Below are 461373 nucleotides of genomic sequence, written 5' to 3' on the forward strand. Positions count from 1 at the left end.
GCTGGCAAAGAAAGTAGAGTGGCTGTCCATTCTTTGTTTGCGGCCAACTAAAATCTGTTGGCACATCAGGCGCTCCACCAATTTTAGAATGACCGATTTGTAGGTTATCATCTGCGGTTGGCGTTGCTGTAGCACGAATGGAATTTGTAGCAAATTGCAAAATCTGCTCCGTTGCCTCCCCAAGCTCAAAATCATGCAATGCTGCACGTAATTTTTCCATGTCCATCCTCCTCTTATTACCATTCACGCTCTCTTAATGCATCCTCTATATCCAATTCAATATCGTATGCTTGCAATATATCCATAACCGTTTCAGCAATACTATCTCTTGCGACTGTTTCCAGCTCACTATTATGTTCCTCAAATTCTTCTACTAAATCATTAATCCCATATGTTATTTCATCCAATTTTGCTTGAATTGCCTCTAAAGTATGAGGCTCTTGCGCTAAGTAGTGAACAATTCCCTCCAATAAAACTTTAATTTTATCTACTAAAAACGTAGGGTAATACTCGTCTTGGGACATATCTTTCAAATAGTGGATTTCTTTCATCATAAGCTCGCTCCCTTATCTTGTTTTAAAACATAAGTAAATGATTATACACTGTTTGCTGTGTTGCCGTTAATTTTCCATCAGTATATAAAAGCTTTTTTCATGTATACACCTCTATTAATCCAATATCGCCCTCGAAAATAAATCATGTATCAGTTCATCATTTTCACATGCTTGCTTAAATCCAATAGCAAATTGCCATAATGCATCCTTCTGACTAGCATATGCACAGAACATATCTGCTTCTGAATCAAAACGTACACTGCCTTCTAACTCAGGTAACTTTTCTTGCAAATATACATCCGCCAGTGAGGTCCAATCATAGCCATTCCCTTGAAATCCTTCATCAGCTCGCGTTTCAAACAATGCCTGTTTATACATGCCCGCTTCTAATAACAACGAAACATTTCCGCTACCATGCTCTAACCATCGAAACGGCCTAAGTTCCTCGTTTACCATTTGTGCACGTAGATGGGCTAGCTTATCTGCTGTAAAATGTACTACACCCTTTTGATTAATTATTTCCCCCTGCTTTATTCGTTCTTTTAGCCAATCTGAAACAAAATCTGGAGCATATCCGCCTGTGCTGAAGCCTTGTGCAAGTGCAATGATATTCTTATAGTCTGCTAAATATTGTACTTGTGTCACTTCAGAATGAGCACCAGTATACAACCAAAATTGAATATCATACATCAGCCTAGAAAGCTCATCTGCATGTAAAGCGAAATAGCCTTTGTCCTCTACAATTTGTGTGCAAATCCCTCGAATAATAGTCTCTACCCATCCTTCTTCTCCCGTTTTCTCACATAATGACTGTAACAAAGGCGAAAATGGCGCATGTTTTACCATAGCCAAATCGTCCACTTTATCTTGTTCTGATGTATCGAATACTTCCTCATTGACCAAGCCTGTGATAAAAGTTGCAAAGTTCGGTGCAAGAAACGTTACATGGTAGCCAGCCTCTTGATCTACATGGACAACAGCAGGCTCGCCATCTGTACCACATGCACGATAATCAAGCATAATAACATCGTGACCTGCTGATGGGCAATCGGCTATAACAACGCCAATATTTGGGTAACCCCATTCCTCCAACATAAAATGGCTACCCAAATCACCACACAAGCTATACATTTTTTTGCGACCAATACCCATAATACCCGTAATTGCCACATGATTTTCTGCCCATGAAGTTGGCATGACAGTTGGAAAACAAGTATTAACTGGTATACCGCCATTCTGCTTTTGCATCAGCCAAATATAATCCGCTGGTAATTTATAGCCAAGCTCCTCTTCTATAGCAACAATGATTTCCGTAGTGGGCGGTGCTTCTACATAATTTTTAGCTGCATAATCACTTTTCTCCCAAAACTGACTAAAATCACGCTCATTGAAAGGAACACGCTCGATATCCTCCAATGCCTCCACTATATTTCTCATAATATTGTGACAATATGTGATAAACTCTTCTACAGTTTCACTATCAAACCCTAATGCCTTCGCCTTTTCAAATGCTGACAGTGCCTCTTGCCATTCTTGCATATAGAAATAAGCATAGCCCACACGCCAATGCCAAGCTGCATCTTGTTGTCCCTGCTTTTTCACCGCTTCCAGTTCAGACAATGCATCATTAAAACGCCCTACATTATTAAGTGCCCGCCCATAATGACCAATTATCTCGTAATCTCGCTGTGATTCAGGCATTTGTTCAATCATTTCTACAATTTTGTCATGTTGATGATTCTCATACCATTTTTCCAATTTATCCAATAACTCTTTTGGCATCATTTCACTTCCTCTTGAATTTATCTACAAGCTATTAATCAAAATCTGAATACAGGACATATTGCTGACATTCTAAGCATTGAAATAGATAGCCTTGATGTGAGCCATTATTGCGTAAGGTAGTAGCTAATTTTTCTTTTGGATAACCATCATAATGTTCAAGCTCCTCCGTAATGCCCATCACAACAAGCTCATCCCAGCCAACATAATCAATAAATGCGCAATAATCTGTGCAATGGGCTACCCAGTTATTACCTTGCCAACTTACATAGCCTGGTGTAAGATGCAGCACTTCCTCTGTATAATCCTCATTCTTCACAAGCTCGGCATTTAATAAATCTTGCTGAAATTGACCATCAAATTTTTGTGCTGCCCGTCCACTATGAATACAGCTTGGGCAAAGATATTCCACCTCTTCAATCGCATAAATGCCCTTTGTATAATAAATATCCACTTCCTGCTCGCAGCAATCACAAACGACGATTTCACCTGTTTCAAAAATATTTGCCTGCATTGGATTCGGCATATACTTAAATAGTGGTAACGGTGTTTTCAAGCTCGCTTCCTTCCGAATGACACGTGGCAATAATGGTCTTACATTTTGTGGATTGTCCACCCAATATTTAATCGAGCCATATTTTTTCTGGTCTTTTTTATTGCGTAAATCCATAATCGTTGTAAAAATTTTATATGCTTCGTCATACATACACAACACACAGTAAATTTCTACCAGTATACGTAAATTTACCTCCGTGGGCTCTGCTGCTTGAATTTGCTTCTTTAATTCATGCATGGCATTAATCATTTCGGCATTCGTCGTATCGAACACTTTTCTTTGCGCATGCCATTGTACTATAAGATTTTCTGTCATATACATCATCCTCAACTTTCACATGCTTCTTGTGAAGTATATTCCTTTACAGGATAAACATTTCTACTCTATAGAAAGTCTTTTATTTTATTATCCTCACTCTGTTCGCTTTCAATTATCGTTGCCAATTATGCAAAAACTTAGAGAGCAACGGATGATTTGGATTGCAGCGTTTGGCTGATGCTATTTCTAACAGCTCTTCCGCCTTATCATCTGTGATGGAAATAAAGGTAAAAAGATGTTCAGCAATAACACCTTCTTGCTTTAATTCATACATTATGTCACTCATCATCTGCTGAATTTCCATTTTATGTTCTACAAATGGATTACCAGCATTTAAAACTCTATCCAACAATTCACGGCTTATTTGTTGTAGCATATCCGTATCATCTTCATATAAAAATTCATCTTTCAAAAATCGATAATCTTCTGGATTGTCCTCGTAATTGTTGCCAATTTGAAGAAGTGATTTTTCTGTTCCCATGGTTAAATAAAGACTGCCACAATCGCCATCTGTCACTAAAACAACGGCATATATTTGTTCATCTTTTAAAGCATCATACATAGCTATATAGGCTTCATACACAGCTTGTTTCATTTTCTGTTTCATAGTTACACCTTCCGTAATTTATCTGGTTTTTCACTTCAAACATTCATCAGCAATTACTTAAAAAGAAAGTATGTTCTTATTTTTCAATATAGCATACAGCCAATTTTTTAAAAATGCATTTCTTATAAAAATGACAAAATGTTACTTTTGTTGGACAGTATGATTTTGATCACAATCATGTCTTTCAACGCCGTCAATTCAATAGTTTAACTAAATAAACAGAGCAAAAATGAATGAAAGTGGACTAGGCAAAAATACATACTCCGATTTAAGTAAGAAAGCATATATCACCATCTGTTGTTCTTCCCTATATAAAAAAGAACCCACTCTGATTTTTATCAAAGTGAGCTCTTCTCTTACAATCGCACCTTTACTTCTGTACCGTCCTGCGCTTTTACATCAACTAACACCATACCTCGATAGTTTTTCAGTTCTTTCACAATCGGCTGTAGTATAGTTTTATCAATCACAGGAAATGTAAAGTGGACTTTGTGTTTTTCAAAATAGGCTTGTGTCCATTTGTTTAGCATCTTTTGCAATAACGCTGAACAAATAATAGCAACAGCCATGTTTAATAATATATATGGCACAGGGATGGATAACCGAATATCCTTTGCCTTCACTTGTACACGCATCATATAGCAGTACACTACTCAATAATAACGGAAATTGTATCTCCGTTTGCGGATTGAATATCTACAATTTTCCCATCTAATTCATTTTCAATCGCTTCTATAATCATGTTAATATCGATATCTTTCACATACTGTGCTGATTGCGGAATACTTGCAGCAAGGCCATGTCCAGCCATTAACACGACTTTGACTAGTTTAATTGGTAAATTCACTGTCACATTATCATTGTCAGTTGACACGACACGAATTTTTAATGTTTTATCTGTATATTTTTTGTCAACCAGTGTATCGGCTACATCCTCTTTTTCCTTTAATATTTGAATTAGCTCTGCGCCTTTATTTGCCTCAAGCTTACCCTCTTGTACCATCGTTAACACTTTTGCAATTTCTTCTTTCATACTAACATTCCTCCTAGTCTTCTTTTAATAGTTTAATCGCTTCTTCAGGTGTGATTTCGCCGTTTTCTAACATCGTCACCACTTTTTTCTCATCTACCACGTTTTTCTTCTTCTCATAGCCAAGAGACAAAATAATATCCGTTAATTTACCTCTGACTGTTGGATACGAAATACCTAACTCTTTTTCTACTTCTTTAATATTCCCTCTACATAACAAAAATACTTCCACAAAATGCAGTTGCTCCTTTGATAAGGAAGCTAGTTTTGATAATTCAAATTCATTTTCAATCGTTGTATGGCAATGTGTACATTGCAATTTTGTAATTTTCAAGGTTTTACTACAGACAGGACAATTTGTAATTACTTGATAGGCCATAATAAAATTCCTTTCTGTTTATTTGTTTTGATTATATATCAATAAAAACAAAATCACAAATAATAAAATTAATTTTTAAATCTAAAATAATAAATAAAATTAATTTCATTATTTATATTATTGATTTTAATATTAGAAACTTTTCATCAGCCATTCTTGCTTCTTATCCTCCAACAATTACACATTACCTCCCCATTTCAACCACTTATCTAAAACTTTCACGTAATGGATTTTTTATGTGCTACAGTAAGGTTATCGAATTCGATATGAACTAATGAGGGGGCCTCCCATTTGAAAATTCAATTAACAATTAACAATTAACAATGCCTTAGAAGAAACAGAGATTCACATTCACGCTAAGGAATACAATGAGCAAATTGAACGGCTGATGAAACAATTGCAAACAGCTCACTCCACTGTGCTGGATGGCTATTTACAGCAGGAAATCCATTTGCTTAAGATTTCAGATATTTATTCAATTTATGCTGAAAATGCCAAATTATTTTTACAAACGGAGGAGCAGGAATTTGAGTCAAAACGCAAATTATATGAACTGGAGATACAGCTTGCGAAGGATTTTGTGCATGTTAGTAAATCTACCTTTGTCAATATCCATAAAGTGTCCTCAATTCAAATGGGGAAAATCGGCACAACTGAATTATTGCTTGAAAATGATGTGTCCATTCATGTTAGCCGTAAATATTTAAAAGAATTAAAGCATTACTTAGGTATTGGGAGGGATTTATAGGATGAAACTTTTACGCATGATGATTATAGCTATTTTAATTTCACTTAGTTCTTCCTATATATTAGTAACTCAAAGTATCGTATCTCAAAAAACCGTCTTCAATGGCTCCGAGCTATTTGAACAAGTAATTATTGCTATCCTTCTTGGTGCTGCGATTGGCTTACTTACCATTATTTTTGAATGGGAGCGGTTAGCCTTTACTATTCAATTGCTGATTCATCTGTTAGCCGTGACAATATGTGTTCTAGTAGCGGGCTATTTTGGTCAATGGTTTGAGCATTCAGGTGTACTCTATGTATTGCTATCAGAGGCGATTATTTATATCTTAGTTTGGTTGATTTTACATGTACTACAAACAAGAGATATCGAAAAAATCAATCGGGAAATTCAAAAAAGAAAGGGTTAAATATAATGGATTATGCGATACAGGTAGACAATTTACGTAAACAATATGGTGAACAGGAAGCCGTCAAAGGCATTTCTTTCACAGTAGAAAAAGGCTCTCTTTTCGCCTTTTTAGGAACAAATGGGGCAGGTATATATAGAAGAATTTAAGGGGAAAGAAACCAAGTCAACAAATTACATGACTTGGTTTTCTATCGCCATGTACTGTGTCTTGTTTTGTTGAATAAATTCCAACATATGTTGATGTTGGTCGGCAAAATTAAATTGAATCGTGATTTCATTATTTTCATGAATGTAAATTGTATCAACTAGTTCAACTAACAAACCTCGGTCAAGTGTTTGAATATTTCTGTACTTTAAAAATGTTTGGAGATAGGGATGGTTCACACCAATGCCTTTTTGAACAGTCGCCATTTCTGTTTCGAGGTTAGAAATAACCTGTGTCACTTCATCTACTTTCTGCTCGAATTTTGTTTTCATTCGCAAATAGTCAGCTTTGGTAATATCGCCTGTTTTCCAATCCATATATAGATTGTCTGTGACGGCTGTTATTTTTTCTAGCTCTTGCTGTTTTGCCTTGTAGAGTTGTTCTAATTGTTTCGATTTTGTCCGCACAATAGGCTGTTTGTTAATGGCTTGAATGATGGTAGTCATATCATCTACAAGTGCGATTTGCGCTTGTATCGCTCGTAATACGGCTTCTGTGATATCCTCTATACTCATACTGTGTCGAGTACATTTCCCTCTATGTTTCACTGCATAAGTAGAACAAACATAGTAGGCATATTCCTTCAATCCAGACTTTGTTTGTCTGCGATAGAATTTCCTTGTCATGCCCATTCTGCAATCTGGACAACGAAGGAAACCTGAAAAAAGATGGACGTTTTTTTCATCTGGTGCGGTACGGGTATCTCGTTTTTGTAAACTTTGGGCTTTTTCAAATAGAGATTTCTCAATAATCGGGTCATGTGTGTTTTCTACCACAAACCATTCATCTTCTGGTGGCGTGATTTTATCATGAATTTTATAACTAATTACACGTTGTTGACCCTGTACCATTGTCCCGATATACATTTTATTGATTAAAATACGACCAATTGTGCCGATACTCCACATGCCATCATTTTTAGCATCATTGGGTGTTCGATGATTGAACCCTTTATGTTTTTTATAAACAGATGGTGATGGAATGCCTAGCTCGTTTAAATGTTTCACAATCCCAGATTTACTCATGCCATCATATACATACCAATGATAAATATTGCGGACAACTTGTGCGGCTTCTTCATCAATGATGAGATGATTTTTATTGTTAGGATTCTTTTGGTAACCGTAAGGAGCGAATGCCCCAATAAATTCACCATTTCTCCGTTTTGTATCGAAAGTACGACGAATATCATTAGAAATACGAGCAGCATAACGGTCATTTAATAGCCCTGCCATCGGTACTTCTAATCCTTGTATGACCTCTGGCTGAATATAGGTGTCAATAGCTGGGTCGCCTATGCTGATAAAACGCACATTGTAGAGAGGGAATATTCTTTCTAGAAAATAGCCTTGGTCAGCATAATTCCGAAAAGCTCTCGCAAGCGTCTTACAAATAATACAGTCTACTTTACTTGTTTCAATATCTCGTATCATCCGTTGAAAATTGATTCGCTCGTAATCTGTCGTACCTGACTGTCCATCATCTATATAGTAATCAACCAGAACATACTCACCAATGAAGGTACGGTCAAGGTACTCTTGAATGATTTTACGTTGATTCGTGACACTTAAACTTTCGTCATGTCCATCATCTTTAGACAAGCGAATGTAAATAGCAATCTTCCATATTTTTTGACGTGGCTGCTGAACTTTTGACTTTTTTCTAACTCGTGCCATGTTCCTCCAATCCTCTATAATCACATCTATATTATATCATTTATTGCCTATAATTTCAGTGATAATAGCTTGAGAAATAGTGTTTTAGTTGCGTAGATAAGTCGTTTCCATTCTCTAAAAAACGAATATGAACTGTTACATGACCACATAAAAAATAGTATGGGTTTTGGATATCTTGCAGATATTTTTCTAATCGCTCCAATGCAGGTAAGTCATGCTGAATTTAGATATGTCGTATGTCTATAAGGTCTTGTGTTGGTCGAATTTCTTTCTCTCGTGCAAGTCCTTTTAACGTTACCATGTTCCTTCCTCCTTACATGTACCATTGTAAGCAATAAAAAATCAGATGGCTGTTGGTACAGCTCCACAGGTATTTCAACCTCTGCAAGTATTTCTTCCAGCCCTACTCATAGCCTGTGACGCTTTCAACGCTCGGATGGTGACTGTAGGGGAGTATCATTATCTTATGAATGGGTGATGGCTCACAATTCACCATAATTGTGTTAGACAAAGTAGTATCGCTCGTTCCATTTCGGAAGTCGTGGCGTACTTGTCAAATGGCTAACCATTCATAAAATGTATCTGATTTTTGGTTATACTGTATGATGTTTTCTTTGTCAAAGAACAAATGGAATGTAAATGAAAAAGAGATACTCTCTAATTTTCCTCTCATAACCTTCAACAAAATTTTTTCCAAGATGCCAAAAATCTTTAGTCATATTAAAAATAAAGTTTTAATTGAATAAAAGTGGTTGGATGAAAGTTAATAAGAATTTGTATAATGGGAAAATTGCATCATTAATCAAAAATATGTAACTACTTAATTAAACTTTAATATATTAATTGCTATATTTAATATTAAATATGGATACTTACAATTGTTTGTAATGATTTTGATTTATATCAGATATTAATTTTATATAAAATGATTAAAAGTACATATTTTTAATATAAAAAACGACAAAATACGACAGATTAATGCTTATACAAATATTTTTTTCGTTTAAAATACATATTTCATATAGTAATTATTAATTTATAAATTTCAATAAAAAACAAACATATTTTGTATGTTTTTGACAAAAGTCGATTTATGACTGATTTTGTAGAACGAAAATTAAGATTTTTTAAAATAAATATACTAGAATATGAATTAAGAAATTGTGCAGTTTCTATATTTAATAAAATTAAGGGGGTACGTTAAGATGAATAAGAAAATTTTTAGTGCAATTGTATTATCAACAATGTTAGTTTCTAATGCCATAGTTCCTTTTGAAACAAGTGCAAGTACAAATTTGATGGAAACAACAAATGAAAGTTGGAAGAAATCAGTTTCTAACAGTCTTCAAAACTATTTAGATACTAAGATAACTAATGGTTTTTCAGAACTGCAGGGTTATGAAATTGGAAAAATACTGAAATTGAAAGATAAAACAGCAAAAGAAACCAAGTATTATGTTTCAGTGGTTGATAGCAATAAAGAAACTCTTGGATATGCTGTTTTAGATGGTAATGATAACTATGAAGTTATTGAATTCGGTCTGGGAAAAGAAGAGCCTTTAAAGGATGCTAATCATAATATTTCTTATTACGGTCCATTGTCCTATGCTGAAAATATCGGAAATGGAAAAGTGAAAGATTTACTATTAAATCAAGAGTTTGATAAAGCAACTTTGATTAATGAAATAAATGAGGTGGAACAACCTACAGGTGAATACCAAGTTTCGCCTGCTACTATCATAAATTATGCTTATAAATATATTAGTGGCGTTCCTGATTACCAACAGTCTAGTATTACAACAAAGATAAATACTTGTGTGCCAGTTTCTGCTGCGAATATTATAATGTATTGGGATGCAAACGGTTATCCTAATATGGTTTCAACAAATAATTGGATTAATGTCGCAGATAGAATAGCCCAAATCATGCTTCATACTAATGCTAATGGAGTATTGCCGCAGTATATAACACCAGGAATGAGACTCTATTTCGATGAGCATGGTTATCCAGGTTTTGGTGTAACTCGTGATACAACTCCTACTTTTAGTGAAGCTCAAACTATTGTCAATGCAGGTCATCCATCTCTTTTAGGGTTGTCTAATTACACAGTTATTAACCCTAATGCTACTGGTAAGCATATGGTTACGTTGGTAGGTTTTGAAACTTATTATGACACATCAACGCAAAAATGGTCTCAACAAGTTATTGTCCATGATAATTGGGATTCAACAGGTACTCAAGTATGGTTGAAATGGGCAAGTTTACCAGTCACAGATATTTGGGAAATATCTAATTAAAAATAAGGTGTGGAAAATTAAAATGCGCTAACAGTCAATTTTCATCATATTGATTGTTAGCGCATTTTTAATATCAAATTTTTAGTATACAGTTTATATTAATTCGTTAACCGTCTTATTTTCTATAGAGTTCCTTTGCTTTCTTTTGTAATTCTTTGTTACGCTCTTCTACTCCCTTTTTATCCGCAAGATTAAATATACCTGAGTAGGCGCTTGATACACCCATAGAACCAACTATTTTTCCTTCATATTCATATATATATGCTGTATAATTTTCCCCTTCAAGGTCTTTTTCATTTAATTGATAACTTGTTACAGTCAATTCTTTTCCAGTATACTGCTCCATGAAAGTAATATTAGCAGCTCGATTGAGTACGAGAATTTCTGGTGAAATGTCATCCACTGTGATTTGTTCACTTGAATGAAGTGATTTAATTGTCCATCCAAAATTTTCTATATAAGAAAGATGTTCTTTATCAATATTTTTAGTGGCACAGGCAACTAGGATAAATGTAAAACTTAAAGTAATCATTAGTTTCTTCATAAATAACCTCCCTTGCAATTAAAAAACATCTTAATGATTACTCTATTATAATAAAATAGCGTAATATAGACAAATACTCATATATAAATCTGAAAGGGAAAATAGAAATTCTCTTTTTATTTTAAGAATTTTTTCGATTTCTTTCGTAACCATAAATTCAGCAGCTAAACTAAAAAAACATTCCATATTCTTAATAAAGCGCTCTTTTCTTAGTTTCATCCACTACATGACAAATTTCTATAGTCTACCAAGTAATCGAAAAAATTTGATAACAAACATTCCAACTTCTACTGATTATTTTATTTTCCTGTTTCAATGTCATTGATACATTACTTTGTAATACCTATACGAACAACTTTTTAATTTTGCAAAATACCATAGACAATTCACTGTTCCTTTAATTTCTCACAAAAGATATTTTTATTCAAAATAATGAATAAAAATAAAAGTGTGCCAACTAGAAGTGGGAAAGTTGACATCTGTTTTATACCCTCCAATCCCTTGCTCCATCTGGCGTGAACAGTTGTAAGGAACTGTTTTTTGTTGTATTTGTACCCCCCTGTTAGAGTCGGGGGGTGACACTGGGGCAGGGCAAGCCCTACCCCAGTAGAAAACAGCACATTGCGGTCTGGTCGCTTCGCTGACCACAATGTGCTGTTTCTGCTCGTCCAGCCATCTATTTATTCTACTCAATATGTGTAATTGACTGTCATTCTAGCTGTTGCTGTAGACACTGTTCCTGTTGTTGTAATCGACACTTTCCAAGTACCTTGAGGGTCAGTGTTATTAAATTGATTCAGTGTAACAGATTTACTGCCCGTACCTGTAATATAGTGCTGTACCACAGTACCATTAGGATTTTTTACATTCAAATAAAATGGGGCACTACCACTACTTACATTGACATTTAATGTAACACTGCTCACTTTTGGAAAAGGGGGCACTGTTCCTGATGAGATATTAAATATAGTTGATTCATTTTGATAAAGAGAATTCATTGTACCTGTACTACCTGAAAAATAATTAGTAGCAAATGTACTAACAGCTTCATCAGATGTCAGGGTTGTTTCCTCTGCAAAAGCAGACATAGACATGATGAACATCATAATCATTACGACAATGAAAGAACAAATTCGTTTATTCATGGACTTTTCTCCTCCTATTTACGCTTTAATATCTATATGAGGACTTTTATAAGCTTCTTTTAAAATTTCAGATTTCACAGGTTTACCCCAATCCCATGAAGGGTCTTTTGCTTTAATAAAATCCCTCAATCGCTTGGCTTCCTCATGTTTAATTTCATCAAGTGTCCATCCAACGGAATTACGTTCTGTTTTCGGGATAGAATTTAAGTACTTCAATTTTACTTTTACAAGAGGACTATTTTCATCTCCCATCCCTCCTGCTTCTTCAAATTGTTTCCTTACAGCACCGATTATATCCTGTTTTACTTTATCAGGAACAGGAACAATCTTTTGCCACTCTGCAGGATTCATATTCGTAACATTTTGTGGGTCATCTGCATACGTGCCTCGGAAATTAGGGTCGCCTTGTTGTGCAGATACTTGCTCCTTCATTTGAGAAAATTTCAATGTTTGCTGCAGATTACTGATGGAGGCAAAGTTGACTTGTGGCATAGAAAAGTTAAATTTCATTTGTATTCTCCTTCCATTCTTGAAATATACTATCTATATTATATATCGTTTCCTCATTCAAAAAGTTTAGTTTACCTAATAATTGCTAAAAAATTAAATTTTACATAACTTATACAAATTAAAAACGCCATCTGTCTGTAAAATACTGTTCAAATGACATTTGAGGTGTGATTATAGATATGTTTAATTGTCTTTAGATTTGCATAAAGCCTTGTGTATCAAGGGTTTCAAATGATTGTCTATATTCACATGCACCGAATGGCGCAGGGAAATCCACGACTATCGAAATTTTATGTACATTATTAAAAAAATCGAGTGGAACAGTGAAAATTAATGGCTACACATTAGATGCTAAGCAAGATAATGCCCATATTCGTCAATCTATTGGTGTCGTTTTTCAGCAAAGTTTACTGGATGAGCGTTTAACTGTTCGTGAAAATATCCTTCATCGAGGCAGAGCATATCGTTTATCAAAAACACAGCTTGCGGAAAATTATCAATTTGTCTCTAAGTATTTACATTTAGCTGATATTGAACAGCAAAAATATGGTACATTATCTGGCGGACAAAAACGAAGAGCGGATATTACACGGACATTGATTCATCGACCAGCTATTTTATTTTTAGATGAACCAGCAACAGGGCTTGATCCGCAAACAAGACAATTTGTTTGGCAAACGATTAAACAGCTTCAAGAGGAAACGAATATGACTGTTTTTTTAACAACTCATTATATGGAAGAAGCCACAGTTGCTAATGAAGTAGTTGTTTTAAAACAAGGACAAATTATTGCACAAGGTACACCCGATGCGTTGAAAACACAATATGCCCATGATCAAATGGCACTCGTTTTCCATCAACGTGAGGAAGGCTTACAGTGGTTAGTGGCACAAGGTCTATCTTATACGGAAAAGCTGAATATTTTCTCTATTCGTGTGAAATCTACTTTACATGCGTTAGCACTTTTACAACAAGCAGAGTCGCTATTAGCATCCTTTGAGGTTGTAAAAGGTACAATGGATGATGTCTTTATTCATATAATGGAAGGAGATGTAGCATAATGGAAGCATTATTTAGTTTAGTACAACGCCATAACAAAGTATTTCGGCGTGATAAAACGCAAGTTTTTTTTTCCCTACTCTCTATTATAATTGTGATTATTCTTTATGCCGTATTTTTACAAAAAATGCAGGTAGATGCGATTGAGCAAGTGATGAAAGCAACACCACAATTAATTACACTAGTCAACGAATGGCTTGTAGCAGGACTTTTATCTATGATTGCTGTTTCCACTACTCTTGCTGCATTCGGAATCATGGTACGAGATTATGAATCCAAGGCAACAGCCGATTTTTTAACAGCCCCTATATCTCGTGCGACCATTCAATTCAGCCATGTGCTTAATGCCTTTTTTACAGGCTGTATCTTTTCTTTTCTGGCATTGCTAGGCTGTGAAATTTTCCTTGTAGCGACAGGTGGAGAGTGGCTGTCTGCTGGTGATTTTATGCAGGTTGTAGGACTTTTAATGCTCTCTGTTTTGCTAGCGAGTGTCTTCAATCTTTTTTTAACATTATTTGTTCAAACGCAAAACGCCTTTTCGACTTTAAGTACAATTGTCGGGACAGCACTCGGTTTTTTATGTGGCGTCTATGTACCAATTGGTGCACTACCAAGCTTTGCTCAACAATTGATTATGTATTTTCCCATCAGTCATACAACAGTGCTTTTACGCCAGTATTTTATGGAGCATTCCTTGGTAAAGGTCTTTCAAAATTCACCTCCTTCTGCTCTAGAAGCCTATCAAATTCAGTATGGGTTACACTATCAATTATATGGCACTACTCTGTCTACAATGGCAAGTTTTATCGTTATTGTCAGCACCATTATTCTCCTTACGTTGCTTTCTGTTTTGATTTATAAGAGAAAGCATCGATAAAACAGAACTCAATTATTTTAAAAAATAGCAAAAGCGGATAATAACGTTTCCGCTTCACTGAGTCAAATAGCTCTCTATAGATCTAAAGAATGTAAAATCGATTGTATCTCGGTCTTACATTTTTTCTTTTTGTTCCAGCCTCTTAATCATTCCTTTTTCTTAATGAATGCAAAACAATAGGCAATCAAAATGACTGTAAACAGCAGTGCAAGTAACGTCCAGCCATTAAAAAAAAATACTATTTGAATATATATTAAGCAATGTGATTTCATGTATTTCAGTAACAGAATTATTATGTTTAAAAATTAATAATCGTAACTCCCTTGCTTCTTTAAAAGTGAAAAAATAAATACTACCTGAAATAAGCAATGACAAAATCATGACTATTTTAAATGGTCTTGTTTGTAAAGTGCTTTTAGCTGCCATATAAGCAACTTTAAATGTACCAATCATAAAAATAATTAAAAATGGGGCTAAAAATACTAATGGAAAAAGCCCTGGATTACCATTGCTTATATTATTAGACTTTCCCACTAACAATGGGGCAGTAAAATAATTAATCAAACAAAAAATAATAACAATCACAACAATGCTTATAGAATATAAAAATATGGATAATTTACTCATTTTCCACCTCCATTTTCAAATAACAACTGCATGACACTTTCATTGTAAATGAATACTGCCATGATGTAATCAAATTTATTAACTTGAATAGAGAGCGAAAAATAAAACCAAGCCAGTATTTAGATGGCTTGGTTTTACTGTTTTCACACAATTAAATTAATATTGAAATTGGTCTGTCACATCATACTCATAATTAACAGTCGCTCGAACATTTGTCATTTTAGAAGCAGCCGTTGCTTTGGCATTATATTTAAAATTCCATTTTTGAGCAACTTGTAATTGATCCTGTAGAGATATTGTATACTGTCCATTTGTTGCATTTGACACAATAGCTGTATACCAAACATTCGTCTGTTCCGAGCTAATTTTATGCAGGACATTCCCTTGACTCGGTGTTTGTGTGCTTGATGTTGTGATTGACTTCACAAGCGCATAACGTGGGATAGTTGTGTTATTTCTTAAATCCATTGAAATCACAGTAGAATCCACGCCATTTAGATTTAAGCCTGCATTCCCTGGATTTGTAGCTGTACCAGAAAAATTAAATGTACCACTACCTGATTTAATACGTTCAAGGATAGAAATTGTAAAATACATATCACCTGTATAGCTTCCTCTGCTTACTTTCACATATACGGTTTGAGCACTAGTAGCATCTGCCTTTGCGAAAATAAATGGTGTTAATGACGTAGGATTAACTACAGTAGCTCCTTGACCAATAATAGATTGTTGGCTACTATCAAATAATTCAATTTTCATCCCTTGATATTGACTTTGATAAGAGCTTTTCACATACACCTTTTCACCAGCATTTAGTGTAAATTTAAAATAAGCAGCCTCCTCATCTTCTGGTAAAATCGTTGTATCTATATTACTATACTTCCAATAACCTACTGAATAGGCATTAGCAAAGCTATTATTTCCTGTAATTGTCCCTGCTGCTGAGGTATTTGCAACGAAGGATAAGACAGCAAACAATGCTACAGTGAATCCTAGTAAACATTTTGATACATGTTTCAGCATAATAAACCCTCCTTTTGTTATTTCACCTATTATTTTCATATAAACGACATTTAATGTAAAGCTAATTTGTAAAAACAGGATAATATCCCCATTATTGATTTTCCTATTCAGCCGATACAAAAAATATAAAAAAATAGGAGTGATTTGTATGAATATCAGTGCTAGTACACCATTTGTTCCAACAAATACATCGACTAAAACTACGCCGATTAACAAAGATACAACGGTTATTCAAAGCCGAAATGAGTATGAAAGTGAAAAAGATAGACAAGTAAGATTACATCATGAATATTATCAAAAAGTAAATGCACAAAATAAAATGTTTCAATATCCTGAACAACATATTTTCGATAAGTATCATAACCGTAGTTCTCCTTATTACAGGCATGATTTGACTACTCAGGAGCGAGATGCCGCCGCTAGTACTGAGTTATCTTTTTTAAAATGGGGCCATGCAGGCAGTGTATCTTTTTCTGATCCGTTCTTTCGTGGTAAATCCTTCTATGACGATGTAGAGGTGGCAAGCCAAAAAGCCTTTAATCGTCAAAAAGTCAATGGGCAATTCCAACAACTCTTAAATCAGCATCAATTGACGATTCCAAAAGATGCAAAATTAACATTTACCATTGATCCTAATACGTATAAAGTAGGCATCAGTGGCACGGAAGATTCCGAGCTAGCTAGAATGTTGGAAGAGGCATTGAATTCAGCGAATAATGCCAAACAATTATTTGCCCATATTATTAAAAGCCGTTCAGATGATTCGACACAATTTACACAAAAAAAATATGATAAATATAACCTTGTCCGTGAGATTCAAAATGTGACAGGCTATAATTTGAAAGATTTACAGGTGGTAGATAACAAGTTTGTCACGCAGGATGGCACCAATATTTTGGACATTTACCAAAACCATTTGAAAAACAATCCTTATGTATCAGATTGGGAACGTGGTGTGCGCAATAGCCATTATGGTTCACAATTAACAGAGCTTGCAAAACAAGGCTTTGATTCGATACCTGATTTAATCTTATCTATTGATTATGAAAATGGTTCTTTCCATGATGTAGGGCAACGAGAAAGCTATGGAACAGGGAAAACGGATTGGATTGCACAGTTACATTCTTCCAAATAAAAAAGAGCATGTTTTGCCATCCACTTGCAAAACATGCTCTGCTTTATTTTGAACCTCTATCGAACATCCCAATAACTTCTGTTGTTTGCAATATATTTACAAAGGCTCGACTATCCGTTTCCTTGATTAAATGCCGTACCTCCGCAAGCTGGTAACGAGTAATGACAGTCATTAATACTTGACGTCCCTCGCCTGAATACGCACCTTTAGCATCCATAATCGTCACACCACGGTACAAATTCGCTAGTAGTTGCTTCTTCATCTCCTCACCCTGACTCGTCACAATCATTAAGGTCAATTTAATATGACTTGTATGAACGGTATCGACCACTTTTCCAGTTGCATAAATGGATACAAGCGTTAACAATGCTGCATCCCAGCTAAAGACAAAACCTGAAATAGCAACGACGACGCCATTCATCAACGAAATTAATACACCTAATGGAAAATCACGCTTGCGGCTTAACAGCATCGCCACGATATCAAAGCCACCAGAAGAACCTGAGGCACGGAAAATAAAGCCAACGCCAAGTCCGACAAGTACACCACCGAATAAGGAAGCTAAAATGGGGTCTTGTGTAGCTTGATAAACAGGAATAATATACAAGCTAATCGATAGCACAGCGACCGATAAAATCGTATAACCGATAAAGCGTTTACCGAGCTTCATCACGCCTAAAATAAGTAGCGGTAAATTTAATAGTAAGTTTAACACCCCTGTATTCAAAGGTGTGACAATCCCTAGCAAAATCGCAATCCCACTTAAGCCACCACTTAAAATTTCATGTGGAATCAGCAAAAAATTATAGGCAAATGCCACCATCACAGACGCACAAATAATGACAACAATATTTCTCATACAAATTCCCCTATCCTATATCCAAAATCATTTTGGCTCTTGTTCATCTACTTTTTGAATTCTTTCTAGCATTGTTGGATGTGTATAGCGGAACCATTTCACAAGTGTAGGTGGATTGACTTCACTCAAGCCAGCAATCGTCAGCTTTTGAAAAGCCGTCACTGCTGCTTGCTTATCCTTTGTGAGAGCAATGGCATAATCATCTGCTCTTATCTCCTGATACCTTGACACATAATTTGACAATGGGTTAGACAGAAATAGTAACATGGATAACATCAGTAAAAACAGTGGAAATGAACGAATATCACTTAATTTATCAATGTGTAACAACCGTCCATAGCGTGCAATCAGCCATGTCATCCCTTTCGCTGTCAGCCAAAAGCCTACAAATGCTAAGGCTAAATAACCCGTTATGCCCCAATAAACATGTTTTTCCACATAATGCCCCATCTCGTGTGCCATAATAAATAGCACCTCATCCTCAGATAAACGGTTCAAGGTTGTGTCCCATAGCACAATTCTAGCGTTACTACCAATGCCCGCTACATAAGCATTTAAAGCATTGGTTTTCTCTGCCATATTGACTTCATAGACATGTGTAGCTGGTATATGTGCCTGTCCAGCAAATGCTAAAATTTTTGCCTCTAGCTCCTTGTCCTTCAACGGATAAAAATCATTGTATAATGGTGCAATGACTACAGGCTGAATAAACGTTACAAAGAGCGTCATTGGAATCATCAATAACCAAGCATATAGCCACCAACGTTTTGCACTTTTACGAATCAGCCAATATAACACGGTTACGATAATAAACGTTGTCACAAAGTTAACACCAAAATCAACCAGACCATCTCGTAGCCATGATGACAATGTTTGTGTACTAATCCCATAGCTTTTACTAAGTGAATAGCGATAATAATTGAACGGTAGCAACACAATATACAGGAAACCTGACAGGAAAAATAAATAGCCTGCATTTTGTACTAATCGCCATTTCGACTGAGCAATTGCTACCTTTTCAAAATAACGTGATACCCCTATAACAAGCACTAAAAAATAAAGCAGCCATTCCAATGGTGTAGCAATAAAAAATAAAAAATTGCGTATTTTTGAATATTCCTCACTTAAATAAAGCTCCTTACCAGACATAAACATCACAGGGTCTGCCGCTGTCCCTTGTAATGCCTGTGGAATCACACCGCTATGGCTCATCATATAGCTATACATACAAAACACATATACTGCAAAGAGCAATAGTGCTATTATGCTTATTTTTTTCACCGTCTCTATTCCTCCTTCATCTCCACCTATTATCAGTGTAAGCAAAATGATGAAAGTTAGAACACATTTTTACACATGTCTTTATGTTGTGGTCCCTTCAATTAATTGCACGGGTAAGCAAATATCCATTGCCCCTTCTTCATAATCCCCTTCAATTTCCTTCAATAAAACCTCCACAGCCTTTTGTGCAATTAATTCAATGGGCTGGCGTATCGTTGTTAGGCTTGGCAGCAATGTTTGACATGTTTCGGTACCATCATAGCCAATCACTTTTAAATCTTTTGGAATATGCTTGCCATATTTTTGTGCCTCTGCTATCACAGTGGCCGCAACTAAATCATCACTAGCAAAAATACCATCAACTTGTGGATGCTCTTGAAACAGCTGTGCAATGACCTTTTGCTGCTCACCTCGATCTAATGCATTCGCTACTTCATATGTAATCGCTTTTCGTCCATGCTGCTGCATCACAGTCTCATAGCCTTTACGTCTTAAATTGGCAGGCGTCTCGAGCTTTAATGGACCATTAATATGCAGAATATGCTGGCATCCTTTCGCTATCAATAATTCCGTAGCTTGTACACCACCAGCGTAATTATCTGAAGAAACGACTGGGATAGTTGGGGATAAATAATGGTCAATTGTTACAATCGGCAATGGCTTCTCATGCCCATTCACCAAACCACGATTATACGTCACAGCGATGACACCATCCACCTGATTGCGCATCAGCATTTCCCAATAATTTTTCTCTTTATCTACCCTATTTAAGCTATTACAAAGCAATACTTTATAATGTAACGAGGCACAAATACTTTCAATATGGAAAGTTAGCTCGCCAAAAAATGGATTGCTCGTTTGTGGCACAATAATGCCAATCAAATTAGTACGTTTATTAAATAATGAACGAGCCACATCGTTCGGAAAATAATTTACCTCTTTCATGGCACGCTCCACATTGTCTCTTGTTTCTTGGCTAATATAGCCACGATTATTTAGAACACGTGAGACGGTTGTCGGTGATACACCTGCCGCTTTTGCTACATCGCTAATTTTTGGCTTCATACCGCGCCTCCCTTTCAATACAGTCAGTTTCACTCTATTATAGATGAATTTTTAGTGCTTGACGATAACTCTTAAGAGGATAATGTTCATGCTACATTTTTTATGTCAACCGATTGACATATGAAACCGGTTGACATACAATAATCTTGCAAACGATTGCAATATTTATAAAAAACTAAATTTTAAAAATATAAAACAATTCAAAGGAGTGTACTTTTATGCAAACATCGAAAAACCTTTATTGGAAGCTCAGTGCTTATTTTTTCTTTTTCTTCTTTACTTGGTCATCTAGTTATTCGTTATTCTCCATTTGGTTAGGACAAGAAATCAATTTAAGTGGCTCTGCAACAGGCATTATTTTTTCAATCAATGCCATCTTTGCTTTATGTATGCAGCCACTCTATGGTTATATTTCCGATAAAATTGGCTTAAAGAAAAATATCTTATTCTTCATTAGCCTATTACTTGTCTTTGTTGGTCCATTTTATATTTTCGTTTATGGTCCTTTACTACAATATAATGTGTTACTTGGCGCTATCGTCGGTGGGCTTTATTTAGGAATGGCTTTTCTGGCAGGGATTGGTGCCATCGAATCTTATATTGAAAAAGTGGGACGTAAATATGGCTTTGAATATGGGAAATCAAGAATGTGGGGCTCATTAGGATGGGCAGCGGCTACGTTCTTTGCAGGACAATTATTTAATATTAATCCAAACATTAACTTCTGGATTGCCAGTGTATCAGCCATTATTCTAGTGGGCATTATTTTCTCTATTAAAATTGAAATGTCTCACGATGAAATGGAAAAAGCAGAGTCTATCACATTTAAAGATGTGGGCAACTTGTTTAAGCTAAAGGATTTTTGGTTCTTTATGCTATATATCATTGGAGTAACGTGTGTCTATAGTGTCTATGATCAACAATTCCCGATTTATTATTCATCATTATTCTCTAATGAGGCTTTAGGTAATCAAGTATTCGGCTACTTAAACTCATTCCAAGTATTTTTAGAGGCAGGTATGATGTTTGCTGCCCCATTTATTGTCAACAAGATTGGGGCAAAGAAAAGCTTAGTATTGGCAGGCTTTTTAATGGCCTTCCGCATTATTGGCTCAGGTATGGTAGACGGACCAATTGGCATTTCTGGAATGAAGCTCATCCATGCCTTTGAGTTACCAATTATGCTCATTGCTATTTTCAAATACTTAGCAGCTAATTTTGATACACGTTTATCATCTATCCTTTATTTAGTAGGCTTTCAATTCGCCTCACAAATTGGGGCATCTATTTTATCGCCAATTGCAGGTCTACTTTATGATGATGTTGGCTTCCGTAATACTTATTTAATTATGGGAACAGCCGTCTTCATCTTTACATGCATTTCGATTTTTACTTTATTAAATACAAAACCAACTCATGTCAAAACAAAATCACAGCCAACTTTAGGAGGACTTTAACATGAACCAAGCACATGAAGCAGTACAAGTCGCAGCACAAAAAATGAACCAGCGCTATCGCTTAGGCTATCATATTATGGCTCCTGCTCAATGGATTAATGATCCCAATGGACTGATTCAGTACAAAGGCGAATACCATGCCTTTTATCAGCATCATCCATATGATGAAAACTGGGGACCAATGCATTGGGGGCACGTTAAAAGTAAAGACCTTGTGCATTGGGAACACCTCCCTATCGCATTAACGCCAGGCAATGATTATGACAAGGATGGCTGTTTTTCTGGTAGTGCTGTCGATGATAATGGACAATTAACATTAATTTATACAGGGCATATTTATATTGATAAAAAAGCAGATACCTTTTATCAAACGCAAAATATTGCTGTTAGTCAGGATGGTGTAAACTTCACAAAAGTGGTAGAGAATGCCGTGATTCCAAAGCCTCCTGCTGATAGCTCCCATCATTTCCGCGATCCAAAGGTGTGGAAGCATGAAAATCATTGGTATATGATTCTAGGTAATTCTACGAAAGACTTAGTTGGACGTGTGATTTTGTATCGTTCGACAGATTTGCGCCAATGGGAGTATATTGGTGTCCTTGCGCAAAGTGATGGAAGTCTCGGCTTTATGTGGGAATGTCCCGATTTCTTTGAATTGGATGGCAAACATATCTTATTATTCTCTCCTCAAGGCATGGAGAAACAAGATGATTTATACAATAATCTTTTCCAAACTGGTTATTTAGTAGGCGATTATCACTATGACACAAATCATTTTACACAAACATCATCTTTTACAGAGCTAGATAATGGACATGATTTCTATGCAGCTCAAACATTTTTAGATGAGCAAGGTCGCCGTATTGCAATTGGCTGGATGGATATGTGGGAATCCAATATGCCAACAAAGGCTGATGGCTGGTGTGGTGCATTGACATTACCACGAGTGCTAACATTAAGTAACGACCATAAATTACTAATGAACCCTGTAGAGGAATTAAAAGCATTACGCAATGCTGAACATCAAATTTTACGAAATCGAAGTGTTGCGACCAATTATTTAGTGCCAACAAATGAGGAATTGCTCGAAATAAAGGCTGTATTTGACCTCCGTAATGAACAAGCCGTATGCCTAAAAATCCGCGGTATCCATGAAGAAGAAACCGTGTTAACATACGATTATACAACAAAGAAATTAACATTAGACTGTTCTAAATCTGGTAAAGCAGAAGATGGTATTCGTACGACAACACTTCATGTAGAGAATGAATTAGTTTTACAGCTCTTTATTGACCGTTCTTCTATTGAAGTGTTCGCTAATAATGGGCACGCAACTATGACAAGCCGTATCTACCCTACTGAAGAGCGTTTAGGCTTTGAAGTGACGACAGACGCCAATGTCAAAGAGCTCACATATTGGACATTAAATGATATTTGGAAATAAGGTGACACTATTGAAAAAGATTTTTTGTATTGGTGAGGCATTGATTGATTTCATTCCGATTGAAAAAGATCATGCTTTAAAAGATGTAGCAAGCTTTGAACGTGTAGCTGGTGGCGCACCGATGAATGTAGCAATTGCTGTGGCGAAATATGATGGACATGCAGTGATGCTGACAAAGCTAGCAAACGATAGCTTTGGCGATTATTTATTCGATATACTGCAAGAAAATGGTGTAGATACAACATATATTATTCGTAGTGATGAAGGTGAAACAGGTTTAGCCTTTGTTTCTGTGGATGCATCAGGAGAGCGTGATTTTAGTTTCTATCGTAAAAATGCAGCAGATTTACTGCTTGCACCAGAAGATGTACAAGCTGTATCATTTGAGCAAGGTGATTTACTGCATTTTTGCTCTGTTGATTTAGTGGAAAGTCCTATGAAGCAGACACATCGTCAAGTGATTGAGGCGATACGTGCAGTGGACGGTATTGTCAGCTTTGACCCGAATGTACGTCTCCCTCTTTGGCCAAACAAAGAGCTATGTCGTCAAACCATTTTAGACTTTTTACCAACAGCTGATATTATCAAAGTATCAGACGAGGAGCTCCATTTCATTACCAATATTGAGGATGAAGCAGAGGCCATTCGCTCGCTATTTGTTGGACATGTACAAGTCATTGTTTATACAAAGGGTGCAGACGGCGCTATCATTTATTTAAAAACTGGTGAAGTATTTGAAGGCGCTGGCTTCCAAGTAACGGTTTCAGATACAACAGGTGCAGGGGATGCGTTTATTGGTGGCTTTTTAGCTGAGCTATTGTCACTGAATGTCTCATTGGGACAGCTAGATACAATCATACGCGCTCATCATCAGCAATTATTAACATTTGCCAATGCTAGTGGCGCACTAACTGCTTCTGTGAAAGGTGCTATTCATGCCGCTCCAGGCAGAAAGCACGTCTTAACATTTATTGATGCACAGCAATCTTAAAATAACAGGTACTTCTCGCTGAACAAGCAAAGGAGTACCTGTTATTTTATTTGCCTTCTAACGTACATGTAAAACGTTCTACATGAGGATATTTCTCTCCTAAGCTCACTATATTGAAGCCAACATTTCGATAAAAATTCACCGCATCGCAGTCCGTCTCAGCAATAATCAATGTTGCTTTATATTTCACTTTGATAAAACGGATCATTTCACCTCCTAGACCTTTTCCTCTATGATTAGGACATACAGCAATATGTTTGATTTCATATTGTCCTGAATCTAAAAATGCTATTCCAATGCAACCAATTAGCTGACCCTCCATATAATAGCCATATAATTCTTGAATGGGTGATTGACAATATAATTTATACGCTGGCTCAATATTCTTCTCTGAAGTAGCGAAAGCTAGTAACCTTCTCACACTTGGTGACATCATAGCAGCCTTTATTTTTTCCATAAGCATACCTACTCTCTCCAATGAATTAAAACCGTAACCCTCAAATTGAAGATTACGGTTTTTTATAAGGAATTATTTCTGGTAACAATCATGGATGCTTTGTGCGTTTGAGTGCTTTACGTGCTTCATTATTAAGAACACTTTCCGTCCTAAAGTGTCATGATTATACGAATATTTATGGTTTTTGACAGTTAAAGTGTAGTTCATATGCTGTATTCTAGGTATATGGTTGTTATTGTTCTTTGCGAATCGCTTCAACCTGTTCAAGAGTTAGCTTTGTAGCCTTCACAATAACCCCATCATCCAAGCCTAATCCTATCAAATTTCTAGCTGTTTCAAACTTCTCTCTTTCAATTCCTTTTTTAATTCCTTCTTCTTCGGAAAACTTCAATTGTTCCTCTAAATTCCATTCATGAAGTAACATATTTTCCACCTCACTCGCATGTTTTTCTAAAAACTCTTGCATAATCCCTTGACGTTTGCAATCTTGTACCGCTTGATGAATAGCGTCTGCTAATGGCAAGCCTTCTTTTCGATATTGCTGCACAGTGTAAATAAAAAATCCATAGTCTTTGAGCGTGTTACTTTTCTCCAAAATAGCGTCATTCTGTCCATATTTAATATTAATGACCTTCACAGATAGTTCAAGCGTATTTGTATGTGGTGTATCCTCAAATGCATCTGATAAGGACATAATTTGCTCTTTCGGTAGGCTCTCTTCGCCATTATATAAGACAAGAAATTCGGGCGCTGGCAAAGGAATAGGTGTTGACCCATAAATATTTTCGCCTACGGTCATTTTTTCATACAATCGCCCAATATACATCAACATTCGTAACGGCATATTGGTACAAACGGTGGACTGATGTTCGACTAATACAACAAATTTACCATCCAATACAAAGGATACATCGTTGATACGGTCTTTATACAGGACATTTTCTAACGTGTTGATTTCAACAGGTGTATCTAATGCGTAGTTTGTACCTTGGACTGCATTGTACACGTCAATCAATCGTTTAGGGTCGCTCAAATACAAGGAAAATACACTATCTTTATGTTGAATATTCGCTTTCATGGACACCCTCTTGTACTTCCAGTATAGCGTATATGTGATAGACATTTCTATTGATAGACACGGTGACTTGATATGTGACCCGATATCAATAAAAATAAGCGAGAAATCAGTATTATGAAATTGAACAAAACCATTGTTAATCAACGCATGAAGCCATTACTAGGTCACTATAAATTGTATAAGTTAGACAGGGCTATTTATCACCGTGCTTTATTTCAGATTGCCGTTAATTCCGCTATAGAAGAAGATGAAATACTCATTCGCAACTGCTTCACAAAAGTTATTTTAAAAGAATTAGAATAACTATCTGTAACCGTTTTTAGCAATATATTAAAGGCAGTTGGGACTCAAAGTGGAGCTAACTTTTTTTCAAAGCTCCTCAAACATTGGAATAACAATATTTCTCCTTTCTACTTGACAATATAATTTATACGCTGGTTCAATATTCTTCTCTGAAGTAGCGAAAGCTAGTAACCTTCTCACACTTGGTGACATCATAGCAGCCTTTATTTTTTCCATAAACATACCTACTCTCTCCAATGAATTAAAACCGTAACCCTCAAATTGAAGATTACGGTTTTTTATAAGGAATTATTTCTGGTAACAATCATGGATGCTTTGTGCGTTTGAGCGCTTTACGTGCTTCATTCACATCTTTCATTAAACGATAGGGCTTACTAATGACGCGCATCGGCATTTCTGAGACAAATTTACTTAAATCTTGTTTATATTCCTGTGTCATTCGTGATGGCTTTGTGGCAATACGCTCGTACACCTCATCATAGATTTCCTTTTTCAAATCTACTTCCATACCTGTTAAGCGATGACATGCCTCACATTCAATTTTTTGGATTTTATTATTCACATAGACAACACGGTGAACCGTTTCATCATGACAACGTGTACAATAAAGACCTGCTTCCATTTCAGAAATTTTCATTAGCCACACTCCTTGCATACGATTCTTCTTCTATTATATGCTAATGTATTCACTGGGTAAACCTAGACGCACTAAGGGATGCCTCATTTTGAGACACCCCCTTTATCCTACTTAAAAGCTTTTTTCCTGCAATGAACGTAACTTCCAAATTGTTGATTCATTTTGTTGCTCAATATCATCGTATGTTAAAATTTCACCTTTTTTCACTGCACGCTTGACTATCACATTTGGATCAACAAGACCGATTGGTAAAGCATTTGCCGCTTTTGCCTCTGCTTGGTTATACAGTGTACCATATACAGTGAAACCACCAATACCATCCAAACGATCACCTGGTTGTAAATCCTTTTTCGCTGTCGCCACTGTTTCTGCTTGCAGACCATACCATGGTGCAATCGTTGCCTCCTGCTGTAAATAAGCACGTGCAACAGAAATCGGTGTTTCTAAACTTGTTAAATGATATGGGCGGAATAAAATATAATTTGGACCTGGTCCCATTTTTAAATAGTTCATTTCATGATTTACTTCTTCTTTGTCAGATGAAATAATCGCAAATACACCTGGTGCTACACCATTAACATAGTCAACAATTTTTTTATTGCTTAAAATACCACCTTCTTCTTGTAAACGGAAGATGTCTGGTAATTCTTTTACTGTACCAGATGGTCCATGCATCCCTGGCTTATCTGGTAAAAAACCTGTTGCATTCGCCACAGCATTCATTTCCACCATTGTTTTCGTACCATCTTGGAAGGAAGCGAGCATTTTAGGATTAGAGCCCTTTTCTTTCGCCTCTGTCGCTGCTGTATCTGGGTTAGCCTCATAATTTAAAGCATTATTTTTCCCCTTGCCAAGTGCTACAATTTCAAAGCCAAGTGCGTCTGCAAAATCATATAGCTCCATAATACAGCCAGGCTCATCACCTGCTGAGCCTGTATAGACAACATTACTTGCCGTAGCCATTTGATGAAGCAATGGACCCACTGTAATATCAGCCTCTACATTTAACATGACGATATGCTTTTTATTCATAATCGTTTTCCAAGCGATTTCAGCGCCTAAGTTCGGCACACCTGTTGCATCAACAATAACATCAACACCTGGTAAAGCTGTCACCATCGAAACATCTGTTGATGCTACAACTTTCCCTTCTTTAATGGTTCTTTCTGCCGTTTCAATATCATTAGTTGTGACAATTTGCTGTGGTTCCACACCAGCAGACATATAGGCATTTTGAATAATATCTGTTCGTAAATCCGCTGTTGCTGCTACACGCATCCCTTTCATGCTCTCAATTTGTGCAATCATGCCACGCCCCATTTGTCCGCAGCCAATTAAACCTACTTTAATTTCTTTTCCTTCTTTTTCAAGCTGTACAAGCTGACGATTTAACCCTAACATATTTTCTGCCTCCTTAGGCTTTGTGAATTGTAATGATTGTTGCTACAGAAACGACTGGCATCTCTTTATTTTCCACGCACAATGTCCCTGGTAAATCCGCATACTTCTCCCCGTTAAAGACAATCGTGCAGTGTCCTAACTCACCAACCGTCTCATTTACTTTGTTCCCAACGAATGTCACTTGATAGGATTGGTCGTCAAATGACAGAATATCGCCAATTTCAATTGTGCCTTTCAGTTGCGCAACCGTATGAACAACCGCAATATCTTGCAAATCCTTAGGTGCAGTCTCATTGAAAATAATCATCATTTTTTCATCGACAAACATATCCACGTCTGCTCCAATAGCTGTCACCTTAGATTCATAAATCGTTTCCATATGAGTTCCTCCAAAATCACTTATCTTATTCATACATGCCAAAGCTTGCAAAATAGGCAATGACTACAGCAAGTGGACCTGTTACAAGACGAGACATTAATACAGCTGGCACGCCAACCTCTACTGTTTCAGGCTTTGCTTCTCCAAGTGTTAAACCAACTGGTACAAAATCTGCCCCTACTTGTGGGTTAATCGCAAACAATGCTGGCAGTGCTAAGTTCGGTGGAATATTTCCTTTACCAATCTCTACCCCAACTAATACACCAACTACTTGTGCGATAACGGCTCCTGGACCAAGCAATGGCGATAAAATAGGAACGGCACAAATCACAGACAGGATTAGCAGACCAAAAACATTACCAGCAAGTGGTGATACCCAATTCGCAATTACATTCCCAATACCTGTATATAAAATAATACCGATTAACGTACTAACAAGTGCCATGAATGGAATGATATTTTTTAACACTTGCTCAATTGTTTCACGTGCTGCCTGATAAAGAACGCCGACAACGCCACCCATTGCACGACCCATTTTTTCCACAATATTTTGCTTACGTGGCTGACCATTGCTCGTTTGCATTTGTGCCACTTTTTCACGAGCCTCTGCTTTTAGCTCTTGTGCATTTTTTGGCTTTATGACTTGTACGACAGGTGCATTTTCATCCACTAACTGGACATCATTTTCTCGCACACCTGACACAAAATTATCCTCTTGAATAAATTTCATCAATGGGCCTGATGGTGATGTTGGTGTTAAATTTACTGTTAATACACCCATTTTAGGATAGACGCCACAGCGAGCCGTCCCACCACAATCAATTAATACACAGGCCATTTCTTCTTTTTCAAATGATGTTTTGAAGCCATCCACTGCTTCAGCACCTGTTAAATCTGCAATATGCTGTGCGACAGGGTGAATACCACCGCCTGTCACCGACACAATATATTTTTTCTGCTCATCTGGTTGAATGACAAGCGGACCTCCCCAACCACTGCTACCTTTTGATATTTTGACTGCCTTATATTCTGTCATTTTCATTGTCCCCCTTTCAGCATTAATCTGTATCTGTGATGCCTTGACGTTTCATCATCATAACCGTAATACGTTCTGTCACAATACCTCGAATTAAAATAACGACCATACCGACTAAAAAGAAGCGAATCGCTAATGGACCTGTAGAAAGCCCTAGCGTTGTAATACCTTGTGCAATCCCTAGATAAACAAATAGCTCTGCTGCGTTTGCATGTGGGAATAGCCCTGTAATTGGGTGCACAAGCGATACAGCTGAATCATAAAATGCTGGCTTTTGACGCTCTGGTAAAAACTTTCCGAATGTATAAGCCATCGGGTTTGTTAAAAAGAAGACTGCTAGTAATGGAAATAGTGTATAGCGTAAAAAGATATTTTTTGTTGTTTTACGAGCAAAATTATCAATACGCTCTTCCCCTATAATTTTAATCAAGGCATTGACTGCTAAAATTAAACAAATCAATGTTGGAATAATGCCTGTAAACATGCCCATAAAGGTTTCGCCACCTTTTTGGAACATTCCGATAAAACCTTCTGCAAATTTTACTAAAAAATCCATATAATATTCCCTCCTCTTTGTTTATCTACCTGATTAAGCTGGTACTTCTTTATCCATTTGCTGTGTTATTTTGGCAGTAGCCATTTTCAATGAATTTTCCCATTTATCATCCTGTAACATTGATATATGCTGTCCAATAAAACGCTTACAATTTTTGAATTTTGCAAAAACTGTAACACCATTCATCACTTTACATTCCTCTACAATACCTTCTGTGTTCGTGACAAGAATTAACACGGTGCCAGAACCAAGCTTTTTTTTCTCAATGCCCACTCCTAAGTAACCACTTTCTCGATTGCTCATTTGATGGACTGTTTTTCTATAATACTTCATTTGACGCATTGTTAAATAGATTTGTAGCAACCACATCCCGATAAACCCTGCAAGCAAATATCCCCACATATACACCCTCCTTTACATTTGTTCTATATCATTACCTTTGTAAAGATTGTAGTATATTTGACGATTCCGTGTCAACAGAATTTTTAGATTTTTTAAAAAATACAAAAAAACCATGCTCCATACACGAAGCATAGTTTCTATATTTTCGATATTTTTGGGCGAATTCAGCTATCAATCGGGCGAATTCCAATAAGTTCTACCACCATCCAACAGCAAGATCTGTCCATGAATATAAGTTGCTTGTTCCGAAGCAAGGAACCGTGTCAGCTCCGAAATATCCATCGGTGTGCCTGTTCGACCAATTGGAATTTGGTCAATAACGACTTGCTTTGCTTCTTCGGTTGGATAAAGACTGTCTAACATTTGTGATTCAATTACTCTTGGTGCAATGACGTTAATGGTAATACCATGTTCCCCAAGCTCTTTGACAAGTGAACGCATCAAGCCAAATGCTCCACCTTTAGAGGTGTAATATTGAATGCCTCCTCCTGAACCTGTAATTGCTGAACCAGAACCAATAATGACAATGCTACCACTTCGTTGCTTCATCATTGCTGGTGCAATTGCACGAATGCTATAGAATAAGCCATGTAAATTAATCGCCATCGTTTTTTGCCATAGCTCCCAGCTTGTCTCCTCCAACGCTACACGCTTTGTAATCCCCGCAGAGTACACAAGCACATCTATCTTACCAAACGTTTGTAACACATAGGATGCCATTTCATGTACGCTATCCCATGAGCTTGTATCCACAAAGCAATGATGCATCAACGAATCATTTAAAGGCTGAATATCTGCTACAATTGTCTGATGTCCATCTTGTGCAAAATCCTCAGCAATTTGTTTGCCAATACCAGCAGCTCCACCAATAACCAACACATTAGCCAATGCTTTTTCCTCCCTCTAGCATCAATGATTCACCTACAATTTGCTTGCCCCATTCTGAACAGAGGAACACGGTCATGGCTGCTGTGGATTCTACATCTTCTGTATGAGGGGCTGTTGCAATACCTGCCACTCGTACGTGATGCTCTTGGAATGTTCGAGCTAAACCTCGCGTCATCGATTGTAATGCGCTATTTGCTGCTGCAAAAGAAGCACTTACTTGTCCAGTAATAGCTGCGGAAGACGAGATATTAATAATAACGCCTTGCTGCCTCCGTGCCATAAACGGAGCTACCGCCTGACAGGAAAGAAATACACTACTTGTATAAGTATCTAGCAACGTGACCCATTCATTTGGTTCAATTTCAAAAAAGGAACGGGGTGTAGCATCTGGGAAAGAATGAATTAAAAAATCGATACGTTGATGCTGCTTGATAACCGTTTCGATAAAGCTTTGTACACGCTGTGATTCATCAAAATCTACACCCGTCAATACCGTGCAGCCCGCTTCTTGTAGTGCGAGACAAATAGCGGTATTACGCTCACTGCTACCGCCTATTACAAGTGCAATTTTGTCATCAAAAGTAATATTCACCTGCTTGTCCTCCATCCTTTAGGGTACTAATAACACTTTAAGTGCCTGTTCATTAGGACTGTGTGCACAATGTATCGCTTCATCTAATTGGGCTAATGGAAAACGATGTGTGACCATATCATTCACACGAATAACACCTTGTTGAATGAGCTGTAAGGCGGTTTCATAATTATAGGGATGAGAAGAATAGGAGCCAATGACTTTTAATTCATCCATGAAGAATCGATGGGCAGGTATCGCAATCTCTTCCTCACGAAACGGAGCGAATACTAAAATCGTTCCACCTTTTCTAACACAGTTCATCGCCTCTGTTAACAATGCACTAACACCTGCTGAAATAATTACATGGTCGACACCTTGACCAGCCGTCCATTCCATCACCTTTTCCTGTAAATTCTCTGTTTTACTGTTCATCACAGCGGTAGCACCAAAGTGTAAAGACTGTTCTAATCGATAAGGATTAATATCACTAACAAAAATTTGACCCGCTAGTAAATGACGAGCAATTTGTATTTGTAGACAGCCGATTTGTCCCGCACCTAAAATGAGTACGGAATCCCCTGGGCGAATGTCCATCGATTCAAATCCATGAAGACAACAGGCGACAGGTTCTACAAGTGCTCCTTCTTCAAATGTTACATTCTCTGGTAATTTACCCATCGTATGTTTAACATGTAGTGCTGGCACACGAATATATTCTGAAAAACCACCTGGCTCCAAATTCGTTTCTTTAAATTGCTTGCACAGTGTAAACAGCTTACGCTGGCAATAATGGCATGTAAAACACGGAACATGGTGTGCAACAAATACCCGATCACCGACCACAAATTCCTCTACGCCCTGCCCTATCTCCACAATGGTTCCCGCTACTTCATGACCAAGCACGGTTGTTTCAGGTACAGTTTCATCCAATACTTTATGAATATCCGTACCACATAAACCACAGACTTCCATCCTAAGAAGTACTTCTCCCTCACCAATTGTTGGCATTGGGCGTTCCTCATAGCGAATATTATTTTTATCATAAAAGACGGCTGCTTTCATTGTGCCTCCCCTTCCTTGCTCTTCTGCTCCAATAATGCAATGAGCTCATTATAGCCAGCTAAATCATTTGTAAGCCAATAACGACCACCTAAAATTTGTGGCTTACCTAAGCGGATAAATGATTTTCCCACGTAGCGGTAATTACGCAAGTGAATGAATGTTAATTCATCCCAACGATAACTATGATTTCGACCAAAAGCACTAAATACAATGGCCTCATCTGTTACCGTAACGCGTGTAGGATGATGCAAACCAATAAAAGAGGAGGCAAGCAACACGGGCATTGTATACAAAACAAGTTTACTGAGCATCATATTCTCACCATTCCACAAGCCATAGCATGCCCATAACATCAGACCGACCATCAACACAATTGGTACTAAAATATTCATATTTTTGGCTGTTTTTGTATACTGAAAGATCCTCATATTGACCATACCTCCTGCTTTGCTATATTATCCTAAATGTTGAATAATTTTTTCAATATCTGCCTCGATGCCAACACCTGTTAAAAATGAGATTGTCTGAATAACAGGTGTGTTACCTGCATCACTAATTGGTGTTGTCGTGACAATGACACTAGCACTTGCTGCTTTATACGGCACTTCTGAAGCTTTACACTGCTCCACTACCACATCATAGCCTTTGCTTTTTAACGTTTCCTCTACCTTTTTTGCTACGACTGTTGATGTTGCAACAGCCGTCCCACACGAAACGAGTATTCTTTTTGTCATATTTATTCCTCCTCATTATCTATTTATTTCTCTGTATCTAAGCCCATTTCTTTTGCATACTGTTTACGGATATCGTTACGTACCCAGTACCAAAGAAGTCCATAAGCAATAGCAGCACCAATTGCTACATAGAAGTATGGATTTGAAGGGTCAAGCAAGCGTAAAATAATCCATGGAAGCACATGTGAACCTAAGTCAATACCTGAAATCAGAGATGCACCCTCTGGGAAAGCAAATCCAACAGCACGTCCCATTGTTGTTGCTAATTCAGCAAGGTTTGTGGCAATAAAGAATACAATGAGCAACGTGAACACCGCATTGATTAAACCACGAATAATATTGCCTCTTGCAGCCGCTACTGCCCATACAACTGTAAATGGTAATACAGATAAATCTGCAAACGGTAACATATTATTGTATGGTAAGATGACTGCTAGTAAAATTGTAATTGGTACCATTAATAGCGCTACAGCCATATTTGCTGGATTTCCAATGACAATTGCTGTATCTAAGCCAATATAAACATTTTTTCCAGGGAACTTTTTATTAATATAATCACGAGCCCCTTCAGAAATTGGAATTAACCCTTCCATTAACAATGCCACCATACGTGGTGTTAAAATTAACACGGCTGACATTTGAACACCTAATGTTAAAACGCCTTTCACATCATAGCCACCAAGAATACCAATTAGTATCCCTAACACAAGTCCCATCACTAACGGTTCACCAAAAATACCAAAACGTTTTTTCAATGTCTCTGGGTCAGCATGTAGTTTATTTAAACCTGGTACTTTATCGATGATGCGGTTTGATGCATACATTAATGGGGCAAAATTGACTGTTTCAGAGTGTGCCATCGAAACACCTTTTAACCCAAAATGATGCTCAATCGTTGGCGCTGTCCAGTCAGCTAATTTTAATGTAATCGCTGTCACGATTAATCCAACAGCAATCGCAAGAATCATACTGTCATAAGCGTAGTACGCAATCGATGCGGCAAAAATCAAATGCCAAAAATTCCAAATATCCACATTCAACGTTTTCGTCCAATTGAGCGATAGCATAATAACATTGAGCACTAAAATAAGTGGAATCATTAATGGGGCAACAGGTGTACCGAATGATATCGCAGCACCAATCGGCCAACCAACATCTAGAACATCCAGCTGTAACCCTAACGACTCAACCATTGCCTGTGTGGCTGGTCCAAGTGCATCCATCAATAGTCCAATAACCAAATTAATTCCTATAAAACCAATACCAATTGTTAAAGCTGCACGAAATGATTTATTAAAGCCCTGTTTTAATAGTAGTCCAAACCCTAGCATAATGATTGGTAGCATAATAGAAGGACCTAAATCTAACACAAAATCTACTGCTTCTTTAATCATATATTCCACCCCCTGATTTCTCTCACTGTATTCTTTCTGTTAATAATTGAACAAGTTCATCTGCTGTTGTCATTTCCTGCATTAACTGCATGGTTTCTGCATCTTGAAAAATGCCCATCAATCGTTGTAATAGCTCAAGCTGACTTTCTGGATCAGAAATAGCTAGCATTAATACCATACTGACTTCTACTTGTGAATCTGGACTACCCATCACACAAAAGGAAACAGGATTTTTTAACATACTGACGGCAATGGCTGGCTTTAGCACATGCACCGAATCTGTATGTGGTATGGCAACACCTGTATTGGCAAGTGGTAGACCTGTAGGATAAATGACCTCTCTGGCTAATACCGCTGCTGAATAGCTTTCCTTTACATATTGTTGCTCATACAGCTTTTCAGCCAAACAGGTAATCACAGCCTCCTTCGTTGGATGATCCGCTTGTAATTCAACTAATTTGGTCGTTAATAACGTTTCATTCGTCATGTATCCTCATCCTTTTCTGCATATACCCTCATTATGTTTACTATTTCGTGTTTATCAGCTGCGTTCGCTATCTGGAATACATCCTTCTCTACAAGGGCAAGCTGTGATAGCTGAAATAATGCACGAATATGTTTTTCTTTGTCCTTCGCTGCAATAATGACGACAAGATGTACACGAAAATCTTTGGCAAAATCAACACCATCTCGAATACATAATAAGCTCATCGCTGTACGATTTACGCCCTTTTCTGGACTTGCATGTGGAATCGAGACATGCTGACCAAGTACCATATAAGGCTGTTCATACTGATGCCCATTAATAATTGCTGTAATATAACTAGACTCAATCGCACCATTCGCTAAAAGTGGCATCGCAGCTAAATGAATTGCCTCCTGCCAATTAACAACAGACGGTACAATCGTTATAACATCCTCTGTTAAAAAATCCATTAAATTCAATCGATTTTGTTTAGCTGGTAGCATCCTGCCAAAATGTCCTTGCTTATCTTCCAACAAATGTTGCAACTCTTTTTTCAGCTTATTTGCATCTGCAATTTGCCCATGTCGTCCAACAATTTCCATAATTTTATCCACATCCAGCGTAGTTGGGGAATAACCATACAACGCTTGCATCACTCGCTTCCGTAGCTGTGCTTTTTCTTCCTCAGACGGTAGCTGTCGTACAATAAATAGCTGCTTGTCTGTTTGTACAATTCTAGGAGAAAAAACAATATCATAATCTTGCTCAAACTGCTGAAACTCTCGAATCGATAAAGGCTCTAAAAAGTGAAACTCTGGAAATACTTTTTGCAATGTATGATTCATCAATTTCGATACAGATAAACCATTTGGACAAATGACAACTGCTCGAACTTTTGCATGAATACTATCGCCTTGGCGTTCTAGCCAACCACCAATAAACATCGTTAAGTATACAAGCTCACTTTCTGGTATCGTCTCACCAATCATTGCTTCCAGTGGTGTTACAGATTGCTTAACTAAAAAATGAAGTTCTCCAAATTCTGCATCAATTTTCTCAGCATATTCATTTGAGGTTGTCAAATGATATTTGATTCTGTAATAAGCTGGCTTCATATGAATAAAAATAAGGCGAATTAAGCTTTCTTTGTCCTTTAACGTTAAACAAGCATTTTTTTCAAATAGACGTAGCGTTGCTGCTACTGCATTTTTTAATTCTGGAAGGGTTGTATCCGTTAGCACCTCGTTGGAGGACACATTGGACGCTAATAAATTTAAAGCCATAAACAGCCGCTCTGCCCTTGGAAAGGAGCTATTCTCACCTAACAAAAGCTCTACCGCTTGATATTCTGTTGTATCAGATAGCTCCTCATAGTGAATGCAAAATGTAGAACCAATGCGCTCCTTTTCCTCAATGCGTATAAAAATAATCATTAGCAAATAAGGTAGTTGTTTCAGCTTTTCATCTGTAAACGTTAATTGCAATTGTTCTTCCACTTGACTAAGCCATTCAGAAATCTCTTGCTTTCTCGCTTTATCCGTAACAACCATATCTTCCATCATGGTTTCTCCATAATCTGCTGCTAACACTTTATCAATTACTTGGAGAAGCAATCTTCTTTTTTGAATTTCACTGCCAATCATTTCATAGCCATATTGTCTTGAATAGCTAACAGTCAAGCTATGTGGCTGTAGTATTTCCTGCACAACTTTCAAATCATTTAAAATCGTATTCTTACTAACAAGAAGTGCCGATGTAAAGTGATGAAGGGATAATTCCTCTTGCTTACTCAATATCATCAATATAATAAGCTGCGCGCGCTCATATTCTGATAAAATATAATGACGGCTTGTGTTACCTTCCATTTTTAAATAGGATTGTACTTGTTCATCGACTAGGAAAAATCCACTTTTTGATTTTTCAATAATCGGAAGGTCATGTGCTAAAAGCCAATGATTAATTTTATCAATGCTATAACCTATTTGATGACGACTTAATCCATGTTTTTCCACCAATTCTTTACTTTTTATAGTAGGATTAAAAATGAGCTCCTTTAGTAGCAAGTTACTTCTTTCATCCAGATACATGAACATTACCTCCTTGCTTATTTTCATACTATCATGATTATTCAGAATATTGTATGCGTTTTCATCCCACTTTTTCATCATTTCTGTGCGCACAATTGTGATGCTGGAAAACAAATGAAAAAACTGCTAGAAAATTTCTAACAGTTTTAGCTTGTTTCATTTAGAATAGCAAGGGCTGTTTGCTCATCAATAATGAGTGTATGAAGATAGTTCCCCTTTAAAGCAGCCTCAACGCTCTCTGCCTTATGTGTACCTTCTGCAACACCAATCACATAGGGGATTTTGATTAAATCCTGTAAGTGCAAGCCAATAATGCGGCTATTTAGCTCATGTTCAATGGGCGTACCTTCTTGGTCAAAAAAGCGAGAGCCAATATCACCAATAGCGCCTGCCTTCTTTAAACTTTGAATATCTGCTTCTTGCACATAGCCGATTTCTTTCATCGTTGATCCTTTATGAGGATTACCAATACCGATTAATGCTACCTCGACATTTTTTCCTTCCTCTAACACTTGTGCAATATCCTGCATTTCTACTAAACGTTCTCTTAGCTCCACTGTTTCTACGATGGCTGGTGCGTATAAATACGAGCAACTACCATTCATTTTTTTAGCCAGCTCATAGGCTAGTTGGTTCGCATGAATTTCAACACTTTTTGTGCCCATTCCACCAACAAGTGGCACAATATTAATCTGTTCACGGCGTTCAAATGGATATTCTTTGACGACCTCTGCCAACGTCTTCCCCCATGAAATGCCTAGTTGCTTCACGTCTTGTCCTAGCCAGCGAGCAATGTAGTGTGCGGCCATTTGACCAACCGAGCGCCGAACCATATCAGGTGTTAAACCAACAGAAGGTACAACAACAGCATCTTGTAGCCCATATTGTGTTTCTAACCTTTTTTCGAGCTCCACTGTATGTACACTTTCATCTTTAATAAACACTTCTACAATTCCTGTATCTTTCGCTTTTTGTAACAATTTTGAAATCACAGGTCGGGACACACCCATTTTTTTAGCGATTTGTTGCTGTGTCCAACCATCTGTATAGTACCAATTTGCTATTTTTACAAGCTGCCGTCGTTCTTCCCAACTTAACATCATCTTTATCCCTCCCAACGACTCATAAATGTATAAAGTTTCTACTACTTCTCTATTATAACAAGTACCTTGAAAAGTAAATAGTGTCGACAAAAATATGGCGCAACTTAATCCGTTTGCGCCATTCATTCGTTTCATTTTATTCTATTTTACGAAGCTTATGCACACCTTGTACTGCTGCTTCAAAAAATGTTTCGGCTATTGTTGGATGTGGATGAATCATTTTCGCTGCTTCATCCAGTGTCCCTTCTAAATACATAAAAGCAGATGCCTCTGAAATCATTTCTGTGACATGTGAGCCAACCATGACAGCACCGATAATTTCTCCATACTTCGCCTCGTATATAATCTTTGTAAATCCATCTGGCTCACCTGCTGACAATGCTTTACCACTACCTGCAAAATCAAATTTCTCTACTCGCACATCAATGCCTTGCTTTTTCGCTTCCTCTTCCATTAAACCCACGCTCGCTATTTCTGGGAATGTATAAATACAACGTGGCATGACCTTATAATCAATGGCATCTGCAACACCTGCTGCATTATTCGCTGCTACAACACCCTCTGCGCTCGCTGCATGTGCTAACTGCCAACCACCAATAACATCACCAACCGCATAGACATTCGGATAATTGGTTTCCATTTTGTCATTTACTTGAATAAATGGGCCATTCATCGTCAGCTTAATATCATTTGTTGCAGATAGATTTGGACGTCGACCTGTACTAATAAGCAACGTATCTGCCTCTACAGTAAACATGGCGTCCTTCGCATCTGAGCATGTCACAAGCTTCACACCATCTACCTCACTAATAGATTGTACCTTCGATTTTGTATGCATGACAATGCCTTTTTTCTTCAGCATCTTCGTTAAGAGCTTTGCTGCCTCCGCATCCTCTGTTGGCACAATGCGGTCTGCTGCCTCAATAACGGTTACTTTTGTTTTTAATGAGGAAAAAATACACGCTAACTCCATACCAATCACACCACCGCCAATAATGACAATGGATGCTGGGATGTCAGCAATATCGAAAATGGTATCACTCGTATGAAAGACTACAGTATCTAAGCCTGCAATCGGTGGGACGGCTGGTGTTGATCCTGTAGCGACAATTATCTTACTAGCCTGAATGGTTTCCACTCCCGCCTCTGTTTTCACAGCAACATCACCATTTTCTTGCACAGAGCCAAAGCCATTGAAGACATCAATTTTACCTTGTTTAAGTAAAAAGGCAATACCTCCACGTAGACGCTCAATCACTTCATTTTTTCGCTTCTTCATTTTGTCAAAGGACAATACAATATCGCTTACTTCAATGCCCCAATCTTTTGCTTTTTCAATGTTGTCAATTATTTCAGCATGCTTTAATAATGTTTTAGATGGAATACAGCCTCTATTTAAGCATGTTCCACCTAAGAAATCAGGCTCAATGAGTGCTATTTTTTTCCCAAGCTCTGCTGCATGAAGCGCCGCCACATAGCCACCTGGTCCGCCACCAATCACGACAATATCATATGATGTCATCACTCTATCCTCCCTACACAAGTAACTCGTATGGATTTTCTAAAATATCTTTCAGCTCTGTTAAAAAGGCTGCTGCTGGTGCACCATCAATGACACGATGGTCAAAGGATAAGCTTACTGTCATCATTGGGCGAATTTCTAGCACGCCATTGACCGCAACAGGCTTATCCTGCATACGTCCGACACCAAGAATCGCACTCTCAGGCTGATTAATAACAGGTGTAAACATATCGACTGCATACATACCAACATTGCTAATCGTAAAGGTAGAGCCCTTCATTTGGTCTGGCAATAGCTTATTATCACGTGCACGTTTGGCAATATCCTTGGCATCCTGTGTTAGCTCAGCTAAGCCTTTCGCTAGTACATCCTTCACCACTGGAACCATTAAGCCATCATTCACTGCTACAGCTAAACCAATATGCACATAATGATGCTGTACAAGCTCATCTCCATCCAGAGAAACATTGATTTCTGGATGTCTTGCCAACGCTACTGCTGTTGCCTTCATTAAAATTTCTGTATACGATACACGCAAACCTGTCTGTTTTTCAATCACTGGTAAAATAGCGGCACGTAACTCTTTGACCTTCGTCATATCAATTTCACTTGCCATTGTCACATGTGGTGCTGTGTGCTTACTTTGTACCATTCGTTCTGCAATCACCTTGCGCATACCAGATAGTTTTTTGCGAGAAGTCGCTTGTGCTTCTGTTGATGCTGGTGTACGCTTCGTCGAAATGACATCGTTTTTCGTAATTTTGCCATGTGCACCACTACCTTGCACTGTTGATAAATCAATTTGTTCCTGCTCCGCAATTTTACGTGCTAGTGGTGTGGCTTTTGTTTGAGCTGGTGCATTGTGTACAAAGGCAGCTACATCTTTTTTATGTACGCGCCCATTTGGACCACTCCCACTAATAACCGTCAGCTCCACATTTTCAGTACGTGCCAATGCTCTAGCTGCTGGTGTTGCTCGTGGCTTTTCACCATCATTTATTGGTGCTGCTGTCGAGTTGGTTGCTTGAACAGGCGCTGCTGGTGCTGGCGCTGGTTCCACTACCTCCTCTGTTGCCCCAGATTCCCCTGGTGGCTCATCGGGTACAGCCTCACCCGCTACGCCAATATAGCCAATAACGTGATTGACAGGTACTTGATCATCCTCACCAAAATACTTTTTTAATAAAATCCCTTCATCGTAGGATTCTACTTCAATATTAATTTTGTCCGTCATAATCTCGAAAAGTGGCTCACCCACTTCAACGCTGTCGCCCTCCTCCTTAAACCATTGAAGAAGCGTCCCAACTGCCATGGTACTACTCAGCTTTGGCATGAAAATTTCCTTTGCCATCCACAATCCCTCCTATTTGTTTTTCACAACTTCTTTGACTGCTGCAATAATGTCTGGTATTTGAGGGATTGCTGCTTTTTCCAATGTTGGATTGTATGGAATTGGTACAGCAAGTCCACCAAGACGTTTAATTGGTGCATCTAAATAATCAAATGCCTCACTCTCTGCAATCATACTTGCGATTTCGCCACCAATACCGCCTCGTTTCACAGCCTCATGCACGACAATTAAACGACCTGTTTTCTTCACAGAATTAATAATTGTTTCCTCATCAAGTGGTACAATGGTTCTTGGGTCCACCACTTCGACACTAATTCCTTCTTTTTCAAGCGCTGCTGCTGCTTCTAATGCTTTATGCACCATCATCGCTGTCGCCACAATCGTTACGTCTGTTCCTTCACGCTTCACATCCGCTTTACCTAAAGGAATTGAATACTGCTCCTCAGGTACATGACCAGATGTTTTATAAAGTAACTTATGTTCATAGAAAATAACTGGATTATCGTCATCCATTGCTGCTTTTAGTAAGCCTTTTACATCATAGGCTGTTGATGGTTGCACAACCTTTAATCCTGGAATATGGGCCATCCATGCCTCTAAGCTTTGTGAATGCTGTGCAGCTGCTCCTGTACCTGAGCCTGATGGTGTACGCAATACCATTGGTACTTTTCCTTTTCCACCAAACATATAACGTGTTTTCGCTGCTTGGTTAACCATTTGATCCATAGCAATCGTAATAAAATCGGAAAACTGTAGCTCTAAAATAGGCCGCATTCCTGTTAAAGCTGCCCCAACTGCTGCTCCAGCAATCGCTGCCTCTGAGATAGGTGTATTACGCACACGTTCTGGGCCGAATTCTTCAATCATGCCACGTGTTACACCAAATGCCCCTCCATAAATACCAATATCCTCACCTAAAATAAATACATCCTGATTTTGACGCATTTCTTGGGTCATTGCTTCACGTACTGCCTCTAAATAAGTAATTTCTCGATTTGTCATAGGATTCACCTCTTCATTATTATGCAAATACATCTTCTTCTAAAGTATCAATAGATGGCTCTGGACTTGCCTCTGCAAATTTCACAGCATCCTCAATTTCTTGGCTCGCTTGCTGTTGCAATGCTTGTGCCTCATCTTCCGTCAACACACCCGCTTCGATTAATACTGTTTTAAAGCGCTTAATGCCATCTTTTGCACGCCATTCGTTTTCTTCTTCACGTGTACGATATTTTTTCGCATCTGATTTAGAGTGACCTTTCCAGCGATATGTTTTCATTTCGATTAATGTTGGTCCATTACCATTACGTGCTTGTTCAACAGCCTCATCCACTGTATTCATAATTTCCAACATGTCACAACCGTCCACGATTTTCCCTGGAATACCATAAGCACTAGCACGATCAGCAATATTTTCAACACGTGTCATATCTTTAACTGGTCCAGACATACCATATTGGTTATTTTCACAAATAAAGACAACTGGTAAATCCCATATCGCTGCTAAATTTACAGATTCATGGAAACTACCTTCATTTGATGCTCCATCACCGAAGAAGCATAGGACAACGTAATTTTCATTTTTCATTTTAGATGTTAGCGCAGCACCTACAGCTAGTGGAATACCTCCCCCTACAATACCATTTGCACCAAGGTTCCCTTTTTCGACATCTGCAATGTGCATCGAGCCACCTTTTCCTTTACAATAACCCGTTTCACGTCCAAAGAGCTCCGCCATCATTTTATTGACATCACCCTCTTTTGAAATACAGTGACCATGCCCTCGATGTGTGCTGATAATTTTATCTTTTGATTCTAATACAGCAATCGAGCCTGCTGCAGAAGCCTCCTGTCCAACGCATAAATGTGTTGTACCATGGATAAGCCCTTTAGCAAAAAATTGGTCTACTTTTTCATCAAAATAACGAATTAACCACATTTCTTTATATAAATCTTTTAACTTTTCGTTCGAAATTGAAGCAGGTACATTTAGATTTGTCATCTTCCATTCCTCCTGTTTACTTTTGTTCTATGTTGTTACATTTGTAAATATCATATAATTGTCTTTTCCATACGTCAAGTAAATTTTCAGAAAAAACTGATAAACTATTTTCATTAAAATGAGCTATTGAGTGCATTTTTTTAGAGATATAGGTACAATTAAGAGTGGAAAATACATATATGAAATGGAGAAGATGTATGAAAAAAAATAAATCATTTGAACACATAGGAAGATTTATCATGATTGTCATCGGTGCTGTCATTGCAGCATATGGACTAGAAGCTGTATTGATACCAAATGAGGTAATTGATGGCGGTGTAACAGGGATTAGTATTATGGGCGCTTATCTATTTGATATCCCATTAGGTATACTACTGTTTGTATTAAATATTCCGTTTGTCTATTTAGGCTATAAACAGGTTGGGAAAACCTTTGCATTGATGAGTATCGCAGGAATTGCGTCACTATCGATTGCTACGGTGTTGTTACATGATGTAAAGCCTATTTTAGGACCACAAGACCCGTTATTAATTGTCTTATCTGGTGGTATGCTACTAGGAGTTGGGATTGGGATTGTCTTGCGTAATGGTGGAGCTCTAGACGGCTCAGAAGTGCTAGCTGTCTTACTATCTCGTAAAATTCCCTTTTCTGTTGGAGATATTATTTTGTTCATTAATGCCTTTATCTTTATCGGTGCAAGCTTTATTTACGGTTTAGAAAGTGCACTATACTCCGCTTTAACTTACTACATTGCGAAAAATGTTATCGATATTATTCAAGTTGGTTTAGAAAAATCGAAATCTGTGAAAATTATTAGCAATCAATCACAGGAAATTGGTGATGCGATTCAAGCTCGTTTAGGGCGTGGTGTTACTTATTCACAAGGACGTGGTGGCTTCTCGAATGAAGCGACTGAAATTTTAACGTGTGTCATTAACAGAATGGAAGAAACGAAATTATTATCGATTATTAAAGATATTGATGACAGTGCCTTTATTGTTATTTCTGATGTATCAGAAGTACGTGGCGGTAACTTCAAAAAGCGCGATATTCACTAAATTAGAAAACCCGAACGTTGATGGAAGTGTTTCATCATCGTTCGGGTTATTTTATTTTGGTAAAATACTTTCCAGTTCATTATGTGGTCTTGGTATCACATGGACAGATAGTAATTCACCTACACGCTGGGCTGCTAAAGTGCCTGCCTCTGTCGCTGCCTTTACAGCCCCCACATCTCCACGTACAAGTACTGTTACAATACCACCACCAACATGCACCTTACCTACTAAGCTCACACTCGCGGCTTTTACCATCGCATCGCCTGCCTCAATTGCCGCGATCAGTCCTTTTGTTTCAATCATACCTAATGCCTCACCCTGTTGTTGCATCTGCATATCCTCCTACTGTTTATACATTTGTGTTATCATCTTACCTTCATCAATTTGTTCTTGTAGCATTTGCAATGATTGTTTTAATTCTTTTGTTTTCTTATCTTGTTGAAGAGCAATCATGATGGCTGGTAGTAAATGCTCTTCTGAAATAGGTTTTACCAAATAGCCCATGACATTATCTAACCTTGATTTTTCGATAAACGCTCTCTCACTATACGCTGTAATTAAAATCACTGGCACATCCAATTGACGCCCAATCACTTGACTCGCTTTTAAACCATTTAGCTTCGGCATATTAATATCCATTAAAATTAAATCTGGCTTTAAACGATGGGTCAGCTCAATTGCACGATCTCCGTCTCCAGCCTCTCCTATGACATCATAGCCATAGTCTAATAGCATCATTTTCAAATCCAATCGAATAATCAATTCATCTTCTACAATTAAAATACGTTTTTTCAACAGCTATCACAGCCTTTCTTGACAGCGTCTAATTTTTTACATATGTGCATTTTTTCGACGAGCAAATGCTACACCTGTGCATTTTGCCAATAGCATTTGCTCAATAACATCCGATAAATAAGCGCCTGCTTCGACAGGGGTTAAACCTTCACGATGAATATTTGAAATAACTGTCCGATCTGCCTCTACTGTTTTTTCTGTTGGTCGGTACACCATGTACGCACTTAAACTTTCATCTGTATTTAAACCTGGTCGCTCTCCAATCAACGAAATCACTAAATCACAGTCAACAATTTTTGCAACCTCATCCTGTACCCACACACGACTTCTTTGTATAAAAAAAGGCTGTGCCACGCTAATATTTTTTAATTTCAGTCCTTGTATTAAAGCAGGTAGTAAATCACTCACATTAGCTTCTACAGCAGAGGAGCTCAATCCATCACACACAATAATTTGCACACTTTTCCCTTTATCGCCATGTGTACGTAAATATTCAACCGATTGCGTGGATAGTTGACGACCTGCATCCAAATCCATTAAATAGGTTTTCATATCTTGGGCTTTCGTCTCTAATTTAGGTAATTTTATTTGTTGTAAAAATTCTTCACCAACGTCCTTTAAAACAGCATCCTGTGCAGCTGCATGGTCTGCTAAAAATTGCAAATAGCTACCTGTTCGCATACGTGTGCCAGTTCGCCCAATCCCAATACGGGCGGGTGTAATGCTTTGGGCACGTTCAATCATTGCTATATTTTTTGCATTTTCAACATCTTTGAATCGTTCTTCTGAAAAATAAATAACATCCTCTGTATTGTTTGGCACAGGAGCCTCTTCTGGTAATGGCATTTTTTGTTCTAGTTCTCTCAACACTTGTCGTACAATTTCTTGAATATCCATATAAAATCCCCCCTATCCTCAATCAAAAATAGATAAATCCCCTGCCCATTTTGTTAGCTTACCATCTTCCATTAACCCCATATTTTCCATCCATTTTTCAAATTCGCGCAGTGGTCGTAAGCCTAAAAGCTCTCGTAAACTAGCATCATCATGATAGCTCGTATCTTGATAATTCAGCATGACATCATCACCACCGGGTACACCCATATAAAAATTCGCGCCACCAACAGCCGTTAATATGCCCGCAATTTCTTGGTCATTTTGATCAGCATCCATATGATTTGTGTAGGTCGGTGCAATGCCCATTGGTAAACCATGTAATTTGCCCATAAACATATCCTCAAGGTCTGCTCGAATTAATTGACGACCATCATATAATGTTTCAGGGCCGATAAAGCCAGACACATTGTTCACCATAAAAGGCTTCCAATGACGTGCATAGCCATATGTTCTTGCTTCCAATGTTTGCATGTCTACTTCATGGGCTGCATTTAAGGATACTTCTGACCCTTGCCCTGTTTCAAAATACATAAAATTAGGACCTGCTGATGTACCATAACGTGACATCAAATCATAGCCTTCATCAATCATTTCTTTCGATATACCAAATGCTTCATTCCCCTTCTGTGTACCTGCTAAGCTTTGGAACATTAAGGAAACAGGTGCTCCTTGCCTTAATGCCTCCATTTGTGTCGTAATATGCGCTAACACACAATTTTGCGTTGGTATTTGCCATTTCTCCATAAATTCATGTGACAGCGTCAACAGTGCCTTGACGGATTCCGCTGTGTCAATATTTGGATTAATACCAATCACTGCATCCCCTGCTCCATAAGATAGACCTTCCTTAATGGAATATAAAATCCCCTCTGGTAAATCGTTCGGATGATTTGGCTGACAACGAAAGGCTAAACGTCCAGGCTCTCCAATCGTCGTATTACAATGTGCTTGATATCTCATTTTCTGTGAAGCTAACACTAAATCTAAACTAGACATTAGCTTAGCTACAGCAGCAATCATTTCACTCGTTAACCCTCTCGATAGCTTTAATAGCTGATCTGCTTTTGTATCGCGTGCCAAAATATAGTTACGCAATTCGCCAACCGTCCAATGCTGAATGTTTTTATAAATGGTCTCGCTAATATCATCATAAATTAAACGCGTCACATCATCTAGTTCATACGGAATCACTGGATGTTCATAAATATCCTTCAACTGTAGCTCACTCAATACAATTTTTGCGGCTACTCGCTCCAGTGATGAAGTTGCTGCTATACGTGCCATCACATCCCCAGATTTTGCTTCACTCGCCTTTGCTAGCACTTCTCTTACCGATGAAAATGTATAAAATGTGCCTTTGACCATACAGGACAATTTCATTATCAATCACTCCCCCTATTTGTTAACGCTTACAATACAATCTTAATTAAATGGGCATTTTTCCATTATTACTAAAACAATATAAAAAAAGAGCACACACAGACCTGAGGAAAATTTCCACAAGTATGGATGGCGCCCTTGCCCTAGCTATTATTTTGTTACATCTTACACTACTCTCGAGCTTTTTGTAAAGTGCTCTTCTATTTTAATTGATTGGCCGGAAAAGTAAGAAATGCCCTTGTTCCCTCTATACTTGGCTGAAAAGAAAAAACACCTTGTAGCTTTTCTCCCACTAACATTTCCACTAATTGTAAGCCTAATGATGCACTATGATTTAAAGAAAAGGAGTCATCTATTCCACAGCCATTATCAATCACTGTAATGGTCATCATCTGTTTGATGGTTTTGATTTGTATCGTAATAGCTCCATCTCTTTTGGTTGGGAAAGCATGTTTAATACTATTTTGTACTAATTCATTGACAATCATCACAATCACTGTTGCTTGATTAGAGGGGCAATAGACAGACTCACCTTCCACAGATACAGTAATATCTTGTCCTGGGATAATCGAGGAGGAAACAAGTAAAGTCGTAACTTCTGTAATCAACCATTTAATGTCTGCCTCATCGGTACGAGCCTGTGCTAAATAATCGTGCACTAAAGCCATACTGGATATACGCGCAATACTATCATGGAATATTGCCATCACTTCTGCGCTTGAGAAACGTCTCATTTGTAAACGCAGTAGGCTAGCAATAACCTGTAAATTATTTTTTACACGATGATGTATTTCTTGAATAGCCATTGCTTGTAATACACGCTGCTTTTCTTCATTATCATGTATTGTCAGCAGTTTAGCCATCGTTTTTTTATTTTCTACTACTTCGGAAATATTACTTTCTTTAATTAATGCCGCAATCGTTGTCCCCTGTTCATCCTTAATTGGCACAATATCTTGCCGCATCACACCACGCTCTGCTGTGATGCCTCTTGAACTAGCAACAGGTTTTCCTGTCTGTAAACAAAAGAAAACGCCTGGCTCCATTTCTTCAACAGTTATATGTCCTACCATACTTTTTTGATACAAAGAGGGAACGGTTGTAGGCTTCGCTTCAGCAACAACTAATGCAGCATCGCCATCTTCTAATAAACAATTAATAAATACATCTGCTTGGGACAAATCAGCTATTAGTTGTAGATTACGAGCCACACCTAAAATAATTTCACGTTGTCCATGAGATAAGTTGCTGAATTGTCTTAGGTCAACCATTTCAGTTAACATATTTGGTATCCCCCCTTATATGTTTCACAAACTATAGCAAAAATAGAATATAGATTCAATTTATACGAGATTCTCTTTCGGTAACACAATCACAAACTGTAACATGTCATCCTTATATCGAGCATAAATACTACCATGATGCAGCTCAACAATGCTTTTGGCAATCGCCAAACCTAGCCCAGATCCCTCTTTTGCACTTGTTCTCGATGAATCCCTTTTATAAAATCTTTCAAAAATATTGACTAACTCCTCTGATGTCAATATATCACTATAATTAGCAATACAAATGTGGATATGCTCATCATCTACTGCAAGGGAAACCCATATTTCTGTCCCCTTTTGGCTATATTTAATGGCATTCACTAATAAATTATCGAATACTCGCACCATTTTTTCAGAATCTATACTCACAATAATGCGCTGCTCTGAAAAATGTTTCACAAATTCATTCCCGTACTGCTCTGCCTGTGGAACAAGCTCTTCCATTAATTGCTCCAGTAGCTCATTTATACACACTTTCTGTCGCACTAACACTATTTTTTCATTCGTCAATTTTGTATAGTCAAATAAATCATCAATCAAACGCTGTAGCTGCTCTGATTTGGAAAAAGCCACTTTTAAATAATCATCATGCTGCTCCTGTGTCACATATTTTCCTTCACGCACTAAACGTAGATAGCCCATAATAGATGTTAGAGGTGTTCTCAAATCATGTGACACATTAGTAATCAGCTCATTTTTCTGCTGTTCTATTCTCCTTTCCTTTTCAAGCGTTGTCTTAATCGCCTCTGCCATTTGATTAACATTTTCAGCTAATGAGGCAAGCTCATCTTGCCCCTTTTTTTCAATACGATAGCTTAAATTTCCTTGTGCTATTTCATTCACGCCCTTTGCCATCTCTTCAATTTGACGCATTTTTCGCTTTGTCAAATAAAAGAAAGACCAGACAAATAACATTATACCAATCAATGCTGGCATAGGTCCCTCTGTTGAATACTTCACAGCAACTCCTTTAGGGATACCACTACTAAACACATACAAATTTTCACCTTGTATGTTTAGCGGGTAAAAAGCAAGAAATTCTCTACGTGTCTCTTCCATTTCATATGTATATTTATGTTGAACTGGTTGATTGATGCCAAAGCTCATCACCTGTTGCATTTTCTGGTGAACATTCACTTGCTCTTCCTCTACCTGCTGCGTTTTGTAAAGCACTTTGCCAGTTTCATCCGTTACCACTATTTTCATAGCATCTTGATTGTCTAGTAGTCGATTATTCTCCCTTTCAATCAAGCTCTTTAATGCATCGACACTATTTTCTTCACTAGCTAGTGCCATAATATCCTGCATTTCGTAAAGCATCAATTTCATATCTGGGCTATAATCAATCATTTCTTTTTCATTATAATCCCTAAAAAAAGGTAATAAAATTTCTGCTACAAGCAAGCTACCAAGCGCACAAATGATAAATATCGTTAATAACTGTATCTGTATACTATTCTTTATTTTAGTGACGATGAAATAATATGGTTTATAGATTTTTTTCAATTTTATAACCTACTCCCCATACGGTTTTAATATATTGAGGATTTCTTGGATTTGTTTCAATTCTTTCTCGAATTTTTCGAATATGCACCATGACCGTATTTTCCGATTGTATAGCTTCTTCCTTCCAAACCTTTTCATAAATTTGCTCTGCACTCATCACAATGCCTGGATGTCTCGCTAGTAATTCCAAAATAGAAAATTCTCGTGGTGTTAATTTCACTTGCTGTTGATTGACAATGACTTCATGTGTAGCTGTATTAATAGACATATCGCCAATTTCAATAGCCTCATGATTAACTAGATCAAAACGATTCATCTTTAAATAACGACGAAGCTGCGATTTGATACGAGCTACTAATTCCAATGGATTAAAAGGCTTTGTCATATAATCATCTGCCCCTAATGTTAAACCCATAATTTTATCCATATCTTGTGTTTTCGCTGATAGCATAATAATTGGTATATCCGCAATTGCCCTTATTTTCATACACATTTCCATACCATCCATATGTGGCATCATAATATCTAACACAATGACGTGCACCTTCTGTTTCTGTAATAGATGCAATCCTTCTGTCCCATCTCCCGCCTCTAATACGTTGTAGCCTTCATTTTGTAAATAAATCGCTATTAAATGACGAATCTCTTGCTCATCATCTACTAGTAATATTGTTTCCTTACTCATTTCATCCCACCTAAAAACCATTTTCTTCTATAACCATACCCCATAATTACGACAGCAAAAATGCCCAGATAAATACCATACTTTGTTGCAAATACGGAAATCTCCTCCATATTCTGACCAAAAAATAAACCAAGTAAAAAATAAATGAGCGTCCATACAAAACCCGTTGTATACGAATAGAAAGCATATGTTTTAAACGACATGTTATTCATACCGACTAAATAAGGAATTATATGTCGAACAACTGGGATAAAATAGCTAATGATTAATGCAAAACGACCGAATCGCTCTAATAAAGCGATGGATTTTGCTAATTTGCTTGCTTTTTTCTTCATCAATCGTTGAAGCACTTTATCACCAACTATTTTGCCAAGGATATAACCTAAAGAAAGCCCTGAGACAACCCCTAAATAGGTTAGTATAAATGCAGGCAAAATAGCCATTTTATCTGAAGAGGATAAAAATCCACCACTCATCACAATCATTTCATCTGGAATAGGCATACCAATGATGCCTAGCCATAAGCTGAAAAATAAAGCGAGATAGCCATATTGTTCAAGCCATGTGAATAAATCAGATAATCCCATTGGCAGTCTCTCCCTATTTACATCTTAGCACATACGCTGGTGGGATATTCATCCAAACCTTTGTATGTGAAATACGATCAAAAAATTGCTGAATAAGTGATTTACGTACAAGTGAGTATTGGAATGTAATAAACTCCCCATCCTCCATACATGTTCGAATATTCTGTAAAATAGATGCAGAAACAATTGGTGATAAGGATGTAAACGGTAAACCAGACACAATATAGTCAATTTTTTTAATATGTAATTCATCCATATATAAGCATAAATTTTCAGCTGAACCATGAATGACTTCCACATTCGGCTCATAGGCTAATTGACGACGTAGTTTTTCACAAAAAACAGCATTATTATCAATTAAAATTAGTTTAGTTAATGGTTTTTTCTTTTTGATTAGCTCCATTGTAAACGAACCTGTACCAGGACCAAGCTCTATAATGCATTCAGCTTGCTCAAATGAAATTGTTTCTAACATTTTCTTTGTTAATTTTTTAGAACTGGGTGAAATAGCACCTATACTTTTAGGATTTTTCAAAAATTCATGGATAAATGTTATAAATTGCATACAATATTGCCCCCTTCATTACTCTCTTGGTCTCACTTTAGCTGACATTTCTTAACGTTATGAGAGGGAATTTCTTAACTTTTTCTTAATATTACTCATAACCAGCCTATCATTCGAATAGAAACCTATATAGACCATCAAGCGGAGGTGCACACAGCAATGCGACAAGTCCATGATGTGAAAGCGTTTATTCTTCCATTTGTACAGCATGATCCATTGTTTCTTATTATTCAACAACAGGCAAATTTAGAGGAACTTCTTTATGAGGATGCCTATTTAGTTGAAATAGATGAAGCTAAGCATTATTCCATTGCACAGGTAGCGGAGTGGCTTGGCATTACCATTGCCATGTTACGCTACTATATGAAGCCATTTGAAGCATATATTTTTGAGCAATCAACCCATCAGCAGTTAACATTATCTGCGATTATAAAGCTTCGTATGATTCTCCTCTTAAAGGACAAGTACCGTGTCAAAGGCTTGAAAGAGCTATTAAGAATGAATGAAGCTGACCAATGTATTCAACAGCAAATTGTCGCCACAACTACTGTGACGGAGGATGTTACACAGCAAGTGAACATACTAGGACAAGTATTACAGCAAATGATCGAAACAGGGCTTTTTCATTTCACACCAAGTGACGGACAGGACAATATACACATTGCTATTAATGACCAGTTCCTCACTCAATACATGCAACAACATATGGTCACGCTACAAAAAGAACATACACAGGGCCTTGTGCAAAAAATTCGTGCACGTCATATTGAAAATGAAGTGATGCTATCCTTACGTATTGAAGCATTACAGCAATTTGCCACCCAATATAAAGTCAGCTTTTGGACAAAAATCTTTCGTGCCGCACAGCTCAATATGGAAAAAGAACAATTTGTGTTGCGTTATATTTCACAGCACCTTACAAATCGACTAGAATCGGCTCTTTCTCGCTATTATGCGCCGTAAAATAATGACAAAATAACCCTCTATCTTATTCAGTCGATAGAGGGTTATTTTGTCATTATCTTAGTTTACTCCTTACCATCTTCCTTAAAAATTTCTTTTGCTAAAGTAAATGCAGACCAAGCTTTTGGCCACCCTGCATAAAAAGCTAAATGAGTAATCAGCTCTACTATTTCCGCTTTGGTTACGCCATTTTGTTGAGCTATTTTTAGATGTGCCTCTAATTGCGGAGCGCCCTGTGTCATTAAACTTGCACAAGTAATCATGCTACGATCACGTGTAGATAGTTCTGACTCTCTTGACCATACTTCTCCAAATAACACATCATCATTTAACTGTGCAAATTGAGGAGCAAATTCGCCTAAATTATCACGACCTGCTGTTTGTTTAGCCATTTATATCCCCCTCTAGTTTTGAGTAAATTTCATCCGTAACAGGCTCTAGCCACTCTGGCGTACCCGCTGTAATGGCAATATGTTCAAACCAGCTATCTTTTGCTGCACCATGCCAATGTTTAACACCATCATGAATAACTACAACATCGCCCGTTTTTAAAAATTGCGCAGGCTTTCCTTCTTCTTGATACCAACCTTCTCCACCTGTAACCAATAACAGTTGAAAACCATCATGGTGAATATGCCAATTGTTACGACAGCCAGGTTCAAATGTTACATTGCCAACACCCACACTGATATTTGGATCAGCTACTAAATTTTTTAAATAGCTTTGTCCTACAAAATATTGTGCAAAAGCATCGTTTTTTTCTCCTGCTGGGAAAATAACACCATTTTTTACTTCTTCATGTTTTGCCATTTTCGTATTCCTCCAATATAGAAAAATCGTTTTCATTTCCTTATGCTAAAGAAGAAAAACTGCATTGTCTAATACCTTTTAAATCATCAACTATACTCAAAAGGCATGTTTAAATTTTTCTATTAATTTATGGACAGCTGGTGAAATCACTGTATTCTTTTTCCATACCACAACACAATTTATTTTTATTTCAGGCATCAACGGCAGAAATTTCATATTTTCTAGCCTTCGATTTGATACCGCTCCTTCAATGGTCAATGCTGAACCTACTCCATTTTCCACAAGCGAGAATACGTTGAAAATCAAATTAAAGGTTCCGATAATAGTTAGTTCTCCTACTTCCAGCTTTAACCTTGCATACAGCATTTTTTGTACATCTACTCTCGATGGACATAATAGCGGGATACCCATAAGTTCATCAATTGTTACACAATTTCGATTAGCTAGGAAAAAATCCTTCGACACTAGTAAGCCCCATTTTTCCTGTCTTGGTAAAATGATTTTATTGAATTTTTCTGTTGAAATGGGCTCAAGTAATAGGGCAATATCCAATAACCCTCTATCCAATTTCTCTACTATTTCATCACTTGTCCCACTAAAAATGCTAAAGCTTACTTGAGGATACTCTGCAACCATCTCTTCTAAAAACATTGCTAATGTATCTGAATTATCTGCCTCCACACAGCCAATAGCAATATGACCACTCACCACTTCTTGTTTTCTCTCTAAAAATACCTGCTCTGTTTTATCGCTCAACAAAACCATCTCTTCTGCCCGACTTTTAAGGAACATACCTGCTTCGGTCAAAAGCATTTTTTTATTTTTGCGAATAAAAAGAGGCGTTCCCAGCTTTTCTTCAAGTTCTTTTATTTGTCTGCTAAGTGTAGGTTGGGTAATATGTAATACTCTTGCAGCTTGGGTGATACTTTGTTCTGTGGCAACGGTTAAAAAATAGCGTAATATCCTGATCTCCAAAGTTACTCCCTCCTACAATCACTCAAATTTCTTCAAACTTTTTTCTACTTACTGTGTATGTTCATCATCGTTTACCAATTTATATTTTCATCTATCCAAAGCTTTAGTCACCACACCATTAGCGCAAAAATCCTAAACTACTAATAAAGCGCAATAAGCGAAAATGCATCATGACCATTTCTTCCACTGTCATATCCTCATTGCCATTTTCCAACCATTGCTGAATCACCCCTAAAATAGCAGATGTTAAAAAAGCCTGTAAATAAGAGCGGAATTCACTATCAAACGCCTCTACCTGCAACGCCATTACTTTGTCAAGGAGATGATTACTAAAAACATTTTTCATTTGATGGCTAAAAGCTTGGCTACCATTCGCACCTAACAATACACGAAAGGCCTTATCTTGTTTTTTTATATAAGTAATCACCCCTACAAATGGTTGATAGAGTTGGCCCTTTTGAATAGTTTGAAAAGCTTCAACGGGCTGCACTTGTTGCACACATGAGGCTAATTCCTGCAAAAGCTGTTGTTGTAAATCCTCCATCACCTCAAATTTATCCATGTAATGTAAATAAAAAGTGCCACGATTAATATTTGCTGTTAGTGCTAGATTTTTCACTGTGATTTGTTCAAACGGCACTGTCTGCATTTGCTCTACTAATGCTTGCCTAATTGCCTGTTTTGTTTCACTGTTCATTTGTTCGTGTATCGACATACATTAACTTCCTTCACTCAACATTTTGCGAAAATGTGTTGATTGTATTTGCTACTATGCTAGCTTAAAATTTTAGTAACTTCAACAAGGATGTGATTGTATGGTGATTTCATTACGTGCCATTGAAAAAAGTTTTCAGCATAAGCAAGTGATTGCCCCATTATCTTTGGAAATTCCACAGGGACAGCTTATCGGTCTACTTGGTCCTTCTGGCTGTGGGAAAACGACGTTGATTAAAATGATTATGGGTATGATGAAGCCTGATAACGGGCAAATTTATGTTTTCAATAAAACCGTTCCCCATCAGCAACTTTTAACAGATATCGGCTATATGGCGCAATCTGATGCATTGTATACAGACTTGACAGGTGAGGAAAATTTACAGTTTTTCGCCAAGCTCTATCGTTTACCGAAAAAAGAGCGTACAGAACGTGTTGCCTATACAGCACAGCTTGTTCGCTTGAGTGATGACTTAAATAGAAAAGTGGAGACTTATTCAGGTGGAATGAAGCGGAGGCTGTCACTTGCCATTGCTTTGATTCAAAATCCAACATTATTACTTTTAGATGAACCGACTGTTGGTATTGACCCTTTATTAAAGGTAGATATTTGGCAGGAGCTACTTCGCTTAAAAAACGAGGAGCAAAAAACGATTTTAGTGACAACGCATGCGATGGATGAGGCGGAGAAATGTGATCAATTAGCGATGTTACGAGATGGTCAAATGATTGCTTATGATACACCTCAAGCATTGAAGGCACGCTACCAGGCAAAGGATTTCGATGAGGTCTTTATTAAGGCAGGAGGTCGTACACAATGAGAGTTGGCGCTGTAATCACAAGAATTTTTCAACAAATGAGACGAGATAAACGGACATTAGCCTTACTTTTTGTTGCACCGTTAATGGTACTATCATTAATGTATTTTATTTTTGGTAGTGATGATAAAGAATTAACACTCGTTGTGTCAGATGTTCCAACACCAATCATTCAACAATTAGAGCAATCCGATTTCCACATAGTCGTACAATCAAACTTTTCACAAGCCTTACTAAAAGAAAAAGCCTATGATGGTTGGTTGACGATGATTGACCAGACAGCCAAGCTAACATTGCTCAATGATACACCAGCCAATGCGAAGGCGTTGATGATGAAGCTTTCACAGGCATTACAACCAACACAAGCTACTACTATTACACTTAAAACAAATTATATTTATGGAGATGCAGAGACAACCTCCTTTGATATTTTCAGCCCTATGTTAATCGGCTTCTTTGTCTTCTTTTTTGTCTTTTTAATTACAGGAATTGCTTTGTTAAAGGAGCGCACTTCAGGTACACTTGAACGCTTGCTTGCTACACCGATTAAGCGTGCTGAAATTGTGGCTGGCTATATGCTTGGTTACGGTTTATTTGCCCTGATTCAAACGATTGTCATTGTCTTATTCAGCATTTATGTATTAGATATTGTCCATGTTGGTTCTATTTGGCTTGTATTGCTTATTAATGTGGCTGTTGCCTGTGTATCATTATCGCTAGGGGCTTTACTATCAAGCTTTGCGGCCTCTGAATTTCAAATGATGCAATTTATTCCGCTTGTTATCGTGCCACAAGTATTTTTCTCAGGTATTTTCCCATTGGATACGATGGCACAATGGCTGCAATATTTAGGACGCATTATGCCACTGTATTATGCAGCAGATGCTTTGAATGGTGTGATGTATAAAGGCAATTCATTTGGTGATATCGCTATGAATCTAAGTATACTAGCTTGCTTTGCACTTGTATTCATCATCCTAAATATTATTAGCTTAAGAAAATACCGTTCACTCTAACAACTAATAAATGGCGTAGCATCTGGGTGTTTAAGATGCTACGCCATTTATTTATTGCTTCACTGCATGAATAAAATGAATGGTTTCAAAGGCAGACAAATAATCCGTTCTATGATTAAAAAACTGTGATTGGATATCCGCTGGCGATAAATGCTCGTAAATTAATAAAGAAGGAGACCCTGATCAATACGGACAATATGGTGCATTTGATCATTTCAATCCACTCCCCCAATATAGAAGGAGACAAATTCGAGAGTTGATTGATAAATCTAATGCATTATTTCAATCCACTCCCTCAATATAGAAGGAGACTGTGAAAAATAGTTGAAAGATGATAGTTATGATTATTTTTCACTAAAAAATAAATTTGTATAGTTATTTTAACCTACCAATTTTTCCATATTAATTAAAAATATCATTCATTGTAAGTGCGAATCCCCTAGGAAAACCATGTTTGTTTTAGATTCGCACCTACTATAAAAGTACAGTTTCTTCTACGATCTTTTCTTTAACGTCTAGGCACGTCATTTTACTGCCATAAAACGCAAACGATAATAATCTGCAATCCATTGTCCTTCTTGATAGATGGAAGGTTTTAATAACGTCTCACACTGTGCATACACTCTCTCCTTCTCATCCTCAGATAAACGCTGAAGAATATTGAAGCTAAACATCTTTAGCCAATTGCGAAGCCCAGCCTCTCCTTGCAGTGGTGTCGGACGCTCATAATGCGTTATCATCTTCACTGTAAAACCCGCTTGCTCCAATTTTGCTTGATATGCTTCTGCTGTTGGAAAATACCACGGAAAATAGTGCTCATCATATGAAAAATGTAACAGCTCCATACTTGCTTGCAATGCACTAACAATCGAAGCGATATTGCCATGCCCACCCATTTCTGCAACGAAGCGACCTCCCTGCTTTAAGGCATGATAACTATTGTTAATTACGATGTCCGGTTGTTTCATCCAGTGCAAAGCAGCATTCGAAAAAATTGCATCAAACTCCTCAGTCATCTGCATAGCTGTAGCATCGATTGTTTGAAATGATAGTGTCGGATACTTTTGCTGTGCTGTTGCTATCATTTCTGTGGAGGCATCGATTCCTTGTACATACGCACCATAACTAGCAATTTCAGCAGTTAAATCTCCTGTGCCACAGCCAAGATCTAAAATAACCTCCTGTGGCAGTGGTGCAAGTACATCCACTAAGCTCTCTCCAAATTTCGATACAAAATCATGTTTTTGATCATATAGCTGAGCATTCCATTTGTTTGTCATCAGCTCCACCTCTCCTTCGCTTTAGTATAGCAGAGAAATGAATGAAACTATATGACTTCATACAAAAAACCCTCCAATGGTATAAATTGGAGGGTTCCTTTATTTATTCAGCTAAGCCTGCACTTTTCATTACATCTGCTAATGTTGTTAATGCTTCTGCTTCATCAGCGCCATCAATGCTGATTTTGAATATAGCACCTGATGGAATCCCTAGAGCCATTACGCCCATAATGGATTTTAAGTTGACTGTTCTTTCTTTATACGTCAAATTAACATCCGAAGTAAACTTACTTGCTGTTTGCACTAATGTTGTTGCTGGACGTGCATGAATTCCTGTCTTATCGATTACTGTAAATGTTTTTTCTACTGCCATGATTCTTCCTCCTATTTTCCCTAAGTAGCCTATAAAATGTCTACCTTCAGAAATAATTGACTAAGCGCTACCATTTTTCAATGAAATCGCTTTAGTACGATATGTATTATTATGACGCAATCTCCCCTTTTCTGCAATTTGTATACTAACATTGTCATAAAAATAATATAATTTAAGTGGACTAGCTACGATTTGTTGTATATGTATTCAATACGTTATAACGTATAGCTGTGCTACTATTTACTTGTTATACTAGAAATCATTCTTGAAATGGAGGTTATTTTTTGATTGAATATACCATTTGCTTTTTAAAAAGAGGCGATTGCATTTTATTGCTAAATCGTGATTTTCCCCATTGGATGGGTGCTTGGAATGGTGTAGGTGGCAAAATCGAGCCAAATGAAACACCTTTAGCTGGTGCATTGCGGGAAATTCGAGAGGAGACAGGCATTGTTTTAGAGGATATTACATACAGAGGCAAAATTACATGGAGAGATGATGACGAAATTTTTGGTTGCATGTATGCTTTTATTGCTGAATTGCCAGAAGATTATGCCTATGTGACACCTATTAAAGTTGCAGAGGGCATCTTAGATTGGAAAGAGCTGTCATGGATATTCCATCCTCAAAACGTGGGATTGGCTGAGCTCAAAGATTATTTACCTAGAATGCTAAATGACTCAAACAACTATGAATATGTATTTACATATGTAGACAAAGAACTAATGAATATTGAAATTGTTCCATTAGCTCCTGTGCCTACGCATTAACATTAATAGACTGTATGGAACGAAGTGTCTACTTTTGATTTCATACAGTCTATATTTCTTGGCTGGGCAAACCTCATTCGGCATATCGACCAGTTAAAGGAGGTTTGCTGAATACAATCATGCATATCCCACAAATTATCAACTACACGAATCTCTACATTTCGCTTAAATAGAGCTGTAAACAAGTTAGGAACTTCAAATTTTGCAATAGGTATTTGTGTTACTTCACTTGTATAGTAGCCCGCATTCTCATCCTGCAAGGTAAATTCTTTTGTATCAAATTCGTAGACATACAACGTTGTATTTTTGAGTGCTTCAAACCATTTATTTTCCACAACAAGAACATGTGAACACGAACTGGAGGTTATGTAAAGCTGTCGATCCTGCTCCGTCGTTTGTGCCCCCACATGATAACCAATACGTGGACAATCCCTTGGGACTAAATAATTCGGCAAACAACGTTCATTAATCGCCCAAACAAGCCCCTTTGTAGCATCCAAATCTTCTCTTGTTGGTAATCTTGGCTGGAATTGCTGAATCGTTTGTTCTTCACTTACATGAAATAGGCGCATACCTCTCCTCCCTTCCCTTTTAGTATACAATACCCTTGAATTTAGCAGGAAAATATCTCCGACGAAAGAAGCTGTATTTTCTTTAGTGGCTCCTATATAATTAGTCGTGATTACGGTTATGAGGAAAGGAAAATCAACAATGAACCTAGAAAAAAATGTTCAGGTAAAGCAGCCAAAATATCAGCAAATTGCTGTCGATATTGCCTCTAAAATTGTAGAACGAAAATATAGTATCGGCGATAAAATTTATGCTCGCTCATCATTGGCTAGCCAATATAATGTCTCAGCTGAAACAGCGAGAAGAGCGATTGCTGTTTTACAGGACTTAGAAATTGTCCAAGCATCGAAAGGAAGCGGTGTCACGATTCAGTCCTATGAAAAAGCGACACAATTTGTTCGACAATTTCAAGATGTGCAATCGATACATGAGCTTCAGCAAGCACTTTTTATAAGCATTCAAAAACAGCAGCAGGAGCTTTACCATTTACAGGATCAAGCTAAACAATTGGTAAGTCGCACTGAGCATTTTCGTTCTGTTAATCCATTTATTCCTTATCAAATTGAATTAACGGATGAAAGTCCTTATATTCATCAAACAGCACAGGCGTTAAATTTTTGGCAAAATACCGCAAGCACCATCGTTGGTATTCGCCGCCATCATGAATTATTAATTTCCCCTGGCCCGTATGTGTCTTTTGAGGTTGGAGATATTTTATATTTTATCGGCAATGATGAAAGTTTTATCAGAGTTCAAAGTTTTTTATACCCATCTTAAAATCCGCTTAAACGTTATATATTATAGCGTTTAAGCGGATTTTTTCTTAGTGGTCCATTTGACACAAGTAACAACTCTTTGTTAACATGAAGTTGTTACTTTTTATTTTAATCCAATAGACACAATCTACGAAAGGAGTGATTCTATGGAGAAAATTAAAATAGAACACGTTTCTAAAGTGTTTGGCAAACATATTCCCCAAGCTTTAGAACTCGTTAAACAGCAAAAAAGTAAAACAGCTATTTTAAAAGAAACAGGTGCAACAGTGGGTGTGTACGATGCTAGTTTTACTGTCAATGAAGGGGAAATTTTTGTCATCATGGGTTTATCAGGTAGTGGAAAATCTACGTTGATTCGACTGCTCAATCGCCTTATCGAACCAACTGATGGGAATATTTATATCGATGGACAAAATATTTCTACAATGGGAAAAGAAGAGTTACGAACGGTTAGAAGAAATAAAATGAGTATGGTTTTTCAAAACTTCGGCTTATTCCCCCATCGTACATTACTACAAAACACAGAATATGGCTTGGAGATTCGAGGCATTACTAAAAATGAACGACAGGCTAAAGCAGAACAAGCACTTGCCAATGCAGGGTTACTTGCTTATAAAGATCAATATCCAAGCCAGCTATCTGGCGGGATGCAGCAGCGGGTAGGACTGGCGCGTGCACTAGCAAATGATCCTGAAATTTTATTAATGGACGAGGCCTTTTCAGCACTCGATCCGTTAATTCGTAAAGAGATGCAAGATGAGTTACTCGAATTGCAACGAACATTGAAAAAAACAATTTTATTTATTACACATGACTTGAATGAGGCACTTCGTATCGGAGATCGTATTGCCATTATGAAAGATGGCTCGATTATGCAAATTGGCACTGGTGAAGAAATTCTATCCAATCCAGCCAATGACTATGTTAGAACATTCGTAGAAGATGTTGACCGTTCAAAAGTTTTAACAGCCGAAAATATTATGGTACGCCCTATTTATGTCAATGTTGACTTAGATGGACCAACTGTAGCATTAAAGCGTATGCGTGAAGAGACAGTTAGTTTACTAATGGCTGTCGATAAAAATCGTCATTTAAAAGGCTATATCACAGCAGACGATGCCTTAGATGCAGCTAAAAAACATGAACAGACGGTGCATCGCATTGTACAATCAGAAATTGTCACTGTGCCACCCGATATGCTTTTACACGATATTTTAGGGTTGATTTACAATTCACCAACTCCTATTGCGGTTGTGAAAGATGAACGTTTACTTGGTGTACTCATTCGAGGCGTTGTCATTGAAGCATTATCAACGAATGAGGAGGGATTCGCACATGAATAATCTACTTCCAACAATCCCCGTAGCCTCTTGGGTAGAATCCGCAATGGAGTGGTTTACAAATCAATTTTCAGCCTTTTTTACAGTGATTAAAGATGCTGGAAAATTTGTGATGGAGCATGTGACTGGTTGGCTTATTAGTGTTCCAGCTATTGTCCTTATCCTACTTATAACGATTATTGCCTTTTTTATTACTGGGAAAAAATTAGGGCTTGCTATCTTTTCATTCATTGGCTTGCTCTTTATTTATAATCAAGGTTTATGGACACAATTAATGGAAACAACCACACTCGTCCTTTTTTCTAGTGTGATTTCCATTGTTATAGGGATTCCTATTGGTATTTTAATGTCGAAATCACCTGTAGCAGAAAATATCATTAAACCAATACTCGACTTTATGCAGACGATGCCAGGGTTTGTCTATTTAATTCCTGCTGTTGCCTTCTTCGGCATTGGTGTCGTACCTGGTGTATTTGCCTCTGTCATTTTCGCCTTACCACCAACCGTACGTATGACGAATTTAGGCATTCGCCAAGTACCAAAGGAATTAGTAGAAGCAGCTGATTCTTACGGTAGTACGGCAGGTCAAAAATTGTGGAAAGTCGAAATTCCTTTAGCTAAATCCACTATTATGGCAGGGATTAATCAAACGGTAATGCTATCGCTTTCCATGGTTGTCATTGCTTCGATGATCGGTTCACCAGGATTAGGGCGTGAAGTATTAACAGCATTACAGCGAACACAAGTAGGTAACGGCTTTGTAGCAGGCTTAGGTCTTGTTATTTTCGCTATTATTATAGACCGCTTCACACAAAGCTTAAATAAAAAGAAAACTGTGTAACGAAAGAAAGGATGATTCGATGAAGTGGAAAACATTATCAAAATTAGGACTGACATTAGGGCTCGGTTTATTGCTCGCTGCCTGTGGTAGTGATGAAACGAAAAAAAATACAAAGGAAGTAAACCTTGCTTATGTCGAATGGGATACAGAAATTGCTTCTACACATGTTGTTGGACAAGTGCTGGAGGATTTAGGCTATGAGGTTACATTGACACCGCTGGATAATGCCATCATGTGGGAAGCCGTATCAAAGGGTGAGGCAGATGGGATGGTAGCAGCATGGTTACCCCATACACATGCCCAACAATATGAGAAATATAAAGCTAACTTAGAGGAATTAGGTGAAAACTTAGCTGGCGCTAAAATTGGCTTAGTCGTACCAAGCTATATGAATGTTGATTCCATTGAGGATTTAACAAATGAGGCAGACCATACGATTACAGGAATAGAGCCTGGTGCGGGTATTACAGCAGCAACAGAAAAAGCATTGGGGGAATACGACAATTTAGCTGATTGGAATTTGCTTACTTCCTCATCAGGCGCGATGACAACGGCTCTTGCACAAGCCTTAAAAAATGAAGAAGACATTATCGTCACAGGCTGGTCACCTCACTGGAAATTTGCTAAATATGATTTAAAATATTTAGATGATCCGAAAGGCGTATATGGCGGTGAAGAGACAATTAACACATTTGCACGCAAAGGCTTAAAAGAAGATCAACCAGATGTTTATACAGTATTAGACAATTTCCATTGGACATCTGAAGATTTAGAAAATGTCATGCTAGAAATTATGGATGGCAAGGAGCCGAAGCAAGCAGCGAAGGATTGGATAGCTGCTAATACAGATAAAGTAGCTGAATGGACGAAGGATGTAACAAAAGAATAAAGAAAAGCCCAATTAGATAGGAGCACTTTACCTATTTAATTGGGCTTTTCTACGGATAAATGCCTCAAGTGTGCCAGTTCCAGTTAACACGCCAAAAATAATCAACAAACATCCTATGATTTGATTGATACCAACAGACTCTTTTAACAAGATAGCTGTTGCCATTAAACTAAATAATGTATTGAAATTGCCGAAAATAGCGGTTTCAGCCGCTCCTATTTTTGAAATGGCATAATTGTAAGTAACATGCCCAATGGCAGTTGCCACAATAGCTGACACTAACAATACAGCAATAATAGACAATGGTGCTGTTGTAAAGGTCATAAACTGAGCTGGCTCTATTATACTAGCAAGCAATAATAAGACAAGCGAGCCACTTAACATCATATAGCCTGTAAGGACAACGGGGTTTAATGTTTTCGATACTTTGCTAATAATGAGAAAGCTAAATGCCTGTGACAGAATCGATAAAAAAACAAGGATATCACCAAACGCTATGCCTGTTATCCCTTCTCCTCCACGCATCACAGCCATTGTGACACCAAATGCTCCGACCACGAAGCCTAAAAATCGCTGCCAGCCCATTTGTGTAAAACCAAAGATAATGGCTAATATCGCTGTTAATAATGGACTAAAGCCTAAAATAATACTGCCTTTGACCGCTGTCGTATTCGCTAACCCGAATGCTAACAAGCCATGATGCAGCACAACGCCTAAAATACTAGATGCCATAATCGCATAATATTCTGTTCCCTGTGGCTTTTGAAGCTTTTTCAATAAAAATAAAATGCTAATAATCGTAAAACCAGCTATAAAGATACGCACAGCCGTCATCGTCAATGGGCTAAAATAAGAAACTAATAGCTTTAACGCAACGATATTTAAGCCCCAAGCGAGCATTACACCTAGTAAAATCAAATAGATTTTAACTTTACTCATCTAGTACCCTTCTTCCCTTTGCTAAACATTCCACAATGCATCCATCTTAACATAGAGAATCCATCCACTACGATAATAATTTCAACATAATGGCTGCTCCTAATACAAGAACAATACAAGCGATACGTCGCCAATCTTTGGATTCATTAAAGAATAACATACCTAATAAAGCACCACCTGCTGCGCCAATACCTGTCCAAATAGCATAAGCTGTTCCCATAGGTAAAGTAAGCATCGCATAGCTAAGCCCTGCAAAGCTGAGCGCAAACACAACGATTAATAGCAATAAATTTTTAGCATTTTTCACTTCATTATATTTAGCCATCATATAGACACCTAACATCTCACAAATCCCTGCACCAACTAATGCTAACCATGCCATTATGCGTGTCCCCCTTCCTCTTTTTTTTCACCTGTCACAAGTTTAAGACCAATGACGCCCAATAAAAGCACAATAATACAGACAATTTTAGCTAGCTTCCAGGGTTCACCAAATAACAAGCTATCCGCGCAGACCGTTCCTGCTGTACCAAGTCCAACAAAAACAGCATATACCGTACCGACAGGCAAATGCTCCCCAGCTTTAATTAATAAATAGAAGCTAATAAAAATAGCGACAGCTGTTGCAAGCCATTCCCATACTGTACTAGCATGCTTTAAACCAATTACCCAGCTCACCTCAAAAACTGCAGCAATCACGACACGCAACCATTGTTGATTCATCCTAAAATCCCTCCAAGATTGTTTGTACACAAAAAGAAAGCCTAAGAAACACTGCAATCGCAGTATCTCCCAGGCTTTTATCCTTCCGTGTCACAAAGCTAATTTGTGGTTTTCTCTCGGACCAGACTAGCGCAGTGCTACGGAACCCTAGAAAACAATTGTATACAATTTATATATGTATTATAGCAAATCATTTTTCTCATTGCCACTGATTCCAGTCAATGAACAATAGCTTAATTTTTCTGAATACTATGATAAAATAAGTTTTGGGAGGGATGCAGAATGGCAATTGAGAAAGTACGCCAACATTTAGCACAATGGCAACTAGCACCTAAAATAATCGAATTTGAGACGAGCTCAGCAACAGTGGAGCTTGCTGCACAAGCACTTAACTGTGAGCCTGCACGCATTGCGAAAACACTCTCCTTTTTAATAGGAAATCACGCCATCCTCATTGTAGCTGCTGGAGATGCAAAGGTAGATAATACAAAATACAAAGCTTTTTTTGCTACAAAGGCAAAAATGCTGGCAAAGGATGGGGTTTTAGAGAAAATTGGTCATGAAGTTGGTGGTGTCTGTCCATTTGGCGTCAACGAGGATGTTACCATTTACTTAGATGTATCTTTAAAACGTTTCACAACCGTCTTCCCTGCCTGTGGTAGTAGTAATTCAGCCATTGAGTTGACCATCGAAGAGCTTGAACAATACACACCTTATCAGCAATGGATAGATGTTTGTAAAGGTTGGCAAGAAGAAGACATTTAAAAAAGCGTGGACAATTGACAGAGCAAATTGTCCACACTTCGCTATTATTGTTGGCTCACTTGCTTACTAGTTTTGCCATATGTCATCCGACGCCATAATTTCTCGAGCGGCCCCATTGTAAAAAATTTAAACCAGATAACACTAAAAATAATTTGAATACTAAAGACAAGACACGCAATGATGACGATTTGAGAAGCCGAGACAACCTCTAATCCCATCAGCTTCATGATGCCAAGTCCAAGAAAGCTTTGTGCTATATAATTCGTAAATGCCATTTGCCCCACACGTCCAATTGGTTGGAATGCTTGTGCCACCTTTTGATGTGCGAACAGCTTAAATAAACAAATTAAATAAAAATACGTCATTGGAATAACACCTAAGCTAACTAGCTGTGGTCCATAAATACTGTCATTTTGAGTAGTAAACCAAATACCTAAAGAAAAACCGATAAATAAAAAACCTGTAATGAGCTGTAGCCACTTTATTTTCTTTGCATAATGCTCCATTTGTGTCAACCAACCTGCTTTTGCTACAAACAAACCACTTAAAAACATGCAAAAAATAATGACCGCTTCATTCACAACTAGTGACAACACCAAATGTTGAGCGCCAAATAATTGCGCTACATTCGCTGCTGTATACATACTAATTAGAATTAGCAAGCAATTACGAATGGTTGAGACTTTTTTATTGTAAAATGGTAACAGTAAAAACCCAATCACTGCATAGATGGCAAGAATAGAGCCCCAAAAAATAACAATATGGATGATACCAATAAGCAGTAATGCTAATAAACGTCGAGCAAAGCGCCATCTCGGTTTATCCCCTCTTGCCTCTGCACGTGTCGCAAAAATATAAAAACCAACACCAAATAAAAAGGAAAACATCGAAAAAAATTTCTTTTGAATGAATACATCAATCAATGACTGAATCACATGATTAATACCACTCGTATCTGGCATCGACCCTCCTTCAATTAGCACCTTATATGCACCAACATTAATAAATAGTATACCGAATAATGCCAAGCCTCTAATAATATCTAAAGAGACAATTCTTTCTTTTTGTTGAATAGATGGATTCATTGTGTAATCTCCTTACCTTCCCTATCATTTTCTCTTACATCCAGAATATAATGCCATCCTTACAATGATTTTGGCTAAAGCTTACAAAAACCTTACTTTTTGATAATAGTAACCTTTTACCTCTGCCATTCATTATGCAATGCATAATAATAGATAGTAGAAACGATAGAAAAGAGGCATGCTATGTATAGACAACGAAAACGGGGCTTTTGCGTACCAGGCTATAACTATTGCGGCCCAGGTTGTTCAGGGCCAGGGAAACCAACAAATGCTGTAGATGCTTGTTGTAAGCAACATGATGAATGCTACGCTCGCTACGGACGGACAGCTTACTGTGATCAATTATTTCAAAATTGTCTACAGCCATATATGCAGGGACAACATAAAATGGCTAGAGAGGCTCGATTATTTTACAAAATTTTCGACATTCGTCATCGCTTTTTATCTTAAGCAATTACACCCCATTATAATGGCAGCAACATATACAGCGTTTGGACAAATACCTTGAGTAGCTGCTTAAGGTATTTTTTCATATGTATTAATATTATTGTTAGTAAAATTTTTTAACCTATCCATTCCTGTCATATATTGAAAAACTTCAAAAGTATTGTATAATTACTCATAATACACTAGTTTCAAACTATTTTTTTGCTTAGTTCATACAACATCGATTTCATTATCAGCTATAGTAAGAAAATGCATTTGTCATAGGAGGCACTGTCTTACGATTTAAGTACGCACACGCAAAATGGAGTTAGGAGGGATAATTATGCATATGTACTGACAACTCACTATCTCTTACATATAAAAAAGGAGTGTGTCACATGAAATTTAAAACAATCCGTACAAAAATTTTATTAGGATTTTTCGCCGTTGTAGTCGTTATTATTCTACAAGGTGCCTATACTACTTATTCTAACTTCAACATGAATGACGAAATTGAAGAAATGGTACATACAGAATTAGAGCTTTCGATTATTGACCAGCATTTAGCCAACTCTGTCTCTGCAAGGATTGCGGCAGCAAGAGGTTATCTGTTATCAGGTGACTCAAAATTTAAAGACCGTTTTAATGATTATACAAAGCTTTCATTAGAAAATGAGGAAAAGGCACATCAAATTTATGTATCTGAGGAGTTAAATGCACTATCTGCAAGAGCTAAAGCATGGCGTGAACATATGGAAAAAAATGTGTTTGCTGTTTACGATGCTGGTAATCATCAACAAGCGATCGACAATTTATTGTCAAAAGCAGATGAAGCAAGGGAAATTCAGCTTGGATTTGAGGAAATGGCTAGTAAGCGTGAAGACATTGTACGCAAAACTGGGGCAACCCTTATAAGTGATAATAATCGAAATGCGCTTATTAACGCTGTTTCAGTAATTATCGTTATTGCACTTGCCATTATGATTGCATTCTATAGTGCTGCTATCATTTCTCGCCCTGTGAAACGTGTGTCTGAGCGTGTACAGCAAATTGCGGATGGTAATTTAACGCAAAGTGCATTAGCTGTTCAAACACAGGATGAGGTTGGTCAATTAACTGTTGCTACGAATGAGTTAAACGAAAAATTACAAAGCATGCTACGTCAAATTCAGCATGTTTCTAATGAGGTTGCCTCCCACAGTGAAGAGCTGTTACAGTCAGCTACTGAAGTAAAAACAGGAACAGGTCAAATCGCTCTCACAATGAATGAAATTGCAGAAGGCACAGAATCACAGGCAAGCAATGCGAGTGACCTTGCTATTCAAATGGATGATTTTATCGCACGTGTGCAAGAGGCAAACGAAAATGGAGACAATGCTCAATCCTATTCCAATAATGTACTTCAATTAACAAACACAGGTCGTACATTAATGGGTACATCCACACAACAAATGAAAAAAATTGATACTATTGTACATGATGCTGTTGTTCGAGTAGAAGGCTTAAATAGTAAGACACAGGAAATTTCCAATTTAGTGTCTGTTATTAATGCGATTGCGGATCAAACAAATCTTTTAGCGTTAAATGCTGCCATTGAAGCCGCACGTGCTGGTGAGCAAGGGAAAGGCTTTGCTGTTGTGGCAGATGAGGTGCGTAAATTAGCGGAGCAAGTGTCGCTATCTGTTGTCGATATTTCTCGTATTGTGGAACAAATTGTCGATGAAACAAACAATGTCACAGACTCCTTAAAAACGAGCTATACAGAAGTACAAAGTGGTACAGCTCAAATTGAAACAACAAACGAAACCTTTATTGATATTGAATCTGCCGTAACCTCTATGGTGAACAATATTTCAACGGTATCGCAAAATTTAATACAAATTACAGAAAACTCTACAAGCATTAATAAAGCTGTGGATGAGATTGCTGCTGTATCAGAACAATCTGCTGCAGGTGTAGAACAAACTTCCGCAACGATACAAGAAACAGCTTCTACAATGGAAGAAGTGGCAAACAGCTCTAATCAACTAGCAAAAATGGCTGAAGAATTAAACCAACATATCAATCAATTTAAATTATAAACAAGATTCCCCTCCATTTAACAATGAACGGCACCCCCAATTGTTAGTCACATCAAACAATGGGAGGTGCTGTTTTTTATGGCTAAATATACAGCAGAGGCAAAAAAGTTCATATACCATTGCTCCAGCAATTACAGCCCATAAAGCCATTGCAGATAAATGACAAAAAGATGGCATCTATGTTGGGGATATTATGAATCAAAAAAACATTGGACTGACAACCAAATTACTTTTTTCTTCGTTTTACTGGCTATTTAGAATATGATACATTAGAAGGTATAAAAAAAGAGCTAGTTAAAAAATAAGGGGTGATGTTATTTGACTGGTCATAGTATTTATGCACCAACTGGTATTAAAATAAAATACACACATGTTGATTTAAAGCAAAAGCTTGTCACATCCGTTATTTCGATCAATAATGAGCCAAAATTAACTATCACCATCAATACCGATACAGGTGTCATAAACAAAATTGGGCATATTGATGAAATCATTAAGCTTTCACCTGATATGGATGAAGAGTCTTACATGGATGAAATTAAGCATTGGTCTGAAACGTTTATTCATCATAATATTTCAGACCCTGAATCTTATTTTGAGGGATTCCTTCCTAAATAATTTGAAAAGATTCAGTATAAAAGCCTCGAACTCAATACCGTTCGAGGCTTTTATACTCTATTTTGTTAAATACATTGCACGTTGATTGTCAATCCATTTACGCATTGTCGTGAATAATAACACCATAATGGCTGTTAATAGCACCCCTTTGACAAGGTTAAATGGTAAAATCCCCGCTACAATCATTGTATATAATGAATCCCCTACAACAGGTTCCATTCCTAAAAAGTACGTATACATTGGTAAAAATACAGCATAGTTTAACAGACTCATACCCACTGCCATGACAACTGTTCCTGTTACTAAACCACCGACAAGACCGACAATCGTTTTAAAACGATTAAAAATGTAGCTCACTGGTAAAATAAATAACAGCCCTGTTGCAAAATTAGCCATATGCCCTACTGGTACCCCTGTAGGTGTTCCTGAAAACAGCCAATCTAAAATATTTTTAAATAACTCGACTAAAATTCCTGCTATTGGTCCCATAGTGATGGCAGCTAGTAGTGCTGGCATATCACTAAAGTCTACTTCCAAAAACGCTGGGAATGGTGGAATTGGGAAATTAAACAGCATTAACAAAAATGAAATACTGCTCAGCATGCCAATCGTAATAAACGATTGAAGTTTAACATTTTTCTTCATTGAAAAATCTCTCCTCTTTGCTGATTCAACTCGCAAGAAGAAAGGCGACGATTTAATCAAATTTGTTGCAAAAAAATCCCCTATGCTTTTATTGCATAAGGGAGAATAGGCATGAGTTAAAAAGCCATTTATTTGCTATTTTTTGAGCAAGCATACTTTTTAAAGGCATACTAAATAAACGCTCAATCATAGCAAAATTCACAACATAAATGACGATCGTACCTCCATCTTCTCCCATCCAGACTGTAACTGTCGGCCTCGGAATCTCACCAAGTCAGCCATGTAAGAAAACTTACACAGGTCGCGGGCTGAAGAGCTTTGTTGCAAACATATCGATATTCACAGCTCTATTACCGCCGGTCGGGATTTTCACCCTGCCCCGAAGATGAATCATATTATTTTGTTTTACAATTCCACTATAATAAAAAATAATAGAAAAGTAAATAGTTTTGCTTGAAGACCTACATAAAATCAGTCATTATACGGAAACGGCTACTTGACTACAGCCTAAATGGATTGATTCCCACATGATAATCTATATTAATGCACTTATAAAAAAACTTAGATGTACGTTACTAGCGTACATCCAAGTTCTCTTTAAGGCATATATTGCTTATTTGGACCGACTGGCTTTGGCAAAAAATTTTTCAAATCAAAGCCCTCCCAGCTTTCCTGTACGACATTGTCTAAGCGTAGTTGCTTATTAAAGCTAGCAGTTGTTAACATCATCGCTTCAATCATCTGTGTAGCATGAATGGCATCCAATGTCGTTAAATCTAATGGTGCATCAAATGTGACAATTATACCCTCTGCTGTTTCCTGCACTGTGTAGGTCACACTTTCTGGTATCGCTGATGTAAACACATCCTTATTTTGTTGCTTCATCGCTTGCAACGCTTCCATTACGGTTGTAAATGGCACTTGATGGTCGGGCGCTAAATAATCTACACCATTTGCATCTTTATATACATAGTAACTATAATGTGCTGTATCGGTTAACAACATTGCTTGGCTTGACTGATCTTCCTGTGCAAACTCATAGGCTGTTCCATCCTCTTGTTCAATCGCTACCGTTTTATACTCGGAGTCTGTAAATGTATCCTGCAAAGAGTCTTTATAGGCATCTGTCGCAGCGATTGTCACATCATATGGATTATCCTCTGGCAATGTATGAACAATTGTATCGCCTTCTTCCTTCAATTCTCCTTCATATGGATGGTACTCAGTAAAACCTTGTGCCTCTTCCTCAATTTGCGGTGTATACTTCTTATACATATCTAATGTGGATGGTTTTTCTTTGCCAAAATCCGTTGCTACACGCTCATTTGGAATCACATACGTCATCGGTATACTTTCCTCATCACGACTCACTAAACCAACATTGAGTGCAACGGCATCTGTTAAGTCTTCCTCATAAACAGATGTACGATTAGAAGCTAATACATTAGCATGCTCAGCCTGTAAATCTGCTTCCGCTACTTTTGCACTTTCTTGACCTTCCTGTAACGTCGAATCCTCTTGTGGTATTGAATAATTGGCTGTATCACTTGAACGTGTTGCTTGGTCTGGTGAATGGTTAGCCTCTTTCATAAACATTGAACCTGTTATAATGGACAGAGCAAACACGGCTGCTGCTCCAAGATAAATAGGCATTCGTCTTGACCTCTGTTGCTTTTTAGGTTGTTCCTGTAATGGTTGCGCATCCTCCTGATAAGACTGTTGTGTAGCTTCTCGTAAATGCTGATTATTTTGCAACCGAGCATCTGCTAATAATCGTTTTAATACATCTTCCTTTGAACGTTGGTCAGAAAGCTTTGGGGCATTATTCAATAGATGTTCTAATTGCTCATCATCAAATTGATTATGTGTCATTGCCATTTTGCCTCCTGTTCCTTGAATTGTTGTAACTGTTGCCTCAAAAATTTAATAGCTCGATGCTGCGTTGTTTTCACTTTCGCTTCTGTCCACTCTAGTATTTGTGCCGTCTCTGCAATCGATAAATCTTGAAAATAGCGCATAATAATGACCATCTTTTGGTCCCCTGTGCACTGCTCTAATGCTTCCTGTATCTCCATAAATGCGTCGCTCACTTGAAGTGCTTCTTCAGGTGTTGGCTCCGCAGAATGCAGCTGTTCCGTTTCCCAATCAAAAAAATCGAGCGCATGCTTTTGTCTTACTGCCTGTTTACGGAAATGGTCAATCGCTACATTTTTGGCAATAGCGAAAAGCCATGTTTTCTCACTACTCTTTCCCGCAAACTGATCGTATGAGCGTAAAACACGTACATATACCTCATGCGATAAGTCCTCTGCAAGTGTACGATTTTTCACTAAATAAATAAGAAATTGGAACACATCTTGATGATATGAATCATAAAGCCTGTGGAACACGGAGTCATTCAAAGCCCTCTCCCCCGTTCTATAATAGTTGTCGTAAACCATTTAAAAAAGTTACATGTAATTAATGGAAAAGTAAATATTGTACCTTCACATATTGTCCACCACTTGTGAGTTTATTGCCTGTTAATGTGGGATTAATGGAAAGGTAAATAGAAGGTAAACGTTGTGCCTTCTTTTAATATACTGTCCACCATAATATTTCCGGCATGAGCCTTCACAATATTTTTAGCAATCGCAAGACCTAGACCTGTACCGCCTTTCGAGCGTGTCCGTGCTTTGTCCGCTTTATAAAAACGTTCAAACACATATGGTAAATCCTCTTGCGGAATACCATGTCCTGTATCCTGCACAGAAATTTTAGCGAATGTGGCCTCTCGCTCAATTTTTACACTAACTGAGCCTTCCTCTGTATGACGAAGTGCATTATCCACCAAATTCGTCAGCACTTGCTCAATGCGGTCCTCATCCATGTTGATAATAGCATCCTCTGCGAACTCACTCATAAAGCGTAAATGAATGTGCTTTTCCTTCGCTACTTGGGCAAATTTTTGTGTAATTCGTTCAAAGGTAGCATTGATTGGTAATTCATCTTTATACAGTGTCATATGACCCGACTCCATACGTGCTAAGTCCAATAAATCTGTTACAAGGCGTCCCATGCGTTGGGATTCATCATAAATAATTTTCGTAATTTCATTGCGTTCTTCTTGATCTTGGATAAAATCATCCATCAATGCCTCTGAATAGCCTTGCAACATCGCAATTGGTGTTCGCAATTCATGTGACACATTGGCAATAAAATCTGAACGTAGCTTTTCTAAATGATGCTGCTCCGTCATATCACGAATTACGGCTACCGCGCCACGTATAAGCTCTCCACTATAAAGAGGGCTTATCGTAAACATGTAATAATTGCCGTCCATCTCTATTTCCTCTTCCAGCTTATCCTCAAACATCAATACGTGGTCAAGCATATGATAGAGTTCTGCGGGAATCGGCTTTGCACTTTGTGAGCCTTTATTAACAAACCATTGTTGCATTAAACGTTCGGCTGGTGGATTACTCAGTAAAATCGTACGGTCACGATTAAAGGTAATCACAGCATCTGTCATGGATGTTAAAATATTCGACAATTGCTCATTCTCTTGATTGATTACTTCAAGATTATGCTTTAACTGTCTGCCCATCTGATTGAATGCCACCGCTAGCTGACCAATTTCATCATTTTGCGTTGTTGGCATTTTCGCTTCAAAATTGCCCTTAGCAATCTCGAAAGCTAATTCACGCATTTTACGCAATGGTAGCGTAATACGGGAGGAAAGGAAGAAAGCAAAAAATGTTGTTAGCACAAAGGCAATAAAGGCGGCTAAAAAAACAATTTTTGTCGTTTCACTCGATGTTTTATGTAATGCATCTGGGTTTTGATAAATAAACACTGCACCATGTACGGCATTTTCAACATTGAGTGGAAAACCAAGTACAACATAGGATTCCATCTTATCCTGATCAACAGATGAAGGCATCATCATTTCTCTAATAATAGGCTTATCCGATTGAAAAACTTTTTGAAAGGCTGGATTATTTAAAATCATCGTTTGTATTTCTTGCTTGTTCACACCTTCTTGCATCGCAAATGATACATTGTTGTCACTAGTGGCAATGAGTGCATTGGTGCTAGCAGGTAAAATATCCTGTAATAGCTTTGAAGCTGCCTGTGCTGTTTGATGGTCATCTACAATGCTAGCAACCGTTGCTGCTGTTTGACGTAGGGAACTTTCCGCTTGCTGCATATGGTAGTTTTGTAAAAACTCCAACATTAATACCGTGAAGACAAATAATACAAATGAAACGAGAAGCAATATGGTTACCCACAGCTTCCCGACAACACTATTCCATATTCTATTCATTAATAACCTCAAATTTGTAGCCAACGCCCCATACAGTGACAATCATTTTGGCTGCATTTTCGGATACACGGTTCAGCTTTTCACGCAAACGTTTTACATGCGTGTCCACTGTACGCAAATCACCAAAGAAATCATAATGCCACACCTCTTTTAGTAGTTGTTCACGGTCAAATACCTTATCTGGTGATTTGGCTAGGAAATATAATAATTCATACTCTTTCGGTGTTAAGTTGACCTCAATCCCTTCCGCTGTAACACGATGGGCATCATGGTCAATCATTAAATGCTGGAAGACAACTAAGTCTTTAGAGGATGTCGTATTTGTCGCAGGTGCAAACGCTTGTGAACGACGTAAAATAGCTTTTACACGTAACACAACCTCACGAGGGCTAAACGGCTTCACAATGTAATCATCTGCCCCTAATTCAAAGCCTTGTACACGATTAGCTTCTTCACCTCTTGCTGTTAATAGCACAATCGGTGTAGCAGCACGCTCACGAATTTCTGCACATACTTCCAGCCCATCCTTTTCAGGCATCATAATATCTAATAAAATACAGTGATAGTCTTTTTCTAGTGATTTTTCTAATGCTTGCTCTCCATTTTCGGCTTCATCGACAAGATAGCCTTCTCGCTCTAAATACATTTTCAATAGACGACGAATGCGATCCTCATCATCCACTACTAATATCGAAATATTTTCTGTCACGTGTCTAATCCCTCTTTTCCAAACTTTCTCTACCTTCTATTGTACATGTTACGACAATGATTGCAAAGAGTAGGGCTGAAAGGTTTTTCCGGTGAAACTATCTGTCAATCAGGCGAAGTTATGCTTTTTCGGGCGAATTCATCTGTGAATCGAGCGAATGAAAAGCCTTCCTGCATGTGTGCAAGAAGGCTTCCATCTTAATTGGATGCGTATGAATGTAAACCTGCTAGTATCAAGTTTACAGCAACTAGGTTAAATAAAATAATACCAAAGCCAATCAATGCGAGCCAAGCCGATTTTCGACCTTCCCAGCCTTTTGATAAGCGTAAATGCAAGAAAGCAGCATAAAATAGCCATGTGATGAGTGCCCATACTTCTTTCGGGTCCCAGCCCCAAAACCGACTCCATGCCTCTTGAGCCCAAATCATCGCAAACACCAATGCGCCTAATGTAAAGACAGGGAAGCCAATCAATACAGAACGATAGCTAATTTCGTCAAGTAATTGTAAATTAACACGTTTCACAAGCGGTTGAATCATGGCACTAATTCGTCGACGGATAATAAGACGAATTAGCACATATAAAATCGAACCGACTAACAACGACCATACAACCGTTGTCAGCTTTTTCGCATTAATTAATGCTGGCATTTCCACTAATGGTGACATGCCATGCTCTTCAACTGCCTCATAGCCATTCATACCAAAAAGTGGTGGCATATTGTATATCATTTCACGTGATTTGCCTTCTTTATCGACATATGTGTATTTAGATTCATAATCCATTGCGCTGAATGTTGATGAAACTGCTACAAAGCCAACAACGACTACTAAGCAGAACATCACTGCTTCCAACCAAAAACGTTGCTTTGATGGCTTCGTCATATCAACAACTTTCAATAAATACACGAGCCCTGCTACTGCACTAATGGCTAAAATCGATTGCCCTAATGCTGCTGTAATCACATGGATCGTTAACCAATAACTTTGTAATGATGGCACAAGTGGGCTTACTTCTCTTGGGAACATCGCTGCATAACCAATAATTAAAATGGCTACAGGCAATGCCACCAAACCAAGTGCTGACACACGATAAATAAAATAAATTAATATAAACGACGCAATGATAAACATACCAAAGGCTGTCGTAAATTCAAACATATTACTGACAGGTGCGTGACCTGTATAAATCCAACGGGTAACAAAATAACTTAAATGGGCTAAAAAACCAATAATGGTTACAACAATTGCTGCTTTCCCCCATTTTTCCGTGTTTTTACCTGTCGCATTCGATTGCTTAATAGAACCACCGAAAAACAGCAATGCTACTAAATAAGCAATAAATGCCACAAATAATAAATTGCCACTAATATCAATCAAACTCATAAGGTGTGGTCACCTTCCTTTTCATTATCCTCTGCCTGCTCTAACTGATCTATATATGCTGGTAAATGAGCAAAAGTCGTTACAGCATCTAAATCTTTTTTCATGCTGAACATATTTTTATTGACAAAGGCAGCCATTAATACTTGACCATTTGGCCCTACTTGCAGCCATAAACGACGATGGTTCCAATAAGAGCCAATGACTACGCCAAGCATAAAAATCATACCGCCTACAAATAAAATAGGAATTGTACGGTCTTTACGAATCGTAAAGTTAGCCGTATCACGCGTCTCCGCTCCTGCAAATTTCATACGATATTGATTTTCTCCAAGTGGTTCAAGAGGTGGTTTCATAATTTCTACAAAGCTCACTTCTCCCTCAGGTGTACTCGGTGTCGTCATTTTAAATAAAAACGCAGGGTTATTTGGTACAGACGTTTTTGTACGAGGCTCCCCATTTTCAAAACCATCAAAATCAGGTGTGTAAACAAGAATTTTCACAGAAGAACCATTGCCTAAATCATACTCTTTTTTCGGATTTGTCAAATCAATCGCAACTTCTCCAAGTGGTGTCTCTGTTGCTTTATCGACTAATTCAAATCGCATTTCTTTCAGCTCATTTAAACGATAATTCATTTGATAAAGTGCAAAGCCATTTTCTTTTAATGGATGATTTACACGAATAGAATAATCTTTTATTTTTTCAAGATTATCTAAATCACCTGGTAATGCGCCATCAGGCTGTTTATACAATGTGACATCTGTTTGGAAGTTTTTCGCTACTACATTGACACCCTGCTTCACTTGCTCGCCCTGTGGTTTATTGTCATGAACTTCTAAAATAAAATCGTTATTTTTAATAAAATAACCTTCCATCCCTGGTATTGCTCGTGTTTCTCCTTCACGTATCCAAAGTGTTTCATCTACATAAAAGCCTGGTAATAAACGCAGCATGACACCTGCTAAAAAAATAATCAAGCCTACATGGTTAATATAGGGACCATAGCGAGCAAAACGACCTCGCTCTGCTAATAGCGCATTCCCATCACGACGTACATTGTAATGTAAAGCCTTCATCTTTTCTTCTACTTTATTAAGTGTCTCCTCGGCATCAGCAACTCGCCCTTCCGCTACAATTCGTTGACGCTTCATAAAGCTAGCATGTCGCTTAATACGTTGATTTTTTAACGATTTATGCAATGGTATCCCGCGGTCAAGACTTGCTACAATAATGGATACAGCAAGCATTCCCACTAAAATTTGGAACCACCATGTGCTATATAAATTAGACAAGCCTAATGCGTTATATAGTTTCCCGAACCAGCCATAGACTTGCTCATAATACGCTGCTTTCCCCGTTTCAGGTGCATTCACGTAAATTTCTTGTGGTAAGATTGTGCCAACAGAAGCTGTCACTAATGTAATAATAATGAGCGCAATTCCTACTTTCACACTCGAAAAGAAATTCCAAATTTTATCGATAATCGTTTTGTTATATGTTTTTGAACGAATCGCCGAGCCATCATAGCGCATATCGGCTACTTTATTCTGCTTTTCTTCCTCTGTCAAAGGACGGCCACATTTCTCACAAAGCTTTGTACCGTAAGGATTGCTATGACCGCAAGCACAAATTATATTTTCCATACTGCCTTCTCCTTACTGTGGCTTCACTAATTCCATAAAGGAAGCGATATTGCCTTCTGTCATTTCGCCTGTAATAATTTTAACAACCTTGCCATCTGGGTCAATGAGAACGGTTGCAGGCAAATTATCCACATTATACGCAGTCATGACACTTTTCGTTTTATCAATCACTACTGGGAATGTTAATTTATAACGGTCAACAAAATCTTGAACCTCTAAGTCGGTCTGCGCAATATTCACCGCTAATGTTTGGACACCTTGATCCTTAAATACTTGGTATTGACGATTCATTGCTGGCATTTCCTTTTCACAAGGTGGACACCATGTACCCCAAAAGTTTAAAAATACGCCTTGTCCTTTATAATCCGACAATTTATGCTTTTCACCATTTAAGTCCACTAATGTAAAATCAGGTGCTTCTGAGCCCACTGCGATTAATTCTACTTTTTTCTGTGTAGCTGTTCCATATACTGTGTAACCAATCGCCATGGCTAAAACAATTAAAATGATTGTGCGTACAACAAGACGCTTTTGTTTTTTCTCCAAAACTATAACCTCCTTTTTGCGAGACATGTTCCTCACTCATTATAGCAAATAGAGATAGTAACACTTAGCTAGTAATTATGAATGATTTATGAACGATTTCACCATAAAGAAAGTGAAAATTACACGATTTTTGCGTAATCACCACTTTCTTCCTTAATAATGCTTATCCAATTTGCCCTGTTTCGGCTAATACACGCAATTGTTTTACTTCATGTTTTGTTAACTCACGGTATTCACCCGGCGCTAAACCAAATAAATCTAAAAAAGCAAAGCGCTCACGTTTTAGTTTGACAACAGGTGTGCCAATCGCTTCAAACATACGGCGCACTTGACGATTACGCCCCTCATGAATCGTAATTTCACAAATGGCTTTCCCTGCTTTTTCGTCAAAGGATGTCATACTCACTTTCGCTGGAGCCGTTTTGCCATCTTCTAATTTAATACCACGCTGTAGCTTTTTCAAGCCTTCAATCGTTGGTACACCTTTCACACGTGCAATATACGTCTTATCAATTTTAAATTTTGGATGTGTCAGTATATAAGAAAATTCACCATCATTCGTTAGCAATAAAAGTCCTGATGTATCATAATCAAGTCGCCCTACTGGGAAAATACGCTGTGGAATATGCTTAAATATATCTGTAACGGTTTTGCGTCCTTTATCATCTGTCACAGCTGATATTGTCCCTCTTGGTTTATACAGCAAGTAATACACTTTATCTTCTTTTTCTAACTTGACACCCTCTACTTCAATTGTATCGGAGTTAGATACCTTTGTCCCCAGTTCACGCACGACTACACCATTGACTTTCACTTTACCTTCTACAATTAATTGTTCTGCCTTACGCCTCGATGCTACACCTGCGTAAGCAATCACTTTTTGTAATCTTTCCATTTTGTCACCTCTAATTTGATACCCTGCTATCGGGTCCTACGACTTCCTATCTTGTCAGTGAAAATTATGTCATACTTTCGCCTATTATTAAAGAAAAAGTAATTATCTCTCTGTCCAAAGCGTGATTACCTTCATCCAGTTGGGGAATCTATCCATCACTTTCAGAGGTCTATCCGTCAGTTTTGGGGTTCTATCCATCGGTTTAGCCTTTCTATCCGTCACAATCCATCTTGTCCCAATAAAAAAGATCAGTGCTAAGTCGCCCCTGACCTTTACCCCATTATTCATGCTAGTTAGTGCTCCTGTAGTGACTGTCGATTTGTGACACGCTGAATATGCAATGTTAGGTACATTTTATCATCATTGCTCATCACATACTGATATTCTTGCTGTAAGTATTGCATAATTTTTTCACTGCATTGAAAGGCTTTGTCATATTTTTGTTGAACTTGTTCAAATAAAAATTGCTCGACTTGATTGTCAAGGTTATGCTCTTTTTTAAATAAACGCAAGGCAAAAAATCGTAAGTGTGTCACAAAGCGTTCATAGTTCACTGATTGTTCATCCAAGGAAACAAGGAAATGGTATTTCACAATATGCAAAATATCATGTACCATTTTTGTCATTTGCATTGTTGCTCCTATATTTGTATCTGTTAGTTGGCTATTTACTAAATGAAGTGCAATGGAAGCAGCTTCATCCTCATCGAACCGTATATCGATTTCACGCTCAATAATATCTAAAGCCTCTTTTGCTATTTGAAATTCTTCTTTATAAAATTTTCTAATTTCAAAGAATAAGGCATTTTTTAAGATAATCCCTTTTTTATGACGTGTGATGGCAAAGCTTAAATGATCCGTTAATGCCACATATATATAATCATCTAATGGATAAGATAGTTTGGCTCGTGCATATTCTAAAATTTTATAGGCAAGCTCAAAATGTTTTGCTGGCACATCGACTAGTAAATCGGTCAATTTATCTGAAATTGTTTGATTTTCTAAAATAAATGTTTTCTCGATTTTAGATTCATCAATGCTATCACCGATTTTTTTAGAAAAGGCGAGCCCTTTCCCCATAACAACAAGTTCTTTACCGTCAGAATTTTCAGTCAAAGCGACGTTGTTATTAAAAATTTTTTTAATTTCCATCATTCATCCACCCTTATCATTTCACATCTTTTCCATCTAGAATCGTTTTGTTAGGGTATTTATCTCACAATTGCCACCCCATGTCAATGAGGTGGCAACCATTACTTATCGCATTGTGTTCAATCGTTTCGTTAAGCTAAATCTTCTCCATTTGAAGCGATTGCTTTTTTATACCACTCAAAACTCTTTTTCTTAGAGCGTTTAGATGTACCTTGTCCTGCATTATCTCGGTCCACGTAAATATAGCCATAGCGTTTTTTCATTTCACCCGTACTCGCACTGACAATATCAATTGGTCCCCAGCTTGTGTAGCCAATCAGTTCAACACCATCTTGAATTGTTTCCGCCATTGCCTCAAAATGCTGGCGTAAATAGTTAATACGGTAATCATCATTCACTGTCCCGTCTGTTTCTGGTACATCCACCGCACCAAGACCATTTTCTACAATAAATAATGGCTTTTGATAGCGGTCATACAATTGATTAGCCGTAATACGTAATCCTTTTGGATCAATTGTCCAGCCCCACTCAGATGCTTGTAAATAAGGATTTTTCACAGAGGCAAAGACATTGCCATTTGTTTGTTGTGCCAAAATTTCTGGATCTGTACTTGTACAACGGCTTGAATAATAGCTAAAGCCGATATAATCCACTGTATGTTCCTTCAATAATTGCTCATCACCAGGCTCCATTACAATCGTCAATTGCTGATCTTTAAAGAAACGCTTCGCATAGCCTGGGTATTCACCACGAGACTGCACATCGATAAAGAAGAAGGATTCACGATCTCTTTCCATTGAAGCCCATACATCTTCAGGGTTCGCTGTATAGCTATATGTAGCACCTGCCGCTAACATACAACCAATTTTAGCATCTGGAATAATTTCATGACATGCTTTCACAGCCTTTGCACTAGCCACTAACTGATGGTGAGCTGCTTGATAGAGCACCTGCTCCTTATTGTCACCCTCTGTCAATACAATGCCCGCTCCCATAAATGGTAAATGTAACAGCATATTGATTTCATTGAATGTCATCCAATATTTCACTTTATTTTTATAGCGCTCAAAAATCGTTTTTGTATATTTTTCATATAAATCAACCATTTCACGACTACGCCAGCTACCGTATTTCTCCACCAACGCAACAGGTACATCGAAATGACATGTTGTCACAACAGGTTCAATATTATATTTTAATAATTCATCAAATACGGCATCATAGAACGCTAAGCCTTTTTCATTCGGCTGCTCCTCTTCACCTGTTGGGAAAATTCTAGACCACGCAATCGATAGACGCAATGCTTTGAAGCCCATTTCTGCAAATAATGCAATATCCTCTTTATAATGATGATAAAAATCAATGGCCTCATGTGATGGGTAGAAAACACCCTCTTTTGGCTCGAATGATTGAATATTACCAAGCATCACCTGGAAACGCTCTGGTCCTGTTGGCATTAAATCAACAGTTGTTAATCCTTTCCCATCCGCTAAATAAGCGCCCTCTGCTTGATTGGCTGCAATTGCGCCACCCCATAAAAATCCTTTTGGAAATACTGATACCATGTTTTGTTCCTCCTTATTTTGTTAATGTTAGCAATGGTTCATTGACTTGAACTGTGTTGCTTGTTGTGGTAGTTAATTGACCAAATTGACCACTATTCGTCACAATAACAGGTGTTGTTAATGAATAGCCTGCCTCTTTAATCTTCTCCATATCAAACTCTACTAATAATGCACCTTTTTCAATGCGATCGCCCTGTGCTACATGGGCAGTAAAATAAGCACCTTCCAAATTAACTGTATCCATACCGACATGGATTAAAACCTCTGCGCCATTGTCAGTTGTAATGCCTAAAGCATGTTTTGTTGGGAACAGTGTTGTCAACGTTCCTGATGCTGGTGCAAAAACCTTACCTTCTGTTGGTTCAATCGCAATGCCTTGCCCTAACACACCTGAAGCAAATGTTTGATCCGCAATAGATGTCAATTCCTTTATTTCACCAGCCATTGGACTAACTAATGTATCATCCTTGATAGCAGGTGGTTGCACTTCAGCTGTTGTCGCTTTACTTGTGGGCGTATTCGTAACACCAAATAAGTAAGTTAAAATAAAGCTTACAATAAAAGCCACAACCATCGCAATTAACATGCTATAAAATGCACCATTAATACCATCTGGGCCAATAAATGATGGGATACCAAAAATACCTAAGCCACCTAAAATATAGACTTTAGAACCTGCAATTCCTAAAATAGCTCCTCCAATCGCTCCACCGATACAGCTAATAATAAAAGGTTTTTTCAACGGTAGTGTAATTCCGTAAATTGCTGGCTCTGTAACACCAAAAATACCTGAAATAAAGGCTGGGATACTTAATGTTTTTACTTTTTGATCTTTAATTTTTAACCAAACGCCTAAAACGGCTCCAATTTGGGCAAAGGATGCTGCGAAAATAAGCGCTAAAATCGGGTCAGCACCTTGTGTGGCAATATTATTAATACCCAAAGGAATAACGCCCCAATGCATTCCAAAAATAACAAGCACTTGCCAAAATGCACCTAAGAAAATCCCTGCGATAATCGGGCTTAATTCATATGCACTATTTGTAAGTAAACCAACTAGACTACTAGCCCATGTGGCAATCGGTCCAATGACAATATATGTTAATGGCACAATAACAAGCAATGTAGCAAATGGTACTAAAAATGCTTTCACAACATCTGGAATGATTTTTTTGAAAAACTTCTCTATTTTAGCCGCAACGTAGGCAGCTAAAATAACAGGAATAACAGACGATGCATAAGACATTAAAATAACAGGAATGCCTAAAAATTCGATATAGACAGGTGATTCAAACATCGTTCCTGCAAATAATGTATATAACGGCTCTCCTGACATTAACGAGGCGACACTTGGATAAACAAGCGCTGCTCCAATGACCATCCCGATAAACGGTGAACCACCAAATTTCTTAATTGCTGTATAGCCTAAGAAAATGGGGAAGAAGTAGAACAATGCATCCCCGACTGCATTTAAAATTTGATAAGTGCCTGAAGTATCTGTCAGCCAGCCAAGGGAAATAAATAGTGCATTAAAACCTTTAATCATCCCTGTTGCAGCCAACACGCCCAAAACAGGTGTAAAAATACTAGATAAAATATCGATTAATTGGTTGAATAGATTGCGGTCTTTTTCATATGTCTCTTCCTCAACAGGTGCATTCGATTGGAAACCACCGATTGCAACAACATCCTTATACACATCTGGCACATGATTGCCAATAACAACTTGGTACTGTCCACCGCTTTTCATGACTGTCACAATGCCATCCATGTTTTTTAACACGTCTGTATTCGCTTTACTTTCATCTTTTAACTTAAAGCGTAGCCGTGTAATACAATGGACAACACTGATGACATTGTCTTTTCCACCAACATTGGCAATAATATCTTTTGCTAGTTTTTCATACTTCATCCTAACCCCTTCTCTCTTAGTAAATTTTAAAAAAGGAAACAAAAAACCTGAACAAATATAAATAGACACATCATTATGTGTAAATTTATATTTATTCAGGTTATGCCCAGACGGTAACATTCCTTCTTTATGTGTTGATTGTATCTTATCTAGAAAGCGGTTTCAAGTTATTTTTCAAAAAATTAAGTAATTTTAAAGTTTACATAGTGTAAAGCGAACCGCTATTAACGATTCGCTGTTTCTACAATGACAGGTACGGCATATATACGTTCATCTCCAATAAAAATGGATAATATCGCTTCCTTCTTTTTTCTGGAAATATGCAATACTTGTCGAACTTGTTTTTGCTCTTTTTCATCTAGCTGCAATAAAATTGGCTCTTTCACACGAATAGCGAACTTTTTATCGACAGTATATTTACCTGCCTTAACGACCGTTTCCAAATCATAATTTTCCCATATACGATTGGCAAGCCCTCGATGGACATTCCAATCATCCGAAGCATTTAATGTCACCACAATGCAGGTTTGCCCTTCTTTTTGAAATGCTGTCGCCAATGTACGCCCTGCTATTTTTGTAAAGCCTGTCTTTCCAGCAAAGGCTGTACCTGTAGCCGATTTCAAAGAGCTTACAGGCTGTTTACTTGCCCCTTCTCGTAATAAGCGATGCTTGTTTTCCCATAGTATCCCATTCGTCGTATTCGCTCGATACAACACCGTCGATGCTATTTTTTTAAAGCTTGGGTTTTGTAGGGCTATCCGTAGCATTTCAGCCGTATCTCTCGCAGAAGATAGGTGCTGATCATCATGTAAGCCAGAGGGATTCATAAATACGGTGTTGTTTAGACCTGCAATCACCGCACGCTCGTTCATTAACTTGACAAAACCTTCCACAGAGCCACCCACATGCTCTGCTAAAGCAGTTGCTGCATCATTGCCTGAACGTAACATTAAACCATAAAGCAATGTCTCTACAGTCACTGTTTCCCCTGCCTGTAAATAAATAGACGAACCTTCAGCCATCGCTGCTTTCGGAGAAATAACGACTAAATCCTGCAAATCACTATTCTCAATCGCTACTAATGCCGTCCAAATTTTCGTTAAACTAGCGATTGGTAATTGACTATCACTGTTTTCACCTAGTAGTACACGACCTGTATCACCATCCAGTACAACATAGCTACTACCACCTCTCGCCAATGCTGTTGACGGTAACAAAATGATTACACAAAAACAAGCTAACACGATGAAGCGCATGAACCAACGCAAGCAGCCACTCCTTCTTCCTACAGTTTATCTCGCTATCAAAAATCGATTAAGCTCAACACGATGATGGTCACATAGACATTTTCGCAGGATGAAAAATCGCTTTAAGCATCCCCAAACGTTTCTTGAAATTTCGTCATAAATAAATCAGTCTCTTCTTCTACTTCCACTGCTGCTTCTTCAGGCAATGGTGGCATTTCTTCTATATTCTTCAAGCCAAAGTAATTTAAAAATTCTTTTGTCGTTCCATATAAAATTGCTCGTCCTGTACCTTCTGAACGACCTACCTCTTTAATGAGCCCTTTCGATACAAGTGTTTGTAGTGGCTTTTCACATTTTACCCCACGCAAATCCTCAATCGCTATACGTGTAATAGGTTGCTTGTACGCAACAATGGCTAGCACTTCCAAAGAGGCTTGTGATAAAGACTGTGCTGTAGGATTTTCAACAAGTCGTTGAATGGTCTCTGCCTGCTCTGTTTTCGTCGTTAGCTGATAAACGCCAGCCATTTCTTTAACTGTAATTCCTCTTGCTTGATCTTCCTCATAAGCTACGGATAATGCCTCTATTGCTTGTACGATAACGGCCTCTTGTTCACCAAGAAGTTCGGCTAATTGTTTCACTGTTAGCCCATCATCCCCAACAACAAATAATAGAGCCTCTATTTTACTCTGCAACATCAATATTTTCGTCATCTTGCCAATCCTCCTTTTGCAACGTGACCGTCAATTCTTCAAAGTTACCACCTTGCTCGACGATAATTACTTGACGTTTCATTAGCTCGAGAAGCGACAGAAAGGTCAAAATGAGCGTTGGTTTATCTTCATACGGAAATAACTCGAAAAAGGATGCACGTCCTCCTGTTAAACGTAATGAGGCCACAACGGAGTGCATTTGCTCTCTCACAGAACGCTCCTGTCTCGTAACGGTTGTTTTCAATGGTTTCTTTAATTTTTTACGGCGCATTAGCTTTTGAAAAGCACCTAACATATCATAAATATTGACATTCAAATCAAACAACGCTAGTTGCTCATCAGGTGTTAACCCAGACAAATCTGTTGGTGGCTTTGTAAAAACTTGTGCCCGATTCGTTTCAAGCTCCTGTAAACTTTCTGCTGCCTCTTTATATTTTTTATATTCGACTAAGCGTTGAACCAGTTCTTCCCGTGGATCTAGCCCGTCTACCTCTAACTCAGCCTCATCTAGCTCTCCTTCATGAATCGGCAAAAGCATACGGCTTTTAATAGCTAATAAAGTGGCCGCCATCACTAAATATTCACTTGCCTCATTGAGCTCAAGCACCTGCATGGCATGGATATGGTCAATATACTGTTGCGTAATTTCTGCCATTGGAATATCATATATATCAATTTCCAATCTGTGAATTAAATGCAATAATAAATCAAGAGGCCCTGAAAAGGCATCTAATTTTACTTCATAAGACATGTTGTTACCACCCTGACAATTAATGTTCTTTTAGTATAGTGGAAAGGAGCTTAAAATGCACCCACAGCATCATACTTTATTTATTGATTACTGCGCCTATTTCAATGGCAATCAAGATTTTTTTGAATGCCATGAAGTGCTGGAGGAATATTGGAAAGCTATTGCTCAAGGTGAAAAGCAGCATCCACTTGTTGGTTATGTACAACTCGCTACAGGTCTTTATCATTGGCGACGTGGCAACACAATTGGCGCGCTACGTATATTAGAGAAGGCACAGCATAATTTTCGTATCAATAAGGGGCATCTATTTTTTCAAGAAATCCATTATGACCAGTTGCTAGAGCAGTTGACACATACACAAACAGCTATTCAGGAAAATCAACCTTTCCAATCTTTTCAACTAGTGCTATCTCCTCGTTTATCGACACTTGTAAGCAATCGTATACAAACGTTGCCCTCCCACGACACTGACTATCTTCTTCATAAACATATGCTACGAGATCGTTCACATATTCTTGCAGAGCGACAAGAAAGCAAAGAAAGAAAAAGGCTGGGACAGAAGTAGTCCCAGCCTCCTTTGTGACCCACATCATATTGGCTTCAAAATTTCACCTGTGTGATACGCAATCCCCTAGGAGTCACACTGGCTCCACTCCAATCAACCATTTTGCAAAAGTAAGTATCTTTCTTGTTTTATTGGCAGGAGTAAGCTGAATAATTTAACTTTACTCTATGTTGAAAAAAGCATTTACCAATTTCCTCATTTAAAATTTTTTAAATAATCCTCTATAATTAAGAATAAATGGTATGAGTAGTCATGACTGTTATTGTTGCTAGCAAAATGATTGCTAAAAAGACAATACTTTTATGGATTGAAGTGGAGGGCTACTTGACTCCCGTGGGATAGCGAGACAGACGAGACCCTGGACTGAGCGGAGCGAGGGAAGCGGCTCGACGCTCGTCCACAGGAAGTTTTTACTCTGTGCGAAAGCGTAGCGTCAGCAACAAAGCAAGTAGCCTGGAACGGAAATCCCTTCACAAAATTGCTATTGACATCTTTGTTATACAACAATATTAGAAAAAGCAGACGTCTTTAATCGTCTGCTTTTTCTCATGTTGTTGCAAAAAGATGATGTCAATAGCAGAAAAAGTACTTTGAGCAAAGCGAGGGTTGATTTCCGTTCCGCCAACGTGCTTTCCAGGGGGCGTCCGATGAGCCGCTTCACTTACTGCGTTCGCTCCAGGGTCTCATCTGTGACGCTCGGTCCCCTAGGAGTCACGTTGGCTCCACTCCAATCAATTATTCTGCAAAAGCGTTCGATAGTTGGCAATAGTGAATGAAATAACTTCTTCTTACTGCTACTTTGAAAGAAGAATAGAGAAGGTTCTTCCTATTTGAATGGTGAAGAAACCATTCTTTATGGCAATCGCAATAGCGTGAATAGTTACTACTTTTATTATCACTAGTAAAATAATGGATACAAAGCTCGTACTTTCTGTTGTTGAAGAAGGAGGAGGTCCATAGCAAAAAGGTATCTTTCAATCATTTATCTACAAATCCTTTCTCCCTTTTCACAAACATGTCATTGATCATTTTGTTTTTCAACACTATGAGAAAAAGCAGACGTCTTTAATCGTCTGCTTTTTCTTCCGTACAATCTATACACTTTTGGACAAGTTGACGTGTTTCATCTGTTGCATGTACATCCTGATATTGCCCAAGCTCCACTACTTCCTGTAGCATTTGCTTTGCAACACCTTCACCTCTGTAAGATGGAACGACAGAAACATGTTGAACGGTAGCGATATTTTGGTCATCTACAAGAAGACCAACAATCCCTATATATTCATCATTTTTTTTCCATAAATACAAGACCCACTGATCATCGTTTTCATAGGAATGAATCGTTCCTGTCAGTTTTTTTATGTCTTTTTCATTCGGCATAAACGAGAGCAAGCCCATGGCAATTTTCTCGAAAGCCTTCTTATATCGAATTAACATAGTTGTCTATTCCCTCTTTTTCTCACTGTACATAATCCTTGATTATCCTACACGATTTATACACTTCCCGCAAGTCTACTTTTACGAATTAGGTCCAAGAATCCCCTGAGCTGCTAATACCCAATAAACAACGCCCCATAAAATAATAAAAGCCGTCATAGATACTAGTAATACCCACTTATTTTTTCTCACATTGACTCATCCTTTTTTAATGTTAACGGGAGATCGTTTTGTACAAGATCCTCATAGCTTTCACGGCGGACTGCTAATTGGTGTTGTCCATCTTCCACAAACACGACTGCTGGACGTGGCACACGATTGTAATTGCTAGCCATTGAATAGCCATATGCACCTGTACAGAAAATGGCCAATACATCGCCAGAAGCTGCTTCTTGTAACTTTGCATCGATAATTAATTTATCACCAGATTCACATAACTTACCAGCTACTGTATATGTCTCACTTTTTGGTGCATGTGCCTTACTTGCAATGACAGCCTCATATTTTGCATCATAGAGCGCTGGACGAATGTTATCGCTCATGCCTCCATCGACTGCAATATATTTTCGCACATCTGGCACTGTTTTTTGTGAACCGATTGTGTAAAGGGATGTACCTGCATCACCAACAAGCGAGCGACCTGGCTCAATCCAAATTTCTGGCATCACTAAACCAAGCATCGCTGCTTTATTTTTCACAACCGTAATCATATCTTCTACATATACTTGTGGCTCAAGTGGTGTATCCTCTTCTGTGTAACGAATACCGAAGCCCCCACCTAAGTTTAACACAGTACATGTAAATTTGTGTGTTTTATGCCAATCCGCAATTTTATCAATCAGCTTTTCACCCGCTAAGCCAAAGCCTGCTGTGTCAAAAATTTGTGAGCCGATATGACAGTGCAAGCCAAGTAGCTCTAAATAAGCATGGTTAAACGTTTGTTGGAATGCCTCATCAGCTTGACCATTGTTCAAATCAAAGCCAAATTTAGAATCAGCTTGCCCCGTTGTAATAAAGTCATGTGTATGTGCTTCAACTCCTGGTGTCACACGCAATAAAATGCGCATTTTTTGTTCACGGCGCTCTGAAATTTCTTTCAACAGCTGAATTTCATAAAAATTATCGACAACGATACAGCCAATTTGTGAATCAAAAGCCAGCTCTAATTCAGCAATACTTTTATTGTTACCATGGAAATGAATACGTTCTGCTGGAAAACCTGCTTTCAATGCTGTAAATAATTCGCCACCAGACACAACATCCAATGATAGATTTTCCTCTGCTGCCAATTGATACACTGCTACACATGCAAATGCCTTTGACGCATAAGCCACCTCTGCCTTTACACCAAGCTTGTGAAATGTCTCCATAAAGCCTCGTGCACGTTTACGAATCAATGCTGTATCATAAACAAATAACGGTGTCCCATATTGTTCCGCTAATGTTAATGTATCCACTTGTCCAATCGTTAAATGTCCTTCTTCAGAAATTGCTTGTGTGCCATATAAATGCATATGTACCGCTCCCTTTTCACCATTTTATTTTTAATTTTTCTCTTTGCTGAATAAAGAGAAAAATCAAAAAATACTATAAAGTGAACTTTATCATATGCGAAAAACGAGCGCAATGCCTTCTATGACCTTCTTCGCTGCTTTGAAGCGGTTACATATGGTCTTAACGCATCTGCTGTCATCGGGAAACGAACTAATACACGCAGCATTGCCTTTGGAAAGAACGGTACAAGTGGCCATAAATATGGCGCTTGCATTGGACGTAATGAGCATAAATAGGTGAACAAAATAAAAATACCGATAAATAAACCATTCACTCCCCATAAACCTGTCATTAATAAAAGTAATAAACGGAAAAGCTTAATGGAAATGCTTAATTCATAAGATGGTATGATAAACGTTAAAATCGCTGCTACAGCTGTATATAATACAACTTCGGATGAGAATAGCCCTACATCAATGGCAATTTGCCCAATAATAACACCTGCCACAAGTCCCATTGCGGTTGATAACGGAGAGGGGGTATGAATGGCAGCCATCCGTAAAAATTCAATGCCCATATCCCCAATGACCAATTGCAATAATAATGGAACATGTGACTTTTCCTCTGCCCCTAAAAAGGCGAGTTTCTCAGGCAATAAGTCTGGATTTGTAGCAAATACATACCATAATGGCAATAATAGCAAGCCCGATAGCGCACCGAAGTAACGCATAAAACGGACAAACGTACCAACTGCAGGGGCTTGCCGGTACTCTTCTGCATGTTGTAATAAATGAAAAATGGTAGCAGGTACAATCATAACAGAAGGTGATGTATCTACCATAATCGCAATATGTCCCTCAAGTAGATGTGCTGCGACAATATCAGGACGCTCTGTATAGCGCACAAACGGCACTGGATGAAATTTCTGTTTAAAAAGCCATTCTTCTAGTGATTTATCTGCCATCGTTAAACCATCATGGTGAATTTGCTCAAGACGGCGACGTAATTTATCCAGTATTTCATCATTGGCAATATCCTTCATAAAGGCCAAAGCAACATCTGTTTGACCAATTTTTGATACTTTATGTAGCTCAAAGCGTAAATTACTATTACGAATCCGTCTACGAACCAATGCTGTATTTTGTGTAATTCCTTCGACAAAACCGTCTCGTGAACCACGGATTACCTTTTCATTATCAGGTTCTTCAGGGGAACGTCCTGGATAATCACGAATTTCCGCTACATAGCAATAGCCATTTTTAGTCACAAACGTCACTTGTCCACTTAAAATGGCTAATAAAAATGCTTTACGTTCTGTTCCCTCTGAACGCCCTTGAAAATTAAAATAGACTTCAAAATACTCTTTTTCATCTTCTATGGACACATCTTCATCTGGTAGCATACTGGATAATAGCTGTGCTAAAATAGCACTATCCACTAAGCCTGAGATATATGTGCATAAAACAGGTAAATCTTTAATAAATACATGCTTAATGCTTACATCAAAGGACTCACCATCACCAAACTGTTCCTTCATAAAAATTTCGGCTTCTTCTAAGTTGTGAAATAATTGATTTGTCATGCTGTCACCATTCTCTTTATGATTTCTTTTTGGGGAGACGTTATGCCTCCCCTCTCTCTATAGCTCGTCCTGTTCAAGTGTTGCACTTGTCGCCATCCAGCCCTTTAATTGGGCAAGAATCTTTTTCTCAAGACGTGATACTTGCACTTGTGAAATACCAAGTCGATTTGCAATTTCCGTTTGTGTACAATCTGAGAAATAGCGTAAATAAATAATCGCTTGTTCCCGTGGTTCAAGTCTTGTCAGTACTTCTTTTAACGGAATATAATCAAACGGCTGCTCCGATTTTTCATCCTTCATTTGGTCCATCAATGTAATGGAATCTCCTTCACTTTCGTACAATTGCTCATGTAAGGAAGCAGGATCCCGCATCGCATCAGACGCTGTCACAATGTCCTCAGCCGTTACACCTAAAATGTGGGCAAGCTCATAAATCGTAGGCGGATGCTCATTCGTTTTCATAAACTCATCGGTGGCATGACGAATTTTAAAGTTCAATTCACGAATGGAGCGACTGACCTTCACCATTCCGTCATCCCGTAAAAACCGCTGAATTTCTCCAATAATCATCGGTACAGCATAGGTCGAAAATTTAACCTCATATGATAAATCAAATTTGTCTACAGACTTCATCAGTCCTATACAGCCAATCTGAAATAAATCCTCCAATTCAACGCCTCTTGATGCAAAGCGCTGGACGATGGACCAAACAAGCCTCGTATTCCCTTCAATCATTTGTTTACGAGCCTCTTGATCGCCCTGCTGTGCACGTGCAATAAAAATACGCATTTCTTCCTGTGACAATAGCTTATCGGACGACTGTTCTAATGGCTTCACAGTGCTCGCCTCACATCACTGGCATACGAACCGAATAAAATTTTTTCGTAAACGTGACAGTTGTACCTTCCTGCCATTTTGAAATAACTGTTAACTGGTCAGAGAAACTATCCATAATGGTAAAGCCCATACCTGAACGTTCCATTTCACTTTTTGTTGTAAATAACGGCTCCATCGCACGGCTAACGTCCTCAATACCCATTCCTTTATCCATCACCGATACAGTAATCACATCATCCTCACGCTTTGCATGAAGTGTGACTAGCCCTTGTCCGTCCTCTTCATAGCCATGAATAATCGCATTGGACACAGCCTCTGAAACAACCGTTTTAAACTCCGATAGCTCATCAATTGTTGGGTCAAGCTGGGCAATAAATGCTGTGACCGCTATACGTGCTAATGCCTCATTTTCACTAATTGCTACAAACGTTAATGTCATTTCATTATCCATTGACAATCCCCCTCACATGGTTAATCGCTTCTTCCTCTGTTGCTTCCATCATCCACTTGCCTAAACCTGAAAACTGAAATACCTTGCGCATTGTTGCAGATGGATTGAGCAAAATGGTGCGACCTGCAACAGTCTCTAGTTCACGCATACGTCCAAGGACTAAGCCCACACCAGAGCTATCCATAAAGGACAATCCTTCTAGATTCCAAATAATCGTGGATACAGCTCCTTGAAAAATCGCTGTGGAAATCTTCTCTCGAATTTGTTCCACTGCATGATGGTCGAGCTCCCCATATAAACGTATAACAATTGTTTCCCTTGTCACCATTTCTAATTGAAATTGCATGCACATCGCCTCCTCATCATGCAATTCCACATGCGCTATCCTAAATCCTTGCCATTGACAAGACTAGTGCGCAGTCTTGCGAAATAGTGACCATTCGACATACTTCTAGCCACAGTATAGGAGAAATTTGCATATTTTAAACATACCTGTCTATCCCTCACATGCATAAAAAAAGGAATCTCCATCACTGAAGATTCCTTTTTCCATTTATCCAATTTGATAAGCTGCTTGTACTTTATCGATTGTATCTACATCAATCGCATTGTTGGCATATAAATAAGCAATTGTATCGCCTATTGCTACAACATCACCTTTTTTTGCTGCTAATTGAATCCCTGCATCATAATCTAATGCGGATTCCTTTGTCACACGGCCTGCACCAAGACCAACACTTGCTTCGCCAATCAATAACGCATTAATTGTTTCCACAGTACCCGCTACTTTCGCTTGAATCGCTACTTGATGTGCCGTTTCCTGTTGGAAAATATCCGCCATATCGCCACCTTGTGCTACGATAAATTCTTCAAATTTAGCAGCAGCCGAGCCATCTGCTAATACACCACGTACCGCTTCAGTAGCCGTTTTTTCATCAACACCAGCTGCAATTTGGTACATAAGTGAGGCAATGACTACACATTCGTCCACTAAATCTACATGTGTTTCATCCATCTGCCCTTTCAATAAAGCATAGGCTTCTACCACCTCAAGTTTATTGCCAATCATTTTGCCAAGTGGATTGTCCATATCACTAATATGGGCAATCACCTTACGTCCTAGCTTTTCACCAATCGCTGTCATTGTTTCTGCTAAGCGTTGTGCTTCTTCCTCTGTTTTCATAAAGGCTCCTGAACCACATTTCACATCTAAAACAATGCCATCTGCACCACTAGCAATTTTCTTACTCATAATGGAAGCAGCAATTAATGGAATTGAATCCACTGTCCCTGTCACATCACGCAAAGCATACAGTTTTTTGTCTGCTGGCACAAGATTGCCTGTTTGACCCGCTACGGCAATTTTATGTTTGTTGACATTGTCGATAAATTCCTGTGAAGATAGCTCTGTTTTGAAGCCACGAATAGACTCTAATTTATCAATCGTTCCACCTGTAATGCCTAAGCCTTTACCGCTAAATTTCGCTACTGGAATATCAAGGGCAGCAATAATTGGTGTGACAATCAATGTCACTTTATCGCCAACACCGCCTGTTGAGTGTTTATCAATTTTAAAGCCTTCAATCGATGTTAAATCAATGACATCACCTGATTCAATCATCGCCTTCGTTAAATAAAATGTCTCATCATCAGTCATCCCCATTAAACGAATCGCCATTAACAAAGAGCTTGCTTGATAATCAGGAATCGAGCCATTTGTATAGCCTGCTACAAAATACTCGATTTCTTCTTGTGATAATGCTTGGCCATGCTTCTTCTTCTCAAACAGCTGTGCCATATTCATATGTGTATCCCCCTTATTTCAAATTCCCTAAGAAACTTGTACCAAATGCTGGTGCGGCTACATCGAAGTTTTCAGCTATCGTTGCAGCAATATCCGCAAATGTTTCACGTAGTGCTAGCTCATGACCACCAGTAAAGCGTGGTGAGTATACTAATAATGGTACATATTCACGTGTATGGTCTGTACCATGGAATGTCGGATCATTGCCGTGGTCAGCTGTAATCATCAATACGTCATCCTCTGTCAACGCTTCTAAAATTTCAGGTAGACGTGCATCAAATTCCTCTAATGCTTGACCATATCCTAGTGGGTCACGACGGTGTCCGAAATTCGCATCAAAATCTACTAAATTTAAGAAACTAATTCCGTGGAAATCACGACGTACCACTTCTGCAAACTTATCCATACCGTCCATATTATTTTTCGTACGTACGGCATCTGTAATGCCTTCACCATTGAAAATATCTGAAATTTTACCAATCGCAATAACGTCTAACCCAGCATCTTTTAGCTCATCCATCGTTGTGCGACCGAATGGCTTTAACGCATAGTCATGACGATTTGGTGTGCGCTCAAAATGTCCTGGTGTGCCAATGAATGGACGTGCTATAACACGCCCTACTAAGTATTCAGGCTGCAATGTTAATTCACGTGCAATTTCACAAATTTTATATAATTCATCTAATGGAATGATTTCCTCATGTGCAGCAATTTGTAGTACAGGGTCAGCAGATGTATAAACAATCAGTGCGCCTGTTTCCATATGCTCTGGACCGTAATCATCAATCACTTGTGTACCACTTGCAGGTTGATTACATAACACTTTACGGCCTGTACGTTTTTCAAGTTCAGCAATTAGCTCAGCAGGGAAGCCATCTGGATACACCTTAAACGGCTTATCAATGTTCAACCCCATAATCTCCCAATGCCCTGTCATCGTATCTTTCCCAACAGATGCCTCTTGCATTTTGCCATAATAAGCTTTTGGTGTAGCTGTTGCCGCTACTCCTTGTAATGGCTCAATATTCGCTAAGCCGAAAGACTCCATCATCGGTATTGTAAGCCCATTCATTTTTTCAGCGATATGACCCAGTGTATGTGAGCCTACATCTCCAAATTTAGCTGCATCAGGTGCTTCCCCAATACCAACTGAATCCATTACAACAACATGTACTTTTTTAAACGGTTTACTCATCCTATTTCCTCCTCTTTTCTTCTACCTGTCATACTATTTTAAACGATACGTTTATTTTACCAATAGAGAGCACAAAAATAAAGGTCAGACATCTGACTAAATTAAATTTTATGCACGTGGATGAAATTGTTTATAAACTTCTGATAAACGAGTTTTACTAATATGTGTATAAATTTGCGTTGTCGAAATATCTGCATGACCCAACATCTCTTGCACAGCACGTAAATCAGCACCGTTCTCTACTAAATGAGTAGCAAAGGTGTGACGTAATGTATGTGGTGTCAGCTCATGTTGAATGCCCGCCTTTAGTGCATGCTCTTTTATTAATTTCCAACAACCTTGCCTTGTTAAACGTTTACCACGCTGATTAATAAAAAAAGCATCTGTTTTCGGGTATTTGCCTTGAAGCTGCCCCCTTGCCCCCTCTAAATAACTGCTTAATGCTTGTAAAGCACTGCGTCCTAAAGGAATAATACGCTCCTTGCCCCCTTTACCAAAGACACGCACAAAGCCCATTGTCAAATGAATATCCGCTAAATCTAAAGCAATACATTCACTAATACGCATCCCTGAACCATATAGCAATTCCAGCATGGCTATGTCACGAATGCCCTGTGGTTTACTGCGATTTGGTGTAGCTAATAATGCATCAATTTCAGCGATTGCTAACGTATTCGGTAGCTTTTGCTCGATAGCAGGCATTTCTAAATGCACTGTCGGGTCTGATGTTGTACGCTTTTCTCTCAGTAAAAATTGGTGAAAGCTACGTATGGAAGAAATATGACGTGCCACTGTGCGACTTGTCTTCCCTTGTATACGAAGCTGCTCTAAATGACGCAAAATCGTCATTCTTTCTACCCCCTGAAAATCGGTCATTCCTTCTACATCCTGTAAAAAGTACGTATAGTTTTCTAAATCCCGACGGTAGGATGTTAATGTATTATCAGCTAATTGTCGCTCTACTTGCAAAAAATGAATATAATCCGCTACAGCATATTGAAATTCTGTCATACTCGCACCTCTCATTGCCCATTATTTCCTATTTTAACATGCTAGCAGTCATTGTGCTCCTGTACAGCCCTTTGTAACAAAAAACAAAAACTGCCTGCCTCAATCCATAAGATTTAAGCAGACAGTTTCTCATTCTTGTTTTTCAGTTGTGTCGTCATTTTTATCATGACAGCGCCAGCAAATACCATGAAATGTGAGGCGATGGTCTTGAATAATAAAATTCCAACGTTTTTCTACAATTGCTTCTACATCTTCTAGTAAATCTTCCTGAATTTCATCTACAGCACCACATTCAACACAAACAAGGTGATGATGGAAATGCGCTGCTCCTTCTTGACGTAAATCATAGCGTGATACACCATCGCCAAAATTGATTTTATCGACAATTTTCAGTTCCGTCAGTAACTCTAATGTTCTATAAACAGTTGCAAGACCAATTTCAGGTGCTTTTTCTTTTACTAATAGATAAACATCTTCTGCACTTAAATGGTCTTCCTCATGCTCAAGCAATACAGCAACAGTCGCTTCTCGCTGCGGCGTCAGCTTGTAGCTAGCACTATGCAACTGCTTTTTAATTCGATCGATTCGGCTTTCCATGTGACGCCCTCCTAAACTTACTCCATTATAACAAAGGAATAAATCTCATGACAAGCTATTAAAATTGCTTTCCTTATATTATAACTACTATTTTAGCACATATACAAGAACGATAAATTCTGCCACCATCACAATAAAGAAGGCTATAAAATGAACAACGACTGCTTGGCTTTTTACAGGCTTACCGATTCTTCTTTTTGACCATATAGGGACAAGCAAAGAACTTAACATTAGCAATAATATACAATAGATAAGCTGAAATGGGAACCACCAAATCGTATAACGCCAAAATGCCTCAAGTTTTTGCAACAAAAAAACGGAGCTAAAGCCAAAAAAAGTAGCACGTATGGCGACTGTAACACGCACAAAAACCTTCAAAATACTGTGTGTCGCAAGCAATAAAATAAGTGCGATTGAAACAGCTACAGGCAATAGCAAACGTATAATGGTCTGCTTGTCCTCATCTACTAAACGAGGCTCTATCCATGTAATAAACGCTTCAGCATTTTGGCTACCAATAATATGAAAGAGAACAACGCCACAGACAAAGCTTACCGCAAGTATCGAGGCGTGGTAACATATAGAGACAGTTCGAGACATAGGCATACTCCTTTTTCACAAGGTTTGTACAGCTTATGCTCGTCCTTCTCTATTATGCTAACGATTTTGTAGAGCTAGCCAAAGAACAGCAAAGGCTGTTTTCGCATCATAAATGCGCTCCTCCGCCACCATTTGCTGCGCTTCCTCTAATGTTATCTCTAAAAGCTCTACAAATTCATCCTCATCTAAAGCTGCTTTCTGCTCAAGTTGATATAAATCCTTTGCGACAAATAGATGAATAATTTCATCAGCAAAACCTGGGGATGTCGCGAAGCTCTGTAAATACGTAAAATGCTTTGCCCCATAACCCGTTTCTTCCTCTAATTCACGACGTGCTGTGACAATAGGTTCTTCACCAGCCTCTATTTTACCTGCTGGAATTTCAATAATTGACCGCTCTAATGCTTTACGATATTGTTCAACAAGTACCAATTTACCTTCCTCTGTTATCGCAATAATAGCGACTGCGCCAGGATGTTTCACAATTTCGCGCTTCGCTATCTTGCCATCTGGTAATGTTACATCGTCCACCTGCAACTTAATCACTTTCCCATCATAAATAGGTGTTGTGGTAATCGTTAGTTCTTCAAATTTTTTCATACATAGCGCCCTCACTTGTTCTTGAGATATGTTCATTGTACCATTAGTACATACAAAAGGAGGGCTTTCAGATGAAAAAAAGACAGCTTGGTTCAAGTGATTTACATATTTCTGAAATTAGTTTAGGTGGCATGTCTCTTTCAACAGATAAGCACAAAGCAGCAACAATCATTGATATGGCACTCGATGCGGGCATTAATTATATTGATACCGCTGATTTATATGATTTTGGTACAAATGAAGAAATAATTGGTCAAATTCTTGGCAAACGCCGACAGAATATCATACTTGCCACAAAAGTGGGTAATCGTTGGACAGCGGACAAAAATGGTTGGTGTTGGGATGCCTCTCCTAATTATATAAAAGAGGCAGTATATGCTAGCTTAAAGCGCTTAGGAACAGATTATCTCGATGTTTATCAATTACATGGTGGCACAATGGAAGATCAATGGGATGATATTATCGAGGCATTTGAAAGTCTCAAAAAAGAAGGCACAATTCGCGAATATGGCATTTCCTCTATTCGCCCAAATGTGTTACATCGTTTTTTACCAGCGAGTTCAGCTAAAAGTGTCATGATGCAATACAGTCTCTTAGATCGTCGCCCTGAAGAGTGGTTCGATTTTATCGCCTCAACAGGTGCATCCATTGTCACACGTGGGACGGTGGCAAAAGGGCTGTTGACAATGAAATGGCAGGAGCGTTTACAAGCTACACAAAGCTATAACAGCTACACACAGGAAGAATTGCATATGGCTTTAACAGCACTCACTACTACTTACGATGACTTACATGCACTTGCACTTGCCTTTAATTTAAAAGAACCAGCCATTGCCTCCACCGTTATTGGGGCAAGTTCACCACAGCAACTTGCTCAAACATTGGCGGCTTATGAAAAAGTAGCGGCCATCACGGACTTTTCTACTGTCAATCATGCTACAAAAATCGAGCATTATAGCGAGCATCGATGAAAAAGTGGCTATTTCTGCTCCTTGTCATCATCATACTCATCATTTCCTCTAGCATGACGTATGAGCAGCAATCCATTCTACCTGAATTAGAGGATGTTTTAGCGCATAAGCCTTTTGAACAACAGTTATCCGTGTTGAAAATTCCTTATTGGGATACAGTCGTTTCGATTGAAGAACGTGGTTATTTTCGCTTTGTGGAATTTTTACTACGCAAGCTCACACATTTTTTAGGCTTCGGCTGTATTGCACTTGCCATTTATTTCGTATGGGGGAAACGTCGATATGCTGCAATAGGCACAATTGTCAGTACAATGCTGATTGCCGTTGTAGATGAATTTCGGCAAAGCTTTACACCTGGACGTATCATGAGCTGGCAGGATGTTGTGGTAGATACTGTAGGTGCTTTCTGTTTCACCTGTATCCTATTACTGATTAAAAATCGAAAAGAGCGTATACGATAACCATATGAAAAGGCTGTCGAGAAGTAGATTACTTTCTCCACAGCCTTTTATTTAAACATCCTCTAAAAAGGTTAATAATACGCTAGATAATTCTTCTGGTGAGTAGGGCTTTGTAAAGTATTTCGCTATCCCATAGTGCGCTACTTTATCTTTCGCCTCATCTAATGCAGAAGAAATGATAATCGGGATATGACGCGTTTGTTCGGACGTTTTCAATTGCTCTATTAGCCACCAGCCATCTTCTGTACTATCCGTCAACATTAAATCAATGACAATACCGACTAATGGAATTGTACATGCATCCTCATAGGCGCGCTGTAAATCATAATGGTGAATGACATTCAAGCCTTTGCTTTTAAATTCCTCGCTTAAAAGTAATGCCAAGCTCCAATCATCCTCCACAAGGATTACATTCAAAGATTGCTCGTTTGCCTGCTCGCTTATCTTTTCTACATGATTCTCTAATGGTAATGTAAAGTGAACAGTCGTCCCTTTCCCTTCTTCTGATTCCAACCAAATTTGCCCTCGATGTCTCGTAATGATTTCTTGGCAAATGGCTAGCCCTAAGCCAGTACCACCAATCGTTCTTCTAGCACTATTATCTATGCGCTTAAACTTGCGGAACAATTGGGCAATTTCCTGTGAAGGAATACCAATACCTTCATCTTGAATACTCACTTGCAACATATTTTCTTTATTTTCAAGCGTGATAATAACATCTCCACCATTTGGTGAAAATTTAATCGCATTGCCAATTAGATTAATAAATACTTGTACAAGTCGTTCCTCATCTCCTCGTACTTGTACATCCTGTGCTTTGTCGATAACATGTACGGTATGCTTTTTTTCATGGCGATGACGATTGACCAATTCAAATACCATTTCATTTATAGAAAGAGTATGCATATTATACTGCTGCTTCCCTGATTCCATGCGCTGCAAATCTAAGAAATCATTGATTAAATTCGTAAGACGCAATGCTTCCTTATGAATCGTTTCAATATATTTTTGCTGTCGATCTTGATGTAAGTTTTTCGTCAATAGTAGCTCAGTAAAGCCTAGTACACTGGATAACGGTGTGCGCAATTCATGACTGACGGTGCTCACTAATTCCGATTTCATTTGATCAATTTCGTATTCTTTCGTAATATCTCGATGTACAAACATTGTGCCTACTTTTTCATTACCCTCATATATACTAGTAGCATACATTTCGATAAATATAGGCATCTCTCCTACAATAGAGTATCGTAATTTCCGGCTTCCTTGAAAAGCCTCCATCACAGCCGTTTCAAAAAATTCATGCAATACTTGTGGCTCATCACAAAGCTGTTGTAAATGTTGTAACCAATCATCTTGTCGCAATGGCTGTTCAATAGCGTTGTTTTCATAGTGTGCTAATTGACATAATGCCTCATTAATCAAAATAACATCGCCTGTTTTATTCACTAATTGAATGCCTTCACTCACATTATCAATAATATTTTGATTTAATTGTCTTGCTTTTTCTACAGCTTCATACATTAAAATTCGCTCAAAGGCAATCGACACACGATTAAGTATACCAGCCAAACTTCGTGTATCATCTTGTGTAAATGGATAACCTTCTCTTGTCGCCATCATAACCGCTACTAAATCGCCTTCTTTATTTAACACAGCTGCATACAAGTCATAACAATAATAGCGCTGTTTCGCAATATGATACTCGTCTGGCTGCACCTCTCTCGTAATAATAAAGATTTTTTCCTCTATTAATCTCGTCCGTTTATCAATATCTAAATTTTCAATAATTTTTTTAGCTGATTGTGGAGATACACCTTTTGCTGCATAAATATCACTCTCTAACCAGTAAAATATATTAATATCAAACGTATAAAGATCACCTAAATAACGATGAAGTGTGTCTGCTAAATCTTGCTTTTCCAATGTAAAGGTTAATACATGATTAAGTGCATTATATTTTTCTAATTGATCTAAGGAATCTTGCAATTGAATTTGCTTATCTTGTAGCTCATCCTGTTGTGCTACGAGTTCCTCATTTTGCGTTGTTAATACTTCCTCTTTTTCCTGAATAGACTGAACCATTTTATAAAAGGAACTCGCTAATGTGCTAAATTCATCTTCTCTAACGACAAGGTTGCGTATCTCAAAAGGCTGACCAACTGTAAAATCATTTGTCACACTTGTTAGTTGCTCAATCGGCTGGATTAAATTTTTCAACACTTTACGCATCATTAAACTAACAGCTATTAAAATCAAAACGCTCAACAAAACTGCTAGCATCGTAAACATTTGACCTTGTGTAATCGTGTCATTAAACAGTTGTGTACGCTCTGTTTCAGTTTTTTCCTGATATTCTTTCGTATAAGCAACAAACTCATTAAATAAATCATTTGTGCCACTATTAGAAATTTTTCTTAACGATTCATAATCATTATTTTCAACATAGCTAACCGTCTTTGGCAAAATAGCTGTTTGGTAATTTTCAAGAAATTGAACGAGCTCACTATATAGTTTCTGTTCTTCCTCAGACAGCTTCAAACGTGAAAATTGCTCCAATAGCTCCTCAAAACTGCGTAATTCTTTATATAATAAGGCTAATTCCTGCTTGTTTTGAAAAGCATAGTACCCTCTAGAACGAAAAGAAATACCAATAAAATGCTCTTGCATTCCAGCTACAATTTCTAATTTTTCCGTTAAATGCTCACGCTGTGTTTGTAAATGCTTATTTTGTTGGTCAACGTATAAATAAAAGGCAATGACACATATAAAAAATGTTGCTGTTAACCAAAATAGCATTTGAAAAAAACGACCACGAATGCTTCTTTTCAAAAAGGCTGTCGATTTAGGCATGCAAAATCTCCTCCACTATTTGGAGCAGCTCACTTGGACTAAAGGGCTTGGCCATAAAATAATGTGCCCCTTTTTGCAACACAAATTGCCGATCCTCTTCTTGTGATTTAGCGGATAACATCAAAATTGGAAAATGGATATGTGCTGGTAGCTGTTCAAGTACCTCAATACCTGTTAAGTTTGGCATCATATAATCTAAAATCATTAAATCATAGGTATGTTCCACTACTTTTTCTAAAGCCTCTTGTCCATCAGCTGCTTCATCTACTTCATAGCCCAATCCTTCTAACGTATCATAAATCAACATGCGTAAAATTTCTTCATCATCTACGATTAAAATTCTTGTCATACTCCGCCCCCCTAGACAAATAAACGATTAATTAAATTGACTAATTTATTCGATACATCTGCAATATCAAATGGCTTGATAATATAATCATTGGCTCCATTTTCCAATGCTTGTAAAACAAGTTCATCTTCCTCACGATCCGTTAAAATAGAGACAATGACATCTCTTGATTTATACTGTTGGCGAATTTGCTTCAATACCTCAATACCATCCATCTCTGGCATATTCGCATCCAATAAAATAATGTATTTACTGCCTAGTGCATACCAGCTCGCTTGTAAAAAGCTCACGCCATCGGCAAAAGACATCACCTCTACATCAAATTCATCATTCAATCCCAATTTTTCAAAATAACGTACAACAAGCTCACGGATATTTTCTGCATCATCAATAACAACAATTTTAATGTGCACACGTTTCTTAATGATTTCTGCTAAATAATTGAAAACAATCGTCTGATTTCGACCTGATTGCTTTGCTTTATACAATGCTTGGTCTGCTTGCTCTAGCAGTTTTTGTGGATGCAAATTTTTTGCCATCGTCTCCGCCACACCTGCTGAAAATGTAACTTGAAAGGAGGTATTATTAGCTGTGAAAAATTTGACCTCCATTGCTTTACGCAACCTTTCCACTAATATATACGCGCCCTCTGAATTGGTCTTCGGCATTAAGATGACAAACTCTTCTCCACCATATCGACAAAAGATATCTTGTTCTCTCTTCAGCGTCATCACCAAGTTAGCAAAGCCTTTTAATACCTCATCACCAATAAGATGTCCGTATGTATCATTGACCTTTTTGAAATAATCTAAATCGACAATCGCAATGGAAAATAGTTCTGCATGGCGTTCGTATTGCTTAATTAATTTTTGCAATTGGCTGTTCATAAATTTGCGATTGTAGGTCTGTGTTAATTCATCCAAAATAACAGAACGCTCTAGCTCATTTTTGTAAGTTAAACGATTGTGAACATAGGCGATTAATAAATCTTTATCAATTGGTTTCGCTATAAAATCCATAGCCCCCATTCGATAGGCTTGAATTTTATTTTCATCTGAATCATTGGCACTAATAATCGCCACAAACATGCGATCTTTTTTTATACTTTTCAAATTTCTCAAAATGTGGAAACCACTTTTATCTGGTAGCATGACATCTAAAAAAACAATCGTCGGATTAATTTCATAAACTAGCTCTAAGCCACGTTTTCCATTATAGGCAACCATCACCGAAAAACCTTGCTCCTCTAAAATCTTTTTCATATAAGAAATAAAGACAATATCATCATCAATTAACAAAATAAATTCTTGTTCCCCTGTTTGCTGATGCGTTTGTACCACAGGCTCTATGATTGGCATGCTAGTATGATTTGTTTGGTCTGTTTCCACATGTACTAATAGTGGTGCTAAATAATCATGCCATTCGGCTGTAGCCCATTGTTTTTCACTTTGCATATCTAAACTGCTTAATTTTTCACTAGCAAGAACAGATAATTGTGGCAGACCAATTGATCCTGCTGTTCCTTTTAAACTATGCAGAAAAGCATAGATTTCTTTTTCTATAACAAATGGTGTTTGACTCCATTTTTCCATATAATCATGTATTCTTTTATAAATCATTTGTTGATAACGTGCATTGTCCATTCTTACTCACTCCCAACTAATAAGTACTTATTTATTATAGTTAGTATACCCTAAATTCCTATTTTACTAACTAGTAGTTTGCAACTTTGACGTTAAATTAATTTAACCTGTTTCTTCATAATAGGACTATTAACCTTTCACTACACCACAAACATATCATGACATATGACTTACAACAAAAGATTGTAAAGTCTTAAAAGAACGTTTTTAATTGAGCCTTTTTCTATATTCAATACCACGAAAAAAGCGAGCCCATAGACTGGACCCACTTTTCCTATTGTTAGCTCATTTCATCATTATTAGTATTTTGAACCTTTATCTCCATACTCATCTAACAATTCTTCAAAGGATTTATTTTTTTCTCGTTGCTTACGCTCAAAAGCTAGCTTCGCTTGACGCTCTTCTTCTGCCACTTGTTCCTTCGCTGTCAATTCCTGCTTTGCTGCTTTTAATTTTGCTAAAATATCGCCGCCAAGCTGGTCTGCTAATGTAAGTGCCTCTTGCTTTGGTAGTGTGTTCGTATTACTTGGTTGTTGTTTTTGTTTTTTTGCCATATTTTCACCTTCTTATTAACTTAAGGGCGTTCAACAATTGTCGCCACACCTTGTCCACCGCCGATACATAATGTGGCAAGACCTATCTTCACATCACGCTTTGCCATCTCATGTAAAAGCGTCACTAAAATACGTGCACCACTTGCACCAATTGGATGACCAAGTGCAATTGCGCCCCCATTGACATTTAGTTTATCATGATTGAACTGCAATTCGCGATCAACAGCAATTGATTGTGCAGCAAATGCTTCATTCGCTTCGATTAAATCAATATCTGCTAGTACGGTATTCGCTTTTGTTAATGCTTTTTTCACCGCTGCAACTGGTCCTATCCCCATGAGAGCAGGATCAACACCTGCACTTGCATTCGCTGCAATGGTTGCCATTGGTTGAATACCTAGCTCCTCCGCCTTCGCTTTTGACATCACTACAACCGCTGCTGCACCATCATTAATCCCTGATGCATTCGCTGCTGTCACAGAACCGTCCTTTTTAAAGGCTGGGCGCAATTTGCCTAACGCCTCCACCGTTACACCTGCACGTGGGAATTCATCCTTCTCAAAAACAAGTGGCTCCCCTTTACGCTGCGGAATTTCTACAGCCACAATTTCATCATCAAATTTACCTGCTTGAATCGCTGCTTCTGCCCGTTGTTGCGAACGTGCAGCAAAAGCATCTTGCTCTTCACGTGAAATGTGGTAAGCATCACATAGATTTTCCGCTGTAATGCCCATATGATAATCGTTGAATGCACACCACAAGCCATCGTGAATCATCGAATCAACTACTTTTTGATCTCCCATACGAAAGCCTTCTCGTGCTGTTTTCAACAAATACGGAGCTTGACTCATATTTTCAAAGCCACCAGCAACGATAATGTCTGCATCACCTGCTAAAATAGCTTGTGTTGCTAAATGAACAGCCTTTAAGCCTGAGCCACATACTTTATTAATCGTTAATGCAGATACTTCTTGTGGTAAGCCTGCTGCCATTGCTGCTTGACGAGCTGGATTTTGACCAAGCCCAGCAGATAAAACATTCCCCATAATGACTTCGTCCACTTGCTCACCCACTATACCCACACGTGCTAAAGCTTCCTTAATAACAATACTACCTAAAGTTGTGGCTGGCACATCCTTTAATGTTCCTTGAAATGAGCCAATAGCTGTGCGTACAGCGCTTACAATTACTACTTCATTTGTCATGTCATGTCTCCCCTTATCCCTTTATGAAAAACCATTATGCCAAGAGCATACATATATTTTACCAAATGTTTGCTTCATTTTCGATCATCGAAATTATCGCAGTTTTTCCAAAAATGGTGTAACATATAAGATGAACCTTCAATCAGTGGAAGTTTATCCCTACTGATTGTTAATAAGTACGATTAAAGATAGTGGAGGTATTACCATGAAAAAGAAAACGCTCCTATTCTCTGGCATTACAACAACGCTTGCGGCTGCAGCAGCTGGACTATTTGGCTTTGCCCTCTCTAACAGAATTATGTACATTCCTAAAAAAGACCCTGAATTTGTACGTGAGCGTGAAACATCTGCACAGCGCTTTGATGAAGCATGGTATAACAAAAACCTCAAATATGAGCTTAATATTGACTCGCCAAATGGCTATACAATTCGTGGCGCTATGCTACAACCTTTGCAAACAACGAACACGATTATTATTTGTCATGGTGTTACAGAAAATAAAATTAACTCTGTCAAATATGCAAGACTATTTGAACGACTTGGCTTTAATTCAGTTATATTCGATCATCGCAGACATGGTGATTCAGGTGGTAAAACAACAAGTTATGGTCACTACGAAAAAAATGACCTTGATGCGGTTGTAAAAACGGTGAAGGCAATGATTGGCGAGGACGCTATTCTTGGTATTCACGGAGAATCAATGGGCGCTGCCACAATGCTTCTATACGCTGGAACAATAGAAGATGGAGCAGATTTTTATATTGCAGATTGTGCATTTTCTGATTTTTCCTTGCTTCTACAGCATATTGCCAAATCAGAATTTAAATATGGTTCGATTATTCCTATTCGCTTTGTAGATTTCTTTGTCCGTTTACGAGATGGCTATTCCTTTAAAAGCGTCACACCCGCTGAAGCTGTAACACATATCGACAAGCCTGTGCTTTTTATACACAGTATTCCTGATACATTTATCCCTGCTTCCATGTCATTAGCCTTATATGACAAAAAAGCGGGCACTAAAAAATTAAAGCTCTTCGATAAAGGAGCACATGCCCAATCATTTAATGAAAATATGGTTGAATATGAGCAATTAATTCAAGATTTTTTACAGGACATACATTAAAAACACCCTTCTGCCGCCTATGGTAGAAGGGCTTCCTTTTGTTGCAAAAAGATGGTGTCAATAGCAGAAAAAGATTTGTTGCTAACGTTACGTTGCACTACACTTTCGCACAATAAACATCTGTCGAATCTTTACGAAATCATGTCGATTATCTAGGAACCCTTACCGATTTGCACAAAATGTCATTGATCCTCTTGTTTTCAACACGATATTAATAAAAGTGAAAGGCAGAAATGCTGATTCAACAACATTTCTGCCTTTTCAATTTCATGCGATTTACTCTAAAAGAGACTTATGGGACAGCCCCATCTTTTACTTTTTTATTCTGCAAAAACGATATGCCATTCATCGCGCTTACTTAAAAATTCCTGTGCCAATGCCTGTGCACCCTCTAAGCTATGGCTTGCCGCCCAGCCACATTGCACCTCATTACATGCTGGTACATGGTCTGCCGCTAAAACATCGTGTAATGTTTTGTCCAGTACCTCTAAAATTTCATCATAGCTCTCATGATTAATGACCGCTAAATAAAAGCCTGTTTGACAGCCCATTGGTGATAAATCAATGACATAGTCCGCATGATTGCGAATACGGTCTGCCATCAAATGCTCTAGTGAGTGTAATGCTGGCATTTCCATATGCGCTTTGTTTGGTTGTTTAAAACGAATATCGTATTTTACGACAACGTCCCCATGCTGACCTGTTTTTGTACCTGCTAAACGTACATATGGTGCAACTACCTTTGTATGGTCTAAATCAAAGCTTTCTACATTTGTTTGTTCCTTTACCATCTACAGCCAACTCCTTTTCACGTACTGTCACTTATTATAATGAATCTTCATGAATAGCGGAAGTCATTATTCTCTTTTAAGATATAACTGAATCTGGTGACAGCACTTCCCATTTACCAAACAGCGTAAAACCACTCACCTTTGCCAATGCAATCGAGGGTTCATTATCCACCTGACAGCGATATTGTGGCTCATATCCTTTGCGAAGGGCACACCGACTAATTGCTCGTACTACTTTGCGAGCATGTCCTTGTCCCCTAAATGATGCTAATGTTAAAATACCTGTATCCGCCATTAAACTACCTCTCCACGGATACATACTAGCAGCACATACTAAACGGTTTTGTGCTAAAGAGCCAAATACCAACCAATGATCTAATTCTACATAGGCATCATCCAAGTCCTGCTCCGAGGCAGTAGATTCAAATTCGGTGAATAATGCTTTATCTTCCTTTGTTAATTGACGTACGCTCTCTTGCTCGTTTTCTTGTAGCAATATACGTTTGTCATCCTCTGAGAAATAATAAAGATAATCAGCACCATGTAGCACGATTCCTCGTTCTTGTAATGTTTGACGGAACCATTGCTCTGTTACATTTTGTTGTGGAGCAAGCTGTATTTGCCCTGCCAATGCAGGTGTCATCGTCACTAGAATTTGACCTGTTCCCATTGTTAACATCATGATCTGCTCATCCTCTTTTAAAGCAGGATTGATAAAACAAGTAAAATACTCATTTTGATAAAGAATCTCTCCTTGAAAGAATGTTTGCCAAAAATCTGTTATTATTGGTGAAAATAGAGCCATACTCATAACCTCCATGATTGAAATACTCCTCTAAAATACCTTATACAGGATAATATGTAAATAAATTCTCCATTCAAAAACACAATAACTATCAAAACAAGTATCGTATTTTCCTTCATAATAATAAAAGAGGAGTGATACAGTATGAACAACATGATTCAGGATATGATTGATTGGATTGAGGAGCATTTATTTGAAGGATTTTCTTTAGATAAATTCGGTGCAGCAATGGGCTATTCTTCTTACTATTGTTCATTCAAATTTCATCAATTAACAGGTGTAAGCATTAAACGTTATATGGCTCTTAGAAGACTCTATCTTGCTGCCCTATCTCTCATCGAAACTGATGATAAAATGATCGATATTGCCATCAAACATGGCTATTCATCTCAAGAAGCCTTTTCTAGAGCTTTTAAGGAGATGTTCGGCGTTAGCCCACATACCTATCGTTTATATCCGAAGCCATTACAATCATATGTCAAACTCACTATGAATAATCGAAAGGGGTTTTATATGATGGATATTTCGCAAAAATTAGCCATTACCGATTTGCAACATCGTATTCATACACATTTCGACCATGATGTATTACATATTTTAAATGGTCAGCTTATGTATGAGGAATTTAGTTCACAGCAGCTTATGGGCAAAAGTGATTATGTACCATTTAATGAAGCCATGTGTGTACATCAAACAGTAGAAACTATTTTTAGCGACACATTCAATCAAGTTCGAGCACAAGGACATCAAGTATCATTAGCTGAATACGAAAATATTACATTAGCACCATTACAACAAACTTTATTTTCAAAGCAGTATCGATGTATTGTGCTATGGTTTGGTGAGGATATGTTTTGTCAAATAAATTTACTGACACTACTCGCTTATTTAGAGCAAATCGCATTTGAAGGCACCATTTATTATCATGCTGTACAGGAACAAAGCTATGATGTCCATGAAACAGAAATTCATTTAGGCTATTATCGTGTTATATATGAAGCCGTTCTATTAAATCGTTCCTTACCAGCAATCGACATGATGCCTGTGATGTATCAAGGCATCAAACTCTTTTTAACTCTTTTTCAAAATGACAATGAGATGACAAAATATATTCAATCCCATCATCATTTACCACAGCAGGAGCTCGTGAGCAATCTATTACGGCTATTTCCTCAGTACGGATTAGGAGATACACAACATATAGCATTGATTGAAGCTACTATAAAAAGACGTTCGTAGGCAATCGACCAAAAATTGTGGATAAATTTGCTCAGTAAAACAAAACGGTAAAATCCTTTAGAATAGGGATTTTACCGTTTTACAGCTACCTGCTTATTGCAACTTAAACTGCTGTACATTATTATTCAAGCTTTCAATCAATTGACGCAAGGCAGCAATTTGATCAACCGCTACATGGATGGCTTGTATTTGCTCCTGCGTGGATGCTGTAATTTCCTCAGTGCCCGCCACAGTATTTTCAAGCATTCGATTCACATTTTCCACATGGGTTAATACTTGCTCACCTATTTTTTTAGATTGGTTCATACCTTGAGAGACTTCTAAAAGCTCTCCCATAATGCCTCGTACTTCTACATCAATACTGTCAAAGGCAACGGTTGTCTCCTGCATAGATTGCTTCTGCTTCTCTGCAATTGTGACACCCTTTTGTACAGAGTCCGTCATCTCTCTAACACCTGCTTGCAATGCGTTAACAATGTCAAAAATGCGCTTCGTTGATTTATTGGAAGCCTCTGATAAATTCCGCACTTCCTCAGCAACCACTGCAAAGCCTTTCCCATGCTCCCCAGCTCTTGCTGCTTCAATCGAGGCATTTAAGGCTAATAAATTGGTTTGCTCTGCAATATCCGCCACCACTTTTGCCATCTCTCCAATGTCAGCAGCATGCCTCATAAACGTGCTCGTTACTTCATTAATCATTTGTGTTGTTTGAATGTTTTCCTCAATCATTTGCTGCTGCACATGGATAACATTTTTGCCTTTATCTACGGCACCCACTACCTGTTGCCCGTGCTGAACTGAATTGGTCGAACGCTGTACATTTAAGCTAAAGTCTGCATCCATCGTATCCACTAATTGCACTGCTTGGCTAAGTGAATCGGCAATGATTTGAGAATCATCCGACATTTTTTCTGTCGAGCTTGCTACTTGCTCACTAATATTGGCTAATAGCTGGTTTTCCTTTTCTAATTGGTTCGTAAAATCATCTACTTGATGGCTGACATCCTTAATAGAGTATAGTAGCTGCTTTAATTGTGCCGTCATCGTTGTAAATGATTGATTTAATACACCAATTTCATCCTTCGCTTTATAAGGAATCGGCTCAACGACAAGATTACCAGATGCAATTTCATTAACATGCAACACTAATTGTCGCAATGGCCTTGTAATATTACGGCGAATCAGTATAGCAAAAACCATACCAAATGCAATTAACACGCCAATCCCTATAATTGATGCTGTAATAACAAAGGAAATTTGCCCCGCTAGACTATCCTGTATTTGTTGATATTGCTCATTGGTATAAAGACCAAATGTATAAATATCATTTAAAATCCCTGCCACTCGCAATTCTTGTGTCCGAACATCTGCAATATTTTTAGCTTGAACTGCTTTATTTGCCATGGCAAAAAAGTCCTGTACTTTAGCTTGCATCTGTTCAAAAATCTCACTGCTCGCTGTATCCGTTACTAATGGCTCAACAATTGCTAATTTTTTATGAATACTGTCCTCAATTTTCTGCAAGGAAGCTACTTGCTTCTCTGTTACACTTGGTGGCTGCGCTACATTTATTGCAATCGCATAATTACTTAGCTCCTTTTGTGTGCTCATCAATTCTGATTTGATTTCCTGCATTTGAATAATTTTAGGTAAAATATCTTGATTGGAGGATTGCATGCGCAACATAGATGTAATCACAATCGCAATCAATACAATAGAAATCATCACAAGTGTAAATGAATTAATTAGTAGTTTTTTATTTAATGACATTGCTCATCCACACCCCCTATTGTCCAAATTGCTGTTGCATAATCGTTTTCAATTGCTCTTCTATTACATCTGCATTATTTACTACACGAATCGGTGCAAGTGACATCGCATGCTCCTTCATGCCTAATGCGACACGTTGCTGTGCTGTTGGTTTATTATCTACATAATTTTTTACAAATTCATAAATAGCTACATCTATATTTTTCAACATGGACGAGATAACGGCCTTCTCTGCCACTAAATATTGATCTGTATCTACACCAATTGCATAAACACCACTTTCCTGTGCCTGCTGTAGCAAGCCTACTCCTGTATAACCAGCCGCTGCATATAGCACATCTGCCCCTTGTGCGATAAAATCAGCAGCCATCGCCTTACCAACTTTATCATCCCCATATGTATCAGCATAAGCTACGAGCACATCAATCGATGGCGTAATCGATTTAGCACCTTCTATAAAGCCCTTTTCAAACTTTTCAATAACAGGATCGACCATTCCCCCAAGAAAAGCTACCTTATTTGTTTTCGTTGTCAATGCCGCTAAAGCACCTGCCAAATAGCTACCCTCATTTTCTTTAAATGTAATCGAATGAATATTAGGTACATCTGATTCAGCATCCACCAATACGAACTGCTGGTTTGGATTTGCCTTTGCGACCTTCTCTAAATCCTCAATGAGCGTATAGCCTACTGCAAAAATTAAATCATTGCCCTCTGCCACTAGTTCCAAAAATCCTTTTTCATAGCTTGCTTCCTGACCAAGCTCTCGGTAGTCAAATACAATACCTAATTCATCTCGTGCAGTGACTAAACCGTTAAAGCCCATATCTGCAAAGGATTGATCGCCAAGACCAACGTCAGGTAGCATAATGCCAACTTTAAATCGATCCTTTACAGGTGTCACATTTTGCTCCTTGCTCACTGGTGCACACGATGCTAGCAACAAGCTTAGTACCATACATAAGATAACCATTTGTTTCTTCATCTACTATCATCCCTCCTACTTTACAAATATTTAGATAACTTCTTATATTTTAGTATATAACAATTAGGACTAAAGTATATAGCACTTCTTTTGGCTCACATAAAAAGAACTAAGCTATCTCATCGACAGCTTAGTTCTCTCATTCCAATTATTTTTGGAACTTATTCATTTGAGTCATCATTTGACGTACTTGCTTTTCAGACGGCGTACGTCCCATTTGTGCCATCATCATACGAATCATTTGTTCATTAATTGGCGGGTTTTCCTTCAAATATTTCATCATCGCTTGACGCGCAAGGAAAAAACCAAGTGCTGCGCCTGCTGCTAATGCAATCACTACAATGATAATCCAGCCCCATGTAGGCATATACAGCCAACCTCCTCCACTACAGTATACCGAGATCAATTATACCTCAACGTAATGCTATGTAAATTTTTTCAAGCTTGTTTGAAAGCTCTTCTTTACAATCCATCACATCCGTTAGGCACTTATCTTGATATGGTAAATGAATCAAGATAAACTCTCCACGCTCGATTATACAACAAATAGTAGCAGGTTACTATATATTAATTCCTAATGCATTGTATATTTCATCGGCTTTAACCAGCCACATTCATTATCTTGTTTATTGAAGGCGATAAAACGCTCACTCATTTTCGCTAACATTTGGAATAGGTCTAAATCCAGCATACGAGAGCCTTCACAATAGACACAAATTTTACGCTCTACTAAATAAATAGCCATTCTTCCTTTTATAGGATGCTCTAAAAATAAGGCATTCCGAGCTTGCTCTAAATTTTCATACTTTGAATCTAGCTGCGCTGTTAGCATTGTCGCAATATCATCAAATTTTACGGTTTCGCATATATAATCAAGCTCTTTTAAGGATCTCTCATTCACATCTTCATACCCCTGCATCACTTCTAATAATTTTCGCTCTCTTCCAAAAATAAATGCCAAATGCTCTTCTTTTATTTTGTAGATGGAATAAGTTCTCACTCAATATCCTCCTTTGAACAATTGTTGTAAAGCTAGTATATCCTATGCCAACTTGATATTTTGTCAAACGGAGTAGCCAGACTTCTTCTATTTTTGTCGAAAAATTTTGAACATGTTAACAACTGTCCTATCTCCTCCTCAGCCTCCAGACCTAGAAGAAAATCCATTCCCAGTCCGTTTTAGCAAAGTGGGAAACGAGATAAGATAAGGTTACAAACAGAAAGGAGCAAACACATATGAAAAAATTTCTTTTATTCGCAGGAGGCGTCATCGCAGCTATCGTGGCACTTTCCTTAATCGGGCCACTAGCAGGGTTACTATTCTCAGGATTGGTTGTCGCACTAGGGATGCACTTCTATATTAGAAGTAACTCAAAATTCGGCAAAGTATTTTGGTTTACAGTTGGCATTATCGGCTTACTATCAGCCATCTCTAATGTGCCAGCGATGGTCGGTTTAGCTGCTATTGCGATTGTCTATGTGATCTATAAAAAATGGAATAATCAAGATGTTCAAATTCCAACGCTTGAATCGAAAAAAGAGCAGGACCCATTTACAAACTTTGAAAAAGAATGGTCAAATTTAACAAAATAAAAGGAGCGAAATTTCATGAATTTATTACAACGTTTTAAACATACTTTAGAGGCAGACTTACATCAATTATTTGATAAAAAAGAGCAAAAAAATCCAATTGCGATGTTAAATCAATACATTCGTGAGGCTGAAAAGCAAACAACGGAGACAGGTAAGCTGCTGGAGCGTCAAGGCCAATTAAAGGAAAAGCTTGAACAAGAATTCAAGGAAAATGGCGAGCTACTCGCTAAACGTGAAGCACAGCTAAAATTAGCGACAGCAAGTGGTGAGCAAGATTTAATTGACTTTGCTACAGATGAAGTGCTGGCTTATACAACACGTCAAAACACATTACAAGCAAGCATTGAAGCGAGCACACGTGAATATTTTGAATTAGAACGCAAATTTGAAACAATGAAACATAAAATTAAAGATATGAAAGTGCGCCAGTTACAATTAATGGGCAAAGAAAATGTTACACGTGCCCATCATCAAATGGACGGCATGCTTTCCAAAAACAACAAAGCCAACTTTGAAGATTTAGAAGCGTACATTGACAAATTGGCTTACCAAATTCATAAAGACCATGAAGTAACAACATTTGAAGCACGCTTAGCAGCACTTGAAAAGCAAGAAAATGCACCATTATTAATTGAAAACAAATAATACTAAACATGTTATACTAAACAAGGATGCTTCCTGCTTGAGGCATCCTGTTTCTTTGAAATCATTGTAGAAAGAAGGGAATCCCGATGAAAAATTTCACAACCAATAAGCTCACATTTTGGGTACTATGCTTCTTTTTACTCGTTTTCGTAGAGTTGACCGTGTTTAATAATGGAGGCGCTTTTAGTTTATTAATGGGTGCCATTTTGCTTTACATGAGCTTTTCCAAAAAGAATCGTTTCTTTAAATGGACAGGAATTTTCTTTATCGTCATCGCTCTCTTTACTATGTGGAGTTTACGCTTATTTATCGTCATCATGCTCTTATACATGCTCTATCAATATTTACAACGCGAAAACGATGACAAAATCGTAGGGGCGGGCCTTTTTGAAAAATTACCTACTGTCAAAGGTGAATTATTTGGCACATTACCTGCTCCAATCGAATCATATAAATGGAAAGATGTCCAAATTCAACGACTTGCTGGTGATATTACAGTAGATTTAACACAAACGATTCTACCAACAGGCACAAGTCTTATTACGATTCGACAAGGAATTGGTAAAGTACAAATTGATATTCCTTATGAAATTCCGTTCCGTTTACAATATACAACCTTGTTTGGTGAGTTCACATGCTTACACAACAGTACACAGCGTCTATTAAATGAAAGTATTAGTTTTGCAGATGGAAATCCTGAAGATGCTAAACGTATCCTTGTCATCCATGTCGCAACATGGCTTGGCGATTTGGAGGTGCTACGTAAATGATTGCCTTTATCTCAAGATTATGTACAATCTTTCTTCTTCTGACTGGTGCTACATTCGGTTTATTTGTGGCATTATGGGGGAAACCAGATAAGGACGTATGGGAGCCGTTATGGCAGCAACAATACGACGGTATGCCATTCGGTGGATTCATCCTTATCAGTCTTTTTGGTATTAGTCTCTTACTGACAAGTTGGATGAGTGTCGTTGCCCGTGCGAGAGAGGCACAAGCTACTCGTGTCGTTAAACAACTAGTTGAACCTGATTTTGTATTGCCTAAAAAATTAGCACTGCCAAAACCGTTAACAAAAGCATTAGCGCAAACAAGTGAACTAATTGATACACAACGCAAAAGTTTGCAACGTTTATCGAATGAACGTGCTGAAGCAAATGATAAAATGATTCAGGAGCGCATTGTAGCAGAGCGCCAACGCCTTGCCCGTGAGTTACATGATTCCGTCTCCCAACAATTATTTGCTGCCTCTATGCTACTATCTGCTTTAACAGAAAGCGAGCAGCATGCAGCAAGCCTAAAGCAAGTAGAAAAAATTGTTCAGCAGGCACAGCTTGAAATGCGTGCCTTATTATTACATTTACGTCCTGTCGCCTTACACAATAAAACATTGGCACAAGGCTTAGAAGAATTAATTATAGAGCTACAGCAAAAAGTGTTTTTCCATATTGAATATGAGCTAGAGGAAATGACATTAACAAAGGCTGAGGAAGACCATTTATTCCGTATTGCTCAAGAAGCACTCTCCAACACATTGCGTCATGCCAAAGCAAGTGAGGTTGAACTACTGCTAGTGGCACGAGATGATTTGGCCATTTTACGCATTCAGGATAATGGACTTGGCTTTGATCTAGAAGCAGACAAGTCCACATCTTATGGCTTACAAAATATTGCGGAACGTGCAGTGGAAATCGGCTGTACATATAAAATTGTTTCTATACCAAATGAAGGGACAATTGTAGAAGTGAAAATCCCACTACAGAAGGAGATGGAACCGATTGATTCAAATATTAATAGTGGACGATCATGAAATGGTGCGTATCGGTGTTTCTGCCTATTTATCCGCCCAAGCAGATATGACGGTTGTTGGTGAAGCGGCGAATGGTAAAGAGGCTGTAGAGCTTGCCCTCACACTACGTCCAGATATTATTTTAATGGACAATGTGATGCCGATTATGACAGGTGCTGAAGCGACAGCCGAAATTTTAGCAAAGTGGCCTGACGCTAAAATTATGATGGTTACCAGCTTTTTAGACGATGATAAAGTGTATCCTGCATTAGAGGCAGGCGCTATCAGTTATATTTTAAAAACATCGAATGCAAAACAAATTGCAGAAGCGATTCGCAAAACAATGGGTGGCGAAACGGTGTTAGAGCCAGAGGTCACATCAAAAATGATGCACCGTATGCGCCATGGCACAAATACGCCATTGTACGAACAGCTTACGGAGCGTGAAATGGAAATATTATTATTAATGGCACAGGGCAAGGCAAACCAAGAAATTGCAGATGAATTGTATATTGCTTTAAAAACTGTGAAAACACATGTCAGCAATGTTCTCGCAAAGCTTGATGTCCAAGACCGTACACAAGCTGTTGTCTATGCCTTTCAAAATGGTTTAGCCAAATGAGCAGACTTCTATCAGCGATTACACTGATAGAAGTTTTTTTATTTCGTTGACACTATGTACGATGTAAGTAGCGTTTGCCTTTTCTAGCTCCTCCAATGAGCCATAGCCATATGTTACGCCAACACATTCGATGCCATTTTCATGAGCCCCTATTAAATCATGCTTACGGTCACCAATCATGATAAAGGCAGATGGTGTCATATGGCTAAATTGGTCCATCGCAAAAGCAATAACCTCACCTTTAGCTGAACGTGTACCATCTAAAAGGCTACCTGCCACAATATCAAAATAATGTGCAATATCGAAATAGTGAACGATTTTCTCTGCAAAAACGGTTGGCTTTGATGTAGCAATCGCTAGTTGATAACCCTGCGCCTTTAAATCTTCAAGTAAAGCTGGAATACCTGCATATAAACTATTTTCAAACATGCCTACATCAGCAAAACGTTCCCGATAATAGTGAATAGCCCTGTTGATTTGTTCCTCAGTCAATCCATACAACTCTTGAAAAGATACTTGCAATGGTGGGCCAATAAACGGTTCCAGTTGATCTAAATGGTTCTCTACGATGCCTAACTTCGCTAAAGCATATTGCACAGACTTCGTAATACCTATTTTCGGATCAGATAAAGTACCATCTAAGTCAAATAAAATTACTTGTTTGTTGTTCATACAATCTCCTCTTTCTTGCATAATGAATGGTAGCTGACTATTCACATTTTAACTGTAAAAAAGCACCGTAGCACTCAAAATTAATGAGTACCACGATGCTAATGATTATAATGCTTTTACTTTTGCGACAACATTTTCGACTGTAAAGCCGTATTTTTCCATTACAAGCTCACCAGGTGCAGATGCGCCGAATTTATCAATCGCAAGTACATCCCCTTCAAAGCCTGTATACTTATGCCAACCGAATGAAGCACCCATTTCGATAGCAAGACGTTTTGTTACAGCTTTCGGTAGTACTGCTTCTTTATAAGCTGCATCTTGTTGTTCAAAACGGTCCATTGATGGCATTGAAACGACAGCAACATCAATGCCCTCCGCTTTTAATGCTTTTTGTGCTTCCACCGCTAAAGACACCTCAGAGCCTGTTGCGATTAATAAAGCATCCGCTACTTCTTTAGAAGCTGGCGATACTGTATAAGCACCTTTTGTCACACCTTCACGTACAACATCAATCGATGCATCTAGTACAGGTAGGTTTTGACGAGATAATACTAAAGCTGTTGGTGTTTTTTCAGAAGCTACTGCAAGCTCCCATGCAACAGCTGATTCATTTGCATCAGCTGGACGAATGATAGATAGGTTTGGCATTGCACGTAATGATGCAAGTTGCTCGATCGGCTCATGCGTTGGACCATCTTCTCCTACTGCAATGGAATCATGTGTAAAGACATATGTGACAGGTAGACCCATTAATGCTGAAAGACGTACTGCTGGACGAACATAATCAGAGAATACGAAGAACGTACCACCAAAGACATTCAATCCACCATGTAATGCCATACCGTTTAATGCTGCACCCATTGCAAATTCACGTACACCAAACCAAATATTGCGACCAGCATAATTCTCTGCTGAGAAATCGCCTGCACCATTCATTGTTGTTTTATTAGAGCCAGCTAAGTCTGCTGAACCACCGAAGAATGAAGGTGTGTTTTTAGCAATTGCATTGATAGCATCACCTGATGAAGAACGAGTTGCTACTGATTTACCTACCTCATATACTGGTAGGTCTGCTGCAAAGTTCTCTGGTAATTGCCCATTCATTGCTTGCTCAAATTGCGTTGCTAATTCAGGGAATGCTGCTTTATATGCGTCAAATTTGACATTCCAAGCTGTTTCAGCTTGTACACCTTGCACTTCTGCTGCCGCTGTGAATGTATCGTACACTTCAGCAGGGATTTGGAATGGCTCATGTGTCCATTCATAAGCTGCTTTTGTTAAAGCTGCTTCGTCTTTCCCTAGTGGTGCACCATGAGAATCCGCTTTACCTGATTTATTTGGTGAACCGAAGCCAATCACTGTTTTAATTTCGATTAACGTTGGTTTGCCTGATGATTTTTTCGCTTCTTCGATAGCTGTGTTGATTGCTTCAACATCTGTACCATCTGCTACTTTTAAGTAATTCCAGCCATATGATTCAAAACGTTTTTGAATATTTTCTGAGAATGACTTTTCTAAATCACCATCTAATGAAATATCATTTGAATCGTATAACACAATTAGTTTATCCAATTGTAAATGACCTGCTAAAGAAATGGCTTCTGCCGCTACGCCTTCCATTAAATCGCCATCACCACAAAGTGCAAATGTGTAGTGATCTACGATATCATGACCAGGTTTGTTGTATGTAGCTGCTAAATGACGCTCAGCCATTGCCATTCCGACTGTCATTGCAATTCCTTGCCCTAGAGGACCAGTTGTTGCCTCTACCCCTACTGTATGACCATATTCAGGATGTCCTGGTGTTAATGAATCCCATTGACGAAAGTTTTTAATTTCTTCCATTGGTAAACCATAGCCGCCAAGGTGCAATAAGCTATAAAGTAACATAGAACCATGACCTGCTGAAAGTACAAAACGATCACGATTGTACCATTTTGGGTTTGCTGGGTTATGACGAAGCTGTTTTGTCCAAAGCGTATACGCCATTGGTGCTGCCCCCATTGGTAAACCAGGGTGGCCTGAGTTTGCTTGTTCAATTGCATCAATTGACAAAGTTCGGATAGCATTAATTGCTAGTTGGTCCGCATGTTGAGTCATTATATTGTGACATCCTTTCTCATTTTAAAGATTATTCTTTATACAGTTTAGTCAACATTTCATTAGAAAACAATGCTTTTGTTGTACTATTTCAGTTTTCTAGTATTTTTAAATGAAATATGTCACACTAATTTAGAAATTTGTTTTTTTTCGCCTGCTTCACTTTTTCTGGTGTTACATCATTGCCCTCTGCATCGATGACTTTTACATGTTCAATCGTATCTCGCATTGTTGCACGGAATGTATCTAAATATTCTTTGCGAAGCGCTGTTCTTTCCTTCGCTTCTTCCTCTGTTAATGTACCATCTTTTGCTTTAGCAGATAGTTCGTTAATACGTTTTATTTTTTCTTTTGATAACATATCATGACACGCCTTTCCGTCCAGATTTTACTGTCTGTAATAGGCAAAGTATAGCATGAATCAACTGAAAATGCAGTTATAGCAGCTTTTTTCATCTTATAAACGCTAAAGGAGATGTTACATAATGAATATTCAAACACCTCGATTACTGATTAGAACTTTTCAAGAGGAGGATTGGCGAGATGTATATACCTATACTTCCAATGAACAAGTCATGACCTATATACCTGAAGGCCGTTTTTCTCAAGAGCAGGCTAAAAAATTTGTAGTAGAAAATCGTGAAGAACAGGCTAAGCATTTCCCTGTTATTTTGAGAGAGAATCACACGTTAATCGGTCATCTTGCCTTCCATCCTTATTTTGGTCAGCATACATATGAAATCGGTTGGGTATTTCATCCTGATTATTATGGTAATGGCTATGCTTCAGAAGCAGCTGAGGCGATGTTAGCATACGGCTTTGAAGCATTAAAGCTACATCGTATTATCGCAACATGTCAGCCTGAAAACATTGCTTCTTATCGTATTATGGAAAAAATAGGCATGAGACGTGAAGGGTATTTTAAAAAATGCATCCCAAGTGCTGATGGTTGGTGGGATGAATATTATTATGCTATTTTATCAGAAGAATGGCGGTCGAGCGTTAGAAATTTCTAGCGCTCGCAGCCTTTTTTTCTTGTGATAGTAAATTTTCTTGGTAACGACGATGAACAGTTGCTTTACTGACATCAAATCCTATGCCCTTTAATGTAATCGCAATTTCTTCAAATGTAAAACCTCTTTTGCGCAAGCTAACAATTTCTTCGATTGGTACATCTTTACGCTCCTGTCCATTTGGATTTCCTCTATTAGACAAGTTGTGTTCTGGACGATAACCATTTTCTACAGCACGTCGCATACCACGTCGTATTTTCGCATTATGAAGTCTCCGCTGATACTCCTCGACAGCCATTAAAGCATCCAGCAACATTGCATCCGTTTCATTCAATTGTACAGGTCCCTCATCACTCACAGAAAGGACAATCGTTTTTGTTTTTTGTAATAAATGCCAAATAGCCATTTTAGCATGTCCATATCCTAAACAAGTGTCATCTTGTACGATTAACACTTGGATACTCTTTTCTTTAATAAAATGAAGCATTTCAAGTAAATCTTCACGCTCTATATCATCATTATGCGAATCTCGAAAAATTTGCTGTACATCATAGCCCTGCTGATGTGCAAAGTTTAACAAATTCTCCTGTTGCTGTTCAAGCGTGATGTGTTGTAACGCTTTATCTGTGCTCACATGACAATAAATAACAGCCTTTTGTCGTTGTTTCATCATTGTTGACTTCTCGCAATCTCAATTATGTTGCTGGGATTCCCCACCACTGGCACAACTAGCGATTTTCCTGCAATAATTTGCATGTTTGATAATTCATTCTCTTTTTTAACAAGATGAATCCAATCATCTGTACTCATCTTTCCTCGATACTCTTCAGCTAATGACCATAAGCTATCTCCATATTGAATTTGTATTTCCTCATATATAACATCACCTGGATCTGTAATAAAAAGATAGGCTGCAAATAATAAGCAAGTCGCTACTAAAATTGTGATATGTGTATTTTTCTTAAACCATTTCATGTTGATTACCCCTTTTCTAGAATATTTGTTCGGAATATATGTTCTAATATTATGACGAACAAACGTTTTTGTCAAACACTTTTTAGAACCTATGTTTGCACAAATGTTCGCATTCTGTTATACTACTATTTAAGAAATACGATTAGAAAAAAAGAGGTGAACTCTATATGAAGAAAGTTTCAAAAAGACAAGAAGATATATTAGCTTTTATCAAAGATGAAGTTCGTACAAAAGGCTATCCACCATCTGTACGCGAAATTGGTGAGGCTGTAGGGCTTGCTTCTAGTTCTACTGTTCATGGGCATCTAGCTCGTCTAGAACAAAAAGGGCTCATTCGTCGTGACCCTACAAAGCCACGTGCGATTGAAATTTTAGATGCGGAAGATGGCGTGCAAAAGCAAAATGTTATCCATGTACCACTTATCGGTAAAGTAACAGCTGGTTCCCCTATTACAGCAATTGAAAATATAGAAGAATATTTTCCATTACCAGATAGCTATGGCACAGATGCCAACCAATTATTTATGTTAGAGATTATGGGGGAATCCATGATTGAAGCAGGTATTTTAGATGGAGATTTAGTCATTGTGAAACAAAGAGCAACGGCTAATAATGGTGATATTGTCGTAGCGATGACAGAAGAAAATGAAGCAACTGTCAAACGCTTCTTTAAAGAAAAAAATCACTTCCGTTTACAGCCTGAAAACCCTACAATGGAGCCGATTATTGTCGATCAAGTATCCATTTTAGGTCAGGTTGTTGGCCTTTATCGCCGTGTACATTAATTCTTGTGGACTTGCTTGACAAACACCAAACTAAAAGCCGAAAATGCTAGTAAATTAGCATTCTCGGCTTTTTATTACGTATCTTTTCGTAACAAACGTCGGGATAAAAATAACCCAATACTCCCAATAATCATAAATAATACAGCTCTAATGAATAAATCAAGTGCTGATAAATCGAAGAAAATTAATTTAAAGAATGCTAAGGCTAACACAATAAATCCTGTTAAACGTACTATGCGTAATGAATGTGTCGAACCAAGCCACAATGATAAGCTAGCGGTTAAAAACAGTGTCATAGTTGATAATGCAATGCCTAACGTATCAGGTAAGAAGTTATGATACGTTAATTGTGTGATGAACCCTATCACAGACAGCATGGTAAGTATAATTCCACCACCCACTAACCAATCTAGTCGCTTCTCGATTCCATCCGCATAACGCTCATAAATGCACCCTTTTTTCAATAAATCCACGATAAGCGCCACCATCAGCACTAAATAAATACTTCTTGTAAAGAGGTTGAGCCATATTACATTTTGTACAATATATATATTTGCACTAATGAGTAAGCCACATAGTAAAAATAACAGACTGAACAACGGTGTTAAAGCCCGCCCTTTTAGAGTAGCTGGTATAAATAAAGAGACAATAAATAGACTAGCAATCGCAATCACCATTAAATGTGGAACAGCACTTGCCACATAAGCTGTATCTAACTTGGCTACATAGCTTAAAAAATACATGGCTATCACTACTGCTAAACCATCCATTACCCATAGTTTATTCATCCATGCTTCAAATGGTAGCAACGTCTCTTTTGGACGTTTTGCATACCTATAAATAACGATTAAATAGATAAGCGGCAATACCAAGTGAGCATGAGCCATACTCCAAAATGGATATGGTTCATAGATAAGCAAAGTCACCATAAGTGTTATAGCAAATGACAGTGAGCTGACAACTTTCATCATACTCACACGTAATCGTAGCCCCATCATGACACCTGCAAATGCCACGAGCGGATACAGTAATTCATCCACAGCATCAGGCATATTGAGCACGATGAGCCAGTTACACAATGTGATAAATGCCAATGTCGACATACTATCAAATACTGCACGCCATTTTTGCTTGTAGCTATAGCCTGCTGTTACAATTAATAGCCCCATAAAAGCAAATAATAGGAGCTCCTTATAGGCTACTGAATAAATCATAAAATTGAACAGCATTAAACTAAATAGCGTTAAGCTAAATGTCGCACCGATTTGGACATAACGCCATTTAGATTCAGTATGATAAAGCGCACACCAGCTTGCATAATAAATGCCTACTATGGCTAATAACCCAATCGCACCAAACAGTAGCTGTGAATCATTGAGGAAGCCTATAATACTAATCGCTAGAATAGAAAAAAACGTGCCTACATACAAGGCAATATATTGTTTATGACGAATAATGACAAGCTGTATACTTGCAAATAATACACATACATAACCAAGCGTCATCATCACACTAACATCCATATATTCAAGTAAATACGGTAAAAGTAAAGAAGTAAATACAATAAACAAAGTAAGTGCCTCATTTTTCTTCCAATAACTTACGGCTAAGCCATAGCCAATATACAATAAGGCAATAAATAGTGCGATGGCTAACGTAAACAACTCATACAAAATGGCGCCCGCTGCTGTTGTTAATATCCCTACGATAAACGCACCACCATATAAGGAAATAAACAATGCTTGTGCCTCATTCTTTTTACGCTCTAACCAATAACCGATTCCCATTAAAGCAAATGACAAACTATACGCAAGAATCAATTTAATAGCGTTCGATAAATAGCCATAATCACTAATTAATTTTAACCCCCATAATACACCCATCACGAGAATGACCATAAATACTTTTGGTAAAGCATGTAATACACGTTCTTCTAAAGGTGGTTTGGTTGGTTTTTCTTTTTGTACGGTAGCAACTGGCTTGCTTGGCACATCAGTTGGCTTTATAGCTGGTTTGGCTGGTCGTATTGGTGACGAAGACGCTACTTTGTCATTTTGTAAAGCCTGCAATTCCTGCCGTAATCGTTGCACCTCTTGTTCCAGCTTTGCTACACGGTCCTCCATTTCAAGTGACATGACATCAACCTCCCTTCCATTAATTATTGTAATAATAGCAAACAACAGCTTGCTTGAATATAGGCATTATCGGGGCTTTCTATAGTGTAATGCCCGTTCACTATCACTCGTGCCATTGGTTGTCGGATCAATCACTACCCCCATTAACACTAAAATAGATAAAACAGTATTCACAATGGAAAGTAATTGCTCACTCATTGCACTTGTTAGTTCATAGCCAAATAAAGCTGCCACTTGTTGCCCTAACAATAATACTAATGAACATAAAGCCAATAGAAACGGCTTATGTTGCAGACGAATTTTCCAATTAATTCTCATCAAAACTCACCTCCTTTTGCTACAATATATTCGTTACTCTCTTCTATTACATGTGCGTATGATAAGCTGTTGGCACATATATATAAGTAACTTGTAGATGGGGTGAGATGAGATGATTTATGAATGGAATGTACTACGAACAGTAGCATGTTTAAGTGTTGTTCTTTTACATGCCACAACGAATACAGCAATCGTAAATGGCGATGTCCACAATGACTACTATCAATTTTTTCGTTTAGTATTATGTTTTGCAACACCTACGTTTATTCTGTTATCCATTATCATTTTAGCCAAACGCTATCCCGCTAATCTTCCTGTCTTTTTCTTATGGCGACGCTGTCAATATATTTTCATTCCATTTTTATGTTTCGCGACATTCTATGCAAGCAATGCTACTTTGCGTTATGATGAAAATTTTGGCTATATGCTCTATCGTCATATTGTATTGGGGGATTTTTCAGGGTGGTTCGTCTTAACTATTTTTCAATTTTATATGCTGTTTTTTATCATTAGAAAATATCAACTATCGAGTGTATGGTTTGTACCTATTTTCGGTACACTTGGCATTTTGTACAGTTTATTTATCAGTGCATTTCCTGTACTAAATGATGCTGTTAGTCGTTGGTTATTGATTGGCTGGCTACCGTATTTTGCTATCGCTTATATTTGGGGCACTCATTATACATGGCTTGCTGTAAAGCTTGTACATTACCGTCTTGCCACGTTGATATGGTGCATATTATCTATAGCCATACTGGCGATTTCCTACCATATGGGACTCACTGCCATTACATCCAGACGCCTTGATATGATACTACTCGTGCTCGCTATTACCTGCTGTATTTTAGCTTATGGTCAATTGCTACCTAAATTACCCATTATTCAAATCATCAGCTCTTATTCATTCGGCATCTTTTTGCTTCATTGGCTTATTCAAGATTATTTAGCACCCTATACAGCCCTCCTTCCCTCAACAGTTCTACAGGTGCTGGTATTATTTATCAGTAGCTTACTTCTATGTATTATTTGTCTAAACATACTGGCACGACTTCCTTATAGCTACTATCTGATTGGTAAATTACCTAAACAAAAGACTGCCAAGAGCAACTAAAAGCTCTTGGCAGTCTTACATTGTTGAAAAGGATTGAGTCGACGGTAGAAAGTAACCTTTCAGCAATTTATCTACATAATTTTGTCGATTACTTACGAAATTTTGTCGAATAGCTACGTTATTTTGTCGAATGCTTACGAAGTCGTGTCGATTATCTACGAACCCTTATTCAATTTATTTTTCAATCTACACACTAAAATAATAAGTGACCAATTAATGCTGCGATTGGTAATGAAATGATTGTACGAATAAGAAAAATAAGGACTAAATCAATAATGTTTAATGGAATTTTCGTTCCTAAAATTAATCCACCGACCTCAGACATATAAATTAATTGTGTAACGGAGACAACCGCAATAACAAATCGTGTCACATCCGATTCAATCCCTGCGCCTAAAATAGATGGCAGGAACATATCTGCAAAGCCAACGACCATTGTTTGCGCTGCCTCAGCCGCCTCTGGTAACCCAAGCATCGTTAAAATCGGTTCAAACGGTTTCCCTAAAATAACAAAAATGCTGGTAAATTCAGCGAGCATTAACGCAATCGTACCAAAAGCCATTACAATTGGTGCAACCCCTACCCATAAATCAATAACATTGCGAAACCCGTCCTTGCAAAATTGACGTGGATCACGATTGGCATCTGCTACTTGTAACGCATTTTCCAAACCATGTGATACAGAGTTATAGCCTTCTGGTAATATCTCACGTGCATAATCAACAGGCGATCCATCGATATATGTATCTTCCTTTTTGGCTAATGGATAAATACGTGGCATCAAAATCGCTAAAATAATACCACACAGTAGGACAGTTAAATAATAAGGAATAAAATAACGCTCTAAGCCAACCGTCTCTAACACAACAATACAAAATGTAATCGAAACGACTGAGAAGCTAGTTGCAATAACAGCCGCTTCCTTTTTCGTATAATTCCCCATCTCATATTGCTTACTTGTCATTAAAACACCGATTGTGCCATCTCCTACCCACGATGTCAATGCATCGATAGAAGAGCGCCCTGGACTTTTAAAAAGAGGACGCATAATTTTCACCATCATCGTACCAAAAAACTCAAGTAAGCCGAAGTTTGTTAAGAATGGTAACAGGAAGCCTGCAAATAAGAAAATCGTAAATAAAAATGTCACAAGTCCACCATCTGGATTCATCAATAAGCCACCAGTATTCTCATTATTAATGGCTGCTGGCCCGAAATCAAAGACCACCATTGAGGCAAATACTAAACCAAGTACACGTACAATCGTCCAAAACCAATTCACATAAAACAATGAATCCAAAATGCTCGGTTCCTTCAAATTTTTGCGTGGTATAAATTTCGCCACCAATGCGCCGACTGCGGAAATAACAAACATGAAAATGGTAAAATGGCTAATGATAGGTACGACAGCATTTGCTAATAAATTGGCTAAAATGGCAATGGGTATTTTCCACCCTGCATCCGTTAATATCGGTGTCATAAATAAGAAAATCCCAATAACAGATGGAATAATAAAATAAAGATACGATGAGAGCATATATTTTTTCATTGTTAAACCTCACTTTTTTATATTTTTCACAGTGTATATATTACTTATTGAAAATAGGTATGTATAAAAGCTAAATTCCTTATGTTGTGAACAATCCCTCTAGAAAGAAAACCCTTTCATTTTATCATAATACTATTTTAATTATCCTTCCTATTCATATTTTTATAACATCCCTTCACTATGAAGACATTGTAATTGCTATATATACATCGGTTCAACCTAACATTTTTCTGTATTTTTATTCAACGAGCATTCTTTTTACTATATCATTATAACAATAAGATGACCTTTCTTTTACTTTTTAATTATTCTATTTTTTATGACAATTATAGATTTTACAGCTTTTTGTCATTTTTATATTTCACATGTTCCACATACTATATTCACTACTTTTATTTTTCTACTAACAATTTTTCTAAGCTTGTATTGTCGTAAAATTGTCGTTAAAAAAATTTTTACAACTAAAAAATCGAGTTGGTTTATTCTCCAACCCGATACCTTTTGCAATTAGCGTGTTCCTGTCACCTTATGCCCTTTGCCATGTGGCACACATAATGGTGTTCCAAAAATAGGATCATTAATAATCATACAGTCCATACCAAACACCGCCTGTACCAAATCTTCTGTTACAATCTCCTCTGGTTTGCCTTGTGCATAAATTTGCTTATCACGTACAGCGATAATATGATGGGCATAGCGACAGGCTAAATTCAAATCATGTAAAACCATCACAACCGTGCGCTGTTCTGCAACATTTAGCTCAAACAGTAGGTCTAAAATTTCCACTTGATGTGCCATATCTAAATAGGTCGTAGGCTCATCCAATAAAATAAGTTCCGTTTTTTGAGCCAATGTCATAGCAATCCAGGCTCGTTGTCGCTGGCCACCTGATAACGCCTCTACAGGACGATCAGCAAAAGCTGCCATTTGTGTGACCTCAAGTGCTTTATTGACGATATCTTCATCCTCTGTGGACCATTGCTTCAACCAGCTTTGATGTGGATATCTGCCTTGCTTCACAAGCTGTAACACGGTTAATCCTTCAGGTGCTATCGGCCCTTGTGGCAAAATAGCTAAACGCTTGGCAATTTCCTTTGTTGAAATTTGATTGATGACATCCTGCTCCAGTAAAATTTGCCCTGATTTTGGCTTAATTAAACGAGCAAACGTGCGTAAAAGTGTGGATTTCCCACAGCCATTTGCTCCTACTAAAACGGTAATTTTTCCTTTTGGTATTTGGACATGTAAGCCTTCTAATATAGCCGCTTCACCGTAGCCTACATGCAAATCCACTGCCTCTAAACTTGCTGTCATAACTCTCACCTCTCTTGTATTTTTTCCTTATTGATTCCTTGTTTTAAATAATAAATAAATGAAGAATGGCGCACCAATGGCAGCTGTAAACACACCTGTTGGCAAATCCTTTGGCAAAAAGGCTGTCCGTGCAATAATATCAGCGACAATCACAATAATGCTTCCAATCATGGCAGCAATCGGAATTAAGCCTGCAAAGGAACGTCCCACTAACATGCGAGCAACGTGTGGAGCAATTAAACCGACAAAGGCAATACCACCTGCAAAGGCAACTGCTGAGCCTGCGAGCATCACACTAATCATTAATAATCCAAGGCGATAGATTTGCACCCTCACACCAAGTGCTGTAGCAATATCGTCTCCCAATTCCTTTACATTCACCACTCTTGCAAAAACAAAGGTCAATGGCAATAAAATGATTAACCACGGTAGTAATAAATAGACATCTTGCATACTTGCTCCATACAAGCTTCCTGTAAGCCATAAATAAGCCTTTGTTGTAGCAGCTACCTCACCTATAACAAGAAACATCGTGACAGCCGCTTTCATCAGTGCCGAAATTCCTATACCTATCAATACCATGCGAATCGGTGTTACACCTTTTTTCCATGATAAAATATAAATAATAGTGGATACAATGGCAGCCCCTAAAATAGCAGCTAATGGTAAAAATTGAATACTAACTGTCCCCATCAAATAAACAATAAAAAGAATTGCTCCAACAGATGCACCACTTGTGACACCAATAATATCGGGCGCTGCTAATGGATTGCGAATAATACCCTGTAAAATTAATCCTGATACAGCTAGTGCAGCTCCAACTAGTAAAGCCATTAATGTCCGAGGAAGTCTTAACGTATGTAAAATAAATTGATGCTCGCCATCACCATAGCCAAAAAGCTCCTGTAAAACGACAATCGGTGAAATATATTCACTCCCAGTTGATAGGCTAAGCACAGTTAACAAGCCTAATAAAACACTTAGCACAAGAAAAACGAGTGATGTTTTCTTAGAAATTTGCAAGGAAATATGATTGGCTTTTGTACGAACAGTCATATACTTAGGCATTTTGTGCTAACCCCTTTCGTGCAATATAAATAAAGAAAGGTGCACCAATAATCGCTGTCATAACCCCTATCGGCATTTCTTGTGGCATAATAATAAAACGTGCAGCAATATCAGCCAATAGTAATAGTGTCGCCCCAATGACAGCACTGTACGGAATAATCCAGCGATAGTCCATACCAACAAGCCCAATGGCAATATGTGGCACAATTAAACCAATAAAGCCGATTGAGCCAGCAACCGCTACAGAGCTTCCTGCAAGTACAATAATCATCATACCTAACACCACTTTTATAATCATTGTACGCTGCCCTAAGCCCTTCGCTATATCGTCCCCTGATTGTAAAATATTAATGGAACGCCCCATACAAATAGCCACAACAGTCATGACACAGACAAATGGTAAAACAGGTAGCAACATATCCATACTACGTCCAGCTACTGAACCAGCCAACCAAAATAACACACTTTGTAGCCCTTGCTCATCAATGACTAATAATCCTTGTGTAAAGGAAATAAAGAGAGCTGTAATAGCAGAGCCTGCTAGCACAATTTTAACAGGTGTTAAACCATCCCTCCCTAATGAACCAAGGAAAAAGACCATTGCCGCTGCAACACCTGCTCCTAAAAAGGCAACCCACATATAGCTCATTAAAGAATGTACAGACAGCAGTGTGATGGCACATACAATAAAAAAGATAGCTCCTGCATTAATCCCTAAAATATCAGGTGCAGCCAAAGGGTTTTTAGTCAATGCTCGCATCAATGCTCCTGCTATAGCTAAGCTTGCCCCTACAATTGTGGCAATAACTGCTCTTGTTAAACGAGATGTCCGGATAATCACATGCTCTGTATTGGCAGCATCAAAGTGAAAAAAGGCCTCATAAATTCCTTGAAAAGAGATAGATGTTTGTCCAAGAGCTATGCTTAAAAGAAATGCTAAAAACAATGCAATACAGCATAGCAATAAACCCAATTTTTTCATTGAGCCACTCCGAAAAATATGCTCCATTTTATACCTACTTTCTTTCTCTATAAGAGAAGGCTGTGAATAAAGTTACTTGTTTCACTTTACACAGCCCTTGTTCGATTGCTTATTATTTTTCTAATTCAAATTTATCGTAAATATCGTCTAGCATTAAATTGGCACTTAATAATCCACCAGCTAAGTTCCAGTTGATTTCATCTACTTGATAAACTTGATTTGCTTTAACAGCGTCTAACTCTTTCCATAATGGATGGTTTGTCCATTCATCATATGTTTTCTTCACAGTCTCGTCATTTTCCATAAAGACATAAATCACGTCTGCATTCATTTGCGTAATGCTTTCTTTATCTGTCAATTTCACAATTTCAAGAGAATCATCTGTTAAATTTTTTGGTCCTTCAAAGCCAAGCTCCTTTAAAATGGAACCAGCAAAGCCTGTTACATAAATACGTGCATGGTCTGCTCTAAAGTTTGCTACTGTTACATGGAATGGCCACTTGTCGCCAAGCTTTTCCTTAATCTTTGTTTGGAAATCAGCTACTCGAGTATCCCATTGTCCTAGTATTTCTTTCACTTTATCCTCTTGGTTCATTGCTTGTCCCATCATATCCGCTGTGCCTTTGAAATCAAATACGGTTTCATGCATCACAGTCGGTGCAATTTGTGATAATTGCTCATAAATTTCCTCATGGCGAACTTTTGAACCAATGATTAAATCTGGCTTCAATTTAGCAATTTCCTCTAAATTCGGCTGTGTCTCTTGTCCAACAATCGCTACACCCTCTAAATCGGCTTTCAAATAATTATAGATTGGCATTTCCGCCCAAGATTCCACTACACCGACTGGCTTGACGCCCATTGCTACGGCTACATCTGTTGCTCCTTGATATAAAGTGACAATTTTCATAGGTGTACCATCAATTTTTGTTGTACCCATAGCATGTGTAATTTCACGGCTTGTTGTTTCTTGTGGTTGTGCCTCTTTCTTTGTACTTGTGTCTTTCGTTTCTTTATTGCCACACCCAACTAACAATAAAGCAAATGACAATAAAAATGTGAATAGCACGTAAAAGCTTTTTTTACGCTTTGTGACTGTAGACGTTGACATAAATGTCCTCCCTATGTATATAATCAATAATGATAATCATTATCACTATAAGAGTATACTTTATGCTAACTATGCTTGCAATAGGAAAATCAGAAAATTTTTAGTTTAAAATAAAAAAAGCATAGGAGCGACTAAATTTCGCTCCTATACTTTTTACATGCCTGAATAAATGCCTGAAATAACTTGATAGAGGACTCATCACCAAACGGAGCCATTGCCTCTGGATGCCACTGTACACCAATACAAAATGGGTGTTCCTTGTGCTCTACTGCCTCATTCACACCATCTAAGGCAACACCTGCAACAAGTAAGCCATCACCTAATTGGTCAATCGCTTGATGGTGAAAGGAATTTGTACGGAGAGTCGTTTCTCCCACAATAGCAGCTAGTTTTTGTCCTTTTATCACAACTGAATGTGTAGCCTCCTCTCTAGCAGAGGCTTGAGCATGTGCAATCGGTTGTGTCCATTGCGCAGGAATATCTTGAATTAATGTGCCACCAAACGCTACATTTAACACCTGATGGCCTCGACAAATCGCAAGTATGGGCATTTCTCGCTGGAAAACACTTTGCAAAATAGCCAGATCACTTTTATCACGCTTTGTATGAAATGTGTCAAGCTTCGGATGAGGCTCTTGCCCATAAAGTAACGGATTCACATCGTGTCCACCAATCAACAATAAGCCATCCAGTTTGCTAACTACTGCCTCTAAATCCTGCTCGTCAAGATGTGGAATACATAATGGAATACCACCTGCAAGCTCAACAGATTGTAAGTAAGTATTGTTGATTTCTAGCTTTTTATCACCTGTATGCATAGTAACCCCTATGATTGGCTTCATGTTCTCCATCTCCCCATTGTATCAATTACGCCCCAGCGTAATTGCGTCTGGATTTTTCCGAGTTCACTCGTCTAAAGGAAGTTAGCCTAAAAGCATCACATCCTGTGACAACGGCTTGTTACTGTCGCTGCGTTGTACTACGCTTTCGTACAGAAAACATTAACTGACCTACATCGTGTAGGCCCTCAAAATCCATGACACACGGTTTTTCTGTGCGAAAGCGGAGTGAAACGCAGCGTCAGCACCTGTTTTTCTGTACCGAAAGCATTAGCGTCAGGTACAACATCCGCTGGAGCTTTATCTTGATTCAGCGGGCGTTTGGACACCCACTGAATGGAAGTCAACATCGGCATTCATCCCCTCCCTGTAGAGGAAGGGATCTTCTGTATCTGACGCTTCACTTTCGATACAAAAACCATTTGCTGAATCAAGATAAATAATTCCTATTATACTATGAAAATAAATCAAGATACCAAGCAATCATTGCTTCACCAAAAAAGTAGGTGATAATAGCGGCAGCAGCGATAGATGGACCAAATGGAATTGGTGTTTTCCGCCCTTCCTTACGTCTTTTCAGTAGGATTACACCGACAACCATGCCAATGCCCGCAGCTAAAAATAATGTCAATAATGTTTGGAATGTACCGAGTACAAGTCCAATAACAAAAAATAGCTTAATATCACCGCCACCCATACCACCTTTTGATACCATCGCAATTAGCAATAATAAACTAAAGCCAACCGCTGCACCAAGTAAGCTATCCCACCATATAGCTAATGGTGATACGATTCTTCCTATAGCCAAGAAAGGCAGGAAAAACAGCAAAATTTTATTTGGAATAAGCATATACACAATATCTGATACTGTAATAATGACTAAGAGCGAAATAAAAAATAGAGCGACCACTAGTTCAAATGACAAACCAAGTCTCCAATAAGCGAAGGCAAAAAGGAGCCCTGTGCAAAGCTCCATTAGCATATAAATAGGTGAAATACGTACTTTGCATGTGCGACATTTCCCGCGCAATAATACATAGGAAAGAACAGGTACGAGGTCAATGGCTGTTAATGTACGTTGACAATTCGAACAATGCGAGCTTGGATAAACAATCGACTCATTTTTCGGCACCCTTAAGCCCACTACATTATAAAAAGAGCCAAATACAAGCCCCACAACGAAGAAAAAAATGGTATAGGTAATCGTCATACTACTCTCCTTCGTAATAAAAAGTGGTCGCTTGAATTTTAGCTGTTGGAGCCTTTGGTGCTGTTTCTGCCAATTCCGCCTCTTCTCCAGATAAGGCAAGCTCCACATGGTCGATTCGAATAACACGCTCTAATGCCTCTAGCTCCTTCAAAAAGATAGTGAGCTTATCCGCATCCATTGCTGCCATATCAATGTTAAATGTCATCATTTGCAATTCAGGTGGCAATGTATCAATCGCAATGGTTGAAGTAGGTGGCTCCGCTGTTTCATTTTCTGACGAATTGGCTTGCTCCTCTTCTGCTGGTTGGCTTGGGTCCTGTAATGTCGATTCATTGACAATGGCATCATAATTGTTAAATTGCATACCAACAATTCTTGATGTGGACAATAACTCGATTTCTTCTAAATTCAATAATAGTTTCGCAATATCTTTATCCTTTGGTACCTTCTTTTGTAAGGCAAAGACATTCTCTAATGTATTCTTTTCCGTGCTTTTTTGCATTGTTATTTGTGTTTGTAAGTTCGTCATATCTTGCTGCAACACAGTGATATTGTTTTGTAATTGCTGTACCTCATCCTTTTTCGGTAACACGATAAAATAATAAAGAGCGAACAGTAATACAAGGACAAGTGCACTTAGTAGAATAGGTGCTGAATTTTTATTACTAAACATTAATTTGTCCTCCCTGTTGCTAAATAAATTTTATCGATGGCTAGCTCAATAACAGTGGAATAGCGTGGTACATCATTAAAATCTATCTCATCTGTTGTCGATGTACCTGCCTTCACCTCAAAATCATCTACCGAGCTGAGCTGTACATTAGTGAAATATTCACTTTGCTCCAGTAATGTTACATATTTCGAAATATCCGTAAAGGTTTCAAAATCTATCTCTACTGTTATGGTTTCCTCCGCAAAATCATAGCTTCGTAAATAGGCATGTGCGGCTAATAATGTGCGCACCTCATCGATTAATGGAGTTACTGGATAGGAAATACGCTCGACAAAAGCAACAGACTGTTCTAAAGAGCCTTTATCCGCATTGTTTAATGCATCAAACTCCTGTTGTATTTGTTCCTTCTGTGCCTGCAATGCTTGCTGTTCATTTGTCAGCTTGATGGCATCACTTTTTGCCACAAAAAATTGCCAGATGATAAAAGTAAGCAGCGCAATCGTTAGTATACTAATAATACCGTAAGCAATTTTAGAGCTGGATTCATGCTTACTGACATGAGGAAGTAAATTAATATCTGGAATCATGCCTAAACCTCCTTCAATGCAAGTCCGATTAACGATACATGTTTGGCTTTCATAGTTGGATAAAATTGCTGAATCATTTGGTCATCTACTATCATAATCGGCACAGGTAGGCTTTCTACAAGTAGCTCACGAATTAAAGATAGCCATGGATTATCGCCCATGACAATAATTTCATCAATTGTTCTTTCTCCTTTATGTAAAGAAAAACGGAAGAAGTTCATAATACGATCTAGCTCCAACACGCGGTCTAAAATAAGCATACGGTATTCATCCTCTGCACCATTATAGGTGAAATGTGCCTCACGCTGACTATCCACAACACCATGCCAGTTCGTTAAATCCGTATCAATCGTTTGGAAGCGTAAAAATTCAATTTGCCCATTTGAATAAATACAAACAGATAATTCATTAATGGACCAATTCGTTAGCATATACGTTTTATGTTCATCTAACTTTTTCAAATGCTCCAATACACGTAAATTGCAAAGTGCACGAATATCAACCGCTTCGGGTGTTAAAGGTGTATCTAACAATAAGCCAACGAACTTCGTCACTTCCTCTGACGGCGCAGCAAACATGGTCGCTTGCCCATCGCCCTCCACTGGGTCATAAACGTCCACAAGTGGCTCATGAAATGGTAAATGAATTGTACGTCCAAGCTCCATTTGGACATATGCCTTTAGCTTATCCCCTACTACATCTTCGGGATGCTCAAACGTTTTTAAAAGCACAGATGTATCAGGCACAAACGTACGCACAGGCTGCTTTTTCCCACCAAATAACGCAAGATGCTCCTTTAAAATTTTAAACAATGCCACTTCATCTAAAATCATGCCATCCTGTACAATCCCTTTGGCTAATAAAATTTCATATGTCTCCCACTGTGCAGGCTGCTCCCCCTTTTTCACGAGTACACGCAATAAATAATCATTTAATTCCAAGGCTACATGTGTTTTCTTTTTAAAATTGAACATCAGGTGCAGCTCCTCTACTGTAAATTGAACCGTCATATGGTGGAATGGTGATGCTACGAGTGTCTAGTTTGTACGATCATAGCACCTGCCCACTAGCATTCACAGGAAAATTAATCCCTCAATGGAACACCTAAGCTATTGCTAGGTTAGGTGTTCTTTGGGGGGTTAATTATGGGTTTGTTGGTGTTGTGCCACCATATTCAGTATTACCAATTTTAATAATACCTTTGCTTACTGTTGCACTATTCAATTGGTCTAATGTTAAACTAGAAAAAGTAGCAGTATTACCATTTACTTTTGCTGTAAAAGCAATTACGTCTGGCGCTCCTTCTTTATTAGTAACAGTAAATGTTTCAATTTTGCCTATAGATTCAATAAAATCATCTAAACCCTCTGTTTTTGTACCAGTATTAGTAAATGTTGCATCTGCAGGACTTGCATTATCAGTAAAGTACAGTTGTGCAGCATTCATAATATTTGTTGCATCTGCAATTACTGCTTTTGAACGACTGTTATCAATAATATTCCCAATCGCTGGCACTGCAATAGCTGCTACGATTGCTAGAATCACGATTACCGCTAATAGCTCAATCAACGTTAAACCTTTTTCATTTTTAATACGCTTTTTCATTGTCTTAAACATAAAAATTCCTCCTTGATTTTGATTGTTCTTTTGTTTTTGCTTGGGCGTTTGCTGCATTGCTTTCTCACCTCCCTGCAAAACGCCTCTCTATTTACATTTGCTCGTATAAGCTAAACATTGGCATAAAGATAGCTGCGACAATTAAGCCAACTGCGCCTGCTAGCAGTAGAATCATTAATGGTTCAATCAATGATTTTAATGTATCCACGGCACGGTCTACCTCTGCCTCATAAAAATCGGCTACCTTTTCTAGCATTAGATCGAGTGAGCCTGTCGTTTCACCGATTTGGGTCATACTTGTTACGAGTGGTGGGAAAATCCAGCTTTGCTCTAATGGCTCTGATAATGTACTGCCACGCTCCAAGCTCGCTCTCGCCTCTAGCATCACTTTCCCTACAACAGGATTACCGCTTACTTTTTCTGAAATCGTTAATGCTTGTAAAATCGGCACTGCTGCACTAAAAAGTGAGGATAATGTACGCATTAAACGGGCAATCGCTGTTTTCTGTAGCAGTGGTCCAAATAAAGGCATACGCAACAGTACATAATGAACTGTATAATTAAATTCCTTATGATGCTTAAATAAATAATAAAATGTACCAATGCCTATAAAGAGTACAAGCAGTACAAGCCACCAAAATGCTTGCAACCACGCACTAAAGGCAATGGTCACTACCGTAATGGTCGGTAATTCTGCCCCCATATCCTCAAACGATGCAACAAAGGTTGGTACGATAAAGATTAATAGAAAGGCTACTACGATGATAATTAATACCGATAAAACGGCTGGATACGTCAATGTGGATTGCACTTTCTTTTTCAGGTTGTACTGCTTTTCAAAGGTATTGGCCAATCGCTCTAACGTATTGTCAATATTCCCTGTTGCTTCTCCTGAGCGCATCATATTGATAAACAGCTCTGGGAATACTTTTGGATGCTTGCCCACTGCCTGTGAAAAGGCAATTCCTGAACGCACATCATCTTCCACTTGCTCTAACGCCTTTTTCAATGGCTTTGCTGTCGATTGCCTTGCTAAAATATTGGTTGCCTCAACAATGGATACACCTGCACGAATAAGCGTGGCAAACTGCCGACAGTAAATAACAAAATCTTTATTTTTAACTTTGCCACCTAAACTAATTTCCTTATGCAAAATACTTGAGGATGCACTAATTTCACGTGGGTTAATCCCTCGCTCACGCAGCTTGGCAATCGCTGCATTTTGATTGGTCGCTTCAATCGTTCCCTTTTTTGTGACACCCGCTGTTGTACGTCCTGTATATTTAAAAACTGTCAAATATAATCACCCGCAGTCATATATGGACGTGCATCCTCTAATGTAATTTGCCCTGAAGACACAAGCCCCTGAATGGACGTTTCTAATGTGTGCATGCCGATTGCTCGACTTGTCTGCATAATACTTGGAATTTGATGAATTTTCTCATTGCGTATTAAATTCGTCACAGCAGGTATAGCCACCAGTATTTCTGTTGCTGCAATACGCCCTTTCTTGCCTTTTCGCACAAACAAGCGCTGTGAAATAATGCCTTGTAGTACGTTGGCTAGCTGGATGCGAATTTGCCCTTGCTGATGTGGTGGAAATACGTCGATAATACGGTCAATCGTTGTAGGTGCACTCGATGTATGTAATGTGCCAAATACGAGATGCCCTGTTTCCGCCGCTGTAATCGCTGTTGAAATGGTTTCTAAATCACGCATTTCCCCTACTAGAATAATGTCAGGATCTTGACGTAAGGAGGCGCGTAAGCCATTCGCAAAGCTTTCCGTATCAACACCAACCTCTCGCTGATTGACCACAGACTTTTTATGTGTGTGTAAATATTCGATTGGGTCCTCTAACGTAATAATGTGCTTTGCTTTATTGGTGTTAATATAATCAATCATCGCCGCTAATGTTGTTGATTTACCTGAACCTGTTGGCCCTGTCACTAAAATAAGCCCCTGTGGTTTATCCGCTAAATCAAAAAGCACACTCGGCATATTTAATGATTCAATCGTCGGTATTTCACTTGAAATTAAACGGGCTGCTAATGCAGGTGCATTACGCTGATGATAAGCATTTACACGAAAACGACATAGGCCATCTAACGAATAATTAAAATCCGTTTCACCCTTGTCCTGATATTCCTGTGCTTTATATGCTGGTAATACCTCTTGCATCATTACCTGTAACATCTCATTTGTCACAACCACATCCCCGTATGGTGCTAGCTTGCCATCAATACGATAGGTTGGTGGTATGCCCACTGTTAAATGCAAGTCAGATGCTTGCTGCTCATATGCATGTAATAACAATGCACGAATGGATAACGTTGATTGTGTCATCGTCTCGCCTCCCTTACTCGACAGTTGCTACACGTAGCACTTCCTCTGTCGTTGTCACACCTTCTGCTACCTTAATCAAGCCATCTTGTAGCAATGTATTATAGCCTTGTTCCTTCATATATTTTGCAATGACATGAATATTTTGACTCGTTAAAATATAGTCTTTCAGTTGACGGTCAATCGGTAACAGCTCATGAATCGCAATACGCCCCCTGTAGCCTGTTTGGTTGCAGGATGGACAGCCCCTACCTCGTGATACGGTTTCTATGACAAGTCCATTATCAGCGAAAATGGCTTTTTCTCGCTCTGTTGCCTCTATTGTTTGTGTGCAATCACGACATACTCGACGCACTAAACGCTGTGCCATGATGCCTACTAAAGAAGAAGATAATAAAAACGGTTCAATGCCCATGTCCTGTAAACGAGAAATCGATTCCACTGCACTATTCGTATGCAGTGTGCTAAGTACCAAATGCCCTGTTAAAGAGGCACGAACAGCTATTTGTGCTGTTTCAAAATCTCGAACCTCCCCTATCATGACAATGTCGGGGTCTTGACGTAAAATCGAGCGAAGCCCTGCTGCAAAGGTTAATCCAACTTCTTCCTTCACTTGAATTTGGTTAATACCCATCAGCTGATACTCTACAGGGTCCTCTACCGTAATAATGTTTACTTCTTCATCATTCAAATTTGATAATGCCGCATACAATGTACTTGATTTCCCTGAACCTGTTGGCCCTGTAATTAACACAATCCCGTTCGGACGCTTAATCATATTGCGAAATAACGCCTCATTCATATCGGTAAAGCCTAGCTGACTAATATCGTTTGGCGCATAGCTTAAATCAAGTAAACGCATCACAATTTTTTCGCCATAAATCGTTGGTAATGTCGCTAAACGAATATCAACAGGCTTAAAATTCACCGTCATTTTCACACGACCATCTTGTGGGATACGGCTTTCTGTAATGTTTAAGTTTCCCATAATTTTAATCCGTGCTGTAATAATATTTTGCATATGCTTTGGCAATGAACGCTCTGTACGCAATATGCCATCTACACGGTAACGTACACGGAATTCTGTTTCCTGTGGGTCAAAGTGAATATCTGAGGCACGCTGCGCAATACCATTGGCAATAATTTGATTGACAAGACGAACAATCGGTGAATCATCATCCGTAATTTCCTGCTGCGTTTCAGGTCGGATAGTCGCATCGCCTAAATCAGATAACGCCGCATCCATTGATTCCTGCAAATCATAATATTTCGTAATGGTGCGATATAAATCATCCTTTGCTGCAATACTAACCTCGATTTGACAGCCTGTTGCCATACGGACCTCTTCAATCGCAAAATAATCCATCGGGTCTGCCATCGCAATAAATAATTTATTTTTATCACGACGAATCGGCATAACACTCGCACGTTTCGCTAGCTCTACTGGCACAAGTTTAATAAGCTCTGGCTCAATCACATATTGATTTAAATGAATATGTGGAATACCTAATTGAAATTCCAGCACTTCAATTAACTGCTGCTCTGTTAAAATATTTTCTTGAATAAGGAAATCGCCGAGCTTTTCATCGCGATTTTTCGTTGCCAATGCCTCGTCTAATTGCTCATTCGTAATAACGCCTGCCTCCACAAGTAAATCACCAAGGCGTTTCCTCGTTGTTCCCTTCATGGCTGTGCCCCTTCCCTTTAAGGCTTCGGTGTAATCAACTTACCACCCTTATCATAGTAGCTGCCCTCTGGTAAATCTTCTTCATCTATTGGCATTGCGTCCTCATCAACATCTGCTAATCCATCACCATTTAAGTCAAGCGGTGGTGGTGTAACCGTTGTCTCTGAGGTTGCTGCTGGTGGTGGCTGTGACGATTTCAGCATAATACGATGTGCTGGTGCATAGTAATCTTTACTAATTAATTCGGGATCTACTCTATCTACTGTATAACGCATGACTGCTACACGTAATCCTGGGCTTCCTTCTTCTAGTACTTGCTGTTGACCAGAAGCTAGCTCCTTGGAATAGCGTGTAATAATGCGTGGTGCAATTTCATATTCACGTGTTACATGTATCGTCACCTTGTTTATTTGCTGTGGTGCATAGGCTTCTGCTTTAACCTGATCACCTTCAAGTGACATTTTTAATTTCATAGCATGCTCTGTCGTATTTAAAAATTTCAAATCATTTGAACCATCACGTGTAATAGCTGCCTCAACTCCTGCCTCTAAATACGATGGAATGCGATTTTGTGACACACGCTCATAAATATCACTATTTGTATGCAATGCAACACTATACAGCATGGAGGCGATAAAATTTAGTGCCTCATTATTTGCACTATTCACTTGCTCACCTAATGTTGCTACTAAAGAAAATGGTTGCTGTGGATAAAGAATTTGCCCATCAAGTGCCTTGATAAGATTGACTAAGCCCATTGTTCCCTCTGGTATTGGCTGAATTTCTAATGCAATTCGCTCATTATCTATCGTGCCTATATTAGCAATATCTGCCTCTATTTCATGTGATGCTAGATTAGCAGCCTGTTGTAGCGCTTTATCATATGTGCTATCCGTTACCCATGTTTGCACCTGTTCAATTTCTGCTTTCAATCCCCCATTGTCTGTTAACTGCAATGGTAGATGAACCGTACGCTCTGATTGCCAAAAGGCGTACCATGGTTTTTTCGTCATTGTTTCATAAGTAGCAATTGTTCCTTCGATATCATACTGAATAGCCGAAGCATTGAGCTGAATCATTGCACCTTCGCCTGATATAACAATTGGCTCGCTTGTCCAAACCGTCACAGCTTCTTGTAATGTTTGCTGTAACTGTTTTCTTGTTAATCCTTCAACCGTAATACCACCGATTGTCGATTGGCTGTTTTCTTGATCAGCATATGAAAAGTTGATTGGATACACAAAATATATCAAAACACCTAGTAAAATAATAAAAAACAAGACTTTTCTATTATTTATCAAACTCAACACCTCTACTTATATAACTGCTATTATAATATTTTTTACATAATTTACTCTTATTTACCTTTATGATACACTATCACATACACCCTGTATATACTATTTGACCTATCATTCACAAAAATTTCGAAATATTTTCTTATATAGTGACTATTTTATCATATTAATTATCGGTAAAAATATGAAACAATTAATAGTAAGACTATTATCACTAAAAAGTAATTAATTATGAGTCAAAATAAGAAAAGAACGTTAGATTTTGTATGATTCAATCTTTCTTATAAGTCCTATAGCATAGGTTAAAAGTCAAGGATTGAAATTTAATTAAACTGTTAAAATTTCTTTATGTTCTTTTTTTCAACTCATTTCTAAGCTACACTGAGTTTATCTATAGATATTACATATAATTCACTATGCCGTTCATCAACAGAAAGGGTAATATGATTCACTTAGTATAGGTAATATAACATAAAATTTATTATATCATTCAATTACACTATAACTAAATGCTCACCAAAAAATAAAGGAGGAATTCTTTTGCTAAAATTCATAAAAAATGATGATGGTCTATCTTTATTAGAAGTTGTAGTAGCCCTTTTACTTATCGGCATCATTTTAATTTCTTTTTTCGCTCTACTACTTCAGTCCAATAAAACAACACATAAATCAAATGTTATTATGGATGCAACTTATGTAGCACAGCAAGAAATGGAGAAAATTTATAATTTAGCAGGAAACGCCAGCACATATGAGCGCCTTGCATCAGGGTATACATTAGATGAAAACACAAGCAACCCTTATACTTCTTTACCTAATATCGATAAAACCTATACCTATTTACCACGTAAAGAAGAAAAATTTACTTATTACTTAACATTACAAACATTTTCCTCATTGACTTATAAAAATGCTGTCTATGTTCATCTGGAAGCCGTTGATAATCATTCAAATAGCAAAGCTACAATGGAAAATGTTTATATACTAGGAGGTGCAAAGTAATATGCGCCTATTACGCAATACCAGAGGTTTTACATTAGTAGAAGTGTTGGCGGTAGTTGTCATTCTTGCCATTGTAACGATGCTCAGCATTAGCCTTATCACCTCTGCCACTAAGCAACAAATCGCACAAAGTACACATAATCGGGATATTAAAGAGCTTTCTTATGCATTGAAGCTGATTACGAAGGATTTTAGAAAGAGCAATAAATTCACGGAGATTGTTGATGAAACATCAGAGCCTCCTATTACCTGGTATGTATTACAGCTAGATGATGTCGAACTAGCAGCCTATGCACTCGAAAACAATCAAATTATTCGTAGATTACCAACAGGACGAGAGGCAATTGCACTAAATATAAAGGATTTTGATATTAGTGGCTCATACTCCATCGTCATTGTTAGTCAAGATGGGCAAACTGCAACAGCAGATATAACATTAAGGAGTGGGACAAAATGATTCAACGTCTGAATAATCAAAGAGGCTCTGCCCTCGTTATGGCACTATTTTTAATCGTCGTCATCTCCATTCTTGGCGTATCCTTGCTCAGTGTTTCCTCAAATAGTCTCAAGCAGGTAGACTATGAGCGCACAGACCAAGCCGTATTCTATATTGCTGAGGCAGGAATGAGTTTAGCAAAATTAGAAGTGAAAGAACAGTTAGAGGTTATTCAAAAAAGCTCTTATCAGCAAATTACGAATTGGATTGCTGAGCAAAATAGCCAACGAAAAGCGAATAACAAGCCACGTTTAACAAAGGAAGAGGCAGAAGCGAAATATAGAACTATTTTAAATAGCGAATTTACCGCTTTCAATAATGCTAGTATTGTATCCAACTCACATGCAATTTCAGCAGGAAAAGTTGCTACGATTGCTGTAGATAGCATTTTACCTTTAGACAACGAGCCTTTAGTTTACAAAATAATACTAACATCTGAAGGTACTATCAATAGTGCGAAAGAACGCGAAGTAACACAAGAAATACAAATAGAGCCTCGCCTTTCTTTCGGTGATGATAGCGATAATGGAAATGGGGGCAACAATGAAGAAACACCAAGCGGTTTCCCTGAAGGCTATACAGCCATTGTTTCAGGAAATATAGCTGTATCAGGTGGTGGTACGATTACTGGTCATGCTAGCCTGCAAAAAGGAACCGTTACATTAAGTGGTGGGGCAAAGATTACAGGCAATATCAGTCTATCGGATGCAAGCAATGTTCATGCAGATCATTGGATTGACTATACAACTGTCCCAAAGCTGAATATTGACCCTACTAGTTACTTATCGCCAACCTTTTTCCCTGATGATAAATTTTCGAGTGTAACAGCAGTCAATCAGCTCCCAAACAAGAAAGTCACAGATGGCCATAATACGTTGAATATTATAGACAATGGCGATTTTAACGCTACAAATTGGCTAGCTAAAAATTATACGCTTGATTTAACCTCTACTGCCACAGATGTTAAATTTAAAAATTTCAAAGTATATGAAAATAATACGATAAATATCAACATTGGAGATAGAGAGATTAATTTATTTATCGATAAATTAGATTTACCACAAGCACATATTAAAATAATAGGCTCTGGTAAACTCAATTTATATGTTCAAAATTCTATTACACTAAAAGGCTCTTTAAATAGTGGTGGGAAGCCTGAACAAGTTAACGTATTCTATCAAGGCACTAGCCCATTACAATTCAATAATGAAACGCAAATTTATGGCTCCATCATCAATAACAGTGCTGCTATGACATTAACAGGTGGGGCTGGTCTTTACGGAAATATTGTGTCTGGTGGCAACACCTTAAATATCAGTGGTGGTGTACCAACAAATGGGCAATTCATTATCGCCCCCAATGCGAAGCTTAATTTAAAGGAAGGAGGAAAGATTACAGGAATCGTTGTGGCTAAAGATATTATTGCTGACGGAGGTACTAGCATTGTTTATGGTGGGCCTGCAACACCTCTTCCTCCTGGTGTTGGACCTGATAATGATTTCCCAGCTCCTGAGAAAGAAGATAACTTTTGGATTGATGAAACATCTATGGTAGAAAAATAGTGCATAAGCGACGATAAACAGCCCAATGAAACGTTCATTAGGCTGTTTTTCTATTCACGATATGCCTCAAACTACCTCGCTCGTTCTACCCTATCACTCATTTTCCCAAATGAAAAACGAATTCCTCTCTACTCAAGTAGGCAGATAAATAGACCATACTACTACATCTCTCATATGTTAAAAATGAAATACCATTTATCATTATAGGAGGTTATCACATGTTTCCACGAAGACATCGTCCTGCCAATAGAACACATTGCTGCCCGCCACAAATGATGCCAATGCAGATGGACCCACCTCAATTTGCACCAACAGAGCAATATGTCCGTACTAATTATATCCATACGGTTGTGCCACATGTACAGCCATCACATATTACGACAGTTAATAAACATATGATCGATCATCAATATTATTTTCCATGTACAGAGTCTGTTGTAAATGAATGTTGTGAACAGCATACAATGTGTGGCATGCCACCTAACCCTTGTCATCACAAACGTCATCATCCTATGGGACGTTAAATTAACAAAAGCGATAAGGCATGGTGCTGCGCCTTATCGCTCTCTTGAAATTAGTACATTTTTAAATATTGGTCACGTTCCCATTGATGAACTGTTGTACGGTACATATCAAACTCGATTTCTTTTGCCTCTTTAAAGTTTGCATAAATATGCTCACCTAGTGCCTCTTGTACGACTTTATCTTTCGCAAGTAATACTAACGCATCATCTAATGCTGCTGGTAAGTTGGCGATACCATTTTCTTGACGCTCTTCCTCTGACATCACGTAAATATTACGATTAATCGCAGGTGGTGGTGTTAATTGTCCACGAATACCTTCAAGACCAGCTTCTAAAATAACGGCCATTGCTAAATATGGATTGGCTGATGGGTCAACTGAGCGTACTTCCACACGAGTAGAAAGACCACGTGCTGATGGAATACGAATCAATGGTGAACGATTTTGTGCTGACCATGCAACATAACACGGTGCTTCATAGCCAGGAACAAGACGTTTATAAGAGTTTACAGTTGGATTTGTCACCGCTGTAAAGCCTTGTACGTGCTCTAAAATACCTGCCATAAATTGCATTGCTGTTTCAGATAAACCAAGCTCTGTTGATTCATCATAGAATGAATTTTCTTTACCTTTGAATAAAGAAACGTTGAAGTGCATACCTGATCCCGCTTCACCGAATAACGGTTTTGGCATAAATGTTGCATGTAAACCGTGCTTACGTGCGATTGTTTTTACAACTAACTTAAATGTTTGAATATTATCACAAGCTGTTACAGCATCTGCATATTTAAAATCAATTTCATGTTGCCCTGGTGCTACTTCGTGGTGAGATGCTTCAATTTCAAAGCCCATTTCCTCTAGCTCTAACACGATATCACGACGGCAGTTTTCACCAAGATCTGTTGGTGCTAAGTCGAAATAGCCGCCATTATCATTCACTTCTAATGTTGGCTCACCTTTTGCATCCAATTTGAATAAGAAAAATTCTGGCTCTGGCCCTAAGTTAAAGCTTGTGAAACCTAAGTCCTCCATCTTTTTCAATACACGTTTTAAATTGTTACGTGGGTCCCCTGCAAACGGTTCACCTTTCGCTGTGTATACATCACAAATAAAGCGAGCTACTGTCCCTTTTTCAGAAGTCCAAGGGAAGACAACGAAAGTATTTAAGTCAGGATATAAATACATATCAGATTCTTCGATACGTACAAAGCCTTCAATCGATGAGCCGTCAAACATCATTTTATTGTCCAATGCTTTATCTAATTGGCTAACAGGAATCTCAACATTTTTAATTGTGCCGAAAATATCCGTAAATTGTAAACGAATAAAGTTCACATTTTTTTCTTCGATTAAACGTTTAATATCCTCTTTTGTGTATTTTGCCACAGGTTCCACACTCCTATAAATAGTCTATATATTTGCTCGCTAATAAAAACGAGATAAATCCCCTTGCCGAATGGATGACTTCTTTAATCTTTGTGCTTGTCGCATTTCCTCACGCATGACACGACGTAGCTCTGAGTCACTCAAATCTTGTGCTTTTTTCGATGTTGCCGCATTTTTCTTAGCGAATAGCTGTTTGATCTTCGCCATCTTCATGCCCTGCTCTAAATAATCCTTCACTTCTAACAATATATCCACATCATTCAAAGAAAACATACGGCGATTTCCTTCTGTTCGATGTGGCTCTACTAATTGATGTTCTTCGTAGTAACGAATTTGCCTTGCTGAAAGCTCTGTCAACTGCATCACAATATTCATCGATAACAGTGGCATGGATCGTCTAATTTCTCGACTCATTTCAAGCCCTCCTATCCTATCGCTTTCCCTCCGTCTCGTTCAATTACTTGCTAATCATATACTGAATTTTTTGGACTGTCAATAAATCATGTAAGAAAACCTAACACCATATTTGACTATTTGTTGACATAGAAAAAACCACCCTAAAAAGAGTGGTTTTAAGAAATGATTTTCTCAACCTTTTATTCGGTGTTTTTTTATTTTCACTCAATATTTTCTACATTTAAACACTTAGTTTCACAGTAATAGCCTTTGCCACCAACATAAACTTTTTCTATTTCGTTTTTGCTATTGGTTGCTAATTTAACTAATATTTCGGAAGGCGAGTGTAAAGAATAACCTTGTTCAAATACATAGACTTCTTTTTGCAAGTAGTGATGTTCATAAAGGTAGCAAGCTAATGCACCGTTTGAAGTTCCAGTCGCTGCTTCTTCATTGATGTCGTATAGTGGAGCAAAATTTCTGCATATAATTCGATTGTCATTAAAAGTATATAGATGCATCCCGACAACATTATAATACTTGCTGATTTCTTTCATTTTTTCAAAATTAGGTTGCAGTGTATGTAATCGTGTTTCGCTTTTTATAGGAATTAAAATATCTTTTAAGCCCGTGGAAACAATTTGAATTGGGTATTTATTGTCTATAGTTTTACTATCAAAACAGTCGAGAAACTCGTTTGGAGATACAACATCATAGAATATCGGTTTGTTTTGTTCCATGAATATGGTGTCATCTTTTATGGTAATAGTAAGAACACCACTGTTCGTTTCAATCGTATAGCAATTCCTAAAAAGTTTATTTAAATGCATTAGTATCGCGAAAGAGCCAATTGTAGCATGACCACATAAATCAACTTCTTCTTTTGGTGTAAAATACTCAAATTTATAATCAGCAATTTCAGATTCTGATATAAATGCGGTTTCCGCATAGCCCAGTTGTTTGGCTATTGCCATTTTTTGAGTAGTGGTTAATGTATTCTCAATAAATACCACTCCTGCTTTATTTCCACCTCTATGATTCTTGCTAAATGCACTTGCAACATAAACGGATATGTTCATAAGACACCTTCCTCACTTATAGTAAATTGTAGCATAGAAAGCACTGCGTATAAATGTTGTTGGGCAAATTTGCTATAAAGCAAGAGACAAACTATTTTTTAGTATCTGAACTCTCCAAAAATAGTTTGTCTACACCTTAAAAAGAGTGGCTTTGTTGAATGGTTTGCACAGCACTACAAATGGCAAACTTTACATGCTCATAGGTTAAACCACCTTGAATAAACGCTGTAAAAGGTGGGCGAATCGGACCATCTGCTGTCAGTTCAATACTAGATCCTTGAATAAATGTCCCTGCTGCCATAATAACATCATCCTCATAGCCTGGCATGTAAGCTGGCTCTGGTGCAAAATGAGCATTGATAGGTGAGTTTGCTTGAATTTCACGGCAAAATGCAACCATTTGCTCTGCTGTTTGGAAGGATACCGACTGAATTAAATCGGTACGCACTGTATCGTAGCTTGGTGATGTGACCATACCAATCTCTTCAAGCATAGCTGCTGTGAAAACGGCTCCCTTTAAAGCCTGCGACACAACATGTGGTGCAAGGAAAAAACCTTGATAAAAATCACCCAGTGTATTTAAAGTTGCCCCCGCCTCTGCACCAATACCTGGAGAGGTCATACGATAGGCACATTTTTCAACTAAATCCGCACGTCCTGTAATATAACCACCAATTTTTGCCAAGCCACCACCAGGGTTTTTAATTAATGAGCCTGCCATCAAATCAGCACCTACTTCTGTTGGTTCCTGTGCCTCTACAAATTCACCATAACAATTATCAACAAAAATAATGGCATGTGGTGCTAATTCACGCACCTTTGTACACATTTCCTTGATTTCCGTAATGGTAAAAGAAGGGCGTGTGGCATAGCCTTTGGAGCGTTGGATAGCGACCATCTTTGTTTTCGAGGTAATCGCCTCCTCGACGCCCTGCCAATCGATTAGTCGATTGTCCAGCAAGTCTACATGACGATAACCAATGTGATAATCCTTCAATGAACCTGTATCTTTTTCTCCACCATCTACAATGGATTGTAGTGTATCATAAGGCTTTCCAGAAATATAAAGCAATTCATCACCAGGACGCAATACGCCGAATAAGCTAAGTGTAATGGCATGTGTACCTGAAATAATTTGAGGGCGTACGATGGCCGCTTCCGCACCAAAAACTTCGGCATAGACCCGCTCTAAATTATCACGCCCTTCATCATCATAGCCATAGCCATGTGAAGGGTGTAGATGATAATCACTTACTTGGTGCTTACGAAATGCCGCTAACACCTTTTGTTGATTGAGAAAAGCCATCGTTTCGATTTTCTGATGAAAAGGGCGCACCTTTTCCTCTATTGTTGTCGCTAATGCTAGCGTTTCGTCTGTTAAATTTGTTATAAAAGTCATCATTTACTCTCCATTTCACATAAGTTCCTTGTTCATCTTAACAATTTCTCTAGCTCTCTGCAAAATTTACTATTGTGTCTCATGGTAAGATGCGTTACGCTAATGTGCGGCTATATAACATATTAAATTGAGGTGAAGAAATGGCTTGGGAAGTTTTTAGTATTATTGGCACCATCGCCTTCGCTATTTCAGGGGCAATTATTGCAATGGAAGAAGAATACGATTTATTCGGTGTCTATATATTGGGTATTGTCACTGCATTTGGTGGAGGGGCAATTCGTAATTTATTAATAGGTTTACCTGTCACTACATTATGGGGACAGGATATGATGTTTCAAATTGCTTTATCAGCGATTACATTATTTTTCCTTTTTCCACATCGACTGATTCGGCATTGGCATCGCTGGGGCAATCTCACAGATGCGATTGGTTTATCCGCCTTCGCTATACAGGGCGCTTTGTATGCCGTCAAGCTTGATATGCCTGTAAGTGCCGTTGTAGTCGCTGCTGTCTTAACTGGCTCTGGTGGTGGGATTGTGCGTGATTTGCTCGCTCGACGTAAACCTGTTGTCTTACGTGATGAAATTTATGGTGTATGGGCAGCATTGGCAGGGCTTGTCATTGGCTTTGGCGTTGTAGCAGGCGATCTCTTTTTATATGTCTTATTTGTTGTCATAACAGTGTTACGCATTCTTTCTTACACATTCAAATGGCGCTTACCGTTTAGAAAGCTAAAGCAATCAACTGTCTAGCAGTTTGTAACAATGAAAAAAATCGCTTCGCACTAATGATGTGCGCAACGATTTTTTTCATACTCACTTGTCATGTATACGCAACTGCTGTAGCCTTTCTAACGTTAAATCAGTCAATGCCACAATCTCTTCATCTGTAAAGCCCTGTGCCATCATTTTTTGAGCAAATTCTATTATGGCTACTTCTTTACCTTGTTCTATTCCTTTCATTTTCGCATCATATAAATTAGCCTCTTCATCAATTACATATTTTAAACGAGATTGGTAAGCAATGATTGATTCAGGTGTCTGGCTCATTTCCTCCCATGCTGTAAAGGCTTGACGTAGGCTTTCATCATGCATTGCTAATTCCTCCAGTTCTACATAAATTTCATCATATATTTTATGTTTACGTGCATCTACCATCCCTAACAATAGCAACCATCTAACAAGCAGATCATCTACTGGATTTACTTGCTCATCGAACCATGCTTGTAAAAATTTCTTCATCTCAATAAAATGTATCTCTACTACATCATCTTGCGGGTCTAAGCGCTGTAATGTCGTATCCTCATATAAATGATAGGTGTTATGATAATGTAGTTGCTTCGGTAAAAGGGTATATTGACAAATAATAATTGTAACTGTTGGCATCAGTGTACTATAGCCTTGTCCTCTTTGCAATTGAGCATTATAAAGACTTGACCAATAAAACATGGTACGCTTCAGCATATTATCATGATTCGCAAGCTGTATTTCAATATTAATATATTCGTCTGCCTGCGTTTTGACCACAATATCTAACCGTGCTTGCTTATCTCCCTCGTACTCGCCACCCATTTCTTGATTTAAAAAGGTAATTTCCTTAATACTATCTCGTTTTGTACGCTGTAAAATAGCATTTAAAAAGACCACTGTAATATGCTTGTTACGTTCGCTACCAAATAATTGTTTAAATGCAAAATCGACCTTCAAATCCATTAGCTTTGACAACGGTATACGGCGCAATGCTTTTCTATTCATCGGTCATCTCCTTTTCTAAAAGTATAGCACATTCGTTCGGTGACATCCTAAAAAAATGTAGCATGCCAGAGATACCTCCAACATGCTACACTTGTTTTTTATTTAAACTCTAACTCTCCATCATAAGCCATCATACCACCCTCAAGGTTTGTCACATCAAAACCTTGCGCCTCTAAGTACATGCAAGCATTGGCTGAACGTCCACCCACTTTACAGACGATAATATAAGGCTTGGCTGTATCTAATTCCGCTAAACGCTCTGGAATGGTGCCAAGTGCGATATGTTGTGCACCTGGAATCATGCCTTGCGCTACCTCATCATCTTCACGCACATCGATAATATTTAAATCCTCGTTTGCATCTAGTAAAGCTAATAATTCTGTTGTATCCATTGTTTTCATTTATGACATCCTCCAATAATTAAACTCTTCTTTATTATATCAAAAGCTGTTCATTTGGCTCTAAAAAATAGATGTCCATTTTATTGCGGAAATAAGTGAGTTGTCTTTTCGCATAGCGACGAGAATTTTGCTTTAATGCCTCCACCGCTTCTGACAATGAACATTTACCATCTAAGTAATCATATAATTCCTTATAGCCAATCGCTTGAATGGACTGTACACCACGAATGTTTTGCTGCCATAAGCCCGTTACTTCTGCTAATAAGCCACTGTCCATCATCATATCCACTCGACGATTAATGCGATCATAGAGCTCCTCACGAGACATATTTTGTCCAAGCCCTAAAATCACATGGTTGTATAATGGTACCTGCCCCTGATTTTGAGCCTCTGCTGCTTTTGACACCCCACTTAGCTCCACCATCTCTAATGCACGAATGACCCGACGTGTATTATTTGGATGAATCGTCGCTGCTGTCTTTGGGTCAAGTGCCATTAATTTGGCATGCATTGCCTCTGGACCTAATTGAGCTAATTCTTCATAATAGGTTTGGCGTGCCTGCTCATCAACCTTTTCATCTGTAAAACGAAAATCATAGAGCACAGCCTGTACATATAAGCCAGAGCCGCCAACAATAATCGGTAGCTTGCCACGCTGTCTAATTTCCGCCATTTTCTCACGTACTAATACTTGATAATCCGCTACAGAAAACGACTCGGTAGGCTCCTTAAAGCTCAATAAATGATGTGGCACACCTTGCATTTCTTCCTGTGTAATTTTCGCCGTGCCAATATCCAAGCCTTTATAAATTTGCATGGAGTCGCCATTAATAATTTCACCATTAAGTTTTTTCGCTAGCTCAATGCTTAACGCTGTTTTTCCTGAGGCAGTTGGTCCAACAATTGCAACGACCTCTGCCTGCTGAAGTTTAGTTTGTATCATATTTTTCTAACCACCGTAATACGCTCTTGTAAACATCTTCTCGGTTCGCCTCATTTAAAATTTCATGACGCTTTTTCTCTACTAAATAAACCGTGACATCCGCAATACCCGCTTTTCTATATTGCGTTGCCACTGCGTAAATGCCCTTTCCTTGCTCACCTACTGGATCATCGCCACCACTAATCAATAAAATCGGCAAATCTTTACGCACCTTAGCGATTTCTTTTTTACGATTAAGCATTGTCAAGCCTGATGTTAAATCCGCAAAAAATTGATTGCTTGGGATAAAGCCACAGTAGGGATCATCGATATACTTTTGCACTTCTGCTTCCTCTGTACTGAGCCAATCAAATTCTGTTTTAACAGGTGCAAATTGCTTATTAAAACCACCAAAGCTCATTTTATTCATAAACTCACTCGGCGTCTCTTTGCCAAATTGCTTCGCTAATGCTTTCGCAATAAAGCTACCTGTGATATGCAACGGCCTCACATTTCCTGTACCACATAAAATAACTTGTGCCACCTGCTCACCGTAGCGTTGGATATACCTTCTCGTAATAAATGAACCCATGCTATGACCAAATAAAATCAGTGGCACATCTGCAAAAGGTGCATGAAGTGATTCCACCACTTCATGGACATCCTCCACTACACGCTCAAAGCCATTATGCTCTGCAAAAAAGCCAAGCATGCCATTATAAGCAGCCGTTTCTCCGTGCCCTCGATGGTCATGCATTGTCACCGCATAGCCCGCTGCCGCCAATGCATTGGCAAAATGTAAATAACGACCACTATGCTCTGCCATACCATGTAAAATATGAATATGACCAATACATGGTGTATTTGGCTGTATTGTACGTGTAAAGATAAATTGACCATCAGACATCTTAATATAGCGTTCCATCAACATCTCTCCTTCATTACATTACTCGTTTAAACATTTTTTCCACTTCATATGTCGTGAAATGAATCAGTACAGGGCGTCCATGTGGGCATGTAAATGGGTTATCTGCTAATCTCAAGTCCTGTAACAAAGCCTCCATTTGCTCTTTTGTCAAATAATGATTGGCTTTAATGGATTTTTTACAGCTCATCATAATCGCCGCTGCCTCACGTAATTTTTTGATATCTGCCTTTTTCGTTGTCAGCACCTGTTCAATTAAATCTTCAATAATTTCCTGCTCTTCTCCATGTGGGAACCAGCTTGGATGCTCTCTCACTACAAAGGAAGATTGCCCAAATTCCTCTAAAAACACACCAACATCCACTAATGCCTGTCGATTTTCACGCAAAATCAATGCTTCATCCGCCGCATAATGGAATGTTAGTGGCAATAATAAAGCTTGTCGTTCATTAGCATCCACCTGCCCCACTTTTTCACGGAAAAACTCATATTTGATGCGCTCCTGTGCTGCATGCTGGTCAATTAAATAAAAGCCATCCTCCATTTGTGCGACAATATAGGTGCCATGAATTTGCCCGACAACCTCCAGTGCAGGAAATGGCTCTTTTTCTTGTACTGTTTCAACAACGGGTTCAGGCTGCCAGCTATCCACTACAGGTGTTGGCTCTACCCAACTTTCCATAGGCGCCTGCTCTTCCTTCACCGTTTGGACATCATATAATTTTTCCACAATCGCATTCATTTTTTCTACATCTAATTTAGGTGCTGGCTTCCACATATTTAATTGCTCTGTCGCTGGTTTATCCATCTTTTCTTTTTTCTCAATTTGCGGTACTCGAATGATTTGGCGAATGCTTGCCCGAATCGTATCCTCTACAAGTTGGAGTAATTCGGGCTCTTTACTTAAACGAATTTGATGTTTCGCAGGATGCACATTAACATCTGTTAAATACGGGTCCCCCTCAATAAAGATGGCGACAATCGGAAAGCGTTCAATCGGTAAATACGTATGATAGGCATCCACAATCGCCTTTTGTATTAAATAATGCTTCACCCAACGACCATTGACAAATAACGACATATAATTTTTAGAAGCACGTGTGATTTCAGGTAAGGAGGCATAGCCAAAAATGCGATAATCCTGCGATGTTCCTTCAAAAGCAATCATTTTCTTCGCATTATGCACACCATAAATAGCCGCTAACACTTGCTGTACATCGCCTCGCCCATTCGTTTGCAACAGCTGCTGTCCATTATGAAGCACTCGAAACGCAATGGTTGGGTTCCCTAATGCCAGACGGTTCATTAAGTCAATTGTATGCCCTAGCTCCGTTTGAATCGTTTTCATATATTTTAAACGAGCAGGCGTATTGAAAAAAAGCTGCGCAATGGTGATATCTGTACCTTTACGAAGTGCTCCTGGTTTATGTGTCACAACATGTCCACCTTCAAGCTCTAAATATGTGCCCGATTCTCCATTGGATGTAATCAATGTCATTTTCGAGACAGCCGCAATGGAAGCAAGTGCCTCACCACGAAAGCCTAAAGTACGAATACGAAATAAATCGTGCTCCTGATGAATTTTACTTGTAGCATGACGTGAAAAGGCAATTAACGCATCCTCTTCATCCATTCCACTGCCATTATCAATGACCTGAATAGAAGTAAGCCCTGCTTCTACTAAAAATACATCAATGGACGTACTGCCCGCATCAATCGCATTTTCTACAAGTTCCTTGACAACAGAGGCGGGTCTTTCCACTACTTCTCCTGCTGCAATTTTATTGGATAGCCACTCGTCCATAATATGGATTTTGCCCATAACGCATCACCCCTTTTTAGCATTTATTAATTGTTGCTGTAATTCATACAATAAATTCATTGCCTGCATTGGTGACGTGCTTAAAATCGAAATGTTCTCTAGATTTTTCAATACGTCCGCTTCTGCTGGAGATAGTGGCTCTTCCTCTGCAAAGAGCGACATTTGCATCGGCTGTGGAGATGATTCCTGTACAACTGCGACCACCTCATCTGCCTCAAAATGCGCTAACAATACATTGGCTCTTGTTAAAATTTCCTCTGGCAGTTGTGCTAACTGTGCTACATGAATGCCGTACGATTTATCTGCTGCACCTTTTTTTACTTTATGTAAAAATACCACCGTCCCATTTTTTTCAGTTGCCGAAACATGCACATTTTGCAAGCGAGGTAAGTCTTGTTCCAATGCCGTTAACTCATGATAATGTGTAGAAAATAACGTATTCGCACCTATTTTATCATGAATATACTCCATCATTGCCTGTGCAAGACTCATCCCGTCATAGGTTGAAGTACCACGTCCAATTTCATCAAACAGCATTAAGCTATTTTGCGTTGCGTGTGTAATCGCATATTGAGACTCTAGCATTTCTACCATAAATGTCGATTGCCCTGCCGCTAAATCATCCGCTGCACCAATACGTGTAAAAATTTGATCTGTAATCGGCAATCTTGCTCTTTCAGCAGGCACATAACAACCCATTTGTGCCATGACTACAATTAATGCCACCTGACGCATATATGTACTTTTCCCCGACATATTCGGCCCTGTAATCAGCATCATATTCCGATTTTCTTCTAGTACACAATCATTCGGTACATACATCTGCTTATTCAGCATTTTCTCTACGACAGGATGGCGACCTTCGATAATCTCTAATGCACGTCCTTCATGGAATTCAGGCTTTGTAAAACGATATTTTTCCGACACACTCGCAAAGCTTAGTAAGACATCCAGCTCACTAATTTTCGCAGCCAATGCTTGTACACGTGGAATAAAGGCTTTTAATGTTTCCCGTATTTCAACGAACAAATTGTATTCTAATGCTAGACTTTCTTCCTCTGCATTTAAAATTAGTGCCTCTTTTTCCTTTAATTCCTGTGTAATATAGCGCTCTGCATTGGCTAGTGTTTGCTTGCGCTCATAGCGTGTTAAATCCGCTAAATGAATATTCGATTTTGTAATTTCAATATAATAACCAAAAATGCGATTATAGCCAATTTTTAAATTTTTAATACCTGTTTTTGCTCGTTCCTCTTGCTCAAGCTGTGCAATCCAGTCCTTGCCATTACGTGCTGCATAGCGTAGTTCATCTAGGCGTTCATGGTACCCATCACGCATCACATCGCCCTCTTTAATTGTGATTGGTGGATGGTCTGTAATCGCACGGGCTAGCAATGCTTCTACATCTTCACAGGCATCCAGTGCTTCACCTAGCTTTTGCAACGTCGCCTGTTCAGCATTCATTAATTGCCGTTGAATCATCGGCACTTGTCTTAAGGAGTCACGAAGCTGTGCTAAATCACGTCCACCTACATTACCGAAAGCAACACGCCCTGCTAAACGCTCCAAATCATAAACTTGCTTTAATAAAGCTTGTAGCTCTGTACGTACAAAGTAGGCTTCCAATAAATCTGTCACAATCGCTAATCGTGCGTCAATGGCTGTACGTGTGGCAAGTGGCTGATGTAGCCATTGCTTTAATTTACGTCCACCCATTGCTGTCACAGTATCATCTAATAGCCACAGTAATGTGCCTTTTTGGTCGCCCCCACGGATCGATTGAATCAATTCCAAGTTGCGCTTTGAGCTAGAGTCAATGCGTAAATAATGCTGTGCTTCATTATAAGTAAAGGTTTGAATATGTGATAAAGAACGCATTTGTGTGCGGTCAATATAAGCAAGTAAACGCAAACAAGCACTTTGCAACTCCTGTGGCACAGTCTGTACATAGCTTACCCCTGTATCTAATGGCATTTCATTGCCTTCTACAGATAAAATAATGCCAACATTTGCTGCTTGTTCCGCAAGCACTAGCTGTAATGGCTCTGGCACGATTAACTCTCTCATACCATATGCCTGCATTTGCATCAGTAATGCTCGACCATCCCCTTCAATAAAGGAGGCGATGGCTTCTCCTGTAGATACATCTAAATAAGCATAGCCAAATGTACGGTCATTTAGCTGCTCGACAGCGCCGATATAATGGTTGGACTTACCATCGATTGTCTTGCCTTCCATAATCGTTCCTGGTGTAATTAACTGTACAACCTCACGCTTCACCATGCCCTTTGCTTGCTTTGCATCTTCTACTTGCTCGCAAATCGCTACCTTATAGCCTTTTTGCACAAGTGTTTCAATATAATTTTTAGCTGAATGATGTGGGACACCACACATAGGGATGTTGCCACCATCACGGCTTGTTAACGTAATTTCTAGTATTTGTGAGGCATTGATGGCATCCTCAAAAAACATTTCATAAAAATCACCTAATCTAAAAAAGACAAAGGCATCCTTATAATCCTCTTTAATTAGTAAATATTGTTGCATCATTGGTGTGTATGTTGTCATGCTCTTACTCCCTTACACTATCTAGATATTTTCATTATAACAAAAAATACATACGAAACGCTTCATTCATCCTTTGTCAGATGCTAGCATTTCGCATGTATCCAAATCGTCTGTTTATCTTGGTCGTTCATCAGGAAACGATGAGGACTCTAGTACAAACCTTCCTTCTCCACCCGAACTAGACGAAGAGCTTGAACTCGAGCTAGATGAAGAAGAACTTTCATCATTGAAGCTCCATTCTTCCTCAAAATCTAATGGATGGACACTAATACAAATCGTTGTTTCTCCTACCACTTCTACTACTACTTCTCGCTCTACGACAATTTCAAATTTCGTACCACATGGTGAAATAATCGCCTCTATGCAGTTCGGCTCTTGCACCACCCGTACACGTACATCGTCACCAACACTAATTTCGCCTTCTCTAAAGTGTAGCTTTATTTTATCCTTATAGTGCACCGTCTCTGAAAATACAGCCGTTTTTGAATGGTTGCTATAAGCATACCAAACGTTCACATCAAACTTCCCAGTTACCTCAACAAACTTCCCTACTTTTTTGGCTGAGCATGTATGATTGATGACCCAGCAACCTAAAATACTTGTTGGCTTATTTGTCGGACATAATGTTACCCGTTCTTCCGTTCTTTTTTTCCCCTTGGCAACGACTGCTTTCGTCACGATTTGTCGTAAACGTTTCAGCGTAACTCCTCCTTCGACTCTTTTCACTCCATCATATGCAGGAAGTGCCTATTGGGTGAACATGTATTTCAAAGGATTTCTACGCCTCTTCTTATTCAATCGATAAAAAATGATGTGATGATTCGTGGAATAATGCAACAAACGCATCGACAATTTGTGGATCAAAATGCTTGCCACGTTGCTGTTCAATTTCCGCCAATGTTGCCTCTGGTGACCATGGCTCTTTATAGGGACGTGCATGTGTTAACGCATCGTAAAAATCAGCTAAAGCCACAATACGCGCTTCAATCGGAATTTCTTCTCCCTGTAGTCCATTTGGATACCCTGTACCATCCCATTTTTCATGGTGAGAGACAGCAATGATCCCTGCCATTTTCAATGTAGAAAATACACTACCAGCCAAAATATCAGCACCAATTGACGTATGTGTTTTCATGCGCTCAAATTCATGTGGTTCAAATCTACCTGGCTTTAATAATATTTCATCAGGTATACCGATTTTACCGATATCATGTAAAGGAGCAGCTACACGAATAAGCTCCACTCGTTCCTCTGGCAAACCAAGGCGTTCAGCCAATAACCCCGATAGCCAGCCCACTCGCTGTGTATGCTCTCCTGTCATATCATCACGATATTCTGATGCTCGTGCAAGCAAATCCAGTATTTCATTTTTTGCTCGCTGTAACTCCATCGTCCGTTGCTGCACTTTTTCCTCTAACATATGATTTTGCTGTTGCAATTGCTTATGAAGAAGGCGTGTTTGCAATAAATTTGTCATCCTTAATACCACTTCTATACGATCATATGGCTTCGTCAAAAAATCATTAATCCCTGACTGAAATGCCTGCTTCTTTACCTCTGCAGTTAAATCAGCTGTCAACATAAGCACTGGTAAAGAATAATCCCGCTCACGAATTAAATTCAACACTTCCAAGCCATCCATACCTGGCATATGTAAATCCAACAAGACCATATCTGGTTCCACTTCATTTAATAGTTGCTCCACTTGAAGGGAATCCATCGTACTATATAAATGATTAAATCCCGCACGTCCTAAAATACGCTCTAACAAACTTACATTGTATTCTTGGTCATCCACAATTAATATTTTGGCTTGTTTTATTTCTTCCATCGTTCGTTCTCCATTCATGTTCCCCGTCATCACGAGCAGTATCAATTATACCCTAGCGTAATTGCATCTGGATTTTGGCAAGCCTGCTGGAAAAAGCTCCTCGTTACAATCCATGATATCTGCCAAGGTTTTTATTTTGGTTCAGGGAATTCCATTTTTTTCACCTGACGCTACGCTTTCGCACAGAAAAATGTTTGTATGGAAAGCATAGTACAACTTAGTGTCAGATATAGAAAGACATTTGTTAAACCAAGATAAACATTATCGTTCTAATGCTGCATTCATTTTTTCAAGTAAACGCTCCAAAACAATGGGTTTCGTATCAAAATCATCACAGCCAGCTTGGTACGCCTCTGCCTCATCACTTGCCATTGCATGAGCAGTTAACACAATAATCGGAATGTGCTTCGTTGTATCCATTGCTTTGAGCTGACGAGTTGCCTCCCAACCATCTACTACAGGCAGGCTTAAATCCATTAAAATTAAATCAGGCTGCTGCTCGATGGCTAAATCAATGCCCTTTTGTCCATCTTCCGCCACTATCACGAAAAAACCTTTGCGTGTCAGTCTGCGAGATAGCATATCACGATTCATTTCATTATCTTCAACAAGAAGAATATTCGGCATCATCCATCGACTCCTTCTACTTGAAAACTAGTTCTTCTCTATAAATCTTTTAATCTCTCCTACTAATGATTTATGCTCAAATGTGCCTTTTTGCACAATACTTTCTACATAGCCATTTAACTTCAAACGCTCGGCTCCTGTCAATGTTTTTGCTGTGACAACAACAATCGGTATATCCAGCCATTCTTGGGTCTTTCTTAGTTCTTCAAGAAATTGAAAGCCATCCATCTCAGGCATCATCAAATCAAGCAAAATAAGCTTAGGCGTCGTCTCTTTAACACGCTCTAAAGCACGTAGACCATTTTGTGCCTGCTCTACGGCATAGCCTTCTTTTTGTAATAGACGTGTCATAAGTTCGCTAGTCGCTTCATCATCTTCCACCACTAAAACACTATCTTGCTGACGATTTGGAATATACCGTTCCAAAACATGCACTAATCGCTCACGGTTAATCGGTTTCGTCAAATACTCAGATGCTCCTAATGTGTAGCCTAAATTCTCATCATTGACCATTGACCAAATAATAACGGGAATATTTTGTAGCTCAGGATCATTTTTCAACGTAGATAAAACACTCCAACCATCCATACTTGGCATTAAAATATCTAAACAGATCACTTGCGGTCGTAGCTTCCTAGCCAATTTCAGTCCCTCTTGACCACTCGATGCGAAGGATACCGTCCACTGCTCTTTTGCTACATAATGCTTCATTAATTGGTGATTCAATGGATCATCATCAATATGTAGAATGCTCACTTGACCATTTTTATCAGCATGTCCTTGCACATCCACATATTTTTCGAATGATATGTCCTCTGTCAACGAAATTGGTAGCCAGCATGTAAATATACTTCCTACCCCTACTTCACTATCTACTTCAATAACCCCACCTAAAAATTCGCAAAAACTTTGACTAATGGCTAAACCAAGACCTGTTCCTCCATACTTACGTGTTGTCGAGGCATCTGCCTGTGTAAATGGCTGGAACAATTTCCCCATTTGTTCAGTTGTCATGCCAATACCCGTATCTGTAATGCGGAAGCTATAGCCTGCTCGTGAATGGCGAATTTCCTGATAAACATCTACTGTCACAGTGCCATTAGATGTAAATTTGCTAGCATTACTAATTAAATTAATTAAAATTTGACGTAATTTCGTAATATCTGTTGTCATTTCACCATCGATTAAATTAGTTACTAATGTATTGCCATTTTTATCAACAAGTGGCTTCACCGTTGTAATAACGTCTTGTACAAGCCCAGTCAAACCAAATTTTTCAGGATGAACTTCCATTTTACCTGCTTCAATTTTGGAAATATCTAATATATCGTTAATAAGTGATAATAGATGTTTGCCAGCATTGCGAATTTTCTCTAAATCCTCTACAAACACAGGTTCACCGAGGTCCTCTGCTTCTTCGACTAACATCTCACTATAACCAATAATCGCATTCAATGGTGTGCGCAGCTCATGACTCATATTCGCTAAAAACTGGCTTTTAATCATATTGGCTTGAATGGCTTCATCATGTGCTTGTTCAAGCTGTGCTGTACGCTCTTTTACTAGCAACTCTAAATTGCCATTTAACTCACGTAATTCCTGATTCATCTTATAAATTTCTTGCGTTTTTTCTTCAATCTCTGAATCCTTAACAGCCATTTTATTAGACAGATAGATGCCTAATAAAGAGATACCCAATGTAAATAAAGTACCACCCGAAATAAAATAACCTAGGAAGCTTTGGTTTAAAACAATGCCTGCAGATGATTGTAGTGTCTCATCTACATGAAATTCCGCTGCCATCATTCCTACATAATGCATACCTGTAATCGCCGCTCCCATAATCAAACCACTACCCACTTTTTTCCACGCTACACCAATACCTCCGCCTCTACGGAAAAAGAAGGCAATCCATAGTGCCGCAATTGATGCAACTAAAGCGATGATAACAGATAAAGCGAAATACCAATAATTATAGGTAATGCCAATCAACATGGCCTCCATCCCAACATAGTGCATCGCAACAATGCCAATTGCGAGCATAATACCCGCCCATATTAATTGACTTAATGTTAAATGATTACGCCCTACGATATACAGTGCAGCGAAAGAGCCAATAATCGCTGCGATAACGGATACTACGACAATGATCAAGTTATAAGCAACAGGAATAGGCAAAGAAAAAGCAAGCATCCCAACAAAATGCATCGACCAAATGCCCATTCCCATCGCGCCAGAACCAAATAACAGCCATAGCCAGCGTCTTGCTCCTATAGAAGTGCTAATTCTGCCCACTAAATCTAAAACCGTATAAGACGCTACAACTGCCACTATATATGAAAATATAACAAGTGGCGTATCATACGTCCCATGCATATGTATATGCTCCATTTCATCTCTCCTTTATCTTGGTTCAGTGTTTGTCCCATTTCAAAGTAATTACTCAAAGATGCCCACTTCAACATACTATATATAATGAAGTGGGCAATAAAGTAAACCTTTAATCTAATATTAACTTAAACTTACGCAAATTGTTCCTGCAATGACTTACTTAAATCACTTAATTTTTCAATCTCTTGATCCACTTGCTTAGCTGAATGCATCTGATTATCACTCATCGTTTTAAGTTCCTGCATTGCACCTACACCTTTTTCAGTTACCGTTAAAATATGGTTCATACCAGTATTAACACCATTCGTTTCTTCTCTTATATCCGCCATCATTTGATTCATCTCGAAAATATAATGAAGCATTTGCTGTACCATACGATGTACTTGCTCAAAGTCATTAGCAAACGCCTCTACATTTGCTGTAGATTGCTGAATCGTCTCTTGTCCATAGTTTACTTGTACAACGTTTGCCTCACTTTCTTGAGCAATTGTCACAATAATCGCTTGAATTTCTTCGGCAGCATTACGGCTTTGATCTGACAATTTACGAATTTCCTCTGCCACTACAGCAAAGCCTTTACCATGCTCACCTGCTCTTGCTGCTTCAATAGATGCATTTAATGCAAGTAGATTTGTTTGGTCAGCAATCGCTTGAATCATACTCGTCATACTTTGTGCCTGCATTGTTGATTGTTGCAGCGCTTGCATCGATGTTACAATGGCCGTTGTTGTTTGCAGCACTTTTTGATTTTGCTGTTGTATTTTTTCAATCATTTCATGGCTTACTTTGACAGCCTGCTCTGTTGTCATCGCATTATCTTTTATTTCTTCAAATGATGTAAAGGCATTTTGAATAGAGCCATTAATGCGCTCTACATTATGATCCATTTGTTGGATAGAAGCAATTTGTTCCCCCAAACCTGCTTTGACTTCATCAAACGAGCGATGCATCACTTGATTGACCTGCATATTCATATCCGACTTATCAGAAATTGTAATAGACGCAGAACCAATATGCTCCGACAAATTTTCAACCTGCTGCACTAATTGTAAAAGTCGCTCTTCCTTTTGACGCTTCTCTTCCTCTATTTTTTGCGTTATTCTATTTTTAGAAAAAATTTGTAATATTGTGGCATATGATGTTAAAATTAAAAAAGCCGCATGTATGACTAACATTAAAAATGGATAGGAATCTGTACCAAAAACAAGTTGTGGAATGATAAAATAGCCTGCTATATGCTGTACAGCAAAAATCACCGTCATCATCACCATTAAACGTATATCCTCATAGTAAGCTGCTATCGCCAGCACCATAAAAATAGAAAAGTGAAATTCTACACCGCCTCCACTACTACTAATAATGGCAATACTGCCAAATGTCAGCGCTAACGTATTGATCCAGGGTACTAAAGGATGCTCATAATTTTGTAAATACAGATAAACTGCATACAGTAAAAAAATAAAAGGAATCATTAACAGTACATATCTACCTATCGTAATGATGGGCGTGATATGTGCGATAGAGCCATGCGAGCCTCCATGTTCATCAAATAAATGAAAAAATTTCACTAAAACAAAAATAAGGGCATTGATCATAGCTGTTAAAAATGTAAGCCTTAACATAATAAAGTTTTTGCGTTGTCGCATTGTTCTTCACCAACCTTTTCGCTTATTTTATTTATCAACTAAATATAGAAAATTTTTAGTTCATTTATACTACATGGTACATTTCTTATATGTATATTAGAACAAATTGGATACTAATATACATTATTAGTAAATTAAAAACAGTTCATTTATCATACATGAATAATATGTATATAAAATATATATAATAGATTGCTCATATAATCAACATTCAATAAGAAAATCATTCATTTTTCTTTTTAATGGACAAAAATATAGGTAAGCTCACCACTATATGAGCTTACCTACTATTAATCATTATGAACAGCTACCTGGCGTCGTATTTTCCACATAAGAGCCTGTTTCACCACGTAGTACATCGCCACCTGTTGAACGAATAATTTCATTCGTTACATTGTTAGCAATCGTATTCGATACAAGCTGTAACAAAGAATTTACCTCTGCTTGTGATTCTTTAAATTGCTGTACGACAGGAATTTCATTGATTTCCTCTTCGATTTTAGTAATTTTCTCTTCAATTAATCGCAATGCTTTTTCTTTCCCTAAATGCTGAAAATTAACCGCCTGTTTTTGCAAGCTCTTCATACTCGCAATGCGCTCACGAACATGTTGATTTTCATTGATTTGTGCCTCTGCTTTTTTGAAAAATTCTACCTCTGGCGTATTAGCAATCAGATGTGCAATCTCCTTTGATTTTTCGATTAAATCATCTTTTGTATACAGTTTTTCTGTCATTTATGCTTCCACCTTTTCATTTTTTACAATCTCCACAAATTCGCCACTTAGTGAATAAGAGGTTGTTTCTGTAATTTTCACTTTGACAAGTTGACCGATTAATTCTTTCGGTGCTTGGAAATTTACAAGACGATTTTTTCGTGTATAGCCTGCTAATACATCGTCTCGTCTTTTACTTGTTCCTTCGACCAATACTTCTACCACTTGTCCCTTTAAGCCTTCCAATGCCTTACGTGAGTATTCACCAACGACTGCATTAAGACGTTGTAGGCGCTCCTTTTTCACTTCCTCTGGCACATTATCGACCATCTTCGCAGCAGGTGTCCCTTCACGTGGTGAATAAATATATGTGAAGGCCATATCAAAGCCTACTTCACGATAGAGGGAAATCGTTTCCTCAAATTGCTGCTCTGTTTCATTTGGATAACCAATAATAATATCAGTTGTTAACGTTACTTCTGGAATCGCTGCTTTAATTTTCGCGACTAAGTTTAAAAAATGCTCTCGTGTATATTTACGTGCCATAATTTTCAGTACATCATTGGAGCCAGATTGCACTGGTAAATGGATATGCTCTACTAAATTTCCACGTTTCGCAAGCACCTCGATTAAATGGTCATCAAAATCACGTGGATGACTTGTGGTAAAGCGAATACGTGGGATATCAATTTTGCGTAGCTCGTCCATTAAATCACCAAGACGATAGTCCATATCCTCAAAATCTTTCCCATATGCATTAACATTTTGACCAAGCAGCATAATTTCCTTATAACCCGCAGCCGCTAACTCACGTACCTCAGCAATAATTTCCTCTGGACGACGACTCCGCTCTTTCCCTCTTGTATAAGGCACAATACAATACGTACAAAATTTATCGCAGCCATACATAATATTTACCCATGCTTTAATCGAACCAAGGCGTTTTTTCGGTAAATTTTCAATCACATCGCCTTCCTTCGACCAAACTTCAATCACAAGCTCCTTCGACATATAGGCTTCTTTTAAAATATTTGGCAAACGATGAATATTATGTGTACCGAATACCATATCCACATGTGGGTAAGATTGCAGGATTTTATTGACTACAGATTCCTCTTGTGACATACAACCACAAACCCCAATCAACATTTCTGGGTTTTTGCGCTTATATTTTAGTAGAAAGCCCAGTTCTCCAAATACTTTATTTTCTGCGTTTTCACGAATTGCACATGTATTTAACAACACAATATCCGCTTCTTCAATGATTTCTGTTGGTGTATAGCCTAGCTGCATAAAAATACCAGCCATCACTTCTGTATCATGCTCGTTCATTTGACAGCCATACGTTCTGATGTAAAATGTTCGCCCATCGCCCATACCTGCAAATTCTGGTGCAATGCTAAAATCTTTGTGGTACTTTACTTCCTCTTTCCCACGTTTCTTCGCATCCTGTAATGAGGGTGCTGTAAAAACTTTTTCAAAATATTTACTATAATCCTTTTCAGGTTTATTTTCTTGTTGTGGTTGTTTGACTTGCTGATTAGCTAACCGTTGCTCCTCATTCATTCCAATCAAATAACTCCTTTCAAACAAATTCTATGCACTCGAATGTCCATTTTATCATTATACTGAATAATGGCTTCATCCTACAACACTTCTGCCCCAAGTGTCCTCGTTTCGACTTAATTCTGAAACTGTTTGGCATTCTATCCGTCTCACACAAAAAATCACCGTCAATATACATCAACGGCGATTCGCTTTACAACTCTATATATTGTTTTTGTCGTTCATTAAATATGACAAGTGATTCAGCACCTAAGCTTTTTAACATTTGGCTATTTTCAAAGGTATAGTTTCCTAAATCATCTGGGAAATGAGAATCCGAAGATACTGTAAATGCCACACCATGTGCCAGCAATGTTTGTAAAAAACGAGGGCCTGGACACATTTCTTTTACAGGGTAACGATAGTAGAGCCCTGCGTTCACTTCTGTTGCTGTGTTGGTCGCCACTAAAGCCTGTGCAATACGCTCATACCATGCCATGCAAAACGCTTCATCTTTCACTTGATAATTAAATACCTTGAAATTATCCAAATGTGCGACAAAATCAAATAATTTCGATTGAACCATCTGCTCCACCGTTTCAAAAAATCGTTCATACTGTTGCTGTAATTCGACTTCTTCCATACGAGCATATATATATTCCGTTTGTGGGTTATCAAAGCCCCAGCCATCAACAAAATGCACAGAGCCAATGACATAATCCCATGGTTGACCTGCTAGTAATGCCTGCAACTCCTCTTCGCCACCAATAAAATAATCAGCCTCAATGCCAAGCTTTAATGCAATACCATGCTGCTGCCATTTTTCCTTTGCCCGTTGAATGGTTGCCACAAAATCATCCATATTTTCCGTCATCACTCGCTCTAGCCAATAACGTTGAATTTCGCCGATTTCATGTTGTGCATCTAGCTGCATATATCGCTCAAAATATGCACGTGTTTCTCGAAAGCGATATAAATGATCTACAATACCGACCTCTTTTAGACCTAATTGCAAGGCTCTTTGTAAATATAAATCCAGCCATTCCTCACTATAGCAACCTTCTTGCAATCTACTGGATAGCTGCTGTATCTGTCGTTCTACATGTTGACGATACCCTTTATCAGAAGCCTCCTCGTTGAAAAACTGAAGTGCCTGTGCCGTACGCTCCAACCATCGAAATGAATACGGACCTTCCTCCAAATGCACATGATAATCAATCATTTTATTTTCCCTCCATCACATATCGTCCATGCTTCTTCATATGCCTGCCATTCAATTGGACACGCACCATCACAAAAAATTTCTGTACAATCCTCCAACGAACTAATTTGATAAAAGGATTGATTATTTAATTTTGAGGAATCTACTAATAAATAGCTTTTTTTACTACGAGCTAGCATTTTTTTAGATAGTAGAGACTCATCTAAATCATAATCGTAGACAATGCCATCACAAATACCACCACAGGATAAAAAAGCTTTATCAAAATTCATATTGCTAAGTGCTTCTAATGTCATTGCACCGACTAATGAGGATTGCGCTGGGTTCGTCATACCACCAAGGACAATGACTTTTCCTGTCATCCGACGCTCCTCAATTGCCAAATTAAATTGAACCGCTGCTGCAATCGAATTCGTCACCACCGTAATATCATCCACTGCCAATAAAAAATCAGCAATATGGACCGTTGTAGTGCCTGTATCAACGACAATCGTGTCACCTTGACAAATACGGCTCGCAGCTACACGTGCGATATGACACTTAGCTTCTTTATTCATTTGCAATTTACGTAAAAAGGCGGGCTCTGTACGCACATTTGTATATTTCACAGCACCACCATGCACCCTTGTTAATAAACGCTGCTGCTCCAGCTCATCAAAATCTCTACGAATCGTTTCGGGGGCAACTTTTAATGCTTCTGCAATATTGGCGACAATGATTTTCCCTTCAATTTCAAGCTGTTTGATAATATAGTCAAAGCGTTCAATTTTTGCATAGGTCATGATAATGCAATCACATCTTCCTGTGCCACATAACACGTATAGCTTTGTCCAATCCTAATCGCCTGTTCACCTTGATGTAGCTGCTCCATCAAGAACGTACTTGTCCCTTCAAACGTTGTGCGAATCACATTGCCACTCATTAATGATTGCTTTGCCGTTCCCTGTAAAGGAACATCGCCAGCTCTTTGCTCAAGATGAATAGCCTCTGGTCGAATGGCAAATTTAGTCGCCTCTCCTGGCAAACGAGTGCCCATCATTTTTTCCAATGTTGGACGTGTAAAGACATTATAATGACCAATAAATTGGGCGACAAATTCACTCTTTGGTTTCGTGTAAATAGCAGTTGGTGTACCGCTTTGCGCAATCCTACCATTGTGCATAACAAAAATGCGGTCTGAAATCGCCATAGCCTCCTCTTGGTCGTGTGTGACTAAAATCATCGTCATATCCAACTGCTGCTGAATCATGCGTAAATCAGCTTGCAGTTTTTTTCGTATTTGTGCATCCAAGGCACTCAATGGCTCATCTAGCAATAACACTTTTGGTCGCACAATCAATGCACGAGCAAGTGCCACACGCTGCTGCTGCCCACCTGATAATTCTTTTGGATAGGCATCTGCTTTCTCTGTTAAATGAACAATCGCTAGCATTTCCTCTACACGTTTTTCGATTTCCGTTGGATTCATTTTTTGCATCCGTAGACCAAAAGCTACATTTTCTTTCACTGTCATATTGGGAAAGAGTGCATAGGATTGAAATACCATCCCTACTTGGCGCTCTTTCGGCTGAATGCCTGTCATGTCCTGTCCATCGATATGAATTTTACCTGAAGAAGCATCTGTCAAACCTGCTACAATACGCAAAATCGTACTTTTTCCACAACCACTTGGACCAAGTAATGTAATAAACTCACCTTTGTTAATTTGCATATCAATTTCATGTAAAACCGTTGATGTCCCAAATTTTTTATGAAGTCCTTCAATTGTAATATATGTCATACATTTGTAGCACCTTTCGCTTGTTTCGTTAATTTCGCGATGATAAACGTCAATATGCCCATCAGCACGATATAAATAAAGACAACCGCACTAGCAATATGCCCACTTGTGCTTAGTTTTTTCATTAAATAAATTTGTACCGTTTCAAAACGAGAGCCGACAACAAGATTGATTAAGACAAACTCACCAAATAATACGGAAAACGACAATAATGCACCTGCAAATAAGCCTGGATAGACAGTTGGTAATAGCACTTTGCGAAATGCCTGCATTTTAGAAGCACCTAATAACTGTGCTGCATCTAATAATTGACGTGCATCTACATTGCGCAAGCTGTTCCGTGTACCCTGATAAATATAGGGTAATATGCCAATCACATAAGCACCAAGGACAACGACAATCATTGGTACACCAAATTGACTATACACACGAATCAATCCAACAGCTAAAATAACGCCTGGGAAGGAATAGACCATCACAACGGCTGCTTGAATCCATTTTTCGTATTTAGGGAAATATAAAACAATCACAAAAATAGCAGGAACAATTGCTAATAATGCGATAATGACGGCTCCACCAGATAGCAGGACCGAACGCCCAAAGGCTTGAATGAATGCCGTATCTTGAAACAGCGTCGCCAACCATTTCAATGTCCATCCTTCTGGCAAAATAGTTTTATTCCATTTTCCTGCAAAGGCGTACAGCATTGTCGCTACAACAGGCAATACAATATAGACAACAAACAAGAGGAAAAAAAGATCAGCAAAGCTTCGTTTTTTCATTATAATTTCCTCCTTGTTTTTGCAATACTCCATTCACTTAACAACATCGCTGTCACCATCGTTACAGCTAGCAACACAGCAATGGCACTCGCTAACTCTGGCTGTGCAAAAATATCACCTTTAATCAACGAGCCAATGCGAATCGCTACTAAGTTATAGTTACTACTTGTTAGTGCATAGGCAGAAGCATAAGCCCCCATCGCATTAGCAAACAATACACTAAATGTGCCGACAATCCCTGGCAGCATCACAGGAATACCGATTTTCGTCCAAAATTGCCATGTAGAAGCACCAAGTAATGCAGCCGCTTCCTTCCATTGGTGCTGTATTCCATCATAAATTGGATAGAGCAACATCAATGCTAACGGTAATTGAAAATAAATATAAATAAGTAATAATCCACCCCAGCTATAAAGCGAAAAGGAAGATAACGTGCCAATATTCCATTTATCAAAAAGCAATGTAAATACGCCACTATTTCCTAATAACACGATAAAGGCAAAGGCTAATGGAATACCTGAGAAATTAGACGTTAAATTGGTTAATAATAAAATTTTCTCACGCAGAGGCTCCGAAAAATTCATCATGGCATAAACCCCAAATAATGTAATAATCAAAGCGATAACAGCAGAGACAATCGACAGTGTAATACTGTTTTTAAAGCCTTGTAAAATATAACTATTGGTTACAATCGTTTGATAATGTTGCACCGTAAAATCACCGCTATTTTGAAAGCTTGTTATAAACATATATAGCAATGGCACTAAAAAGAATAATAGAATAAGCACTAAAAACGGAGTCAGCCAAACGAAGGATTGCCGCTTCGATATCAAAAGAACGCCTACTTTCTATATGTAATGATTTTGCGCCTTGCAACAGCTAGGTGTTGGACAAGGCGCGAAAGATTGTTAAATTTTAGCTGTTGGTCGAATTCCATCTACTAGCAATGACACCATGTCATCAGCAGGTTTAATATTTAATAAATAACAGCATAATGGCGCCACTTGTAGCTGTGAGACAGTCTCATCCTTAATACCTGGTTTGACACGGTTCGAAATAACAAACATTGGTACATGACGGTCTTCATTCGTCGTTCCCCCATGATTACCATCACTTGTCATGCCGTGATCCGCTGTCACAATCACCTCATAGCCATGTGCCAAGCATTTCGGGATAAATAAGGATAATAAACCATCTGTCGCTAATACACGATTGCGATACTGTGCTGAATCAGCCGTATATTTATGACCATCATCATCTATATTCATTGGATGTACATATAAGAAGTCAGGCTGTTTGTTGTCAAGCAACCATGTCGCATCTGCGAAAAGATGACTATCTGGATAATGGTCTTCAAAGTAGAATAAACCATTATTAATCGGTAGCTCTTTATCTAGTTGTAAACGGTCTTCCATATGCACGAATGGTGCACGATTATACAATTCACTTACCCAATAGTAAGCCGCTGCCGCTGTTGTTAAGCCGTTTTGCTGTGCAACATGGAATAAGCTTGTTTGTGTAGATAAGCGCGTAATCATATTGCTGACAACACCATGCACAATCGGTGGTGTCCCCGTTAAAATCGTTTCATATAGTGGTCTTGATAACGATGGTACTTCTGAGCAAACCTTATAGCGTGCTGCCATTTTTCGCTCTACTAAATGCTGCATAAAGCCCATATGTGTACAAGCTGTATCAAAACGAAGGGCATCTATTACAATTAATACCACTTTATTATTGGACATGGATTAACACCTGCTCTTGATACAATTGTGGAATTTGTTTTGTTGTCTCTTCCCATTTCTTTTGATCTTTCACAGGCTGTGCATTTTTGTACATATCTGCTGGTAATAGCAATGCTTTTACATCATCCGCTAACTTCACATTTTCACGAATCGGACGTGCATAGCCCTTTGCTAAATTTTCTTGTCCTGCATCTGATAAAATATATTCACGTGCCAACATTGCCGCATGTGGATTTTTAGCATATTTATTAATCACTGTGGCATAACCAGATGTCACAGAGCCCTCTGAAGGAATGACAACATCAAAACGGCCTTCATCGATTTGATGGCGATAGCCCAGTGAATTGAAATCCCAAAGAATCGCTACATCAATTTCACCTTTTTCTAAATTCGCCACAGTCGGATCACCTTGTAAACGTCCTTGCTTTGCTAAATCAGCAAAGAAATCAATCCCAGGTTGAATATTGGATTCATCTCCGCCAAAAGCCATTGCTGCTGCTAAAATCGCAAACTGTGCTTGGTTCGCTGTTAACGCATCCCCAATGCTGATATTGTAATCACCATTTTTTAAATCTGCCCAAGATGTTGGTGGGTTTTTCACATTATTTGTATCTGTTAAAAAGGCAATTGTTCCTGTATAACCAACAATCCAATGCCCTTCATCATCTTTTGCCCAAGCAGGAATTTCGTCCCAATAAGATGTTTTGTATGGTAATGTTAAGCCTTTATCTTTTGCAATTGGTCCAAAGGCAATCCCGACATCTCCAATATCCGCTGTCGCATCATCTTTTTCGGCTTCAAATTTTGCAAGCTCCTCTGCACTCGACATATCTGTGTCGGCATGCTTGATGCTATATTCTGTGCCAATCTCTTCCCAAGTTTCCACCCAGTTTGCCCATGTATCTGGCATCCCTACAGAATTGACAGTGCCTTCTTCCTTCGCTTTTTTCGTGATTTCTTCTAACGATAAATCACTGCTTACTTCTGCTGAAGGCGCTGCACTATCAGAACAAGCTGCTAACATCGAAATTGCTACTGCACCAATTAAGCCTTTTTTCCACCATTTTTGAATTGCCATTGCACTGGACCCTCCATTTGTTTCGCTTTATTTTTATTTGCTTACAACCATAATGGTATAAAACAAACATTAAGCACATATGGAGGGCTTAAAAATATTATGTAAAAATTATAGAGGAATTGTAAAAATCCATGGAGGTTTGTAAATCATTTGAGGTTATTCACTATCTGTTAAACCTAAAAAAGAGGCGTACATCTGTGGTTCATGCTCTTTTAAAATAGCTAAAAACGTAAAGGCTAGCTGCACTACCGACCACCACTTCAGCAAATAAGTCGTTTCAAATGTAGTAGCATCCATCTCAATGGCATCCTTGAAAATATCAAATGGCTCTATTTGACGTTCTTTTAAGATGGCCAGCAGTGCCATAAATAAACTGCGCTTTTTCACATCAATCACTCTTTCATCAACAAGCGCATCAATCTTCTCTGGCTGCTGAAAGCTACACTGTGTTTCAATGTAGCGCTGTAATGCTTGTACTCGCTTTTTTTCCTCACGCTCATTGTGCTTTGCCATAAAATCGATAATATCCCCCACAGCCTTCACCTACTTTTTTTCTTTTTATTGTAGCATTTTTGGTGAGGGGAATACAAAAATACCTCAAAGCCATAGATAGCTTTGAGGTTATTCTGTAGTTCAATATTTTCTTTTATTATAGTATAAAATAAGCTACTAAATGATTCAGCAGCTCATTTGTTGGGGTATAACATACGATTTTGGATATTGATTAAAAGCTACTAGGTTAAGTTTTTCGTAGAGATATACTTCTAAAAGTACTTTATCTCAGAGTAATAGTAATTTGTTCAGACACAATTTCTTCATTCTCTTCTATAGCCAATATTGTCTTACCCATTTTCTCAATTAAATCTACAACAAGTGCATTCCCCATACAAAAATAACGCATACGATCTGTCATTGTTGCTGTCCAATTATCTGGAAAACCATTTAATCGTTCGCATTCTATCGGTGTTAAAAAACGCTTTTTGCCGTTCACTTCAACAATATGCGTACTACGATTAATAGAGCCTTCACTTGTTAACATCGTGCGCCCAGGTCCATCTAACTCATCAGTGGGTGACATCCCCCCTTCTGAGAAGATATACTTATGCCCTTCTGCAGATGTGCGCTCAATTTTCTTTGGTCCTCTTAAATAAGCAAATTTTTCAGCTTGTGCCTCAGTCAAATAAAATTTTTCAGCGACTGTAGCTTCATCCATTAATATATCTTTCAATGGTGTAAATGAAGGGTTCTTTGCTTCTGTTTGTACTGTGAATATATTCCCATCCATCATTATGCCTGCTGTATGAAAATCAAATGCAAAGTAATCGGAAATCTCTAAAATATCATTTGGTAATGTACCCGTCGCTATACGTTTTTTATAAGGTTCTTCATGTACAGGAAATGTTTTAGCAAAAAAACCTTCTTTAAACACGATATTATCTTGAGAAAATACTTGCTGCTTTTTTGCGAAATCTAATTTATTTTTATATGCAAAAATAAATACTCGACGACGTTTTTGTGCCGCACCATATTCTGCTGCATTTACTACTCGCCATTCAACATTATATTGTAAATCTCGGAATGTAGCTAACATAACCGCAAAATCACGCCCTCTTTGTTTAGAAGGTGACTTTAGTAAACGATCTACATTTTCTAGTAATACATATTTGGGATGAGAATGCTCAATAACACGCTTAATCTCCCAAAATAGTACTCCTTTTTTTCCTTCCAACCCCTTTTCTCCAGACAAAGAACGAGCTACTGAATAGTCTTGGCAAGGAAAACCTCCAACTAATAAATCTATATTTAATGTGCTAAATAATTCACTGGGAACTGTCGCAATATCTTGATTGCTTGGTTCTCCACCAAATTTCTTTTTATAACAATCAAATGCATCCTGTGCTTTACGTGATGGCTCCCATTGATTTGCCCAAACGGTTTTAAAAATACTTGCATCCGCTTTTTCTAAACCTAATCGAAAACCTCCCACGCCCGCAAACAGCTCGACTACATTTAGCGTATCTTTCATGAGAGAACATCCTTTCTGCAAAATTTAATTATATAGTATTATAAAGAATTTCGCCATTAGGATCAACACTTTTATATGAGCAATTACATATATTTTAGTATATTTGCAATATAACTATCATTTAACCAATAACACTGCTTTGTAATTCTTTGTCCATCTGGTAGCTCTGTTTGATCAGCTGCATTTCTACCTTTTGGACGAACATGTAGTACGTTATTAAATTTTGTATCAGGTAAATTATTTTTAACACCACGGCTTGTATTGTGTAATTGTATACCTTCATTTACAACTCTCCGAATTTCCTGCCAATACTCATATACCTTTGTTTCAATTGTATCCATTGGCATATGCCATAGCTTGATGCCTTTAAAAATAAGTTCGCTTTGGGCATTAAATTGGAATACGACAAACAACAACTGTGTTTCTAAAAAGTAATCTCGAATATAGCTTTCTTCCCAATCTTCTTGAACAATTTCTTTGAAGTTAATATTAACAAACGACATATGCTCTTTCGGTACACCATTCTCTTTCAAACGCACCGTTTTAAATTGAATATTAGCCTTTGCAAATTCGGCAACTTTATCTAGACGAGTCCCCTTAACACCTAACAGCGAACTAATCAAATTGGCAATAAAGGCTTTATTACTAGGAACAAAAGGAACACCTAATTGCGCCGCCATCTCTTCTTGTGTCATACCTATATACAAAGAAAAACGTTCTTGTAACAGCTCCTCAAGGGTCTTTTCACGTAGCTCACTTTTAGATGCAAAATAAGTCAACTTCTCATTTGTAATGACTTCACGAACGATTGATGTCATATAGGATTGTTTTAACGAATAGGCACGTTGCGATGCTGATATGTCAGAGTAAGGCTGTTGCCGAACAGAATTTTTATTGGCTCCTTTTGTACAAGCACCTAAATATTGTGTGTCTCCTTCTGATAACAGATGTGCTTCACCTTTACGAATCTTTTCTACGATATATGCCCAATCTTTTTTTATAATAATTAAATCTTCTTCTGGATAATCATATAGAATCGTCTCAATAATACGAAAATCCCCACGATTTATTTCCTGTTGCCATTCATAAAACATGAGTAATAGTTTACGATTTTTATGCCAAAAGCTTGATGTCTCAAACTCTGTATGTACTTCTTCCATATAGTTAATAATGTTCAGTACAAGCCGTTCTTTAGCTGATAATGTACCATTTTTATTTTTCCGAAATGGTGTGACTTTTAATTCAATTCCCAACTCTTTAAAGTCTGGCTCAGCATTACTATTAATTTCATAGCCAAAATGACTTTCTTCGATAATATGACCAAAGCCACCTTTTTGATTTTTACTTAATCGATCATGTTGATCAATCTCGTTAAACGTTTTTCCAATTGCTTCTTGGGCTTTTGCTAATAACTGGCGTTCATTTTTGTATAGCATTAAATCACCTCATTCAAAATTTCAAGCTATTTATTATATCTTTTATATAAAATTATACTATAAATTAGTTTTTATATCCTGTAACTCCCATTTCCCTCATCACTTTTGGCCCTTTAGAACGGCCGATTTTTATCATTTGGCCTGCTAAAATGTAGCATACAGCTTATGTTTGAAGGTGACTTTATGAAAAAGAGTGATGACAAAATAAATATACAACAGGTGTTACAACATCAAATTTCATTAGAAGAAATGAATTATATACAAGTGAGCCAGCATCATGACGAACTTATTGCAATTCAATACATCCCATCCAAACTCAACACCATCAGCCTTTTCTCTGGCTGTGGGGGTTTAGACCTTGGCTTTGAATTAGCTGGACTTGCCGCAGTTATTGGGGAGGAGGCCGCATTAGAGGCTTTTCAATCAAAGGAAGCGTATGATACAGTACGTGGGCAAAGTATTTTCCATACAATTTATACAAATGATTTATTTAAAGAGGCGAATGAATCGTATCAAACCAATTTTCCCGACTCCGTTTTCCAACATAGTATTGATATTCGCAAGGTACGAAATTTTCCAAAAGCAGACCTTGTAATTGGCGGTTTTCCATGTCCTGGCTTTAGTGAGGCTGGACCACGTTTAATTGATGATGAGCGCAATTTTTTATATATTCATTTCATTCGTTGTATTACACAAGCACAGCCAGATGTTTTTGTTGCTGAAAATGTAAAGGGCATGATGACGCTTGGAAAAGGCGAGGTCATTAAGCAAATTACTGAAGATTTTGCCGCTAGTGGCTATGATGTACAGTATCGTTTACTCAATGCTCGTGATTATGGTGTACCACAATTACGTGAACGAGTGTTTATCGTTGGCGTAAAAAAAGGACTTAATTTTCACTATCACTATCCTGCCGCTACACACGGTGACGGACTTCTACCATTTACCACATTACAACAAGCAATTGGTGATTTAGAAACAATGCCTGGTCCTTATTTTACAGGGTCTTATTCCAGCATCTATATGTCACGTAATCGCAAAAAAAGCTGGGATGAGCAAAGTTTTACGATTCAAGCATCTGGTCGACAGGCTCCGCTCCATCCAAGTGGTTTAGCAATGGAGAAAATCAGTAAGGACACATGGATTTTTCCAGATGGTGAAGAACAGCATCGTCGTCTATCTGTAAAAGAAATCGCTCGCATCCAAACATTCCCTGATTGGTATACATTTAGTGATGGCGGCAATATGAATGTGACTGCCAATAATCGACTAGACAAGCAGTATAAGCAAATTGGTAATGCTGTACCTGTGTTATTAGCCAAAGCCGTGGCTACATCGATTGCAGAATGGGCAGTTCCATTTGTAGCACAACGCACTAACGAACAAACGCAACAATTAAAGTTATTTTAAAATCAAAAAGCAATTCAGCATCCTCACATGCCGAATCGCTTTTTTGCTACAAATCATGACTATACAAATTTTTATAAAGCATTTCTAATTTTTTTGTTAATTGACTGTAAGTTGTTTGCCATTTAGTACGCGCTTGTTTGTTTTCTTCTGTTTCTGGAACGTACAGGGCATGGACATCTGCTACTTTTTTCAAATCAGTCTCTGCTTGCACTAGTTTGCTATAGTTTTTGACAACTTTCTTGTCATTAGCTGTAAGTGCATCATAGGCTAATCGAAGCTCCTTTACTTTGGCCTCTACATTGTTGATATACTCTCCTTTTATCAGTAGCACTTCAATACCTTCCATTACGCGTATTGCCGCTTCGATGGATTGTTGCTGCCCTTTATCTTTTTCAATAACAGCTTGTCGTATTTCTGGGTTCAATAAACTCGTTTGCTTCGCTGTCAGGTTAGTAAATGCTTTTATGACGGTTGCAGGATTGCTGACGAATGATTTTTCATATTGCTTCATAAATGACTCTATTTTTTTGACATCCGCCACAGCTGTCGTTAAAATCGCCGCATTGGAAATGTTCTTTTTATCCACTGCACTCAATTTATTATATTGCGTGGATAGCTCCGTGATTTTGGCGATTGGCACAATGTACATATCCCCTGCAAGGATAGCTGCAATTTCTTGATTTAATTGTGAAAGATTTGGTGCATTTTTATCCACTAAACGATTATTCAGTAAATCTTCATATTGCTGCTTCGCTAAATATTGCTGGTTAGCAGGTAGCTTCGCATAAGCTGTTTTCACACTATCAATTTTTTTCGCTTGCTTCGTCACATCCAGTTCTTCTCTAGCCGTCTGGATTTTTTTATGGAAGGCTACAACGCCCGATACATCTTTACTAGCTGCTGTTAGTAAATGATAATTTGTGACATATTTCCGTGCACCTGAAGACAGATTTTTATAAGCTGTGGTAGCTGTATTTACGGCTGCTTCAAATTGAGCAAACGTATAGCTCGTGACGTTTGTTAGGTGGTCAATGTCAGCCTTCAATTTTTCAGCAGCTGCCTTGTCAGCAGGCTCCTTTGTATTTGGATCGACGATGATGTTCGGTGCTTGCCCTAAAATAGACGCATTATATACTAAAGATTGCTGCAAGCTTGTTAGTTTATTGTACGCTTTCAAGACATTTGTATAGGCTGATTGTCGTTTATTTTCTGCTACACCCTTTGTCTCTGTTAACTGCTTATACGCATCAATATCCTTGATGACCTTATCCGCTATTTTCAAATCTTTTTGTAATGTTACAAGTCGCTCATAGTTTACGATTTGCATAGCCGATGCTTTCGTCAAACCTTTGTATTCCGTTATGATGCGATTCACATTATTAACATGACTTTGCCAAGAATGGACAGACGGCTCTATTGGATAAGCATTACTACTATTCCCTACATAGCCTGCAACATCACTATTGAGCTTACTAATTTGAGCGTCTTCTGCACTTTCTGCTTGTAATAACATCGTTAAATAATTTGCTGGGACTAATCGCCATTGCTTATATGTCAGCTTATTATACGCTGTACGAATCGATTGCGCTGTTGTCACTTGCTTATTCGCTGTATTATTAGCTGATAATTTATCGAATAGCTTCATAAACTGCTCCACTTTTTTTACATCTTGCTTGGCATCTGTCATAATCGTTTGGTTTTGAACTGCTGCCTTTGCAATAGCAGAAAGTTTAGCCATATCTTTATCAATAGCTGCAAGTGCTGATTGTAGCTCTATTTGAGTTGTTGCTTGATATTTCACAAAGGATTTTTCATATACCAGTAAAGCTAGAATCGCTTCATTGATTCTTCTAACCTCCTTAAACTCCTCGATATCTGTTGGTGGATTCAGTAGATTTTTAATGCTTGTATATAAAACATCCCCTTTATCTAAGCTGCGTTGTAGTACATTCAGCTTACTATAGGCATCCTCTACTTCCTTCAAATATTTCGGCAAATCCTTTGCATTGATTTCCCCTAGCTTATTCACTTTTTCATCGAGCTTACTGATGACGACAATATCCTCTACAGCTTGCTTTAATACCGCAGCGTTTGTTACATTGGCTTTTGCACCTGCAGGTAATGCCTGATACTTACTGTTCAAAGCCGTTACCTCTGCTTGGAACGATGCAAAATTAGAGACATTATATGTATAGCTGTTTACTAATAATGCTTTAATCTCAGCCACTATGGTATTGGAAGATTCATTTGATACGGTTATTGGAGGTGAGAAGTCTGACTCTACTACAGCCGATCCTACTCTTGCCTTCACTCTCACAATAATTTCTTGCATCCCTTTTTCTAAAGCATTTCCAGGAATAGCATATGTACCACCCGTTGCACCATCAATAATCGTGAAGGATTCCCCTACTTTATAAAACCATTGGTAGCTATATATAATTTCACTTTCTTGTATCTTCGCACCTAGTTTATCTGTCACCAATGCCCCTTGTACACGTACAGTTTCACCTGGTGCTGCAAAATCTGCACTACCACTAATTTTTGGTGCTGTGATTGTTAACTCTAACGCATTAATGGCAATTGGTGCACTTTTATATTTATTGCCTGTCGTTGTTGTTGCCTCTACAAAAATCCGCTTACCAGCTGCTTCAGAAGGTACTTTCAATTCGGCCTTTGTCGCTCCTGTAATCGGCTTATTTGTTGTATTTTTAGCGTCACTTTCACCCGCTACTTCCTCTGCATAATACCATTGATAACCACTGACAATAGAATTTGCTGGAATTTTATCAATATTTGCTTTTAATGTACCATTGACCATTTGCTGCCCTGTAATAGTTAGCGTATAGTTCTCCTCTGCCCCTACCATTGTTGGAGCAACGAGTGCCATTGGAATGGCGCTTATTGTGAAAAATAATTTTTTATTCAAAATATATACCTCCTCTGTCTCCACCATTATATCGGTCATATTTTCATAAATTCCTTTGTTTTACCGATTCTTCATAAAAAATGGATACTTAGTAGCATATAAAATAAAAAAAGGCTGCCCTTTATCCATCAAATGCAGCCTTTCGTCCATATAGCTTACTTAATCATTTCTTTTATCTTTGTTAGTATATTCCCATCAATCATTTGACCGAAATCGCCTTCTTTTCTAACACCTGAACCAAAATGGTAGTAAGGTGCCTGCAATGCTTGATGTACCATATCAATATTGTGTACATTAAGTCCTGACCCCGGCATAACTAGCGGATAATTAGGCGATTGTGAAGAATATTGGACTAAAGATTGGATAGTTGCTAATCCTTCTACAGCCGTTTGTTGCCCACCGGATGTTAGCACTTGATTGATTCGATAAGGTGATTGACAAAGCGATTGATACAATGCTTCAGTATGTTCCTCATCAATTGCCCGATGGAAGGTGATTGACAAATCCCCTAACTCCTCCATTACTTGTCCCAGCATCTGAAAATCAATCTTAGTGTCCTTTGTTAATGCACCAAAGACAATACCCGCAGCTCCAAGCCCTCGTATCATGTGTAAATCTTCCTTCATCGTTGCCCATTCCTCTTGATGATACTGGTAGGAATAACTGTGAGGACGTAACATAACCATAACAGGAATTTTTACACTATTGATAACTTGCTTTACCGTCCCATAGCTTGGTGTCAACCCACCTTCACCAATTGCTGTCACCAATTCCAAACGGTCTGCTCCATATGCCTCTGCCATTTTAGCATCTTCCGCATTTAATACAATAACCTCTAGTTTACCCATACCTTATTCCTCGCTATCTGATGACATCATGAATCGTTTGCGTCATTACTTGCCGTATATCCTGCTCAGACGACATTGGTGTGTCACCAACAATCGTGTGAGCTAACATACTTGCAGCAACTGCAAAATCCACGGTTTCCTTCGGTGAAAAGCCTTGCAGCTCACCATGTATCACACCACTCGTATAAGCATCTCCTGCACCAATACGATCATGCACTGAAAATGTACGTTGATCTGAAAACGTCAATCGCTGGTTTTTCCATAAAAATCCTTGTAAAGAATGTGTATTATCATGATTTACTGTGCGATGTGTACCTGCAATTACCGTAATATTGTACTTCTGCGCTACAAATGGCAATAATGCCTGTAGCTGTGCTGTTCGCTCTGTTTCCTCTGTAGTCATTTGCAGTGTCAGCATAGCATCTTTTTCATTCATCAGCACAATATCTGCTAGGTGAAGCATCTCCTCATAATGGGAGCGTGCCTTATCATAGCCATCCTCTCCCCAAAGTGTTGGACGATAGTTACAATCAAATACAACTGTACCACCATGTGCCTTTACAGCCGTAGCAAATTGCTTCATTTGCTGGCGCACCGTATCATTCATAGCCAGTGTAATGCCACAAAAATGGGCAACATCTATTTGTTTCGCTATTTCCTGAAAATCATATAATGATGCTGTATTAAAGCTGCTTTCTAGACGATTCGAATACGTTACACGACTTGCACGTACACCAAAGCCATTTTCTAAAAAGTACATACCAATATACTTTCCATTCCGTTGAATAAAGGTACAATCAATCCCCAATTTTTGAAGATTGGCAATGGCTGCATCTCCTACTGGATTAGCTGGTAAGGTGGAGACTAAATAACTAGGATAACCGAAACGACTTAAGGCCGCTGTTACATTCACACCTGTACCTGAAAAAGAGTATTGTAATGTATCTGCCTGTGATAACAGCGCATAGCCTGGTACCTGCAAACGCATCATGACTTCTCCAAATGCTGCAAAACGTTTACTCATTAGCATCTACCAATCTTTTCACTGTTGCTAGTAATTCTTGAACGTCTCTTACATTGGTTTTGCCTGTCTCTTTATCAATAATCGATGAATACACATGTGGAATAATTTGTGGTACATTTGCTTCTAATGCAATACGAACAATCTCCTCAAAATTATCTTTATCAATACCACCTGTTGGTTCTAATGCAAAGCCTTCCTCTCCACAAGCCTGTGCAACTGCTCGGAATTCCTCCTCATATTTCAAACCTTGCATCGGGAAATATTTCAATGCATTGCCTCCCATATCACGAACAAGGGCAATCGCTGTTTTAATCGGCACAATGGCATGCTCAGACTGTGCTGCACTAATTGGCCCTGTCGAAATATTGACATAGCCAACACGTCCAGTTGGAGATACTAAGCTATTAATCCAACTATCCTTTGCACCGAGATTAGCACGTGTTGCACCAACGGCAGGAAATACTTGATTAATATGACTACCAGCGTAATGCTTCGCAATTTCTGCAACAACAGCAGCTTGACGATTGTCTCCAGCACCTAAACCAATGGATACCGCTTCATCAATCGCTTGACCATACTGCTTCATTGCGCTGACAGCTTGTTCTACCGTTGGGTAATCCTTTGATAATACACCTACTAATACATAGCCTTCCGCCGCCTCAAATACTTCCTTTGCATTGTCTACACTGTTTGCTAAGACATTTAAGGCTACGCGCCCTTTATAAAAACGTTTTGTAATCGTCGACATTATTCATTTCCTCCTAAAATAGTACGTAGTTTTGCTACAATTATATGAATATCATCCCCTTGAAGTGGACGTGGATCAATATCAAAATAGCCTTGTCTCACACCATAATCACGTGTATAAATGGCTATATCACCCTCACACAGCGCTGTAACAACCTCTTGTGCTGTAAGCTTCGTCTGTGTTGCCTCAATATGAATACGTGCTCGAAAAATAGCGCGTCCTGCCTCATCCTGAACAATCATCACTTTGACACCATCTATTGCATTCAACGCCATCAGTGCTTGCAATGTTTCCTTTTCCTGCTCACTGTGATCCTCTTTGACACAGTATTCATCCAATGCCTGTAGTAACCCAAAGGTTGTTTCTTTACCAACCTTCATGCTACGACCAATACAATGCATCTGCACTTTCAGCCATTCAATATAGGTACGTCTACCCGCAACAATCCCTGAGGTTGGACCTTCAATTGCCTTAGAGCCACTATACACCACCAAATCCGCACATTTCACATAGGTTTGCAAATCTTCCTCAGCCGCTGCATCGACAATAAGTGGTACATGATGCTTTTGTGCAATTGCCCATGCTTCCTCCACGGATATCATATTTTTTTGTACAGCATGATGTGATTTGACATACAAAATAGCTGCTGTATGCTCACAAATGGCTTCCTCTATATGCTGTGCCTTTCCTTCATTTGCATAGCCTACCTCTACTAATGAGCCGCCGCCTAAATAAATCATCGTTTCAACAGGTGCACCGTACTGCACATTATGACCTTTTAGCATGATGATTTGATTATTCGCAATGACTTCTTGATGGAGACGCTCACTTTTTCGACGATTGCCCTGTGTTACAAGTGCTGCAACGGAAAGAGCAATACCACTTGACGCTGAATTGACAACAATAGCTGCCTCTGAGCCTACAATATTGGCAATATAGTCACCAGCCTTATCCACTAAATCAGCTATTTCTACATAGCGCTGGCCTCCCTGCTTCATCGCTTCCATCACTGTATTACTGGGTGAAGATACACCAAGGATACTCATACGTCCACTCGCATTAATAACACGTCTTAATCCATATTTAGCATTCCATGTATTCTCCATTTATGACCACTCCTTTTGCTTTGATTTGCTGATTCGCGCTACGTTGCTCTCCTAATGAATCCATGAATGTAATAGGCTCATCTACTATTTTAAATAATGTTAAATTGGCCATATCACCAACTTGTATTCGACCAAGCGCAGGCTTCTCTAACCAATTGGCTGCATTAACTGTCACAGCGTTGATTACTTCCTCAAGTGAATAACCTAAATAAAGAAATTTTGATAACACATGTGACAGGCTGTAAACAGGACCATGCAAGCGATTTTTACGATATATATCTGTGCTAATTGTATTGAACTCAATATGATGTTGCTTGGCTGCTTCTGCAATAGCAAAGGAAAAGCTCGCATTACCATGTCCCACATCTAAATGAACACCTCTAGCAATTGCCTCTCTCAGCACTGACAGAGGATTCCCCTCCACATCGAAAAGATTGTTTGCTTTGCCATTTAAATAATGTGTGACAATATCCTTTTGCTCTAATAATGGCATAATTTCTTCGATGCTTGGTGGTCCAGAGCCGATATGCACCATCAACGGCAATGATGTTTCAGCAGAAAACGCACGTGCTTTACGCAACGGTTCAATGCCATTATCCTCCACTACACTTCGGCTAATTCTTGCCTTTAGCCCAACGATTTTATTTTTATACTGTTGAACGGCTTGTAGCATTTTTGCTTTATCTAACCATTCTAAATTTGATAATTCATCCACTCTTTTTAAGCCAATTCGTGAAATATTCAAAAATGCTAAGACATTCGTTTTGGCTTGTTCTGCCTTTGTAAATAACATTGCAATTTGGTCAGCCCCACAGCTTCCTGCATCGACAATTGTTGTCACACCCTGCTTGACACCAATTTCATCTATTTCATCACCATATGGCTCAAATTCTGCAAAAGCATGGACATGCATATCAATCCAGCCACTCGATACATACATATCTGAACCATCTATTATATGCTGATGATGCCCTGTTCCTCCTTCTAAAATTTGAGTAATCCGACCATCTTCTACAACAATATCAATTTCGTTATCATTTATTTGCTTTACACGACACAGTATAAAATCCTTCATCTACTTCACCTTTTCCGTGCTCTATTTTGGCATAGTGTAATGCTTTTGTAGAATATAACATTATAATGTTATTATAGCACATGTTAAAACGATTATTAAGCATAACGTTATAATGTTTGATAATTATAGATGATACAATAAAAAGCTAAGCACCAAACAAGGGAACTTAGCTTTTTATGATGTTAAACATTCAAATTCACCACATATTTATGAATCTTCGTATTGTAATAACCAATGGAATATTCAATTAACTGTTCGTTCATATCATATGAAAATCTCGTTCTGTGGAATAATGGCTCCAAATCTGTTTTCAATAAATTCGCTATTTTCTCACTTGGAACCTCTACGCCAAATTCATCTTGAAAACGATTAAAGGTAACCCCTTTTTCATATAAAATTTCATATAAGGAATCCTTGAAAATTTCTGGGTTTGTAGGTAATGCAAATTGCTCTGGAATATAGTGTGTAAAATGAATATACGGTTGGTCATTTAGCGTATAAAGTCGTTCTATACAATAGCAACTTCCCTCAAAATACTTAGACAATATAGGTTCATCCGATATCTCTACTTTTGCTATCGTGACATGACCTTTTTTCAGCTTATAGCCTGTTGACAATAAATATTCTGAAAAGCCCTGACCCTTTGATAATTTGGACACTGCACGATTATCTAGTATTGTTGTACCGATGCCACTATGCTTTTCTACATAGCCTTCTATCGCTAGCTGCTCTACTGCCTTTCGTATCGTAATCTTGCTGACGCCAAATTCTTTTTCTAACACAGGCTCAGGCGGTAATAATGAGCCTATTGGATAGTCCCCTTTTATAATCCGCTCTTTTAATTCATTTTTCACTTGAATATAAAATGGTTCCTTATTCCGTAGCAATTTCATCAAAATCTACCTTTCCAGCAATTCTACATTTTATTCATTCCACACATCCATACCCTTATTATAACAATCTTTTTAGATAGTGTATAATCAATCTTTCAAGACAAATGTAAAGGAACTCCATGGCTTGATGTATTCCGTTAAGAAATGCTCCTCTGCTACTACTTGTGCCACTTTATTTTTTCTTGCATCCTCTGGCATATCCTTTAATACAACTTGTAGCTCACCTTTGTATTTGCCAAATTGGTTATTGCCAATAAAAACATCCCCTACATTTTGAGGAACAGCCAATCTTTCTTCAAATACTTGATTGGCGTATTTTTTTCTCACATCAACAGAGCGAATCATATATTCTGTAATATCTCCACGGCGTAAATGGGTTTCCTCTAAAACAACCTGTTTCTCTAACACACTACTATCCGCCTGCAATTCCACTTCCAATTCCACAATGTGACGATTCAAACTCCCAAGTTTACGCAATTCTTCTTCACTAGCATAAGCATTGCCAATAATGACATCATCAATGACACCTGTTGCCCATAAATGCTTTGCTTGAACATGGATTGGTAAATTTCGATGCTGCTCTAATGTACATAAACCGTCATTAATATCCCATGGCCCAAGTGTAGCTGCTTTTGATGTAATGAAAGCGGCTGTTTTAAGACCATATTTTTTAAAACGTTTTGAGCAATTAATGAAAAAATCATATGGTAAACCTGTGTATTTTTGTGGATAAAAATTATGACAGCCAATTAAATAATCTGTATTGCCTTGATGCGTTAAAATATTTGGCAAATAATCTACGTCATTACTCATATTGAGCTCAATTTTTAAGCCATAAGGGTTATTGGTCATTTTTGCTTCCTTTAAGCCATCAAAGCCTAAATCCAATCGAATCCCATCAGCACCTAGCTCATGGAAAAAGCTCAAATCATCATAGCTAATCGCTAATTTCTCAAATATCGCTGGAGAAACATCAAGAACAACCTCCATGTTTTGCGCTTTAGCAAACGTAATCACATCACTAAATTCTTGCATCAATTCCTCTTTCGGCTTTGACGCAGATAATAAACACATAAACACACGCTCAAAGCCATATTTACTTGCTAATGCCAAATACTGCTTATCTTCCGCCATTGTTGACTTTTCAGGATAAATCGATACACCTAATCGCTTCATTTTACAGCACCTCTCGCTTCGCCAATTTCTCTGCTAGCTCTTTTTGTATATTCAGTAAATATCTTTGGAAGTTTACCGTTACTAATACGGCACAGACAATCGTTGGAAGGATGACAATCAGATAGAAGCGTCCTCCCGTTAGTACAAATACATACATCGATAAGGCAATCATCAAAATGGCTACAACAAGTGATTTCCATACCTTTAATTTCGCCGCTATATTTGTTTTTAAAAAGAACATATAGGAAGCCATTAATGCCACCCCTGATAAAATCATCTCCAACATCATATCACCCTTCTCTTTATACTTCTGCGTTCTCTTGTGCTAGTTGTTGCTTTTCAAACATTTTAAAGAATGGGAAGTAAATCGCTAATGACACAAAGAAATTCAAAATAACTAAAACGCCCGCCATAATTGTCCAATCCGTACTAATAATCGCTGCAATTGGTGCAGGTACAGTGAATGGTAACTTCGCCATAATCATTGGAATCCAGCCAAATTGGAAGAATGTATAAGCAATAACACAGTTCACCATTGGCGCTAACATAAATGGAATAATTAAAATTGGATTCATCACAATTGGTGCACCAAAAATAATAGGCTCATTAATATTAAATAACCCTGGTAAAAATGATAATCTACCTAAATCCTTTAAGAATACAGATTTCGAGAACATAAATAAGACAACTAATGCTAATGTTGAGCCTGCTCCCCCAATCCATACAAACCATTGGATAAATTGCTCTGTAAATAATGTTGGTAAATTATAAGCATCACCTGTTTGAGCAAATACCTCCATGTTTTCAAGAATACTTGCATCCCACATTGGTCGAATAATCGGTCCCATAATTGCTGGACCATGAATCCCTAATGACCAGAACAGCACAATTAAGAAAATCGTCACTAACCCACCTAATAAGCTGTTCCCTACTAATAAATCTTTTAATGGTGAAATTAATAATGTAATTGTTGAGTTAATATCAAATTGCAAAATATGACGAATCACCCAGAAAATAATGATAACGAAAAATGTTGGTATTAAAGCCGTAAATGAATTGGCTACCATTGGTGGTACACTATCTGGTAATTTAATACGAATGTCTCGTTTAATAAAGAAACGGAAAATCTCTACTGTGATAAGTGATGTCACAATCGCGCCGAATAATGATTGGGCACTTAAACTACTAATGCTCAGCCAGCGTCCCGCTCCAATTACGCCCTCAACAGGTGCTGTTACTTGTACAGGCACAATGGATGTAATAAGGAATGCTAATACAGAAAGTAATCCTGCACTTAGCTGATCTAATTTATAATGCCCTGCTAGTGCATAGGCGACACCAAATGAAGCATATAAAGCCATTGCCCCTACTGTGAAGCGAAATGGAATATCTAACACTGGTCTAAAATCTGCAATAAATTCATCATAACCATTGATTGGGAAGTTTAATAAAATAACAAAAAACGAACCGATAATTGTTAATGGTAATGTCGCTAAAATACCGTTACGGATTGATAGCAGGTGACGTTGTGAGCCAATTTTATGTGCAGTTGGCATAACATTCGTTTCTAAAAAGCCCATCAATTTATTCATATAAAAACAACTCTCTTTCTCTATTAAATTTCATACATAATAACATTATAATGTTTAAAAACAAAAAAATTCAAAAAATTAAGATAATAATACAGATACTTGTGTATGATATCCTAACACCTTATATCCACCCCTTTTTTCATTTTCTAACATCTCCATCATTGAAATCCCTTTCATAGAAACATTCTATTATAGTTTAGCTACTAAGTCAACATAACATTATAATGTTTAAAATAATCATAAAAAAGGAGGCGCCAAATTATGCGCCTTCCTTTACAAAACCTTATTTACATAAATTCATCCACTAATGCGGTGAATTCTTGCTCACTCATTTTAATATCTATATCCATTAATGGTAGCTCAGAATAACCTACCACTTTTTCCTGATAAGAAGTCGTTGCTGTATCTTGATAAATAATGCCTGTCACAAGACTATCGTGCTGCATAATCGTTTGCATCGCTAGGTTGCGATCTGTATGATCATAGCCTTCGATATCTGCAAGCTTTGTTAAATGTTCTTTAAACCAATCATATGTGTTCACTTTGTTATATGTCACACATGGTGAAAAGACGTTGATGAATGAAAAGCCTTTATGATTTAAACCCGCTTCAATTAAAGCTGTTAATTCTTTAATGTCTGTAGAAAAGCCTTGTGCTACAAATGTTGCCCCACTTGTTAAAGCCACCTCTAATGGCTTCAATGATGGCTCAATTGCCCCACCTGGCGTGGACTTTGTAATAAAGCCAGCCGCAGAACGTGGTGAAGTTTGTCCTTTTGTTAAACCATAAATTTGGTTATCCATAACAACATACGTAATGTCAATATTACGACGGATTGCATGAATCGTATGCCCCATACCAATCGCAAAGCCGTCACCATCTCCACCAGAGGCGATCACATGTAAATCACGATTTGCCATTTTTAATCCTTGGGCAATCGGTAATGCACGACCATGAATACCATGGAAGCCGTATGAATTAATATAGCCCGAAATACGACCAGAACAGCCGATACCTGAAATGACAGCTAAATTATTTGGTTCAATGCCGACATTCGCTGCTGCACGTTGAATGGCAGCCTGTACAGAAAAGTCGCCACAGCCTGGACACCAGTTAGGTTTCACTGTATTACGAAAATCTTTAAATGTTGCCATTAGTGAGCCAGCTCCTTCACTTTAATTTCTAATTCCCCTGGTAAGAATGGTGTACCATTGTATTTTGTAATCATCTTTATTTTATCGTGACCGCCAATATTCATTTTCATAATATTAGCTAATTGACCTGTATAGTTGTTTTCCACTACAATCACTTTCTTCGCCTTCGCTACAAGTGGCGCCATTTCTGCTGATGGGAATGGATGGATTAAACGAATATGAGCATGGTTCACCTTCATACCCTGTGCATTCAAACGCTCCTGCACCTCTTCAATTGCTCCACGTGTTGAGTTAAACCCCACTAATAAAATATCTGCTTCCTCATGTGGTGCATTTGTATAAACAGGTTGGTCGAATCGCAATGCCTCTAGCTTACGGAAACGTTTATCCATTTGTGTTTGACGATTGCCTGTTGCCTCAGATGGCTTACCTGTTTCATCATGCTCTACCCCTGTTACATGGTGAATACCATTTAATGTACCAGGTAACACACGTGGTGAGATGCCATCCGCTGTATTTTCATAACGTTTGAAATACGCTTTATCTGCCGATTCTGCTAATTCCTCCGTAACTATTTTGCCACGACGAATTTCGATTTTACTGTAATCGAATGGCTCAGCTGTCTGCTTACCAAGTGATAGCTGTAAATCTGTCATTAAAATAACAGGTAATTGTAATTCCTCTGCAATGTTGAAGGCTTGAATCGTATCGAAAAAGGCTTCTTCTAATGTTGATGGTGCAATCACAACCTTTGGAATTTCACCATGTGTACCATAAAGCATGGCCATTAAATCTGATTGCTCCTGCTTTGTTGGTAAGCCTGTTGATGGCCCACCACGCTGTGTATCCACTACAACAAGTGGTTGCTCTGTCATCCCTGAAAGACCAATTGCTTCCATCATTAATGATAAGCCAGGGCCTGCTGATGCTGTGAACGCACGAACACCACCATAGTTTGAACCAATGGCCATCGTTGCCGCCGCAATTTCATCCTCTGTTTGAATCACAGCCCCACCAAACTTCGGTAATTTACGAATTAAGTACTCCATAATTTCAGAGGCTGGTGTAATTGGATAAGCTGCCATAAAGCGTGTACCAGCCGCTAATGCGCCAAGTGCAATCGCATCATTACCAATCATAAACATACGACGCTTGCCATCTGCTGGTGCTAATGCCCATTCACCAACACGCTCGCCTAGTAGCTCGCTCATCATTTCACGGCCACGTGCAATAGCTTCCATATTTTTTTGGACAACTTCTTCGCCCTTTTTACCAAAAATATCATTCACGACATTTTGGAATACTTCATCGTCTAAATTCAGAAGCGCAGCCGTTGCACCAATTGCTACCATGTTTTTCATCAGGGTTGTACCAAGCTCTGCCGCAATTTCGGTAAACGGTACAACAAATAATGGTGCCTTTGAGTCTTCAGGCTTCACCGGCTCAAATTTAGCATCCGCTAAAATAACGCCCTTTTCTGTTAATTCTTGATAGTTGACGTCAATCGTTTCTTGATCAAACGCCACTAAAATATCTAAATCATCCGCAATTGAGCGTACCTCTGTTGGACGAACTGTAATTTTATTATTCGTATGGCCACCTTTAATACGTGAAGAGAAGTGGCGATAGCCGTATAGGAAATAGCCTAAACGGTTCATAGCCATTGAGAACATTTCCCCTGTACTTTCAATCCCTTCACCTTGTTGCCCACCGACCTTCCATGAAAGCTGATGTAACATAATTCACATCTCCTTAATTCTAAATATATGCTATTATTTTTCCTCCATAAGTTTAACACGAAGAACCTTCATACACTATCGTTATTGTATGAATAACAAGAAAATCAGACCTTTGACCGAAAATCATGTTCATTATGTAGACAAACTCTATTTAAGTTTCATCTATATCCATTATCTACAATTGCTCAAAAAAATGCCTTGCCATCTATGTGATAGGCAAGGCATTTGCTTCATTGTTCTATCGAATACGCTTTTCTACCAGCAGCTTTAAGGCTGTACGTTCCTCACCAGCAATTAAAATATCCGCAAACGCCGGTGCACAAATTAAATCTGTGCCACTTGGCGCTACAAATCCGCGTGCAATCGCCACTGCTTTCACGGCTTGGTTCAGTGCACCCGCCCCAACTGCTTGCATTTCTGCCTGCCCTTTTTCTCGAATTACCGCTACTAGTGCACCTGCAACTGAATTTGGATTAGAGCGTGATGATACTTTTAATGAATCCACAATTATTCCTCCCCGTTTCGCGAATAATGTTACGCTCAATAACTCACTTTTTAGTCGTCAAGTTATTGTCCGTAGGTCATTTTATGCTCGCTACCGAGAAAATAGACTAAGTTTAACCTTGGAATGGATAATCTTCATTAATATAAATTCGTTCACAGTGTAATGCTTTGCCTGTTTTATCATCTATTTCTACAAAAAAGCCACTTAATACTTCTCGTCCTTTTTTCGGTACTTCAAAACGTGCGGGCATATTTGTTTGGAATTTATAAATAACGCTCTCCTTTGTCATGCCTAAAATTTCATCATATGGTCCTGTCATACCGACATCCGTAATATAGGCTGTGCCATTCGGATAAATACGTGCATCGGCGGTTTGTACATGCGTATGTGTGCCTACAACGGCTGATGCCTTGCCATCTAAATGCCAACCAAGTGCGATTTTTTCACTTGTTGCCTCTGCGTGGAAATCGACGAAAACGAGTGGTGATGTTTGTCGTGCTTCCTCAATTAACATATCCGCCATTGCAAAAGGGTCCTCATGTGGTGGTAAAAAGACACGACCATGTAAATTGATGACTGATAATGTCACACCATTTTTTGAAATTTGCACCATACCCTTCCCTGGCGCTTCACTTGAAAAATTCGCAGGGCGGATTAAATAATCAGCCTCATCAATAAAATCAAAAATTTCTTTATTGTCCCATGTATGATTCCCCATCGTAATGACATCAACACCCATTTGTAATAGCTGCTGATAAATACTACTAGTAATGCCACGACCAGCCGCTGCATTTTCACCATTCGCAATGACTACATCTGGACTTAACTTTCTTTTTAAACGTGGTAAATATTTTTCAACGGCATCTCGTCCAATCGAGCCGACAATATCGCCTATAAATAATACTTTCATTCTGTCACAACCATTCTTTCGATTTCATACCGTTCTTTATTGTACCGCTAGTTCCTTTATTACGCAAAGTGAAATATGATTTCATCAATTGCCAGCCAAACGTAAAAATCGGCTCACACCAATTTCTTGGTATCAACCGATTTTGTATAATAGAAAACATTACCGTCTTTTGTTAAAAACATAATAATTGATAAAAAAGTATGTGGAAACACCTATGATAATACAACCGATTAGAAGCACTATTCGATAATGAAAATCATCTACTAACATGGCAATAGCAGCACCCGCAAGAAAACCCATAAACGTTAACAACAGTGATAATAAAAATTTAGTATTCATGCCATATGAATTCCTTTTTTTCTATATTAACAAAATTTACAAATATATCAATATCCAAATATTGAATCGTCATCTACTTCAATATTTATATTATAAAAAGATACGGTCTATTCAAATACTTCGATGTCTACTTTCTTTCCACACAAAATTTGAGAGAATTTCAAATTTCGATACAAATCATTGAATAAAATTTTTCTACTAGCGACAGCGAAAAATTAGCTTCTATTCAAAGCAATCAGCCACACTGCGAATCGCCAGCATTTCATTTTCAATAGCCAAACAAATACAGCCCGTTTGCCACTGAGTCCTTTTACTTTCAACACATCGGGATAGCTCTTTAAAAATAAGTGCATATCCTCTTTTATTTTAGTTGATTGATGTAGGATAACTAGCAAGCCCTCTAATTGATAATACAAAAAATGATTTCTTACTTTTTTCGTTACCGTCGTTTTTTGCAAAGCCATCGCCATCTTTTGATACAGTAAATTATATTTTTCCTGTAAATGTACAATCTGTCCTCTTGTTAAAGAGCATTGATTTGCTACATTATAATAGTAAAGCTGCTTTGGCACATAACAAACCGCCTGACTATGGATAAGAACATTCATCATAAACAGCGCATCTTCCGCAAAGCACATCTCTTCATCAAAGCGTAACGTATGTTCATCTAAAAAGGATTTTTGATAAAGTTTACAGCTAACAAAACCAAAATGTTTTTCCCCTTTTTCAGTAAACAATAATGTTAAGCATTCCATAGCACTATACAGTTGATAGACTTGCGAAGTGTAATGCAGCTTACGACAATGTGCAATTTCCTGCCAATACAAATCGCATTTCGCAATGGCTAGCCCCGTTGTTTGACAAGCTGTATACAATTCCTCTAACATTGTGCGTTCAAGCCAATCATCTGCATCTACAAATGTTACATAATGCCCTGTAGCTTGCTCAAGCCCTACATTGCGTGCTTTACTAACACCACTATTTTGTTGATTCAACACGTGTATACGAGGATCTGCTTGTGCAAATTGCTGGACAATTGTAAATGAGTCATCCGTACTTCCGTCATTAATGACAAGTATTTCAATTTGTTGCAATGTTTGCTGACAAATGCTCGTTAAACATTTTTCCAAATACAATGCCGCATTGTACACAGGAAGAATCACACTAACTAAAATGTCGGATGCCAATGCGCTGTACCCCCTTGTATACCCATTGTCTCTGCCCCTTCGTCAATCCAATCCAAAACACACTACCACTAACGAAAACTGTATAACAACATAAAATAATTCCCATGTCATACCATGTTGTTTCTCGGTACAAAGTGAGCCGTATGCATTGTGTCAGACCAATCGCTAGTAGGAATGCCAAAGCTAGCCGACCCATTTGCTGCCAAAAACGACCAATCATTAACTGCACTTTTTTAGCATAATAAATATTCATCACTACACCATTGCCAATCAATAAAGAACATCCTGTCACAACAGCTGTCCCTATCTTGCCAAAATAATAAATGGCTGGAATTGATAAAATGATATTACTAATAGCAATCACAATTAACAGCCATGTACGAAACGTTAATAAATTTTTTGCTTTCAACACATTCAGCCCTATATTTTGAATTAAATCAATCATAAATGGCAACATAATGAGTAACACAATCAAGTAAACCTCCACGAATGCCTCACCTAGCCATAATGCTAAAAAAGTTTGTCCCACAAGATAAAAGCCACCTAAAATATAGCCAATAATCAAAAACTGTACCATGCCAACATGGATAAATAATGTATTAATCGACGACCATTCATTTTGTGCCACCAATATAGAGATACGTGGTAAAAATAATCCACTAACTGCTAAAGCCAGCGACATAAAAAGTAAAACAATTTGAATCGCCACTGCATAAATGGCTACATCGACTGTTCCTTTGAAAATACCTAACAAGAGCTGATCGGTTTGCCAATAAATTTTATCCACAATTACCGTCATAAAAATCAATAAGGCATACATAAAAATTTCCTTTTGCAATGCTGTATCCTTGAATTTCCACGTAAATTTAACTGCCAACACCTTGTAACAAAACAGTGCATCTACTAGTAAAAATAAACTATTATACGTTGCTGCCACTGCAATTAATGTGACTGTACCTGCACCTTGCCATAAAAAAAACAGCATCGTCAGTGGCTGAAGAACGACTTGTAACAATGCTGTTGCTTTCATAAAAATAAATTTTTCATATGCCTGTAAAATGGAGGCAAAAACACTTAAAGGAAATTGAACAGCCAAGCTAATTGTCATGACATATCCCATCACTTTAGCTCTTTCAAGCTGCCCATCAGTGAGACTTTGTCCAAAAATAAGCTCGATATGAGAAAATAATAACCAACCAATGAACAATGTTAGTACACCAATACCTAAAAAAAGCTTAAGAAAAAAGCCATTTAAAGCCGCTTCCATTGTCTCATTACCAATTGCTCGATTTCTTGCAATGTACCTGACAATGGCATTGCCTAAGCCTAAATCCAAAATCGATAAATAACCCATTAATCCTAGCATTAATGAATAGAGACCAAATTCCTGCTGACCAAGAAACGATACCATCATTGGCGTAAAGAAAATGGATGTTAAAATCGTACAGCCAATCGTGATATACGACAAAACCGCCGCTATTTGGATGGCTCGCATATACACACCTGCTCATAAAGTGCCTGATACTGCTCCGCAATATAGGGAAGATGAAAATGAGCAATTACATGCTCACGCCCAAGCCTTGCCTTTGTCTCATACTGCTGCTCATTATAATGCAATACCATAGCAATCGCCTGTGCCAAAGCAGTCGCATCCTTTGCTGATACTACTTCACCATAATCCCCTACAATATAGCGACAATCCCCTACATCTGTCGTCACACAGCATGTACCGCTTGCCAATGCCTCTACTAAAACATTCGGTAAGCCTTCACCAGCGGAAGATAAGACAAGCACATCCGCTGCTGCCATGAGTTGAGGAATATCCTCTCGACAGCCTAATAGCCATACATAATCACTCAACTTCTCCTGCCGAATTAATGCCAGTAACTGCTGGTTTGCTTCATCAATATCAAGCCCCACTAAAAATAAATAAAAATCTTGCCCTCGCTGTTGAAGTAAACGCATACTCGCTAACAAATTCGGATAATCCTTCAAAGGGTCCCAACGTCCAACATGTAAAATAATGGGCTTGTCCTCTATAGCAAAATGGGTTTGATAATACACTCGCTTTACACTTGGTCGAAAAAGATCAGTTTCGATGCCATTCACAATAACGTGATGCTGGTTATTTGTATAGCCGATTGCTTCATGGATTGCCTTCACTTGTGGTCCACAGGATACAATACCATCTACATAACGAGAAAATGATGCACACAGTTTGGCAATCCAAATCGTTGTACGCTTATTGCTATGTTTTTCTAAATTACTATGATGAATCCCCCAAATAATTTTTTTACGCCACGTTTTCGCAATCAGAAAGCCTATGAAGTTAGAATGATACATCCATGTTTGAATAATATCGCTCTGTTTACATAATCGAAAACATTGCCAAATCGCCTTCAAAAAATCAGTTTTTAAATTACAGCTATAAACATTTATATGATGTTGTTGTAATAATTCACCGTACACATCCATTTCTGTTAAACAAATAACATCGACCTCATATAACTCACGATTCGTTGCTTGCAGTAAACGATAAAGCATCGCCTCCGCACCACCAATACCAATAGCCGTAATAATATGGGTAATTTTTCGTTTTCTTTGTATAAAACCATCCTTTTACCGCTCATAGTAAGTACATAATTTATCTGCAACTGCCGTGACATGTAGTCCTTTATCGTATAAACATTGGACAATTTGCTGTGAAGAAACAGGCTGCCGCTTCTCTACTATCGCTTGCACCCATTCCTCCAATTCTCCTTGTGTATCTAAATAAGTGACTAATCCAAGCTCCAAATCAGGCTCTTTCGGCACTGTAGAAGAAGCAATGGCAGGTGTACCACATAATTGTGCCTCCAGCAACACCATGCCAAAGCCTTCCTCCAATGAAGGTAACAGCAATACATCAAATAGCTGAAGCAATTCAAAAATATCAGCACGCTGCCCTAATAACTTCACTGATTCCTGTAAATGATGCTGGGCAATCCATGCTTGAATTTTCTGTTCTAATGGCCCCTCTCCAACTAAAAATAGTTGAAAAGCAATGTCCTTGTTCTTCAAGTACTGTGCTAACTTTAATAAAAAAGCATGATTTTTCACTGGCATAAAACGTCCAATATGCCCTAATATAAGCTGATTATCTTTTATACCTAACAGCTGTTGATAGCGTTCTTTGTCATTCGGTGATAGTCGCTTACTATTCGCTATATTGACTGGATTTGCAAGAATATCAAAAGGCTTATTGTCAAAGCAAAATGCCCCTGCCTGTGGACTACAAGCTAATAATGTAGTTGCATTGATGGTACTTAACTTTTTTAATATTGCTAACAGATGGGGCTGATTCCATTGCTCAGCTACCGTTGTATGGCTATGCAATACACGACAAGGCACACGAGCTAAACGTGCCGCAAACATAGTGAACATCGCTCGATAACCCGTATGGTCATGCACAGCCTCATAGCCGTTATGTCGTATAATCTGGTATATATTTTTCATATAAGCAATTGGCCCTTGCTCCGTTATATATGGCTGATAAAATAATTGGGAGCCTTGTGCCATAAAATGCTCATGATAAAAGCCCTTATTAAAGACAACAAAATCAAAATGATACAATGCTTTATTCGTTTGCGTCCAAATATCTAATATCATTGTCGTAATGCCACCAAAATCCGTTGTTGGGATGATATGCAAAATTTTTTTCATTTACTTAATACTCACTATACTGATCATAATGTGTATGCTTCATTTGTACATTGTTCAGCACTGTACCTAAAATCGTTGCCTGTGACATTGTCAAAATGGATTTGGCTTTGACAATCGCTTTTTTATGCACAGCGCCTGCACCAATAACAAGAATTGTCCCATCACAAAGATTCGCTATAATTTGGGCATCTGCCACAAAAAGCAATGGCGGTACATCAAACAGCACGATATCATAGGTAGCCTTCATCTCCTCTACTACAGTAGTTAATGTATCTGTAGCTAATAATTCCATTGGGTTTGGGGGAATCGGTCCACTTGTTATCATATCAAGCCCATCAATGCTTGTTTGTTGTACAGCCTCATGCCATAATTGCTGCCTTGCTAAAACAGTAGATAGCCCACCATCATTATCAAGATAAAACGTATGATGCAATGTAGGTTTACGCATATCGGCATCTACGAGTAATACCTTTTTACCTTCCTGTGCAAAAACAACAGCCAAATTGGCAACATTCGTTGTTTTTCCTTCACCAGAAATAGCAGATGTCACTGTAATGGTTTTGATTTCCTGATTCGGTTGTAAAAATTTCATATTGGTACGGATGGTACGGAATTGTTCAGATGGGATGGCCATTGCATCCGAAATGGTAATCAGTTTACGTGCCATTAATGACCTTTTCTTTTTGTTTTGAAAGATAATGATCGTCCTTTCTTATACCATCGTTTATCGATTTGACTCACAATACCTATTACAGGTAACGCTAGAAGTGCCTCAATTTCTTGCTCTGTCCGAACCGTTTGATTACGTGTTTCTAAAAAATAAACAAGCATCGCTGCAACCATCAGCCCAGCTACTATTGCAACGGCGATATTGAGTATTTTTTGAGGCTTCACAAGCATCGCCTCTTTTGTAACAGATAAAATTGTAATATTGTCCACATACATCAGCTTAGGAATCTCTTGCTGGAACACCTCTGCTACGGTTTGTGCAATCACTACAGCCTGTGATGCTTGCTTATCCTCTACCTGAATGGTCACAACCTGTGAATTATTCGCACTAACTACAGCCAGTTGTGTCATTAATCGTTCAGGCGTTGTCTGCAATGCTAGTTGTTCAATCACTCTCGATAAAATAGCAGGGCTTTTAATAATGACACTATAAGTATTAATCAACTGTAAATCTGTATCAATATGTTGCAAAGACGGATTATCATCGTTTTTTTGATTGACCAATAATTGTGCTTCTGCTTCATAAATGGGCGTTAATATAAAAAAACTTATACATGCGACACTGCCTGTGATGAACAATGTCAATAGCATCATAAACAGCCAACGCTTGCGCAATATTTTTACAATATCTTGTACAGATATTTCCTCTGTCAACTGGCTTTCCCCCTCTCCCTGACCCCACTCACAATAAAAATCAATAAATGCAGTACATTAAAATATAAAATTTCAAATGTCGATACACAGAAGGCGGCAAGTACTACAAGCACGATAAAAAGCTGTCGATTAGCTTGTACTATACACAGCAAAAAAACGCTGTAGCAAATAACAGCTAATACCCCTGCTTCATGTATAATATTGAAAAATGTATTATGTGCGTGTGCTACACCTATCTCCCATAATGCCGCAGTTCCATGTCCCCAAAAACGTACATGCTGCCACACATAGTGCCAAATTTCCAATCGCCCATCCATCATATCTGCAGATTTTCTTTCCATTTTTAGCATGATACTTTGCCAAGCTTGCTGCATAGAAGTATTTTCAAGCATCATCAGCCCTAAAAAACAGCCTACACTAAGCAATAGAAAGATGAATTTAAGGGATGGTAAAAATGCCATTTTACTATGCACCCACAATGCAATAATGGTGACCATCGTTAAGACAAATACCGTCAATAGGGATGTACGTGCATTCGACAGCAAAATAACATATACACCGATTAAATAGATGCCAATATAAAGGACAAATGTGATAATGGCTAATCTTTGTCCCATTAAAAAAGCTTTCGTCATGTCATATAATCTAAGCAATACAACAACGATAAGTGCAATCATGGAAAAGCCTAGTGTATTCGGGTTTTCAAACACTCCTGCAAAAGCACCATAAACCATATGCTGGCGCTGAAAGCAAAGAATAAGGAATGGTAGATAAGCAATGAGTATTCCATTCAATAGAATATTTTTTAGCTGTGCCCCTACTAATGTCGGCAAAAAAATACCGATAGCAACATACATCACAAATAATTGAATACTATTTTTCAATAAATCAACATCTTGATTCACAGCAGCTGCTATCAAACATACGAATGTATAGCTACTAAATAATAGACTTGCTTGTACATGGGGAATACGAATCGTTGCATGCAATAAATAAGTTACTACAATAATGATAAAACAAAGAAGTAAGGATAATTTGTGGTAAATACCTGCCACTGGCTGCATCAAGCTCAGCCAAATTAGTGTGCTAAACAATGCTGTATAGCACCATGTCATACGTGTATCACACCCAGTTCTGATAGGGGATTTTCCACCATATTCTTTGCGCCAAGAAATGGTCTTGCTGTTATACTATGTACACCAGTCCCTAGCATATGAATAGAATTTATTTTTAGGTGTAAGCTGACTTCTATTTGCTTGATAACGAAAAAATGTCGTCTGCTTTATACAGACGACATTGCTATAAATTTATTTATTTCGCATAATCCACAGCACGTGTTTCACGAATAACAGTTACTTTAATATGACCAGGATAATCAAGCTCTTCTTCAATACGCTTGCTGATATCACGTGCTAGGCGATGTGAAGCAAGATCATCAATTTTTTCTGGCTGTACAATAATACGGATTTCACGGCCTGCCTGAATGGCAAAGGATTTCTCAACGCCATCATAGCTTTCTGAAATTTCCTCTAACTTTTCAAGTCTGCGAATATAATTTTCAAGTGTTTCACTACGCGCACCTGGACGAGCTGCTGATAGTGCATCGGCAGCGGCTACTAATACAGCAATAACCGATGTCGCCTCTGTATCGCCATGATGTGAAGCAATACTATTAATAACAACTGGATGCTCTTTATATTTCTTTGCTAGTTCCACACCAATTTCAACATGGCTACCTTCTACTTCATGGTCAATCGCTTTCCCAATGTCATGAAGTAAACCAGCACGACGAGCTAAAGTAACATCTTCCCCAAGCTCTGCTGCTAATAGGCCTGCTAGATGAGCTACTTCAATCGAATGTTTCAGAACATTTTGACCATAACTTGTACGATATTTCATACGGCCTAAAATTTTCATTAAATCAGGATGTAAATTATGAATACCAATTTCAAATGTCGTTTGTTCACCTGTTTCACGAATTTGTTCATCGACTTCACGGCGTGATTTTTCCACCATTTCCTCAATACGTGCAGGATGAATACGACCATCTTGTACAAGTTTCTCAAGTGCCAATCGAGCGGTTTCACGACGAATTGGATCAAATCCTGAGAGAATAACTGCTTCTGGTGTATCATCAATAATTAAATCAATACCTGTTAATGTCTCTAATGTACGAATATTGCGCCCTTCTCGCCCAATAATCCGACCTTTCATTTCATCATTTGGCAAGTTAACAACAGAGACCGTTGTTTCTGCCACATGGTCTGCAGCAAATCGCTGTAAGGCCAATGATAAAATTTCACGTGCTTTTTTATCGGAATCTTCTTTTGCACGTGTTTCTGCTTCTTTCGTCATAACAGCAATATCAGTTGTTAGCTCTTGTTCTACTTCACTCAAGATAATTGTTTTTGCCTCTTCTCTTGTTAAAGCAGAAATACGTTCCAACTCTGTTTTTTGCGTGGCTACGAGCTCGCCCACTTTGCTTTCCATCTGTTCAATATGCTGTTGTTTTCCAACTAGAGCTTGTTCTTTGCGCTCTAAGCCTGCTTCTCTTTTATCCAGAGCATCATCCTTGCGGTCAAGATTTTCTTCTCTTTGCAATAAACGGTTCTCTTGTTTTTGAAGCTCTAAACGACGTTCACGAATGTCATTTTCGGCTTCAGTACGAAATTTGTGAGTTTCATCTTTGGCTTCCAGTAGTGCTTCTTTTTTCAATGCCTCCGCTTCTCGTTTTCCTTCTTCAACGATTGTTTCAGCGACATGCTTAGCACCAGTGATTTTGGAGTCATTCACTTTTTTCATGTAGATATAGCTAACAGCGGCACCAACGATGAGTCCAAGCAAAGCGGAGATGATAATAGTAATTCCATCCATATGAACACCTCCTCTTGCTATTTCATGAATACGGTTTCAGTTGGCTCATACAATAAATGTATTGCCTATTTTCAAGTCATAATTCAGAAATTGTACATAATTAATTGTATAGCTAGCTAGAAGCTCTGTCAAGATTAGTCAGCTATTCATGTACCTTTTTAAGCGTTCAACTAAAAATGCATTGTCCACACATTTGCTGTGCGAACAATGCATTTTCTAACTTATTTTTCTTCTTCAAGAAGTAATAATAGTTCTTCATCCATCTCTTCTTCATCATGGGCAGCAATTGTGTATGAAGAAGCTGTCATGCCATACGAAGTACGGATTTTATTCGCAATATCCTCTAAAACAGCAGGATTTTCTTTTAAGTATTGCTTAGCATTTTCACGACCTTGCCCTAAACGTTCGTCGCCATATGCATACCATGAGCCACTTTTTTGGACGATATCTAATTCTACACCTAAATCCACTGTTTCGCCCTCTTTAGAAATACCTTCTCCATACATAATATCAACCTCTGCTGTACGGAAAGGTGGCGCTACTTTGTTTTTCACGATTTTTACTTTTGTTCGGTTTCCGACAATATCATTTCCTTGTTTAATTGCCTCTGCACGACGCACCTCTAAACGAACAGAACTGTAGAATTTCAGTGCACGTCCACCAGGCGTTGTTTCTGGATTTCCAAACATAACCCCAATTTTTTCACGAATTTGGTTAATAAAAATAGCAATTGTTTTTGATTTATTAATAGAACCTGATAATTTACGCAATGCTTGAGACATTAAACGCGCTTGCAAACCTACGTGAGAATCACCCATATCTCCTTCGATTTCAGCTTTTGGCACTAATGCTGCAACAGAGTCAATAACAATAATATCAATCGCACCACTGCGTACTAATGCTTCCGCAATTTCAAGTGCTTGCTCCCCAGTATCTGGCTGAGATAATAATAACTCATCAATATTAACACCTAATTTTTGTGCATAGATTGGATCTAAAGCGTGCTCGGCATCAATAAATGCTGCTTGCCCACCAGTTGCTTGTACTTCTGCAATTGCATGTAGAGCAACCGTTGTTTTACCAGATGATTCTGGACCATATACTTCAATAATACGTCCACGAGGATAACCGCCTACTCCTAAAGCTGCATCAAGTGCTAATGAACCACTAGATGATGTAGCAATTTCTAAATCGGTCTTTTCACCAAGCTTCATGATAGACCCTTTACCAAAGTTTTTTTCAATTTGTTTTAACGCTTGCTCTAAAGCTGCTTTACGATCACTCATTATCAATTCCTCCTATATGAAAACTGTTCACTGCTTTTCTCTATTTCTACTATACTTGTTTTTTAGAGAAGAAGCAAGAAAAAAGCGAACACTTATTCTAATTTTCTTCAAAATAAAAATTTGGGCATTTTATTTCACCCAAATTTCTATTTTACTAGCTTTTTTTATAGCCATGTACCTCTAAAAGACGCATTAAATAGTGACATGTGAACTTTACTGCGCGTAATCGATTCGTGTTGCGCATTCCCGATAGGTGCAATTCATATGTAATAGGCTCTTCTTTATCTATTGCAATACCAATCCACACTGTTCCTGCTGGCTGTCCATCATGCGCTGTTGGACCTGCTGCACCCGTTAAACCAATGCCAATATGTGTGTTAAATTTTCGGCGTACGGCATCTGCCATTGCCGCTGCACATGCACTACTCACAACGCCCTGTGTCGCTAACAATTCGCTCGAAATACCAAGCTGTTGGATTTTGGCTTCCTCTGTATATGTCACAATCCCACCAACTAATGTACCGCTAACACCTGCAACTTCTGCTAACTCAGCTTGAAATAGACCTGCCGTTAAACTTTCAGCAGCTGCAATCGTGAGCTTATTTGCAAGAAGCATTTCTACTGTCTTAGAAGCTAGTGAATCATCATCTATACCATATTGATATTCACCAACAAGCGCTTGAATTTCAGCTATTTTTGCCGCAATTAACTGCTGGGCTTCCTGTTCTGTTTGTGCTTTTGCTGTCACACGTAATGTCACTTCGCCATCAGAGGCAAGCGGCGCAACAGTTGGATTTGTTTGGCTTTCTAAAATATCTTGCACACGCACTTCTAGCTCTGCCTCTCCAATGCCGTAAAAGCGCATCACATGTGAAGAAATGACGCCTCCATCATGCAGCATCGCAGCTAATTTTGGCTTTGCTTCAAATTGAAACATCGGCTCTAGCTCTTTTGGTGGACCTGGTAATAAAATATATGTGCGTTCATCTTTCCTAAAAATCATTCCTGGTGCCATACCATGATGATTGGCTAAAATATTACTACCCGCTAATACTAGTGCTTGTTTACGGTTATTTTCTGTCATAGGCTTTCCTCGTTTAGCAAAAAATTGCTCAATCGAGGTCAATGCTTGCTCATCATGTTCTAATACTACACCTAAATGCCCAGCAATCGTTTCTTTTGTTAAATCATCTTTTGTTGGCCCGAGTCCACCAGAAAAAATCAGTAAATCTGCACGAGCTTCTGCAATGGCAATCGCCTCTACTAAACGCTGTGTATTATCACCTACAACCGTATGATAATAAACATTAATACCGAGCTCTGATAATTGTTGAGAAATAAATTTTGCATTTGTATTGGCAATTTGTCCAAGCAATAATTCTGAACCTACCGCTAAAATTTCAGCATTCAATCTTCTCAAGACCTTTCTTATTTAGAATCGAGTAAAGCACGGCGATTCAGATAGAAATAATCCCATCCAGACCATACTGTAAAGATTAATGCTACATATAACATAATCGTATCAAAAGGAATATTAATCATCGTAAAAATCGTATTGTGTAAAAGTGCTGCACCGATAGCGACAATTTGCGTCCATGTTTTAATTTTGCCAAGCTGGTTAGCTGCTACGACTTCCCCTTCGCCCGCTAAAATTAAACGTAAGCCTGTCACAGCAAATTCTCGGCTAATAATAATGATAATAATCCACGAAGCAGCCATATCTAGCTCAACCATTAAAATAAAAGCAGCCGACACTAATAATTTATCTGCTAGTGGGTCTAAAAACTTACCAAATGTTGTGACAAGGTTGTATTTTCTCGCATAATAGCCATCAACCCAATCCGTTGCTGACGCAAAAATAAAAATCAATGCTCCGACAAAATGATGAACAGGCATTTGTGCGCCAAATAATGACATTGTACCCCAGCCAAAATTAAACATCATAACAATGACAAAGAATGGGATTAATAAAATACGGGAAATGGTAATTTTATTTGGAATATTCATGTTTTCTAACACCTTTCCTAATCAATTACGCCCTAGCGTAATTGCGTCTGGATTTTTTCGAGTTTACTCGAAAAAGCTCCTCTATAAAATCTATGACATCCGCCGTGGCTTCACCATGATGCAGTAGGAAATTCTACTGCATCATGATGAAAGAAAGTAGCCATCAACTGATGCCTACTGTTCTTTATTGAAATTGATGATGATATTTTGCGTAACAATTTGTTGTGCATATGGAATCAATTCATCATTTACATACACTTTTGCTTGTTGAGAGTTCCCCAAGCGAATACGTGCATAGTTTTCTGCTGTTGCATCAAATTCAACAACTTCACCTGCATTGTAGACACGTGTATCTGTTAATATATCTTGTTGTTGTTGATTGCGAATACCGATAAATGTAGGTCCTGATACTTCCACACGTATTTTGAATGTATCCGTTCCCGTTAATGTGTAAGACGTTGTCACACCATCTGATTCAACTGTACCTGCCGAAATCGTTTGTTTCACTTCTTCAACTGGCTTATCCTCAGGCTTGTCTGTTGTTTCTTCTTGCTCATCTGTCGCTTGTTCTTTTTTCTCAGCCTCTTCTTTGTCTTTTTCATTATCAATTGGCTTTACTTTTTTATCGTACTCGATCGCTGGTGGTGTATCTTCAACGCCGTCTGAACCAGCATTATTTTTGTATTGCCATAGCATCCACATTCCTACGATGATGACAATAATAAATAATGCCACGATTACTTTTGGCATTGCCTCCATCATTTTGCTTGATGGACCTTTTGTTATTTTTCTTCTGCTCGGACTATTTGTCATTGCTTGGCTCAATTGTTCATTTGGCGTGCTCGGTAATTCTTTTTTATACGTTTCTAAAATTTCCTCTGCATCCAAACCAACTGCATCTGCGTATTGCTTAATAAAAGCTCGCACATAAAACGAACCTGGCATAATTGCATAATTTCCTTCTTCGATTGCTACTAAATAACGTTTTTGAATTTTCGTTATTTCTTGTAAATCATCCAAGCTGTAGCCTCTAGTCAGTCTCGCCTCTTTCAGTCGAGTCCCTAATTCTGCCACTCCTAACACCTACTTTAAATAAATTCAATTACTTCTTAGCTAATGCTTGTTTGGATTTTTTAAACGCCTCTTCAAAACCCATCGCATCTTACCAAGATAACTTAAAAATGAAATCCTCCAAAGTTATTGGATTCGGACATCAATTCATTTTTTTCAACTACTTCATACGTAAACTCTTCATCTGGATGGTGACGCAATTCGATAATGTAATCAAAATCCTCAATTTTATACTCCGAATGCTGAACAAACATATCTGGATGCTCAATCACTTTAATGGTAGGCATATTCATCATTTCTCGCACCAATTGCAAATGTCGTTCATCTGTTGAGCGACGTGTGACAATCCCATCTAAAATAAAAATATTATTATGACTAAATTCATCGCCAGCTAACTTATTGCGTATTGTTTGCTTAATCATTGTAGACGATAAAAAAATCCATTTTTTATTTGCACAAACACTTGCCGCTACAATTGATTCTGTTTTTCCTACACGTGGCATTCCTCGTATACCAATGAGCTTATGACCTTCTTCTTTGAAAAGCTCTGCCATAAAATCCACTAAAATCCCTAGCTCATCCCGCACAAAACGAAATGTATTTTTTTCATCTGCATCTCGTGGAATATAATACCCATGACGAATGGCTAAACGATCACGTAACTTAGGTTGTCGAAATTTCGTGATATGAATATGCTCGATTGTCTCTACAATAGTCTGAAAGCGTTCAATTGCTTCATCATTCTCTGTATGTACTAGCATACCCCTTCGACCTTCATCGACACCATTTATTGAAATAATATTGACATGAAGCATCCCTAAAAGTGAGGCAATATCTCCTAATAATCCAGGGCGATTCACCTGAATTTCATATTCAAAGTACCAATCGCTCAAAGCCATTCTTTCCCTTCCTATTAGCTAACGTTAAATTTCCTTTATAAGTTCCATCATAGCTGATTTTTTATGTAATGAAAAGTTAGAATACATGGATTTAAGCGGTTATTTTTTATTTTTTAGAAGAGTTATCAAATTTAGCTTACATATGTTCTCATTCAAAGAGAAAGCTATCACAGAAAGTCCATCATCGCAGACTTTCTGGATAGCTCATCTTCATTGTACATGTTTATTTTGTACAAGTTTCATGACACAGTTTGCCAGTGCATGTTTCTCATCTTCTGAGGCAACACCCCATAAATCTGACAACACTCGCTCTTGCTCATTTTTAGGGTCCACATTCGTTGCCAAATATTCACCAATCTGCACAGCTGCTTGTTGAATCATTTTTTTTGGCATCCCACTTGCTTCTGCTTGCATAACATTTTGCCCTAAAAACGATGTCCACTTTTGCCAGTTTTCTAAAATGGTCATAATTCCTCCTCCTTTACACAATGTAGTATGTGCAAAAAGAGAAATTATATGTACCAGCCACCGTTTAAACGAATAATTTGTCCTGTCACATAATCCGCTTTACCAGACAAATAAAAGGTCACCATATTCGCTACATCCACCGTTTGCCCAAGTGTCTGTAGCGGAATTTCTTCCACAATATACTGTAACTCTTCTTCGCTTAAATGACTGTTCATCGCTGTTTGAATAAAGCCTGGTGCAATGGCATTGACACGAATACCTGATAAAGCAGCCTCTTGCGCATACGATTTGACAAAGGTATGTTGAGCCCCTTTAACAGTCGCATACAATGCTTCACCAGCAGAGCCTGCTTCTCCCCATATAGAACCGATAAAAAGAACATAGCTAATAGGATGCGTACGTAACTTAGACGCTAATAGAGCCGTCAAATGGATGGGATTTTGTACATGTACACGCCACAAAGCATCCATTTCTGAGACAGTCGCATCTTCAAGAAGTCCATAATGTGCCTGACCGCTCGCAAAGACAATTGCTTGCACTTGGAAAAGCTGTGCTGCCAATATTTCTGCACCTGAAGCCTCTGAAAAATCAGCCTGCACAAGCAAAAATTCTTGCGCAGGGAATTTTTTTGTTAGTGTATCACATAACAATTGTGCTGCCTGTTGATTTGTCGAATAATGCAAATACATAGACCATCCATCTTCTGCTAAATGTTGACAAATCGCACGCCCAATTTCACCTGATGCACCTACAACAAGGGCAAATTTTTTCACTGAGTGTTTTTCTCCGTTGGTAAAATCGTAAATACCGTTTGTTGTGACTCTCCTTGAATGGTTGTGAAGGCTTGTTGTAAATCGGCTATTGTTAATTCTTCTAATACAGGCACAACATCAAATAAATTCATGTCATTGAAGGAATAGCGTGTAAATTGGTTGGCGATAAATTCAATGGAATTCAGTGCTCGCAAGAAGAAGCCAATTTTTTTGCGTTTAATGCGCTCCAAGCCATCACTATCAAATGACACTTCCCTATCATATTTAGCCAATTCTTCCTTAATGGCCTTCTCTAATGCTTGTGGCTCTGTTGTATCTGAGCCAATCATCGCAAAACCAAAACCATTTTCTAATGTAAAATCAAACGCATATGTTTCATCAACCAAGCCATTTTCATATACACGCTCATAAAACGCAGATGTACGACCAAAAATTAGTTCTAGTGCAATTTGGACAGATAACTCATGCTTCAGCATCGCACGACCTGAAAGATTTGTGTTCTTTGCCTTTAAACCAATAGATAGTTTCGGTTTTTGTACATCCATATGCAGTGTACGTTCTTTTACAGCTACCTCTTTTGGCTCATCATCAAAAAAGCGTTGAATTGGTGTTGGATTTGGGAATGTTTTTTTAGCTTGATTTTCTTTGATAAAGGCCATCATTTCTTCTGGATCAATCGCTCCAATGACGAATAACAGCATGTTTGATGGATGATAGAATGTGTTATAACACGTATATAAATGCTCTGCCGTAATGCCATCAATGGATTCAATCGTACCAGCGATATCAATTTTCACAGGATGTGTGTGGTACATATTTTCAATTGTCCCGAAATACAAACGCCAATCTGGTTGATCGTCATACATCGTAATTTCTTGACCAATAATCCCTTTTTCTTTATTAACTGTTGCTTCTGTGAAATAAGGCTCCTGTACAAAGTTCAGCAAGGTTTCAGCACTTTTATACAGATGGTCTGTCGCTGAAAATAAGTAAGCTGTACGTGTAAAAGAGGTAAAGGCATTTGCAGATGCCCCGTATTCACTAAATTTTTGGAAAACATCCCCATCCTCTTTTTCAAACATTTTATGCTCTAAAAAATGGGCAATCCCATCTGGCACAGTCACACTCTCTGTTTCACCAATCGGTATAAACGTACGGTCAACCGAGCCATATTTCGTTGTAAATGTGACAAATGCTTTAGAAAAACCTTTTTTCGGTAAAATATAAACGTCTAAGCCATTTGCTAATTTTTCATAGTAAAGTGTTTCATCTAATTGTTTAAAATCAATCGTTTTCATTGTGCGGATTGCTCCTTTCCACATAGGAAGTAGACCGCTTCTAGCTGCACTTGCTTCGCCATATCGACTATATCTTCCTTCGTCACAGCCTGCCATTTTTTCACCCATGTTTCCACCGTGAATGGTTCTGGCAATTCTTTATATTGGTCAAAAATTTCAATTTGTCCTCTTGCTGAATCCAATGCTTCTTTTAATTGATTCGTTAGCATTGCTTTTGTCTGCTCCAGCTCTAAATCTGAAATATCGCCCGCTTGTATCGCTGTCAGTTGCTCCTTAATTAAGGTTAATGCCTTTTCTTCATTTTTCGGCTCAATGCCTGATACGACGAAAATAAGACCATAATGAGAAGCATAAATACTAGACGCGTAATAAGCGAGGCTCTCCTTTTCACGCACATTCATAAATAATTTAGCATGTGGATATCCGCCAAATACGCCATTAAACACTTGCATCTTCGTAAAATCAGCATCACCAAAGTAAACAGGTGTACTAAAGCCAACATGTAATTTTCCTTGCTTCATGTCATGTTGTTCACGAACATAATCTTTTTGTGGGTGTTGTTGTGGCAAGACAGCAGGAATAACTGCGGGTGTGCGGTCAGTAAATGGTAATACCGTTCTTAACTTCTCCACCATTTCTTCTTCATTGATATCGCCTGCAACGTAAATATCAATTGTGTCATTGGCTAACATAGATTGATACGTTGCAAACAATGATTGTGCTGTAATTTGCTGAATATCTTCTACTGTTCCATTCGCTGAAATAGATGCTGGTTCATCTGGGCGTAAAATTTGCTGTAAACGTTGCTGTGCAAATCGTGCCTTATCATCAAATATCGACTCAATACGTTGGATAACCATCTTTTTCTCACGTTGTACGATGTCATTTTTAAAAGCACCGTTTTCTAGATTTGGTTGGAAGATAGCTGTCTGCATCACATCGAGTACTTTGTTTAACACATTCGCATCTGCTAAATATTGATCGTTTACTGTTTCAACATTCATCAGTACAACATGTTCATTTCCACGCTTTGATGTATCAAAATAAAGCACCGTGCCATATAAATCATCCAAATAGCTTCTAAATGCAGCGGTTGTTGGATATTTTGCATTGCTATGCTGTAGAACATTTGTTAATACGGTGCGCTCTGAAGCACATTGAGTAGTTAAGGCTGTACGCCATTTAATCGAAAAATTGACTGTTTTAAATTGGGTTGTGTGTCGAATATGCAAATGAACACCTTCTGCTAAAGGTATTTTTTTAAACATAGAACACCCTCCTATCCATTCTTAATATCAATTATACCTCGGCATAATTGTGTTCGGATTTTTTCGAGCTCGCTCGAAAAGCTCCTTTTAAAATCCATGGCATTTGCCGAAGCTGTTATATTGGTTCAGTTGGTGTTTTGAATAACACTTACTGAATTAATATAACAAAGCACTACACTTACTATACTCTATAATGACAAAAAGAAAACATATTATGTATTAGATAAATAAAAATCCGCATAAACTTTTGCTAAGCAGCAAACAGACGAATGGCTGCTGACTTAGTGAAAAGTGTAGCGGATTTTTATTGTGGTTACGAATGATTAACGTTTCCCTTTAATATATGGCTGACCACTTGCTTTTGGTGCACTTGCTTTACCGATAAAGCCTGCTAATGCCAGAATCGTTAATACATATGGTAAAATTTGCAGGTATACTGCTGGGATTTCTTGAACATATGGAATTTGACTTCCCGCAATACTTAACGTTTGCGCCAGTCCAAAGAACAATGCTGCACCTAATGCACCAACTGGATGCCATTTACCGAAAATCATAGCTGCAATGGCCATGAAACCTTGACCAGCAATTGTTGCATGTGAGAAATCATGTGTAATTGTTTGCGCATAGGCTGCACCACCAAGACCACCAAGTGCCCCTGAAATCATAACAGCAATATAACGCATTTTATTAACGTTGACACCCATTGTATCTGCCGCCATTGGGTGCTCCCCAACCGCACGTAAACGCAAACCAAATGGTGTTTTGTAAATGATAAACCAAGCAGCAATAACGACTGCAAAAGCTAAAATCGATGTACTATACACATCACGGAATAATAATGGACCGAAAAACGGAATATCTTTTAAGTAAGGAATGGCAAAACGATTAATAGGATGGCTAATCATATCTGTTTGACCTTTGCCATAAATCATTTTCACTAAAAAGACAGATACAGCTAAACCTAATAAGTTAATCGCTACCCCTGATACTGTTTGGTCAGCACGGAAAGAAATGGCCGCTACTGCATGGAATAGAGAGAAAATAGCGCCTATTACGACAGCCGCCAACATCGCTATCCAAACAGTTGCTGCGCCAAATTGTGCACCGTATTCTAAATTGACATAAATACCAACGAATGCACCGACAATCATTAAACCTTCTAGTCCAATGTTCACAACACCTGAACGTTCAGAAAACACACCGCCAATTGCTGTAAAAATTAATGGTGTTGCATAAAGAATCGCAGAAGGGATGATAAAATATAACATTTCTAAAAAGCTCATGTTATTGCCCCTCCTTTTTCTTACTTAACTTTTGTAAGCCTACTCGAATAATATAGCCTGATGCTACAAAGAAGATAATTAATGCGATGATAATCGATACAATTTCTTCTGGAATTCCTGCTGCATTTGGCATATTTAATGAACCATACTTCAGTGAACCGAATAAGGATGCACCAAAAATAACCCCAAGTGGTGTATTCGCACCAAGTAATGCAACGGCAATCCCGTCAAATCCAATACCAGTGAAGCCCGCTTTAATCGATGCATTTTGGAATGTACCTAACGCTTCCATCGCACCACCAAGACCTGCAAACATCCCTGAAATTGTCATTGCTAAAATAATATTTTTATTGACACTCATCCCAGCATAATCTGCTGCATTTTGGTTAAAACCTACTGCTTTTAGCTCATAACCACGTGTTGTTTTTTCTAAAATAAACCACATAAGAGCAACCATTAACAACGCAATGATAATTCCATAATGCAAGCTAGAATTATCTGTAATATCTCTTAAAAAGTCTGAACGTAATGAAGCTGACTCGTGAATACGCTCTGTTTTAAAGCCACCGTCTGTTAAATTCCGAATAATCGCATTGGCAATATATAGTGCTGTATAATTCAACATAATTGTCACAATAACTTCGTGTACTTTAAATTTCGCTTTTAAGAAACCTGCGATAAATGCCCAAAATGCCCCAGCCGCTGCTGCCGCAATTAATGCTAATGGAATATGAATTACTTTTGGTAATTCAATCGCATAGCCAACCCAAGCCGCTGCAAGCCAGCCAATAATTAACTGACCTTCTACACCGATATTGAATAAACCTGTTCGGAAGGCAAATGCCACAGCAAGACCAGCTAAAATGTACGGTGTAATTTGTCGAATTGTGTTCCCAATTGTATATGAATCTCCAAAGATACCTGTCCAAAGTGCACTGTAGCCTTCTACTGGATCATATCCACTCACAAGCATAACAAGTGCGCCTACAATTAAACCGATAATAATAGAGATGATAGGAACGAGTAGATTAATGACACGATTTGACATTAGTCGTTCCCTCCCTTATTTTTTTTACTTTGCCCAGCCATTAATAGACCAAGCTCTTGTTCTGATGTTGCTTTTGGATCTAATTCATCCACAATTTGTCCATCATAAATAACAGCAATACGGTCTGATACATTCATTACTTCATCTAGCTCAAATGAAACTAATAATACCGCTTTTCCTTTATCACGCTGCTCAATTAAACGTGAGTGAATAAATTCAATCGCTCCAACGTCAAGTCCACGTGTTGGTAATGCTGCAATTAATAAATCTGGATTACGGTCGATTTCTCGCCCAATAATCGCTTTTTGTTGGTTACCACCTGATAATGCACGGGCTGGCGTCATTTCACCATTCCCTGTACGCACATCATATTCTTTAATAATTTGCTGTGCTTTTTCAGATACTTTTTTGTAATTCATGACAATGCCTTTTGCAATAGGTGATTGATAATATGTTTGCAATGCAATATTATGACCAATTGGGAAATCAAGCACTAATCCATGCTTATGACGGTCTTGTGGAATATGGCCAACACCTTCTTCTGTGATATGACGTGGTTTCATATTCGTCACATCTTTACCATTTAGCTTAACAGAGCCGCTTTTCACTCTGCGTAAACCTGTAATGGCTTCAATCAATTCAGACTGACCATTGCCATCAATCCCTGCAATACCTACGATTTCGCCTTTACGAATTGATAAATTTAATCCTTTTACTTTATCGATATTGCGATAATCTGTTACGACTAAGTTTTCAATGTGTAAAACTTCTTCCGTTGGATTCGCTGCTGTTTTTTCAGTTTTAAATTCTACTTGACGACCAACCATAAGCTCCGCAAGATGATCAGGATTTGTTTCCGCCGTTACAACAGTCCCAATCCCTTCCCCTTTACGAATAATCGTTACACGGTCAGATACTTCCATAATTTCTTTTAGCTTATGCGTAATTAAAATAATCGATTTTCCTTCTTCGATTAAGCGACGCATAATTTGAATAAGTTCTGTAATCTCTTGAGGTGTTAAAGAAGCTGATGGCTCATCAAAGATTAAAATTTCTGCGCCACGATATAACGTTTTCAAAATTTCAACACGTTGTTGCATTCCAACTGTAATATCTTCAATTTTTGCATATGGATCAACATCTAAACCATATTTTTCTGAAAGCGCTTGTACTTTTTTTGCCGCATCTTTAATATTTACAGTCCCCATCTTTGTAGGCTCTGAACCTAAAATAATGTTCTCTGTTACTGTAAAGTTTTCCACCAACATAAAATGCTGATGCACCATCCCAATTCCCAAATCATTCGCAATATTTGGATTGGCAATTTTTACAGCCTTTCCTCGAACACGAATTTCGCCGCCCTCTGGTTGATATAAACCAAATAGAACGTTCATCAAAGTCGATTTACCTGCACCATTTTCACCCAATAGCGCATGAATTTCGCCTTTTTTGAGTTGGAGGGTGATATTATTATTTGCCACGAAACTACCAAACTCTTTACGGATTCCTAGCATCTCAATCACATATTCCACTTATTTCTCACTCCCTCAATACACTTGATTAAAAATAAATTTCTACTTCATTAGAGATCAATTACACCCTAGCGTAATTGCGTTTGGATTTTTCCGAGTTCACTCATAGGAGGAAGTTAGCCTAAAAGCATCACATCCTGTGACATGCGCTAGCTGACCTACATCGTGTAGGCCCTCAAAATCCATGACACCCACTGAATCAAGATAAATTAATACAGGAAAGGTCATCGTTAGAAACCTTTCATCTATTAATTTGTCATTCATGCTCTACTCAAAATTTCTATCAACTATATATTCCTATCCATTCCCTTACGATAACGATAGATTGAAAAATCATCATAAGGGCCATAACAATACCCTTATGATGATTAAATCAATTACGCCCTAACGTAATTGCGTCCAGATTTTTTCGAGCTCGCTCGAAAAAATCTGTGACATCCGCTGGAGCTTCATGTTGATTCAGTGAATCAACATGAATTATTCTTCCACTTTTTCTGGAACGACAATTTCACCGCTAGCAATTTTTTCTTTGTATTCGTCGATAACAGCTTGTACATCAGCTGGAATTGCACCACGAGAATCTGCAAGCTTCACGCCATCTTCAGCTAAACCGTAAACAAGTGTTTGTCCACCTGGGAACTCACCATCTTTTGCTTTTGTTGAAATATCAACTACGGCTGTATTAACACCTTTTAACATAGAAGTTAATGTAACGTTTGTTTTGTCATCTACTTTACCTTCTTCATATTGGTCAGCATCTACACCGATTACCCACACATTTGCATTAGGATCTTGTTTTTTACGCTCTTTTGCTTCTGAGAATACACCATTACCAGTTGCACCAGCAGCGTGGAAAATAACATCTACGCCTGAAGAATACATACCATTTGCTGTGATTTTACCAAGGTCTGCTTTATCGAATGCTTCTGTATATTTTACTTGAATTTCGATATCAGGGTTAACTGCTTTTGCACCTGCAACGAAACCAGCGTGGAAGCGATTGATAACAGGAATGTTAACGCCACCTACGAAACCGATTTTACCTGTTTTAGACGTTTTAGCAGCTGCAACACCTGCTAAGAATGCACCTTCTTGTTCTTTGAAAAGAATAGAAACAACATTATCCGCTTTTACTTCAGCATCAATTAATGCAAAGTGGCTATCTGGATTATCTGCTGAAACTGCTTCAACTGCATCCATCATCATGAAACCAACACCGAATACTAAGTTAAAGTCACGGCGCACTAAAGCAGTTAAGTTTGATTCATAGTCTGCATCTGATTTTGATTGTAGATAGTCAAAGCCTTCTTTTTCTGTTAAGCCATTGTCAGTACCAAATTGTTTGATACCTTCCCATGCAGATTGGTTGAATGATTTGTCATCTACGCCACCTACATCTGTAACCATTGCTACTGTGAATGCTTCTTCTGAAGAACCTGCATCTGAAGTTGCACCATCATTTTCTTTTGCTGGTTTTTCTTCGTCTTTTGAACCACAAGCACCTAAAATTGCGCTAGCTGCCAATACTGATGTTAATACTAAACCAAATTTACGTTTTTTCATTTTTGTTAACCCCCCGAGGTAATGTAATTAGCAGGAAAATATTTAGAAATGTTCTACACCCGTTTACGCACTACATGGAAGCTGAATTTATCAGCTCGGAAATAATTTTTTGAATAGAGTACCACTTGATCGTGATCATCATAATGTAGTTGTTTCAGCACAAGAAGTGCTTTATCACGACCACAATTCAAAATTGGTGACGCTTGCTCATGATAGCCGATTGGATCAATATATGTTACAGCATAAGCGACACGAATTTTACCAGACTGTTCAAGTGCTGAGAAAAGCGACACTTCTTTTTTTTCTACAAAGTCAGCTGGCAGGAAGCTCGCCGGTAATTTGTCAATGCAGTAAACTACTGGCTCACCATCTGCTGTTCTGACACGTTCAATTGTGAGCATTTTATCTTCATCATCACATTGGAAGCGTTTTAAATCTTCTTCAGAGGGAGACTTTTCGGTTGCCTTTAAAAAAATTGAACCAGGCTCCATTCCCACTGCTTCAATCATAGAAGAAATACTGGATAAATGCTCAATACCTGATGTAAAGACAGGCTTTGGATTGACAAATGTTCCAACACCATGTCTACGTACGATAACATTTTCCTCTTCTAATAAACGAAGTGCTTCCCTAAGTGTTGCTCGACTAACGCCTAATGATTTCGACAATTCAAACTCTGATGGCAATTTTTCATTCTCTTTGAAAACACCTGTCTCAATATCAGATTTCAGCCGATCAATTACTTGGAGATAGAGATGACGATGATCTGCTTTTATAGACACATATACCACCACCAAAACCAGAGATCAGACATCTGATGTACAACATTCCTACTAATTCGTTCATACTATACCATTTTTGCTGACTGAAATCAATTACACCTTTGCGTAATTCTCACTAAAATTTGCATTGCCTTTGTTAATCATATTGTTGAACGAGTACCTGTCTTGGTTTACTGCCTTCTGGTGGTCCAACAATCCCACGTTGCTCCATTTGATCGACAATACGTGCTGCTCTAGCATAACCTATACGGAAACGACGCTGTAGCATAGATACAGAAGCGGTTTGCATTTGTACCACTAATTGGACAGCCTCATCAAATAATTCATCTGTTTCCTCTAAAATAATTTCTTCTTCTGTCGGTATCATTTCTTCCTGATATTGCGCTTTTTGCTGCTCTATAACAGAGGAGACAACAGCCTCTACTTCTTGATCGGATAAAAATGCGCCTTGTACACGCTGTGGCTTCGATGCACCAGCAGGTAAAAATAACATATCACCACGACCAAGTAAACGCTCTGCACCACCCATATCAAGAATGGTTCTTGAATCAATAGCAGATGAGACAGCAAAGGCTATACGCGATGGAATATTGGCTTTAATCACACCTGTCAGCACATCCACACTCGGTCTTTGTGTCGCAATGATTAAATGGATACCTGCTGCACGAGCCATCTGTGCTAAACGGGTAATCGAATCTTCTACATCATTAGATGCTACCATCATTAAATCCGCTAACTCATCTACAATCACAACAATATAAGGTAATTTCGGGTGCTTCTCTGCATGTTGCTCATTCATTTTTTGCACATGGCTATTATAGCCTTCAATATTACGTGTTCCTGTGTGTGAAAAAAGATCATAACGACGCTCCATTTCAGCGACTACTTTTTTCAACGCTTGTGATGCTTTACGTGCATCTGTCACAACAGGTGCTAACAAATGTGGAATACCATTGTAAACATTCAATTCCACCATTTTTGGATCGACCATCATTAGCTTTACCTCATGTGGTTTCGTTCGCATTAGTATGGATACGACAATTCCATTTATACATACACTTTTCCCACTTCCTGTTGAGCCAGCAACGAGTAAATGTGGCATTTTATTGAGCTCAGCTAGTACGGCTTGTCCTGTAATATCACGTCCTAAAGCTACTTGCAAGAGTGCCTCTGGTTTAGCTCCCTCTTGTGATTCCAATACTTCACGCAATGTCACAATTGCCACTTCACTGTTTGGTACTTCAATACCGATTGCTGATTTCCCTGGAATCGGTGCTTCAATACGAATATCCTTTGCGGCTAAGGCTAATGCTAAATCATCCTGTAAGTTAACAATTTTACTGACTTTCACACCGATATCAGGTAATATTTCATATTTAGTGACAGCAGGCCCTAAATGCACTTGAGATACTTTCGCTTTGACACCAAAGCTATGCAGTGTTTGCTCTAATTTTTTAGCATTGGTCTGAATTGCTGTATATTCATTACTTTGGTCATGATGAGGCGGTAATTGCAATAAATGATAGGCAGGGAGCTGATAATTGACCTGCTCCATTGTTTCCTCCGACATGGAGACATCTTCCACTAGCTCCTCCTCTTGTTCATATTCCACCCTTTCATCCAATGTAAACCTTTCTTGTACAGGAGTAATATTTTGTGTAAACGCCGAGATAATCGGTTCATTGGCTGTATCCTCCACCACGTCAACCGTTTGGTCCACCGCAGCAATTTCATCTACACTTTCAGCTCTTGTACGGCGATTTTTTACTTTCTTTTGTGTTTCTTTTTTCTTCTCTCGTTGTTTCTCATGCCATTTTTTAAAAAGAGTCGGCATTTTCTCAGCTAAATAAGGAACAAGTGCTTTCCCTGTCAATAAAATTAAACCAATCGCTAGTATAACCCACGCCACTATCTTTGCACCCGATGCCTCAAATAATACATGTAGGGCACTAAATAAGAGAGCACCAATCATGCCACCACCGAGTGAATTACTCCTGTTCACCACACCATCTGTTTCTATTAACATGCGCCAAGATTCTCGCAAAACCGAATCAGACAGCAACCCTCCTGATTTCACTAATTGCTCAAATAAAATACTATGACTAAAAATAGTTAAACTCATAATGACCATAATGACACCTAGCATTAGTCGATCTTTCCAACGTACTTTTTTTTGTCCAATCATGAGTAATAAGGCAATAAAAATGAGTACGACTGGTATCGCCACATGTAGATTACCTAAAAAAAACAGGGCAATGGTTTGCAACGTGCGGCCAACAATACCAAACTCAAACATCATAATAACTGCAACCGCCATAAAAATTAATCCTAAAATCTCATACATTAATGGATGTACTGTTTTTTCACTTGCTGGTTTGCTTGTCTTTTTCTTTTTACGTGTCGCCACTTTTATCACCTGCTTTTGATGTCTTTCCTCGAAGTTTTATCTTATAATCCATTTTATATATGTAGCAAATCATAGCATGTAGAACTCCATGATTTCAAAAAAAAGGATTCTCCACCGTACAACTACGGCTGGAAAATCCTTTTTGACGGATATTACCTCATATTTCGGTTCCATAGAGAAACATTGTTATTACTTAGTATTCCATAATGATCGGGATAATCATTGGGCGACGCTTTGTTTTTTGGAATAAATATGAATTCAATGTATCACGAATTTCTTGTTTAATGTTTGTCCACTCAAATGTATCTTTACCAACATACTTTTCAATGACGCTTCTTGCTAATTCAGAGGCCTCTATCATCAATTCCTCTGATTCACGCACATACACAAAACCACGAGATAAAATTTCAGGGCCTGAAGCAATTTTCTTTTGTGCACGGTTTAATGTAACAACTACAATGAAAATGCCATCTTGTGATAAGAGCTTACGGTCACGTAGGACAATATTACCCACATCCCCAACACCGATTCCATCGATTAAGACATTACCTGCTTGTACACGCCCGCTCATGCGCATTTTGCCATTTTTATATTCCACAATATCACCTTTATCGGCAATAAAAATTTGTGATTTCTGCATCCCAAGCTGTTGAGCAAGTTTAGAATGGGCAATTAGCATACGGTATTCCCCTTGTACAGGGATAAAATATTTCGGTTGCATTAAATTGAGCATTAATTTTAAATCTTCTTGGCTTCCATGCCCTGATACATGTACATTTTTGCTAGAAGTTAATATCTCTGCACCCGCTTTAGCAATCGCATTCATCGTATTTGCCATTTGCACTTCCATACTAGGTGATGGTGTGAATGTGATTAATACTGTATCGTTTTGCTTTAATTTTAAATCTCGATGATGCTTGCGCACAATTTTTTCTAATGCATCTAACGGCTCTCCACGATTGCCTGTTGCAATGACAATAATTTCTTCATCTTGGTATTTCGATATATCAGAAATCGGGATAATTGTTTCTTCTTCAACAGTTAAATAGCCAAGCTGTACGCCTAAATCCACCGCTTTTTCTAAAGGCTTACCAACAATCGCTACTTTACGGAACGATTTTTGTGCCTGTGTCAGCACTTGCTGGATACGAATAAAGTTGGAAGCATAAACAGCGACTAAAATACGCCCTTGTGCTGAATGGAATGTTTTCGATAATTGCTCTTCAATCACAATTTCAGATGTCGTATAACCTGGTCGCTCCGCCTCACTAGACTCAGATAGCAGGATAAAGACACCCTCTTCTCCAAGCTGTGCCATTTTAGCTAAATCTGGTTTAAATTTACCTGTCGCCGATTGATCAAATTTGAATTCTCCTGTATGCACAATTGCCCCTTCAGATGTGTGGAACACAACACCTAATGAATCAGGAATACTGTGTGTCGTATGGAAAAACGTTACATATGTTGAAGTGAAATTCATGCGACTGCGATTTGTCACCTCAAAAAATTTAACTTGATGTGGTGCAGGTAGCTCTTTTAAATGCTCTTTTGCTAAGGCTATCGTTAACTTAGAGCCATAGACAGGTGCTTTCACTTTTTGTAACACATAGGCAATAGAGCCAATTGCATCTTCGTGACCATGCGTTAAGAAAATCCCTTTTACTCGTTCTTTGTTTTCCTCTAAATACGTAATGTCAGGAATGACAATATCAATCCCCAGCATTTCGTCTTCTGGGAACATCAAGCCACTGTCCACTACAAATAGTTCTTCATCAATTTCTACTACATACATTGCTTTGCCAATTTCGCTTACGCCACCAAGTGGGATAATACGAATTAATTCATTTTTCTTTTTTGTCAATTTATTTCCTCCTAAAAAATATCCCGAACAGCAATCACTTAACATCCATTATACGGTTATTCAGTCTTTTGCACAAATTAAAAATATCTCAGCCATTGAACTTTGTTTTCTTTTCTACTAAATGGGATGTTTTCTCAACCATCCAAGCGATATCCGTCATATTATCATTTTTGACAAAATAAAACGAGGCTGTCGAATGCAGCCTCGTTTTATTAATTAAAATTTCGTGCTTTTTCTTGATACGTATCCCAAATTCGGTCAAAATTCGCTTTTTCCTCATCTGTCATTTCCATCATTGGCAGGCGAACATTAAGCGTATCAAAACCGAGCTTTGTCATCGCATATTTTACTGGTGAAGGATTAGGCTGTGCGAATAGGGCACGCACTAACGGTAATAATGCACGATGAATTTTAGCTGCCAGTGCATGGTTGCCTTCTTCAAACGCACGCATCATTAACTGCATATCGTTGCCTACCACATGTGCAGCAACTGAAATAACACCTGCACCACCAATGGATAGCAAAGGTAGTGTTAAACCGTCATCTCCACTATAGACAAGAAAATTATCCTTCTTCTCTACATTTTCAATGACATCGCCCATTTGATCTAAATTACCACTAGCTTCCTTCGTCCATAAAATATTTGGGATTTTACTTAGTGCCACCGTTGTCTCGTATGCCACATTGACACCTGTACGACTTGGCACATTATAAATCATAACAGGTAGTTTCGTTTCCTTTGCAATCGTTTCAAAGTGAGCAAAAATACCTCGTTGATTTGGCTTATTATAGTAAGGAGCTACAAGCATAATGCCATCTGCACCATTTTCCTCAGCCTTATGTGTCATCATAATAGAATAGGCTGTTTCATTGTCCCCTGTTCCTGCAATAACAGGCACACGACCTGCTACCTTTTCCACTGTAAATCGAACCACTTCAATTTTTTCTTCCGTGGACATCGTTGGATTTTCTGATGTTGTACCACATGCAACGATACTATCCGTACCATTTGCAATTAAGTGATTAATAATTCGCTCTAACTCTGGGTAATTGATTGTGCCATCCTCTTTAAATGGCGTAATCATCGCTGTCCCAATTCGCCCTAAATTCATCCCTTACACCCCGTTTATAGTAAGTTATCCTCAATCATGGCTTCTGCAATTTGAATCGAATTTAATGCTGCACCCTTCAATAGATTATCTGACACAATCCATAAGTGGAAGCCTTGTGGATTATCTAAATCTTGTCGAATACGCCCTACGAAAGTAGCATCTTCCCCTTCTGCATAAATCGGCATTGGGTATGTTTGTGTGGCAATATCATCTTGTAATACGACACCTGGTGCTTGACGTAATACATCAAAAATTTCTTGTACAGTTGCTTCTTTCTCTAGCTCAATATAAACAGATTCAGAGTGTCCTGACACAACGGGCACACGAACACAAGTAGCAGCTACTTTTAGCTCTGGTGCGTGCATAATTTTTTTCGTCTCATTAATCATCTTCATTTCTTCATATGTAAAGCCATTGTCTGTGAATTTATCGATTTGTGGAATGACGTTACGAGCGATAGGATAATGACGCTTGTCGCTACCAGAAGGTAAAATCGTAGCTTCTACATCCTTTCCTGCATCCCAGTTAGCACTTTGCGATTTTAGTTCATTAATCGCAGAAATACCTGCACCTGACACGGCTTGATATGTTGACACGACTACTTTTGTTAAACCAAATTGCTTACGAATTGGCTCGAGTGCTGCTACCATTTGAATTGTTGAACAGTTTGGATTGGCAATAATGCCATTATGCTTCGCTAAATCCTCACGATTTACTTCTGGGACAACGAGCGGTACTTCTGGATCCATACGGAAATGACTTGTATTATCAATAACAACAGCGCCTCGTTTTGCTGCTTCTGGAGCTAATACGGCTGATACAGAGCCACCTGCTGAAAATAATGCTACATGAACGCCTTCAAAGCTTTCTGGTGTCGCTTCTTCGATTGTATAAGTATGACCATTAAATTCGATTGGCTTCCCAGCAGAACGTGCAGAAGCTAAAAATTTAATTTGCCCGATTGGAAAATTACGCTTAATCAATTGCTCCATCATTTTTGAACCTACTGCTCCTGTTGCCCCGACTACTGCAACTGTTAACTGCTTTGTCATCTATCATCTCTCCTTGAATACAAAAATTTATAATGTGTGCTATTGTATCATATAAATACTGAAAATTGCGTGTAATTTATAAATTATTTAAAATATTGTATTAATAACGGCTGTATTTGTTTTTTTTGCATAATTGCTGTATAAACAGTATCTACCATTTGGGAAAAATCAGCAATTAATGAATTCGGTTTTGTTTGTGGTGCATCTTGCCCAAATGGAATAAAATAAATGTTTTTGGCATTCAGTAGCTTCATAATATTCATGCCATTTAAACCAAGTGCATCGTTTGTTGAAATACCTAAAATGACAGGTGAGCCATTGCGCAATGTAGCTTTAGCAGCCATTAACACAGGACTATCGGTTGCTGCATTGGCAAACTTGCTAATACTATTGCCTGTCATTGGTGCAATGACCATCGCATCTAGTGGATTCGATGGTCCAAATGGTTCTGCCTCCTGAATGGATGTAACTACTTTTTCGCCTGTTAATGCTTCTATTTTAGCAATCCATTCTTCCCCTGTACCAAAACGTGTTGCTGCATGTAAAACAGAGTGCGTAATAATTGGGATTACTGTTGCTCCTACGTCTATAAAATTCTGGATTTTAGGTACAACATCTGCATAGGTGCAATGCGATGCTGTAATACCTAATCCAATACGTTTCTCCATCAGCAAATTTCTTCCTCCTCTATCGCTTTACACAAAATTTCTGCTGCATTATGTGCAAAGTATTTCCCAGGTAATGATGGTAATAAGACATATGTTTGCAATTGCTCTGCATCAATATCTAAACAGCCTGGTTCTGAAGCTAAATCATACATAATGGCAGGAACATGCTCCTGGAATGTTTCTGTTACCCATTTTGCAGGAATCGTGTTAATAAAAATATCATCATAGATAGACCACTGACAGTCATCTAAATTGGAAGCCTTATAGCCATATGCCTGTGCTTCACTAATTTGTACAACTGAACGTGCTACGATATGAACTTGTGCGCCCATCTTTGTTAATAATGAGGCAAGCATTTTAGCAATCCGTCCAAAGCCTGCAATCGTAAATTTTTGTCCATAAATACATTTTTGTTCTAGTCCATAAAATGTGGCGATAAAGCCCTCCGCAGTTAAACGTGCATTTTGCCATATAAATGATTCTTGCTGTAAATAGCAGCATGTTTTATTTTTAGCTAACAGCTGCTTCCACTGCATTGTTAAACGTCCTGTATAAAATTTCACATTCGCTATGCCATATAATTGCTCTACTTCAATTTTTAATGGCAAAATAGGCAAAATAATTTTGTTGGGTTGAAATTCTAGTACAAGTTTATTTAATTCCTCATTCCAGACAGATGTTTTTTTATAAAATACGGTTCTCGCTGGATTTCGTAACATTGTCGCTAGTTCTTTTAATCTAGAATCCTCTCCAATCACTAACCATTTTTCACTTTTCACCTGCTCACCTCACTCTAAAAATTCTGATTGTACAGTTGTTGTTTTATTAAATAAAATGCGATCCTCACCAATTAAAATAATTTCATGCCACGGAATCATTTCACTTACTTTTAATTTCTTTTTTTGGAATGGCAATTTATCTTTGACAATTTCAAAGCCATGAATTTTCCCTGTTTGTATGTCTAATAAGCATTCTGTATGTGCCAAAATGCCAAAGTGTACGCCACCCTCCACTTGAATTAACTCCTTATCCACCATTTCGGATAGTAACATGCCTCATCTCCTCTCTTAGCCATTACCCCAATATATGCCGACATTTTGCAATTCGTGCCCATCTTGTACTTGCATTTATAACATCAACTGTATATAGTGTACATATACAGTTGTAAAACGAGGTGATAACCATGCATATACAATTAAGCAATGCCAGTGACAAGCCAATTTATGAGCAAATCACTACACAGTTAAAAGAGGCTATTTTAGCGAATAGATTACAGGCTGGTGATGCCTTACCATCTATTCGTGCATTGGCAAAAGACTTGCAAATTAGTGTAATGACAACGAAGCGGGCCTATGCAGATTTAGAACGAGATGGTTTTATTGAAACAGTGGCTGGCAAAGGGAGCTTTGTAACAGAGCGCAATCAGGATTTTTTGCGTGAGGAATTACTTAGACAAGTCGAGGTACATGTACAAAAAGCTATTAGAATAGCGAAAACAGCAGGCTTATCCACAGCAGAAATACAAGAATTACTATTATTGTTATTAGAGGAGGATCATTCATGAATGCCATTGAAGTACGCCATCTACATAAAAGCTTTGAAGGGTTTTCATTACACGATATTAGCTTTTCTGTACCTGAAGGAACAATTATGGGCTTTATTGGTGAAAACGGTGCAGGCAAATCAACGACCATTAAATGCATCCTGAATTTATTAAAAAAAGATTATGGCGAAATTTTATTGTTTGGCAAAGATATTGTCGAACATGAAATTTCGATAAAAAATGACATTGGTGTTGTTTTTGACGACTTATATGTACCCGAAACGCTCAATGCGACACAGCTCGACAAAATCATGAAAAAGGTCTTTAAAACATGGGATTCCGACTATTATTTTGAGCGATTAGCCCAATTTAAAGTACCAGCCTATAAGAAGGTCAAAACGTTATCACGAGGAATGAGGATGAAGCTATCCATAGCCTTAGCGTTGGCACATCACCCGAAGCTATTATTATTAGATGAACCAACGAGTGGGCTAGATCCGATTGTTCGTGATGAAATTCTTGATTTACTATTAGCTTATATGGAGGATGAAACACATAGCATTTTATTGTCATCACATATGACAAGCGACCTAGAAAAAATTGCTGATTATATAACATTTATTCATGATGGTGAAATTGTATGGAGTGAGAGTAAGGATGTATTACTTTATGAATATGGCATTTTTAATGGCACACAGGAGGAAGTAAATGAGCTACCAGAGCAAGCCATTATCCGCAAGCGTGCTGGAGCCTTTGGAATCGATGTATTAGTGCAAAAACATGCAGTCAATCCAGTATTTGCTCTCAAAAAGCCGACTATCGAGGACATAATGATATTTTTTGTAAAGGGAGAGGTGTCACGATGAAGGCTCTGTTAGTAAAGGATAGTATGATGGTTCAGCAGCAGCTTAAGATACATATGTTATTTCCTCTCTTGACCATTATGTTTCTATTGATGATGGATACAGACCACTTGATGATGCTGACAATCATCATATTTAGCACTGGGCAGTCGCTCCTTCCGTTTCTTGAGGAAAAGCAAGCAAAATGGGCACAATATTTGAATACCTTACCGATTTCCAAAAAGGAGATTATCTATAGCAAATATACAGTGAGCAGCCTACTTATCATCTGTCATAATCTAATTATGTTACCTATTGCATCCTTCATGTTCTCTGGCAATACATTTGAGAGCAATCATTTTTTGTATACAGGTAGCTTACTTTTTACATTAGCCTGTTGTGCCTTGGCTTTTGCTTTACCATGCTATATTTACTCTCAGCATATCGCTGTAGCCATTGCGCCACTATTCTTCATTATTGGTGTAGCCAAAATGATTTTTACTGATATTGCACAGTTCACTACAGCTATCTTGCTCATAGGACCAGTTGTTGGGCTTATTCTCTTATGGCTATCCTCTTTTGTATCCATAGCACTCTACACAAAAAGAGAATTTTAGGAGGTGTGTTGATGCAAGCGATGCTATTACAACGAATCATGGTACAAAAATGGTCGATTGTTTTTATTCTAATAGTATGTCTATGTCTCCATATTTTTAATTTAGATACATCTTCAATAGGGATTGCGATTGTCATATTTTCTACTTCTATCATTAGTAGCATGTACATAACAGATCGCAAAGTAAATTGGCAGATGTTCGTCAATAGTTTACCTATTTCTAAAAAGGTACAGTTACAGGCAGATTTTCTTTATAGCTATAGTTATGTAGCCTTGCTTTCTATACTGCTAGCACCTAGTTATTTTGCTCAATCTGCTGCAAGTGAAAATTTTATTGAACATTTTTCTATGTATTGTGCGTATAGTAGTAGCGCTATTTTGATTGTCGCTGTGCAACTTTATGTACAACAATTAGAAGAAACAAAGAGCATGCGTGATTCTAGGCTACTCGTTGCGATGTTCCTTATCTTTGCAGTCGTTTTTGCGCTTCATTTTTATTTATCCTTGGTAGCAGCACAGCTTTTTATTATTTTAGTGCCCACATTTATCAGTATCATTATTAGTCTATACATTTTTCGAAAATGCGTTCTATTATATCAGGAAAAAGAATGTTTATAACAACAAGAGATTCGACCATCTATAGGCCGAATCTCTTCATAGTGTTCATTATTTTTTATCCACCACGATATGTGTTAATGTACCATCTTCCACCCCAATCGCAAAGGCTTTGCCGAATCCAACAACATAGCGCCCTTCTACTGGTGTTAATTCAAATAAGGCGAAGTCCAGTGAACGTAATAATGCCATCATTTGTGCGTTAAATAATGCATCAAAAGCAGCGAATATTTCTTCATGATCAGCATTGCCTAAATACGTTGGTTTACACTGCCAACGTGCTCTTTCTGGTGCAAATGGATTCGTCGTCACCGCTTCATCTGCTACACAAATCACGCTGACAAATTATGCCTGCTGCATCAGCTGGAAATGCTCCACAAGCTGACTAAGATATACATAAAGTGAACCTTCAATCGGTGGGGGGTCTCCTCATCCCCACCGATTGGTAGTTTCACCAATCGGGTTTTTACAGGCTGTTGATTCCCCGCTTACACAGTTCATTTCCACTCACTATTTTGAAGTGGGGGTCTTACAGCCTGTTAATACGGGATAAAATTTACTATTCATACGTACAAAAGGTGTTGTACTACTAAAAGGGTTACCCTCTTTGTCTACAAAACTTCATGCTGTGCCTTCACTTCTTCTAAATTAATTGCTTTTTGCATGCTTCATCCCCCCTCTACATTTTAAAGAACAAAAGGACTGTTAGAAAAATATTTTCTTACAGTCCCCATTTTTATATTGTAAATTGATGTACTAATGATGCTGCACCAATAACACCTGCATCATTTCCTAGTTGCGCTAATTTCAATTTTGTTGTTTCGCGCACTTGTAAAAATGCAGCTTTTTCAAAATACTTTTGGACACCTTGTAGCAAAATATCGCCAGCCGCTGATACACCGCCACCAATGACAATCGTTTCTGGATGTAAAATATTGGCGATATTTCCGCAAGAGTATCCTAAATAAAATGAAAATTTATCGACAATTGTTTGTGCGAATAGATCGCCCTCTTTTGCTTTATCAAAAATCAATTTTGCTGTTACTTCTTGCCCATTCGTAATCCATGTATGCAGTGATGATGACTCTTTATATGTTTGTGCCATATCTTGTGCTAAACGTACAATCCCTGTTGCACTAGCAACTGTTTCCAAGCAGCCTACATTTCCACATGTGCATAAATAACCATTTGGATCAACATTCATATGACCAATTTCTCCGGCTGCACCAACACCATGAATTAATTTGCCCTCCGATACAATGCCACCGCCAACACCTGTGCCTAACGTGATGAATACAACATTGGCACTGCCATCTCCAGCTCCTTGCCACTGCTCACCTAAGGCAGCGACATTGGCATCATTGTCAACATAGCATGGAATACCTGTTGCTTGCTCGATTTGCGCCTTTACAGGTTGCAATGTACGCCAGTTTAAATTATAAGCACCAATGACTGTACCGTTATGAATATCCACAGAGCCAGGAGAGCCCATACCAATGCCAACAAAGTCCTCCGCTGTTAGGTCTTCTTGCTGTAAGCATTCTTTGATAGATTGAATAATATCTGGCACAATATGTTGACCTTCTTGCTCAACATTCGTCTGTATCGTCCATTTTTTTAAAATGTCGCCAGCCTCTGTTAAAATCGCAAATTTAACTGTTGTCCCACCAAGGTCAATTCCTAGTAACTTTTTCATCTTAATCTCCCACCCCAACATACAAAAATCTATATTTACTGAATTTTTTCACACTGTCATCAATATAGCATATTTTTTTCTAGCTAGCTATATTCGCTATTCAATTGGCCCAATCATCGCAATAGCTGGCTCTGCCTTTAAAATCTTTGCAATTAAACGATTCACTGATTCCATTGACACGGCATCAATCGACGCTAACACTTCATCGACAGAACGGTGCTTGCCATGTACAAGCTCACTTGTGCCATTGCGATTCATCCGCGCACCTGTACCCTCCAAGCCAAGCACAAAGCTACCTTTTAGCTGCTCTTTCGCATTATCTAATTCCTCTTCTGTAATGCCACCAGCCACTATATCAAGTAATGTCGCATCAATCGTATGCTGTAATTGTGGCAATTGTTGACGGCTTGTACTGCCATATATCGTAAATGTACCTACATCAACATAACAAGATTGGTAAGAAAAAATTGTATAGGCTAAGCCACGTTCTTCACGGACTTCTTGAAATAAACGAGAGCTCATATTGCCACCAATAATATTATTCAATGCGATAAAGCTATACATATCAGGATCTTTCACATGAATAGCTGGAAAAGACATCGCTAAATGTGCCTGCTCTGTATCACGTGTTTTCATGATTTCACCCGCATGGAAAGCTGGCGTCGTTAATGTTGGAGTAATAGCAAGTGGCGATGCTTCATAGTGACCGAATAATTCTTCAATCGTTTGCAGAAGCGCCTTTGAAATATTTCCCGCCACCGAAATGACAACCGATGCTGGTCCATAATGTTTTGCCATATACTGACGAATTTTTTCTGCTGTGAATGTCGGTAATGTCTTCGCTGTCCCTAAAATAGGACGACCTAGTGCATCATTTGGATACATAACTTCCCATAGCTTTTCATGGACATCATCATCTGGTGCATCTTCACTCATGAATATTTCCTCTAGTACCACTTGTCGTTCCTTCTCTAATTCTTCTTCCGCAAAGGTAGAGTTGAAAAACATATCTGCTAAAATGGTAATTGCTCGTTCTGCATGATGGTCTAATACTTTTGCATAATAACATGTATTTTCTTTTGATGTGAAAGCATTAAGTTCACCACCAATTCGATCAAATTCTTCAGCAATTTGACGAGCTGTACGATTAGCTGTGCCTTTAAATAGCATATGCTCGATAAAATGGGTGATGCCATTTTCTTCTGGTAGCTCATAGCGAGAGCCTGCATTAACAAAAATACCAATTGCCACTGAACGCACTGAATCTATTTGCTCGGAGACAATGCGCACACCATTTTGACATGTATGTACTTGTATCAAAAAAACTCCTCCAGACTATTATGAAAAAAAGGCTACGCATGATACGCAGCCTTTTTGCATTTCTTATTTATCTTGCTCAGCGCGTTCCTTCTCTTCTTTAACGACCACTTTACGTGATAAATTCACACGCCCTTGTTTGTCGATTTCAATAACTTTTACAAGTAATTGATCGCCAAGTTTAAGCACATCTTCCACTTGCTTTGTGCGCTCTTCCTGAATTTCAGAAATGTGTAATAACCCATCTTTACCTGCGAAGATTTCACAGAACGCACCGAATTTTTCAATGCGTTTTACTGTTGCTAAGTAGTACTCGCCCTCTTTTGCTTCACGCACGATATCTTCAATGATTTGTTTTGCACGAGCATTCATTTCTTCATTTGCAGAAGAAATATAAATTGTACCATCTTGCTCTGTATCAATTTTTACGCCTGTTTCTTCAATAATTTTATTGATTTGCTTACCACCAGGTCCGATGACATCACGGATTTTATCTGGATTGATTTTCACAATCACGATTTTTGGTGCAAATTCAGATAATTTTCCACGTGGCTCAGCAAGCGTTGCTAACATAGATTCTAAAATGTGCATACGTCCTACTTTTGCCTGTGTTAACGCTTCTTCTAAAATATTGCGTGATAAACCATCAATTTTAATGTCCATTTGTAGCGCTGTAACACCTTTTGCTGTACCTGCTACTTTAAAGTCCATATCACCAAGATGATCTTCCATCCCTTGAATATCCGTTAAAATGGAGTAATGCTCACCTTTTTTAATAAGTCCCATTGCAATACCTGCTACTGGTGCTTTTAATGGTACACCTGCATCCATCATTGCCAATGTTGAGGCACAAATAGAAGCCTGTGATGTTGAACCATTTGATTCTAATACTTCTGATACACAGCGAATTGTATATGGGAATACTGATTCATCTGGGATTACCGCCTCTAACGCACGTTCACCTAGTGCACCGTGACCGATTTCACGACGACCTGGTCCACGAATCGGACCTGTTTCCCCTACTGAGAATTGAGGGAAGTTATAATGATGCATAAAGCGTTTTGATTCTTCTACACCTAAACCATCAATAATTTGCACATCACCTAGTGCACCTAATGTACAAATAGATAGTGCTTGTGTTTGTCCACGTGTAAATAATGCCGAACCATGTGTACGTTGTAATAAACCTGTTTCAGAGGACAGTGGACGAATTTCATCTAATTTACGACCATCTGGACGCACTTTATCTTCTGTAATTTGGCGACGTACTTCATCCTTCACCATTTTATCTAAAATTGTATAAACTTGCTTCATTGTCACGTCATCTGCTTCTTGTTCTTCATAAGAAGCAATGATGCGATCTTTTACTGCTTGAATCGCTTCATCACGTGCATGCTTTTCTGCTGTTTGAATAGCATCGTGCATATCTTGCTCACATGCCGCTTTAATAGCTGCTTGAATTACTTCGTCAATTTCAAACAATGTCACTGGCAATTTTTCTTTGCCTACTTCAGCCACAATTTGTTCTTGGAAAGCAATCATTTTTTTAATTTCTTCATGACCAAACATGATGGCTTCAAGCATCACTTCTTCTGGTACTTCTAATGCGCCTGCCTCTACCATGTTAATAGCATCTTTATTACCCGCTACAGATAAATGTACAGTTGAACGGTTTGATTGTTCTACTGTTGGGTTAACGATGAACTCGCCATCAATATAGCCTACTTGTACACCTGCAATTGGTCCATTGAATGGAATATCTGAAATCGCTAGTGCTAACGATGAACCAATCATCGCCGCCATTTCAGAAGTACAATCCGAATCATTTGACATAACCATAGAAATTACTTGTACTTCATTACGGAAACCGTCTGGGAACATAGGACGAATTGGACGGTCGATTAAGCGGCTAGCTAAAATTGCTTTTTCAGATGGGCGTCCTTCACGTTTAATAAAGCCACCAGGAATTTTACCTGCTGCATATAAACGCTCTTCATAGTTTACTGTTAATGGGAAGAAATCTAGTGGCTTTGGTGATTTAGACATTGTCGCTGTTGACAGTACAGATGTATCACCATAGCGTACTAATACAGCTCCATTTGCTTGCTTTGCTAACTGGCCAACTTCAATGACAAGCGGACGGCCAGCCCATTCGTATGAATAGACTTTCTTTTCGTTCATTCAATGAACCCCTCTCTATTTATAAACCACACTTATTTGTCTGTATGTACTTAATTGTAAGTGTACCAAAAATGTTTGTTCTATGCGAAATATTTCATAAAATAATCTTCTATACTTCATTATGACCAAATAACCGCCATTTTATTTTCTCTTGCCTCAACACATATGTTTTCTATGCAAGTCTTCAAAAATCTAAACGAAATAGAATAAATTTCTATACATAAAGAAAAAGCGGGAATAATCCCGCTTTTTGATTGTCAATTAGCGACGTAAGCCTAGACGAGTGATTAATTCACGGTAGCGTTGTACGTCAGTTTCACGAAGATATTTTAGTAGGTGACGACGACGACCTACCATTTTAAGAAGACCACGCTCAGAGTGGAAATCTTTTTTGTGTGTACGTAAGTGCGTATTTAAAGCATTGATTTCTGCTGTTAATACTGCAATTTGTACTTCTGGTGAACCAGTATCACTTTCGTGTGTACGGTACTCAGCGATAATTTCGTTTTTACGTTGTTTTGTAATAGCCATTTTGTATGGACCTCCTAGAATAAGTATTCATCCCCAGTAGCACAGTATACGTTGGAGTTATCGATATACCGAGCTAAGGTTAAGCATATTAGCACTTATGAATATTATCATAAATATAAACAGCAAGCAAGCATTAACTATTGATTCTGTATTTTCAAGCTCCCTCAGAAAGCTACTCTTCAAAATCCTCAACATTTGCAAGGGCTTTATGAAGAGCCTTTCACTGGATCAAGAGAAATCCTTAAAATAATGAATTGCTGCTTGCTTATCCTTTTCAATTTGTGTCTTTAAAGACTCGATACCATCAAATTTTTGCTCACTGCGAATTCGCTTATACCAAGCCACTTGCACTTCTTCACCATAAATATTTTTATCAAAATCAAGTATATGCACTTCAATGGATAATTGCTTGTCATTTGGATCTTTAAAGGTCGGTTTATAGCCTACATTACAAACACCATCATACCAATGATTTTGTACACGTAGACGCACTGCATAAACACCGCTAGCAGGAATGTACGTCCCCTCTAAAGCCTGTACATTGGCTGTTGGGAATCCTATTGTTCGACCACGCTTATCTCCATGCACCACAATGCCAGTAATGTCAAACGGTCTTCCTAATAATCGTCTCACCTCTTCCATAGCGCCTTCTTGTAAAAGCTGACGAATACGAGTAGAGCTTATTTTTTCCTCTTGATCTGTTTGTTTGTCAACTACCGTCACACCGTAATCACCTTGACTTAAGCGATACATATCTTCCATTGTCCCTTGACCAAATGCACCGAAAGAAAAATCAAAACCAGCCGTGACATGACGAATATTTAAATTACGAATAAATGTATCAATAAAGGCTGCTGGAGAAAGCTTAGCAAAGTCTGATGTAAAATGAACAACAAACATTGTATCGACACCTAATTCTTCACAAAGTGTTAGCTTCTGTTGCAGCAATGTAATATAAAATACTTTTTCGTTTCGTCCACCTAGCACAACTGAAGGATGCGGATCAAATGTCATAACAGCCGTTGGAATTTGCAGTCGTTCTCCTTCTTTTTTAGCTGCTTTAATGACTGCTTGATGTCCTTTATGTACACCATCAAAAAAACCTAACGCTAAGGAATAAGGCTGCATACCTTCTTTTTGCTGTAATTGATGTGGATATTTTAAATGTATGACCTCCATGCCAAAAAATCCCCCTACTCTATCGTTGGAAACATTTTATGTGGCTTCATCCATCCTTCTTTTGTTGGATGGGCATGATAGATTGCCACTGCTTTTCCATGTATACCAAAAACAATTTTATCATGCTTCTTTAATAATGCCTCTGCAGGTAACACTTGTCCATTAAAAATTTCTTTTTCATTACTCGCTGTTATTTCCATGTATGGATAATCGGTTAACGCATACTCCACTGGTAATATACATGTCTCCAGTTGCCCTGCTTCCACTAAATCAGCCACTTGTGTCAATGTAAAACAATTTTCTTGGGTAAACGTACCTGATGCTGTACGCACAAGCTCCTTCATATGAGCAGGATAGCCTAATGCTTCCCCAATTTGTACTGCTAATGTACGAATATAGGTACCTTTACTACAAGAAATGCGTACAGGGAAGGTAATTTCTTGCCCTTCATACAGTGCCTTATCCTCCAGTATTTCCAATGCATAAATCGTCACTTGACGTGTTGGTCTTTCCACAACCTGACCTTTGCGTGCATATTCATATAGACGTTTGCCATTTACTTTCACCGCCGAAAACATCGGTGGTGTTTGCTCAATGACACCTGTTAAGGACGCCAATACTTCGAGCACTCGTGTGCGTGTTAATTGCTTCATCGTATCATCTTGTTCTACCGTTTCACCTTCTGCATCTTCCGTTGTTGTCGTACGCCCTATCGAAATGATAGCTTCGTACGTTTTTCCTACATCGGTTAAATACTCTGCAATACGTGTGGCTTGCCCAATGCAAATAGGTAGCACACCTTCAACACCTGGATCGAGTGTACCTGTGTGCCCTACCTTTTTCGTGCGTAAAATTTTGCGTAGCTTAAATACACAATCATGGCTCGTCATACCACGTTCTTTCCATAATGGTAAAATACCGTTCATCTTCATTCGGCAATTCCTTCCCTTCGTATAGGGAGGAATCGTCTTCTCTCCTTTCGATTAACAAGGTACTCACATGCGCCACCCTCATTCGTTTTTTAACATGAGCAGACGTATGAATGTTAGTACTATCCAGTAAACACAGGTCAAATAAAAAAGTCTGCCTGCATAAACATGCATTCGGCAGACTTTTCCATAGGTATATTATTCCTTGTGTAAATTACGAAGCAATGTATCGATACGATTACCATATTCAATAGATGAATCAAACTCAAAAATTAATTCTGGTGTTCGACGTAAACGGATTCGAGAACCGATTTCTGAACGAATGAAACCAGAAGCCTTCACTAATGCTTTCAATGTTTCTTCTCGTTCACGCTCATTGCCTAATGTTGTAATATAAATAGTTGCTTGCTGTAAATCACCTGTTACTTCTACACCTGTTACTGTGACGAAGCCAACACGTGGATCTTTAATTTTACGACCAAGAATATCGCCTAATTCTTTTTTCATTTGTTCGGCGACACGGTTTGAACGTAGAGACATAGTTTGTCACCTCAATTTCAATATACGGATAACTGTTCTATCCATACAACTTACAAATACTCTCTCCACACATCTAATGGTTCCCAAGCTGGATTCGATTGTAAATAGTGGAGAGCATGGTTGATTTCACGCTCTGCGGCTTCTTTCGAAGAAGCCACTGCAACAAGCGCTAATTTTGTACGCTGCCATACATTTTGATGATCAATTTCTGCAATGGAAACATTAAATTTTTGCTTCGTACGTGTTAGCATACGTTGCAAGACAGCACGCTTTTCTTTCAATGAATGGGCAGTTTGAATAATGAATTCAATCTCTGCATAAACAATCATTAGACACGTTTAACTTCTTCCATAATGTAGGCTTCAATAATATCGCCTTCTTTAATATCGTTGAAGTTTGTAATCGTAATACCACATTCATAGCCTCTTGCAACTTCTTTCACTTCGTCCTTGAAGCGTTTTAATGTATCCAATTCACCTTCAAAAATAACAACATTATCACGGATTACACGGACACCTGAATCACGTGTCACTTTTCCTTCTGTTACATATGAACCCGCAATTGTTCCTACTTTAGATACTTTAATTGTTTGACGAACTTCTGCTTGACCAATAATTTTTTCTTCAAATTCAGGATCAAGCATCCCTTTCATCGCTTGTTCGATTTCTTCAATTACTTTGTAGATAACACGGTGTAGACGAATATCTACGCCTTCTTCTTCTGCTGCACGTTTCGCATTGACATCTGGACGAACATTGAAACCAATGACGATTGCATTTGAAGCAGCTGCAAGAGAAATATCTGATTCTGTAATCGCTCCAGCGCCTGTATGAATGATTTTGACATTAACACCTTCAACATCAATTTTCATTAAAGAGGCTGCCATTGCTTCTACTGTACCTTGTACGTCTGCTTTGACGATTAAGTTCAGCTCTTTCATTTCACCTTGGCTCATTTGCTCAAATAAGTTATCCAATGTCACACGTTGTTTTTCTGAACGTTGTGCTTGAATAGCCGATGTTGCACGAGTTTCTCCAACTTGACGTGCTGTTTTTTCATCTTCAAAGACAACGAAACGGTCACCAGCTTGCGGTACTTCATTTAGTCCTGTAATTTCTACTGGTGTAGATGGACCCGCTTCTTTTACACGACGCCCTTTGTCATTGACCATCGCACGAACACGACCAAATGCGTGACCTACAACGATTGGATCCCCTATTTTTAATGTACCATCTTGTACTAAAAGTGTGGCAACAGAGCCACGACCTTTATCAAGCTGTGCTTCAATTACTGTACCAAGTGCTAGACGATTTGGATTTGCTTTTAATTCTGCTACTTCAGATACAAGTAAAATCATTTCTAATAATGTATCAATACCTTCGCCTTTTAATGCCGAAATTGGTACAAAAATTGTATCGCCGCCCCAATCTTCAGGCACTAAACCATGCTCTGTTAGCTCCTGCATTACACGATCAGGATTAGCAGATGGTTTATCCATTTTATTCACCGCTACAATAATTGGCACTTCTGCCGCTTTTGCATGGTTAATGGCTTCTACTGTTTGTGGCATTACACCATCATCTGCTGCTACTACTAAAATCGTTAAGTCTGTTACTTTTGCTCCACGTGCACGCATTGTTGTAAAAGCAGCATGTCCTGGTGTATCAAGGAACGTAATTTTTTTGTCATTTTCGATTACTTGGTATGCACCGATATGCTGTGTAATCCCACCAGCTTCTCCTGCTGTTACCTTTGTATTACGAATCGAATCAAGCAATGTTGTTTTACCATGGTCAACGTGACCCATAATTGTGACAACAGGTGGACGTTCAGATAAATCTGCTTCTTTCACTTCTTCCGTTTGCTCGAAGTGTGTTTCTAAATCTGTAATATCAATACGAATTTCTTCTTCTACTTCTACACCGTAGTCTGCGCAAATTAACTCAATGGCATCCTTATCTAGCTCTTGGTTAATTGTGGCCATTACACCAAGCATAAATAATTTTTTGATGATTTCAGATGGTTCGCGGTGTAGCTTTTTAGCTAATTCTGCTACTGAAAGTGATTCTACAAATGTAATTTTTTCTGGAAGCTCTTTTTGTTTAACTGGTGCAGTTGGTTGATGACTTCTTTGTGGACGACGTTTGCCTCCATGGATACCTGGTTTTGGACGTTGGTTATAGCCTCCGCCACCTCGACGATTATTATTATTGTTATTGTTGTTATTATTATTTTGTGTCATATTTCGATTTTGATTACCTTTTGCATTCTTAGATTTTTCGTTGTTAGACGAATTTGAGTTTTGCTGATTATTTGCTTTCGGCCTAGCAGTCATAGCTTGCTGCTTTTGGCCTTCTTGCTTTTTCACCGTTTGTTGCGGTTGCTGCGCTACATGTTGAGTAGATGGCCTTGCTGCTTTTTTTTCTGTAGGTGCTTTAAACGTATTGTTTAATTTTTCAACCATATCTTTTTCTAACATCGACATATGGTTCGCCACACTTACATTTAATTTACTTAGCGCTTCAATAACCTCTTTACTCGTTTTTTTCACTTGTTTCGCATATTCATGAACTCTGATTTTGGTCATCTGCTCACCCCCGATTATTTTTCGTTGAGTAGACTAGACAATTTACTTGCAAAACCTTTATCGGTAATCGCTAAAGCCACTCGGGCCTCCTTACCTGTAGCATGTCCTAGATCATAACGATCGCCAATTACATGATACTCAACGTTGTAATACGTGCATTTGTCTTGAATTTTCTTGCTGGCATTTTTAGCCGCATCACTTGCTAGGATGATTAGTTTGGCATTGCCATTGCGAATTTCTTTCACAACTAAATCTTCTCCTGACACGATTTTACGTGCTCTTGCTGCAAGTCCAAGCAAATTAAATACTGCTTGATCCATCATAAAATAGACTCCCTTTGGATAAGGAAAATCAATTCATCATAGATTGTATCTGGAATTTGTGCTTCTAATTGATGCCCTAATACATTTTTTTTACGTGCGATTTCAACCGCTTTTTCTGATTTAGATAAGTATGCACCACGTCCTGGCTTTTTACCAGTGACATCCACACTTACCTCACCTTCTTTAGAGCGTACTACACGAATCATCGCTTTCTTCGGTAGCATTTCTCCAGTTGCTACACATTTCCGAAGCGGTACTTTTTTATTAATAGCCATAAACATCACCTTTCCTCTCTGCAGATTGTCGTAAGAGGTGGACTAGCTTTGCTCTATTGTAACATGAGCTTTCTTATTTATTCCTCATCGTCTTGATATAAATCAACTTCTACATCTGCATCGTCCATCATTGGTACAAATGTGCTTGTCTCAGATGGATAAATACCTAATTCACGTGCATCTGTTTCGCTCTTAATATCAATTTTCCAGCCTGTTAGCTTCGCTGCTAAACGTGCATTTTGACCACGTTTACCAATAGCTAATGATAATTGGTAATCTGGTACGACCACTGTTGTTGATTTTTCTTCTTCATTCACTTGTACATCTAATACTTTTGATGGACTTAAAGCATTCGCTACAAACACCACTGGATCTTCTGACCATTCAACGATATCAATTTTCTCACCATTTAGCTCGTTGACGATTGTTTGCACACGTGCACCTTTTGCTCCTACACATGAACCAACTGGGTCTACTTCTTCATTATGTGCATGAACAGAGATTTTTGAACGATCTCCTGCTTCACGAGCAATCGATTTAATTTCCACAATACCCTCATAAATTTCAGGCACTTCCATTTCAAATAAGCGACGCAATAAGCCAGGATGTGTACGTGACACAATCACTTGTGGTCCACGTGTTGTACGCTCTACTTTTGTAATATACACTTTGATACGATCATGTGGATTATATGTTTCACCTTGAATTTGCTCGTTTTGTGGTAATGCTGCTTCCACTTTTCCTAAGCCAACATAAATATTACGTGCATCTAAGCGTTCTACAACACCTGTTACAATGTCATCTTCACGGTCAACATATTGCTCATAGATTAACCCACGCTCTGCTTCACGTACACGCTGTGTCACCACTTGCTTTGCTGTTTGTGCTGCAATTCGCCCAAAATTACGTGGAGTCACCTCTTGTTCTACCACATCTTCTAATTGGTAAGCTGGATTAATGGCTTTTGCATCTTCTAAAGAAATTTGTAAACGCTCATCCTCTACAACTTCTACCACATCTTTACGTGAAAATACACGCATAGAGCCTTTATCTAAATTCAAATCTACACGAACATTTTGCGCCTGATTGAAATTACGCTTATAAGCTGTCACTAATGCCGCCTCAATCGCTTCAATCAATACGTCTCTTGAAATTCCCTTTTGTTCTTCTAGCGCTGTTAACGCATCTAACAAATCACTACTCATGTTCTTTTCACTCCTAAATATGCATTATGCTGAAAAATCAATGGCTAAGCGTGCCAACGCAATTTTTTCCTGTTCAATTGTTACTGTTAATTTACGTGTTTTAATGCGTACTTCCATCACTAATGTTTGTTCATCATATGATGTTAAGTAGCCTTGGAATTCCTTCATGTCCTTAATCGGTTCATACGTTTTCACATAAATAAATTTACCGATTGCCTTCGCAAAATCAGCATCTTTCTTTAATGGACGTTCTGCACCTGGTGAGGAAACTTCCAAATAATAATTTTGTGTAATCGGATCTTTTTCATCCAGTAGTAAGCTTAGTCTTTCACTCACTTGCGCACATTGATCAATATCAATGCCGCCCTCAGGTGTATCCACGTAGACACGTAAAAACCAGTTACGTCCTTCTTTTACAAACTCAATATCTACTAACTCAAGCTGTAACTCTTCAACAATCGGTTTCGCGAGCTCTTCAATTAAAGATGGTATTTTGCTCATTATTTCCTCCTGCATATGTCAAATTGTAGCTTAATAAAACAGAAATTCCACCAGTTAGCTTGGTGAAATCACACGGTCTTACCTGCTGTTCGTCAAAATTTGTTTGTTACTAACAACAGAAAAGAGCGGGAACACCCCACTCTTTTGCTGGAAAACTATCAACAAATTATTACCATAACAATAACACAATTGATGGGACAATGCAAATGTTAGAACAAGGACAATTGATTTGCATCAGGCATTCCTTCTAAGCAACCTAATTGGTCCATATATTCAATCAGCGTTTTGGATACACGTCCACGTTGTTGCAAGTCTTCCTTCGATAAAAATTCGCCGTCTGCTCGGGCTGCGACAATCATTTTAGCAACGTTTGTCCCAAGGCCTGGAATCGCATCGAATGGTGGAATTAATGCATTCCCATCAATGACAAATTCACTTGCCTGTGAACGATATAAATCAACCTTTTGGAAGCTCATGCCACGTTCGCACATTTCTAAAGCTAGCTCCAACACCGTTAATAAGTTACGCTCTTTCGGTGAAGCATCCAGCCCTTTCATATTGATTTCATCAATTTTGGAACGAATCATTTGTGAGCCTTGTGTCATCGAGATTAAATCGAAATCGCCTGCTCTAACAGTAAAGTAAGCAGCATAATAAAGGATTGGGAAATGTACTTTAAACCATGCAATACGCACCGCCATTAATACATAGGCAGCAGCATGTGCCTTAGGGAACATGTACTTAATTTTTTTACAGGAATCAATATACCAAGCTGGTACCTTATTTTTAAGCATTTCCTCTTCCATTTCATCCGTTAAGCCTTTCCCTTTACGCACCGACTCCATAATTTTAAAGGCGAATGCTGGATCAAGCCCTTGATAAATTAAATACACCATAATATCATCACGACAACCAATTACTTCTGCTAACACACATGTACCGTTTTGAATTAACTCCTGTGCATTACCAAGCCAGACGTCTGTCCCATGAGAAAGTCCTGAGATTTGAACAAGCTCTGAAAATGTAGATGGTTTTGTATCCTCTAACATTTGACGTACAAAGCGGGTTCCAAACTCTGGAATACCTAATGTACCTGTTTTACAGCCAATTTGCTCTTCTGTCACACCCAATGACTCTGTATTGCTAAAAATTTGCATGACAACAGGATCATCTGTTGGAATCGTCTTTGGATCAATGCCAGACAAATCTTGCAACATCCGAATCATCGTCGGATCATCGTGCCCAAGAATATCAAGCTTCAAAATATTATCGTGAATCGAATGGAAGTCGAAATGGGTTGTACGCCATTCTGCATCCTGTGCATCAGCAGGGAACTGCACTGGCGAAAAGTCGTATATATCCATATAATCTGGCACAACAATAATCCCACCTGGATGCTGACCTGTCGTTCGCTTTACTCCTGTACACCCTTGGACAAGTCGATCTACTTCTGCACCACGAAAATGTAAATTATGATCACTTGCATAACCTTTTACATAGCCATATGCTGTCTTTTCCGCTACCGTACCAATCGTTCCTGCACGATAAACATAATCCTCACCAAAAAGCACTTTCGTATAATTATGTGCCTGTGGTTGATATTCACCCGAGAAATTCAAGTCAATATCTGGAACTTTATCCCCTTTAAACCCTAAAAAAGTTTCAAATGGAATATCCTGCCCATCTTTTTTATACGGCGTACCACACTTCACACAATCTTTGTTTGGTAAGTCAAAGCCTGAGCTAACAGAACCATCATCGAAGAACTCAGAATGCTTACACACAGGACAAATATAATGTGGTGGTAATGGGTTGACCTCTGTAATTTCCATAAATGTGGCGACTAAAGAGGAGCCGACCGAGCCACGTGAACCAACCAAATAACCATCAGCTAATGATTTTTTTACAAGCTTTGCAGAAATTAAATAAATCACCCCAAAGCCATGTCCTAAAATTGATTTTAATTCCTTTTCGATACGAGCTTGCACAATTTCTGGTAACTGCTCCCCGTAGATTTGATGTGCCATATCATACGTTAAATTCGTTACTTCATCATCAGAGCCTTCAATTTTGGGTGTGTATAAATCATCTTTAATTGGCTTAACATCCCCAATCATATTGGCTATTTTTTGTGCATTCGTCACAACGATTTCTTTAGCTATCTCAGGTCCTAAAAAATCGAATTCCTGAAGCATCTCATCTGTTGTTCGTAAATGCACTTCGGGTAATTTAGATTTATTTAACATATTAGCTCCACCTTGAGAGCCGATTAATATTTGTCTAAATACCGCATCTGTTGGATCTAAATAATGAACATTCCCTGTAGCTACAACAGGCTTATTCAATTTTTTGCCTAGCTTCACCAACTTGCGAACAATATCTTCCAATGTCCACTCATCACGTACAACATTCCGTTCAATTAACGGCGCATAGACAGCTTTCGGTTGGACTTCGATATAATCATAAAATCGTGCTACTTGCTCCGCTTCCTCAGGTGATTTATTCATCATCGTTTCAAATACTTCACCATTGCTACAGCCTGAGCCTATTAGCAATCCTTCTCTGTACTGCTCTAAAACAGCTCGAGTCACACGAGGTACACGGTAAAAGGTTTTCGTATGTGCATGTGAGACAAGTTTAAATAAATTTTTCAATCCTGCATTATCTACTGCTAAAATCGTACAATGCATAGGACGTGCTTTTTTATAAGCATCCCCACCACCAATATGTTTATTAAAATCATCATGGTAGAGAACATTGAATTCAGCTGTCGCATCCTTTAATAGCTGTAACAATAAATACCCTGTTGCCTCGGTATCATATATCGCACGGTGGTGCTGTGTTAAATCAATATTGAATTTTTTACATAATGTATTCAAACGATGGTTTTTCATCGTTGGATAGAGCAATCTTGCCAACTCTAATGTATCAATAACAGGATGGATTGTATCACTCAGTCCATACTTACGATAGCCTGTATATAAAAAGCCAATATCAAAGGACGCATTATGTGCCACAACAATACCATCTTCAATAAAGGCATGGAACTCTTTAATGACTTGCTCCACTTCTGGTGCATTGCGTACCATATCATCTGTAATACCTGTTAACTCAATCGTTGTAGCAGATAGTGGATGATGTGGATTAGCAAAGCTTTCATACTTATCAATGACCTGTCCATTTTTAATTTTGACAGCAGCCAGCTCGATAATAGTATCATAGGCTGTTGATAAACCCGTCGTTTCTACGTCAAATACAACATATGTCGCATCCTCTAATAACCGATGTTCCGCAGCATAGGCAATCGGTACACCATCATCTACTAAATTCGCCTCTAAGCCATAAATAACTTTAATGCCATGCTTTTTACCTGCTGCATAGGCATCTGGGAACGACTGTACAACAGCATGATCCGTAATCGCAATCGCTGGATGTCCCCATTTTGCAGCTTGCCCTATTAAACGATCTACAGGTGTGACAGCATCCATTTGACTCATTGGTGTATGCAAATGGAGCTCCACTCGCTTTTCTCCTTCTGGTGCTGTATCTTGTCGTGCTTCTTTCTTTATTTCATTAATATCATTCGCCATAACGATTAAATCACGAATAAATGTATCTGTTTGCACAGAGCCACGTACTTTAACCCACATGCCCTTCTTCAAATGTTGCATTAACTCAGCATCCTCGTTATCCCTTGAAAACATTTTAACAATGATGGAGTCTGTGTAATCGGTCATTTTAATTTGCAATAAAGAACGACCACTCTTCAGCTCTTTAATCTCCGTATCAAAAACAAAGCCTTCGATAATGACACGACGTTCTTCCTCAACAATGCGTTTAATTTCCATGACTTCATCATCTTTAATGAGTATGCCAAGCTGGAATGGACGATCACCAAGCTGGGCAATCGCTGGGTTGTCTTTCTTTTCCTGCTCACGCTGTTGGAAATCTTGAATTGCTTGCTGTGCTAATGCGGCTTCCTCTAAACGCCTTTGTTCAATAAAAGCCTCTTGTGCAGCAATAACCTCAGCCGTCTTTTCCTGTAACTCCACATCTACTACGATTGTAGGGAAGCCAAACTGCTGATAACTTACCGCAATTTTTTCAGCATACTTCGTTTTGAGCATCATCAGCTCCATTTCCTGCATACAAGACAATGTTAGCTTTTGCCCATTCCAAACTGGGATTTGTGACACAAGACCATTCTTCAATGTTGGTGCCATTTCATCGATTTGTTCTACAACGGTCAACCAGTAGGCTTGTACTAACTCCTCTGTTACCGTCTGCTCCATCGCTTCAAATGTGGTTTGAATTTGCGCAATCGCTGCAAACTTTTCTGCTAAGTGCGTACGAAAAAGTTGATACATTGAAAAAGGCAGTATATTTTTTAACTTAATCGAAAAATGCCAACATCTATTTTTCTTGTGTACAGTTAATCGAGTCAATTCACCATCCTCAAAAAAGGACATATAGACATCATCGGTTAATTCTAGCTGCTGTAAAAGCATTTGAAATCTCGCTCTTGCCTCCTGCTGCTGTTCCAATGGGTGACACCTACTTTCTATGCTAGTCAAGCAAAAAATTCGCTCCCTTTTGGATAGAGGTTGCGAATTTTTGACTATCTCTTCGTTAGTTTTTACGGAAGAATTCATTTAAACGATCAATGACTTCTTCCTTCTTCCATTCAAATGTTTCACCTGTTTGACGGAATTTCACTTCTACAATACCTTCAGTCGCTTTTTTACCTACTGTAATGCGGACAGGTAAACCGATTAAATCAGCATCTGCAAATTTAACACCTGCTCGCTCTGCACGGTCATCTAATAGTACATCATAACGGTATGACTTTAATAAGCCATATAATTCATCCGCCAAAGCCACTTGTGCCTCATCTTTTGTATTCACAGGAATCACGTGAATGTCATATGGTGCTAACTGTATTGGCCATGTAAAACCATTGTCATCTTGGAAATGTTCAGCAACTGCCGCTAAAATACGAGAAACGCCAATACCATAGCACCCCATAATAAATGGCTGCGCTTTCCCCTGCTCATCTAAAAATGTACCATTCATTTTCGCTGAATAGGTTGTGCCTAATTTAAAGATGTGACCAACCTCAATACCTTCTGCAAATTTAATTGTACCTTGTCCATCTGGAGAAGGGTCACCCTCTTGAATAAAGCGAATATCTAAGTAGTCATTTACAGCAAAGTCTCGCTCTGGGTTCACATTCACTAAATGGAAGCCATCCTCATTCGCACCTGCTACACCATTACGAATTGATTTAATCGCTTGATCTGCTACTACTTTCACGTCCACTGGCAATTTAACCGGCCCAATAGAACCTACACCACAGTTTAATAATGCACGAATAGCCGCTTCATCTGCTAATTCAACATTTCCTGCATCTAGCGCATTTTTTAATTTAATGTCGTTAATTTCATGGTCACCACGTGCTAGTACAACGACTAGCTCGCCATCTACATCAAATACTAATGTTTTAATCACATTCGATGCTTCTACTTGTAAAAATGCTGACACTTCTTCAATTGTTTTTTGGTCAGGTGTTGCTACTTTTTCTAGTTCTTTCAAGTTTTCCGTTGATGGTTGATAATCTACAACAACTTCAGCCATCTCGATATTTGCTGCATAGTCAGATGTATCTGAGTAGGCAATTGTATCTTCACCGATTTCAGAAAGCACCATAAATTCATGTGTGCCCTTCCCACCGATAGAGCCTGCGTCTGCAATAACAGCACGATAGTTTAAACCAAGGCGTGAAAAAATAGTAGAATATGCACGATACATATCTTCATATGTTTCATCTAAGCTTTCACGTGTCGCATGGAAAGAATACGCATCTTTCATGATGAACTCTCTACCACGTAGCAAACCAAAACGTGGACGCTTTTCATCACGGAATTTTGTTTGAATTTGATAGAGTGTTAATGGTAATTTTTTATAAGATTTCACTTCATCACGTACTAATGTTGTAATGACTTCTTCATGTGTTGGTCCTAATGCAAAGTCTCGATTATGGCGATCTTGTAAGCGCATTAACTCAGGTCCATACTTCTCCCAACGACCAGACTCTTGCCAAAGCTCTGCTGATTGTAAGGCTGGCATCAATAATTCAATCGAATTGATTGCTTCCATTTCCTCACGAATAATTTGCTCAATTTTTGATAATACACGTTTAGCAAATGGCAAATACGAATAGACACCGCTTGTATTTTGACGAATAAATCCTGCACGTAGTAGCTGCTTATGTGATTTAACTTCTGCATCTGCAGGTACTTCACGTAGTGTTGGAATAAATGTTTTACTTTGCTTCATTCAGTGATCCACCTTTTTCTTTAAATAAGTTCATTCTTTCATTAGCATAAACAAATTTAGCTTTGAGCGCAATTGCTCAAAGCTAAATCGTTTAAAAGAAGAAACGTTGAATATCATTCCATGTCACAACAACCATTAAAATCATTAGTAACACAATGCCCACGAAATGCACCATGCCTTCTTTTTGTCGATCCACTGGTTTGCCCCGTACCGCTTCAAAACCAAAGAACAATAAACGTCCACCATCAAGAGCTGGTAATGGTAGTAAGTTCATAATTCCTAGATTAATACTTAGCATCGCCGCAAAATTCATTAAAGCAAAAATGCCCCATGCTGTCACAGTCTCTGTTGTTTTATAAATACCTACAGGACCCGATAAATCATCCAAATGGAAACCACCTGTCACAAGCAAGCCCAATAATCTAAAAATTTCCTTCGTCATATGATATGTCTGTTCCCCACCATAAACGACTGCTTTTAATGGATTATGCACTCTTGGACTTGTGACACCGATTTGACCATATGTGTTACCACCACTGTCTGTCACTGCTTTCACTGTTAACGCAACCTGTTCGACTTGTCCATTTCGTTCAAACGTCATATCGATTGTTTCACCAGGTTTACTTTGAATAACACTGACTAAATCTTCCCACGTTTGAATAGCCTGTCCGTCAATCGCTGTCACTCTGTCACCTTCAAGCATACCCGCCTGTGCAGCAGGTCTATCTGGTACAACATCTGTAATGATTGGCTCATTCGTTGGTACACCATTTAATAAACCAATCAATACATAAATCACAAAGGCAAGGATAAAGTTAAACAATGGTCCTGCAAAAATAGCCATCGCACGTTGTCCAACTGTTTTTGCGTTAAATTGACGATCATATGGTGCAATCAATGTTTCTTTGCCATTTTCCACAAGGATACAATTTCTTGCTACCGTATATCGTACTAAGTTTTCTTCCTCGTCATAGCCTTCTACAAATAAATCTTTCTCTAAATCAGCACGTTCTACTTCTAAAAACAATAAATCAGGTACTTGTCGATTATTTTGATTGAAAATAATTTTTTGGACAATATTATCTTCATTGACAATTAGCCCTACACGATAGCCTGGCTGTAGCTCTGTCCCATCCATATCTTCGCCCGCCATGCGTACATAACCACCGATTGGCAATAAACGAAGTGTATAAATTGTTTCACCATGTGTCTTCCCATAAATTTTCGGTCCCATACCAATAGCAAATTCACGTACCATAATGCCAGCACGTTTTGCAAAAATAAAGTGACCAAGCTCATGGAAAAATACAAGTAAGCCAAATATGACAATAAATGCAATGGCTGTTTGCATACGATCCCACCTTTAGTTAACGATACTCTCGTTATTTTACCCTGTATTAACAGTTTGTAAGCCCTTCATTTCAACATAAATAAATGAAGTCATAATGTTAAAGAGAAGCTTACAAACTGTAAAAACCCAATTGATTCAACTAGCACATAAGTAGGGATACAGGGCGAATTCCCACCTGCGTGAAGTTTCATTTTATCATGTTTTGCACAATTTTTCTTGTTTCACTGTCTACATGCAAAATAGTTTGTAAATCTGGTACTGCAATATTGGCATGTTCCTGCATCACACGTTCAATTACTTCATCGATTGCTAAGAAAGTAATTTTCCCTTGTAAAAAGGCAGCAACTGCGGCTTCATTTGCTGCATTCATCGCCGTTAAAACCGTACCACCCATACGACCTGCTTCATATGCAAGGCGCAATGCTGGATAGCGTGCAAAATCCATCTCTTGAAAATGCAGTTTGCCAATTTGTGCTAAGTTTAAACGTTGTCCATTGTGTAGTGGCATTCGTTCAGGATAGCTCAGTGCATATTGAATTGGCACACGCATGTCTGGCGTACCAAGCTGTGCAATCACACTAGTATCATGATACTCAACTAAGGAGTGAATAATACTTTCTCGATGTAAAAGTACATCAATTTGATCATATGGCATATCGAATAACACATGTGCTTCAATGACTTCCAACCCTTTATTCATCATTGTTGCAGAATCAATGGTAATTTTTGCGCCCATGGACCAGTTTGGATGGTTGAGTGCATCTGCGACTGTCACATGCTTTAATTCTTCACGCGTGCGGTCACGGAAGCTACCACCTGATGCTGTAATAATTAAACGTTCAATATTTTTTGGATTTTCACCATTCATTGATTGGAAAAGGGCAGAATGTTCACTATCCACAGGTAAAATAGTCGCATTGTATTTTTTAGCCTCTGCCATCACTAAATGTCCAGCTGTCACTAGCGTTTCTTTATTAGCAATCGCAATGGTTTTTCCCATACGAATAGCAGCTAATGTCGATTCTAGCCCAACACTCCCTAATACAGCGTTCACTAACACTGTTGAATCTGGATGTGTAGCAACCTCTACAAGCCCTTTTCCGCCAAATGTAAAATGAATATGTGGATAGTCCTTCGCTAATTGTCTTGCATCCTCCTCCTGTTGAACGGATACAAGCTCTGGCTGTAATGCTTCAATCATTTCACGTGTCTTTGCTATATTTTTCCCAGCTGAAAACGCCACTAATTGAAAAGCATCTTGCTGTTCCTTTAAAATATCATACGTTTGCCAACCAACAGAACCAGTTGCCCCAAGTAAACTAATTTTTTTCACAACAAATTGTCCCCTTTTTTCACTTTTAACTAACTAAAAAAATGTAAGAAATGTAGTAGTGGTACGACAAATAATAAACTATCAAAACGATCTAAAATACCACCATGACCAGGTAAAATGGTTCCTGAATCTTTTACATCAAAATGACGCTTAATCGCTGATTCCACCAAATCGCCCATTTGCCCAATAATGGAGGCGAATATCGTAATGATGATTAATAAAGCATAGCTACTTGCAAATGGGTAAATTGCCTGCATAGCAATCGCAAAAAGCACAGCAATGACAATCCCCCCTACAAAACCTTCAATTGTTTTTTTCGGTGAAATTTCAGGCCATAGCTTATGTTTGCCAAATTTTCTGCCGACAAAATAAGCACCTGAATCCGTTGTCCACACAATTAATAAGCAATACACTACAAACTCTAAGCCATTAGAACGTGTTTCGATTAAGTAATGGAAGCCTAGCCCTACATAAAACGCACCTAGTAAAATAAAGCCGATTTCATCGAATGTGATTTTATTTTTCACGACAACAATATAAATTAATAATAGCATCATTAAGCCATAAATGATGACGATAATAGAGGAATAGCCAATGCTCTCTGCTACTTTATTCGACCATTCTGTCGGTATAACAAGCAAAGTTAAGGTCAATGCACCAATCAAGCCTGGTACTGAAAAAAGCGCAATCCCTTTCATTTTTAAAATTTCATAAAAACCGATAATAGCCATTGCTAACACGAGTAATGTAAACGGCACTTTTCCATAAATGACAAATGGAATAAAAAGTGCTGCTGCTACAATGGCTGTCATAATGCGTTGCTTCAAGTCGTTTCTTCTCCCTTCAACCCACCATAGCGACGATTTCGTTTTTGATAGTTTTCAATCGCCTCTAGTAGATTTTTCTCATTAAAATCTGGCCATAATGTATCCGTAAACCATAACTCAGTATAAGCAAGCTGCCATAGCATAAAGTTACTTAAACGCACTTCCCCACTTGTCCGAATTAATAAATCTGGCTCTGGTAAATGGGCTGTCATTAAATGAGCTGTCACACATTCTTCTGTGATGTCCTGAATCGTTAATTCGCCCTCTTGCACTTTTTCGAGCATTCCTTTCATCGCATCTATTATTTCTGCACGGCTACCATAATTTAATGCAAAATTTAAAACAAGCCCTGTATTGTGCTTCGTTTCCTCCATCGCATCATATAATGCCTTTTGTGTATGCGCTGGTAGTAACTCTGGATTACCAATCATTTCAACACGTACATTTCGCTCCATCATTTCAGGTAAAAATGAACCTAAAAATTCAACTGGTAAGCGCATCAAGAAATCTACTTCTGCTTTTGGACGTTTCCAATTTTCAGTAGAGAATGCGTACACAGTTAACGCTTGAATACCTAAATCAGAGGCAAATCTTGTTATTTTTTGTACAGTCTTCATGCCCTCATGATGCCCTGCAACACGTGGCATCGCACGTTTCTTTGCCCAACGACCATTTCCGTCCATAATAATCGCTACATGAGCAGGTATCGGCTCACTTTTAGCAAGTGCAACACGCTCCTCCACTGATAGTGTATCCATATTTATTTGTTTACTGAATAGCTTTTTTAACATGTGAACTCCCCCACTACAACAAATCGGACGCATATTAATCTATCATAACAAACAAAAGCCTCTTTTGTCCTACTTCTGCTGTAAATTGTCTATGTATCATCCACTTATTTTATACACGTAATTTCAAGATCCATTACGTCTCAGCAAACTTGCCTTTGGATGGTATGGCTTTTCTTTAAAAGCCATACCATCCATCAGAGACTTTGACCCGTGATTCCGTTAGCTTTTACTACATTTTCCTTTACCATTCTGCTATGCGTTCAATACAAAGATAAAAGGCGTCCTTTTATAATATAGGACGCCTTTATCTTATGAAAAAGTTCCATCATAGGGTTATGCAATACGTCTCTTGTTATACAGACGGTTCTCTTTTGCTTACACCTCTAAAATTTCTTTTTCCTTATCTTTCGTTACTTGATCTACTTTTACAATAAACTCATCCGTTAATTTTTGGATGTCTTCGCCATAACCACGTAAATCATCCTCTGTCAATTCGCCTGCTTTTTCAAGCTTTTTCAGTTCATCATTTGCATCACGACGTACATTACGAATCGCCACTTTTGCTTCTTCAGCTTCTTTTTTCACCTGTTTCACTAACTCTTTACGACGTTCCTCTGTTAATGCAGGAATCATTAGGCGAATAACTGTACCATCATTTGTTGGTGTAATCCCAATGTCTGATTTCATAATCGCTTTTTCGATTTCACCTAAAACAGATTTATCATAAGGTGCCACTACTAATAAGCGTGCTTCGGGTATAGATATACCTGCAAGTTGATTAACAGGTGTTGGAGCACCATAGTAGTCAACTGTAATACGATCTAATAAAGACGCATTAGCACGTCCAGCACGGATGGATGCTAGCTCACGTGAAAACGCAGCAATTGATTTATTCATTCTTTCTTTTGTTTGTTCGATAACTTGTTTCGTCATTATGCATTCCTCCTAACAATTGTTCCAATTTTCTCGCCTTGTACAGCACGTCTAATGTTACCAGGTTCTGTAATAGAGAATACAATCAATGGAATATCATTGTCCATACATAAAGTAGAAGCAGTTGAATCCATTACTTGTAATCCTTGTTGAATTACGTCTAAGTATGTGAGTGTATCATATTTAACAGCTGTTGCATCTACTTTTGGATCAGCCGAGTATACACCATCAACATTGTTTTTCGCCATTAAAATTGCCTCTGCATCAATTTCTGCTGCACGCAATGCTGCTGTTGTATCTGTTGAGAAGAATGGATTTCCTGTACCCGCTGCAAAAATAACGACACGTTTCTTCTCTAAATGACGAACAGCTTTACGGCGAATATATGGCTCTGCAACTTGTGTCATTACGATAGATGATTGAACACGTGTCTCAATCCCTAGTTTTTCCAAAGCATCTTGTAGTGCAAGAGAGTTCATAACTGTTGCTAACATCCCCATGTAATCGGCTGCTGCACGATCCATGCCCATTTCACTACCAATTTTCCCTCTCCAAATATTACCGCCCCCTACAACGACAGCAACTTCTACACCAAGATCTACTACTTCTTTCACTTCTTCTGCAACAGATTTGATAATTTTTGGTGATAAACCAAATCCTGCTTCTCCAGCTAATGCTTCTCCACTTAATTTGATAACTACTCGATTATATTGTGGCACACTCATAGTAAACCTCCATCAGACTTTATTTCAAACATGGTTATTCCTTTTCCATTATAGTACATCATGTAATAATTACTAGTTATGAATCAGGTAATTCACCAAATATTCTTGTTCTTTTCCGAAAAATAGGGAACACGCTATGTTGTGTCCCCCATTTTTTCGTTTGATTATTTGATTAAATTCATCAAATAGAAGGTAAATTAGTTACCTTTTACTTGGCTCATTACTTCTTCTGCAAAGTTATCTTCACGTTTTTCGATACCTTCACCAACAGCATAACGAGTGAATCCAGTTACGTTACCACCAGTTGATTTTACGAAGTCACGAACTTTTTGATCTGAGTTTTTAACGAATGTTTGGTCAAGTAAGCAAACATCTTCGAAATATTTACCAAGACGACCTTCTACCATTTTCGCTACGATATTTTCTGGTTTACCTTCGTTTAACGCTTGCTCAGTTAATACTTTACGCTCACGTTCTACTTCATCAGCAGAAACTTCGTCACGAGATACATAAGTTGGGTTGATTGCAGCAATGTGCATTGCGATATCTTTTGCAGCAGCTGCATCTGTAGAACCTTCTAATACAACTAATACACCGATACGGCCACCCATGTGTAAGTATGAACCAAATGCATCAGCATCTGTTTTCGTTTTGATTTCAAAACGACGTAAAGAAATTTTTTCACCAATTGTTGCTGTTGCTTGAGAGATTTGGTCAGCGATTTTCACGCCATCTTTCTCTAATTCTAAAGCAGCTTCAACTGATGCTGGTTTAGCAGTTAATAATTGTTCAGCTAAAGAAGAAACTAATACTTGGAATTTGTCATTTTTCGCAACAAAGTCAGTTTCAGCATTTACTTCTAAAAGGATTGCTTCATTGCCTTGTTCTAAAATGTAAGTAGTACCTTCTGCAGCGATACGGTCTGCTTTTTTACCAGCAGCCGCTAAACCTTTTTCACGTAGGAAATCGATTGCCGCTTCTAAGTTACCTTCTGTTTCTACTAACGCTTTTTTACAATCCATCATACCAGCGCCAGTTTTTTCACGTAGTTCTTTTACTAATTGTGCAGTAATGTTTGCCATTTAGTGTTTCCTCCTCAAATTGGTTGAACTAATTTATATCAATAAGTCCTAAAAAAGGCGATAAGGGTTTTGAGCCACTTATCACCTTTTTATCAATTACGCCTCGGCGTAATTGCGTCCGAATTTTTCCGAACTCGCTCGAAAAAGCTCCTCTACAAAATCCGTGACTTTATCTTGATTTAGAGGGGCGGTTATTCTCCCCACTTGAATCAAGGTTAAACATGAATTACTCAGCTACTACTGCTTCTTCAACAGCAGGTGCTAATTCTTCACCTTGTTTTGACTCGATTAAAGCATCCGCCATTTTAGCTGTTAAAAGTTTAACCGCACGAATAGCATCATCATTTGCAGGAATTACATAGTCGATTTCATCTGGATCACAGTTTGTATCAACAATTCCTACTAAAGGAATGTTCAATTTGCGAGCTTCTGCAACAGCAATACGCTCTTTACGTGGGTCAACTACGAACATTACATCTGGAAGTTCGTGCATATCACGGATACCGCCTAAGAATTTGATTAGACGTTCATGTTCTTTTTTAAGTTGAATAACTTCTTTTTTAGGTAGAACTTCAAAAGTTCCTTCCTCTTCCATTTTTTCGATTTCTTTCATACGTGCAACACGTTTTTGAATTGTACCGAAGTTTGTAAGAGTACCACCTAACCAACGTTGGTTGATGAAGTAGTTACCTGAACGTTCTGCTTCTTCTTTGATCGCTTCTTGTGCTTGTTTTTTCGTACCAACGAAAAGAACTTTACCACCGTCTTGACCAACTTGACGCATGAAGTCATAAGCTTCTTCTAATTTTTTAACTGTTTTTTGTAAGTCGATGATATAAATCCCGTTACGCTCCATGAAGATAAATTTCTTCATTTTTGGGTTCCAACGACGAGTTTGGTGACCGAAATGTACACCAGCTTCAAGTAATTGTTTCATAGAAATTACTGACATGTGAATTTCCTCCTAGTATGTTTGGTTTTTATCCTCCGCATTTATCCTCTGCAACAAGCTACTCTAAACATTAGAGCACCACTTACTACATCAAAATGCGTGTGTATTAATAACACCATTTGAAAATATACCATAATCCGCTTCGGTTCGCAACTATTTTATCGTTGAAATTTCAATAAAAGCTCGATTTCTGTTTTACCCTTTTGCAGCTCCTTAGCAATTTCCTCAGATGTTTTTCCCTGTGTAGCCAATTGGATTACTTTCTGTTCCAATGTCAGCTCCTTCACTTCTGGTTGAACAATTGACGATCTGGACGGCTGTGTTTGTGCGTGTTGTTGTCTTGTATATGCATTGGCAGCTACTGCTTTTGGTACATAGAGACGTGGTTCATTATGCAAAGCAGGTGACTCTACTACTGCATCTGTCGCAGCTACCTCATCCTGTGCATTTACCACTTTCTTTGCTGGCTTTGTTGTCTCTTGTAACTCTTGAATCAAACGGTCATTTTCGTCTTTCATGTCCGCTAAATACATGCTAATTGTATCATCCATTTCACGCATCAAACGCTCTTGCTTATTTTCTAAATCCTTAAATTTAGCCAGCTTAACATTCAAAATAACAATAAAATAAAATGACAATAGCTGTAATATAAATAGAATGGTAATAAGTATTGTCGTCATGATAAGCCCCTATCCACTGAAATCGATAAAATTCCCTTTAAAAGGATGCTGTGCTTGTGGCTGTTTAGCCTTCTTCTTTTTCTTTTTTTTGCGTGTGCCATTAATATACTCTCCACCAGCTTCCTCATCCTCACCGATTTCATCCATGCCCTCTGATGTATTTACAACCTTTTGCTTGCGTTCAATTTCTTTTTTCAATGCTTCATTCGCATGTGCTTGTTGCGCTAAATTATGCTGTTGTGCTTGATCTAGCATCTTACCTGCTTCAAATGTTTTCGGGATGGCGATTTGTAATTCAACACCTTTTAAACTCATAAAAAACACCCTCTCTCCAACGGTTTTACGTGCTAATCATCTCACTAGATAATAATTTTCGTAACTTCAACAATGCCTTTGAGTGGATTTGAGAAATGCGTGATGTTGATAAATCAAGCATTTCACCAATTTCCGTTAATGTTAGCTCTTCTGTATAAAATAAACTCAACACGAGTTGTTCTTTTTCATTTAACTTTTGAATGCTTTCTTCTAAATCTTCTAACAGTTCTGATTTAATCACTACCTGTTCAGGTGTTTTCGTTGCTTCATCACGAATCACAAATGACTTTCCTTCTGTCTCTTCTTGGTCTTGCTGTTCATTGATTGATAAAACATTGGAAAAAAAATGTTCCTGTACAGTTTGATAGACTTCATCCACAGATAGATTCATATGTTCTGCTAATTCTTCTGGTGTAACATGTCGCATATAGCGCTGTTCAAGTTGTTCAATTTGTGCATCTAATTTCTTCGCTTTTTCACGAGCAGAGCGAGGTAGCCAGTCTTCTTTACGCAAGCCATCTATAATCGCCCCTCTTACTCGAAAAGAAGCATATGTATCGAATTTTAAATCTCGTTTAATATCAAATTTATTTAAGGCATCAAAAAGACCCGCCATCCCTAAACTTGTTAAATCATCACGGGAGACACTTTTCGGCAAACCTGCTCCAATACGTTGGACATGGTAAGACACAAGAGAGCTATATTTTTTTATGAGTAAATCACCTGCCTCTGGATCACGCTCATTTGTCCAGCGGGCCCATAATTTCTGTTCCTCATTTAACATCGGTTGTGCCATAAAATCCACCTCTCTTCAAAAGCACATTCACACCATCAAAAGATAGCAGGAATTGTTAGATTACTAAATCTCTATACTTCGTTTCCTATATTGTAACAAAAATCGACTATAATTTCATGCGTATATCTTCCCCTTATTCAGTATATGAAAAAAGATTGAACAACAAATTACATTGTTCAATCTTCCAATCTATTATGGAAAAATGATGTTACTAATGGAAATCGATTTTGGGCAAAACAAGAGATTGATTGCTCGCCTTACCTTTTATAAAAATTCCCATAAAAAAAGAGCCACAAATAGCGACTCTTTTCTATGAATGTATTTGTGGCTCGTCTTCACGATGCATCATTGTACGCACAACTTGTGCAATTTCCTCTGAATCTTCATCTTGAAATTCAATGGTCGAATTGGCAGCTATACTTTCCTTAGATTCTTCTAAATCTTTATCAGATTTGCTCTCTTCAAGTTTAGTATCCTCCAATTCCTCAGAGTCTTCTGGTGTAAATAAAATATAAGCAATGACAAAACGTACAATGTACATGGCTAAAAACGTAATAACAGCCGCTACAGATGCACCTATTAACACGCGTAATGGTGTAAAAGGCTTGTAAAATGTACTAAAAAAATAAATAGAAAAAGCAATTAATGCGCCCCATAGATTGTAAAAGATAGAACCAAACATTATATTTCACTCACTCCTTGGTTCACTGTTCTGATATTTAGCATGGACGTGGCTGGATCAAATTCAATTGTTCGCCCACTATTCCCACCTGTTGCCTCTGCAACTAATGGAATACCGTGACGCTTTAATTCACTTTTGACAGCCTCCACATTTCGTGGACCGATACGCATCGAATCTTTATCAGATGTGAATTGGAACATTTGCGCACCACCTGCAATTTTAGCTTTTAGCTTAAATTTTTGCACACCTTCTAATTTTAATAAATCAATCATGGCGGTGATGCCTGTATCCGCAAATTTTGCAACGTTGATTGCTTCTGTTCTACCTAAACTTGAATCTGGTAGCATAACATGTATTAAACCTGCTATCTTTCTTGATTCATCATATAAAACAACACCTACACATGAACCAAGACCTGATGTTCTTATTGTATTGGGTAATTTTACTACATCCATTTGTGCAATACCAACTTTGACAACTTGCCCACTACTATTTAATTGCATTTATGAAACTCCTAATGCCTTAAAAATCGCATCAAATGATTCAGGATCTGGCAATAAGAAAAAATGTCCTCTCACTTCTTGACAATCCTCTATGCCGTCTTCAAAAATGGATGTATTAATTACAATAACATTATCGCTCACATGTGATAACTCAATAAGACCGATACTAATAATAGCACCAAACATATCTACACTTAATCCTGGAACAGTCGGATAAATTTTTAAATTAGTGAAGTCAGATAACGCTGATAAATACGAACCTGACAAAATATTACCCATTTCTTGCATCGCTGATAATCCTAGTTCAGAAACAGGTCTATCCGTAAAGTTAAATGTCTCATCATGAATTAAATTTTGAATAAATCGATTAGCCTGTTCAATTGGTAAAATGAAAAACATACTGCCTTCCGCATCACCTTCGATACGTAAATATATACCTACAACTACATTTTCAGCCCCACCAGCAAGCTCCATCATATCATTGAATGACACCATTTCAACTTTAGGTACACGCATATCAATCTTTTTTCCAAGTAAACTGGAAAGTGCTGTCGCAGCATGCGCAGCACCAATATTCCCAATTTCTTTTAGTACATCTAAATGTAGTGATGTAATCTTTTGATTAAATGTCATAACGATCCCTACTTTAGTTTAATACTTTTTCTAAATGTAATAAAATCAATAATCGTCTATCAATTTTCGCTACCCCTGAAATAAACGCTTCTTCTAGTGAACCTACTACTTCTGGTTGTGGTTCGATTGCATTAGCAGGAATATCTAAAACATCATTTGCTGAATCTACAACGAAACCTACTTCCATATCTTCTAAAGAGATAATAATAATACGCGTTGTTTCTTCATGATCTGATATTGGCAGACCGAATCGTTCACGTAAATCTACAATCGGTGTCACAACTCCACGTAAGTTAATCACACCTTTTACATAATGGGGTGTTTTCGGTACACGTGTAATGTGCATTAATTTTTCAATTCCTTGTACATGCGATACTGGAATTGCATACTCTTTATCCGCTAATTGGAAAACAATTACTTTAATACTTTCTTGCTCCACTGCATTTGTCATGATTTACACCTCTCTTAGTCGTTCACCTTATTTAATAAGTGCATTACAGTCTACAATTAGGGCTACTTTACCATTCCCTAGAATTGTTGCACCAGAAATTGCAAAGATATTTGTTAAATAATTTCCTAGTGATTTCAATACAATTTCTTGTTGACCGATAAATGAATCTACAACTAAACCAGCAAGTTTTTCACCTTTACGCACAATGACTACCGAATGGAATTCATCATCCTGCTGTTCTTTACGAGGTACTTCAAAAATTTCCTCCAAGAACACTAAAGGTACAACTTTGCCACGGAAATCAATTACTTTTTGGTTATGTGCATTCATAATGTCTGAAGAACGAATAATTGATGTTTCAATAATCGATGATAGTGGAATTGCGTAAATTTCCTTCTCGATTTCTACTAACATAACAGAGATAATTGATAGTGTTAATGGTAATTGAATAGAGAAGGTTGAGCCCACATCCTGTGTAGATTCAATGGAAATATTTCCACCTAATGACTCAATCGTTGTTTTGACAACGTCTAACCCCACGCCTCGACCAGAAATATCAGAAATCACTTCTGCGGTTGAGAAGCCTGATGCTAAAATCAATTCATTAATTTGTTTATCAGTCATAACAGATGCTTGCTCTTGTGTCACAACACCTTTTGCTAATGCTTTAGCTAATACTTTGTCACGATTAATCCCTGCACCATCATCTTCGATCTCGATGAATACATAGTTCCCACTATGGTAAGCACGTAATACAACCGTACCTTCTTCAGGTTTTCCTTTTGCACGTCGAGCTGTTGGATTTTCAATACCATGATCGACAGAATTACGAATAAGATGAACAAGTGGATCACCAATCTCATCAATTACTGTACGATCTAGCTCTGTTTCAGCACCGATAATTTCTAAGTTAATCTTTTTGTTCAAATCACGAGACAATTGACGAATCATTTTCGGGAAACGATTGAATACTGTTTCTACTGGCACCATACGCATTGTTAAAATAATCGTTTGTAAATCGCCCATAACACGGCTCATGCGTTCAACTGTTTCATTTAATTCGCCATGATTCACTTCTGTTGCAATCGATTGCAAACGTCCTCGGTCAATGACAAGCTCTTCAAATAAGTTCATTAAAATATCTAAACGTTCGATATTTACACGAATCGTTTTATTTCCTACCGGTGCATGGGCTTTATCTGCTTTTGCTGGCGCCGCTGCCTGTACTGGTGCTGGCGTTTGTTCATTTTTGTCTTGTACCTCAACTGGTTGAGATGCTTCCTCTACAGGTGCCACTTCTTCACTGTATTGCGACTGTCCTAATTTCGCAGCATCAATCACAGATACAACAACTTCTTCGACCTCTGACACTTTCATCAGTTTTTTCTGCATGTCTTCTGCTGACTCTTTTGTCACAAATGCTATATAAAATTGTTGATCGAATTGTTCATCTTCAAGTTTTTCTACAGAAGGACTGGCTTTAATAACATCGCCATCTTTTTCTAAAATCTCAAACACCATAAAGACACGTGCTGCTTTTAAAAGGCAATCTTCACGTAAACGCACTAAAATTTCATATGCATTAAAGCCTTGTTCAGCTGATTGTGCAATAACTGTTTGCTCAAAGCTATCATATTCCAACATATTTTCAATAGCTGGATGAGCTGTTTCTGCAGTAACAGCTACTTCTTGTACCGCTTCTTCACCTAATTCAATACGTTTCAATTGCGCTACCGTTGCAGATACATCACGTTTCCCATCTCCACCGTTTGCAATATCCATAACCATCTCTTCCAAGTGGTCAACAGATTCAAAAACAACATCTAAAATTTCAGGTGATACTTTAATTTTTTCATTACGAATAGCATCTAACACATTTTCCATTTTATGTGTCAAATCTGCTAAATCTTCAAAGCCCATTGTAGCCGACATACCTTTTAATGTATGAGCGGAGCGGAAAATCTCTCCTACAATCGTTAAATCATTAGGATTTTTTTCCAATTCCAATAAATGTTCACTGCATGCTTGCAAATGTTCTTTACTTTCTTCAATAAACATCTCTAAATATTGATTGACTTCCATAAGGAGACACCCCTTTAAGGCAAATATTTCATTATTACTTGTGCAATATCATCTACATCTGCAACTGTATCTACTAGTTGCGTTTCAACAGCTGCTTTTGGCATACCATATACAATACATGTTTCAGCTGACTCAGCAATCGCTACTACATTTCCAGTACGTTTCAATGCTTTTAGGCCATTCGATCCATCTTGTCCCATACCTGTCATAATAACAGCTACTTTATCAAAATCTTTAAATTGACTTACATCTTCAAACATTACATCAACAGAAGGTCTATGCCCTGATCTTGGTGGTTCTTGATTATCAAGAAGAATACCAAATGTAGTACCGACCTTTTTAAGTTTCATATGATAACCACCTGGTGCAATATACGCTACACCATTTTGTAGAATATCCCCTTGTTCTGCTTCTTTGACAGTAATTTCGCTCAGTTGATTAAGTCTTGTCGCAAGAGATTTTGTAAATCCTGCTGGCATATGCTGTACAATTAAAATAGGTGCTTGAATAGACTTAGGAATCTTCGTAATGACTTCTTGTAATGCTCTTGGTCCTCCTGTAGATGTACCGATTAATACTACTTTTTTGCTTGCAGTATTCCAGTTAGCCACAGAAGATTTTACTACTTCAATATTTTTTGAAGTAGTCGCTATAGAAGACACCCTTTTTTCTTGTCGCAATACCGATTCTTCATTTGTGCTTGCTTTGAGTATAGTATTTTTTTGCGTTCCATTATTAGGCATTTTTCGCAATTTAGATACGGGCACTAAAGAGGCTTGTTCTACTTTACGAACAAGTTCCGCCTGAATTTTATGTAAATCAAGCGAAATCGTACCGCTTGGCTTGGCGATAAAATCTACTGCACCATATTCAATAGCTGTAATGGTATTTTCAGCACCTTGTTGTGTTGTACTCGATAGCATAATAACAGGCACTGGACATGTTGCCATAATTTCTTTTAATGCATCTAGTCCATTTAATTCAGGCATTTCAATATCTAACGTTACAACATTTGGTTTTAAAGTTTGTATTTTTTGAATCGCATCTTTACCATTACGTGCTGTTCCTACGACTTCAACTTTTGGATTATCAACAAAAAAATCACTAATCAACTTCCTCATAAAAGCAGAATCATCCACTATCAATAGCTTGCTTTTATGTAAAGGGTCCAATTAATCACGTCCTTTCGTAAAAATACTTCTTAATTTCGTTAAGAATTTATTAACTGGCTGCTCATGTGCGTGTACTTCTTCTGCACAATTTTCCATAAAACGAGCTACTATGAGTTGCAATGTCTTTGAAATGAGTGCGTCCGGATAAGCAAGCGAAAATGGTACTTGCTCACGCACAGCCTTACGCACAATAGAATCTTCTGGTAATGAGCCCAATATCGTTACATCTTTGTCCAAAAAACGTTTCATCGTCATTTTCAAACGCTCATTTGTCTCAATACCTTCTTCTTTACTAAATGCTCGATTACAAAGTATATAAAATTGCTTTTCTGCATCTCTTGTATAAATATATTTCATCATCGAATAAGCATCTGTAATCGCAGTAGGCTCTGCTGTAGATATAACAATAATTTCATCAATCGATGTTAATAAATCTAATGACCAATTGGTCGCTCCAGCACCCATATCAAAGAAAATAAAATCAAAGTTTTTTTGGAGTTGCTCAAAAGCATGAATCAGGCGCTCGAATAGTACTTCTGACCATTCAAGCACACTTGCCATACCAGAACCACCAGCAATATACATTAATCCATCAGGTCCTTCTAAAAGTACTTCGTCTAAAGATTTATGACCTTCTAAATAATCTTTTAAACTATAGGTAGCATTTTTTCCAATGAGAATATTAATATTCCCCATCCCAATATCCATATCGACAAGTGCTACCTTTTTACCTTTGTTCACTAAAGTCATTGCAAAATTTGTCGTAAAATTGCTCTTGCCCACGCCACCTTTACCACTTACCACAGCAATTGTTCTACCTAGCTCTCCTTGCCGTCTAAGCATTTTCAAGCGTAAGTTCTCTGCTTGATCTCTCATTTCTCTTCACCTTGGAAAAACAGATTAAGCACTGCTTCTAAATCGGCTTCTTCAATGTCTTCTGGTACTTCTTGACCATTTGTATAGTAAGCAAGTCCTTTACTATATTTAATCATTAAATTAATCATTGTGCCAATAGAATTTGTTTCATCTGTCTTTGTAAAAATAAACTTTTCAATTGGTACTTGATTAAATTGTTCAACAATTTTTGACATATCTTTTTCTTTGGTTGTCGTGGCAAGGACTAAAAAGGATTCTACCTGTTCATCAAAACGAATGAGCTTCTGCAAATCTTCGACATATTTAGCTTCTTTATAATTGCGTCCTGCTGTATCAATAAATACTAAATCTAAATGGGCTAAGCGTTGTACAGCTTGTTCAAAATCTGTTGTATTATAAACAATTTCGATAGGTGCTTGTAAAAGACCTGCATATGTTTTCAATTGTTCAATTGCAGCGATTCGATAAGTATCTGTTGTAATAAAACCTATTTTTTTCTTTTTCTCTAACACGGCCCTCGCTGCCATTTTCGCTATTGTTGTTGTTTTTCCAACGCCTGTTGGTCCAAGAACATTAATATATTTTTTGGCATAAGATAAACCACCCATTGGCAGTATCTCTAATTTCTTACGCAATAAATTTTTAGCAATCATCTTACATTGTGAGAAAGTCATTTCTGAAGATTCTTTGAAATGCCTAAAAAGCTCATCACCAATCGTTGTGATGAGCTCCTCACTTAGCTCCTGCCGTCTTAAGTATTCAATGAAAAGTAAGAGTTCATCGGGATATTGAGCTTGGGCTGTTTTACTGTGCATAGACTGCATTAAAGATTTTAAATCGGCTATTTCCTTCCTCAATTCATCTGAAATACCATCCTCTTGAAAACTCGCAGGCTTTTGTGATTGTTGAATTTTTGCTTGTACTGCATGTGTGATTTCTTGTAAATGTACATTTTCTTTTTTTTGTGTTAAGACAGGTGCTGTATAGCTTGGCTCTATTGAATCCACCCCTGCCACCACTTCAAAATTTTTCGTTCTAAAAAGACCAAAAAATTTCTTTGTTACTACTACTTTTGAATTCAAAATGACAGCGTCCTCACCGAAATCAGCACGTACTTGTTTCATCGCTTCTGGTATGGAAGATGCGTAATATTTCTTCATTTTCATTCAACATTCACCACCCCAACACTTTGAATTTCAACAGTAGCATCAAGTTCATTATAAGATAAAACTGGTATTTGTGGGAAATAACGCTCCGTTAATTGACGTAAATACATGCGTACCGCTGGAGAGCATAAAATAATAGCTGATTGCTCCATAAAGGATACTCGTTCTACTTCCGCAGCAATTGTTTCCAAAATTGTTTGTGAATCCTGTGGGTCCATCGCTAAATAGTTACCATGATCTGTTTGTTGGATACTATCAGCAATCATTTTCTCTACTTTACCCGAAACAGTAATAACTTTCAATACTGAGTTACCATTTACATACTGTGCTGTAATTTGACGAGCCAATGATTGACGAACGTATTCAGTCAAAATATCTGTATCACTTGTCAATTTTGCATAGTCTGCTAATGTTTCAAAAATAATAGGTAGGTTACGTACAGAAACATTTTCTCTGAGTAGCTTGCCAAGTACTTTTTGAATTTCACCTGTCGATAATGGTGCTGGTGTCAGTTCTTCTACTAAAATTGGATGTGATTCACGTAAATGATCGATTAACTGTTTCGTTTCCTGACGACCAAGTAATTCAGCCGCATTTGTACGAATAATTTCGGTTAAATGTGTAGACACCACACTTGGTGGATCAACCACTGTATAACCTAACATTTCTGCATCTTCCTTCACTTGCTCTGTAATCCATTTAGCAGGTAAACCAAAGGATGGTTCCACTGTGTCAATACCCTCAATCGAGTTATCATCACCTGGACTCATTGCTAAATAGTGATCCAATAATAATTCTCCACGAGCCATTTCATTCCCTTTAATTTTAATTCGGTATTCATTCGGCTGTAGCTGAATATTGTCACGAATACGTACAACAGGAATGACAATCCCTAGCTCTAATGCTAGCTGTCTACGAATCATAATGACGCGATCTAATAAGTCTCCACCCTGTCCTGCATCTACTAATGGGATTAACCCATAGCCAAATTCGAATTCAATAGGATCGACATTCAAAAGATTGACAACATTTTCAGGGCTCTTCATGCCATCAGTTGCCACTTCTTCTTCGATTTCAAATAATTCTTCTTCACCTTCTGTATTTTTACGTTCCATCAGATAAGCACTAATAATTAATGAAGCACCAATCGGTAATGTAATCCAATCTGGAATTGGTGTAAACAACCCTAATACAATAATTGTTCCACCTGCTACATATAACAGTTTAGCTTGTGCAAATAATTGCCCTGTAATATCGGCTCCCAAGCTACCTTTAGATGAAGCACGTGTAACAACAATCCCTGTCGCTGTCGAAATCAGCAATGCTGGAATTTGAGAAACAATACCGTCACCTACTGTTAACTTAGAAAAATGTGTTGCGGCTTCTGCAAACGGTAAGCCCATTTGAAGAACACCAATAATAATACCAAAGAGCAAATTGATGACAACCATGACCATTGAGGCAATAGCATCACCTTTAACGAACTTTGTAGCTCCATCCATTGCTCCATAAAAATCGGCCTCACCTGAAACTTTTTCACGTCGTTCACGTGCTTCTTTTTCAGAAATCATTCCCGCATTCAAGTCCGCATCAATACTCATTTGCTTACCAGGCATCGCATCTAATGTAAAACGTGCTGCTACCTCTGCTACACGCTCTGAGCCTTTAGTAATAACAATAAACTGAATGAGTACAAGAATTAAGAAAATAACTAACCCTACAAAAATATTCCCACCAACAACGAAATCTCCAAAAGTTTCAACAACTGAACCCGCATCACCATTTGCTAAAATAGCACGGGTTGTGGAAACACTTAAGCCCAATCGGAATAATGTTAATAACAAAATAATAGAAGGGAAAATAGAAAAGTCTAAAGCTTCCTTCATACTCATCGCTGTTAAAAGAACGATTAAGCCTAGTGTAATATTAATAACAATTAAGAAACTTAGCATCCATGGAGGAAGAGGAATGATAAGCATCGCAACAATTAAAATAACTGCACCTAAAACCCCTATATCGCGAACTTTCATGGTTGTCCCTCCTACATATTAAAAACTTTAAATTTTCCGCTTAATTCGATACACATAAGCGAGCACCTCTGCTACCGCTTTAAAAAACTCTTCTGGCACTTGGTCACCTATTTCGACTTGATCGTACATCGCACGTGCTAATGGACGATTTTCAACCATTATGACATCATGCTCTTTCGCAATTAGCTTAATTTTTTGAGCGACAAAATCTGTCCCTTTCGCAACAATACGAGGAGCATCCATCTTTTCTTCGTCATACTTTAAAGCAATTGCATAGTGCGTTGGGTTGGTAATGACAACATCCGCATGTGGCACTTCTGACATCATACGACGCATTGCCATTTCCCGTTGCCGTTGTTTAATTTTAGATTTAATCAACGGGTCACCTTCACTATTTTTATGCTCATCTTTAATATCTTGCTTCGACATTTTCAGATTTTTTTCATAGTCATGTTTTTGGTACATCCAATCTAAAATAGATACCAAAAGTAATACGAATGAAGCGGCAAGCCCCATCGTTCCAACTAGCTTCCCAACCGTCAAAAGAATCATCCACGGGCTTTTAAAAGATAAAGCTAATACTTCCGGTAAATTCGTCCAAACAATAAGCGTTGTTACGCCACCGATAAAGCCAATTTTCAATGTTGATTTAAGTAACTCAACAATAGCTTTCACTGAAAATATTTTTTTAAAGCCTTTAATCGGGTCCATTTTCATTAAATCGAACTTCATTGATTCTAATGTAAAGAGAAAGCCGAATTGAAAATAATTTCCTGCAACTGCCCCAACAGATGCAACAACCATAATCGGTACAACAACATAAGCCATCTGTATTAACATCGTTGTAAATAAAGCCATCACACTTTCAATCGTCAATGTTTCAATATGAATATTGTGAATAAATGTTTGCTTGAAAAAATCAAGCAAGTCATCACGTAATGAGCCTGCAAAGATAAATAAGAACCCAAATACCATCAGCATGACAATGGCGCTCGTCACATCTTGACTTTTTACAACTTGTCCTTTGTTTCGAGCATCTTGACGTTTTTTAGGTGTTGCTTTCTCTGTTTTTTCCCCTGCGAAAAATTGTAAATCCAGTTCGAGTAATAGCAACATCTTAACCACCACCTAAAATTGCCATTAAATCACGCATACTATAAATCATAATCGCAATTAACTTTTGAATAACTTGTACCATAATCGCCATCATCGTGATTAATACTAAAAAACTTACCCCAATTTTAATAGGAAAACCGACAACAAAAATATTTAACTGTGGTACGGTTTTTGCTGTAATACCTAATGCCAAATCCACTAAAAATAATGTTGCGACAACAGGTGCAGCCATTTGAAATGCAATGGCGAACACAGCAGTAAATGTTTTAATAATAAATTCAATATAATTTTCACTACCAAAATTCGGGAACCCTTGATCCATCGGTAAAAATTGATAGCTATAATAAATACCATCCAAAATCATATGATGACCATTGATTGCCAATAAAATTAAAATTGCTAACATATTAAAAAATTGACCGATTAAAGGGCTTTGTGCTCCAGTTTGGGGGTCAATAATATTAGCAATAGCAAAACCCATTTGAAAATCAATGAAACTCCCAGCAATTTGAATAGCTGACATGATCATATAGCCCAATAGACCAAGTAATAGGCCTATCAACGCTTCTTTCATCACTAAAAATATGTAATCTCCATTCACTATAAATGGCTCAACATCCATTGTATAGTACATCATCCAAGAAAAAATAAAGGCGAGAGCAATTTTAGCTTGCGGTGGAATCGTTCTGTACGAGAAAAAAGGCACAGTGACAAAGAAAGCAGATAGTCGTACAAGCACTAACAAAAAAACTGTGAAATGCGGAATCAATTCATTCATCTACTCACCCAATATACCGCGTTAAATTCTCAAAAATATCTCTCGCATAACTTATTACTTGTGATAGCATCCATGGTCCAAAAAAAACAAGCCCTACTAACACAGCGACAATTTTTGGCACAAAGGCTAATGTTTGCTCTTGAATGGAAGTTGTTGCTTGAAAAATGCTGACTGCTAAACCACTCACTAATGCAATTAATAATAATGGACCACTCACTAAGAGGATAATCATAATGGCACGCTCTGCAACTGAAATGACCATTTCACCTGTCATACTATATCATCCCCTAAAAACTTTGTAGTAGTGATTTCATTACAAGATACCAACCATCGACAAGTACAAATAATAAAATTTTAAATGGCAAGGAAATCATAACAGGTGGTAACATCATCATCCCCATTGACATTAAGGTACTTGCAACAATCATATCAATAACTAAAAATGGAATAAAAATCATAAAGCCAATTTGAAACGCTGTTTTTATCTCACTTAACGCAAAGGCAGGTACAAGCATTGTTAGCGGTATTTCCTCTATAGATGCAGGTTTATCTGCCTGATTGTATTGTAAAAATAATTCTAGATCTTTCTGTCTTGTATGCTTACTCATAAATTCTTTAAAAGGTACACTAGCACGATCATATGCTTCTTCAATGCCAATTTCTTCAGCAAACAATGGCTGTAATGCCTCCTTATTTACCTCTTGAAAAGTCGGTGCCATAATAAAGAACGTTAAAAATAAAGACAAACCGATAATGACTTGATTTGGTGGCATTTGCTGTGTTGCTAATGCCGTACGAACAAATGATAGAACAATGACAATTCGCGTGAAAGATGTCATTAATATTAAAATACTTGGTGCTAATGATAATATAGTTAATAATAAAAGGAGTTTGACAGAAGTAGAGACGTTGGTAGGATCGCTGCTGGAAAAACTATTGAGTAAATCATTCATTTATCATCATTCTCCTTTTGCTTCCATCGCTCAATTTCCTCACTGCGCTCCTGTTTTATTTTAGAAATCTTCTCTTCAAATAGTTCACCAAATGAATTTTGTTTTTCTTCAGTTGGTGCTTGTTGATGATTTGATTTTTTCAATTTCGACAATAACTCTAAAATATATGGTGATGTTGCTGCAAATTCTTGTCGATCATTATAAAGTGCTAATAATTTTTCCACTTCAGTTGCATCGTTAATTTCACATAAAAGTTGAACATTTTCTCCTACGCCTACTAAATAAAGCGTATCACCAACCTGCAAAAGTTGAACCGATTTTTGGGCACCTAATGATAAACCACCTAGATTTTGTATCAATTGATTACGTTGAAAATTTAAATTTTTCTTATTTAAAAATTTCATTAATCCATAAAATAACACTACAACAAAAATGAGTGCTAAAACCATTTTTATGTAGTCCCAAGCAGATACCGCTCCAGCAGCTGAAACTTCTTCTTCAGTACCAGCTGCTGGAGGGTCTTCTTTACATTTGTCAGCATCTTGCTTGTTATAGCAATCACTCACGCTATTTGTATTATCTGCATATACGGAAGTTGGTAGTAGATACATAGACAGCAAGGCTACAAGAAATGCAAAAATCATCGTCAAACGAAATGATTTTAACATTTGCATACAATCATCCTAAAGCTTTTTGAATAGCTTCGATTACACGATCCGCTTGGAAAGGTTTTACGATAAAATCTTTTGCACCAGCTTGAATAGCATCAATTACCATTGCTTGTTGGCCCATAGCAGAACACATAATAACTGTTGCGCCAGGATCAGTGCCTTTAATTGCTTTTAAAGCTGCAATGCCATCCATTTCAGGCATTGTAATATCCATCGTTACTAAATCTGGTTTCAACTCATTATATTTTTCTACAGCTTGTAAACCATCTGCTGCTTCTCCTACAACATCAAAACCATTTTTCGACAAAATATCCTTAATCATCATGCGCATAAATGCAGCATCATCAACAATTAAAATTCTTTTAGACATAGTAAATTCCTCCAATTGAAACTATCGTAAGTTATTTAAACGTTCTGCTTGACTTAAAACATCTGTAATACGAACACCAAAGTTTTCATCGATAACAACAACTTCACCTTTAGCAATTAAACGACTATTGACTAAAATATCAACTGGTTCACCAGCTAATTTATCTAACTCAATAATGGAACCGCCAGATAACTCCAAAATCTCTTTTACAGAACGTTTCGTACGTCCTAACTCTACAGTAACTTGTAGTGGAATATCAAGTAGCATATTTAAATTTCTAGCTTCTGATTGTGAGATTACATTTGGATCAAAGCTAGCAAATTGTGCTTGTTGAACATTGACAGGCTGTGCTGGTCTAGTCGCATATGTTGGTTGCTCTTGATACATTGGTTGTTGTACTGGTTGCTGATAAACTGGTTGTTGCTGTTGCATCGGTTGTTGTGGTACAGCCGTTTGTTGCACTGGTGGCGGTGTTGTAGCAGGAGCCTCTGGTGCAATTGTTGCAGCGACAGGTGCTTCAGCCACTTCATCTGCTTCGCCTAATAAAGATTTCACAATATTTTGGCTGAACTTAAGTGGTAATAACTGCATCAAATTTGAATCAATTAAATTACCAATCTTTAATCTAAAAGAAACTTTAACGAGTAAATCATCTTCTGGGATATTTTCTCGCCCTTCATCTTGTGAAATATTCATTAAATCAATAGATGGTGGTGAAATATCCACCTTTTTATTGAATACAGTTGACATCGATGTAGCTGCTGAACCCATCATTTGATTCATCGCTTCTTGAACAGCACTTAATTGAATTTCACCTAAATCTGGTTTTGGATTTAATCCATCGCCACCTAGCATTAAATCGGCAATAATCGCCGCATCTGACTGTTTAATGACAAGTAGGTTCATACCGATTAAACCAATTGTATATTCAACTTGAACGGCTACATATGGATGTGGAAATTCCTCTTCCAATTTATTACGATTAATCATCGAAATACTTGGTGTCGTAATATCTACCTTTTGACCTAATAAAGCTGACAGCGCTGTAGCTGAACTACCAAAAGATATATTTCCTACCTCACCTAATGCATCTTGTGCAAATGAATCCAAATAATCTTCTACACGTATTTCATTTGAATCATTATTTTCAGAGACTTCTTCATCACTGTTTTTATCTTCCAGTGTTTCACCCCTTAACAAGGCTTCAATTTCTTCTTGGGAGAGCATTTCATCACTCATCGTCGTCTCCTCCTTTCAAAGGGTCAATAATTTGGACTGCTAATTTTTTACCTTGTTTACCTGGTTGAACTGTAAACTTCGGTAATGTACCTACTTTTAGTAATAATGGATTTTCGATTTTTTGATCTAATTGAATGACATCGCCAACTTGCATCATTAAAAAGTCTTCAATCGTAATATCTGTATTGCCAAGCTCAACACTTACTGGTATTTTCGCTTGTTTTACGCGTGTTTCAAGCATTTTTGCTTGCTCTGGAGACATCTCTTTTGTATTCGATTGCATCCAGTAACGTACAGAAAGATTTGGAACAATTGGCTCCAAAACAACATGTGGTATACAAATATTAATCATGCCGCTTGTTTCACCAATAATGGTATTCAATGAAATCACAACGACGGTTTCATTTGGTGAAATCATTTGTAAAAATTGGGGGTTCACCTCAAGCTCTACTAATAATGGGTCAATTTCTGCAACATTCTCCCATGCTTCTCGTAAATTATCAAATGAGCGCTCAAATAGATTTGTCATAATTTTTGTTTCAATTTCTGTTAAATTATCTACATTACTATGACTTGCTCCACTACCGCCCATTAAACGATCTAACATTGAGTAAGCAATATTTGGATTAATCTCCATCAATATATTACCATCTAACGGTGGTACTTCAAACACATTAATCAATGTCATATTCGGGATAGAACGAACAAATTCCTCAAAAGGTATTTGATCGACTGATGCAACCGTAATTTGCACATAGCTTCTTAATTGTGCTGAGAAAAATGTTGTTAATAATCGTGCAAAATTTTCATGTATTCGGGTCAAACTTCGGATTTGGTCTTTAGAAAAACGAAGTGCTCGTTTAAAATCATATACTTTAACCTTGCGTACTTCATCCTCTTTTTTTATATCATCCGCTGACATTTCCCCAGTTGATATCGCGGAAAGCAACGCATCTATCTCAGATTGAGACAATACATCTCCTGCCATTTGCCCACCTCCATTTCAAGCAGTTTCATTATTATTGAGTGATAAAGGAGGTAAAGTAAACTTCTTGCACTTCTCCCTCTTGCATCAATTCATTAATTTGTGTTTTTAATGATTTTTGGAAAGTTTGTTTTCCTGCTTTCCCTTCTAAATTCTCTTTTGTCATTTCAGATAGCTCTTGAATAACAATGTCCTTCACTTGGAAATCACGTTTTGTTAATTCAGCTGCAGCATCAGCATTGTTTGTTTGAATTTTTAAAGAGAAACGTACTACGCGACCATCTGCTAAATTCGTTGTGATTTCTGGAATGTCTACAGATGCTTCAACAATTTCATCTGCTGTCGGTTCTTCGGGCCCTGCTGGTTTGTTGAATTTTGTATAAAGAACAAATCCAACGCCTCCCATCAATATAACGAGCACTAAGATAATAATTATCACCATCATCAATTTATTCTTCATATTCTTCACCTCGTAGATGCGGGTTTGATAGTATTTGTATATGATTATAAAAGGTTGTTACCTTTTGTCGCACCTCAGCCTCACTCTGTAAAACAATTATTTTTGACCCAGTTGTTAATGTAATGGTCGTATCTGGAAAAGATTCGACCGTTTCTATGTATAAAGCATTTAAAGTAAATGCTTTGCCATTTAAACGTGTTAGTTCAATCATTGAAATAGGGCCGAGTCTGACATGAGAGTCGGCCCGACCCTCCCTCATATTGAATTTTTCTCGGTTCAGTAAAGGCTCTCGCCTCGCTAGTTGGCATTTCTTCCTCTGGTTTGATAAGTGTTCAAACAGATACTAAACGAAGAGAGAGCCTCTGGCAAATTGCTCAAATTTTAAAGAGATACTTTTCAACAAATTCCATAAAATTTGGACATAATTATTTATTATGTTACTATTATCGTTTTAAGTTCACAAGTTCTTGTAAAATTTCATCTGATGTTGTAATAATACGAGTATTTGCTTGGAAACCACGTTGTGCAACGATCATATCTGTAAATTCCTCTGAAAGGTCTACATTGGACATTTCCAATGTTCCAGAAACGGCTTTCCCCATCCCATCATTTGTTCCAGCCGCATAAAAAGCTTCGCCTGAGTTAGCTGTTGGAATATAGTAGTTACTACCATCTTTTTGCAGACCACCTGGGTTCGCAAATTTCGCCATTACTAATTGTCCTGCATAGTATAGTACACCATCCGAACCAGTAAATGTTACTTTCCCATCCGTTGCAATCGACATTTGCTGGGCATTTGTCGGGATTTGAATATAGCCTGTATCACCAATAGCTGCTGGGTCATTCCCTGATGTGACAACAGGTGCTGGATCTACTGCTGTTCCCCCAGTTGGTGTTAAATCTTGGTAGTTCCCCATATCATCTGGGTTTGTTGGGTCCCAAGATGGTTGTGCTGGTGAAGAACCTTGCTGAGTTGTCACAGCTAGCATATATCGACCATCAGCATTTACTAAAAATCCATCTTTATCTAAATAGAAGTTGCCCGCACGTGTATATTTTAAATCTGTAATTGGTGTGATTGGACCTGTCGAGTTCGCATCATAGCCTGTTGCGATAAAGAACCCTTCCCCTTCAATTCCTATATCCAACACACGTCCTGTTGATTGCAATGAACCACCACTATGAATTGTATCAATCGCAGCAAGCTGTGAGCCAAGTCCTACTTGTCGTGCATTCACTCCACCTAATGTTCCTGTTGGACCTGATGCGCCTGATTGTGTTTGGGACATTAAATCTTTAAAGATAACACGGCCTTTTTTAAATCCATGTGTATTAACATTGGCAATATTATTACCAATTACATCAAGTTTTGTTTGGAAGTTTCTTAAACCTGAAATACCTGAATACATCGAACGTAACATAAGTTGTCGTTCTCCCTTCAATTTTGAATTGTGTGTTTCGATCAGTCAACACACATTGGCTTCCTGTAAAGGTCCAGCCTTATAATACAATTGTGCCATCAATATTTGTAAATAATTGTTGTTTCGCTTCCGTGCGATCCATCGCTGTAATGACTGTAGCATTTTTTGCACTGACAATTAAAGCAGCTTGATCCATCAATACTAAAGGTTGATTAACTCCTTTGGCATGTGCCTCTGATACTTTTTCAGACACCGTTTGCCATTCTTGTTCAGTAATCTCAATGTTGCGCTCAACAATGCGATGCTGTGCATGTTTGCTCACCTTTAGTTCCTGTTGCTGTGCTGCTTGTAAATGAGCACTAAATGATTTTTTATTTTTACTGCTTTCGCTCAAAATACTTTGTTGTGACTTAATCGCTACAGGATTTACTTGGCGAGTAGTGGGTTGCAATGGTACACGATGAATCGAAAATTTATCCATCATTTCCATCACCTCTACTCACTAATCACTGTAAAATCTTTATCCGTCATTTTTTTATTATTGTCCAATACATAATGAATTGCACCATCTTTATTTGTAACTGAAACAATTCGTCCTTGAAGCTCTTGTTCACCATCTTTGTACGTTACATTTTTCCCAATTAACTGGCTAGCTTGTACAAGAGGTGATTCAGATTCGGATGGTGTATTTTGACCATTCGAGCCTGTTGTTGTACCACTTAAAATACCTGAAATATTACCAGGTGTTATTTCTTTTCCATCAGCTAAGGTGAAAACAACACTGTTATCAACAAATTTCAAAGATTTAATAATGCCTGTACCCTCATTAATTATTGGGTCACCTTTGTCATCTTTTTTATCTGTTAACTCATGCCATTGCACTTCCTTACCAATAAATGTCGAATAATTCACTAGTTGTGATTGCTGTTGTGATACAAGTAAAGCTTCTACAGCCTTTGTCATATTTTGCATTTGCTCTAATGAAGAAAATTGAGCCATTTGCGCAATAAATTCACGGTCATTCATTGGATTTGTTGGGTCCTGATGCTGTAATTGCGTAATTAATATTTTTAGAAAAGCATCTTTTCCCAGATTACTATTGCCTGTCTCTTTTGTAGGCTGTTTATAATTACTCAAATAAAGATCATTTGAAATCTCATTGTTTACTTTTGTCTCTGCCATCGTTACACCTCCTCATTGATTAAATAGTCACTAAATGATTTTTCTTCATCATCAGTCGATTGCTGTTCCTCTTGCTCCTCTTGCTGTTGCTTAAAGAAATTGCTAAAGAAGTTTTGATCACGCTGTTGACGATCTGCATCTTGTAACGATTGAGCAATATCTAATCGATCAACTTGAATATTTTGTTGAATAAATGCTTGTTTTAATTGATGTGCCTGACTATCCAATAACTCACGACCATGAGCTGTAGATGCAAGTAAACGCGCTGTTAGCACACCATCATTTTGCACAAGCTCAATACGAATTGTCCCTAGATTCTCAGGATATAATTTTATTGTTAAACGTGTAATACCCTGTGCATTTGAAAGCTGTGCACGGTTAATAATTGCCTGCATCTCTTTCAATAACGCTTCAGACTGTGCTGGCTTCGCAACTGGTAATGTCACTTGGAATGTATTAGCTTTCATTTGCACTGTATTGGCTGTTACAATCTCATTTGGCGTTGTATCTGCCTCTTGCATTGTGTCTGTTTGTGCCATCACACTTTGAAAACCTTGCATTGGTAATGTTACAGTCGTCTTTAGTGTTGCTTGCTGTGCTGTGTTCAACTGTGTTTGAACAGCTACTAATAGATTTTTAACATTCACAAGTATATTTTCCTGTGATGTTAGTAAATCTGATTTTTGTCCAACGATTTGCGCCAATTTTAATAATTTCACTAATTGTACAGCTTCTTTTGGTGTTGTTTGTCCTTCATCTTGCAATGCTGTCAGTAACTGTGTTTGAGCTATCGGTGCTTGTCCATCAAAAAGTGTTAATAGTTCCCAAACATCTTTCGCTTCTTTTTCTTCTCCTAATAGCTGCTGGATTAGTTTTTGAAGCTGTTCTTTATCAATGCCTAATACGTCTAATAAGTTTTCCATATTCAACATTTCATCGACAGGTATTACTTGACCATCTTCTCCTGTTGGTAGCATAATCAAACCATTTTCATGTGGAATTGCTAAAATATCTAGTATTTCTTCAACTGTTGTTGCATCTAGCACAGCTTTCACTTCTGATACAGCATCCTCTTGTGAAGTCGATTGTGTTGGTTGTTGCACCTTATTATTAGTGGAAAGAACTTGTTCAAAAACCGAGCCAAATTTAGACGTACTATCTTTTGCTACATTTGCGTCTTGGTTATTCACAGCAGTTGCTTTTGGCATAGACGCTTTCCCTATCATTTGCATCATCGCTACATTCATTTCTCATTTCACCCCCTTTCATTATTGTTTAGTCATCATCTCTGTATATTTAGCTGCATCTTGTGGATCCATTTTTTCCAACACTGCCGCTAACTTATCTGGCTTTAAATTTGTTAAAATGCGCAATGCTTCTGCATCACTCATTTTTGTGACAACTGGACCAATCGCTTTTGGCGACATTTTGTCATATGTCGTTAAAATATCATTGAAATCACTTTTTATAGCATCTTGTTCTCTATTCAACTTTTCAATTTCAAATTGAAGTTGTTCTTTTTCAATGGCATTTTGCTCATTTTCAGCCTTTATTGTATCCAACTGCTTTTGCAATTGTGCAATCTCTGCCTCTTTTTCTTGAATGCTAGCCTGTAAACTAACTACTTTTTTATCATTGTTCGTAATAGCTTCCTTGGCTTGCTGTTCTTCTGATGGCACAAAGGGTAGGCTGCTTACTGCCTTTTTCCCTAAATCAAAGACATTTGTATCCATCAATGTTGCCACAATGAGTAAAATCGCTACTACAAGCATAATTGGTAGTACTAGCCACGTAAAAAGCCTCCGAAAAAAACCAGCTTTACGTTTTGGTTGTTGTTCTTCTAACTGTCCTACCAATCGATTATCCTTATTTGCCATGAGATCACCTGATTTCTTTTTTGTTATACGTCAGTGATGAAATCTCATCTAAAAAAATGCCTTCAATACGATCTTGCTCTTGTTGAAACAATTTAAAATCCTTCTCACGCATTTTTTCAAACTTCCGCACTTCTAAGTTTTTTTCTAACAGTTTTTCTTCATACCAATTCATTTTGATACGTGCCTGTGCTACTTTTTGTTGTACATCCGCAATCGTTTTTTCAAGGCTATCAATAAAGCGTGCATAGTGATGAATTTCATCAATCGATGAACCGATTGTTAAACGTTCTTGCTGAAATTGCAGTAAATTTTCTTTCTTTTTCAGTAATTCATACAACCTCATCGCAATGTCTTCAAATGATTTTACAGATTCTTTATAGGCAATCTCGGTTTCATTCTTCTCTTGCTCACGAACGGTTAACACTTTCTCAAAGCGATATATATAATTCACCATCTATACGCCACCACCCTTCGATAAGGCAATTAATTCATTTTTGCTATCTTCCAGTGATACTTTATCTAAGTAACCTTGTTTTAAATAGGCTGTAATCAAAGGTTCATAATAAATCGCCTCATCAATTTCTTTGGAGGTTCCTTTTTTGTAGGCACCAATGTTAATTAAATCCTCTGATTTATCATACATGTAGTACAACTCTCTTAAACGTTCTGCTGCTTTTTTATGTTCAGGTTCGGCTACATGGTTCATTAGACGGCTGACACTTTTTAACACATTAATCGCTGGATATTGCCCTTTATTCGCCAAATTTCGGTCAAGTACAATATGACCATCTAAAATCCCTCGCACAGTATCAGCAATTGGTTCGTTCATATCATCCCCATCTACTAAAACTGTATAGAAAGCTGTAATAGAGCCTTTTTCATTTGTACCTGTACGCTCTAACAATTTAGGCAAAATAGCGAAAACAGATGGTGTGTAGCCCTTTTGAGCAGGTGGTTCACCTGTAGCTAACCCAATTTCTCGTTGAGCCATTGCTACACGTGTAACAGAGTCCATCATTAACATGACATTCAAGCCACGATTTCTAAAGTATTCAGCTATCGCTGTGGCAGTAAATGCCCCTTTAATACGCATTAATGCCGGTTGGTCTGATGTAGCTGCGACAACGATGGAGCGTCTTAAACCCTCTGCACCTAAATCACGTTCGATAAATTCTCGTACCTCACGTCCACGCTCTCCCACAAGTGCAATCACATTTAAATCAGCCTGTGTATTACGAGCAATCATACCGAGTAACGTACTTTTTCCAACCCCTGAACCAGCAAATATCCCCACACGCTGACCATTGCCAACAGTCAACATACCATCAATCGCCTTCACGCCTACTTCCAATCTTTCATCAATGGGTGGACGTGTTAACGGATTGGGCGGGTCTTGCTCTGTCGGTACAGTCATTAAACCTTTAGGTAAAAGCGTACCATCAATAGGATTTCCCATTGAATCAAGCACTTTACCAATAAGTTCAGGTCCCACTTTCACTTCAAGTGGTGCACCTGTACCTTCTACAAGGCAGCCAATGGATATTTCACGCAATGAAGTAAATGGCATCAATACAACGATTTCATCTTTAAAGCCCACTACTTCTGCTAATATGATTTGATGACCATTTTTTGATGTTTCGACATGAATCTTACAAACATCGCCAATTGAGCTTTCTGGACCTTGCGACTCAATCATCAAGCCGACTACTCTCGTTACTCGTCCAAACTTTTTAAATGTTGGAATTTGAGGAATTTCTTTGATTAATCGAGCCGCTTTCATCTAAATCATTCCTTACTGTCTAATAGTTCACGTAGTTTTATTCTTAATTCATTTAACTGCTCATCAATGCTGACTACAATCCGCCCATGATTTGTTTCGATAAAGCAATCTAAATCGCTTTCTAAATCCTCATTCACAAATATCATAAATGGTACATCAACTGGGAACATTTCCACTAATTCATCCCGATTGGCTGTCAATAATGCGTAATAAGTAGGTGCCACGTAAATTTTGATTTCCTTCATCTCTCGTGCTTCCTTTAAACCTCTGCGAACGATTTCAACAAATAGCTCTTGGTTTTGCTCTAAGGATACGCCAATAATACGCTCTGCTGTTGTTAAGCCTAGCTCTAAAATGATTGATTCCTGATCCTCAAGATATTTACGTGCATTATCCTGTGCTTGATTGATAACATCATTGGCTGTTTGTAAAGCATGTGCCATCATTTCATTCGATTTGTTAATACCATCTTCATAGCCTTGTCCATACCCTTCATCATAGGCTTCTTGGACACGATGTGGTCGCTCTTCTTCCCAATCTCGCTTCATTTGCTCCATCTCTTGCAAGAAGCGCTGCTGTTCTTGCTCAAAAGCTGTACGCTCATCCTGTAAAGTGACTCTCGCTTCAGCAAGTAATCGGTCACGTTCTGCTAACACATCCACCATTTGTTCTTGTAGGGAGACTTCTTCATGGTCCTCCTCAAATGCATCAAACATTTCTCGGATTTTAATCTCTTTGACTTTGTTTTCATCGGATTGTGCATATATGGAACGGATGATTCTAGACAATGACGTCATCTCCTCCACCACGTGCAATAATAATCTCACCAGCATCTTCTAGGCGACGAATAACCGCAACAATTCGAGACTGCGCTTCCTCTACATCACGTAGACGTACAGGTCCCATAATTTCCATCTCTTCTTTAAATGTTTCAGCCATACGTTGTGACATGTTACGGAAGATAATATCTTTTACTTCTTCGCTCGATACTTTCATTGATAATAGTAAGTCTTCATTTTCACAATCACGAATAACACGTTGAATTGAACGATTGTCCAATGTCACGATATCTTCAAATACAAACATACGTTTCTTGATTTCTTCTGCAAGCTCTGGATCTTGAATTTCGAGTGCATCCAAAATTGTTTTTTCTGTTTGTCGGTCTACACCATTCAACACTTCCACGACTGCATCAATACCACCTGTTTCTGTGTAGTCTTGTGTGACTGTTGAAGACAATTTACGTTCTAATACAGACTCAATTTCACTAATAACCTCTGGTGATGTCGATTCCATCACAGCAATACGTTTCGCGATATCTGCCTGTACCTCTTGTGGCAAAGATGATAAAATTACACCCGCTTGCCCTGCTTCTAAATAAGAAAGAATAAGGGCAATCGTTTGTGGATGTTCATTTTGAATAAAGTTAAAAATTTGAGCTGGATCTGCTCTACGTGCAAAGTCAAAAGGTCTCACCTGTAAAGAAGAAGTTAAGCGATTAATGATTGTTTGTGCTTGCTCTTGTCCCAGTGCTTTTTCCAATACAGTCTTCGCATAGCCAATACCACCTTGTGTAATATAATCCTGTGCGAGCGCAATATTGTGAAATTCTTCGATAATCTCCTCTTTCACACTTGCTTCTACTTTTTTAACGCTTGAAATTTCTAGTGTTAAACGTTCAATTTCTTCCTCTGTTAAATGCTTATAAACAGAAGCCGAAACTTCAGGCCCTAATGAAATTAACAAGAGAGCGGCCTTTTGTTTGCCAGTTAATTCTTTATCTTTCTTGGACACAGCCGAACCTCCTAATTATTCATCAGCAATCCAACTACGCAGTAACTTAGCGAAATCATCTGGCTTATCTTTGGCCATTTTTTCAAGCTGTTTACGACGCATTGTAGCTTCTGTTTCAATTTCTTCATTAATATCATCAACCATTAATTCTTCTTGTTGCTCTAAAATACTTTGCTCTTCTTCCTCTTTAGCACGTCTACGTGAACGGATGATGAAGAATGCTAATAATAATATAACAGCTAATAATATACCGCCAATGACCCAAACCCACCAAGGAATGATTGGTGTTTCAGCTACTGGATCTGTTGCTTTACCATATAATTGTTGTACAGAAATCGCTATTTTATCATTAATTTGCTCATCTGTAAGTTCAGCGCCTACATCTTTAGAAATCGTTGTACGCACAATCGTTCTTATAATCTGTTCAACATCGGCTTGAACACCTTCTGGTAATGAAGCAGCATCCGTTGCTGTCGGTGGCTCTAAGATAACTTGTACACCCATATCTTGAATTTTATAGGGCGCTTCTTGTATTTCTTTGTTAATACGATTGACTTCGTTGTTAATCGTTGATTCTGAACGCTCGTACTCACCATCACCATTTACACCTTCATTATACGTTGTAAAATTATCTGTTGGTCTTTCAGCTTCTGGTGTCCCCGTTGCTGCTGCGCCCGTTCCAGAGTACTGCTCGGTAATACGCTGTGCACTAATTTCAATACCAGCCATATTTTCTGGGTCAACAGGTGTGACTAATTTTTCTTCACGATTTTCCTTTTTAAAATCAATATCTGTTGTAACAGATACAACGACTTTATCCTGCCCCATCAATGTCCCTAGCATTTGTTGCATTTGACGTTGTAAATCACGCTCTACTAATTTTTTCATTTGTAGCTGACCTTCTGGCGTAGTTGTAGATAAGCCATTCGTGCTTACTGCATTCAAATCAAAGTACTCTGAAAACTGATTGGAAATCACGATATTTTCCGTTTTTAAATTCGGAATACTTTTTGCTACTAAATTGTACATTGTCGAAACTTGCGCATCTGTAAATTTATAGCCTGGGTCTGTATTTAAAACAATAGATGCTGATGGTTCTTCTTGCACATCTGTAACAAAAAGACTTTTCTCAGGAACTGTAATTCGGACAACTGCATCTTTGACACCTTCTAAACCTTTAATCAGCTTAGCAACTTCGGTTTCTGTAGCAGCTTTTTTCAATAAATTAAATTCATTATCCGTCATCCCAAAGCCTGAACTATTAGCAAACGAATAATCAATTGTGCCAGTTTGTGGATAGCCCTCTGAAGCTAATTGCACCAATAAAGCATCTACCTGCTCTTCTGGCACTAATATGGATGTTCCACCTGGCGCAATTTCGTATTGCACACCTTGTGAATCTAGTGCTTCTTTTACTTGACCAATTTCTCGTGTCGATAAATCTTTGTATAATGGTACAAATGTCGTTCTTGTAACAAAAAATGTAATAAATGCTGCAATAGCAATCACTGCTACTACAGAACCAATCATCAGTATTTTTTGTGTTTTACTGCGACTTGACCAAAATTGGCTAGTGTCGTTTTTTAATTTCGTCAATCGTTCATTCATTATGAATCCTCCGGTTATAGTGAATAACCTAGCCGTCAATAATTTGCGAAAGTAGCATCCCTTCCCGTTATACTAGTAAGAGATTGCCTTTATTGCCATTGTGAATTAACCACTAATGCAATAAATTTTATACACTCATTCGCATTATTTCTTGGTAAGCTTCAATCACCTTATTGCGAACTTCAATTGTAGCATTTAATGTAATACTCGCTTTTTGTGATGCAATCATTACTTCATGTAATTCTACATTTTCACCATTGATCAATTTCTTTGTAAAATTATCAGAATTAACTTGTTGTGCATTGACATTCGCTATTGCTTCTTTTAATGAGTTCGCAAAACTTTGTTGGGCTTCATAAGGTGTCGGATTAAGTTTGTTTGCTTCAGATATAGTTTGAGTAGGTGTCATTAGTGAAACAGATGAAATAGCCATTATGTATCTCCCTTTCTATATGGTTTATTTACCAATTTCTAAAGCCTTTGTTAACATTGCTTTATTGGCATTTAATACAGTTATGTTTGCCTCATATGAGCGTGTTGCTGACATTAAATCAACCATTTCCCTTAATGGGTCTATGTTTGGCATACTCACATAGCCCTCTGCATTTGCATCTGGATGACTTGGGTCAAAAACAAGTTTAAAAGGTGTTTCTTGGTCTTCTTTTACTTGTGTTACCTTTACTCCATTACCAACACCACTTTTTGCCTTAGTCCCCATAGCAACGTTTAAATATTTTGAAAAAGGTCCTTCTTGAGCTGTCAATGTAACTGACTTACGACGGTATGGCTCCCATTCCCCATTCACTTGTCTTGCACGTGTCGTATCCATATTCGCCATGTTAGACGAAATAACATCCATTCGTAAACGCTGCGCAGTTAAAGCTGAGGCTGTTGTATTCATTCCATAAAATATAGACATTTATTACCTACCTCCTTTAATCACTGTGTTTAACGTGTTTAATTTGCCACTTACACGGTCAACTAAAGCATTATAGTAGATTTGATTTTGTGCAAGCTTCGTTTGCTCTGCATCCATATCTACGGCATTACCACTATTTCGATAACGTAGACCATTCACACTATGTACACCTGGCGTAAATTGTTGAATCGTAAAATCAAAATGTCTATTGTCTGTTCGATAGGCTGAAAATAATTGCCGTTGCTCATTTGCCAAAGTATCCTTAAAACTTACACTTTTCGCTTTATAATTAGGCGTATCGACATTTGCAATGTTATTTGCAATCGTTTTATGGTTTAAAGTAGCATAGGAAAGTCCTTTTTCTAAGCTACTAATTGTTCCTCCAAATAAATTCAAACTACTCACCTCTTTAAATTTAGATATATTCTTCTTATTTTATCCAATAATACAATTGTAATTAAGATGATACGGAGTGTCTATTGTCTTTTGTCATTTTTTAATAGTCTTTATTCCCTATTTTTCAACATATATAACCGTGACAAAACTGCCTAACCCCTTGGTATCACTGCCTTTTAAAGGTTATTAGTCATTTTACACTATATCAATAGTGTTTTCTTATTTTCTACATAAAATTTCTTTTTTATCGCTACAATCTGATTATTTGTCAAAATGGGCTATATATCTATTACTAACAAATTCCCTACATTTAACAAAACTAAACCACAAAAAGAAGGTATCTAGATATATTGCAAACTAGATACCTTTTGTTCAAGCCATTATTTTGTTTTGATTTCTGCTAATGCATTTAAAAACTTATCATTCAACACTTTAATATACGTGCCTTTCATACCTAAAGAACGTGACTCAATCACACCTGCTGATTCTAACTTGCGTAGTGCGTTAACAATAACAGAGCGTGTGATGCCAACACGGTCTGCAATTTTAGAAGCGACTAGTAGTCCTTCATGTCCATCTAATTCTTCAAAAATATGCTCAATGGCTTCTAGTTCACTGTAAGAGAGTGAATTAATCGCCATTTGTACAACTGCTTTACTACGTGCTTCTTCTTCAATTTCCTCTGCTTTTTCACGTAAAATTTCCATACCAACCACTGTTGCACCGTATTCAGCTAAAATTAAATCATCATCTTCAAATTGTGCTGATAAGCGAGCAAGGATTAATGTTCCAAGACGTTCACCACCACCAACAATCGGTACAATCGTCGTTAAACCATTTTTAAATAATTCTCTGTTTTCAATCGGGAATGCTGTATGGTCATCATTCACATCAATATTTGATGATGTTTCTGTAATCGTAAATAAATTGTGTGTGTATGCTTCTGGGAATTGGCGTTCCTCAAACATTTTTTTCATACGCTCATTTTCAATTTGCTGGTGAATAGAAATCCCTAGTAGCTTCCCTTTACGGCTCACAATATAAACATTGCTATCAATAATATCGCCTAATGTATCGGCCATTTCTTTAAAGTTTACTGGTTTTCCAGCTGATGCTTGAAGCATTGAGTTAATTTTACGTGTTTTTTCTAATAAATTCATCTTATAGTCCTCCTAAATAATTGTCTACTTTTGCTCTATTTTACAAAATAAATTGTGATAAATCTTTATTTTTTACAATACCTGAAAGTTTCTGATCCACATATGTAGCCGTAATTGGAATATTGGCAGGTGCAATTTCAGATGCTTCAAATGATAATTCTTCAAGTAATCGTTCTAAAATCGTATGCAAACGGCGTGCACCGATATTATCTGTTTCTTGGTTGACCTCTGTTGCAATTTCTGCAATACGTTCAATCGCATCCTCTGTAAAATGAATTTCTACGCCTTCTGTTTCTAATAATGCTTTGTACTGTACAATGAGAGAGTGGTCAGGCTCTTGTAAAATTCGCACAAAATCTTGTTTCGTTAATTTTTCAAGTTCCACCCGAATCGGGAAGCGCCCTTGCAACTCAGGGATTAAATCAGAAGGTTTTGACATGTGGAAAGCGCCAGCAGCGATAAATAACATGTAGTCTGTTTTCACAGCCCCATATTTTGTTGTCACCGTTGAACCTTCTACAATTGGTAATATATCACGCTGCACACCTTCTCGTGACACATTAGCAGATGAATTGCTTTCTTTGCTAGCAATTTTATCAATTTCATCGATAAAGATAATACCTGATTGTTCAGCACGTGTGATGGCTTCCTGTGCCACTTCATCTGAATCAATAAGCTTATTTGCTTCTTCAATGGTTAAAATACGTCGTGCATCCTTCACTTGTACGCGACGCTTTTTCTGCTTTTTAGGCATCAAGCTCGACAACATATCCTGCATGCCACTGTTTGCAGACATATCCATTCCTGTTCCTTGCAGTGCATCAAAAATAGAAGGTGTTTGCTCTGTTACCTCTACTGTCACCCATTCATTTTCTAGTTTGCCATTACGCAAATCAATCGCTATTTGTGCTCGTTTAGAACGCACTTCTACTTCTTCTGTTGAAGTATCTGTGCCTGCTTCTTGCTCCTTGCCACCAAATAGCATTTCAAATGGATTTTGCATTGCCTGTTTTTTTCTCAAGGAAGGTGCTAATAGCTTCACAATCGCTTCGTTTGCTAGCTCTTCTGCTTGCTCCTGCACCGACTCCATCATCTCTTCCTTCACAATGCGATAAGAAGCCTCTACTAAATCCCGAACCATCGATTCCACATCACGCCCTACATAGCCTACTTCTGTAAATTTCGTTGCTTCCACTTTCACAAAAGGTGCATTTGTCAACTTAGCAATTCTTCGAGCGATTTCTGTTTTACCGACACCTGTTGGACCAATCATCAAAATGTTTTTTGGAATTACCTCTGCTTTCATCTCATCATTTAACAATGAGCGACGATAGCGATTTCTTAGAGCAACAGCCACTGCTCGCTTGGCATCATTTTGCCCTACAATATAGCGATCTAAATGCTCTGTAATTTGTCTTGGCGTTAAGTTTTTTTGCGTCATTCGTTCAGCGCCTCCACGATAATATTATGGTTTGTAAATACACAAATTTCTGCCGCTGTTGTTAACGCAGCCTCTGCAATTTCACGAGCAGACATTGTATCACCTGCATATTTCTTCAAAGCACGACCAGCAGATAAAGCAAAATTGCCACCTGAGCCAATCGCTAGAATACCATCGTCTGGCTCAATGACTTCACCTGTACCAGATACGAGTAGTAATGTGCTTTTATCCATTACAAGTAACATCGCTTCTAATTGACGAAGCATTTTATCTCCACGCCACTGCTTTGCCACTTCAACAGCTGCTCGTTGTAGATTGCCATTAAATTCATTCAATTTGCCTTCAAACATTTCAAAAAGTGTAAAAGCATCTGCCACTGAACCTGCAAAGCCCGCAAGCACCTGCCCATTAAATAGACGTCTGACCTTTCTAGCCGTTCCCTTCATCACAACTGCATTGCCTAAGGTTACTTGACCATCACCAGCCATTGCGCAACCTCCATTATGATGAATTGCAAATATCGTTGTTGCATGAATTTGACCCATTCGTCTTCCTCCTTAGCCCTATTATGCCCTTGGATGAGCATTCATATATGTTTGGCGAAGATGTTCTTTTGTGACATGTGTGTAAACTTGTGTTGAAGATAAATGTGTGTGCCCTAATAATTCTTGTACGGTACGCAAATCCGCTCCATTGTTCAATAAATGTGTCGCAAATGTATGACGTAACATATGTGGATATATTTTCGTATGAAGGGATGCTTTGTTAATCATCTCAGTCAAAATATGACGCACACCTCTAGCCGTAAGTTCCCCACCTCTCATATTCACAAAGAGTTGCTGATGCTGTGTTTTTTTCATGAATTGGGGTCTAGCCTGCTCTATGTAATTTTGCAAAGCTATATGCGCAAATTGACCAAATGGTACGATACGCTCTTTACGACCTTTGCCCATTACACGTACTACGGAGTAGTTAAAATCGATATCCTCTAATTGAATCGCTGTCAGCTCACTTACACGAATGCCTGTTGCATAAAGTAGCTCCACAATCGCCATATTGCGTATTGATTTATAATCATGCCCTTCATTTGCTACAAATAACTGTGTTAATTCTTCTTCATAGAAAAAATGAGGTAACCGACTTTCTTTTTTAGGATGATAAAGTGAGCGAAACGCACTATCATCTATGCCATACTGTCTATTAAGAAAGCGAAAAAAGGAGCGAATCGCAGAAATTTTTCTGGAAACAGATGCTCTAGCTCTTTTTTCATCATACAATTTTGTTACATAAAGACGTGCATGTATATATTCAACCGTTGCTAAATCTTGAATACCTTCTGCTGCCATAAAGGATAAAAAATGAAGTAAGTCACTTTCGTATTCACGCACTGTATGAATAGAGAAGTTTTTTTCAACTTGAATGTACAGCATAAACTGTTCAAGTGCATTTTGTGACGAAACGAGCATTAACAGATTCACCACCAAAGAAAGAATGATTATCGCTAATTCTGTTCTTATTACTGAACATACATATTGACACTATACTTATTTCCTTCATATAGCAAGTGCAAATCATTAAATTTTTAGAAAATACTTATAGAAAGAAACAAATCGTGCATAAACAAGCGATTTCAACACATAAAGCCTCTAAAAGTATAACAACTTTTAGAGGCTTTTGGCAATCAAATTGTTTGTGAATTCACAAAATTACGAATTGTGTCCATTGCACGTGTAGCATGCATTTCGGCACGTTCTGGTTTAGAACGGCGACCTGGTGGTAGTTCAGGGAAAATACCAAAGTTGACATTCATTGGTTGGAAGTTTTTCGCTTGCGCTTCGGTAATATAACGAGCCATGCTACCTAGCGCTGTTTCAAATGGGAAAATAATTGGCTCTTGTCCTAATGCTAGACGAGCTGCATTAATCCCAGCAATCAAACCACTTCCTGCTGATTCCACATAACCTTCTACACCTGTCATTTGACCTGCGAAGAAAATATTTTTGCGTTCACGTAATTGATACGTTTTTTCTAATACTTTTGGTGAATTAATAAACGTATTACGGTGCATAACACCATAGCGTACGATTTCTACATTTTCTAAGCCAGGAATTAGTTGGAGTACTTCTTTTTGTGGTCCCCATTTTAAGTGTGTTTGGAAACCAACGATATTGTACAGTGTTCCAGCTGCATCATCTTGACGAAGCTGTACAACTGCATATGGACGTTTGCCTGTTTTCGGATCTTCAAGACCAACTGGTTTCATCGGTCCAAACAGCATCGTCTTTTCACCTCGACCTGCCATCACTTCAATTGGCATACAGCCTTCAAAATAAATTTCTTTTTCAAATTCTTTTAATGGCACCACTTCTGCCTCTAATAATGCTTGGCGGAAACGGTCAAATTCTTCTTTTGTCATAGGACAGTTTAAATAGGCCGCTTCACCTTTATCATAACGAGATTTCAAATAAACTTTGTCCATGTCAATGCTATCTTTTTCGATAATTGGAGCAGCTGCATCATAGAAATACAAATAATCTAACCCTGTTAAACCTTGGATTTTTTCTGCTAAAGCCTTTGTTGTTAAAGGTCCTGTTGCAATAACTGTGATGCCCTCTGGAATCTCTGTTACTTCCTCATGAATAACTTCTACCAGTGGATGATTTTTCACTGCCTCTGTTACATAGCCAGCAAATTCATGACGGTCTACAGCTAATGCACCACCTGCTGGTACAGAGCACGCATCCGCTGCCTTCATAATGACAGAATCTAAGAGACGCATTTCTTCTTTAATTACGCCTACCGCATTCGTTAATCCATTGGCACGCAATGAGTTGGAGCATACTAATTCTGCAAATTTATCTGTATGATGGGCAGGTGTTTGCTTTACTGGGCGCATTTCATAAAGTCTCACTTTTATCCCACGCTTTGCAATCTGCCAAGCAGCTTCACTACCAGCAAGACCTGCACCAATTACATTTACTATTTGTTCAGTCATCTTCTTACCATCTTTCTATCATTGGCTTGGTGTTTCTTCATAGTCACATTTCGTACATTGAATTTGTACACCTTTTTTAATTTTCTTCTCTACTAATAATGCACTACATTTTGGACATGGTCTACTAATTGGCTTGTCCCATGATACAAACTCGCACTCTGGATATTGATTACAGCCATAAAATAAACGCTTTGTTTTACTTTTACGTTCAACAATCTCACCTGTTTCACAAGATGGACATTTAACACCAATCAGCTTCATAATCGCTTTTGTATTGCGACAATCTGGGAAATTAGAGCATGCCATAAATTTGCCGTATCTACCCAATTTAAAGACCATTGGCGAGCCACATAATTCGCAATCTTCACCAGCAGGCTCATCTTTAATCACGACTTTTTCCATTGCTTCATCAGCATGTTTAACATGCACTTCAAAGTCCTGATAAAACGCATCTACAATGTCCACCCATTGGCGTTGTCCCTCTTCAATCTCATCTAAATCATGCTCCATTTTCGCTGTAAATTCAACATTTACAATATCAGGAAAAAATTCAAGAACGAGCTGATGAACAATTTCGCCTAACTCTGTAGGCATAAATCGCTTCGCATCTAAGACAACATAACCACGGCGCTGTATTGTATCGAGGGTCGGTGCATATGTGGATGGACGCCCTATCCCTAACTCTTCCATCGTTTTAACAAGGCGTGCCTCTGAATAACGTGGTGGTGGCTGTGTAAAATGTTGCTTCGGCTCAATTGCAAGAGATTGCACTTTATCGCCAATTTCCATTTCTGGTAAGAGCTTTGTCGTTTCCTCTGCTTGGTCATCTGTACCTTCAATATACACTTTCATAAAGCCTGCAAATTTGACATGTGAACCATTCGCACGGAATAAGACGTCGCCATGTTGAAGATCAACTGCCACCGTATCTAAAATAGCTGGTGCCATTTGGCTTGCAACAAAACGGTCCCAAATTAAGCGATATAAGCGTAATTGATCGCGACTAAGCACTGCCTTTAATTCATCTGGTGTACGCATCGTGCTTGTTGGGCGGATCGCTTCATGAGCATCTTGTGCGCCCGCTGCTTTTTTTACTGCTTTGTCTGCTGTCGCAATGTATTCCTTACCATATTTCGATTCAATATAGCTCATTACTTCTGTTTTAGCTGTATCTGAAATACGTGTTGAATCAGTACGCATATAGGTGATTAACCCAACAGTACCTTCCTTTTTCCCGATGTCGATTCCCTCATATAATTGTTGGGCAAGCATCATTGTTTTTTTCGCACGGAAGTTTAATTTACGTGCTGCCTCTTGTTGTAAAGAGGATGTTGTAAAGGCTGGCGCTGTATTACGTTTACGTTCTTTTTTCGATACATTGACAACATTGAATGTTGAATTTTTTACATTTTTTAAAATAGCCTTTACTTGCTCTTCATTCGTCAATTTAATTTTTTCTGAGCCATTGCCATAATAAAGAGCATCGAATGTTTTTTTACCTTTTTCAAATGCGCCTTCAATTGTCCAATATTCTTCAGGTTGGAAATTTTTAATTTCGTTTTCACGATCAATAATTAAACGTAAGGCTACTGATTGAACACGTCCTGCAGATAAACCCTTTTTTACTTTTTTCCATAAAATTGGACTAATATTATAGCCTACAAGTCTGTCTACGATACGTCTTGTTTGCTGTGCATCGACTAAATCCATATTGATTGGACGTGGATGCTTAAAGGATTCAATAATTGCATCTTTTGTAATTTCATTAAACACAACACGGCAATCCGATTGTATGTCAATGTTTAAGGCTGTTGCTAAATGCCAGGCAATTGCTTCCCCTTCACGATCGGGATCGGCTGCTAGAAAGACTTTTTTTACTTTTTTAGCTGCTGTCTTTAGCTCCTGTAAAACAGGGCCTTTTCCACGAATGGTAATATATTTAGGTTCATAATTATTTTCCGTATTTACGCCCATTTGACTACGTGGAAGGTCACGAACATGTCCTATCGATGCCTTCACTTTATATTTTTTCCCTAAATAACGCTCAATTGTTTTTGCTTTTGCTGGTGATTCTACAATCACTAAATAATCCGCCATCTATTTTTCCCCCTTAGCGAGAGGTATACTACTTATTTTTTAAGTTACCTGTTGCAAAATGTATAACAGATTTTAAGATATTGCAACTTTTTTTCAAATTTTGTTTAAAAAGAGAGCAAGTGTTTCAACGATTTGGTGACCATTCAACACAGGAATCGCCCCTTCTGTTAGTAAATAATTCGTCCCTTTTGACTGCTCTGCATCAATCGGACCTGGTACAACAAATACATCTTTTCCTTGTTCTAATGCACATTCCATTGTAATCATCGTACCACTTTTAAGCGCCGCTTCTGTGACGACAACAGCTTTCGACAAACCACTAATAATACGATTTCGCATCGGAAAATGCCATTTTTCAGGTTTCATATATGGTGGGTATTCAGTCACCAGTAACTGATGATGTGCCATATACTCAGCCAATGCTCGATTTTCAGCTGGATAGCAATGATTAAATCCATGTCCAAGCACCGCAATCGTTTGTCCACCTATGTCAACTGTTGTTTGATGAGCTATTGTATCAGCCCCTTTTGCAAGCCCGCTGACGACCGTATAACCATGCTGAACAAGTGGAGGGACAATAAGGTTCATCGCTGTTTTTGTATAGTCTGTCGCCTTTCTAGAACCGATAATAGCAATGTGCTGCTCAGATGCCAATAAAGATTGTTGACCTCTCACATACAATACAGTAGGTGGGTTAACTATTTCAAATAATTGCGCTGGATAAAGTGGGTGATTAAAAGGAATAGGCATAATATTTGCTTGTTCATAAGCCTCTTCAAAGGGAGTAGTCAATAGTGAACGAAACGCTTGCGATAAATGTACAGCTTTAGCTATGGGGATTTGTAATACTTGTGCCATTTTAGAAGGCGGTAGTTCTTCCAAACAACTTAATAAATCAATGGGGAATAGTAGTTGTTTGAATTTTTGAAGTGGTAGTGGATAAAGATAGTGGAAAGCGAGTATTCTTTGTGTGTCAATCATTTAAAAACCTCCTTCATTAAAAATAGAAGAGCAATGATATGACCGCATATTGATTGAAATAGAAAAAGATGTAGCTACAATGAGCTACATCTTTCATTTTAGTGTGTTTTACACTGTTCGTATAGACCTTTTTCTTTAATTACTTTAATTAATGTTTCACCAATCACAGATGGTGTTGCTGCTACTTCGATACCAGCTGCATTCATTGCTTTAATCTTTTCAGCCGCTGTACCTTTACCACCTGAAATGATAGCACCAGCATGTCCCATACGCTTGCCTGGAGGTGCTGTTTGTCCACCGATAAAGCCAACTACAGGTTTTGTCATGTTTGCTTGAATCCATGCTGCAGCTTCTTCCTCTGCTGTACCACCGATTTCACCAATCATAACTACTGCATACGTTTCTGGGTCATTGTTAAATGCTTCTAATACATCGATAAAGTTTGTACCATTTACTGGATCTCCACCAATACCAACAGCAGTCGACTGACCAATACCAGCTTGTGTTAATTGGTGTACCGCTTCATATGTTAATGTACCAGAACGAGAAACTACGCCAACATGTCCTTTTGTATGGATGTAACCTGGCATGATACCAATTTTACATTCGTCAGATGTAATAACACCTGGGCAGTTTGGACCTACTAAACGAGTCTTTTTGCCTTCCATGTAGCGTTTTACCTTTACCATATCAAGAACAGGAATATGCTCTGTAATACAGATTGCTAATTCTAATTCAGCGTCAACAGCCTCTAGAATAGCATCTGCTGCAAATGGCGCAGGTACGTAGATAACAGATGCTGTTGCGCCTGTTGCCGCTACAGCTTCTGATACAGTATTAAATACAGGTACGCCTTCAACTTCAAGACCGCCTTTACCTGGAGTTACCCCTGCTACAATTTTCGTACCATACTCAAGCATTTGTTTTGTATGGAATAGCGCTGTTCCGCCTGTAATCCCTTGTACAATTACTTTTGTATCTTTATTAATAAATACAGCCATTGTTGTTCTCCCTGCCTTCCTTAGCCTACTAGTCCCACAATTTTTTGTGCACCGTCAGCCATTGAATCAGCTGCAACGATGTCTAAACCAGATGTATTTAAAATTTCTTTCCCAAGATCTACGTTTGTACCTTCTAAACGAACTACTAATGGTACAGCTAGTCCAACTTCTTTCGCTGCTGTTACAACACCTTCAGCGATAACGTCACATTTCATAATACCACCGAAAATGTTAACGAAGATACCTTTTACGTTTGGATCAGAAAGAATAATTTTGAACGCTTCTGTTACTTTCTCAGCAGTTGCACCGCCCCCAACATCAAGGAAGTTAGCCGGGCTGCCGCCGTAGTAGCTAATTGTGTCCATTGTAGCCATAGCAAGACCAGCACCATTTACCATACAGCCAATGTTGCCATCTAAAGAGATATAGCTAAGGTCATATTTTGATGCTTCGATTTCTTTTGCATCTTCTTCGTCAAAATCACGTAATTCTACGATGTCTTTATGACGGTATAATGCGTTTGCATCAAAATTGAATTTAGCATCTAATGCCATTACATCACCTTGTCCAGTTACAACAAGTGGGTTAATTTCAACGATAGATGCATCTTTATCAACAAATGCTTGATATAAACCTAGCATTAATTTAACCGCTTTGTTCACTAGATTTGCTGGAATGTTCATGTTGAAAGCCATACGACGTGCTTGGAAGCCTGTTAAACCAACAACAGGATCTACCACTTCTTTGAAGATTTTTTCAGGATTTGTTTCTGCTACCTCTTCAATGTCCATACCGCCTTCTTCTGAACCCATCATCGTTACACGAGATGTTGCGCGGTCTAATACTAAACTTAAGTAGTATTCCTTTTGAATATCAGAGCCCTCTTCAATATATAGGCGCTTTACTTCTTTCCCTTCAGGACCTGTTTGATGAGTTACTAAGATTTTTCCTAATAATTCCTTTGCGTATGTACGCACTTCCTCAAGGTTTTTAGCGATTTTAACGCCACCTGCTTTACCACGGCCACCTGCGTGAATTTGAGCTTTTACTACAGTCACAGCTGTATTAAGCTCCTTCGCTACTTTCACTGCCTCTTCAGGAGAGAAAGCAACTTTCCCGTTTGGTACAGCAACTCCATATTGTCTTAGGATCTCTTTCCCTTGATATTCATGGATATTCATAATACATCCTCCCATCAAACATTTACATAAAATTGTTTTCCTAACATAGACTATTCTAACGAAAGACACGAATAATGTCCACACTTTGTCTTTTATTCACACTTTACTTTTTATCTTAGGATTTATTGTACTAAAACAGTGTATTTTGACGTTTTTGTGCATGTTGTTGATCTAAACGATAAATAAAAGCAAATACTTCCGCTACTGCTTGATATAATTCTTCTGGAATCGACTCATTCAAATCAAGTTGACCAAGTAATTGCACAAGATTGGGATCTTCATAAATCGGCACATTATGCTCACTTGCACGCTCCAATATCGTCTCAGCAATTTTCCCTTTTCCTTTAGCAATAACAGTTGGACTATCAACACTCCCCATTTTATAACTAAGGGCAATGGCTTCTTTTCGGATAAATTTTTCTTCACTCATATACGGAAGTCCACCCCGTTATGTTCAGTCTCCTGTTCTACTACAGCTTGTTTTTCGAGCTGTGGTTTGTCGAATTGTTTAATAAAGACACCTGACAACTGATATTCTTTTTCTGCTAACCCTGCTTTCAGAGCCAATTTTAATGGTTCTGCTAATGGTAAAATATCGTCATTTTCATTAAATACTGTCACTGTAACAACACGATTTTGTACCTGCATATCGACTACTGTCTCCTGCATGGACATCATTTGCAAATAAAATAGTATTCTCGCATAACTAGCATCAATTTTACCATCTTCTTTCATCCGGCCATTCCATTGCAATGTCGCATCCATTTTTTTACCGAAAAATTCTAAAGGTACTTGCATAATCAATTGATGCTGATGTCCATTTTCACCTGAAGTTAACTGCATACCATTCATGCGTACAAGCAATGCTTCTGCAGCGTCCTTTAATTGTGGTGTTAACTGGGCTTCCTGTAACAACGTATGCAGCTGTGGCTTTAGCTGTTGTGCGACTGCCTGTAAATCCGATGACTTATCTGCAAGGGCTGCCTCATAGCTAATCCCTAAATGTTTTAATACCGTTTTTAATGCATGTTCCATCGCCTTACTATCCATCGAATTTTGAACATGTGCATCTGCCTGTGTCAATAATTGCTGAAGCATTGGTTGAGACGATTCTACACTATTTTTGACAACCGCACGCATCACCATGTCACTTTGCTGTGATGTCACAGCTTCTTGTTTGAGCAAGGACAATAAATGCTCCTTCACGGATAAAGCATTAGCATCCTGTGTAAATAAGCGATTATTCATATTTTGAGCAAACATATTCGTCAATAATTCTTGTGTTTGCTTTGCGAAAATAGTTAATGTTTGCTTTGTAGCAGGAAGCTGGCTAAAACGATCAATTAATTGCTGGACTTGTTGTTTTTGATCATTTGTTAATAATCCTTGATTGGCTGTCCATGCTTTTAATTGCTCTATTAGCTGTTTTGCATTGTCAGGCTGTGTTGCTAAAATGTTTTGGATTACCTGTCCTGCCTGCTGTGGTAAGACAGACTGATTTTGTCGCCCTTCACTTAGCATAGACCAATTTTGCAATGTTGCCTGTTGTGGCAATGCACCCGCTTCCTTTAACAATGCGAGCGCCTGCAATTTATCACTAATAGGAGCATTATTGCTTGTTAGTAGCTGTACGGCACGTGCCACTACTAAACTACCTGTCTCTGCTTCAAAAGGTTTGGCAATTGTTTGAATTTGCTGTAATAAATTTTGCTTCATGCTTTCAGACAAAGCCTTATCTTGCAATAAAAGCTGTGCAAATGTATCCATCACCGCCGTCATGCCAGATGTTTTTTGCCCGCTTAATAATGCTTGAAAAACATCATTGGTCATTGGCATTTTTAACTCGACCATTTTTTGAATAACTTGCAAGGCATCTGCTTTTGATATGCCTTCTGGTAACGCTTTTAGCCATAGCTCTGCTTGTACAAGCTGTTCTTTAGAAATCGGTAATTGCTCTTTCATAAAATGGCTAAGAAGCTGTTGCATTTCTGTTGTCTTCGGCAAGTTCATCGACTCAAGTAATTGATTCATCTGCTGCGTTGGTGATGTAGTCTGTGCCATTGGACCTGTTACAACCTTTAATTCAGTTTGTGGGCTTGTTCCTGTCACTTGGAAAAAATGCGCGTCACCTGCTTTTAAGGGCGCTTCCAACTTCGCCACAAATTTTTGATTTCCTACTTGTACCTCTGCCATTTGATCAGGATATAGTTGTTTGATTGTTCCATGAAATACTTGCCCTTGCTTTAGTGCAAGTGGTTGACTTGCAGACGTCGCTGCTGCCGATTGCATTTGAATTGGATTAAAAGAAGTTGTTGCCATGTTGAATGCTCCTTTCGTCACACCATGGATTTTATAGGCTCAAATGACTTGCGATGATGAATGGTTGGACCAAATTGTTCCAGCGCTAAAATATGCTGCTTTGTTCCATATCCAGCATGTTGAGCAAAGCCATACATAGGAAATTCTTGATCTAGCTTCTCCATATACGCATCACGGGCTGTTTTGGCCAATATCGATGCCGCTGCAATTGCTAAACTTTTAGCATCTCCTTTAATGATAGATTGCTGTGGCAAATGAATGGGTAATGTCATGGCATCAACTATGACAAAATCAGGCTTGACGGAGAGTGTCTCAACACTTGATACCATAGATTGCTTTGTCGCCTCATAAATATTGATAGCATCAATCACTTGAGCGCTTTGGAAGTGAATGCTATAGCTGAGTGCATATTCCTTTACTAGCACACTCATGCGTTCTCGTGCTTCCTTGGATAATTGTTTGGAATCATTTAAACCGACTAGCTCCTGACAATCTTCAGGTAAAATAACAGCCGCTGTGACAACAGGACCTGCCAACGGACCACGCCCAGCCTCATCAACGCCCGCTACTAGCCGTCCAAATTTAGCATCAAAGGCAATTTTTTCGTCGTGTGCTCTTTGTACTTGTATTTGTTTGTCTAGACGTTTTAAAAATTGTTGCCATGCTTTTTGTACGCCTGCTCGTTCATCTTGCGAAATGGCTTCCATCCATGGTTCATATTGTGTAGCCGTTTTTAAAGCGAGTGTTACTTCTTTTATTGTTTGCATAGTTTCTAACCTCATCTCTAGTACATATATCGACCTATTTGTTTCATTATCAATTATAATGACATGCTCATTTTTTAAGTACAAGGAAAAAGGCTGTTGAGTAGATATCCCTCAACAGCCTTTTAGTATTACTCCGTCAATGCCTCTTTTTCTAATTGCTCAGCTACGAAATCGAATGTTAATTTCCCTAATTGTAGCCCTCGAATATCTCGTACAATCAGTTGTGCTACTTGGTCGTAATCAATTTCTCCACCTTGTCCAAAAACACGACGTAACTTACCAATATGGTCGAATGTATCCACTAAATCTTCATGAACAAATTGTAAGCCATATCGTTCTTCCATACGTGTTGGATAATGCAGGGCTAAGAAGCGTAAGCCATATACAGCTAAATCTTCCATATTGGTAATCGTATCTTTAATCGCACCTGTTAGCGCTAGTTTATAGCCTACTTCTTGATCCTCAAATTTCGGCCATAAAATACCTGGTGTATCCAGCAATTCTAGTTCTTTGCCGACTTTAATCCATTGTTGTGCTTTCGTGACACCTGGTGTATTACCTGTTTTCGCAATATTTTTCTTTGCTAAACGATTAATAAGTGTTGACTTTCCAACATTCGGAATACCCACAATCATGGCACGAATCGCTCTGGGTTTCATACCACGAGATTTCATGCGCTCAAATTTTTCCTTTAAAACTTCTTGTGCTGCCTTTGTCACTTGTTGCAAACCTTTCCCTTCAAGTGAATTGATAGCAACTGCCTTATGTCCACGAGCAGCGAAATAATCTACCCATTTACGTGTTTCTTGCTCATCTGCCATATCCGCTTTATTTAAAATTAACAATCTTGGCTTTTGATGAATTACTTCATCAATCATCGGATTGCGCGAAGATAATGGCAAACGGGCATCAATTAATTCAAATATAATATCCACTAACTTTAGCTTTTCTGTTACCTCTCGTCGGGCTTTCGCCATATGCCCTGGGAACCATTGTATCGTCATGATTGTCCTCCTCAATAAAAAGAAAGGGAGTGATGTATCCCCCCTTTACACACAGTTATTTAACAATTTTAATATCATTAAATGGCCAGAAAATCAAACTTGTATTGCCGATAATTTCTTTTTGCGCAACTAGTCCAATATGGCGGCTATCCTTACTATAGCGACGGTTATCCCCCATCACAAAAATATAACCCTCTGGAATCACACCATCCTCTAGTGAGGCATCGATATCCTTTAATGTGAAATCCTCTGTTAATGTACCCTCTGTTAATTGTGATTTATAAGTATCTAAATAAGGCTCATCTAGTGGTTCACCGTTAATATAGAGCTGATCATCCTTATATTCTAATGTATCCCCTGGTAGTCCAATCACACGTTTAATATAATTTTTTTGCTCTGGTGCATGGAACACCACAATATCAAAGCGCTCAGGCTCACCAATTTTATAACCAAATTTATTAACAATCATACGGTCGCCATTTTCAAGGGTTGGCATCATTGATTCGCCATCAACTGCAATTGGTGTAAATAAAAAATAACGAATAACCGCCGCAATCGCAAATGCAATTAATAGTGCCTTTGTCCATTCCCATAGCTCATTTTTTTCTTTCACTTGTTTTCCCATTGAGAATTGCCCCCTTATCTATCTTCATTGTAGATGATAGTGATTTAAGCTGACAAGTAAAAAGTCAATTACATCCTAGCACAGAGCTTTCTTTTTGTTCAATAAATACTATGTCTGATACAAAAATTTGAACACTCGCTAAACCAAAAGAAAAGGAGCTTGTTAAACAAGCCCCTCTCTGTAAAATGACGATTATCGAATTTCTTTAATACGAGCAGCTTTACCACGTAGGTTACGTAGGTAGTAAAGTTTAGCACGACGTACTTTACCACGACGTACAACTTCTAAGTTAGCGATTTTTGGTGTGTGTACAGGGAATGTACGTTCAACACCTACACCATAAGAAATTTTACGAACTGTGAAAGTTTCACTCACACCGCCACCACGACGTTTAATAACAACACCTTCGTATACTTGGATACGTTCACGAGTACCCTCAACTACTTTCACGTGTACCTTAACAGTATCACCTGGGCGGAAAGCTGGTAAATCCGTACGAAGTTGATCTTTTGTAATTTCTGCAATAATGTTTGACATTGTTTTCTCTCCTTAGACAGATGCTCTTATACGCATTTTTTGCTACAGCGGAACACCGTAATTCAGTACTTCACATAAAAGTACAAAATAAATACTATCACAAATTCCAAGTGCAATCAAGTATCTTTTTTATTGTTTTTTAAGGTTGCTATATATTGCTGTTGTTTCTCTGTTAATGGATAAGTTGTCAATAAATCTGGGCGACGCTCAAACGTTCTTTTCAACGATTGTTCCTCTCGCCATTGCTCAATTTTTGCATGATTACCAGACAACAGTACATCAGGCACTTTCATCCCACGAAATTCAGCAGGACGTGTATAATGTGGATGCTCTAACAGCCCTGTTGAAAAAGAATCATGGATATGAGAATCTTCTTGACCTAAAACACCAGGCAAAAGACGTACAACACTGTCGATAACGGTCATGGCACCCAATTCTCCACCCGTTAAGACAAAATCACCAATAGAAATTTCATCTGTCACAAGATGCTGGCGAATACGTTCATCATAACCCTCATAATGCCCACACAAAAAGACAAGCTCCTCTTCCTGTGCCAATTCCTCTGCCTTTTTTTGCGTAAAACGTTCGCCCTGTGGACACATTAAAATAATGCGTGGCTGTTTCCCCTCTGTAATGGCTTCCACTGCTTGAAACATAGGCTCTGGCTTTAATACCATGCCAGCACCACCGCCATACGGATAATCATCCACCTGATTGTGCTTATTACCTGAAAATGCACGAATATCTGTTACAGCTAACTGTACAGCCCCTTTGTCCTGTGCTTTCTTTAAAATCGATGCACCAAAAACACCTGTAAACATATCAGGAAACAAACTGAGGACGTGAATGTTCATCATAATAAGCCTTCCATCACATGAACGACAATTTTTTGCTCATCCACGTCAATGTCTTTTACAATGTCCTCGATATAAGGGATGTAGTGCTCTTTTTTAGCCCCTTTTACCACCCATACGTCATTTGCACCTGTTTGTAAAATATCTTTAATAACACCAATTGTCTCGCCTTCTTCAGACACAACCGTACAGCCAATGATTTCATGGAAAAAGTATTCATTCTCTTCCAGTAAATCATCCGTCATTTGATCTTTTGTCACCTTTAACATACCTTCTTTGAAAGGCTCTACAAGATTAATGTTATCCATGCCTTCAAATGTTAGTAAAATAAAGTTTTTGTGACGACGTACCGTTTCAATCGTTACCCATGTTGGCTTTTTATCATCTTTTTTAAATGCTGCTAGTTTTTGTCCTACAGCAAAACGCTTTTCCTCAAAATCTGTTGTTGATAGTATACGCACCTCTCCTCGAATACCATGTGTATTCACAATGCGTCCTACGTTAAACCATTCCATTATCATGTCACCTCATCTATCAAAATACGTTGTTTTCATTTTTACCCTACTGCTTCGGTTTTTACACATTTATTCTATGTTCAAGGGAATTAACAATCTGTCAAAACCCGATTGAAGCTTCAATTTATCCCATAAACAAAAGAGGAAGGAACCCGTAAGCTCCTTCCTCTTGTCATTCGATTATACATGCTTACATGTACATCTTTTTGCTATCAATCCAATATATCGACGTAAGTCTTTTTTTGATGGTGACCACCTGCTGCTGAATAAACAATTGTACGAATCGCTTTTGCCACTCGCCCTTGTTTGCCTATGACTTTCCCTCGATCCTCTGGATGAACAAAAAGTTTATAAACAATTCGATTTGCATGTTCGTCCGTCTCAATACGGACTTCTTCTGGATAATCGACTAACGGTAAAACGATTGCTTCAATCAGCTGCTTCAAAGACGTCTCCCCCGATTATTTACTGAATTTTTGGTTATGGAATTTCTCCATGATACCTTGTTCTGAGAACAGGTTACGTACTGTATCTGATGGTTTTGCACCGTCAGTTAACCATTTAAGAGCTTTCTCTTCATCAATGTTTACAGTAGCTGGTTGAGTAAGTGGGTTGTAAGTACCAACTGTCTCGATTGAACGACCGTCACGTGGTGAACGAGCGTCTGCAACTACGATACGATAGAAAGGAGATTTTTTAGCTCCCATACGTTTTAAGCGAATTTTAACTGCCATTTTAATAGCACCTCCGAATAAGTTTCACACAAGATAGTATATTATCAGCGTTTAGGTTGTTTGTAAAGTGTTTTTTCTTAACACCTAAAAATTATCTCACTTTAGTGGCTTAGAAAGCATCCTCTAAAACAAGCAAAAATACACATTTTAACAATTACTTATTTAAATAATGAGTCAAAGCCAGGTAATTTCATTTTTTTCTTGCCTTTTCCACTAGCCATACCTGTCATTTGCTTCATCATTTTTTTCATTTCATCAAATTGCTTTAATAGACGATTTACTTCTTGAATAGACGTGCCAGAGCCCCTTGCAATACGTTTTTTACGACTGCCATTAATAATATCTGGATCTGTCTTTTCAGCAGGTGTCATCGAGTAAATAATGGCTTCTACACGCCCCATTTGCTTATCGTCTACTTTGACATTATCCAAGCCTTTAATTTTATTCGCACCTGGTAGCATCTTTAATATTTCATCGAGCGGACCCATTTTTTTCACTTGTTGTAACTGCTCTACAAAATCATCTAATGTAAAGGTCTGTGTTTTGAATTTTTCTTCTAGCTCTTTGGCTTTTTGTTCGTCAACTGTCGCTTGTGCCTTTTCAATTAATGACAGCACATCACCCATACCTAAAATACGTGATGCCATACGCTCTGGATGGAATGGCTCCAAAGCATCCATTTTTTCACCCATCCCGACAAATTTAATCGGCTTTTGCGTTACAGCACGGATAGATAATGCCGCACCACCACGAGTATCGCCATCCAACTTTGTCAGCACAACACCTGTAATGCCAATCGCCTCATTAAAGCTCTCTGCGACATTAACAGCGTCTTGCCCTGTCATTGCATCAACGACAAGAAATACTTCATCAGGCTCTTTTAACGCACGAATATCCTTTAATTCCTGCATCAATGTCTCATCAATATGCAAACGACCTGCCGTATCGATAATGACTACATCATAATGCTCCTCTTTCGCTTTTTCCAAAGCTTGACGCGCAATCTCAACTGGTGAAATATCTGTCCCTAAAGAGAATACAGGAAGGGATAATTGTTTTCCTAATGTTTCTAATTGCTGAACGGCTGCTGGACGATAGACGTCTGCTGCTACAAGCAATGGTTTACGATTATGTTTTTTTCTTAATACATTTGCGAGCTTCCCAGTTGTGGTTGTTTTCCCCGCACCTTGTAGACCAACCATCATAATGACAGTCGGTGGCTTCGTATTAAATTTAATAGGGCTTTGTTCGCCCCCCATTAAGTTCGTTAATTCATCTTGTACAATTTTTACCACTTGCTGTCCAGGTGTTAAACTTTGCATAACATCTACACCGACAGCACGTTCGCTGACAGTTTTGACGAATTCTTTGACTACTTTTAAGTTTACATCCGCTTCGATTAAAGCTAATCGAACATCACGCATCATTGCCTTTACATCTTGCTCTGATACTTTCCCTTTGCCTTTAATCTTTTGGATGGTTCCTTGGAGCCGTTCCGCTAATCCTTCAAAAGCCATTGCCTTCGCCTCCTAATCCCATTCTTTTAATTGTTCAATACACGTTAATTGTTCTTCTGCTGTCATGCTCTGCTGTGTAATACCTGCCGCTAGCTGTGTCAACATTTGTGTACGTTGTTGGAATTTTTCCAGTAAACATAATTTTTCTTCATATTCTTCAAGCATTGTTTCTGTCCGACGAATATTATCATACACAGCTTGACGCGATACACCATATGATTCGGCAATCTCACCTAATGAATGATCATCCAAATAATAAAGTTCCATATAGCTTCTTTGCTTTTCTGTTAATAATGCTTGATAAAAGTCGAAGAGAAAGTTCATGCGTGTCGTTTTTTCAAGTAGCATCGAATATTTCTCCTCCTATTCTTAGTCATTTGTATCATAACGAAAAGTGCCCATCTGCGTCAAGGTAATTACCTTGTCAAAATCGTCTATGGGCACTCACATTGATTAATCTTCGTTATTTTGTAATTCTTTATCTAAGCCCTCTGCAAAAAGGCCATAGACATAGCGCTCCGCATCAAATGGTTGTAAATCATCCATTTTTTCACCAAGCCCTACAAATTTCACTGGGATGTGTAATTTATTACGGATGGCTAAAACAATACCACCTTTTGCTGTACCATCTAATTTTGTTAAGACAATACCAGATACGTTGGTTGCTTCTTTAAACGTTTGTGCCTGTACGAGTGCATTTTGTCCTGTTGTTGCATCCAGTGCTAATAATACTTCATGTGGCGCATCTGGTATTTCACGTGAAATCACACGGTGCACTTTTTCCAGCTCATTCATTAAGTTGACTTTATTTTGTAAGCGTCCTGCTGTATCACAAATTAAAACATCTGCTTTACGGTTTTTTGCTGCACGAATCGCATCATACATAACGGCCGCTGGGTCAGAGCCTTCTGATTGTTTAATGACTTCACAGCCAACACGGTCGCCCCACACTTGTAATTGATCAATAGCACCTGCACGGAACGTATCTCCTGCCGCTAACATAACGGTTTTTCCTTCAGATTTCAAACGATGCGCTAATTTACCAATCGTTGTCGTCTTCCCAACGCCATTTACACCAACAAATAAAATAACTGTTAACTCACCTGCTGGCTGCATATTTAACGTAACTAAGTCTTCCTCACCCTGCTCATAAATTTCCACAAGCTTTTCAGAAATAATCGCTTGGATACCATTTGTATCTTTTATATTTTTGCGCTGTACTTCAAAGCGCAATTTATCCATCAATTCCATAACCGTTTCAAATCCTACATCCGCCTGAAGTAACAATTCTTCAAGCTCCTCAAAGAAATCTTCATCTACTTTACGGTAACGTGCTACTAAATCATTGACCTTAGATGTAAAGGAATTACGTGTTTTTTCAAGACCTGCTTTGAATTTTTGCGTAATCGACCATGCAGAGGGCTTTTTCTCCTGTACAACTGGCTGCTCTTCTACAACTACAGGTAATGCGTCCTGCACACTTTCTTCTTCAAGAACAGGACTTTCCTCCACAATTACTTCTTCCAGTTCTTCTATAACAACAGGTTCTTCTATAACAGCTGGTTCTACACTTTCTTCCGGTGTTGTTATTTCTTCAGCTGGTTCAACTGTTTCGTCTTCTAAAAGTTCAACTACTTGTTCTTCCTCAGCAGGATTACCCATCAATTTGTCTTTCAAACGTTTAAAAAAACTCATGTTCATACACTCCTTTACTCTACCTCAATTGGTTCATCTTCTAGCTTAACGGATACTAATTTAGAAACACCGGATTCTTGCATTGTAATACCGTATAAAACATCTGCACCCTCCATTGTACCTTTACGATGTGTAATAACAATGAATTGTGTATCTTGGCTAAATTTCTGTAAATATTGACTATAACGCAACACATTTGCCTCATCCAAAGCTGCCTCGACTTCATCCAAAATACAAAATGGTACAGGACGAATGTTTAAAATAGCAAATAATAGAGCAATCGCTGTTAGTGCACGTTCACCACCTGAAAGCAAACTTAAATTTTGCAGCTTCTTTCCAGGCGGCTGTGCCACAATATCAATGCCTGTTTCTAATAAGTTTGCCGTATCAAGCAATACTAAATCAGCTTGCCCACCGCCAAATAATTCACGAAAGACACGCTTAAACTGCTCACGAATCGCATAAAACGTTTCACTAAAGCGCTGTGTCATTTCCTCATCCATTTCTTTAATGGCTTCATGTAGTGTTTCCTGTGCAGCCAATAAATCTTCTCGTTGCTCAGTTAAGAAAGAATGACGCTCTAATACTCGTTCATATTCTTCAATAGCACTCAAATTAACAGGCCCTAATTCTTCAATTGACTTTTTCAACAGCTTTACTTGACGACGCATTTGTTCCTCATCGGTTACCACAAAGGACATTTCTTCAGCCTCTTCCACTGTAAGCTGATAGTTTTCTTCTAATTGTGCAACAAACGTATTGCTTTCAAATGTTAAACGATGATGCTTCAATTCATTTGCACGTATTGCTTCCACATACCCTTTATGTACACGTTGCAACTCTTTCAGCTGTGTATCGAAAACTTCTAACTCTTGTTGTTGTCGCATTTTTTCTTCTCGTTTTTGCACAACGTTGACTTGAAGGGATTCACTTGCTGTTTTCCATTTGGTTACTTGCTCATCCACTTCTTCATCACTCAACACATTCATAGAATCGTCTGATTGAAGCCAAATTATTTCCTGAGAAATAGTCTCTACTTTTTGCTGTGCTTTTTTTAGTTGTAGAGCAATTTCAGCTATTGCCACTTGTGTTTGTGATACTTGTTCCTGTATAACAGCTAATTGTGCACGCTTTTCGGCAGATTTTTCACGCAAAGCATCTTTTTCAGTCTCACTTTGCATTTTGACCTTACTTAGCTGCTCCACCATATCATTAATCGTCAGCAATTCTGTAGCAATAACTGTTAAACGCTGTGTAGCTGCTGTTTTTTGAGCAAGTAATGACTCTTCTCGTGTTTTCATTCCCTCTGTTTCACCAGAAGTAAATGTTACACGTGCAGCTAAACTTTGTTCCACAACTTCTAGCTCTCGAAGTCGACTCGCTTGCTCCATTTCTTCCTTGCGTAACTGCTCACCATCCAGTTTCACTTGCTCTACTGTGTCACGCAAACTAAATAGCTTCTCTTTTTCCGTGCTAACCGCTTGCTCTGCATGATAAATTGAGTTTGCTAATGCTTCCAGTTTTACAGTTAACGTCTCTAGCTCTGCTTTTCTCGTAAACAAGGATGATTGTTGCTTTGTTGCACCACCTGTCAGTGAGCCACCCGCATTGACAATATCTCCTTCAAGTGTCACTACACGATAACGGAAACCACATAATCGCGCAATTTGGCTAGCTCCTTCTAAATGAGCTGCTACAATCACATTGCCTAACAAATTTTCAACAATCGAACGGTTCGCTTCATCAAATGTCACAAGTGTATCTGCCATTTCAATAAATGCTGGATGTGTAATCGCTTGTTGGATGGTTGCCCTATTTACTTGACGAGATTTCATCACCGTTTTCGGTAAAAATGTAGCACGCCCTGCTTTTTTTTGCTTCAACCAATGAATGGCTTGCTGTGCATGACGTTCATCTGTTGTCACAATATGCTGAGAGGCTGCCCCTAAAGCGGTTTCAATTGCTTGTGAAAATTCACCATTTACTTGAATAAGTTCAGCTACAGCACCTTCTATTCCTACTAGCTCCTGCTTATCACGCGCTAACAATACTTCTTTGACACCCTGGAAAAAGCCTGAAAAATCTGCTTCTAGTTCAGCTAATGTATCTTTTCTCGATTGTAATTGTTGCTGATGTTGATATGCCTTATATAACATATCCTGCTTCTCTGTGACAGAGGCGTTGATCGTTTTCAATTGCAGCTGCAATGTTTCATAGTGTGCAAGCTGATCTTGCAAATGAGCAGCTGTTTTTGTATAAGTAGCTGAAAGTTGTTCTTTCTCTGCGACGACCTGTGCTAGCTCCTGCCCAATTTCATCTGTTTGGTCGGACATACGAGTGGCCATTGCTTGTTGCTGTGTCAGCTGTTGATCAATATTTTTTAATTCATTTTTAATCGTCGCTTCTTCATTCAATACATCAATATAGCGATTTTTATGTTCCTCGATTTCTGCTTCCATTTCTGTAGCTGAACGATTCAACAATTGCTCAAGGTGTTTAATGCTTTGTTTCAAGTCATTCAATTCTTGCTGTTTGACAGTAAATAACGCTCTTTTTTCTTGCTCCTGCTCAATGAATGTCTCGACATCAGCTTGCGCTTCTTGTAAATTAGCTGTCAATTGTTGCAATTGCTGTGAGGCATTTTGCCGTTTTTCAGCCATCAATGCCTTACGTCCATCCCAACGCTCTACTTCCCTTGTGGCATTCACTAAGTCTTCTTGGGCTACATCGATATCCTCATCTATTTTTTTCAAGCGTTGTCGAATTTCTGCTGTTGCTTTCTCAATTGTAGCAATGCTGTCGGCTTGTTGTTGTTCAGTTGTCGTTAAAGCATGCCATTCCTCTTTTAATGAATGCAAAGAATGCGCACAATTTTTAAAATCATGCACAAGAATCGCAATATCGACATCTTTTAGCTCTGCTGACATTTGTACATAATCTTTTGCACAAGCCGCCTGTGCTTCAAGTGGCTCTAGTCGACTATCTAATTCATGTAAAATATCCAAGACACGATATAAATTTTCATCTGTCTCGACAAGTTTATGCTCTGCTTTTTTCTTTCTGAGCTTGTATTTTAAAACACCTGCTGCCTCTTCAAAAATAGCCCTTCTATCATCTGGTCGACTATTTAAAATTTCATCCACTCGTCCTTGCGAAATAATCGAAAAAGCTTCTTTCCCAAGCCCTGAATCCATGAACAAGTCCGTAATATCCTTCAGGCGACACTGCTGATTATTCAGTAAATATTCACTATCACCTGAACGGTATACGCGTCTTGTTACACTGACCTCTGTATAAGAAAAGGCCAATTGTTCATCTGTATTATCTAAAATAAGCGTTACTTCCGCAAAATTTAGTGGCTTTCTAGAGTCACTACCTGCAAAAATAACATCTTCCATCTTTGCTCCACGTAACGACTTTGCTGATTGCTCTCCAAGCACCCAACGAATAGCATCAATGACATTACTTTTCCCACTACCGTTGGGTCCAACTACAGCTGTCACACCTGGTACAAAATCAATGCCGATACGCTCTGCAAAGGATTTAAAGCCAATGACTTCAAGACGCTTTAAAAACATCTATTAAGCCTCCTCTTTCACTGCTTGCTCTCGCAAAGCACGCATAGCACATTGCGCCGCTTGCTGTTCGGCCTCTTTTTTCGATTTTCCCCTACCAATGCCAAGTTCTTGACCATTTAATAATACACTTGAAACAAATGTACGATTATGCGCTGGTCCCTTCTCATCAATAATTTCATAATGTAGTAAACCATTATTCGATTGTTGTACCATTTCTTGCAATTGACTTTTAAAATCCATCACATGCGAAAAAGCACCGACTTCTACTTTTGGGAATATCACACGTTGTAAAAAAGCGACAACTGTTGGCAACTCTTGATCTAAATAAAGCGCACCGACAAATGATTCAAAAACATCCGCAAGTAGTGCAGGTCGTTCCCTACCACCTGTTAGCTCTTCACCTTTTCCTAACAATACAAAGCGCCCAAAACCTAATTCATTTGCAAAAATAACAAGTGATGGCTCACAAACGATGGATGCACGCAATTTTGTTAATTCGCCTTCACTCATGTTTGGGTATTTCTCAAAAAGGTATTTAGATACAGACAATTCTAGTACTGCGTCTCCCAAAAATTCTAGACGTTCATTATCCGTAAAATACTTACGGCGATGCTCATTCACATAAGATGAATGTGTGAATGCTTGATACAATAAATTTTTGTTGTGAAATGTAATGTTTAATTCTTGCTGCAACAATTCAAATTGATTGCGTACTTTTTCTGAAAGCACACCAGATTTTTGTACAGCCCCTTTTCTTTTTATAGCCATTGAATAATCTGCCTTCCTAATAGTTTCTTCCGTATTAGTGTACCTTTTTCATGCCGTTTATGCAAAAGGATTTAGGATTTTCACACCATATTGCTAAATTGAAAATCAATTACGCTCCAGCATCATTGTGTTTGAATTTTTTCGAACTTGTTCATAGGAAGGAAGTTAACCTAAAAACGTCGCATCCTGTATTAGCGGCTTGTTGACACTGACGTTTCACGTTCGCATAGAAAACATCAACTGCTCTACATCGTCTAGACCTTTAAAATCCATGACATACGGTTATTCTGTGCGACAGCGATTGTTTTTCTATACCGAAAGCACTAGCGTCAGATACGACATCCACTGGAGCTTTTATCTTGGTTCAATGGATGTCGTTTGGACATCCATTGAACCAAGATAAAAAAGGACGTTAATAGCCAAAATAGCAGCTATTTCGTCCTTTTTATATCAATCTAATTAGTTGATTTTGCTTTCGATATATGAAATAGCAGAACCTACTGTTGAAATTTTTTCAGCATCTTCATCAGAAATTTCCATTTCAAACTCGTCCTCAAGCTCCATTACAAGCTCAACAACGTCTAATGAGTCAGCACCTAAGTCATCACGGAAAGAAGCTTCTAATGTTACTTCGCTTTCTTCAACACCTAAACGATCAACGATTACTTTTGTTACACGCTCTAATACTGTAGACAAATCATTCACCTCCCCTCAATGATTATACAAAAAAATGAGCTAAATTACATCACCATACCACCATCAATATGCAATGTTTGTCCTGTCATATAGTTTGCATCCTCTGACGCTAAAAAGACAACAGCTTTTGCAATATCCTCTGGCTGTCCAAGCTTAGCAAGAGGAATTTGTGTCAGCATGCTCTGTTTAATATCCTCTGGCAATTGCTCTGTCATTTCGGTTTCAATAAAGCCTGGTGCAATCGCATTGACTAAAATATTACGTGATGCTAGCTCCTTTGCAGTTGTTTTCGTTAAACCAATTACGCCTGCTTTAGCAGCTACATAGTTAGCTTGCCCTGCATTTCCTGCTACACCAACAATAGAAGAGATATTAATAATACGTCCTGCACGCTGTTTCATCATTTGACGTGTAACAGCCTTCGTGCAAAGGAAAACACCTTTTAGATTTGTGTCGATGACATCATCCCACTCATCTTCCTTCATACGCATTAATAAATTATCACGTGTAATTCCCGCATTGTTCACCAAAATATCGAGCGAGCCAAATGTTTTCACGGCTGTATCCATTAACGCTGTTACCTCATCTACATTGGCAACACTTGCTTGTACAGCAATCGCCTCTCCACCATTTGCTTGAATCACAGCAACGACCTCTTCAGCCTTCGCTTGTGAGCCGCTATAGTTGACAACTACTTTTGCACCATCATCAGCCAGTTTTAATGCAATCGCTCGTCCAATTCCTCGTGAAGCACCTGTTACAACTGCCACTTTTCCTTCTAATTTACGCATGAATTGTCCACTCCTTTGCCGCTTCTACTACTGCTTCCAATGATGCTTCATCATAGACACAATAAGTTGTCACAGTACGGTCGATTTTTTTCACAAGACCACTTAACACCTTGCCTGGTCCGCATTCGATAAAGACATCTACACCTTGTGCAATCATTTCGCGCACAGAAGCTTCCCATTGTACAGCACTGTATACTTGTTCCACTAATTCTTGTTGAATAGCAGGCACATCGATTAATTCCTTCGCTAGGACATTACCAATGACAGGCATTTGCGGTGCCGCTAATGGAATATTCGCTAATGCTGCTTGTAATTTTTCAGACGATGGACGCATTAACTCTGAATGGAATGGACCACTAACTACTAATGGAATCGCACGTTTTGCACCTGCCTCCTTTGCCGCTACAGAAGCTTGCTCAACGCCTTCCTTTGTCCCTGAAATAACAATTTGTCCTGGACAGTTAATGTTTGCCACTTGTACTGCATTGCCTTCCGCTGAAATTTTCGCAGTTACAGCATTTAAAGCCTCTAATTCCATTCCTAAAATAGCAGCCATTGCCCCTTGTCCAGCAGGAACTGCCTCATTCATATAAAGACCACGTTTATGCACGATTGCCACCGCATCATCGAAAGATAAAACACCCGCAATGACTAATGCACCGTATTCTCCTAATGAATGGCCTGCTGCATATTGTGGTTGGATACCTGCTGCACGCAATTTTTCTGCCACCATTACACCTGTTGTTAATAGTGCTGGCTGTGCATTGTACGTCAAGGTTAGCTCCTCAGCAGGCCCCTCTAACATTAAATTCGATAGCTCAAAGCCAAGTGCATTGTCAGCACGTTCATAAAAGGCTTTACTTTCTGCTGCATTTTCAACAAATTCCTGCCCCATGCCTACTGCTTGAGAACCTTGCCCTGGAAAAATAAATGCGATTTTTGTCATACTTCCTTCATCCCCTCTACGTGACCTACTGTTTTTGTAATCGTGTCAATGACATGATACTCCACCATGGTATTCGCTTGACGTATAGCATTATAAATAGCATTGGCATTTGATGAGCCATGTGCCTTAATAACAGGTGCTTGCAAACCAAACAAACCTGCCCCACCATACTCGGTATAATCCATTTTATTTTTTAGTTCACGCAAATTATTCTTCATCAATACAGCCGAAATTTTCGTTTTTGTGGAAGCCATAAATGCTTCCTTCAACATAGTAAATAGTGCGCCTGCTGTTCCTTCAATGGATTTCAATACCATATTGCCTGTGAAACCATCTGTAACAACAACATCTGCCACCCCATTTAGTAAATCACGCGCTTCTACATTGCCGATAAAATGGAAGTTTGCCTCTTTTAATAATTCAAAAGCAGCCTTTGTTAAATCATTGCCCTTTTTATCCTCTGTACCGATATTTAACAATCCTACTCGTGGCTTTTGTAAACCACCGACTTTTTGTGCATAAATATTGCCCATGATTGCATATTGCAATAAATGCTCTGGCTTAGCATCTGCATTCGCCCCTAAATCGAGCATTAAAAAGCCTTTTCCATCCAATGTTGGCAGTGTTGTCGCTAATGCTGGTCTTGCGATTCCTTCAATTCGACCGACTTTAAACAAACCTCCTGCCATTAACGCCCCTGTGTTCCCTGCTGATAAACAGGCATCTGCTCGTCCTTCATGCACTGCTTCCATCATTTGTGCCATTGAGGAATCCTTTTTACGTCGAATTGCACGTGCAGGATCATCCGTGCCTTCAATCACTTCCTCACAATGAACAATTGTTAAACGATCATGTACTTTTAAAAATGGCTCTAATTTCTCTTGCTTTCCATATAACTGAATCTCTAAATTTGGGATTTGCTCTAGTGCCAGTAATGCGCCTTCGATCACTGCCTTTGGTGCATTATCGCCACCCATGCCGTCTAATGCTAATTTCATTTCTGATTCACCTTATCCTTTCGTGCGATACATATCAAATTCACCAGCAAAAACTGTTTCACCGTTCACGGTAGATACGACTTCTATTTTCGTCCGTTGCTTTACTTCATCACGCTCAACAACCGTTGCCTTTGTAATCACACGATCTCCTGCATGAACAGGCTGCACAAATGTGATATTTGCATGTACAGTCAATGCCAGCTCGTCATTAATGACAGCTACTGCTAGTGAATTGGCCTGTGCAAATAAATGGTGTCCACGTGCAATACCATTGCGCTGAAAAACATGCTCCTCTTTCACATCAAAAATGGATAATGCCCGTTGATCTAATTCAATATCTATAATCTCCCCGATTACCTCATCAATAGGGAGTGATTTCACTTCATTTTCATATGTTTTGGATGCTACATCTTTAATGCGCTCCCTCAATTCAGGAATCGCTAATTCCATTCGATCCAATCGAATTGTTTGCACACTTACCTGAAATTGTGTTGCTAGCTGTTCATCTGTGACGAATGGATTTTCAACTATCGTTTCAGATAATAATTGCTGTCGCTCTTTTTTCGTTCGTCTCAACCACATACGCCACCTTTTAGTTGTTATTAGCACTTGGTACTAACATCAGTATAAAGAGGTTAAAAAAAGAATGCAAGCCTTGTTTTCTAGACAAGTCCTACATTCTCATGATTAGTCAAAGCGTTCACCTTGCAAAACGCCCGATTTTTCTAGCATTTCACGTAAATAATGATACTCTGCCTCTTGCCAAAAATCCTTAGTAGCAAGCAAGTCAATCGCATCTTTACGAGCCGTTTCCAATATACGATAATCATGCACTAAATCTGCCACTTGAAAATCAGGTAGCCCACTTTGCTTGCGTCCAAAGAAATCACCTGGTCCACGCAACTCTAAATCTTTTTCAGCCAGTCGGAAGCCATCATTCGTCTCTGTCATCGACTGCATACGCTCTTTTCCTTCATCAGACTTCGGATCAGCTACTAATACACAGTACGATTGATGTTCGCCACGTCCAACGCGTCCACGAAGCTGATGGAGCTGTGCTAAACCAAAACGCTCTGCATCATAAATCATCATAAATGTGGCATTCGGTACATTCACACCGACCTCTACTACTGTTGTCGATACAAGAATATGCACCTTTCCCTCGCTAAAGCTACGCATGACAGCATCTTTTTCATCTGCTGGTAAACGCCCATGCATTAAGCCAACTGTATAGCGTCCATGAAAGTAAGTAGCAAGCTGCTCATAAAGCTCAACAGCATTTTGCACATCAAGCTTCTCTGATTCTTCAATTAACGGACAAATAGCATAAGCTTGTCGTCCTGCTGCCAGCTCGACTTCCAATCTACCAATAGCTGCATTCATTTGCTCTTTTTTCAGCCAATGGGTTTCAATTTGCTTACGCCCAGCAGGCATTTCATCAATGATGGACACGTCCATTTCTCCAAACGCTGTAATCGCTAATGTTCTAGGAATGGGCGTGGCGGTCATAAAGAGTACATCGGGATGCTCTCCTTTATCACGCAATACACGCCGCTGTTCTACCCCAAAGCGATGCTGCTCATCTGTTATGACAAAGCCAAGCCTCTGAAACATAACGTCTGGCTGAATCAAAGCATGTGTACCAATTAAAATATCAATCTCACCATCGGCAAGCGCCTCCAACAATTGACGACGCTCCTTCGTCTTTGTCGAGCCAGATAATAAAGCAACTCGTATATCAAATGGCATAAACCATTGTTGCAAACTTTCTAGATGCTGTTCAGCTAAAATTTCTGTTGGTGCCATTAATGCACCTTGAAAGCCCGCCGTCACTGCTGCATACAAGCAAATCGCTGCCACAACGGTTTTCCCTGAGCCCACATCCCCCTGCAATAAACGATTCATACGGTGTGAGCTTTTTAAATCTTTGCAAATCTCATTGACGACACGTTTTTGTGCGTCAGTTAATTCATATGGCAAGGAATCAATAAATGCACGTAATCGCTGCAAATCAAAGGAAATCACTGTACCATGCTCAGCATCTTTACGAGCCTTTCTTAATGCTTGAATACGCAATTGGAAATGCAGTAACTCTTCATAGGCAAATCGTCTTCTCGCTTGTTTCGCGTGCTCGGCATCTAAAGGAAAATGCACACCCTCTAGCCCTTCACGTATCGCTAAAAGTTTATACGCTTGTTGCAATGACTGTGGAAGGCTATCAGGTACATCTATCACATCATCTAATACTTGCCTCATGATTTTCCTAAAGCGCTTTTGCGGAATTAACCCCTTTAAGCTATACACAGGCTCAAAATCTACTTGCTCTGTTTTTGGTCCAAATGTCACCGTTGTTCCATTAATGACTTGACGTCCTCTATCCCATTTTCCTGTGACGGTAATAATCGCTCCTGGCACAAGTTTTTGCTTTAAATAGCCTTGGTTAAAAAACACAACCTTCACCAAATGTCGTCCTGCAAGTACCGTCACTTGTAGCCTTGATTTATTTTTCCCCATAAATAATACAGTCGGTTCTCGCTCCACTCGACATTCTACTGTGACACGTTCATTATGTGGCGTTTGCGCTAAATCCTTTAAACGAAAATCCTCATGACGATGTGGGAATGTCCATAATAAATCGGCAATCGTTTCAATGCCTAGAGTCATAAGATGACTAGCCGTTTCTTTGCCAACACCCTTTACATTGGTAATAGGGCTTGTTAAATCAATAGTCACCTTGTACGACTGCTCCGCCAAAAATCTTTGCTGCAAGTGCTTTACCTGTCGGTGTTGCGGCTAGTCCACCACGTGCTGTCTCTTTTAAGTTTGGACTCATTGCTTGACCAATGCGGTACATTGCTCCGATGACTTCATCACAAGGAATACGGCTTGTGACACCTGCAAGTGCCATATCAGCTGCTACAAGTGAATTGGCTGCCCCCATCGCATTCCGTTTCACACAAGGAACTTCCACTAAGCCAGCCACTGGATCACATACAAGACCAAGCATATTTTTTAATGTAATGGCAAAGCCCTCTGCACATTGCTGTGGCGTACCACCAGCCATTTCCACAATCGCTGCTGCTGCCATACCTGCTGCTGAACCAACCTCTGCCTGACAGCCACCCGCTGCACCCGAAATCGATGCATTATTCGCTACAACAAAGCCAAATGCTCCTGATGTAAATAAATAGCGAATCATTTGCTCACGTGTCGGATTTAATTTATTTTTCACCGCGAATAACGTACCAGGCACAACCCCTGCTGAACCTGCTGTTGGTGTTGCACATATTGTACCCATCGCTGCATTAACCTCATTGGTTGCCACGGCTTTACTAACAGCATCCAGCAACAATTCACCTGATAATGAATTACCCTGTGCAATATAATTTTGTAGTAATACAGCATCGCCACCTGTTAATCCTGTTACAGATTGCACACCCTTAATACCACGCTCAATCGCTTCCTCCATCACTGTTAAATTACGATCCATTTGCTCGATAATTTCTTCACGCGTTCTTCCGCTCATTAACATTTCTTGCTCTATCATAATTTCTGAAATTAATTTTCCTTCTCGTTCTGCTCGCTCCACAAGCTCACGAACATTATGAAACAACACGTTCATATTGTGACATCTCCCTAGTTATTAATTTTCGACACTTTTGTAATATATGGTATTAACGAAATTTGTTGTATTACTTTCTCTTCAATATTTTGATCGACTTCAATTACCATCAATGCTGTTAAACCACGTTCAATACGTGATACTTCCATATGCCCAATATTGACGTTGTGCATAGCCAAGCAATTCGCTACATTGGCAATACAGCCAGCACGGTCATCATGTACAACCAAAATAGCAGGCATTCCACCTGTTAAACGTAATTTGAAACCGTTTACTTCACTCACTTCAATTTTACCGCCGCCAATCGAAATTCCCACAACTGACATTTCTCCCTCGTCATCTCCAATAACAAGGCGCGCTGTATTCGGATGCTCTGTGTTCGCTGTTTCAGGAATAAATTCAAATGCCAATCCAGCCTTTTCTGCATCTGCAAAGGCGGTTTTAATACGCTCATCATACGTATCATAATTTAATAAACCACCTACGATCGCCACATCTGTACCATGCCCACGATATGTTTCTGCAAATGAGCCATATAAATGAATTTTTGCCCATTTTGGCTGTCTACCAAATAAATCTCTTGCTACACGTCCAATACGAGCAGCCCCTGCCGTATGAGAGGACGATGGTCCAATCATCACAGGTCCTATAATATCAAATACAGAAGTAAACTTCATATAAACACCCCTCTATATATCTTTCTTTTAATCATATTTATATCATATCATAAAAGTAAAGTATTACTTTTCAGCTTTATCAAAATCTATACTACTGTCATTCCAAGCATATAACACTGACTGTCCTTTCAGTAAAGACAGTCATTTTAATAATTATCTCTTAACGTCTATTGTCCTACTCACACATACAGTATCATACATACCTACGCAAATGAATACCGCTTCTACCTATTTAAATGTTTCCCTATTTCCTCTATCCACAAACAAAAGCAGTACACAATTTGTGCACTGCCTTCCTTGCTTCGTTCACCAAATGTCATCGAATTATTCTACTGAAATAATGTATGGATACAAACTTTGTTGACCATTAAATAATTCTACTTCTACGTCTGGATAATGTTCCTCGATAAATGTCACTAATGCCGAAGCCTGTTCTTCTGTTGTATCTTCACCATAAATGACTGTCACAATCTCACTATCTTCATCCACTAAATCTGCAACAACTTTTTCAGCCGCATCCTTTAATGTTGGTGTAGATAACACAATTTTGCCTTCTGCTAGTGCCATAAAGTCATCTTTATGAATAGCAATACCATCAATAGACGTATCCCGCACAGCATATGTCACTTGCCCTGTTTTCACATGCGCAAAGGCTTCCGTCATAGATGCTTGGTTCGTTGCCACAGTAGCATCAGGATTAAATGATAAAATCGCTGCCATCCCTTGAGGAATCGTTTTCGTTGGCACAACTGCCGCATCGATTTCCAACAGCTCCACCGCTTGCTCTGCCGCCATAATAATGTTTTTATTATTCGGTAAGATCAATACTTTTTCAGCACCAATTTCTTGGACAGCTTTGACAATATCTTCTGTGGAAGGGTTCATTGTTTGCCCACCCTCAATCACATAAGAGGCACCGATTGAACGTAATAATGTCGCAACACCTTCACCCATTGCAATCGTGACAATCGCATATGGATGTTTTTCAATTGTTTTCACAGCCGTAGCAGTCGAACGTTCTTCACCAACAATAGCTGAATGTTGCTCACGCATATTGTCTACCTTGATTTTAATAAGACTACCATATTTTTGCCCCATCGCTAATACAGCACCTGGTTGCTCTGAATGAATATGCACTTTCGCAATTTCATCATCCGAAATAACAAGCAATGAATCGCCAAGCGGATTTAATTCATTACGGAATTGGTCTTCATCAAACGACTCTTTTCCTTCTTCAAAGCGCACCATAATTTCTGTACAATAGCCAAATTCAATATCCTCTGTGCTCATGAAATCTTGCACACGATGATGCTCTGCATTAATTAAATCATCCAATGTGGCTTCATTTCTTTCTGGTAATGGCTCACCTTTTAATGAAGCTAAAAATCCTTCATAAACAAATAGCAACCCTTGTCCGCCACTATCTACAACACCTACTTCTTTTAAAACAGGTAAAAGGTCTGGTGTACGCGCTAACGAGCTTCTCGCTTCTGCTGTAAAGGCATCCATCACAGCTATAATATCGCTTTCTGTTTCTGCGACTTCAACACCTTTTTTAGCAGCCTCACGTGCTACAGTTAAAATTGTTCCTTCTACAGGCTTCATCACCGCTTTATATGCTGTATCTACACCCGCTTGAAACGCATTAGCAAAACCTTTCGCATCAATGGTTTCTTCTTTTTCGATAAACTTACCGAAACCTCGGAACAATTGTGATAAAATAACACCCGAATTACCACGTGCACCCATTAATAAACCTTTCGCCAATGCCTGTGCCGTTTTACCAATATGTGCAGTGGCAAAAGCTTCCGTTTCTTTCGCACCTGATGTCATTGATAAATTCATATTTGTTCCCGTATCACCATCTGGTACAGGAAATACATTTAATGAGTCAACATAGTTTGCATTTTGCAATAAATGATGTGCGCCCATTTGCACCATTTCTGCAAACTTTATTCCATCTAAAGACTGCATCCGATTTTACTCCCCCTCTTAATCCTTCGCTACACGGACACCCTGTACAAAAATATTGACAGTGTTTACGCCCATTCCCAATGTTTTATCAACTGTATATTTTACTTTTGATTGTACTTGGTAAGCCACTTCTGAAATTTTTGTACCGTAACTAACAATAATATACATATCAATATGTAAATCGTCGCCTTGTTGTCGAATAATGACACCTTTAGCAAAGTTTTCTTTTCCTAAAATATCAGTAAGCCCATCGCGAATTTGATGCTTTGATGCCATACCTACAATTCCATAACATTCTACAGCAGCGCCTCCCGCAATTTGTGCGAGCACGTCTGTTGAAATATCAATTTGGCCGAATTCATTGCGTAGTTCAATTGACATAGATATGCCTCCTTGGCTCTTTTTGACTAAAAGCTATTGTAACATTTTCATCCTCTATTAATCAACTTTCTCACAAATGATATGTATTTTGCTCATTATGATACCATTACCTGATCTAGTCCTTGAATGTAGTAGCCATTTCGACCATTTTGTTTTGCTTGGTATAGTGCTTCATCAGAGAACGTACAACATTGATAAATTTTTTCTCTGGCACTTGAATGCGTCCAGCACATACCAATACTCACTGTCACACGATTAGCAATTGGTGAACCTCTATGCGGAATACCTAAATCATGTATTGCTGCGATAATTTGCTGACATAGCTCCTCCGCTTGCTCTCGATTACTTTGACTTACTAGTACAAATTCTTCTCCACCCCAGCGTGCCACAAATGCGCTATTTTTCAGTCCGACTTGCTGTAGCTTAATTGCTACTGCCTTTAATGCTTTATCGCCCTGTATATGTCCATAAGAATCATTGAAATTCTTAAAAAAATCAATATCAATCATCAGCACTGCCAATTCTTTTTGTTCATCTAGCTGCTGAATCTTTTCATTAAAAGCACGACGATTCGGTATATTTGTCAGCGTATCTCGCATCACTTGTCCTGCTAATAATTCGGAAGTCTGCTTGGACCTCACCACTTCTGCCCCCAACAAAATTTGCTGGATGATATATTGTTTTTGTACGCTATACATATACCATTGAATCATCAAGCCTATTGGGATAAGAAGAGCTAATGCAAGAAACATCGTAGTGCCTTCCCTAGCTACATCCATCGAGTAGTAAGCTGTTCCTAAAACGATGGCCAATGTCACTAAAATACCACCTAAAATTGTTCGTAATGGGAGGACAAATACAACACAAATCACTAGAAAAATAACTTCATATAATACAACATGATGGAAAAAGTATACATCTACTACCGTAATGATTGTCACAAGCAATAAATTAATATGAATATATCCCCATACGATTTTTTTATATTTGGCAATATTGGATTCTGTGATGACTAGCTTATTCTTTTTAATGAATAATAATATTGCTAAATTGATATAAAACATGATTGTATGAATGACTGCATATAATGGGACCATTTTTCTTTCATCTACCGCAAAAAAGAGCTCACTAAAATGAACGAATGTAATAACGGTTGTAGCATACATCCATGTCCATGCAACTGTTCGCATTCGCAGCACATTCAATCGCACGATTTCCTTTTGTACCATAAATGATAATTGTTGTTTATTGCCCACAAAGGTTCACCTCGAATGATTACTGATTAGTTTTAACTATTCAAACAGTGCTAAACATCCTCTTAACCTTATAGTAACTCAAAATCTCTCTTTTTCACAGTCCAAAAGCCGATACATTTTCCATGTATCGGCTTATTTTTATTACTATAGACTTTTTATTAATGCTTCAAGCATGACTGGCATTTCAGTAAAAGCACTATCGACATGCAGCCTCTCTGTTTTTTGATGTGGGTCTTTGCCAAATGGTCCTACATTTAATACAGGTCCTTGCAATGCTGTCATCGCATCAAATGGAATACTATATGTTTCACCCCAAACAGGTGTATTTTTTTCAAATGCTATCCAGCCACTTTCGCCATCTGAATAATTTACATAGCTTAAATCACAAATGCCATTAAAGTAATGGATTTGTTCCACTTCATTATGAAATGTTTTTGCCATATCCTGCATCAATGTAATGGCTTGTTGCACAACTGGATGACCAGAAGCATTAATCGCTGGATAATAAGGTGGTGCATATAGTAACACAGTTGCAGGTGCTAATTCTTGACAGCGAATCATTAATTGATCCACAATGCGAATCGATTTTTCTCGGTCATCCAATTTCCCATTATCTATCACCTGCTGTTTAATCAGTGCTACTTCCTCTGCTCCTAATTTGGCAATAGCATGCTCTAGCAATGCTTCATAACGGATGACTTTGACAGTTCCTACACCTTTGACCTGTTCACGCACACAAATTTGTTGGTAATGCTCATTACAAGCTGCCATTGCTTCCACTGCAACTTGTTCAAAAATATCCATAACCTCTGTCGCCGTCCGCTTCATTAAAAATACATTATAAAGTGCTGCTGCACGATAGGGTGTTTGTGTCGAATATTCCATTTTCAAATCTTTTAATTGCAAGGACACAGGAAGTGGTGTGCTTTCTCCTAAATCCGTTTCACGAAAAACAGGATTCCATTCCATCTGCTGTGTCATATAAGATGCGATAAAAGTAGCTGTCATTCCTTTTAATGGCTCACCGACATGTGTTTCTTTGCCATAAAACAAAGCAGCAGGCATAATTTTCCCAATCGTTCCTGAGTAAACATATTCCTTAATATCTGCTGGTGCTTGAGAGAAAGATGGCTCACTATTTAAAAATAATGTATATGTGAGATGATGTTCTTCACGTAATCGCACAAGCTCTACTACCGCTGCACGCATGCCAGCCGAATTGACCTCTTCATCAGGAACAGCTGTTAATAGTAGATTAATAGGCCATTTTTCCAAGCTCGCCTTTTCAATCAACTGCATATGAAGTGCCAGCCCCATTTTCATATCCATTGTGCCACGTCCAAATAAGTATTTACCTGATTGTAAATCAATTTGTGCGGATTCTGGTAAATCTTTAAAATATTTAGGTTCCATCAGCTTTGTCGTTAGCTCCTCTGGATGGAAGGCAAGTGACTCTAGCTCACCGTATTCCTCCGTATGCACTGTATCGAAATGGCTGATGAGCACAACCGTTTTCGTTGCCTCTGGGTGCTTATATAAGGCTGTGACAGCGTGCCGTCCTAATCCTGCATCATGTAATTCAATATATTGTGGTTGTTGTTGAAAATAAGAAAGTGTTTGCAATTTATCTCTTAGTTTATAAGCAAAGTCATTTTCACCTTTTGTCAATGTTCTACTTTCCCAACTGACAAGTTCACAGAGCAATGCACGTAATGTTTCAGGTGTATTCCAAAAATAAGTATTCATAAAAAGTCTCCTCTTGCTGTTAAATTCATTTATTTGTAGGGGCCTTATATTGTTTACTCAATTTTACTTTAAAGAAAATCATACAGGCAATAAAGAAGCCGATACCATAAAGTAAACCAATCAATTGTGTTGGATCGAATGCTAAAAAGACAAGAATCAATACACAAAATGCCATACAAATAATCGGTATTAATGGATAATAGGGTGTTTTAAATTTTAAATCCGCTATATTACCACCATTTTGGATAAAATGGCGACGGAACATAAATTGAGATGCACAAATCCCCATCCAAGAAATGGTTACGGAAATACCTGCTACAGACATTAAAATAACAAATACTGTATCCGCTTCCATAACGCTTGTTAATAATGATAATAATGAAAACAACATAGTAAATATCAAAGCATTTAATGGAACTTTATTTTTTGTTAATCGCCCAAACATTTTAGGTGCCATTCCTTCATTCGACATAGACCACAGTAAACGTGTAGATGCAAAAAGACAAGAGTTACCAACTGATAAAATCGCTGTTAAAATAACAAAATTCATAATATCCGCTGCATACGGCACACCAGCAATTTTCATTAATGTAACAAACGGACTTTCCAGCAAACCAAGTTCAGATGCTGGGAAAATAGCAGATAATACAATAATAGAAGCAATATAAAAGACAATAATTCTAAAGATAATCGTACGAATCGCCTTTGGAATATTTTTCTCTGGGTTTTCTGTCTCACCAGCTGCAATACCTACAAGCTCAGACCCTTGATAAGAGAAAATAACATTCATCATGGTTACAAAAATAATGGTAATACCTGCTGGGAACCAACCAGATGGTGCTAAATTTGTGAAATGTGGTGTTGGGCGATCTGCTAAAGGAATGATGCCAAAGATAGCTGCTACACCGATAATGATAAAGGCAATGACCGCTATAACTTTAATACCAGCAAACCAAAACTCTGCCTCTGCAAAACCTCTTGTTGTTAAAGCATTTAATATAAATAGCAAAGCCATAAAAATAGCACACCATATCCAAATCGGAATATCAGGGAACCAATGCTGCATTAAAATACCCGCTGCGGTAAATTCAACACCAGCCGTTGCCGCAGAGCCAACAAAATACATCCAACCTAAAGAGAAGCCTGCTGCTGGGTTAATAAAGCGAGTCGCATATGTTTGAAAAGAACCTGTTACAGGCATATAAACTGCTAATTCACCAAGACAATTCATCACCATAAATAAAATTAAGCCACCAAATAAATAACCAATTAATGCGCCACCAGGTCCAGCCTGATTAATCGTATAGCCAACATTTAAAAATAAGCCTGTCCCAATAACGCCCCCCAGTGATAACATAAGTAAATGGCGACTTTTCATCGAACGTTTTAATGTGTGATCATGTTGTTCATTATTCAATGTTCTCCCCCTCTTTCTCTATCTATTTCAAAAATATTCTGACATTAAAGCCTTAAATGACCCAATCAATGTTTCATCCATTGATTGGGCATTCTTCATTAAAATCGTAAAGATAAGCAGCTTAAACCGCCATCATGTTTTTGGAATTCTGACATTTCTAATTCAATTGTTTGATAACCAAGTGCTGTTAACTTGCGATTTGTTTCTGGATAGCCTGCTGGAATAATGACATAATCATTTACTTGAATACAGTTTGCTGAGTATTCATCTTCTTTTGGAATCACGATTTTGTCATAAGAAGCAAAAGCAGGATGATTAACAAATTCGCCAGCCAGCACCATACGATTTTCTCCCACATAAGCAATACCTGTTTTTAAGTGGAAAAATTCTTTTAATGGGATAATCGTTGCTTCATAGCCTTCTTTTTCGACGATTTCCTTGAATTGACGTGCGCCTTCTTCATTTGTACGATCCGAAATCCCTACATAAAACTTCTTCTCTGCTTGTAATACATCTCCACCATCAAGTGTACCTGGCGCCTGAATATAGTAAACTTTGTCGTAGAATTTTTTAACTGCCGGCTCCATCGCTTCAATTTCACGATTACGCGCCGCTGCACCTGGATTTGAAATAATGGCAAATTCGGCTGTTAAAACGGCTGTATCTTCAACGAATGTAGAATCTGGGAATGCTTCATCTGCTTCTAATTGTGTGACTTCAACACCACATTTTTTTAATGCTTCTACATATTGTACATGTTGCTTAAATAATTTTTCTAAAATTGGTTTCCCTAAATCACTTGTTGTTAAGCCATTAATAAAACTATTTCCTGGATTTTTCACGATTACATTTTTAAACATTTTCATCCATCTCCTTATCCTCTAATCACTGGGCAAGTTAAGCACGTTGGCCCACCTGTTCCCTTAACTGTAATTTCATCGCCCTTATATTCATACACGCTTGCACCCACAGCCTCTAATTGTTGCTTCGTCACTGGATTACCACTTGGAATCACACACAATCTTGGTGCTAGCGCTAATACATTACAGCCAAGCGTATCATATTCTTCCTTTGGCACCTCAACTAATTGAATGCCTCGTGCTAGTAACAGTTGGCGGAAAAAGACTGGCATCAAACGTGAATGGACAACAGCTAAATCCTTGTCCACCATACTAATAAAGGACATCAAGTGTAGACATTCTGCTTCACCTAAATCATGTGGCAACTGTACAACGATAAATTCATCCACCATATCAGCCGTCATATCCTTCAATTGACGAATCGCCTCATCATTTGTACGATAGCCTCTCCCCACAGCTAATGTACGATCATCTAACCAAACAATATCTCCACCATCTGATACAGCTTCACCAGTTAACTCACCAATAATCGGTATACCTTTTGCTGTTAAAAATTCTTTATAAACAGTCGCTTCTGGCTGTCTTAATGTTTTACCAGACTTTAAAATAATGGCTCCCTTTGGTGTAAATTTCACTGGATCATGTGCATAAAGCGAATCTAAGCCAACAGTCGCTGATTTTGGTAAATAGTCAATCTGCTCAACATGCTTTTCCAAAATGGCTATAAAATCAGCATATTCATTGACAGCTTCAGCATAATTAGGCTCTGCTAAGTAATTAAATGTTTGCCATTCTGCATGTAAATGGTCTTGATTTTGAAATGCCTCTTTCGGATGTTTGACAATCACATGCTTTAATGGAGCATACATAGATGAACAATAATGCATTATCCCACTCCTTTTTCCGTTTAACGGAATTGATTTCCGCACAAAGGAAAGTTTATATGAAAAATATATTCCTTTCATGCTATACTGTCAATATATTTAGAAAATTTTTATTTTTGTTCAACAGAAGGCTTCTAGGTATAATCAATTTTGAAGAGACATTTTATGACGCCATTACATAAGATTTAATTGAATAAACAGTGCTAGATATAATCTAAGGAGGAAAAGGTATATGCAATTATTAGAACGTGCAATGATTATTACCAAAATTTTAGCTTCTACAGCTAATATAAATGGTATGTCCATTTCAGAAATATCCACTAAATGTGACCTACCGCTAAGTACATTACATAGAATTTTACAAGCCATGATTAAACAAGGCATGGTGACACAAGATAGCAAAACGAAGCACTATCATCTGGGGACAATATGGATGGAAATTGGCTTACAAGTATACGATACAATGGATTACATCAGCAAAATTAGAATAGAGTTAGAGCAACTAGCTCGATTAGTAGGAGAAAGTGTTTATTTAAATAAACCTGCTGACTTAGATACGATTATTATCGAAAGAATTGACAACCCTTCCAATCCTATTCGCATTTATGACCAATTAGGCATTCGTGTACCTATGCATATCGGAGCAGCAAATAAGGCCATCCTTGCTGCAATGTCGACAAGTCGTGCTAAAGAAATTTTACAGCAGCTTGTTCCAGCAGAAGAGATTGCACAAATTGAGACGCAGCTTGAGCAAATTAAAACGCAGGGCTTTGCTATTAGTCATGGTGAGCGTACAGCGGGAACTTCTTCTATAGCTGTTGCGATTTTTAATGGTTTTGGTGAAATTATTGGTGCTGTAAGTATCGGCTTTGTCAGCTTCAATGTATCTCAAGAAAAAATCGATTATCTAGCACAACAGCTCATAGCAACAGGACAGCAAGTATCTACAAAGCTCGGCTACCGTGGAAAATAAATCCATTATAGGTGTAAAGGTTTTTTTCTTGAAAGGTTATGTGAAAACTGTTGCACTGAACGTCATGGTATGTTAAATTATTATGGTATGTGAAATACCGAACTGAAATAATTATCTTTCAGCATTAACAGTAAGGAGGAAATATATTATGCCAAAACAATGTGTAATCACTGGTCGTAAAACTCGTACTGGTAACAACCGTTCTCATGCTATGAACGCTAACAAACGTACTTGGGGTGCTAACCTTCAAAAAGTTCGTATTTTAGTAGACGGCAAACCAAAACGTGTATGGGTTTCTGCTCGTGCATTAAAATCAGGTAAAGTTGAGCGCGTTTAATCGTCGCTTCACAATAAAACGGACAGAGAAAGATTCTCTGTCCGTTTTTACTTACACAAAAAATCCGACTGTGATTAGTCGGATTTTTTGACTTTCTTGTCTTTTTTAAATAGGTTGATGCATGTACGTGTAATGCTACTAACCACTTTTGGTAGCTGGAACGTGTAGACCTTCAACACTTTCTCCCCCTCACGTTAATCTATGCTTCTTATCATTAAACATATGCCTTGTGAGAAAGATATAGACCCTGCATCTCCTATTATTTCATTGCTGGTGAACATAGATGTACCTAGTGATATATCTACATCGGTCGTTTCATATTTAACATGCCGTAATGTGACATTTTTAATCGGCTCTTCATGTGCAAAAAAAGATAAATAACGATAATTTGGATTCGCTGGAATACGATGTGTACCAGGCATTAAAAATTGCAGGACATTGGTTTGATTCACAATTTTGAACGCAATGTGTGGATACTCCTTTTGTAAACGATAAATCGAACGAATTGCTGCTTCATAATGATCTAAACGACCACCTGTTACACCTGTTAAAATAATTTCTGTAGGTGCATAGCGAAGTGCCTTAAGCAGCGCTAAATCTGTATCTGTTTCGTCCTTTTCCTCTTGGAATCGCTCACTGTCATGCGTATGCGTAATCACCAACTGATATTCCTCTGCTGTCAATGAATCAAAGTCACCAACAATAGCATGTGGCGTAATGCCCTGTTCAATTAAATACAATGCGCCACGATCAGCACCGATAAAATGCACATTTTGCTGTTGCTGATAGGTTGTGAAAGAACAGAGCTCTCCTTGTGGGCCACCTGCGCAAATCACGACGATAGTCATTTTTGTACAGCAGCCTCACCAGCAGCTAAAATTTCCTGTAATGCAGCTGTTCGATCTTCTTTACTATAAATCGCCGAACCTGCCACAAAAATAGTTGCTCCTGCTTTTGCACAAGGTACGATTGTTTCAGCCGTAATACCTCCATCAATTTCGATGTCAATATTTAAGCCACGTTCTTGAATGATTGTTGCTAATGCTTCAATTTTTGGTACAACAGAGGGAATGAATTTTTGACCACCAAAGCCTGGATTCACGGTCATAAATAACACCATATCGATATCCTCTAGCACATGCTGAATTGTCTCAATCGGTGTATGTGGATTTAATACAACCCCCGGCTTCACACCATATGAACGAATCAACTGGATTGTACGGTGTAAATGGCGACATGCTTCCACATGCACTGTAATATAATCTGCACCTGCTTTTGCAAATTGTTCAATATACTGATCAGGGTTTTCAATCATTAAATGAACATCTAATGGCAATGTTGTTAATGGGCGAATCGCTTCTAATACGATTGCGCCAAATGAAATATTCGGTACGAAATGACCGTCCATTACATCAATATGAATTAGTTTTGCGCCTGCTTGTTCTACTTCTTTTACTTCGTCTCCTAATTTAGCGAAATTCGCTGCTAAAATAGATGGTGCGATTTGTATCATCCTTAATACCTCGGCTTTCTATCGATAATTTCTTGGATAAACTGCTCATAATGCTTGTAACGATATGCTCGAATGTCACCTGTTGCTACAGCCTCTTTCACTGCACATTTAGGTTCCTTTAAATGCAGACAGCCTCTGAATTTACAGTTATCTGCAAGCTGCGCCATTTCAGGGAAGCAGGAGCCAAGCTCTTCCTTGTCAATTGTATCAAAATCAAAGGAGCTAAAGCCAGGTGTATCTGCAAGTAAACCATCACAAACTTCGATTAGCTCCACATGGCGTGTCGTATGCTTCCCTCGCCCTAAGCTTTGCGAAATAATCCCTGTCTTTAAATTCAAACTAGGAATTAACGTATTTAGTAATGTAGATTTGCCAACACCTGATTGACCTGCTAGTACAGATGTTTTCCCCTTTAAAATAGGTTGTAATCGCTCGACTAATTCTTCCTCATCTTTATACGTTTGCAAAACCGTATAGCCCATACTTTCATAATCTTGTATATAGCTATTCAGTTCTTCTTGCTCATTTGCAGCCAATAAATCCATTTTAGTTAAGCAAATAATGGGATGTACATGGAATGATTCCAATACAACAAGAAATCGATCTAGCAAAATAGAGTTAAAATCAGGCTCTTTCACAGAAAATACTAAAATGCCTTGATCAATATTGGCAATGGGAGGACGCACTAATTCGTTTTGTCGCTCCATTATTTTTTGAATTGTCCCGTCTGAGCCCTCTATTTCTAATGTATACTCGACAATATCTCCAACAAGTGGTGATTCCCCACGATTACGGAATACACCACGTCCTCGACATTGTATAAGCTCCTGACCATCATACACATAATAATAACCGCTCAATGCTTTACGAATTTGGCCTAATGCCATCCAACTCCCCCTTAGTTAAATTTTGGATCGTTATAGTTAATTTTGTCTTCTGCAATAATTTCTGAGTCTCGAATGATTTTATAAGCTGCCTCTTCACCTTCTGCCACTACAAGTGTTATGCGATAGTCAATATCCGTCATAATCGGAAATTCCTCATATGGTTTGAGCATCGTGTGATTCTTATCTTGAATTTCAACGCGAATCATTTGCTCAATACCTTCTTCTGACGGTTTATATTCGATTTTAATCGTTTGCACCCATGTTTTTACAGGTTTTTCAGCAGGTCCCTTACTCATAATCACATCAATCGTAGAACCTTTTTGTACCTCTGTATTTGCCTCTGGTGTTTGTGAAATAACACTTCCTGCAGCAATTTGCTCATTGTGCTCTTCACGTACGATACGCCACTTAAGCCCTTTTCGTTCGACATAAGCATCCATTTGCTTTTTTGTATAATTTTTGACATCATCAATCGTCACCATTTCAACACCCTGACTCACTTGAAAAACAATTGTCGTATCTTTAGCAATCACTTCTTCACCAGCTTGTGGTGTTTGCTTAATAATCGTGCCTTCTGGTTCATCTGAATAAATGGAATTGATTTCGATATGCGCAAATGTGTCTCGCAACAATTTCTCTACTTGCTGTATCGATTTACCTACATAATCATCTACCTTTGTTGCTGCAACACCAAGGCTAACTACTAGCGTAATTTCAGTTTCTTTTATCCGTTCTTTTCCTTCAGGTGGATCTGTTTCGATAACATTCCCTTGTTCCACTTGTTCATCATAACGCTCCTGTGTTTCCTCGCTGACGACAAAACCTAAAGCTTCTAATTTCTGTGTCGCTTCTTCTACTGTCAAATTAGCTACATTCGGAACAGTTATTTTTTTCGGGCTAAATAAATCTGTTGCAAATAACAGGAATAAAAATAGCGCAATAAGAACTGTCACAATACTTGCTATATACAAAGGCCATTTTTTCTTTTTGGGCTTCTTGATTGGTGCTGACACTTTTTCGACCGACTTTGTAGTTGTCATCGTAACTGGGGCCATCGCCTTGGTTTGATCCAAATCCTCTGCATGCTGAACTTTTGGATCTTTAATAATCGGAATAGCTCTTGTAGCGTCATGATCGATAGGTGTTGCAAATTTTGGCTCCTGTATACGACTTGGTGATAGAACCGTTTCCAAATCCTCCTGCATTTCCTCCACTGTAGCATAACGATGTAGGGAATCTTTTGCCGTTGCCTTTAATACAACGTTTTCCACACTTTGTGGAATAGTTGCATCAAATGCACGTACAGATGGTGTTTCTGATTGTAAATGCTTTAATGCAATTGATACAGCCGATTCTCCTGAGAAGGGCAATTCACCTGTTAATAATTCATATAACACAATGCCTAGTGCATAAATATCGGATTTGTTTGTTGCTGTACCACCACGTGCTTGCTCTGGTGACAAGTAATGTACTGTCCCCAACACTGAATTTGTTTGTGTAAAAGAAGTAGCACTCAAAGTCATTGCAATACCAAAATCGGCAATTTTCACATTGCCTTCTGCATCCATTAAAATATTTTGCGGTTTAATGTCTCGATGGATAATATGGTTTTCATGTGCAATCGCAATCGCTGATGTCAACTGCTTCATAATATGCACACTGCGAGCAGGTGAAATAGGGGCAAACTCTTGTATATATTGCTTTAATGTTTTCCCTTTGACATACTCCATCACGATATAATGTAAGTCACCATCATCCCCTACATCATAAATACTCACAATATTAGGGTGTGTAAGGCTTGTAGCAGACAATGCCTCACGTTGAAAGCGGCGGTGTAATTCCTCTTCATTAGAAAAATCATAGCGTAATACTTTAATGGCTACATCACGATTTAAAATCATATCATGCGCTAAATACACATGTGACATGCCGCCACCACCTATTAGCTCGATAATTTTATAGCGGTCACTAATCCTTTTTCCTACAAGCATTCTTACACCTCCTCTTCTTGTGCTGTGAGTAGTACAAGTGAAATATTGTCTTCCCCCCCACTCACATTAGCCAAATGAACGAGCTGTTGACCTTTTTTCTTGAGTGAGCTAGGGTATGCCAAAATAGCAACCATTTCAGCCATCGACAATTTATTACTCAAGCCATCTGAACAAATCAGCAAATAGGAGCTAGCTTGCAATTCTACCTCATAAAAATCAGGTTCAATGGTTTCCTCTGTGCCAAGTGATTTTAAAATGAAATTTTTCTTTGGATGCGTTAATGCTTCTTCCTCACTAATTTCACCATTTTCGACTAACACATTGACATAGGAATGGTCTTTCGTAATTTGCTGTGCACCATCTTCATAGAAATGATAAACACGACTATCACCAACATGTGCAATGAAGCAATGACTTCCTTCTATTAATACAGCGATGAGAGTTGTTCCCATTCCTTTACAGTCTTCATGTGATAATGAATAGTTATAGATGTTTGTATTTAATTGCTTGATCGTTTGTAATAACCATTCATTTTTTAAAGTTATTGATGCAAATTGATGTGTCTCTGCTTGTAAAAAAATAGCTTCCATCTGTTTGACAGCCATCTCGCTTGCTACATCGCCTGCATTATGTCCACCCATACCATCTGCTATAAGTGCTAATGCAAAGCCATCAGGACGTCTAAAAAATGCAGCACGGTCTTCATTAATTGCTCGTTTTAACCCAACATCACTTTCAACTGTGTATTGCACATTGGTCACCTCGTTTCTTCTGCTCTCTCTTGCGCACGTAATTGACCACACGCAGCGGCGATATCAGCACCTTGTTCTCGGCGGATTGTTACGTTAATACCCTTTTTCTTTAATGCTTTCTCAAAGGCAAAAATTCGACTACGTGATGTACGAATATAATCACGTTCTGGCACATAATTGATAGGGATTAAATTCACATGACATTTCATTCCTTTGATTAAAGCTGCTAATTCCTCTGCAACTTCCACTGAATCATTTTCACCAGACATTAACCCATACTCAAAGCTAACACGTCGACCTGTTTTGTTTGTATAGTAACGAACTGCTTCCATCAATTCATCTAATTTATAAGCACGTGCAATCGGCATTAATTTTTGACGTGCTTCTTGGTTTGGCGCATGTAGAGACACCGCAAAGTTAATTTGTAATTGCTCATCAGCAAATTGATAAATTTTTGGCACAATCCCTGATGTTGATACTGTAATATGACGTGCACCAATATTTAATCCTTTTTCATGGTTGATGACTTTTAAGAAATTCATCATCGCATCATAGTTATCGAAAGGTTCACCAATACCCATAATGACGATATGGGATACACGCTCGCCCACCTCATCTAATGTTTGCTGCACCTTCACTACTTGCTCCACAATTTCTCCAGCTAATAAATGACGCTTTAAGCCACCTAGTGTCGATGCACAGAATGTACAACCAATACGGCAACCTACCTGTGTCGTTACACAAACAGAATTACCATATTCGTGGCGCATTAATACTGTTTCAATAGAATAACCATCTTGTAATTGGAATAAAAATTTAATCGTTCCATCTTTTGATTCTTGCTTAATGATTGTTGATAGTGTCGTTAAAGCAAAGTTTGCCTCTAACTTCTCACGTAAACCTTTTGATAAATTAGACATATCCTCAAATGTTTTGACACGTTTATTATACAACCAATCAAAAATTTGTGTTGCTCGGAAAGGTTTTTCTCCTTGCTCTTTCAACCATTCTTCTAATTGCTGTGGCTGTAAAGAATAAATGGATTCTTTTAAATTTACCTTCTCTTTTTTGACACGTCGGGCAGGTTTTTCTTCTGCTTCTTCTACTAAATCGTTAATACGTTCATTAAATTTCTCTTGATCCATCATTAGTTGGATCCTCCTTTTTTACGAAAAGCAGCTACAAAGAAACCGTCACTACCAAAATCTTGCGGAAAGACTTGTAGCATACCATTCGCTTGCTTTTCTGCTAATTCCTTCGGTAATGATTGTAGTTCAATCGCTTCTATTTCGGGATGTTGTGCTAAAAAGGCTTCCACTGTGCCTTCATTTTCTTTTTTATCGACTGTACAAGTACTATAAACAAGTTTACCACCGATTTTTAATACTTTTGTGGCAGCATCAAGCAAGTCAATCTGTATTTTTTGGAGATTCGCTAAATCTTCCTCACGTTTCGTATACTTAATATCTGGTTTACGGCGCATTACACCTAAGCCACTACATGGTGCATCCACTAAAACAGCATCAAAAGATTCTTGCTGTAAAAAAACAGGTGCTTTACGCCCATCAATCGGTGCTGTTTCAACAATTTCAATACCTAAACGCTCTATATTTTGGTCGATTAAATCTAATTTATGTGGATGAAGGTCTGTTGCCAAAATACTGCCTTCATTTTGCATAATGGCTGCTAAATGTGTTGTTTTCCCTCCTGGTGCTGCACACATATCTAAAACACGCATACCTGGTGACGGCTGTAGAACATTTGCAGGCAACATAGAGCTTTCATCCTGTATCGTAATCAATCCTTCTTGAAATGCTTTTGTACGAGCAGGCTGACCATCTGTAATATGCAGACATTCTGGTAATATATCACTCTGTTTAGCCGTCAATCCTTCTGCTTGTAGGCTAGCAATCGCTTCCTCTACCGTAGCTTTAAGTGTGTTCACACGTACCGTTTGCACAGGCGGTCTGTTATTTTCGTGCAGCATGTCACTTGCTACTTCCATGCCGTAATTATCAACAAAACGCTGTACAAGCCAATGGGGATGGCTTGTTTCAATTGCAAGACGTTCAATTGGATTTTCAATAGCCGCTGTTGAAGTTACCCCTTGACGTAGCACAGAGCGCAAAACTCCATTAACCGTTGAGGCAATCCCCTTATGGCCACGACGCTTCGCAATTTCCACCGCTTCATTTACTGCTGCATGTGGTGGGATACGTGTCAAATAATGTATTTGATATAAGGATAGGCGTAGTAGCCAACGTACCCAATGGTCAATTGAACCACGAATAAACGGCTCTAAATAATAATCCAATGTCATTTTATGTTGCAAGGTGCCATAGGTGATTTCCGTTAATAATGCACGATCTTTCGCCTCTATTTTATGTCGTTTAATCGTTTCATTTAACAGTAAATTACTGTATGCCTGACTTTTATCTACTGCAAGTAAAATAGATAATGCCGCATCACGTACATTACCATTCCAAATTACTACACTTTTTTTACTCATTGAAATTGATCTCCAATCTGCAATTTAGAGCCTGTACCGCGTAAATATTCTTCAGCTGTCATACGTTTTTTACCTGCTGGTTGAATATCATATAATGCCAGTGTGGAGCCATTTCCTGCTGCTACTTCAAAGTGATCCTTTGCAATGGCTACAACTGTACCCGGCTGTGCATCATGCTTACTTTGCCCAACCTTTGCCCACCAAATTTTGAAATTTCCTTCTTCAAACGTTGTATAGGCAACTGGCCACGGATGTAAACCACGTACTTGATTGTATAAAGTAGTTGCATCCTCTGTCCAATCAATACGCTCCTGCTCACGAGAAATGTTGCTGGCAAATGATACTTGTGTCTCATCCTGTACAGTACGACTATTTGTTTTATTTATAATAGAAGGAAGTGTATTTTTTAATAAATCACGACCGACGTTGCTCAGCTTGTCAAAAAGTGCTCCTGTATGGTCCTCTGCCTCGATTGGAATAGCACTTTGCGAAATAATATCACCTGCATCTAGCTTCTCTGCCATATACATAATCGTGACACCTGTTTCTTTTTCACCATCTATAATCGCTTGATGAATAGGCGCTCCTCCACGATATTTTGGTAATAAAGAGGCATGTACATTAATACAGCCAAGTGGTGGTGTAACTAATAGCTCCTTCGGCAAAATTTGCCCAAAAGCTGCTGTAACAATTAAATCTGGTTGTAAATCTATAATTTGCTGTAACTCCGCTGAGCCACGCAATTTTTCAGGTTGAATAACGGGTAAGCCTAATTCTAATGCTGCCGCTTTTACAGGAGGAGGTGTTAAAACACGCTTTCTTCCTACAGGACGGTCTGGCTGTGTGATAACTGCCTTAATTGCATAGCCTTCTTCATATAGCATACGCAAAATGGGTGCAGAGAAATCAGGTGTTCCCATAAAGACGATAGATGTCATATTACTCCTCCTCTTCTGCTTCTGCATATAAAGCTTCTAATTCTTCTTCTGTAAGAATACGCTGAATTTTATCATTGAATAATACACCATCTAAATGGTCAATTTCATGTAAAATGGCTCGTGCATCAAAGCCACCCGCTTCTAGCTCGTAAACACGCCCTTCACGGTCACATGCTTCAATTTTTACATAATCAGGACGTTCCACTTCACCATATAACCCTGGAAAGCTAAGACAGCCTTCAATATCCACTTCTGCTCCATCCGTTTCGATAACAGTCGGATTAATCATTTCTAAAATATCTCGTTCCTCACCAAGCTCTACAATGGCCACACGTAGACCAACATTAATTTGTGGTGCAGCAATACCGACACCATCATACTCCACCATCGTGTCATATAAATCATCAAGCAATGCTATAATTTCTTCATTAATTTCTGTTACTTCTGTACATGGTGTTGATAAAATTTGAGCTGGATGCTCTACTACTGTTTTAATAGCCATTCTATTTTCCTCACTTCTGTTTGTTATATGGTCGATGGATCTAAATCTATTGTCATCAATATGCCTTGCTTCGTCCATTCTGCTCGGTACATCGCAAGCAATCGTTGTAATACGTTAATCAAATTTGGTTCAATTTTATATTTTATCAAACATTGATAGCGATATCTATTTTGGAGACGGCTAATACTTGCTGCTGTTGGACCAATGATGGCTGTTTGCTGTGATAAATTAGCTTGCAACCAGTCTGCTGCCCGTCCTGCATATTCTGCTGCCATCATGACATCCTCATGTGTAATTTGAATCAATGTCACAAAATAGTACGGCGGATAGCTAAAACGTCGCCGTAAAAACATTTCACGCTCATAAAACGGTTCATAGTCCTGTGTTTTGGCTAATTCAATCGCGTAGTGGTCAGGTGTATAGCTTTGGACAATGACCTCACCAGGCTTATCATGTCGCCCAGCTCGCCCACTTACTTGTGTAAGCAATTGAAATGTTCGTTCAGCCGCACGATAATCAGGTAAATGGAGCGATGTATCCGCACTCAATACCCCAACAAGCGTAATATTAGGAAAATCCAGCCCTTTCGCAATCATTTGCGTTCCTAGTAAAATATCTGCTTGTCCTTCACCAAATGCTTGTAATATCGTTTCATGCGCTCCTTTTTGTGCTGTCGTATCTACATCCATTCGCAGCACTCTTGCCTCTGGAAAAAGTTTATAAATTTCTTCCTCTACCTTTTGTGTACCTGTGCCAAAATAACGAATATGGTCGCTTTGACATTGTGGACAAATTTGAGGTACTCGTTCCTCATATCCACAATAGTGACATTTTAGCTTTTCTGTTGTGCGATGATAGGTTAATGAAATATCGCAATTTGGACATTGAACGACCGTTCCACAATCCCGACACAGCACAAAAGAAGAGTAGCCACGTCGATTTAAAAATAATACCATTTGCTCTTGCTTCATCAATCGAATACGTATTGCTTCCACAAGCTGCTGCGAAAACATAGAGCGATTTCCTTTTTGTAGCTCCTCACGCATATCCGCTATAAAAACTGTTGGCAATGCTTGCTGTAATGCACGTTGTTTGAGCGTTAATAAGGTATATACACCTTTTTTCGCTCTTGCAAAAGATTCAAGTGCAGGCGTAGCACTGCCTAAAATAACAGGACATTGATAATAGACACTACGCCAGATAGCTACATCACGTGCATGATAGCGTGGTGAATCTTCCTGTTTATACGTAGATTCATGCTCTTCATCTAAAATAATTAGTCCTAAATTTGTAAATGGTGCAAAAATAGCAGAACGTGCACCAACAACCACACTTACTTTACCTTGTTGAATTTTGCGCCATTCATCATATTTCTCGCCAACAGATAAACCGCTGTGCATCACGGCTACTAGCTCACCAAAGCGGCTACGAAAACGCTCCGTCATCTGAGGTGTTAGGGCAATTTCAGGTACAAGCATAATCGCTTGCTTGCCTTCATTCAATACTTTTTGTATCGCCTGTAAATACACCTCTGTTTTACCGCTCCCTGTTACACCCTGTACTAAAAATGTTTTAGCAACTTGTTCTTCCATCGCTTCACTAATCGCCTTTAATACGACATGCTGCTCTGCTGTAAGCTGTAAAGATTGCGTGCGTGTGACATCCTTTGTAAATGGATCACGGTACACTTCCTCCTGCGTATAATGAGCCACTTCTTTTTCGATAACTGCCTGTAAAACAGCTGATGAAATGCCTACTTCCTCACAAATTTGCTGTGGTGTAAAAATTTCTCCTAGATGTTGAAGCATCCACTCTAGTAATAATCGTTGTTTCACTGCTCTTGTCGTATCTGCAATGGCTTGTGCAATCACTTGTGCCTCTTGCGTAATTTTCACCATCCGCACAGCTTTGACATTGCCTTGCTGCTTCACTACATGGTCAATTTTCACCATTTTTTGGACGATTAATTGCTTTAATAGTGGTAGTAGGTCAGCTCGTTCAAATTCTTTCATATTCACTTGTTGTCGTTTTTGAAAAAATCCTTGTACATCTACTGGTAAGTGCTCTTTTTCCACCTGTAAAACCACTATTTTTTCATACTTCGCTCTTAATGCAGATGGTAACATTACTTGTAGGGCATCAATTTCATAGCAAATCGTATTATTTTTCAACCATTTTGCCATCGCTAACATTTCTTTTGTTAATACAGGCTCCATATCCAACACTTCTGCAATCGGCTTAATTTTTCCTGCTGGTACATCTGTCGTATCCTTTAAGCCAACAACGAACCCAAGTACATTACGTGGACCAAAGGGCACTTTCACGCGACACCCAGTTTCAATAACCGTCTGCCATTCTATTGGTACTTGATAATCGAATGGACGATCGACATGATAAGTAGCCACGTCCACGATGACTTCGGCAATTAGCAAACTCATGATGGCTCACCTTCAAAAAATGTTTGAACAAGTGCCGTAATTTTCTCTGGTTCTTCCAAACGCCCTTTGCCCACGTAACCACAAGCTAAAAAGCCCTCAGACGGCTCAATAAATTGATAACCATCCTCTGCAAGCTGGGCTATATTTCGTTTCACAGCTGGATGGTCATACATATGGACATTCATTGCAGGTGCCAGCCAAACAGGGGCTGTCGTAGCAAGTAAAGTGGTTGTTAACATATCATCCGCAATGCCATTCGCTAGCTTACCAATGACATTTGCTGTAGCTGGGGCTACTAATACTAAATCCGCCCAATCCGCTAAGTCGATATGTGCAATCACATGTGAATCCTTTTCATCAAACGTATCATAAAATACATCATTTTTGGACATCACCTGAAAACTAAGTGGTGTCACAAACTGTTGTGCTGATGCTGTCATAATGACTTTCACATTCGCTCCTGCCTGAGATAGCTTACTCACTAGTGCAACAGCTTTATAAACAGCGATACCACCCGAAACACAAAGCAAAATATTTTTATTCATTGTAATAGGCCATCCTTTCAAATGATAAGCTCCCAAAGGAAAATCCTCGGGAGCTTTCAGCATTTTGTATAAAGTGAAATGTCAATCAGTAGACATAGTGAATTTAGCCAATCATCTTTCCTACTGATTATTCATTGTCACCAATCGGGCTTTTACAAACAGTTCTTCTCCCAAATGGGGTGTTACAGCCTGTTTGACGAATGCTTATACTTCGTCCTCGTACACAGTTGATTCATCCTGCGTTACTTTTGTTAGTACACCTGATGCCACTTCTTCTAATGCTTTCCCAACATATTTATGAGAAACATAGCGGTGTAAACGTTCTGTACCTGGCTCTTCCTGCATTTGACGAGCACGCTTTGATGCTAAGCTCACTAAAGAATATTTTGAATCGATTTCTTTTTTTAATGCATCTACTGATGGATATAACATAATAATTTTACTCTCCCTTCAACATGGACAAATATCTTTTTTCAACTCGTTCTCTACGACAATGTTCTGCTTTAATAATAGCATTAATACGATCACAAGCATTCGTGACCTCATCATTTTCCACCACATAATCGTAAAGACTCATCATTTCTAGCTCCTCACTTGCCGTTGCAATACGCTTCGCAATGACATCGACGGTTTCCGTTCCACGTCCAACTAAACGATCCTTTAGTTCAGTCAAACTTGGCGGTGCTAAAAAGATGAATAAAGCATCTGGTGCCTTTTGGCGAATTTGTGCTGCACCCTGTACCTCAATTTCTAAAAATACATCACGACCAGCATCTAATGTTTCATGGACATAAGCTAGCGGTGTACCGTAGTAATTGCCAACAAATTCAGCATGTTCCAACAATCCACCCTGTTCGATTAACGCTTCAAATTCCTCACGTTTTTTGAAAAAATAGTCTACACCATCTATTTCACCTTCACGGGGATTACGTGTTGTCATCGAAATGGAATATTCATAATTGGTATTCGGCTGAGAAAATAGCTCTTTACGAACCGTTCCTTTCCCTACACCTGATGGACCTGATAGAACAATTAATAATCCACGTTCTTTTATCATTTTTCTCCATGTCTCCCTTAATCATTCAGATGCTATTCAATATTTTGCACTTGTTCACGCATTTTCTCTAAAATGGTTTTTGCCTGCACAACAGCTACAGCGGCCTCAGTCGATTGATTTTTAGAGCCAATCGTATTGATTTCACGATGAATTTCCTGCATTAAGAAATCTAATTTTCGTCCGATGGATACATTTTCAAGCAATGTTTCTGCTAGTTGTTGAAAATGACTTTCTAAACGATCCAATTCCTCAGAAATATCTACTCGTTCTGCAAATATCGCTACTTCCGCTAACAGACGATCATCTAATAATGTTCCATTAGCAACTTCAGCTACTCTTTCTGTTAATCGTGTACGGTAACGCTCAACAGCAAGTGGTGAAAATGCACGAATTTGCTGCACTTGCTCCATTAACTGTTCTTTATATTGTACAACAACATCATGCAATTCCTTTCCTTCACGCTCACGCATTTGGACAAGTTGGTCAATTGCTTGTGACATTGCCTTCTCCACAGCCTGCAATACATCTGTTGCTGTCATTTGTGGTTTTTCTTGAACAAGTGCTTGCTCAAGTGATAATAATTCTTGCATTGTCCACTTTTCTTCAAGTGGTACTTTACTTGCTAATTGTTCCTTTGCCTTACGATACGCTTCTATTAATGACCAATTAATTGCAATAGATTGTTCAATATTCTCTAAATCTTTCACGTAAACCATCACATCAATTTTACCACGTGATATTGCTTGTGAAATGAATTTTTTGGCAAAAACCTCTGCTTCAAGCCATTCTTTTGGGAATTTTGTTTGAATTTCTAAAAAACGATGATTGACTGAACGCATTTCTACAGTTAATTGAACATTCCCAGTTGTTGTGACACCTCTGCCAAAACCAGTCATACTACGCACCAAGGTTCGTCACACCTTTCTTCGCATACTGTATTTATTATAACATAAGCTCTATCACTTATGATATTTTCAGCATAAAAAAATACAGTACATATAAAAGATACTGTCATGATATAAACATACATCCTGTCAATCCAAGCATTCTTGTGTTAAAAATGCTATGATAAAGACATTATTCAAATAATGATGAAAGACCAAAAATCACATATATTTTTGGAAAGAGGACTTGAAATGGCATTTGACGGCTTATTTACACATGCAATGACTGTCGACCTACAACAATTAGTAACAGGTCGTATTACAAAAATACATCAGCCCAATACGCAAGAAGTGGTTCTTCATATTCGTGCAAATGGACAAAATCATAAATTACTATTTTCCATCCACCCATCCTATGCTCGTGTTCATTTAACAGAGCAAACAATTGACAATCCAGCAGAACCACCTATGTTTTGTATGCTCTTACGTAAGCATTTAGAAGGTGGCTTTATTTCTTCAATTAAACAGCATGATTTTGATCGCATTATAATAGTAGAAATCGAGAGTAAAAATGAAATTGGTGACCCTATTGTGCGAGAATTACATGCAGAGATTATGGGACGACATAGTAATTTACTGCTAATAGATAAAGAGCAGACAAAAATTATCGATAGTTTAAAGCATTTACCACCTGCTGTAAATAGCTATCGTACTATTTTGCCAGGTCAGCCATATATCGCTCCTCCTGCACAGCAAAAATGGCATCCACTTGCGGTAACAGATGAACAAATTAGTACGTTTTTTCATGAGACAAAAACAGCTAAAGATGTTGTCTCACAATTTATGGGCTTCTCTCCATTACATGCAGAGGAATTATTATATCGACTTAGCCAAACAAATGAGCAACAAACACGCTTTAAACATTTTATGGCTAGTTTTCATGCTGGTGGAACAGAACCTGTTTATGTAGTGAGTGACCAGAAAACATATTTTTCACCAATTCGTTTAACACATTTACAAGGTGATACGACTGTCTATCCAACTATTCACCAACTGTTAGATAGAGTATTTTTCGCACGTGCAGAACGCGACCGAGTAAAACAACAGGCTGGCGATTTAGAGCGTTGGCTACAAAACGAATTAGACAAATTACAATTAAAAATTAAAAAACTAACAAAAGATTATCAACAAGCTTCCAAGCTCGATCAATTCCAATTATATGGCGAGCTGCTGATGGCGAATATATATCAATTTGAGAAAGGTGCTAAAGAAGTAAGGGTTAGCAACTATTACAGTGAAGAGGGAGAACAAATCACGATTCCTCTGAGCGAACGAAAAACACCGATTGAAAATGCACAAAGCTACTATACGAAATATACAAAAGCAAAAAATGCGCTCATTATGGTGCAAGAACAACTTGAAAAAACAAAGGTGGAAATTGATTATTTTTCAATGCTTGCGCAACAAGTACAACAAGCATCACCAAAAGATATAGAAGAAATTCGAGAAGAGCTAGCAGAGCAAGGTTATTTAAAGTTACGTCACTTAAAGAAAAAGAAAAAACAGCACAAGCCTGAACCAGAGCAATACCTTTCTTCCACTGGCATCACTATATCTGTTGGCAAAAATAATAAGCAAAACGATATGTTAACTTTCAAAATAGCAAAACGTACAGATATTTGGTTGCATACGAAGGATATTCCTGGCTCACATGTTGTTATTCATGCAAGTGAACCAGATGACACAACATTAAGAGAAGCCGCAACACTCGCTGCTTATTTCTCTAAAGCTAGAGAGTCTTCTTCTGTACCTGTTGATTATACAGAGATTCGCCAAGTGAAAAAGCCTAATGGCGCTAAACCTGGCTTTGTTATTTATTTTGAACAAAAAACACTTTATATGAATCCCGATGAAGCACTCGTTTTGCAATTAAAGAAAAATGGTCACACATCTAAATAACTTGATGAGCACTGTAGTACAGCAAATTTCCGTAAAATCATGCTGTACTACAGTTTTTTTACACTGAAGTAACTATTGCTTCCTTTTATAAAATGGTTTATACCTAACTATCTGTTCGTTTTACTATTCAGAACTTCATCACTTATTAAGATGGAATAAATGATATCAGATATGAAATAAATCACTTATTTCTTCAAAGATTTTCTACAAATTCATATAATTATCCAATCATCTCACCTAAGACTTTTGAATCATTTTTCAAAAACGGGATATTTATCTAATAAAACAGAAAATTCTATATAATCAATTTTCTTTTTTATTTTTAATCATTTTTTGATTTTATTAGCAAATGAACATCAAATTTTTATCACCTAAACACTTCAATAATTTACTCCACTAAACCATTAAAATTTATTATTATTTAAAATGTCAGATAATACTATATAAATTTGAATCTTTTTTATTTTATGCACAATCTATTTTTGGTATAGTAATTAAGAGCTTGTCAAATGGCTTAAAAAAGTATTAAGGGGGATTTACATGTTCAAAAACAAAAAGTTTTTATTGCTAACAGTCCTTGCAGTATTTTCATTAGTACTTGCTGCATGTGGCTTTGGTGGGGAATCGTCTGATGACAAATCAAAAGACGACGGTAAAGATTCAGGTTCATCTGAAACAGCTTCTGCTAAAGAGTTAAACTTAATCGTAGCTTCTGAACCACCAGCAATGCATCCAGGACTTGCAACAGATACTACTTCTGGTGCACTTCTTCAAAACCTATTTGAAAACTTACTATCATATGATGTTGATGGTAAAGTAGTAGCAGGTGCTGCTGAAACTTGGGATATTAGTGAAGATCAATTAACTTACACATTCCATTTACGCGATTCAAAATGGACAAACGGTGATCCAGTAACTGCTGGTGACTTTGAATATGCTTGGAAATGGGCTTTAAATCCAGAAAACGCATCTGAGTATGCTTCATTACTTTACCCAATTCAAGGTGCTGAAGCTTATAACTTAGGTGAAGGCGCAGTAGACGGCGTTGGTGTAAAAGCTGAAGACGAAAAAACGTTAGTTGTTACATTAGCACAACCAACACCTTACTTCTTAGAGCTAGTAGCTTTCAAAACGTATGCTCCATTAAACCAAAAAGTGGTTGAAGCAAATACTGAATGGTACACAGACGCTGGTGCTGACTACGTTACAAACGGACCATTCGTATTAGATACTTGGAAACATAGTGATTCAATCGTTTTAAAGAAAAACCCAGAATATTGGGATGCTGCAAATGTAGCTTTAGAAACAATCAATATCGGTATGGTTGAAAATGAATCAACTACTGTAACAATGTTCAAAAATGGTGAGATTGATTACTTAGGTTCTCCTTACGGATCTATCGCACTTGATGCAATCGATGGCTTCAAAGCTGACGGTACATTAAAAACAGCTAACTATGCTGGTGTATATTGGTACAAATTAAATACAAAAGATAAAATTACTGGTAACGTAAATATTCGTAAAGCATTAACTTTAGCAATTGACCGTCAAGGCTTAATCGACAACGTTGCTAAAGGTGAGCAAAAACCTGCATTAGGTATGGTTCCTTCAGCGATTTCTGGCTTTGAAGAAGACCGTGGTTACTACAAAGACAATGATATCGAAGGCGCAAAAGCTGCTCTTGAAGCAGGTATGAAAGAACTAGGTATTAAAGATCCAAGCGAAATCAATATCAAACTTTCATTCAATACAAGTGAAGCACATGCTGCTATCGCTCAATACATCCAAGAAAATTGGAGCAAAAACCTTGGTATTTCAACAACACTTGATAACTCTGAATGGCAAGTTTACTTAGAAAAACTTAACCAATTAGACTACCAAGTAGGTCGTATGGGTTGGATTGCTGACTATAACGACGCTTACACATTCTTAGAAATGTACAACACTGCAGCTAACGGTAACAATGATACTGGTTGGGAAAATGCAGAGTACAAAAAATTGTTAGACCAATCTATCGTTGAAGCAGATCCTGCAAAACGTTTAGAGCTATTGAAACAAGCTGAAGGAATCGCTGTATCTGAGTTCCCTGTTGCGCCAATCTACTACTACACTAACCTGTATGTTCAAAAAGATAGCGTGAAAAACATGAAACCAGATATGCTTGGTAACATCAAACTTAAATATGTTGATGTAGAATAATATTTACGATTTTTTTAAGCTCTCTAACGAAGAGCTGCCTCGTACCGTAATTGGCTACGAGTCAGCTCTTTTTAAAATCCGATAAGGTGTTAAATTATCTGACAATTGAGAGTGTAAATTGAAGGAGGAGTTTTATGTGATTAACTATATTTTGAAAAGGCTGATGTATATCCTTATAGCCCTTTTCGTCATCGTAACGGTTACGTTTTTCCTGATGCGTCTTGCTCCTGGTAGTCCTTTTGCGAGCGAACGTAACTTTCCACCACAAATTGAGGAAAAGTTAAACGAAACGTATGGATTAAATAACCCTTGGTATATTCAATATAAAGATTATTTAATCGATACGGCCTCATTTAATTTTGGCGAATCTATGAAATATAAGGCGCGCTCTACTAATGATATGATTTCTGAAAGTTTCCCTGTCTCATTAACTTTAGGGATTGAAGCAATGCTACTTGCAATTGGCTTTGGTGTATTAGCTGGTGTCATTGCAGCGCTTTATCATAATAAATTCCCAGATTATTTGGCAACGACCATTGCGGTGCTTGGTATTTCAGTACCATCCTTTATTTTAGCTGGTTTAATGCAGTATTTCTTTGCCTATAAGTTAGGCTTATTCCCTGTAAGTGGTTGGAAAGGCTTCAATTATAGTATTTTACCAGCTCTTGCAATCGCTTTCTCACATGCAGGCTTTATTGCGAAATTAACACGTTCTAGTATGCTTGAACAAAATCATAGTGAATATGTAAAAATGGCTCGTGCAAAGGGGCTTGGCAAATGGACAATCGTGTTCCGTCACACATTGCGTAATGCGCTATTACCAGTTATTACATATCTAGGCCCATTAACAGCTGGTGTTGTAACAGGTAGTTTCATCATTGAAAATATTTTCGCAATCCCTGGATTAGGTAAACACTTTGTTCAAAGTATTACAAACCGTGACTATACGGTCATTATGGGTACAACAGTGTTCTATTCCATCATCCTTTTATTCGCTATCTTAATTGTTGATATTCTTTATACATTTATTGATCCGCGAATTAAATTGAAAGGAGCCAAAAAGTAATGACACAGCAACAAATTGAGAAAGATAAATTTAAAATTGTTGGTGGCAATCATGAAGCAACAGATAAATTGGCTGCTAAATCCGTATCGTTTTGGAAGGAAGTATTTTTACGCTTCTCACAAAATAAATTGGCGATTTTTGGTTTGATTTTATTAATTGTCATTGCATTAATGGCAATTTTTGCTCCAATGCTATCACAATATAAATACAGTGACCAACTTGGTGTTTATAATTCACCACCTTCTGCAGATTTTTGGTTTGGTACAGATGATTTAGGCCGTGATATTTTTGTTCGTATTTGGTACGGCGCACGTATTTCTCTATTTATCGGGATTACAGCAGCGATTATCGATTTAATTATTGGTGTACTTTGGGGTAGTATTTCAGGTTTAGCAGGCGGTCGTGTAGATAATATCATGATGCGTATCGCTGACGTTTTAACAGCTGTTCCTTATTTATTAGTTGTTATCGTATTATTAGTTGTTTTACAACCAGGGTTATTCCCAATGATTGTTGCCCTCTCTATTACAGGCTGGATTAATATGGCTCGTATTGTGCGTGGGGAAGTATTATCCATTAAAAACCAAGAATATGTACTAGCTGCTCGTACATTAGGCGCTAATACAGGACATTTAATTTTGAAACATTTAATTCCAAATGCATTAGGGGCTATTTTAGTAACAATGACATTAACAATCCCTTCTGCCATTTTTACAGAATCATTTTTAAGCTACCTTGGCTTAGGTGTTCCTGCACCACAGGCATCTTGGGGAACGATGGCTTCTGAAGGGAATAAAGCGCTTGCTAGTGCACCTTGGCGTCTATTCTTCCCTGCTATCTTTATTTCATTAACAATTTTTGCATTCAATGCTGTTGGTGACGGCTTACGTGATGCACTTGATCCAAAACTACGTAAATAAGGAGGTGGCCAATGTGGCAAAAACAATTTTAGAAGTAAAAGATTTAAAAATTAATTTCAAAACATATGCAGGACTTGTCCATGCTGTTCGTGGCGTGAACTTCGATTTAAAAGAAGGCGAAACACTTGCAATCGTAGGTGAGTCTGGCTCTGGTAAAAGTGTAACAAGCAATGCATTGATGAAACTGATCCCACAGCCACCTGGTATTTATGCATCAGGGCAAATTTTATTTAATGGTCGTGATTTAGTACCATTAAGCGACAAAGAAATGTCGAAAGTACGTGGAAATGACATTGCGATGATTTTCCAAGATCCTATGACAAGCTTAAATCCAACAATGAAGGTTGGTCGTCAAATTACAGAGGTTATTTTACAACATAAAAAAGTATCAAAGGCAGATGCGAAAAAGCGTGCGATTGAACTTTTAACACAGGTAGGTATCCCCTTCCCTGAAAAACGCTATAATCAATACCCACATGAATTTTCTGGTGGTATGCGTCAACGTGTAGTCATTGCGATTGCATTGGCTGCTGATCCAAAGCTACTCATTGCGGATGAGCCAACAACAGCATTAGACGTAACAATTCAAGCACAAATTTTAGAATTGATGAAAGAAATCCAAAAGAATTCAAAAACATCCATCATCTTCATTACCCATGATTTAGGCGTTGTAGCAAACGTTGCGGATCGTGTAGCTGTTATGTATGCTGGGCAAATCGTGGAATACGGTACTGTAGATGATATTTTCTATAATCCTAAACATCCATATACATGGGGCTTACTTGGTTCAATGCCAGATTTAGACAATGATGCGGATGAGCTATTACGTACAATTCCTGGTTCACCACCAGATCTGATTCACCCACCAAGAGGTGATGCGTTTGCAGCACGTAATGAATATGCAATGGCTATTGACTATGAGCAAGAACCACCGATGTTCCAAGTGAGTGATACACATTTTGCGAAAACATGGTTATTGCATCCTGATGCACCAAAAATCCCGCTGCCAGCTGCAGTTGCTAAACGGATTGAGGGCTATTTAGCAAAGGGGGCACAAGCAAATGACTAAAACAGGGGCAAAAAAAATTCTAGAAGTCAAAAATGTAAAGCAATATTTTGGTTCACCAAGCAACCCAATTAAAGCAATCGATGGTATTAGCTTTGATGTCTATGAAGGTGAAACACTTGGCCTTGTTGGTGAATCTGGCTGTGGTAAATCGACTACAGGACGCTCTATTATCCGCTTATACGATATTACAGATGGCGAAATCATTTTTGATGGTAAAGGCGTACATGGTAAAAAATCAAAAAGTGAGCTAAAAGAATTTAACCGTCAAATGCAAATGATCTTCCAAGATCCATATGCTTCATTAAATCCTCGTATGACAGCTGGGGAAATTATTAGTGAAGGTCTTGATATTCATGGTCTTTATAAAGATAAAAAAGTGCGTCGTGAAAAAATCAATGAGCTACTTGAGTCTGTTGGTTTAAACAAAGAACACGCAAATCGTTATGCCCATGAATTTTCTGGTGGTCAGCGTCAACGTATTGGTATCGCTCGTGCACTAAGTTTAGATCCAAAATTTATCATCGCAGACGAGCCGATTTCAGCACTAGACGTATCCATTCAAGCACAAGTTGTCAACTTACTAAAACAACTGCAAAAAGAACGTGGCTTAACGTATCTTTTCATTGCCCATGACCTATCAATGGTAAAATACATTAGTGATCGTATCGCTGTTATGTATCGTGGGAAAATCATGGAAATCGGGAAGGCAGATGATATTTACCATCGTCCTGTGCACCCTTATACAAAATCATTATTATCAGCGATTCCACTACCTGATCCAATATCAGAAAAGAGTCGTCAACGTATTCCTTACAAGCATACAGAAGTAGATGATAGTGCCACTTATCATGAAGTTGGTGAACAGCACTACGTATACGGTACAGACGATTTAGTAAAAGGTTGGGTAGCAAATCGCTAATCTATTTAAAAGAGCTTAAACAGCAGGCTAATGCTGTTTAAGCTCTTTTCATAGTTTGTTTATATGTCGCCATCTTTTACTAAATGTCGAATATTGTAGAAATTTTTAGATAAAATAGTCTTTAATAGATGTTTACCCATATATTATACTATGTATATACCATAGCAAAGGGGGAAATAATTATGAAAAAAGTTATTAGTATCGTACTTACAGTTCTATGTCTGGCTGCATTTACAGTAAGTCCTATTGCAACTCCTACAGCAGATGCTGCTATAAAATGCCATAAGCCTTGCCTTGAGCGCACATGACTTTCTAAAAATAGCTAACGACAATGTTAGCTATTTTTTTCATTTCTCTATTCTGACAAAAATTCTACTGACTATTTTGTCTTTCAACACTATGAGCGCTCATTATTTGGACAATTTGTTTTTCTCCATTCTTCTCAAACGACTTTCGTTGCGCATCCCTTGTTCCAATAGCCTTTTATAATGTGAAATTCAATCATCTATATGGTTGATTTTCTAATTGTTTCCATAATCGTTCCGCAAGCTCCTTAAACTTTTCTTCCTCTTTTAATATTACAGCTCATAATCCATAGTTATACTCTTTATAACTATCAATAACTCTTATGTATCTTCTGAAATCAATTCTCTAAAATGCAGACTCTTTATTTTCATTAATTTCAAGATTACCACCATTTTTTATGAAATTTAACGTTAAATCTTATGCATATTAGTATATTTTCTTATTTTGCACTAAACTACTTGTTGATGGTATAAGAATTAAAAAAGCACATTATTATTGATAATCACTTTATTGTAAATAAAACAACTTTCATTATCTATTAACACTTATATCTCTAATAAAAATATCTTCTACTAAATAGAATGTCGAATATTGTAGAAATTTTTAGAAAATAAACACTTTTCTAACTGTATATCTATATATTATAATATATATAATCTAACTAAGGAGGAAATAATTATGAAAAAAATTATTGCTACTACTGCTACAGTTTTATGCCTTGCTACATTTATTTTAAGTTCAGTGCCAGCATCTACAGCATCTGCTTCTTATGGGCCATGGCCAGGTTGTGGGCAATTCCCTTGTTATGAAAATATATAATTAATTAAAGAGGCTAAGACATAACTAGCTTCAAATCATGAAAAAGTCGAATTTGAGGCAATTCAAATTCGTCTTTTTCTGTTTTTGTATAAATGTTTTATACTAGTTAACAACGAAACCTTGGCGAATTAATTCTGCCATTTCAAGCTGAATGATGAATTTTGTGTGATAGCTTAATTTTAATAGAGCACTTTTAAAAGTAATGTTGGTTTACTTTTAAAAGTGCCCTATTGTAATTATCTTCTTGATTTTGGGTTTAAAGCATCTTTTAAACCTTCACCGATAAAATTAATAGATAGAATAACCAATGTAATTGCTACAGCAGGCGGAACCCAAATCCATACTTTTTCTTTTAGTACATCTGAGTTTCTAGCTTCAAATAACATATTGCCCCAGCTTGGTGTATCTGGCGGTACACCTAAGCCTAAAAAGCTTAATCCTGATTCAGCAACAATGGTTACTGCCATCATTAATGTTGCTTGTACAATAATAATCGATGCAATATTTGGCAATAAATGCTTCATAATAATTTTATATGGTTTACAGCCGATAGATTGAGCTGCTAGCACATATTCATTTTCTTTTTCTGCCAACACTTTACTACGTACAACCCTTGCAAAGCCACCCCATGATAATAAAGAAATAACGATAATTAACGTCCATAATCCTGAAATTTTCCCTACAAGGATTGTGTTCAAGACAATTACGAAAATCATAAATGGAAACATTAACATAAAATCTGTAAAACGCATCAGCCATTGGTCTACTTTCCCACCAAAGTATCCTGCAATCGCACCAACAGCTGTTCCGATTAGGGTAATAAATAACATACAAGTTAACCCAACTGTTAATGATGAACGCCCTGCATATAACATACGTGTAAAGACATCACGACCATTTGTATCCGTTCCCAACCAACTCTCACTGGATGGAGGTTGACTAATTTGTGTAAAATCAATACGTACAATATCTTTTGTCGTAATATATGGCGCTAAAATTGACAAAATAATAACTGTCAGTAAAAAAGTGAGACTAATCATTGCTAATTTATTTTTAACAAACTTTCGTCTTGCAATTGTCCATGGAGAGGGGCTTTTTTGCTGTGTTAATGCTTCTTGTTTATCTGCTAATGTCATATTATTCCCCTCCTTAATCTAATCGTATACGTGGATCCACTATACCGTATAATAAATCTGCTACTAGATTCCCAAACAGTGTTAAAAACGAAAGCAGCATTGTAATCGACATCATGACTGCGTAATCTCTTCTACTTACAGACTCTAAGAAAAGAGAACCAATTCCTGGGAATGTGAAAATCGTTTCTGTAATAACCGCACCACTGATTAATGTGGCAATATCAAACCCTAAAAATGTGATAAGAGGTATAATCGAATTGCGTAAAATATGTTTATTATAAATTTTAGACTCACTTGTCCCTTTTGCTCTTGCTGTTCTTACAAAATCTTTTCTACCATTTTCAATAATATCATTACGTAAAAATTGTGTATAAGAGGCTGTTCCCATAAGTCCTAAGACAAGCGCTGGTAGCAATACATGTCGTACCTTGCTCACATAGTACTCAAACGTTCCTTCTTCTAGCCCGATTCCTACAGAACCACTAAATGGAAACCATCCAAGTTGGAAGGAAAAGATATAAATAGCCACAATACCCGCTACAAAGGACGGAATCGCCAATGCTAAATAATTATATGTAGCAATTAAATTATCGCCAAGCGTATACGGCTTTCTTCCCGCATACATCCCCATAATAAAGGCAAAAACATACGTAAAAATTAATGAAACAACTGCTAAAAAAAGTGTATTTGGAATACGTTGTGCAATCACTTCTACAGCCGGTTTCTTGTAAACTGTTGATTTACCAAAATCCCCTTGTACAAAATTAGAAATCCATCTACCATATTGAACGATAATTGGATCATTATAGCCTAATTTCTCTCTCATTTCTTCAATGTATTGTGGATTCGTATTTGATGGATCAATCTCCCCACCAAATGCATCACCTGGCATCATTTTAGCTAAACTGAATACCACCAATGAAATAAGGAGTAACAATGGAATCATGCTAAGTAGTCTACGAATTGTGTATTGAAGCATGGAACTATCCCCTTATCTACTAATTTTACTGCTAGGTTCGTTAGAGAGAACCTAGCAGTAAATAGATTTCTATCATTTTACTCTGCTACATACCATTTATGCACATCTGTTTGGAAACCTACAGCATTAATATGAACACCTTGTAAACGGTTGTTAATACCGTACAAATCCATATTTTCCCATAATGGTAACGCTGGTAATTCTTCATTGAAGTGTTTTTGCCACTCTACATACGTTGCTTTACGCATATCTTTGTCGAATGCTTCTACACTTAAACCTGCATCTAATAATGTTTGGTTTGTGTCATCTACCCAACGACCATAGTTCCATTCAGAATTATTGCCCCATAGACCTGATGGATCTGGATCAGAACCAGTGCTCCAAGAACCAAAGAATGCTTCTAGTGCTGCATCATCATTGTCTTTCATGTCATTATATAGGTTGAATTCAATTAAAGAGCCTGTTGCTAATTCTGTTTTCACACCAATGTCATTCCAAGATTGAATAATCGCTTGTGAACGACCTTCAAATGCTGCTGGACCAGCATAGTGACCAAATGAAATTTTAAATGGTTGACCATTTGGATCTTCTACAAAGCCATCACCATCTTTATCAACATAACCTGCTGATTTCAATAGCTCTTTTGCTTTCTCTTGATTGAATTCATATTGATTTAACTCTGATTCTTCTGCTGCAATCCAGAATGTACGTGGGATTACAGTATTCGCTACTGTTGCTTTTCCTTCTAAGAAAGCATCAATCATTGCTGGACGGTTAATTGCATATAATAATGCTTGACGTAATTCTTTTGATTTGAATTTATCGAAATCTGCTACATTTGTTAAAGTAGCTTTATCACGATGACCGAAGCGTAAGCCGATGTATGAATAAGATACACCATTTGTTTCTTCGATACGTACATTTTCAAGTGCTGTTAATTCTTTCACCGACTGTGGACGAATTCCCATAATATCAATTTCACCGTTTTGGAATGCGCCTGTTGCTACTGATGGATCAATTACTTTCACAATGATACCATCTAATAATGGCTTACCTTTCCAATAATCATCGAAACGCTCTAATTCTGAATATTCACCAGCAACAACCTTTTTCACCTTAAATGGTCCTAAGCCCACTGGATTTTCACGTACTTGTTTTGATTCTCCTAAATCTTTCACCGCAATGCCTTCATAGTGCTTTTTCGGCATTGGATTTGGCCAAAGGTTTTCTAAGTTATTAATTTTTACTTTTTCAAACGTAATTTTTACAGTGTATGGGTCCACAACTTCAATACCTTCAATGGAGTCTGCTTTCCCTTCTTTTTTAGCTTTTGCCCCTTTAACGTCTTCTACATAGTTAAAGCGAGGACCATCATAAGCTGGGTCTGCTAATGTTTCTAATGCAAATACCCAATCATCTACTGTTAGCTCTTCGCCATTATGCCATTTTACACCTTTTTCAAATGTAAATGTATACGTTAATCTATCTTCACTAATATCCCACTTAGCATAGTTTGGAATATACTCTAATTCATCATTGATTGTGAAAATGCTCTCTGTTGTAAAGCCTTGAATATCAGCGTCAACTGCACTACCAGCATAAGCAGGGTCATATACGCCCTCTGGTGCTTGGTCTGTAGCAAATGTTACAACGCCACCTTCTTTTGGTTCTGTAGTAGATGTTGCACTATCATCTTCTTTACCGCTATTATCTTTTTCTTTAGTAGATGAATCATTGTTACATGCTGCTAAAAATACTGCTAATACAAGCATCATCACTAATGACCATACTGTGGATTTTTTCATTCATGTTCCCCCTAAATATTATTGTTTATCAGTATCATTGTTGTATAAATGGCAAGCAACTCGATGCCCAGGCTTCACCTCCTTTAAAGTAGGTTTTGTAAGTGAACATTCCGCCATTGCCTTAGGACAACGTGGATGGAATGGACAGCCCTGTGGAGGGTTAGCTGGACTTGGTATATCGCCCTGTAAAACAATACGCTGACTTTTTTTACGTGGATCTGGTACAGGAATAGCTGAAATTAATGCCTGTGTGTATGGATGCAAAGGTTCATCATAAATATGCTCCTTATCTGCAATTTCCACAATATTACCTAAGTACATTACACCAATGCGATCACTCATATGCTTCACGACACTCAAATCATGGGCAATAAATAAAAAAGTTAAATCAAACTCTTCCTGTAATTCTTTTAATAAATTCAGTACTTGAGACTGTACAGATACATCTAGCGCTGAAACGGGTTCATCAGCAATAATGAGCTTTGGTCTCAAAGCAAGTGCTCTGGCAATGCCAATACGCTGACGCTGACCACCTGAAAATTCATGTGCATATTTATAATAGGCATCCTCAGGCAAGCCAACCTTTTTTAATAGTGCCATTACTTCATCTTTTAAGGAGTTGAGCGATTTTTTCTGATAGTTCATAATAGGCTCTGCCACAATATTCCCTACCATTTGCATAGGATTTAAAGACGCATAAGGGTCTTGAAACACCATTTGAATATCTTTACGAATCTCTCGTAGCGACTTACCTTTTAGCTTTGTAATATCTTGTCCATTAAATACAATTTGCCCTTCTGTGGCATCTAACAGCCTTAAGATGGTACGACCTGTCGTTGACTTACCACATCCTGATTCCCCAACTAGCCCTAATGTTTCACCATTTTTTATTGCAAATGACACATTGTCAACAGCTTTAACATGCCCAACTGTTTGTCTAAGGAACCCACCTTTTATCGGATAATATGTTTTTAAATCAATGACTTCTAATAAATTATCTTTTTCTTTCAATGTTGACTCCATCTTATTAGCTCACACCCTTCTCAGAATTGCTCGCTTCAAAAAGCAAACAAGCCACTTCATGGTTATCTGTTATTTCAGCAAGCTTTGGTGTAATTGTTTTACACTGCGGCATGGCTGATGGACATCTATCCATAAAACGACATCCAACCTTAGGCATATTTTTTAGTGATGGAACAATACCTTGAATTGTTTCTAGTGTATCTACTTCTATATCTAATCTTGGAATTGATGCCATTAATAATTTCGTATATGGATGCTGTGGATCATAAAATAATTTATCTACATTTGTGCGTTCAACAATTTTTCCTGCATACATAATAATCACTTCATCACATAGCTCTGCCACAACACCTAAATCATGTGTAATTAAAATAATGGACATATTATTTTGTTCTTGAATCTTTTTTAATAATTCTAATATTTGTGCTTGTACGGTTACATCCAATGCTGTTGTTGGTTCATCGGCAATTAATAACTGTGGTTGGCAGGCAATCGCAATGGCAATCATTATTCTTTGTCGCATTCCACCTGATAACTGATGAGGATATTCATCTATAATTGTTTCTACCCGTGGAATCCCAACTTGTCTTAATAAATTGATTGCTCGCTCTCTTGCCTCGGCTTTTGATATTTTATTATGATTTAAAATAATTTCCTCAATTTGCGAACCAATTGTAAACACAGGATTGAGTGAGGTCATTGGTTCTTGGAAAATCATACTAATATCTTTCCCTCTAATCTGGTTCATTTGATTATTTGTATAATTTTCAATATTTTTTCCTTGAAACTTAATTTCTCCACCTGTAATTTGACCAATTCCTTTTGGGAGAAGCTGCATAACAGATAATGACATCACACTTTTTCCGCAGCCCGACTCGCCCACAATTCCAACAATCTTTCCTGGTTCAACAGAAAATGAAACATCGTCAACTGCATGATAAATTTGACCATCTATATCAAAACCAGTTTTCAGATTTTTCACTTCAAGCATTAAATCCATATTCGTTTCACACCTTTATCTCTTATGTATTAAATATAATTAATATTCTGAAAAATCATTCTATTCAATTAATAAACCTATTTTACAATAATCAAAATAGATTTTAAATTAATTTTAAGAAAGTTAATCATCTATACAATATTCTTACATTTTGTAATAATTGTATTCTATCCAACAATAATACATGAAGTCAAGCGATTTTTTGTATTTACTATTATTGTTAAAACAAAAATAACTGTCTTATTATCGGTTTTTTCTATAATAAACATCATTCTCATCTAATGAATATTTGTTCATTTTTCACTTCATCTACTTAAAGTGTTTATTTTTTATTTTATTAAAATAATTTTTTTATAATCTTCATTCATTTGAAGTTTACAAATATGTAACAATATCAATAGAAATATTTACTTTTTTCAGATTTTTTACATATTTCATTCTTTTTTATTTTTTCTGTAGAATAATTTTCTTCATTAGGACACCAACTCGCTAAAGCGGGAAAAATTACTTTGATAAAACTTTTTATTCATTGTCTATTCAGTTAATGTTTTCCTATACTTCTTTATAAATCTATTATATGCGACTTCTTCAAAAATAATCTTTCAAATCAAAAATACTAAAAACAAGAAATTTTTTCAAGTAAAAATCTACTTTTTACATATATTGCACTGCTAATTTATATAACTCATTATGTAAAGCAATGTGTAAAGACCTATATAATTGTAGCTTCGCATGCAATCTTGCAAAAAATCGCATTACATATTGCAAAAATAATGACTCTTTGCCAGGCTATTTAAAGTGGCTTGAAACTGAAAAAAGATGCAAAACAACCCGATGGCTGTTTTGCATCTTTTTATGCTAACTCTTTGTACACAATACTAGCTAATTTTGCTGCTTTGATTTTAGATATACCCGTCTCAACTGCGTGTAACCCTGTGAACGTGCCTGTTTTTACACGCCATAACTTGCCGTCTGGTACAATGTAGGCAATCCAGCCGAATCGATGTTTTAATACATCAAGTACGTTTTGGGCAGCTTGAATTGTATTATAAGTACCAGTGAAAATGCGATATTTACTGTTATCTACAGCAGGATTAGACTGTTTGAGAGTGCCACTTGCTACTTTAACCATTTCGATAAATTGTGCCCAATTCACTACCTTTCCTGCACGCATTATATTAGGACAATTTTTATTTGTGTAATAATTATGTTGTACTACATTTGATAATAGAATACCTTCCTCTTGCATGATTTTAGCTACTAAAGTGGCTGCGTTTGCTACAGCCTTTTGATAGTCTCCATCATAGTTTACGCAGATTTCGATATGAATTGCTTCATTATTACCATTCCCCGCAGCCCAACAACAGATATCATGCAAGAAAGATTGAACAGCTTCTTTATCATCGACTTGCCAATGCCAAGATGCTTGTCTACTGTTTCCGTTTTTTTGCAAACGGCTATGTGCATCTGCGTCCGCCCCTAAACGTGTATTATCCGTTTCATGTATACAAATTCGTTTCTTGGTGTTTCCTTTACCATAGGATACTTTATTAATAATAGACTCTGGTACTAAATTTTGGCGGATTTTCATCATTCGCTTTGCCCTCCTGTTTTTAAATACAATATAAAAAGGACATATCTACTGATATGCCCAAAATTTCATTATTTTAATAGCTACCTAGGATTTTGTTGGTTGTTATTTTCTGTTCTATACTTTCTGTTATCATTATAGTTTAAACTCAGAATGAGAGTGACTAGTAATGTTAGAAGAAAAAGCACATATAGAATAAACTGGGTCAAATTATTGTTTAAAAATACACTAATAAGCATACCGACACTTACTACACCAGTGATAACAGTACAACCAAGTATCCAACTACTATTATATATTTTATAATGAAAGGTATCTTTTCTACGAATTCTTTTATATTTCCTTTTTTCTTTTGAATCTAAAAACTCTTCAATTCCATTAGATTCTACTAATAAAGAATTATCATTACTTAATTTTATAATTCGATAAATAGAATCACCATTATCATTTACTATGTGGTAATCATATTTAAAAGATAACCAAGAAACAATATAATAGATAAATTTTTCAAATAAAAATATCAACGCTACAAAAATGATGCAACAAGCTGCCAATACACTAAAAAGCAATCCCCCCTTTAATTCTGTAAATCTACCTGAAATTGTAATTATCAAGAACATAGTAGCTACAAATGATATACTTAACATAATATATTTAGTTAGCGCAATTTGAAATCTCTTGAAATTACTTAATCTAATTCTTTCCAAATCAGTTATTCCCCAATTATCAATGGTTAGCTTTACTACATAAGCTACAAGAGGTAGTATTGTAACAATATAGGGAGGTAAACTACTAGGTATATTTTCTAATATAGACATAAAATCAACTCCTTCTGTCAAAATTTCGACAAAAAAGTATGATTCCCTTCTAAATTATGACATTACTTTAGAGAATATATTTAAATATCTGTTGTATTTTTCAAAATATAATCTTCAACTGCTGTTCGATAATCTGGGTTAGTAATGTCATCTAAAACATACGTTTGTCCTGTTTTTGGATTAAGACCACCACTTAAAATGCGTTCCGCTGCGATTCTCACTACAATTTGATTGACCATTATAAAATCCCTCCAACTTCATTTTCTGTTGCTAGTAATAAAGCATCTTCCAACTCTCTAATACGGCGTTGTTCAGCCGTTTCTGGAATATCGTAATTTTTAACCACAGGATTTCCGTTTTCATCTATTTTTGATACATAAGATTTCACATAATCCATAGTGCCGAAAGGGATATCTAGATATGTTATCTCAATTGTGTCATCATGAGGCACAACATTCCCCTCAGCTTCCCCAGTTTGGAAAATGATATTTCCAGTGGATTTATTGTAAAATATTCGATTCCCTACTCTATCCATGCGAAATCCCCCTCTTTATTCAAATGCTTTAACTGTATAAGCTACTGGGTGTTGGAATGATGGTAAATAAACTGTATATGTGCCGTTACCATTGTTAATGATTTGACCTCTAAAATTGTAGGTTTGTGAAGTTGCTAAAGATTGATTATAATACGCAATTTTGACACTACCAGAATAATTACCGTCCGAAGCAGATTCATACACAATATTATATGCTGCAGCAGTACCCATCCATCCAAGGCAGCTGATAGTGGTAGGTGCAAAAGGTATCGTAAATGTAACAGTTGGCATACTGCGAGTAGTCCCGTCAACATGAGTATATACCCTATTATCAATAGCAGACGGAATAATCCCTGACCATTTTTTCTTTATAGCTCTAATATTAGTAGCCATTACAGCTCCTGCAGCATCTGCACTGGTTGGGACACCCATGTCGCTGATTGCAGATGCTATCATGCTAAAATCATCAGCGACGCTCGTAAAATTTGACCATGTAGTGTCCGATATCTCATATCGTTTATACGTTTTTTGCTGTGTCTCAACGATTTGTATAATACCACCACCACTTTTATCTAGCCATGGTACTATGATTGTCATCACTCCATAACCAGACAAGCCGTAATTGCCTAAATCAACAAAAAACTTATACTCACCACGCTGCGATGTTATATAATTTTGTAAAGCTATTCGCAATTGCACAGGATTTAGGGCGTGTATAGTTAAATCAGTACGCCCATCCAAAATCGTCATTACGGCTGGGTGGTGTGCTTTATTGTGTGCGTTATCAATTTTAGCTTGGTCTCCTTCTCTTAAATGTGCCCCAATTTGAGGTGTCCAAGGATGCGAGACATATCCAGCGTTGTTGATATGGGTGATATACGCATCTTTTATCATTGTGTATGCATTTGTCGCGCTATCTATCAATTCTAGTTCTATCGCTAAATAGTTATTGGTGTTTGGTGCTTTAGTAATTGGTATACGCACTAAACTGCTAGTATACTCACAGGCACTAACATAAAAACAGTTCGCAAACTTCTGTGATACTGATACAATTTGTACTTCTTTCGCGTACGCCGGAGATTCTCCAGAGGCATTTTTACCAATTTGGTAGATTATCTCCATGCCTCCGCCTGCATTGGCTGTATGAAATGCTGACGCTATTTTCACCTTTAGCATCCCCCACATGGCAGGAGCAGGGATATTTATAAATATAGTTTCCAAACCTCTTGTCTCACTAAAGTTCGCAAATGCTAATGTTTTTTTGGCGCTTTGTGTGCCAAGATTAACTACATTGACATCATTATAAACACCTTTTTGCCACGATTTTATTGCTACCTGTCGCACCTCATTAATAGCAGCCACTAAGTTAGATTTCTCCGTTGTTGTAAGATTTGGCAACACACCTATTTCCGATTCCAAAGTATTTAACCTTGAAATAATATCATCTGTCCCACTACCATCACCAATCAGGTTTCTGATAGCAGTTAATTCACTTTCTAACCCTTCAATATTTTTAATTTTATGAGCACCAATTTTGGTAGGGTCTGTGTGTGCTGCTATTGCACCGTCCACATATTTGCGACTGGCGATGATGATGGTTGGGTCGATTGTTAGTTTGACGACATTGGCATTATTCGTTTCGATAACAAAATGGATAACATCTTCGCTCGCTACCCCTTCATCGAGTGCTGGCTTGTATTTTTCAGGATACTGCCCCACCGCAATTAATTGATTTTTATCATCGAAAATCCCAATCTCCCTGATGGTGAAACCGCCTGCTGTGGGAGGAATCACTGCATCTACAACAATTCTCTTGTCGTTGGTTGGATCAATAGATAGTTCGGCGATTGGACCTCGCCATACTTCATGCACCAGAGCTGTCTGATTCTGTGTTGGGACGTAGTGAGCGCCGTTGCCATCTCCTAGTGCAATGTACTCTAGCCCCACTTTAGACTGCGTGACTTGGGCGTTGGCAATTTGCGCTAGCCCGATATTTGTGATTAATGTGCCATATTGCGCCACAGTATCACTCCTTTCTTTTTATTGCATCGGTAATACAGTGATGGTTGAAGCTGTTTTGATACCTGCGAAGCTGTTCGTGCGTGCAGATTGTTCAATGTTGCCGATGCCCATTGGATACAACGTAATTTCACTTCCTGTTGCAACAAAGCTCGGTACATAAACACTACCATCAATCTTGAATTTTCGAGCCATCTTGATAGCAATATTTAATGGTACAATACGTTCAAGTAGATTTTTAGCTTCTTTATAAAGTAGGGTCTCAGGTGTCACAAATAGCTCCATTTCAAACGTATCAATATCTAAATTTATTTCATATGTGTCCCCCAACAACGAATTCAACATAATTTTCAGATATGCGTATACAGGTGTTGTACTCTCTTGCATCCTCGATAATAGCCGCAATTTGCGAAAGTCTAATGTTTCTACCCGACGATCTGCAACAATCCCAAAATCTTTTTCACGTATAGTGATGGCAGCTTCTCCTGAAGATAAAATAAATTGATCCTTTTCTGCATTAAAAAAAGCCTCACCAAGTTTATCCCAGTCTATTACAACTGTTTCGGATAACTCCTGAAACTCTCTAATATCTCGATAATATGGCGGAAGTTCATTCATGAAATCGTTACTCATGTGCCACCTTCCTTTAATACTATTTTTGCAATTATAGGTATTTCTTCAATTAAGTTAATATTGTTCTCCACTCCATTTAAACGTGTGGAAATAATATCCTCTACACCTTCAATTTCCAAGAGCCTTGACTCAACATGGGTAATGCGTACATTAATATCTAAATCTTTATACCAATTTGCACGTAATTCTGAAAAATAAGTTTCCAAAATTTCAATGGCTTGTACCTCGATTTGCCCAATTGTAGCCCCATTCAAGACAAGTTCACATTCAATTGTAATACCAACTTCCCCAACACCTTCAATTGTTACTTTATGTCCAATTGGTGCGGTTCCATAACCATCTCCTGTGTACTCTAAAGGATCAATAATCTCTTGGACATAAGCAATAAACGCAGGTGTTGGAGCATTGAAATCAGAATCAATAATAATAACCTTTACTGAACCGCCACCATGTGGAGCACGTCTTAACCGTACACCACCGACACCTTGTATGGCTCGTACTTTTTTACGATACTCTGCTCTATTGCCACCAAATGCTTTATCTCGAATATGCTCTAAATACTTTTGATACAAGGATTCATCCGATTCTTCATCTTCACCAGGTACAATGACATCTGTTAATATCGCTTTACCTAATTTATTATTTGCTTCGACAGGCAGTAATTCACCATAATCTCTATTCCCTACAGCCCCAGCCATTTGTGCCTCTACCTTAAATTCTCCTGGTGCGATATTTTCCATCACTCGATACACCAAATCATCTAATCTATAAAGACTATTTAAAGCTACTTGCAAGGGCTGTTCATCCCTACCTATGAAAATAGCTCGCCGTATTGCTTTACCTGCTTTTTTACGTTCTACACCAAATTCATTGACACATTTTTCGAGGTCAATGCCATCTGCGGTTGCGGCAAACGTACGTCGATATAGTATCGCCATATCCCAATACATTTCAGCCAACTTTAGCGCAGTTGGGGCAAGTGCATCATAAATGATACTTCCTTCTCGCTTATCTACATCGTCTGATACTCGCTCAAGCAGGTCAGCTAATAATTTTTCAAAGGTTTGGGCTTCTAAATAATCAAGCAAGTCTCACCGCCTCCTTCAGCAATTGCACATCTCCATAGATGGTGTGTGCCACAAAATCTACTAATACATCCTCTTTTGTGACGAATTCCAAAGTAAAATTAGATAGACTAGTAATACGCTCATCCTGCAATAAAGCCTCTTGAATGCGCCTACCTAAATCGCCACGTACATATAATTCATCCTGACCAATCATATTTTCAAAACCATAATTGTCTGAATAGATTAGATGCTTGAAGCGTACTGTATTTAATACTTTAAAGATAGCTTGCTCCATCGCCTTCTGACTGTCGATAAAACCCCCGCAGCGTCCTTTAACAAAATCCAATTTATAGGTTCTCGTTGGTAGTTGCGCCGCATCCATTACTTCAATATCTGGTGTAATTGTTATACCATCTGTAGGCACTACCATACCTTATCCCCTTCCTTATACCTGTCTGATACAAAATACTTTTGACCACCTTGCACCCGATGTAACACTACTTTATCGCCTACCTTTAGCCCATCCTCAACAGTTAGCCTTGCATAGCTCATTGTATAATTTTCATACGGATTGGATGCAGGATCACCTATATTTTTTCGTGCAGAATTTGCTTGTTTGGAAGCATCACCGATTTGCTCTTTTGTGTAATTTTTAGGATACTCGTATCGAATGGATACCACACGTTCATGCCTTGTTAAATGCTCTGCCACCAATAAATACTCTTCAGTTAAAGGCAGTTTTGAGTGCAACTCTATTTTAAGTGGCTTTGTTTCCACCACTGTACCTAACACAATATTTACTGGGTTGGACGCTTGAAAAGCAGCCATTGCGGTTGTTTTGATTAAATCAAGTAAACTCATGAAACCACCTTCAGTTCTAATGACATTGTGTGTACTTTGGCAGACCAATCATGTGTACAAGCCTCCACTAAAAACAGTTGCTTCAAGCCTATTTTTTCAATAAAAATAAACACCATCTTTCCAGCTCGTACCCGCCAGTCACCTAAACATTTCAACGACAATTCTTTTTTCTCTTTGTTATGAACAGCTAACAACGCATCTAGCAAACTTTCAACCTGTGCAGTGGTCATATTTTCATCCACCTTTTTATAAAACTGTAACTGTCCCCACTTTGTAATATTGTCACTGTCCTGTGCGATAAATACTCGGCGTTTACCTGCCTTTTTATCATCTACTGCTAATTTAATAAGATTGTAAGAATCCTCAATAGAAACTGTGTAATCATAGTCATATAGTAAACTTTCTTCACCGATGTAAAAATCTGTAGGATCAATCACCAAATCTTTGATGTTATGTAATCCTAATGAGCCGAAATCGTCCATGAATACATAACTCTGATTGGTGGCTACAATAGTCGAATCAATGTATTTCATAATGACATCCAGTGCTTTTTTCCCTTCCTCTATTAAAGCAGGTGCTTTAAATCCCGTACTAGCAACTGTATCTAAATTTCGTCCTACCTTACTACAAATACGAGCGATGGCTGCTTCCGCTAGTATGGACGGTATGACAAATTGGTCATCATACATAAAATACCTTAATTGGTCGTAAGCTGTTACTTTGAATTCACTACTTTTGCCAAACCCTGCCTTAAACGAATATCCATAAAAAATTTTGTGTATATCATCTGTAACACGTACAATTGCGCCCGAAACAACCTTATCTTTTAATGGATTTGGGTTTAGCATGGTGACAATTAATTCAGACGCCTTTCCACATTTTTCTGTTTTCCAGCTAAGAGAAGTGACGGGCACTTCATATATGTTGCCATCACGGTTATCAATTAATACCTCCATACCTACCACCTCATTTTTTAGCTGTCCATTCAGGTGGAATTTTCACCTTTAACCCAACTGGCAATCTTCGCAAATCACTATCTTTAATTCCGTTTAATGATTGTAACGCTTTATAATTAGCCCCATTACCCGTATATTTTTGAGCAACTTTCCAAAGAGAATCACCTTTGACAAGGGAATATGTTTGCGGTACTGGCTTTGGATTTTCTCTTGGTGCTTCTTTTTTCACTACTTGCTCTACAGGTTTTTTATCAACCGATTTCACATCGACTACCTTCTTTTTAACTATTTCCATCTTTTTGAATCCATATGGAACGGACTTTTTAAAAGAAATAGTGTAATCGACATCTGCTGTTCCAAATTGATCTTTCCCGTCAAAACTTTCGATAGTAACCTGTTCATTGATAGAAAATGAACCGCCTACATAAATAAAGCGAATGACTGTTTCTTCAGCCATCCACTTCTCGATTTGTTCAATATATTTTTTAGGCTCTACGAATTGGGTCTCTGCATAATGCGTTTCTGCCGCTGGAAAATAGGAGGAAAAGGAAAATTCTTTTAGCTTCATAGGCTTGGGCACATTGACTGTACCTGTCTCAGCGACAGTAAACTCCTCACCATCTGCACTATTTTTAAAAGGTAGTTCAGGTGGATTTACAGGTATACGAAAACCTTCAGCATCATTTTTCGCACTAAGATATATACCTATCATTCGTAAACCCCCTCCGTAGAGCGATCTTGCTCATCCTTTAGCCATTTTACAATTTTTCTAATCAATTCCTCTAAATCTACATCCTTATTAATATCACCTGAAAATTCAATCCGTGGTTCACTCTGGATATGTTGAACAACAGTCTTACTATTATTTGTAATAGGTGAAGCTGCAACATTCTCCCTTACTTCTTTGGATACATTGACATTATCTTTCGTAGGTACATTTAGCGCCTGTGAAACTAAATTATTCAATTTCGCTGCATAACCACCTACATTAGACAAGTCACCAATTTTATTCAATACTTTGCTTAGCACGCTGCCCGCTGTATCCTCGAAGGTATTCTGCACCTGAAGATTAGGTGTCAATGAGACGATATTGTTAATTGCTCGCCCTTCAGCAATATCTTTAAAAATTTCAAGATATTCATCCGCCAAATTGACTTCGCCAATTTTGTCTACTTTGTCTAATTTGCCACCCTTCAGCTTTTTATCTTTATCACTAGCCGCCCCCAGACCTGTTTCAGAAGGGGCTGTATTGACTACATTATCTAATAAACTACCTTTGTCCAAAAATGGATTTTCTTTATTTTTATCCTCTTTGCCTAAACCAGCTAGACCTTTTGCTTTGTCTACTAGACCACTTAATTTCTCACTCATGCCCATAGAAAATTTTTGTCCAATCGCATTCCCTTTGTCATAGGCAGCGCCCAAATCTTTATAGTCAAAGCGTGCAAATTTTTGTTGAGTTGGTGCTGTTGGCATTGTGACACTATCCATGTAATCTTGTGCTGTATTTAATCGTTGCAGTGTAATTTTTTCAGCTCGTTGAGGTGCTTCTAATATTTTTTGGAAACTATCAGCAAAATTTGTTGCACCACTGCCTATTTTAAAATCAACTGTACCAATTGTAGATAAATCTGTGTCCAATACACCATTCAGTAATCCAATAAATGAATTGACTCCTCGAACCGCTCCATTGATAAGATCAGATATACCACCAAGCGCTTTATTAATAATATTAGCAGTACCATCAGCTACTCCACCAACTGTTTTCAACACCATTGTCCCCATTGTATAAAAAGCCATCTGCACGCCATAAGTAGCGTCATTAAAGGTATTAGCAATTCTTTCTGCATTTGTAATTGCTGAATTGACAATAGCATCGAGCACCATACGCACTAACAAATTAAAAGCAATCCAAGCAAGTTGCGTAAGATATATCGCTTGATTCCAATTATTTACAAACCACTCTGCCACGGTGATAGCTAAATTAGCTATACCGATAAGTACGTTGTAATAAGATGCACCCAAAAGGAAGACGTATCCTACAATAGCGCCAATAACAACGGCTGTTTGTTCAGCCCACATAATAAATGCCATCACTACTAAAGCGATTATCGCAATGATAGCAATTAATATCCATGTGATAGGACTCGCTAAAAACGCCGAATTGACAACCCACATTGCCGCTGCCCATGCCAATGTAGCTATTCGTATCAGACCTAATACAGCGTACTTCACCATTAAAATAGCCACAATGGAACCAATCACTGTACCTAACACCACTAAGATAGGTACTACCCAGCTTGCATTTTGTTGCATGAACTGCCCTACAGCGCCAATTGCATTATAAAGTGCTTCTAACATATCAAATACAAACGACAGCCCAGACACAAATAGATTAACAAATACCATCGCATGACCTGCCAACACACCGAAAGCGTCTGAGTTAATAAACTGACTAAAACGTACAAACAGCGGCTCAAATGCTCGTTGTGCCCAGTTCTTAAACACTGTCATTGCGTCAGCAAATGTCAAAGGCATGTTTGCAAATTTTTCTTCAATATCAGTAGCCGCCCCGAATAAAGCCTTTTTAATAATATCCGCAGTAATTGTACCTTCCGCAGACATTTTCTTTAAATCTCCCATACTATTGCCTGTCGCATCCGCAATCGCTTGAGCAAGCATTGGAGCATTCTCCATGATAGAACGGAATTCATCACCTTGTAACTTACCCGCTGCCATGGCTTGTGTCAGTTGGTACATACCAGCTTGTTTTTCTTGTGTAGACGCACCCGATACTGAAAATGATTTATTCATTAGCTCTGCGAAACGAATGGCTTCATCATTGCTCTTAAACGAATCTTTCGCCAAGAGATTTAATTTAGCTACACTAGCAGCCGTGTCATTATAAGAAGTCAAACTTCTTTGTGCAGCTCGATAAACTTTATCTTGTAATTCTACTTGAGTTTGTAACCCATCATTGACATTAGTTAAACGAGCATTAGTATTTGAATAATTATCAGATGCTTGAGTAAATTTGCTAAAACCATTTGCAAGAGCTTGGATAGATAAGTACGTAACTGCTAAGTTTGTTAAACTACTTAGCAACTGACGTACACGACTGGTGGCTGTTTCCGCCCCCTCACTAGCACCTTGAAAACTATTTCTTATACGATTACCTGCATCTTGTCCGTTATTTCCTGCTTGCCTTGCACTTTCTTGTAAGCGTGCTAAAGCTGATTGAGCATTTTCTATGTCACGCCTAGCACGTTGTAAGCTGCGCATATCCATACTTCTATCTGAAGTTGTGTGCAGTTGCTCCATAGTTCGCATCGTACTATTCATAGCCTTCATAATCTGTTGCAAAGTATTAGTCATACGATCTGTTAATGATAATGAAGTGCGTACTGCCATGAACTCACCTTCTTTTCATAAGAAAAAGCACCCTTTTTAAAGAGTGCTTAAAACATGTGTTGTATTAACATTTTATAAATCTTTTCATTTACTTCAATAAGGCTTTTCTTACCATCATGAAACTCAATTGCCAATGTATGTGTACCTTTATTTTTAGCGGATAAACCAGCTAACAGACCTACAGGACCAAGCAATGCCCCCCCTACTAATCCACGAGCTACACCACTCACCGCACTTTTACGATGTTCCTCGGTTATTAATTCATAAGAGGCTATGTTTTCTTTATTTAAAGCAAATTTCTTTGTTAAACTTGTACATAAAAATACTTCTTGTTTGCTGAAGAAACTCTTTTGGGCAATCATTATATTCTTACCCTCGTAATCCCCAGCAATCACCCGATTTTCAGCCATCTCCAATTCCTCCCTTTTATCTATTAATATACATAAAGAAGGAATGTTTATCCATTACTTTTTAGTTGCCTCCGCTTCCTTTTCTAGTTCAATACTTATACTAGCAATCATAAAAGCCTGCTCTTTACGACTCATACTTAAAAATTGGCTGGGCGGTATATGAAAACGATGGAGTGCCACATGTGCATAAAATGCCAAACCATCATTTTCATCATCATCGCCCTGAATCAGTTTTTTACTTCATCTATTTGATCCTCAAGCGATTCATCCAGACCACTGATTTCTTGAACCTTTTCAGAAATCAACGATGTTTCCCCTGCTAAAAACATTTTTCCGTAGAGTGCTTCTGCCCCACGTACGCCATACGATTGCTGTAGCTCTGTATCATTTAGGTCTGGATGAACAATCGAAGCTACATTCATACGACGGTTGTATGCCACTGGATCAAATACTCGCTCCTGACGTCCCTTCTTGCCAGGTATATTTTTAAAACAACGGTCATTGATTAAATCCGCTTCATCTGATGGGATAGGGCGAATTTTAATCGACTCCCCAAAACGTGCTAAAGGTAACTCTACTAGTTCTGCTTGCCCTACATTTTCCTTCATAAATGCTTGAAATTTACTCATCCTGATTCCTCCTACTGAATAACATTAAATTGATTTAAAACTTCAAAGTCGTCGAATGTGAAGGAGAATTCATCCTTCAGTGTGTCGGCACTATCTGCATCCAACATGGCTAATAGTGTTTTATTCGGTACAATATTACGCACATCGACTGTTTGTTTACCCGCTGCACTTGTAATATCCGCATTGATAATGGTCGCATCAAACATAGGTGATTTACCTGAACGCAGATAATCCATAGCCATTGCTCGTATTTCGGGACGGTGATAATACATAGTCATGTCACCTGTACCTTTCGCACCTACAATCTTTGACCCTTCCATTCGGGCATTTAAACGCTTAACTTCTACTTTTGTGTATTCCACTTCCGCCTTAAATTTAAGGATTTCGGCAATCTCAAATGTTTGCCCTTCGATATTAATATAGACTGTACCTTCACGGGAGGACATTGCATCTTTTGTTTGCATTACATTTTGTGACATTGAATCTTCCCCCTTTCTTACTTACATTCCACACGTAAGTATAATTTTTCCATTGCATCGATGAACTTAATACCCATTACAGCAAACACCGCATCTTTTTCGTCCCCTTGTCCAATCACGATGTCCTCTGGTAAATATGGATCAATCACACCTAATCGTACATAAGGATCAAGCACAGTTTTCATTAGTTGCTTTTTGAATAAGTCACGACCATCATCGTGGTTATTTACCTTACCAATGAAGTATTTACGGAAAATATGGCGTGTATTATTTTCAATAATCGACATACCACGGTCAATTTTCCCTTTCCTGAAATCTTGGTTCTTCTTAGGCGTGAAGGAACGGAAAGTGTTAATATCTTGTTCTACAACTACCTCATCATTGTTGATTGAGTAGACAATGTGACCATCTTTTAACGCTTGAATAATTTCATCATTTGTCATCGTTTCAGCTTCAATTGCACCAGGATATTTCGCATAGGTGAGCGAGCCAACTGTAGATGCTGCAAATGCTGCCGCAAACCAATACACTGCATTTTTGGCTGTTAGCACCTCGCCACCATCTAGCGTCACACCATTTTTAACGGATACGGTACTTTCATGATCTACTGCATTGTAATTATTTGTAACAAAAGTGACACGCTTGCCTGACTGCTCACGTAATTCTTTTACTTTTAAAGCTAGTAGAGACTTAGTTGTGTTATCATCTGTTCCAAACGCTACCGCTTTAAAGTTCAACGTATCCAGTGCAGATGCAAATTCCGAAATAGATTCGTTAGTGGCTGCTACCGTAGTTCCTCCTACAAGCGTCAATGTAGCATCTGTAGTTGGGAGGCTCCCTGTAAATATTACATAATCATTGGTTTTTAACTCTCCAAAGTTGGCTACTTTTTGACTATCTACTTGTGCAGCATCAAAGTATGTTTTGATTGTGGCAGAACTGTCCAACCCTACTGTTATGGTTACATGAATTTTATTACCATCTGCACCGCCAAATTTTGCTGTAGCAGTGAATCCGTCAACAGTTGCTTTAGCTGGTGAACCTTCCCCATTCAGGTTGTATAGAAAAATGTTGCTAGTTGCTTTGAATGCCTCTCGAATTGGTAAAATATCACCTAAACTTTTACCGAACAATGCTCTAAATTTTGTATTTGAAGAGAGTTTAATAAACTTCCCAACTTCTCCCCAATCAAGTGCTACTGGAATAGCTAGTGCGCCATTGGAATCAAGTCCCATAGTATTTAAACTATTTGTCTCAAAGTTAATATACGCATCAGGACGTACCTTATTTTGCGTTTCCCACGTACCACCCATTACACTTCAATCCCTTTCTTTTTCCATGCTGCGAGTGCCTTCTCTGCTTCCGCTTTTGTATAAGCCATGCCTTCTTGTAACACAACTTCATACTCTAAACGCTCTTTCGTAGATAAAGCAGATGCCAAAAAAGCCGCTTTGGAAAATTTGTTATTCTGTTTCGGTTTGTTCGTTGTCTCTTGTGTCAAAACCAACGCCCTCCAATGCTTGCATTTTGATTTCTTCAATTGGTTTATATACATCGAAGTTATATTCGACAAAAAAATGAAGAACATCCTGATGGACTTCGTGCTTCATTTTTGTACCTCTTATCGGTGGTGTTGCAACATACTCTAATATTCCGTAGAGTTGCTCTGCCATTTCGTTCATATCTTCATTGGCATAGTCCGCAGAAGGAAAGTAATGTACATCAAATAGATGATGCCGCATGTACCGCCTGCCCATGATCTGCGTCTGTTCTACGGGAAATAACTTGACGAAAAAACAAGGCTCTTTAAAGCCCTGTGCAATTTCTTCACCATAAATTCGATATTCAGGATGAGAGAAGTGCTCACTTAACTTTGAAATGACAGCCTTTCTCACAATATTTATAGATGTTGGTGTAAGTGCCACAGCTAATCGCCTCCCATCAACCTTCTAAAAAACTCCTCTTGCTTCCGTTGCAAAAAGTGATCCATTTCACGCTTCAATTCTTGCTCGGAAAGTTTTAGCATAAATTTTCCCTCTACAAATCCACCTGGTGTGCCAACCTGCATACCTGTTTTTGCCTCTTTGTCATAAACAAATTGATTATTACTCCAATACCCAGGAACCCAGTGAGATTTGAAACCATTTTCTACAAACTCAGCGTATACCTCGTCATTAAAGACTTCAATTTCATAAATACGCCCTTGCTTAGTAATAGTACCAATTTCCCATTTCCCTCTTAACAGCCCTGTATTCACTGGCGTTTTTGTTCTGGTTTTACGCAATAACTTTTTAGCTAAATCAAGTAAACACTCACGTATAAAGCTATCTATCTGAGCACTATTGATTGTTGATTCAAGTCGATCGGCTAGTGCACGAAATTCGTTAAACTCAAACATCAAGCTCGTTCCTTTCGTTGCAAGCTAACTTCTTGATGTGTTGAATACAAAAAAGGCTCTCCTGCTGTATATATTTTGCTGGAAGAACCTCGGATTACTGAAATTATATCACCTTGATGTATTTCAATTTTAGGAGAGATAAATAGCTTTGTTTCGTAGCGTATATTATTAACTGCTTCTGTTTGCGAATTAGTTGACAACGCCTTTTGTGATATACGACAAGGCACATTTGCATAGACAATCAGTAGTGGTTGCATCCTTGTTTCACCATCTGATGTGACATAATTATCAGATCGCATGATATTGGCTTGATCTGTGTAAAAGCGTTTGGTCAAACGATTGCGCCTCATGTCACATCACCAACGTTTTGCGATAACGATTGAGCTGTTTCTGCAAGGTATCCGACACGATATCTTCAAAATAAGTGGTGCTGGTGTCACCGATTTTCTCTGTTTGGATACCACCATGACTTTCACGTAATTCAACGACTAATTTTTCGATAACATTTTGCGCTTGAAGGGGAATATCCCCTCGCTTGCAATAGTCTTTAAAATAGCTTTCCGCATCCTCGATTTGTAGGATGAGCAGCGTATCATGCTGCCCATCATCTACTGGAATGCCTAAACGGATTTTTACACGCTCTAAAACGGTGTTCATTCCACCTCACCTGCTTTTTTTGGAGGTTTTTTTGGAGGTTCTGTTACGAGCGTAAACCCTTTAGCAAGCAAATCATCCCGCTGTTTTTCTGTTTCCGCCGTTTTCACCACATTTAACTTTTGCAAAATATACGCCATTATAACGCCTCCTTGATATTGACAAACACTGCATCTAGTTTGTTCTGCGGAATCCATAAATCATGATACTTGCGATAGTCAATTTTCCAGGCATCGGCTTGTTGATTTGTTGCAGGATCAAATACACGTGGATTGTCTGTTTTCGAGATGGCAATCGGTGCATTTTGCGCTGCGATAATCCAGTTAATATTTTTAGCTGTTGGCGCTACTTTAAAGCCACCTTGTTCTTGCCCTGGCGTTTCTCCATCTAAAAATTCGTAAGCTGTTTTTAAACGATCGGAAGGCACACGAATAATTGGATGCCCATCAAGCGTTGTGATGCTCGTTTTAATACCACCTTGCTCAAATTCCGTCACACTCAATCTTTTTTGGATAGTAGTATTAGCATCTAATAAGGCAGCAACCGTATAAGGCAGTGTAATAATCAGTTGATTACCACCCCCGATTTTATCCTGAATAAGCGCAATATCCATTAAGAGTTTATTCAAGATTGTTGCCTCATCCGCTGTATAGCCCCCTGACGCACGACCGCCAGCAACGGCTAATGCAGCGATTTTTGAATAACGGTAGGCGTCAATTTCAGGGATAACCATTGTACGTTGAAATTCTCCCATCACCGCACCTGCTGTGACCACAAAATTAGATTCATCCACATCCATCGCATCAATAGAGAATGTGCGCCCTCTGTCTTGTGTTAGTGGGTGTGTTTGCCAAGACATCGTTACCGCACCGTTGACAAAACCATTTGTACGATCGTAGTCACCCAAACCATCCATTAAAATATTGGGGATTTTGACTTCGTTACCACCGTTGTATTTCACTAGATTTGAGTTAGGCTCCATCCAACCTGATGTTGCACCTGTTAATAATTGCTTGTCTAACTCTGTTTGAAAAATGGACGCATATGCAATTGTGTTCGCCATTCTAGAATCCTCCTCCTAATGCTTTTGCAAATTGTTCACGTATCACGTCCAGTTGCCCGTTCTGCGTGGTAGGTGTACCTGATGATGGAGACTTGCCAGCGAGACGTTCTTCCACCGATTTTTGTACAGCAACGTCAAACACTTGCTTAAAAGTTTCAATATTTTTCGTCGTTGTTTCAGCGTCTGCACCTAAAACGAGGTCAATCACTTCAGCAGGCAAGTTATACTTTGCGTCTGCAAGCATGTTTAAGGTTTCTGAGCGCAGTTCTCGTGCAGCAATTTTTTGCTCCTTAGTAGCAAGTTCTTGTTCACGTTTTTCTAGCTCATACGTTGCTTTTTGGTCAGCGGTCATCTTTGCTAACTTCTCTGCTTCTGTACGTGCTGTAGCTACTTCATTTTCATGGTCAGCTTTTGCTTTCGCTAACTCTTCCTGAAGTCTTGTCTGAAAATCCTGCTCTGTATATGTTGGTGCAGGATTTTCTTCGCCTGCTGATGAATCATCGGCAGGCGGTTCATCTGCAAAATACTGAATATTTAGTGTTAATAAAAGTTTTGGTAAATTACTTACGAACATTATTTGTTCCTCCTTGAATTACGTTTTTAGTACCAGAATGGAATCCAATAGCTGCTGCACCCAATAATACGCCTGCAACAAAACCCTCTGGCGATAGACCTACAAAAATTAGTCCAGCTACAATACCTAATACAAGCGAAACAACAGGGGCATACTTTTTAGGTAAACCAACCTGAATGACAATCCAGATAATAAAAATAATGGCTGGAATGACAGTTGTGTTAAAAATACTTAAATCAAAATTCATCCTTCTCACCTCCTTCAAAAAACGGCATAGAAAAAGAGACCTGTCATTTTCGATAGGTCTCTTACTGTTCTATATACTTTAAAACCACTTTAAACGGCTTTATTTCACTTGCAAATTTACTGGCTATACAAATTTAGCTACTTCTTAATAAATACACTTATAGAGGATTCTGTGCCTCTGTTAATTTACTAGTTTCAATGCCTTTTTATAAACTGCATTCACACATTTTTTAAACTGTTCTTCATTTAGATATTCAGCACGTTGGGAACATGCCTGTTGGTCAGGTTCAAAGTTAGCGCAAAGGTCAGGCATATCTTCATTGAGTAGATGAACTAGCTGTTGATTCTCTTTTTCGATTTCGTCCCACTGCTCAACTAACACATCAGGAAATGTAAAAGAAAAATCCTCCGCCTCTATTTTACCTTCCAGAAAAGCCTCCATCATTATTAATACTTCTTGTGTTGCCATCCGCTAAGCCTCCTCCCAATTAGCCTTTTTATTTTTCCGTGTTACTATGCTTACTACTTCTTTTGTATCCGATGCCTGCATAATGGCAATTTCATTTTTAAATCGGACAAGATGCCCATTATCTGCTTGCACAAAGTTAGGTGGCTCCTTTAACATCGCCCTAATATCTTCTTTAGTAAATGACACTTTACCTTTGCTCTGCTTTTGTCCGATTGTCCTATTTAAAGCATGTGTCGTAAACTCGAAACCATCCTTTTTGAAATAACGGTAGGTATTTTTCAGCTTACGTTTATATTCATCACTGTACATACCAGCATTGATTTTTTCAAAAGTGCTGCGCTGCCTTTTCAAAGCCGCCCAGATATTACTATCATTATACTTAATATTTTGGAAATCAGCGAATGATTGTGGTACATCTACACCAATTGCTTTTTTATAAGCTGTATGCAATTGACGGTCTTTTGATACATTTTGCTCCATCTTTCGCATGATTGCTACTTTATCAGCTCCATGCTCTCTTACAAGACCGCTGTACCATTCCTCATATGTCATGGTTGCTGGTACTTCATAATATGTGCCATTGAGCTTAGCAAGACGCACTTCCTCCGCATCATACTCAGCGACTGGGATAGTGGTTGAACGACAATTCGGGTGCATTGGAGGATAGTTGATTCCCGCCTGTGCATCCTTTAAATAAAATTTTTGTCCATCTAGCGAGGCACATATTTTACTTGTCCTTAAATCCAATGTGGCTAAAAATTGATACTGCTCTAAACCTAACGCCTCATAGCTCTGTTTACTTGCTTGGTTATGGATATAGTTTGTTTCAGTTCGCACTAACCTGGCAGCATTAGCAAAAGTATTATCCATTTCCTCAGCCAACCGTTTTGCCATTTGTGCGTTTGACTGACCTAATATAGTTCCTTTGGTGAGGATTTGTTCTGTCTTTTTAGCTAATACATCTCGATGCTGCCATATACGTTCACTATAATTTTTACCACTCCAAGCAATGCCAATCGCTACCTCCGCAGCTTGTGGTGCAATAAAAATAGCACCTGTGCCGTAGCCAAGTGCTTGTTGTACATTATATGCCGATCTGTAAAAACCATCTTCATAAACTTGCAGTAGAGTTTCCTTTGTTAGTGCCTCTTCATATTCAAAGAGGCGATCAATTTCTACTAATAGCTTAGCTTTTAATTTGTCTAAACGCTCAGTATGTTTGGCTGTGCGTAAATCTTTATCAATCTGCTTGATTGCTTTTTCATACTCTCGCCGCAATTTACCAAGCTGTGATTCAGCGAAATTATAAATTTTTGCAGAATCATGTAAAAGACGTTCAAGCCAGTATTTCTCATTGTTCGTTGACATAGGCTTGTACCTTTGCTAAATCAATATTGCCTAATTCATCATAGCCACTCTTTTTTAGCTGATCTTTTAAAGTACGCTGAAGCTCTTCTTGCTTGTTTTTAACAAACGGCAGTAAAGAGAGCTGTGTTTCTTTACTAATGATACCTTCTAGCAATGCGGCAATCTCAGCAAGCTCTTTTAAATTGTCCGTCATATTACGATCAAAATAGATGTCGATGGTAGATGGGTCAAAGCTGCGATTCATCTTCAAGTTCAGCATTTTTGTAATCAAACGAATCTTTTTCTTATAGGCAGGCAAAAATTTGTACTCTTTGATGGATGCTAATTGCTCCAAACCAATTAATTTATAACGGATGGCTACACCTGTGAGATTACCTGCAAAACTCTCGTCTGTCAAAGCAGGGACAAGGGATAGAAAGAAAATATCATCATAAATACGATTTTTGAAGTTTTCTACCGCTGTATCATTGACTTGCTTCACCAACCATTGTGCTTGCCCTCTTTCGTCCATGAAAATAATACGCTCTTGTCGCAAAGTTTTCGCTGCCTTTCTGCCCTCGTCATCATCACTATCCACTTTATCCAAGCCACCCGATGCCCCTGCAATGACTAAATAAGCATCTGTAAAATACTCAAAATCATTAGCTGTATCAGATTGGGCTTTGTCATAAGCGTCAATCATGGTCAAGACATCCTCATAATCACCTTTTGCCTCTTCATTGTTCCAATAAATAAGGACTGGCACATCATGAAAATTATGAGACACTCGCTCAATTTCTTCGTACTTTTTATCCTGTTTTTGGCGATAGGTAATGATTTCCCATTTCGTATAAACAGCCGCATAAGCGATGGTTTTGTCTGTCAATAAATCTTCTTCTTGCCACAGACGTATAGCAAATTCCAAAAATTCACTAACAGACGTGGAATACACAGGAATAAATGCTTCTGCTCGAAAATACTTAGAACGAATTTCACTGGCTTCATTCATATATAAAAGTTCAAAAGAGATACCCTTTTTGGACATCTCCTTTGTGATCTCAAAATTGGTTTCAGCAGAATGGTCGCCCAATGCTTTTTCGAGTGCCTCTTTATATTCATCGTCATCAGTATCAAATCGCAATCCTTCGCCCATGAAAAAGCCCGTTGCCATATTGGTGATATACTTCGCAAAGCCGTGTGCAATGCGATTATTCGGCTTTTCTGAACTTAATTGCCTACCTAATATATCATTTTGCACTTGATAATATTGCTCTAGCTTTTGCAGACGAGGAAGGTCTTCAGCCCGAAACTTCTTGATGATTTTTTTGACTAACTTCGCTGTCGGCTCCGTGCCTGGGCTTACTTTTATCACAATACTCCCCCTTTACAAACCAAGCAGTTTACGTCTAATAACCCTAGCTTTACGTTTCAATTTCACATCACCGTTGATAACTTCCACTAAGCCAGTTGTTGCATCTGGTGCATCGTCATGGTCATTTTTACCTTTGCGTTGGTAACGCATCATTGCCTTGTAATACTCAGGGTATTTTTTATCCCATCCTTTAGGCATGATAACCTGTTCCGTCACGTTTGAGCTATTGACCAAAATACGTGTCCTTTTATTTTTCGATTGGTGGAACCAAGTCACTTGGCATTTTTTATTTTTTAGCTGCTTCAGTTTTTGCTCTACATTCCGTGCAAAACCACGCCCACCATTATTAGACTCAATAGCACTTTCCCGAACACCATAAGTATCATGCTTACGAGCTACTTCAGGCTCTGTTTTTTCCATCGGTTCGTCTGTATAGTAAATATCCAAAACATACGCATATTTATCAATGACACCTGCGATAATACTACAAAGGTTATCCGCCCCCATGTCCGCCGTATCTGTATAGGCAATGATACGTTCAAATCGGTCGGGATCAATCACATCATAAGTTTTAAAGCCTGCACCGTATAAACTACCACGTAAGTCAATTGGTTCTTGTCCGTAGTTGGCTAACCAAATATGTTCATCTAATGTAGCCTTCTTCTGAAGCAGATTTTCTGTAGAATACAAATCTTCACACAGACTCTTCCCTTCTTCATCCAATGCTGGCATACGTAGTTCATAACAGCGGTCAGGAAATTCATTTAACAACATTCCTGCTAAATCGTCCGTTGCCCAACGTGTCTGTATGATGAGCTGCATGGCTCCTTCAAGCATCCTTGATGCAAAGGTGTTTTTGTAGAAATCCCAATGCTTTTCCTTTACACGTTCATTAACAGCTTCCTCCGCATTTTTGATTGGGTCATCAATAATACCGATATTGCCACGCATACCCGTGATGGAACCGTCAAAAGATGTCGCAAGGTAACTCATATAAGCACCTTCCAATGACCACAAACTTGCTGATCCATCACCATCTTTAATTTTTAAAGATGGAAAAAAACTATTCACAACGAAATAATTCTCTTCATCTTTAATCTCCTCATCCTCGATAGCATCACGTACAGACTTGGCAAAACGTGTAGAAAGTGTTTGGTTGTACGAAACGGTGATGACTTGATTTTTAATGCTTTGTCCAAATGCCCATGTAGCAAAAAGAACTGCCGTGTGGCTTTTACCAAAGCCAGGTGGTAGATTGATAACAAGAATTTCGTATGGTTTACCAGTTGCAGGATTGATGATTTTCTTTTCGTAAATGGCTTGCATCGTATCACACAAAATCTTCTGATATAGACGATGCTTTTTGAAGAATTCAGGATTGATACGATTGCAATATTCCCAAAAACTTTCCTTGCCAATTTTAATGGCAGCGTCTCGTTTTTGTGTGACTTCATCTTTCTGAAAGTCTTTTAAAATACTCATACAATTCACCTGCAACCTTCTTTAAAGCTACTTTTCATATACTTTCCCAAGTGTTTCATCCGCAATTTCAATAAGTTTAGTCACTAACTCTGGATGATGTTCTTGCATCTCCGCATAGACAGATTTTTTAAACACCTCATATGCCCGTTCATGTGCGCTTTTTAATGCTGCATAAGTTTTGTCCTTATAGGCTTTTGCCCTGGACAATTTAATGAGTAGGTCAATCGTTGCTTCAGCAGGTAAATCGTCTAGTTCTTCTTCAATCATCGCAATACGTTCGGAGATTTTATGTACCGATATTTGCAACGCTGCCTCTGTTAGCGCTTCATCATCCTGATTATGCTTTGCTACCTTTACAAGTTCTTGCACTCTTGCTTGCGTTTCTAACAAACGATGGGCTAATTGCTTCGTCTCCAACGCATACCGCCCTATGGTAGATTTCGAGATGGATTCACCTTGATCTCTTAGGTACTTGCTGATATCCATATAGGTGATACTTGTATCAAGCAACATCTCGTCCACAGTGTTACGCAATTCTTCGGGAAGGCTAAAAACTTTGTTATGTTTGCGATATTTTTTATACACTTTATTGCTCATAATATCGCCACCTTATAGCAGCACATCTGGATCGGTAATGCTGCCTTCGATTAATTTGATACCTGCTTTGGTGATGTACACTTTGTCATCGTCAGCGACTTCCTTCAAAAATCCATCTTCTACACGGATGTACGGCGGATTTTTTTTATCCGAATCATCTGCCAAATAATGAATGTACTGTGCAATATCTGCCCCATAAGCCAAGCCGTATTCTTGCAGAGACAATCGTAATTGCTTAATGGTCACAGGTGCAGGTTGAAACAACGCAACTAGGCGCATGATTTGTCCACGATATTGACGGTTTTTTAACACTTCTGCTTGATTCATGATTTTGCCTCACTCCCTTTGTTTATTTTTATAAGTTCGTCATAAATGCGATCTAGCTTACGTTCCATTTGCGCTGTAGCACGTATGAAGTCATCTTTTTGTACATATTTATCTGCCACTTCTAATTTATAGTTATTAAACTTGGCTTCCACATCATCAATTTGTTGTTTCAGCTCTGTATCATTCTTTTCTAAATCCGCTTTAAGATTTTTTAGAAAGAAACTTATAATACCTAGAACCGCTAAAATCGCTGTTTGTATAATCCATTCAGCCATACATTCTCCTCCTGCGTAATGAAAAAAGCCTTTTTAAAAGCATTGGCGGAAATGGGTATGCTTTAAAAAAGGCTTCGTTATCGTTAGAAGGGAATTCTTTTTCAGTCAACTAAACCAAATCAATATGCTTTATACAATGTAATCATTGCCATTGCTTTGATTTTGTTACTCTAGGAATACACCATCCATTAAACAAAGCGCCGCACGCATCGCCGCAATTTCAATGGTTCTTAAAAGAACATGCTAGGCTCCAACTAATTTATCTGTGTCCGCCTTACCCACACATCTAAATTACTCGTCAACACCATTCGATACGTACCGCTATGCCTGATAAGGGAGAGTGCATTCCCGAAGGCAATAAAAAAACCAGTGTGGCTTTTGCCTTCACTGGTTATTGTAAATATTACTTAATTTTCTAGCCCTAAATTTGTTTGAAAAAGATATTTGAATACGATAAAGTGAACTTTTTCTAATACCTTTTAGCAACTCTCCATGTTTCTTATAGTTTTGAGTTGTACAATATTATTGGTCACTGGTTCTTCTTTGGATAGTAGATATCCTTTCTCAAGACCTAATAACGATTCTATCTCGCTCGGATGGATGGTCAACCCGTATTCTTTAGATAGAATTTTAATTAATTCAGGACCTGTAAAATAGTCATTTTCAATTAATAGTTCTATGGCTTGACGATTTGCTATTGGCTCAGATACTTCTTTAATATCGTCATAAGGCTCTTTTTTTCTCCAACCTTTTTTACTAATCATTCTTTGCATATATTGGTAAGTTCCATCATTTATAGCGCCCAGCTTATATGCTCGCATTAACATAGCGGATATAGATACTCCCCACTTCTTCTTCAGCATTTTATAATAATCTAAATCACTGGGATGCATTGTGATATCACGCAAGAATGATTCTTTAGGTAACAAAAATGCTGCTGCAAAATCATTAGCTTCTTTTTCTATTTGTTTCTGTTCTTCTTTATCCAAGTCATTAAAAATAATCGTAGGTTCATGTAATAAAGCATGCCCCAGTTCGTGAGCTACATCAAACTGTCTTCTATAGAAAGACTGTTTATCACTACTTAAAACGATTGAATAGTATTCCTTCTCACGAATAGAACAAATTGCTCCAAAAGCATCGATACTTTTGTTATCCAGATATAAAGAAGATATAATAAAGCCTCTCTCTTCCAATAGAAAAACAATATCCTTAATTGGTTTATCTCCTAATCCCCAATATGTTCGTAACTGTTGAGTAAACTCTTCAATATCATCTTGGTAATCAAACCCTACAAGTAAATCCAATTCAGGAAAGTCTATATATTCTTCAAGCATCTTTCTTAAAATAGTAATGTATTTGATACGATCTAGCTGCATTTCTCGCTCTTTTTTCCCTGTACTTAACAAAGATCTGAAATATGTGTTTCCTAACGTTACATTTACTGGTTCCTCATAAAAGTAATGAAAAGGAAAATCGAGATAATTAGCTATTTTATGCACTGTTTCAAAAGATGGTTCAGCATGAGAATTTTCATATTTAGAAACCATTTGTTTACTAACATTCAAATATTCTGCTAACTCTGTGATAGTAAAACCTCTGTAGATTCTCCCTTCTTTTAATCTCATTCCATTAAAATTACGGTTTAACACCATAGTATCCTCCTTTAGACTACAAGGTGGCAATTAGCTTTCTTGATTCTCCTTGTCTTGTTTTTCTTTCTTCCTATCTGCAATTTGTTTCTCATATCGCTTTTTTAAACCAGATTTAATGCCTACCAGTGACTTAGGTGATGATTCGGCAACATATTTGTTAATATTAGGTAATACATCTTCGTATTCCCCTTTAGAAATATAATGTGATAAATCAACTTCCTTAAGAAATTCAAATTTATTATTATAATGCTGCACTTTCACTTCTACAATTTGTTTTTCTCTTTCTGTACCCACTACAAAATATACTTGTTTTACTAAGGAATAGCACTCCATCAAAATCTTTTGCACTTCTGCTTGACGTCGGTCTTCAAACTCCTTATCATACAAATCAAATAATGTTAGTTGTATAGTTTCGTTAGATTTTGTCTTATCATTTAAAAACACAAGTGCATGAAAATAGTGAATACTTTCTGTAGCGTGTTTTTCTTTGATTACTTTATCTAAATTTTTCTCTTTAGTAAATATAAATAGAGCTCCTAATAATAGATGCATGGTAGCTTTATATTTCCATATTCCACGTTCTCTGTTAAGTACTATAATATCATCATTGTCTTTTACTGAATTTTCTATTCTGCCAAAACGAATATCCCAAGAACCACCATGTCGAAAATTACCACTATCCATATTATAGTTAATCTCTATTTCATCTAATGTATTCTCAGTATTTTCAGCGAATGACCTTACCAGTTTTCGCATAAACAATTCATTTTTTAAGAAATCCATTAACAGGAAGCCTCCTTTTCTATATATGAGTACAATTATACTACATATTATTAAGAAAAGTAAACCTATAAAGAAAATACGTTCGTATTTAATTTTCTTCTAAAAAATTAAAAATTGTAGTTTGTTCAATTATTCTAGGGTTACCAACAATTTTTCTTATATGACTCTCACTCAAATTATACTTTCTGGAAAGTTCTTTATAATTTCCTTCATTGAATTCACTTTTAATTTTTATATCCCGAATATGACGTGTAACTCGCTCTTTCTTTGGAATATATAAACTTGACCCTCCATAAAGGCTACATAATTTTAAAAACAAATCAATACCAACTAATTCTGCTACCCCCTGATATTCTTCTGGTAACATTGATACTGTAATACATCCATCCAATTTACTCCTCTCCTTTATAGGATTACCTTCTTCTATGCAAGAAGGCTCTCTCTGTGTATAATTAATATTTCAAGTACACGAGAGAGTATTCTTTTGTCTTAAGCTGTGACGACTGCCATCGTTGCAGCTTTTATCGTTAATTGACTGACACTACATGTAGCAGCATCATCTTGATATTTAGTAACATACTCATCAAAAGTCAGACCGAATCGTTCATGAATTTGAAAATAAATGAAGTATGTTCCTAAACGATCTAATAACTGTTCATCCAACATACTACTCCCCTTTTTCTACTAATTTTTTCAGACTTTCGATTAAGCGCCACGCCTGGGCTGATGTGAGCCATTCAATATGTTCTACACTATAAAATTTCTTGATAAAACCTTGTAAACGCTGCGGATTATCCTGCCAACCTAACTGTTGCTCTAATTGACCAATTTTCCACAACTGTTTTTTCGTAGCTCGATTGCCTTTGAAATTACTAAATCCTTGCACCGATTGTAATGATAGTAGTACACGTTCTAATTCTTTCAGCGTACAATTTCTCATACTATCCTTGCCTGTTTCACGCTGAAGCACACTATAGACATCCTCTCGTTCCATACCAATGCTACGAGCTGTAGCCCAAATTTTTTTAATAACTGTCATAACAACCTCCCATTAAAAATTTTCTAGTATCGGTTCTGTCAAAAAATCAAATGTAGCCTTGTCACCTTTTGCAAGTGCTGCATCAATTAGTAGTTCACGTAACCATTCGTCTAGCTGTACATTAGACCTGTATGTTGGGATGTGCTCTATATCATGACGATCATACCTACCATTGTCCAAACGAGGCTGTGCTAATGCTTGATATTGATACTCCATTTTGGCTCTAAGTGCTGCTGCACAGACTAGCTCTGTCAACATTTTGGCAAAGTCACTACTTTCTTTCATCCTTTAATCCCTCCAAGTTTCAAATAGGAAGGGGAATTAAATCCCCCTTATTTTTCGTAATCTAGTCCTACAGCAATGCCATCCTCTACAAAGATAGCTCGCTTGATTTCAGTTAATTGCTCATCCGACAATCCTGCAAAAAAGCGATTCACAGCCTCCCAGTTCTTATACTGACGGATAGCATCAAGTTCTTCCTCTAAATCTCCCTGTGCACCCACACTCTCCAGTAATTTTTTATCGCTGATATAATCACCTTTTAACTTTTTGGCTACGGCTTTAATGGCTGCTTTTTCTAATCCTAACTTTTCAAGCACCGTGGATATGGAGATAGCCTGTGAATAATCCTCCCGAAAAAGTGCTATTAAAGCCGCTTTAAATTTAGGTTCTGCATCATATTTGACATCTTCTTTTTTAGAGATTTTCCCTTCTGCCAAATCTCCAAGAATCGCTTTTAATACAGAGTAACGGTCTATCTCAAACTTTTCCTTGAAAGATACGTTAAAACGACCTGTATGCCCGAAAATTTGATAGTATTTGAGATTTCGGTTATCCATAACAGTAGTAGCTTGGGCTGTTAATTGTGCCTTAATTTCATCTAAACGTTTTTTATCCTCTTTTGTACGACGATCTAATGTTATAGCTTCATCTACAAGCGCTATTAACAACTCATCCAAACCCTTCACCTACTTTTGTATGCAGTGTATTGACACATGACTGACAAATCAAACGTCCATTATGTGATACAAGTGCATCCTCAGCCTCACACAAAAGACAGCTACCCTGTGAGCGCTTTAACAAGATACTACCATCCCCTTGCAGATTGATATTAAACTTTTCCCCTGCTTCAATGCCTAACGTGCGCCGTAATGCTGCTGGCAAAGTAATACCACCTGTTTTGCTCATTTTTTTGTTAAATTGCATGTTCCTCCTCCTCGTCTTTTATCATGCTGGCAATACGTCCATTATCGACTTCCACGGCAACCTTAAAATCACTATGGAGACAATGAAAGTATTCTAAACCTTTCCGTTCAAAGTCGCTAAATGGACTTTCCACCTCTGGCAACGTGCGAATAATCTCGATATCTTGTCGCTCTATTTCGCTATCCATCCACTCCAAAAATCGGATGAAACCTTCTACATTTCGTGTTTCCACTACTAGCATGTAACCAGGGCGATTAGCAAATTTATGAAAAGTAATAGCCTCATCTGCAATGCCCGTAAACTCCATTGCAAACGCTATAATCTGCTTGCGTACCTCTCGTGTAATCTCCATCACTATTCACGCTCCTCTAACCAGTTGTAAAATGGTACGGCTGGATTGGATTCCTGCGATTGTGGTACTGGTTGTTGTGGAGATGCACGTTGCCCGAACTTTTGTGTATATTCAATTGCTGCCTTCGCATCTGTAATCCCTGCTTTTTCCCAGTTGAACAATATTTTATCTATATATTTAATATTCTGAACATTCCTCACGGTAGCCTCATTTAACGCAGCTATAATCAGGTCGGATGTGTACTTGTCTATCCAATCACTAATGATCTGCAATTCTACCCCTGAAAATGGTCTACCAAAACGCTTCTCTATTTCCGCAAAAATCGGTGCAGGCTCTGAAATATCTGCACAAAGCTCTTGCTCCATACGCATGAAGATTTTTTCAATGTCTTGCTTGCCACGCTGCAAGATTTGCTTTACACGCATTCGTTCAGCGTTTTGTTGTTCGTTGTTCACACCGTTTCCTCCTCTAGCTGCAAATTTTTATAGATGCGTCTGTATCTTTTATGTCGCAAAGTCATCGTGTTCGCAGTTTTTGCCACCACATACCAATTACTAATGTTCAAGTGTGGCGCTAGTTGTTGTATGAAGATTTTTTCTTCATCTGTCGGGCTATGTTTCCACAAAATTTTCACCTCACTTGCATATGTACTGAAACCGTGATACGATTTCAGTACATAATGTTTTGTATATGAAGCCATGTCTAAACCACGATCCCCATCGTCTTAGACATGGCTTTCAGCCCCTCCGCAGATATATCTTCGTTATTTTGTGCATTTACAAAAACACGAATTGCTGTACGTAGGCTGTATCTGCTTCGGCAAATATTCAGTAAATGCTGAATTTGTCCTTTTTCCTTCACATTAAAAATCGCCATCACATCTTCTTCTGTGAAAAAGTCTACTAATTTCGGTCTAGGTGTATCTGTTCGAGTAAATAATTGTGAGAACTCCGCCTCTTGTCTACCAAACATCTTTGAATAGATAATCTCATTCCCCATCAAAATAATGGCTGTTCCCGCAGCGTCATTTAAACTACGGACAAGTTCCAAAGTTGGGCGTGTTAAATGCTGGGCTTCATCAATAACAATTGTTCTATCAGAAATCATTAATTTATCCATCACATCCATAACGATATCGTCAATCGCACCACTTGTTGTTGTTTTTAACGACCGTGCCAATAACTTGAAGAAGGCTTTCGGTGACTTGAATGCAGGATTTGCAGTAATGACAACAACATCCGATTTATCTGCCGCCCATTCACGCATAGTACGTGTTTTTCCTACACCTGCATCGCCACGTATAATACTAATGGTACGTTGAATACGCCCATATTCGAGTTCACCCCAAACTTGCTCTGAAATAGTTGTTTGAACAAAAGGGATATCTCTAATTTCCATCACATTTTCTCGAGCTGTTTCTTTATCTAAGAAATCTCTGACTTGGGCATCAATTCTTTCAGCATTAGGATAATCCCCCTTTAACCAGCGTGAAATGGTACTTTCTCCAACACCAACTAACTTCCCAAAATGCACTTGTGGAATCTTATTTTGTTTAATATATTGCTTTGCCTGTTCTTGTAAAGTTAGCGTCATATTCTTGTCCCTCCATTTTTCTTAGCATTCTTAGCCATCTTCATGCGGTCGATGCCATCATTTTCATGCCCCACCACTTTACGTTGTACTTCGGTTGGCTTGAATACTTCAATTACTTTTGCATTTGCAATATGTGTGTTGTCTTTGATGTTCTGCTCAGATTTACGTATCAAAATTTCATGCATACTTGGTATATTTCCACTACCTAGTTCTTCCTTGAAAGATTTAATCAATTTACGCTGAACCTTATCATTTTTGTTTACTTTTTTGATAGCTTCTTTGTCCATGTCTCTGCTATAGCCACCAACTTCGTTCATATATGCATAACCGATGCGACGTTCTTGCTCATCCCTTATAAGGACTTGACTTAAATCTTCACTGTCATAGCAAACAAAGACCTTTTGACCAAAATAATTGTGTACCAAATCTGTATCATAGAACCATATTTTGCGTTCACCGAACTGAAGGTAAACACCATTGCGATCCACTTTCCTCAAACTACTTGTACGCAATGTAATCATGTCTAACTCGTCCTCTGTAGCTGTACGCTTTCTTACCAAATTGGCTGCATAGCAGGCATTTGGTGTTTGTCCACCCAATCCAATTGCTTGTGATGCACGGTTATTACACCAGCCTTCTAAATAAGCCCATAAGTCTGTTTCTACATCTGAACGCAACGGAATATTACTTTCGTCCTTTAATATGCCTGTTAAACGCTCTGGTCGCTTATCTGGTCGTCCACCAGTATATGTGATGTAAGTTTTTGCAAATTCCGAAGCCACGTTTTTAAATGATCGCTCAATGACTTTTGCTCGTCCATTTCTCACACGTGCATTTATCATTTCAATATTCAAGCGCTCTAACATCGTTCTTCCATAATTCGCCTTCGGGTTGCTTTTCCTTTTTCCACTACCACCGAAATCACGGACTAAAAACTCTCGCCCATTGTCTAAATAAACCGATTTAGGTAGCCCCCAAGCCTTTACTGCTTGCCTAAATGACACAATCACTCCATCACTATTACTTGTTTCACATAATTTCATAGACAAAATTTTGCGTGAACGTACATCAATCCATACAACTACATGTGGTCTAAATACTTTGCCTGACAAATCATCTCGAACGAAGAAATCGAGTGTATGATAATCAGCAGACCAAATCTCATTGCTATCAATACGACTATAATCTCGCTCAACATATGGCAATACATCATCAGTTAGTGCCTTATCGCCTTCACGATAATACTTCAATACACCTGGCGGTAAGTTCTTAATAAGCCTATAAAAAGAATCATAGCTTGGTACAGGGGCTAATTGTGGCATGTCCATTTCTACCCATGCTTGTAGCAGCGTATGAGTAAATGCTACAGATGGCTGTGATTCATCCAACCACCAATCAAGAAAAGCTCCTTGTAATTCTGGATGAATATTTGTTGTGTTGCGGTCTTTTCGATTTTTACGATGATCCGCTAAAGCAACTTCGCCAAATTCCTTAAATAGCTTGTATTTATTGCGCAATGTGCGTTCTGTTATCTTGCGTTTATCAATGGAGTTGAAAAACTGGATAAACTCTTTTGTTTTCTCCGTCGTTTGTTTTGGAAAATCCGCAATATAACCACGCCATGAACTGATAACTCGTTGCCAGAAAGCAATTTCATCTAGTTGCTCACCTGTTAAGTCGTTTAAGCTTTGTTCATAACGTTCAGGTGTCTCGATTTCTTCAAAGTCTGGCTTCTCCACATGTTGCAATTGAGCGTAATACCTTGTCTGTGCTTTTTCTGTGAGCTCGTTGATAGATACACGATATTCAAAGCCTTGACGTGAATCCGTTGGTATTTTTATAGCTTGTAGCTTATTCCGCTGAATTTGCTTAGTTATCGTGTAATAATCTTTATGTTCAAGCTCTGCAACTTCTTTTAAAGTGAGTAATGCTGTCATTTAATGTGCCTCCTTTCTTGTGTAAATCCCTTCAACTAGGTGTAATATAAAAATGAAAGGGGTGTATATTATGAGTGATCTAATTAAACCAGGTACTGATAACCAACCTACTGGAACATATATAGAGGTTGGTCCTAGAGGTGGTCAGGTTCCAAATGCAAGAATCGTGAAAATTGACTACGGAGACCGTTTACCACCAACACAGAAAAAGGGGAATTTGTGGAAGAAAAAATAACATTAATTAAAAGTCATTGTTCGCGCAATGGCTTTTATATTTTTATTTTCTTTTTAAAAAAACAATAACAAAAACCGAAGAGATTAATTTGTAACCATGCTTCTGCATAACGTATCCCTTTTTCTTCATATTTAGTGATGTAATGATGAATCATAAAAACCCTCCTTCTCTCTCATCTACGGCTTATTTCTAGTCCATTCACCGCTACCCTTCGATGGGCTTCAAGCTGTGTGTTGCTCTTCCTCTTCTAAATCGAGGACTTTATAAATTTTCTGCAAATATTTCTCACCGCTACGCTCGCCATGCAAAATCAGATTCATATACATTTTGCTTGTACCAACTTGGTCACAGAGCCATACTTGTGTTTTACCTATATCGACTAGACGTTTAACAATTTTTTTACCCTGATCCGTTAGCTCTCGCTTTTTCATCTATCTGTAATCCCCTTTCTTTGCATGTGTCGATGAGATGATCTTGTCTACCACATTCACGTAATTCGTCAACTATCATTTCATCAATTAGCTGAATTTTTGATGAATATGTTAAAACTACCTGCTTTAATTCATCATTCAATCGTTGACTTTCTGCCTTCAATTGAGCTAAATGGGTTTCAAGCCATTCTTGTCGGGACATTGCAATGATTAACTCTGCATGTTCATCTGTTTCAAGGCTTTCCACGAGATTCCTAGCTACATATATTGTTCCATCGTTCTGTGATTCCCATTTTCGATGCATAGAATCATTCCCTTCTATTTAATTGTCAAGGTGCATATTGAAAGAGTAAAAGATAATTAACGTTGACTATATGTAACGAAAATAGCCAACTATGATAAACTCTATTTGATATATTTGTTTATCTAAAATACACATTACACTAATATTTGTGTAAAATCAATAGTTTTCACACAAATATTAGAGTTAGGAGTTTATGAATATGGATACTATTGGTTCAAGAATTCGTTTTTTAAGAGGAGAAGCATCTATTAGTCAGGCTAAATTAGGAAAACAAATTGGTGTTTCAGCAGGTAATGTAGGAGAATGGGAAGCTGGAAGATCTAAGCCTGGAGCAGATGCTTTAATAGCGCTATCAGATTTTTTCAATGTTACAGCTGATTGGATACTTACAGGAAAAGAATATCCGAAACTAAACACTCAAATATTAGAGCAATTAATTACTAATGCAGATGACCTTGTAATAATACAAAAATTTCTACTATTAAATGAACGTCAAAAAGGAAAACTGGAGGAACGAATAGATGTTTTGCTTGAAGCAGCCGATTCTAAAAGAATATCATCCAACTCGGCGCATGGCGAAGAAGCCGCAACAGATGAAACGGCTTAATTTTTTTGCTAAAATGATAAACTTGTATATCATTTTACCTTTCGCAATATGTATAAATTTGAAGAATCTATTTTAGGACAGGTTAATCAAATTTTTTCATTATTTTTTTGCAATGAATCATGCAAGTTGTCCACTTGAATTTTTTGAGTATCGAATGAATGTTGATATTACTGATTTTCGTTCAAGTGGACATGTCTAGTTGAAAAACTTAATTTGTCCAGTTGTCCACTTGAAATGTTCTGAATACAATTAATGTAGATGAAAGTCCATGCAAGCCGTTATATCAATGTTTGCAAGTCTCTGCAAGACGAAATAAAGAGGTAATCACATTTTGAACTTTTACGTTAAAAATCATGATTACCTCAATTTTTTGCAAACTATCAAATTTTCTGTCCCAGATTGATTTTCCTTGTATCCCTTGATATCCCTATGTTTCCTCATATATCTTAGGTTATCCCACATCACTTATTTTTTGCAGGATTCCTCACAAAAGAACAATAATTCATCATTTTCAATAAAAAAAGTGGTATGAAAAAACTTTTCATACCACTTACACTTTGTTGTTATTGCAAATTTGTTTATCGCTTTTTGAGTATGGCTAATGCTTCATCTCACCCATACTTTCACCACAAAGTCACTTTTCTTTATTATTTAAAAAATTAAAGTTCTCCTGCTTTTAATTTAGCATGCCAATCTTGCAGGAATGGAATATCTTCTTCTTTAATAGCGCCAGATTCATTAGCTGCTTCTATTAAATAGTCGAAATTTGTTAATGATACATATTTTATACCAGCTTCATCAAATGCTTGTTCTGCACGTGGTAAATTGTAAGTATAGACACATACAACACCTAACACTTCACAGCCAGCTGCACGCAATGCTTCTACTGCTGTAATCGAAGAACCACCTGTAGATACGATATCTTCTACAACAACTACTTTTTGCCCTGCCGCATATTTTCCTTCAATTTGGTTGCCTCGACCATGCTCTTTTGCTTTTGAGCGAACATAGACCATTGGCAATTCTAAAATATCACTTACCCATGCTGCATGTGGGATACCCGCTGTTGCTGTACCTGCTACGATTTCTGTACCACTGAAATTTTCTTTAATAACGGATGCTAAGCCATTTGCTAATTGTTTACGAATCACTGGATCAGAAATCGTTAAACGTGTATCACAGTAAATAGGTGATTTGATACCTGATGCCCATGTAAATAATTCTGTTGGATTTAATTCAACTGCTCCTACTTTTAACATAGCGTGTGCGATTTCGTTTTGTAATGTCATTTTTATGCCTCCCATAATTCACGTACTTGTTTGTATGCTGCTACTGGATTTTGTGCACCTGTTACAGCGCGACCAACAACGATTAATGAAGATCCATCATGCTTTGCCCCATCTGGCGTTGCAATGCGTTTTTGGTCATGCGTGTCACCGCCCGCTAGACGAATACCTGGTGTTACACGTAAGAAATCCTCTCCACATGCATCTGCAATTGCTTGTGCCTCATGAACAGAGCATACCACGCCATTTAAGCCCGCTTCTTTTGTTAAGCTTGCATAATGTAACACAGATTCTTGTAAGGATAATGCAATTTTTTGCTCTCGTTGCATTTGCTCCTCTGTTGTTGATGTTAATTGTGTCACAGCAATTAATGCAGCACGTTTACTTCCTACTGCTGTTCCTGCCTCTAGCCCTTCAAGTGCTGCCTCCATCATCGGACGCCCACCCGCTGCATGAACATTGACTAAATCAACGCCCAATTTTGCTAAGCCCTTCATAGCAGAGCCAACTGTATTTGGAATATCATGTAGCTTTAAATCTAGGAAAATATCATGTCCAAGTGCCTTTACTTTGCGTACAATATCTGGACCTTCCTGCATATAGAGTTCCATACCAATTTTCACAAAAAGAGGTTCATTAAATTGCTGTAAAAAATCAAATACATGCTGTTCACTTGGAAAATCCAGTGCCAATATCGGTTTTGTATTCATTAGCGATGGCTCCTTCCGATAATTTCTGCAATATGGGTGACACCTAGGTCATCTAATTTTGCTGGTAGTTCATCAATAATGTTTGGGCAAACAAAATGATCGACAAAGTTTGCTGTTCCGACTGCTACTGCTGAAGCACCTGCTGACATAAAGTCAATGACATCCTGTGCCTCTGTAACACCACCCATCCCGATAATCGGAATGTTAACTGCTTTATATACTTCATACACCATACGAATTGCTACTGGCTTAACAGCAGGACCTGATAAACCACCTGTACCATTGGCGATAACTGGCTTTCCTGTACGTTCATGTAGACGCATGCCGATTAATGTATTAATCATCGTAATCCCATCTGCACCGCCTGCTTCAACAGACTTTGCAATGTCTACAATATTCGTGACATTCGGTGATAATTTGACATAGACAGGCACTGCGGATACCGCCTTTACTGCCGCTACTAGCTCACGTGCTGTTGCTGGATCTGTGCCAAATTGAATACCACCACATTTTACATTTGGACAAGAAATATTTAATTCTAAGGCTTTGACATTCGATGCAGTTGAAATACGACGTGCTACTTCTACATAATCTGCCGTTTCTGTCCCTGCTACATTCGCAATAATCGGCACATCGTAAGCCTCTAAAAATTTCAATTCCTCATTCATAACCTTATCAATACCAGGATTTTGTAAGCCGATTGCATTTAACATCCCTGCTGCTGTTTCTGCTACACGTGGTGTTGGATTTCCTGCCCGTGTTTCCACAGTTGTTGCCTTAATCATAATGGCTCCTAGCTTCGACAAATCATAAAGCTGTGCATATTCGCGGCCAAAGCCAAAGCAGCCTGATGCAGGCATGATTGGATTTTTTAAAGCTAAGCCTGGTAATTCAATCGCTAAACGACTCATAATGCCACCGTACCTTTCGGGAAAACTGGACCATCTGAACATACTTTAACATAGTCTTTTTCCACTTGTTCTGTCGTTTTACAAACACAAGCAAAGCAAGCGCCAATACCACAGCCCATACGCTCTTCAAAAGATAAATAACCTTCTTTTTCTGGATAAAAGCCTTCTAATGCCTTTAACATTGGCAATGGCCCACATGAGTAAAATACATCGAACTCAGGTATTCTTGACTCCAATACTGTTGTTACAAAGCCTTTTGTACCTTTTGAGCCATCCACTGTGACATAATGTGTCTCACCAAGTGCATTAAATTCATCCTCATAAAAACATACATCTGCTGTTTGAAAACCTAGTACATGAATCGTTTTCACGCCACGTGCATTTAATTGCTTCGATAGCTCATACAATGGCGGTACACCAATGCCTCCACCAACTAATAATGCAGTCCCACCTGCTGGCACTGCCTCTACAGGGAACCCATTGCCGATTGGCCCAAGTACATTGACAAGCTGCCCCTCACGATTCGTCGCCAATACCTTTGTTCCACGACCTTCTGCACGATAAATCATTGTAAATTCACTTTTGTCCTTATCTACATTCGCAATACTGATTGGTCGTCGTAGCAACGGCTCTAATGAATCAGACACCTTTACATGGACAAACTGGCCAGGAGTCATATCCTGAACCAGTTCACCACGTAGTGTCAATTCAAAAATGTTCGTCGCAATTTGCTTTTGCTCAACGACTATCATTTTTTCTTGACGTATCATATTAATGTACCACCTCCGCTTTTGGCATTACTTCTGCTGTAAATGTCATCGATTCAATCACACGTAGCATTGCTTCTGCTGTATCTAATGAAGTTAAGCAAGGTACACCATTTTCAACAGATTCACGGCGAATACGGAATCCATCACGTGCTGGCTGTTTACCTTTCGTTAATGTATTCACGACAAGTTGTGCTTCACCATTTTGGATAACATCAATTAACGTTTTACCCTTTGCACCGATTTTTTCAACAACATCTGTACGCACACCAGCTTCTTCAAACGCTTTTGCTGTACCTGCTGTTGCCATAATGCGGTAGCCAACTGTTGAGAAACGTTTTGCGATAGCAATAGCTTCTTCTTTATCTTTGTCAGACACTGTGAATAACACTGTGCCCTCTGTGCGAATTTCCATACCTGCTGCTACTAAGCCTTTATATAATGCTTTTTCAAGTGTTGCATCTTTCCCCATTACTTCCCCTGTTGATTTCATTTCAGGCCCTAATGTAATGTCCACACGACGCAGTTTAGCAAATGAGAAGACTGGGACTTTGACGAATACACCTTTTTGTTCTTGTGCTAAGCCTGTTGGATACCCTTGCTCTACAATTGATTTACCAAGAATCGCCTTTGTTGCGATGTTCGCCATCGGGATATTCGTAATTTTACTTAGGAATGGCACTGTACGAGATGAACGTGGGTTGACCTCGATCACATAGACTTCACCTTGTGAAATAACGTACTGGATGTTCATTAAACCAATGATGCCAAGACCTTTCGCAAGACGTGTTGTGTAATCTACTAATGTATCTTTTTGTACTTGTGTTAATTTTTGTGGTGGGTAAACAGAGATGGAGTCACCAGAGTGTACTCCTGCACGCTCAATATGTTCCATAATCCCTGGAATTAAGACATTTTCTCCATCACAAATTGCATCGACTTCAATTTCTTGACCAGTTAAATAGCGGTCTACTAATACTGGGTGATCTGGTGATGCTTCTACAGCATTTTCCATGTAGTGTTTCAATTCTTCTGTATTGTAGACGATTTCCATTGCACGTCCACCAAGTACATAAGAAGGACGTACTAATACTGGGAAGCCTAGACGGTCACCAATGGCAATCGCTTCTTCTGTCGATACAGCCGTTTCACCTTGTGGCTGTGGAATATCTAGCTCACGTAATGCTTGCTCAAATTTATCACGGTTTTCAGCACGATCAATATCTTCCAGCGTTGTACCTAAAATTTTCACACCATTTGCAGCTAGTTTATCAGCAAGATTGATTGCTGTTTGACCACCGAACTGCACAACTACACCGATTGGCTGCTCTAAATCGATAATGTGCATCACATCTTCAATTGTTAATGGCTCGAAGTATAATTTATCCGAAACCGAGAAGTCTGTAGACACTGTTTCTGGATTTGAGTTGATGATAATAGCCTCATAGCCAGCCTCTTGAATTGCCCATACAGAGTGCACTGTTGCATAGTCAAACTCTACCCCTTGACCGATACGAATTGGACCTGAGCCTAGTACGATGACAGATGGTTTCTCTGATTTAATGGATTCATTTTCATCTTCATATGTGCCGTAGAAGTATGGTGTTTCTGACTCAAATTCTGCTGCACATGTATCAACCATTTTATACACTGGAATAATGCCATGCTCTTTACGGAAAGCATATACTTCCTCAGGTGTTGTTGCCCAAAGCTCTGCTACTTTTTTATCTGCAAAGCCAAGACGTTTTGCTGTACGTAATACTTCTTTATCGTTTTGATTGTCAGCAAGTGTTTGCTCCATATCCACGATGTTTTTGAATTTATTTAAGAAGAATAAGTCGATTGCAGACCACTCATGGATTTGCTCGATTGTGACACCACGACGTAATGCTTCACCGATAAAGAATAGACGCTCATCTCCTGCTTTGCGAATACGTTTTTCAATCCATGTGTCTGAATTTTCTTCAGCATGTTTTAGCTCTAAATGTACTTGTCCTGTTTCCAGTGAACGTACAGCCTTTAACATCGCTTCTTCAAATGTGCGTCCTAATGCCATTACTTCACCAGTCGCCTTCATTTGTGTGCCTAGATTACGTTTTGCTGATTCAAATTTATCGAATGGCCAGCGTGGGATTTTCGCTACGATATAATCTAGAGCTGGCTCAAAGCATGCATACGTAGAGCCTGTTACTGGGTTTTTAATTTCATCTAATGTTAAGCCGACAGCGATTTTTGCTGCTAATTTAGCGATTGGATAACCAGTTGCTTTTGATGCTAATGCAGATGAACGTGATACACGTGGGTTTACTTCGATTACATAATAATTGAAGCTATATGGATCAAGTGCTAATTGCACGTTACAGCCACCCTCGATTTTTAATGCACGAATAATATCTAATGAAATATTACGTAGCATTTGGTTTTCACGATCTGACAATGTTTGTGTTGGTGCAACTACAATGGAGTCACCTGTATGAATGCCAACAGGGTCTACGTTTTCCATATTACATACAACAATCGCATTGTCCACAGCGTCACGCATTACTTCATATTCAATTTCTTTATAGCCTGCAATCGATTTTTCAAGTAAACATTGTGTTACTGGTGAGTATTTCAAACCAGATGTCACGATTTCCTCTAAATCTTGGTCATTGTAGCAAATACCTCCCCCTGTACCACCAAGCGTGAAGGCAGGACGCACGATTACTGGATAACCAATTCTTGCCACGAAATTTTTCGCTTCGTCTAAGTTATGAATAATATCTGACTCAGGTACTGGTGCCCCTAATTCGTACATCAGGTTACGGAATAAATCACGGTCCTCTGCTTTATGAATCGCATCTAGCTTTGTACCAAGAATTTCAATGCCTAGCTCATCCAAAATGCCTGACTGGTCTAATTCAATCGCCATATTTAAGCCTGTTTGACCACCAAGTGTTGGTAAAATGGCATCTGGACGTTCTTTACGCAAAATACGTGATACAAATTCTAAACTAATTGGTTCGATATAAACTTTATCGGCAATTTCTGTATCTGTCATAATTGTTGCAGGATTAGAGTTTATTAAAATAACACGATAACCTTCTTCTTTTAATGAAAGACAGGCTTGTGTTCCTGCATAGTCAAATTCTGCTGCTTGTCCAATGACAATCGGACCTGAACCAATTACTAAAATTGTTTCGATATCTGTACGTTTAGGCATGTTGTTTCCCCTTCCCTGCTTCTGTTTCCATCATTTCAATAAATTCATCAAATAAATGATTTGAATCTTCTGGACCTGGTGATGCTTCTGGATGATATTGCACTGTGAAAATTGGATATTGCTTATGGCGTACCCCTTCACATGTACCATCATTTAAGGCGATATGTGTTAACTCTAAATCTGTATCCTTTAAGGATTCAATATCAATTGCATAGCCATGATTTTGAGATGTTAAATCTGTACGACCTGTGCGTAAATCTTTGACTGGGTGATTTCCTCCACGATGTCCAAATGGCAACTTAAATGATTTCGCTCCACTTGCTAAAGAGAAAATTTGGTGTCCTAAGCAAATACCAAACATCGGTACTTTGCCAATTAAATTGCGTACTGTTTCAATACCCTCAGCTACATCTTCTGGATTCCCTGGTCCATTGGATAACATAATACCATCTGGATGCCATGCTAAAATATCCTCTGCTGATGTGTTATATGGCACAACCAATACATCACAATCACGTTTATTTAATTCACGAAGAATCCCATGTTTCATACCGTAGTCGATTAACACAACACGTTTTCCACGACCTGGTGAAGGGTACGCTGCTTTTGGTGATACTTCTTGTACATGGTGTGTAATCGCTGGTGTCGCTTGTAATTGTGCGACAATCTCGTCAACATTTACTTCTTCATCTGCTGCCGTTAAAATCGCTTTAACAGAGCCTTTGCTGCGAATAATACGTGTTAGTTTACGTGTGTCAATTCCTTCAATCCCAGGAATATCCTTCGATGTTAAATACGCATCTAACGTTAAGTCACAGCGGAAGTTTGAAGGTGTTTTCGCTAGTTCACGTACGACAAAACCACGAATTGCTGGTGTAATCGATTCAAAATCATCACGATTAATGCCGTAGTTACCAATCAATGGATATGTTAAGGTAACAATTTGTCCATAGAATGAAGGATCGGAAATGGTTTCCTGATAACCTGTCATACCTGTTGTGAAAACAACCTCACCTTGTGAAGCACGTTCACTACCGAACGCTATCCCCGTAAATACTGTGCCATCTTCTAGAATTAGTAAACGTTTTTTCATCATTCTGCCTCCTGATATACGATATTGCCTTCAAAAATTGTCAGTACTGGCCATCCTTTTGCTACCCAGCCATTGAATGGTGTATTGCGCCCTTTAGATACAAAGCCCTCTGCATCAATTGTTTGTTCCTTCGATAAATCAAGTAAAATCATGTCAGCCGAAGCCCCCACTTCCAATCTACCGTATGGTAAATCGAAAATTTTTGCTGCTTTGACAGTCATCCAATCAATCAATTGCTTTAATGTCCATTTACCTGTTTCCACAAATTGTGTATATAATAGTGGGAACGCTGTTTCAAAGCCCACAATGCCAAATGGTGCACCTACCATACCACAACATTTTTCCTCTACTGTATGTGGTGCATGGTCTGTTGCAATACAATCAATCGTGCCATCTAGCAATGCGGCATGTAAGGAATCCTTATCATCTGCTGCACGTAATGGCGGATTCATCTTCCAATTTGCATCATCTGAAGGGATGTCCATTTCTTCAAGTAATAAATGGTGCGGACAAACCTCTGCTGTCACACGAATACCCGCTGCTTTTGCATCACGCACTGCACGAACAGATTCTTTTGATGATACGTGACAGACATGATAACGAGCACCTGCCGCCTCTGCTAGTAATACATCTCGTGCAATTTGTACAGATTCACAGATGGACGGAATACCTGGTAAACCAAGCTCCTTATTGCGTTTCCCTTCATGCATAACCCCATCATAAATGAGTGAATTATCTTCACAATGTGCCACAACAACCATATCGTGCTGTGCTGCATCCTGCATTTGCTCATACATCGTACTTGCTAGCTGAATACCTACACCATCATCCGAAAACGCTACTGCACCTTGTGCTTTCAACTCTACGATATTTGTACGTACCTCACCAGAAATATCCTTTGTTAAAGAGCCATATGGCAGTACACGAATGACTGCACTTTCTTGAATAAGACCTTTGATCAACTGCATATTTTCAACTGAATCAGGTACTGGCTTTGTATTTGGCATCGCACAAATCGTTGTGAAGCCACCTTTTGCAGCAGAGGCTGAGCCTGTCGCAATCGTTTCTTTATGTTCAAAGCCTGGCTCACGTAAATGTGTGTGTACATCGATAAAGCCTGGTGCAACGATGAATCCATTACCTTCAATTATTTCAGCATTTTCTAGCTGTACATCTTGTCCAATTGCTGTAATTTTGCCATCAGCCATTGCGATATTTACCGTTTGTAATTCACCTTGCTCATTTAGCATTTGCACATTTTGAAGTACCTTTGTCATCTTATTCTCTCCCTTTTAAAATGGTTTCGACAATCGCCATACGTGTAAAGACGCCATTACGTACTTGTTCAAAAATACGAGAGCGTTCACACTCCACTAGCTCTGATGTAATTTCTACATCTCGATTGACAGGTGCTGGATGCATAATAATCGCTGTATCTTTCATTCGCTGCTCTCTTTCAATCGTCAAGCCGTATTTTTCATGATAGCTTTCTTTTGAAAAACTTTTATTCACCTTATGACGTTCATGCTGTACACGAAGTAACATAATGACATCACTTGTCTCGATTAAATCATCCCATGAATGGTGTGCCTCAAAGCCACCAGCCCATTCTTCTGGACAAAGGAAGTGAACATTTGCCCCTAAACGTTGTAGAGCTGATGCATTTGATTTGGCTACACGACTATGCGAGATGTCACCTGCAATTGTAATATTTAAACCTTCAAATGAACCGAATTCTTTTTTGATGGTGTAAAGATCTAGTAATGATTGAGAAGGATGTTGCCCTGCTCCATCACCTGCATTAATGACGGCAACATTAATACCTTCTAGTAATTCGTTGTAGTATTCATCTTCGGTGGCACGAATAACGACGGCATCTATACCAATCATCTCTAACGTTTTTACCGTATCATACATTGTTTCCCCTTTTGTGACACTTGAAAACCCTGCATCAAACGGAATCACTGTACAGCCTATTTTACGCTCAGCCATTTCAAAGCTCGTTTTTGTACGTGTACTTGGTTCAAAAAATAAGTTAGCTACGTTGTAAGACTTAGATAATACGGATGTTTCACCGTTTTCAAATGCTTGTGCACGATCTAGAATAGTGTTAATTTCTTCTACTGTTAAATGTTCCATTGATAATAAATTCTTCATCATGCATCCTCCATTAACGTGTTTATCCTCAAATAGACTACTTCGATTTCACAGGTATTTCTGCTTCTTTTCTTCCTGGTAATACAAGGTTTAACACAACACCAATAATCGCTGCTAGTGCCATTCCCTCTAAACTTAGAGCTTCGGTAATAACAATTTTTGCACCACCGATACCAATGACCAAAATAACAGAGGCAATGACTAAGTTACGGCTATTACCAAAGTCAATATGCTGATCAACTAACATCCGTAACCCACTCGCTGCAATAATCCCAAACAGCAAGATGGACACGCCACCAAGAACTGCTGTTGGAATGGTAGCAATCACAGCCATAGCTTTCCCAAAGAACGCTAGCACAATGGCTAATACTGCTGCTCCTGCAATCACATAAATACTATAAATACGTGTAATTGCTAGCACACCGATATTTTCACCGTATGTTGTTTTCGGCGGTCCCCCGATACAGGCACTAATCAATGTTCCTAAACCATCACCTAAAAGAGAACGGTGTAAACCAGGCTCTTTAATATAGTCACGATTCACTACTTTGCCTAGCACTAACTGATGACCGATATGTTCTGAAATTGTGACAATAACAATCGGCACCATAATCAGAAGAATTTTAGTCGTGATTTCAAAATCATAATGGACACCTGGAATTAAGAAATCAGGCTTAGCAAAAAAGGATGCCTTCGCTATTGGTGCATAATCCACAATTCCAATCATCATGGAATAAAGATACCCTACGATTAACCCCATTAAAATCGGCATCGTACTTAAAATGCCTTTAAAGAAAATCGTGAAAATAATCGCTGTAAATAAGGTAACCAAGGCAGCTGAAAAATGTAGCATACTATACTTACCATCTACATTCATCGCCATGTTGACTGCTGTACCCGATAAACCTAGTCCAATGACCATCGTGACAGGTCCTACAACGATAGGCGGTAAAATTTTCATAATCCATTGATAGCCACTTTTCCAAATCACTAAGGATACAAGACCATATGTAATCCCTACAGCCATTGCACCAATCATGGCATTGCCTGGATGGACGCTTGCCCCATTTTCATTTAACCCGCCTGCTGCAAGAAGGATTGGCGTGATAAAGGCAAAGGATGAGCCTAAATAAGCAGGCACTTGAAATTTCGTAATGAGTAAAAAGCATAATGTTGCAATCCCACTTGTTAACAGTGCAATTGCTGGGCTAAGACCTACAAGTGTAGGCACTAAAATAGTTGAACCAAACATGGCAAACATATGCTGAAAACTTAATGTCACCAATTGAATCGGTGTTGGCTTATCTTGAACATCTAATATCGCTTTTGACATGTTGGCTCCTCTCCTTATGCTTCCTCTTCTTTATACAGAACAACACAGTCTTGCTGGTCTACTTCTTGCAAGTTCACTATGATGCGTTCTGAACCTGATGTTGGCACGTTTTTTCCTACGTAATCTGCTCGAATCGGTAACTCTCGATGTCCTCTATCAATTAAGACGGCTAATTGAATTTGAGCAGGTCGACCTAAATCCATCACAGCATCTAGTGCGGCTCTTACTGTACGGCCTGTGTAAAGCACATCATCTACTAAAATAATTTTTTGATTAACGACAGCATCCTCAATCACTACTTGCTCAACATGGGCTTGTTCGTTCTCATGCTTTGTTGATAAATCATCCCGGTACAATGTGATATCCAGCTCACCCGTGCGGATTGGCTTGCCTTCTATTTTTTCGATTCTTGCAGCTAAACGTTTTGCAAGAAAAGCCCCTCTTGTTTTAATTCCTACTAATATACATTCGTCAATCCCTTTATTACGTTCAATAATTTCATGCGCAATACGTGTCAATGCCCTTGCCATAGATGGGCCATCTAGCAGTTCATTTCGTACCATACTCTACTCTCCCTCCTTTTATCCATAAAAAAACCTCTCGAGGCGAGTAGCCTGAGAGGGTTAAAAGACATGTTTAAAGAGCATGACGAAAATTTTGCATCACAAAATTTCACAACACGTTAAGCATTTACCTTCTCAGCCTCTCTGGACTGCCATTAAAGGTTTCTATTTAGTTACGTATTTCTTTGCTTTTGCTTATTATAGACTTTCTTCAGCTATCCGTCAATCTCTGTTTCGCAATTCTTGCAATAACTGTTCATAGTCAGCAGGAAGTGGTGCTTCAAATTGAAGATACTCTCCTGTTGTTGGATGATCAAATCCTAAAATGCCTGCATGTAATACTTGTCCAGCAAAATCAATTGTTTTCTTTGGACCGTATTTTGGATCACCCGCAAGAGGATAGCCAATATAGTTCATATGAACACGAATTTGATGTGTACGTCCTGTTTCTAATCGACATTCTACCAGTGTATAATCGCCAAAACGTTCTACTACTTGGAAATGTGTCACAGCATGTTTACCATTATCCACAACGGCTTGCTTTTGTCGATCCTTTTGGTCTCTGCCAATCGGTGCATCAATTGTGCCTTTATCATGCGCAATATGACCATGAACAAGTGCTGTATATTTACGTGTAACGGTTTTATTAACAAGTTGGTTCACTAATGATTCGTGTGCAATATCATTTTTTGCCACCATTAATAAACCAGATGTATCTTTATCAATACGATGGACAATCCCTGGGCGCAATATGCCATTAATGCCCGATAAATCCTGACAATGATACATTAAGCCATTCACTAATGTTCCTGTCATATGCCCTGGTGCTGGATGAACAACCATTCCTTTTGGTTTATTCACGACAAGCACGTCTGCATCTTCATAAACAATATCTAATGCTAAATTTTCTGCTACAACATCTAGTGGCTCTGCCTCTGGTACAGTGATTTCAACCAAATCCCCAGCTTTGACTTTATATTTAGCCTTCACTGCTTCTCCATTTACTTTCACAATGCCTTCTGTAATCCAGTTGCCGATTTGTGTACGTGACCATTCTGTTTGCAAGGTAGAAAGAGCTTTATCAAGACGCTCACCCTGCTGTTGGTCCTCCATTGTATAATGTACGCTGGTCATTGCTTCACCTTCTTCTTTTCCTTTTTATCTTCTATTAGTAATCCAATCATCAATATGACAACAGCTATCGTTAAAGCGGCATCCGCTACATTAAAAATAGGGAAATCATAACGAATAATAGGAATTAAGACATCTGCAAAATCAACCACTTCACCTCTGAAAAGACGGTCGATAAAGTTACCAAGTGCCCCACCAAGTAATAGCATTAAGCCTACTTGCAGAACAGGCTTTCCTTTTGCTTCTTTATGATAAAAATATAAAATCGCTCCAATGACACCAAGTGTAACGATGGTAAATAGCCACATTTGCCCTTCAAGCATGCCCCATGCTGCGCCACGATTACGATGCGATAAAATACCAAGCCATGGGTCCCATAGCCCAATGCGTTCACCAAACTCCATATGTTTCACAATTAGCCATTTTGTCCATTGGTCTAGCAATACGACAATTGCAGCTAATCCATAATATTTATACACCAACATTCCTCCGTTCATACAGCATCTAACCTATTCTATCATAACCATTTAAAGGCGCATAATATTTTTAAGCTTATCGTCTCCATACACAAAACAACGCAGGTATACCAATTTTCATTGATATACCTACGTTTTACACTCTATTTTCTATAGTATTATGCGTAATAGTTCTCAACAACACTCGCACAACGACTACATACAGTTGGATGGGCTTCATTTGCACCTACTGTTTCAGAAATAGACCAGCAACGTTCACATTTCTCACCTGTTGCTTTTTCTACAACAATTGCCACGTGCTCCAGTGTTAATGCATGTGCAGGTGCTTCCTCAGTCGATACTTCAAAAGCAGAAACAATCGCAAGCTGTGCAAAATCAATATTCGCATCTTGTAATAATGTAGCAATAGTATCTTTCGCATAAACTGTTACTTTTGCTTCAAGTGATTTACCAATTGTTTTAGCATTACGTGCCTCTTCTAACGCTTTTAGCACATCGTCACGCACCTCGATAATTTGTGTCCATTTTGTGCGTAAGGCATCGTAATTCGCCTGCTCTACAACCTCTGGGAAATCTGTTAATTGAACAGAATCCTCTTCTACAACACCTTGCTCATGTAAATATGACCACATTTCATCTGTTGTATGTGGAATAATTGGTGTCATCACTTTCACTAATGTTAATAATGTGTCGTAAATTACCGTTTGCATTGCACGACGGTCTTTATTATCATAGCCTTCGATATAGACAACATCTTTCGCAATATCTAAGTAGAATGATGATAGCTCAACAGCTACAAAATTATTCACCGCATGGTAGACAGCCGCAAAATCATAACGATCATACGCCGCACGCACTGTTTTTAAGACATCTTGCAGGCGCATATAGACATATTGATCCATTTCACGTAAATCTGCATATGCTACACGATCTGCTTCTGGGTTAAAATCTGCTACATTGCCGTGTAAGAAGCGGAATGTATTACGGATTTTACGGTATACTTCAGAAACTTGTTTTAACATATCCATTGAAATACGCACATCACTTGTGTAGTCAACAGAAGCTACCCATAGACGTAAAATATCTGCACCGTATTGGTCCATTACTTTTTGCGGTACAATCGTATTTCCTAATGATTTACTCATTTTACGCCCTTCACCATCAAGTACGAAGCCATGTGTTAGCAAGCCTTTATACGGTGCATAGCCATTGATCGCCACAGACGTAATTAATGATGAGTTGAACCAGCCACGGTGTTGGTCAGAGCCTTCTAAGTAAAGGTCTGCTGGATATTTCATGCCACGCTCCACTAACACGCCTTGATGTGATGAGCCTGAGTCAAACCAAACATCCATAATATCATTTTCTTTCGTAAACTCACCATTCGGGCTACCTGCATGTGTAAAGCCTTCTGGTAATAATTCCTTCGCTGTTTTTTGGAACCAAATATTTGAACCGTGCTCACGGAATAGTTTCGAAATATGCGCAATTGTCTCTGGTGTAATAATTGGCTCACCATTTTCAGCATAGAAAATTGGAATTGGCACACCCCATGCACGTTGACGTGAGATTACCCAGTCGCCACGGTCACGAATCATATTATAAAGACGTGTTTCCCCCCATGCAGGTGTGAATTCTGTTTCTTTAACCGCTGCTAATAGCTCATCACGGAATGCATCCACTGACGCAAACCATTGTGGTGTTGCACGGTAAATAACAGGTTTTTTCGTACGCCAGTCATGTGGATAAGAGTGTGTAAAGAAATCCAATTTTTCTAATGCGCCTACTTCAGCTAATTTTTCTGTAATTAATTTATTCGCATCATTGTAGAATACACCTTCAAAGCCAGGAGCCTCATCTGTATAGCAACCGCTATTATCCACAGGGCTAAGAATTGGTAAACCATATAATTTACTTACTTGATAGTCGTCTTCCCCGTGTCCAGGTGCGGTATGAACACAGCCTGTACCTGCTTCAGCTGTTACATGCTCCCCAACCATTACGAGTGAATCACGATCATAAAATGGATGTTGTGCCACAATACGGTCTAATGCTTCCCCTTTGACTTCCTGCACGACTTCGTATGTTTCCCAACCAAGTGTTGTTGCCACTGTTTCTACTAATTCTTTTGCAATAATGAATTTTTTCGTTGCTGTTTCTACCACAGCATACACAAATTCTGGATTCACTGAAATTCCTAAATTGGCTGGTAATGTCCATGGTGTTGTTGTCCAAATGATAAACTTCGCATCTGCTGGGACAACACCCTTTGCATCTTTAATCGCAAAGCTGACATAAATAGATGGTGATTTAACATCCTTGTACTCGATTTCTGCCTCTGCTAATGCTGATTCAGAAGATGGTGACCAGTAGACAGGCTTTAATCCTTTATAAATATAGCCCTTCTCAGCCATTCTTCCAAACACTTCAATTTGGCGTGCCTCAAATGCTGGCTTTAATGTAATATATGGATTTTCCCAATCACCACGTACACCTAAACGGCGGAATTGTGCACGTTGATTGTCAATTTGCTCATACGCATATTCTTCACATAACTGACGGAATTCTGCGATAGACATCTCTTTACGCTTAACACCTTTGTTTGTCAAAGCCTGTTCAATTGGTAAACCATGTGTATCCCAACCAGGTACATACTCCACATAGTAGCCTGTCATTGATCGATGACGTGTAATCATATCTTTCAATACTTTATTTAAGGCATGCCCGATATGGATATCACCATTTGCATATGGTGGGCCATCATGTAGCATAAATTCAGGACGTCCTTTTGTACGTTCCAACTGTAGCTGATTGATGTTCATTCCATCCCATTTTTCTTGCATCTTTGGCTCATTGGCTGGTAAGTTTCCACGCATTGGGAAATCTGTTTTTGGCATTAATAACGTATCTTTATATTCCACCATTCTAAATCCTCCTACTTTCTTTTTATTGATGAACAAATATGGAACAACAAAAAAAGCCCCATCATCCCCAAAGGGACGAGAAGCTTCTACTCGCGGTACCACCCTACTTGTAGCACATCACTGCACTACCACTCTGTTACACGTTAACGTTGTGCATGACGAAATAGCTTACTTTCTTCAGCTATTTAGCTCTGAAGTGATATTCATTGTAATTTGTTTGTTTGAGCTCCCACTATCCTCAAATCGCTTTGCTACGCCTTACAATTACTGTCTTCATCTACGCTTATTGACCTATTTGTTCAGAACCATTGTTATTGTATTAGTATATGCAAATCGAATCACATCGTCAAGACACTTACTCGTTTGTGTCCTGCGCCACTTCAACAGATGCTTGAATATCTGTTAAATCCACATCATATTGCAATAAATGTTCCCAATCATCTGTGTTTAATAAATCAAGCTGTGCCTCCACAAGCATTTTAAAACGATTGCGGAATACTCTAGATTGCTTCTTTAACTCATCAATCTCAATCGTTACTTTACGTGCTTTTGTCAATGCTTCATTAACGATACGGTCTGCATTTTTTTCCGCTTCTTTCACAATGAGCTTCGCCTCTTTTTGTGAATTTCTGCGTACTTCATCAGCCGCTTCCTGTGCAACAACGATGGATTTTTGCAATGTTTCCTCTAATGAATGAAAATGTCTTGCTTGCTCCATCGCCATTTCCAATTGCTTATCGACATCTTTTTTCTCACGCAATAAAATTTCGTAATCTTTAATGATTTGATCTAAAAATTCATTTACTTCGTCTTCAGCATATCCTCTGAAAGCCTTCGTAAACTCCTTATTATGTATATCAATAGGTGATAATGGCATACAATCCTTCTCTCCTTTACCTGTACATTCGTACTTTTTATTATACAATTATTCAGACGACTTGACAGCACAAATTAATCAAAAATACGTGATTTTTAGCTTTTTTGAGCCAAACGACCGATTTGTAAGCGGATTTTATCTTTCTTTGTTCTACCTTCTGTCATAGTTATTTTGAAGCGACCACTACCACGTACCGATAAAATGTCACCTTCCTGTAACTCAAATGCAACAGCTTCTCTTTCCGTCCAATTGACACGCACCTTTTTCCCTGTAATTAATGCCTGTGCTTTTTGACGGGATATATTTAATATCTTCGCCATGACAACATCTAAGCGCATAGATGATATTGTGTGAGATTCCTCTAGCCATTCGTCCTCATTTGATAGTAATGGCTCGTTGTCTTTAATTGCCTCTACACGTACTTTCACCTTGCCGATGCCTGTTAAATGTAATCGTACATAATCTGCTACCTCATTGGCTACGATAAATTGCACATGCTGCTCCCCTACACGAATATCCCCAAATTTTCCTCTATCTAGTCCCAGTGATAATAAGGCACCCAAAACATCTTGATGGCGTAATTGCACAAATTTCGTTGGGTATTGTATCGTAAAAACAGTTAATTGGAAATCATCTGTTGTTGGCTCATAATAATCAGGAAAGATGAACATTCGTTGCCGTTCTGCGTCCTCAAAAAGCCCTGCACTAGCTAATTTAAACGTATTACTTTGCTTAATGATAGATTCTACAATAAAACGTTGCCTTGGGTCTAAAAAATCTGTGAGCTTCGGTGCATAACGGTCTTCTACTTCTCGTTGCCAGCTCATCACTTGTTCAATAAAAGGCTGCTCATCTTTGCGAAAATGTTGAATTAAATGTTCCATTATATGTTGCTCCTTTTGCATGTGTTCCCACAATCAGTAAAAAATCCTCACAGCATGGTGAGGATTTTGGTTACATAAACATAAAATAAACTTTTTGAATCACAATAAATAATCCTGCTTTAATAAAGTTCAGTAAAAATATAGCGACAATTGGTGAAATATCAATCATACCAATTGGCGGAATGAACTTTCTAAAAATTCCTAAATATGGCTCACAAACTTTTTGAAGGAAACGTCCAACTGCTGAAGTTTGTACAGCTGGCACCCATGACATTAAAACATAGGCAACCAACATTAGTGAGTAAATATCAAATGCTTTTGATACATAAGGTAACACGGTATATAACATCATAAAACTACAATCCTCGCTATTAGTTATCGTCTAAAATAAAATTAGAAATTTCACCAGATACTTCTACATTGTCAGGTGTACATAGGAAAATATCTTTTCCTACTCTTTGAATATCGCCACCAAGTGCATAAACAGTACCACTTAAAAAATCAATGATACGCACACCTTGCTCTCGTTCAATACGCTGCAAATTAACAATCGTCGCTCGTTTATTTTTTAAATGCTCTGCAATATCTTGTGCCTCTGCATAAATTCTTGGTTCAACGAGTACCACTTTTGCCCCTTTAGAGCTCATCGCAGCTTGTAAGCTCACAATATTATTGTTTGCTACTGAACTTTGTGGCACGATTTCTTGCACAGTGGCTTTTCGTTCTTTCACCACTTTTTTAGGCTTTACTTGCTGTATTTGTGGCTGTGGTACGGGTTGTTGCTGTTGAATAGGAGCCTGCGTGATTTCTTCTTCTATTTCATCCTCTAGATAAAAGAAGTTTTTAATTTTATTTTTCATGCTCATCCTGTTCCCCTCTTTCATTTCCAACAAGAGCCGTTCCGACCCGAACAAATGTAGCTCCTTCCTCTACCGCAATTTCAAAGTCATTTGACATACCCATTGATAGCTCGGTACAAGGTGCGTGTCCAAATCTTTGCTCGGCTATTTGTTGTTGACATTGTTTTAATTGTTTAAACACAGAGCGAATCACCTCTGTATCGTCTGTATTGGGAGCCATTGTCATCAACCCAACAATTTGAACTTTCGTAAATGCTTTTAATGATTCAATAAATGGTAATACTTCTTCGATGGTTAGCCCATGTTTTGATTCTTCACCAGATACATTCACTTGTACAAAGCATTTCACAGGTTGCTCTGCTCGTTTTTCAATTTCTTCTGCTAAGCTCATACGATCCAATGAATGTAAATAATCAACGCTATTAATAACTTGCTTTACTTTACGTGTTTGCAAGGAGCCAATATAGTGCCAATGTACGTCAGCTTGAATGGATGCCAATTTGCGCTGTAAGCCTTCTGGACGATTCTCGCCTAGATGCTGTAATCCTGTATCTATTGCTTCCTGCGTTCTTTCCACAGAAACTTCTTTTGTCACAGCGATAATTTGAACGTCATCCGTTTCTCGCTGTGCACGTTTTTTAGCTACTTGTATTAAATTGTTCAATTCCTGTAAATTCGTTAATATGTTTGTCACTGTTTTCCCAACTTTACGATGATAGATTCTTTGATAGCTACTATCAATTTTTCTTTTATTTCATTGTAACAAGCAATAGTTGAATTATCAATGAATAGCCTAATTTGTCTATCATACATTTGTCTATTTTGATGCTTTTTATAATGCTTTCACTAAAATAACGTCTTTCCCTACAACTAACACATCTTTCATATAAACTTTTCTTACCGATTCTTCCCCACGAAATAGCCCTAAATATTTGCGTGGCTCTGCAATCATAAAAGCTGTGACATAGCCTGTTTCCTTTGATACCTCTGCATCTACAACGAAACCTAAAAAGCGCCCATTCCCCGCTTCAATTACTTCCTTTTGTTGTAATATGGAAAAGCGCATAAAACCCCTCCTTCCTATATATGTATTGTCCATCCATAAAAAAAATGCGTATCACTTCAATCAGTGATACACATTTTATCCCGTATTAACAGGCTGTAAAATCCGATTGGCGAAACTACCAATCCGTGGGTGGATGAGGAAAACCTCCACCGATTGAAGACTTTATATTACCTATAATCTTTTTTCATTGTGTCAATCGCATTTTTTTCTAAGCGAGAAATTTGAGCTTGAGAAATGCCTAATTCTTTAGCAATTTCCGTCTGCGTTTCCCCATAATAAAAACGTTTTGCGACAATCAACTGTTGCCGTTCATCTAATTTTTGCAAACTTTCCTTCACTGACACATATGCTACCCATTGATCCTCCGATACATCATGATCTCGTAATTGATCCATCATGTACACAGCATCTCCCCCATCTGAATAAATAGGCTCTTGGAGTGACATTGGATCTTGAATAGCATCTAAAGCAAACAAGACATCCTCTTTTTTCATCTCAATCATTTCTGCAATTTCTTCAATTGTCGGTTCACGTAAATTTTCTGTAATCCATTGTTCCTTTGCCTGCATTGCTTTATACGCAATATCTCTTAGTGAACGAGATACCCTCAAAGCATGGTGATCACGCAGATGGCGACGAATTTCCCCAATAATCATCGGTACAGCATATGTTGAAAATCGAACATTATGCTTTAAATCAAAATGATCAATGGCTTTCATAAGGCCAATACAACCTACTTGAAATAAATCATCTGCCTGCTCACCTCGATAGGCAAATCTACCAACAATACTCAGCACTAATCTTAAATTGCACATAACAAGCTCTTCTCTTACCTCTGTTTCTCCTGCTTGCAAACGAATAAAAAGATTTTTCATATCCTCATGCTTTAATATTGGCAAAGTCGATGTATCTAAACCGCAAAGATCAACCTTTGTTCGCATATTCGATTCCTCCGATAGTATTCTCTGACTAAACCGTTACATCAGTTTGTCCGAGAGAAAGAAGAATATGCACAAAAAATATGACCAATTTTAGGTAAGTAGCATTTTTCCTTTTACGATATTGGCTGATTTAAATTTTCTCGTAAATCTTGAATAATTTTTTTCTCCAAACGTGAAATATAAGACTGAGATATACCTAAATGATCTGCTACCTCTTTTTGCGTCATTTCAATTTTACCGTTTAAACCAAAACGACATTCCATGATGTAGCGCTCACGTTTACCTAGTCGATTAATAGCATGAAACATATGCTGACGCTCAATTTTTTTCTCTACATTCTCTAAAATAATATGCTCCTCAGTCCCTAAAATATCAGATAGTAAAAGCTCATTGCCGTCTGCATCGGAATTCAATGGCTCATCTAATGACACTTCACCTTTCATACGACTTGTTTTTCGCAAATGCATTAAAATTTCATTTTCAATACAGCGTGAAGCATATGTGGCAAGTTTAATATTTTTATCTGTATTAAATGTTTCAATTGCTTTAATTAAGCCGATAGAACCAATGCTAATCAAATCTTCAATTGGTGTTCCCGTATTATCAAAACGCCTAGCAATGTAAACAACAAGACGTAAGTTTCGTTCAATTAATGTATCTCTAGCACGTAAATCTCCATTCATAAAGGATGCAATGACTGTTACTTCTTCTTCTCGAGTTAGTGGCACTGGCAATGAATCATTTCCCCCTATATAGTACGTTTCACGACTTCGAAACTTACCCCATAATTTTTTCAAGCTAGCAAGTAGCCTTAGAAACAATCGGTCTCCCCCTCTATGTGTTAATTAGTAGTCAGTGCTGAAAAATGTAAAATGGCTTCTGTGCTATGCGGAAAATTATGCGCTTTTTTCGTTAACACGATATATTCATTTGTTTTCACTTGTGAAGGCTCCCCCTTTATTTGCCATTCATCAAAGCGAAAACCTAACACAACGGACTGCTGTTGAACCGTATTGACATGAATAAAACGTATCGCTTTCTGATAGTCTGTTGCAAACATCGATACATCATACGGATTGGTTTCCTGCCATTGCCCTAATGCTTGACAAAGGGTTTTAGGTAAATATGGTTGCAACGCTTGATAGGAAACAAAATGTACAGGCTTTCCTGATAATGGTTCGATGGCTTGATTCCCTGTATCGACAAATGCCGAAAGTGGAATGTCTACACCGAAAATTTTTAATAATGTTTCACGTACAAATTGTCCACTTACACGTTCCAGTCTCACAAAGCCCCATTGCTTGTAAAATAGCACTAAGTATACACTAGCTAATAGAAAACAAAGTCCGATGAAATGGCTAACGGATAAGCTTTTCAAATACGGTTGTAATGCTGTCAGCAATCCTCCCATCACAATGGTAGCAGTCAATGCAATTGGTCCTTGTTTTTGAAAACTACGTAATCGAAAACGAAAAGCAATGCCAATTAATAACACAAAGCTACTCAACATTCCGACTAGCGTATGACCACCAATTACAGCAACAAAGCTACTACAAAGCGAACTTATGAATAATCTTATCGGTTTCACCATATTGCTCGTTATTCTAGCAGTAAAAAGCACAATTGCTAAATTAAAAAGCATATTAATGAGCACTAGCCATTCTCCATACATAACAGCCTCCTCCTACATACAAAGTTAGCATGTTAGCATCACAAATATTGTCAAACAATCGCAGTGAATTTAAAAAATATTTTGACAAATTTCCAGCTTTCTTAACATTCTAGTCTTTTGAATGTTAAGAAATTTTTATGTAGAGTGATGTGTTATTTTGATGATGATAGCGTCTATAATGATAAAAGAACATTGAAGCATCAACTGAATCTAGATAAAAAAGCCCGTCATCCACATAATGTAAATGACGAGCTTCTTATAAAATTATCCTCGATTTTTGCGATTTCTTAAAAATGCAGGTACTTCCAACATGTCATCTTGTCCATAGTTGGCTTGATTTTGTCGTGGCTGTTCTTGTACTACTTCTTGCTGACGTTGTTCACGAACAGGCGCTTGTTGTTGCATTGTTTGTCTTGAATTCAATGTTGGTTTTACAGCAGGGCGTGGCTGTTGTAATGCCTCTTCTGAAAAACCAGTAGCAATGACAGTAACGATGATTTCATCTTTTAAATTTTCGTTAATAACAGAACCGAAAATCATGTTTACTTCTTCATCAGAAGCAGATGCTACAATATCTGCCGCTTCCTGTACTTCAAATAGACTTAAATTCGCACCACCTGTAATATTCATCAAGACACCTTTAGCGCCATCGATAGACGACTCAAGCAATGGACTTGAAATAGCCTTTTTAGCTGCTTCTGCTGCACGATTTTCACCTGTAGCAATCCCTATTCCCATCAATGCAGAGCCTTTGTTAGACATAATTGTTTTCACATCGGCAAAGTCTAAGTTAATAAGACCTGGTGTCGCAATTAAATCTGAAATCCCTTGTACACCTTGACGTAAAACATTATCTGCTTCACGGAAAGCTTCTAACATCGGTGTAGACTTATCAACAATTTGTAGTAACTTGTCGTTTGGAATAACGATTAATGTATCAACAGCCTCTTTCATACCACCGATACCGCCGATTGCTTGTGTTTGTCGTTTACGCCCTTCAAATGTAAATGGACGTGTCACAACACCTACTGTCAATGCACCTAAATCACGTGCAATTTGAGCGATTACTGGCGCTGCTCCAGTACCAGTGCCTCCGCCCATACCCGCTGTAACGAATACCATATCTGCACCACGTAATACTTCTTCTAATTGTTCACGGCTCTCTTCAGCCGCTTTCTTTCCAACCTCTGGATTAGCTCCAGCACCTAAACCACGTGTTAACTTTGCACCAATTTGTAGCTTTATTTCTGCTTTTGATAAATTTAATGCTTGAGCATCTGTATTGACAGCAATAAAATCTACACCTTGTACACCATGCTCTATCATTCTATTGACAGCGTTGTTACCACCACCACCAACACCAATAACCTTTATTACTGCAAGTTGATCAATACTTGTATCAAATTCTAACATTTCATTTTCCTCCCACGGTAACTCGACTCAATATCATCCATTACGCATTTAAGTTAATCAAAAAACTTATCAAATAATTTTTTCGCTCGCCCAATTACGCTTTCTTTTGGTTCTGAGGTTGTCGCATATTCTTGCTTCTTAGGCGCAGTGGTAGGTGAGCTAGCAAACGCATATTCCAGTGATTGTACATTTGTACTTTTTCCATAAAAATCATCTTCTAAATAGGCGTAACGAATCAGTCCAACTGCCGTTGTAAATGAAGGCTCCCTAACCCCAATATAATCTGGTGTATATATTCTAACACGCGTTTGCAAAATTTGACGTGCTAATTGAGCAATCCCTTCCAGTTTTGCAACACCACCTGTTAAAATAACACCACCAGGCAAATCTCGCACACCTAAACGTGCCAATTCATCAATGACTAATTCAAATAATTCTTCTAGACGAGCACCAATAATTTCTGAAATATAGCGTTGGCTATATTGATCTGTAGAATCTGTTCCAACAATCGGTACTTCAAATAGTTCATCATCTGATGCGTCATCATAAAAGGCATGTCCAAATTGATGTTTAATATGTTCTGCCTGCTCGGTTGGTGTTTTCAAGACAATTGAAATATCTTTTGTAATATGGTCGCCACCAATTGGTATGACTCCCGTATGTGTCAACAGGCCTTCTTCAAATACAGCAATTGTTGTAGAGCCACCACCTAAATCGACAAAAGCTGTACCTTGGTTTTTTTCATCTTCTGTTAAAGCAAAGTAGCCTGCTGCCAATGGTTGTAAATATATTTCTCTAATGCTCAACCCTGCACGTTCTACACAGCGAAGAACATTATGTAGAAGTGTTTTAGATGTTGTAATCATTGTGGCATCCATTTCTAAGCGAATGCCAATCATCCCACGTGGATCTTTAATTTCTGCTAAGTTATCTACAATAAACTGTCTCGGAATAATATTGACTAATTCACGTTCAGGAGGTATTGACATGACTTGTGCAGATTCTACTACTCTATCTAAATCATCATCTGTAATTTCTCTATTTTCACTATTTACAGCGACAACACCTTTGACTAATTGTAACATCGTTTGGTTCGCTGGAACGCCTAAAACGACTTCAGTAATTTGATAGCCTGTCATTCGTTCTGCTTGTTCTACAGCTTTACGGATGGATTGCACTGTTGCATCAATATCAACAATTGCCCCTTTCCGAATCCCATTTGATTTTACATTTCCGACACCAATTACATGTAATTGTCCGTCGCTCATTTCTCCTATTAATACCTTGATAGAGGATGACCCTATATCAAGAGAAATATATAAATCTTGTTGGTTCAACTCGCTGCACCTCCCTAAAAAATGCTCTTGTTTTCATTCTATTGTAATTTTACTGTCTTGTCTAAGTAAATTAAGCGATTTATACAAATTTCCCTTTATTCTATTGAAGTTTTATTCTTTTTGTGACGTTTTTCATCTAATCGATTTAGTAAAATACGCCTAATAATAGCTATATTTTGGAATAAACGTACTCCGAATGCAAAAATGGCTGCTAAATACAAATCTATTCCTAAATATACACCTAAGAAAGCTAAACCTGCAGCAAGAAGTATGTTAAAGAAGAAACCTGAGACAAATACTTTATCATCATATACATGTTGCAATTGTGCTCGAATGCCACCAAATAATGTATCCAAAGCCGCTAAAACGGCGATGGATAAATAGTTTTCATAAACAGACGGGATTTGTATATTTGTTAATAAACCGAGTGCAAGTCCAAATAACAAGCCTAAAAATGGTAGCCACATACTTTTATTCTCCTTTTTCGACTTCTGTTAAATAATCATTTGTTAGTGGCTGATCAAATGCTGAAATGGTTAACTGTGTCATTGGTTCTTCGATAACTAAATTGAAATTATCTAAATAAAAAGAATCTACCAATGATGAGGCCTGTAAAGAGTTATACATTTTTTGAGCTTCTTTAAACGAGCTTGTCCCTACATAAATTTCAAATGGGAGGGATGAAATAGGTACACTGTTGACAGTTGTTCGCCCATTAATATCTCGAATAGCTGTTGTTTGGACAACTCGATTGCCATCAATAGCCACATCTATCGCATTATTCTTAAATAATTCATTTAATAATTGTGTAAGCAAATCAGGTGAAATTTCGCGAATAACATAGCCCATTTCGATTAATTCAGGTGCTGCCTCAATGCGTAGTATAAGCCCCGGCCCTACTACTTTAGTGAGACCTGCTTGTGTTTGTAAACGGTTTACTGTTTCACTTAATGCCGCTTGCAAACTTGTCTTTTCAGATTGCTCATAGCGATCCACTACTTCATGAAGCGAGCGAATTTCTTCTAATAAAGTGGAATGTCTTTGTTTTTCCATTGATAGTTCTTCTCTAATATCCCAAATATCTCGTGTATCTCGCTCAGCTGGCTGTTGTATGGTATTGTACTGTACCGCTATCATCAAACCGATAATAAATAGCACGAGCGTTATTCGGGTATACATATTTTTTTTCAAAATAAGCCCTCCTAGACGCATCGTAAACTGTATAGTTTTACAAATAATTAACTTTTCATATTAACTTTTGGCATAATAAGGTGTTGGTTTTCCTCCAATGATACAACAATGTTTTCATTTACTAATTGGTCAATGACGCCCCCATCCATATTTAAGGAGGCTGTTAATGTTGCTGATTCACCAACTGCCTCTATCACAAATGGTGCAGGGTGCTGTGTACCATCGATGGTAATGACAGGACCATTACAGCGAATATACGAATTAGCTACTATACGCTGCCCATTAATCGTGATTGCTTGTGCGCCAGCAATTTTTAACTCGTTTAATAGTTTAAAAACATGGCTCTCATGGACAATGTAATCATTTGGATTCGCTGCTGTCGGGTTGTAATCACCATCCCTTAATGTCACACGAATACCCTTGCCCTCACCCTTTAATTCACCTAGTAAAAGCCGCATATTTTCTGCATCTTCTCCAAGTTTTTCATACTCTTTTTCATTCGCTACAAATGATTTTTCATACTTACGAATTTTCTTTTGTAATGCTGTTACCTCTTCTGACAGTTCCTTATTACGCTCCTGCTGTACAATTAACTCCTCACGATAGGACTCTTCCTTCTCAAATAACGTTGTATCCACTGTGCTCCTTGTACTTTTTGCTTGGTTATACGAATAACCAATCATAAAACCTGTCGCAATGCATACAATTAATAGCTCAAACTGCTTTCTCGATAAAAAGCTTCCTTTATTGCTCGTCCGTTTGTTCATCTTCATTCACATCCTGGTCGTTCACTTCTCCATCTTCCTCTTGTCCAATATCAAGATTTACTGGATTATATTCATTTTGAAAAGAGCGATAGTAGGAGCCAACCTCTAAATCGATAATGCCTTTTTCTAAATTTTGAATTTGTGCCACAATCGAAGGGTAATAATTTAATTTCTTGGCTAATGTTTGTATAATAGCCCGCACCTCATAGCCATCATTCATATAAAGCTTAATAGCATTCGGATTTGTCTCACTACGATTCGTATTAATTTGAGAAATTAACGCTAATACTTCTGGGTTCAATTTCGCTAATTGTTGCACAAGTTTTTGGATTTTCTTGTCACCTTTAAATCCTATAAAAACAGGTGCATCGATAGGAATATCCTTTCCTTTCTGTTCAAATCGCTTTCCATTTTCAAGCACAGGATAATAAACTCCGTCTATTATGACATAGGCAACCTTTTTCCATTCTTGTACATGGATGGTGACACCTCGAAACCAAGTTCGCTTCACTTGTACATCTTTTACCCATGTATCTTTTTGAAGTAGTGCTTCTACATCTTTTACTTTAAAGCCCCATAATGAGTTACCTGCCACTAACTTACTTGTTTGAACATAATATTGTTCTTCTGCTAATTGTGCACCTTGAACTGTTATCCGATCGATTGTACTGTAAGGAGATTGAAAATAAAGGAGTACTGCTAACACAATAAAGAAAAGTAATATGAGTACAATAAATTTTCGATTAGTACGCTTTTTTCGTCGCTTTTTAAGCGTAGGGATGCGATCTTCTATATCAATTACCTTTTCCAAAAAGTACTCCTCCTTTATATTTATTTCGCTAATTGATAAATAATACCTATTATTAACCACATTGTGACTAAAGATGTTCCACCATAGCTAATAAAAGGCAATGTTACACCTGTTACAGGGACTAAACCAATGACTACAGCGATATTAAGAAAAGCCTGTACTGTCAACATTGTGACAAGTCCTATAATGGCGTAATACGATGCACGACTTTTTGCTTGAATCGCAAATTTATATCCTGCATAAATCGTTATAGCAAACAGCGCTACAATGACAAGCCCGCCAAACATCCCAACTTCTTCCAAAATAATAGCGTAAATAAAATCATTTTGTGGCTCTGGTAAATATAAAAACTTTTGTCTGCTTTGCCCAAAGCCATGTCCAAAAATACCTGCTGGTCCTATTGCCATTAGAGATTGCACCGCTTGGAATCCGCTCACTAAAGGGTCTGCCCACGGATCAAGAAAGGCCTCAATTCGTTTTAAACGATATGGTGCTGTTGCAATAAGCCCTACCAATCCAGCTACTCCAATAAGCATAATCATGGCATACAATTTTAGCGGATACCCTGCCACAAAAAATAATAAAAAGACAGACACAACAAGAATAAACACAGAACCGAAATCTGGCTGTAACATAATTAACACAACAGGCAATAATAAAACTAAACCATGTCGCCATTGCACAATGGACGTACCTGTTTTATGCTGTGCTAGCAAATGACTCAAATAGACGAGCACGGTAATTTTGCTCAGCTCAGCTGGTTGTATCGTTAATGGACCTACACCAATCCAGCTCTGTGAACCATTTCGTACAAGTCCAATCCCTGGTATTAACACTAATACTAATAACACTAATGATAATATATAGGCTATTTGCCAAAAACGTTGCTGTTTTAATAGCGTGAAACGAGTCGTAAATAAAAAGACACCTATCGCGATTAGAAAATAAATACTTTGTTTTAGGTAAAATGGCATTTTCCCACTGTAGTGAACTGCACTCCAATAAGTGCCTGCTGAATAGACAAAGATAATGCCAATGATGGATAGTAGCATTGTTGTGATTAGCAATAAATAGCTTTCTTTCCCTCTCAGTAATGCCATCCTTCCAAGTTAATTATAGTCAAAGTTCATTACAAGCAAATTACAGCTTCATGACAGTATCAATAAAAGCATCACCTCTTATTTCAAAGCTGTCATATTGATCCCAACTTGCACAAGCAGGTGATAATAAAATAATATCGCCCTCTTCTGACATTGGTGCAGCATATTGCACAGCATCTTCCACATTCTGTGCAATAATAGCTTTTGTGACACCACAGGATTTCGCAAATTCTACAAAACGCAAACCTGTTTCTCCAAAAGCTACAACACCTTTTACATGCTCCATACTTGGACGCAATTCTTCAAATGAATGTCCACGGTCTAAACCACCAGCTAATAAAATCACAGGTGCGCTAAAGGCATCTAAAGCACTCTTCGTTGCTAAACAATTGGTTGCTTTTGAATCATTATAAATTTTCCGTCCGTTCCACTCTCGAACAAATTGTGTACGATGACGAACACCTGCAAATGTCGCAAGCACTTCCTCCATTTTGGCTTTATCACAGCCCATTAATAAACAAGCTGCTACAGCTGTTAAAATATTTTCTAAATTATGCTTACCAGGTAATGCAATCGTTGCACGAGTCATATATGGCTCACCTTGCCAATAAATCGTCGTATCATCAGCACTAATGCCAACCTCTGCACGTCCCTTTGTCGTAAATGGAATCTTTTGTGCCTTTGATTGTGCTGCATAGCCAACAACAATTGGCTGATCTGCATTATAAATAAAATAATCCTCTGCATCTTGATTGCGTGTCACACCAAATTTTGCATCTGCATAGCTCTCAAATGTTCCATGATAATCAAGATGGGCATCATATAAGTTTGTTAGAATGGCAATTTTCGGCTTGAATGTTGCTGTCCCCATCAATTGGAATGAAGAAAGTTCTGTCACGATTACTTGTTCTTTCTGTGCCTCTTTGGCAACACCACAAGCAACTGTTCCGATATTTCCTGCAATCAATGGTTGTTTACCACCATTGTTTAACATTTCAAAAATTAATGTTGTCGTCGTTGTTTTGCCGTTAGAGCCTGTAATACCGATAAATGGTGCTTCACTAATTAAATACGCAAGCTCAATCTCTGTCCAAACAGGTAGCCCTCGACTAATCGCATCTGCTACAATCGGATTACTATAAGGGATACCAGGGTTTTTAACGACTAATTCAAAGCCTTCGTCGAGTAAATCTTCAGGATGACGCCCACAAATGACTGTAATGCCTTTTTGTAATAAGTTCTGTGCATCAGGGCTTTCCTCAAATGGCTTAGAATCATTTACTGTGACAAAGGCACCAAGTTCATGTAAAATTTCAGCCGCTGCTACACCACTTTTAGCTAAACCCAGTACGAGTACTTTTTTATGTTGCAAGTCTACATAGTTTTTCATAACAACGCCTCCGATAAAACTGCAATTAATGCTACTGCTAAAGCCGTTGACCAAAATACAATGACGACTTTCCATTCTGACCAACCTGATAATTCAAAATGATGATGGATAGGGCTCATTTTAAAAATACGTTTTTGGCGTAGCTTGAAACTACCAACTTGTAAAATAACAGATAATGTTTCAATAACAAATACTAGGCCAATCAATAATAATAAAAATTCTTCCTTTACTAACACAGATACCATGGCTAAAGCACCACCTAGTGCTAAAGAGCCTGTGTCTCCCATAAATACTTTAGCTGGATTGGCATTAAATAATAAGAATCCTAGCAATGCGCCTGTTACTGCAAAGGCAAATAACGCAATATCCGCTTGGTCTTGGAATAGCGCAATAACACCAAATGCTGCAAAGGCAATAGAAGCTGTCCCTGCGACAAGTCCATCTAAGCCATCTGTTAAATTGACTGCATTTGAAAAACCAACTAGCCAAAAAATTAAAAAGGCTACATAAAAAATACCTAGGTCAATTGTCCAATCTGTAAATGGTATAGTGAGTGTTGTCTCAAAATCGCCTATATGGAGTAAAAAATAAGCTAATATAGCAATCACAATTTGACCAACGAGCTTTTGGAGCGATGTCAAACCTAAATTACGTTTAAAAACAACCTTTAAGCTATCGTCCAATAAACCGATTAATCCAAATCCTACTAACACTAATAATAAGACAATGGTTTGTGTTGTCAGCAATTCTAAAAAGCTGCCCACACCAACTGTAGTCAAAATAATCGCTAGCAAGAAAATAATGCCGCCCATTGTTGGTGTGCCCGCTTTTTTCATATGCGATTGTGGTCCTTCTTCACGAATGCTTTGTCCGAATTTCAAACGACGCAGCATAGGAATACTAATCGGTGCTAAAATAACTGTGATGATAAAAGCAAGCGCTAAAATCGTAAGTGTTGTTGCGAGTTCCATTGAAAAATCTCCTTTAAATCATGTATCTCTTTTTTCAAATTAGAAAAAAGTCCTTCATTGCCTTATCATGACGAAACCTATCCTTCATAATAATAGTGGTTCTTCAACATTTTTGGAAGGTCAAATTATTTCTATTTTCAATTTCCATCTGCTGTAAGATACAGATGAATAATGCCATCTTGTTTAATCACACTATCTGGTGCAGGTAATTGATTGCTAATCTTTTTCCCTTCTCCATGCCATTCAATGCGAAATGGATAATGTTGCTTTGCAATATCGTCTTTTGTTTGCCCGATTAAATTTGGTGCCTTTACAGTAATTGGGTCACCCCAACGATAATCTTTTTCTAGCTGTTCCTTCGATTTCTCGATACCAACAAAAGGAGCAATATCTTCAATAATTTGTCCGACAATCGGTGCAGCGACCACACCACCAAACTGTGTTGTCTTTTTTGGATTATCCACAGCGACATAAACGACAACTTGTGGGTTATCCGCTGGTGCAAAGCCAATAAACGATACAATGTATTCTCCACTTTTATAGCGTCCATTTTCCACTTTTTGCGCTGTTCCTGTTTTCCCACCAATGCGTAGCCCATCTCGGTAGGCTTGTCGTCCAGAGCCCTTTGCCACAACCGATTCTAATGCACCACGTACTTTAGCTGACGTTTCCTCACGAATCACCTGTCTTTTTACAGTAGGCTCTGTCTCTTTAAATACTTCACCTGTGGCAGGATTAAAAATTTTCTTCACCACATATGGCGTGTATAATTTCCCACCATTGATTGCTGCTGATACTGCCTGCACTTGTTGAATGGGTGTGACAGCAACGCCCTGACCAAAGGAGGTGGTTGCTTGTTCAACAGGACCAAATGCTTCCTTCGAGAACAATATGCCTGATGCCTCACCAGCAATATTAGAGCCTGTTTTTTCACCAAAGCCAAAATCTTTAATATATTGTAGTAAACGTTCATTGCCTAATCGTTGCCCTAATTCAATAAATCCTGGGTTACAGGAGTTTTCAACTACTTCTAAAAACGTTTCGTGACCATGTCCTGAACGTTTCCAACAGCGTAATCTTGCCCCAGCCACCATCGTATAGCCTTGATCGAAAAATGTATCATGCTCTAAATCAACGACATTTTCCTCTAAAGCAGCACTCAATGTAATAATTTTAAAGGTTGAACCTGGCTCATAGGTCATCCAAACAGGCAAATTACGATTATAAATAGCAGGCTCTACTAGTTGATATTGCGCTGGATCAAAAGTTGGGTAAGAAGAGAGTGCTAAAATTTCGCCTGTATTTGGATTCATTGCTATCGCTAGCGCTTGGTCCGCCTCATAGCGTTCCATCGCCTGTGATAACTCACGCTCAACAACTTGCTGAACATCTACATCAATCGTTAACTCGACTGTTGCTCCATCCTCACCAGCTTTCCAAGCACTGGCTACGTTCGGCAAATTTTTACTTTTTGCATCTGTAAAAAGTCGTATTGCTGAAGAGTTCGCTTGTAATAGCTGATTGTATTCATATTCAATACCTGCTAGTCCCTGTGCGTCATAACCTGTAAAGCCTAAAAATCGAGACAATAATGTACCATACGGATAATCTCTCTCATAATCTACACCGCTATATAATCCTTCAATTTGCATTCCTTGTAATTCCACTGCTTTTTCATAAGAAATATTTTTTCCTTCAGGTGCCAGCTTCACTAAGTATGCTTTTTTCTGCATTTTTTCTAATAGCTTTTGCGCATCCACTTCTAATACTTGTGCAATTTTAGCAGCAGCACCTTCAATATCTTTACTTTGAGCAGGTATAAAATACAATGTAGGAGCTAGCTTATTCGTTACAATACTTTTACCAGTACGATCCGTAATATGTCCACGCTCGTTCGCAAAGGGAATCTCACGGTCCCAGTTGGCCTCCGCTTTTTCTGTTAGTTCCTTTTGCGCAATGACTTGCAGGAAGAAAAGACGAACTGCAATGGCTACTACAACACACATAAACAGCACATACAAAATACGTAATCGTTTTTTAGAATGGATAGAAATCCACTTCATTCGACATCACACCTTGTTTTTTACAACGTATGAAATAAAGTGGACTTCTATTCAATGCTATTGATCTTCTACTTGCTCTACTTCTCCCTCAGATGGTGCTTCTACATCCTGCTTAAAGCTTTCTGCTGGTGTTTTCAGCTTCACCACAATTGGAGAGGAATCAGAAATCACCGTACCTGCTGATACACTTTGACTCGCTACAAAGCCCTCTCCTACTACTTCAAAGGCTACATTTGCCATTGTTTTAAATACGAGCACATTTCGCAGTGACCATCCTGTTAAATCAGGCAATGTACTATCACCCTCTGTTTTCAAAAAGACCAAGCTGCCTTTGACTAATTTTTGTGTACCCTTCGGATATTGGTCAATAATTTGCCCGCCCCCGCCAACAATAATAGGTTGTAGCCCATCATTCATTAGCTCTACTTGTACAGCTTCTGCACTTTGCCCACTGAAATCTTGGATTGTTGCATGGGTTACTTGCTGTGTATCTTCTGAGCTAATACTTAAATGCTTTAAGCTATTGAGCATAACAGGATTGAAAATTTTCGAGACAGGGACTGATCCTTGCTCCCCTGTTTTTAATTTTGGCTTTTTCACAGACACATACATAATCAACTGCGGGTCATCTACTGGTGCCATTCCTAAAAAGGAGTATAAATATTGATTGCTTAAATAGCCGCCTCCAGCCCTCGGAATTTCAGCCGTCCCTGTTTTTCCTGCGACAACATATTCATCCAATACAAAATTCTTTGCTGTCCCACCCTCAGCCGTTAGTGTCGTAGCTAAAATTTCTCTCACCTGCTTCGCTGTATTCGCTGACACAGGCTGCCCCTTCTCAATCGGCTCATGCTGTTGAATGACTTTCCCTGTTAATGGGTCGACAATACGATCAATCACATAAGGCTGCATCATTTTGCCATCATTCGCAATCGCCGTCATCGCTTGAATTAATTGAATTGGCGTTACTGTAGAACCTTGACCATATGTTGTTGTCACACGCTGCACTGGGTATTGAGATAAAATAATACCTGTTGCTTCATTTGGTAAATCAATCCCTGTTTTTTGCCCAAAGCCAAAGCGGTTTAAATAATCTACAAAGACATCATCACCAATTCTTTTTAATAAATGTGCCATTGCGGTATTAGAAGAACGCTGGAAACCTTCTAAATAACTAATCCAACCCCATCCATATATATTATGGTCCTTAATTTTACGGTCAAATACTGTATATGAACCTGATTGGTAGTGTTCATTAGGATTCCATGTGCCCGTATCAATAGCAGAGGCAAGGGTAAAGGTTTTCATCGTTGACCCTGGCTCAATTGTCTCCTCAATCGCCTCATTCAGCCACTTCATATCCTTCCCTTCACGTGTATCTGGGTTGAAAGTCGGGCGCTGTGTCATCGCTAAAATTTTCCCTGTTTTTGGATCGGCGATAATAGCTGTCATTGATTCAGGGCTATATTCCTTTTCTACCTCTGTCATCTTTTCCTCTAAAAAGCTTTCCATCGTTTTATCCAGTGTTAAATAAATATCGTCCCCATTTTTAGCAGGAGTAATCATCTTTTCACTATTGGGTAGTAAATAACTAAAGGCATCTGTATCATATTGAACTTTGCCATCAACACCTGTTAACTCCTTATTGTATGTTAACTCTAGTCCCATCTTCCCTGTTGTAGTAAATGTGCCATCTTTATTTTCCTCTTTTAAGGCAAAGCCAATTAAATGTGAAGCAAAAATACCGTTTGGATAATAACGCTTTAAATCACTAATAAATAAAATACCTGGCAGTTTGGCTTCTGAAATTTTCGTCATTGTTTCATGACTAAGCCCACGACCCGCACGTCCAAACTCTACTTGATAAACCTCTTTCCCATCATCTCGGTAACGCTTTGATAATCGTTGATAAATCTGTGCTTCATTCTGCTCGGTATCTTCACTCATTTTGATATATTGTGCTAATATTTTCGCTGTTTTTTCAGCATCCACAACATGACGTGGATTTTTTGGATTCGTTGTAGCCTTATCACTAACAACCGCAATTAGTCGATAACTCAGTGTATCCTCCGCAATAATTTGACCTGCATGATCATAAATATTGCCACGACTCGCTGTGATGGCACTTTCTTTGTTATATTTAGCAGCCGCCCTTGCAGCCAATGCCTGTCCTTCTGCCTCGCCAGTCACTTGGATTGTCACCATGCGTGCAAATAATAGAAAAAAGAGCCCTCCATAAAAAATTAATAGTAGAAAGGCTCCCCATTGGAATCGAAACTTCTTTTTCTTCATTCTCCCGGCACTACCTTTACATTTTTCTCATTCTTAGTTAAACCGAGTTTTTGTGCTTTTTTCCATATATTATCGTATGTAGAAAGTTCGTTTACTCGAACCGTCAAGCCTATATTTTGCTTCTTCAGTTCCTCTGTCTCTGCTTCGATTTTTTGAATATCTATATTTGTCATTTGAATTGCCGCTTGTTTATTTAGTACAAATACCGATAAAACTACAATGGTGCTCAGTAATACGAGTAGCATCGTTTTTTCAAACTTCTGCTTCGTTGGTTTTTTACGACGTATAATAGTAGGTTGCGTACTAGGAGTTATAATCGGTTGTTGTACTTGTTGATGCTGCCTTGCACGAACTGCTGCCATTTACCCACGTCCTTTTTCGTTGATTTTCTCTACTACCCTCAATTTTGCTGAGCGAGCACGGTTATTTACTGCCAATTCCTCATCTGAAGGAATAATCGGCTTACGGGTAACCAATTTTAAAATAGGTTTCATCTCATCAGGAATTACAGGTAAATTCGGTGGTAATTCTGGTAGTGATGCTGCCTCTTTGAAAATGGTCTTACATAAACGATCCTCCAATGAATGGAATGTAATAACACTGATACGCCCACCTAAACCAATCATTTCAATAGCATCTGTTAAAGAATCCTCCGCTGCGCCTAGCTCATCATTAACAGCGATACGAATTGCTTGGAAAATGCGTTTGGCAGGATGTCCACCTTTTCGGCGAGCTGCTGCTGGAATACCTTCTTTGATTAACTCTACAAGCTGTCCCGTCGTTTCAATCGGTGCATGTTTTCGTGCCTCTTCAATTTTACGAGCCACTTGTTTTGAAAATTTTTCTTCCCCATATCGGAAGAAAATTCGCACTAAATCTTCATATGCCCATTCATTTACAACATGAAAAGCTGTAAGTGTCGCTGTTTGATCCATTCGCATATCCAAGGGTGCATCATGATGATAACTGAAGCCTCGCTCTGGTGTATCTAATTGAGGTGAAGAGACGCCTAAATCATATAAAATACCGTCTACTTGCTCGATACCATGTGCTAGTAGTTCTTCCTTTAAACAACGAAAATTAGCATGAATAAATGTGACACGGTCAATGTATGGAGCTAATCGAATTTTTGCATTGTTAATTGCTGTCATATCCTGATCGAAGCAAATCAATCGTCCTTGCTCTGACAACTGTTGTACTAGATATTCACTATGTCCTGCTCCGCCTAATGTGCAGTCTACATATACCCCATCAGGATTAATGTTTAGCCCGTCAACTGTTTCTTTTAAGAGCACGGTTGTATGATCAAACATACTGCTCTCTCCCTTCAGGCCTTAACTTCCTAACTTTTACATATAAAGCGAAGATTAAAAATCAAAGCCAATCATATTTTCTGCAATATCATTAAAAGATTGTTCAGATTCACTAAAGTAAGCTTCCCACGCATCTTTTGCCCATATTTCAATGCGATTAGATACACCCAGTACAACACATTCCTTTACGAGCTGTGCATGTTGTATCAGCATTGACGGAATATTGATTCGTCCTTGCTTGTCTATTTCTACTTCTGTTGCACCAGAAAAGAAAAAACGTGCAAAGGCGCGTGTATCCTTTTTAGTCATCGGTAAATCTTTTAATTTTTCTTCGAGCTTTCGCCATTCATTCATAGGATAGCCAAATAAACAATTATCGAGCCCACGTGTGACAACAAACGTTTCACCTAAAGCTTCACGAAATTTTGCGGGTACGATTAATCGTCCTTTTGCATCAACAGAGTGCTGATATTCTCCCATGAACATGCTACTCACCCCACTTTATTAAATAATGTACCACATCCCTCCACTTTCCTCCACCTATTTTAAAAAAAACTTGACAATTTGGGGGATAATGTGCAATTAGACCTTTATTACCTTTTCCATTTCTATGCTAAAGGACATAAAAAAAAGCTATCTCTCAAAAGATAGCTTTTAGAAACGCCCAAATCAGATGAAATTCAGCGTTATTAATAGGTATAAAGTTTTACAAATAAAGCAAATAATGTTGGTTACCCATCTGATAATTTTGTTTCAACATGTCCGTAATCAATGTTGGCCCAAATTCATTGAGATATTGATATGGATTATAGGTTCTTTCTTGGAATCCATCATTTGGATACAGTTCATTTTGCAATGTTTTAAAGCGTTGTACTGTTGCATCATGCTTCTGTATCGTGATTTGTTCTATTTTTTGTTGTAAATAAGCAAATTGTTTCAAATGATTTTCTTTATTTTTTACGATGATTTTATCCAATGGTAATGCTTGTGTTTGTAAGTATGTTTGTAAGACATCATATTTTTCTACAAGTAGCTGTTGTAATGCTTGAATTTGCTGTTTTGCCTCAACATCTTGAATATCAGCGATAAACTGCTCCTGTAACTGCTGTGCTTGACCAACCCAAATATCGCTCGCTGTTAACTGATGCTCTTGTAATAGCTGCTCCACTTGGCGTGTGACAAGTGTTATATGCAGACGTGGTGCAAAAATTGGCATTTGTAAATCTAATACGGCAAAAGCATCCTTCAATGTTGCCCAATACGCAAGCTCACCAGGACCACCGACAAAAGCTAATACCGGTAACATCATCTCTTGCATTAATGGACGTGTGACCACATTATTACTTAATCGCTCTGGATGCTGATGAGCGATTGTTAATAGCTCTTCTTGTGATAATTTAATATTCGCTGCTACATTAATGAATTGCCCATTTTTTCGTTCTAAAAGATGACGTTCACCGTCCACTACTAAAAATAAATTTGCCGCTTCTTCTGTTGCCATGATCGGTTGCCCATAGCCTGCCTCTTGCAATGCCTGCTCTTTTGCTGTGACTACTTGCGCAATTTCTTCATTTTTTTGGATAATACGTGTAAAATAATCACTTTCATATTGACGGAATTGGAAATCAGCTGCATCGATTAGCAATAGTCCTTCCTCTTTAAAAAGGTCATTCATTAGTCGAGCAAAAAATTCTGTCAATGTTTCACTATGGTTCGCCGCAGTTACTAATTTTTTAATTAGTGCTTCTGTATGTGCTGTTTCTCCAAAGTCGTGAACAACGGAGTGGATAAACTCAGTCATCACTTCTTTATTGATTGCTGTTGCAGAGGCAAGTAATTTACGCTTGGAGCGCTCACTGTATGTTCGTTTTTTTACATCTCCACCGTGCATTGTATATGTGTGGTTAATTTCCTCTAAATCATGATCTTCTCCAGCAATCCAAAATAAGGGCACGACAGGTTGTTGTAGCTTAGCACTTTGCTCTTTTGCAAGCACAATCACTGAAATTGCTTTATGTACAGAATACAGTGGTCCTGTTAATACGCCTGCTTGCTGCCCCCCAACAACTGCAAGAGCACCTTGTTCTAATTGCTGTATATGCTCATTTATTTTTTCTGAAATGCCTAATGGCTCCATAAATTGTCGAATAACCGTTGCAACAGCTGTTTGATTCTTCGCCTGTTGCTGTAAATAGTGTGCACGCTCTTCAAATGCTTGATCGCTATATTCATAGTCAAAAAATTCATGGATTGCCGTGTTGGAGAGCCAGTAATCCGCTACTATGCGATTCTTTATAGGTGCTTGGACTAATTCCAATTTCATTGAACAAAAACTCCTCTACTCACTAAGCTCATTTTAATTAGTGTCTATAATGTTACTATTCTAACTTGTCTTGCTCGAATGTGAAACGAAAATGCTTAGACAACTTGCAAATAATTGATAATGGATTGGATGATGCCAATTAAACAAATGGCAATGTACGCCATGCTCAATAGTAAAAATTGAAAACGCCAAATTTTTTTCAGCAATGGCTTCACTTCAATTTCCTTTTTTGTCCGCCATTCCACATATGTAAAAATCATCGCTAGCATGATTGACACTATGACCAGTAATACACCAATATTTATCTGCCATAATGCAGCTATTGCTAACGGTACAGAGAAAAATAAGCAGAATGTTGTCGCATCAGATGCAACACCAAACGCATGTGTTCCTCGAATTTTAATTTTCCGCCCAATAATATAGACAATAACAAATAGGAGAATGGGACAAAAAATAATTGCACTAATTATTAGCTGTAAAAAATCCTTCACCACTGTTCTCTACCCTCTTCTATCGCTAATATACGCTCATATATAGCCTGTAAATGTGCTAGGTGATGTCCGTTTGTTAGTGCTTTTTCTAGCAGTGCCCCAACAATCGTGTCAATTTCACTTTTTCTACCATGTAGTCGATCAGCTAACATAGAAGACGTATTTTGTGCCGTCTGTTCACATAATGCCACGACTTTGGTAAACGGAATCGTTTGTTCAATCATCGGAAAAGCATGTACAAGTTCTTGATAGATTGTCTGCAGCTGTGTAAATGCTTGTGAATTCGTTAATAGTTCCCCATTTTTTATTTGCAGCATCGTCGTTAATGGATTAATTAAACTATTCATGACAGCTTTTTCAAACAACATTTGCTCTGCATTTTCTATAAACACAATCGGTAATAGCGGGTTATTCATTTGCACTAGTACAGCAAATTTGTCTATTTCTCCTCGCCCTAATGCTATTTGACAAGCACCAATCCCTTTATGTTGTACAGTTGTGTCATTGAGAATTTGTGCGCCAAACAAAGCTGAAGCAAAAGCAATATGTTGATGTGGTAGCTGTAGTACCTCTTCAAAATGGGCTAAGCCATTTTGCATAAATAGTAATGGACAATCACTTGCTATTAACGATAAGTGCTGATAAAGATTTTGTAAATGACTATATTTCACGGCAATGATGAGTAAATCCTGCTGGGGTAACGCTTGTAAATTGTTCGTCACTACTATTTTTCGTGTAACTATCGTGCCATCCATATTGATTCTTGTTAATTGCTGTTTTTGTAAGGCATCCACTTGCTCCTGTCTTCTAACAACCAATGTCACAGTCATTCCGTATTGTGCCATAAAACTTGCCATTAGTTGTCCAACGGCGCCTGCACCAACAATCGCTACCTTCATACACATACTCTCCGTTCATAGTAGAAGGTGTCTCAGATAAATTTCTAAGACACCTCCTATATCGATTCTTATATTATATAGAACTACTTCGCCATTTACGAGCTATTAGTCTTTCATAAAGGAATATCCTTGTTGTAGCCATTTGACTAATTTGTCATGCTCATTTTGTAATTCACGATGCTTTAATTCTAATGTTTGATAAGCCTCCGTCAACTCATCAAAACTGGTTAATGCTAGCTTCAAATGACTGCGCATCGATTGCTGTGGTTGATTGCGTACAGCTAGTAAGGATTGGCTATATTGACTACGCAATGTTTTATTCCATCGAAAACCACATGCTTGCTTTGTACGTCCAAGCTCGGCCGCAGCTAATTCAAATGCCTCTAACTGCGTTTTACCATTTTGCACATTATACAGAACGATTTCAGCCAATTTTTCATCATCTTCTTTTGTCCATTGATCTTTGCGTTTTTTCAATTCCATAATCTATCACCCTCACGTTTTTTACTACTATATGCGGGCGCAAATAAAATAGACTCTGTTATGGCAAAAGTTCATGATGATATTTCATTGCACTGCTTCATTCTCCCTTTTTCTTTGTTAAAAACTGCTGAACCGCCTCATGATGTGCTTCACTTTCCCATAACCGTGCACATGTTTTGATTTCCTCCATGATCCGTTCATAGAGATGATGCTCCTTCCATTTACGCAAAACAATCTCTTTATAAGCTGTTTGAACGGAGGGATGAATACTAGACAGCTGCTGGATAAACATTTCTAATGCCGCCATACTCTCTCCCTCAAAAATATGTGTCGCCCATCCTATTTCACGTAATTTCTCTGTTGAATATGGCTTAGCATCCATTAACATTTTTAAGGAATCATCATAGCGTAAACCTCTCTCTAATAAATAAGTTCCTCCACCCCAGCCACTTGTAATAGCGAGTGTTCCTTGAATAAAGCCACATTTAGCATGGTTTGCAACAAGACGGAAATCACAGGCTGTTGCAATTTCACAACCACCACCGACTGCTGCACCATTGACTAATGCAATTGTTGGTATTGGCAACGTAGCTAAATCGTATAAAATATGCCCCATTTTACTTAGCATGTGAAAGGCTTCATCTTCTGTCGTCAGTGCATGAAATACGGATAAATCGCCACCAGAACAAAAGGATTGTTGCCCCGCTCCCGTGATTACTAAAAACTGAACATCTTGTCGCTGACGAATATATGTAAGTACTTCTTGAAAGCCATGCATCACTTCATCATTAATCGCATTACGCTTCTCTTCACGATTGATTGTAAATAGAACAATTCCCCCATTATGTTCAATCATATAAGCCATAATGATTCCCCCTTTGTCTAACTTATTTCATTGTATCATGACTATGTGAGGAACTATCCTTCTAAAAATAGGCTTTTCGCCAAAATCGGCTCTTGGCTACCTATTCCGTCGCGGATGGATGCTTTCTGCAGGCACGGCTTCAACTAATTTATTTCAGCTCGTGTTGTTCCTGTTGGAGTCGCCACCCATCACTCCATATGTAGTCTATCAAATGGCAAGTACAGATTTTGGTGTTGACCCTAAAAATATGTACAAAAAAAGACTAATAAAGAGCCATGGCCTCTTTACTAGTCCTTTAAGTGAGCAAACACTGAATTATTTGCTTACTACTTCTTTACCTTTGTAATGTCCACAAGCTTTGCAAACACGGTGTGATAATTTTGCTTCACCACAGTTTGGGCAAGCTACCATACCAGGTACAGATAGTTTGAAATGCGTACGACGCTTTCTTTTTGCAGTTTTAGAAGTTCTTCTAAATGGTACAGCCATTGATGGCACCTCCTTACAGATCGTCTATTCGTCTGTTTGATCAAAATACTTAGCTAAAGCAGCTAGTCTTGGATCCACTTTTTGTTCGTCAGCTTTTTTGTGCAAGAGTACGTCTTCATCCGTTGCGTAAGACCAATTCTTCCCACCTTGCACTTGCCCTGCTGTATCCTCTTTGAATACTTGCATTGGCACTTCAAGAAGGATAATTTCTTCAAGAACTGGCTTCATGTCGATGACTTCACCATCTACATAGTGAATATCACCATCATCTTCTCCACGCTTTTCGTCGTCAAGCCAGTTAAAAATTTCAACTGTCTCAACCGATATAGGAAATTCAACGTCCTCCCAAGTGCGAGCACAAGGCAAGGTTAACGTTGCTGTCACAGTTAGCTGACATGTCATTTGCGATGCACCGAAAGTACACAGCCCTTTTACATGAACGGGCGAAATTGCTCGAATATCCTGGTTTCGCTCCATCACCTCGTCCAGTTGGACATAGGCGTCGATCGGCATTCCGTTTTGACGGTATTTAGATAATTGATGAATTGACCATTTCATTCGTTTAATCACCTCGAGACAACACTGTTGATTATATAATGACTAAAAAAAGATGTCAAGATAATTTCTTGTCACTCCTTCAAAACACACCTATAATTATGATAAACATTGAAAACAATTTGATTAAATAGAGGGAGGTTTACATAATGAAAGCTGTGGGAATTGTTGTTGAATACAATCCTTTTCATAATGGACATGCCTATCATTTACAGCAAGCTAAAGCAGTAGCACAGGCAGATATCGTCATTGCCGTCATGAGTGGTACTTTTTTACAACGCGGAGAGCCAGCCATGGTTGATAAATGGACACGTACAAAAATGGCTTTAGCAGGTGGCGTTGATATTGTCATCGAATTGCCTTATGTCTATAGTACAGCAGCAGCGACCGATTTCGCTAAAGGCGCTATTTTTTTATTATCTGCTATTAATTGTCATGCCTTTGCTTTTGGTAGTGAAAATGGCGCAATTGCACCTTTTTTAAATACCTTTCAACTGATTGATACGCATCGTTCTGATTATAATATGCTCATAAAAGAAAGCCTTCAAACAGGAGCAAGCTATCCAAAAAGTTTACATTATGCCTATACACAGCTTTCGCAAAAATTTCCTGCTGATTATATTGATTTATCACAGCCAAACAATATATTAGGTTTTCATTATATCGAGGCTGCTGCACACTTAAAAAGTGCTATTCAACCTTTAACCATTCCTCGTATTGCAGCAGGCTACCATGAACCTGTTCAACAAGGTGCTACAATTGCCAGCGCAACAGGGATACGTAAGGCTTTAGCAACGACCAATGAATTGCAACATATACAAAATGTATTGCCACACACATCTTTTGATTACTTAATGGACTGGTCAACACAGCATGGACATTTTGCTAGTTGGGAGCAATTTTGGCCTTTATTACAATTCACCTTGTTACGTCATACATCACATGAATTAACACGCTATATGGAGGTGACAGAGGGAATTGAACACGCATTGATAAAGGCAGCCAAAACAAGTAATTCCTTCAACGATTTCATGGAAAAAGTAAAATCTAAGCGTTATACATGGACACGCATCCAGCGTATGTTAACACATATTTATACAGGCTATACAAAGGAGCAAGCCCATCATTTGGATAAACCTTCTTACATTCGTTTACTCGGTATGAGTGCGGTAGGGCAAGCCTATTTAGGTCAATATAAAAAACAAATAGAGCTACCTTTAATCAGTCGAGTGGCAGCTATAAAAAATGATATGCTCGCCGTCGATATTCATGCAGCTGAAATTTACAATATCAGTGTGGAACAACAAGTAAAACACAATCGTTTACCTAAAGACTATCAAACCCCACCAATACGCATGTAAAAAAGGACTGTAGAGAAAGTTACAATTTTCTTTACAGTCCTTTTCTTCACTCTTATTTTGGTTGTAATTGCTGCAAATAGGCAAGAGCATCATCCACCGTTTTAACAGGCACAATTTTCATTTTTGTGTCAATCTCTTTCGCTGTTTTAACGGCCGTCGCATAATTTGATTCTAATTCTGGATATTTTGCCTTCAATGTAGGTGAAATTTCATCATCTGGTGCAAAGAAAATTTCCATGCCATCTCGATCTGCTGCAATAACCTTGTAATCGATTCCACCAATTCGCCCAACAGAGCCATCCACTAACATTTCACCTGTACCAGCCACTGCATACCCTTTTGTTAAATCTTCATCAAGCAGCTGATTTAAAATTTCAAGTGTAAACATAAGTCCCGCAGAAGGCCCACCAATATCTTCCGTTTTCATAACGACATCAGGATGTGTTTCGATTGACTTACTTTCTGCATACGTAATACCTAAACCTGCTCTTTTTTCTTCGGTATTCGGAATTGGCATTAATGTAACGGTTACATCTTGCTCTTTTTTATTGCGTTTTAAGTGAAGTGTCACTTGATCTCCAAGTTGTTTCGATGTCAGGAAATCTACAAGCATTTGTTGGCTATCAATGGTCTGCCCATCAATTGTCAGCAACTCATCACCAGCATTTAATAAGCCCTCTGCCGCACCACCCTCTAAGACGTTTAATACAAATACACCATCAAAGGTTACTTTTGTTTCAAGTCCTGCTTTTTGAAAGGCAATATATTTGGCATTGAACTGTGAATCAGACATTAATTTAAGCTGGCGGATATTGTACTCTTCATCATCCTCTAATGGATTTCTAACTTGCTTGATATCCATGAGCTTTTGATACTTTTGTGTCTTTGCCCATACATATGTGAATGGGGTAGCCTGCTGCATAGCCACTGTCATTAAATTCATAGAGCCAGCATCATTCATATCACCATTATCCACTGTCACGAATTTGTGGACGTCATATGCACTTCCTGGCTTCATAATATAAGCGTCTAGTCGGTACAACATACAAAAACAAACTACGACAATCAATACGGCGTATATACTTATTTTTTTCTTCACCTAAACATTCCTCCAAAGACGCTGGTTAAACTAGCTGTTCATGTTTTCGTCTATTTCACATATATTGATTTTAGCATTTGCCTATGGGAATAACAAAAAATTGAAACGAGATGATTATATGTATGCAACCATTCAAATAACACTTTGCATTCTCCTCATTCTATTACTGTTATTATTTCCACAGATGGCTCATCAGGGCACAGATTTAGGGCTCACTCTTTTTATGGAGGCATTGTTTCCTTATTTGCTACCATATCTCATTTTGACGCAGTGGCTGTTGCGTTTAACGGCTCCTATGCGCACACAGCAGACCAATCGTATTTCACTCTATGTACAAGCCTATATCATTAGTGCACTTGGTGGATATCCCACTGGTGCTACGACAATTGCTTATTTAAAAAATAGTGGTCAACTTCAATTGAAAGAAGCAAATTTTTTACTGGCTGTTTGTCATGCACCAAGTCCTCTTTTTGTGCTGGGCTTTGTCAGTTTAGATTTACTACACAGTCACACATTTGGTTGGTTATTTTTATGCTTACTACATAGCTTTAATATTTGTTGTTTAGTCACAGGCTACTTCATATTTCGTTCATCACATATTAGTAGTCATGTCACTCAACCCACCCCATTATCTACAGCACCTTTTTCCGAAAGCATTCGTGAAACAGCCCCTACGCTTTTGTTAGTCGGCACAACCATTATTTTTTTTACAACGATTCAAACGATTATCCAGCAAGGCTTAAAGCAGGTAATCCCTACATTACCTTCTACCATTGAGCTTAGCATTGCAGCACTATTAGAAGTAACTAATGGGCTCAAAATGACATCTACTCTGCTTGCACACTCGCCTTACCTTTTATTCATCAGTGTACTTTTCCTAACAATGCAAAGTATTAGTATCCATTTACAAATTTTTGTTATTGCGAAAGCTGCAAAACTATCTGTTCGCCCTTACATCAAACTTCGCTTATTAAGTATCTTCATCGTCCCAACGATTTATGCTCTATTTAGCTATGTTTATCCGTAAAAAAGGATGTCCTGTATATACAAGACATCCTTTCGATAGCTATTGATTAAAACCATATTTTTCTTTTAATGCCTGCTCTACACAAGCAGGTACTAACTCATGGACATCACTACCATATTTCGCCACTTCCTTGACAATGCTAGAACTTAAAAATGAATATTGATTTTTCGTCATAATGAAAAATGTTTCAATGGTTTCATCCAAAAAGCGATTCATGGATGTAATTTGCATTTCGTATTCAAAATCTGATACAGCACGTAAGCCACGCACAATCGCTTTTGCTTTTTTCTCTTTTGCATAGTCCACAAGTAAACCTGATGAGCTTTCGATACGCACATTAGGTAATGTTTTCGTAACTTCCGCCATTAAGGCAATACGTTCATCCACTGTAAATAATGGATTTTTTGATGAATTATTTAAAACAGCTACATAGACAATATCAAATACATCTGCTGCACGTTTAATAATATCCAAATGACCATATGTCACCGGATCAAAGCTTCCCGGTACTACAGCAATTTTTTCTACCACCCTATTCTCCCTCTTTCTCTCCACAACGATAGATGGAAATAATTGTTCCACCATAGGTTTCTTGTCTCCATAACTCAAAATGACCAAAATGATTTGGTAGCGCTATCTCTTTTGCATGCTCACAAACAATGGTGCCTGCCTCTTGTACTTTACCTTGTTCAACAAGTGTTTGCACAAAATCATAGTATTCTTGTTGATGATAGGGGGGGTCTAAAAACACCAGATGGAAACAAATATCTCGCTTCACTAGCGCTTTTACTGCACGTTTTGCATCAATCCGAAACAGCTCTGTTTGCTCCTCATAACGGCATTTTTTTATATTTTCTTGTAGTACTTGAAAGGCTTTTGCATCTTTTTCCACAAAAATCGCATGCTCTGCCCCTCTACTCAATGCTTCAATACCTAATCCACCACTACCAGCAAACAAGTCAAGTGCAATACCCCCATCAAAAAATGGACCAATGATATTGAAAATAGATTCTTTTACTTTATCCGTTGTAGGTCTTGTTGTATTACCAGCAATGGCCTTTAGTGGCATTCCTTTGCGTTCTCCTGCAACAACTCTCATAATTTTATATGCCTCTTCCGTTTTCAAATCGTTCTAACAGATGAAAGCCTCCATCCAAACAGTGTGGATGGAGCTTTCTGTTAGTTTTGCTCTTGTATTACGATATTAATACGTTTATCGCTTTTTTGTAAATCCACTAAAAATAAACGTTGTAGCCAAGCCTCTTCAACATAATATTGATCGGCAATTTTAATAATAGGCTCTGAAATAGTTGAATATCTGCGTTGATTGAACACATAGAAACCAGGCTCTTTTGGGAAACGGAAAGTACGATTATCACCATTTACATAATAGCCGTTCTCTCCTGGACCTGCTGTATAACCTAGCTGTGGTAGCAATGTATCCGCAGTATATAATATTTGTCCTTCATACGAAATAACATGAACATCTTTTTGAATAATATCATTCACATACACATTGCGTTCATCTTCAAATAATAATGGATATGTGCCACTTTCTTGCGTTGTATTTAATTGGAAATATGACGTTTTATGACCTAGTACTTCCGATAATAGCGCATCCATTGATTCTGGTGAAACAGTTGTCTCTTCAAGCTTCTCAAGCGCTTCCTGCCATGCCACTTTTTGTGTACTTGTCATATGGTTGTCCAGCACTGTTACAAGCTCTTGTGCTTTTTCAGAGCCAATCGGTGTCTTGACTAAATAAGTTGCCACAACTTCTGACAGCCATGCTGGTGCATTTTCAAAGTGAATTTTCGATTTAATTTGTGACATAATCACTTCTTGCTCCATTGCTTGTTTCGTCAGTGTTGGCAAAAAGAGCAATCTGCTATCATATTCATCCACTGGGCTTGGTTCTTGAATAATGGCAATATGTTCATCATTCACAAACTGCATATTGTCTAATGCTGCACGCAAATCTTGTGAAATAGCATTCAGTGCATAAATGGATACTGTCGATCTTTGCTCTTGCAGTTGTAAATTAGCTGCTTGCCAATAAATATCACGAATCGTGCCATCTCCACTAAACATTGTATAGTTCACTAACGATAGCTGTTGCTGTCCAACTAACGGTAAACCTGTTACCCACTGACCAACATATTGACTATCTGTAGAAATATGAACAATCGAATAAGATGTATCCCCATTTATTAATGTGGCAAATACATTTTGGAGTAATTGCTTCTCCTTTAAGCCACCTTCAATTGGAATTATGTATGAGACAGATTGTGCCTTTGTTTCACCTTGCTTAAAATAGGAGGATTCATCAGAAAGGCGTGTACAGCTTGTTTTATTGGCAATAAAGCAAGTTGGATTTACCGCATTTTTTGGCCAATTAATTTTTATTTTTTGATTGGGTAAATTTTTAAAATGCTGACGTACATCTAGTGCATTGTCTCGATAGACAATTTCAATTTCCTGTGAATAGTGGAATTTGCCACTGCCCGTTTCGATAGCTGATGAATACGCTTGATATTGAAAAAACAATACACCTGTAATAATTAATGTGAGTATGGAAAAAAAACTTAGTATAAATTTCATATGCTGAACCTCCTGTCTCATGATACTATGTGTAATGGAAAGGATGTGTAATCATTATGTCACAACAATTTATAGAACTTGGTGAAGGCTATGGTGATGTATATGAGTTATTAGAAATTATCAAAACCAACCAGCAGCGCTTTCATCAAGCCTTTATCTTAACATCTACAAAAGAGGACAAAAAAGTTGCCTCTCTAGCAGTTGCTTTAAAACCTGTTGGAGAAAGTAAATTCATGCCTATTTATATTTGCCGAGAAGGCTTACCTTTTCGAGAGGATTCACCATCACAACGTCAACAAATGTTTGAAAATAGCATTGCACAACTAGGTCGCAAAGCCGTTGTTGTAGAAATAAAACACTCATCCATTTTTTCAGAACATAAGCTTTTTTATCAATATGTCATCGGAATCATGAGATTGCATCACTACATTCCCGCATTAACATAATCATCGCCCTTTCACAAAGGGCTAGCTTATCCATGTTCAAAAAGAAGAAAAAGCTCCTTATAGGCCTACCTTATAGTCATATTCTTTTGCTTTATCAGGCTTTGCATTTTCATACTCTGTTTTGACAAATGGACGGTAAGATGGGACAACGTCTTTCACAAATGGGAGACGTTGTAATTTTACTGTCAAATTATCAATGTCATCTTGGTCACAATAGAGCACAACATATTTTTGCTTGCGAGAAATATAAAGAACATGCCCATATTTTCGCAATGATTTTGCATTTTTTAACTGATGGACATAAACGATTAGCCCTTGTCTTTCGTTCATCATAAAATTCCCTCATTTCTTACCTAAAGAATACCATAGACAAGAAAATGATAGCAACAACGTTCTGTTTGGACAAAAGCAAAGTGATAGCCACAGCATCTAGCTGACAGCAACCTCACTTGTCCGTTATAATGTAGTTATTACAACAAACATGTCAGGAGCTACACAGAGGGAGGAACAGCCGTGGGAAAAAAAACAAATATTGCATTGGCGATTGCTGCTGCAAGTGCCGCAGCATGGGCAGGAAGTAAAGCGATTTCCAAGCCTCAACAACGTCTAAGTAAACAAGCGTTACAATATGAATATCCTGTTATTTTTGCGCATCGTGGTGGTGCAAAACTAGAGCCTGAACAAACAATGGTAGCTTTTGATAGAGCAGCCCAATTAGGTGTAGATGGCTTTGAAATTGATATTCGTTTAACAAAAGATGAGGAAATTATCGTTTTCCATGATGACACAGTTGATCGTACAACAGATGGTACAGGTCTTGTAGCTGATTTAACATTAGCAGAGATTAATACATTTAATCATGGTTATCATTTTCAAGACCTAGCTGGTCATTTCCCTTATCGAGAAAAAAAGCTAGATGTCGTGACATTGCGTGAGTTATTAAAAAAATATCCAAATATTTTAGTTAATATCGATATTAAAGATGCGCCAGATACATATGAAGGAAGTTTAATGCCATCTAAATTATGGAGACTAATTGAAGAAATAGGTGCTGAGCATCGTGTCGTTGTAACAAGCTTTTACGCAGAACAAACGGAGCGATTTAATTTATATGCTCAAAATCAAGTAGCACTCGGAGCAAGTGAATCAGATGTGCGCAAAGCCTTCACTGCCTTTACAAGTCAATTTGGTCATTTATACCATCCAAAGGTCGATGTCTTCCAAATACCAGCTAAATCAGGAAGAATTGCATTAGATTCACCAAAATTCATTCAGTTTTTAAATAACCTGAACATTCCCGTGCATTATTGGACAATTGATGATGCAGCCACAATGACGAAATTGATTAAAAATGGAGCAAAAGGAATTATTACAGATCGACCTGATATTGCTATAGACTTGCTAAGAACAACTACAGAAGCATAAAAAACAACTCCCACATGGACGTATCCTGTGGGAGTTGTTTTTATGCTTCTATTACAAATGTACCTATGCTGAGCAGGAACATGAACCACCAGAGCCACATCCTCCACCACATGCAGAAGCTGCTGAAAAGAAAGGATTGCTTACAGGAACCTTCACTGCCTCTGATACCGTCTTTCCGATAAGTAGGCTAATTTCATCAAGTAAATCTTGAAAATCGTTTTCAGCTAACTTGAGGGCAGATATTTTATCATCTAAATCCAACATGCGCTTTTGCTGACGAATCGATTTCATAATCGTATGATAATCAGGGTGATATTTACCAAAACGTTGAACATCTTCATAATGCTCTTTCATGCGAGTAAAAGCATGAATCGCTTCAACTAATTGCCCGTCACTATAAACAGCATCATATGCCTGTTGTAATAATTTTGCTGGCTCAGAGGAGAGAATCATCTCACAAAGCACATCTGTTTCATCTAAAAGGATTGCCCAATCAGATGTCATCATCATTATTTATTCCCCCCAATCTCTGCCTTTATCATAACAGATTGTCTACTAGTTTGACAGAATAAGACTTGGAACACAGCTATTTTTATTTACCATCTTCCAACATTTTCTGAGCAAAATAATCACGGACACATTGTTGGTCAGAGAAAGGAATCTGTCTATTTTTTATGTGCTGGCTTTGCTCATGCCCTTTCCCTGCAATCAATACAATATCGCCTTTTTTCGCTCTTGCTAATGCTTGATGAATCGCTACTTTTCGATCTAAATGAACTTCATAATATTGCCGTTCTGTAAAACCCGCAATAATACTTTCATTAATCATCGTTGGATCTTCATCTCGTGGATTGTCAGTCGTTAAAAAAATAATATCAGCATATTTACTCGCTACTGCACCCATTGCGAAACGCTTCGCTTTATCTCGATTCCCTCCACAGCTAAAGACAAGATAAAGTGTTTTTGAACGATTTAAAGTCTGTAAAACAGCTTGTAATGCCTCTGCTGTATGTGCATAATCAACATAAACCTCAATACCTAGTGGATTGTCTATTTTTTCAAGTCTGCCTTCTGGAAGTGTTAAGCACCACATGTGTGCTGCGATATCCTCTATAGGAATACCTAAACGCCAGACAGCCATCAAAGCAGCAACAGCGTTTTGCACATGATATTTACCAACAAACGGAATAGCGATAATATGCTCACTTGTTGTCGTCTGCAAACAAAGCGTTGTTTTACCAAGAGATTCGTGGATTACTTGAATATGTAAATCATTATGTTGGTCGAAGCCAAATGAGCATGATTTTTTTTTATCATAAATACTAATGGAACGACAAAATTTATCATCTCCATTCACAATGATTTTTTTCGATAAATCCGCTAATCTTTTTTTAGCACGTTTATATGCTTCTAATCCACCATGGTCCTCTAAATGGTCTTCCGATAAATTTAGAAATACACCACAATCAATATCACAGTGATCTAAACGATGTTGCTGCAACCCCATAGAGGAAGCCTCTAGAACAACATGTGTAACACCTTGTCGCACACATCTCTTTAATAACGGATGTAATTCCTTTGCCTGCATCGTTGTGAGTTGCTCGTAGGCAGCCACTTGTTTTTGCCCATCGATAAAGAAGCCCACTGTCCCGATAACGGCTACACGTTTATGTAATGCATGCAATAATTGACTGATAAAATGACTAACTGTGGTTTTTCCATTCGTCCCTGTAATAGCTATAACGGTGAGTGCCTCTGCTGGAAATGCGGCTAGCTTTGCACTTGCATAGGATAAAAATAGTGCAGTATTCGGCACCCAGACAAACGGAATATTTTGATTGGCTATCGGTATCGAAAGACTTTCTTCCGCTACAACCGCTGCTGCTCCTCTTGCTAAAGCTTCTTTAATAAAGCGACTTCCCGATGTTTTTTTTCCTTTACGCACAACAAAAATATCGCCAGGTTTTACGGCTTGAGCATAATCTTCAATACCTGTAATCACTGTACGAATGGACCCACCTGTAATACTGCAAGGCCAATCTTTTAATAATTCTGCTAACTGCAAGCCCTACTCCCCCTTTCAGTTCTCTATCATATGAAGACATCTGTAAGGGTGTGACTTCTCTACTTTTCACTAACATCAAAAAAAGTGTGAACTGTTTAGATGGTTCACACTTTGCTAAAATGAATTTTTAATTGTATAAGAACTTATTCAAAGACATTATCTTGATTTTGCTGTTCTATCGGTGTAGGTTCTACAACTATTGGCTCGATAAATATTTGTGTGTAATAATTCAAAAATGCGCCTGAGCCTACTTCTGTATATCGCTCATTTAACATGATTTTACGATGCTCTGTGGAATTAAGCCAGCCATGCACAACTTCAATCGCATCAAAATAAGCAGTCGCTAAATTTTCATTTCCCTCTGTATATTCTACTTGCTGTGTCTCCAAACGGTGCTGTAAATCACCATATGTAGGAGATTCATGTCCTAAAAATCCTTGTGTTTTCATATCTTCACTATGCATTGTTGCTACTTTTTCTAATGCTTCGCTCGTTGTTAATAATGGAAACTGATGACGGTTTCTTAAAACATTTGTTAAATCATCCATTTGTGCGATATTCGCCTGATCAATTTCTTGCTGTAAAAAGGAGGATGGTGGTGCCGATGTGACTAACTCTCCTTGATACGTCATCTCATACGGCTGATGTAATATGAGTGTTTTATTGTCTGTGAAACGCACACCTTGTAAATCACCTGTTTCACTATCGATATATAATTGCGCAAAAAGCCCATCAAATTTAACTAACAATCTTGTTTGCATATCTTTTTCACTCATGGAAAAGATAAAAATATTATCATCTACATTTACCGCTACTTCTGATTCAATTAATACCATGCGGTAAATATCATCCCTTTTTTGCCCAATTTTAAAGGGTGACGCATCCAACTGTTCCCCTGCTATGTAAACTTGCGTAACAATCTGATTTTGTACACCTAACATAAAGAAGTGTGTGTTATTTGTATTATATACCCACCAATCATAGCCAAAGGTAGATGGCTCTTTTCGTGTAGGCTCACCATACTGCTCTAAAATGCGCTCTGTATTTTGGCCAATTAGCATAGATAGCCCTTGTTGTGGGCGTGTCATAGCCCCTTCCTCTGGTTGCTTTAATTCCGTTTTAGGAATCACTTTCGTATTCATATCTGGTCCTTCAAGTGGTTCATTTTCCTTTGTTGTATTAAAAAACATCACACCTACAATGACAATTAGTGCACCTACCATTAAAATACGAAATAAAGCTTTCATATAGGCTAACCCCTTTTCATGACCATGATATACTTATTATAGCAATGACAATTACGTTGACACAATGTTGTCATTGCAACAATGTGAAATATGCTCTATTATAAAAATGAGCGTATTCTTTGTATGAAAGCTAAAGGAGGATTACTAGATGTATTTTGAAAATACAAACCTTGAAAATGTAGTAGTTGACCAAGAACTACTTGTTAGTATTATGAAACAAAATGGTCTTGAATGTGATGGTGGCTGGGATTACGAGCGCATGACATTTGATCGCCGTTTTGATACTCGTGAAGGTCGCTATTATTTACGTGTATTTACTTTTGCAAAATCTGGTGATGTAGGTGCACATGATGCTGTACTATCTATCATGAAACCAGTACTTGGTAAATATTATTATCCACATGGTGTTGAATATGGTGAAGATGAAGTATTCCCAGCACATCTTGTGAAAAAATGCGAAGAAATTTTAACAAAAGTGAAATTAGATTTAGAAGCTTTTGAAATTCGTGCTTAATTTTTATCTTGATTCAGTAGAAAGTCTTTCTGTAGAGAAGAGGGGATGAACGCCTATTTTTCACCTCTATTCAGTGGATATTCAAATGCCTACTGAATCAAGATAAAAGCCCCGGCGGATGTCATGGATTTGGAAGAGGAGCTTTTTCGAGCGAGCTCGAAAAAAATCCAGACGCAATTACGCTAAAGCGTAATTGATAGCCAGCTCTTATACTTGTTTTCCTTAAAAAGGCTGGATAATCAGCCTTTTTTTGTTTGAGTAAAAAGCTATTTTCTTCTCATACTATCCCTATATCTTGAATAGATGTAGGTGAACCTCCATGATACAATTATTGAAACATCCATTTTTTCGCCATCCGATTATGGTCATACTGCTTGGTATTTTTATCATTTGGTTACTCTCATTATCGATGCCAATTGTTTTTGCCTATATCACAGCACTATTAGTAGAACCCATTATCCTAAAAATGAGTAGCCACTTACACAAAAAGCGTAAATTCGTTGCCACCATTTTTTTTGTACTCTTTTTCAGCATTATCCTATTAATAGGTGCGCTATTGCTATTTATAAGTTGGAAACAATTATCTCTCCTTATTCCTCATATCCCAGATTATTTGAATCAGCTATCTGCCCTATGGATTCAATTACAATCCAAGCTCGCTCACTATACTTTTCATCTACCTGTAGAGTTTGTGGCACAATTACAGCTTATGATTACCAAAATAGTAGTAGCTATTGAAAAATACGCCCTCAAGCTAACCAATGCGAATATTTGGTCTTTTTTACTAAGCTATCTACCATCACGATTTTTTGCTATCTTTGTTTATTGGATTGTGTTATATATGCTTTTGTTAGATCTACCTGCTGTGAATCGCAAATTACTGATATCGATTTCTTTCCATGGTCAGCAAAAAATACTCTTTATTGGTCAACGAGTAAAAATCGCACTATATGGCTTTATCAAAGCACAATTTTTAGTAGGCATTTGTATTTTTTCTATTGCTGCCATCGCTTTTTTTCTATTAAAAACACCATTTCCTTTTATTTTGGCTTTACTACTCGTTATATTAGATATCATACCGTTTTTAGATTCATTTATTCTGCTTCTTCCTTGGGCAGCTTATCAATTTTTCGTAGGTGATTATGTATTTGCTTTTAGCCTAATCATATTAACCATTGTATTATTTTTAGCAAGGCGTCTTATTGAGCCAAAAATTATCGGCAATAAAATTGGGCTATCCTCATTAACTACTTTCATATCTATGTTTATTGGATTTGAAATATTTGGTTTGTTAGGTATTTTTATTGGTCCATTATGTATTGTAACAATCATCGCCTTATTTCAAAACACCCCTACAAAAAATCTCCCACCTTCATCATAAGGCGGGAGATTGACATTAAAAGCCTAAAATAGCTTTAATTACAGATGTTGTTTCACCTGGTTCAAATAAAATATAGAGTAGTAAATACACAAGTACACCTGTAACAGCTACAAAAAACCAAATAATACTTGTAATAGGCCCAATGCGTTTGTGCAGTTTTATCTTCATTTTCAATCCAGAAATAATGCTAACAACCCCAAATACTGCACCAGTTGTTGCCAAAATAATATGGAAAATCAAGAAAAATGTATAATATGGCTTTAAATTATCTCCGCCACCAAATGCTGTGTTGCCAATAAAAATTGTACGTGAAGCATAAATTAGGAAGAAAATTAATGCGGCAGCACCCGCAGCAAGCATCACTTTTTTATGTGCTTCTACTTTCCTTTGTACAATTAAGCCCCAGCCAATCGCTACTAATACCGCACTAATCACAATAAATGATGTACTAATAGTAGGTAAAATGTGTAATTCCATTTGCAAATCTCCTTATACAAAACATTTTCTTCTTTATACTTGATGTTGTCTTTCTAGCTCTAATTTTGCTTGATGTGCTTTTAACGCATCGGCTGTAATTTTATCAGGATCTTTTTGCTCTGAACGATACCATTTTGTAAAGATAGAGGCAATTAACACACCAAAAATAATCTCTTGTATAATTTTCATGAGCACACCGCCAAGCTGTTGGTCCTCAACTGGCTTCATATCAGTAAAAAGCTCTGGTCCTGATAAAGACAGTCCTGATAAAGTAGATGCAGGTACACAAAGCTCCATCGCCTTTAGCCATGCCTCACCATTCGTATACGTTTCATACATCGCACTAGATGCAAAAATAATAAGCGCACAGGCTGGTGTAATTAACACCGCATTGGCAATAATATAGCCTAACTTATATAAAGGCTTCATTTGCTCTTGATTTGGCATTTTTTGAATCAACGGCCAATACATAAAAACAGCAGAAACAAATAAGATAAATGTATAAATGCCATGAAGCGTTTCATTCAATTTAATAAAGTCTAATACAGATGGTAAATGATAGATAGAAAATAAACCAATAAATACTAATGTGGATACAATCGGCTTTGTCCATATTTTAAAGATGACTCGTACAACAGGTGTTTCAATCACAACTTTCCATACCCACCATGGAATACCTTTGATTAAAAAAATCGGGATAAATAATAGCAATACAGCCATCTGCACCATATGCATAGTAAACATAATATGTGCCATTAAGTCTATCGGTGAGCCTTTAATGATATAAATCGAAACCATTGCTATAAGGAAAGAAATCGCTTCACTTTTCTTCAAAGGTTCACTCACTTTAAAATCTTGTCGCCATTTCGCCGTCATTAAAAAATAAATAATAATAATAAATGTAATCAATCCCATTAAATATGGGCTCCATAAAGCTTGAAAGCCAAATATACTAAGTGGCATACTATATGCACTCCTTTAAACTTCAATACTTTCATTATAGAACGCTTCTAGTCATACTGCAATGAACGAACCGTGAACAAATCCCTATCTTTTTTATACTAATATAAAAACACGCTCCTACAAAATTGTAGTGAGCGTGTTTTGTTGGTGTTACCACCAAATGATTGTTAAAAATGCTAAGAAGAAAGTAAAGGCAATAAATATACCTACCCACATAAAGAAGCCAATCACTTCACCGAAATGTGTTTTTTTATCTTCTAAGTGCATAAAAGAATAAAGTTGAAGTACCACTTGCACACCTGCAAGCAATAGGATGAACGGGAAAATTAAGTATTTAGAGAATCCCGCAGCAGCCATTCCAAATGCGATAAATGTTAAGAAAATCATAATCGCAAAGTTTACTACTTGTTTACGCATATGAAGCGCATTATGATGACGATCATATTCGTATTGTGCTTGAGATTTAGCAACTATTGGTGTATCGTGAGAACTCATTATCCGATCACTCCCATCAAGTATACTACTGTAAAGATAAATACCCAAACTACGTCGATAAAGTGCCAATATAAAGCAGCCACGAAGAATTTAGGCGCATTGTATAAGTTTAAACCACGATTTGCATTACGAATCATCAATGCTAAAATCCATCCAAGACCTAACGTTACGTGGAAACCATGTGTACCTACTAATGAATAGAATGATGTAGCAAACGCAGATTGTGTAAATGTAAAGCCTAGGTGTGTATAGTGATAGAATTCATAGATTTCTAAAGCTAAGAATCCAAATCCTAGAAGTACTGTAATTCCTAACCACGTTTGCATCCCTTTAAAGTTAAAGTTACGCATATGATAAATCGCATACACAGATGTTAATGAAGAAGTTAATAGCAACATTGTCATTGCAAATGCTAATGGTAATTCAAATAACTTTTCTGTTGAGAACTCCATGCCTGCTGGCCCTTTGTTCTTAAGTGCTAAATACGTCGCAAATAAACTTGCGAATAGTACTACTTCACAGGCAAGGAAAATCCAAAAACCAACGATTTTATTTTTCCCTTCCATCGTTGCCTGTTCAGGATGGTCTGGCCAAGTATGAGGAGTAAATTTAGTGTTGTAATCCATTATTTATTTCCTCCTTTGCCATAAAGATGTTCTTCAATTTCAAGAATGTCTTCTTTGTGTAAATGGAATCCATGATCGTCTTTAAGAGAACGTGTTAACATTGCACCAAATGTAATAGCTAAACCAATAATTAAAATATAAATAGACCATGGCTTATCTGCATCTGGATTATAAAGAGCACCGAATGCCGCAATGAACATACCTAAAGAAATCACAACTGGAATTGCTGAGTTGTTTGGCATATGTACATCACCAACTGGTTCAGCAAATGTTACTTCTGTATTACCTTCTTGCTTCTCAATCCACCATGTATCTAAACCACGAACAAGTGGTGTTTGGCGGAAGTTGTAGAATGGAATTGGTTGTGGAATTGACCATTCTAATGTACGTCCATCACCCCATGGGTCGCGTCCTGCTGGTTCACCTTTAATAGATAGTAAACAGTTAATAACTAATAAGATAACCCCTACACCCATCATTAATGCACCGATTGTAGAAATTAAGTTGAAGTTATCCCAGCCTTGACCTTCCATGTATGTGAATACACGACGTGGCATACCCATTAAACCTAAGAAATGTTGGATAAAGAACGTTAAATGGAATCCGATAAAGAATACCCAGAACGTAATTTTACCAAGTGTTTCATTTAACATACGGTTGAAGAAAATTGGCCAGTAGAAGTGCGCTGAACCAAATAGTGCTGTTACGATACCACCTACGATTACATAGTGGAAGTGGGCAACGATAAAGTAAGAATCATGTAATTGATAGTCAAGAGGAGCAGCAGCTTGCATAACCCCTGTTACACCACCCGCAACGAATGATGGAATGAAACCAAGTGCATATAGCATTGGTGTTGTTACTTTAATGGAACCGCCCCAAATTGTTAAGATCCAGTTGAATACTTTCATACCTGTTGGAACACCAATTGCCATTGTTGCAACAGCGAAAATAGCGTTTGCTGTTGGCCCAAGACCTGTTGTGAACATGTGGTGAGCCCAAACCATGAATCCTAAGAAACCAATTAAGATTGTTGCGAATACCATTGAAGAGTATCCGAACAGACGTTTACGAGAGAACGTTGGAATAATTTCAGAGAATAAACCGAACGCTGGTAATACTAAAATATAAACCTCTGGATGTCCAAAAATCCAGAATAAATGTTCCCAAATAACTGTGTTACCACCCATTGTATGGTCAAAGAAGTTACCACCAAACATACGGTCAAATAACATCATTAATAAACCAATTGTTAATGGAGGGAATGCGAATAAAATTAGTGCACTTGAAATCATAGCAGTCCAAGTAAATAATGGCATACGCATAAATGTCATACCAGGAGCACGCATTGTAATAATCGTTACGATAAAGTTAATACCTGAGATTAATGTACCTGCCCCTGAAATTTGCAAACCAAGTACATAGAAGTCAATACCATGTCCTGGAGAGTATAAAGATAATGATGCATAAGAAGTCCAGCCCGCATCAGGAGCGCCACCCATAAAGAATGATAGGTGAAGGAATACTGCACCTAGGAAGAATAGCCAGAATCCTAAAGAATTCAAGAACGGAAATGCAACGTCACGTGCACCAATTTGTAATGGTACAAGCATGTTCATAAATGCGAATAGCAATGGAGTTGCCGCTAGGAAAAGCATTGTCGTTCCGTGCATTGTTAATAATTCATTGAAAAAACCAGCTGAAACGAAGTCATTATTTGGCTTCATCAATTGAATACGCATTAATAATGCTTCAAAGCCAGCGATAGCAAAGAACAATGTACCAGCTAATAAATACATAATTGCTAACTTTTTATGGTCAACAGTTGTAATATAATCCCAGACAATTGCTCCAAAGCTCTTTTTCTGTGTGTATGAGCTCACAGCTTTTACCTCCCTCAAAATTTGTTACATCAATCATTAAATTATTTTTCAACGGATAAACTCATGATATATGTTGCAAGAGCATCAATTTCTTCATCTGTTAATTGACCATAGATTGGCTCAGAACCATCTTGCTTCATCATTAAGTTACCTGGTTTGAATTCTGCTGGATTTTTAATCCATGCTTTTAGGTTTTCTTCGTTATGTTCTAAGAAACCAGCAACACGGTTACGATCACCAAATGCTGTTAAGTTTGGACCTACACCAGGACCACCTACACCTGATACAGCATGGCAAGATAAACAGTTGTTAGCAAATGTTTTTTCACCTAAGTCAACTGCGTTTTTATCTGCTACTTGACCTTCAGTTGCTTTCATAGAAGCTACCCAAGCATCAAATGCCTCTGGGCTTAATGCTTTTACTTTGAAGTCCATTAATGCGTGTGAAGGGCCACATAGCTCCGCACATTTACCGTAGAATACGCCATCTTTCAAATCTTTTGATTCTTTATCAAACTCTAGATAGAATTTGTTCAAGTTTTCTACGTTTGTATCCATTTTACCGCCTACAGCAGGAATCCAGAATGAGTGCTTAACATCAGCAGCTTTTAAGTTAAAGTAAACTTTTTCACCTGTTGGTACAACAAGTTCTTGTGCAGTAATAATGCCTTGGTTTGGATATTCAAACTCCCACCAATATAATTTTGCGGTTACGTTAACTGTTAATGCTGTTTTATTACCCTCTGCATCAACCTCATCCATTGCAGCAACATCTGCGAATTTATAAGTCGTGATAACAACTGGTACAGAGATAATTAATAATAAAATAATTGGAATGACTGTCCAAATCACTTCAAGTGTATGACTACCTTCCACTTGTTTTGGAATTACATTCTCGCCAACTTTTGAACGGCGATATTTTACGAATGCAAGTAGATAGATAACAGATACAACTACGACAACAATTGTCATAATAATTGTCGTCATAAGCAATAAGTTTAATTGTTGCTTACCTACTTCTCCAGATGGTTTTAGTGTAGATAAATAATCTTCACCACAACCTGAAAGGAAAACCATCATCACTGCTAGCAGTGAAAATAGACGCCATTTTTTAAGCCCTTTCATCATAGCTTAATCAAACCCCTCTTTCTTTGTCGTATTTTCATGTGTACATGGGACATTGGTTCAATCTATATGAATTCTTTAAATTAAAGAAAGAATTCCTTATTTCAACAAAATGTGTCACAAACAACAAATGCAATCGACATCGTTATTTAGATTCCTTTTCACATATCGTCCCCACATGCCGTAAATAACAAAATTTCACCTACAAATTACTATGAAAGGCTATGATTACAACAAGCATTCCTTTTTCCATTTAGTCAAAGGTTACTTTGTCTTGTGTCATATTCATTGTGCTTTTTGTATTCCTTGATTCTGAGCCATCAAGAATGCGTACGTTTCACAGCACAATACCTCTCCTTTCATTTTTGTAAGCATATTCCGCTAACATAACTATAGCGAAATTTGCGATTGATTTCTAGACATTAAGTGAAATTTAGATGAAGTTGTAAGAATTAGTTTTGCCTAGAAATATAATTAAAACAACATATCTATAGTAAAACATTTTCTAAAGTGAATTGTGAAGGTTAAAGCACGAAATTATGAACAATTTGTGAAATGGAATCGACATCTATTCATCAATCTAGATTACAAGTTGTTTTTTAGCTATATTTTCGATATTATCGAGTAGCAGAAACATTACATGCACGTAATATTTCTTACTTAGTGTAAAACTTTATTCAGTAGGTTATATCCCCTTCAAATGTTCGTTCAATCAATCTCTACTGATACTAATTTTACTAGTTCATTATGGGATAAAGTAGGTGACTTCTTTTTTATGAAACAAAGTAAATATATGAAATGGCTTGCAGTCGCTGCTACAATTGGCATGCTCCTTATTTTATTAGGTGGTGCACTTGTCACAAAAACAGATAGTGGCTTAGGATGTGGTCGAAACTGGCCTGACTGTAATGGCTCATTAATTCCAAAAGAGATTACAAAAGAAGTATTAATTGAGTTTTCTCATCGACTTGTGACAGGTGTTGTCTCATTTGCTATTTTAGGCTTAACAGTCTTAACATGGCGTAAATTGGGACATATTCGTGAAGTGAAATTGTTAGGTTTTCTAGCGATGTTTTTCTTAATTGCCCAAGCCTTAATTGGGGCAGCCCAAGTACTATGGGGACAAGGTGACTTTATTTTAGCGCTTCACTTTGGTATCTCACTCATCTCCTTTGCTGCTGTACTACTTCTTTCTTTAATCGTTTTTGAGGTGGATCGCAAATTTGATGCGGATAAAGTCTTTATAGGCAAAAAATTGCGCTGGCATACTGTAGCGATTACGATTTATTCGTATTTAGTAGTCTATACAGGTGCACTTGTACGTCACACAGAATCTAGTTTAGTATGTCCAGACTGGCCGTTTTGTTATAACAATGCCCCTCTAACATTCCCAAATAATATGTATGTTTGGATTCAAATGGGGCATCGCTTAGCCGTATTAATTATTTTCATTTGGATGGCCTATATAACATGGCATGTGGTCAAAACGTATAAAGATCAACGTGTTATTTATTACGGTTGGATTTTTGCATTTATTATTGTCATTTTACAAGTGCTCGCAGGTATGCTCGTTGTGCTTACACAGTTAAACTTAGTAGTAGCACTATTACATTCATTCTTTATTTCCTTGTTATTTGGCTTATTCTGCTACATGATTATGTTAGTCGCACGTAGCAATTATAATGAAAGAATAAAATAATCATAGAAAAAGGTTAGTAGGACGCTTGAAACGTCCCACTAACCTTTTTCTGTATTAAAAATCCAATTGGTGAAACTAACAATCAGTGATGGATAAGGAACCTCACTGATTGAAGGTTCATTTTATTCTAATTCGATTAATAAATCACCTGTTGAAATCGCATCGCCTGCACTTGCATAAATTTCTTTCACTACCCCATCTTTCGGTGCTTGTACTGTCGTCTCCATTTTCATGGCTTCTGTAATTAACAGATGATCGC

At 38.1% G+C, this 461373-nt stretch carries 476 protein-coding genes, 4 pseudogenes, 2 riboswitches and 1 other annotated feature (2 of these 483 only partly in view); of the genes and pseudogenes, 65 read left to right on the forward strand and 415 right to left on the reverse strand.

What is annotated here, in order from left to right:
- From OPF91_RS01195 to OPF91_RS01230, 8 genes are all read right to left on the reverse strand, one after another.
- A protein-coding gene (locus OPF91_RS01195; protein WP_264986845.1) for a YwqG family protein crosses the window boundary here: on the reverse strand, positions 1 to 220 show its start. It extends 632 nt beyond the left edge of the window; only the first 220 of its 852 coding nucleotides appear in the window; the start codon lies at positions 218 to 220; its stop codon lies off the left edge, out of view.
- A 16-nt stretch (positions 221 to 236) separates the two neighbouring features.
- Positions 237 to 551 carry a DUF5713 family protein gene (locus tag OPF91_RS01200; protein WP_264987850.1) on the reverse strand — a complete coding sequence of 105 codons (315 nt, stop codon included), beginning with the start codon at positions 549 to 551 and terminating at the stop codon, positions 237 to 239.
- A 117-nt stretch (positions 552 to 668) separates the two neighbouring features.
- Positions 669 to 2339: an Imm51 family immunity protein gene (locus OPF91_RS01205; protein ID WP_264986846.1), complete on the reverse strand. Its 1671-nt coding sequence runs from the start codon at positions 2337 to 2339 to the stop codon at positions 669 to 671.
- A 31-nt stretch (positions 2340 to 2370) separates the two neighbouring features.
- Complete coding sequence (locus tag OPF91_RS01210; RefSeq protein WP_264986847.1) at positions 2371 to 3207, reverse strand: CbrC family protein; 837 nt, start codon at positions 3205 to 3207, stop codon at positions 2371 to 2373.
- A 115-nt stretch (positions 3208 to 3322) separates the two neighbouring features.
- On the reverse strand, positions 3323 to 3817 hold the full coding sequence (locus OPF91_RS01215; RefSeq protein ID WP_264986848.1) for a DUF4303 domain-containing protein: 495 nt from the start codon (positions 3815 to 3817) through the stop codon (positions 3323 to 3325).
- A gap of 356 nt (positions 3818 to 4173) precedes the next feature.
- Positions 4174 to 4455, reverse strand: a complete 282-nt coding sequence (locus OPF91_RS01220; protein ID WP_264986849.1) for a hypothetical protein — start codon at positions 4453 to 4455, stop codon at positions 4174 to 4176.
- A gap of 11 nt (positions 4456 to 4466) precedes the next feature.
- The gene (locus OPF91_RS01225; protein ID WP_264986850.1) at positions 4467 to 4850 is read right to left on the reverse strand and encodes a hypothetical protein; all 384 of its coding nucleotides are present in this window, start codon (positions 4848 to 4850) and stop codon (positions 4467 to 4469) included.
- A gap of 13 nt (positions 4851 to 4863) precedes the next feature.
- Positions 4864 to 5226, reverse strand: a complete 363-nt coding sequence (locus tag OPF91_RS01230; protein ID WP_264986851.1) for a DUF2089 domain-containing protein — start codon at positions 5224 to 5226, stop codon at positions 4864 to 4866.
- Between the two features lie 388 nt (positions 5227 to 5614).
- Between OPF91_RS01230 and OPF91_RS01235 the strand changes: the two genes are divergently transcribed.
- The 3 genes and pseudogenes from OPF91_RS01235 to OPF91_RS01245 all read left to right on the forward strand — a co-directional run.
- A complete protein-coding gene (locus OPF91_RS01235) occupies positions 5615 to 5974 on the forward strand; it encodes a LytTR family DNA-binding domain-containing protein (protein ID WP_264986852.1) in 360 nt (119 codons plus the stop codon).
- Position 5975: 1 nt separating this feature from the next.
- Positions 5976 to 6380 carry a DUF3021 domain-containing protein gene (locus tag OPF91_RS01240; RefSeq protein WP_264986853.1) on the forward strand — a complete coding sequence of 135 codons (405 nt, stop codon included), beginning with the start codon at positions 5976 to 5978 and terminating at the stop codon, positions 6378 to 6380.
- 5 nt (positions 6381 to 6385) lie between these two features.
- A pseudogene (locus OPF91_RS01245) lies at positions 6386 to 6511 on the forward strand (ABC transporter); the annotation flags it as partial.
- Between the two features lie 42 nt (positions 6512 to 6553).
- On the opposite strand, the gene OPF91_RS01250 reads toward OPF91_RS01245, so the two are convergent.
- Positions 6554 to 8263 carry a recombinase family protein gene (locus OPF91_RS01250; protein ID WP_264986855.1) on the reverse strand — a complete coding sequence of 570 codons (1710 nt, stop codon included), beginning with the start codon at positions 8261 to 8263 and terminating at the stop codon, positions 6554 to 6556.
- A 55-nt stretch (positions 8264 to 8318) separates the two neighbouring features.
- Entirely contained in the window at positions 8319 to 8486 is a 168-nt protein-coding gene (locus tag OPF91_RS19115) for a DUF6870 family protein (RefSeq protein ID WP_373877028.1), read from the reverse strand.
- A 982-nt stretch (positions 8487 to 9468) separates the two neighbouring features.
- Here OPF91_RS19115 and OPF91_RS01255 point away from each other — a divergent pair.
- Positions 9469 to 10560, forward strand: coding sequence for a C39 family peptidase (locus tag OPF91_RS01255; protein WP_264986856.1), 1092 nt, complete (start codon positions 9469 to 9471; stop codon positions 10558 to 10560).
- Between the two features lie 115 nt (positions 10561 to 10675).
- On the opposite strand, the gene OPF91_RS01260 is transcribed toward OPF91_RS01255, so the two are convergent.
- From OPF91_RS01260 to OPF91_RS01270, 3 genes are all read right to left on the reverse strand, one after another.
- Positions 10676 to 11104, reverse strand: coding sequence for a DUF4830 domain-containing protein (locus tag OPF91_RS01260; RefSeq protein WP_264986857.1), 429 nt, complete (start codon positions 11102 to 11104; stop codon positions 10676 to 10678).
- A 689-nt stretch (positions 11105 to 11793) separates the two neighbouring features.
- Positions 11794 to 12249 (reverse strand): hypothetical protein, encoded by a 456-nt coding sequence (locus tag OPF91_RS01265; RefSeq protein ID WP_264986858.1) that lies wholly within the window; start codon positions 12247 to 12249, stop codon positions 11794 to 11796.
- Positions 12250 to 12267: 18 nt separating this feature from the next.
- Complete coding sequence (locus OPF91_RS01270) at positions 12268 to 12759, reverse strand: DUF3879 family protein (RefSeq protein WP_264986859.1); 492 nt, start codon at positions 12757 to 12759, stop codon at positions 12268 to 12270.
- A gap of 257 nt (positions 12760 to 13016) precedes the next feature.
- Here OPF91_RS01270 and OPF91_RS01275 point away from each other — a divergent pair.
- Together OPF91_RS01275 and OPF91_RS01280 are read left to right on the forward strand one after the other, a co-directional pair.
- Positions 13017 to 13820, forward strand: a pseudogene (locus tag OPF91_RS01275) (ABC transporter ATP-binding protein); the annotation flags it as partial.
- Positions 13820 to 14695 (forward strand): ABC transporter permease, encoded by an 876-nt coding sequence (locus OPF91_RS01280; protein WP_264986860.1) that lies wholly within the window; start codon positions 13820 to 13822, stop codon positions 14693 to 14695. The pseudogene OPF91_RS01275 and the gene OPF91_RS01280, both read left to right, overlap by 1 nt.
- Before the next feature lie 225 nt (positions 14696 to 14920).
- On the opposite strand, the gene OPF91_RS01285 is transcribed toward OPF91_RS01280, so the two are convergent.
- Both OPF91_RS01285 and OPF91_RS01290 read right to left on the reverse strand, forming a co-directional pair.
- On the reverse strand, positions 14921 to 15322 hold the full coding sequence (locus OPF91_RS01285; RefSeq protein ID WP_264986861.1) for a hypothetical protein: 402 nt from the start codon (positions 15320 to 15322) through the stop codon (positions 14921 to 14923).
- A gap of 156 nt (positions 15323 to 15478) precedes the next feature.
- On the reverse strand, positions 15479 to 16345 hold the full coding sequence (locus tag OPF91_RS01290) for a hypothetical protein (protein WP_264986862.1): 867 nt from the start codon (positions 16343 to 16345) through the stop codon (positions 15479 to 15481).
- 148 nt (positions 16346 to 16493) lie between these two features.
- Here OPF91_RS01290 and OPF91_RS01295 point away from each other — a divergent pair, with 148 nt between their 5' ends.
- Entirely contained in the window at positions 16494 to 17480 is a 987-nt protein-coding gene (locus tag OPF91_RS01295) for a DUF4885 family protein (RefSeq protein ID WP_264986863.1), read from the forward strand.
- A gap of 43 nt (positions 17481 to 17523) precedes the next feature.
- Here OPF91_RS01295 and OPF91_RS01300 read toward each other — a convergent pair whose 3' ends face one another.
- The 3 genes from OPF91_RS01300 to OPF91_RS01310 form a co-directional block, all read right to left on the reverse strand.
- Positions 17524 to 18339, reverse strand: a complete 816-nt coding sequence (locus OPF91_RS01300) for a YitT family protein (RefSeq protein ID WP_264986864.1) — start codon at positions 18337 to 18339, stop codon at positions 17524 to 17526.
- A gap of 27 nt (positions 18340 to 18366) precedes the next feature.
- The gene (locus OPF91_RS01305; protein WP_264987852.1) at positions 18367 to 19566 is read right to left on the reverse strand and encodes a M48 family metallopeptidase; all 1200 of its coding nucleotides are present in this window, start codon (positions 19564 to 19566) and stop codon (positions 18367 to 18369) included.
- 135 nt (positions 19567 to 19701) lie between these two features.
- The gene (locus OPF91_RS01310) at positions 19702 to 20685 is read right to left on the reverse strand and encodes a LacI family DNA-binding transcriptional regulator (protein WP_264986865.1); all 984 of its coding nucleotides are present in this window, start codon (positions 20683 to 20685) and stop codon (positions 19702 to 19704) included.
- A 218-nt stretch (positions 20686 to 20903) separates the two neighbouring features.
- Here OPF91_RS01310 and OPF91_RS01315 point away from each other — a divergent pair, with 218 nt between their 5' ends.
- The 3 genes from OPF91_RS01315 to OPF91_RS01325 are packed head-to-tail and all read left to right on the forward strand — an operon-like array spanning position 20904 to position 24577.
- A complete protein-coding gene (locus tag OPF91_RS01315; protein ID WP_264986866.1) occupies positions 20904 to 22142 on the forward strand; it encodes an MFS transporter in 1239 nt (412 codons plus the stop codon).
- Between the two features lies 1 nt (position 22143).
- Positions 22144 to 23586, forward strand: coding sequence for a glycoside hydrolase family 32 protein (locus OPF91_RS01320; protein WP_264986867.1), 1443 nt, complete (start codon positions 22144 to 22146; stop codon positions 23584 to 23586).
- Between the two features lie 10 nt (positions 23587 to 23596).
- A complete protein-coding gene (locus tag OPF91_RS01325; protein ID WP_264986868.1) occupies positions 23597 to 24577 on the forward strand; it encodes a carbohydrate kinase family protein in 981 nt (326 codons plus the stop codon).
- Between the two features lie 46 nt (positions 24578 to 24623).
- On the opposite strand, the gene OPF91_RS01330 is transcribed toward OPF91_RS01325, so the two are convergent.
- The 22 genes from OPF91_RS01330 to pdhA all read right to left on the reverse strand — a co-directional run bounded on the left by OPF91_RS01330 (position 24624) and on the right by pdhA (position 44009).
- Positions 24624 to 25034, reverse strand: a complete 411-nt coding sequence (locus OPF91_RS01330; protein ID WP_264986869.1) for a GNAT family N-acetyltransferase — start codon at positions 25032 to 25034, stop codon at positions 24624 to 24626.
- A 232-nt stretch (positions 25035 to 25266) separates the two neighbouring features.
- The gene (locus OPF91_RS01335) at positions 25267 to 26112 is read right to left on the reverse strand and encodes an RpnC/YadD family protein (protein WP_264986870.1); all 846 of its coding nucleotides are present in this window, start codon (positions 26110 to 26112) and stop codon (positions 25267 to 25269) included.
- Between the two features lie 369 nt (positions 26113 to 26481).
- Positions 26482 to 26631, reverse strand: a complete 150-nt coding sequence (locus OPF91_RS01340) for a hypothetical protein (RefSeq protein WP_264986871.1) — start codon at positions 26629 to 26631, stop codon at positions 26482 to 26484.
- An 88-nt stretch (positions 26632 to 26719) separates the two neighbouring features.
- Positions 26720 to 27052, reverse strand: a complete 333-nt coding sequence (locus tag OPF91_RS01345; protein WP_264986872.1) for a cytochrome c3 family protein — start codon at positions 27050 to 27052, stop codon at positions 26720 to 26722.
- 111 nt (positions 27053 to 27163) lie between these two features.
- Entirely contained in the window at positions 27164 to 28453 is a 1290-nt protein-coding gene (locus OPF91_RS01350) for an NAD(P)H-dependent oxidoreductase (protein WP_264986873.1), read from the reverse strand.
- 13 nt (positions 28454 to 28466) lie between these two features.
- A complete protein-coding gene (locus tag OPF91_RS01355) occupies positions 28467 to 28832 on the reverse strand; it encodes a PTS glucitol/sorbitol transporter subunit IIA (RefSeq protein WP_264986874.1) in 366 nt (121 codons plus the stop codon).
- A gap of 25 nt (positions 28833 to 28857) precedes the next feature.
- Positions 28858 to 29868, reverse strand: coding sequence for a PTS glucitol/sorbitol transporter subunit IIB (gene srlE / locus OPF91_RS01360; RefSeq protein WP_264986875.1), 1011 nt, complete (start codon positions 29866 to 29868; stop codon positions 28858 to 28860).
- Positions 29869 to 29890: 22 nt separating this feature from the next.
- Complete coding sequence (gene srlA / locus OPF91_RS01365) at positions 29891 to 30424, reverse strand: PTS glucitol/sorbitol transporter subunit IIC (RefSeq protein ID WP_264986876.1); 534 nt, start codon at positions 30422 to 30424, stop codon at positions 29891 to 29893.
- A 33-nt stretch (positions 30425 to 30457) separates the two neighbouring features.
- A complete protein-coding gene (locus OPF91_RS01370) occupies positions 30458 to 30826 on the reverse strand; it encodes a transcriptional regulator GutM (protein ID WP_264986877.1) in 369 nt (122 codons plus the stop codon).
- Between the two features lie 171 nt (positions 30827 to 30997).
- The gene (locus OPF91_RS01375; RefSeq protein WP_309297412.1) at positions 30998 to 31705 is read right to left on the reverse strand and encodes an SDR family NAD(P)-dependent oxidoreductase; all 708 of its coding nucleotides are present in this window, start codon (positions 31703 to 31705) and stop codon (positions 30998 to 31000) included.
- 1 nt (position 31706) lies between these two features.
- Positions 31707 to 32306 carry an SDR family NAD(P)-dependent oxidoreductase gene (locus OPF91_RS01380; RefSeq protein WP_264986879.1) on the reverse strand — a complete coding sequence of 200 codons (600 nt, stop codon included), beginning with the start codon at positions 32304 to 32306 and terminating at the stop codon, positions 31707 to 31709.
- Between the two features lie 18 nt (positions 32307 to 32324).
- Positions 32325 to 33350 (reverse strand): zinc-dependent dehydrogenase, encoded by a 1026-nt coding sequence (locus OPF91_RS01385; RefSeq protein ID WP_264986880.1) that lies wholly within the window; start codon positions 33348 to 33350, stop codon positions 32325 to 32327.
- Positions 33347 to 33778, reverse strand: coding sequence for a hypothetical protein (locus OPF91_RS01390; protein ID WP_264986881.1), 432 nt, complete (start codon positions 33776 to 33778; stop codon positions 33347 to 33349). Before OPF91_RS01390 ends, OPF91_RS01385 begins: the two co-directional genes overlap by 4 nt.
- 27 nt (positions 33779 to 33805) lie before the next feature.
- Positions 33806 to 34084, reverse strand: a complete 279-nt coding sequence (locus OPF91_RS01395; RefSeq protein WP_264986882.1) for a PTS sugar transporter subunit IIB — start codon at positions 34082 to 34084, stop codon at positions 33806 to 33808.
- A 23-nt stretch (positions 34085 to 34107) separates the two neighbouring features.
- Positions 34108 to 35478: a PTS galactitol transporter subunit IIC gene (locus tag OPF91_RS01400; protein ID WP_264986883.1), complete on the reverse strand. Its 1371-nt coding sequence runs from the start codon at positions 35476 to 35478 to the stop codon at positions 34108 to 34110.
- 22 nt (positions 35479 to 35500) lie between these two features.
- Positions 35501 to 35965 (reverse strand): PTS sugar transporter subunit IIA, encoded by a 465-nt coding sequence (locus OPF91_RS01405; RefSeq protein WP_264986884.1) that lies wholly within the window; start codon positions 35963 to 35965, stop codon positions 35501 to 35503.
- Complete coding sequence (locus OPF91_RS01410) at positions 35962 to 38112, reverse strand: BglG family transcription antiterminator (protein ID WP_373877029.1); 2151 nt, start codon at positions 38110 to 38112, stop codon at positions 35962 to 35964. The genes OPF91_RS01405 and OPF91_RS01410 overlap by 4 nt, the downstream gene beginning before the upstream one ends.
- Before the next feature lie 65 nt (positions 38113 to 38177).
- Positions 38178 to 39131, reverse strand: a complete 954-nt coding sequence (locus OPF91_RS01415) for a sugar-binding transcriptional regulator (protein WP_264987853.1) — start codon at positions 39129 to 39131, stop codon at positions 38178 to 38180.
- A 139-nt stretch (positions 39132 to 39270) separates the two neighbouring features.
- Entirely contained in the window at positions 39271 to 40659 is a 1389-nt protein-coding gene (gene lpdA, locus OPF91_RS01420) for a dihydrolipoyl dehydrogenase (protein WP_264986886.1), read from the reverse strand.
- 10 nt (positions 40660 to 40669) lie between these two features.
- Positions 40670 to 42007, reverse strand: coding sequence for a dihydrolipoamide acetyltransferase family protein (locus tag OPF91_RS01425; RefSeq protein WP_264986887.1), 1338 nt, complete (start codon positions 42005 to 42007; stop codon positions 40670 to 40672).
- 12 nt (positions 42008 to 42019) lie between these two features.
- Positions 42020 to 43009 (reverse strand): alpha-ketoacid dehydrogenase subunit beta, encoded by a 990-nt coding sequence (locus OPF91_RS01430; RefSeq protein ID WP_264986888.1) that lies wholly within the window; start codon positions 43007 to 43009, stop codon positions 42020 to 42022.
- A 19-nt stretch (positions 43010 to 43028) separates the two neighbouring features.
- The gene (gene pdhA, locus OPF91_RS01435) at positions 43029 to 44009 is read right to left on the reverse strand and encodes a pyruvate dehydrogenase (acetyl-transferring) E1 component subunit alpha (protein ID WP_264986889.1); all 981 of its coding nucleotides are present in this window, start codon (positions 44007 to 44009) and stop codon (positions 43029 to 43031) included.
- A gap of 197 nt (positions 44010 to 44206) precedes the next feature.
- On the opposite strand from pdhA, the gene OPF91_RS01440 reads away from it, so the two are divergent.
- Entirely contained in the window at positions 44207 to 45067 is an 861-nt protein-coding gene (locus OPF91_RS01440; protein WP_264986890.1) for a YitT family protein, read from the forward strand.
- A gap of 51 nt (positions 45068 to 45118) precedes the next feature.
- Here OPF91_RS01440 and OPF91_RS01445 read toward each other — a convergent pair whose 3' ends face one another.
- The 9 genes from OPF91_RS01445 to OPF91_RS01485 all read right to left on the reverse strand — a co-directional run bounded on the left by OPF91_RS01445 (position 45119) and on the right by OPF91_RS01485 (position 52807).
- Positions 45119 to 45397, reverse strand: coding sequence for a BMC domain-containing protein (locus OPF91_RS01445; RefSeq protein WP_264986891.1), 279 nt, complete (start codon positions 45395 to 45397; stop codon positions 45119 to 45121).
- 12 nt (positions 45398 to 45409) lie between these two features.
- A complete protein-coding gene (locus OPF91_RS01450; RefSeq protein WP_264986892.1) occupies positions 45410 to 45862 on the reverse strand; it encodes a response regulator in 453 nt (150 codons plus the stop codon).
- Positions 45863 to 45898: 36 nt separating this feature from the next.
- On the reverse strand, positions 45899 to 46759 hold the full coding sequence (eutC, locus tag OPF91_RS01455; protein ID WP_264986893.1) for an ethanolamine ammonia-lyase subunit EutC: 861 nt from the start codon (positions 46757 to 46759) through the stop codon (positions 45899 to 45901).
- 18 nt (positions 46760 to 46777) lie between these two features.
- Positions 46778 to 48139, reverse strand: a complete 1362-nt coding sequence (locus tag OPF91_RS01460) for an ethanolamine ammonia-lyase subunit EutB (RefSeq protein WP_264986894.1) — start codon at positions 48137 to 48139, stop codon at positions 46778 to 46780.
- Between the two features lie 200 nt (positions 48140 to 48339).
- The gene (locus tag OPF91_RS01465; protein WP_264986895.1) at positions 48340 to 49422 is read right to left on the reverse strand and encodes a GAF domain-containing sensor histidine kinase; all 1083 of its coding nucleotides are present in this window, start codon (positions 49420 to 49422) and stop codon (positions 48340 to 48342) included.
- Positions 49423 to 49482: 60 nt separating this feature from the next.
- A complete protein-coding gene (locus OPF91_RS01470) occupies positions 49483 to 50970 on the reverse strand; it encodes a sensor histidine kinase (protein ID WP_264986896.1) in 1488 nt (495 codons plus the stop codon).
- Positions 50954 to 51655 carry a response regulator transcription factor gene (locus OPF91_RS01475; protein ID WP_264986897.1) on the reverse strand — a complete coding sequence of 234 codons (702 nt, stop codon included), beginning with the start codon at positions 51653 to 51655 and terminating at the stop codon, positions 50954 to 50956. The genes OPF91_RS01470 and OPF91_RS01475 overlap by 17 nt, the downstream gene beginning before the upstream one ends.
- On the reverse strand, positions 51652 to 52242 hold the full coding sequence (locus OPF91_RS01480) for a DedA family protein (protein ID WP_264986898.1): 591 nt from the start codon (positions 52240 to 52242) through the stop codon (positions 51652 to 51654). Before OPF91_RS01480 ends, OPF91_RS01475 begins: the two co-directional genes overlap by 4 nt.
- 13 nt (positions 52243 to 52255) lie before the next feature.
- Positions 52256 to 52807, reverse strand: coding sequence for a class I SAM-dependent methyltransferase (locus tag OPF91_RS01485; protein ID WP_264986899.1), 552 nt, complete (start codon positions 52805 to 52807; stop codon positions 52256 to 52258).
- 159 nt (positions 52808 to 52966) lie between these two features.
- Between OPF91_RS01485 and OPF91_RS01490 the strand changes: the two genes are divergently transcribed.
- On the forward strand, positions 52967 to 53770 hold the full coding sequence (locus OPF91_RS01490; protein WP_264986900.1) for a MerR family transcriptional regulator: 804 nt from the start codon (positions 52967 to 52969) through the stop codon (positions 53768 to 53770).
- 65 nt (positions 53771 to 53835) lie between these two features.
- On the opposite strand, the gene OPF91_RS01495 is transcribed toward OPF91_RS01490, so the two are convergent.
- The 4 genes from OPF91_RS01495 to OPF91_RS01510 all read right to left on the reverse strand — a co-directional run bounded on the left by OPF91_RS01495 (position 53836) and on the right by OPF91_RS01510 (position 56270).
- Positions 53836 to 54162, reverse strand: coding sequence for a carboxymuconolactone decarboxylase family protein (locus OPF91_RS01495; protein WP_264986901.1), 327 nt, complete (start codon positions 54160 to 54162; stop codon positions 53836 to 53838).
- A complete protein-coding gene (locus tag OPF91_RS01500) occupies positions 54155 to 54580 on the reverse strand; it encodes a cupin domain-containing protein (RefSeq protein ID WP_264986902.1) in 426 nt (141 codons plus the stop codon). Before OPF91_RS01500 ends, OPF91_RS01495 begins: the two co-directional genes overlap by 8 nt.
- 96 nt (positions 54581 to 54676) lie before the next feature.
- Positions 54677 to 55555 (reverse strand): LysR family transcriptional regulator, encoded by an 879-nt coding sequence (locus OPF91_RS01505; protein ID WP_264986903.1) that lies wholly within the window; start codon positions 55553 to 55555, stop codon positions 54677 to 54679.
- A 118-nt stretch (positions 55556 to 55673) separates the two neighbouring features.
- On the reverse strand, positions 55674 to 56270 hold the full coding sequence (locus tag OPF91_RS01510; protein ID WP_264986905.1) for a TetR/AcrR family transcriptional regulator: 597 nt from the start codon (positions 56268 to 56270) through the stop codon (positions 55674 to 55676).
- Positions 56271 to 56370: 100 nt separating this feature from the next.
- Between OPF91_RS01510 and OPF91_RS01515 the strand changes: the two genes are divergently transcribed.
- Both OPF91_RS01515 and OPF91_RS01520 read left to right on the forward strand, forming a co-directional pair.
- Complete coding sequence (locus OPF91_RS01515) at positions 56371 to 57090, forward strand: ABC transporter ATP-binding protein (RefSeq protein ID WP_264986906.1); 720 nt, start codon at positions 56371 to 56373, stop codon at positions 57088 to 57090.
- Positions 57087 to 58103 carry an ABC transporter permease gene (locus tag OPF91_RS01520; RefSeq protein WP_264986907.1) on the forward strand — a complete coding sequence of 339 codons (1017 nt, stop codon included), beginning with the start codon at positions 57087 to 57089 and terminating at the stop codon, positions 58101 to 58103. The genes OPF91_RS01515 and OPF91_RS01520 overlap by 4 nt, the downstream gene beginning before the upstream one ends.
- Before the next feature lie 51 nt (positions 58104 to 58154).
- On the opposite strand, the pseudogene OPF91_RS01525 reads toward OPF91_RS01520, so the two are convergent.
- From OPF91_RS01525 to OPF91_RS01535, 3 genes and pseudogenes are all read right to left on the reverse strand, one after another.
- Positions 58155 to 58280: pseudogene (locus tag OPF91_RS01525) on the reverse strand (class I SAM-dependent methyltransferase); the annotation flags it as partial.
- Between the two features lie 347 nt (positions 58281 to 58627).
- Entirely contained in the window at positions 58628 to 59383 is a 756-nt protein-coding gene (locus OPF91_RS01530) for a class I SAM-dependent methyltransferase (protein ID WP_264986908.1), read from the reverse strand.
- A gap of 103 nt (positions 59384 to 59486) precedes the next feature.
- Positions 59487 to 59756 carry a phosphocarrier protein HPr gene (locus OPF91_RS01535; RefSeq protein ID WP_264986909.1) on the reverse strand — a complete coding sequence of 90 codons (270 nt, stop codon included), beginning with the start codon at positions 59754 to 59756 and terminating at the stop codon, positions 59487 to 59489.
- Positions 59757 to 60040: 284 nt separating this feature from the next.
- On the opposite strand from OPF91_RS01535, the gene OPF91_RS01540 reads away from it, so the two are divergent.
- Positions 60041 to 60526: an NUDIX hydrolase gene (locus OPF91_RS01540; protein WP_264986910.1), complete on the forward strand. Its 486-nt coding sequence runs from the start codon at positions 60041 to 60043 to the stop codon at positions 60524 to 60526.
- A 2-nt stretch (positions 60527 to 60528) separates the two neighbouring features.
- On the opposite strand, the gene OPF91_RS01545 is transcribed toward OPF91_RS01540, so the two are convergent.
- On the reverse strand, positions 60529 to 61098 hold the full coding sequence (locus tag OPF91_RS01545) for a DUF6886 family protein (RefSeq protein ID WP_264986911.1): 570 nt from the start codon (positions 61096 to 61098) through the stop codon (positions 60529 to 60531).
- 139 nt (positions 61099 to 61237) lie between these two features.
- Here OPF91_RS01545 and OPF91_RS01550 point away from each other — a divergent pair, with 139 nt between their 5' ends.
- The 4 genes from OPF91_RS01550 (at position 61238) to OPF91_RS01565 (ending at position 64942) form a co-directional block, all read left to right on the forward strand.
- Positions 61238 to 61873, forward strand: coding sequence for a GntR family transcriptional regulator (locus OPF91_RS01550; protein ID WP_264986912.1), 636 nt, complete (start codon positions 61238 to 61240; stop codon positions 61871 to 61873).
- Between the two features lie 145 nt (positions 61874 to 62018).
- The gene (locus OPF91_RS01555; RefSeq protein WP_264986913.1) at positions 62019 to 63215 is read left to right on the forward strand and encodes a quaternary amine ABC transporter ATP-binding protein; all 1197 of its coding nucleotides are present in this window, start codon (positions 62019 to 62021) and stop codon (positions 63213 to 63215) included.
- Positions 63208 to 64053: an ABC transporter permease gene (locus tag OPF91_RS01560; RefSeq protein ID WP_264986914.1), complete on the forward strand. Its 846-nt coding sequence runs from the start codon at positions 63208 to 63210 to the stop codon at positions 64051 to 64053. Before OPF91_RS01555 ends, OPF91_RS01560 begins: the two co-directional genes overlap by 8 nt.
- A gap of 19 nt (positions 64054 to 64072) precedes the next feature.
- Positions 64073 to 64942, forward strand: a complete 870-nt coding sequence (locus OPF91_RS01565) for a glycine betaine ABC transporter substrate-binding protein (protein WP_264986916.1) — start codon at positions 64073 to 64075, stop codon at positions 64940 to 64942.
- 27 nt (positions 64943 to 64969) lie between these two features.
- Here the strand turns inward: OPF91_RS01565 and OPF91_RS01570 are convergent, their stop codons facing one another.
- The 3 genes from OPF91_RS01570 to OPF91_RS01580 all read right to left on the reverse strand — a co-directional run bounded on the left by OPF91_RS01570 (position 64970) and on the right by OPF91_RS01580 (position 66604).
- Positions 64970 to 65881: a DMT family transporter gene (locus tag OPF91_RS01570; protein WP_264986917.1), complete on the reverse strand. Its 912-nt coding sequence runs from the start codon at positions 65879 to 65881 to the stop codon at positions 64970 to 64972.
- Between the two features lie 67 nt (positions 65882 to 65948).
- A complete protein-coding gene (locus OPF91_RS01575; RefSeq protein WP_264986918.1) occupies positions 65949 to 66263 on the reverse strand; it encodes a DMT family transporter in 315 nt (104 codons plus the stop codon).
- Positions 66263 to 66604: a DMT family transporter gene (locus OPF91_RS01580; RefSeq protein WP_264986919.1), complete on the reverse strand. Its 342-nt coding sequence runs from the start codon at positions 66602 to 66604 to the stop codon at positions 66263 to 66265. The genes OPF91_RS01575 and OPF91_RS01580 overlap by 1 nt, the downstream gene beginning before the upstream one ends.
- Before the next feature lie 64 nt (positions 66605 to 66668).
- A riboswitch (guanidine-I (ykkC/yxkD leader) is annotated at positions 66669 to 66766 on the reverse strand.
- A gap of 120 nt (positions 66767 to 66886) precedes the next feature.
- Between OPF91_RS01580 and OPF91_RS01585 the strand changes: the two genes are divergently transcribed.
- Positions 66887 to 67369, forward strand: a complete 483-nt coding sequence (locus OPF91_RS01585) for a YbaK/EbsC family protein (protein WP_264986920.1) — start codon at positions 66887 to 66889, stop codon at positions 67367 to 67369.
- Between the two features lie 44 nt (positions 67370 to 67413).
- Here OPF91_RS01585 and OPF91_RS01590 read toward each other — a convergent pair whose 3' ends face one another.
- The gene (locus OPF91_RS01590; protein WP_264986921.1) at positions 67414 to 68454 is read right to left on the reverse strand and encodes a DUF418 domain-containing protein; all 1041 of its coding nucleotides are present in this window, start codon (positions 68452 to 68454) and stop codon (positions 67414 to 67416) included.
- Between the two features lie 183 nt (positions 68455 to 68637).
- Between OPF91_RS01590 and OPF91_RS01595 the strand changes: the two genes are divergently transcribed.
- The 3 genes from OPF91_RS01595 (at position 68638) to OPF91_RS01605 (ending at position 71579) form a co-directional block, all read left to right on the forward strand.
- On the forward strand, positions 68638 to 68904 hold the full coding sequence (locus OPF91_RS01595) for a Parvovirus coat protein VP1-like protein (protein WP_264986922.1): 267 nt from the start codon (positions 68638 to 68640) through the stop codon (positions 68902 to 68904).
- A gap of 374 nt (positions 68905 to 69278) precedes the next feature.
- Positions 69279 to 70961, forward strand: coding sequence for a methyl-accepting chemotaxis protein (locus OPF91_RS01600; protein WP_264986923.1), 1683 nt, complete (start codon positions 69279 to 69281; stop codon positions 70959 to 70961).
- 318 nt (positions 70962 to 71279) lie between these two features.
- On the forward strand, positions 71280 to 71579 hold the full coding sequence (locus OPF91_RS01605; protein ID WP_264986925.1) for a hypothetical protein: 300 nt from the start codon (positions 71280 to 71282) through the stop codon (positions 71577 to 71579).
- Positions 71580 to 71636: 57 nt separating this feature from the next.
- Here the strand turns inward: OPF91_RS01605 and OPF91_RS01610 are convergent, their stop codons facing one another.
- The 15 genes from OPF91_RS01610 to OPF91_RS01680 all read right to left on the reverse strand — a co-directional run bounded on the left by OPF91_RS01610 (position 71637) and on the right by OPF91_RS01680 (position 89047).
- The gene (locus OPF91_RS01610; RefSeq protein WP_264986926.1) at positions 71637 to 72224 is read right to left on the reverse strand and encodes an ECF transporter S component; all 588 of its coding nucleotides are present in this window, start codon (positions 72222 to 72224) and stop codon (positions 71637 to 71639) included.
- Between the two features lie 222 nt (positions 72225 to 72446).
- A riboswitch (FMN riboswitch) is annotated at positions 72447 to 72615 on the reverse strand.
- Positions 72616 to 72821: 206 nt separating this feature from the next.
- Complete coding sequence (locus OPF91_RS01615; RefSeq protein ID WP_264986927.1) at positions 72822 to 74096, reverse strand: RNA polymerase subunit sigma; 1275 nt, start codon at positions 74094 to 74096, stop codon at positions 72822 to 72824.
- Positions 74093 to 74626 carry an RNA polymerase sigma factor SigX gene (gene sigX / locus OPF91_RS01620; RefSeq protein ID WP_373877017.1) on the reverse strand — a complete coding sequence of 178 codons (534 nt, stop codon included), beginning with the start codon at positions 74624 to 74626 and terminating at the stop codon, positions 74093 to 74095. The genes OPF91_RS01615 and sigX overlap by 4 nt, the downstream gene beginning before the upstream one ends.
- Before the next feature lie 131 nt (positions 74627 to 74757).
- Positions 74758 to 76530, reverse strand: a complete 1773-nt coding sequence (locus OPF91_RS01625) for an ATP-binding protein (protein WP_264986929.1) — start codon at positions 76528 to 76530, stop codon at positions 74758 to 74760.
- Complete coding sequence (locus OPF91_RS01630) at positions 76523 to 77239, reverse strand: response regulator transcription factor (RefSeq protein WP_264986930.1); 717 nt, start codon at positions 77237 to 77239, stop codon at positions 76523 to 76525. Before OPF91_RS01630 ends, OPF91_RS01625 begins: the two co-directional genes overlap by 8 nt.
- A gap of 197 nt (positions 77240 to 77436) precedes the next feature.
- A complete protein-coding gene (gene ccsB, locus OPF91_RS01635) occupies positions 77437 to 78624 on the reverse strand; it encodes a c-type cytochrome biogenesis protein CcsB (protein WP_309297396.1) in 1188 nt (395 codons plus the stop codon).
- Positions 78621 to 80267 (reverse strand): cytochrome c biogenesis protein ResB, encoded by a 1647-nt coding sequence (gene resB / locus OPF91_RS01640; RefSeq protein ID WP_264986931.1) that lies wholly within the window; start codon positions 80265 to 80267, stop codon positions 78621 to 78623. The genes ccsB and resB overlap by 4 nt, the downstream gene beginning before the upstream one ends.
- Before the next feature lie 12 nt (positions 80268 to 80279).
- Positions 80280 to 80813: a thiol-disulfide oxidoreductase ResA gene (resA, locus tag OPF91_RS01645; RefSeq protein WP_309297397.1), complete on the reverse strand. Its 534-nt coding sequence runs from the start codon at positions 80811 to 80813 to the stop codon at positions 80280 to 80282.
- A gap of 163 nt (positions 80814 to 80976) precedes the next feature.
- Complete coding sequence (locus OPF91_RS01650) at positions 80977 to 81708, reverse strand: pseudouridine synthase (RefSeq protein WP_264986933.1); 732 nt, start codon at positions 81706 to 81708, stop codon at positions 80977 to 80979.
- Between the two features lie 293 nt (positions 81709 to 82001).
- On the reverse strand, positions 82002 to 82859 hold the full coding sequence (licT, locus tag OPF91_RS01655) for a BglG family transcription antiterminator LicT (protein WP_264986934.1): 858 nt from the start codon (positions 82857 to 82859) through the stop codon (positions 82002 to 82004).
- A 131-nt stretch (positions 82860 to 82990) separates the two neighbouring features.
- A complete protein-coding gene (locus OPF91_RS01660; protein WP_264986935.1) occupies positions 82991 to 84424 on the reverse strand; it encodes a 6-phospho-beta-glucosidase in 1434 nt (477 codons plus the stop codon).
- A gap of 13 nt (positions 84425 to 84437) precedes the next feature.
- Complete coding sequence (locus OPF91_RS01665; RefSeq protein ID WP_264986936.1) at positions 84438 to 86336, reverse strand: beta-glucoside-specific PTS transporter subunit IIABC; 1899 nt, start codon at positions 86334 to 86336, stop codon at positions 84438 to 84440.
- Between the two features lie 224 nt (positions 86337 to 86560).
- The gene (locus OPF91_RS01670) at positions 86561 to 87592 is read right to left on the reverse strand and encodes a D-alanyl-D-alanine carboxypeptidase family protein (protein ID WP_373877030.1); all 1032 of its coding nucleotides are present in this window, start codon (positions 87590 to 87592) and stop codon (positions 86561 to 86563) included.
- Positions 87593 to 87705: 113 nt separating this feature from the next.
- Complete coding sequence (scpB, locus tag OPF91_RS01675) at positions 87706 to 88296, reverse strand: SMC-Scp complex subunit ScpB (RefSeq protein ID WP_264986938.1); 591 nt, start codon at positions 88294 to 88296, stop codon at positions 87706 to 87708.
- Entirely contained in the window at positions 88268 to 89047 is a 780-nt protein-coding gene (locus OPF91_RS01680) for a segregation/condensation protein A (protein WP_264986939.1), read from the reverse strand. The genes scpB and OPF91_RS01680 overlap by 29 nt, the downstream gene beginning before the upstream one ends.
- 55 nt (positions 89048 to 89102) lie before the next feature.
- Between OPF91_RS01680 and OPF91_RS01685 the strand changes: the two genes are divergently transcribed.
- Entirely contained in the window at positions 89103 to 89612 is a 510-nt protein-coding gene (locus OPF91_RS01685) for a DUF309 domain-containing protein (protein ID WP_264986940.1), read from the forward strand.
- Positions 89613 to 90677: 1065 nt separating this feature from the next.
- Here the strand turns inward: OPF91_RS01685 and OPF91_RS01690 are convergent.
- The 12 genes from OPF91_RS01690 to OPF91_RS01745 all read right to left on the reverse strand — a co-directional run bounded on the left by OPF91_RS01690 (position 90678) and on the right by OPF91_RS01745 (position 101220).
- Positions 90678 to 91049 (reverse strand): GNAT family N-acetyltransferase, encoded by a 372-nt coding sequence (locus OPF91_RS01690; RefSeq protein WP_264986941.1) that lies wholly within the window; start codon positions 91047 to 91049, stop codon positions 90678 to 90680.
- Positions 91050 to 91237: 188 nt separating this feature from the next.
- Positions 91238 to 92563 (reverse strand): diaminopimelate decarboxylase, encoded by a 1326-nt coding sequence (gene lysA, locus OPF91_RS01695; protein WP_264986942.1) that lies wholly within the window; start codon positions 92561 to 92563, stop codon positions 91238 to 91240.
- A gap of 119 nt (positions 92564 to 92682) precedes the next feature.
- On the reverse strand, positions 92683 to 94125 hold the full coding sequence (locus tag OPF91_RS01700) for a spore germination protein (protein WP_264986943.1): 1443 nt from the start codon (positions 94123 to 94125) through the stop codon (positions 92683 to 92685).
- A 57-nt stretch (positions 94126 to 94182) separates the two neighbouring features.
- The gene (locus OPF91_RS01705; protein ID WP_264986944.1) at positions 94183 to 94962 is read right to left on the reverse strand and encodes a SigF/SigG family RNA polymerase sporulation sigma factor; all 780 of its coding nucleotides are present in this window, start codon (positions 94960 to 94962) and stop codon (positions 94183 to 94185) included.
- 10 nt (positions 94963 to 94972) lie between these two features.
- Positions 94973 to 95413 carry an anti-sigma F factor gene (spoIIAB, locus tag OPF91_RS01710; protein WP_264986945.1) on the reverse strand — a complete coding sequence of 147 codons (441 nt, stop codon included), beginning with the start codon at positions 95411 to 95413 and terminating at the stop codon, positions 94973 to 94975.
- Complete coding sequence (spoIIAA, locus tag OPF91_RS01715; RefSeq protein ID WP_264986946.1) at positions 95406 to 95759, reverse strand: anti-sigma F factor antagonist; 354 nt, start codon at positions 95757 to 95759, stop codon at positions 95406 to 95408. The genes spoIIAB and spoIIAA overlap by 8 nt, the downstream gene beginning before the upstream one ends.
- Before the next feature lie 207 nt (positions 95760 to 95966).
- Positions 95967 to 97217 (reverse strand): thymidine phosphorylase, encoded by a 1251-nt coding sequence (locus OPF91_RS01720; RefSeq protein ID WP_264986947.1) that lies wholly within the window; start codon positions 97215 to 97217, stop codon positions 95967 to 95969.
- Positions 97218 to 97230: 13 nt separating this feature from the next.
- A complete protein-coding gene (gene deoB / locus OPF91_RS01725) occupies positions 97231 to 98412 on the reverse strand; it encodes a phosphopentomutase (protein WP_264986949.1) in 1182 nt (393 codons plus the stop codon).
- A gap of 108 nt (positions 98413 to 98520) precedes the next feature.
- Positions 98521 to 99423 (reverse strand): site-specific tyrosine recombinase XerD, encoded by a 903-nt coding sequence (gene xerD, locus OPF91_RS01730; protein WP_264986950.1) that lies wholly within the window; start codon positions 99421 to 99423, stop codon positions 98521 to 98523.
- A 129-nt stretch (positions 99424 to 99552) separates the two neighbouring features.
- Positions 99553 to 100020, reverse strand: a complete 468-nt coding sequence (gene fur, locus OPF91_RS01735) for a ferric iron uptake transcriptional regulator (RefSeq protein WP_264986951.1) — start codon at positions 100018 to 100020, stop codon at positions 99553 to 99555.
- An 87-nt stretch (positions 100021 to 100107) separates the two neighbouring features.
- Positions 100108 to 100620 (reverse strand): hypothetical protein, encoded by a 513-nt coding sequence (locus tag OPF91_RS01740; RefSeq protein ID WP_264986952.1) that lies wholly within the window; start codon positions 100618 to 100620, stop codon positions 100108 to 100110.
- A 57-nt stretch (positions 100621 to 100677) separates the two neighbouring features.
- The gene (locus tag OPF91_RS01745; protein WP_264986953.1) at positions 100678 to 101220 is read right to left on the reverse strand and encodes an NUDIX domain-containing protein; all 543 of its coding nucleotides are present in this window, start codon (positions 101218 to 101220) and stop codon (positions 100678 to 100680) included.
- 71 nt (positions 101221 to 101291) lie between these two features.
- Here OPF91_RS01745 and OPF91_RS01750 point away from each other — a divergent pair, with 71 nt between their 5' ends.
- Both OPF91_RS01750 and OPF91_RS01755 read left to right on the forward strand, forming a co-directional pair.
- Positions 101292 to 102191, forward strand: a complete 900-nt coding sequence (locus OPF91_RS01750; protein ID WP_264986954.1) for an aldo/keto reductase — start codon at positions 101292 to 101294, stop codon at positions 102189 to 102191.
- Positions 102188 to 102652 (forward strand): VanZ family protein, encoded by a 465-nt coding sequence (locus OPF91_RS01755; protein ID WP_264986955.1) that lies wholly within the window; start codon positions 102188 to 102190, stop codon positions 102650 to 102652. The genes OPF91_RS01750 and OPF91_RS01755 overlap by 4 nt, the downstream gene beginning before the upstream one ends.
- Positions 102653 to 102703: 51 nt before the next feature.
- On the opposite strand, the gene OPF91_RS01760 is transcribed toward OPF91_RS01755, so the two are convergent.
- The 5 genes from OPF91_RS01760 to OPF91_RS01780 form a co-directional block, all read right to left on the reverse strand.
- Positions 102704 to 105505, reverse strand: coding sequence for an ATP-binding protein (locus OPF91_RS01760; RefSeq protein ID WP_264986956.1), 2802 nt, complete (start codon positions 105503 to 105505; stop codon positions 102704 to 102706).
- Positions 105498 to 105854 (reverse strand): response regulator transcription factor, encoded by a 357-nt coding sequence (locus tag OPF91_RS01765; RefSeq protein ID WP_264986957.1) that lies wholly within the window; start codon positions 105852 to 105854, stop codon positions 105498 to 105500. The genes OPF91_RS01760 and OPF91_RS01765 overlap by 8 nt, the downstream gene beginning before the upstream one ends.
- 11 nt (positions 105855 to 105865) lie before the next feature.
- Positions 105866 to 107497: a GGDEF domain-containing response regulator gene (locus tag OPF91_RS01770; protein ID WP_264986958.1), complete on the reverse strand. Its 1632-nt coding sequence runs from the start codon at positions 107495 to 107497 to the stop codon at positions 105866 to 105868.
- 299 nt (positions 107498 to 107796) lie between these two features.
- Entirely contained in the window at positions 107797 to 108051 is a 255-nt protein-coding gene (locus OPF91_RS01775) for a YqkE family protein (protein ID WP_264986959.1), read from the reverse strand.
- Between the two features lie 20 nt (positions 108052 to 108071).
- Positions 108072 to 109256: an acetyl-CoA C-acetyltransferase gene (locus OPF91_RS01780; RefSeq protein WP_264986960.1), complete on the reverse strand. Its 1185-nt coding sequence runs from the start codon at positions 109254 to 109256 to the stop codon at positions 108072 to 108074.
- 205 nt (positions 109257 to 109461) lie between these two features.
- Here OPF91_RS01780 and OPF91_RS01785 point away from each other — a divergent pair, with 205 nt between their 5' ends.
- The gene (locus tag OPF91_RS01785) at positions 109462 to 110379 is read left to right on the forward strand and encodes an alpha/beta hydrolase (protein ID WP_264986961.1); all 918 of its coding nucleotides are present in this window, start codon (positions 109462 to 109464) and stop codon (positions 110377 to 110379) included.
- A gap of 320 nt (positions 110380 to 110699) precedes the next feature.
- Here OPF91_RS01785 and OPF91_RS01790 read toward each other — a convergent pair whose 3' ends face one another.
- Together OPF91_RS01790 and OPF91_RS01795 are read right to left on the reverse strand one after the other, a co-directional pair.
- Positions 110700 to 111170, reverse strand: a complete 471-nt coding sequence (locus OPF91_RS01790; RefSeq protein WP_264986962.1) for an S-ribosylhomocysteine lyase — start codon at positions 111168 to 111170, stop codon at positions 110700 to 110702.
- Positions 111171 to 111246: 76 nt separating this feature from the next.
- A complete protein-coding gene (locus OPF91_RS01795) occupies positions 111247 to 111990 on the reverse strand; it encodes a GNAT family N-acetyltransferase (protein ID WP_264986963.1) in 744 nt (247 codons plus the stop codon).
- 129 nt (positions 111991 to 112119) lie between these two features.
- On the opposite strand from OPF91_RS01795, the gene OPF91_RS01800 reads away from it, so the two are divergent.
- A complete protein-coding gene (locus OPF91_RS01800) occupies positions 112120 to 113214 on the forward strand; it encodes a helix-turn-helix transcriptional regulator (protein WP_264986964.1) in 1095 nt (364 codons plus the stop codon).
- A 93-nt stretch (positions 113215 to 113307) separates the two neighbouring features.
- Here the strand turns inward: OPF91_RS01800 and OPF91_RS01805 are convergent, their stop codons facing one another.
- The 4 genes from OPF91_RS01805 to sirA all read right to left on the reverse strand — a co-directional run bounded on the left by OPF91_RS01805 (position 113308) and on the right by sirA (position 116969).
- Positions 113308 to 114984, reverse strand: a complete 1677-nt coding sequence (locus tag OPF91_RS01805) for a methyl-accepting chemotaxis protein (RefSeq protein ID WP_264986965.1) — start codon at positions 114982 to 114984, stop codon at positions 113308 to 113310.
- Positions 114985 to 115000: 16 nt separating this feature from the next.
- Positions 115001 to 115969: a BMP family lipoprotein gene (locus OPF91_RS01810; RefSeq protein WP_264986966.1), complete on the reverse strand. Its 969-nt coding sequence runs from the start codon at positions 115967 to 115969 to the stop codon at positions 115001 to 115003.
- Between the two features lie 148 nt (positions 115970 to 116117).
- A complete protein-coding gene (locus OPF91_RS01815) occupies positions 116118 to 116336 on the reverse strand; it encodes a YneF family protein (protein WP_053483153.1) in 219 nt (72 codons plus the stop codon).
- A 207-nt stretch (positions 116337 to 116543) separates the two neighbouring features.
- Positions 116544 to 116969 carry a sporulation inhibitor of replication protein SirA gene (gene sirA, locus OPF91_RS01820; RefSeq protein ID WP_264986967.1) on the reverse strand — a complete coding sequence of 142 codons (426 nt, stop codon included), beginning with the start codon at positions 116967 to 116969 and terminating at the stop codon, positions 116544 to 116546.
- A 236-nt stretch (positions 116970 to 117205) separates the two neighbouring features.
- Between sirA and OPF91_RS01825 the strand changes: the two genes are divergently transcribed.
- The 5 genes from OPF91_RS01825 (at position 117206) to OPF91_RS01845 (ending at position 120618) form a co-directional block, all read left to right on the forward strand.
- Positions 117206 to 117562, forward strand: a complete 357-nt coding sequence (locus tag OPF91_RS01825) for a lmo0954 family membrane protein (protein WP_264986968.1) — start codon at positions 117206 to 117208, stop codon at positions 117560 to 117562.
- A 15-nt stretch (positions 117563 to 117577) separates the two neighbouring features.
- A complete protein-coding gene (locus tag OPF91_RS01830; protein ID WP_264986969.1) occupies positions 117578 to 118207 on the forward strand; it encodes a PspA/IM30 family protein in 630 nt (209 codons plus the stop codon).
- Positions 118208 to 118293: 86 nt separating this feature from the next.
- On the forward strand, positions 118294 to 118977 hold the full coding sequence (gene liaF / locus OPF91_RS01835) for a cell wall-active antibiotics response protein LiaF (protein ID WP_264986970.1): 684 nt from the start codon (positions 118294 to 118296) through the stop codon (positions 118975 to 118977).
- Complete coding sequence (locus OPF91_RS01840; protein ID WP_264986971.1) at positions 118974 to 120017, forward strand: sensor histidine kinase; 1044 nt, start codon at positions 118974 to 118976, stop codon at positions 120015 to 120017. Before liaF ends, OPF91_RS01840 begins: the two co-directional genes overlap by 4 nt.
- A complete protein-coding gene (locus OPF91_RS01845; protein ID WP_264986972.1) occupies positions 119986 to 120618 on the forward strand; it encodes a response regulator in 633 nt (210 codons plus the stop codon). Before OPF91_RS01840 ends, OPF91_RS01845 begins: the two co-directional genes overlap by 32 nt.
- Before the next feature lie 18 nt (positions 120619 to 120636).
- Here the strand turns inward: OPF91_RS01845 and OPF91_RS01850 are convergent, their stop codons facing one another.
- The 3 genes from OPF91_RS01850 to OPF91_RS01860 all read right to left on the reverse strand — a co-directional run bounded on the left by OPF91_RS01850 (position 120637) and on the right by OPF91_RS01860 (position 123751).
- Complete coding sequence (locus OPF91_RS01850; protein ID WP_264986973.1) at positions 120637 to 121290, reverse strand: HAD family hydrolase; 654 nt, start codon at positions 121288 to 121290, stop codon at positions 120637 to 120639.
- A 105-nt stretch (positions 121291 to 121395) separates the two neighbouring features.
- Entirely contained in the window at positions 121396 to 123390 is a 1995-nt protein-coding gene (tkt, locus tag OPF91_RS01855; RefSeq protein WP_264986974.1) for a transketolase, read from the reverse strand.
- A gap of 127 nt (positions 123391 to 123517) precedes the next feature.
- A complete protein-coding gene (locus OPF91_RS01860; RefSeq protein ID WP_264986975.1) occupies positions 123518 to 123751 on the reverse strand; it encodes a DUF896 domain-containing protein in 234 nt (77 codons plus the stop codon).
- Positions 123752 to 123875: 124 nt separating this feature from the next.
- On the opposite strand from OPF91_RS01860, the gene OPF91_RS01865 reads away from it, so the two are divergent.
- Positions 123876 to 124406, forward strand: a complete 531-nt coding sequence (locus OPF91_RS01865) for a GNAT family N-acetyltransferase (RefSeq protein ID WP_264986976.1) — start codon at positions 123876 to 123878, stop codon at positions 124404 to 124406.
- Here OPF91_RS01865 and OPF91_RS01870 read toward each other — a convergent pair.
- Both OPF91_RS01870 and yneA read right to left on the reverse strand, forming a co-directional pair.
- Positions 124393 to 125076, reverse strand: coding sequence for a YneB family resolvase-like protein (locus OPF91_RS01870; protein WP_264986977.1), 684 nt, complete (start codon positions 125074 to 125076; stop codon positions 124393 to 124395). The two genes, OPF91_RS01865 and OPF91_RS01870, sit on opposite strands and share 14 nt — an antisense overlap.
- On the reverse strand, positions 125073 to 125378 hold the full coding sequence (gene yneA, locus OPF91_RS01875) for a cell division suppressor protein YneA (RefSeq protein ID WP_264986978.1): 306 nt from the start codon (positions 125376 to 125378) through the stop codon (positions 125073 to 125075). The genes OPF91_RS01870 and yneA overlap by 4 nt, the downstream gene beginning before the upstream one ends.
- 167 nt (positions 125379 to 125545) lie before the next feature.
- Between yneA and lexA the strand changes: the two genes are divergently transcribed.
- Positions 125546 to 126163, forward strand: a complete 618-nt coding sequence (lexA, locus tag OPF91_RS01880; protein ID WP_264986979.1) for a transcriptional repressor LexA — start codon at positions 125546 to 125548, stop codon at positions 126161 to 126163.
- Positions 126164 to 126237: 74 nt separating this feature from the next.
- On the opposite strand, the gene OPF91_RS01885 is transcribed toward lexA, so the two are convergent.
- Both OPF91_RS01885 and OPF91_RS01890 read right to left on the reverse strand, forming a co-directional pair.
- A complete protein-coding gene (locus OPF91_RS01885; RefSeq protein WP_264986980.1) occupies positions 126238 to 128298 on the reverse strand; it encodes a DUF2339 domain-containing protein in 2061 nt (686 codons plus the stop codon).
- A 66-nt stretch (positions 128299 to 128364) separates the two neighbouring features.
- Complete coding sequence (locus OPF91_RS01890; RefSeq protein WP_264986981.1) at positions 128365 to 128616, reverse strand: phage holin; 252 nt, start codon at positions 128614 to 128616, stop codon at positions 128365 to 128367.
- Positions 128617 to 128728: 112 nt separating this feature from the next.
- On the opposite strand from OPF91_RS01890, the gene OPF91_RS01895 reads away from it, so the two are divergent.
- Positions 128729 to 129727, forward strand: a complete 999-nt coding sequence (locus tag OPF91_RS01895; protein ID WP_264986982.1) for an acyltransferase family protein — start codon at positions 128729 to 128731, stop codon at positions 129725 to 129727.
- A 193-nt stretch (positions 129728 to 129920) separates the two neighbouring features.
- On the opposite strand, the gene OPF91_RS01900 is transcribed toward OPF91_RS01895, so the two are convergent.
- The 16 genes from OPF91_RS01900 to OPF91_RS01975 form a co-directional block, all read right to left on the reverse strand.
- On the reverse strand, positions 129921 to 131276 hold the full coding sequence (locus OPF91_RS01900) for a YjiH family protein (protein WP_264986983.1): 1356 nt from the start codon (positions 131274 to 131276) through the stop codon (positions 129921 to 129923).
- A gap of 507 nt (positions 131277 to 131783) precedes the next feature.
- A complete protein-coding gene (locus OPF91_RS01905; protein WP_264986984.1) occupies positions 131784 to 132590 on the reverse strand; it encodes an ABC transporter ATP-binding protein in 807 nt (268 codons plus the stop codon).
- Between the two features lie 27 nt (positions 132591 to 132617).
- Positions 132618 to 133658, reverse strand: a complete 1041-nt coding sequence (locus tag OPF91_RS01910; protein WP_264986985.1) for a FecCD family ABC transporter permease — start codon at positions 133656 to 133658, stop codon at positions 132618 to 132620.
- Positions 133651 to 134667: a FecCD family ABC transporter permease gene (locus OPF91_RS01915; protein ID WP_373877018.1), complete on the reverse strand. Its 1017-nt coding sequence runs from the start codon at positions 134665 to 134667 to the stop codon at positions 133651 to 133653. The genes OPF91_RS01910 and OPF91_RS01915 overlap by 8 nt, the downstream gene beginning before the upstream one ends.
- A gap of 85 nt (positions 134668 to 134752) precedes the next feature.
- Positions 134753 to 135751, reverse strand: a complete 999-nt coding sequence (locus OPF91_RS01920; RefSeq protein ID WP_264986987.1) for an ABC transporter substrate-binding protein — start codon at positions 135749 to 135751, stop codon at positions 134753 to 134755.
- A 131-nt stretch (positions 135752 to 135882) separates the two neighbouring features.
- Entirely contained in the window at positions 135883 to 136593 is a 711-nt protein-coding gene (locus OPF91_RS01925; RefSeq protein ID WP_264986988.1) for a gamma-glutamyl-gamma-aminobutyrate hydrolase family protein, read from the reverse strand.
- A gap of 185 nt (positions 136594 to 136778) precedes the next feature.
- A complete protein-coding gene (locus OPF91_RS01930) occupies positions 136779 to 136946 on the reverse strand; it encodes a hypothetical protein (protein WP_264986989.1) in 168 nt (55 codons plus the stop codon).
- Between the two features lie 98 nt (positions 136947 to 137044).
- On the reverse strand, positions 137045 to 137800 hold the full coding sequence (locus OPF91_RS01935) for a prepilin peptidase (RefSeq protein WP_264986990.1): 756 nt from the start codon (positions 137798 to 137800) through the stop codon (positions 137045 to 137047).
- A 1-nt stretch (position 137801) separates the two neighbouring features.
- Positions 137802 to 138473 carry a potassium transporter gene (locus tag OPF91_RS01940; protein ID WP_264986991.1) on the reverse strand — a complete coding sequence of 224 codons (672 nt, stop codon included), beginning with the start codon at positions 138471 to 138473 and terminating at the stop codon, positions 137802 to 137804.
- Entirely contained in the window at positions 138473 to 139060 is a 588-nt protein-coding gene (locus OPF91_RS01945; RefSeq protein ID WP_264986992.1) for a PilN domain-containing protein, read from the reverse strand. The genes OPF91_RS01940 and OPF91_RS01945 overlap by 1 nt, the downstream gene beginning before the upstream one ends.
- Positions 139061 to 139062: 2 nt before the next feature.
- Positions 139063 to 140034 (reverse strand): type IV pilus biogenesis protein PilM, encoded by a 972-nt coding sequence (pilM, locus tag OPF91_RS01950; protein WP_264986993.1) that lies wholly within the window; start codon positions 140032 to 140034, stop codon positions 139063 to 139065.
- Between the two features lie 169 nt (positions 140035 to 140203).
- Positions 140204 to 140677: a type II secretion system protein gene (locus tag OPF91_RS01955; protein WP_264986994.1), complete on the reverse strand. Its 474-nt coding sequence runs from the start codon at positions 140675 to 140677 to the stop codon at positions 140204 to 140206.
- 91 nt (positions 140678 to 140768) lie between these two features.
- A complete protein-coding gene (locus OPF91_RS01960; protein ID WP_264986995.1) occupies positions 140769 to 141974 on the reverse strand; it encodes a type II secretion system F family protein in 1206 nt (401 codons plus the stop codon).
- A complete protein-coding gene (locus OPF91_RS01965) occupies positions 141971 to 143023 on the reverse strand; it encodes a type IV pilus twitching motility protein PilT (protein WP_264986996.1) in 1053 nt (350 codons plus the stop codon). The genes OPF91_RS01960 and OPF91_RS01965 overlap by 4 nt, the downstream gene beginning before the upstream one ends.
- Positions 143024 to 143036: 13 nt before the next feature.
- Positions 143037 to 144707, reverse strand: coding sequence for a GspE/PulE family protein (locus tag OPF91_RS01970; protein ID WP_264986997.1), 1671 nt, complete (start codon positions 144705 to 144707; stop codon positions 143037 to 143039).
- A gap of 17 nt (positions 144708 to 144724) precedes the next feature.
- Entirely contained in the window at positions 144725 to 145948 is a 1224-nt protein-coding gene (locus OPF91_RS01975) for a VanW family protein (RefSeq protein WP_264986998.1), read from the reverse strand.
- 597 nt (positions 145949 to 146545) lie between these two features.
- Between OPF91_RS01975 and OPF91_RS01980 the strand changes: the two genes are divergently transcribed.
- The 4 genes from OPF91_RS01980 to OPF91_RS01995 all read left to right on the forward strand — a co-directional run bounded on the left by OPF91_RS01980 (position 146546) and on the right by OPF91_RS01995 (position 149589).
- Positions 146546 to 147007, forward strand: a complete 462-nt coding sequence (locus OPF91_RS01980; protein WP_264986999.1) for a prepilin-type N-terminal cleavage/methylation domain-containing protein — start codon at positions 146546 to 146548, stop codon at positions 147005 to 147007.
- A gap of 1 nt (position 147008) precedes the next feature.
- Positions 147009 to 147464, forward strand: coding sequence for a PulJ/GspJ family protein (locus OPF91_RS01985; protein WP_264987000.1), 456 nt, complete (start codon positions 147009 to 147011; stop codon positions 147462 to 147464).
- Positions 147461 to 149065, forward strand: a complete 1605-nt coding sequence (locus tag OPF91_RS01990; RefSeq protein ID WP_264987001.1) for a pilus assembly PilX N-terminal domain-containing protein — start codon at positions 147461 to 147463, stop codon at positions 149063 to 149065. The genes OPF91_RS01985 and OPF91_RS01990 overlap by 4 nt, the downstream gene beginning before the upstream one ends.
- A 218-nt stretch (positions 149066 to 149283) precedes the next feature.
- Positions 149284 to 149589, forward strand: a complete 306-nt coding sequence (locus tag OPF91_RS01995; protein WP_264987002.1) for a CotD family spore coat protein — start codon at positions 149284 to 149286, stop codon at positions 149587 to 149589.
- A 50-nt stretch (positions 149590 to 149639) separates the two neighbouring features.
- Here the strand turns inward: OPF91_RS01995 and glnA are convergent, their stop codons facing one another.
- The 4 genes from glnA to OPF91_RS02015 form a co-directional block, all read right to left on the reverse strand.
- Positions 149640 to 150974, reverse strand: coding sequence for a type I glutamate--ammonia ligase (glnA, locus tag OPF91_RS02000; protein WP_264987003.1), 1335 nt, complete (start codon positions 150972 to 150974; stop codon positions 149640 to 149642).
- A gap of 39 nt (positions 150975 to 151013) precedes the next feature.
- Complete coding sequence (locus OPF91_RS02005; RefSeq protein WP_264987004.1) at positions 151014 to 151388, reverse strand: MerR family transcriptional regulator; 375 nt, start codon at positions 151386 to 151388, stop codon at positions 151014 to 151016.
- Between the two features lie 203 nt (positions 151389 to 151591).
- Positions 151592 to 152449, reverse strand: a complete 858-nt coding sequence (locus OPF91_RS02010) for a PhzF family phenazine biosynthesis protein (RefSeq protein WP_264987005.1) — start codon at positions 152447 to 152449, stop codon at positions 151592 to 151594.
- Between the two features lie 136 nt (positions 152450 to 152585).
- Positions 152586 to 153848: a methionine gamma-lyase family protein gene (locus OPF91_RS02015; protein WP_264987006.1), complete on the reverse strand. Its 1263-nt coding sequence runs from the start codon at positions 153846 to 153848 to the stop codon at positions 152586 to 152588.
- A gap of 140 nt (positions 153849 to 153988) precedes the next feature.
- On the opposite strand from OPF91_RS02015, the gene OPF91_RS02020 reads away from it, so the two are divergent.
- Positions 153989 to 154600, forward strand: coding sequence for a trimeric intracellular cation channel family protein (locus OPF91_RS02020; protein ID WP_264987007.1), 612 nt, complete (start codon positions 153989 to 153991; stop codon positions 154598 to 154600).
- Between the two features lie 63 nt (positions 154601 to 154663).
- On the opposite strand, the gene OPF91_RS02025 is transcribed toward OPF91_RS02020, so the two are convergent.
- From OPF91_RS02025 to OPF91_RS02135, 23 genes are all read right to left on the reverse strand, one after another.
- Positions 154664 to 155602: an Rpn family recombination-promoting nuclease/putative transposase gene (locus OPF91_RS02025; RefSeq protein ID WP_264987008.1), complete on the reverse strand. Its 939-nt coding sequence runs from the start codon at positions 155600 to 155602 to the stop codon at positions 154664 to 154666.
- A 98-nt stretch (positions 155603 to 155700) separates the two neighbouring features.
- Positions 155701 to 156003, reverse strand: a complete 303-nt coding sequence (locus tag OPF91_RS02030) for a rhodanese-like domain-containing protein (protein WP_264987009.1) — start codon at positions 156001 to 156003, stop codon at positions 155701 to 155703.
- A gap of 34 nt (positions 156004 to 156037) precedes the next feature.
- Positions 156038 to 156946, reverse strand: a complete 909-nt coding sequence (gene miaA, locus OPF91_RS02035; RefSeq protein WP_264987010.1) for a tRNA (adenosine(37)-N6)-dimethylallyltransferase MiaA — start codon at positions 156944 to 156946, stop codon at positions 156038 to 156040.
- A complete protein-coding gene (locus OPF91_RS02040; protein ID WP_264987011.1) occupies positions 156933 to 157850 on the reverse strand; it encodes an alpha/beta fold hydrolase in 918 nt (305 codons plus the stop codon). Before OPF91_RS02040 ends, miaA begins: the two co-directional genes overlap by 14 nt.
- A 16-nt stretch (positions 157851 to 157866) precedes the next feature.
- Positions 157867 to 159672 (reverse strand): DNA mismatch repair endonuclease MutL, encoded by a 1806-nt coding sequence (mutL, locus tag OPF91_RS02045; RefSeq protein ID WP_264987012.1) that lies wholly within the window; start codon positions 159670 to 159672, stop codon positions 157867 to 157869.
- A gap of 6 nt (positions 159673 to 159678) precedes the next feature.
- Entirely contained in the window at positions 159679 to 162240 is a 2562-nt protein-coding gene (gene mutS, locus OPF91_RS02050) for a DNA mismatch repair protein MutS (protein WP_264987013.1), read from the reverse strand.
- Between the two features lie 114 nt (positions 162241 to 162354).
- Complete coding sequence (gene cotE / locus OPF91_RS02055) at positions 162355 to 162966, reverse strand: outer spore coat protein CotE (protein WP_264987014.1); 612 nt, start codon at positions 162964 to 162966, stop codon at positions 162355 to 162357.
- A 64-nt stretch (positions 162967 to 163030) separates the two neighbouring features.
- Entirely contained in the window at positions 163031 to 164071 is a 1041-nt protein-coding gene (locus tag OPF91_RS02060) for an HD domain-containing phosphohydrolase (RefSeq protein WP_264987015.1), read from the reverse strand.
- 261 nt (positions 164072 to 164332) lie between these two features.
- Complete coding sequence (locus OPF91_RS02065; RefSeq protein ID WP_264987016.1) at positions 164333 to 164701, reverse strand: response regulator; 369 nt, start codon at positions 164699 to 164701, stop codon at positions 164333 to 164335.
- Between the two features lie 24 nt (positions 164702 to 164725).
- Positions 164726 to 167089 carry a response regulator gene (locus tag OPF91_RS02070; protein ID WP_264987017.1) on the reverse strand — a complete coding sequence of 788 codons (2364 nt, stop codon included), beginning with the start codon at positions 167087 to 167089 and terminating at the stop codon, positions 164726 to 164728.
- Between the two features lie 131 nt (positions 167090 to 167220).
- Positions 167221 to 168735 (reverse strand): methyl-accepting chemotaxis protein, encoded by a 1515-nt coding sequence (locus tag OPF91_RS02075; protein WP_264987018.1) that lies wholly within the window; start codon positions 168733 to 168735, stop codon positions 167221 to 167223.
- Positions 168736 to 169032: 297 nt separating this feature from the next.
- A complete protein-coding gene (locus OPF91_RS02080; RefSeq protein ID WP_264987019.1) occupies positions 169033 to 169470 on the reverse strand; it encodes a YlbF/YmcA family competence regulator in 438 nt (145 codons plus the stop codon).
- A complete protein-coding gene (gene miaB / locus OPF91_RS02085) occupies positions 169471 to 171015 on the reverse strand; it encodes a tRNA (N6-isopentenyl adenosine(37)-C2)-methylthiotransferase MiaB (protein ID WP_264987020.1) in 1545 nt (514 codons plus the stop codon).
- Positions 171016 to 171208: 193 nt separating this feature from the next.
- Positions 171209 to 172216: a histidinol phosphate phosphatase domain-containing protein gene (locus OPF91_RS02090; protein WP_264987021.1), complete on the reverse strand. Its 1008-nt coding sequence runs from the start codon at positions 172214 to 172216 to the stop codon at positions 171209 to 171211.
- Positions 172213 to 172998 carry a DeoR/GlpR family DNA-binding transcription regulator gene (locus OPF91_RS02095; protein ID WP_264987022.1) on the reverse strand — a complete coding sequence of 262 codons (786 nt, stop codon included), beginning with the start codon at positions 172996 to 172998 and terminating at the stop codon, positions 172213 to 172215. The genes OPF91_RS02090 and OPF91_RS02095 overlap by 4 nt, the downstream gene beginning before the upstream one ends.
- Entirely contained in the window at positions 172995 to 173996 is a 1002-nt protein-coding gene (locus tag OPF91_RS02100) for an ABC transporter ATP-binding protein (protein WP_264987023.1), read from the reverse strand. The genes OPF91_RS02095 and OPF91_RS02100 overlap by 4 nt, the downstream gene beginning before the upstream one ends.
- A complete protein-coding gene (locus OPF91_RS02105) occupies positions 173993 to 174778 on the reverse strand; it encodes an ABC transporter permease (RefSeq protein WP_264987024.1) in 786 nt (261 codons plus the stop codon). The genes OPF91_RS02100 and OPF91_RS02105 overlap by 4 nt, the downstream gene beginning before the upstream one ends.
- The gene (locus tag OPF91_RS02110) at positions 174778 to 175608 is read right to left on the reverse strand and encodes an ABC transporter permease (protein ID WP_373877031.1); all 831 of its coding nucleotides are present in this window, start codon (positions 175606 to 175608) and stop codon (positions 174778 to 174780) included. Before OPF91_RS02110 ends, OPF91_RS02105 begins: the two co-directional genes overlap by 1 nt.
- Before the next feature lie 78 nt (positions 175609 to 175686).
- On the reverse strand, positions 175687 to 176523 hold the full coding sequence (locus OPF91_RS02115) for an alkaline phosphatase family protein (RefSeq protein WP_264987026.1): 837 nt from the start codon (positions 176521 to 176523) through the stop codon (positions 175687 to 175689).
- Complete coding sequence (locus OPF91_RS02120) at positions 176513 to 177601, reverse strand: ABC transporter substrate-binding protein (RefSeq protein WP_264987027.1); 1089 nt, start codon at positions 177599 to 177601, stop codon at positions 176513 to 176515. Before OPF91_RS02120 ends, OPF91_RS02115 begins: the two co-directional genes overlap by 11 nt.
- 156 nt (positions 177602 to 177757) lie before the next feature.
- Complete coding sequence (locus OPF91_RS02125) at positions 177758 to 178135, reverse strand: 2-oxoglutarate ferredoxin oxidoreductase subunit beta (protein ID WP_264987028.1); 378 nt, start codon at positions 178133 to 178135, stop codon at positions 177758 to 177760.
- Between the two features lie 241 nt (positions 178136 to 178376).
- Positions 178377 to 179627 carry a DNA (cytosine-5-)-methyltransferase gene (dcm, locus tag OPF91_RS02130; protein ID WP_264987029.1) on the reverse strand — a complete coding sequence of 417 codons (1251 nt, stop codon included), beginning with the start codon at positions 179625 to 179627 and terminating at the stop codon, positions 178377 to 178379.
- Between the two features lie 83 nt (positions 179628 to 179710).
- Positions 179711 to 181063 carry a Sau3AI family type II restriction endonuclease gene (locus OPF91_RS02135; RefSeq protein ID WP_264987030.1) on the reverse strand — a complete coding sequence of 451 codons (1353 nt, stop codon included), beginning with the start codon at positions 181061 to 181063 and terminating at the stop codon, positions 179711 to 179713.
- Between the two features lie 183 nt (positions 181064 to 181246).
- On the opposite strand from OPF91_RS02135, the gene OPF91_RS02140 reads away from it, so the two are divergent.
- Positions 181247 to 182473 (forward strand): DNA cytosine methyltransferase, encoded by a 1227-nt coding sequence (locus OPF91_RS02140; protein WP_264987031.1) that lies wholly within the window; start codon positions 181247 to 181249, stop codon positions 182471 to 182473.
- Between the two features lie 46 nt (positions 182474 to 182519).
- Here the strand turns inward: OPF91_RS02140 and OPF91_RS02145 are convergent, their stop codons facing one another.
- From OPF91_RS02145 to OPF91_RS02355, 43 genes are all read right to left on the reverse strand, one after another.
- Complete coding sequence (locus OPF91_RS02145) at positions 182520 to 185399, reverse strand: hypothetical protein (RefSeq protein ID WP_264987032.1); 2880 nt, start codon at positions 185397 to 185399, stop codon at positions 182520 to 182522.
- Positions 185400 to 185554: 155 nt separating this feature from the next.
- Entirely contained in the window at positions 185555 to 186247 is a 693-nt protein-coding gene (locus OPF91_RS02150; RefSeq protein ID WP_264987033.1) for a copper homeostasis protein CutC, read from the reverse strand.
- A 13-nt stretch (positions 186248 to 186260) separates the two neighbouring features.
- Complete coding sequence (locus OPF91_RS02155) at positions 186261 to 187271, reverse strand: sugar kinase (protein ID WP_264987034.1); 1011 nt, start codon at positions 187269 to 187271, stop codon at positions 186261 to 186263.
- Positions 187264 to 188019: a 2-dehydro-3-deoxy-phosphogluconate aldolase gene (dagF, locus tag OPF91_RS02160; RefSeq protein WP_264987035.1), complete on the reverse strand. Its 756-nt coding sequence runs from the start codon at positions 188017 to 188019 to the stop codon at positions 187264 to 187266. Before dagF ends, OPF91_RS02155 begins: the two co-directional genes overlap by 8 nt.
- Entirely contained in the window at positions 188019 to 189125 is a 1107-nt protein-coding gene (locus OPF91_RS02165; RefSeq protein WP_264987036.1) for a DgaE family pyridoxal phosphate-dependent ammonia lyase, read from the reverse strand. The genes dagF and OPF91_RS02165 overlap by 1 nt, the downstream gene beginning before the upstream one ends.
- Entirely contained in the window at positions 189103 to 190200 is a 1098-nt protein-coding gene (locus tag OPF91_RS02170; protein WP_264987037.1) for an amidohydrolase/deacetylase family metallohydrolase, read from the reverse strand. Before OPF91_RS02170 ends, OPF91_RS02165 begins: the two co-directional genes overlap by 23 nt.
- A gap of 182 nt (positions 190201 to 190382) precedes the next feature.
- Positions 190383 to 191093, reverse strand: a complete 711-nt coding sequence (locus OPF91_RS02175; RefSeq protein WP_264987038.1) for a GntR family transcriptional regulator — start codon at positions 191091 to 191093, stop codon at positions 190383 to 190385.
- A gap of 87 nt (positions 191094 to 191180) precedes the next feature.
- Positions 191181 to 192269 (reverse strand): DUF871 domain-containing protein, encoded by a 1089-nt coding sequence (locus OPF91_RS02180; protein WP_264987039.1) that lies wholly within the window; start codon positions 192267 to 192269, stop codon positions 191181 to 191183.
- Between the two features lies 1 nt (position 192270).
- Entirely contained in the window at positions 192271 to 192555 is a 285-nt protein-coding gene (locus tag OPF91_RS02185; protein ID WP_264987040.1) for a hypothetical protein, read from the reverse strand.
- 16 nt (positions 192556 to 192571) lie between these two features.
- Complete coding sequence (locus OPF91_RS02190; RefSeq protein WP_264987041.1) at positions 192572 to 193861, reverse strand: PTS sugar transporter subunit IIC; 1290 nt, start codon at positions 193859 to 193861, stop codon at positions 192572 to 192574.
- Between the two features lie 287 nt (positions 193862 to 194148).
- Positions 194149 to 195015, reverse strand: a complete 867-nt coding sequence (locus OPF91_RS02195; protein ID WP_264987042.1) for a 2-oxoacid:ferredoxin oxidoreductase subunit beta — start codon at positions 195013 to 195015, stop codon at positions 194149 to 194151.
- Positions 195015 to 196754, reverse strand: a complete 1740-nt coding sequence (locus OPF91_RS02200) for a 2-oxoacid:acceptor oxidoreductase subunit alpha (RefSeq protein ID WP_264987043.1) — start codon at positions 196752 to 196754, stop codon at positions 195015 to 195017. The genes OPF91_RS02195 and OPF91_RS02200 overlap by 1 nt, the downstream gene beginning before the upstream one ends.
- Positions 196755 to 196992: 238 nt before the next feature.
- Positions 196993 to 197259: a stage V sporulation protein S gene (locus OPF91_RS02205; RefSeq protein WP_004224903.1), complete on the reverse strand. Its 267-nt coding sequence runs from the start codon at positions 197257 to 197259 to the stop codon at positions 196993 to 196995.
- A gap of 112 nt (positions 197260 to 197371) precedes the next feature.
- On the reverse strand, positions 197372 to 198169 hold the full coding sequence (locus OPF91_RS02210) for a TIGR00282 family metallophosphoesterase (RefSeq protein WP_264987044.1): 798 nt from the start codon (positions 198167 to 198169) through the stop codon (positions 197372 to 197374).
- 554 nt (positions 198170 to 198723) lie between these two features.
- Positions 198724 to 199695, reverse strand: coding sequence for a glycosyltransferase family 2 protein (locus tag OPF91_RS02215; protein ID WP_264987045.1), 972 nt, complete (start codon positions 199693 to 199695; stop codon positions 198724 to 198726).
- Positions 199673 to 201190 carry an oligosaccharide flippase family protein gene (locus tag OPF91_RS02220; RefSeq protein ID WP_264987046.1) on the reverse strand — a complete coding sequence of 506 codons (1518 nt, stop codon included), beginning with the start codon at positions 201188 to 201190 and terminating at the stop codon, positions 199673 to 199675. The genes OPF91_RS02215 and OPF91_RS02220 overlap by 23 nt, the downstream gene beginning before the upstream one ends.
- Positions 201172 to 202302, reverse strand: coding sequence for a glycosyltransferase (locus OPF91_RS02225; protein WP_309297413.1), 1131 nt, complete (start codon positions 202300 to 202302; stop codon positions 201172 to 201174). The genes OPF91_RS02220 and OPF91_RS02225 overlap by 19 nt, the downstream gene beginning before the upstream one ends.
- A 12-nt stretch (positions 202303 to 202314) precedes the next feature.
- The gene (locus OPF91_RS02230) at positions 202315 to 203397 is read right to left on the reverse strand and encodes a glycosyltransferase (RefSeq protein ID WP_264987047.1); all 1083 of its coding nucleotides are present in this window, start codon (positions 203395 to 203397) and stop codon (positions 202315 to 202317) included.
- A gap of 4 nt (positions 203398 to 203401) precedes the next feature.
- The gene (locus OPF91_RS02235) at positions 203402 to 204064 is read right to left on the reverse strand and encodes a CpsD/CapB family tyrosine-protein kinase (RefSeq protein ID WP_264987048.1); all 663 of its coding nucleotides are present in this window, start codon (positions 204062 to 204064) and stop codon (positions 203402 to 203404) included.
- Positions 204064 to 204780 carry a YveK family protein gene (locus tag OPF91_RS02240; RefSeq protein ID WP_264987049.1) on the reverse strand — a complete coding sequence of 239 codons (717 nt, stop codon included), beginning with the start codon at positions 204778 to 204780 and terminating at the stop codon, positions 204064 to 204066. The genes OPF91_RS02235 and OPF91_RS02240 overlap by 1 nt, the downstream gene beginning before the upstream one ends.
- Entirely contained in the window at positions 204777 to 205895 is a 1119-nt protein-coding gene (locus OPF91_RS02245) for an O-antigen ligase family protein (RefSeq protein WP_264987050.1), read from the reverse strand. Before OPF91_RS02245 ends, OPF91_RS02240 begins: the two co-directional genes overlap by 4 nt.
- A gap of 196 nt (positions 205896 to 206091) precedes the next feature.
- Entirely contained in the window at positions 206092 to 207654 is a 1563-nt protein-coding gene (gene rny / locus OPF91_RS02250; protein ID WP_264987051.1) for a ribonuclease Y, read from the reverse strand.
- A 221-nt stretch (positions 207655 to 207875) separates the two neighbouring features.
- Entirely contained in the window at positions 207876 to 208940 is a 1065-nt protein-coding gene (recA, locus tag OPF91_RS02255; RefSeq protein ID WP_264987052.1) for a recombinase RecA, read from the reverse strand.
- A gap of 154 nt (positions 208941 to 209094) precedes the next feature.
- The gene (locus OPF91_RS02260) at positions 209095 to 210351 is read right to left on the reverse strand and encodes a competence/damage-inducible protein A (RefSeq protein WP_264987053.1); all 1257 of its coding nucleotides are present in this window, start codon (positions 210349 to 210351) and stop codon (positions 209095 to 209097) included.
- Positions 210352 to 210368: 17 nt separating this feature from the next.
- Entirely contained in the window at positions 210369 to 210947 is a 579-nt protein-coding gene (gene pgsA, locus OPF91_RS02265) for a CDP-diacylglycerol--glycerol-3-phosphate 3-phosphatidyltransferase (protein ID WP_264987054.1), read from the reverse strand.
- Positions 210948 to 211121: 174 nt separating this feature from the next.
- A complete protein-coding gene (locus OPF91_RS02270; RefSeq protein WP_264987055.1) occupies positions 211122 to 212030 on the reverse strand; it encodes a helix-turn-helix domain-containing protein in 909 nt (302 codons plus the stop codon).
- Positions 212031 to 212122: 92 nt separating this feature from the next.
- The gene (locus OPF91_RS02275; protein ID WP_264987856.1) at positions 212123 to 212911 is read right to left on the reverse strand and encodes a YmfK family protein; all 789 of its coding nucleotides are present in this window, start codon (positions 212909 to 212911) and stop codon (positions 212123 to 212125) included.
- 216 nt (positions 212912 to 213127) lie between these two features.
- Positions 213128 to 213385, reverse strand: coding sequence for a DUF3243 domain-containing protein (locus OPF91_RS02280; protein WP_264987056.1), 258 nt, complete (start codon positions 213383 to 213385; stop codon positions 213128 to 213130).
- 44 nt (positions 213386 to 213429) lie between these two features.
- Positions 213430 to 214158, reverse strand: a complete 729-nt coding sequence (gene ymfI / locus OPF91_RS02285; RefSeq protein ID WP_264987057.1) for an elongation factor P 5-aminopentanone reductase — start codon at positions 214156 to 214158, stop codon at positions 213430 to 213432.
- Entirely contained in the window at positions 214155 to 215456 is a 1302-nt protein-coding gene (yfmH, locus tag OPF91_RS02290) for an EF-P 5-aminopentanol modification-associated protein YfmH (protein ID WP_264987857.1), read from the reverse strand. The genes ymfI and yfmH overlap by 4 nt, the downstream gene beginning before the upstream one ends.
- Entirely contained in the window at positions 215453 to 216724 is a 1272-nt protein-coding gene (yfmF, locus tag OPF91_RS02295; protein WP_264987058.1) for an EF-P 5-aminopentanol modification-associated protein YfmF, read from the reverse strand. The genes yfmH and yfmF overlap by 4 nt, the downstream gene beginning before the upstream one ends.
- A gap of 323 nt (positions 216725 to 217047) precedes the next feature.
- Positions 217048 to 218007 (reverse strand): ABC transporter permease, encoded by a 960-nt coding sequence (locus OPF91_RS02300; protein ID WP_264987059.1) that lies wholly within the window; start codon positions 218005 to 218007, stop codon positions 217048 to 217050.
- A gap of 1 nt (position 218008) precedes the next feature.
- On the reverse strand, positions 218009 to 219055 hold the full coding sequence (locus OPF91_RS02305) for an ABC transporter permease (RefSeq protein ID WP_264987060.1): 1047 nt from the start codon (positions 219053 to 219055) through the stop codon (positions 218009 to 218011).
- Positions 219055 to 220587 carry an ABC transporter ATP-binding protein gene (locus tag OPF91_RS02310; protein ID WP_264987061.1) on the reverse strand — a complete coding sequence of 511 codons (1533 nt, stop codon included), beginning with the start codon at positions 220585 to 220587 and terminating at the stop codon, positions 219055 to 219057. Before OPF91_RS02310 ends, OPF91_RS02305 begins: the two co-directional genes overlap by 1 nt.
- A 477-nt stretch (positions 220588 to 221064) precedes the next feature.
- Positions 221065 to 222150: a BMP family lipoprotein gene (locus OPF91_RS02315; protein WP_264987062.1), complete on the reverse strand. Its 1086-nt coding sequence runs from the start codon at positions 222148 to 222150 to the stop codon at positions 221065 to 221067.
- Between the two features lie 53 nt (positions 222151 to 222203).
- On the reverse strand, positions 222204 to 222932 hold the full coding sequence (locus OPF91_RS02320) for a GntR family transcriptional regulator (RefSeq protein ID WP_264987064.1): 729 nt from the start codon (positions 222930 to 222932) through the stop codon (positions 222204 to 222206).
- A 136-nt stretch (positions 222933 to 223068) separates the two neighbouring features.
- A complete protein-coding gene (locus OPF91_RS02325; protein WP_309297414.1) occupies positions 223069 to 225345 on the reverse strand; it encodes an FtsK/SpoIIIE family DNA translocase in 2277 nt (758 codons plus the stop codon).
- A 187-nt stretch (positions 225346 to 225532) separates the two neighbouring features.
- Positions 225533 to 227200 carry a ribonuclease J gene (locus tag OPF91_RS02330; RefSeq protein ID WP_264987065.1) on the reverse strand — a complete coding sequence of 556 codons (1668 nt, stop codon included), beginning with the start codon at positions 227198 to 227200 and terminating at the stop codon, positions 225533 to 225535.
- Positions 227201 to 227412: 212 nt separating this feature from the next.
- Positions 227413 to 228312, reverse strand: coding sequence for a 4-hydroxy-tetrahydrodipicolinate synthase (gene dapA / locus OPF91_RS02335; protein WP_264987066.1), 900 nt, complete (start codon positions 228310 to 228312; stop codon positions 227413 to 227415).
- Between the two features lie 14 nt (positions 228313 to 228326).
- Entirely contained in the window at positions 228327 to 229364 is a 1038-nt protein-coding gene (locus OPF91_RS02340) for an aspartate-semialdehyde dehydrogenase (RefSeq protein ID WP_264987067.1), read from the reverse strand.
- A gap of 83 nt (positions 229365 to 229447) precedes the next feature.
- Positions 229448 to 230038 carry a dipicolinate synthase subunit B gene (locus tag OPF91_RS02345; protein WP_264987068.1) on the reverse strand — a complete coding sequence of 197 codons (591 nt, stop codon included), beginning with the start codon at positions 230036 to 230038 and terminating at the stop codon, positions 229448 to 229450.
- Positions 230032 to 230811: an NAD(P)-dependent oxidoreductase gene (locus OPF91_RS02350; protein WP_264987069.1), complete on the reverse strand. Its 780-nt coding sequence runs from the start codon at positions 230809 to 230811 to the stop codon at positions 230032 to 230034. The genes OPF91_RS02345 and OPF91_RS02350 overlap by 7 nt, the downstream gene beginning before the upstream one ends.
- A 9-nt stretch (positions 230812 to 230820) precedes the next feature.
- Positions 230821 to 231084, reverse strand: coding sequence for a YlmC/YmxH family sporulation protein (locus OPF91_RS02355; RefSeq protein ID WP_264987070.1), 264 nt, complete (start codon positions 231082 to 231084; stop codon positions 230821 to 230823).
- A 131-nt stretch (positions 231085 to 231215) separates the two neighbouring features.
- On the opposite strand from OPF91_RS02355, the gene OPF91_RS02360 reads away from it, so the two are divergent.
- Genes OPF91_RS02360 through OPF91_RS02375 form a run of 4 tightly spaced genes read left to right on the forward strand, consistent with a single transcriptional unit; the run spans position 231216 to position 233651 of the window.
- The gene (locus OPF91_RS02360) at positions 231216 to 231596 is read left to right on the forward strand and encodes a GntR family transcriptional regulator (protein WP_264987071.1); all 381 of its coding nucleotides are present in this window, start codon (positions 231216 to 231218) and stop codon (positions 231594 to 231596) included.
- Positions 231593 to 232441: an ABC transporter ATP-binding protein gene (locus tag OPF91_RS02365; RefSeq protein ID WP_264987072.1), complete on the forward strand. Its 849-nt coding sequence runs from the start codon at positions 231593 to 231595 to the stop codon at positions 232439 to 232441. Before OPF91_RS02360 ends, OPF91_RS02365 begins: the two co-directional genes overlap by 4 nt.
- Positions 232438 to 233034, forward strand: coding sequence for an ABC-2 transporter permease (locus tag OPF91_RS02370; protein ID WP_264987073.1), 597 nt, complete (start codon positions 232438 to 232440; stop codon positions 233032 to 233034). Before OPF91_RS02365 ends, OPF91_RS02370 begins: the two co-directional genes overlap by 4 nt.
- An 11-nt stretch (positions 233035 to 233045) precedes the next feature.
- Positions 233046 to 233651 (forward strand): ABC-2 transporter permease, encoded by a 606-nt coding sequence (locus OPF91_RS02375; RefSeq protein WP_264987074.1) that lies wholly within the window; start codon positions 233046 to 233048, stop codon positions 233649 to 233651.
- A gap of 48 nt (positions 233652 to 233699) precedes the next feature.
- Here OPF91_RS02375 and OPF91_RS02380 read toward each other — a convergent pair whose 3' ends face one another.
- The 98 genes from OPF91_RS02380 to OPF91_RS02865 all read right to left on the reverse strand — a co-directional run bounded on the left by OPF91_RS02380 (position 233700) and on the right by OPF91_RS02865 (position 332197).
- The gene (locus OPF91_RS02380; RefSeq protein WP_264987075.1) at positions 233700 to 233984 is read right to left on the reverse strand and encodes a hypothetical protein; all 285 of its coding nucleotides are present in this window, start codon (positions 233982 to 233984) and stop codon (positions 233700 to 233702) included.
- 400 nt (positions 233985 to 234384) lie between these two features.
- Positions 234385 to 235344, reverse strand: a complete 960-nt coding sequence (locus tag OPF91_RS02385; protein WP_264987076.1) for an ROK family glucokinase — start codon at positions 235342 to 235344, stop codon at positions 234385 to 234387.
- Between the two features lie 96 nt (positions 235345 to 235440).
- Positions 235441 to 236664, reverse strand: a complete 1224-nt coding sequence (locus tag OPF91_RS02390) for a M16 family metallopeptidase (protein ID WP_264987078.1) — start codon at positions 236662 to 236664, stop codon at positions 235441 to 235443.
- A gap of 63 nt (positions 236665 to 236727) precedes the next feature.
- The gene (pnp, locus tag OPF91_RS02395; protein ID WP_264987079.1) at positions 236728 to 238842 is read right to left on the reverse strand and encodes a polyribonucleotide nucleotidyltransferase; all 2115 of its coding nucleotides are present in this window, start codon (positions 238840 to 238842) and stop codon (positions 236728 to 236730) included.
- A gap of 261 nt (positions 238843 to 239103) precedes the next feature.
- The gene (rpsO, locus tag OPF91_RS02400) at positions 239104 to 239373 is read right to left on the reverse strand and encodes a 30S ribosomal protein S15 (RefSeq protein ID WP_264987080.1); all 270 of its coding nucleotides are present in this window, start codon (positions 239371 to 239373) and stop codon (positions 239104 to 239106) included.
- 228 nt (positions 239374 to 239601) lie between these two features.
- A complete protein-coding gene (ribF, locus tag OPF91_RS02405) occupies positions 239602 to 240552 on the reverse strand; it encodes a riboflavin biosynthesis protein RibF (RefSeq protein WP_264987081.1) in 951 nt (316 codons plus the stop codon).
- 14 nt (positions 240553 to 240566) lie between these two features.
- A complete protein-coding gene (truB, locus tag OPF91_RS02410) occupies positions 240567 to 241478 on the reverse strand; it encodes a tRNA pseudouridine(55) synthase TruB (protein WP_264987859.1) in 912 nt (303 codons plus the stop codon).
- 201 nt (positions 241479 to 241679) lie between these two features.
- Positions 241680 to 242021, reverse strand: a complete 342-nt coding sequence (gene rbfA / locus OPF91_RS02415; protein ID WP_264987082.1) for a 30S ribosome-binding factor RbfA — start codon at positions 242019 to 242021, stop codon at positions 241680 to 241682.
- A gap of 50 nt (positions 242022 to 242071) precedes the next feature.
- Positions 242072 to 242350 carry a DUF503 domain-containing protein gene (locus OPF91_RS02420; protein ID WP_264987083.1) on the reverse strand — a complete coding sequence of 93 codons (279 nt, stop codon included), beginning with the start codon at positions 242348 to 242350 and terminating at the stop codon, positions 242072 to 242074.
- On the reverse strand, positions 242350 to 244608 hold the full coding sequence (infB, locus tag OPF91_RS02425) for a translation initiation factor IF-2 (protein WP_264987084.1): 2259 nt from the start codon (positions 244606 to 244608) through the stop codon (positions 242350 to 242352). Before infB ends, OPF91_RS02420 begins: the two co-directional genes overlap by 1 nt.
- 14 nt (positions 244609 to 244622) lie before the next feature.
- Positions 244623 to 244931, reverse strand: a complete 309-nt coding sequence (locus OPF91_RS02430; RefSeq protein ID WP_264987085.1) for a YlxQ family RNA-binding protein — start codon at positions 244929 to 244931, stop codon at positions 244623 to 244625.
- Positions 244928 to 245206, reverse strand: a complete 279-nt coding sequence (gene rnpM / locus OPF91_RS02435; RefSeq protein ID WP_264987086.1) for an RNase P modulator RnpM — start codon at positions 245204 to 245206, stop codon at positions 244928 to 244930. The genes OPF91_RS02430 and rnpM overlap by 4 nt, the downstream gene beginning before the upstream one ends.
- Positions 245207 to 245283: 77 nt before the next feature.
- A complete protein-coding gene (nusA, locus tag OPF91_RS02440) occupies positions 245284 to 246411 on the reverse strand; it encodes a transcription termination factor NusA (RefSeq protein ID WP_264987087.1) in 1128 nt (375 codons plus the stop codon).
- 24 nt (positions 246412 to 246435) lie between these two features.
- Complete coding sequence (gene rimP / locus OPF91_RS02445; RefSeq protein ID WP_264987088.1) at positions 246436 to 246912, reverse strand: ribosome maturation factor RimP; 477 nt, start codon at positions 246910 to 246912, stop codon at positions 246436 to 246438.
- A 209-nt stretch (positions 246913 to 247121) separates the two neighbouring features.
- Complete coding sequence (locus OPF91_RS02450; protein ID WP_264987089.1) at positions 247122 to 251456, reverse strand: PolC-type DNA polymerase III; 4335 nt, start codon at positions 251454 to 251456, stop codon at positions 247122 to 247124.
- Between the two features lie 85 nt (positions 251457 to 251541).
- Positions 251542 to 253248: a proline--tRNA ligase gene (locus OPF91_RS02455; RefSeq protein ID WP_264987090.1), complete on the reverse strand. Its 1707-nt coding sequence runs from the start codon at positions 253246 to 253248 to the stop codon at positions 251542 to 251544.
- Between the two features lie 91 nt (positions 253249 to 253339).
- Positions 253340 to 254599, reverse strand: coding sequence for an RIP metalloprotease RseP (gene rseP / locus OPF91_RS02460; RefSeq protein ID WP_264987091.1), 1260 nt, complete (start codon positions 254597 to 254599; stop codon positions 253340 to 253342).
- Between the two features lie 187 nt (positions 254600 to 254786).
- Positions 254787 to 255932, reverse strand: a complete 1146-nt coding sequence (gene dxr, locus OPF91_RS02465; protein WP_264987092.1) for a 1-deoxy-D-xylulose-5-phosphate reductoisomerase — start codon at positions 255930 to 255932, stop codon at positions 254787 to 254789.
- Positions 255933 to 255961: 29 nt separating this feature from the next.
- Complete coding sequence (locus OPF91_RS02470) at positions 255962 to 256759, reverse strand: phosphatidate cytidylyltransferase (protein WP_264987093.1); 798 nt, start codon at positions 256757 to 256759, stop codon at positions 255962 to 255964.
- Positions 256756 to 257550, reverse strand: coding sequence for an undecaprenyl pyrophosphate synthase (gene uppS / locus OPF91_RS02475; RefSeq protein WP_309297400.1), 795 nt, complete (start codon positions 257548 to 257550; stop codon positions 256756 to 256758). Before uppS ends, OPF91_RS02470 begins: the two co-directional genes overlap by 4 nt.
- A 375-nt stretch (positions 257551 to 257925) precedes the next feature.
- Entirely contained in the window at positions 257926 to 258483 is a 558-nt protein-coding gene (frr, locus tag OPF91_RS02480; RefSeq protein WP_264987094.1) for a ribosome recycling factor, read from the reverse strand.
- Positions 258483 to 259208: a UMP kinase gene (gene pyrH / locus OPF91_RS02485; RefSeq protein WP_264987095.1), complete on the reverse strand. Its 726-nt coding sequence runs from the start codon at positions 259206 to 259208 to the stop codon at positions 258483 to 258485. The genes frr and pyrH overlap by 1 nt, the downstream gene beginning before the upstream one ends.
- Before the next feature lie 197 nt (positions 259209 to 259405).
- Entirely contained in the window at positions 259406 to 260290 is an 885-nt protein-coding gene (gene tsf, locus OPF91_RS02490; RefSeq protein ID WP_264987096.1) for a translation elongation factor Ts, read from the reverse strand.
- Between the two features lie 226 nt (positions 260291 to 260516).
- Positions 260517 to 261242: a 30S ribosomal protein S2 gene (gene rpsB, locus OPF91_RS02495; protein ID WP_264987098.1), complete on the reverse strand. Its 726-nt coding sequence runs from the start codon at positions 261240 to 261242 to the stop codon at positions 260517 to 260519.
- Positions 261243 to 261400: 158 nt separating this feature from the next.
- The gene (locus tag OPF91_RS02500; RefSeq protein ID WP_264987099.1) at positions 261401 to 261922 is read right to left on the reverse strand and encodes a DUF6115 domain-containing protein; all 522 of its coding nucleotides are present in this window, start codon (positions 261920 to 261922) and stop codon (positions 261401 to 261403) included.
- 9 nt (positions 261923 to 261931) lie between these two features.
- Positions 261932 to 262237 (reverse strand): RNA polymerase subunit sigma, encoded by a 306-nt coding sequence (locus tag OPF91_RS02505; protein ID WP_264987100.1) that lies wholly within the window; start codon positions 262235 to 262237, stop codon positions 261932 to 261934.
- Positions 262238 to 262262: 25 nt separating this feature from the next.
- Positions 262263 to 263033, reverse strand: a complete 771-nt coding sequence (locus tag OPF91_RS02510) for a FliA/WhiG family RNA polymerase sigma factor (protein ID WP_264987101.1) — start codon at positions 263031 to 263033, stop codon at positions 262263 to 262265.
- Positions 263034 to 263343: 310 nt separating this feature from the next.
- On the reverse strand, positions 263344 to 263715 hold the full coding sequence (locus OPF91_RS02515) for a hypothetical protein (RefSeq protein WP_264987102.1): 372 nt from the start codon (positions 263713 to 263715) through the stop codon (positions 263344 to 263346).
- A complete protein-coding gene (locus tag OPF91_RS02520; RefSeq protein ID WP_264987103.1) occupies positions 263715 to 264218 on the reverse strand; it encodes a chemotaxis protein CheD in 504 nt (167 codons plus the stop codon). Before OPF91_RS02520 ends, OPF91_RS02515 begins: the two co-directional genes overlap by 1 nt.
- Entirely contained in the window at positions 264219 to 264851 is a 633-nt protein-coding gene (locus tag OPF91_RS02525) for a chemotaxis protein CheC (protein WP_264987104.1), read from the reverse strand.
- Between the two features lie 13 nt (positions 264852 to 264864).
- A complete protein-coding gene (locus tag OPF91_RS02530) occupies positions 264865 to 265302 on the reverse strand; it encodes a chemotaxis protein CheW (RefSeq protein WP_264987105.1) in 438 nt (145 codons plus the stop codon).
- Between the two features lie 27 nt (positions 265303 to 265329).
- The gene (locus OPF91_RS02535) at positions 265330 to 267384 is read right to left on the reverse strand and encodes a chemotaxis protein CheA (RefSeq protein WP_264987106.1); all 2055 of its coding nucleotides are present in this window, start codon (positions 267382 to 267384) and stop codon (positions 265330 to 265332) included.
- 14 nt (positions 267385 to 267398) lie between these two features.
- Positions 267399 to 268556: a protein-glutamate methylesterase/protein-glutamine glutaminase gene (locus OPF91_RS02540; protein ID WP_264987107.1), complete on the reverse strand. Its 1158-nt coding sequence runs from the start codon at positions 268554 to 268556 to the stop codon at positions 267399 to 267401.
- Positions 268557 to 269432 (reverse strand): MinD/ParA family protein, encoded by an 876-nt coding sequence (locus OPF91_RS02545; protein WP_264987108.1) that lies wholly within the window; start codon positions 269430 to 269432, stop codon positions 268557 to 268559.
- Entirely contained in the window at positions 269429 to 270598 is a 1170-nt protein-coding gene (flhF, locus tag OPF91_RS02550; protein ID WP_264987109.1) for a flagellar biosynthesis GTPase FlhF, read from the reverse strand. Before flhF ends, OPF91_RS02545 begins: the two co-directional genes overlap by 4 nt.
- A complete protein-coding gene (gene flhA, locus OPF91_RS02555; protein ID WP_264987110.1) occupies positions 270595 to 272628 on the reverse strand; it encodes a flagellar biosynthesis protein FlhA in 2034 nt (677 codons plus the stop codon). The genes flhF and flhA overlap by 4 nt, the downstream gene beginning before the upstream one ends.
- A gap of 27 nt (positions 272629 to 272655) precedes the next feature.
- The gene (gene flhB, locus OPF91_RS02560) at positions 272656 to 273744 is read right to left on the reverse strand and encodes a flagellar biosynthesis protein FlhB (protein ID WP_264987111.1); all 1089 of its coding nucleotides are present in this window, start codon (positions 273742 to 273744) and stop codon (positions 272656 to 272658) included.
- A gap of 1 nt (position 273745) precedes the next feature.
- Positions 273746 to 274522: a flagellar biosynthetic protein FliR gene (gene fliR / locus OPF91_RS02565; RefSeq protein WP_264987112.1), complete on the reverse strand. Its 777-nt coding sequence runs from the start codon at positions 274520 to 274522 to the stop codon at positions 273746 to 273748.
- Between the two features lie 4 nt (positions 274523 to 274526).
- Positions 274527 to 274796 (reverse strand): flagellar biosynthesis protein FliQ, encoded by a 270-nt coding sequence (gene fliQ / locus OPF91_RS02570; RefSeq protein WP_264987113.1) that lies wholly within the window; start codon positions 274794 to 274796, stop codon positions 274527 to 274529.
- Positions 274797 to 274809: 13 nt separating this feature from the next.
- Entirely contained in the window at positions 274810 to 275475 is a 666-nt protein-coding gene (fliP, locus tag OPF91_RS02575) for a flagellar type III secretion system pore protein FliP (protein ID WP_264987114.1), read from the reverse strand.
- Positions 275472 to 276143: a flagellar biosynthetic protein FliO gene (locus OPF91_RS02580; RefSeq protein ID WP_264987115.1), complete on the reverse strand. Its 672-nt coding sequence runs from the start codon at positions 276141 to 276143 to the stop codon at positions 275472 to 275474. Before OPF91_RS02580 ends, fliP begins: the two co-directional genes overlap by 4 nt.
- A gap of 10 nt (positions 276144 to 276153) precedes the next feature.
- Positions 276154 to 276516: a response regulator gene (locus tag OPF91_RS02585; RefSeq protein WP_264987116.1), complete on the reverse strand. Its 363-nt coding sequence runs from the start codon at positions 276514 to 276516 to the stop codon at positions 276154 to 276156.
- A gap of 21 nt (positions 276517 to 276537) precedes the next feature.
- Positions 276538 to 277755 carry a flagellar motor switch phosphatase FliY gene (fliY, locus tag OPF91_RS02590; protein WP_264987117.1) on the reverse strand — a complete coding sequence of 406 codons (1218 nt, stop codon included), beginning with the start codon at positions 277753 to 277755 and terminating at the stop codon, positions 276538 to 276540.
- Positions 277748 to 278743, reverse strand: coding sequence for a flagellar motor switch protein FliM (gene fliM, locus OPF91_RS02595; protein ID WP_264987118.1), 996 nt, complete (start codon positions 278741 to 278743; stop codon positions 277748 to 277750). Before fliM ends, fliY begins: the two co-directional genes overlap by 8 nt.
- 31 nt (positions 278744 to 278774) lie before the next feature.
- Positions 278775 to 279200 (reverse strand): flagellar basal body-associated protein FliL, encoded by a 426-nt coding sequence (fliL, locus tag OPF91_RS02600; RefSeq protein WP_373877020.1) that lies wholly within the window; start codon positions 279198 to 279200, stop codon positions 278775 to 278777.
- Positions 279190 to 279411, reverse strand: coding sequence for a flagellar FlbD family protein (locus OPF91_RS02605; RefSeq protein ID WP_264987862.1), 222 nt, complete (start codon positions 279409 to 279411; stop codon positions 279190 to 279192). Before OPF91_RS02605 ends, fliL begins: the two co-directional genes overlap by 11 nt.
- A 232-nt stretch (positions 279412 to 279643) precedes the next feature.
- Positions 279644 to 280621, reverse strand: a complete 978-nt coding sequence (gene flgG / locus OPF91_RS02610; protein WP_264987120.1) for a flagellar basal body rod protein FlgG — start codon at positions 280619 to 280621, stop codon at positions 279644 to 279646.
- A gap of 79 nt (positions 280622 to 280700) precedes the next feature.
- Positions 280701 to 281102, reverse strand: a complete 402-nt coding sequence (locus tag OPF91_RS02615; protein WP_264987863.1) for a TIGR02530 family flagellar biosynthesis protein — start codon at positions 281100 to 281102, stop codon at positions 280701 to 280703.
- A gap of 14 nt (positions 281103 to 281116) precedes the next feature.
- A complete protein-coding gene (gene flgD, locus OPF91_RS02620; RefSeq protein WP_264987121.1) occupies positions 281117 to 281803 on the reverse strand; it encodes a flagellar hook assembly protein FlgD in 687 nt (228 codons plus the stop codon).
- 2 nt (positions 281804 to 281805) lie between these two features.
- Complete coding sequence (locus OPF91_RS02625) at positions 281806 to 283050, reverse strand: flagellar hook-length control protein FliK (protein WP_264987122.1); 1245 nt, start codon at positions 283048 to 283050, stop codon at positions 281806 to 281808.
- A 21-nt stretch (positions 283051 to 283071) separates the two neighbouring features.
- Entirely contained in the window at positions 283072 to 283680 is a 609-nt protein-coding gene (locus OPF91_RS02630; protein ID WP_264987123.1) for a magnesium transporter MgtE N-terminal domain-containing protein, read from the reverse strand.
- A gap of 4 nt (positions 283681 to 283684) precedes the next feature.
- Complete coding sequence (gene fliJ, locus OPF91_RS02635) at positions 283685 to 284134, reverse strand: flagellar export protein FliJ (protein ID WP_264987124.1); 450 nt, start codon at positions 284132 to 284134, stop codon at positions 283685 to 283687.
- Positions 284135 to 285460 (reverse strand): flagellar protein export ATPase FliI, encoded by a 1326-nt coding sequence (gene fliI, locus OPF91_RS02640; RefSeq protein WP_264987125.1) that lies wholly within the window; start codon positions 285458 to 285460, stop codon positions 284135 to 284137.
- A 5-nt stretch (positions 285461 to 285465) separates the two neighbouring features.
- The gene (fliH, locus tag OPF91_RS02645) at positions 285466 to 286248 is read right to left on the reverse strand and encodes a flagellar assembly protein FliH (RefSeq protein WP_264987126.1); all 783 of its coding nucleotides are present in this window, start codon (positions 286246 to 286248) and stop codon (positions 285466 to 285468) included.
- Positions 286241 to 287254 (reverse strand): flagellar motor switch protein FliG, encoded by a 1014-nt coding sequence (fliG, locus tag OPF91_RS02650; protein ID WP_264987127.1) that lies wholly within the window; start codon positions 287252 to 287254, stop codon positions 286241 to 286243. Before fliG ends, fliH begins: the two co-directional genes overlap by 8 nt.
- Before the next feature lie 15 nt (positions 287255 to 287269).
- The gene (gene fliF, locus OPF91_RS02655) at positions 287270 to 288862 is read right to left on the reverse strand and encodes a flagellar basal-body MS-ring/collar protein FliF (protein WP_264987128.1); all 1593 of its coding nucleotides are present in this window, start codon (positions 288860 to 288862) and stop codon (positions 287270 to 287272) included.
- 127 nt (positions 288863 to 288989) lie between these two features.
- Entirely contained in the window at positions 288990 to 289295 is a 306-nt protein-coding gene (gene fliE, locus OPF91_RS02660) for a flagellar hook-basal body complex protein FliE (protein ID WP_264987129.1), read from the reverse strand.
- Positions 289296 to 289319: 24 nt separating this feature from the next.
- Complete coding sequence (flgC, locus tag OPF91_RS02665) at positions 289320 to 289781, reverse strand: flagellar basal body rod protein FlgC (protein WP_264987130.1); 462 nt, start codon at positions 289779 to 289781, stop codon at positions 289320 to 289322.
- A gap of 3 nt (positions 289782 to 289784) precedes the next feature.
- Complete coding sequence (gene flgB / locus OPF91_RS02670; RefSeq protein ID WP_264987131.1) at positions 289785 to 290177, reverse strand: flagellar basal body rod protein FlgB; 393 nt, start codon at positions 290175 to 290177, stop codon at positions 289785 to 289787.
- A gap of 380 nt (positions 290178 to 290557) precedes the next feature.
- Positions 290558 to 291337 carry a GTP-sensing pleiotropic transcriptional regulator CodY gene (gene codY, locus OPF91_RS02675; RefSeq protein ID WP_264987132.1) on the reverse strand — a complete coding sequence of 260 codons (780 nt, stop codon included), beginning with the start codon at positions 291335 to 291337 and terminating at the stop codon, positions 290558 to 290560.
- Between the two features lie 40 nt (positions 291338 to 291377).
- Positions 291378 to 292778 carry an ATP-dependent protease ATPase subunit HslU gene (gene hslU / locus OPF91_RS02680; protein ID WP_264987133.1) on the reverse strand — a complete coding sequence of 467 codons (1401 nt, stop codon included), beginning with the start codon at positions 292776 to 292778 and terminating at the stop codon, positions 291378 to 291380.
- Positions 292775 to 293323 carry an ATP-dependent protease subunit HslV gene (gene hslV / locus OPF91_RS02685; RefSeq protein WP_264987134.1) on the reverse strand — a complete coding sequence of 183 codons (549 nt, stop codon included), beginning with the start codon at positions 293321 to 293323 and terminating at the stop codon, positions 292775 to 292777. The genes hslU and hslV overlap by 4 nt, the downstream gene beginning before the upstream one ends.
- 21 nt (positions 293324 to 293344) lie before the next feature.
- A complete protein-coding gene (xerC, locus tag OPF91_RS02690) occupies positions 293345 to 294244 on the reverse strand; it encodes a tyrosine recombinase XerC (protein ID WP_264987135.1) in 900 nt (299 codons plus the stop codon).
- Positions 294245 to 294459: 215 nt separating this feature from the next.
- Positions 294460 to 295773 carry an FADH(2)-oxidizing methylenetetrahydrofolate--tRNA-(uracil(54)-C(5))-methyltransferase TrmFO gene (trmFO, locus tag OPF91_RS02695; protein ID WP_264987136.1) on the reverse strand — a complete coding sequence of 438 codons (1314 nt, stop codon included), beginning with the start codon at positions 295771 to 295773 and terminating at the stop codon, positions 294460 to 294462.
- A gap of 18 nt (positions 295774 to 295791) precedes the next feature.
- Entirely contained in the window at positions 295792 to 297870 is a 2079-nt protein-coding gene (gene topA, locus OPF91_RS02700) for a type I DNA topoisomerase (RefSeq protein WP_264987137.1), read from the reverse strand.
- 93 nt (positions 297871 to 297963) lie between these two features.
- Positions 297964 to 298851 (reverse strand): DNA-processing protein DprA, encoded by an 888-nt coding sequence (gene dprA, locus OPF91_RS02705; protein ID WP_264987138.1) that lies wholly within the window; start codon positions 298849 to 298851, stop codon positions 297964 to 297966.
- A gap of 98 nt (positions 298852 to 298949) precedes the next feature.
- The gene (gene sucD / locus OPF91_RS02710) at positions 298950 to 299852 is read right to left on the reverse strand and encodes a succinate--CoA ligase subunit alpha (protein WP_264987139.1); all 903 of its coding nucleotides are present in this window, start codon (positions 299850 to 299852) and stop codon (positions 298950 to 298952) included.
- Positions 299853 to 299872: 20 nt separating this feature from the next.
- Positions 299873 to 301033: an ADP-forming succinate--CoA ligase subunit beta gene (gene sucC, locus OPF91_RS02715; protein ID WP_264987140.1), complete on the reverse strand. Its 1161-nt coding sequence runs from the start codon at positions 301031 to 301033 to the stop codon at positions 299873 to 299875.
- 130 nt (positions 301034 to 301163) lie between these two features.
- Positions 301164 to 301463, reverse strand: coding sequence for an EscU/YscU/HrcU family type III secretion system export apparatus switch protein (locus OPF91_RS02720; RefSeq protein WP_264987141.1), 300 nt, complete (start codon positions 301461 to 301463; stop codon positions 301164 to 301166).
- A complete protein-coding gene (locus OPF91_RS02725) occupies positions 301460 to 303352 on the reverse strand; it encodes a TP0910 N-terminal domain-containing protein (RefSeq protein WP_264987142.1) in 1893 nt (630 codons plus the stop codon). The genes OPF91_RS02720 and OPF91_RS02725 overlap by 4 nt, the downstream gene beginning before the upstream one ends.
- A gap of 17 nt (positions 303353 to 303369) precedes the next feature.
- The gene (rnhB, locus tag OPF91_RS02730) at positions 303370 to 304119 is read right to left on the reverse strand and encodes a ribonuclease HII (protein ID WP_264987143.1); all 750 of its coding nucleotides are present in this window, start codon (positions 304117 to 304119) and stop codon (positions 303370 to 303372) included.
- A gap of 128 nt (positions 304120 to 304247) precedes the next feature.
- The gene (gene ylqF / locus OPF91_RS02735) at positions 304248 to 305123 is read right to left on the reverse strand and encodes a ribosome biogenesis GTPase YlqF (RefSeq protein WP_264987144.1); all 876 of its coding nucleotides are present in this window, start codon (positions 305121 to 305123) and stop codon (positions 304248 to 304250) included.
- A 55-nt stretch (positions 305124 to 305178) separates the two neighbouring features.
- On the reverse strand, positions 305179 to 305748 hold the full coding sequence (lepB, locus tag OPF91_RS02740) for a signal peptidase I (protein ID WP_264987145.1): 570 nt from the start codon (positions 305746 to 305748) through the stop codon (positions 305179 to 305181).
- 192 nt (positions 305749 to 305940) lie between these two features.
- Positions 305941 to 306285, reverse strand: coding sequence for a 50S ribosomal protein L19 (gene rplS, locus OPF91_RS02745; RefSeq protein ID WP_264987146.1), 345 nt, complete (start codon positions 306283 to 306285; stop codon positions 305941 to 305943).
- A gap of 116 nt (positions 306286 to 306401) precedes the next feature.
- On the reverse strand, positions 306402 to 307139 hold the full coding sequence (gene trmD, locus OPF91_RS02750) for a tRNA (guanosine(37)-N1)-methyltransferase TrmD (RefSeq protein ID WP_264987864.1): 738 nt from the start codon (positions 307137 to 307139) through the stop codon (positions 306402 to 306404).
- Positions 307139 to 307654, reverse strand: a complete 516-nt coding sequence (rimM, locus tag OPF91_RS02755) for a ribosome maturation factor RimM (protein ID WP_264987147.1) — start codon at positions 307652 to 307654, stop codon at positions 307139 to 307141. The genes trmD and rimM overlap by 1 nt, the downstream gene beginning before the upstream one ends.
- Before the next feature lie 212 nt (positions 307655 to 307866).
- On the reverse strand, positions 307867 to 308100 hold the full coding sequence (locus tag OPF91_RS02760; RefSeq protein ID WP_264987148.1) for a KH domain-containing protein: 234 nt from the start codon (positions 308098 to 308100) through the stop codon (positions 307867 to 307869).
- 15 nt (positions 308101 to 308115) lie between these two features.
- Positions 308116 to 308388, reverse strand: a complete 273-nt coding sequence (gene rpsP, locus OPF91_RS02765) for a 30S ribosomal protein S16 (RefSeq protein WP_053483320.1) — start codon at positions 308386 to 308388, stop codon at positions 308116 to 308118.
- 158 nt (positions 308389 to 308546) lie between these two features.
- Complete coding sequence (ffh, locus tag OPF91_RS02770) at positions 308547 to 309905, reverse strand: signal recognition particle protein (protein ID WP_264987149.1); 1359 nt, start codon at positions 309903 to 309905, stop codon at positions 308547 to 308549.
- 12 nt (positions 309906 to 309917) lie between these two features.
- On the reverse strand, positions 309918 to 310253 hold the full coding sequence (locus tag OPF91_RS02775; RefSeq protein WP_264987150.1) for a putative DNA-binding protein: 336 nt from the start codon (positions 310251 to 310253) through the stop codon (positions 309918 to 309920).
- Between the two features lie 105 nt (positions 310254 to 310358).
- The gene (ftsY, locus tag OPF91_RS02780) at positions 310359 to 311600 is read right to left on the reverse strand and encodes a signal recognition particle-docking protein FtsY (protein WP_264987152.1); all 1242 of its coding nucleotides are present in this window, start codon (positions 311598 to 311600) and stop codon (positions 310359 to 310361) included.
- A 14-nt stretch (positions 311601 to 311614) separates the two neighbouring features.
- Positions 311615 to 315178 carry a chromosome segregation protein SMC gene (gene smc, locus OPF91_RS02785; RefSeq protein WP_264987153.1) on the reverse strand — a complete coding sequence of 1188 codons (3564 nt, stop codon included), beginning with the start codon at positions 315176 to 315178 and terminating at the stop codon, positions 311615 to 311617.
- 3 nt (positions 315179 to 315181) lie between these two features.
- Positions 315182 to 315946 (reverse strand): ribonuclease III, encoded by a 765-nt coding sequence (gene rnc / locus OPF91_RS02790; RefSeq protein ID WP_264987154.1) that lies wholly within the window; start codon positions 315944 to 315946, stop codon positions 315182 to 315184.
- Between the two features lie 459 nt (positions 315947 to 316405).
- On the reverse strand, positions 316406 to 316642 hold the full coding sequence (acpP, locus tag OPF91_RS02795) for an acyl carrier protein (RefSeq protein ID WP_264987155.1): 237 nt from the start codon (positions 316640 to 316642) through the stop codon (positions 316406 to 316408).
- A gap of 44 nt (positions 316643 to 316686) precedes the next feature.
- A complete protein-coding gene (gene fabG, locus OPF91_RS02800) occupies positions 316687 to 317433 on the reverse strand; it encodes a 3-oxoacyl-[acyl-carrier-protein] reductase (RefSeq protein ID WP_264987156.1) in 747 nt (248 codons plus the stop codon).
- Positions 317426 to 318379 (reverse strand): ACP S-malonyltransferase, encoded by a 954-nt coding sequence (gene fabD, locus OPF91_RS02805; RefSeq protein ID WP_264987157.1) that lies wholly within the window; start codon positions 318377 to 318379, stop codon positions 317426 to 317428. The genes fabG and fabD overlap by 8 nt, the downstream gene beginning before the upstream one ends.
- Positions 318376 to 319377 (reverse strand): phosphate acyltransferase PlsX, encoded by a 1002-nt coding sequence (gene plsX, locus OPF91_RS02810; RefSeq protein WP_264987158.1) that lies wholly within the window; start codon positions 319375 to 319377, stop codon positions 318376 to 318378. The genes fabD and plsX overlap by 4 nt, the downstream gene beginning before the upstream one ends.
- A 12-nt stretch (positions 319378 to 319389) precedes the next feature.
- The gene (gene fapR, locus OPF91_RS02815; RefSeq protein WP_264987159.1) at positions 319390 to 319953 is read right to left on the reverse strand and encodes a transcription factor FapR; all 564 of its coding nucleotides are present in this window, start codon (positions 319951 to 319953) and stop codon (positions 319390 to 319392) included.
- A 111-nt stretch (positions 319954 to 320064) separates the two neighbouring features.
- Positions 320065 to 322110, reverse strand: a complete 2046-nt coding sequence (recG, locus tag OPF91_RS02820) for an ATP-dependent DNA helicase RecG (RefSeq protein ID WP_264987160.1) — start codon at positions 322108 to 322110, stop codon at positions 320065 to 320067.
- Positions 322100 to 322999 (reverse strand): L-serine ammonia-lyase, iron-sulfur-dependent, subunit alpha, encoded by a 900-nt coding sequence (sdaAA, locus tag OPF91_RS02825; protein ID WP_264987161.1) that lies wholly within the window; start codon positions 322997 to 322999, stop codon positions 322100 to 322102. Before sdaAA ends, recG begins: the two co-directional genes overlap by 11 nt.
- Before the next feature lie 14 nt (positions 323000 to 323013).
- Positions 323014 to 323676: an L-serine ammonia-lyase, iron-sulfur-dependent subunit beta gene (sdaAB, locus tag OPF91_RS02830; protein WP_264987162.1), complete on the reverse strand. Its 663-nt coding sequence runs from the start codon at positions 323674 to 323676 to the stop codon at positions 323014 to 323016.
- A 324-nt stretch (positions 323677 to 324000) separates the two neighbouring features.
- Positions 324001 to 325650: a DAK2 domain-containing protein gene (gene fakA / locus OPF91_RS02835; RefSeq protein ID WP_264987163.1), complete on the reverse strand. Its 1650-nt coding sequence runs from the start codon at positions 325648 to 325650 to the stop codon at positions 324001 to 324003.
- A gap of 18 nt (positions 325651 to 325668) precedes the next feature.
- On the reverse strand, positions 325669 to 326031 hold the full coding sequence (locus tag OPF91_RS02840) for an Asp23/Gls24 family envelope stress response protein (RefSeq protein WP_264987164.1): 363 nt from the start codon (positions 326029 to 326031) through the stop codon (positions 325669 to 325671).
- 95 nt (positions 326032 to 326126) lie between these two features.
- Positions 326127 to 327287, reverse strand: coding sequence for a GGDEF domain-containing protein (locus tag OPF91_RS02845; protein ID WP_264987165.1), 1161 nt, complete (start codon positions 327285 to 327287; stop codon positions 326127 to 326129).
- A gap of 144 nt (positions 327288 to 327431) precedes the next feature.
- Positions 327432 to 329033: a M20/M25/M40 family metallo-hydrolase gene (locus OPF91_RS02850; RefSeq protein ID WP_264987166.1), complete on the reverse strand. Its 1602-nt coding sequence runs from the start codon at positions 329031 to 329033 to the stop codon at positions 327432 to 327434.
- 25 nt (positions 329034 to 329058) lie between these two features.
- Positions 329059 to 330411, reverse strand: a complete 1353-nt coding sequence (locus tag OPF91_RS02855) for an amino acid permease (RefSeq protein WP_264987865.1) — start codon at positions 330409 to 330411, stop codon at positions 329059 to 329061.
- Positions 330412 to 330548: 137 nt separating this feature from the next.
- Complete coding sequence (locus OPF91_RS02860; protein WP_264987167.1) at positions 330549 to 331310, reverse strand: dimethylarginine dimethylaminohydrolase family protein; 762 nt, start codon at positions 331308 to 331310, stop codon at positions 330549 to 330551.
- Positions 331311 to 331324: 14 nt separating this feature from the next.
- Positions 331325 to 332197, reverse strand: coding sequence for a dimethylarginine dimethylaminohydrolase family protein (locus OPF91_RS02865; RefSeq protein ID WP_264987168.1), 873 nt, complete (start codon positions 332195 to 332197; stop codon positions 331325 to 331327).
- Positions 332198 to 332426: 229 nt separating this feature from the next.
- On the opposite strand from OPF91_RS02865, the gene OPF91_RS02870 reads away from it, so the two are divergent.
- Positions 332427 to 333167 (forward strand): IclR family transcriptional regulator, encoded by a 741-nt coding sequence (locus OPF91_RS02870; RefSeq protein ID WP_264987169.1) that lies wholly within the window; start codon positions 332427 to 332429, stop codon positions 333165 to 333167.
- A gap of 148 nt (positions 333168 to 333315) precedes the next feature.
- The gene (gene rpmB, locus OPF91_RS02875) at positions 333316 to 333504 is read left to right on the forward strand and encodes a 50S ribosomal protein L28 (RefSeq protein WP_264987170.1); all 189 of its coding nucleotides are present in this window, start codon (positions 333316 to 333318) and stop codon (positions 333502 to 333504) included.
- 74 nt (positions 333505 to 333578) lie between these two features.
- Here rpmB and spoVM read toward each other — a convergent pair whose 3' ends face one another.
- The 15 genes and pseudogenes from spoVM to OPF91_RS02945 all read right to left on the reverse strand — a co-directional run bounded on the left by spoVM (position 333579) and on the right by OPF91_RS02945 (position 347544).
- Positions 333579 to 333683 carry a stage V sporulation protein SpoVM gene (spoVM, locus tag OPF91_RS19120; RefSeq protein WP_373877021.1) on the reverse strand — a complete coding sequence of 35 codons (105 nt, stop codon included), beginning with the start codon at positions 333681 to 333683 and terminating at the stop codon, positions 333579 to 333581.
- Positions 333684 to 333698: 15 nt separating this feature from the next.
- Entirely contained in the window at positions 333699 to 334352 is a 654-nt protein-coding gene (locus OPF91_RS02880) for a thiamine diphosphokinase (RefSeq protein WP_264987171.1), read from the reverse strand.
- Positions 334349 to 335017, reverse strand: coding sequence for a ribulose-phosphate 3-epimerase (gene rpe / locus OPF91_RS02885; RefSeq protein ID WP_264987172.1), 669 nt, complete (start codon positions 335015 to 335017; stop codon positions 334349 to 334351). Before rpe ends, OPF91_RS02880 begins: the two co-directional genes overlap by 4 nt.
- Before the next feature lie 2 nt (positions 335018 to 335019).
- Positions 335020 to 335904 carry a ribosome small subunit-dependent GTPase A gene (gene rsgA, locus OPF91_RS02890; protein WP_264987173.1) on the reverse strand — a complete coding sequence of 295 codons (885 nt, stop codon included), beginning with the start codon at positions 335902 to 335904 and terminating at the stop codon, positions 335020 to 335022.
- Positions 335905 to 335915: 11 nt separating this feature from the next.
- Positions 335916 to 337895, reverse strand: a complete 1980-nt coding sequence (gene pknB, locus OPF91_RS02895; protein WP_264987174.1) for a Stk1 family PASTA domain-containing Ser/Thr kinase — start codon at positions 337893 to 337895, stop codon at positions 335916 to 335918.
- Between the two features lie 2 nt (positions 337896 to 337897).
- Positions 337898 to 338647, reverse strand: a complete 750-nt coding sequence (locus tag OPF91_RS02900; RefSeq protein ID WP_264987175.1) for a Stp1/IreP family PP2C-type Ser/Thr phosphatase — start codon at positions 338645 to 338647, stop codon at positions 337898 to 337900.
- A gap of 5 nt (positions 338648 to 338652) precedes the next feature.
- Positions 338653 to 339795: a dual-specificity RNA methyltransferase RlmN gene (rlmN, locus tag OPF91_RS02905; RefSeq protein ID WP_264987176.1), complete on the reverse strand. Its 1143-nt coding sequence runs from the start codon at positions 339793 to 339795 to the stop codon at positions 338653 to 338655.
- Positions 339795 to 341156: a 16S rRNA (cytosine(967)-C(5))-methyltransferase RsmB gene (gene rsmB, locus OPF91_RS02910; protein ID WP_264987177.1), complete on the reverse strand. Its 1362-nt coding sequence runs from the start codon at positions 341154 to 341156 to the stop codon at positions 339795 to 339797. Before rsmB ends, rlmN begins: the two co-directional genes overlap by 1 nt.
- Complete coding sequence (gene fmt / locus OPF91_RS02915; RefSeq protein WP_264987178.1) at positions 341153 to 342094, reverse strand: methionyl-tRNA formyltransferase; 942 nt, start codon at positions 342092 to 342094, stop codon at positions 341153 to 341155. Before fmt ends, rsmB begins: the two co-directional genes overlap by 4 nt.
- Before the next feature lies 1 nt (position 342095).
- Positions 342096 to 342596 (reverse strand): peptide deformylase, encoded by a 501-nt coding sequence (gene def, locus OPF91_RS02920; protein WP_264987179.1) that lies wholly within the window; start codon positions 342594 to 342596, stop codon positions 342096 to 342098.
- 23 nt (positions 342597 to 342619) lie between these two features.
- Complete coding sequence (gene priA / locus OPF91_RS02925; protein ID WP_264987180.1) at positions 342620 to 345034, reverse strand: primosomal protein N'; 2415 nt, start codon at positions 345032 to 345034, stop codon at positions 342620 to 342622.
- Positions 345035 to 345048: 14 nt separating this feature from the next.
- Positions 345049 to 345579 (reverse strand): annotated as a pseudogene (gene coaBC / locus OPF91_RS02930) (bifunctional phosphopantothenoylcysteine decarboxylase/phosphopantothenate--cysteine ligase CoaBC); the annotation flags it as partial.
- A 204-nt stretch (positions 345580 to 345783) separates the two neighbouring features.
- Complete coding sequence (gene rpoZ / locus OPF91_RS02935; protein WP_264987181.1) at positions 345784 to 346011, reverse strand: DNA-directed RNA polymerase subunit omega; 228 nt, start codon at positions 346009 to 346011, stop codon at positions 345784 to 345786.
- 7 nt (positions 346012 to 346018) lie between these two features.
- Entirely contained in the window at positions 346019 to 346636 is a 618-nt protein-coding gene (gene gmk / locus OPF91_RS02940) for a guanylate kinase (RefSeq protein ID WP_264987182.1), read from the reverse strand.
- Positions 346637 to 346668: 32 nt separating this feature from the next.
- Positions 346669 to 347544 carry a YicC/YloC family endoribonuclease gene (locus tag OPF91_RS02945; protein WP_264987183.1) on the reverse strand — a complete coding sequence of 292 codons (876 nt, stop codon included), beginning with the start codon at positions 347542 to 347544 and terminating at the stop codon, positions 346669 to 346671.
- A 228-nt stretch (positions 347545 to 347772) separates the two neighbouring features.
- On the opposite strand from OPF91_RS02945, the gene OPF91_RS02950 reads away from it, so the two are divergent.
- The 8 genes from OPF91_RS02950 (at position 347773) to OPF91_RS02985 (ending at position 356777) form a co-directional block, all read left to right on the forward strand.
- Positions 347773 to 349479 carry an Rqc2 family fibronectin-binding protein gene (locus tag OPF91_RS02950; protein WP_264987184.1) on the forward strand — a complete coding sequence of 569 codons (1707 nt, stop codon included), beginning with the start codon at positions 347773 to 347775 and terminating at the stop codon, positions 349477 to 349479.
- 540 nt (positions 349480 to 350019) lie between these two features.
- Entirely contained in the window at positions 350020 to 351678 is a 1659-nt protein-coding gene (locus OPF91_RS02955; RefSeq protein WP_264987185.1) for a peptide ABC transporter substrate-binding protein, read from the forward strand.
- 136 nt (positions 351679 to 351814) lie between these two features.
- Complete coding sequence (locus OPF91_RS02960; RefSeq protein ID WP_264987186.1) at positions 351815 to 352744, forward strand: ABC transporter permease; 930 nt, start codon at positions 351815 to 351817, stop codon at positions 352742 to 352744.
- A complete protein-coding gene (locus tag OPF91_RS02965) occupies positions 352744 to 353664 on the forward strand; it encodes an ABC transporter permease (protein ID WP_264987187.1) in 921 nt (306 codons plus the stop codon). Before OPF91_RS02960 ends, OPF91_RS02965 begins: the two co-directional genes overlap by 1 nt.
- Positions 353636 to 354733 (forward strand): ABC transporter ATP-binding protein, encoded by a 1098-nt coding sequence (locus OPF91_RS02970; protein ID WP_264987866.1) that lies wholly within the window; start codon positions 353636 to 353638, stop codon positions 354731 to 354733. The genes OPF91_RS02965 and OPF91_RS02970 overlap by 29 nt, the downstream gene beginning before the upstream one ends.
- Positions 354726 to 355652 carry an ABC transporter ATP-binding protein gene (locus tag OPF91_RS02975; protein WP_264987188.1) on the forward strand — a complete coding sequence of 309 codons (927 nt, stop codon included), beginning with the start codon at positions 354726 to 354728 and terminating at the stop codon, positions 355650 to 355652. The genes OPF91_RS02970 and OPF91_RS02975 overlap by 8 nt, the downstream gene beginning before the upstream one ends.
- Positions 355653 to 355834: 182 nt before the next feature.
- Positions 355835 to 355960, forward strand: a complete 126-nt coding sequence (locus OPF91_RS02980) for a hypothetical protein (RefSeq protein WP_264987189.1) — start codon at positions 355835 to 355837, stop codon at positions 355958 to 355960.
- A gap of 676 nt (positions 355961 to 356636) precedes the next feature.
- Positions 356637 to 356777 carry a hypothetical protein gene (locus OPF91_RS02985; RefSeq protein WP_264987190.1) on the forward strand — a complete coding sequence of 47 codons (141 nt, stop codon included), beginning with the start codon at positions 356637 to 356639 and terminating at the stop codon, positions 356775 to 356777.
- Positions 356778 to 357013: 236 nt separating this feature from the next.
- On the opposite strand, the gene opp4C is transcribed toward OPF91_RS02985, so the two are convergent.
- The 50 genes from opp4C to OPF91_RS03235 form a co-directional block, all read right to left on the reverse strand.
- Positions 357014 to 357913, reverse strand: a complete 900-nt coding sequence (opp4C, locus tag OPF91_RS02990) for an oligopeptide ABC transporter permease (RefSeq protein WP_264987191.1) — start codon at positions 357911 to 357913, stop codon at positions 357014 to 357016.
- Between the two features lie 13 nt (positions 357914 to 357926).
- A complete protein-coding gene (gene opp4B / locus OPF91_RS02995; protein WP_264987192.1) occupies positions 357927 to 358892 on the reverse strand; it encodes an oligopeptide ABC transporter permease in 966 nt (321 codons plus the stop codon).
- Positions 358893 to 358969: 77 nt separating this feature from the next.
- The gene (gene opp4A, locus OPF91_RS03000; RefSeq protein ID WP_264987193.1) at positions 358970 to 360697 is read right to left on the reverse strand and encodes an oligopeptide ABC transporter substrate-binding protein; all 1728 of its coding nucleotides are present in this window, start codon (positions 360695 to 360697) and stop codon (positions 358970 to 358972) included.
- A gap of 18 nt (positions 360698 to 360715) precedes the next feature.
- A complete protein-coding gene (locus OPF91_RS03005) occupies positions 360716 to 361720 on the reverse strand; it encodes an ABC transporter ATP-binding protein (protein WP_264987194.1) in 1005 nt (334 codons plus the stop codon).
- A gap of 4 nt (positions 361721 to 361724) precedes the next feature.
- A complete protein-coding gene (locus tag OPF91_RS03010; RefSeq protein ID WP_264987195.1) occupies positions 361725 to 362720 on the reverse strand; it encodes an ABC transporter ATP-binding protein in 996 nt (331 codons plus the stop codon).
- An 853-nt stretch (positions 362721 to 363573) separates the two neighbouring features.
- Positions 363574 to 364314 carry a peptidoglycan recognition protein family protein gene (locus tag OPF91_RS03015; RefSeq protein WP_264987196.1) on the reverse strand — a complete coding sequence of 247 codons (741 nt, stop codon included), beginning with the start codon at positions 364312 to 364314 and terminating at the stop codon, positions 363574 to 363576.
- An 80-nt stretch (positions 364315 to 364394) separates the two neighbouring features.
- Positions 364395 to 365129: a hypothetical protein gene (locus tag OPF91_RS03020; protein ID WP_264987197.1), complete on the reverse strand. Its 735-nt coding sequence runs from the start codon at positions 365127 to 365129 to the stop codon at positions 364395 to 364397.
- Between the two features lie 80 nt (positions 365130 to 365209).
- Positions 365210 to 365368, reverse strand: coding sequence for a hypothetical protein (locus OPF91_RS03025; protein ID WP_264987198.1), 159 nt, complete (start codon positions 365366 to 365368; stop codon positions 365210 to 365212).
- Positions 365368 to 365664 (reverse strand): flagellar hook-associated protein FlgL, encoded by a 297-nt coding sequence (locus tag OPF91_RS03030; protein ID WP_264987199.1) that lies wholly within the window; start codon positions 365662 to 365664, stop codon positions 365368 to 365370. The genes OPF91_RS03025 and OPF91_RS03030 overlap by 1 nt, the downstream gene beginning before the upstream one ends.
- 15 nt (positions 365665 to 365679) lie before the next feature.
- On the reverse strand, positions 365680 to 367686 hold the full coding sequence (locus tag OPF91_RS03035; RefSeq protein ID WP_264987200.1) for a phage tail protein: 2007 nt from the start codon (positions 367684 to 367686) through the stop codon (positions 365680 to 365682).
- Between the two features lie 18 nt (positions 367687 to 367704).
- Positions 367705 to 368316 (reverse strand): putative phage tail protein, encoded by a 612-nt coding sequence (locus OPF91_RS03040; RefSeq protein WP_264987201.1) that lies wholly within the window; start codon positions 368314 to 368316, stop codon positions 367705 to 367707.
- On the reverse strand, positions 368313 to 369404 hold the full coding sequence (locus OPF91_RS03045; protein WP_264987202.1) for a baseplate J/gp47 family protein: 1092 nt from the start codon (positions 369402 to 369404) through the stop codon (positions 368313 to 368315). The genes OPF91_RS03040 and OPF91_RS03045 overlap by 4 nt, the downstream gene beginning before the upstream one ends.
- Positions 369397 to 369813 (reverse strand): DUF2634 domain-containing protein, encoded by a 417-nt coding sequence (locus OPF91_RS03050; RefSeq protein ID WP_264987203.1) that lies wholly within the window; start codon positions 369811 to 369813, stop codon positions 369397 to 369399. Before OPF91_RS03050 ends, OPF91_RS03045 begins: the two co-directional genes overlap by 8 nt.
- Positions 369807 to 370244 carry a DUF2577 domain-containing protein gene (locus OPF91_RS03055; protein ID WP_264987204.1) on the reverse strand — a complete coding sequence of 146 codons (438 nt, stop codon included), beginning with the start codon at positions 370242 to 370244 and terminating at the stop codon, positions 369807 to 369809. Before OPF91_RS03055 ends, OPF91_RS03050 begins: the two co-directional genes overlap by 7 nt.
- The gene (locus OPF91_RS03060) at positions 370241 to 371200 is read right to left on the reverse strand and encodes an XkdQ/YqbQ family protein (RefSeq protein WP_309297402.1); all 960 of its coding nucleotides are present in this window, start codon (positions 371198 to 371200) and stop codon (positions 370241 to 370243) included. Before OPF91_RS03060 ends, OPF91_RS03055 begins: the two co-directional genes overlap by 4 nt.
- A gap of 10 nt (positions 371201 to 371210) precedes the next feature.
- Positions 371211 to 371912, reverse strand: a complete 702-nt coding sequence (locus OPF91_RS03065) for a LysM peptidoglycan-binding domain-containing protein (RefSeq protein ID WP_264987206.1) — start codon at positions 371910 to 371912, stop codon at positions 371211 to 371213.
- Positions 371909 to 374611 carry a tape measure protein gene (locus OPF91_RS03070; protein ID WP_264987207.1) on the reverse strand — a complete coding sequence of 901 codons (2703 nt, stop codon included), beginning with the start codon at positions 374609 to 374611 and terminating at the stop codon, positions 371909 to 371911. Before OPF91_RS03070 ends, OPF91_RS03065 begins: the two co-directional genes overlap by 4 nt.
- A 47-nt stretch (positions 374612 to 374658) precedes the next feature.
- Positions 374659 to 375021: a hypothetical protein gene (locus OPF91_RS03075; RefSeq protein ID WP_264987208.1), complete on the reverse strand. Its 363-nt coding sequence runs from the start codon at positions 375019 to 375021 to the stop codon at positions 374659 to 374661.
- Positions 375022 to 375075: 54 nt separating this feature from the next.
- On the reverse strand, positions 375076 to 375219 hold the full coding sequence (locus tag OPF91_RS03080; protein ID WP_264987209.1) for a hypothetical protein: 144 nt from the start codon (positions 375217 to 375219) through the stop codon (positions 375076 to 375078).
- A 29-nt stretch (positions 375220 to 375248) separates the two neighbouring features.
- The gene (locus OPF91_RS03085; RefSeq protein ID WP_264987210.1) at positions 375249 to 375650 is read right to left on the reverse strand and encodes a phage tail assembly chaperone; all 402 of its coding nucleotides are present in this window, start codon (positions 375648 to 375650) and stop codon (positions 375249 to 375251) included.
- Positions 375651 to 375661: 11 nt separating this feature from the next.
- Positions 375662 to 376129 (reverse strand): phage tail tube protein, encoded by a 468-nt coding sequence (locus tag OPF91_RS03090; protein ID WP_264987211.1) that lies wholly within the window; start codon positions 376127 to 376129, stop codon positions 375662 to 375664.
- A gap of 17 nt (positions 376130 to 376146) precedes the next feature.
- Positions 376147 to 377442 (reverse strand): phage tail sheath subtilisin-like domain-containing protein, encoded by a 1296-nt coding sequence (locus OPF91_RS03095; protein WP_264987212.1) that lies wholly within the window; start codon positions 377440 to 377442, stop codon positions 376147 to 376149.
- On the reverse strand, positions 377442 to 377630 hold the full coding sequence (locus tag OPF91_RS03100; RefSeq protein ID WP_264987213.1) for a hypothetical protein: 189 nt from the start codon (positions 377628 to 377630) through the stop codon (positions 377442 to 377444). The genes OPF91_RS03095 and OPF91_RS03100 overlap by 1 nt, the downstream gene beginning before the upstream one ends.
- A complete protein-coding gene (locus OPF91_RS03105; RefSeq protein ID WP_264987214.1) occupies positions 377593 to 378054 on the reverse strand; it encodes a phage tail terminator family protein in 462 nt (153 codons plus the stop codon). Before OPF91_RS03105 ends, OPF91_RS03100 begins: the two co-directional genes overlap by 38 nt.
- A gap of 2 nt (positions 378055 to 378056) precedes the next feature.
- Positions 378057 to 378527, reverse strand: coding sequence for an HK97 gp10 family phage protein (locus OPF91_RS03110; protein WP_264987215.1), 471 nt, complete (start codon positions 378525 to 378527; stop codon positions 378057 to 378059).
- On the reverse strand, positions 378527 to 378862 hold the full coding sequence (locus OPF91_RS03115) for an ABC transporter ATP-binding protein (RefSeq protein ID WP_264987216.1): 336 nt from the start codon (positions 378860 to 378862) through the stop codon (positions 378527 to 378529). The genes OPF91_RS03110 and OPF91_RS03115 overlap by 1 nt, the downstream gene beginning before the upstream one ends.
- Before the next feature lie 16 nt (positions 378863 to 378878).
- Complete coding sequence (locus OPF91_RS03120) at positions 378879 to 379184, reverse strand: phage head-tail connector protein (protein ID WP_264987217.1); 306 nt, start codon at positions 379182 to 379184, stop codon at positions 378879 to 378881.
- Positions 379181 to 379321 carry a hypothetical protein gene (locus OPF91_RS03125; RefSeq protein WP_264987219.1) on the reverse strand — a complete coding sequence of 47 codons (141 nt, stop codon included), beginning with the start codon at positions 379319 to 379321 and terminating at the stop codon, positions 379181 to 379183. Before OPF91_RS03125 ends, OPF91_RS03120 begins: the two co-directional genes overlap by 4 nt.
- Complete coding sequence (locus tag OPF91_RS03130; protein WP_264987220.1) at positions 379321 to 380244, reverse strand: hypothetical protein; 924 nt, start codon at positions 380242 to 380244, stop codon at positions 379321 to 379323. Before OPF91_RS03130 ends, OPF91_RS03125 begins: the two co-directional genes overlap by 1 nt.
- A gap of 1 nt (position 380245) precedes the next feature.
- Positions 380246 to 380818 (reverse strand): DUF4355 domain-containing protein, encoded by a 573-nt coding sequence (locus OPF91_RS03135; RefSeq protein ID WP_264987221.1) that lies wholly within the window; start codon positions 380816 to 380818, stop codon positions 380246 to 380248.
- Complete coding sequence (locus OPF91_RS03140; RefSeq protein WP_264987222.1) at positions 380805 to 381065, reverse strand: phage holin family protein; 261 nt, start codon at positions 381063 to 381065, stop codon at positions 380805 to 380807. Before OPF91_RS03140 ends, OPF91_RS03135 begins: the two co-directional genes overlap by 14 nt.
- 180 nt (positions 381066 to 381245) lie before the next feature.
- The gene (locus OPF91_RS03145; RefSeq protein ID WP_264987223.1) at positions 381246 to 381533 is read right to left on the reverse strand and encodes a hypothetical protein; all 288 of its coding nucleotides are present in this window, start codon (positions 381531 to 381533) and stop codon (positions 381246 to 381248) included.
- 3 nt (positions 381534 to 381536) lie between these two features.
- Complete coding sequence (locus OPF91_RS03150; protein ID WP_264987224.1) at positions 381537 to 382901, reverse strand: minor capsid protein; 1365 nt, start codon at positions 382899 to 382901, stop codon at positions 381537 to 381539.
- Positions 382885 to 384252 (reverse strand): phage portal protein, encoded by a 1368-nt coding sequence (locus OPF91_RS03155; RefSeq protein WP_264987225.1) that lies wholly within the window; start codon positions 384250 to 384252, stop codon positions 382885 to 382887. The genes OPF91_RS03150 and OPF91_RS03155 overlap by 17 nt, the downstream gene beginning before the upstream one ends.
- A 12-nt stretch (positions 384253 to 384264) precedes the next feature.
- Positions 384265 to 385734 carry a phage terminase large subunit gene (gene terL / locus OPF91_RS03160; RefSeq protein WP_264987226.1) on the reverse strand — a complete coding sequence of 490 codons (1470 nt, stop codon included), beginning with the start codon at positions 385732 to 385734 and terminating at the stop codon, positions 384265 to 384267.
- 27 nt (positions 385735 to 385761) lie between these two features.
- Positions 385762 to 386331: a phage protein Gp27 family protein gene (locus OPF91_RS03165; protein WP_264987227.1), complete on the reverse strand. Its 570-nt coding sequence runs from the start codon at positions 386329 to 386331 to the stop codon at positions 385762 to 385764.
- 12 nt (positions 386332 to 386343) lie between these two features.
- Positions 386344 to 386658 (reverse strand): hypothetical protein, encoded by a 315-nt coding sequence (locus OPF91_RS03170; RefSeq protein WP_264987228.1) that lies wholly within the window; start codon positions 386656 to 386658, stop codon positions 386344 to 386346.
- On the reverse strand, positions 386655 to 386933 hold the full coding sequence (locus OPF91_RS03175; protein ID WP_264987229.1) for a hypothetical protein: 279 nt from the start codon (positions 386931 to 386933) through the stop codon (positions 386655 to 386657). Before OPF91_RS03175 ends, OPF91_RS03170 begins: the two co-directional genes overlap by 4 nt.
- 479 nt (positions 386934 to 387412) lie before the next feature.
- The gene (locus tag OPF91_RS03180; protein ID WP_264987230.1) at positions 387413 to 388585 is read right to left on the reverse strand and encodes a helix-turn-helix domain-containing protein; all 1173 of its coding nucleotides are present in this window, start codon (positions 388583 to 388585) and stop codon (positions 387413 to 387415) included.
- 33 nt (positions 388586 to 388618) lie between these two features.
- The gene (locus OPF91_RS03185) at positions 388619 to 389371 is read right to left on the reverse strand and encodes a DUF5986 family protein (protein ID WP_264987232.1); all 753 of its coding nucleotides are present in this window, start codon (positions 389369 to 389371) and stop codon (positions 388619 to 388621) included.
- Positions 389372 to 389459: 88 nt separating this feature from the next.
- Positions 389460 to 389762: a Mor transcription activator family protein gene (locus tag OPF91_RS03190; RefSeq protein WP_264987233.1), complete on the reverse strand. Its 303-nt coding sequence runs from the start codon at positions 389760 to 389762 to the stop codon at positions 389460 to 389462.
- A gap of 98 nt (positions 389763 to 389860) precedes the next feature.
- On the reverse strand, positions 389861 to 390037 hold the full coding sequence (locus tag OPF91_RS03195) for a hypothetical protein (RefSeq protein WP_264987234.1): 177 nt from the start codon (positions 390035 to 390037) through the stop codon (positions 389861 to 389863).
- Position 390038: 1 nt separating this feature from the next.
- On the reverse strand, positions 390039 to 390410 hold the full coding sequence (locus OPF91_RS03200; protein ID WP_264987236.1) for a regulatory protein GemA: 372 nt from the start codon (positions 390408 to 390410) through the stop codon (positions 390039 to 390041).
- 12 nt (positions 390411 to 390422) lie between these two features.
- A complete protein-coding gene (locus OPF91_RS03205; protein WP_264987237.1) occupies positions 390423 to 390695 on the reverse strand; it encodes a hypothetical protein in 273 nt (90 codons plus the stop codon).
- Between the two features lie 47 nt (positions 390696 to 390742).
- Positions 390743 to 391378 (reverse strand): ABC transporter permease, encoded by a 636-nt coding sequence (locus OPF91_RS03210; RefSeq protein ID WP_373877022.1) that lies wholly within the window; start codon positions 391376 to 391378, stop codon positions 390743 to 390745.
- Positions 391362 to 391616: an AbrB/MazE/SpoVT family DNA-binding domain-containing protein gene (locus OPF91_RS03215; protein WP_264987239.1), complete on the reverse strand. Its 255-nt coding sequence runs from the start codon at positions 391614 to 391616 to the stop codon at positions 391362 to 391364. The genes OPF91_RS03210 and OPF91_RS03215 overlap by 17 nt, the downstream gene beginning before the upstream one ends.
- Positions 391606 to 391971 carry a hypothetical protein gene (locus OPF91_RS03220; protein WP_264987240.1) on the reverse strand — a complete coding sequence of 122 codons (366 nt, stop codon included), beginning with the start codon at positions 391969 to 391971 and terminating at the stop codon, positions 391606 to 391608. Before OPF91_RS03220 ends, OPF91_RS03215 begins: the two co-directional genes overlap by 11 nt.
- Complete coding sequence (locus tag OPF91_RS03225) at positions 391971 to 392423, reverse strand: DnaD domain-containing protein (protein WP_264987241.1); 453 nt, start codon at positions 392421 to 392423, stop codon at positions 391971 to 391973. Before OPF91_RS03225 ends, OPF91_RS03220 begins: the two co-directional genes overlap by 1 nt.
- Before the next feature lie 247 nt (positions 392424 to 392670).
- Positions 392671 to 393561 carry an AAA family ATPase gene (locus OPF91_RS03230; RefSeq protein WP_264987242.1) on the reverse strand — a complete coding sequence of 297 codons (891 nt, stop codon included), beginning with the start codon at positions 393559 to 393561 and terminating at the stop codon, positions 392671 to 392673.
- The gene (locus tag OPF91_RS03235; protein WP_264987243.1) at positions 393558 to 395498 is read right to left on the reverse strand and encodes a transposase domain-containing protein; all 1941 of its coding nucleotides are present in this window, start codon (positions 395496 to 395498) and stop codon (positions 393558 to 393560) included. Before OPF91_RS03235 ends, OPF91_RS03230 begins: the two co-directional genes overlap by 4 nt.
- Positions 395499 to 395568: 70 nt before the next feature.
- On the opposite strand from OPF91_RS03235, the gene OPF91_RS03240 reads away from it, so the two are divergent.
- Positions 395569 to 395733, forward strand: a complete 165-nt coding sequence (locus OPF91_RS03240; RefSeq protein ID WP_264987244.1) for a YjzC family protein — start codon at positions 395569 to 395571, stop codon at positions 395731 to 395733.
- Positions 395734 to 395954: 221 nt separating this feature from the next.
- On the opposite strand, the gene OPF91_RS03245 is transcribed toward OPF91_RS03240, so the two are convergent.
- Positions 395955 to 396164: a transcriptional regulator gene (locus tag OPF91_RS03245; protein WP_264987245.1), complete on the reverse strand. Its 210-nt coding sequence runs from the start codon at positions 396162 to 396164 to the stop codon at positions 395955 to 395957.
- Positions 396133 to 396468, reverse strand: coding sequence for a hypothetical protein (locus OPF91_RS03250; protein ID WP_264987246.1), 336 nt, complete (start codon positions 396466 to 396468; stop codon positions 396133 to 396135). Before OPF91_RS03250 ends, OPF91_RS03245 begins: the two co-directional genes overlap by 32 nt.
- Positions 396469 to 396667: 199 nt before the next feature.
- Here OPF91_RS03250 and OPF91_RS03255 point away from each other — a divergent pair, with 199 nt between their 5' ends.
- Complete coding sequence (locus OPF91_RS03255) at positions 396668 to 397075, forward strand: helix-turn-helix domain-containing protein (RefSeq protein WP_264987247.1); 408 nt, start codon at positions 396668 to 396670, stop codon at positions 397073 to 397075.
- A 659-nt stretch (positions 397076 to 397734) separates the two neighbouring features.
- Here OPF91_RS03255 and pyrE read toward each other — a convergent pair.
- From pyrE to OPF91_RS03470, 43 genes are all read right to left on the reverse strand, one after another.
- Positions 397735 to 398364, reverse strand: coding sequence for an orotate phosphoribosyltransferase (gene pyrE, locus OPF91_RS03260; RefSeq protein WP_264987248.1), 630 nt, complete (start codon positions 398362 to 398364; stop codon positions 397735 to 397737).
- A 2-nt stretch (positions 398365 to 398366) separates the two neighbouring features.
- Positions 398367 to 399071: an orotidine-5'-phosphate decarboxylase gene (gene pyrF / locus OPF91_RS03265; RefSeq protein WP_264987249.1), complete on the reverse strand. Its 705-nt coding sequence runs from the start codon at positions 399069 to 399071 to the stop codon at positions 398367 to 398369.
- Complete coding sequence (locus tag OPF91_RS03270; protein WP_264987250.1) at positions 399071 to 399982, reverse strand: dihydroorotate dehydrogenase; 912 nt, start codon at positions 399980 to 399982, stop codon at positions 399071 to 399073. Before OPF91_RS03270 ends, pyrF begins: the two co-directional genes overlap by 1 nt.
- Complete coding sequence (locus OPF91_RS03275; RefSeq protein ID WP_264987251.1) at positions 399979 to 400752, reverse strand: dihydroorotate dehydrogenase electron transfer subunit; 774 nt, start codon at positions 400750 to 400752, stop codon at positions 399979 to 399981. The genes OPF91_RS03270 and OPF91_RS03275 overlap by 4 nt, the downstream gene beginning before the upstream one ends.
- Position 400753: 1 nt before the next feature.
- Positions 400754 to 403951: a carbamoyl-phosphate synthase large subunit gene (gene carB, locus OPF91_RS03280; RefSeq protein WP_264987252.1), complete on the reverse strand. Its 3198-nt coding sequence runs from the start codon at positions 403949 to 403951 to the stop codon at positions 400754 to 400756.
- On the reverse strand, positions 403944 to 405044 hold the full coding sequence (gene carA, locus OPF91_RS03285; RefSeq protein WP_264987253.1) for a glutamine-hydrolyzing carbamoyl-phosphate synthase small subunit: 1101 nt from the start codon (positions 405042 to 405044) through the stop codon (positions 403944 to 403946). Before carA ends, carB begins: the two co-directional genes overlap by 8 nt.
- A complete protein-coding gene (gene pyrC / locus OPF91_RS03290; RefSeq protein WP_264987254.1) occupies positions 405044 to 406321 on the reverse strand; it encodes a dihydroorotase in 1278 nt (425 codons plus the stop codon). The genes carA and pyrC overlap by 1 nt, the downstream gene beginning before the upstream one ends.
- 1 nt (position 406322) lies before the next feature.
- Entirely contained in the window at positions 406323 to 407201 is an 879-nt protein-coding gene (locus OPF91_RS03295; protein ID WP_264987255.1) for an aspartate carbamoyltransferase catalytic subunit, read from the reverse strand.
- 37 nt (positions 407202 to 407238) lie between these two features.
- Positions 407239 to 408534, reverse strand: coding sequence for a solute carrier family 23 protein (locus tag OPF91_RS03300; protein WP_264987256.1), 1296 nt, complete (start codon positions 408532 to 408534; stop codon positions 407239 to 407241).
- 14 nt (positions 408535 to 408548) lie between these two features.
- Positions 408549 to 409097: a bifunctional pyr operon transcriptional regulator/uracil phosphoribosyltransferase PyrR gene (gene pyrR, locus OPF91_RS03305; RefSeq protein WP_264987257.1), complete on the reverse strand. Its 549-nt coding sequence runs from the start codon at positions 409095 to 409097 to the stop codon at positions 408549 to 408551.
- Between the two features lie 222 nt (positions 409098 to 409319).
- Positions 409320 to 410231 (reverse strand): RluA family pseudouridine synthase, encoded by a 912-nt coding sequence (locus tag OPF91_RS03310; protein WP_264987258.1) that lies wholly within the window; start codon positions 410229 to 410231, stop codon positions 409320 to 409322.
- Entirely contained in the window at positions 410228 to 410707 is a 480-nt protein-coding gene (gene lspA, locus OPF91_RS03315) for a signal peptidase II (protein WP_309297403.1), read from the reverse strand. The genes OPF91_RS03310 and lspA overlap by 4 nt, the downstream gene beginning before the upstream one ends.
- 155 nt (positions 410708 to 410862) lie before the next feature.
- A complete protein-coding gene (gene ileS, locus OPF91_RS03320) occupies positions 410863 to 413628 on the reverse strand; it encodes an isoleucine--tRNA ligase (RefSeq protein WP_309297404.1) in 2766 nt (921 codons plus the stop codon).
- A gap of 68 nt (positions 413629 to 413696) precedes the next feature.
- Positions 413697 to 413917: a binding site (T-box leader), on the reverse strand.
- Between the two features lie 66 nt (positions 413918 to 413983).
- The gene (locus OPF91_RS03325) at positions 413984 to 414505 is read right to left on the reverse strand and encodes a DivIVA domain-containing protein (RefSeq protein WP_264987259.1); all 522 of its coding nucleotides are present in this window, start codon (positions 414503 to 414505) and stop codon (positions 413984 to 413986) included.
- A gap of 95 nt (positions 414506 to 414600) precedes the next feature.
- Positions 414601 to 415389, reverse strand: coding sequence for a YlmH family RNA-binding protein (locus OPF91_RS03330; protein WP_264987260.1), 789 nt, complete (start codon positions 415387 to 415389; stop codon positions 414601 to 414603).
- A 70-nt stretch (positions 415390 to 415459) separates the two neighbouring features.
- Positions 415460 to 415741, reverse strand: coding sequence for a YggT family protein (locus OPF91_RS03335; protein ID WP_264987261.1), 282 nt, complete (start codon positions 415739 to 415741; stop codon positions 415460 to 415462).
- A 19-nt stretch (positions 415742 to 415760) separates the two neighbouring features.
- Positions 415761 to 416255, reverse strand: coding sequence for a cell division protein SepF (locus tag OPF91_RS03340; RefSeq protein WP_264987262.1), 495 nt, complete (start codon positions 416253 to 416255; stop codon positions 415761 to 415763).
- Entirely contained in the window at positions 416239 to 416943 is a 705-nt protein-coding gene (locus OPF91_RS03345) for a YggS family pyridoxal phosphate-dependent enzyme (protein WP_309297405.1), read from the reverse strand. Before OPF91_RS03345 ends, OPF91_RS03340 begins: the two co-directional genes overlap by 17 nt.
- Positions 416944 to 417081: 138 nt before the next feature.
- Entirely contained in the window at positions 417082 to 417315 is a 234-nt protein-coding gene (locus OPF91_RS03350; protein ID WP_264987263.1) for a YlmC/YmxH family sporulation protein, read from the reverse strand.
- A 167-nt stretch (positions 417316 to 417482) separates the two neighbouring features.
- On the reverse strand, positions 417483 to 418256 hold the full coding sequence (gene sigG, locus OPF91_RS03355; protein WP_264987264.1) for an RNA polymerase sporulation sigma factor SigG: 774 nt from the start codon (positions 418254 to 418256) through the stop codon (positions 417483 to 417485).
- 113 nt (positions 418257 to 418369) lie between these two features.
- On the reverse strand, positions 418370 to 419077 hold the full coding sequence (gene sigE, locus OPF91_RS03360; RefSeq protein ID WP_264987265.1) for an RNA polymerase sporulation sigma factor SigE: 708 nt from the start codon (positions 419075 to 419077) through the stop codon (positions 418370 to 418372).
- A 20-nt stretch (positions 419078 to 419097) separates the two neighbouring features.
- The gene (locus tag OPF91_RS03365) at positions 419098 to 419928 is read right to left on the reverse strand and encodes a sigma-E processing peptidase SpoIIGA (RefSeq protein WP_264987266.1); all 831 of its coding nucleotides are present in this window, start codon (positions 419926 to 419928) and stop codon (positions 419098 to 419100) included.
- 264 nt (positions 419929 to 420192) lie between these two features.
- Complete coding sequence (gene ftsZ, locus OPF91_RS03370) at positions 420193 to 421341, reverse strand: cell division protein FtsZ (protein WP_264987267.1); 1149 nt, start codon at positions 421339 to 421341, stop codon at positions 420193 to 420195.
- A 53-nt stretch (positions 421342 to 421394) separates the two neighbouring features.
- Positions 421395 to 422678, reverse strand: a complete 1284-nt coding sequence (gene ftsA, locus OPF91_RS03375; protein WP_264987268.1) for a cell division protein FtsA — start codon at positions 422676 to 422678, stop codon at positions 421395 to 421397.
- A gap of 95 nt (positions 422679 to 422773) precedes the next feature.
- Entirely contained in the window at positions 422774 to 423145 is a 372-nt protein-coding gene (locus OPF91_RS03380; RefSeq protein ID WP_264987269.1) for a small basic family protein, read from the reverse strand.
- Between the two features lie 4 nt (positions 423146 to 423149).
- On the reverse strand, positions 423150 to 423869 hold the full coding sequence (locus OPF91_RS03385) for a DUF881 domain-containing protein (protein WP_264987271.1): 720 nt from the start codon (positions 423867 to 423869) through the stop codon (positions 423150 to 423152).
- A 47-nt stretch (positions 423870 to 423916) separates the two neighbouring features.
- Entirely contained in the window at positions 423917 to 424642 is a 726-nt protein-coding gene (locus OPF91_RS03390) for a DUF881 domain-containing protein (RefSeq protein WP_373877024.1), read from the reverse strand.
- Positions 424614 to 425447, reverse strand: coding sequence for a cell division protein FtsQ/DivIB (locus OPF91_RS03395; protein WP_264987274.1), 834 nt, complete (start codon positions 425445 to 425447; stop codon positions 424614 to 424616). Before OPF91_RS03395 ends, OPF91_RS03390 begins: the two co-directional genes overlap by 29 nt.
- Before the next feature lie 20 nt (positions 425448 to 425467).
- Positions 425468 to 426547: a putative lipid II flippase FtsW gene (ftsW, locus tag OPF91_RS03400; protein ID WP_264987275.1), complete on the reverse strand. Its 1080-nt coding sequence runs from the start codon at positions 426545 to 426547 to the stop codon at positions 425468 to 425470.
- A 40-nt stretch (positions 426548 to 426587) separates the two neighbouring features.
- Entirely contained in the window at positions 426588 to 427937 is a 1350-nt protein-coding gene (gene murD, locus OPF91_RS03405) for a UDP-N-acetylmuramoyl-L-alanine--D-glutamate ligase (RefSeq protein WP_264987276.1), read from the reverse strand.
- The gene (gene mraY / locus OPF91_RS03410; RefSeq protein ID WP_264987277.1) at positions 427934 to 428908 is read right to left on the reverse strand and encodes a phospho-N-acetylmuramoyl-pentapeptide-transferase; all 975 of its coding nucleotides are present in this window, start codon (positions 428906 to 428908) and stop codon (positions 427934 to 427936) included. The genes murD and mraY overlap by 4 nt, the downstream gene beginning before the upstream one ends.
- Positions 428909 to 429045: 137 nt before the next feature.
- The gene (locus tag OPF91_RS03415) at positions 429046 to 430971 is read right to left on the reverse strand and encodes a stage V sporulation protein D (RefSeq protein ID WP_264987278.1); all 1926 of its coding nucleotides are present in this window, start codon (positions 430969 to 430971) and stop codon (positions 429046 to 429048) included.
- Positions 430972 to 431028: 57 nt separating this feature from the next.
- Positions 431029 to 433263, reverse strand: coding sequence for a penicillin-binding transpeptidase domain-containing protein (locus OPF91_RS03420; RefSeq protein WP_264987279.1), 2235 nt, complete (start codon positions 433261 to 433263; stop codon positions 431029 to 431031).
- On the reverse strand, positions 433260 to 433625 hold the full coding sequence (gene ftsL / locus OPF91_RS03425) for a cell division protein FtsL (RefSeq protein WP_264987280.1): 366 nt from the start codon (positions 433623 to 433625) through the stop codon (positions 433260 to 433262). Before ftsL ends, OPF91_RS03420 begins: the two co-directional genes overlap by 4 nt.
- Positions 433626 to 434576, reverse strand: a complete 951-nt coding sequence (rsmH, locus tag OPF91_RS03430) for a 16S rRNA (cytosine(1402)-N(4))-methyltransferase RsmH (protein WP_264987281.1) — start codon at positions 434574 to 434576, stop codon at positions 433626 to 433628. It lies immediately after the preceding gene.
- 54 nt (positions 434577 to 434630) lie between these two features.
- Positions 434631 to 435062, reverse strand: coding sequence for a division/cell wall cluster transcriptional repressor MraZ (gene mraZ / locus OPF91_RS03435; RefSeq protein WP_264987282.1), 432 nt, complete (start codon positions 435060 to 435062; stop codon positions 434631 to 434633).
- A 220-nt stretch (positions 435063 to 435282) separates the two neighbouring features.
- A complete protein-coding gene (gene bshC / locus OPF91_RS03440) occupies positions 435283 to 436899 on the reverse strand; it encodes a bacillithiol biosynthesis cysteine-adding enzyme BshC (RefSeq protein ID WP_264987283.1) in 1617 nt (538 codons plus the stop codon).
- A gap of 95 nt (positions 436900 to 436994) precedes the next feature.
- The gene (locus OPF91_RS03445; protein ID WP_264987284.1) at positions 436995 to 437393 is read right to left on the reverse strand and encodes a DUF3397 domain-containing protein; all 399 of its coding nucleotides are present in this window, start codon (positions 437391 to 437393) and stop codon (positions 436995 to 436997) included.
- Complete coding sequence (locus tag OPF91_RS03450; protein WP_264987285.1) at positions 437387 to 438289, reverse strand: ketopantoate reductase family protein; 903 nt, start codon at positions 438287 to 438289, stop codon at positions 437387 to 437389. Before OPF91_RS03450 ends, OPF91_RS03445 begins: the two co-directional genes overlap by 7 nt.
- A 105-nt stretch (positions 438290 to 438394) precedes the next feature.
- Entirely contained in the window at positions 438395 to 438772 is a 378-nt protein-coding gene (locus OPF91_RS03455; protein ID WP_264987286.1) for a transcriptional regulator, read from the reverse strand.
- A 97-nt stretch (positions 438773 to 438869) separates the two neighbouring features.
- Complete coding sequence (locus tag OPF91_RS03460; protein ID WP_264987287.1) at positions 438870 to 439637, reverse strand: enoyl-CoA hydratase/isomerase family protein; 768 nt, start codon at positions 439635 to 439637, stop codon at positions 438870 to 438872.
- Positions 439638 to 439952: 315 nt separating this feature from the next.
- Positions 439953 to 440126, reverse strand: a complete 174-nt coding sequence (gene rpmF / locus OPF91_RS03465; protein ID WP_054770816.1) for a 50S ribosomal protein L32 — start codon at positions 440124 to 440126, stop codon at positions 439953 to 439955.
- 24 nt (positions 440127 to 440150) lie between these two features.
- Positions 440151 to 440684, reverse strand: a complete 534-nt coding sequence (locus tag OPF91_RS03470) for a YceD family protein (RefSeq protein ID WP_264987288.1) — start codon at positions 440682 to 440684, stop codon at positions 440151 to 440153.
- Between the two features lie 146 nt (positions 440685 to 440830).
- Here OPF91_RS03470 and OPF91_RS03475 point away from each other — a divergent pair, with 146 nt between their 5' ends.
- Entirely contained in the window at positions 440831 to 442042 is a 1212-nt protein-coding gene (locus tag OPF91_RS03475) for a nucleotidyltransferase (RefSeq protein ID WP_264987289.1), read from the forward strand.
- A 52-nt stretch (positions 442043 to 442094) separates the two neighbouring features.
- On the opposite strand, the gene OPF91_RS03480 is transcribed toward OPF91_RS03475, so the two are convergent.
- Positions 442095 to 443141, reverse strand: a complete 1047-nt coding sequence (locus OPF91_RS03480; protein WP_264987290.1) for a SepM family pheromone-processing serine protease — start codon at positions 443139 to 443141, stop codon at positions 442095 to 442097.
- Between the two features lie 100 nt (positions 443142 to 443241).
- On the opposite strand from OPF91_RS03480, the gene OPF91_RS03485 reads away from it, so the two are divergent.
- Complete coding sequence (locus OPF91_RS03485; RefSeq protein WP_264987291.1) at positions 443242 to 444168, forward strand: hypothetical protein; 927 nt, start codon at positions 443242 to 443244, stop codon at positions 444166 to 444168.
- Positions 444169 to 444207: 39 nt separating this feature from the next.
- On the opposite strand, the gene coaD is transcribed toward OPF91_RS03485, so the two are convergent.
- The 3 genes from coaD to OPF91_RS03500 all read right to left on the reverse strand — a co-directional run bounded on the left by coaD (position 444208) and on the right by OPF91_RS03500 (position 446769).
- Positions 444208 to 444699: a pantetheine-phosphate adenylyltransferase gene (gene coaD / locus OPF91_RS03490; RefSeq protein ID WP_264987292.1), complete on the reverse strand. Its 492-nt coding sequence runs from the start codon at positions 444697 to 444699 to the stop codon at positions 444208 to 444210.
- Between the two features lies 1 nt (position 444700).
- Positions 444701 to 445267 (reverse strand): 16S rRNA (guanine(966)-N(2))-methyltransferase RsmD, encoded by a 567-nt coding sequence (gene rsmD, locus OPF91_RS03495; RefSeq protein ID WP_264987293.1) that lies wholly within the window; start codon positions 445265 to 445267, stop codon positions 444701 to 444703.
- Positions 445268 to 445347: 80 nt separating this feature from the next.
- Positions 445348 to 446769: an RNA polymerase II gene (locus OPF91_RS03500; protein ID WP_264987294.1), complete on the reverse strand. Its 1422-nt coding sequence runs from the start codon at positions 446767 to 446769 to the stop codon at positions 445348 to 445350.
- A gap of 56 nt (positions 446770 to 446825) precedes the next feature.
- Between OPF91_RS03500 and OPF91_RS03505 the strand changes: the two genes are divergently transcribed.
- Complete coding sequence (locus OPF91_RS03505) at positions 446826 to 447215, forward strand: DUF7147 family protein (RefSeq protein ID WP_264987295.1); 390 nt, start codon at positions 446826 to 446828, stop codon at positions 447213 to 447215.
- A gap of 57 nt (positions 447216 to 447272) precedes the next feature.
- On the opposite strand, the gene OPF91_RS03510 is transcribed toward OPF91_RS03505, so the two are convergent.
- Positions 447273 to 447545 carry a YlbG family protein gene (locus OPF91_RS03510; protein WP_264987871.1) on the reverse strand — a complete coding sequence of 91 codons (273 nt, stop codon included), beginning with the start codon at positions 447543 to 447545 and terminating at the stop codon, positions 447273 to 447275.
- A 183-nt stretch (positions 447546 to 447728) separates the two neighbouring features.
- On the opposite strand from OPF91_RS03510, the gene OPF91_RS03515 reads away from it, so the two are divergent.
- The gene (locus OPF91_RS03515) at positions 447729 to 448640 is read left to right on the forward strand and encodes a glycerophosphodiester phosphodiesterase family protein (protein ID WP_264987296.1); all 912 of its coding nucleotides are present in this window, start codon (positions 447729 to 447731) and stop codon (positions 448638 to 448640) included.
- Between the two features lie 63 nt (positions 448641 to 448703).
- Here the strand turns inward: OPF91_RS03515 and OPF91_RS03520 are convergent, their stop codons facing one another.
- The 3 genes from OPF91_RS03520 to OPF91_RS03530 form a co-directional block, all read right to left on the reverse strand.
- The gene (locus OPF91_RS03520) at positions 448704 to 449150 is read right to left on the reverse strand and encodes a YlbF/YmcA family competence regulator (protein WP_264987297.1); all 447 of its coding nucleotides are present in this window, start codon (positions 449148 to 449150) and stop codon (positions 448704 to 448706) included.
- A gap of 82 nt (positions 449151 to 449232) precedes the next feature.
- Complete coding sequence (locus tag OPF91_RS03525; protein WP_264987299.1) at positions 449233 to 450705, reverse strand: UDP-N-acetylmuramoyl-L-alanyl-D-glutamate--2,6-diaminopimelate ligase; 1473 nt, start codon at positions 450703 to 450705, stop codon at positions 449233 to 449235.
- A 143-nt stretch (positions 450706 to 450848) separates the two neighbouring features.
- Positions 450849 to 451952: a CAP domain-containing protein gene (locus OPF91_RS03530; RefSeq protein WP_264987300.1), complete on the reverse strand. Its 1104-nt coding sequence runs from the start codon at positions 451950 to 451952 to the stop codon at positions 450849 to 450851.
- Positions 451953 to 452100: 148 nt separating this feature from the next.
- On the opposite strand from OPF91_RS03530, the gene OPF91_RS03535 reads away from it, so the two are divergent.
- Positions 452101 to 452466 carry a YugN family protein gene (locus tag OPF91_RS03535; protein ID WP_264987301.1) on the forward strand — a complete coding sequence of 122 codons (366 nt, stop codon included), beginning with the start codon at positions 452101 to 452103 and terminating at the stop codon, positions 452464 to 452466.
- A gap of 319 nt (positions 452467 to 452785) precedes the next feature.
- On the forward strand, positions 452786 to 453847 hold the full coding sequence (gene ytvI, locus OPF91_RS03540) for a sporulation integral membrane protein YtvI (RefSeq protein ID WP_264987302.1): 1062 nt from the start codon (positions 452786 to 452788) through the stop codon (positions 453845 to 453847).
- A gap of 15 nt (positions 453848 to 453862) precedes the next feature.
- On the opposite strand, the gene OPF91_RS03545 is transcribed toward ytvI, so the two are convergent.
- The 6 genes from OPF91_RS03545 to coxB all read right to left on the reverse strand — a co-directional run bounded on the left by OPF91_RS03545 (position 453863) and on the right by coxB (position 459418).
- Positions 453863 to 454324, reverse strand: a complete 462-nt coding sequence (locus OPF91_RS03545; protein WP_264987303.1) for a DUF420 domain-containing protein — start codon at positions 454322 to 454324, stop codon at positions 453863 to 453865.
- A 33-nt stretch (positions 454325 to 454357) separates the two neighbouring features.
- Complete coding sequence (gene ctaG / locus OPF91_RS03550; protein ID WP_264987304.1) at positions 454358 to 455287, reverse strand: cytochrome c oxidase assembly factor CtaG; 930 nt, start codon at positions 455285 to 455287, stop codon at positions 454358 to 454360.
- Positions 455288 to 455437: 150 nt separating this feature from the next.
- Positions 455438 to 455782, reverse strand: coding sequence for a cytochrome C oxidase subunit IV family protein (locus OPF91_RS03555; protein ID WP_264987305.1), 345 nt, complete (start codon positions 455780 to 455782; stop codon positions 455438 to 455440).
- Positions 455782 to 456408 (reverse strand): cytochrome (ubi)quinol oxidase subunit III, encoded by a 627-nt coding sequence (locus OPF91_RS03560; protein ID WP_264987306.1) that lies wholly within the window; start codon positions 456406 to 456408, stop codon positions 455782 to 455784. Before OPF91_RS03560 ends, OPF91_RS03555 begins: the two co-directional genes overlap by 1 nt.
- Entirely contained in the window at positions 456408 to 458291 is a 1884-nt protein-coding gene (gene ctaD / locus OPF91_RS03565; RefSeq protein WP_264987307.1) for a cytochrome c oxidase subunit I, read from the reverse strand. The genes OPF91_RS03560 and ctaD overlap by 1 nt, the downstream gene beginning before the upstream one ends.
- A gap of 41 nt (positions 458292 to 458332) precedes the next feature.
- Entirely contained in the window at positions 458333 to 459418 is a 1086-nt protein-coding gene (gene coxB, locus OPF91_RS03570) for a cytochrome c oxidase subunit II (protein WP_264987308.1), read from the reverse strand.
- 772 nt (positions 459419 to 460190) lie between these two features.
- Between coxB and OPF91_RS03575 the strand changes: the two genes are divergently transcribed.
- Positions 460191 to 461114 (forward strand): COX15/CtaA family protein, encoded by a 924-nt coding sequence (locus OPF91_RS03575; protein ID WP_264987309.1) that lies wholly within the window; start codon positions 460191 to 460193, stop codon positions 461112 to 461114.
- A gap of 122 nt (positions 461115 to 461236) precedes the next feature.
- Here OPF91_RS03575 and pyc read toward each other — a convergent pair whose 3' ends face one another.
- Positions 461237 to 461373: the final stretch of a pyruvate carboxylase gene (gene pyc, locus OPF91_RS03580; RefSeq protein ID WP_264987310.1), read on the reverse strand. 3298 nt of this gene lie beyond the right edge of the window; 137 of the gene's 3435 nt are visible here — the last part of the coding sequence; its start codon lies beyond the right edge, outside the window; its stop codon occupies positions 461237 to 461239.

The organism is Lysinibacillus piscis (assembly GCF_026012395.1).
GTDB lineage: Bacteria > Bacillota > Bacilli > Bacillales_A > Planococcaceae > Lysinibacillus > Lysinibacillus piscis.

Bases quoted from the DNA above. Each gene is read 5' to 3' on its own strand.
- OPF91_RS01795 (WP_264986963.1), bottom strand. From the start codon at position 111,990: ATGGAGGTTATGAGTATGGCTCTATTTTCACCAATAATAACAGATTTT.
- OPF91_RS02965 (WP_264987187.1), top strand. From the start codon at position 352,744: ATGACACAGCAACAAATTGAGAAAGATAAATTTAAAATTGTTGGTGGC.
- OPF91_RS01685 (WP_264986940.1), top strand. From the start codon at position 89,103: ATGCACCCACAGCATCATACTTTATTTATTGATTACTGCGCCTATTTC.
- OPF91_RS01415 (WP_264987853.1), bottom strand. From the start codon at position 39,131: ATGTTAAGTTGGGAAGAACGACGGCAGCTTGTAAAAATAGCAAATTGG.
- rpsO (WP_264987080.1), bottom strand. From the start codon at position 239,373: ATGGCTATTACAAAACAACGTAAAAACGAAATTATCGCTGAGTACCGT.
- OPF91_RS01595 (WP_264986922.1), top strand. From the start codon at position 68,638: ATGTATAGACAACGAAAACGGGGCTTTTGCGTACCAGGCTATAACTAT.
- recA (WP_264987052.1), bottom strand. From the start codon at position 208,940: ATGAGTGATCGTAAAGCAGCTTTAGAGCAAGCGTTAAAACAAATTGAA.
- opp4A (WP_264987193.1), bottom strand. From the start codon at position 360,697: ATGAAAAAATCCACAGTATGGTCATTAGTGATGATGCTTGTATTAGCA.
- OPF91_RS02090 (WP_264987021.1), bottom strand. From the start codon at position 172,216: ATGATTGATTATCATGTGCATTTGGAGGAAGGTCCGTATTCATTTCGA.
- OPF91_RS03365 (WP_264987266.1), bottom strand. From the start codon at position 419,928: ATGTATGGAGAATGGCTAGTGCTCATTAATATGCTTTTTAATTTAGCA.
- OPF91_RS01330 (WP_264986869.1), bottom strand. From the start codon at position 25,034: ATGGAAAAAATAAAGGCTGCTATGATGTCACCAAGTGTGAGAAGGTTA.
- OPF91_RS01340 (WP_264986871.1), bottom strand. From the start codon at position 26,631: ATGGAAAAAATAAAGGCTGCTATGATGTCACCAAGTGTGAGAAGGTTA.
- nusA (WP_264987087.1), bottom strand. From the start codon at position 246,411: ATGAGTAGTGATTTGTTAGATGCGTTAACAGCGCTAGAAGAACAAAAG.
- bshC (WP_264987283.1), bottom strand. From the start codon at position 436,899: ATGAAATTGGAATTAGTCCAAGCACCTATAAAGAATCGCATAGTAGCG.
- OPF91_RS01990 (WP_264987001.1), top strand. From the start codon at position 147,461: ATGATTCAACGTCTGAATAATCAAAGAGGCTCTGCCCTCGTTATGGCA.
- OPF91_RS02530 (WP_264987105.1), bottom strand. From the start codon at position 265,302: ATGACAAATGCAGTGGAGCAAGAAAGTATTAAAGTAATTGTTTTCCAA.
- OPF91_RS02865 (WP_264987168.1), bottom strand. From the start codon at position 332,197: ATGCATTATTGTTCATCTATGTATGCTCCATTAAAGCATGTGATTGTC.
- mutL (WP_264987012.1), bottom strand. From the start codon at position 159,672: ATGGGCAAAATCCATATTATGGACGAGTGGCTATCCAATAAAATTGCA.
- OPF91_RS01410 (WP_373877029.1), bottom strand. From the start codon at position 38,112: ATGATGAAAAAGTGGGATGAAAACGCATACAATATTCTGAATAATCAT.
- OPF91_RS01310 (WP_264986865.1), bottom strand. From the start codon at position 20,685: ATGAAGCCAAAAATTAGCGATGTAGCAAAAGCGGCAGGTGTATCACCG.
- OPF91_RS01780 (WP_264986960.1), bottom strand. From the start codon at position 109,256: ATGACAAATGAAGTAGTAATTGTAAGCGCTGTACGCACAGCTATTGGC.
- OPF91_RS02630 (WP_264987123.1), bottom strand. From the start codon at position 283,680: ATGGCAAATAAGGATAATCGATTGGTAGGACAGTTAGAAGAACAACAA.
- OPF91_RS02220 (WP_264987046.1), bottom strand. From the start codon at position 201,190: ATGCGAGCCATCCAAATAGCGGCGGTTTTGTCGTATATCACGATTGGC.
- fabG (WP_264987156.1), bottom strand. From the start codon at position 317,433: ATGCGTAAATTAGAAGGAAAAGTGGCAGTTGTAACAGGTGCTTCACGA.
- OPF91_RS01995 (WP_264987002.1), top strand. From the start codon at position 149,284: ATGTTTCCACGAAGACATCGTCCTGCCAATAGAACACATTGCTGCCCG.
- srlA (WP_264986876.1), bottom strand. From the start codon at position 30,424: ATGGATTTTTTAGTAAAATTTGCAGAAGGTTTTATCGGAATGTTCCAA.
- tkt (WP_264986974.1), bottom strand. From the start codon at position 123,390: ATGACTCAACATGCGGACCAACTAGCAATTAATGCTATCCGAACTTTG.
- OPF91_RS01320 (WP_264986867.1), top strand. From the start codon at position 22,144: ATGAACCAAGCACATGAAGCAGTACAAGTCGCAGCACAAAAAATGAAC.
- OPF91_RS01860 (WP_264986975.1), bottom strand. From the start codon at position 123,751: ATGTTATCAAAAGAAAAAATAAAACGTATTAACGAACTATCTGCTAAA.
- OPF91_RS02505 (WP_264987100.1), bottom strand. From the start codon at position 262,237: ATGAGTTTAAAAGGTGTTGAATTACAAATCGCCATCCCGAAAACATTT.
- rpmB (WP_264987170.1), top strand. From the start codon at position 333,316: ATGCCAAAACAATGTGTAATCACTGGTCGTAAAACTCGTACTGGTAAC.
- OPF91_RS02355 (WP_264987070.1), bottom strand. From the start codon at position 231,084: ATGTTACTATCCGAAATGGTGGATAAGGAGTTAATTCAAGTGGAGGGT.
- OPF91_RS03500 (WP_264987294.1), bottom strand. From the start codon at position 446,769: ATGAAATTTATACTAAGTTTTTTTTCCATACTCACATTAATTATTACA.
- lepB (WP_264987145.1), bottom strand. From the start codon at position 305,748: ATGGGAAAACAAGTGAAAGAAAAAAATGAGCTATGGGAATGGACAAAG.
- fliQ (WP_264987113.1), bottom strand. From the start codon at position 274,796: ATGACAGGTGAAATGGTCATTTCAGTTGCAGAGCGTGCCATTATGATT.
- OPF91_RS02385 (WP_264987076.1), bottom strand. From the start codon at position 235,344: ATGAAAAAGTTACTAGGAATTGACCTTGGTGGGACAACAGTTAAATTT.
- priA (WP_264987180.1), bottom strand. From the start codon at position 345,034: ATGAGTTTGCTAATTGCCGAAGTCATCGTGGACGTGGCTACTTATCAT.
- OPF91_RS01560 (WP_264986914.1), top strand. From the start codon at position 63,208: ATGAATAATCTACTTCCAACAATCCCCGTAGCCTCTTGGGTAGAATCC.
- liaF (WP_264986970.1), top strand. From the start codon at position 118,294: ATGAAAAATTTCACAACCAATAAGCTCACATTTTGGGTACTATGCTTC.
- rnpM (WP_264987086.1), bottom strand. From the start codon at position 245,206: ATGGCTATTAATAAAAAAGTACCGCTTCGGAAATGTGTAGCAACTGGA.
- OPF91_RS02840 (WP_264987164.1), bottom strand. From the start codon at position 326,031: ATGTCAATTGAACTACGCAATGAATTCGGCCAAATTGATATTTCAACA.
- OPF91_RS03065 (WP_264987206.1), bottom strand. From the start codon at position 371,912: ATGATAGGTATATATCTTAGTGCGAAAAATGATGCTGAAGGTTTTCGT.
- OPF91_RS01590 (WP_264986921.1), bottom strand. From the start codon at position 68,454: ATGAATCCATCTATTCAACAAAAAGAAAGAATTGTCTCTTTAGATATT.
- OPF91_RS01815 (WP_053483153.1), bottom strand. From the start codon at position 116,336: ATGCCTACATGGGGCTGGATTATCATTGTAGTGATTGCATTAGCAGCA.
- OPF91_RS03335 (WP_264987261.1), bottom strand. From the start codon at position 415,741: ATGATGTTATATACCGTGTTACCTTATGTATCAAAAGCATTTGATATT.
- OPF91_RS02280 (WP_264987056.1), bottom strand. From the start codon at position 213,385: ATGACCATTTTAGAAAACTGGCAAAAGTGGACATCGTTTTTAGGGCAA.
- OPF91_RS02015 (WP_264987006.1), bottom strand. From the start codon at position 153,848: ATGACTTTTATAACAAATTTAACAGACGAAACGCTAGCATTAGCGACA.
- ribF (WP_264987081.1), bottom strand. From the start codon at position 240,552: ATGGAGGTCATACATTTAAAATATCCACATCAATTACAGCAAAAAGAA.
- OPF91_RS03270 (WP_264987250.1), bottom strand. From the start codon at position 399,982: ATGAGTCGTTTAGCGATTGAATTACCAGGCTTAGCTTTAAAAAATCCA.
- sdaAB (WP_264987162.1), bottom strand. From the start codon at position 323,676: ATGAAGTTTACTTCTGTATTTGATATTATAGGACCTGTGATGATTGGA.
- rsmD (WP_264987293.1), bottom strand. From the start codon at position 445,267: ATGAGAGTTGTTGCAGGAGAACGCAAAGGAATGCCACTAAAGGCCATT.
- spoIIAA (WP_264986946.1), bottom strand. From the start codon at position 95,759: ATGCAATTTCAATTAGAAATGGTGACAAGGGAAACAATTGTTATACGT.
- OPF91_RS02025 (WP_264987008.1), bottom strand. From the start codon at position 155,602: ATGAATAGAAAAGCATTGCGCCGTATACCGTTGTCAAAGCTAATGGAT.
- OPF91_RS01900 (WP_264986983.1), bottom strand. From the start codon at position 131,276: ATGAAAAAATATATGCTCTCATCGTATCTTTATTTTATTATTCCATCT.
- flgC (WP_264987130.1), bottom strand. From the start codon at position 289,781: ATGTCTATATTTTATGGAATGAATACAACAGCCTCAGCTTTAACTGCG.
- rseP (WP_264987091.1), bottom strand. From the start codon at position 254,599: ATGCAAACAGCCATTGCATTTATTGTCATATTTGGCTTACTTGTATTT.
- OPF91_RS02300 (WP_264987059.1), bottom strand. From the start codon at position 218,007: ATGAGCTTTTTAGAAATGTTATATTTTATCATCCCTTCTGCGATTCTT.
- OPF91_RS02105 (WP_264987024.1), bottom strand. From the start codon at position 174,778: ATGAAAAAACGAAGCTTTGCTGATCTTTTTTTCCTCTTGTTTGTTGTC.
- OPF91_RS03015 (WP_264987196.1), bottom strand. From the start codon at position 364,314: ATGATGAAAATCCGCCAAAATTTAGTACCAGAGTCTATTATTAATAAA.
- ytvI (WP_264987302.1), top strand. From the start codon at position 452,786: ATGATACAATTATTGAAACATCCATTTTTTCGCCATCCGATTATGGTC.
- OPF91_RS02170 (WP_264987037.1), bottom strand. From the start codon at position 190,200: ATGAAGGATTTTATACTGTGTCGTGTAAAGCAAATAAATGATAACGAA.
- scpB (WP_264986938.1), bottom strand. From the start codon at position 88,296: ATGACGAAAATATTGATGTTGCAGAGTAAAATAGAGGCTCTATTATTT.
- OPF91_RS02060 (WP_264987015.1), bottom strand. From the start codon at position 164,071: ATGGAAGAAATAAAACAAGCCAAAATATTAATTGTGGATGACCAAGAA.
- lexA (WP_264986979.1), top strand. From the start codon at position 125,546: ATGAAGAAAGTTTCAAAAAGACAAGAAGATATATTAGCTTTTATCAAA.
- OPF91_RS01895 (WP_264986982.1), top strand. From the start codon at position 128,729: ATGATTTATGAATGGAATGTACTACGAACAGTAGCATGTTTAAGTGTT.
- OPF91_RS01575 (WP_264986918.1), bottom strand. From the start codon at position 66,263: ATGGCATGGTTAGCATTAGTTGGTGCAGGGATTTGTGAGATGTTAGGT.
- codY (WP_264987132.1), bottom strand. From the start codon at position 291,337: ATGAATTTATTAGAAAAAACACGTAAAATTAACTCAATGCTTCAAGCA.
- OPF91_RS01825 (WP_264986968.1), top strand. From the start codon at position 117,206: ATGAAAAAATTTCTTTTATTCGCAGGAGGCGTCATCGCAGCTATCGTG.
- OPF91_RS03555 (WP_264987305.1), bottom strand. From the start codon at position 455,782: ATGAGTTCTCACGATACACCAATAGTTGCTAAATCTCAAGCACAATAC.
- lysA (WP_264986942.1), bottom strand. From the start codon at position 92,563: ATGCATTTATATGGCACACAAGCAATTTCTGAAGAAGGACATTTAACG.
- OPF91_RS02850 (WP_264987166.1), bottom strand. From the start codon at position 329,033: ATGAATACTTATTTTTGGAATACACCTGAAACATTACGTGCATTGCTC.
- OPF91_RS03240 (WP_264987244.1), top strand. From the start codon at position 395,569: ATGAGTGATCTAATTAAACCAGGTACTGATAACCAACCTACTGGAACA.
- OPF91_RS01905 (WP_264986984.1), bottom strand. From the start codon at position 132,590: ATGACAGCAAGTTTAGAGGCAGTGGATTTGCATGTAGGCTACGGTGAA.
- OPF91_RS03195 (WP_264987234.1), bottom strand. From the start codon at position 390,037: ATGTTGGATGAACAGTTATTAGATCGTTTAGGAACATACTTCATTTAT.
- OPF91_RS01680 (WP_264986939.1), bottom strand. From the start codon at position 89,047: ATGTCTTATGAAGTAAAATTAGATGCCTTTTCAGGGCCTCTTGATTTA.
- OPF91_RS01395 (WP_264986882.1), bottom strand. From the start codon at position 34,084: ATGACAAAAAGAATACTCGTTTCGTGTGGGACGGCTGTTGCAACATCA.
- OPF91_RS01625 (WP_264986929.1), bottom strand. From the start codon at position 76,530: ATGAATAGAATATGGAATAGTGTTGTCGGGAAGCTGTGGGTAACCATA.
- OPF91_RS03255 (WP_264987247.1), top strand. From the start codon at position 396,668: ATGGATACTATTGGTTCAAGAATTCGTTTTTTAAGAGGAGAAGCATCT.
- OPF91_RS01515 (WP_264986906.1), top strand. From the start codon at position 56,371: ATGGTGATTTCATTACGTGCCATTGAAAAAAGTTTTCAGCATAAGCAA.
- OPF91_RS03085 (WP_264987210.1), bottom strand. From the start codon at position 375,650: ATGAGTAAATTTCAAGCATTTATGAAGGAAAATGTAGGGCAAGCAGAA.
- fliM (WP_264987118.1), bottom strand. From the start codon at position 278,743: ATGGCAGGAGATGTATTGTCTCAATCTGAGATAGATGCGTTGCTTTCC.
- OPF91_RS01920 (WP_264986987.1), bottom strand. From the start codon at position 135,751: ATGTCAACGTCTACAGTCACAAAGCGTAAAAAAAGCTTTTACGTGCTA.
- flgG (WP_264987120.1), bottom strand. From the start codon at position 280,621: ATGTTACGTTCGATGTATTCAGGTATTTCAGGTTTAAGAAACTTCCAA.
- pyrH (WP_264987095.1), bottom strand. From the start codon at position 259,208: ATGAGTGTGCCACAATATAATCGAGTAGTTATCAAATTAAGTGGAGAA.
- OPF91_RS01280 (WP_264986860.1), top strand. From the start codon at position 13,820: ATGGAAGCATTATTTAGTTTAGTACAACGCCATAACAAAGTATTTCGG.
- OPF91_RS01935 (WP_264986990.1), bottom strand. From the start codon at position 137,800: ATGACGATTACCTATACCATTTTTTTCTTCGTTGTGGGGCTTGTATTT.
- rimM (WP_264987147.1), bottom strand. From the start codon at position 307,654: ATGGAATGGTTTAACGTAGGACGCATTGTGAATACACATGGTATTCGA.
- OPF91_RS03455 (WP_264987286.1), bottom strand. From the start codon at position 438,772: ATGGAATTGAAAAAACGCAAAGATCAATGGACAAAAGAAGATGATGAA.
- OPF91_RS02455 (WP_264987090.1), bottom strand. From the start codon at position 253,248: ATGAAGCAAAGTAAAACATTTATTCCAACACTACGTGAAGTACCTGCA.
- OPF91_RS03275 (WP_264987251.1), bottom strand. From the start codon at position 400,752: ATGATACGTCAAGAAAAAATGATAGTCGTTGAGCAAAAGCAAATTGCG.
- OPF91_RS01345 (WP_264986872.1), bottom strand. From the start codon at position 27,052: ATGAAAATTTCTGAAATGGAAGCAGGTCTTTATTGTACACGTTGTCAT.
- OPF91_RS01440 (WP_264986890.1), top strand. From the start codon at position 44,207: ATGAAAAAAAATAAATCATTTGAACACATAGGAAGATTTATCATGATT.
- OPF91_RS03025 (WP_264987198.1), bottom strand. From the start codon at position 365,368: ATGGTCAATCAAATTGTAGTGAGAATCGCAGCGGAACGCATTTTAAGT.
- OPF91_RS01740 (WP_264986952.1), bottom strand. From the start codon at position 100,620: ATGTCTCGAACTGTCTCTATATGTTACCACGCCTCGATACTTGCGGTA.
- OPF91_RS01690 (WP_264986941.1), bottom strand. From the start codon at position 91,049: ATGTTAATTCGATATAAGAAGGCTTTCGAGAAAATTGCCATGGGCTTG.
- OPF91_RS02535 (WP_264987106.1), bottom strand. From the start codon at position 267,384: ATGGAAGTCAATCAATATTTAGAGATGTTTATTGAAGAAAGTAAAGAA.
- OPF91_RS02950 (WP_264987184.1), top strand. From the start codon at position 347,773: ATGGCATTTGACGGCTTATTTACACATGCAATGACTGTCGACCTACAA.
- OPF91_RS01800 (WP_264986964.1), top strand. From the start codon at position 112,120: ATGAACAACATGATTCAGGATATGATTGATTGGATTGAGGAGCATTTA.
- OPF91_RS01830 (WP_264986969.1), top strand. From the start codon at position 117,578: ATGAATTTATTACAACGTTTTAAACATACTTTAGAGGCAGACTTACAT.
- OPF91_RS03470 (WP_264987288.1), bottom strand. From the start codon at position 440,684: ATGAAATGGTCAATTCATCAATTATCTAAATACCGTCAAAACGGAATG.
- OPF91_RS01650 (WP_264986933.1), bottom strand. From the start codon at position 81,708: ATGGAAAGATTACAAAAAGTGATTGCTTACGCAGGTGTAGCATCGAGG.
- ftsZ (WP_264987267.1), bottom strand. From the start codon at position 421,341: ATGTTAGAATTTGATACAAGTATTGATCAACTTGCAGTAATAAAGGTT.
- OPF91_RS03310 (WP_264987258.1), bottom strand. From the start codon at position 410,231: ATGACCAGCGTACATTATACAATGGAGGACCAACAGCAGGGTGAGCGT.
- OPF91_RS02720 (WP_264987141.1), bottom strand. From the start codon at position 301,463: ATGAGTGAAGAAAAATTTATCCGAAAAGAAGCCATTGCCCTTAGTTAT.
- OPF91_RS01535 (WP_264986909.1), bottom strand. From the start codon at position 59,756: ATGGCAGTAGAAAAAACATTTACAGTAATCGATAAGACAGGAATTCAT.
- OPF91_RS02615 (WP_264987863.1), bottom strand. From the start codon at position 281,102: ATGGATAAATTTTCGATTCATCGTGTACCATTGCAACCCACTACTCGC.
- OPF91_RS01970 (WP_264986997.1), bottom strand. From the start codon at position 144,707: ATGAAGGGAACAACGAGGAAACGCCTTGGTGATTTACTTGTGGAGGCA.
- dprA (WP_264987138.1), bottom strand. From the start codon at position 298,851: ATGATTGACACACAAAGAATACTCGCTTTCCACTATCTTTATCCACTA.
- OPF91_RS01610 (WP_264986926.1), bottom strand. From the start codon at position 72,224: ATGAAGAAAAATGTTAAACTTCAATCGTTTATTACGATTGGCATGCTG.
- OPF91_RS02985 (WP_264987190.1), top strand. From the start codon at position 356,637: ATGAAAAAAATTATTGCTACTACTGCTACAGTTTTATGCCTTGCTACA.
- ileS (WP_309297404.1), bottom strand. From the start codon at position 413,628: ATGGTGGAATATAAAGATACGTTATTAATGCCAAAAACAGATTTCCCA.
- OPF91_RS01390 (WP_264986881.1), bottom strand. From the start codon at position 33,778: ATGAGGATCTTTCAGTATACAAAAACAGCCAAAAATATGAATATTTTA.
- OPF91_RS01565 (WP_264986916.1), top strand. From the start codon at position 64,073: ATGAAGTGGAAAACATTATCAAAATTAGGACTGACATTAGGGCTCGGT.
- OPF91_RS01290 (WP_264986862.1), bottom strand. From the start codon at position 16,345: ATGCTGAAACATGTATCAAAATGTTTACTAGGATTCACTGTAGCATTG.
- OPF91_RS02420 (WP_264987083.1), bottom strand. From the start codon at position 242,350: ATGATTGTTTATGCAGAGATTGAATTCATTATTCAAACTGCCCATTCA.
- fakA (WP_264987163.1), bottom strand. From the start codon at position 325,650: ATGCAGTCTTTAGATGGAATAAAGTTTGCAGAAATGGTGCAAATGGGC.
- OPF91_RS03530 (WP_264987300.1), bottom strand. From the start codon at position 451,952: ATGAAAGCTTTATTTCGTATTTTAATGGTAGGTGCACTAATTGTCATT.
- OPF91_RS03245 (WP_264987245.1), bottom strand. From the start codon at position 396,164: ATGAAAAAGCGAGAGCTAACGGATCAGGGTAAAAAAATTGTTAAACGT.
- OPF91_RS01210 (WP_264986847.1), bottom strand. From the start codon at position 3,207: ATGACAGAAAATCTTATAGTACAATGGCATGCGCAAAGAAAAGTGTTC.
- OPF91_RS01965 (WP_264986996.1), bottom strand. From the start codon at position 143,023: ATGACACAATCAACGTTATCCATTCGTGCATTGTTATTACATGCATAT.
- OPF91_RS02315 (WP_264987062.1), bottom strand. From the start codon at position 222,150: ATGAAAAAACGTAAATTTGGTTTAGTATTAACATCAGTATTGGCAGCT.
- flhF (WP_264987109.1), bottom strand. From the start codon at position 270,598: ATGAAAATGAAGAAATATTACGCATCTTCCATACCAGAAGCGATGAAA.
- OPF91_RS01890 (WP_264986981.1), bottom strand. From the start codon at position 128,616: ATGAGAATTAATTGGAAAATTCGTCTGCAACATAAGCCGTTTCTATTG.
- OPF91_RS01615 (WP_264986927.1), bottom strand. From the start codon at position 74,096: ATGACACATAATCAATTTGATGATGAGCAATTAGAACATCTATTGAAT.
- OPF91_RS02775 (WP_264987150.1), bottom strand. From the start codon at position 310,253: ATGCTACTTGAAAAAACGACACGCATGAACTTTCTCTTCGACTTTTAT.
- OPF91_RS01385 (WP_264986880.1), bottom strand. From the start codon at position 33,350: ATGAAAGCAGCCGTCTTTTATGATAAAAATAATATTCGCTATGAGGAA.
- OPF91_RS03150 (WP_264987224.1), bottom strand. From the start codon at position 382,901: ATGTCAACGAACAATGAGAAATACTGGCTTGAACGTCTTTTACATGAT.
- OPF91_RS03175 (WP_264987229.1), bottom strand. From the start codon at position 386,933: ATGGCTGAATGGATTATACAAACAGCGATTTTAGCGGTTCTAGGTATT.
- OPF91_RS03005 (WP_264987194.1), bottom strand. From the start codon at position 361,720: ATGGAGTCAACATTGAAAGAAAAAGATAATTTATTAGAAGTCATTGAT.
- OPF91_RS01550 (WP_264986912.1), top strand. From the start codon at position 61,238: ATGAACCTAGAAAAAAATGTTCAGGTAAAGCAGCCAAAATATCAGCAA.
- OPF91_RS01350 (WP_264986873.1), bottom strand. From the start codon at position 28,453: ATGTTAGGGTTAAATCGTCAGCTTGTACAGCTTGAAAAAGAAGGAAAA.
- fabD (WP_264987157.1), bottom strand. From the start codon at position 318,379: ATGACAAAAATCGCATTTATTTTTCCAGGGCAAGGTTCTCAAGCAGTA.
- OPF91_RS03060 (WP_309297402.1), bottom strand. From the start codon at position 371,200: ATGGAGGTATTAATTGATAACCGTGATGGCAACATATATGAAGTGCCC.
- OPF91_RS02625 (WP_264987122.1), bottom strand. From the start codon at position 283,050: ATGAATGTAGCGATGATGCAAATGATAGGGAAAGCGTCTATGCCAAAA.
- OPF91_RS01405 (WP_264986884.1), bottom strand. From the start codon at position 35,965: ATGACGAATGAAACGTTATTAACGACCAAATTAGTTGAATTACAAGCG.
- OPF91_RS02195 (WP_264987042.1), bottom strand. From the start codon at position 195,015: ATGGCAACATTTAAAGATTTTCGTAATACAGTGAAACCTAACTGGTGT.
- opp4B (WP_264987192.1), bottom strand. From the start codon at position 358,892: ATGCTTCAATACACAATTCGTAGACTACTTAGCATGATTCCATTGTTA.
- spoIIAB (WP_264986945.1), bottom strand. From the start codon at position 95,413: ATGGATAATGAAATGACATTAACGTTTGTAGCAATTAGTGAAAATGAG.
- fliP (WP_264987114.1), bottom strand. From the start codon at position 275,475: ATGAATGATTTACTCAATAGTTTTTCCAGCAGCGATCCTACCAACGTC.
- OPF91_RS02030 (WP_264987009.1), bottom strand. From the start codon at position 156,003: ATGAAAACAATGGATACAACAGAATTATTAGCTTTACTAGATGCAAAC.
- OPF91_RS02165 (WP_264987036.1), bottom strand. From the start codon at position 189,125: ATGGAGAATACATGGAATGCTAAATATGGATTAAGACGTGTTATTAAT.
- OPF91_RS01810 (WP_264986966.1), bottom strand. From the start codon at position 115,969: ATGAAGAAACAAATGGTTATCTTATGTATGGTACTAAGCTTGTTGCTA.
- pnp (WP_264987079.1), bottom strand. From the start codon at position 238,842: ATGAACGAAAAGAAAGTCTATTCATACGAATGGGCTGGCCGTCCGCTT.
- OPF91_RS03235 (WP_264987243.1), bottom strand. From the start codon at position 395,498: ATGACAGCATTACTCACTTTAAAAGAAGTTGCAGAGCTTGAACATAAA.
- OPF91_RS03250 (WP_264987246.1), bottom strand. From the start codon at position 396,468: ATGCATCGAAAATGGGAATCACAGAACGATGGAACAATATATGTAGCT.
- OPF91_RS03185 (WP_264987232.1), bottom strand. From the start codon at position 389,371: ATGGATTTCTTAAAAAATGAATTGTTTATGCGAAAACTGGTAAGGTCA.
- OPF91_RS03170 (WP_264987228.1), bottom strand. From the start codon at position 386,658: ATGAATCAAGCAGAAGTGTTAAAAAACCGTCAATATCGTGGACAAATC.
- flgD (WP_264987121.1), bottom strand. From the start codon at position 281,803: ATGGCAGAGACAAAAGTAAACAATGAGATTTCAAATGATCTTTATTTG.
- OPF91_RS02185 (WP_264987040.1), bottom strand. From the start codon at position 192,555: ATGTTGGAGATGATTTTATCAGGGGTGGCATTAATGGCTTCCTATATG.
- OPF91_RS02360 (WP_264987071.1), top strand. From the start codon at position 231,216: ATGCATATACAATTAAGCAATGCCAGTGACAAGCCAATTTATGAGCAA.
- OPF91_RS03020 (WP_264987197.1), bottom strand. From the start codon at position 365,129: ATGTCTATATTAGAAAATATACCTAGTAGTTTACCTCCCTATATTGTT.
- OPF91_RS02545 (WP_264987108.1), bottom strand. From the start codon at position 269,432: ATGAGAGATCAAGCAGAGAACTTACGCTTGAAAATGCTTAGACGGCAA.
- OPF91_RS01930 (WP_264986989.1), bottom strand. From the start codon at position 136,946: ATGCCGATGTTGACTTCCATTCAGTGGGTGTCCAAACGCCCGCTGAAT.
- OPF91_RS01225 (WP_264986850.1), bottom strand. From the start codon at position 4,850: ATGAAAGAAGAAATTGCAAAAGTGTTAACGATGGTACAAGAGGGTAAG.
- OPF91_RS02725 (WP_264987142.1), bottom strand. From the start codon at position 303,352: ATGGCAACAACTTCTTTTAATCCAATTCAAATGCAATCGGCAGCAGCG.
- OPF91_RS03330 (WP_264987260.1), bottom strand. From the start codon at position 415,389: ATGGAACATTTAATTCAACATTTTCGCAAAGATGAGCAGCCTTTTATT.
- OPF91_RS01500 (WP_264986902.1), bottom strand. From the start codon at position 54,580: ATGGCAAAACATGAAGAAGTAAAAAATGGTGTTATTTTCCCAGCAGGA.
- OPF91_RS01850 (WP_264986973.1), bottom strand. From the start codon at position 121,290: ATGAACAACAAACAAGTAATTTTATTTGACTTAGATGGTACTTTATCT.
- OPF91_RS03340 (WP_264987262.1), bottom strand. From the start codon at position 416,255: ATGAGCATGAAAAATAAAATTAAAAACTTCTTTTATCTAGAGGATGAA.
- OPF91_RS01215 (WP_264986848.1), bottom strand. From the start codon at position 3,817: ATGAAACAGAAAATGAAACAAGCTGTGTATGAAGCCTATATAGCTATG.
- dcm (WP_264987029.1), bottom strand. From the start codon at position 179,627: ATGAAAGATACGCTAAATGTAGTCGAGCTGTTTGCGGGCGTGGGAGGT.
- OPF91_RS01955 (WP_264986994.1), bottom strand. From the start codon at position 140,677: ATGTTTAAGACAATGAAAAAGCGTATTAAAAATGAAAAAGGTTTAACG.
- OPF91_RS01270 (WP_264986859.1), bottom strand. From the start codon at position 12,759: ATGAAATTTAACTTTTCTATGCCACAAGTCAACTTTGCCTCCATCAGT.
- OPF91_RS01300 (WP_264986864.1), bottom strand. From the start codon at position 18,339: ATGAGAAATATTGTTGTCATTATTTGTGCGTCTGTGATGGTGGCATTT.
- xerD (WP_264986950.1), bottom strand. From the start codon at position 99,423: ATGACAGAATTTCAATATGCTGTAGCGGATTATATTCATTTTTTGCAA.
- uppS (WP_309297400.1), bottom strand. From the start codon at position 257,550: ATGTTAAAAAAGCTATTCAGTAAACAAATAAATATGGATACACTATCA.
- yneA (WP_264986978.1), bottom strand. From the start codon at position 125,378: ATGAAATGGTTTAAGAAAAATACACATATCACAATTTTAGTAGCGACT.
- OPF91_RS02230 (WP_264987047.1), bottom strand. From the start codon at position 203,397: ATGAAAAAAATTTTGCATATCATCCCAACAACGGATTTTGGTGGCATT.
- OPF91_RS03295 (WP_264987255.1), bottom strand. From the start codon at position 407,201: ATGAAGAATTTATTATCAATGGAACATTTAACAGTAGAAGAAATTAAC.
- OPF91_RS02880 (WP_264987171.1), bottom strand. From the start codon at position 334,352: ATGACTATCGTCGTGATTTGCGCAGGTGGCCCACAAGGAGAGCTCTGT.
- gmk (WP_264987182.1), bottom strand. From the start codon at position 346,636: ATGATAAAAGAACGTGGATTATTAATTGTTCTATCAGGTCCATCAGGT.
- OPF91_RS02040 (WP_264987011.1), bottom strand. From the start codon at position 157,850: ATGGAACGCTATATTAAGATGTCTGATGGTCAATTTATCTTTACACGT.
- OPF91_RS03230 (WP_264987242.1), bottom strand. From the start codon at position 393,561: ATGACGCTAACTTTACAAGAACAGGCAAAGCAATATATTAAACAAAAT.
- OPF91_RS02175 (WP_264987038.1), bottom strand. From the start codon at position 191,093: ATGAAATTGCTACGGAATAAGGAACCATTTTATATTCAAGTGAAAAAT.
- OPF91_RS03300 (WP_264987256.1), bottom strand. From the start codon at position 408,534: ATGTCAAAAGCGATATTAGATGTTCAAGATAAGCCAACACCGATTCAA.
- rpsB (WP_264987098.1), bottom strand. From the start codon at position 261,242: ATGTCAGTAATTTCTATGAAACAATTACTTGAAGCTGGTGTACATTTC.
- pdhA (WP_264986889.1), bottom strand. From the start codon at position 44,009: ATGACAAATCTAAATGTACCTGCTTCAATTTCGAACGAAAAGTTAAAA.
- OPF91_RS02585 (WP_264987116.1), bottom strand. From the start codon at position 276,516: ATGTCTAAAAGAATTTTAATTGTTGATGATGCTGCATTTATGCGCATG.
- OPF91_RS03120 (WP_264987217.1), bottom strand. From the start codon at position 379,184: ATGAACACCGTTTTAGAGCGTGTAAAAATCCGTTTAGGCATTCCAGTA.
- OPF91_RS02365 (WP_264987072.1), top strand. From the start codon at position 231,593: ATGAATGCCATTGAAGTACGCCATCTACATAAAAGCTTTGAAGGGTTT.
- OPF91_RS01840 (WP_264986971.1), top strand. From the start codon at position 118,974: ATGATTGCCTTTATCTCAAGATTATGTACAATCTTTCTTCTTCTGACT.
- ccsB (WP_309297396.1), bottom strand. From the start codon at position 78,624: ATGAGTTTGATTGATATTAGTGGCAATTTATTATTTGTGGCATTTATT.
- miaA (WP_264987010.1), bottom strand. From the start codon at position 156,946: ATGATACAAACTAAACTTCAGCAGGCAGAGGTCGTTGCAATTGTTGGA.
- ctaG (WP_264987304.1), bottom strand. From the start codon at position 455,287: ATGCCACTTAGTATATTTGGCTTTCAAGCTTTATGGAGCCCATATTTA.
- OPF91_RS03205 (WP_264987237.1), bottom strand. From the start codon at position 390,695: ATGAAAGAAAGTAGTGACTTTGCCAAAATGTTGACAGAGCTAGTCTGT.
- rpoZ (WP_264987181.1), bottom strand. From the start codon at position 346,011: ATGTTATATCCATCAGTAGATGCATTAAAAAAAGAAATCGATTCAAAA.
- OPF91_RS02515 (WP_264987102.1), bottom strand. From the start codon at position 263,715: ATGTTTGGTTCTATCTTTTACAATCTATGGGGCGCATTAATTGCTTTT.
- OPF91_RS01260 (WP_264986857.1), bottom strand. From the start codon at position 11,104: ATGAAGAAACTAATGATTACTTTAAGTTTTACATTTATCCTAGTTGCC.
- OPF91_RS02200 (WP_264987043.1), bottom strand. From the start codon at position 196,754: ATGTTACATCAGCTTTCATGGAAGGTCGGTGGGCAACAAGGTGAAGGG.
- tsf (WP_264987096.1), bottom strand. From the start codon at position 260,290: ATGGCAAACATTACTGCACAATTAGTAAAAGAACTACGTGAAAAAACT.
- OPF91_RS01400 (WP_264986883.1), bottom strand. From the start codon at position 35,478: ATGATTAAAGAAGCAGTAGATTTTGTGTTAGATTTAGGTCCTTCTATT.
- deoB (WP_264986949.1), bottom strand. From the start codon at position 98,412: ATGAGTAAACCGTTTAAAAAAGTACATGTTGTTGTAATGGATTCAGTT.
- OPF91_RS03505 (WP_264987295.1), top strand. From the start codon at position 446,826: ATGTCACAACAATTTATAGAACTTGGTGAAGGCTATGGTGATGTATAT.
- OPF91_RS01445 (WP_264986891.1), bottom strand. From the start codon at position 45,397: ATGCAACAACAGGGTGAGGCATTAGGTATGATTGAAACAAAAGGACTG.
- ftsW (WP_264987275.1), bottom strand. From the start codon at position 426,547: ATGGCATTACTGAGAGGGAAAGAAAGCTATTTATTGCTAATCACAACA.
- OPF91_RS01250 (WP_264986855.1), bottom strand. From the start codon at position 8,263: ATGGCACGAGTTAGAAAAAAGTCAAAAGTTCAGCAGCCACGTCAAAAA.
- OPF91_RS01580 (WP_264986919.1), bottom strand. From the start codon at position 66,604: ATGAATCAACAATGGTTGCGTGTCGTGATTGCTGCAGTTTTTGAGGTG.
- OPF91_RS01985 (WP_264987000.1), top strand. From the start codon at position 147,009: ATGCGCCTATTACGCAATACCAGAGGTTTTACATTAGTAGAAGTGTTG.
- OPF91_RS01490 (WP_264986900.1), top strand. From the start codon at position 52,967: ATGCGACAAGTCCATGATGTGAAAGCGTTTATTCTTCCATTTGTACAG.
- OPF91_RS02370 (WP_264987073.1), top strand. From the start codon at position 232,438: ATGAAGGCTCTGTTAGTAAAGGATAGTATGATGGTTCAGCAGCAGCTT.
- yfmH (WP_264987857.1), bottom strand. From the start codon at position 215,456: ATGAAAACGATTGATTTTAAACAATTAGATGAAACACTTTACTATGAA.
- OPF91_RS02140 (WP_264987031.1), top strand. From the start codon at position 181,247: ATGAAAAAGAGTGATGACAAAATAAATATACAACAGGTGTTACAACAT.
- OPF91_RS03030 (WP_264987199.1), bottom strand. From the start codon at position 365,664: ATGGATAGAGTAGGGAATCGAATATTTTACAATAAATCCACTGGAAAT.
- OPF91_RS02135 (WP_264987030.1), bottom strand. From the start codon at position 181,063: ATGCTATACAAAAATGAACGCCAGTTATTAGCAAAAGCCCAAGAAGCA.
- OPF91_RS01370 (WP_264986877.1), bottom strand. From the start codon at position 30,826: ATGTGGGGATATTTGCTTGCAGGGTTTATCGGGATGTGGTTGCTACAA.
- OPF91_RS03450 (WP_264987285.1), bottom strand. From the start codon at position 438,289: ATGAAGGTAGCGATTGTTGGTGCAGGCGCCGTTGGACAACTAATGGCA.
- OPF91_RS03390 (WP_373877024.1), bottom strand. From the start codon at position 424,642: ATGAAGATGAACAAACGGACGAGCAATAAAGGAAGCTTTTTATCGAGA.
- rbfA (WP_264987082.1), bottom strand. From the start codon at position 242,021: ATGTCTCTACGTTCAAACCGTGTCGCCGAACAAATGAAAAAAGAATTA.
- OPF91_RS02180 (WP_264987039.1), bottom strand. From the start codon at position 192,269: ATGAAGCGATTAGGTGTATCGATTTATCCTGAAAAGTCAACAATGGCG.
- opp4C (WP_264987191.1), bottom strand. From the start codon at position 357,913: ATGACATTAGCAGATAAACAAGAAGCATTAACACAGCAAAAAAGCCCC.
- OPF91_RS01235 (WP_264986852.1), top strand. From the start codon at position 5,615: ATGAAACAATTGCAAACAGCTCACTCCACTGTGCTGGATGGCTATTTA.
- OPF91_RS02005 (WP_264987004.1), bottom strand. From the start codon at position 151,388: ATGAGTCGAGAAATTAGACGATCCATGCCACTGTTATCGATGAATATT.
- OPF91_RS03165 (WP_264987227.1), bottom strand. From the start codon at position 386,331: ATGAGCAATAAAGTGTATAAAAAATATCGCAAACATAACAAAGTTTTT.
- mraZ (WP_264987282.1), bottom strand. From the start codon at position 435,062: ATGTTCATGGGAGAATATCAGCACTCTGTTGATGCAAAAGGACGATTA.
- OPF91_RS02075 (WP_264987018.1), bottom strand. From the start codon at position 168,735: ATGCGACAACGCAAAAACTTTATTATGTTAAGGCTTACATTTTTAACA.
- OPF91_RS01660 (WP_264986935.1), bottom strand. From the start codon at position 84,424: ATGGTATCAGTATTTCCAAAAGGATTTTTATGGGGTGGCGCAATTGCA.
- mutS (WP_264987013.1), bottom strand. From the start codon at position 162,240: ATGACAACATACACACCAATGATGCAACAATATTTACTAATTAAAGAG.
- OPF91_RS03040 (WP_264987201.1), bottom strand. From the start codon at position 368,316: ATGAGTAACGATTTCATGAATGAACTTCCGCCATATTATCGAGATATT.
- OPF91_RS03475 (WP_264987289.1), top strand. From the start codon at position 440,831: ATGAAAGCTGTGGGAATTGTTGTTGAATACAATCCTTTTCATAATGGA.
- rplS (WP_264987146.1), bottom strand. From the start codon at position 306,285: ATGTCAAACATTATTGCAGAAATTACAAAAGATCAACTTCGTACGGAT.
- OPF91_RS02020 (WP_264987007.1), top strand. From the start codon at position 153,989: ATGGCTTGGGAAGTTTTTAGTATTATTGGCACCATCGCCTTCGCTATT.
- OPF91_RS01285 (WP_264986861.1), bottom strand. From the start codon at position 15,322: ATGAGTAAATTATCCATATTTTTATATTCTATAAGCATTGTTGTGATT.
- OPF91_RS02100 (WP_264987023.1), bottom strand. From the start codon at position 173,996: ATGACATATATTACAATTGAAGGACTTCATAAAAAATTTGGGACATCA.
- OPF91_RS01305 (WP_264987852.1), bottom strand. From the start codon at position 19,566: ATGTATAGCTATATGATGAGCCATAGCGGTGTGATTCCACAGGCATTA.
- OPF91_RS02340 (WP_264987067.1), bottom strand. From the start codon at position 229,364: ATGACAAAGCAGTTAACAGTTGCAGTAGTCGGGGCAACAGGAGCAGTA.
- OPF91_RS03055 (WP_264987204.1), bottom strand. From the start codon at position 370,244: ATGAGTTTACTTGATTTAATCAAAACAACCGCAATGGCTGCTTTTCAA.
- topA (WP_264987137.1), bottom strand. From the start codon at position 297,870: ATGGCGGATTATTTAGTGATTGTAGAATCACCAGCAAAAGCAAAAACA.
- pyrC (WP_264987254.1), bottom strand. From the start codon at position 406,321: ATGACAAAGGTACTTCAAAATGTGCAAATGCTAAATGAGCAAGGTGAA.
- OPF91_RS03125 (WP_264987219.1), bottom strand. From the start codon at position 379,321: ATGGCGTATATTTTGCAAAAGTTAAATGTGGTGAAAACGGCGGAAACA.
- mraY (WP_264987277.1), bottom strand. From the start codon at position 428,908: ATGGAACTCGCAACAACACTTACGATTTTAGCGCTTGCTTTTATCATC.
- OPF91_RS01865 (WP_264986976.1), top strand. From the start codon at position 123,876: ATGAATATTCAAACACCTCGATTACTGATTAGAACTTTTCAAGAGGAG.
- OPF91_RS03545 (WP_264987303.1), bottom strand. From the start codon at position 454,324: ATGGAATTACACATTTTACCTACTATTAGTACATCATTTATTGTGATT.
- fliY (WP_264987117.1), bottom strand. From the start codon at position 277,755: ATGAGTGATGAAATGCTCTCCCAAGAAGAAATTGAAGCCTTGTTAAGG.
- OPF91_RS01485 (WP_264986899.1), bottom strand. From the start codon at position 52,807: ATGCAATTTATAACATTTATCCATGAATTTTTGAAAAATCCTAAAAGT.
- fmt (WP_264987178.1), bottom strand. From the start codon at position 342,094: ATGACATCTATCGTCTTTATGGGAACACCTGATTTCTCTGCACCCATT.
- OPF91_RS02955 (WP_264987185.1), top strand. From the start codon at position 350,020: ATGTTCAAAAACAAAAAGTTTTTATTGCTAACAGTCCTTGCAGTATTT.
- OPF91_RS01805 (WP_264986965.1), bottom strand. From the start codon at position 114,984: ATGTCATTAAATAAAAAACTACTAATTAATTCATTTACACTTGTGATG.
- plsX (WP_264987158.1), bottom strand. From the start codon at position 319,377: ATGAAATTAGCATTAGACGGCATGGGTGGCGATAATGCACCAAAGGCA.
- rlmN (WP_264987176.1), bottom strand. From the start codon at position 339,795: ATGATGGATCAAGAGAAATTTAATGAACGTATTAACGATTTAGTAGAA.
- hslV (WP_264987134.1), bottom strand. From the start codon at position 293,323: ATGGGTCAAATTCATGCAACAACGATATTTGCAATTCATCATAATGGA.
- OPF91_RS01790 (WP_264986962.1), bottom strand. From the start codon at position 111,170: ATGGTAAAGGAACAAACAAATGTAGAAAGCTTTGATTTAGACCATACA.
- carA (WP_264987253.1), bottom strand. From the start codon at position 405,044: ATGAAAAAACGTTTACTAATTCTAGAAGATGGCACAGTATTTACGGGG.
- sdaAA (WP_264987161.1), bottom strand. From the start codon at position 322,999: ATGAACGTGTTGTTTCATAATGTTCGTGAGCTTGTGGAGCGAGCAGAA.
- OPF91_RS01785 (WP_264986961.1), top strand. From the start codon at position 109,462: ATGAAAAAGAAAACGCTCCTATTCTCTGGCATTACAACAACGCTTGCG.
- OPF91_RS01465 (WP_264986895.1), bottom strand. From the start codon at position 49,422: ATGTTAACTGAAATGGTTGACCTAAGACAATTCAGCAACTTATCTCAT.
- pilM (WP_264986993.1), bottom strand. From the start codon at position 140,034: ATGTTCAATTTTAAAAAGAAAACACATGTAGCCTTGGAATTAAATGAT.
- sucD (WP_264987139.1), bottom strand. From the start codon at position 299,852: ATGGCTGTATTTATTAATAAAGATACAAAAGTAATTGTACAAGGGATT.
- OPF91_RS03090 (WP_264987211.1), bottom strand. From the start codon at position 376,129: ATGTCACAAAATGTAATGCAAACAAAAGATGCAATGTCCTCCCGTGAA.
- coxB (WP_264987308.1), bottom strand. From the start codon at position 459,418: ATGATGAAAGGGCTTAAAAAATGGCGTCTATTTTCACTGCTAGCAGTG.
- OPF91_RS02860 (WP_264987167.1), bottom strand. From the start codon at position 331,310: ATGTTTAAAAATGTAATCGTGAAAAATCCAGGAAATAGTTTTATTAAT.
- OPF91_RS02235 (WP_264987048.1), bottom strand. From the start codon at position 204,064: ATGGCACGTAAACTGATTACCATTTCGGATGCAATGGCCATCCCATCT.
- flhA (WP_264987110.1), bottom strand. From the start codon at position 272,628: ATGAAAGTTCGCGATATAGGGGTTTTAGGTGCAGTTATTTTAATTGTT.
- rpsP (WP_053483320.1), bottom strand. From the start codon at position 308,388: ATGGCAGTTAAAATTCGCTTAAAACGTATGGGAGCTAAAAAATCTCCT.
- OPF91_RS01585 (WP_264986920.1), top strand. From the start codon at position 66,887: ATGGCAATTGAGAAAGTACGCCAACATTTAGCACAATGGCAACTAGCA.
- OPF91_RS01770 (WP_264986958.1), bottom strand. From the start codon at position 107,497: ATGGACAATGCACGTTATCAACAAATGATTTATAAAAGAATACATGAT.
- OPF91_RS03050 (WP_264987203.1), bottom strand. From the start codon at position 369,813: ATGGTAGTGCCTACAGATGGTATAACAATTACACCAGATATTGAAGTA.
- OPF91_RS02305 (WP_264987060.1), bottom strand. From the start codon at position 219,055: ATGTCAAATCGTGTCATTAATCTACTCGTTCCTATCATCTCTATTATT.
- OPF91_RS02970 (WP_264987866.1), top strand. From the start codon at position 353,636: ATGCACTTGATCCAAAACTACGTAAATAAGGAGGTGGCCAATGTGGCA.
- OPF91_RS03135 (WP_264987221.1), bottom strand. From the start codon at position 380,818: ATGTTCGTAAGTAATTTACCAAAACTTTTATTAACACTAAATATTCAG.
- OPF91_RS02605 (WP_264987862.1), bottom strand. From the start codon at position 279,411: ATGATTGAACTAACACGTTTAAATGGCAAAGCATTTACTTTAAATGCT.
- OPF91_RS03110 (WP_264987215.1), bottom strand. From the start codon at position 378,527: ATGTTTGAGTTTAACGAATTTCGTGCACTAGCCGATCGACTTGAATCA.
- OPF91_RS02120 (WP_264987027.1), bottom strand. From the start codon at position 177,601: ATGGCAATTCAAAAATGGTGGAAAAAAGGCTTAATTGGTGCAGTAGCA.
- dagF (WP_264987035.1), bottom strand. From the start codon at position 188,019: ATGTCGACGATTACAAAACGTTTTTATAAAGGGCGCGTAGCCTTAAAT.
- OPF91_RS01335 (WP_264986870.1), bottom strand. From the start codon at position 26,112: ATGAAAGCGAATATTCAACATAAAGATAGTGTATTTTCCTTGTATTTG.
- OPF91_RS02510 (WP_264987101.1), bottom strand. From the start codon at position 263,033: ATGGCACAACCGATGTTAAATGAGGAACAGAAATTATGGGCCCGCTGG.
- fliJ (WP_264987124.1), bottom strand. From the start codon at position 284,134: ATGGTGAATTATATATATCGCTTTGAGAAAGTGTTAACCGTTCGTGAG.
- rsgA (WP_264987173.1), bottom strand. From the start codon at position 335,904: ATGGCATTAGGCCAAATTCGTAAAGCATTGAGCGGTTATTATTATGTG.
- OPF91_RS03420 (WP_264987279.1), bottom strand. From the start codon at position 433,263: ATGAAGAAAAAGAAGTTTCGATTCCAATGGGGAGCCTTTCTACTATTA.
- sigG (WP_264987264.1), bottom strand. From the start codon at position 418,256: ATGCGAACAAAGGTTGATCTTTGCGGTTTAGATACATCGACTTTGCCA.
- fliF (WP_264987128.1), bottom strand. From the start codon at position 288,862: ATGAATGAACGATTGACGAAATTAAAAAACGACACTAGCCAATTTTGG.
- flhB (WP_264987111.1), bottom strand. From the start codon at position 273,744: ATGTTGCTATTACTCGAACTGGATTTACAATTTTTCGCAGGGGAAAAA.
- OPF91_RS01555 (WP_264986913.1), top strand. From the start codon at position 62,019: ATGGAGAAAATTAAAATAGAACACGTTTCTAAAGTGTTTGGCAAACAT.
- murD (WP_264987276.1), bottom strand. From the start codon at position 427,937: ATGAAAAACTATGTAGACTTGCAACATAAAAAAGTACTCGTACTGGGT.
- OPF91_RS03325 (WP_264987259.1), bottom strand. From the start codon at position 414,505: ATGCCATTATCACCTATTGATATACATAATAAGGAGTTTACGAAGGCT.
- resB (WP_264986931.1), bottom strand. From the start codon at position 80,267: ATGGAAAATATAATTTGTGCTTGCGGTCATAGCAATCCTTACGGTACA.
- OPF91_RS02150 (WP_264987033.1), bottom strand. From the start codon at position 186,247: ATGGGTAAACTAGAGGTTATTGTATTAAATGCGGAAGATGCTAAAATG.
- eutC (WP_264986893.1), bottom strand. From the start codon at position 46,759: ATGGATATTCAAGAAATTGTACGACAAGTGTTGAGAGAACTAGAACAA.
- OPF91_RS02190 (WP_264987041.1), bottom strand. From the start codon at position 193,861: ATGAATAAATTGATGGGCTTTTTAGAAACGAATGTTATGCCAACTGCA.
- OPF91_RS01745 (WP_264986953.1), bottom strand. From the start codon at position 101,220: ATGAAAAAATTTGAAGAACTAACGATTACCACAACACCTATTTATGAT.
- OPF91_RS01430 (WP_264986888.1), bottom strand. From the start codon at position 43,009: ATGACAAATCGAGAAATTACTTATTTAGAGGCAGTACGTGAAGCAATG.
- def (WP_264987179.1), bottom strand. From the start codon at position 342,596: ATGGCTATTAAAACAGTAGTAGAGCATCCAGCTCAAATTTTATCAACA.
- OPF91_RS01205 (WP_264986846.1), bottom strand. From the start codon at position 2,339: ATGATGCCAAAAGAGTTATTGGATAAATTGGAAAAATGGTATGAGAAT.
- OPF91_RS03130 (WP_264987220.1), bottom strand. From the start codon at position 380,244: ATGGCGAACACAATTGCATATGCGTCCATTTTTCAAACAGAGTTAGAC.
- OPF91_RS01295 (WP_264986863.1), top strand. From the start codon at position 16,494: ATGAATATCAGTGCTAGTACACCATTTGTTCCAACAAATACATCGACT.
- OPF91_RS02115 (WP_264987026.1), bottom strand. From the start codon at position 176,523: ATGTCCAATAATAAAGTGGTATTAATTGTAATAGATGCCCTTCGTTTT.
- licT (WP_264986934.1), bottom strand. From the start codon at position 82,859: ATGGAAATTAAAAAAATTTTTAATAACAACGTCGCTTTGACTGAAAAT.
- OPF91_RS01510 (WP_264986905.1), bottom strand. From the start codon at position 56,270: ATGTCGATACACGAACAAATGAACAGTGAAACAAAACAGGCAATTAGG.
- OPF91_RS01265 (WP_264986858.1), bottom strand. From the start codon at position 12,249: ATGAATAAACGAATTTGTTCTTTCATTGTCGTAATGATTATGATGTTC.
- OPF91_RS03145 (WP_264987223.1), bottom strand. From the start codon at position 381,533: ATGGCAACACAAGAAGTATTAATAATGATGGAGGCTTTTCTGGAAGGT.
- OPF91_RS02975 (WP_264987188.1), top strand. From the start codon at position 354,726: ATGACTAAAACAGGGGCAAAAAAAATTCTAGAAGTCAAAAATGTAAAG.
- rsmH (WP_264987281.1), bottom strand. From the start codon at position 434,576: ATGTTTGATCATACAACCGTGCTCTTAAAAGAAACAGTTGACGGGCTA.
- OPF91_RS02210 (WP_264987044.1), bottom strand. From the start codon at position 198,169: ATGAAAGTATTATTTATAGGCGATATTGTCGGCTCGATTGGACGAGAT.
- OPF91_RS02010 (WP_264987005.1), bottom strand. From the start codon at position 152,449: ATGAACATATCCGTTTATGTTGCAAGTGCATTTAGCAAGAATCATAGA.
- terL (WP_264987226.1), bottom strand. From the start codon at position 385,734: ATGAGTATTTTAAAAGACTTTCAGAAAGATGAAGTCACACAAAAACGA.
- OPF91_RS02070 (WP_264987017.1), bottom strand. From the start codon at position 167,089: ATGGAGCATATACATATGCATGGGACGTATGATACGCCACTTGTTATA.
- OPF91_RS01945 (WP_264986992.1), bottom strand. From the start codon at position 139,060: ATGATTCCAGATATTAATTTACTTCCTCATGTCAGTAAGCATGAATCC.
- OPF91_RS02245 (WP_264987050.1), bottom strand. From the start codon at position 205,895: ATGACATGGTGCTATACAGCATTGTTTAGCACACTAATTTGGCTGAGC.
- srlE (WP_264986875.1), bottom strand. From the start codon at position 29,868: ATGACAGAATATAAGGCAGTCAAAATATCAAAAGGTAGCAGTGGTTGG.
- OPF91_RS03010 (WP_264987195.1), bottom strand. From the start codon at position 362,720: ATGGATTTAATGCTTGAAGTGAAAAATCTGAAAACTGGTTTTGATATA.
- OPF91_RS01910 (WP_264986985.1), bottom strand. From the start codon at position 133,658: ATGCCTAAGTATATGACTGTTCGTACAAAAGCCAATCATATTTCCTTG.
- carB (WP_264987252.1), bottom strand. From the start codon at position 403,951: ATGCCTAAACGTACAGATATCGAAACAATTTTAGTAATTGGTTCAGGT.
- OPF91_RS02870 (WP_264987169.1), top strand. From the start codon at position 332,427: ATGCAATTATTAGAACGTGCAATGATTATTACCAAAATTTTAGCTTCT.
- OPF91_RS03075 (WP_264987208.1), bottom strand. From the start codon at position 375,021: ATGGCTGAAAATCGGGTGATTGCTGGGGATTACGAGGGTAAGAATATA.
- OPF91_RS02095 (WP_264987022.1), bottom strand. From the start codon at position 172,998: ATGACCTATGCAAAAATTGAACGCTTTGACTATATTATCAAACAGCTT.
- OPF91_RS01520 (WP_264986907.1), top strand. From the start codon at position 57,087: ATGAGAGTTGGCGCTGTAATCACAAGAATTTTTCAACAAATGAGACGA.
- OPF91_RS03215 (WP_264987239.1), bottom strand. From the start codon at position 391,616: ATGCAATTTAACAAAAAAATGAGCAAAACAGGTGGTATTACTTTGCCA.
- fliE (WP_264987129.1), bottom strand. From the start codon at position 289,295: ATGGCTATTTCATCTGTTTCACTAATGACACCTACTCAAACTATATCT.
- OPF91_RS01720 (WP_264986947.1), bottom strand. From the start codon at position 97,217: ATGAATATGGCACAGCTGTTTGAGAAGAAGAAGCATGGCCAAGCATTA.
- OPF91_RS03200 (WP_264987236.1), bottom strand. From the start codon at position 390,410: ATGACAGTTATTAAAAAAATTTGGGCTACAGCTCGTAGCATTGGTATG.
- rnhB (WP_264987143.1), bottom strand. From the start codon at position 304,119: ATGCAAACAATAAAAGAAGTAACACTCGCTTTAAAAACGGCTACACAA.
- rpe (WP_264987172.1), bottom strand. From the start codon at position 335,017: ATGATACAAATCGCACCATCTATTTTAGCAGCGAATTTCGCTAAATTA.
- pyrE (WP_264987248.1), bottom strand. From the start codon at position 398,364: ATGACATTACAAAACGAAATCGCACACGCTATGTTAAAAGTAGGAGCA.
- OPF91_RS02580 (WP_264987115.1), bottom strand. From the start codon at position 276,143: ATGTTAAAATCATTTCGTTTGACGATGATTTTTGCATTTCTTGTAGCC.
- OPF91_RS03070 (WP_264987207.1), bottom strand. From the start codon at position 374,611: ATGGCAGTACGCACTTCATTATCATTAACAGATCGTATGACTAATACT.
- OPF91_RS02080 (WP_264987019.1), bottom strand. From the start codon at position 169,470: ATGACAGAAAAACTGTATACAAAAGATGATTTAATCGAAAAATCAAAG.
- OPF91_RS01220 (WP_264986849.1), bottom strand. From the start codon at position 4,455: ATGATGCGTGTACAAGTGAAGGCAAAGGATATTCGGTTATCCATCCCT.
- OPF91_RS02980 (WP_264987189.1), top strand. From the start codon at position 355,835: ATGAAAAAAGTTATTAGTATCGTACTTACAGTTCTATGTCTGGCTGCA.
- OPF91_RS01765 (WP_264986957.1), bottom strand. From the start codon at position 105,854: ATGACAAGAATTTTAATCGTAGATGATGAAGAAATTTTACGCATGTTG.
- ftsY (WP_264987152.1), bottom strand. From the start codon at position 311,600: ATGAGTTTTTTTAAACGTTTGAAAGACAAATTGATGGGTAATCCTGCT.
- trmFO (WP_264987136.1), bottom strand. From the start codon at position 295,773: ATGACTGAACAAATAGTAAATGTAATTGGTGCAGGTCTTGCTGGTAGT.
- OPF91_RS01315 (WP_264986866.1), top strand. From the start codon at position 20,904: ATGCAAACATCGAAAAACCTTTATTGGAAGCTCAGTGCTTATTTTTTC.
- OPF91_RS01230 (WP_264986851.1), bottom strand. From the start codon at position 5,226: ATGGCCTATCAAGTAATTACAAATTGTCCTGTCTGTAGTAAAACCTTG.
- OPF91_RS03575 (WP_264987309.1), top strand. From the start codon at position 460,191: ATGAAACAAAGTAAATATATGAAATGGCTTGCAGTCGCTGCTACAATT.
- OPF91_RS01755 (WP_264986955.1), top strand. From the start codon at position 102,188: ATGAAAAAGTGGCTATTTCTGCTCCTTGTCATCATCATACTCATCATT.
- OPF91_RS02500 (WP_264987099.1), bottom strand. From the start codon at position 261,922: ATGACGACAATACTTATTACCATTCTATTTATATTACAGCTATTGTCA.
- OPF91_RS02375 (WP_264987074.1), top strand. From the start codon at position 233,046: ATGCAAGCGATGCTATTACAACGAATCATGGTACAAAAATGGTCGATT.
- OPF91_RS01480 (WP_264986898.1), bottom strand. From the start codon at position 52,242: ATGGGATTATCTGATTTATTCACATGGCTTGAACAATATGGCTATCTC.
- infB (WP_264987084.1), bottom strand. From the start codon at position 244,608: ATGACCAAAATCAGAGTTCATGAATATGCGAAACAAGTGAAAAAAACG.
- OPF91_RS03520 (WP_264987297.1), bottom strand. From the start codon at position 449,150: ATGATGATGACATCTGATTGGGCAATCCTTTTAGATGAAACAGATGTG.
- OPF91_RS03380 (WP_264987269.1), bottom strand. From the start codon at position 423,145: ATGTGGCTACCATTTTTAGGCTTGTTATTTGGACTTGCACTCGGTTTA.
- miaB (WP_264987020.1), bottom strand. From the start codon at position 171,015: ATGAATGAGGAGCAACGGTTAGCTAATCAGCAAGTCAAACAACCACAA.
- OPF91_RS01885 (WP_264986980.1), bottom strand. From the start codon at position 128,298: ATGTCACTTGAAATGGAGGACCGTGTAGCAAAGCTGGAACAAGAGGTG.
- xerC (WP_264987135.1), bottom strand. From the start codon at position 294,244: ATGCTCGTTTCGTCACAAAATGCACTTGAACAGTTTATGCTGTACATT.
- OPF91_RS01545 (WP_264986911.1), bottom strand. From the start codon at position 61,098: ATGCGCCTATTTCATGTAAGTGAAGAACAAACGATTCAGCAATTCCAG.
- OPF91_RS02520 (WP_264987103.1), bottom strand. From the start codon at position 264,218: ATGCAATTAAATAGTAGTGGGCAAGTTGTCAAAGTTGGTATTGCACAA.
- OPF91_RS01240 (WP_264986853.1), top strand. From the start codon at position 5,976: ATGAAACTTTTACGCATGATGATTATAGCTATTTTAATTTCACTTAGT.
- OPF91_RS01700 (WP_264986943.1), bottom strand. From the start codon at position 94,125: ATGACAAATCAATTATTTCACAACTTAGAAGAAGCCGAAATTTTTATG.
- OPF91_RS01915 (WP_373877018.1), bottom strand. From the start codon at position 134,667: ATGGAGCATATTTTTCGGAGTGGCTCAATGAAAAAATTGGGTTTATTG.
- OPF91_RS01355 (WP_264986874.1), bottom strand. From the start codon at position 28,832: ATGGAAACGATTTATGAATCTAAGGTGACAGCTATTGGAGCAGACGTG.
- sucC (WP_264987140.1), bottom strand. From the start codon at position 301,033: ATGAATATCCATGAATATCAAGGGAAAGAGATCCTAAGACAATATGGA.
- OPF91_RS02430 (WP_264987085.1), bottom strand. From the start codon at position 244,931: ATGATGGATCAAGCAGTATTTAATTTGCTTGGACTTGCAGCAAGAGCA.
- OPF91_RS01475 (WP_264986897.1), bottom strand. From the start codon at position 51,655: ATGAGTAAGGAAACAATATTACTAGTAGATGATGAGCAAGAGATTCGT.
- OPF91_RS02855 (WP_264987865.1), bottom strand. From the start codon at position 330,411: ATGAAAAGTCGCCATTTACTTATGTTATCACTGGGGGGCGTTATTGGG.
- ylqF (WP_264987144.1), bottom strand. From the start codon at position 305,123: ATGACGATACAATGGTTCCCAGGGCATATGGCGAAAGCCCGACGAGAG.
- OPF91_RS01570 (WP_264986917.1), bottom strand. From the start codon at position 65,881: ATGAGTAAAGTTAAAATCTATTTGATTTTACTAGGTGTAATGCTCGCT.
- pgsA (WP_264987054.1), bottom strand. From the start codon at position 210,947: ATGAATATTCCAAATAAAATTACCATTTCCCGTATTTTATTAATCCCA.
- fliR (WP_264987112.1), bottom strand. From the start codon at position 274,522: ATGAATGAATTGATTCCGCATTTCACAGTTTTTTTGTTAGTGCTTGTA.
- OPF91_RS02525 (WP_264987104.1), bottom strand. From the start codon at position 264,851: ATGACATTTAATCAAAAGATTACATCACTACATTTAGATGTACTAAAA.
- OPF91_RS02065 (WP_264987016.1), bottom strand. From the start codon at position 164,701: ATGATGCCGAATATTCTTCTTGTTGAAGATAATGAAATGAATCGTGAT.
- dapA (WP_264987066.1), bottom strand. From the start codon at position 228,312: ATGAATTTAGGGCGAATTGGGACAGCGATGATTACGCCATTTAAAGAG.
- ffh (WP_264987149.1), bottom strand. From the start codon at position 309,905: ATGGCTTTTGAAGGATTAGCGGAACGGCTCCAAGGAACCATCCAAAAG.
- OPF91_RS03140 (WP_264987222.1), bottom strand. From the start codon at position 381,065: ATGAATTTTGATTTAAGTATTTTTAACACAACTGTCATTCCAGCCATT.
- OPF91_RS01460 (WP_264986894.1), bottom strand. From the start codon at position 48,139: ATGAAATTGTCCTGTATGGTCAAAGGCACATTTTATACATTTTCATCG.
- yfmF (WP_264987058.1), bottom strand. From the start codon at position 216,724: ATGTTTAAAAAAATACCTTTAGCAGAAGGTGTTCATTTGCATATTCGA.
- smc (WP_264987153.1), bottom strand. From the start codon at position 315,178: ATGTTTTTAAAGCGTCTTGAAGTCATTGGCTTTAAATCCTTTGCAGAG.
- rny (WP_264987051.1), bottom strand. From the start codon at position 207,654: ATGGATGGAATTACTATTATCATCTCCGCTTTGCTTGGACTCATCGTT.
- OPF91_RS03535 (WP_264987301.1), top strand. From the start codon at position 452,101: ATGTATTTTGAAAATACAAACCTTGAAAATGTAGTAGTTGACCAAGAA.
- OPF91_RS01750 (WP_264986954.1), top strand. From the start codon at position 101,292: ATGAAAAAAAGACAGCTTGGTTCAAGTGATTTACATATTTCTGAAATT.
- OPF91_RS02155 (WP_264987034.1), bottom strand. From the start codon at position 187,271: ATGAGTAAACGTTTTGCAGCATTTGGAGAAGTCATGATGCGTTTGCAG.
- fliI (WP_264987125.1), bottom strand. From the start codon at position 285,460: ATGAAAGCGGCTCGATTAATCAAAGAAATTCCTCAAATTCCAACATTT.
- OPF91_RS01530 (WP_264986908.1), bottom strand. From the start codon at position 59,383: ATGACAAACAAATGGAATGCTCAGCTATATGATCAAAAACATGATTTT.
- OPF91_RS01255 (WP_264986856.1), top strand. From the start codon at position 9,469: ATGAATAAGAAAATTTTTAGTGCAATTGTATTATCAACAATGTTAGTT.
- fliL (WP_373877020.1), bottom strand. From the start codon at position 279,200: ATGAAGAATAAATTGATGATGGTGATAATTATTATCTTAGTGCTCGTT.
- frr (WP_264987094.1), bottom strand. From the start codon at position 258,483: ATGACGAAACAAGTTATCGAACAAACAAAAGAAAGAATGAATAAATCA.
- OPF91_RS01870 (WP_264986977.1), bottom strand. From the start codon at position 125,076: ATGATGAAACAACGACAAAAGGCTGTTATTTATTGTCATGTGAGCACA.
- OPF91_RS01600 (WP_264986923.1), top strand. From the start codon at position 69,279: ATGAAATTTAAAACAATCCGTACAAAAATTTTATTAGGATTTTTCGCC.
- trmD (WP_264987864.1), bottom strand. From the start codon at position 307,139: ATGAACATTCACGTCCTCAGTTTGTTTCCTGATATGTTTACAGGTGTT.
- OPF91_RS03095 (WP_264987212.1), bottom strand. From the start codon at position 377,442: ATGGGTGGTACGTGGGAAACGCAAAATAAGGTACGTCCTGATGCGTAT.
- ftsL (WP_264987280.1), bottom strand. From the start codon at position 433,625: ATGGCAGCAGTTCGTGCAAGGCAGCATCAACAAGTACAACAACCGATT.
- OPF91_RS03460 (WP_264987287.1), bottom strand. From the start codon at position 439,637: ATGGCTTATATGATTGAACATAATGGGGGAATTGTTCTATTTACAATC.
- OPF91_RS01200 (WP_264987850.1), bottom strand. From the start codon at position 551: ATGAAAGAAATCCACTATTTGAAAGATATGTCCCAAGACGAGTATTAC.
- rsmB (WP_264987177.1), bottom strand. From the start codon at position 341,156: ATGAGTAAAAAAAGTGTAGTAATTTGGAATGGTAATGTACGTGATGCG.
- rnc (WP_264987154.1), bottom strand. From the start codon at position 315,946: ATGGCTATAAAAAGAAAAGGGGCTGTACAAAAATCTGGTGTGCTTTCA.
- rimP (WP_264987088.1), bottom strand. From the start codon at position 246,912: ATGAGCAAAATACCATCTTTAATTGAAGAGCTCGCGAAACCGATTGTT.
- OPF91_RS01925 (WP_264986988.1), bottom strand. From the start codon at position 136,593: ATGAAGCCAATCATAGGGGTTACTATGCATACAGGTGATAAAAAGCTA.
- OPF91_RS01670 (WP_373877030.1), bottom strand. From the start codon at position 87,592: ATGCGCTTCATCGTGTTAGCTTGTTTTTGTGTAATCATTTTGTTACCG.
- hslU (WP_264987133.1), bottom strand. From the start codon at position 292,778: ATGACGCAAAAAAACTTAACGCCAAGACAAATTACAGAGCATTTAGAT.
- OPF91_RS01495 (WP_264986901.1), bottom strand. From the start codon at position 54,162: ATGGCTAAACAAACAGCAGGTCGTGATAATTTAGGCGAATTTGCTCCT.
- rpmF (WP_054770816.1), bottom strand. From the start codon at position 440,126: ATGGCTGTACCATTTAGAAGAACTTCTAAAACTGCAAAAAGAAAGCGT.
- OPF91_RS03415 (WP_264987278.1), bottom strand. From the start codon at position 430,971: ATGAAGTGGATTTCTATCCATTCTAAAAAACGATTACGTATTTTGTAT.
- OPF91_RS03510 (WP_264987871.1), bottom strand. From the start codon at position 447,545: ATGAACGAAAGACAAGGGCTAATCGTTTATGTCCATCAGTTAAAAAAT.
- OPF91_RS01760 (WP_264986956.1), bottom strand. From the start codon at position 105,505: ATGCCTAAATCGACAGCCTTTTTGAAAAGAAGCATTCGTGGTCGTTTT.
- pknB (WP_264987174.1), bottom strand. From the start codon at position 337,895: ATGCTTGTAGGAAAAAGGATTAGTGACCGCTATAAAATTATCGAGCTA.
- pyrR (WP_264987257.1), bottom strand. From the start codon at position 409,097: ATGGTACGAAATGAACTGCTAGATGGCCCATCTATGGCAAGGGCATTG.
- OPF91_RS01940 (WP_264986991.1), bottom strand. From the start codon at position 138,473: ATGTTTAGTAATAAAAATTCAGCACCTATTCTACTAAGTGCACTTGTC.
- fur (WP_264986951.1), bottom strand. From the start codon at position 100,020: ATGGAAAGCCGAATCGATCGAATTAAAAAGCAGTTGCATAGTGCTAGC.
- truB (WP_264987859.1), bottom strand. From the start codon at position 241,478: ATGAACGGTATTTTACCATTATGGAAAGAACGTGGTATGACGAGCCAT.
- OPF91_RS01665 (WP_264986936.1), bottom strand. From the start codon at position 86,336: ATGAAGTATGAAAAACTAGCAAAAGATATTATTGCCAATGTTGGTGGA.
- pyrF (WP_264987249.1), bottom strand. From the start codon at position 399,071: ATGAATACAAAACCGATATTGGCACTGGATTTTCCAAGTGAACAGCAT.
- OPF91_RS01775 (WP_264986959.1), bottom strand. From the start codon at position 108,051: ATGGCAAAAAAACAAAAACAACAACCAAGTAATACGAACACACTACCA.
- OPF91_RS01425 (WP_264986887.1), bottom strand. From the start codon at position 42,007: ATGGCAAAGGAAATTTTCATGCCAAAGCTGAGTAGTACCATGGCAGTT.
- OPF91_RS03560 (WP_264987306.1), bottom strand. From the start codon at position 456,408: ATGGATTACAACACTAAATTTACTCCTCATACTTGGCCAGACCATCCT.
- OPF91_RS03350 (WP_264987263.1), bottom strand. From the start codon at position 417,315: ATGCGCTTTTCCATATTACAACAAAAGGAAGTAATTGAAGCGGGGAAT.